The organism is Bradyrhizobium sp. CCBAU 45321, assembly GCF_028128975.1.
Taxonomy (GTDB): Bacteria; Pseudomonadota; Alphaproteobacteria; order Rhizobiales; family Xanthobacteraceae; genus Bradyrhizobium; species Bradyrhizobium yuanmingense.
In genome coordinates this window covers 222,880-620,205 of the sequence record NZ_LFKZ01000131.1, presented here as the reverse complement: position 1 = coordinate 620,205, position 397,326 = coordinate 222,880, and the positions used below count along the sequence as shown (strand labels likewise).

Here is a 397,326-nt window from a genome sequence, read left to right as displayed (position 1 = left end):
CGGTGATTCCATCATCTCTCTGCAGATGGTGAGCCGCGCGCGGCGCGAAGGCGTGCTCATCGAGCCGCGCGATGTGTTCCGGTATCAAACCATCGAGGCGCTGATTGCGGCGTCCCGAGATGTCGAGCCAGATAAGGAAGACCCCGCATCGGAGGGTGGCTCGCTGGCGGGACTCTCCAGGGAGCAGCTCCAACGGCTCGATCTGGACTGGAGCCGCGTCGAGGACGTCTATCCGCTGTCGCCGATGCAGCAGGGCATGCTGTTTCACAGCCTGCGCGATGTCGGCAGCGGCGTTTATGTCAATCAGGTCAGTGTCGAGATCCGAGGCCTCGACCCGGAACGGCTCGGCACAGCGTGGCGCGAGGTGAGCGCGCGTCATCAGATACTGCGGACCGGTTTCCTCTGGCGTGAGCTCTCCGGCTCTCCGCTGCAAGCCGTCTATCGCGACGCCATCGTGCCGTTCGCACAGGAGGACTGGCGCGGGCAGGCGATCAGGGATGAAAGAATTGCGGCGGCCCTTGCCCATGAGCGCGCCGCCGAATTCGACCTCCAGAGGCCACCGCTCCAGCGGGTGCGGTTGTTGCGGCTCCAGGACGACCTGTATCGGCTGATCTGGACCTATCATCACATCCTGATGGACGGCTGGAGCTCGGCAAGGTTCGTCGGAGAAGTCCTGGAGTGCTATTACGGCGGCGCTGCTGCCGCGAACGCCACGCGCTACCGCGACTATATCGCCTGGCTGCAGGCGCAGGACGCCAAGGCTGCCGAAGCTTTCTGGCGGGAACAGCTCAGGAGCTTCGATCAACCGACGCAGCTCTCCGATGCCTTCGGCGCGCGCCGCCATCAGGCATCCGGTCACGAGCGCTGTTACACGCGTCTCGGAGAGGCCGCGACTGCCGAGCTGAAGGCGTTCGCGCGGCGCGAACGGATCACGCTGAACACGATCGTCCAAGGCGTGTGGGCGCTGCTGCTGCAACGCTATACGGGCCAGAACACAGTGACGTTCGGCGTAACCGTGGCCGGTCGTCCGGCCGGTCTCGACGGATCGCAGCAGATGCTTGGCCTCTTCATCAACACGCTGCCCGTGATCGAAACGCTTCCGCCCGAAAGCCCGATCGGAGAATGGCTTCGCGCGCTGCAGGACCGCAATTCGGCGATCCGGGACTACGAGCACACGCCGCTCTATGACGTCCAGGGCTGGGCCGGCCGTGCCGGTCAGACCATGTTCGACAGCATTATCGTGTTCGAAAACTATCCGATCGAACGCAGCATGCACCGCGGCGCAGGCGCGTTGCAGTTCAGCGGCCTGAAGAATGTCGACGTGACGAACTATCCAATGGACCTGTCGGTGCTGGTCGAAGACACGCTCCAGGTCGAATACACCTATATGCCGAGCCATTTCACCGCGGTGCAGGCGACCCAGATCAAGGTGCAGTTCGAGCACTTGCTGGCGGAGCTGACGCGGGATGCCGCGGCCTTGCTTGGTAGCATCGATCCCGTCACGGAGCTCGATGCCGCTCTTGCAGATCGTTGCAATCGGCACGCGACGTCAAGCGCTCCCCTGGCGCTGGTGCATGAGGCGATCAGCAGCCATGCGCGGCGTTATCCGGAGCGGACGGCGCTGACCATTGGCGGCTCGGTGCTCTCGTTCGGAGACCTCGAGCGCAGGGCCAACCGCCTGGCTCATCACCTGATCGCCCGGGGGCTTAAGCCCGAGCAGCGCGTGGGCGTTGTGGTGGAGCGAACTGCTGCCACGATGATTGCGCTGCTGGCCGTGCTCAAGGCGGGTGGGGCCTACGTTCCACTCGATCCCGAGCTACCCTCGGAGCGGCGCGCGTTCGTCATGCGCGATGCCGCAATCGCGTTCCTGTTAACGGGTCCGCTCGAAATCGAGGGCAGCCCGGACGGCATGGAGCGAATTTCCTTGTCTTCGTTTGAGTTCGACGCGGGACCGGACCATCCGCCGCAGCCCGAACTGCATCCGGAAAACCTAGCCTATTTGATCTACACCTCGGGCTCGACGGGGACGCCAAAGGGCGTGGCCGTCGCCCACGGTCCGCTGGCGATGCACTGTCGCGTCACGGGCAGCCTCTACGAGATCGACGAAAGCTCCTGCGAGCTGCATTTCCTATCGCTGGCCTTCGACGGCGCCCATGAGCGCTGGCTCACGGTTCTGTCGCATGGCGCACGGCTGTTGATGCGTGACGCCGAATTGTGGACGCCGGAACAGACAGTCGAGAACCTGCACGCCCATCGCGTCAGCCATATCGGATTGCCGCCGGCCTACCTCCAGCAGGTCGCCGATTGCGTCGAGCAGAGCGGCAATCCACCGCCGGTCAAGCTCTACTCGTTCGGCGGCGAGGCGATGCCGAAGGCGGGCTTCGACAAGGTCAGGCGCGTTCTCAAGCCACGCATTCTGATCAACGGTTATGGCCCGACGGAAACCGTCGTCACGCCGCTGGTCTGGAAAGTCGATGGCGCGTCCGAGTGCGACACGCCCTACGCGCCGATCGGCCTGCCGGTCGGAGACCGCCGCGCCTACATTCTGGATGCCGCACTCGACATCATTCCCGCCGGGGTCGCCGGCGAGCTTTATCTCGGCGGCTTCGGCCTGGCGCGCTGCTATCACGGCAAGGCCGGCATGACCGCAGAGCGCTTCGTCCCTGACCCATTCTCGTCGACCCCGGGAGCGCGGCTGTACCGCACCGGCGATCTGGCGCGGTGGCGCGAGGATGGCACCGTCGAATATCTCGGCCGCAGCGATGACCAGGTCAAGGTCAACGGCTTCCGGATCGAGCTCGGGGAGATCCAGACCTCGCTGCTCCGTCATGAGGCGATTGCGCAGGCGGCGGTGGTGGCAGTGCCGAGCGCAGCCGGAAATCAGCTCATTGCCTATGTCGCACCGAAGGCGGCAGATGACGCCGCGCCCGAGGCGGCCGAGAGGCTGGTCGAGCGCTTGACCGGTTTCCTGAAGCTGATCCTGCCGGCCTATATGGTGCCGGCGCGGATCATGGTGCTGGAGCGGTTGCCGACTTTGTCGAGCGGCAAGATCGACCGGCGTGCATTGCCGGCTCCCGATGCGTCGATGCGGAGCTTCGTCCCTCCGCAAGGCCTGGCGGAGACCGCGATGGCGCGCCTGTGGTCCGAGATCCTGGACGTGCCGCAGGTCGGGGTCACCGACAATTTCTTCGAGCTCGGCGGTAATTCGATCCTGTGTCTCAAGGTCGTGGCGCGGGTTCGTCAGGACAAGACGTATGGGATCGAGATCAAGCTGCGCGATCTGCTCCAGAAGCCCACGATCCGCGCCTTGCTCGCCGGCAGCGCGACCGCGGCGTCCGCCGTCGCACCCGCCCCATCGGCGCTGCTGCCGCTGAATGCCGCGGTTCGCGGCGTGAACCCGGTATTCGCCGTGCATGGCGGCTTTGGCACCGTCTTCGACTATGGGCCGCTGGCACGCCGCCTCGAAGGGCACCGGCAGGTGATCGGGCTGCAATCGAGAATGCTGGTCGATTCCTCGTGGACCGACGCCTCCCTCGAAGCCATGGCCGTGGACTACGCGGCCGAGATCCGGCGGATGCAGCCGCGCGGTCCCTACAGCCTGGTCGGCTGGTCCTTGGGAGGACTGCTGGTCGGTCTCGTCGCGGCCGAACTCGAACGCGGCGGTGAGCGCGTCGATCGTCTCGCGCTGGTCGACAGCTTCGTGCCGCGGCGGCCGGACGGACCGAGCCCGCAGGAGGCGATTGCCCACTGGGCCGACGATCTCGCCGGATTGCTCTCGGCGGTCCTCCCGAACGCTGCGGCCTCTCGCATCAAGGCGCAGGTCGAGGCATGGAAACGTGCTGATCTGCCGGAGACGCCGGGGCACATTCGCGACCTCGTTGCTTCTGTTGTGGAGCAGGGCAGGAGCGTGAGAGCGGACGATGCATCGCTCGGCGCGGATGATTTGTCCGCTGCATTCGCAGTCGGACGGCACCTCAACAGGCTGGCGCAGAACGCCGCGCTGCCGCGGGGCCTCGAAGCCACGCCGCTCTGCTGGTGGACCTCGACCCGTCTGGCGCAGCGTGATCGGCTGGAATTGCAGTTGCCGAAGGCGGTCGATCGCGGCTTCGTCGGCGACAACCATTTCACGATCCTGAGGGATGCCGGCCTGCTCGATGAGATCTGCGGTCTGCTCGTGCCGGCGGCGGCGTCGACGATCGCGCAGGATACGGTCCCGGAGCCGGCGGAGTAAGCCTTTGAGTCTTGATCCAGATATCGCGGCATTGCTCGAGATGGTGCAGGCCGGCACCGAAAGCGGCGCGCGCGTTCCGTTTCCGCAATTGACTGCTGCGCAGGCGCGGGCCGATTTCGATGCGTCCTCGCCGCTGCTCGATGTCGATCCGCCGGCGCTTGCCTACGAGCGGCGTTTGTCGCTGCCGGTGCGGGATGGCGCGACGATCGAGGCGCGGCTCTATGCGAGCGCGCAGCCGAGCGAACGCACTCCCATTCCGGTCCTTCTCTACATGCATGGCGGCGGCTTCGTCGTCGGCAGCCTCGATTCGCATCAGCCATTGTGCCGCGGCCTCGCCAAGGACAGCGGTGCGGCCGTGCTCTCGGTCGGCTACAGGCTCGCACCGGAGCACAAGTTTCCGACCGCCTTTGAGGATGCCGTCGATGCGCTAGCCTGGATCGGCCTCGAGGGCCGCGCGATCGGGCTCGATCCGCGCCGGGTCGCCGTCGGCGGCGACAGCGCCGGCGGAACGCTTGCCGCCGCGCTCGCGATCGAAGCGAGGACAAACACGGACCTTCCGCAGCCGGTGCTTCAGATTCTCGCTTATCCCGGCCTCAGCTCCCGACAAACCTCCGCATCCTACGAGCACTACGGTACCGGCCATCTCCTGGAGCGCAGCACTGTCGATTGGTTCTTCCGGCTATATCTCCGCGACGAGTCGGATCGCGACGATTGGCGTTTCGCACCGCTCGCAGCGGATGATCTGTCGGGCCTCGCTCCTGCGTTCATCGTCCTCGCCGAGTTCGATCCCCTGGTGGACGAGGGGCGCGATTATGCAGCACGCTTGGCGGCGGCCGGCGTTCCCGTCGATCTGCACGTTTATCCCGGCATGATCCATGAATTCCTGCGCATGGGGAATGTCGTTGCCGATGCCTTGCGGGCGAGGGCGACGATCGGGCGGGCGCTGGCCAAGGCCTTTCTCGCCGCTGGCGAAAAGGCGGCCTGATATGGCAATGCAGTGTGAACGAGAGTATGTCATGATCATCATCTCTCGCGCTTCTGTGCGAGAGGCGCCTGAACGGATCCCATGAGCACGTCTATTCCAGACCATAGGCTGTCCCGCCGTGCGCTCCTCGGCGCGGGCGCAGCGATCGGAGGCACGGCCCTTGCGGGTACATGGCCCATGGCGTTTGCCCAAACTGCTGGATCGCAATCCGGGCTCCGGGTCGCTGCGCTCGGCTGGGCCTGTGCCCAGACGATCCTGGCGCTCGGCGTCGTGCCGCTTGTGATTCCGGAGATCGAGCGCTATGGCCGGCTCGTCGTCGAGCCGCCTGCTCCGCCCAGCGTTCAGGAGGTCGGTCTGCGTTCGGAGCCAAACCTCGAACTGCTGCAGAGTTTCGCCCCCGACATCATCGTTATCGATCCCAGCATTGCGGCCGCCATACCGCGGCTCAAGCTGATCGCACCGGTCGAAACGTTCACGATCTTCAGACCCGGCGGGCATCCCCTCGACACGGCGCGCCGTTCGACGCTGGAGCTTGCCAAGCGCCTCGGGGTGCAGTCCGCGTGCGAAGCCTATTTCGCCCGTTTCGACGTCGCCATGGCCGGCTATCGTGAGCGGCTCCAGAGTCGCGGCGGCAAGCCGCTCTATCTCGTCAGCGAGATCGCGCGCAACCGCGCGCTCGTGTTCGGTCCGAACAGCCTCTATCAGGAGGTGCTCGATCAGTGCGGATTGAGGAATGCCTGGACCGGACAGAGCGGCCCATGGGGCCATACCAGTGTTGGGCTCGAAGTGCTCGCCGCGGTTCCGGACGCGCGGCTGGTGTTGATGACCTCGCGGGTCGCCGATGTCGAAGCGCTACTGAAGGCAAGCCCTGTGCTTCAAACCCTGCCGTCTCTTCGGTCGCATCGGCTGACGGTCCTGGGTAATCAGTTTTTCTATGGGGGCGTGCCGGCGGCCGAACGTTTCGCCCGCCTTCTCGCCGAACGTCTGCCGCGGGAAAGCCATGAGCAAGGCTGAGGCACTGCCGGCCCGGTCCGGCTTGGAGATGCATCCGGCGGTGCTGATCGGCTTGCTGCTGGCAGCCGCGGCCGCGCTGACCTGGCGCAACCTGTCCGGATATCTGCCCGCCGGCGCCTGGCTGCCGGTGTTGTGGCGGCCGGAGGTCACCGATCCCCAGCAGATGCTCGTGCACTACACCGTTTTTCCGCGCATCGCAGTGGCGCTGCTGGCCGGCGCAGCCCTCGGTCTTGCCGGCACGGTCTCTCAGCAGGTGTTGCGCAATCCGCTTGCAGAGCCGAGCACCATCGGCGTCCTGAACGGCGCCTATCTTGCGCTGGCCGTGACGACGCTGTGGGCGCCGTCGCTGCTGGCCTTCGGCCGGGAGTGGATTGCGCTGTGCGGCGGGTTCGCTGCGTTCCTGTGCGTGTTCGGGCTGACCTGGAAGCGTGCGCTGTCGCCCGTCGTCCTGGTGCTCGCCGGATTGATCGTCAGCTATTACTGCGCGGTGACCACCCAGGCGCTGGTGCTGCTCAACCACGAATATCTGATCGGTCTGGTCATCTGGGGCGTCGGCTTCCTCAATCAGCAGGATTGGAGCAACGTCACGTTCCTGGCGCCGCGGCTGCTGATTTCGATCGTGCTGATCGCGGCGATGGTTCGTCCGCTGACCCTGCTCGGCTTCGACGACGAGACCGCGCGCAATCTGGGCCTCGGATTGACGAGGGCCCGGGTCTTCGCGCTCGTCATCGCGATCGCGCTCAGTGCGTCAGTCGTCAGCGTGGTCGGCGTCATGGGATTTGTCGGTTTGTCCGCGCCGGCAATCGTCATGCTGTCGGGCGCGCGCCGCTTTCGCGACCGGCTGATCTGGGCGCCACTTTGCGGCGCCCTGCTGCTGTGGCTGACGGATCAACTCGTGCTTCTGATCCCGCCCGGCTATCGCGAAATGCCGGCCGGTGCAGTGACTGCCCTGATCGGCGCGCCAATGCTGCTCGTGCTGCTGCCGCGGCTGCGGGCCGCCATGCCGATGGGAAACCTCACGCCATCCGCTCCGGCGCGGCTCGATCATCCCTGGCGCGTGATCCTTTCGGCCTTAGTCGTGCTGCTGCTTGCCGTCTGGATCGCACTCGCCCTCGGGATCGGCTCCGACGGCTGGCGCTGGAGCGGCCTGTCGGGCTTGCAGGAGTTCTGGCCGTGGCGCTGGCCGCGCGTGGTGTCGGCGCTGGCAGCAGGCGCGACGCTGGCGGTCGCCGGTACGCTGCTGCAGCGGATGACCGGAAACCCAATGGCCGCGCCGGAGGTCATGGGCATCAGCTATGGCGCCGCGATGGGCGTAATCGTTCTGCTCTATCTCTTTCCCGCCCACACCCGGCTGGAGCAGATTGCGGCGGCCGGGATCGGCGCCTTCATCGTGCTGGCGCTGGTGCTGCTGTTCAGCCGGCGGTCCGAGTTCAGTCCGGAGCGCGTGCTGCTGGCAGGCGTCGCCATGAGCGCGGCATTCGGCGCGATCATTGCCATGGCACTGGCGACGGGTGATCCCCGCATTGGCACGCTGCTGTCGCTGCTGACAGGCTCGCTCTACCAGATCGGCCCGGCCGAGGCCGCAATCCTTGCCGCCGCGGCGCTTGTTCTGCTGATCATGGTGCCAATGCTGTCCCGTTGGCTCGATATCCTGCCGCTCGGACCTGCGACCTCGCGTTCGATCGGCATCTCGCTGACGCGGAGCCGTGTCATCATCATGCTGCTGACGGCGTTGCTGACGGCAACGGCCACGCTGATGGTTGGTCTTCTGAGCCTGGTCGGCTTCATCGCACCGCATATGGCGCGGATGATGGGGGCGCAGCGTGCGCTGCATCAGGCGGCGCTGGCCGCGTTGATCGGGGCGATCCTGATGGTCACGGCGGATTGGGCCGGACGCATGGTGATCTTTCCGTTCCAGATGCCCGCCGGCATCTTCGCCATGATGCTTGCCGGACCTTATCTCATCTGGCTGCTGCGGCCGCAGCGAGGTTGACTGCGCTCACCGCGCGAAGCTGATGAGATGGCCATGGTCCGGCGACGGCATCACGCCCATGGGGATGCCGTAGATGGTTTCGAGCTCGGCCGGCGTCATGATCTTGTCCGGCGTGCCGCGCGCGATCAGCTTCCCGGAATGCAGCGCGATGATCTCGTCGCAGAACCGGGCGGCCATGTTGACGTCGTGGAGCACCACGACCACGCCGAGATTGCGCTCGCGGGCGAGCTGCCTGACCAGCGACAGCACTTCGATCTGATGAGCGATGTCGAGCGCCGAGGTCGGCTCGTCGAGCAGCAGGCACTCGGCGTCCTGCGCAACCAGCATGGCGATCCACACCCGCTGGCGCTCGCCGCCGGACAACGTATCGAGCAGGCGATCCGCAAAGGGTTCGATATGGGTTAACGCCATGGCGTTTGCGACCTTCTCGCGGTCGATGTCACCGAACCGTCCGAGCGCGCCGTGCCAGGGATAGCGGCCGAGTGCGACCAGCTCTTTGACCAGCATGCCGGCGGCGGGCGGCGTCTGCTGCGGCAGGTAGGCGACCTTGCGGGCATAGTCCCGATCGCTCCAGGCGCGCAGTGCGCGGCCTTCGAAACGAATCGTTCCTGACGAGCTCGGCTGCTGGCGCGCCAACAATTTCAGCAGGGTCGACTTGCCGGAGCCATTATGGCCGATCAGCCCGACGACGCTGCGTGCGGGAAGGGATAGCGTCAGCGGTTCGAGCAGCGCGCGCCCGGCCACTGCGAAGCCGACCTGGTCGAGCTGGAACAAGGGCGCAGGCGCTTCCAGCGAGGCCTGCGTGACGTCGGTCGGCGAGGCGAGCGTCCGTTCGCTCGTCTGCGCATGTTGGATCGTCATGGTTGGCGCAGGCTCCAATAGGCGACGGCCAGCAGTTGGTCGCGGGAAAGCTTTCGCTCATCGCGCAGATGGTTGCGCAGGGCCTTCAACGCCTGCGCCTCACACGCGACCCAGGCGAAGACGTCCTGATGGTCCGGCCATCGCACCGCCTTGACGGCGTCGACCAGGAGCTGCGTCGTCCCGGCCGGGCGGCCCTCGCGATGCAACCAGCGGATCGCTACCCCGGCCGGGGCGACCAGCGGAACTTCCTCGCGCCGATCCGCGACCTCGATAAAGGCCTCACCCGTCGCCGTCGCCGGCAGCGTCTCCAAGATTCGCGCGATGGCGGGCAGGGCGGTTTCGTCGCCCGCCAGCAGCATCCAGCGCGCCGGACAAATGCCCCGGCCGAGCGGGCCGGCCATGCCGCAGATGGCGCCGGCCGTCGCGTTCACGGCGAACGCCGAGCCCGGCCCGGCATGATCATGGACTACGAAGTCGATGTCGATCTCGCGGCTCTGCAAGTCGATGCGGCGGATCGTGTAATAGCGGGTGACGGGCCTGCGGTCGGGCTCCGGCCACAGGATACGTCCGTCGGGCGCGGGCCACGGCCATTCGGGCTTGGCGAGGCCCTCCGGCGGGAAGTACAGCCGCACGTGCAGGTCGTCGTCATTCACGAAACGGGCGATATCGTCGCCCGTGAAGGTCAGCCGCCGCATGTGCGGCGTCAGGGTGATCGCGGACTTCAGCCGCACTTCACGGAAATTGGCCAGCGTGCCGCCGCTGGATTCGTGACCGGACCAAATGATGGTCGGAGCAATGTCGCCCGCGAACTCGATCACATGCGAGGCGACGACCGAGCGCAGCATTTCCAGATTGCCCTTGTCGTTGGCCTCGACGCGGATCTTGAGCGCTTCGGCCTCGACGGCGAGGGAACTGGTGCCGAACGGCAGTTTCGCCACCATGAGACCGTCCCGGTCCTCGAAGGCGATGTCATGCTCGGCCAGATGATCGATCATCCGCGCGGCGAGGCCGGCGGCGTCGGGAAGCGCGATGCGGGTTTCGGAGATCAGCAAGTCCAAACTCATTCTCCACCGGCCCTGTCCGATGCCAGCCTGCAAGCACTTCGATGTCCGGATGTCGCGGCCTGGCACGGCTCTGGATCATAAATCCTGCTCGCTCGCCGGCTGCGATGCAAAAGCGATACTACCCGCATCATATTAAAGGCATTGCCGATCCCAAATTAGAATCCATCGAAAGAGCAGCGAAAATAAGCGCTGGAGTTGCGGGGCCGCCATCATGTATTCGCATCACTTCGGCACGACTTGTCCGGCCATATAGGTTCGCTTCAGGTCTCCTTCAGCGCGGCTCTCATCATGAACTCACGAAGCGGCCTGACGACGCAGATCCTGCAGCTCCTGCGGCCTTATTGGCCACTCGTGCTCGGCGGCAGCGTTCTGGGAGTGGTCGGCGGTGCCTCCGTCGCGGCATTGCTCGCGGTCGTGAATCACGGGCTTTATGCCACGCAGGCCGACGTGGTAACGCTGTTTTTCGCCTTCGCTGGCCTGTGCCTTCTGATCCTGGTCGGTTCCATCGGCGCCGACATCAGCGCCAATTATGTCGGACAGCGGATCATCGCCGAGCTTCGCAAGTCGCTCGCCGCCAAAATTCTGGCTGCGCCCATCGATCAGCTCGAAATCTACCGGACTCATCGCCTGATCCCGGTTCTCACGCAGGACGTCGACACGATCAGCGATTTCGCGTTCTTCTTTTCGTCCTTTTTCGTGTCGCTCGTGATCGCGCTCGGCTGCATGGTTTACCTGGCGGTGCTGTCTTGGCAGCTTTTCCTGATCACGGGAGCAGTCATCGTGCTGGGATCGCTGGCGCATGGATATGCGAGGACGCGCGGCGTTCGCGGCTTCAGCACCGCGCGAGAGGCCGAAGATCAGCTGCACAAGCAGTATCGTGCGATCGCCGAAGGTGCCAAGGAGCTGCGCCTTAATCGCGTGCGCCGTCGGCGCGTCTATGTCGAGCAGCTCCAGCAGACCGTCGACCGGATTAGCTCGGTGCAGATCAGGTCGATCAATCTGTTCGTGACGGCGCGGGCGTTCGGGACGATGCTGTTCTTTGTCGTGATCGGCGTGGCGCTGACCTTGCGACCGTTCCTGTGGCCCGACAGTCCCGCTGCGGTGTCCAGCGGCTTCGTGCTGGTGCTGCTCTTTATGCGCGGGCCCATCGACCAGGTCATCGGCATCCTGCCGGCGCTCGGCCGCGCCCAGGTCGCGATGCGCCGCATTGCGGGGCTCTCGGAGCAGTTCTCGACCCCCGAGCACGATCTGCTGGCCAGTGCTCCCGCTGCACCCGGCAAGTCCGCCATCGAATCCATCGAGCTTCGCGGCGTCACCTATGCCTTTCGCGCCGTGCCGGGCAGCGATCCCTTTGTTCTCGGGCCGGTTGATCTGCTCGTTCGGCAAGGCGACATCGTCTTCATCGTGGGGCAGAACGGCAGCGGAAAGACGACCCTGATCAAGTTGTTGCTAGGCCTTTATGCTCCGCATGGCGGCGCCGTGCTGCGGGACGGTTCGCCGGTCCTGACGGAGACACGCGACGATTACCGCCAGCTCTTCACGACCATCTTCTCCGACTATTATCTGTTTGAGGATCTCATTCGTGGAGAGGGCGTGGTTCCTGATGTCGCGGAACGCTATCTCCAGCGGCTGGAGGTCGCGCACAAGGTCTCGATCGAGAACGGCGTGTTCACGACGACGGACCTGTCGACCGGACAGCGCAAGCGATTGGCGCTGATGAATGCATGGCTCGAGGAAAGACCCGTGCTCGTGTTCGACGAATGGGCCGCAGATCAGGATCCGGCGTTCCGGCACATCTTCTATACGGAGCTGCTGCCCGATCTGAAGCGTCTCGGAAAGACCATCATCGTGATTTCACACGATGATCGCTATTTCGGGATTGCGGATCATCTAGTGCGGCTGCGCGACGGCAAGATCGTCGGAAGCGAGACGAAAGCAGATAACGTCGCAGGCGTTTCCGCGGTTCCAATTGACGCGCCGCTTTAGAGCTATTGTGACGGAGCGAGTGCTCTTTGTCACATGCAACAACAGCATGCGATCCCGTTCTGCGACAGGCCGTCAGGTTTGTAGAGAATCTAATCTGCGTGTGCGCGCATTTGTTGTCAGCCTGTAGGCGAGTGATCTACACCACGCATCAGCGATGATTGAAATGCGAGGGCCGGATGAACAAGGCTTCGGATTCCGGGACCGGACCTCGTGCGTTCCCGGTCGGCCCATATTCTGGCCAGACCGTTTTCCAGGAGGGCGATCGCCTTCGCGTCGTGGCCGCCGATGTGACCGCGTTGGAACTGCGTCTGCGCGAGCGCGTCGATCACATCGAGATCCTGAATGCCTCGGACGACCGCGAGGTTGCGGCACGGGCGGTGTCGGCGTCCGCCGAGGCGCTGTTTGCCTGGCGACCTGGCGCCGATCGGCTCGTTCTGGACTTCGCTGGAAGAGCGCCGCTTGCACGAGAGCTGACCGAGAGTGGTCTTGCCATCATGTCCGAGGGGCGACTGGTGCTGCTGCCCGAACTGGTCATGCAGCGGCGGGACAACTGGCTGGTCAACCCCGGGCGACCGCCATTGCCGCAACTCCACGTCATGACGGACGGCAAGCGCCATCCGCGCCGCGCCGCAAAGCCGACGGGAAAGGTGTACGGCCGTTTCATTCCCTGGCTGTCGGAGGTCATCTCGTTTCGTGTGGCCGATCTCGAGAATGATCTCGATTTGTTGCACCGCTGGATGAACGACCCTCGCGTCGATGCATTCTGGAACGAGGCTGGCGATCTCGACAAGCATCGGCGATATCTGGCCGGCATCCTGGCCGATCCCCATATGCTGCCGTTGATCGGCTGCTTCGGCGAGCAGCCGTTCGGCTATTTCGAGCTCTATTGGGCCAAGGAAAATCGCATCGCGCCGTTCTATGATGCCGACGACTACGACCGGGGATGGCACGTGGTCGTAGGGGAGAACGCTTTTCGCGGCGGTCGTTACATCAGCGCGTGGCTGCCGTCACTGATGCACTACATGTTCCTCGACGATTGCCGTACGCAGCGGATCGTCGGGGAGCCGGCCGCGGCGCATACGCAGCAGCTTCGCAATCTCGATCGCTCGGGGTTCGCGAAGATCAAGAATTTCGACTTTCCCCATAAGCGCGCGACCCTGGTCATGCTGTTGCGCGAACGCTTCTTCGGCGATCGGCTTTGGCTTCCGGCAGCCGCCGGCCCAACGGTCTCGTCTTAAAGCGCAAGCGGAGCGCGGATTCATGTCCCATCAACTTGCGATCGAGCACGATGTCGTTGGCGTCGGATTCGGGCCTTCCAACCTCGCACTCGCCATCGCATTGGACGAATGCGCGAAGCGATCACGGCTGAAATGCACGCCGCTGTTCGTGGAGAAGCAGCCGCACTTCACCTGGCATGGCGGCATGCTGCTTCCGGGCAGCGACATGCAGATATCGTTTCTCAAAGATCTGGTCTCCTTGCGCGATCCGACCAGTTCCTTCACCTTCGTGAACTACCTGCATAAGCGCGGCCGCCTGCTGGATTTCATCAACTGCCGGACGTTCTATCCGAGCAGGGTCGAGTTCAACGATTACCTGCAGTGGGTGGCGAGCCATTTCAAGTCGCAGGCCGCTTACGGCGAGACCATCGTCGCCGTCGAGCCGGTGACGGCCGGGCAGACGGTGACGTCGTTGCGGGTGCATTCGCGCTCGCTCGCCGGCGGGGAGACTGTGCGGCTGGCGCGAAATCTCGTGGTCGCGGTGGGAGGCCAGCCCTATGTTCCGCAGGTGTTTGCCAAGGCTGCCGACGATCGCAGGCTGCTGCATTCCAGCCGCTATCTCGACCTGATCGAGCGCGTTGTCCCGCGCGGTCGGACCGTGCGCGTGGCCGTCGTCGGTGGCGGACAGAGCGCGACCGAGGTAACGGTTGATCTTCAGGGCCGATGTCCCGAAGCGCATATCGATCTGATCTTCCGCGGCCATGCTCTCAAGCCGTCCGACAGCAGTCCCTTCGTCAACGAGATCTTCAACCCCGACTATACGGACTTCGTCTACGCGCAGCCTGCCGACCGGCGGGATGCGATCGTCCGCAACTTCCGGAACACCAACTATGCGGTCGTCGATTCCGACCTGCTGGACCAGCTGTATCGGCTGCTCTACCAGCAGCGCGTCGGCGGCGACGCAAGGGTCGTGTTGCGTCCCCGCAGCGAGATTACCAATGTGGATACGGGACCGGACGGCATCGAGATCGGCGTGATCGACAAGTTTCGCGGCGAAAACCGTCGTTCGACCTATGACGTGGTCGTTCTGGCGACGGGATACGACAGGGATACGCCGCACGGGTTTCTCGAACCGATCCGCCGCTACATTCGCGATGCGGCGCTGGATCGCAACTACCGGCTCGTGACCAATCCGGCGTTCCGGCCGCAGATCCACCTCCAGGGCTATTCGGAATCCTCCCACGGCCTGAGCGACACGCTGCTTTCGGTGATTGCCATGCGGTCGCAGGAGATTGCGGAGTCTCTGCTCGCGACAATCTCGCGCCGGGAACTCATTGCCTAGAACACGATCCGGGAGAGATCGCAGCTCCAAAAGCCTTGCGCGGATGGAGATCGAAGCGCAGCACGAATCGTCCCGTTCTCATTACACAATAGCTGGCGTTCTCGCGGTCACCCTGCAGGCGTGTTCCGCTGTCGCTTTGGGGTTCCCAATCTAGAACCTGTCTAATCGAGATCAACCGCAGCGTGTATGTGTGAGACAACGCCGATTGGCTTTGCTAGAGGAGTTCTTAGAACGATCTTGGAACGTCTGAAAGTTAGCTGGAATTGACCGTGAGGAAAGCTCTCGTTCCCAAGCAGGGGCAAAGCCTTCTCCCTGAGCGAATTGCAGGCATTCTGGTTCACAGTCCGCTTGCAGCGTTGGTTGGCAAAGAGCCCGTGACGCGCATGCACTACCTCCTCGAGATTGCGTCGCTTCACACCAAGACCGAGCTCCTGGCGCAGCCGGGCTTGGGACGTTCAGGCGTGCGTCGCATCGAGAACTGGATGGCCTCTCACGGACACCGCATGCGCGACGTGAATGAGAGTCTCGATAGCGTCATCTGCCGCTTTGCGTTCCGACGTTCTTCCGTTCGGAAAGGAAACGTTCGTTCTCTCCCCTTATCGGCGTCGCCCTCGCGTTTCACGCGGGCAGCTGGTGGCTAAGGCGGTACATGCGTGGGCACAAAGCAGGTCGATTGTTTTCAGACGCTGTCTCACGAGCTTGAGCATTGGACCGGCGCTCCCTGTCGAAGCCAGCGAGCTCGCCCGAGTGCTCGCGCGCGAGCTGCTGCTTGAGCTTGGTGTAGCGCCGCAGCGTGTCCACGACATGTGCACCGGGAGATCAAGGCAAATCTTCCGGCGGGCCACGTGAGCATGCACTTCGCGCGCTACTCGCTGGCAGCGGACTAGTCGCGCTCGACGTTTCGCGTTCGAGCGCGGCGCCGCGCCGTGCTGCCGCGAACCGCCTGCCGTCTGGTCTGGCGCCGGCCTTCCCCGCGCCGATTGGCTCGCAGAGCGTGCCGTCGGGCCCGGCTCAGTCATGAAATCCGCTATTCCCGTCGGGGCCTCGAAAGTCTATATGATCCATATGTTGTCTCATCGCTTTTCCGTGGCCCCCATGATGGATTGGACCGACCGGCATTGCCGGGTGTTCCACCGTCACCTGACGCGGTGGGGATTGCTCTATACCGAGATGCTAACGACCGGCGCGATCATTCATGGCGACCGGGTGCGGCTGCTTGGGTTCGACGCGGTCGAGCACCCCGTGGCGCTTCAGCTCGGCGGATCGGATCCGCGCGAACTCGCGGCGGCGGCACGGATCGGCGAGGACTTTGGTTATGACGAGATCAATCTCAATGTCGGCTGCCCGTCCGATCGTGTGAAGGATGGCCGTTTCGGCGCCTGTCTAATGGCCGAGCCGGAGCTGGTGGCGAGGTGCGTCGACGCGATGAAGCGCGTGGTCGCCGTTCCCGTCACGGTGAAGTGCCGCATCGGCATCGATGATCAGGATCCGGAGGTCGCGCTCGATGCGCTCGCGCGTGCGGTGGTCGCCGCAGGCTGCGATGCGTTGATCGTGCACGCCCGCAAGGCCTGGCTCAACGGCCTGTCGCCGAAGGAGAACCGCGATATCCCGCCGCTCCACTATGATCGCGTCTACCGGCTGAAGCGCGCGATGCCCGATGTGCCCGTCATCATCAATGGCGGCGTTCGGAGCATCGACGAGGCAAAGGCGCATCTTGCCCATGTCGACGGCGTGATGCTCGGCCGCGCCGCCTATCAGGAGCCGTGGCGGCTGCTCGCGGTCGACCACGAAATCTTCGGCGGGCCGGCGCCGCACGCCACCATGCAGGACGCGCTCGAGGCGATGATGCCCTACATCGAAGAGCAGCTCGCGCACGGCACGCGGCTGCACGCGATCACGCGGCATTTCGTCGGCGCATTTCATGCTGTGCCCGGCGCGCGTGCGTTCCGCCGGCATCTGGCCGAGCAGGGTGTGAAGCCCGGCGCCGGTCTCGACGTGCTACGCGAGGCGATCACGTGTGTCGGGGCCCGCGCGCCGGCTGAGGCGGCCTAAATGAGCGGGAGCATGATCCGGAAAAGTGCGCAGCGGTATTCCGAAAAGATCATGTTCAAACAACTACCTAAAGCGCGATGACGATTCATCCTGATCGCATCGCGCTTTAGTCGACCGCCGTACGCGCGCGGCGGGGACTGCGCTGCTGCTCCGGATACCCTGTCAGCATCAGCGTGTCGGCGCGCACGCCCCAGCTTTCCAGCCGGTCGAGGAAGCTCATGCCGAGCAGATTGGTCTTCATCTGGCCGCGCTGCACGACAAGGGCCGGCACCGACTTCTCGACCAGCTTGCCGACGGCGAGACGGTCGAGCGTGAGCCGCGCCGCCTTGGTGTGGCCGCCCGCGGTCTCGAGATCGACGTCGTATTCAAGCATCTCGAGCGGCAGCCCGATCGCCCTTGCGGTTTCCCAGGTCAGTACCACCGACGTCGCGCCGGTATCGATCACCATCGGCGCAGTGACGCCGTTGATCTTCGCGCGCAGCGTGAATTCGCCGCCCTGGCCGCGCGGGATCTGCACGGCCGGCGCCGGGGAGGCGGCTTGTGCGCGAAAAATATGCGAGACCTTGTGGCTGGCGCGCGCGATCTGGTCGGGATCGCCATAGGCGACGACGGCACCTGCCGTGCCGGCGAGCATGATCAGGACGAGCAGGAAGCGGATCATCGCGCGCCTCCAAGGGCACGCAGGCGGATCAGACGTGCTTTGGGGATCCAGCGATCGGCACCAGTCCGGCTTTCGTCATGCGCTCCGGCAACAGGGCCATGATCGCGCGCCGGTCCGCGCTCTCCATGGCGTGCCAGCGTGCGATCTCCGGCAAGGTGCGGCCGCAGCCGAAGCACAGCTTGGTCTTGGGATCGATCATGCACACGGCGACGCACGGCGTTTCTTTGCTCATACGGACATAGTGAGGGATGATCGGGCATGTCTGCAAGCATCTCGTTAAGAGCCTGTGCCGGCACTCATGATCGGCTTGTGCCGCGGCCGGCGTTTCTCGTCCGGCACGACGGAGCTCTCCGGCTGGAGCGGTGGAGAATCGTCCGAGAGTGGGGCAAGCGCGCTCATCACGCGCTCCGGCGGGAACGTGACGATCACCTCGGTGCCGATGCGCAGCTTCGATTTCAACGTGAACGTGCCGCCGTGCAGGTCAATCAGGTTCTTGGCGATCGGCAGGCCGAGGCCGGCGCCCTGTTCAGCCGACTTGATCGAGTTGGAGCCCTGGCCGAACGAGGCGAGCACGACCGGGATCTCGTCCTCGGGTATGCCGGAGCCGGAATCCCTCACTGAGAGATATTGTCCGCCGGAGGCGGTCCAGCCGGCCTTGAGCCAGATCTCGCCGCCCTGCGGGGTGAACTTGATCGAATTGGAAAGCAGGTTGAGCACGACCTGGCGGATCGCGCGCTCGTCGGCCCAGAGCCGCGGCATCGCCTGCTCGAACACTTCGTGGATGGTGATGCCGCGGCTCGAGGCACGCAGCTTCATCAGATGATGGCAATCGGCGACGATACCGACCAGGGACACCGCTTCCTCATTGAGCTCGTAACGGCCGGCTTCGATCCGCGACAGATCGAGGATCTCGTTTATGAGGTTGAGCAGGTGCACGCCGGAATTATGAATGTCGGCGGAATATTCCTTGTAGACCGGTACCGCATGCGCGCCGAAAATCTCGCTCTTCATCACCTCTGAGAAGCCGAGGATGGCGTTCAGCGGCGTCCGCAGCTCGTGGCTCATCTGCGCGAGGAAGCGCGACTTGGCGACGTTGGCGGCTTCGGCGCGGTGGCGCGCTTCGTCCGAGATTGCCTTGGCCTGCTCCAGCTCGCCGATCAGCGCGTCCTTTTCCGCTCGCGCTTCCAGCGTGGCGAAGGTGGAGGAGTGCAGGCGGTGCGCCAGAAGCACGAAATAGCCTTCGGCGGCGAGCGACAGCGCTGCCAGGATGTAATTGTCCAGCGATCCGGTCGTCACGAAGCTCAGCGCCATCGCAACCGCGACCGGCGCCGTGGCGGCAAGGGCTGCGATCGGCAGATTGGCCGCGAGCATGCTCGATACTGCGATCACCAGCAGCATCAAGAACATCATCAGCGTTTCCGTGACCATGTCGAGCACGGGATGGATCAGGATCGCCATCCAGCACAGGCCATAGAGCAGGTCGAGCACGACGAAGCGCGTCCGCCATGCGCGTGTCGCGGCCGGAGAGGCGGGCTCGGTCAGGAAGCGCCGGCAACTGCGGATCATGGCGCTGTGGATGCAGAGCATGCCGGCGGTCCAGGCCGCGGCCGGGATCGGCTGCATCCATAGCCCGAACAGCACGCCGGTCGCCACCACCAGGAGCATCACGACATAGGAGGCCGACAGCCGGGTCTGGGCGTATTGCCGCAGCATCTCGGCGTCGAAAGCCGGCCGGGTTCCACTGGTCGACGTTAACTTGTCGCGCGCCTCGCGCACCCGCTGCGCCGCAGCCCTTCGGCTGCTCGCCGATGGCGCGCTCACCGGCTCGGCCGGAAGCTGCACGACCTCAGGCATTTCAGCGGGGTTACTCATCAAGCAACACGGATTCCTGCCCACGCCGGACGCGGGCTTTCTGCATTGTCTATCTCTGGCAAGAAATCCTTAAGAGCTGACTTAAGGAGCTAAAGAATTACGTTAACCGAGCGTTAATTCATACGCAGTCCGGGCGGCCGCCTTCATCAACCCGCGCTTCGATCATCTGAAGAAAACGAGCGTGACCAACCCGAAGACCGGCAGCAGCAGGACGGAGGTCCAGGCCATGTATCCGAAGAAGCCGGGCATTGCGACACCACCCGCTCGGGCAATTGCGTACACCATGAAATTGGGCGCGTTGCCGATGTAGGAGTTTGCGCCCATGAATACCGCCCCTGCGGAAATCGCGGCAAGGGTGAGGGCGCCGTTCGTCATCAGATGCTTGGCATCGCCTCCGGCGAGCTCAAAGAAGACCAGATAGGTCGGCGCATTGTCGAGAAAGGATGAGAGCAGGCCGGTCAACCAGAAATATGCGGCATTGTTCGGCGTGCCGTCGGCGTTGGTGACCATGTTTACGACGGGGGCAAACGCGCCGGATTTGCCGGCGTTGAGAATCGCGAGCACGGGAATGATGGTGATGAAGATCGCGGCAAACAGCTTTGCCACTTCGATCATGGGGCCCCAAGAGAAGCCGTTCGCGTCGTGGTCCTCCTTCGAGGTGACGGCGAGAGATGCGAACACGACTCCGATCATCACGGCATCGCGCAGGACATTCTGCAGCTGGAGGTGCGTGCCGAGAACTTCAAATCCGCCGAGGTCCAGCTTGGCACTCAAGAGGATCGCAGCGACGATGACTCCCATCAAAGCGAAGTTGAGGCCGCCGCTGATCCGCAAGGGATTGTCCGGAGTTGGGTCCGGTTTGACGCGGCCTTCCTTGCGATAGAAATAAGTGTCGATGCAAAAGAACAGGGCGAGCAGAATCCAGGCTGCGAACGTGGTCTGGGGGAACAGGTGAGTCGTCGTCCAGAAGAAGTCCACGCCGCGCAGAAAACCCAAAAAAAGCGGCGGATCTCCCAGCGGCGTGAGCGAGCCGCCGATGTTGGATACCAGAAAGATGAAGAAGATCACGACGTGCGCGTTGTGCCGCCGATCGTCATTGGCGCGGATCACCGGTCGGATCATGACCATTGAGGCGCCGGTCGTGCCGATGACGCTCGCGATCAGAGTGCCGAGAGCGAGCAGCAGCGTATTCAGGACGGGGGAGCCGTGAAGATTGCCGCGCACCACGATTCCGCCGGCGACGGTAAACAGAGCGAGGAGCAGCAGAATGAACGGGACGTATTCGAGCAGCGCCGTATGAACGAGCGCTTGGACGGTTGGAAGCGGGCCGTACCAGATTGCAAGCGGCAGCGCGATCAGGGCGGCCCACATCGCGGCAATCTTGCCTTGGTGATGCTCCCAGAAGTGAGGCGCTGCGAGCGGAAATATGGCGATCGAGAGCAGCATCCCCGCGAATGGAAGCGCCCATTGCGGGCCAATGCTGGCACCATCGAGCGATGCGGCAAGCGCCTGCGCGGGAGATCCAACCAGAATCAGGAGCGCGACCGGAAGCAGGCGCGCAACAACAAGGATGGCGGCAATCACGCTAGGCAAGGCTTCCCCCCGGAAGTTTATGATTTCGGTCGGCGCGCTTGACGGAAGTTCGTCGCGGCCGAAGCCGCGGCGAAGTTCGAAGCCGGCTTCTCCGAACCAGGTCGCAACAGAGCGTCAGCGTTGCAGGCGTGCGAGCAGGCTCGACGTATCCCACCGCTTGCCGCCCATCTTCTCGACCTCGGAATAGAACTGATCGACCAGCGCAGTCGCCGGCAGATTGGCGCCGTTGCGGCGGGCTTCGGCCAGGGCGATCGAGAGGTCCTTGCGCATCCATTCGACGGCGAAGCCGAAATCGTACTTGCCCTCGTTCATCGTCTTGTAGCGGTTCTCCATCTGCCAGGACTGGGCGGCCCCTTTCGAGATGGTCTCGATCACTGCGGCGACGTCCAGGCCGCTCTTCTTGGCGAAATGGATGCCCTCGGAGAGGCCCTGCACCAGACCGGCGATGCAGATCTGGTTGACCATCTTGGTCAGCTGGCCGCTTCCGGCGGGCCCGAGCAGCTTGCACATCCGCGCATAGGCGCCCGTGATGATCGGCTCGGCGCCGGAATAGGCGTCCTGCGCGCCGCCGCACATCACCGTCAGCACGCCGTTCTCGGCGCCGGCCTGGCCGCCGGAGACGGGGGCGTCGACGAATTTGAAGCCGGCTTTGACGGCGGCTGCGTCGAGCTCACGAGCGACCTCGGCGGAGGCAGTGGTGTGGTCGACGAAGGTCGCACCCTTCTTCATGCCGGCGAAGGCGCCGTCGGGGCCGATCGTGACCGCGCGCAGATCGCTGTCGTTGCCGACGCAGCACATCACGAAATCCTGCCCCTCGGCGGCGGCCTTCGGCGTCGGCGCGGTCTTGCCGCCGAACTTGTCCGCCCATTCCTTCGCCTTGGCCGCGGTGCGGTTGTAGACGGTGACCTCATGGCCCCCTTTTTTCACGAGGTGTCCGGCCATGGGGAAGCCCATCACGCCAAGACCGAGGAAAGCGACTTTAGCCATAGTGGTACCTTGTCCGTAGTTCGGGTTTACGGTTCTTGCCAAGCGAGGGATGCCTGGGTTCCGCGGTGAGGGCGGACCGGAGGCGCACCATAAACCCTTGAGGCCAGAGGGCAACGGCTTCGTTTGGCAGCCTACCGTGCTAGGGTGGCGACCCAAGGACTTCAAAACAAGGGAGCGAGAGCATGGGCGGCGTGAGCGTGGGCGTCCTCGATCATTTCAACATCCGGACCCGGAATCTGGCCGAGACCGTCCGCTTCTATGAAGACGTGCTGGGCCTGGAAAAAGGCGCGCGGCCGAACTTCGCCTTCCCGGGCGCCTGGATGTACAGCGAGGGCAGGCCGGTGGTTCACCTCGTCGACATTTCCCCGACCGACGAGCCACAAAAGCCGGATTCCGGCGTTGTCCACCATGTCGCCTTCGCCAGTCGCGGCTTTGACGGTATGAAACAGCGGCTGGCGTCAAAGAAGATCAAGTTCGAGGCCCGCCAGGTGCCCGGTGGCGATCTCTGGCAGATCTTCGTCCACGACCCCAACGGGGTCATGATCGAGCTGAACTACGAGGCTGCCCTGGAGCAGGGGGAGGCGCCGGCCGAAAAGACGGACGATATCGGCAGACAGTAGCCTTTTGGGCGTTTCCGCTCTAATGGGGCATCCTCAACTGCAGGAGATGCGCTTTGAGCGTGACGCAGCAACAGGTTCTCGATAGCCTCGCCAGGGTCCAGTCGCCCCGCGGGGTCGCGCTCCCCCATGCCAATGTGCTGAGCGCGATCAGCGCCTCCGACGGCAAGGTGTTCTTCTCGATCAATGTCGACGCCGCCGAGGCAAGGGCCTGGGAATCCGTCCGGGCCGAAGCGGAAGCCGCCGTGCGCAGCATTCCCGGCGTCACCACCGTCATGGTGGCGCTGACCGCCGAGCGCAAGCCGGGCTCCGCGCCGCCGCCACCCCCGCAGCCGAGCCGCGGCGCGCCCGGCGTGCAGCCGGCCCATGCCCACAAGCCGCCGCAGGGCGGTGGGTCGCCGATGGCGCGGCAATCGGAAATTCCCGGCGTTGCCGCCGTAATCGCGGTCGCCTCCGGCAAGGGCGGCGTCGGAAAGTCGACCACGGCGCTCAATCTGGCGCTCGGCCTGCGCGACCTCGGCCTCAAGGTCGGGCTGCTCGATGCCGATATCTACGGCCCCTCGGTGCCGCGCCTGACGGGCCTGCGCGACAAGCCGGAGCTGAACGACGAGCGCAAGATGATTCCGCTTCGGCGCTTCGGGCTCGCGATCATGTCGATCGGCTTCCTGGTCGAGGAGGAGACCGCGATGATCTGGCGCGGCCCGATGGTGATGTCGGCGGTGACGCAGATGCTGCGCGACGTCGAATGGGGCAAGCTCGACGTGCTGGTCGTCGACATGCCGCCGGGCACCGGCGATGCCCAGCTCACGCTGGCGCAGAACGTGCCGCTCAAGGGCGCCGTGATCGTCTCGACCCCGCAGGACCTGTCCCTGATCGACGCGCGGCGGGGACTTGCCATGTTCAAGAAGGTCAACGTGCCCGTGCTCGGCATCGTCGAGAATATGAGCTACTTCCAATGCCCGCATTGCGGCACCAAGTCGGATATTTTCGGCCATGGCGGGGCGCGGCACGAGGCCGAGAAGCTCGGCGTCCCATTCCTGGGCGAGATCCCCCTGCACATGGCGATTCGCGCCACCTCGGACGCCGGCAATCCCGTGGTCGACAGCGAGCCGGACGGCCCTCATGCGGCGATCTACCGCGCCATTGCCGGCCAGGTCCGGGACCAGCTCAAGGGTGTCATCGCCGCCGCCTGAATGGGGTCGCCGCGGCAGGCTCCGGGACATGCGACTTTCGTAGAGCCCCGTCATGCCATTGTCGCGTTCCGAAACCGGGCTGGCCGTGTTAAAGGCCCCCCGCAGTCAAGCCCCTTCGGTTCGACGCGCCCTCAACGCGTCGCCGGAACGAGCGGCGGCAAGAAGAGAAGTCAAGGGGAAACGCCCCAGCAAGGAGAGACCTGAAGATGAAGCGTCGTGATTTTCTCAAAGTGTCGGCAGCAGGCGCGGCGGCGACCGCGGTGGCCTCGCCGGCGATCGCGCAATCCTCGCCCGAGGTGAAGTGGCGCCTGACTTCGAGCTTCCCGAAGTCGCTCGACACCATCTATGGCGGCGCCGAGCAGGTGGCGAAGTACGTCGCCGAGATGACTGACAACAAGTTCCAGATTCAGGTGTTCGCCGCCGGCGAAATCGTCCCCGGCCTCCAGGCGCTCGATGCGACCTCGAACGGCACGGTCGATATGTGCCACACCGTGTCGTACTACTACGTCGGCAAGGACCCCACCTTCGCGATCTTCGCCTCGGTGCCGTTCGGCCTCAATGCGCGCCAGCAGAATTCGTGGCTCTATCAGGGCGGCGGCAACGAGCTCGCCAACGAGTTCTTCAAAAAGTCGAACGTGATCGGCTTCCCGTGCGGCAACACCGGCACCCAGATGGGCGGCTGGTTCCGCAAGGAGATCAAGACTGTTGCCGACCTCTCCGGCCTCAAGATGCGCATCGGCGGCATCGCCGGCCAGGTGCTGCAGAAGGTCGGCGTGGTGCCGCAGCAGCTCGCTGGCGGCGACATTTATCCCGCGCTGGAAAAGGGCACGATCGACGCCGCCGAGTGGGTCGGCCCCTATGATGACGAGAAGCTCGGCTTCGCCAAGGTCGCCAAGTACTACTATTATCCGGGTTTCTGGGAGGGCGGTCCGACCGTCCACGCCTTCGCCAACCTGGAAAAGTTCAATGCGCTGCCGAAGAACTACCAGGCGATCCTCACCAACGCGACGGCGACCGCCAACAGCTGGATGGCTGCGCGGTACGACATGCAGAACCCGGCGGCGCTGAAGCGCCTGGTCGCTGGCGGCACCCAGCTGCGTCCGTTCACCAACGAGGTGCTGGAAGCCTGCCTCAAGGCGACCAACGAGCTGTGGGCCGAGGTCTCCGGCAAGAACGCCGACTTCAAGAAGTCGATCGAAGCCATGCAGGCCTACCGCTCCGACGAATATCTGTGGTGGCAGGTTGCCGAATATACCTACGACAGCTTCATGATCCGCTCGCGCACCCGCGGCTGATCTACGGCTTAGGTCGTAAGACCGGAAAGGCCCGGCCTCGCTCGCGAGGCCGGGCTTTTTCTTTGCCGCAGTGAAATCGGGATGGCATTCGGTCCCGTGATGTTCCATGCTGTCGGCAAGCCTCGCAAAGAAGGCTCCACAATTAGATCCATCAGGGTAGGAAATCATGAAGAGAAGAGACTTCATCAAGGTCACAGGACTTGGTGCGGCCGGCGCCGCCACGCTCGCGGCTCCCGCGATCGCGCAGTCGTTGCCGGAAATCAAATGGCGCATGCCGACGAGCTGGCCGAAATCGCTCGACACGCTGTTTGGCGGCGCCGAGATGATGTGCAAGATGGTCGCCGAGGCGACCGACAACAAATTCCAGATCCAGATCTTCGCGGCCGGCGAAATCGTGCCGGGCCTGCAGGTGCTCGACGCCGTGCAGAACGGCACCTGCGAGATCGGCCACACCGCGTCCTATTATTATTTCGGCAAGGACCCGACCTTCACCTTCGGCTCGGCCGTGCCGTTCGGTCCCAACATGCGCATCAACCAGGCCTGGTACATGCTGGGCGGCGGCCGCGACGTGCTCAACGAGTTCTACAAGGGCTACAACGTCATCTCGCTGCTCGCGGGCAACACCGGCTGCCAGATGGGCGGCTGGTTCAGGAAAGAGGTCAACACGCCCGACGATCTCAAGGGCATGAAGTTCCGCATCGGCGGCTTCACCGGCCGCGTGCTCCAGAAGCTCGGCGTGGTGCCGCAGCAGCTCGCCGGCGGCGATATCTATCCGGCGCTGGAGAAGGGCACGATCGACGCCGCCGAATGGGTCGGGCCTTATGACGACGAGAAGCTCGGCTTCTACAAGATCGCGCCGCACTACTACTATCCCGGCTGGTGGGAAGGCGGTCCGATGCTGATGGCTTTCGTCAACCTCGATAAGTGGAACGCGCTGCCGAAATATTACCAGAGCGTGCTGGAGCAGGCCGGCCACTACGCCAACAATTACATGATGGCGCGCTACGACAACGCCAATCCGCTGGCGCTGAGGAAGCTGCTGGCGGGCGGCACCAAGCTGCACGCCTTCTCGCCCGCGATCATGGATGCCTGCTACAAGGCCGCCAAGGAGCTGCACGCCGAAGTCGCTGCGACCAACCCGAACTTCAAGAAAGTGAACGACTCGCTCGCCAAGTTCACGAGCGACGGCTATTCCTGGTTCCAGGTCGCCGAGGTCGGCTACGACATCTTCATGGCGCGGCGCTCGCAAAGTTGATCGCCCTTTGCATGCAGCGTCCCGGAGCCATGGCTCCGGGACGCTGTCGTTTCGGCGTTCGAAGGGCGTCCAAACAAAAGCTGCAAAACAACCCCATGCACAGTAGACGGGGACAGGTTTATCAATGACTTGGCGGCGCAGCGCAAGCTTTCTGCTGAATTACCGAACTCCCGCTTGATGCGTCGGGCAAAACAGTGGTAGAAGCCGATGATCGCAGAATCCGCATTGCGGCTCGGCTGCCAGGCCCAGGGGATCCGATGAGCTTCGATCCCGATCAAGTTCAAAGCGCATTGCGCCGGGCGTGGTCGCTGTCGACGGCCAGCCAATGGACGGCGAGCAATCCGGCGGCAGGACAATGCAACGTCACCTCGCTGCTCGTTCACGAGCTCTTCGGCGGCGACTTGCTGAAGACGCCTCTTCCCGCCGGCGATCATTTCTACAACCGGATCGGAAGCGAGCGGTACGACTTCACGGCGTGCCAGTTTGATCAGCCAATCGCCTATGTGGATTTGACGGCCAGTCGGGCCGAGGCAGAGCTGGGAGCAACGGACGACCAGCTGGCTGCGCTCAGAGCGGCCTTCGAGGGGCAGCGTACCCCTTGACTGGTCAGCCGTACGCTTTTTCGCTGGCCGATGCGCTCGGAATGGTGGAAGAGAGCACCGATGCGGCGCGAGCCGTACGATGACACCGGGCTATCAGCGGATATGCGATGCGGCTTCTGATCGTCGAGGACAATGCGGAGCTGTCGCGGCTCGTGGCTGGTGGGCTGGCCGCAGCCGGCTATGAGAGCGACATCGTGGGCAGCGCGGCCGAGGCGCGCGAGGCGGTGAACAGCGTCAGCTATGCCGCGATGATCCTCGACCTCGGCCTGCCCGACGGCGACGGCCTGTCGGTGCTGCGCGAGTTGCGTCACCAGATGGAGCCGCTGCCGGTTCTGGTGCTGACTGCGCGCGGCGGCTTGCAGGACCGTGTCACCGGCCTACGCAGCGGCGCCGATGATTATCTGGCAAAACCGTTTGCGATGGAGGAGCTGGTGGCGCGGCTGGAGGCCATCTTGCGCCGCCCCGGCCAGTTGCTCGGCCGCTCGCTCACTCTCGCCAACCTCGTCTATGACACCGAGAGCCGGCAGATCTTCGTCGACGACCAGCCGCGGATTATCTCCGCGCGCGAGACCTCGGTGCTCGAGATCCTGCTGCGCCGACAGGGGCGGGTGGTACCGAAGAAGAACGTCGAGGACCACATCTTCGGGCTCGACGGCGAGGTCGCCTCCAACGCGGTCGAGGTCTACGTGTCACGGTTGCGCAAGCAGCTGACCGAGCACGGCGCCAAGGTTGTGATCCATACTATCCGTGGCGTCGGCTATCTCATGACCGAGGAGAAATAACGTGCCCGCCGCGGGCCGTGCCGGATCGCTGACCTTCAAATCGCTGATCTCGCGCATCGTGTTCCTGCACATCGTCGCGGTCGCGGTGGTCGCGATCTTCCTGCCGCTGGTGTTGTTCTGGCTACTCAACTCCGAGATCGACCAGCTGCATCGCGATGCCATGCGCGCGCAGGCCGAGGTGCTGGCGGAGCGCATCGTCGCGCAGCCGGACGGCACGTTGACCTTCAACCTGCCCGACAGCCTCAAGGGTCTTTATTCGGACGCTTACGGCCGCTACCAGTTCGACATTCGCGATTCCGACGGAAGATCGCTGTTCTCCTCGCACCGGCGTTCCGCCGCTGCGGCGCCATCACGCTTCTCCGAGACCATCTCCGGCGCCGGCGTCACCCGGGACATCGCCGGCAGGACGGTGCGCATTCAAGTCGCCGAGGACCTCGCGCACCGCGACGTCATCATCGACGACATCATCTCGAACTTCTTCCGGCGGGTCGGCTGGATCACCATCCCCATCCTCCTGGTCCTGCTTGCCACCGACATCATCATCTTCCGCCGCGCGATCGCGCCGCTGTGGAAGGCATCGCAGGATGCCAGCAATATCGGCCCCGCGCGCACCGATATCCGGCTGCCGACGGCGCGGATTCCGCGCGAGATCGTGCCGCTGGTCACCGCCGTGAACCAGGCGCTCGACCGCCTCGAGGCCGGCTTTCGCGTGCAGCGGCAGTTCACGGCGGATGCCGCGCATCAATTGCGCACGCCGCTCGCAATCCTGCGCACGCGGATCGAGACGCTCGGCGACGGCGCCGAACGGCAGGCGCTGCATGCCGACATCGAGGCCATGAGCCGGATCGTCGCCCAGCTGCTGGAGATCGCCGAGCTCGACACCCTGGTGCTCGATCCCGGCGAGACCGCGGATTTGCGCGCCGTCTGTGCCGAGGTGGTCGGCTCGATCGCCCCGTTCGCGATTGCCCAACGCAAGGACATCGCGCTGAAGGGCACCGACGCGCCGGTCCTGATCCACGGCAATTCGGAGATGCTGCAGCGCGCGGTGTTCAATCTTGCCGAAAACGCCATCAAGTTCACGGCGGAGGGCACCACCGTCGAGGTCGAGGTGGGGGAGGACGGTTCGGTGCGCGTGCGCGATTCCGGCCCGGGGATTGCGGAGGCTGAGCGCGAGCTGATCTTCCAGCGCTTCTGGCGCGCCGACCGCCGGCGCAGTGACGGCGCGGGGCTAGGACTCTCGATCGTGCGCGCCGTGGCGGACGATCACGCCGCCACGGTCGCGGTGCAGAACCTCCCCGGCGGCGGTGCGGAGTTCACGCTGCGGTTTCGGCTGGCGAACAAAACTACCTCTTTACCCTCTCCCCTTGTTGTGCAGGGCAATCGCATATGACTTGTGGCGGCGATCTGCGCGCACGCCTCGTCCTTCGAGACGGCGCTGACGCGCCTCCTCAGGATGAGGCTAATCAGGGTCGGTGCCCGTTGAACGGCTGCCGCGCACTCCGTCCTCATCCTGAGGAGCCCGCCTAAAGCGGGCGTCTCGAAGGATGGCCGCAGCGAAGAACTTCAAATGCCTTAGTGCTGCCTAGTGGGAGAGGGTGGCGCGCCGCGTAGCGGCGAGACGGGTGAGGGGTTCTCTCCGCGAGTCTCACTCTCAATTGAATTCGCCGAGAGAGAGCCCTCATCCGGCGCTTCGCGCCACCTTCTCCCACAAGGGAGAAGGAAAGACGCGGAGCCGCTATTTCAGCTTGCCGGTGGACAGGTCCATGATCATGCGCGTCGTCAGATAAAGCCGCGGCACGATGCTGTCGATCTGCACATATTCGGCGTCGTTGGAGTGCGCGCCGAAGCTCGACAATCCCATGCCTTCCACCACCGCTCCTTTGGATTGCAGCGCGGCGAAAGCCGCGTCGGTGCCGCCGCCGATGGCCTTCTCGTCGACCTTGAGGGTCAGTCCGATCTCCCCATAGATCGTCTTGCCATAGGCCGCCACCCGGCGCGAGGCCTCGCTGGGTTCGAGCGGCGGGCGCCGCACCTCGAACTTCAGCTCGACCCTGGAATCGGGCAGCAGGCGATTCTTGATCTTGTCCTGCAGCGCCTTCTGCAACTCGTCGAAGTCGGACACCTTGAGCGCACGTGCGTCGGCCTGGGCCGTGGCCTCGGCAGGGATCACATTGCGGTTGGTCCCGGACTTGGACACAGTCCAGTTCAGCTTCAGGCCCTGCTCGGGCTTGGACAAGTCCTTCATCTGCAGCACCTGGTGCGAGAGCTCGTACAGCGCATTCACGCCGCCTTCGGGCCGTGCGCCGGCATGTGACGACTTGCCATGCACGGTAAGATAGGCCGAGCCGATGCCGCTGGTGGCGAGGCGCAGCGTGCCGTCGGTGCCGCCGCCCTCGAACGAGAACACCACGTCCTGATCCGAGGCAAGCTTGGTGATGGTGCTGCGCCAGCCGGGCGAGGAGATCTCCTCGTCGCCGTTCGTGAGCACTGTGAGCGTGCCGTAATCCCTGAAGTTCAGCTTCTGCAGCAATGCCACGGTATGGAGAATGAGCGCGATGCCCTGCTTGTCGTCGGCAATGCCGAGCCCGTAGGCCTTGTCGCCGTCGATGCGGAACGGCTGGTCCTTCAGCATGCCCTTCAAGTACACCGTGTCCATGTGGGCAATCAGCATGATCTTCTTGGACCCCGTGCCCTTGAACACGGCGTGCACGGCCGGCCCGATCTTTTCGGGGGTGTCGTCGAGGCGATAGATGTCAGTCGGCTGCAGGATCTCCACCGTGCCGCCGAGTTGCTTGAGCTGACCGGCAATGCGCTCGGCGATCTGGTTCAGGCCTTCGATGTCCTTGCTGCCGGATTCGATGTTGACGAGATCGCGCAGCGTGTCGAGCAGCGGCTGCTGTTCCTTCTGCGCCAGCGCATGGACGTCGGCGACCAGCTCGGCCTGCACCAGCGTTGCGGCAGACAGCCAGAGTGAGGCGATCAACGTTCCAAAGAACGTGGAAGAGGGGTGCGATCGGGGCATGAGCGGCCATCCATGCGGGGTGGGGGGACGGCCGGTATGCCTCCGATTTCGCTGCTTGTCACGCGCCGAGGCGCGTCATGCGCCGCGATAGCGGAGCATGACGGCGAGCCTTGTTCCCGCTACTTCTGCGGTGGGCCGAGATCCAGCGGCGGCAGCTCGATCTGCGGCACCTCGATCTTGATCGTAGAGGGATCGATGTTCGTCTGCACGCCCTTGTAGTGCATCACCATCGATGGGAACGCGATCACGAGGCCGACCATGATGATCTGGATGACGACGAAGGGCACCGCACCCCAATAGATCTGGCCGGTGGTGACGGGGTCCATCCGCTTGCCGGTGACCCGATCGGTGTATCGCTCCTTCGGCGCGACGGACCGGAGATAGAACAGCGCGAATCCGAACGGCGGGTGCATGAACGAGGTCTGCATATTGACGCCGAGAATGACGCCGAACCAGATCAGGTCGATGCCGAGCTTCTCGGCCGCCGGTCCCAGCAGCGGGATCACGATGAAGGCCAGCTCGAAGAAGTCGAGGAAGAAGGCCAGTACGAATACGAGCGCGTTGACGAAGATCAGGAAGCCGATCTGGCCGCCCGGCAGCGAGGTGAGCAGATGCTCGACCCAGACGTGACCGTTGACCCCGTAGAAGGTGAGCGAAAAGATGCGGGCGCCGACCAGGATGAACACGACGAAGGCCGACAGCTTGGCGGTCGATTCCGTGGCCTGCCGGATCAGGTCCCAGCTCAGCCGCCGCTTCACGGCACCTAGAATGAGGGCGCCGGCGGCACCCATCGCACCGCCTTCGGTCGGCGTGGCGATGCCGATGAAGATGGTGCCCAGCACCAGGAAGATCAGGAACAGCGGCGGCACCATCACGAACGTGGTTTGCTGCGCCATCTTGGAGAGGAAACGGAATCCGGTCAGCTTATCCACCACCCAGTTCAGCACGGCGACGGCGAATGCGAAGATGATGCCGTAGAACATGCTGAGCACGACGTAATCGGCGCCGCGAGTGGTTGAACTGCGCATCATGAACCATCCGAATGCGCAGCTCGCGAGGAACAGCACACCGAGCGAAACGAGGCCGCGATCGCCGTTGTCTTCGCGGAAGCCGATGGCGTCCTTCGGCAGGCCGGGCGTCGCCTTCGGCCAGATCATGCTGACGAGGAAGGCGTAGAGCGCGTAGAGGCCGGCGAGCACGAGGCCCGGGATGAAGGCGCCTTCGTACATGTCGCCGACGGACTTGCCGAGCTGGTCGGCCATCACGATCAGGACGAGGGAGGGCGGAATGATTTGCGCGAGCGTGCCGGAGGCGGCGATGACGCCGGCGGCCACGCGGCGATCATAGCCGTAGCGCAGCATGATCGGCAGCGAGATCAGGCCCATCGAGATCACGGATGCCGCGACCACGCCGGTGGTCGCAGCGAGCAGCGCGCCGACGAAGATCACGGCATAGGCGAGGCCGCCGCGGATCGTGCCGAACAGCTGGCCGATGGTGTCGAGCAGGTCCTCGGCCATGCCCGACCGCTCCAGCACCAATCCCATGAAGGTGAAGAAGGGGATCGCGAGCAGCGTGTCGTTGTTCATCACGCCATAGACGCGCTCCGGCAAGGCCTGGAGGAAGTCGGGGTGAAACTGGCCGAGCTCGACGCCGATGATGGCGAAGAACAGGCCGACGGCGCCGAGCGAGAATGCCGCCGGATAGCCGAGCAGCAGCATGACGACCAGCGACACGAACATGATGGGCGCCATATTGGCGATGATGAATGCGGTCATGGATTCCCCCCTACACCGTCGCCAACGGCTACTTCTTCTCGATCGCTTCGACGAGATGCTCGACTTCCGCTTCGAGCGCCGACACCTGTGATTCGTGCGGGTCCGGCATCAAGCCGCGCATCACTGCAATCCGCTTGATCAGCTCGGAGATGGCTTGCACCAGCAGGAACGCGAACCCGATCATGATCAGGGCTTTGGCGGGCCATTGCGGCAGGCCGCCGGCATTGCCGGATTGTTCGTTGATCTGGAAGGAGCGAAGGAAGAACGGCACTCCGGTAATGATCATGACGATACAGATCGGAGTGAGGAAGAACACGTGACCGACGACGTCGATGACGTTGCGCGCCTTCTTCGGCAGCGTGTTGTTCACGATGTCGATGCGAATGTGCTCATTGTCGAGCAGCGTCCAGGGCGAACAGAGCAGGAAGACGATGCTGAACAGCACCCATTGCAGCTCGAGCCACGAATTGGACGACGTGTCGAACGTCTTGCGGATGATCGCGTTGACTGCCGAGATGATAACGGCGAGCACGATCAGCCACGCAATACGCTTGCCGGTCCAGCGCGTGAACGCGTCGATTCTGCTGCTCAACTTAAGGAGCGCTTGCAACGATAGGTCCTCCCCCGATTGTGCCCCGGCCGTCTTGACTGCGCCGAGATGGCGCGTGGCTTGTCTCGCCGCGCAGGCATGAGGCCGCCGCACCAAACCAGCGGGCGTGCCGTCAGTCAATCGGAAGTTTGTTGATAGTTAAGGGGAATAAGGCCGGAACTGTACGGAGTTAGCCGCCCGTGACGCTCATGTGCCGGGAAACGCTCGGACGGTCGTGGCGGCGGTCGATGATGAAGTCGTGGCCCTTGGGTTTCAGGCCGATGGCGCGGTCGATCGCATCCGCAAGCAATAGATCGTCGCCGGATGCACGCAGAGGTTTGCGCAAATCGGAGGCATCCTCGTGGCCGAGGCAGGTGTGCAGCGTTCCGGTGCAGGTGATGCGCACACGGTTGCAGGATTCGCAGAAATTATGGGTCATCGGCGTGATGAAGCCGAGCTTGCCGCCGGTCTCGGCGACGCTGACATAGCGTGCCGGCCCGCCGGTGGTCTCGGCCAGATCCGTCAGCGTGAATTGCTGTGCGAGGCGGGCGCGCACCAGCGACAGCGGCAGATATTGGTCGATGCGGCCCGATCCGATCTCGCCCATCGGCATCACCTCGATCAGCGTCAGGCCCATCCCCTTGCCGTGGGCCCAGCGCATCAGCGAAGGCAGCTCGTCCTCGTTGAGGTTCTTCAGGGCGACGGCGTTGATCTTCACAGCAAGCCCTGCGGCGCGCGCGGCCTCGATGCCCTCCAGCACCTTGTCGATCTCGCCCCAGCGGGTGATCTCGCGAAACTTCTTGGGATCGAGGGTGTCGAGCGAGACGTTGATGCGGCGGACGCCGCAATCGGCGAGCTCCCGCGCGTGCTTCGCAAGCTGGGTGCCGTTGGTGGTCAGCGTCAGCTCGCTCAACGCGCCGCTCGACAGATGCCGCGACAACGAGCGCACCAGCGACATCACGTTGCGGCGGACCAAGGGCTCGCCGCCGGTGAGGCGCAGCTTCTTCACGCCCTTGGCGATGAAGGCGGTACAGAGCCGATCGAGCTCCTCCAGCGTCAGCAGGTCCGCCTTGGGCAGGAACGTCATGTCTTCCGACATACAGTAGAAGCAGCGCAGGTCGCAGCGGTCGGTAACGGAGACGCGCAAGTAGGTGATGGTCCGCCCGAACGGATCGGTCATCGCGCTCGACAGCGCGGCGCGGGGGCTCGCAGGAAGTCCGTTCATAGCAAATGCCTTGTCACTTTACGGCGACGGGGCGCACCTCTGCTTCAGCGGTGCGCTCGAAGCAATCTAAGCATCGGACGCGGTTAGGACAATCGGGTGGTATACGTGGGTGCGGCCCTGGCGTGGCCGCGCGTGGAATGCTGCGTCGGCTCGTCGGGTGTGGTTTGCAACCGGTTCCGCGCAAAGCCGGCGTCGGCCTCGGCCCGTTGGCAAGCCGAGATATGCTCGCGCCCATGGCGGCGCGGGGAAGGCCCTGTGGATAATCCTCGGGATGCCGGACTTTTCTGCTAAAAACTTTAGTTCTATCAATGTGTTGTCGTAATCTTTGCCGTCATTAGGCTGCTAACGGCCGCCGGCAGGTCGCGCATGTGGTGGATCAGGCGGTCCGGCTTGAGCTCGGCGATCGGCACGTCGGTGTAGCCGAAGCTGACCCCGATCACGGGCACGCCGGCCCGCCGGGCGACACCGACATCGGTTCCGGCATCGCCGACCATGATGCTGGCCTTCACGTCGCCGCCGGCCCGGGCCACGGTCTCGCGAAAAATGGTCGGATCGGGCTTCTGGACGCCAAAAGTGTCCGCCCCGCAGATCGCCGCGAAGCGGCGGCTGAGGTCGAGCTGGTCCAGCAGGCGCTTCGACAGCCATTCCAGCTTGTTGGTGCAGACCGCGAGGCGGTGACCTTGCGCCGAAAACTGGTCGAGCGCGGCCTCGAGACCCTCGAAGGGGCGGGATTCCACCGCGATATGGTCGGCGTAATAAGCGATGAAATTCGCGGTCATCCGGTCCATGTCCGCGGGCGTGACGGTGCGGCCCTCCGCTTCCAGCCCCCGCTCGATCAGCTTGCGGGCACCGGCGCCGATCATGTTGCGGGCCGAGGCCATCGGCACCGGCGGCAGGCCTTCGCGGTCGAGCACGTAATTGAGGGCCGTGATCAGGTCGGGCGCCGTATCCACCAGCGTGCCGTCGAGATCGAAGACGATGGTGTGAGGGGACGTCGTCTTGAAGGAGGTCATGATTCCCCAGCGCTACCGGCCCGGTCCTATCCGCGCAAGGGGCGGGCCCATAAGATCACCTTATAGGCCTGTTCCCAGACCCTGTTCTCCGGGGAAAAACGAGGCTACATAGGCGCCCGAAACCGGCCGGAATCGGCCGCATGTTCGAGACTACACAAGGCGGGCGCGCACGTGACCATGGACCAGTTGAAGCGGCAGGCTGCGGCGCGTGCGCTGGAGGAGGTGCGCGACGGCATGCAGCTCGGGCTCGGCACCGGCTCGACCGCCAAGCACTTCGTCGAGCTGCTCGGCGAGCGCGTTGCCGCCGGGCTCAAGGTGATCGGCGTGCCGACCTCCGAGGCGACGCGGGCCGATGCGGAACGCTGCGGCGTCAAGCTGACGACGCTGGACGAGATCGACCATCTCGACCTCACGATCGACGGCGCCGACGAGATCGATCCCGAGCTCAATCTGATCAAGGGCGGCGGCGGCGCGCTGTTGCGCGAGAAGATTGTGGCGGCCGCCTCGGACCGCATGATCGTGATTGCCGACGACAGCAAATGGGTGCCGACGCTCGGCAAATTTCCGCTGCCGGTCGAGGTCATCCCGTTCGGGCTCGGTGCGACGCGCCGCGCCATCGAAAAGGCATTTGCCGAATGCGGCGTTTCCGGGCAAATGGCGGTCCGCAAGGCCAAGGACGGCCACGTTTTCGTCACCGATGGCGGCCACTGGATCGTCGATGCCCAGCTCGGACGTATTACGGATCCTCCCGGTCTCGCCAAGGCGTTGAGCGCCATTCCCGGTGTGGTCGAGCACGGGCTGTTCATCGGCTTGGCCAGCTCGGCCGTTCTGGCGAGCGGCGGCGGAATCCGCGTGATTGAACGGCGCAAGCCGAAAGGAGACCAGGAATGAAGAACGTCTTGAAATTCTTGCCAGCTGCGGCTCTCGCTGCGGGACTGGCCGTTTCGGCCGCCCCGGCCGTGGCGCAGCAGGCGGGCCAGAAGGCCCCCGCGGCGCCGGCCCAGCCGAAGGCTTCGCCCGCGGCGATCGCGGCGGCCAAGGAAATTCTGCAGATCAAGAACGCCGCCGCGATGTATGCGGGCGCGGTGCCGGGCATGGTCGAGAAGACCAAGGGCGCGCTGATCCAGCAGAACCTGAACTACCAGAAGGACCTCAACGAGGTCGCCCCGATCGTGGCCCAGCAGCTCAACGGCCGCCAGAACGAGATCGGCGAAGGCATGGCGCAGATTTATGCCAGCGAGTTCACCGAGCAGGAGCTGAAGGACCTCGTCGTTTTCTACAAGTCGCCCCTGGGTAAAAAGCTGATCGAGGCCGAGCCGCGCGCGATCGGGCAGAGCATGGCGTTCATGAACACCTGGGCCCAGGGCTTCTCGGAAACCGTGATGGGCGCCTTCCGTGCCGAGATGCGCAAGCGTGGCAAGGAGATCTGAGCGCACCTATCTGGAAGGTCGTTCCTGAAAAGGGGTCGGAGTGGACAATGGCTGATTTCGACGTCGACCTCTTCGTCATCGGTGGCGGCTCGGGCGGCGTACGTGCCGCCCGCATCGCGGCCGGCTACGGCGCCCGCGTCATGATCGCGGAAGAGTACCGCATGGGCGGCACCTGCGTGATCCGCGGCTGCGTGCCGAAGAAGCTGTTCGTGATCGGCTCGCATGTCCGTCAGGAGCTCGAGGACGCCGCCGGCTTCGGCTGGACCGTTCCGCCCGCGAGCTTCGACTGGCCGACGCTGATCGCCAACAAGGACAAGGAGATCGCGCGGCTGGAGGCGGCCTACACCGCCAATGTCGAGAAATCAGGCGCGCAGATCGTCAAGTGCCGCGCGGTGATCGAGAACAAGCACACCGTCCGCCTGCTCGAGAACGACAAGAAGGTCACGGCGAAGTACATCCTGATCGCCACCGGCGGCGCGCCCAATCATGGCGCGGCGATCCCCGGCATCGAGCACGTGATCTCCTCCAACGAGGCGTTTCATCTTGCGAGGCTGCCGAAGCGGATCGTGATCCAGGGCGGCGGCTATATCGCGCTGGAGTTCGCCGGCATCTTCGCCGGCTTCGGCTCCGATGTGACGGTGATCTATCGCGGCGACAACATTCTTCGCGGCTTCGACGAGGATGTCCGGACCCATGTCCGCGCCGAGATGGAGAAGCATGGCATCACCATCCTCACCGGCTGCACCGTGACCAAGGTCGACCGCCACGGCGAGGACTTCACCACGCATTTGTCGAACGGCTCGAGCCTCGCCTCCGACCAGGTGATGTTCGCGATCGGCCGCCATCCGAACGTCGCCAATCTCGGCCTGGAGAATGCCGGCGTCGCCATCAATCCCGCGAACGGCGGCATCGCCGTCGACCATTTCTCCAAGAGCTCGGTCGACAGCATCTATGCCATCGGCGACGTCACCCACCGCTTCAACCTGACGCCGGTCGCGATCCGCGAGGGCCATGCCTTCGCCGACACGGTGTTCGGCAAGCGCGAGGTGCAGGTCGATCACGCCAATATCCCGACGGCGGTGTTCTCGCAGCCGGAGGTCGGCACGGTCGGCCTGACGGAAACCGAGGCGCGCGCGCAATTCAGCCACGTCGACATCTACAAGACGACGTTCCGGCCCATCAAGGCGACGATGTCCGGGCGCGACACCCGCGTGCTGATGAAGCTCGTAGTCGACGGCGCGACCGATCGCGTGCTCGGCTGCCACATCGTCGGCGATGCCGCCGCCGAGATCACGCAGGCGGTCGCGATCGCGGTGAAGATGAAGGCGACCAAGGCCGATTTCGACGCGACCATCGCGCTGCATCCGACCGCGGCCGAAGAACTCGTCACCATGCGCACCCCGACCGCACGGCACGTGCGGCAGGCGGCGGAGTAGAGGCGAGCGGCTCTGCTTAGTCTCCCGTCGCTCCGCGAGGAGGCGGGCAAGCATGCCCGTGATCCGCATGATGCGGTTCCGCACCTCCGTCCATTTTCCTGAGCAATGCGAGCTTGGAAGTTCCTGTCGGGAACACGCCATCGATCGGGTGCGGCCTTGCTCAATTGACTTAAATCAAGTGCGCAAGGTGCTGGAAGAGAATTGATTGCCTCCGGTGCCGCTGGCGCGAGCATTCAATTCTGAAGACAGCAGTCGCCGGCACCTCACTACCCGGGAGGATGCTATGGTTCGATACAGTCTGATCGGCTTTGCGGCCGCGATCCTCGTTGCGGCCAGCCTTGTTCCTGATGATGCATTTGCACGCCGCGGTGGAGGTGGCGGCTTTCGCGGTGGGGGAGGTTTTCACGGCGGCGGCATGAGCGCGCGGGGCTTTCATGGTGGCGGCATGAGGGCAGCCCACGTTCGAGGCGGCGCCGTTCATGCAGGACGCATCCACGGTGGTCGGGGCTATCGAGTGGCCGGAGGTCCACGGCCTTCGCACCCAATAGCAGGACGTCCAGGCTATCCAGGTCGTCCAATCGCCGGCCGGCCGGGACGACCGATCGCGGGTTACCCGGGATACGGTGGCGGCTATTATCGGCCGGGTTGGGGTTACGGTGCTGCCGCTGTAGGCGCCGCCGCGGCCGCGGGAGCCTACGGGTACTACAACAATTACAACAGCGGTTGCTACTACGATGCCTACGGCAGCTACGTCTGCCCTGGTCAATATCCGTATCAGTATTGAGAGAAGCGAGGGAGCGGGGCGGCCGTGCCCCTCGCTCTCTCAGCGACCGCTGCGAATAGGGGCAATCTTCTTCGCGGTGCCTTCGCATTTGCCCGTCAGTCTTGCCCTGAGCCAAGCGTCCAAGAAGCTTCTCTCGCTTGCTGGCTCAGACGGGGCACGAGCGATACATGGCCTGCAGCGGGCCTCCACTAAGAAATATCGTTCGCCGCGTTAACCCGCCGCGTTGGGCTATCCAGCGACGCACCGGCCCCGGATACATCGAATAAATCATGCGCGTCGCGCCGGGGTTTGTCACGGGCTGCCCGCGATGCCCAATGTCCCAAGCGGCGTGAAACGCGAGTTCTGCACGTGAAGTGACGCAAATCCTGTTCGAGGGCAAGGTCGCCAAGACAATCGTGCAGGCAGATGCGCAGAAACCGTCGATCATTACGTCCCGACCTGAAGCGCGCAGCCGCTCATAACGATCGATATATTTTCCGATCCTTCCGCCGGGATCGTATGCGATCCGTACGGCGGCCGCTTCGCTTGAGCATGATCCAGCTAATACGAGCATTGTAATGAGAAGCCCCATCCAGCGTTTCATGCCTATCGCCCCAAAGGTCGACTGTTCCCTGAGCTCCATTTTGACAATCAGAACCGCAGGGAATTGATCTACATCAATTGGCGACAGCACTTGAGCGGCTCAGTCGAGGGGCCAACTAGCAGCGCGCATCACGTAAGGAGGAAGGGGATGTGGGTCCTGATGTACGTCTTCTCCTACTCAGTCAGCCCCGCCGCCACCAGTGACAAGGCGGAATGGAGGCTCCTCCCAACCGTCGTGTTCCAGGAGTTCACGAGTGAGGAGCGATGCCGGAGGGCCAAGACTACACTTGAAGGCAGCTTGAGCGAGGCCGGAGCCAAGCTTAGAAGCGGTTTGGAAGATTTGAAGAGCCTAGGGAAAGCCGATCCAACGCAGATCATCATCGCATACAACGTCGAATGCCTTCCGAAGTAAACTTCGGCCATGGACCCGCCAGCGCAACAGCGGGAGGCGCGAAAGCATTCGGAAAAGAACCTGCCAATGTTCGTTGATGCAGCGGAGCGCGGCCAGGCCACGATCGATGATGACTGCCTGGTAGGGATGGCAGAGGCAACCTTGCGCATGCAGCACCCGCATCGGCAGATGGCATCCCGAACCTGTTCGCGAATGCGAGCGGATCGAGGCCCAGCGAGCGCAAGCCAACTCTGCGCGGTGAGGCCGAACGTTCACTTTTGGACCTTTGCCCGCAGGAGTTCGATGTAAGTTTGTCGGGCAGGTGGAAATGTAATCCATGCGATACCGTGTTTATCTTGTGCTCGCCGTGTCAGCCAGCATATTCACAATCGCAGCCGTTTCTGTCCTCGCCCTAACCTTTTGATTGCCAACTAGCGTGCCCGACGCTCGCGACTATCGAAGAAGGGCCGTTCGAACTTCTGACCGCCGTCGCAGCGGAGGAGTCACGAGACACGACAAGAGGCAAATGACCGACATTTTGCTCAGCCCTCACGAGAAGCGCTTTCTTAGGCGCCTGGCCGCCGGGAAAACAGACGCGGAGATCGCTGTCCGGCTTGGAGGCAGCTGCAAGCAAATCGCAGAACAGCGAGCGCGATTGTTGGCGAAGCTCGGAATCACGGCTCCAGAGGAGATCGTCGACACAGCAAAGCGACTTGCGAGCTGGAGCACTTACAGAGGCGTTACGTAACTCGGGGCATCAGGCATCCTTGTCGCGCGGCCTGCTGCTCCAAGTACCAGTTCTGCGTCAGAAGGCCTCGGGCGCCTAACTGCGAGCCGCCTAGCCGTACAAATACCCGACCGGCTTGCCTTCCGTGCGCAGGGGACGCACGTCCTTTTGCGTAATGATCTGACCGGCAAGGCCGTCGATCTCGTCGCGCTGCGTCGCCGTCCAGCTGCGCAGCTCGTTCATGCCCTTGAGCAGGCCGAGGCGGAGGACCTGGGTGTTTTCGCCGACGCCGATCAGGCTGATGGAATCCTTGCCCGCCGTCACCACGTCGCCGGCAGAGAGTTCAAAGCTCTCGCCGGACTTTTTCTTGAACTCGGCCGTGCCGCGAATGACGCGATAGATCACGACCTCGCCCTTCGCAAAGCAGGTCGCGTCCGCCGCGGCAGACGTGCTCTTCGGCAAGAGCGCGTGGCCACGCGGGTCGGTCGCGATGATGTGGCCGGTGACGAGACGCCCGCTCGGAATCTCGATGCCGATATCGCGCACGTAAACCGGCATCGCCGATCTGACAGGACCATCGGTGAGCGGCTTGAACAGCGCGTCGAGCGCCAGGGGATCCTGAAGCCAGAAGCCGGCATCGGCCGGGCGGTCATGCAGCGGATGGCTCCAGGCCACGCGCGGCGTTTCGTCCTCATTGATCTGATCCGGACCGACAATGGTCGGGTTCGGAAAGGTGGTGGGATCGGTGATGAAGGCTTCGAGGAATTTGCCGGAATAGCCCATCGAGATCGGATCGGGCACCACCGTCTGCGGCGTCTTCAAATTCTCTTCGGTCGACAGGCCCGACCAGGTGTAGAACAGCTGGCGATGCACGATCGCGCTTTGCAGCATCACCGCGCCCGGGCCGACATTGTACCAGCGGCCGTCATAGTCGAAGGTGAACGCGCCCGAGGTGACCAGCACGAGCTGAAAGCCGCCCGGCGGCAGATGCAAATGGAAGTCGGTGGGGCCGGTGTCGGGCCGGTAGATCGGCAGATTGGTGGCGACCTCGTGCAGCAGGAAGGTTTCGTTGTTGGCGTGGAAGCCTTCGTTGGCGCGGTTGTAGAGCGCCTGCGGCCGGTAGGTCGCCTCGAAATTCGCATTCTTGTCGCGATCGATCGCCACGAAGTCCTGATCGTTGAGACGCAGCCGGGCGCCGTTCGGATGGGTGAGCCCGGTGAATTTGATGTCTCCGGCAGCATGCACGTTCATGGCATTCTCCGATCTGAGGCCATTCATCCCGGAAGCCGAGCGCACGTGACTGGCCGCTCCTCATCGTGGCCGGGCAGGGACTTGGCCTGATGCTGTCTTGCGAATTTCAGGCCAGCCGGAGCGCAATGCGGCGCGCTGGTCCGCCGGCTGCACGCGACGCGCAAATAATCGAGATTGCACCTGAGGTTAGACAATAGGTGGCGCCGAACTCGCCCGACCTGTCCGGGCAAGCCGTCAGTGGGCGCAGCGGCTTGTCTTGTCTAATTTGTCGGCATGCCCTGCAAAAGCGCATGCAGCCGGCCCCCGCGACGGGCGCCCGGCACGGTTCAGTCGAATGATCGCGGAAGCGCCGGCTCGGGCTTGCCGGACGGGCTGCCTGCCCATTTCGCCATGTCCATGGCGCGCGCGTCGAAGCCTTCGCACCAGAGGCAGCTCGGCTCCGTGTGACCGTGGGCCGTCAGCATCGGGACAAGCGCATGGCCGCAGCCGTTGCAGGGTGTGGTGCGATTCATGCGCTTCTCCAACGATCGCCGTAATTTCAGGAATGGCATTTTCGTCGCGCAAGCTTGCGCGGGCGCTATGACGGCGCAGGAGCGCTGCGACGCACAGGCGCGCTCGTTCCCGACAGCGTAGAGGTAGCGATCCATTGTGACACGGCTGCGATGTCGTCGCCGCTGTCGCGATAGGCGCGAAGCTGGAATTCCGCCGAGCTGCCGCGCGCAACGATGGTGCGGCAGTGTTCGATCTCGGCGGAGCAGTTCAGTGCGGCTGCGTCCTCCGCAATGTCGTCGATCACCCCGGTGAGCAGCTCCGAGATCGTCACCGGCCCGTCCTTGGAGGCGAAGATGCAGTCGGTGCCGTAGCGCTGGGCGCGCCATTTGTTCTCGACCGCGATCGCGCGCTCGACCGCAGTGACCTCCCGGGACAGCTGAGGGCGCAGATAGAGATGCCGCGTCAGGCAGCGGTAGAGCGAGGCGATGGCAACCGCGTCGTCGACGAAGGTGCAGGTGTCGGGCGCGCGAAGCTCCAGCGTCGGATGCTTCATGGAGGGGCGCATTGCCCACCAGATGTGGCTTTCGTCCGGGATCACGCCGGAGCGCTGCAACGCGCCGACATAAGCGTCGAAATCCTGCTTGCCTTCGAACAATTCGGGCAGGCCGGTGCGCGGCAGCTCGGAATACGCCGCGAGGCGGTAGCCCTTCAATCCGGTCTTGTGCGAATTCCAGAACGGCGAGGACGTCGACAGCGCGATGAACAACGGCAGGTGCGGCAGCATCGCCCGCATCACCGCCATGCGCTTCTCGGGATCCGGCAACTGCACGTGCACATGCATGCCGCACATCATGTTGCGGTGACCGATGCTGCGCAGATCCTCGATCATCTCCTCGTAGCGCGGTTTCGGGCTCGGCTGCGACATGCGCCAGACCGCGCTCGGGTGCGTGCCGCAGGCCATGATCACGAAGCCGTACTGCGCAGCGACGTTCGCGACCTCGCGTCGCAGGAAGCGCAGCTCCTCGCGCGCGTCGTTCACGTCGACATGAACGTTGGTTGCGACCTCGAGCTGCGATTGCAGCATCTCGCGCATGGCCTGGCCGCCGGTCGACCAGTTTGCCGATTCGAACAGCTCGTTGGGCGTGCGGATCGCGACCTCGAAGCTGCGGCGGTCAGCGAGGAAGTATTCCTCCTCGATGCCGAAGGAATATTCCGCCGGATTGCCGCCGCCGCCGGCAGAACGGATGACGACATGCTGCTTGTCCTCGGAGGGGGCAAGACGCAGCAGCTTTGAAACGTCTGAAGCAAATGTCATTAGCCACCGGCGCGGTCACTACCTGCGGGCGATAATCCGTCTGATTGCGGCCGGTTCCGCACCCGATGTACTAGAAATTGCAGGGTCGAACGGAACAATTTTGACGGCTTCGGACGCTCGCGCGATCAGGGCGTGGTTCGGCGGGACTTCCGCCCAGTCCGATTCCTTATCGAACGGCTCGGAGACGACGATGACTTGCCCGCCGTCCTCGCGGAAGTAGAGCGTGTTCGCGGCATCGTTCACCGAGACCCGAAATGCGTAGAGGTCGCGGCCGTTGGCAATCGCGCTGGTAAAGCGCAGCCGTTCGCGAAGCCCGCCTTCATTGACGAATCCGAGGAGCGATTGCAGCACGGACTGTGTCGCGCCGAGCGGATCGTGCTCGAGACCGGCCCCCATCATGGCCAGGAACACGGCTTCCGAATCCGTTGTGCCCAGCCGCGACGGATAGTAGGCATCGGGAATCAGCGCCTCGACTTTGCGCCGCAGCCGATTCCAGCTGCCGACGAACCCGTTGTGCATGAACATCCAGTGCCCGCAGGCAAAGGGGTGACAATTCTGCCGCGTCACGGCCGTGCCGGTTGCGGCACGCACATGAGCGAAGAACAGATGCGAGTGCAGATGCCGGCAGAGGTAGCGCAGGTTTTCGTCCGACCACGCCGGGCGCGTCTCGCGATAAAGGCCCGGCTCGGGGTGCTCGCCATACCAGCCGAGACCAAAGCCGTCTCCGTTCGAGCCCGCCGTGGACTGAAGCGAGCGGATGCTCTGCGCAATCAGCGAATGCTCGGGTTCGGTGACATAAGGCTCGAACGAGGTGGTTTCGCCCCGGTATGCGATCCAGCGGCACATGCGGGTTCCTGCCAGGCGGTTGATGCGTCGCGAGGTGCATCAACACTTGTCGCGGACGCATGGTTCCAGCTGCGAAAGGGTCGCATGACCGATCCCGCGACGCCGAATGGATGCGGCGGCTGGTCGCAGCCAGTCCGCCTTGATTCCGACAAGCGTACCTATATTTCTGAAACGAACAAGAATCCGGGCCCCTCTGGCGAGGACGTCGACGTTTGTCGGCAAACCTCGCGATGTCGGATGACCAGTCCCGCGCGAATGCGATGGATCGGCCGATTGTCGGGCCCCTGTTTCGTTTTCTCCGACCATTCGTCCCCATCGCAGCTCCGTGCGGCTATTTCGCAAGTTAAGGGAGCTACGATGTCCGGAACCAAGTCCTCAAATTCGATCGAGATCACGGAACCGTCCAGCCTGAATGAGCAGGCCGCGGCCGCTGTGGTGATCGTGGGCGCGCTGGTCGCGGTTGCCGACCGGCGGGTCTCAGCCGTCGAACGCGACGAGGTGATCCGTTTCATCAGAGACCGCAAGCTGGCGCCGCACATCGGCGACGAACGGCTCCGTGCGATGTTCGACGAACTCGCCGAACGGCTCGAAGAGCCGGATTTTGCCAACGTCGTGATCGATACGCTGCGACCGGTTTCGAACCTGCCGCTGTCGTCGCATCTGGTGGAGCTGTCGGAGCGCGTTGCTGCCGCAGACGAGGACGTACATCCCCACGAAGTCCAGGCGATTAAATTGTTGCGCTTGCTGACGCTGGTGCTGCCACGTGCGAAGCCGGTCGGGGCGAGTGCGCCGGGCCCCAAGCTGCAGGCCGCCTCGAAGGGGTAAGCATGAGCACGATTTCGAACGAGCGCGCCAGGCAAACCGAGGGGAACACCGACCAGATCGCCGGTGGCGACCCGCGCCTGGCCAAGCTCGTCGACCGCCTGCCGCCGCGCATGAGCGACACCCTGACCTATCTGCTCAAGCCGTCCAGCCGCTGGGTCAGGATCCCCTCGGGCACGCTGCTGGTCGTCGGCGGTGTGCTCTCCATCCTCCCGGTGCTCGGCGTCTGGATGCTGCCGCTCGGCCTTGCTCTGCTCGCCGAGGACGTGCCTGCGCTGCGCTCCTCCCGTTCAAAAGTCTTCGACTGGATCGAGCGGCGCAAGCCGCATTGGCTCGATCCGTCTGCCTCTAGGAATGATCAATCATGACTGAACTCATCACCGCCGAAGCGCTGTCCGCGCTGTTTCAAGTCATCCTGATCGATCTCGTGCTCGCCGGCGACAATGCCGTTGTCATCGGCCTTGCGGCTGCCGGCCTGCCGGCCGAGCAGCGCCGCCGCGCCATCATCGTCGGTATCGCCGCTGCCACCGCACTGCGTATCGCCTTCGCCGGCGTTGCGACCCAGCTTCTGCAAGTGATCGGCCTTCTGCTCGCCGGCGGCGTTTTGCTGCTCTGGGTCTGCTGGAAGATGTGGCGCGAGCTGCGCGAGCAGGCCGCGCATGCGAAAGAACTCGCATTCGATAGCGGCAGCGCAGGTGCTGCGCCGGTACAGCAGCCGGTACAGCGGAAGACTTTCGGCCAAGCGGCGGTGCAGATCGTCGCCGCCGACGTGTCGATGTCGCTCGACAACGTGCTCGCGGTCGCGGGCGCCGCGCGGGAGCATCCCTACATTCTGGCCTTCGGCCTGCTCTTGTCGGTTGGGATGATGGGCGTTGCCGCGGATCTGCTTGGCCGCTTGCTCCAGAAGCAGCGCTGGGTGGCCTATGTCGGCCTCGCCATCATCCTTTACGTCGCGTTTGAGATGATCTATCGCGGGACGCTGGAACTTGCACCGGTGATTGCGAGTCTCTGAGGCGACAATCTACCGCAATCCGGAGTGATCAATGACGTCCGAATCCAAAGCACCTTCGGCGCGGGCCGCGCCGTTGCCGCCGGTCGGCCTGCTTCCGAAGCTGATCTTCGGCTCGCGCTGGCTGCAGCTGCCGCTCTATGTCGGCCTCATCGTCGCCCAGGCCGTCTATGTGCTGTTGTTCCTGAAGGAGCTCTGGCACCTCGTCTTGCATTCGTTCGACGCCAGCGAGCAGCAGATCATGCTGGTCGTGCTCGGGCTGATCGACGTCGTCATGATCTCGAACCTTCTGATCATGGTAATCGTGGGTGGATACGAGACCTTCGTTTCCCGGCTGAACCTCAGCGGCCATCCGGACGAGCCGGAATGGCTCGGTCACGTCAATGCCAGCGTGCTCAAGATCAAGCTCGCAATGGCGATCATCGGCATCTCCTCGATCTCGCTGCTCAGGACCTTCATCGAGGCCGGCAATCTCGGCACGACCCGCAGCAATTTCACCGAGAGCGGGGTAATGTGGCAGGTGCTGATTCATATGACCTTCATCGTCTCGGCGGTCGGCATCGCCTGGGTCGACCGCCTCAGCGAGAGCGGCCATCGCAAGGTGGCCGAGCACGGCTGATAAGCTGGCCGCCCAATACCTCCCGAGCGGCCAATCCTGGAGCCCGCCCGATCGTCCGGTCGGGCGGGCTCTTCTTTCGAGATCGATAAAATTGTCTGCAATCGGTTCAGCGCCGGCAAACGCTGCCGACAAGAAGCAGGGCGCCTTAAACCAGGCCTTCGGAACCGATCTGCATCCTGCCCGCAAAAGGGCAGGGCATCGGCATGACAATTCTCAGGGAGATCGTCGCATCGGTCGCGGGAGTCTACGCGCTCCTGCTGGTCTGTGATGCATTGTTCGGCGTCGGCGAGGCGCGCTTCGACGACGCTTATTACCGCGCCAGCTTCTACGCACCGCGGCCGAAGGAGTTTCGGTTCGCGAGCAACACGCCGCCGGCGGTGCGCGTCAGCGACGCCTTCGCGCAGTTCGCACCTAGCGACGCCAAGCCGAACCGGCGCTACTCGTCGCTGACGACGATCATCCGCTGAAGCAGCCTCATTCCCCCTGAATCCATTCCGCGACGCCGCGCCACAGCGTGTCGCGGTGCTCGGGGCGGAAGAAGCCGAAATGGCCTATTTTCTTGGCGCCGACGTCGGACGGTTTGACCGTCAGCACCTCCGGCTTGATCGCGGTGAAGCCGCTCGCGAGCAGCTCGACCGCGGGCCTCGTCGCCCAGGGATCGTCGGAGAAGCATAGTGAGCGCAGCTCGCCCTTGAACCTGGCGAAGTTCTCGAGCGCCGGCAGCTTTGAATCGAAGAGATAGCGGGGGCTCGAGACCCATTCGGCCCATTGCAGGAAGACGCCCTTGGGCAAATCCTCGCCGACACCGGCCCAGCCCGGTGCGTAACCGAGTGCATGGACCAACGGCACACCGACAAAATTCATGAAGGCGTAGACCCGGTATTTTTCCGGTGAGGTCATCAACCGCCACGTCGCGGCCTGCGAGGCCACCAAGGCGGCGCGCGAGATCTCGCTGTTGTTCGCGATCAGCCCGAGCGCCTGGCCGCCGAAGGAATGGCCGATATAGGCGAGCGGCAGGGCATGATAGCGCTCGCGCATCCAGCTGACCGCGGCGGTGACGTCGAGCGCAGCCCAGTCCGACATCGAGGCCTTGAAGCCGACCAGCGATTTCGGCTGGTTGTAGCCGACCATCGCCGGCAGGCGGGAATCGCCGATGCCGCGATAATCGTAGGTCAGCACCGCGCAGCCGCGATGGGCGAGGTAGGAGGCAAAGCCCCGATAGATCTTTCGCGGCACGGCGGTCGCCGAATTGATCAGGACGGCATGGCGCTTGGCGCCGCGCGGCAGGAACAGGGTGCCGGTCAGGGCATAGCCGTCGGCTGCCGGGAAGCTGATCTCGTCGATGTAAACGTCATCCAGTGCCGCGCCCATGGCGGTCGGTGTCCTGTCGGATTCCTCAAGCCTGCCCAAGCAAATGCGAATTCGGCTTTGGCCGCAAGGGTTTGCGCTGCGAAATGGATTTACAACTGGCGGGGCGTGGCCGGCCTGTGTATAAGGCGGCCCTCGCAACCCCTAGATCAGGTTGTGGTTTTTGCTTCACGGAGAGATTGCGATGTCCGAGCGGTGGACGCCCGAGTCCTGGCGCAGCAAGCCGGTGCTACAGGTGCCCGAATATCCCGACGCCAAGGCTCTAGCCGATGTCGAGGCGCAGCTTGCGACCTTTCCGCCGCTGGTGTTCGCAGGCGAGGCGCGCAATCTGAAGAAGGCCTTGGGCCGCGTTGCGGCGGGCGAAGCCTTCCTGCTACAGGGCGGCGACTGCGCCGAGAGCTTCGCCGAGCACGGCGCCAACAACATCCGCGACTTCTTCCGCGTGCTGCTGCAGATGGCGGTGGTGCTGACCTATGCCGGCGCGGTGCCGGTGGTGAAGGTCGGCCGCATCGCCGGCCAGTTCGCAAAACCGCGTTCGTCGGCGACCGAGAAGCTGAATGGCGTCGAGCTGCCGAGCTATCGCGGCGACATCGTCAACGACATCGCCTTCACCAGCGAAGCGCGCATTCCCGATCCGCAGCGCCAGCTGATGGCCTATCGCCAGTCCGCCGCGACGCTGAACCTGCTCCGCGCGTTCGCCACCGGCGGCTTCGCCAATCTCGGCAGCGTGCATCAATGGATGCTGGGCTTCCTCAAGGATAGCCCGCAGTCACGCCGCTACAAGGAGCTGGCCGACCGCATCTCGGACGCGCTCAACTTCATGCGCGCCTGCGGCCTCGACCTCGAGAGCCATCCGGAGCTGCGTGCCACCGATTTCTACACCAGCCATGAGGCGCTGCTGCTTGGCTACGAGCAGGCCATGACCCGCGTCGATTCCACCACCGGCGACTGGTACGCGACCTCGGGCCACATGATCTGGATCGGCGACCGCACCCGCCAGCTCGATCACGGCCATGTCGAATATTTCCGCGGCATCAAGAATCCGATCGGGCTGAAGTGCGGCCCCTCGCTCAAGGTAGACGAGCTGCTGAAGCTGATCGACGTGCTCAATCCCGACAACGAGCCGGGCCGGCTGACGCTGATCGGCCGCTTCGGCTCCGACAAGATCGGCGAGCATCTGCCGAACATGGTCCGCGCCGTGAAGCGCGAGGGCCGGGTGGTGGTCTGGTCGTGCGATCCCATGCACGGCAACACCATCAGCTCGACGTCCGGCTACAAGACTCGCCCGTTCGACCGCATCCTGTCCGAGGTGAAGTCGTTCTTCGCGGTCCACGCCGCCGAGGGCACCCATGCCGGCGGCGTGCATCTGGAGATGACCGGCCAGGACGTCACCGAATGTCTCGGCGGCGCCCGCGCGATCACGGACGAGGATCTCAACGACCGCTACCACACGGTCTGCGATCCCCGCCTCAACGCCGAGCAATCCATCGATATGGCGTTCCTGGTCGCGGAGCTGCTCAAGCAGGAGCGCGCCGGCAAGGCTCAGCCGATTCCGGCCGCAGCGGGGCTGTAAGACCTTGCTGCGGATCTGGAAGGCCACGATCAATTCCCGCAACGGGCTGGCCTTTGCGTTCCGGTCGGAGCAGGCCGTCCGCGAGGAGATCTTCGCGCTGCTGCTGTCGGTGCCGCTCGCCTGGTTCATCGGCGCCACGGCGATGCGCGCGGTCGAATTGGTGTGCTCTGTCGCTTTCGTGCTGACGGTCGAGCTGCTCAATACCGCGATCGAGAAGCTCGCCGACCGGCTGACCTTGGATCACGACAAGCAGATCGGCCGCGTCAAGGACATGGGCTCGGCCGCTGTTGGCGTTGCGCTCTTGATGACCGGCGCGTTCTGGATCATTGCCATCATCGAGCGACTGGGGCTCCTCTAGAGCGCGGAGACAATCCATTGCGCGTGGGTGTCCGAGGTCCCTTCACCTCTCCCCAACGGGGAGAGGTCGATTTGTGTCTCGCGATGCGGAGCATCGTCGAGCTCAAATCGGGTGAGGGGGCTCAGCTCCCACGAGACACCGTAACCCCTCACCCGAATTGCATCTCTGATGCAATTCGACCTCTCCCTTCGGGAGAGGTGAAAGCGAGCGCGCGATGACCGAACGTCTCGACACATTCGCGGTCACGCTCGCCCAGCTCAATCCGACCATGGGCGACGTGGAGGGCAATGCGGCCGAGGCGCGCGCGGCGCGGGCGCAGGCCAAGTCCGACGGCGCCGATCTCGTGTTGTTTCCGGAACTGTTCATCGCCGGCTATCCGCCGGAAGACCTGGTGCAGAAGCCCGCCTTCCAGGCCGCCTGCCGCGCCGCGATCGAAAGCCTCGCGCGCGAGACCGCCGATGGCGGGCCTGCGATGCTGGTCGGCACGCCCTGGGTCGAGGAGGGCATGCTCTACAATGCCTGTGCGCTGCTCGACGGCGGGCGTATCGCGAGCCTGCGTTTCAAGTGCAACCTGCCGAATTACGGCGTGTTCGACGAGAAGCGGCTGTTTTCGCGCGGCCCTGCCGCCGGTCCCGTCACCGTGCGCGGCGTGCGCATCGGCGTGCCGATCTGCGAGGACATCTGGCTGGAAGAGTCCGAGGATTACGAGAACGTGGTCGAGACGCTGGCCGAGACCGGCGCCGAGATCATCCTGGTGCCGAACGGCTCGCCTTACGCCCGCGACAAGAACGACGTGCGCCTGTCGGTCGCGGTAGCGCGCGTCACGGAGAGCGGGCTGCCGCTGGTCTATCTCAACCAGGTCGGCGGCCAGGACGAGCTCGTGTTCGACGGCGCATCCTTCGCGCTCAATGGCGATCTCTCGCTCGCGGCGCAGCTGCCGGCCTTCAATGAGGGCATCGTCACGCTGCGTTTCAGCAGAAACGGCGACGACTGGCGCTGCAGCGGGCCGATCGCCGAGCTGCCCGAGGGCGACAAGGCCGACTACGCCGCCTGCGTGCTGGGCTTACGCGATTACGTCGCCAAGAACGGCTTTCCCGGCGTGCTGCTCGGCATCTCCGGCGGCATCGATTCGGCGCTCTGCGCGGCGATCGCTGTCGACGCGCTCGGCGTCGACCAGGTGCATGGCGTGATGCTGCCTTACCGCTACACCGCGCCGCATTCGATCGCGGATGCCGGCGAGCTCGCCGGCCATCTCGGCATCCGCTATGAGGTGCTGCCGATCGCCGAAGCCGTGACCGGGTTCGAGACGATCCTGTCCGGCATCTTCAAGAACCTGCCGCCCGATATCACCGAGGAGAACCTCCAGGCCCGGACCCGCGGCACGCTGCTGATGGCGATCTCCAACAAGACCGGGCTGATGGTGGTGACGACCGGCAACAAGTCGGAGATGTCGGTCGGCTACGCCACGCTTTATGGCGACATGAACGGCGGCTTCAACCCGATCAAGGACATCTACAAGACGCAGGTGTTCCGCCTGGCAAGCTTGCGCAATTCCTGGAAGCCGGAGGGCGCGCTCGGCCCTGCCGGCGAGGTGATCCCGCCGGACATCATCACGCGCCCGCCGACCGCGGAGCTGCGCGAGAACCAGACCGACCAGGACTCGTTGCCGCCTTACGACGTGCTCGATGCCATCCTGGAGCGCCTGGTCGAGCGCGAGGAGCCGCTCGACCAGATCATCGCCGCCGGCTTCGACCGCGAGACGGTGACCCGGATCGACCATCTGCTCAACGTCGCCGAATACAAGCGCCGCCAGGCCGCGCCTGGGGTGAAGGTGACACCGAAGAATTTCGGCCGCGACCGCCGTTATCCCATCACCAACCGTTTTCGCGACAAGGGCCAGCCGTTGCCGGCGACGGATGAGGCGCTGGTGTCACGTGGAAGCACGGCGTCAATCGACGCATTCGAGGGGTGAAGCCTACCCTGAGCGACGGCAGGCGCTATGACGGGGTTGCGAAAAACAGCACCCTTAGGAAGCGCGTGTATTCGGATTCGAGCACCATGATCGCCACAAATACCAATACCGCGACCGGCGGCAGCAGGATGGCATAGGTCAAGGCCAGCCGCTCCCAGGCCATGTGCATGAAGACGGCGACGATCAGGCCGGCCTTCAACATCATGAACAGCAGGATCAGCGACCACCTCAGATAGCCATGCAGGCCAAAGTAGTCGACGAGGTAGGAGAACGTGCTGAGGACGAACAACCAACCCCAGACCACGAGGTAGAGCTTGATCGGGTGCTGTTGCCCCTCGGCGTGAACGGCTTCCGTTGCAACTGCGCCGTGCGCCGGAGCGTGGGGCCGTTCTTCCATGTGTACCGCCGCGTTTGTCATGCGCCGACCTCACCAAAGATAGAAGAATGCGAAGATGAACACCCACACGAGATCGACGAAGTGCCAGTACAGGCCCGTGATCTCGACGATCTCGTAATTCCCCCTTCGGCTCGTGAAGAAGCCGCGCCTCTCGACGTCGAAGTCGCCACGAAGGACCTTTCGCGCGATGGCGATCAGGAAGATCACACCGAAAGTCACATGGGTGCCGTGGAAGCCGGTGATCATGAAGAAGCTCGCACCAAACTGCGGGGCACCCCATGGATTGCCCCAGGGCCGGACGCCCTCCATGATCAGCTTTGTCCATTCGAAGGCCTGCATTCCGACGAAGGTCGCGCCGAAGGCTGCAGTGACCAGCATCAGGATTGCGGTTCTCACGCGATCGCGGCGGTAGCCAAAATTGACGGCCATCGCCATCGTACCGCTGCTGCTGATCAGCACGAAGGTCATGATGGCGATCAGGATCAGGGGCATGTGGTTGCCCCCGATATTGAGGGCGAAGACTTCGCTGGGATTGGGCCACGGCACGGTCGTCGACATGCGCGCCGTCATGTAGGAGAGCAGGAAGCAACTGAAGATGAAGGTGTCGCTGAGGAGGAAGACCCACATCATGGCCTTGCCCCAGGACACGTTCTTGAAGGCGCGCTGATCGGACGCCCAGTCGGCGGCGATGCCGCGCCAGCCTTCAAGCCGCGCAGGCGATTGGCCCGGATTTGTCAGCACGGTCTCAGCCATCTGGTCTCGCCTCCCTAGCTCAGCAATTGGCGGCAGATGTCGATGAAATCGTCGGTCCAGCCGGTGAGAAGACCGAGCAGGACAAGCCAGACCAACAGCAGGAAGTGCCAGTAGATGGCGCACAGCTCCACGCTCAAGCGCATGTCGGCGATCTCGGCGCCGCGCCACATCTTGGCCGAGGTTCGGCCCAAGGCCACAAGACCGCCCGTCAGGTGCAGCCCGTGCACTGCGGTCAACAGGTAGAAGAAGGAATTCGATGGATTGGACGCCACGAAATATCCCGCAGCCCCGAGCTGTTGCCAAGCCAGGAGCTGCCCGGCGAGGAAGATCACGGCAGATGCTCCGCCCGCGAGCAGACCGATCATGACGCCTTCGGTATCGTGTCGGCGCGCGGCCACGTTCGACCATTGCAGCGCGACACTGCTCAGGACCAGGACGCCCGTGTTGACCCACAGCAGCCGCGGCACCGGCAGCGGCCGCCAGTCCACCACGCTCATGCGCATCGAGTAGGCGCTGATGAAGAGGACGAACAAGGCGCTCGCGACCGCGAGAAACACGCCAAGTCCGATCTTCGCTGCCGGCCAGGTTATGGCGTCACCGCCGGGGAAGTCACCGGCCGGGCCTTCCTCCAGCCAGGGCTTGGCCGTCAGGCGCTGCTGCGACAACCACCATCCGGCGATTACCGCAAGCACAGCCAGGAACAGGATGATGGCGCTCACGAAGCAGCTCCCTGAACGTGCTGAGTCGCACGCGGCGGCTGGTTCTGCGGAATGAAGTCCTCCGCGGCACCGGGCACACTGTAATCATAGGCCCAGCGGTACACGACAGGGAGCTCCTTGCCCCAGTTGCCGTGCGCCGGGGGCGTCTCCGGCGTCTGCCACTCCAGCGTCGTCGCCCGCCACGGATTGCCGCCTGAGGCCTCACCTTTGAACAGGCTCCAGACAAGGTTGAACAGGAACACCATCTGGCTAAAGCCGACGATCAAGGCCACCACGGAGATGAAGGCGTTGAGTGAATGGGCCGAGGACGGGATGAACGTCGTATCTAGGAGTTCGAAATATCGGCGCGGGACCCCGAGCAGTCCAAGATAGTGCATGGGGAAGAAGATCAGGTAGGCGCCGAGGAAGGTGACCCAGAAGTGAAACTTGCCCATGGCCTCGTTCAGCATCCGCCCCGTGACCTTTGGGTACCAATGATAGATCGCGCCGAGCACGACCATGATCGGCGCCACGCCCATCACCATGTGGAAATGGGCGACCACGAACATGGTATCCGAGAGGGGCACGTCCACGACGACGTTGCCGAGGAAGAGGCCGGTGAGCCCGCCGTTCACGAAGGTGACGATGAAGCCGAGGGCGAACAGCATCGGCACCGTGAGATGAATGTCGCCGCGCCATAGGGTCAGCACCCAGTTGTAGACCTTGATCGCGGTGGGGATGGCGATGATGAGCGTCGTGGTGGCGAAGAAGTACCCGAATTGCGGGAACATGCCGCTCACATACATGTGGTGCGCCCATACGATGAAGCTGAGCGCGCCGATGGCTACGATAGCCCAGACCATCATGCGATAACCAAAGATGTTCTTGCGCGCATGCGTGCTGATCAGATCGGAGACGATGCCGAAGGCGGGCAGGGCAACGATGTAGACTTCGGGATGACCGAAGAACCAGAACAGGTGCTGGAAGAGCAACGGGCTGCCGCCGCCATGTTTCGAAAGCGTGCCCATCTCGAGGAGGGCGGGCATGAAGAAGCTGGTTCCCAAGAGACGGTCGAACAGCAGCATGACCGAGGCAACGAACAATGCAGGGAACGCGAGGAGCGCCATGACGGTCGCCGTGAAAATGCCCCACACCGTCAGGGGCAGGCGCATCAAGGTCATGCCGCGCGTGCGTGCCTGCAACACTGTGACCACATAATTCAGCCCGCCCATGGTGAAGCCGATGATGAACAGGATCAGGGACGCGAGCATGAGAAGGATGCCCCAATCCTGCCCGGGCGTTCCTGAAAGGATTGCTTGCGGCGGGTATAGCGTCCAACCGGCGCCGGTGGGGCCGCCGGGCACGAAGAATGTCGAGGCAAGCACCAGGACTGCGAGCAGGTAGATCCAGTAGCTCAGCATGTTCACATAGGGGAAGACCATGTCCCTGGCGCCGACCATCAGCGGGATCAGGTAGTTGCCGAAGCCGCCCAGGAACAATGCGGTGAGCAGGTAAATCACCATGATCATGCCGTGCATGGTGATGAACTGGAGGTACTGGTTGGCATCGATGAAAGAGAAGGTGCCGGGGAATCCCAGTTGCAGCCGCATCAGCCACGATAGCACCAGGGCCACCAGCCCGATGGCCGTGGCCGTCAGCGAATACTGAATGGCGATCACCTTGGCGTCCTGCGAGAACACATATCGTGTCCACCAGCTCCGCGGATGATAGAGCTCGACGTCAGGTACTTCGGCAGGCGGGATGCCGGGGATCCCTTCATATGGAACATCGACCATAGAACCTCCTCGGTCGTTCCATCGGGGGGAGGCGCTGGCCTCTTGCGCCCGATCTGTCTTCGGCGGCAGCTTGCTACTTGCTGCCGGATTGGTACGTCGTCTTCACGACGGCTTTTGCCGGCGATAATTCTGCGAACGTTTTTTGTTGCTCCAGCCAAGCGTGATATTCACGCTCTTCGTCGACGATGACCTTGGCCCGCATTTGATAGTGAGCAGTGCCACAAAGCTCCGCACAGAGGACATCGAAGGTTCCGGTTCGGATCGGCGTGATCCAGAAATAGGTCACCATGCCTGGAACCATGTCCATCTTGGCCCGGAATTCGGGCACGTAGAAATCGTGCAGGACATCAACCGAGCGGAGGAGAACCTTGACCGGCTTTCCGACTTGAAGGTGCAGGTCGCCGCTCTCGATCACGACATCGTCCTGCGCGTGCCGGTCGTCACGATTGAGCCCCATCGGATTGTCGGAAGCGATGTTGCGGACATCGGATGTACCCAACTGCCCATCCTTGCCCGGAAGGCGGAAGCTCCACTGCCATTGCTGGCCCATGACCTCGATCTCGGTGGCATCCGCAGGCACCGTCACGAACTGGTGCCAGACCACGAGGCCAGGCGCCAGCATGGCCGCGACGCCGACGCCGGTCCCGACGCTCAGCCACCATTCGAGCCTTTTGTTTTCCGGATTGTAGTCAGCCCTTCTTCCCTCTCTGTGGCGAAAGCGGAAGACGCAGTAAGCCATGAAGGCGATCACGGCGACGAAAACGAAGCCCGTGATCCAGAACGTGATGTTGATCGTGTGGTCGATATAGGCCCAGTTCGTCGCGATCGGCGTCCACCACCACGGGCTGTAGATGTGAAACAGCACCGAGCCGATCGCGACCAGAAGCAGTATCAGTGCGACAGCCATCCTGATCCATCCTTGCCATCGAAGGCTACGGATACGAATCCAGGGCGGAGCTCATGTCGGTCGCGATGGCTGGCCTTTCTTGGCATATGCCATCGCCGGCCTCTTGCTTCGCCCAGTCCACCGATCGCGAAATCAAGAGAACGCTCGCGACCTTCAACTCTAAGGGCGTCTGCGTCTAAAATGATCCCAGCCTAATCCGGCGTCAATAGAGCAATAGAGGTGCCCGAATTGGTGTGATTGCCGGTGCTGGCAAACCGACAAGCATCCGGTGCCCATGTTCGGTTTGGGTGATGCAACGCACAAATCCGTGCTGGTGCGCAATTCACCCAACCGTGAATGCAGCCGTGCTCCGCGCGCGCTAAGCTTGCCGGGCAGGTCGCGACGGGTTCCGTCCGGCCAGGCTCGGTTGCTGAACCTGGGTTGCCGTACCCGACCCCTCGCGTTTCCTGCTCGTCAGGCGGACACGCGTGGCTGAAGAGCGCGTGTAGTCGAAAACCGCGATTTTCAGCACGGGAGCGTCCGTACATGGCCACTCTGTACTCCCACGACGTCAGGCGGCGCGCATTCGGCGAAGCGACCTCCTATCCCATTCGCAAGATCAGCTTGTCCGACCTGACCGAGGTCCTGCGCCTGGGTTGGGGTGATTTCCAGGCGATGCCGAGTCACGCGATCGTCGTGTGCCTGATTTATCCCGTTCTCGGTCTCGTCCTGTTCAGGATGGTGCTCGGCTATTCGGTGCTGCCGCTACTGTTTCCGCTGGCCGCCGGCTTTGCCTTGATCGGTCCTTTTGCCGCGATCGGTCTCTACGAACTCAGCCGTCGCCGCGAGCGCGGCGAGGAAGTCGAAGCATGGGATGCGATCAAGGTGCTGCGCGCACCGTCGTTCGGCGCCATGGTCGAACTCGGCGTGCTCCTGCTGGTCCTGTTCGGGGCCTGGATCGGTGCCGCGAACGCAATCTATGTCGCGATCTTCGGTCACGCTGCGGCCGCAAGCATACCCGACTTCGCAACGCGCGTGCTGACGACACCCGAAGGCTGGTCGCTCATCATCATCGGTTGCGGTGTCGGCTTCCTGTTTGCGGTTGTGGCATTGTGCGTCAGCGTCGTGTCATTTCCGTTGATGCTGGACCGTCATGCGACGGCGATCGACGCGATCCGCACGTCGCTCCGAGCGGTGGCGGCCAATCCGGTTGCGATGGCCGGATGGGGCCTCATCGTGGCGGCGCTGCTCGTGATCGGCTCGCTGCCGCTCTTCGTCGGTCTCGCCGTCGTTCTGCCGGTGCTCGGTCATGCCACCTGGCACCTCTATCGGCGGGTGGTCGAGCCCAATCCGAACCCACCGGATGCACCGCTTCCGCCCCGGAAGGGCAGGCGCTACGCAGCAGACTTTCCGGCCAATCTCTTCCCCTGGAGCCGCGAGGGCGAGCCGTAACAGCGGAACGGCCGCGCTGGGACGCCTGCGCGGAGCATGACAGAGCGACGGCCTACTTCTGCTGCTGCGGCAGGAAGGTCGGGCCGACCGAGCGGATCGGCTTGTTCTCTGACGCGGGGCTCGCGTCCGAGGGTGGCGTGGCGACCGGTGCGGCAGCAGTTGCTGGTGCAGGAGCCGCGCCTTTCTTGGCATTGGCAGGCTGCGGCGCGCCCTTGTTGAGCCGTTGCTGCTGCATCTTCCTGGCGCTTTCCTCGGTGACGATGATGTCGCCCTGCTGCTCGGCCGCGGCCTTGTCATCGGCCGATTTCAGCGCATCCGCCCAGGTCTGTCCCGCCGCCTTGCAGGAGCAGGACGGATTGAACTCGCTGCGGAATTTGAATGCGGTCGGCAGCGCCGTGTAGGGCTGGCCGCCGATCGAGACCGCCGCGTTCATGTCCTCGCCGGGATTGCGATGGCTGTAGAGCACGGCTTCCGCGGCCGGGCACAGCGCCTTGCAGGTCTTCTCATCGTCAGGGAAGCGCGCCGGCACGGTGGCAAAGGAGATCGGGAAATAAGCGCCGTCGCAGGTGCGCACGCAGACGGTGCGGAAGGTGCCGGATTGCGGGCCGAGATCGGAGGGCGGCATGGCTTGCGGATTGTTCGGGTTGTTGCCGCCGAACAGATTGCTGAGGAAGTTGCCGCCGCCCTGCTGCTGCACGGCATTGGCATATTGCGGGCCGCAATTATTCTGCGCCAACGCCATCAGCACCGAGCGGCGCTGGTTGTCGCGCTCCGGGTTGGCGCCGGGGCCGCCGCGCAGCCGCTCGAGACTGCCGGTGATCTGGTCCAGATTGGCGCGCATCTGCTGGATCTGGGTGTTGACCGGGCCGCACTGCGCCGACTGGCCGTTGAACAGCGAGAAGAAGCCGGAGGAATCGCAGCCCATGCGCTTGGCCTGCATGGTGACACGGTCGAGCTCGGCCTGCTGCTTGGCCTGGGAATCCTGGTAGCGGCGGATCTGCTCTTCGCGCGCGGCATCACCTCCGCCGCGATCGAGCGCGGCGAGTTGAGCTTCCAGCCGCACGCACATCGGGTTCGGTCCGAGCCCGTTCTGGCCGGGCTGGGGCGGCGGGCCGGCCTGCGCCAAAGCGCCATCGGCGAGCACGAGTGTGCCGAGGAGCACGGTGCAGGCAAGGAGGGAGCGGGCACGGAGGAGAGAGAAGAATTCAGGCATATCCGCCATTCTAGCGAGGTCACGGCCCAGCGTGATCATCCAAGTGAGGTGGGGGGGCCGAAGCGCGCCCTCCCAATAGCCGCTTCCTGCGGCATCGTCACGTCGTTTCAGGGGCCCAAGACTGGTCCTAAGGTCCACCAGCTCCGAGGGAATTCAGCGCTGGCAGGTGATTGCGACATACTCGTCGCAATGGCCATGGGAGCAGTTTGTGCCGGTTTTGGGGACGGAGCCGGTAATTTCGTCGGGATCGACCCGGCGATAACTCGATGCCTTTGCAAAATCTCGTGACTGGCAATAGGTGCGCGCGGCGGAGGCGCCGCACGTGTCGCCCTTGGCGAGGCACTGGTCGGCGATGATGAATACGCGGGTCTCGGCGCACGCCTGAGGTGCTGCAAGGAGCGAGGCGCCGAAAATGAGCGCGAGCAGGGATCGCATGAAATTACCGGGGGCAAAAAATTGGGAACCGCAGGTTCCAGAATGGCCTCAAATGGTTAGGGGATCATGAACCCTCCGGGCAGGCCGCGCCCCGTGCGGGGGCAAAAACGGCATTTTCGCGGCCCTTGACGCCGGGGCCTGTGGTGGCCCATATGTGCCCGCATGAACGGTCTCCTCGCCATTTGCGCCATTTGCCGCGAGATTACGAGCTAGCGATTCGCTGGCTGGAGCCGTCTTTTCTCAAAACACATTGAGAGCCTTGGACGCCCGGCCGAGAGGGATGGGTTGTCATGGAATTGCGTCTTTACGATACGCTGAGCCGGGAAAAGCGCACCTTCGTGCCGCTCGATCCGAACAACGTCCGCATGTATGTCTGCGGACCGACGGTCTATGACTTCGCCCATATCGGCAATGCGCGGCCGGTGATCGTGTTCGACGTGCTGTTTCGGCTGCTGCGCCACATCTACGGCGAGGCACACGTCAAATATGTCCGCAACATCACCGACGTCGACGACAAGATCAACGATCGCGCCGCGCGCGATTTTCCCGGCCTGCCGCTGAACGAGGCCATTCGCAAGGTCACCGAGCAGACCGGCAAGCAGTTTCATGCCGACGTCGATGCGCTCGGCGCGCTTCGGCCGAGCGTCGAGCCGCGCGCCACCGAGCATATCGGCGAGATGCGCGAGATCATCGAGAAGCTGGTCGCCGGCGGCTTTGCCTATGTCGCCGAGGACCACGTGCTGTTCTCGCCGCAGGCGATGAACGCGGCCAATTCCGCGCTGCCGCGCTATGGCGCGCTGTCGAAGCGCTCGCTCGACGAGATGATCGCGGGCGCGCGGGTCGATGTTGCGCCCTACAAGCGCGATGCGACCGACTTCGTGCTGTGGAAGCCGTCGAAGCCGGGAGAGCCGTCCTGGCCGTCGCCATCAGGCATCAAGGCGGAGGGACGTCCGGGCTGGCACATCGAGTGCTCGGCGATGGCCTGGAAGCATCTCGGCGAGCATTTCGACATCCATGGCGGCGGCATCGATCTCGTGTTTCCGCATCACGAGAACGAGGTCGCGCAGACCTGCTGCGCGTTCCACCGCGAGCGCATGGCGAACTATTGGATGCACAACGGCTTCTTGCAGGTCGAGAGCGAGAAGATGTCGAAGAGCCTCGGCAACTTCATCACGATCCACGAGCTGCTCAGGGATTGGCCGGGTGAGGTGCTGCGCCTCAACATGCTCAAGACGCATTACCGCTCGCCGATCGACTGGACCATGAAGTCGCTGGAGGAGAGCGCCAAGACGCTCGACGACTGGTACCGCGTTGCGGCCGATGTCGCGCCCGGCGAGCCGGCTCCGTCGGTGGTCGAACCGCTGCTCGACGACCTCAACACGCCGCAGGCGATCGCGGCGCTGCACGGCCTGCGCGGCAACGATATCGCAGGTCTTGCGGGCTCGTTGCGGCTGCTCGGATTCCTCTCCGAGAGCGCGGCGCAGTGGGAAGGGCGCAAGCAGCAGGCGAGCGGGGTCGACGCCAAGGAGGTCGAGCGCCTGCTCGCGGAGCGGACAGCGGCCCGTAGCCGGAAGGACTTTGGGGAGTCCGACCGCATCCGCGATCTGCTCGCTGCGATGGGCGTTGCGATCAAGGACTCCAAGGAAGGCACAACCTGGGAGATCGCCCGATGAAACGGCCCGACACGCCTTTCCCGCGGCACTGGCTCTATTACATTGCGCTGAAGCTCGCGCTGCTCGCCGGCGCGGTGGCGATCGTGCTCAAGCTTTATGGGATTTGGTGAGGACGATGGGACAGACTTTGCCAAAGCCCGCACTGAGGCCCTTCCTGCCGGCGGATGTGCCGATGCTCGCCGCGATCTTCGCCGCCAGCATCGAGGAGTTGACCGGCGACGATTATAGCGAGGCGCAGCAGGAAGCCTGGATGGCGGCGGCCGAGGACGAGGAGTTCGGCAAGCGGCTCGCGTCCGACCTGACGCTGATCGCGACGCTGGAAGGCTCGCCTGTCGGCTTCGCCTCGCTGCGCGGTAATGATCACATCCGCATGCTCTATGTGCATCCGGCCGTGGCCGGGCAGGGCATCGCGACCATGCTGGTCGACGCGCTGGAGAAGCTCGCAGGCGTCCGCGGCGCCACGAGCCTCTCGGTCGATGCCAGCGATACCGCGGAGGGTTTCTTCGCCAAGCGCGGCTACACCGCCCAGCAGCGCAACAGCATCACCATCAACGACGAGTGGCTCGCCAACACCACCATGAAGAAGACGCTCGGAGCGGGGCAATGAGCAAGCAGCGTCTCTATCTGTTCGACACCACGCTGCGCGATGGGGCGCAGACCAACGGCGTCGACTTCACGCTGGCGGACAAGCAGGTCATCGCGGCGATGCTCGACGATCTCGGCATCGACTATGTCGAGGGCGGCTATCCCGGCGCCAATCCGCTCGACACGGAGTTCTTTGGCTCCAAGCCCAAGCTCAAACATGCGCGCTTCACCGCCTTCGGCATGACGCGCCGGGCGGGCCGCTCGGTGTCCAACGATCCGGGCGTCGCGGGCCTCTTGGAAGCGAAGGCGGATGCGATCTGCTTCGTGGCGAAGGCGTCGGCCTATCAGGTCCGCGTCGCGCTGGAGACCACGAAGGAAGAGAACCTCGCCTCGATCCGCGACAGCGTCGCGGCGGCGAAGGCGGCCGGCCGCGAGGTGATGCTCGATTGCGAGCATTTCTTCGACGGCTACAAGGAAGACGCCGCCTTTGCGCTCGCCTGCGCCAAGGCCGCCTTCGATGCCGGTGCGCGCTGGGTGGTGCTGTGCGACACCAATGGCGGCACCATGCCGGATGAGGTCGAGGCCATCGTCAGAGACGTGACCAGGCACATCCCCGGCGATCACGTCGGCATCCACGCCCATAACGACACCGAGCAGGCGGTGGCCAATTCGCTCGCAGCGGTGCGTGCCGGCGCGCGGCAGATCCAGGGTACGCTGAACGGGCTCGGCGAGCGCTGCGGCAATGCCAATCTCTGCTCGCTGATCCCGACGCTGAAGCTGAAGACGGGTTTTGCCGACGCTTTCGAGATCGGCGTCACCACGGAGAAGCTGGCGACGCTGGTCAAGGTGTCGCGCACGCTCGACGACATGCTCAACCGCGTGCCGAACCGGCATGCGGCTTATGTCGGCGAGAGCGCCTTCGTCACCAAGACCGGCATCCATGCCTCCGCCGTGCTGAAGGATCCGCAGACCTACGAGCATGTGCTGCCGGAGCTGGTCGGCAATCACCGTAAGGTGTTGGTGTCCGACCAGGCCGGGCGCTCCAACGTCATCGCCGAGCTCGACCGCGCCGGCATCCCTTACGAGAAGAGCGATCCGAAGCTGACGCGTCTCGTCGAGGAATTGAAGGAGCGCGAGGCGGCCGGCTATGCCTATGAATCCGCCAACGCCTCGTTCGAGCTCCTGGCGCGCCGCACGCTGGGCAAGGTGCCGCATTATTTCGAGGTCGAGCAGTTCGACGTCAACGTCGAGCAGCGCTACAACGCGCTCGGCGAACGCGTCACGGTGGCGCTCGCGGTGGTCAAGGTCGACGTCGCCGGCGAGCATCTGATCTCGGCGGCCGAAGGCAACGGTCCCGTCAACGCGCTCGACGTCGCCCTGCGCAAGGACCTCGGCAAGTACCAGAAGTTCATCGAAGGCTTGACGCTGATCGACTATCGCGTCCGTATCCTCAATGGCGGCACCGGCGCGGTCACGCGCGTGCTGATCGAGAGCGAGGACGAGAACGGCGACCGCTGGACCACGGTCGGGGTGTCACCGAACATCATCGACGCCTCGTTCCAGGCGCTGATGGATTCGGTGATCTACAAGCTCGTGAAGTCGGGGGCGCCGGCGTAACCCCCACGACGACTGTCATTCCCCGCGAAGGCGGGGAATCCAGTACGCTGCGGCCCATCGATTTATCTACGGCTGTCACGGAGTACTGGATCGCCCGGTCAAGCCGGGCGATGACACCGAGGATGGGGAAAGGGCACGGCCATGATCGACCACATCTCCGTCGGCGTCAGCGATCTCGATCGCGCCGCAAAGTTCTACGAAGCCGCGCTCACCGCCCTCGGCCTTGCGCGCCTCGTCACCCGACCGCGGACGGTCGGGTTCGGCAAGGCCTATCCGGAGTTCTGGATCAATCTGCGCGAAAACATGCCGCGCGTGGCGCCGGAGAGCGGCGTGCACATCTGCCTGCGGGCGAAGACGACCGATCAGGTCGATGCGTTTCATGCGGCAGCGCTGTCCGCTGGCGGGGCATCAGACGGCGCGCCTGGCATCCGGCCGCACGATCGCGTGCGCTACTACGCGGCCTTCGTCACCGATCCCGACGGCAATCGCATCGAGGCCGTGACGTTCCCGGCAGCGTAGGGCGTTACAGCTTTCGCGCCACTTCCGGCGCGAGATCGCGCTCGCTGTCAGGAATCTGCGCAGCCGCGGCGCGCAGCCGCGGGATGATCTCCTCGACCTTGTCCGCCTTCAGGATATCGACGGTGAGGCCGGCGCGGATGAACTCGGTCTGGCGCATGTGGTACACCAGCGAGAGCAGCGGCTCCCAGAAATTGTCGATATTGGCGAGCAGCACCGGCTTGGCGTGACGACCGAGTTGCTGCCAGGTCAGCTGCTCCACCAGCTCCTCGAGCGTGCCGAGCCCGCCGGGCAGGGCCACGAAGGCGTCGGAGCGCTCGAACATCAGTCGCTTGCGCTCGTGCATGTCGGGCGTGACGACCATCTCCTGCACGCGCGTCAGCGCATTCTCGCGCATCCGCAGGAAGTCAGGGATGATGCCGGTGACCATGCCGCCGTGATCGAGCACGGAGGTTGCGACCGCGCCCATCAGGCCGAGCGAGCCGCCGCCATAGACGAGGCGGATCTTGCTTTCCGCCAGCGCTCTGCCGAGCGCCTTCGCCGCTTCAATGAAGTTGGGATTTGTTCCAGGGCCGGAGCCGCAATAGACACAGACAGTTTTGATCGTGCTCATTGGTGCCATGATGCATTGCAGCGAAGTGGCGTCAAGCCCAAACGGTGATTCGATACTTCCGGGAATTTACCGGTAAATCGCGACAAACAATCGAAGATTCGCCATCTGGCGGGGTGCGCGGGCATCGGGAAGGCTCTATATGACGGGCGAAAATCGTTAATCGCAGTTGCGCCCGCATCCGGCGGGCTTTCGGGTTTGTTGATGGACCAACCTCAATCGTTCGACGGCGCCGACGTTCCTGATCCTTCCGTGGCAGGATCGCAGGCCGGGGCCACGCTGATGGGCACGCTGGCACATCTGTGGCCCTACATCTGGCCGGGCGACCGTTTCGACCTGAAGATGAGGGTGGTCTGGTCGCTGGTGCTGTTGCTCGCCGCCAAGCTGATCACGCTCACCGTGCCGTTCAGCTTCAAATGGGCGACGGATGCGCTGACCGGCGCCAACACCGCGCCGGTAGCGGCCGACAATTGGCATCTCTGGGTGATCGCCTCGCCCTTGCTGCTGACCGCGAGCTACGGCGTGATGCGCATCCTGATGGCGGTGCTGACGCAATGGCGCGACGGCATCTTCGCCCGCGTCGCCATGCATGCGGTGCGAAAGCTCGCGACCCTCACCTTCATCCACATGCACGAGCTGTCGCTGCGCTTTCACCTGGAGCGCAAGACCGGCGGCCTCACGCGCGTGCTCGAGCGCGGCCGCGAGGGCATCGAGGTCATCGTGCGCATGGTGATCCTGCAGCTGATCCCGACCATCGTCGAGGTCTCGCTGCTGCTGGCGGTGCTGCTCTGGCAATTCGACTGGCGCTACGTAGTCGCGACCCTGATCACGGTCACGCTCTACATGTACTACACCTACGTCGCGACCGAGTGGCGGATCGGCATCCGCCGCAAGATGAACGATTCCGACACCGAGGCGAACACCAAGGCGATCGACTCGCTGCTCAACTACGAGACGGTGAAGTATTTCAGTGCCGAGGCACGCGAGGCGCAGCGCTACGACAGGTCGGTCGAGCGCTACGAGGAGGCGAGCGTCCGCACCTACACCTCGCTCGCGGTGCTCAATACAGGCCAGGCGGTGATCTTCACGCTGGGCCTGACCGCGACCATGCTGATGTGCGCGATCGGCGTGCGCAACGGCACCAACACCGTCGGCGATTTCGTGCTGGTCAACGCCATGATGATCCAGCTCTACCAGCCGCTGAACTTCATGGGCATGGTCTATCGCGAGATCAAGCAGGCGATCATCGACATCGAGAAGATGTTCGGCGTGCTCAGCCGCGAGGCCGAGATCAAGGACGCGCCTGGCGCGAAGCCGCTGGTCATCTCCGCCGGCACGGTGCGCTTCGAGGACGTGCGCTTTGCCTATGAGCCGGCGCGCCCCATCCTCAAGGGCATCAGCTTCGAAGTGCCGGCCGGCAAGACGGTTGCCATCGTCGGCCCCTCCGGCGCCGGCAAATCGACCATCTCGCGGCTCCTGTTTCGCCTCTATGATGTCTCCGGCGGCAGGATCCTGATCGACGGCCAGGACATCCGCGAGGTCACGCAGGCCAGCCTGCGCGCATCGATCGGCATGGTGCCGCAGGATACCGTGCTGTTCAACGACACCATCCGCTACAACATCCGCTACGGCCGCTGGGACGCGACCGATGCCGAGGTGGAGGAGGCCGCGCGGCTGGCGCAGATCGACCACTTCATCCGCATGGCGCCGAAGGGCTATGAGACCCAGGTCGGCGAGCGCGGCCTGAAGCTGTCGGGCGGCGAGAAGCAACGTGTGGCGATCGCGCGCACGGTGCTCAAGGCGCCGCCGATCCTGGTGCTCGACGAGGCGACCTCGGCGCTCGACACCCATACGGAGCACGAGATCCAGGGGGCGCTCGACCGCGTGGCGAAGAACCGCACCTCCCTGGTGATCGCGCATCGGCTGTCCACCATCGTCGGTGCCGACGAAATCATCGTGCTGGACCAGGGCCGCATCGCCGAGCGCGGCACTCACGCGAGCCTGCTCGCGCAGGGCGGGCTCTATGCCAGCATGTGGAACAGGCAGCGCGAGGCCGAGGAGGCCCGCGAGAAGCTGGCCAAGATGGCCGACACCAATGCCGCGCCCAACCGGGAGCCGCCGCCGGTCGATGATAGCCTGACGACGCCCGCGGCGGCGGAGTGACCTTGTCTCCGGTCCCAAGTCTGGCCTAAACAAAGTCTGGCCTAAACAAGCGCGCGCGACGACCCCGTGGCATCAACCCCGACCGGCAAAAAGCAATGTCCATTCTCGATTCGATCCAGCGTCAGATCCCGCCGATCCACAAGGAGGGCTATCCCTTCATCGGCGCCTTTGCGCTGGCGAGCCTGCTCCTGTTCTGGCTGTGGTCGCCGCTGGGGTGGATCGGCACGATCCTGACCGTGTGGTGTGCGCTGTTCTTCCGCGATCCCGTCCGTGTGACGCCGGTGGGCGAGGGTCTCGTGGTGTCGCCGGCCGACGGGCGCGTCTCCATGATCACCATGGCGCTGCCGCCGGCCGAGCTTGGGCTGGGCGACCGGCCGCTGCCGCGCGTCTCGATCTTCATGAGCGTGTTCAATTGCCACGTGAACCGCGCGCCCGTGGCGGGCAGGGTGGATCGTATCGCCTACCGGCCCGGCCTCTTCATCAACGCCGAGCTCGACAAGGCGAGCGAGGACAACGAGCGCAACTCGCTGGTGATCACCACCCCGACGGCGCGGATCGGCGTGGTCCAGATCGCCGGTCTCGTCGCCAAGCGCATCGTCTGCTTCGTCAAGGAGGGGCAGGCGATCGGCGTCGGCGAGCGTTTCGGCCTAATCCGCTTCGGCTCGCGCCTCGACGTCTACCTGCCCGTGGGTACCAAGGCGCTGGTCTCGGAAGGGCAGACCGCGATCGCCGGAGAGACGATCCTGGCCGACCTTGCCGGCGACGACCCGGGCCGCGCGTTCCGCGCCAATTAACCAATAGTCGGTGCTCGCAGGCGTTCCGCCGCAATGGCGGAGGGCGGCGCGGCTTGCTATATCTCGCCTCGAGATAAGGACGAGCCATGACGCCTTACGATTTCAAGGATCCCGACGTCCGCCGCCGGCGGTTCCGACCGATCCCGGTGCGGATGCTGGTGCCCAACGTCATCACGCTGCTGGCGATCTGCGCCGGCCTGACCTCGATCCGCCTGTCGATCGAAGGACGGATGACGCTCGCGGTCTATGCCATCGTGTTCGCCGCCGCGCTCGACGGCATCGATGGCCGCATCGCGCGCATGATCAAGGGGCAGTCAAAGTTCGGCGCCGAGCTCGACAGTCTCGCCGACTTCGTCAATTTCGGCGTGGCGCCCGGCCTGATGCTGTATTTCTGGCAGCTGCACGAGCTCGGCAATGCCGGCTGGATCGCCGCCATGGTGTTCGCGATCTCCGGCGGCCTGCGGCTTGCGCGCTTCAATGCCACCATGGACGATCCGAATAAGCCGGCCTTCGCCGCCAATTTCTTCACCGGCGTGCCGGCGCCCGCCGGCGCGATCACCGTGCTGCTGCCGATCTATGTGGCGTTCCTCGACGTCGGGCGCACACCTGCGGCGGTGACCGCGGCCTACACGCTTCTGATCGCGTTTCTGATGGTGTCGCGCCTGCCGGTGTTCTCCGGCAAGACCAAGCGGATGCGCGTGCCGCCCGAACTGGTGCTGCCGGCCTTCGTCGCCGTGATCGTCTTCATCGCGCTCCTGATCGCCTATCCCTGGCACGTGCTGTCGATCGGCACGGTGCTGTACCTTCTCGCGCTGCCGCTCGGCTACAAATCCTATCGCGACCAGGCTCGCGCGATGGAAGCCACCGCGCCGGCGGGAGGCGAGGTCCCGTCACCGCCCTCGGCGCCGACGCTGGCGAATTTGTCGGAGCCGCCGCAAGACGACGATCGGCCCGGACGACTGCACTAAAACGCTCCTCGCGGATATCTGCCATGAAGCCTGCCTGAGTTGGGTCGAGGTCCGATCTCGGCTATATCGCCCTTGTGCCGGCGGCATCGCGCAATCAATCGCCGCCAACCTGGGAGAGAACGCCGTGACCAATTCCGCGACCGGGCCGCTGCCCGCTTCCGTCCTCGAAGCGCTGGGCCGTTACGATACGCCGACGATCTGCAACGCCATGGAGATCGTGGCGCCCGAGCGGCGGCTGATCGGCTACACCACCAAGCAGCTGGTCTGTCCGTTTCCCGACCTGCCGCCGATCGTCGGCTATGCCCGCACCGTGACGATCCGCTCGGTTCTGAAGTCATCGCTTCCGGCCGAGGAGCAGTCCAAGCGCCGAATCGCATATTACGAATATGTCGGCACCGGCCATGGCCCGCGCATCTCGGTGATCCAGGACATCGACGGACCCGACGTCGGCTATGGCGCGTTCTGGGGCGAGGTACAGAGCAACGTGCACAAGGCGCTCGGCTGCCTGGGCGTCATCACCGACGGCTCGATCCGCGACATCCCGCAATGGGCGCCCGGGTTCCAGGCGCTAGCCGGCTCGATCGGCCCGTCGCACGCCTGGGTGCACGCGGAAAGCTTTGGCGGCGAGGTGCGCGTCGCCGGCATGACCGTAAAGTCGGACGACCTCATCCACGCCGACCGGCATGGCGCCATCGTGATCCCGCTTGACCTTGCCGCAAAGCTGCCGGAGGCCGCCGAACTCTGCGGCCGCCGCGAGACGCCGATCCTGGAGATCGCCCGCAGTCCCGACTTCTCGCTCGAGAAGCTCAAGGCCGCGTTGAAGCGCTCTGCGGAAATCCATTGACGGCTGCTGGAGCATAATCCGGAAAAGCGTGTAGCGGTTTTCCGAAAAGATCATGCTCAAACAATAACCTAAAGCGCGATGACGATTCATCCTAATCGCATCGCGTTTTAGGGCAATCTACGGCCCGGACGACGGCCGAATGCCGCCTTGCTCTGTCAGAAGCAGGGCGACTTGATCCGGTTCTCCGAGCACGGCGGCGGCGCATCCGATCAGGGTGAAGCCGCCGGCAAGGTCCCAGAGGGTGATATCGTCTGCGCTGTTGGCGCTGCGCATCAACCGCGCTGCGAGCACGGCGAAGGCGGCCTCGATAAAGAGCAGCACGCTGAACGCCGGAAGCACGAGTTCCGGCTCGAGCAGGTGGAACGCCAGCGCCGCGGGCAGCGCCGTGAGTAGACCGAATAGCATCAACATCGCGCTGGCTCCGCGATTGGCCCTGTCGCAACGCTAGCAGACACTAACCGATGCCGGTCCACGATGTGGCGGAGGGCCGCAGCCGACCTGACGTCGTGGGCGCCTGATTATGGTTAGCGAAGGGTTGAAATTCCTATCGCTGGACGGCAACCGGGACAAATTGCGGCGGCAGGCGGCACATCGTCGAGACTTAACCTTTACGCGCCTTTAAGGGCGGCGCTCTAGGGTCTGCGATGCGGTTCGGGGTTGAGCCGCGCCAGCGGCCAGGACGGCCGTTGTTGCGTAGGCGTTGGAGTCGATCATGGATATCGCAACACTTGTCGGCCTCGTTGCAGGCGCCATTGTTGTGTCGTCGCTGATCCTGATGGGCGGTACGTTCGGGATGTTCTACGACATCCATGCCGTCATCGTCATCTTCGGCGGCTCGTTCGCAGCGACGATGATCCGCTTTCCTTTGTCCGCGATGATCCACGGCGTGCCGCTGGGCGCGAAGTTTGCCTTCACCCTGAGCCGCCTTTCGGCTCACGACCTTGTCGACGAGCTCGCCCGCATCGCGGAAATCGCCCGCAAGCAGGGCCCGGTCGGACTGGAAAAGGTCGAGACCGACGAGCCGTTCCTCGCCAAGGGCATCCGCTACGTCGCCGACGGTTACGATCTCGATTTCATTCGTGACAACCTGGAGCGCGACCGCGACAACTTCCTGATGCACCTCGACGAGGGCAGCAAGATCTACCGCGCCGTCGGCGACTGCGCCCCGGCGTTCGGCATGATCGGCACGCTGCTTGGCATGGTGCAGATGTTCTCCAACATGTCCGATCCCTCCAAGCTCGGTCCGTTCATGGCCACCGCGCTGCTGGCGACCCTGTACGGCGCCGTTGTCGCCAACCTGATCTGCTTGCCGATTGCCGACAAGCTGCACGGCAAGCTGCTGGACGAAGAGACCAACCGTACCCTGATCATCGACGGCATCCTGATGATTCGCGACTCCAAGAGCCCGACCCTGGTGCGCGAGATGCTGCTAGCCTATCTGCCGGAGAAGCATCGTCACACCGAAGGCGAGCCGGTGCCGGCTTGAGGCCGCCTGGATTTTGAGAGATGGCCAAGAAGAAGCGCGGCAATGCTCACGGCGGCGGCCACGGCTGGTTCGTGACCTTCGCCGACCTGATGGCGCTGCTGCTGGCGTTCTTCGTGATGCTGGTCGCGTTCTCGACGCAAGATGCCAACAAGCTGAAGATCGTCGCGGGCTCGATGCGCGAGGCGTTCGGCGTGCAGACCGAAGCGCGTTATTCCGGCATCGTCGAATCCGACGGCCTGCCGACGCGCCCGCGACTCAAGAACGTCGACCACATCCAGCCGGAAGATGCCTCCAACACCCCGACGCCCGATCAGGAAGACCGCGAAAAAACCTCCGGCGCGAAGATCAAGGTCGACCGTAATTTCGCGCTGGCCGCGGCCTCGCTGCGCCAGGCGTTGCAGGACATGCCCGAGCTGACCGAGATGTCCAAGCACATCATGTTCGAGGAGACTAAGCAGGGTCTCAACCTCGAGATCGTCGACCAGGACGGCCGCTCGATGTTCGCCGACGGCTCCAAGGTGCCCTACGACCGCACTCGACGCCTGGTCGAGAAGCTCGCGATCCCGCTCAAGGCGACGCCGCTCCGCGTCTCCATCGCCGGCCACACCGCGGCGGGGTTCGTGCCGACCCGCAGCGACTATGGCGCCTTCGATCTGTCGGCCGATCGCGCCAACGCCGTGCGCCAGATCCTCGAGCGCCAGGGCCTGCCGCCGTCGCACATCTTCGCCGTCTCCGGCAAAGCCGATACCCAGCCGCTATTTCCGGACGATCCCTCGCTCGCCGCCAACCGGCGGGTGACCATCACCTTGATGCGCGAAGACCCACCGTTGCCGCCGAATCTCAAGCCGTAACCCCTTGCGCTACCATCTTACCTGAGGCATGTCGTCGCGCAGGCGATGAGCGTGGCTCTAGCGTCACAGCATCAGGCTCCGCGCCTGCTATGGTGGTGAGCCGATTGACAGGTGCACCGGAAGCGTCAAAAGGCGCCGGATCAATTTCTGGGACGAAGCGTTCTTCACCGTCATGACCGCGAGCATCACACAGGCCGAGACTCAGGACGGGCGGCCCACCCAAGGTTTTTGGGCCCTTACGCTAGGGAGCATCGGCGTCGTCTTCGGCGATATCGGCACTTCGCCGCTCTACGCATTCCACGAGGCGGTCAAGGCCGCGGCCCATGGCGAGCCGGTCTCGCGCGCCATCGTGCTCGGCGTGCTCTCGCTGATCCTGTGGGCGCTGCTGATCGTCGTCACCGCCAAATATGTCCTCTTGCTGCTGCGCGCCGACAACAACGGGGAGGGCGGCACGCTCTCGCTGATGGCGCTCGGCCAGCGCGCGCTCGGGCGGCGAAGCTGGGTTCTGCTCGCGCTCGGCGTGATCGGCGCTTCCATGTTCATCGGCGATTCCATGATCACGCCGGCGATCTCGGTGCTCTCGGCGGTCGAAGGTCTGAAGCTCGCAACCCCCGCGCTCAAGCCCTATGTCGTGCCGGTCACCGTCCTCATCCTGGTGCTGCTGTTTGCGGTCCAGAGCAAGGGGACCGCGCTGGTCGCCTCGGCCTTTGGGCCGGTGATGGTCACCTGGTTCACCGTCATTGCCATCATGGGGGCTGTCCACATCGCCGACGACCCGACCGTGCTGGCGGCGATCAATCCGTATTATGCGGTGCAGTTCGTGTTGTCGCACGGCGTGATCGGCCTCGTGACGCTCGGCGCGGTGTTCCTCGCGGTGACGGGCGGAGAGGCGCTTTACGCCGATCTCGGCCATTTCGGCCGCAAGCCGATCCAGTCAGCCTGGATGTTCTTCGTGCTGCCCGCGCTCTTGATCAACTATTTCGGGCAGGGTGCGCTCGTGCTGTCCGATCCCAGCGCGATCGAGCATTCGTTCTATCGCATGGTCCCCGAGACACTGGTGCTGCCGCTGGTCGGGCTTGCGACGGCTGCAACCGTGATCGCGAGCCAGGCGGTGATCACGGGCGCCTATTCGCTGGTCCATCAGGCCGTGCAGCTCGGCCTGCTGCCCCGTTTCGAGGTGAGGTACACCTCCGAATCGCATGCCGGCCAGATCTACCTGCCGCGGGTGAACCGGCTGCTGCTGATCGGCGTGATGCTGCTGGTGCTTCTATTCCACACCCCCAGCAATCTGGCCTCGGCCTACGGCATTGCGGTCTCAACCACCATGGTCGCCGATGGCATCATGGGATTCGTCGTGATCTGGAAGCTGTGGAATTGGCGCGCGGCTACCGCCGCAGCCCTGATCGTGCCTTTGGTCATCGTCGATTTGAGCTTCTTCAGCGCCAACCTGCTCAAGCTGCTCGACGGCGCCTGGGTGCCGCTCCTGTTCGGCGTCGTCATGGCCGGGACGATCTGGACCTGGCGCAAGGGCTCGGCGATCCTGATCCAGAAGACGCGCCGGATCGAGGTGCCGCTGGACGACCTGATCCGCAGCCTGGAGAAGCGGCCGCCGCACATCGTCAAGGGCACCGCGGTATTCCTGACCAGCGATCCCGCCTTCGTGCCAACCGCGCTCCTGCACAATCTCAAGCACAACAAGGTGCTGCACGAGCACAACGTGATACTGACCATCGAGACCGCGCAGACGCCCCGGGTCGATCTGTCGGAGCGGTTCAGGATGGAGAAGATCAGCGACAAGTTCTCCAAGGTCCGCTTGCGCTTCGGCTTCATGGAGCAGCCGAACGTGCCCAAGGCCCTCGCCATCGCACGCAAGCAGGGTTGGCAGTTCGACATCATGTCGACCTCGTTTTTCGTCTCGCGCAGGTCACTGAAGGCCTCGGCACAGTCGGGCATGCCGCTCTGGCAGGATCATGTGTTCATCGCGCTGAGCCGGTCGGCCAATGATGCCACCGACTACTTCCAGATCCCCACCGGCCGCGTGGTCGAAGTCGGAACCCAGGTCACTATCTAGAATGCAACTGGCGTAGCCATGCATATTTGCATGGCTACGACCCAGAATCGGGCTAGGCCATGCCGGTGGCGCAGGACTATAAGCCGCGCGCTCTTCCGCCATTGTGCAGTGAAGCATTTTAGAGGCCATCGGGCTCTCCCATGACAAGCGACGTAGCAGTTCCCGCCCCGGAAACGGTGGCGGCCAATGGGCATGGCGAGGCCCATACCACCGCCGGCTTCGGCGCGCTGACGCTCGGCAGCATCGGCGTCGTTTACGGCGACATCGGCACCAGCCCGCTCTACGCGTTCCGCGAGGCGGTGATGGCCGCCTCGGGCGCGGAGGGATTGCCGACGCCGGCCGCCGTTCTCGGCGTGCTCTCGCTGATTCTATGGGCGCTCATCGTGGTGGTGACGCTCAAATACGTCGTGATCCTGCTCCGCGCCGACAACAACGGCGAGGGCGGCACGCTGGCACTGATGGCGCTGGCCCAGCGGGCGGTTGGCACCGGCCGCGGCGGCGCGACCATTGTGCTGCTCGGCATCATTTCCGGAGCTTTGTTCTACGGCGATGCCGTGCTCACGCCGGCGCTCTCCGTGCTGTCGGCGATCGAGGGCATGAAGGACGTCACGCTCAGGTTCGAGCCCTACATCGTTCCGCTGACGGTGGTGATCCTGGTCGGCCTCTTCGCCGTGCAGTCCCGCGGCACGGCGCGCGTTGCCGCCTTCTTCGGCCCGATCATGTGCGTCTGGTTCACGGTCCTGGCGGTGGCGGCGATCCCTCAGATCGCCCAGCACCCGCAGGTGCTGCTCGCGCTCAACCCGCTCTATGCCGTGAACTTCATGCTGCACCATGGCGTCATCGGCTTCGTGACGCTGGGCGCTGTGTTCCTGGCGGTGACCGGCGCCGAAGCGCTCTATGCCGACCTCGGCCATTTCGGCAAGCGGCCGATCCAGACCGCCTGGCTCATCGTAGTGCTGCCCTCGCTGGCGCTGAACTATCTGGGGCAGGGCGCGCTGGTGCTCGGCGATCCCGGTGCCATCGTGAGCCCGTTCTTTCAGCTATTCCCGCAAGGCTTCCTCCGAGGCTGCATGGTCGTGCTCGCCACCATGGCGACCGTCATCGCGAGCCAGGCCGTCATCACCGGCGCCTATTCGCTGACGCGCCAGGCGATCCAGCTCGGGCTGCTGCCGCGCTTTGAAATTCGCCATACGTCGGAAGCCCATTCCGGCCAGATCTTCATTCCGCGCATCAACCAGCTGCTGCTGGTCGCGGTGGTGCTGCTAGTGCTGCTGTTCCGCTCGTCGAGCGCGCTCGCATCCGCCTACGGCATCTCCGTCACCGGTACCATGGTGGTCACGGCGATGATGGGCTTCGTCGTGGTCTGGAAGGGCTGGCGCTGGTCAGCGCTTGCCGCCGGCGCGCTGATTGCGCCGTTCCTGTTCCTCGATCTGACCTTCCTGAGCGCGAACCTGTTGAAGGTGTTTGAGGGCGGCTGGGTGCCACTGGCGCTCGGCGCGCTCATGATCATCCTCATGTACACGTGGCGGCGCGGCAGCCGGCTGCTATTTGAAAAGTCGCGCAAGCTCGAGTTCCCGCTCGCCGATCTCGTGGCAATGCTGGAGAAGCGGCCGCCGCAGCGAGTGCCTGGCACTGCGGTGTTCCTGACCTCGGACCCGCTCAGCGCGCCGACCGCGCTGATGCATAGTCTGAAACACTACAAGGTGCTGCACGAGAAGAACGTCATTCTCACCATCGAGACCGCGCAAACCCCGCGGATCGATCCGGCCGAACGGGTGAAGCTGGAGCAGATTTCACCGACCTTCTCCAAGGTGACGCTGAAGTTCGGCTTCATGGAATCGCCCAACGTGCCGAAGGCGCTCGCGATCGCCCGCAAGCTGGGCTGGCAGTTCGACATCATGTCGACCTCGTTCTTCCTGTCGAGGAGGGCGCTCAAGCCCGCCGCGCATTCCGGCATGCCGCGCTGGCAGGACCGGCTGTTCATCTCGCTCAGCCGCTCCGCGAACGACGCCACCGACTATTTCCAGATCCCGTCCGGCCGTGTGGTCGAGGTCGGCACGCAGGTGACGATCTAGGATTACGTTCGAGCAAGTGGCTCAGTGTCCATCTCTCCCCATCGGGGAGAGGTCGGATTGCGCAGCAATCCGGGTGAGGGGGCCGCAGCGTTCAATGAGACCGCAACCCCTCACCCGGATCGCATCTGTCAATGCGATCCGACCTCTCCCTACGGGAGAGGTGAAGTGCCCCGTAAGCCGCACTTCAAGTCGCTGCGATTTAGCTTTAACTTGCGCCGCGCGGCTCAAGCCTTTGTAGCGCTTGATTTTCGTCTCCCGAGAGGCGAGGTTGCCGCCGGCCGGGATCGCCCCGGTACGCGGCCCGCGACGTTGGAGGATGATGTGGCAAATCAAGTGCAGGATCTGACCCCGGACGAGGTCGCCAAGGGTGTCGCGGAAGGGCGCTATCTGCTCGTCGACGTCCGTGAGCCGAACGAGGTCGAGGCCGAGGCGTACCCTTACGGCGTCGTGGTTCCGCTCTCGACCTTCGATCCCAAGGCGATCCCCGATCCGGCCGGCAAGGAGGTCGTGTTCGCCTGCCGTTCGGGCAAGCGCTCGGTGACGGCCTCGCTGGCGGCGCAGGCGGCGGGCCTGCCTTACGACAAGCATCTGGCCGGCGGCATGCTGGGTTGGAAGGCGGCCGGGCTTCCCAGCAAGGTCGGTGGCTAACCGCGCAATGACGACCAAGAGCTCTTCGCTGAACAAGGTCTTCGCCGACCTTCCCGTCACCATCTTCGAGGCGATGTCGCAGGCCGCGCGCGACAACAATGCGATCAATCTCGGCCAGGGTTTTCCGGATGATCCCGGCCCCGAGGACATCCGCCGCGCCGCGGCCGAGGCCTCGCTGAACGGCTACAACCAGTACCCCTCGATGATGGGCCTGCCGGAGCTGCGCCAGGCGATCGCGACCCATTACAGCCACTGGCACGGCCTCAAGCTCGATCCGATGAGCGAGGTGATGGTGACCTCCGGCGGGACCGAGGCGCTGACCTCGGCGATCCTCGCGGTGGTCCAGCCCGGCGACGAAGTGGTCTGCTTCCAGCCGGTCTATGATTCCTATCTGCCGATCATCCGCCAGGCCGGCGGCATTCCGCGCCTGGTTCGCCTGGAGCCGCCGCACTGGCGGCTGAATGAGGACATGCTGAAAAGCGTGTTCAATTCAAAAACCAAGGCGGTGCTGTTCAACAACCCCCTGAATCCCAGCGCGGTGGTCTATCCGCGCGAGGACCTCGAGCTCTTGGCGCGCTACTGCCAGGAGTTCGACGTCATCGCGATCTGCGACGAGGTCTGGGAGCACGTCACCTTCGACGAGCACAAGCATGTCCCGCTGATCACCATCCCCGGCATGCGCGAACGCACCATCAAGGTCGGCTCGGCGGGCAAGATCTTCTCGCTGACGGGCTGGAAGATCGGCTTCGTCTGCGCGGCGCCACAGCTGTTGCGCGTCGCCGCCAAGGTGCACCAGTTCCTGACCTTCACCACCGCGCCGAACCTGCAGGCCGCCGTCGCCTATGGCCTCGGCAAGTCCGACGACTACTTCCTGTCGATGCGCAAGGATCTGACGCGAAGCAGGGACCGCCTGACCAAGGGCCTGGAGAGCCTCGGCTTTCCCGTGCTGAAGTCGCAAGGCACCTACTTCCTCACCGTCGACCTGTCGCCGCTCGGGCTCAACGAGAGTGACACCGAGTTCTGCTGGCGGATTGTGAAAGACTACAAGGTCGCCGCGATCCCGGTCTCGGCGTTCTACGAGCAGGACCCCGTGACCTCGGTGGTGCGCTTCTGTTTTGCCAAGAAGGACCAGACGCTCGACACCGCGCTGGAGCGGCTGTCGGACGCGGTGCGTGGACGCAAGAGGTAGATCGAGATGACGAACGTCGGCCGCCCCAGGCTTGGTTTCGCGATCGCTGCGGCACTGACGTTGCTCTCCGCCCCTGTTAGGGCCGAGGAGCGGGTCGTCAACTTCTACAACTGGTCCAACTACATGGCGCCTGAGGTCCTTGAAGCCTTCACCAAGGAGACCGGCATCAAGGTCGTGTACGACACCTTCGACGCCAACGAGACGCTGGAGACGCGCCTGATGGCCGGCAAGTCCGGCTATGACGTCGTGGTGCCCACGGCGTACTTCCTGCAGCGCCAAATCAAGGCCAACATCTTCCAGAAGCTCGACAAGTCGAAGCTCCCGAACCTCGCCAATGCCTGGCCAGTGGTGACGCAGCGCCTCGCCACCTACGACCCCGGCAATGTCTACGCCGCCAACTACATGTGGGGCACGACAGGCATTGGTTACAACATCGCCAAGGTGAAGCAGATCCTCGGCCCCGATGCCAAGATCGACAGCTGGGACATCGTCTTCAAGCCGGAGAATCTGGCGAAGCTCAAAGATTGCGGCGTGCACATGCTCGATTCCGCCGACGACATCTTCCCGGCGGCGCTGAACTGGCTCGGGCTCGATCCGAACTCGACCAAGCAGGCCGACCTCGAGAAGGCCGCCGATGCCGTCGCCAAGGTCCGCCCGTCCGTGCGCAAGTTTCACTCCTCCGAATATCTGAGCGCGCTGGCGACCGGCGAGATCTGCTTCGTGGTCGGCTGGTCCGGCGACATCATGCAGGCCCGCGCCCGCGCCGCCGAAGCCAAAAGCGGCGTCGAGATCGGCTACACCATCCCGAAGGAGGGCGCGCAGATGTTCTTCGACAATCTCGCGATCCCCGCGGATGCCAAGAACGTTAGGGAAGCCTACGAGCTGATCAACTATCTCTATCGGCCTGATGTGGCCGCCAAGAACTCGGACTTCCTGTCCTATGCCAACGGCAACCTCGCCAGCCAGAAGCTGGTCGACCCGAAGATCCTGAACGACAAGAACATCTATCCGGACGAGGCGACGCTCGCAAAACTGTTCGTCATCACGGCGCGCGAGCCGGCCACGCAGCGGATCATCAACCGGCTGTGGACGAAGGTGAAGACGGGGCGGTAGTAGCGCCTGTCATTGCGAGGAGCGAAGCGACGAAGCAATCCAGACTGCTTCCGTGGAACGATTCTGGATTGCTTCGCTGCGCTCGCAATGACGGAGTATTTACCGCCACCTTCTGTGCAGCCACAGCCACTGCTCGGGATGCTCGCGAACCCAACTTTCAACGACGCTCGTGATCGCCTGCGTCGTGCCCTGGATGTCGATCCTGCCGTCGGCATCGCGCACCGGCTGGATCTCTTCAGTCAGCTCGCCGCGGAAGCGGCCGCCGGGCAGGCGGATGATGCGCACGCCGTGGATCGGGCATTCGACCTGGCGCAAGAGGCGCGCCAGCATCGGATTGGCGCGGGTCTTGCGGCCGAAAAACGTGACCTCGACGCCGGCTGTCAGATATTGGTCGATCAGCATGGCGACGTGCTTGCCGTCCTTCAGCGCCTGCGCGAGCCGCAGCGGCGCGTCGCGGCCGGCCGGGATCAGTGTGCCCATGTTGACCTGGCGCATCTCCTGGATGATGCGATCGGCTGAGGCAATGTTCGGACGGCGATAGAGAATCGCGGTGTCCAGCCCATGCGCGACCGCGGCGAGCGCCGGCAATTCCCAGTTCGCAAGGTGCGCCGCGAAGATCAGCGCCGGCTTGCCGTCGTCGCGGATCTGGTCGAACAGCTCGATGCTGCGCGGGGAAATCTCCATGCGACTCTTCTCCGGGACATCGCGGGCGTAGTCCCAGACCTGGTCGATATGGGCGAACTCGGCGCCGACGCGGCCGAGATTGTCCCAGACGCCCATCAGGATCCGTTCGATCTCCTCCGGTGACTTCTCGGGGAAGGCGGCGGTGAGGTTGGCGCGGCCGATGCGGTGCTCGCGCAGGCGCGGCCCGATCAGCTTGACGGCACGCGCGAAGAAGTCCGAGGTCTTGGCCGGATCGAAATAGCGCGTGGTGCGCAGCATCGCGACGGTCGCGCCGCCGATCAGGCTGCCGCCGAGCGATTTGGCAGCCTCCCGCGCGCGGGCCTTCGTGCTCGCAGGAAGCAGCGCCATGCGTCCGGTCAGGCCGGTTCGCGGGTCAGGATCAGCGAAGCGTTCTGGCCGCCGAAGCCGAACGAGTTCGACATCACCGCGGTCACGCGCGCATCGCGCGCCTTGTTGCCGACGACGTCGAACAGGATCGTGGGATCCGGATTGTCGTAGTTGATCGTCGGCGGAATGCGCTGATGCTCGAGCGTGAGCAGCGAGAAGATCGCCTCCACCGCGCCGGCGGCCGAGATGGTGTGGCCGACCATCGACTTGTTGGAGGTGACCGGAATCTTCTGCGCGAGCTCGCCGAACACGGCCGACGTCGTGTTGAACTCCATCTTATCGTTCTCGGGCGTCGCGGTGCCGTGCGCGTTGATGTGATCGATCTGGTCCGGCGTCATGCCGGCATCGGCCAGCGTCTTGTTCATGCAGCCGATGATCGGCTTGCCGTCTGGCGAGGAGCGGGTGCGATGGAAGGAATCGGTGAGCTCGCCGCAGCCGGCGATCACGCCGAGAATTTTTGCGCCGCGCGCGCTGGCGGCTTCATAGCTCTCCAGCACCAGCGCGCCGGCGCCCTCGGCCATCACGAAGCCGTCGCGGTTCTTGGAGAAGGGACGGGAGGCCGCCTGCGGCGGGTCGTTCTGGGTCGAAAGCGCCGACAGCAGCGAGAAGCGCACCAGCGCTTCCGGGTTCACGGTGCCGTCGGTCGCGACGCACAGCGCTGCGTCCGTCTCGCCGCGGCGGATCGCCTCGACGCCGAGCTGGATCGAGGTGGCTCCGGACGCGCAGGCCGTCGACAGCGAGATCGGCGAGCCCTTGGTGCCGAAGGTCTCGGCAAGATGGGCAGCAACCGAGCCGAACATGAAGCGATGATGATAGGCGCTGAATTTGCCGCCGCCGGAAATGCGGAGCAGATCATCATAGGTGATGTCTTGCTGGCCGACGGCGCGACCGAGCTCGCGGCGCTGCGGCCATTCGACCTCGACCGGCGCCACCGCGAGGAAAAGCGGACCCGGGAAATCTGCCTTGGCGCCGATGCCGGCCTGCTCCAGCGCTTCCTGCGTGACCAGCTCGGCCATCCGCTCGGACAGGGCGGTGGAGGAGAACGGATCGGCGCTGACGAAATCGACCGTGCCGGCCATCGTGGTCTTGAGGCCGTCGATCGGAAAACGCGTGATGGTGCGGATGCCGGATTCGCCGGCGACGAGCTTTGCCCAATTGTCGGATTTGCCGGCGCCGAGCGAGGTCATGATGCCCATGCCGGTGACGACGACGACGGGACGCCCGAGTTTGTCGCGTGGTGCAGTCATGTCGATCCCCGCTTGAGCTGATTAAACCGCCTCGACCAGCGCCATGCCTTCGCCGCGCCAATGTCCGGCTCCCACCACCACGATCTGGGTGGGCGCACCCTGCATTTCAATCTCGGTCCCCGTGGAATCATTCGGCGGGAACAGCGCGCCGCGCGAGATCGACAATGCGGCGAGGGCAATGCCGAGCGGAAATTGCGTTTCCATGGCGTGGCCGAACACCGTGCCGGTCGAGCGCACCGGAAAGTCGGCATGGTTCTTCAGGAAGTCGCGCTCGTCCGAGGTCGCGGGCTCCGCCCCGGTCGCTCCGGTGATGATCGCGCCCTTGCCCTCGCGCCTGGGCAGCTTGGCCCACAGCTTCTCGAGCGTCGCGGCCATGTCGCCGGGCTGCTTGCGTTTGGCGAGGTCGGCGACGACGCTCGACAGCTTTGCGAACGGCTTGGCGCCGCGCGCTTCCGCATGCGCCTTCGATTCCAGCACCAGGAAAGCGCCGGCCGAGCCGAGCGCGAAGCCGGGATTATCCTTGCGGGCCCAGACGGGCGTGAACTTGTCCTTCAGGTTGAAATCGCCGAACTCGTAGAGGACGAGCAGGTCCTTGCGCTCGCCGTTGTACGAGCCGCCTACCAGCGCGATGTCGCTCTCGCCCGAGGCGATGCGCGCGAGCGCGATGCGGGCGGCATCGGCGCCGGCGACCTCTTCGCCCATGAAGGTGCGCGAGGTGCCACCCAGACCGTGCACGATGGCGATGTTGCCGGCGAGCAGGTTAGAGAGCTGGGCCAGGAACAGTGTCGGCCTCAGATCGCTCATCAGCCGTTCGTTGAGGAAACCCGGCGCGTTGGCGCCCTTGGCCTCGGCGGTGAGAATGCCGCTGTCGACGTTGATGTCGCGCTCTCCGCCGCCGGCGGCGACGACCATGTCGATTTTCGACAGGATGTCCTTGTTGCCTTTGATGCCGGCGGAATCGAGCGCAAGACCGGCGGCATAGGTGCCGATGCGCTGCCAGGCTTCCATCTGGCGCTGGTCGCCCTTCTTCGGGATCTGGCTGTCGAAGGATACCGGCATCAAGGGATGCACGATGTAGGGCGCAAAGCCCTTCTCGTCGACATTGATGCGCTTCTCGGAAAGCGCGGCCCAGTTGGCGTCGAGGCCTTCGCCGAGCGAGGTGGCGAGCCCAATGCCGGTGATCCAGACCTCGGTCTGGCCCGGCTTCAAAGCGGGAGTGTCAGTCATGACGATACGGCCTGTTGCGGAAATCCGACGCGCTTGGCGATGGCGTCCATGTGGGAGCGCATATCCGCATTGGGGAAGGGAATCAGCGTGAAGGTCAGCGCCGAATTGGCGCGCAGCTTGCCGCCGACCCTGATCTTGGCCTCGGTCATGGCATAGCCGGAGCCTTCATGGGTGAGGCTCGCCTCGATGCTCATGAGGTCGCCGGGGAAGACCGAGCCGCGGACCTTGGCCTCCTTCACGGCGGCCAGGATCGGCATGCGTTCGAACCTGAACACGCCGAGTTGAAGCCAGCCCGAGGCCTGCGCCATCGATTCGATCAGGAGCACGCCGGGCATCAAGGGATAACCAGGGAAGTGCCCCTCGAAGATGGTGCTTTCCTGCGGGACCTGCGCTTCGACGACGATCGTCTTCTCGTCGACCTTGAGGTCGACGATGCGATCGATCATGTGGAAGTATTCGAGTTGCATGACTGCGCCCTTAGGCGCTCGCGCCCTTGGCCGCAACCAGTTCGTCGATGCGGGCGCACAGGTTCTTCAGCACGAAATATTGCTCGGTGGTCGCCTTGCCGTCGTTGACCTCCTGAGTCCACTTCTCCAGCGGCAGCTTGATGCCGAACTGCTTGTCGATCGCGAAGGCGATATCGAGGAAATCGAGGCTGTCGATCCCGAGGTCATCGATGGCATGGCTATCCGGCGTGATCGTGTCGCGCGGGATGTCGCAGGTTTCAGCGATGATCGTGGCGACCTGATCGAATGTGGAGGACATCACTAAGCCTTTGATATATTGTAGGTATTTGTCAGATTGTCCAGAGTGGCACGGTGGCTGGGCATCGCGCCCTGATGACGCCCTCAAACCCCCCTCTGGCCGGGTCGAAAGCCCGTATATCGGAGCGCCGCCCTGAGTTCAATGGAGCCGGGCAGGCCCCCGGGGATGGCAAAGCGCGCGGCTGGGGATGTCGGCTGGGCCCGTCCGTCGAGAGGCCGGTGCCGGGCCGGTCCTAAATATGCGGTGTCGTGATCTTGACGCAGTCGCGGCGGCCCATCAGCACGCAATCCTGGGTCCGGCGCAGGTCGGCGATGCTGACCGCGAGCCAGATCCCGATCGCCGTCAGCGCGATGGTGAAGGCGAGCGCTGCGATGTTGGCAAGCATGCGCTGCCGGTAATTGTCGGGCTCGGCACGCGGCTGCTCGTAGCGCGACAGGTCCAGCCGTTCGGGCGTGAGGCGAAGCGGTTGCACGGAGCCATTGCCGCGCTGGACCCTTGGGGAAGGCGGGGTGCGCGGCCTGAACTGGAGCACCCGGTGCTCCTCATCAGAGCTTATGGGCCGCTGGTTGTTCATGGGGCGGGGATCACTCCGAAGCAGTGATCTAGATAGCATAGGTGAGGCACGCGTTGCAGTAAATCTTCGCAATGCTAGGCTGCATTTGTGCGTTCGTACTATTTGCAACGCGGGCATAGCGACAGCCATTGAGGACGTCTTTTTTACCGGCCGGTATCGACTTGTGATCTGCGCGTATTCCGAACGGATTTTGCCACCGCGGGACCCGTGGCATAGTCGCGGGAACCCGAACCGTTAGTTGCATGCCAGGGGCCTTCGATCATGACCACGACCAACGCGCGCGAGCCGAGAGTGCATCCGGTTCCGATCCTGTCGCTCCGGCCGACGCAGATGACGGTCGGCATGCGCGAGGTCAAGGAGAAGCGGAAGCGCTGGCGCGAGCATGGCAAGAAGAAGCAGGCGGATCTGCTCGGCAAGCACATGATCCCAGTCGTTTACGGTCCCGACGCGCGCTACTACGTGATCGATCATCATCACCTCGGCCGCGCGCTGCACGATGAAGGCGTCAAGGAGGTGCTGGTGACCGTCGTCGGCGATCTCAGGATGGTGGAGCGCGAGGCGTTCTGGGGCGTCATGGACAACAAGCGCTGGGTCTATCCTTACGACGCCAAGGGCGAGCGGCGCTCGTTCCGCGACCTGCCGAAATCGGTTGCCGACCTCAAGGACGATCCATTCCGCAGTCTTGCCGGCGAATTGCGCCGCATGGGCGGCTTCGCCAAGGACACCACACCGTTTTCTGAATTCCTGTGGGCCGACTTCCTGCGCCGGCAGGTCTCGCGCAAGGCGGTGGAGGCCGATTTCGACAATGCGCTCGAGAAGGCGATGGTCGCGGCCAGAAGCAAGAATGCGATCTATCTGCCCGGCTGGTGCGGCCCGGCGGACGACGACTAAGAGTAATCACATCAGTCGCGCTGGAAGATCCTGGCGCCGGGATAGGCGCGGCGGGCGTAAGTGACCACCAGCGCGCGGTCCTGGGTGTCCAGGAACGGCGTTCGGATCCGGCTCGATCCGACGATGAGGTGCCACAGGCCATTGAGCTTCTGGATCACGATCTTCATTTGCGTAGTCCTCGATGACTCCCATTGCAGCGAATGTTGTTCGTCGTCGCAGGGCCGGCGCTGCAAAACACGTCTACTCTTGTTAGTTGGGTATGGATTGCGCCCAGATAAGTCGGATCTCATCACAGCCGCTTGAGCGAAATCAATTTCCCCGCCCACGAAACCGTCCTGAAACAGAGCAGTCCCATCTCTATGGAGTAGTCGAGCTCACACAGGAGGCGAACATGCGCCGTCTGGCTTTCGTAGTTGCCTTGCTCGCGGTCGTTTCGGCGGGAATCTCTGCATCCTTTGCCGCAGTCCACCACGCCAAGACGTTGACGTTCGCGGAGCGCTTTGCTCCGGCGCTCGAGTTGATGGCGAAGCGCTAGCCGCATACGCCTCGCAGCCGTGAGCGATGCGGCGGCTGCGCGCTCCGAGGCGGACATCACGTCGCATCTGGCGAGCGATGATGGATGGGTCGGCTTGACCTGTCGCAAACCTGCCTCGCCCCGACCGGCTAAGCTCTGCCTGCATGGTTGCAGCGACAGCGTTGTGCCCCGATGCGGAGGGCCCGGGCTCCAAGTCAATGCAGATCTTGTCATGCAGACCTTGGAGGCACGGCCATGAGCGTCATCTTTCGCATTCTTTTCGTCCTCGCCGGCGCTATCACGGCGCTGTTCGTCGCGCGTGACGCGCTGAACTTCACCATCATCCAGACCTTCGTTGCCGTCCTGCTCGCCACCGCGATCGTCGGAGCCGGCAGCTTCTGGAGCCTGCGGCGGAAATCGTGAGCGAGGTGCAACGCGAAGGTGCGGTCGGCCTGAGCGAGACCGACGCCCGGGCGAGGCTCGCGGCAGACGGCCCCAACGAACTGCCTCGGCCGGAACGACGCAGTCCGCTGCGCATCGTGGTGGAAGTGCTGCGCGAGCCGATGCTCCTGCTGCTGCTCTGCGGCGGGCTGATCTACCTCGTGCTCGGCGATCTCAAGGAGGCGGTGATCCTGCTGGCTTTCGGGGCGATGTCCATCGTGATCACGGCGGTGCAGGAAACCCGGACCGAGCGCGTGCTGGAAGCCTTGCGCGACCTGACCAGCCCGCGGGCGCTGGTGGTGCGTGACGGTGCGCGCCGGCGAATTGCCGGCCGCGAGGTCGTGCAGGGCGATCTTCTCGTCCTCGGTGAAGGCGATCGCGTCCCCGCCGACGCTGCGCTCGTCGAAGCGCGGGACTTGCAGATCGACGAGTCCCTGCTGACCGGCGAGTCGGTGCCCGTCCGCAAGAAGACCGCCGACAAGATCAAAGTAGCCGCTCACCGGCCCGGCGGCGAGGATCAGCCATTCGTGTATTCCGGTTCGCTCGTCGTGCGCGGCGAGGGGCTGGCGCTGGTCGAGGCCACCGGGCCGCGCAGCGAGATCGGGAAGATCGGGCTGTCGCTTCGCGGCCTGCAGGCCGAGCCGCCGCGGCTTCAGCAACAGACCGCAAGGCTGGTGCGGCTTTGCTTTCTCGGCGGCGCCATCATCAGCCTGGCCGCGATTGTGCTCTACGGCGTCTCGCGCGGCGACTGGCTGCAGGCGCTGCTGGCAGGCGTCGCCATCGGCATGTCGATGCTTCCAGAAGAATTCAGCGTCGTGCTCACGGTGTTCATGGCAATGGGTGCGTGGCGGATTTCCCAGGCCCGCGTCCTGACGCGGCGAGCCGCGGCCATCGAGGTTCTCGGCTCAGCAACAGTCCTGTGTACCGACAAGACCGGAACGCTGACGCAGAACCAGATGTCGGTCGCCGAACTGCGCCTGCTGGACGGCGCGCGCCTGCGTGCGGAGGCGTCCGGATCGGATCAGGTCGGGCCCGAGTTCGCAGAGCTGGCGCGCTGCGGGGCGCTGGCAAGCTCTCCGGAGCCGTTCGATCCGATGGAGAAGGCGCTGCATGCGTTCGCGCGTGGTGTGCTGCGGGACGGCGACGCGACGGATAGCGGGCGGACGCTGGTGCGCACCTATGGTCTGCGCCCCGAGCTGCTCGCCATGACCCAGGCTTGGCGGACATCCGCGGCAGCGGAGCTCATTGCATGCGCCAAGGGCGCGCCGGAGGCGATTGCGCGCCTGTGCAGGCTGAACGAAGCCGATCGCGAGGCCGTGCAAGCTGCCGTCGGGGCCATGGCGAAGGACGGGCTTCGGGTGCTGGGGATGGCGGTTGCCGTTTGCGATGAGGCTTCCCTGCCGGCATCCCAGGAGGCTTTCGTATTTCGCTTCGTTGGGCTGGTCGGGCTTGCCGATCCGTTGCGGCCTCATGTCCCGGAGGCGGTTCGCGAGTGCCGTTCGGCCGGCATCCGCGTCGTCATGATCACGGGCGACTATCCGGCAACCGCCATGGCGATCGCCGCGCAAGCCGGGCTCGACGTCGATGAGGTCGCGACCGGGGAGCAGGTCAAGCTCGCTGACGACCGCGAGCTCGAGGCACTCGTCAGGAAGGTGAACGTTTTCGCGCGGGTTCTGCCGGAGCAGAAGCTGCGGATCGTCCAGGCGCTGAAGCGCAGCGGCGAGATCGTTGCGATGACGGGCGACGGCGTCAACGACGCGCCGTCGCTGAAGGCCGCCCATATCGGAATCGCGATGGGTGGTCGCGGCACCGACGTCGCTCGCGAGGCATCCTCGATCGTCCTGCTCGACGACGACTTCAGCTCCATCGTCGCATCCATCCGCCTCGGTCGCCGGATCTACGACAATCTGCGCAAGGCCATGGCCTTCATCTTTGCCGTCCACGTGCCGATCGCGGGTCTTGCGCTGCTTCCCCTCGTGTTCGGGCTGCCGCTGGTGCTCGGTCCGGTGCACATTGCCTTTCTCGAGCTGATCATCGATCCCGTCTGCTCGCTGGTGTTCGAGGCCGAGCGGGAGGAGCGCGACGTCATGAAGCGTCCGCCGCGGCATGCCGATGCGGAGCTGTTCTCGTGGCCCCTGATCGCCTGGAGCGTTCTGCAGGGCGCGATGGCCTTCGCCTTGATCGCCGTGATCTTCGTCGCAGCGCTTCGTTCCGGCCTTCCGCCCGAGGAGGCTCGCACCCTCGCATTCATTGCGCTCGTCGCCTGCGTCCTCGCGCTGGTGCTGGTCAATCGATCCTTCAGCGCATCGTTCCTGTCTGCCTTCTTCCGTCCGAACGCGGCCTTGCTCTGGATATTCCTCTTGATTGCGCTAGTTCTCGCCACAGCCTTGTTCTGGCCGCCGGCGTCCGGCCTGTTTCGCTTCGGTCCGCTGCATGTTGACGATTTGATGATCACGCTCGGCGCCGGACTATTGGTGCTCACGGAGCTCGAACTGCTGAAGCCGATTTGGGCGCGGCGGTTGCGATTTTAATCGCTCTCCCGCTGACCCGAGCTCGGCGAGGTCTCCGTCCGCTGCGGATCTTCCTTGCCGCCAAGCATGCGATGCAGCCGGCGCTCGAGGCGACGGCCAATCGTGAGCAGGACGAAGGCCAGCGCCAGGGCGACGACGACGACTCTCCACTGTCCGGCGCCGCAGACGATGCCGAGGCAGGCGGCAAGGAAAGTGCAGGCGGCGCTGGTGAGGCCTCGAACGCGAAACCCGGTGCTTTGGTGCACGATGACGCCGGCGCCGAGAAAGCCGATGCCGGTGAGGATGCCCTGGATGACACGGCTGGCGGCGTCGACGACCCTGGCCGGTTCGGCGAGCTGCAATGCGAGCAGAACCACGCTCGCGGTGGAGAGCCCGACGATGCCGAGCGTCTTCAGCCCGATCGGCTTGCCGTGCAGGTCGCGGTTGAGGCCGATCGCGCCGCCGGCAAGCGTGGCCGTGCCGAGGCGCAGCAGGATTTCGGGCCAATCGAGCTCGGTCATGGCGCCTCGATTACGTCTTCGGCAGGCGGCCCATCAGATAGAACTCCTCGTTCGGCCGCATGCCCGTGAAATTCGCCAGCCGGTTCGACAGAGCGAAGAAGGCGGAGATCGCGGCGATGTCCCAGATGTCGTCGTCGCTGAAGCCGTGGGGGCTAAGCGCGGCGAAATCGTCCTCGGAAACCCGCTGCGCGTCGGCTGAAACCTTCATGGCGAAATCGAGCATCGCCTTCTGCCGCGGCGTGATATCGGCCTTGCGGTAGTTGATCGCGACCTGGTCGGCAATCAGCGGGTTCTTGGCGCGGATGCGCAGGATCGCGCCATGGGCGATCACGCAGTACTGGCATTGGTTGGCCGCCGACGTCGCCACCACGATCATCTCGCGCTCGGCCTTGGTGAGGCCGCCGTCCTTCTCCATCAGCGCGTCGTGATAGGCGAAGAAGGCGCGGAACTCGTCAGGGCGGTAGGCCAGCGTCAGGAACACGTTCGGCACGAAGCCGCTCTTCTCCTGCACGGCAAGGAGGCGCGTGCGGATGTCGTCGGGCAGGGTTTCGAGGGCGGGGGCGGGAAAGCGTTGCGCGGCGGTCTTTGTCATGGGCATGGATTCCGGCTTTTAGGCGGGAACCATAGTCGATGCGGAAGGCGGGCTCAATCTGCCGGTCCGAAGTGGCCGCGACGAAGGTGTCAGGTGGGAACGACGTTCCATCCTCCGTCATTGCGAGCGCAGCGAAGCAATCCAGAATCCCCCGGCGGAAAGACTCCGGATTGCTTCGCTGCGCCCGCAATGACGATGTGGTTGGAGCGAGGCCTTACCGCAGCGGCTTCTTCAGCAGCGAGAAGCGGTCCGGGTCGAGGCCCATCGAGGGCTGCAGCATCGGGGCTTCGACGCTGGACATCGTCTTCGCGGGCGGTGCCGAGAACACGGGGTCGTTCGGCACGTCGCGCTGCGAGGTGGCGCCGCGCCAGCGTTCGAGCACGGCGCTGACGAAATGCATGTCGTGGCCGGAGGTGACGGAGGGCACGCTCGAGATGGTGGCCTCGCCGCGCGGCAATTGGTGCGGCGGCACCTCCTTGAAGCGCAAGCGGGTCGGCAGCGCCACGCCTTCGCCGAACGCCAGCACCTCGCGGGTGCCGAGCGACGGCACGAAGGAGAGCAGGTTCGCGGCGGCATCCGACACGGCGGCGCGCAGCAGTGCCTGGTCCCGGTCGTTGGCGAGGCGCATCGTGAACAGCGTGTTGCACTGGGAGATGATGGTGGCGTCGAGCTCGGCGGGGCGCTGGGTGATGAGGCCGAGATAGACGCCGTATTTGCGGCCTTCCTTGGCGATGCGCGATACCGCCTTGCGGGTCGGGCCGAAGCCGATGTTGCGGTCGGCGGAGGCGTAGCGGTGCGCCTCTTCGCAGACGAACAGCAGCGGCGAGACGCCGTCGCTCCACAGGCCGAAGTCGAAGGCCATGCGGCAGAGCACGGACACGACGGAATCGATCACCTCGGCCGGGAAGCCGGCGAGCTGCATCACCGTCATCGGCTTGCCGTTGGCGGGCAGGCGGAACAGATGGCTGATGACTTCGGCCATGGTGTCGCCGCCGACATTGGCGTTGTCGAACATGAAGGCGTAGCGAGGGTCGTTGCGCACCGCCTCGATGCGCGAGATCAGCTTGTGATAGATGATGCGCGAGGAGCGGTTCTCGAGCTTGCCCATGCGCTCATCGATCAGCGACAGCAGGTCGACCAGGCGATAGGGCACCGGCGTATCGACGGTGTAGCCGATCTGCTTGGGATCGATGCGCTTGAGGCCGATGCGGTCGGCGTTCTGGTACTGGGTGTAGACGCCTTTGGCGAGCGGGATCACTTCGGCGAGGATGTCGAGCTCTTCCGGCACGCCGGCGCGGCCGCCGAACAGCACGTCGACGATTTCCTCGAAGTTGAACAGCCAGAACGGCAGCTTCAGGTTCCGCGGGTTGAGCACCAGCGCGCGGTCGCCGAAGCAGCGGCCATACTCGTTGTGCACGTCGAGCAGGAAGATGCGCAGGTTTGGCCGCGCCTTCAGGATCTCGTTGAGCAGCAGCGAGACGCCGGTCGATTTACCGACGCCGGTCGATCCCAGCACGGCAAAATGCTTGGACAGCATTTCCTCGACGTCGACATAGGCGACGACCGAGCGGTCCTGCTGCAGGAAGCCGACATTGATCTGGTCCGAGCCGGTCGGCGCGTAGATCGTGCGCAGCTCCTGGCTCGTGATCAGGTCGACGGCATCGCCGATGGTCGGATAGTTGGTGACACCGCGCTGAAATTTGGCCTTGTCCGCGGCATTGAGAATCTCGCCGAGCAGGTCGACCGAGGCGATGGCGATGTAATTGTCCGAGCTCGACAGATTTTCGCAGGAGACCTCCGTGATCATCGCAACGATGACCGAGCTGGCGCAGCGAATGCTGACGAAACGGCCGACGGTGGCCCGCACCTCCGAGATCGGCATCCGGCTTTCCGCCAGAAGCCCAACCCGGGCGAGCGATCCGCGAACCGAAATCACGCGTCCAAAGGATGTCACGATGAATGAACCTGGCAAGAGCAAGGGGAGTTGCCCGGACTATGCGCGGCCGTCGCTGCACAAACGGTTAAACGCCGGACGCGCCGGCTCCGTTAAATCCGCGGTAATTCGGTCCGGAGCCTTGTCGCCAACGCCGGCTTAAGGACAGAATCACCCGGAAAATGCTGCATTCCGGGCCCTTCAGGTGAGATGGTCCTTAAGGAAGAGTTTACCATTCGGGCAGGCTGCCCGCTTCGTCCGGAGGACGGCGGTCAGGCGCCGATCGCCGCAAGGGACGTCGGTTGCTTTGTTGACTGGACCTAATGATTTGTACATTAGTACAAATGAGGCGCTGCGCAGAAAGCCCGGCGCTGCTCCAGGAGGATAACATGCAGCCCGAACCGATCCTCGATCTTGCCCATCTCGGCCACATGGAGCTGCTGACGCCGAAGCCCGACGAGAGCCTGAGGTTCTTCGTCGATGTGATGGGCATGACCGTCAGCGGCCAGAAGGGCGAGTCGGTCTACTTGCGCGGCTGGGACGATTACGAGCGCTATTCGCTCAAGCTCACGGCGTCGAAGACCTCGGGCATGGGCCACATGGCACTCCGTGCGCGCAGCCAGCAGGCGCTGGAGCGCCGTGTTGCGGCGCTAAAAGGATCCGGCTTCGATATCGGCTGGATCGACGGCGACATGGGGCAGGGGCCGACCTTCCGTTGCAGTGACCCCGATGGCCACATCGTCGAGCTCTATTACGAGACCGAATGGTATCAGGCGCCGCCCGAACTCAAGCCTGCGCTGAAGAACCAGGCGCAGCGCTTTCCCGCCCGCGGCGTCAATGTGCGCCGCCTCGACCATCTCAATTGTCTTGCCGTCGACATCAAGGCCAACCGCGAGTTCTTCGAGACCTATCTGGGCTGCCGCCTCACCGAGCAGATCGTGCTCAACGACGGCCGTGAAGCTGCGATGTGGCTGACGATGTCGAACAAGAGCTACGACTTTGCCTATTCGCTCGATCATTCGGGCGTGCCGGGCCGCTTCCACCACGTCACCTACGCGCTCGACAGCCGCGAGGAGATCCTGCGTGCCGCGGACATTTTTCTAGAGAACGGCGTGCACATCGAGACCGGCCCGCACAAGCACGCGATCCAGCAGACCTTCTTCCTCTATGTCTACGAGCCCGGCGGCAACCGCGTCGAAGTCGCCAATGCCGGCGCACGCCTCATCCTCGCGCCCGACTGGAAGCCGATCGTGTGGACCGAGGAGGAGCGCAAGAAAGGCCAGGCCTGGGGATTGAAGACGATCGAGTCGTTCCACACCCACGGCACGCCGCCGGTGGAGATGAAGCACGGATAGAGTATTCACGCAGTGTCATTCCGGGGCGACGCGAAGCGGCGAGCTATGATGCGCAATTGCGCATCTGAGAATCCATAACCCCGGCTGGTGGTTATGGATTCCAGGCTCCCTCGCCATGCTCGGGCCCCGGAATGACGTTAGTGAGTCGAACGTCGCACACGCGAGATCGTCTCGCGCACGCCGGTCCAGGCCGGCTGGTCCGGCGCGAACTGCTTGCGCAAAAACGTCACGAGCTCCTCGACCTGTGCATCGCTCATGCTGTTTCTGAACGCGGGCATGTAGCCGAGATCGCTGGAGACCGGGTCGGTAATGCCGTGCAGGATCACCTGCACGAGATTATCCGCCTTCGTGCTGTGAATGTTGCTGTTGAGCGCGAGCGACGGCCGGCTGCCGAACAGCGGCAGGCCGCCGACCTCGTGGCAGACGGCGCAGGCGCCCTGATAGAGGCGGGCGCCCGCGGAGGAGGCGACGGTCACTTGCGTTGCGCTCTCGAGCTTGGCGGCGAGCGCATCCGGCGCTGGTGTATCGGCCGTGTCGTTGAAGGAGTTCAGATAGACCGCCATCGCACGGATGTCCTGGTCGGGCAGAGCCTTGAGGTCGCGGATAACAGGCGCCATAGGTCCGGCGGCGACGCCGTGGTAACGCGACTGGCCGGTGCGCAAATAGGCGTAGAGCTCATCCTCGCTCCACGGGATCGGCGCGTGCGAGAGCGAGGTCAGCGCCGGCGCTTCCCAGCCTTCGGCGAAGCCGCCGGCAAGATAGGCGTTGCGTTGCTCGGCGCCGAGCGCGTTGCGGGGCGAATGACAGCCGCTGCAATGGCCGAGGCTCTCGACCAGATAGGCGCCGCGATTCCAGGCCTCGGACCTTGAGGGGTCCGACTTGAATTCGTGGGTCCGGTGGAACAGCGCGTTCCAGCCCGCCAGCAGCGGGCGCAGATTGAACGGGAAGGCGAGCGCATTCGCTGGCGTCGTCGCGCGCACCGCAGGCTGCGCCATCAGATAAGCGTAGAGCGCCTGCAGATCGGCGTCGCTGGTCTTTGCAAAATGCGTGTAGGGGAAGGCGGGATAGAGCTGGCGTCCGTCGCGATGCAAGCCGTCGCGCATCGCGCGCTCGAAGGCAGGGTAGGACCAGGCGCCGATCCCGGTCTCGACATCGGGCGTGATGTTGGTCGAATAGATCGTGCCGAATGGCGTCTCCAATGCGCGGCCGCCGGCGTTGAGCGCGCCGCCAATGCTGGTATGGCACTCCGCGCAATTGCCAAGCGCTGCAAGCTGCTCGCCGCGGGCGATGGTCGCTGCGGAATAGACCGATGCATCCGGACGGGTGATCGGCGCGATGGCCCGGCCGGGAAGGAGCGCCGCGCCGATGCCGATCGCGGCGGTACAGACGGCTGCGATCGTTGCGAAGATGCCAGCGCGCCTGGCGAACGGATTTTCCCAGATACGCGATTGAGGCGCGGCTGCCGGCGCAGGCAGGCACTGCGGTGTCGCCGATGTCTCGCCGCGCAGCCCCTTGAGGATGCGCTCAGGCGTGAACGGCGGCTCGCGAAAGCGCACGCCAGTGGCATCGAAGATGGCATTCGCAATCGCCGCCGCACTCGGCACCGAAGCAGACTCGCCGACGCCGAGCGGCGGCTGGTCCTGCCGCGGCAGCATCAAGACGTCGATCTTTGGCACGTCGGGGAACGGGATGATGGGGTAGGCGCCCCATTCGCGCGCGGCCACAGTGCCGCGCTCGAACGACACCTCTTCCATCAGCGCGCGGCTGGTGGATTGGATGACGTTGCCCTGGATCTGGTGGCGCACGCCGTCCGGGTTGATCATCAACCCGGAATCCTGCCCCGCGACGACGCGCGTCACACTGACATCGCCGGTCGTCTTGTTCACCGCGACGTCGGCAACCCAGGCCGACCACGCCGCGCCATAGCCGGGAAACTTGCTGTGGACATAGAGCGCATAGGCAAAGCCGCGGCCGTGCACGACCTCGCCGTCCTTCTCCTCGCGAACGGGGCGGGGCGTCCAGCCCGCGCGCTCGGCCACCGCATTGACCAGATCGACCGCGCGCTGGTCTTTCAGATAGCGAAGACGATACTCGATCGGATCGACGCCGGCTTCGCTCGCGGCCTCGTCGATATAGGATTCATGCGCAAAAGTGTTCGGCAATGCCGAGACGCCGCGGAACCAGGAGGCCCGCACGATCGGCGGCGTGTCGTGGGCGACGACGCGCATGTGCTCGTAATCGTAGGGCGGGATCGCGGTGCGGTCGCCCATCTGGAGCACGGTGGGCTCGGGGGAGATGCGACCGGTCAGCAGCAGCGCCAGCGTCGGAGCGGCGTTCGAGGGGTAGCGCGTGGCGAGATCGTAAGCGGCGATGCTGCCGTCAGCGTCGAGGCCGCCATTGACGTCGATGAGCTGCGCGGTGCCTTTGGGCTCCCAGGCGTGCTCCTGCTCGCGCGTTAATTGCACGCGGACGGGACGGCCGACGGCGCGCGACAGCAGGAGCGCATCGGCGGAGACGTCGTCGGCGCAGTTGCGACCGTAGCAGCCGGCGGCCTCAAGCCGGATAACCTCGATCTCGCTCTCGGGGCGCTCGATCAGCAGCGCGAGGTCGCTGCGCAGCACGTGCGGGTTCTGCGTGCCCGACCAGACGCGGATGTTGCCGTCCTGGACGTCGGCGACGGCGCAGGAGGGGCCGATCGAGGCGTGCATCTGATACGGCCAGACGTAAGTGCGCTGCATCGGCTTGGCCGCGCTCGATATCGCCTTGTCGACCTCGCCCTTGTCGATCAGCGTGCGCGGCGTCGAGGGATTGGCGCGCAGGGCGGTCTCGACATCGCCAAGATCGGCAAGCGTCGGCGTCGGCTTCCAGCTCACCTTGAGCTGCTCTGCCGCACGGATCGCATTCTCCTCGCGCTCGGCGACGACGCCGACGAAATCGCCGATCCGCACGACGGCGATAAGGCCGGGAATGTCGCGCAGGGAGGATTCGTCGACCGCAATGAGGCTGGTGCCGACGAACGGTCCGGCATCGACGCCGGCATAGGGAGGCCGCACCATGCGGCCATGCACCATCCCTGATACTCGGATGTCGTGCACGAAAGTCAGCTCGCCCGTGGCTTTAGCAGGTAGATCGACGCGCGGCACCGACTGGCCGACGATGGCGTAATCGCCGACCGGCTTGACCTGCACGTCATCGGCCAGCTCGAGGCGGATCGCCTCGTCGCCAATGAGCTCGCCATAGCTGATGCTGCGGTTGTCGTGGCCGCGAACGAGTCCGTCCTCGATCTTGAGCTCGGCTTCGGGCAAATCCAGGCGTTCCGCGGCGCGCGCGATCAGAAAGTGCCGCGCTTGCGCCGCGGCCTTCCGCAGCGGCACGGCGGTGATCTGGATGGTTTCGCTCGCGATCGTCGCGCCCTGGTTCGGCACCAATGCCGTGTCGCCGAGCACGACGACGACGCGCGCAAAGGAGACGTCGAGCTCTTCGGCGACGATCTGGCCCAGCGCAGTGCGGATGCCGGTGCCGAGATCGACATGGCCGTTATAGGCCGTGACCGAACCGTCCGCGGTGATGCGGACGAAGGTCTCCGACGTGACCTCGTCCACGCTGCGGGCGACGATGAGCGACCCCCCGCGCTCAGCTCCGTTCGAAACAAAGGAGGCCATCAGTCTGCGGCCTCGGTGAGTTGGCCCGATGCGCGCATCACCGCGCGGAGGATCTCGACATGCGTCCCGCAGCGGCAGAGATTGTAGCGCAGCGCCGCCAGAGCCTCCTGCTCGGTCGGCCGCGGGTTGATCGCGAGCAACGCCTTGGTGGTCATGATCATGCCGTTGAGACAATAGCCGCATTGTGCGGCCTGCTCGTCGATGAAGGCCTGTTGCACGACGTCGGGCTTGTCGCTTGTGCCGAGGCCTTCGAGCGTCACGATGTCGCGCCCGGCGCAGCCGCTCACCGGAATCACGCAGGAGCGTGCCGCCAGTCCGTCGATCAGGACAGTACAGGTGCCGCATTCCCCCAAGCCGCAGCCGTATTTCGGGCCGTTCAGCGCGAGATCATTGCGCAGCACGTAGAGCAGCGGCGTGTCGCGCGCTGCCGTGACCTCGTGGATCCTGCCGTTCACGGTGAGGCGGATCGGTGTCTGCGTCATCCTCGTTCCCAAGCCCAAGACGATATCCAAGATCATGCAATCGCGAAAATCGGACGCCGCGACGATACCGTTTGTACACAAACGTGCAAGCCGTGCATGCCGCACTGCAGCGCGACTGCCTTCTTTGTGGACAGAGCGGATAGGCAAATGAGGTTTTATGCGGCAGTGGCATCTTTTGCGCTGCACCGCCGCTTGACAGCCCCGGGGCAGCGCGCGCAACATCGTTCGTATACGAATGATAACTGCGATGTCCGCCGGCTCCGACATGGTGACAGAAACGACGAGCGCCGTCATCGACAAGATCCGCTGCGATGCTTGTCCGGTGATGTGCTACATCAAGCCGGGCGCGGCGGGGGCCTGCGATCGCTATGCCAATCACGACGGCAAGCTGGTCCGCGTCGATCCGCACGTCATCCTGGAGCGCACCGTCTCTCATGGCGGCAAGCTCGTCCCGTTCAGCCGCACCGAGGACTGGGACGGCAAGATCGTCCATGAGCCCTCGACTTTCGTGACGGCGATCGGCGCAGGCACGACCTATCCCGACTACAAGCCGGCGCCGTTCATCGTCTCTGCGGAGGTCGACGGCGTCGACATGGTCACTGTCGTCACCGAGGGCATCTTCTCCTATTGCGGCATCAAGGTGAAGATCGATACCGACCGCTATCTCGGCCCGGAGACCGCGACCGTGCGCGCGCAGGGCGAGGCGGTCGGCCACGTCACGACCAGCGAATACGGCTCGCAGATGCTCTCGCTCGGCGGCGTGCATCATCTCACCGGCGGCTCCAAGAAGGAGGGCCGCGTCACCTGCGACACGCTCATGGACCTCGCCAATTGCAAGGCGGTCGAGTTCACCATCGACGGCGGCGCCACCGTGGTGGTGCAGGCCGGGCAGCCGCCGATCGTCAACGGCGTGAAGGAAGAGCGCATGCGCGTCGGCTGCGGCTCGGCGACGATCGGCATGTTCGCCAAGCAATGGCACGGCAAGGTGGACGAAGTCGTCGTGGTCGACGACCACATCACCGGCGTGCTCTCGGAGCATCAGGCCGGCAAGCTGCTCGACATCGCCGACACCGGCATCAAGATGAAGGGGCGGCGCTCGACGCCGGGCCGCTATTTCCAGGTCGCCGATCCCGGCACCGGCTGGGGCGGCACCAACATCTCCGATCCGCTGGCGATCCTCGGCCCGTTCGATCCCAAGGAAGCCAAGCCCGGCCTGACCATGCTGATGGTCTCCACCACCGGCGAGCATTCGTCCTATTACGTGCTCGATGAGGCCTTGAAGCCGGTCGAGACCGAGATGCCGGACGATTTGAAGTTTTCGGTCGAGCGCATCCAGGAAAATTGCGAGCCCGCCTTGTGCACGGTGTTGTTCATGGCGGGCGCGGGCGGTTCACTGCGGGCTGGCGTCACCGACAATCCCGTGCGTTTGACTCGCTCGGTGAAGGACGCGCTGACGCGCGTCACCAGCGGCGGCGCGCCGGTCTATGTCTGGCCCGGCGGCGGCATCACTTATATGGTCGATGTGACGCAGATGCCGTCAGGCGCGTTCGGCTATGTGCCGACACCGGCCCTGGTCGCGCCGATCGAGTTCACGATGAAGCTGTCCGATTATGCCGCGCTTGGCGGACACATGGATTATGTGAAGCCGCTCTCCGAGGTGCAGAGCGGCGACGATGTCCGCCAATTGCCCTGGCAGAACCCGATTCCGGGGCCTCGCACATGATCAGGCGCCCGCAAATCGCATTGCTGTCTGATGGCCGGCGGCTGCATTTGCAGGATGGACCGATCGATCTGATCGTGGAGGCGAGGGGACGTACGGATGCGGTGCGGGTCGCCTATGAGGCTGCGGCGCTGCGGTTCACCGGATTGCTCGACGAGCTTTGCGCGGAATTGCCAGGGCTGCGTACGGCGGTCGGGGAGAAGACCTCGCTGAAGGGCGTTGTCGCCCGCCGCATGCACGCTGCTGTCGCGCCTTATGCCGCCGATTGCTTCATCACACCGATGGCGGCCGTTGCCGGCGGCGTCGCGGAGGAGATTCTGGCCGCGATGCTGCGCGCTGCACCGCTCGATCGGATTTACGTCAACAATGGCGGCGATATCGCGCTGCATCTCGGTGTGGGCGAGCATTTTTCGGTCGGCCTGATGGATCGTCCCGACCACGACGGCGTGATGCGGAGGATGCGGATCGATGCGAACGATCCGGTGCGGGGCGTCGCGACCAGCGGTCGGCACGGCCGCAGCTTTTCGCTCGGGATCGCCGATGCCGTGACCGTGCTGGCCGCAACCGCTTCGCAGGCCGATGCGGCCGCGACCGTGATCGCCAATGCCGTCGATCTGCCCGGGCATCCCGCAATCATCCGACAGCCTGCGAATGAGGTTCAGCCCGACAGCGATCTGGGCGCGCGCCTCGTGACGCGCGGTGTCGGCGAGCTGTCTCACGATGAGATCGCCGCCGCGCTTGAATCTGGCGCGGAATGTGCACGGCAATTGTTCGGTCGCGGACTGATCGAAGGTGCCGTGCTGCGGCTTTGTGGTGATATGCTTGTCATCGGAACAAAGGATATAGAAGAGCAACGATCGCGCCCGCGTGTGCTGGAGAACGCGGTCCATGCCTGAACAGGGAAGCGAAACATGAGCGCGATCATCCGCAAGATCGTCACCGTCGTCGAAGAGACGCAGATGGAGATGGGACGCCAGGTGTCGCCGCCGACCCGGCGTGCCGCCGCGATCGCCGTGATCGAGAATCCTTTCGCCGGAAAATATGTCGAGGATCTTTCGCCGCTGATCGCGATCGGCGAGGAGCTGGGCGAGCTCCTGTCGAAGCGCGCGGTGGCGGCGCTCGGCATCGATGGTGCCAAGGCACACAGCTACGGCAAGGCCGCGGCCGTCGGCGAGAACGGCGAGCTGGAGCATGCCGCCGCAATCCTCCACCCCAAGATGGGCGCGCCGGTGCGTAAAGTTCTGGGCAAAGGCGCGGCGCTGATTCCCTCCTCGAAGAAGCGCAGCGGTCCGGGCACGACGCTGGACATTCCGCTCGGGCACAAGGACGCGGCCTTCGTGCGCAGTCATTTCGACGGCATGGAAGTGCAGATCAACGACGCGCCGCGTGCCAACGAGATCATGGTCGCGGTCGCCGTCACCGACAGCGGCCGTCCGCTGCCGCGCGTCGGCGGGCTGACGGTTGCGGAGATCAAGGGCGAAGACGGTCTGAGATAGAAGTCGTAGGCGAGTTCAAACTGGAGGTTGGGATGCGAGCAAGAAATACTATCGTCGGCGCGGCCTTCGCGCTTCTGGCAGGCGGCATGGCTCATTCGGCCCTGGCGCAGGACATCAAGATCGGCGAGATCAACAGCTATTCGCTGCTGCCGGCATTCACCGAGCCCTATCGCAAGGGCTGGCAGCTTGCGGTCGAGGAAGTCAACGCGGCCGGCGGCATCAACGGCAAGAAGCTCGTCGTCATCTCCAAAGACGACGGCGGCAAGCCCGCGGACGCGCAGACCGCGGCCAACGAGCTCGTCTCGAGCGAGGGCGTCGCGATGCTCGCCGGCACCTTCCTGTCGAACATCGGTCTCGCGGTCTCTGACTTCGCCAACCAGAAGAAGGTGTTCTTCCTCGCGGCCGAGCCGCTCACGGACGCCATCACCTGGTCCAAGGGCAACAAGTACACGTTCCGCCTGCGTCCCTCCAACTACATGCAGGCGGCGATGCTGGTGGAAGCTGCCAGCAAGCTGCCGGCGAAACGCTGGGCGACGATTGCGCCGAACTACGAATATGGCCAGTCGGCGGTCGCGGTGTTCAAGAAGCTGATGTCGGAGAAGCGCCCCGACATCCAATGGGTCGACGAGCAATGGCCGCCGCAGGGCAAGATCGACGCCGGCCCGGTGGTGCAGGCGGTTGCCGCGGCAAATCCGGAAGCGATCCTCAACGTCACGTTCGGGGCCGACCTTGTCAAGCTCGTGCGCGAAGGCAATACCCGCGGCCTGTTCAAAGGACGCGAGGTTGTTTCCTTCCTGACCGGCGAGCCGGAATATCTCGACCCGCTCAAGGACGAGACGCCCGAGGGCTGGATCGTCACCGGCTATCCCTGGTACTCGATCAAGACGCCCGAGCATGATGCGTTCCTGAAGGCTTACCAGGCCAAGTACAACGATTATCCGCGTCTCGGCTCGATCGTCGGCTATCAGACGATCAAGGCGGCAGCGGCGATCCTTGCCAAGGCAGGCTCGACCGATCCGGAGAAGATGATCGCGGCGGCGGAGGGGCTGTCGATGCCCTCGCCGTTCGGCGAGATCACCTTCCGCAAGATCGACCACCAGTCGACGCTCGGTGCCTTCGTCGGCAAGACCGCCCTGAAGGACGGCAAGGGCGTGATGGTGGATTCGTCCTACAAGAAGGGCGCGGACTATCTGCCGAGCGATGCCGAAGTCGCGAAGCTGCGGCCGAAGGATTGAGTTCTTTCTCCCTCGCCCCGCTCTTCGCGGGGAGAGGGCTGGGGTGAGGGGCTCTCTCCACGCCCCGCGCTGGTGGAGAGAGCCCCTCACCCGAATTGCTCCGCAATTCGACCTCTCCCCGCAAGAGCGGGGAGAGGTGACTTCAAACCTAACCCGGACCGAAGATGGCCTTTTACGTCGTACAGTTTCTGACCGGTCTCGCCAGCGCAGCGTCGCTGTTCCTGGTGGCCTCGGGCCTGTCGATCATCTTCGGCGTGACCCGGATCGTGAATTTCGCGCATGGCGCCTTCTACATGATCGGCGCCTACATCGCCTTCACGTTGACCGAGCGCCTGTCCGGCGCGTTCGGCTTCTGGGGCGGCATCGTGCTGGCAGCGTTCGCGGTGGCGCTGATCGGCGTCATCGTCGAGATGGTGCTGCTCCGCCGCATCTATCATGCGCCCGAGCTGTTTCAGCTGCTCGCGACGTTCGGCCTGACCTTGATGGTCGAGGATCTCGTCGTGCTGATCTGGGGGCCCGACGATCTCGTCGGCCGCCGCGCGCCGGGCTTCAGGGGCGCGATCGACTTTTTCGGCCAGAACATTCCGAGCTACGATCTGTTCCTGATCGTCCTCGGTCCCGTCGTGCTCGGCATTCTCTGGCTGCTGTTCCAGCGCACGCGCTGGGGCGTCTTGGTGCGCGCGGCGACGCAGGACCGCGACATGGTGGCTGCGCTCGGCGTCAACCAAAAGTGGCTGTTCACGAGCGTGTTCGCCGTCGGCGTCTTCCTCGCAGCGCTCGGCGGCGCGCTCCAGATCCCGCGCGATGCCGTGCACCACGCGATGGATCTGCGGATCATCGTCGAGGTCTTCGTCGTGGTCGTGATCGGCGGCCTCGGCAGCATCGTCGGCGCTTTCGTCGCGGCGGTGCTGGTCTCCGAGCTGAATGCCTTCGGCATCCTGATCTTTCCGAAGATCTCCATCATCCTGGTCTTCCTGGTGATGGCGGTGGTGCTGATCGTGCGTCCCTGGGGCCTGTTCGGCAAGCCGGAGGCGGCCGCGCGCAAGACGCCGGGCCTCACCGTCAATCCCTGGCGTCCGCTGACGTCGAACGAGCGGCTGATGGCGCTTGCGGCGCTGATCGTCGCAGCGATGCTGCCGCTGTTCGCCGGCAATTATCTGCTGACCGTGGGCTCGGAGATCGCGATCTTCGTGATCTTCGCCGTCAGCCTGCACTTCCTGATGTCGGTCGGCGGCCTCGCATCGTTCGGGCACGCCGCCTATTTCGGGCTCGGCGCCTATGGCATCGCCTTCCTCGCCAAGATGGCGGGACTGCCGATGATCGTCTGCCTGCTGCTCGGGCCGCTGCTCGGCTGCATGGGCGCGGCCGTGTTCGGCTTCTTCGCGGTGCAGCTCTCCGGCGTCTATTTCGCGATGCTGACGCTCGCCTTCGCGCAGATCGTCTGGTCGATCGCGTTCCAGTGGGTGGACGTGACCGGCGGCGACAACGGCATTCTCGGCCTCTGGCCATCGAGCTGGGCGGCAAGTCCGTCGCGCTTCTATTGGCTTTCGCTCGGCGTCGCGGCGCTGGTGACCGTCGCGCTGCGGGCCATGGTGTTCTCGCCGTTCGGCTACGCGCTTCGTGCGACGCGCGACTCGGTTCTGCGCAGTGAAGCCATCGGCATCGATGCCAAGCGCATCCAGTGGACCGCGTTCGTGATCGCCGGCACGACCGCCGGCATCGGCGGCGCCTTGTTCGCCTACCTGAAGGGAAGCGTCTTCCCCGACAATCTCGGCATTTCGCTCTCGGTCGACGCGCTGGTCATGGTGCTGCTCGGCGGCGTCGAGACGGTCTCGGGCGCGGTGATCGGCGCCATCGTCTACAAGGCTTTGAACATCTGGCTGGTGAGCCAGACCGATCTGTCGAAGCTCGTGCTCGGCGGCTTTATCATGCTGATCGTCGTCGTCTTCCCCAAGGGCATCGTCGGCACGCTGGAGATGCTGGCGCAGCGCCGCAAGAAAGCATCGCCGCCGGGATCACCTTTGCTCGCCAAGCCGATCGAGTCTGCCGAATGAGCGTCGCACCTCCACTTCTCGCGGTCGAAGGCCTGACCAAATCCTATGGCGGCATCCATGCCGTGCGCGGCGTCTCGTTCTCGTTGCGGGCCGGCGAGATCCTGGCGCTGATCGGGCCGAACGGCGCGGGAAAGAGCACCTGCTTCGACATGCTGAACGGCCAGAACATACCTGACAGCGGGCACGTTCGCCTCCTCGGCGAGGAAATTACGGGCCGGAAGCCGCGTGAGGTCTGGCGGCTCGGGGTCGGACGCACATTCCAGATCACCGCGACCTTCGCCACCATGACCGTGCGCGAGAACGTGCAGGTTGCGCTGATCTCGCACGGCAAGCAGCTGTTCAACCTATTCGGCTCGGCGCCGAAGTTCGACCGCGCCGAGGCCGGCCGCCTGCTCGAGCTGGTCGGCATGGGCGGCTATGCGGACCGGCCCTGCGGCGAGCTTGCCTATGGCGATCTCAAGCGGCTCGAGCTTGCGGTTGCGCTCGCCAACCAGCCCAAGCTGCTGCTGATGGACGAGCCGACGGCCGGAATGGCACCGCGGGAGCGCGTCGAATTGATGCGGCTGACCGCGCGCATTGCCCGGGAAAAATCCATCGGCGTGCTCTTCACCGAGCACGACATGGACGTGGTGTTCGAGCATGCCGACCGCATCCTCGTGCTCAACCGCGGGACGTTGATCGCGGAGGGCTCGCCGGCGGACGTGCGCGGCAATCCCCAGGTTCAGGCGGTCTATCTCGGCGAGGGCCTGGTCTACGATTCCCGCCACCGCGAGGGAGCCTCCACATGAAGCTCACGGTGCAGGACCTCAACAGCCATTATGGTCCGGCGCATATCCTGTTCGACATCGGCTTCGAGGTCGGCGAGGGCGAGGTCGTGGCACTGCTGGGACGCAACGGCGCCGGCAAGTCGACGACGTTCCGCTCGATCGTCGGGCTCGTCGCGCAGCGCTCCGGCCGCATCACGTTCGAGGGCAAGGACGTCTCGTCGAAGCCGACGCACGAGATCGTGCGCGGTGGCCTCGGCTACGTGCCGGAGGAGCGGCGCATCTTCACGGACCTGACCGTCGAGGAAAACCTCGAAGTCGGCCGCCAGCCGAAGCGTCCGAACGCGCCGCACTGGACGCGCGAAAAGCTGTTCGCGCTGTTTCCAAACCTCGGCGAGATGAAGAACCGCCCGGGCGGACGCATGAGCGGCGGCGAGCAACAGATGCTCACCATCGCGCGCACGCTGATGGGCAATCCCTCGCTGGTGCTGCTGGACGAGCCGTCGGAGGGCCTGTCGCCGAAGATCGTGGAGCAGATGGTTGATGCCATCCTGACCATGAAGAAGGAAGGCGTCAGCATCGTCGTCTCCGAGCAGAATCTGCATTTCGCGCGGCTGATTTCGGATCGCGCCTACATCATCGAGCGCGGCCGCATCTGCTTCGGCGGCACCATGGCCGAGCTCGACGCGCGCCCGGATATCCGCGACGCGCATCTGTCGTTGTGAGGCAAGGGGAAGGGCGGGAGACGGATGGCGAGAAGCGTCGCGGCAAAGAAGAGCGTCAAACCGGCCAAAGCGCTTAACAAGCCGCCTTACGTGCTCGACGAACAGGTCGGCTTCATCCTGCGCCAGGTCTGGCAGCGCCACAGCTCGATCTTCGCCCGCGACATCGGCACCAACCTAACGCCGACGCAATGGGCGGCGCTGTCGAAACTGGCCGAGACCGGCCCGTGCTCGCAGAACCAGCTCGGGCGCCTGACGGCGATGGACGTCGCGACCATCAAGGGCGTGATCGATCGTCTCACCGCGCGCGGCCTCACCGAGACGAGCCAGGATCCCGAGGACGGCCGCCGGCTGCTGGTGAGCCTGACCCGCGCCGGACAGCAGCTTGCCGAAAAACTCGCGCCGAACGCGCTGGCGATCACCCGCGAGACGCTGGCGCCGCTCGAGGCGAAAGAGCGCGAGACGCTGATGATGCTGCTGAACAAGCTCAGGTAAAGGTTTCGTAGGGCGGGCAAAGCGAAGCGTGCCCGCCATCCTTTCTCGAGTCGCAAAAATCGTGGGCACGGCACTTCGCGCCTTTTGCACACCCTACGGCAGTTGAACAAGGTGCAGGAACTGGCGACTAACCTTGATGAAGGGTTTATCGAGGTTTTGGTCATGAGAGTTGCGACGCGCTTTGCGGTTGTCTTGAGTCTTGGTGTCGTGCTCGCCGGCCAATGCGTTCCCGCCTTGGCGGCGCAGCCTTACGAAGGCTTCTGGGCCTCGACCAAAAAGGACTGTCGCGACGAGGATAGTCCCAACCGCATGAGCATCGAGGGCGGCAATCGCCTGTACTGGTACGAGACGCGGTGCCGCGCCAGCGAGATCACGGCCGACGGAAGGCTCGGCTGGAAAATGAAGCTGGCCTGTGAAGGCGAGGGCGAAAAATTTCGCTCCAATCCTCGCGTCTCTGTCGCGGCGGATGGCAGGCTGGTGATGGACAACGGGCCGGTTGGGCGGGCCAAGCGCCAGACCTATGTGCGCTGTGAGATCGCGAAGAAGCGCTGATCTCTTACGTCCTTCCCGGCCATTTGGCGCGATAGCGGATCTCGCTGCCGTCACCAAGCCGCCGCCACGTTCCGAATTCCGGCGTATGCGGCGCCCGGGCCGTCAAATCGATCGGATAGATCCGGCTCGGCTGGCCCTGGATGTTGATGGCGAGCTGCCGGTGCGAGGTTCGAAACGCCAGCTCGACTTCGCCGGCGATAACGGCTTGGTCGCCGTCGCGATAGAATGCGGCCGGACTGACTTCGCCCGGCATGGTGTTGATGTCGGTTTGCAATTCGATGGTGATGCCCTGCGCCGATGTCGGCACTGTAACCCCTGCCGGAAAGCGCACCTCGAACACGAGCAGGGGATTGGCGCCGTTGCGGTTGAGCCAGGGCGTTGCGGTCGCGTATGCGTACGCAATGTAGGCGCCGAGGCCGGCGGTGCAGAGCAGGGCGACGATGCCGAGCGACTTCAAGCTGTTCCGCGCGACGCCGCCGATGCCTGCGTCCTGCCCTGAATCTTTGCCTGGACGCGTCACGAGCCAATTGGCGAGGACCGCGCCGGCGATTGCGCCCGTGGGTGAGTAGACGAACAGTCCCAGCAGACCCGATGTGATCGGGTCCGCACGGTTGCCGAAATCGAGCAGAGAAAACAGCACAAAGATCGCGATATAGCCCGCCACCGCGCCAGCGACGCCCACGGCTATCCGTGATGGGTCCTTCATGTCTGCCTCGATGGTCGAACAATGAACTGCCGCCGCCGAGGGCTGCCTGCGTTAGACGCAACAGGCTTGCGACTTGTTCAATGCCTTCGAGGGACAATGCGGAGCGGCGGGCCGCTCGGGCTGCATCACTTCGCCACCACCTCCGGCACCTTGCCGGCCGGCGGCGTGTTGCGGCTGCGCTGGGTGCGGACGATGCCATCGATGATGGTCATGCCGATGCCGGGGAGGTCACCGAGTCGGACGCTCTCTAGGATGTTCTTGCCAGGCGAGTGCTGGGCCTTGTCCATGATGACGAAGTCGGCGGAGCGGCCGACCTCGATCAGGCCGCAGTCGAGCTGGCGCATCCGGGCGGTGTTGCCGGTGGCAAGGCAGAACGCGATCTCGGCCGGCAACTCGCCGAGCGAAGACAGCATCGAGACCATGCGCAGAATGCCGAGCGGCTGCACGCCGGAGCCGGCGGGCGCGTCGGTGCCGAGGATGACGCGGTGCAGGTCGCCCATCTCGCGCGCGGTGCGCAGCGTGAACAGCGCCGAGCGCTCATTGCCGTTGTGCACGAGCTCGAGGCCGCGCTTGCAGCCCTCACAGATGCAGCGGATCTGGTCGTCGGGCAGGGCGGTGTGGCCGCCGTTGATGTGGCCGACCACGTCGGTGTCGGCCTCCAGCACCACGTCCTTGTCGATCAGGCCGGAGCCGGGGATCGACGGGCCGCCGGTGTGGATGGTGCTCTGGATGCCGTATTTGCGCGCCCAGCCGACCATTTTCCGCGCGGTCGGGCCGTCCTTGACGCCGCCGAGGCCGACCTCGCCGAGCAGCTTGACGCCGTTGGCGGCCATCTCCTTGAAATCTTCTTCCACCATCTCGCATTCGATCACCGGCGCGCCGGCGTGAACCTTCACCCCGCCAGGACGCAAGGTCCAGAATGCGCGCTGGGCGAACACGGCCATGGCCTTGAGGCCGACGACGTCGCGGGGGCGGCCAGGCATGTGCACCTCGCCGGCGGAGATCATGGTGGTGACGCCGCCGTGGAGGTAGCTGTCGATCCAGTTGATCTGGTTCTGCCGCGGCGTCCAGTCGCCGGCGACAGGGTGGACGTGGCTGTCGATCAGGCCCGGCGCCACTGTGGTGCCGTTGGCGTCGACGATGGTGGTGGCGCCTTCGGTGTTGACGTCCTTGAAGCGGCCGATCGCGCTGATCTTGCCGTTCTCGGCGACGATGGTGTCGCCGTCCAGAATCGGCTTTTCCAAAGCGCCGGACAGGATCAGGCCGATATTGCGGATCACCAGCTTCGAGGGTCCGGTGGCCTGGGGTGCGTCATGCGCCATGGAAGGGGCTCCTTATTCCTAACTGCAACGCTTCCGATCTTGGGCAGCCTTGACCGCGGGATCAAGCCGGATTATTCATTAGTATACGAATGATCGTGTACAAACGACGCATAGCTGCCGGCCTCGGAACCGCAATCGACGCGACAGGGAAGGTGAGATGAGCAATTTCAATCAGGAAAGCGTTTTGAGCGTCCACCACTGGACGGACACGCTGTTCTCCTTCAAGACCACCCGCAGCCCGACCTTCCGCTTCCGTAACGGCGAATTCACCATGATCGGGCTCAAGGTGGGCGAGAAGCCGCTGCTGCGGGCCTACAGCGTCGCCAGCGCCAATTACGAGGACACGCTGGAGTTCTTCTCGATCAAGGTGCCGGACGGTCCCTTGACCTCGCGCCTCCAGCATTTGAAGGAAGGCGACGAGATCATCGTCAGCCGCAAGGCCACTGGCACGCTGGTGATCGACAATCTCGAAGAGGGGCGCAACCTCTACCTCATCGGCACGGGCACGGGCCTTGCGCCGTTCCTGAGCGTGATCAAGGATCCCGAGACCTATGAGCGGTTCGAGAAGGTGGTGCTGCTGCACGGCTGCCGGCACGTCAAGGAACTCGCCTATGGCGAGATGATCACCGAGCATCTGCCGAAGGACGAATTGCTCGGCGAGTGCATCCAGAATCAGCTGATCTACTACCCGACCGTGACCCGCGATCCCTTCCGCAACCGTGGCCGCATCACGGACCTCATCACCTCCGGCAAGCTGTTCGCCGACATCGGCCTTCCGGTGCTGGACGCCGCCCACGACCGCGTCATGATTTGCGGCAGCCCGGCCCTGGTGGCGGACACCCGGGTCCTCTTGGGCGAGCGCGGCTTCGTCGAGGGCAATCACGGCGAGCCTGCCCAGTTCGTGGTCGAGAAGGCGTTCGCCGAGCGCTGAGGCGTTTCTGAGCGAAGTGGATACCGGTTCGCGTCAAGAAAACGCGCCCAAATAAGAATCTAGAACCCCGTTGCGGGCCTCCAGATCCGGAATTTCTGCGCGAGAAGATCGCATTTTCGCCACCGCCGGGGCGTTGCGGCGCCGATTCGGCGCACGATACTATGTGGGACCGAATCAGCGGAGTTCCCACATGGTTGCGGACAGCGACAGCAACATCGCCTGGCACCGGGTTCAATTGAAGAAAAACCGCGCCGAGCTGAAGGCGCTGGAGACCGCGCGCTTCACGATGGGCGAGATCGCCACCTCGAAGCGTAACGGCCAGACGCAGAAGACGATCGCGGAACTCAAACGCAAGATCGCGCAGTCGGAGCGCGCGATCGCCGATCACGACAAACGTACGCGCCGTCCACTTGCAACGGACCTGCATAGCCTCAGCAATGGCAGCTGGAGCCATTGGGACGCCTACACCCAACAGCAGCGCAAGACCGGCCAGCGCTCCTCCGGGCGCGGATAGCCGCGGCTCGCCACGCCTGCGGCCGACGAGCAGACGCACTCTTGCGCCGGCTGCGTCGCGCACCATCTCGGTGATACGCCACCCATCGTTCCGGTGATCCCATGACAGTGCGCCTCGATTTCACCAGCGAGGCCTTCTTTCGCGATCCGCCCAAGGCGATCGCGAAATTGCGCATGTCCGCACCCGTGGTTGCGACGCGGTTTCCCATCATCGGCAATGTCTGGATCACCACGACCCATGACGCCACCGCGCAGGTCCTGAAGGACGGCGCGACCTTCACGTTGCGCAAGGAGGATGGCGATATCGCGGGCTTGCGCTGGTGGATGCCGAGGTTCGTCAGGACCATCGCCAACAACATGCTGACGATGGACGAGCCGGATCACACGCGGCTGCGCAGCATCGTGGACGAAGCGTTTCGCCGCCGCGCGATCGTCGCAATGGAGCCGCGCATCCGGGCCATCGCTGACGGTCTCGCCGTCGAGCTGTTTGCGGAGGAATGTCCAGCGGATCTGGTCGAGCGCTACGCACGCATCCTGCCGCTCGCGGTGATCTCGGAGCTGCTCGGCCTGCCGCTGGCAGATCGTCCAAAGTTCATCGCCTGGGCGAACGCGATGACCTCGCTGACGAATGTCGTCAGCTTCTTGTCCCTGCTGTTCGCGGTGCGCAAGATGCGCGCCTACCTCGAGCAGCAGTTGCAGATCGCGCGTGTCCAGGGCGGCGAGGGCCTGATTGCCGAACTGGTTCAGGTCGAGCGTGAAGGCGGCCAGATCACGCCGGATGAAATGGTTTCCATGGTGTTTCTGTTGCTCGGGGCGGGATCGGAAACCACCACCCATCTCATCAGCGGTTCCGTCTACGAGCTGCTCAGGAATCCCGAGCTGCGCGATTGGCTGGAACAGGATTGGAGCCGTGTCGGGCTCGCAGTCGAGGAGTTCCTTCGCTTCGTTTCGCCCGTCCAATTCTCCAAGCCGCGCTACGTGCGGCGCGATGTCGAGGTCGAGGGCGTGCGCCTGAAGAAGGGCGATCGCGTCATGGTGATGCTCGCCGCTGCGAACATGGATCCCGCGGTACATGATCTTCCCGAGACCCTCGATCTCGAACGCAAGCCGAACCGCCATATTTCGTTCGGCACAGGAATCCACTTCTGTCTCGGCCATCAGCTCGCGCGCATCGAGGCGGCCTGTGCGCTGGAGGCGCTGTTCGTGCGTTGGCCGAAATTGAGTCTTGCCGTTGATGCCGCTGAAATCCGCTGGCGCAGGCGGCCGGGCTTGCGCGCGATCGCGAAGCTTCCCGTCACGGCAGAGGGCCGCGGAACAGAGACGACTGCACGCAGCGGAACGAGGGGCCATCGTTCCCTCATCGCGACGAACTGACGCCGGCGGCGCCCTTTCGGAAAATCTTCGCCTGTTGTGAACGGCCAGGAACGGTGTGCCGTTCGTGCTGTTGTCATCCCGACATGACGCGGAGGGGAGTTCCTTGGGGCGCATGTCGCAGATCGACGTCTTAACGGGAGACCAGATCATGGCCAGCAAGATGCCACCTGTTCCACCGGACAATCAGAGCCGCAAGGGAACCGGCGATCGCAAGCAAATGTCCGCCGATCAGATGCCACACGGTCAGGAGCGCGTACAGAATCCGGATCAGCAGGGACAGCAGGGCAACATCAAGCAGAACACGACCAACCAAGGCTATCAGCAAGATCGCTGAGGAGGACGACATTCATGTCGACATCCACGAAGACACCGAACAGCATTCGACAGGGCGGACCCGGCGCCTCGCATGAGAACGCGAAGGCACCGCTTCAGGTGAAGAAGCCGCCGGCGGACGATCCGCAGCGCAGCCACAGCCGGGTTTCCGGCGGCGGTGGCGAGCGCGATTCCCATCACACGCACGACGAGGCCGGAAAGGGCGGAGGCAGGTGACATGACCAACAAGCAACCCAAGTTGTACGCGCCGACCGAAAAGGATCTGCATGACAACCCCCTGATCGGCGGGTCCAAGGGCGCGAACAGGGCAGGCGTTTCGCCTGACGACCTCGAAGACGTCCTGGGCGAGAACACGATCGAGGGCGACGTCGAGAACGACGTGAACGTCGGTGGCGGTATCGACAAGGATGTCGCGCGGAGCGGTTCGCCCCGAAGAGGCCGGTAAGATTTGGAGGCCCACAATGCAGGGCAAGAAGACTCACGAACAGCAAGTGCGCATCCTCGAGCGGAAGCCCGATGTTCCGGATGCGCGAGAACTTGAACAGGCCGCTGGTCATAACCCGCAAGACACGCGCGTCCATCGTGCCAACCCCGAAGCTCGTCACAGCGAGTTTCCAGTGAGCCGCGGCGGTCTCAACCAGGAGAGTGATCACAACAAGCACAACGATCCCGGTCAGAGCGGCCACAAGCCGCCCAAACCGACGGCGGCACAACAGAAGCACTAAATCATCGGAAGAGAGGAGAGACTGATGCCTGGTGGGCATGGCAGCAAGACGCACTTCAGATCGGGCATGCATGGCAAGGGCGACGGCACCGGCGCATTGACCGACGTGCCGAAGGAGATGATCGGCGACAACATGGTCCTGTCCAACCGAGATAAGAAACAGCATTCGGACATTCGCGGCATGGACGGCAAGTCCATCCAGACCGAACAATATCAGGACCACGCAGCAAACCGGCTCGATGAGAAGCCGGAGGCCGACGAGACCTGAGAGGGCGTTCGTTCCGCCAACTTGCGGACCGGTGTTCAGCCGGTCCGCTTTTTTGTGGGCGCAAGGTCACGCTCCCAGCCGAACACCGAACGGCCGTCGAGCTCCGGCGAGGCTGCACGTTCGCCGGCGATGAAAGCATCGACTGAGGGGCCGCGCGCGGTCCGCTCCAACCGCCGTGCCTGGTCGTCGAGGCGCTTGATCGCCTGCATCTCCTCGTCGCGTCCGAGCTTCGCGCTTCGGATCGCGCCCTTCAGCACCCGGATGGTCTCGTCATAGACCTTGATCGGAACGGGGTAGGGATGCCGGTCCTTGCCGCCATGGGCGAGCGAGAAACGGGCGGGGTCGGTGAAGCGATAGGGCGCGCCGTGCACGACCTCGGCGACCATCGCCAGCGAGCGCACCGTGCGCGCGCCGACGCCCGGCGTCAGCAGCAGCTCCGGAAAATCCACCGGGCCGCGTTCGGCTGCAGCGGCGAGCGTACCGTGCAAGCGGCGCGCGAACACGTCCTTGGGCCGCACATCATGATGCGCAGGCATGATCAGATGCGGCAGCATGCCTTGCGCCGGCGTGGACGAGGTCCCCGTGAGCCGCTCGAATTCGGAGACGATGCGATCCGGGCCGAGGTCGGAGAGCAGCTCGAGCTGTGCCGTCCGAGACAGATCGGCGCGATGATCGGTGAGATTGACGATCTCCCCCTGCTGCGGCCCGTCGATTGCGCTGTGCGGCGTATCGACAAAGCTTTTCAGCGCCTCGGAGTGCCAGTGATAGCGCCGCGCCTGCCGCTTGTCGCCGTTCATGCCCTGCTGCACCACCGTCCATTTGCCGTCAGTGGTGACGAAGAAGCCGTGCAGGTAAAGGTCAAAGCCGTCCTGGACCGCGGCGCTGTCGACCTTGGCGACCAGACGGCTGGCCCTGGTCAGCTTGACGCCGTCGAATCCGACGCGGTCGCCGAGCTGCAACAGCTCGTCCGGCGTCTTGCGCGAATGCTGACCGCGACCGCCACAGACGTAGATCCCGAGCTCGTCCTGGAGCGGTCCGAGCCCGCGCTTCAGCGCGCCGATCACCGAGGTGGTGATGCCGGAGGAGTGCCAGTCCATTCCCATCACGGCGCCAAACGACTGGAACCAGAATGGATGCGACAAGCGCTGCAGAAACGCGTCGCGGCCGTAATGATGCACGATCGCCTGGGTGACGATCGCCCCGAGCGAGGACATGCGACTTGCCAGCCAGGGCGGAACCCGCCCGGTATGAAGAGGAAGATCGGCGCTGCCGGTTCGTCGAGTCATGGCGACAAGCCTAGCGCAGCTCAGCGACGGTTGCACCTGCGGGATGCTGCATTGCACGGGGCGGGGGAGCGAAGCCGGCCGGGATGCGTTGTGCGGGTTGCGTGAATGCAATGATGGGGATGATCCATGGATTGGCAGGCTCTGACGGCCGATATCGACAGGATGTTCGGCTGGATACCGTCATGGTTCATCGGCCTCACCCTGGTTGCCGGCGCGATCCTTCTTGCCCTGCTCGCCTACCGGGTCGCCACATGGCTGCTCAACCGCGCTTTCGGAACGCGGCTTCCGCTCTTGAGCGTGTTCATCGAGCGCACCTCGGGCCCCGCGCAAATGGCGCTTTGCCTTGCCGCCGTCGCAATGGTGCTGCCGCTGGCGCCGCTCGACGATACGATCCGCACCCCCCTGACGCGGCTGTTCGTCGTGGCCTTTATCGCGCTGATCGGCTGGATCTCGATCCGGATCGTCGACATGAGCGCGGCGCGCTACTTGCAGAATTTTCGCGATGTCACCGAAAATTTCGTCGCGCGCAAGCACGTCACGCAGGTGCGCGTGTTCAAGCGCGTCACCGACACCATCATCGTCATCATCACGGTCTCCGCCGCGCTGATGACGTTCGACTCCGTGAAGCAATACGGAGTCAGCCTATTCGCCTCCGCAGGTGCTGCCGGCATCATCGTCGGCCTTGCCGCGCGCCCGCTGCTGAGCAATCTGATCGCCGGCCTGCAGATCGCGATCACCCAGCCGATCCGCATCGAGGATGCGGTGATCATCGAAAACGAATGGGGCTGGATCGAGGACATCGCCTCGACCTATGTCGTGATCCGGCTGTGGGATTGGCGCCGCATGGTGGTGCCGCTGTCCTACTTCATCGAAAAGCCGTTCCAGAACTGGACGCGCGACACCGCATCCCTCATCGGCGTCGTCGCGCTGCATGTCGACTACCGCGCCGACGTCCCGCGCATCCGACGCTGGCTGGAGGAGGCGGTGAAGCAGTCGAAGCTGTGGGACGGGGAGGTGGTGAATCTCCAGGTGATCGATGCCGATTCGCGCACCATCGAGCTTCGGGCGCTGGTCAGTGCCAGGAACGCACCGCAGTCGTGGGACCTGCGCTGCGAGATCAGGGAGAAGCTCATCGCCTTCATCCGCGACGAGATGCCGGAGGCGCTGCCGCGCGACCGCGCCATCCTGATCCCGTCGGGAGACGGAGAGGGCGATCTCGGACTGCGTCCCGCACCGCCGGAGAAGATGCGGGCGAGCGCCAGTCACTGAACGGCGCTTACGCGCCTGCGCCGTCCCGCTATGACCACGTTCTTGTTGACGAGACCTGATCTTTTGTACGATAGTACAAATCTCATGGTACGCAAGCCCACCAGCAAGGAAGCGGCCCGCAAGCCGAACATGCGCGAGGCGATCCTCGCCGCCGCGGAGGAGCTGTTCTCCACCAACGGCTTCAATGCCGTATCGGTGCGCGACATTGCGCAAGCTGCCGGGGCAAATCCGGGCAGCGTGACCTATCATTTCAAGACCAAGGACGGTTTGCTGCTGGAGATCTACCGGCGTCATTGCGGGCCGATGAATCTGCGCCGTTCCGAGCTGCTCGCGGCCGCAAAGCGCGTGCGCGATCTCCAGGACCGGCTGGAGGCGATCGTTCGCGCCTATGTGGTGCCGGCCTTCACCTCGGGCAGCGATCTCGCCGGTGGCGGGGCGCGTTTCACGCGGCTGCGCGCGGTGATGTCAGCGGAAGGCAACGAGGTCGCGCGAAAGATCATCGCGCAGACCTTCGACGACACCAGCCATGCCTTCATCGACGCGGTGCATGAGAGCCTGCCGCACATTCCGCGCACGGACATCGTCTGGCGCAGCCATTTCCTGCTCGGCGCGCTCTATTATTCGCTGGTGACGCCGGAGCGCGTGTCGCGCCTGTCGCGCGGCGAGGCCGACGGCAGCGATGCCGCTTGCGCCATCGAGCAGTTGGTGCAGGCCACCGTCGCGGCCTTCCAGGCGCCGGCGCTGGATGAGGCCGCGCCGGCGCGGCGGCGGCCGGTCGTCGCCGGCAAGGCGTGAAGCAAGAAATCTCGCTTCGGCGGTTCACCTCATGACGATGATGTACACGCCGACCATCCCACCGCCCGACCCGAACACGCGCACGCCGAAGTTCAGGCTGCCGCAGCTGTCGTGTGACGCGCATTGCCACATCTTCGGGCCCGGCGCGAAATACCCTTACGCGCCGGATCGCTCCTACACGCCGCCGGATGCACCGCTGGAGGATTTTCGCTTCCTGCATGCCAAGCTCGGCGTGGAGCGCGCCGTCATTGTCAATGCCAGCGTGCACGGCACCGACAACAGGGTGGCGCTCGATGCGATCGCTGAGAGCAATGGCGCCTACCGGGCCGTCGCCAATATCGATGGCGCCATCACCGAGCGCGACCTGCGCGTCCTGCACGAGGGCGGCTTTCGCGGCTGCCGCTTCAATTTCGTCCGCCATCTCGGCGGCGTACCCGACAAGCGCGTGTTCGACCGCATCGTCGCGATGGTCGCACCGCTCGGCTGGCACGTCGACCTGCATTTCGATGCGATCGATCTGCCCGAATATGCCGACATGCTCACAAGGCTGCCGCTGACTTACACCATCGACCATATGGGTCGGGTGAAGGCGGCCGATGGGCTAGACCAGCTGCCGTTCAAGATACTGATCGAGCTGATGCAGCGCGACGAGAAGTGCTGGGTGAAAATCTGCGGCCCGGAGCGGGTGTCCTCTATCGGTCCGCCGTTCACCGATGCGGTGCCGTTCGCGCGAAAGATCGTCGAGACCGCGCCGGATCGTGTCATCTGGGGCACAGACTGGCCGCATCCCAACGTCAAGGTGATGCCGAACGACGGCGATCTCGTCGATCTGATTCCGCTGTTCGCGCCGGAGCCGGAGGTGCAGACGAAGATTTTGGTCGACAATCCCGCGCGCCTGTTGGGGTTCGAGGCGTGACGACGTCATCGCGCCCGGCACGCTGCGCGGACATGCGCTGTGGACGCATGCATACGAACGAAAAGGAGTAGCCCATGAAAACAGGTCTCGTCGTCACCGCCCATCCCGGCGATTTCGTCTGGCGCGCCGGCGGCGCCATCGCACTGCATGCGAAGAAGGGCTATCGGATGAAGATCGTGTGCCTGTCCTTCGGCGAGCGCGGCGAGAGCCAGTTCGCCTGGAAGGAGCAGGGCGCGACGCTGGAATCGGTCAAGGCCGGCCGCAAGGACGAGGCGGAACGGGCGGCCAAGCTGCTCGGTGCCGAGATCGAGTTCTTCGATTGCGGTGACTATCCGCTGAAGCTCACCGACGCGCATTTCGACCGCATGGTCGACATCTACCGCGAGCTAAATCCGAGCTTCGTGCTGACGCATGCGCTGGAAGACCCCTATAATTTCGACCATCCGAACGCGGCGCATTTCGCGCAGGAGACGCGTGTGGTCGCGCAGGCCATGGGCCACAAGCCCGGCGCGCAGTACAAATATTCGGCGCCGCCGGTGTTCCTGTTCGAGCCGCACCAGCCCGAGCAGTGCAATTACAAGCCGGACACGATCCTCAAGATCGACGAGGTCTGGAAGGAGAAATACGAGGCGTTCCAGATCCTCGCTGCGCAAAAGCATCTCTGGGGCTATTACGAGCGCGTCGCGCTCAACCGCGGCATCCAGGGCAGCCGCAACACCGGCGTTGCCATGACCTATGGCGAGGCCTATCAGCGCCTGTTTCCGACGGTTGCGGACGAGCTGGCATGAAGCCGGTCCGCAACATCAAGCTGAAGGTCGTACTCGGCAGTCACCACCATGTGCAGGCGGTGAAGAGCGGGGCGCTCCGTTCCGACCTGTTCGATCTCGATTTCATCGAATACACGCCGACCAACACGGCGTTCAAGCCGATGGTGCGCGAGCAGGCCTTTGACGTCTGCGAGATGGCGATCGTCACCTATTTGATGGCGAAAGCGCACGGCAAGCCGCTGGTGCTGATGCCGGCGACCATGCTCGGCCGCTTCCAGCATTCCTACGCTCTCTATAATCCCGCGCATGGGACGCTCGGGCCCACCGATCTCGAAGGCAAGCGGGTCGGTATCCGCTCCTTCACGACCACGACGGGCGCTTGGATCAGGGGTATCCTCGCCAACGATTACGGCGTCGATCTCGACAGGATTCGCTGGATCACCTTCGAGAATCCGCATGTGGCCGAATATGTCGACACCACCGAGCGCGCGCCGAAGGACAAGAAGATCCTGCAGATGCTGCTCGACGGCGAGCTCGATGCTGTCCTCGGCGAAACCTCCGATGATCCCAAGCTGAAGCCGCTGTTTCCCGATCCGGCCGCGGAGGCCGCCCGATGGTATTCGCGGCGCGGCGTCGTGCCGGTCAACCATCTCGTGGTCGTGACCGAGAGCCTGGCGAAATCGCGCCCCGACGTGGTCGCCGGCGTCTATGATCTGCTCAAGCGGAACAAGGCGCAGACGGGACCGACGGCAACGCCGGACCTCGTTCCGTACGGGATCGAGGCCAACAGAAAACCGCTCGAGCTGATCATCGACTACGCATTCCAGCAGGCGCTGATCCCTCGCCGCTATTCGGTCGATGAGCTCTTTGACGAGACGACACGAGGACTGAACTGATGGCAGGTGATCCCAGGCGCTGGCAGATCGGGTTGGTCGGCTATGGCGAGGTCGGCAGGATTTTGGCCGAGGATTTGCGCCAGCAGGACATCAAGGTCTCAGCCTACGACATCAAGCTCGGAGGCGAGCAGGGCGCGTTGCTGCAAGGGCATGCGGCGAAATTCGGTGTCGCTCTTGCAACTTCTCACGCCGAGCTGGCCGCGAAGTCCGACTTCATCATCTCCGCCGTCACGGCGAGCCAGGCCGTGCCGGTCGCAAAGGCCTGTGCGGCAGCGCTCAATCAGGGCACCTGGTTTCTCGATTTCAACTCGGCCTCTCCTGGTGCCAAGCAGCGCGCGGCGGCGCTGATCGATGGTGCCGCCGGGCGCTATGTCGAGGGCGCGGTGATGACCTCGGTGCCGCCTTATCGCATCAAGGTGCCTTTGCTGCTCGGCGGACCCGGCGCGAGGGAGCTCGAGCCGCTTCTGAATACGATCGGTTTCGCGGCCAAGGTTGCCAGTGACAAGCTTGGCGTGTCCTCGGCCGTCAAAATGTGCCGCAGCATCATGATCAAGGGCCTTGAGGCCATGGTCATCGAGAGCTTCACGACGGCGCGTGCCTATGGCGTCGAGGATGCGGTGCTGGCGTCGCTTGCGGAAACGTTCCCCGGCATCGATTGGGAGGAGCTGGGCGCCTATTGCTTCCAGCGCGTGATCGAGCACGGCCGCCGCCGGGCGGAAGAGGTGCGGGAGGTCGCCGAGACCGTGCGCGAGGCGGGCCTGACGCCGTGGTCGGCGCAAGGCACGGCCGAGCGGCAGGCCTGGATGGCCGATCTCGCCGATGAGGGGCAGTTCGGGTTGAGAGGCAGCGGGGAGTTCGCCCGCAGTGCGGACTGGCGCACCGAGGCGGACCGGATCCTGGCGAAGATCAATCGGACGAAATAGTCAGCTCAGGACCGGGTCGCGGGATTCGAAGCTCCCGACCTGGTCACGCGCGCGTTCGATGAGGTCGATCAGATTGCGGGCTTTACGGACGAGCTGCTCGGTGGCCGGCTGGGTGCGGAACTCCGCCAGCACGGCGCGAACGCACTTGCTAGCGGCATCGAGCGTCCAGAGCGTACGGTTCACGTCGGCCTGCGTCTGGATGGCCGAGATGTCGAGGCCCGAGAGAACGTGGCCGATGCCGTCCAGCCGATTCACCGCCGTATCGGTCGGCGTTCGGGCGTGGACGGAATCATCGATGCTGCTGAATGCGCTGAACAGACTCATACTTCCCCACTGAACGCAGATTGTCAGTGCACGTTCTAGTTACGACGGCGCGGCCTGCCTCGCAATGCGTTGAGCTACGGTCCGGGATTCTACCGAACTCGGGTCGGCGCGGACCGGCGGTAAAATCGAACTGCCGTGGCCCCGCGGCCCGATCAGGTCGTGCGCGCGATGCCCGAAATATCGGCCGCGAAACGCGCTCAGCTCTTGAACAGGGTCGGCCGCGGCCGTGCAAATGTCTGCTGGCCGCGCTTGAAGCCCATCAGGACGTCAGGCAGCTCGGCGATGGCGAATCGGCTGTCCTTGGTATCGACCACGATCAGATCGGCGGGATTGCCGACCTCGATGCCGTAGTCGGCGAGGTTCATCAGCCGGGCCGGCAGCCCGGTCACGAGGTCCAGGCAGGTGTCGAAGTCGCTGACCGAGGCGTGCGCGACGTTCGCATAGAAGTTCGCCATCCGCAGCAGCGAGGCATCGCCGAACGGCGTGAAGGGATTGAGCACGTTGTTGGTCGCGACCGAGCAGAGCACGCCGTCGCCGGCAAGCTTGTGGGCGAGGGTCAGCCCGCGCGGCGCGTTGTGCGTGGCCTCGCGCCCCATCAGATAGAGATCGGTCGCGGGCAGGACGGTGACCGCAACGCCTGACCTTGCCAGTTGCGCAGTGGCCGCCTTCATCCGTTCGGGGGGCAAGGCCGACAGTTTCGTGGCATGGCCGATCGCGACGCGTCCGCTGTAGCTGCGCTGCTCGGTCTGGCGACAGACCTCGTCGATATGCCACCAGGAGGGATCGAGGTCGAAATCGAGATGGAGATCGACGTCGATGTCGAATTCCTCAGCGAGATCGAAGATGCGCGCGAGATGGGCGTTCGGGTCGGTGTCCATGTAGGGACAACCGCCAATGACCTCGCCGCCTTCGCGCAGCGCCTGGGCCAGCAGCTCCTCGGCTCCGGGATCATTGGTGAGGCCTTCCTGCGGGAAGACGCAGAGCTCGAGATCGATCGCCCAGGCGTAATCGCGCTTCAGCGCCTTGACCGCCTCGAAGCCGCGAAGGCCGATGCGAGGGTCGATCTCGACATGCGTGCGCATGCGCGTCGTGCCGTTGACGATGGCGCGTTCGAGCACTCTGGCGCCGCGCGCGTAGACGTCCTCGATCGTGAAATCCTTCTTCATCGCGGCGACGGCGCGGATCGCCTCCGAGACGCTGCCGTGATCGTGGCCGCAGCGGCCGAGCAGGCAGGCCTTGTCGAGATGGATGTGGGTGTCGACGAAGCCGGGGAGGGCGAGGAGGCCGCCGACCTCGATCTCGGCGGCCTCGCACGCCAACTTCGGCGCGATCGCGGCTATGCGGCCGTCCTTCACGCCGATATCGACGGGTGCGGCGGAAGAGCGCAACAGCGCGTTGCGGAAGACCAGGTCGAAGGCGGCTTGGGTGGTCATGGCGTTGGATTCAGCTGCAGCAGCCTAGCCGAAGCCGCGGGAGGGGGCAGCTCCAGATTGTGTGCAGTGCTGAGGCCGTATTGTCTAAAAAATGTGCATGCACTTTGAGGCCCAGATTGTAAAATAGCGGCGTCCCAAGAGAATCCCGCGATGTCTATTCCCGCAAAAGCCGAAAGCCCGATGACCGACGCCGAGATTGTCGAAGCCTATCTCACCGCTTCGATGATACCGGATCCCGATGCCGCTGCGGCCTATATGAAGCCTGGCACGGTGATCACGTTCACCGGTGGGCGCGCGTTCGACCATCCGCGCGGGCCGACCGGCTTCAACGCGAAGCGCTATCGCTGGGTCAAGAAGAAGATGGACCGGTTCGACGTCTGCCCGGGCGCGGACGAGACCGTCGTCTACAGCGTCGGCACGCTCTATGGCGAGTGGATGGACGGCACGCCGTTCGAGGGCAACCGCTATGTCGATCGCTTTGTCGTGAGGGACGGGCAGATCGTGAAGATGGACGTCTGGAACGATAGCGCCGAGCGCATTCTCGTTCAGCGCGGCATCGAGGCCTAACTCCGTCGAGCCAGCTTCGGCAGCTTGATCACCCGATTGCTCGTCACCTCGTCCGCATAGGGTGCGAGGATGTCGAGCAGATCGCGGCCGCGCTGCGGAGTGGGAGCGACCAGCGCACGATTGGCCACCGAATCCAGGTGATGATGCATCAATTCCATCACCTTGGCCGCATCGCCCTTGGCCAGCGCTGCGATGATGGCGCGGTGCTCGTTGATGGCGCATTCGGTGGAATGCGGCCGGCTGTAAAGCGACAGCGTCAGGCAGCAGCGATAGGCGACCTCGCTGACATAGCGCACCAGGATTGGGCTGTTCGTCATGTGCGCGAGCAGGATGTGGAATTCGGTCGCGAGGCGGATCGACACCGCATCCGTGCCGTCGCGGGCGCGATCTTCGGCATCGACATGGGCGTTCAGCTCGGCGATCTGCGCCTTGGTCAGCTTGCCCGCGAGCTGGCGCACGACGAGGCGTTCGAGCTCGATGCGAATGTCGAAGGCATCGCGCGCCTCCTGCCAGCTCGGCGTCGCCACTACGGCGATCCGGTTGCGGCGGAGCTCGACTAGGCCTTCGGCGGCGAGTTGGCCCAGTGCATGGCGGGCGATGGTGCGGCTGACGCCGAAACGTTCGCCGAGCGCATCCTCCGGCAGCTTGGCGCCTGGCTCCAGCGCCTGTTCGATGATGGCGCGCCGGAGCGCGCGGCAGATCACGCTGACCTTGTCCGACGATTCAGAAGTCTTGCTACTGGCGCGCGCCGCCATCGGCAAATCCCATGGGAGTGACATCTCTCTTTAGCACAGGCTCGCGTCGATTCAGCGCTCCAATTGCATGCCGTTTGGCCTCCGGACTGCCTAAATCGAATCCGGCGATTTGGCGCGGATTTCGGCTAGGCCATTGATTTCGCGGGGCTCGATCGCTGGCATCCAGCTTGCATGCACTTTTCCTGTGATGCGCATGCAACCCAACGCCCAATTCGACGGCCAGCCCGTTCCCGAAGGCTCGGCCACGCCCGCCATCGAGCTGTCCGAGGCCTCGGTCACCTTCGGGCGCGGCGACCGCGCCGTGCCTGCTTTGTCGAAGACCACGCTCAAGATCGCCGACGGCGAGTTTGTCGCATTGGTCGGCCCATCCGGATGCGGCAAATCGACCATTTTGCGGCTGGTCAGCGGCCTGGTGCAGCCGACCAGCGGCGTCGTCATCGTCGGCGGCCGCGAAGTGGCGGCGCGGGCGATGCGGGTCGGCATGGCCTTTCAGAACCCGACCATGCTGCCGTGGATGACGATCGAGCGGAACATCATGCTGCCGCTGAAGATCGTCGAGCCGTTCCGCTCGAAGTTCCGCAAGCTGCGCAAGACCGAATTCCGCGACAAGGCTAATGCCCTGCTGGAGCAGGTCGGCCTCAAGGGCTTCGGCAATCGCTATCCCTGGCAGCTCTCCGGCGGCATGCTCCAGCGCGCCAATCTCTGCCGCGCGCTGATCCACGAGCCGCGCATGCTGCTGCTCGACGAGCCCTTTGGCGCCCTCGACCAGTTCACCCGCGAGGAGCTATGGGCGATCCTCCAGAATCTCTGGATGACGCACAAGCCGACCGTGCTGCTGGTGACGCACGATCTGCGCGAGGCGGGCTTCCTTGCCAGCCGCATCTGCGTGATGAGCGCGCGCCCCGGCCGCATCCTCGACGACAGCCGCGTCGAATTCGCGCGGCCGCGCACGGTCGCGATGACGTTCGAGCCGGATTTCGTCGCGCTGAACCAGAAGCTGCGCGCCTTCATCGAGGATGCGCGCAGCGCCGCTGATCAGGGGGCAGGCTGATGTTCGGGATCGATGTCAGGCAGAAAGCGTGGTCGGCGGGGCTGATCGTGCTGTTCTTCGTCGCCTGGGAGCTGTTCTGCCTAATGTCCGGCATGTCCGACCTGGTGCTGCCGCGACCCTCGCAGGTGTTCGTGACGCTGGTCCAGCGCTTCCCGGTACTGTGGCCGCATATCGTGCAGACGCTGGCCACCACCATGCTCGGCTTCGTGCTTGGCGTCGCGCTCGGCGTCGCCCTCGGCGCGATCATCGGCGTGTCGAAGACGGCCTACGACACCTGCTATCCGCTGCTGATCGGCTTCTCCTCGATCCCCAAGGTCGCGGTGGTGCCGATCTTCGTGCTGTGGTTCGGCTCCGGCACGGTGCCGGCGGTGCTGACTGCGCTGTCGATCTGCTTCTTCCCGATCGTGGTCAACATCGCGACCGGCCTTGCTACCACCGAGCCCGAGCTTGAGGACGTCTTGAAGGCGCTCGGCGCCAGCAAGCTCGACATCCTCTGGAATGTTGGTCTGCCGCGCACCATGCCGTTCTTCTTTGCTTCGCTGAAGGTTGCGATCTCCTACGCCTTCGTCGGCGCGGTGCTGTCTGAGACGGTCGCCTCCAACCGCGGCATCGGCAACGTCATGATGACCGCGTCCTCCAATTTTAACGTGCCGCTGGTGTTCGCCGGCTTGTTCGTGCTCGCCGGGCTCGGTGTCGCGCTCTACGTCGTGTTCTCGCTGATCGAAGGGCAGGTCACCGGCTGGGCCACGCGCAAGAACGACGTGATCGCCACCTGATTTTTCCAACCGTCACGCAACGAAGCTTGAGGAGGTCTCGATGTTGAGAAACGTAACTGCCGCGCTGTTGGCATTGGCCCTGTCCACGGGGGCCGCAATCGCCCAGGAGACCACGATCAAGTTCACACTGGGCTGGAAAACCCAGGGCAGCGACGCTGCCTTCTTCTATGCCAAGGACAACGGCTTCTTCAAGGAGGAAGGCCTCAACGTCGTCATCGATCAGGGCGAGGGCTCCGGCGCCACCGTCACGCGTGTGATGTCCGGCGCCTATGACGCCGGCTTCGGCGACGTCAACGCCATCATCCAGAACGCCTCGACCAAGCCGCAGGAGGCGCCCGTCATGGTCTACATGATGTGGAACCAGCCGCCGTTCGCCATCGTCGCCAAGAAGAGCAGCGGCATCAACACCATCAAGGATTTCGAGGGCCGCACGCTCGGCGGTGCGCAGGGCACGCCGACGACGCGCTTGTTGCCGGTGTTCACCCGCAAGAACGGGCTCGACGGCGAGAAGATCAAGATCTCCAACATGGCGCCGAACCTGCAGGAGCCGATGCTGATCAAGGGCGACATCGATGCGGCCCTCGTCTTCAACATCACCAGCTATTTCAATCTGGTGCTCAACCGCCAGGATCCGGACAAGGACTTCAAATGGTTTTCGTTCGGTGAATATGGCCTCGATCTCTACTCCAACGGCGTGATGGTCTCCCGCAAGCTGATCGCCTCGAATCCGAAGGCCGTCGCGGGCCTGGTGCGCGCCATCAACAAGGGTGCGATCGCGATCGCCAAGGACCAGAATGCCGGCATGAAGGCGGCACTGAACTACGACAACCTCATTAACGCCGAGGTGGAGAAGCGCCGGCTGCAATATTCCTTCGAGAAGCTGATCGTCTCGCCGGAGATGAAGGAGATCGGCATCGGCGACATCAAGGACGAACGGATGACGCGCGCGATCGGCATCGTGGTCGAGGGCTATCAGCTCGCCCGTGCGCCGACGCCGGCCGAGGTGTTCTCGCGCGAATTCCTGCCGCCGCGCGCGGAGCGGGAGCTGGTGTACACTGCCAACTGAACTTGGAGGAACAGCCATGGCCACGGAGATCTCGGCAACCAGCCTGTTCCGTGGCCCTGACCGTGGCGTCAGCGAGAACGTCGTGCTGCGGCACGACGACGGCGTCATCACCGAAATCTCGGAAGGAGCGGGGCCGGCGCCTCGCTCCTTCGTCATCCCCGCCTTCGTCAACGCCCATGATCATGCCCGTGCCACGGCGTCGTCCTTCGGTGCGGTCGGCATGCCCCTGGAAAGCTGGATTTTGCGAACCGCGCTGGGCTCGCCGATCGATCCCTATCTGACAGCCGTCTCGGCATTGGCCCGTTCCGCCAAGGCAGGCTGCGCGGCGATGATGGTCCATTACACGCGTCCGAGCGGGACGATGCCGCTGCTGGACGAGGCCAAGGCCATCGCGAAAGCCGCATCCGAGGTCGGCATCCGCATCGCCTTTGCATTGGCGGTGCGCGATCAGAATCCCATCGTCTACGGTGATGCCGAGCCGTTGCTTTCTGGGCTTCCCGGGAACGAACGCAAGACCATCGAGGATCTCTTCGTTCGCGCGCCGCTGTCGCCGAAGGCCTATGTCGAGCTCACCGACGCAATTGCCGCAGCCACCGCCGGGCCGATGGTGGACGTGCAGCTCGGGCCGGCCGGTGTGCAATGGTGCTCGAAGCCGCTGCTGGAGGCCGTCGCGGAGAACTCCGCGCGGACCGGTCGCCGCATTCACATGCATCTGCTGGAAACAGTGTACCAGCGCGCCTGGGCCGACCAGCACTTTCCGGACATGGTGCGCTGGCTTCGCGATGTCGGCTTTCTCTCCGAGCGGCTGACGCTGGCGCATTGCATTCACGCCCGTCCGGATGAGCTGGAGATGATCGCCGCCTCCGGCGCACGCATCGTCACCAATTTCAGCTCGAACATGCATTTGCGCTCGGGCCTCGCCCCGATCGCCGCCGCGCACAGATGCGGCTGCGCCATCACTGTGGGCGTCGACGGCCTGGCGCTGGACGAGGATGACGACATTTTGCGCGAGATGCGGCTGGTGCAGATGGTCCATGGCGGCCTCGGCTTCAAGGCGACATGGACGCCGCCCGAGATGTTTTCGCTCGCCATCCGCAACGGACGCCATGCGACCGGGGCGCCCGGGAATGGTGAGCTCGCGGCGGGCAATCCGGCCGACTACGTCGTGATCGATCTTGATCGGCTCGATCGTGACCAGATCATGCCGGTCGATCCCATGGCGCTGCTGTTTGCGCGTGGCAATGCGTCGCTGGTGAAGGAGGTGGTCGTCGCCGGCAGGACGATCGCGCGGGACGGGGTCTGCACGGGCGTCGACCTGCCGGCCATCGAGCGCGAATTGCGGGCGATGTATCGCGCCAATGTCGGCAAGCTCGACAGCTTCCGGCGGATGTGGCCGTCCCTGTCGGATCGGCTGAGCGGCTGGTTCGAGCAGCAGCTGACCTGCGAGTGACGCGCCGATGGGCGCCGCGACGGAATGTATATCAAACAGCGATGGCTGGTAGACGCAGCCTCGTCTGGCGCATGACCGACCTCTAGGCTATCAGCTCCTCGATCGCTCGACACCAATCCCTTGAGGAGCCTCTGATGCGCCTACCGACCATTCTCCTGGCCCTGACATGTCTTGCCGGCGCAGCTTCGGCCGAAGATCTCACGGGCACGCTCCAGAAGGTCAAGGAGACCAAGAAGATCACGCTGGGCTATCAGGAGGCCTCCGTCCCATTCAGCTATCTCGACGGCAACCAGAAGCCGGTCGGCTTTGCCATGGACATCTGCCTCCGTATCGTCGAAGCCGTGAAGAAGCAACTCGGCATATCAGACATTTCGGTCGAGACTGTCGCGGTGACGTCCTCGAACCGGATTCCCTTGATGGTCAACGGCACGCTCGACCTGCATTGCTCGGCGACCACCAACAATGCCGACCGCCAGAAGCAGGTCGCCTTCACCAACACGCACTTCCTCAGCGCGACGCGGTTCGCGGCCAGGAAGGCGGCGGGCATCAAGACCATCGACGATCTCAAGGGCAAGGCGGTCACGGCGGTCGCGGGATCTGTGAACCTCACGCAGCTCGCCAAGGTCAATACCGAGCGCAATCTCGGCATCAACATCATGCCGGCCAAGGACCAGGCCGAGGCGTTCCTGCTGCTGGAGACCGACCGCGCCCAGGCCTATGCGCTCGACGACGTCCAGCTCGCGGTCGCGATCGCGCGGTCGAAGGAGCCGCAAGCTTACATGATCAGCGAGGAGGCGTTCTCCAAGCCCGAGCCCTACGGCATCATGCTGCGGCGGGAGGATGCGCCGTTCAAGGCGCTCGCCGATCGCGCCACCGCGGAGCTTTATGCCAGCCCCGAGATCGAGGTGCTCTACAAGAAGTGGCTGCAATCGCCGACGCCGCCGAACGGCCTCAACTACAACGTCCCGATGTCATCCGCCTTGCGCAACGCCTTCAAGAAACCGAGCTCGAGCGCCGATCCTGACGTGTACGCGGTAAACTGAGGCGAGGCGGCCGGGCGCTGACGGGCGTTATGCGACCCTGTACTCCCTGAATCGTTCGCGCAGCGCCGATTTCAGCACCTTGCCGGTGCCGGTCATCGGGAATTCGTCGAGGAATTCGACGGCGTCCGGCAGCCACCAGCTCGCGATCTTCGGACGCATGTGCTCGAGCAGCGTCTTGCCGTCGACGGTCGCTCCCTTCTTGCGGACGACGAGGAGCAGGGGGCGCTCCTGCCATTTCTCGTGGCTGATCGCGACGACGGCCGCTTGCAGCACGTCGGGGTGGGACAGGGCGATGTCCTCGAGCTGGATCGAGGAGATCCACTCGCCCCCGGACTTGATCACGTCCTTGGAACGATCGGTCAACGTGACGTGGCCTTGTGGGTCGATCACGGCCATGTCGCCGGTGATCAGCCAGCCGTCGCGGTCGAGGCCTTCGTCCAGCTTCATGTAGCCGGAGGCAACCCAGGGCCCGCGGGCGCGCAAATGGCCGACCGTCTTGCCGTCGCGCGGCAGCTCAATGCCGGCGTCGTCGACGATGCGCAAATGCGTGCCGAAGCAGGCACGGCCGGAGACCTGACGGCGGTCGAATTTCTCCTTCTCGCTGAGATGCTCCGAGCCCGGCCGCAGGCCCGGCATCGAGCAGCCCAGCGCCTCGGTCATGCCCCAGGCCTGGATGTAATCGACATTGTACTCGCGTTTGAGCTTCTCGACCATCGCGCGCGGCGGGGCCGAGCCCGACGACAACGTCGCGCGCAGGGTCGAGAATCTGTTGCCGGTCCGCCCAAGCCAATCGAGCAGGATCAGCCAGAAGCTCGGCACGCCCGCCGACAGTGTCACCTTCTCGCCTTCCAGCAATTCATAAAGCTTGTCCGGCTCGTAGTTGCGGCCGGGCAGCACGAGCTTCGATCCCGTATAGGGCGCTGTGAACGGCATATTCCAGCCATTGCCGTGGAAGAGCGGCGCCATCGGCATCATCACCTCGCGCACGCCTTCGACGTGTCCCGGCAGGAAGTCGAAATTGCAGCAGGTCATGGTCTGCAGGATCGCGGCGCGGTGCGAGTAGATCACGCCCTTGGGATTGCCCGTCGTGCCCGAGGTGTAGCAGATCGTCGAGGCGGCCTTCTCGTCGAACTCCGGCCAGGCGAAGCCGGCGTCGTTCTCGCGTTCCAGAAGCTCTTCGTAACAATGCACATTCGCAAGCTTCGTCTCCGGCATCCGCTCGCGCGAGGACATCACGACATAGGCCTCGACCGTCTTCAGCTGCGGCGCGATCGCTTCCACGATGGGCAGCGTGGCGCGGTCGATGAAGAGCAGGCGGTCCTCGGCATGATTGATGATGTAGACGAGCTGCTCGGGAAACAGCCTGGGATTGACCGTGTGCAGCACGTAGCCCATGCCCGGCGCGGCGTAGAACATCTCGAAATGCCGGTGTGTATTCCAGGCCAGCGTTCCGACGCGATCGCCTTGCTTCATGCCGAGCCGCTTCAGCGCCAGCGCCATGCGCTTGATGCGCGGATGCGCGTCTGAGTAGGTGTAGCGATGGATGTCGCCCTCGATCTCGCGTGCGACGATCTCGGCTTCGCCATGATAATCGGCCGCATACTGGATCAGGCCGCTGATCAGCAGCGGCATGTCCATCATCAATCCCTGCATGGTCTCCCTCCGGATAGCCATGTCGTTGCATGGCGTAGGCTCGTGATTTGCGCTCGAGGTTAGCGGAACGTCACGCAGCGTTCACGCAAAAAACAATCAGCGTGATTGCATGCCGCGCTTTTTCGGCGCTAACGTGCGGTGAGCTGCCGCCGAAGCAGCATGCGCGGGAGGAATCGAATGTCAGCGGAAAGACACAAGACCGATGCAAGCGGCGCTTCTACGGTCGATATTTCCGCCCTCCGTGCCCGTTATCGCGACGAGCGCGACCGCCGTCTGCGCGCCGAGGGCAAGGCGCAGTATGTCGAGGTTGCGGGCGAGTTCGGCCGTTATCTCGACGACCCCTGGGCCGATCCCGGATTTGCGCGCGCGGCCATCAGCGAAACGACCGAAGTGCTCATCGTCGGCGGTGGCTTCGGCGGCCTGCTGTGTGGCGCGCGATTGCGCGAGGCCGGCATCGCGGATTTTCGTATCGTGGAAAAGGCCGCCGACTTCGGCGGCACCTGGTACTGGAATCGTTATCCCGGCGCCGCCTGCGATACCGAGAGCTATATCTACCTGCCGCTGCTGGAAGAGACCGGTTACATGCCGATCCGCAAATATGCCCGGGCGCCGGAGATCTACGAGCACTCGCGCCGCATCGGCCGTCATTTCGGGTTGTACGAGCGCGCGCTGTTTCAGACCGTTATCTCGCGGATGACGTGGCAGGAGCATGAGGCGCGTTGGCTGGTCGAGACCAACAGGGGCGACCAGATCCGCGCGCGCTTCGTCATCCTCGCCGGCGGACCGCTGAGCCGTCCGAAGCTGCCGGGCATTCCCGGCATCGAGACGTTCAGAGGTCACAGCTTTCACACCAGCCGCTGGGATTACGGCTACACCGGCGGCAACGCGGATGGTGGCCTGACCGGTCTTGCCGGCAAGCGCGTCGGCATCATCGGCACCGGCGCCACTGCCGTGCAATGCGTGCCGCATCTCGGCCGCTCGGCCAAGGAGCTCTATGTGTTCCAGCGCACGCCGTCCGCAATCGGGGTTCGCGACGATCGTCCGACGGACCCGGCCTGGGCGCAGAGCCTCAAGCCGGGCTGGCAGCGCGAACGCATGGACAATTTTACCGCCGTGATTTCAGGCGAGCCGTTCGAGCAGGACCTGGTGCAGGACGGCTGGACCGGCCTGCTCGGCGAGATCCTGCTGGCACCGCGCCGGCAAAAGCAGCCGGTGACCTCGATTGAGGAAGCACTGAAGGTCATCGAGCAGGCCGACTACCGCAAGATGGAGGAGATCCGCGCGCGCGTCGACACCGTGGTCAAGGACGAGGCGACCGCGGCTGCGCTCAAGCCCTGGTACAAGGCGTTCTGCAAGCGGCCGTGCTTCCACGACGAATATCTGGACACCTTCAACCGTCCCAACGTGCATCTCGTCGATACCGGGGGAAAGGGCGTCGAACGCATCACCGAGAATGCCGTCGTTGCCGGCGGCAAAGCCTACGAGCTCGACTGCCTGATCTATGCCAGCGGCTTCGAGGTCGGCACCGATTACGCGCGCCGCATGGGCTTCGAGGTCTATGGCCGCGACGGCATGAGCCTGTCCGAGCGCTGGCAGGACGGCGTCAAGACGCTGCACGGCTTCTACAGCCGCGGCTTTCCGAACTGCTTCCTGATCGTCACCGTGCAGGCCGGCCAGAGCGCCAATTTTCCGCACATCATCGACGAGCAGTCGCAGCACATCGCCTATGTCATCAAGCAGGCGCGCGAGCGCAACGCACGCACCCTGGAGCCGACGCTTGCCGCCGAGAATGCCTGGGTCGAAGAGGTCGTCAAGGCCGCGCTCGGCCGGCAGACCTATCTCGCCGAATGCACGCCGGGCTACTACAACAACGAAGGCGTGTTCGATCCGATCGCGGCAAGAAACAGTCAATATTGGCGCGGGCCGGTGGCATTCCTGCGGTTGCTCGACAAATGGCGCAAAGAGGGCAACCTGGAAGGCCTCGAATTGTCCTATGATCAGGCCATGGAGTCGGCGCATTCCAGCGGGTAAGATTGCGCCGCCGAGCGGTACAGGACAGGAGAGGTCGGGCATGATCAGGGGCAGGGCTGTTGCGGGAGCGGTTCTTGGCGCAATGACGCTGCTCGGTTGCCTGGCATCCTCCGCCGAGGCCGCGCAATGCGGCAGCTCGCCGGCCGGCTTCGAGGCCTGGAAGCGCGAGTTCAGCGCGGAGGCGCAGGGCAAGGGCATCGGCCCCACCGCGCTGTCGGCGCTGATGCAGACGAACTATGCCAGCGCCACAATCGCGGCCGACCGCGGCCAGCGCAGCTTCTCGCTGACGCTGGACCAGTTCCTGGCCAAGCGCGGCGCCACCACCATCGTCGCCAAGGGCCGGCAGCTCAAGCAGTCGCAGGCCGCCTTGTTCGCCTCGATCGAGCAGCGCTATGGCGTCCCGCCTGGGCCGCTGATCGCGATCTGGGGCATGGAGACCGGCTTCGGCAGCCAGCGCGGCAACCAGAACATGCTGTCGTCGATTGCGACCCTCGCCTATGACTGCCGCCGTCCCGAATTCTTCACCGACCAGCTCTATGCCGCCCTGAAGCTGATCGACCGCGGTACGCTGTCGGGATCGACCCGCGGGTCCATGCATGGCGAGGTCGGCCAGACCCAGTTCATGCCCAAGAGCATTCTGGCCTACGGCACCGGCAATCTCGAAGTTGCGGCCAATGCGCTGAACTCGACCGCGAATTTCCTCAAAGCCCATGGTTGGCGTGCGGGAGCCGGATACCAGCCGGGCGAGCCCAATTTCGCTGCCATCGAGGCTTGGAATGCCGCTGGTGTCTATCAAAAGGCGATCGCGCTGATGGGCCGGCAGATCGACGAGGGCGGGAGTGCCGCGGCCTCACGCTGAGCTCTTGCTCAGCGACGTGTGATGCGACGGCGCGAGAAAGTTGTTGCCTTCTGGAACCGACGGCACGAGGTTTGCTTTGATCAAGTTCAGGGCTGGGCATGAGGAGACTCAACATGGCTACCCAGATCGTGATGGACCAAACTGGCGATACGCGCCACGAGTTTGATCCTGGCAACGCCGAGGCGCTGGCGCGAGCCGAACGGCGCTTTCGTGAGCTGACCGGAGCGGGCTTCACCGCCGCGCTTCGAACCGGACCCGGCGAAGTGACCCGGATCCGATCGTTCGATCCGACCGCGCAGGAAACGCTGTTCTATCCCCGCCTGGTCGGCGGTTGATCTGAGCTGCTCATGATCGCGGCAGTTTGGCTCCGCGCGCCGGCGCGTGCGCGCCTGCATGCGCTGCGTGAACTCTATCGCCGCTTCTTCGGCGAGAACACGCCGGATGCGCGCGGCCGCCGGCTTCTGGCCGAATGGCTGTCACCGGTGCAGCGCGCGCAATTCGAGCAATTTCGATATTTCGACGTCGTCGGTTGCGACACCGGCCGGACCTATCGCATCCACTACGGCACAGCCGCCAACGTCCACGAGGTCGATAGTGAGGGACGCGCCACGATGGGGTGGTGTTTCGTCCCGTCAGGCTTTCTGGTACCGGGCGATGTGATGTTGGCGCAGAAGATCGCGCTCGAAACGGACGAGAGGGGGGCGCTTGCGCTCGCCAACCGGTTTCCGCCGGCAACGCATTCCGAGCACTTCTACCGGAGGCCATTCTAAGAGCATGAAAAGTGCGGACGTCTTAGATCATGCTCAACGATTACCCAAAGCGCGATGACGATTCATACTAATCGCATCGCGCTTTAGCCTCGGGATGGAGGAACGCTCAGGAATGCGTGGTGCGATAGGCGTCGACCGCATGCGCCGCGAAGACGCCGACGCTGCACAGAGCGAGCAGGGCTGAGATCAGCTCGATCATAGCTCGTCCTCCCGCAGCGGCTGGGCAACGAGGTTCTGGCAGCACGAATATTCGTAGATCAGGTCGAGGATGAACTGCATATTGGCCGTCCCTGTATTTATTTTGACAACCACTTAATCGGCAATCTGTTTCAGGCGTGTTTCGTCGCATCGCGAAAGGGGTTTCGTCAGGAACCTTGCGCTGGTTTGTGCGCTGCGGGCCCGCTATATCCCTCATGGCTCAGGCGATTGAGCCGTCTCTTCGGGAGCGGCACGTCATTTTGCGAGGCAAAATCATGGCGCAGGTCGAGTGGTTCGACGATCTCACCATCGGAATGCAGTTCAAATCCCCCGATGTCGTGGTCACCGAGGCCGACATCAAGCGCTTTGCCGCCGAGTTCGATCCGCAGCCAATGCATCTCGACCACGAGGCGGCAAAGCAGACCCTGTTCAAGGGGCTTGCTGCCTCGGGATGGCACACCGCCGCGATCGCCATGAACCTTGCGATCCAGACCCGTCCGTTCGGCCCGCATCCGCTGATCGGCGCCGGTGTGGACGGCCTGCGCTGGACCATGCCGGTGCGGCCCAACGACCGCCTGCATCTGGTCGGCGAGGTCATGAGCCTGACGCCGTCGAAATCGAAGCCGCAAGGCATCGCGCTGGTGAAATGGACCATGTTCAACCAGAACGGCGAGGAGGTTTACACCTTCACTCCGATCGCGATCGTGCCGCGGCGGGGATAGGACGGCCGCCGGCCGTTCGCCTCGCCCTCTTGCGAGCCGCCGGGAGAGGTGGTCATCTCGGCGCGGGGAACGCGCTGGAGGCCGACATGAAACGATCTCTTCTTGCCGCCGAAATTCTCGCTTGCGTCTTGAGCGCAACCGCCTCGAGCTCGAGGCCCGCGCTTGCGCAACAATCCAAGGTCGGCGACTGGACCATCGAGAAGCGCGCGCAGGACACCCATTGCAATGCCAGCCGCGGCTACAAGGACAAGGATGACGAGAACCGCGACTACGTCATCGTGATCACCTATTCCGAGCAGGCGATCGTGATCGTGATGATCTACGACGGTTGGGAATGGGACAAGGCCGGCGAGATCCTCCGGGCCGATGTCGGCACCGACGACGCCGATATCATGAAGAAGGCCAAGTGGGAGGTCATGGACAAGACCACGGTGCGCGGCATCTTCGCATACGACCAGTCGATCATGGATCGCCTCGCGAAGGCCAAGCGCCTCACGCTCGATTTCGAGGACGAGGACGATGACAGCATCGAGATGCAGATCCCGCGGGCCGGCGAGGCGCTGGCGGCGCTGAAATTCTGCGAGGAGAACCGGAAATGATGGCCCCGCCGGGGGCGTGCCGCGGCGGGACGCTGTTCACTCGGCAGGCCCCTGGACCGGCGCCGCGCTGATGTCGCTGCCGTGATGGATCAGCGGCTTCATGCCGGTGACGGTTCTGAGCAGCACATAGAACACCGGCGTCAGGAACAGGCCGAACACGGTGACGCCGATCATGCCCGAGAACACGGCAACGCCCATCGCGCGCCGCATCTCCGAGCCCGCGCCGGTCGAGAGCACCAGCGGCAGCACGCCCATGATGAACGCCATCGACGTCATCAGGATCGGGCGTAGCCGCAAGCGGCTGGCTTCGATCGCAGCCCGGATCGGCGTGCGCCCGGCGAATTCGAGCTCGCGCGCGAATTCGACGATAAGGATCGCGTTCTTGGCGGAGAGGCCGACCAGCACGATGAGGCCGATCTGGGTGAAGACGTTGTTGTCGCCCTTGGAGATCCAGACGCCGAACATCGCGGCGAGCAAGCCCATCGGCACGATCATGATGATCGACAGCGGCAGGGTCAGACTCTCATAGAGCGCGGCCAGCACCAGGAACACCAGCAGGATCGCCAGCGGGAACACCCAGATGCCGGAATTGCCGGCTATGAACTCCTGATAGGTCAGGTCGGTCCATTCGAAGGCAAAGCCCGGCGGCAGCACCTCCGCCGCGATCCGCGTGGCTGCTTCCTGCGCCTGGCCCGATGAAAAGCCCGGCGCAGCCGCCGCGTTGATATCGGACGACAGGAAGCCGTTGTAGCGGATCGCGCGCTCCGGCCCCGCGCTCTGGCGGATGTTGAGCAGCGCCGACAATGGCACCATGTCGCCGGACGACGAGCGCACCTTCAACTGCCTGATGTCGTCGGCGCGGGCGCGGAACGGTGCGTCGGCCTGGACGCGGACCGAATAGGTGCGGCCGAACTTGTTGAAGTCGTTGACGTAGTAGGAGCCGAGGTAGATTTGCAGCGTGTTGAACACCTCGGTCACGGGCACGCCCAGCTGCAGCGCCTTGGTGCGGTCGATGTCGGCGAACAGCTGCGGCACGTTGACCTGGAAGCTGGAGAACACGCCGGCGATCTCCGGCGCCTTCTGCATCGCCGCAATGAAGGCGTTGGTGGCCTCATTCAGGGCGTCATAGCCGAGACCGGCGCGGTCCTCGATCTGCAGCTTGAAGCCGCCGATGGTGCCGAGGCCGTTGACCGGCGGCGGCGGGAACATGGCGATGAAGGCTTCCTGGATGCCGGCATATTTCTTGTTCAGCTCGGCCGCGATCGCAGGGCCGCTGAGCGAGGGATCCTTGCGCTCGTCGAACGGCTTCAGCGTCGAGAACACGATGCCGGCATTGGATGAGTTGGTGAAGCCGGAGATCGACAGGCCCGGGAAGGCTACCGAGCTCTCGACACCGGGCTGGGTCAGCGCGATGTCGCTCATCCTGCGGATCACCTCTTCGCTGCGGTCGAGCGTGGCGCCATCGGGCAGGCGGGCGAAGCCGACCAGATATTGCTTGTCCTGGCCCGGCACGAATCCGCTCGGCACCTGCTGGAACAGAAATGCCGTGAGTCCGACGAGGACCACATAAAGGCCCATCACCGCGGACTTACGCGAGATCACCTTGCCGACGCTGCCGCTGTAGTTCTCCGAAGACCGCGTGAACGCCTTGTTGAACCCGCGGAAGAACCAGCCGAGGCTCTTCTCCATGATCAGCGTCAGCCAGTCCTTCGGCTCGTTGTGGCCCTTGAGCAGCAGCGCCGACAACGCCGGAGACAGCGTCAGCGAATTGATGGCGGAGATCACCGTCGAAATCGCGATCGTCAGCGCGAACTGCTTGTAGAACTGCCCGGTGAGGCCGGAGATGAAGGCGAGTGGCACGAACACCGCGATCAGCACCAGCGCGATCGCGATGATCGGACCCGAGACCTCGCGCATCGCCTGATAGGTGGCATCGCGCGGCGACAGCCCGGACTCGATGTTGCGCTCGACGTTCTCGACCACGACGATGGCGTCGTCGACGACGATGCCGATGGCGAGCACCAGGCCGAACAGGGTGAGCGCGTTGATCGAGAAGCCGAACACGTGCATCACGGCGAAGGTGCCGACGATCGACACCGGCACGGCCAGCAGGGGGATGATCGAGGCCCGCCAGGTCTGGAGGAACAGGATCACGACCAGCACGACCAGCGCGATCGCCTCCAAGAGCGTGTGGATCACAGCCTCGATCGAGGAGCGGACGAACTGGGTGGGGTCATAGACGATCTGATAGGACACGCCTTCCGGCATGTTCTTCTTGATCTCCGCCATGGTGGCGCGGACGTTGTCGGAGATCTGCAGCGCGTTGGAGCCCGGCGCCTGGGAGATCGGGATTGCCACCGCATGCTTGTTGTCGAGCAGCGAGCGCAGGCCGTATTCGGACGCCCCTAACTCGATGCGCGCGACATCGCGCAAGCGCACCACTTCGCCGCGCGTGCCGGTCTTGACCACGATGTCGCCGAACTGCTCTTCATTTGCGAGCCGGCCCTCCGCGTTGACGGAGAGCTGAAGATCGATGCCCTTGATGTTCGGGGAGGAGCCGACCACGCCGGCGGCGGCCTCGACGTTCTGCGCCTGGATCGCGCGCACGATGTCGCTGGCGGTCAGACCGTGCTCGGCCGCCTTCTGCGGATCGACCCAGACCCGCATCGAATAGTCGCCGGCGCCATAGAGCTGGACGTCGCCGACGCCGTCGATCCGCGCCAGCCGGTCCTTGACGTTGAGCACGGCGTAGTTGCGCAAATACGTCATGTCGTAGCGGCCGTTCGGCGACAACAGATGCACCACCATGGTGAGGTCGGGCGAGGACTTCTTGGTGATGATGCCGAGCTGGCGCACCACGGCCGGCAGGCGCGGCTCGGCCTGCTGCACGCGGTTCTGCACCAGCTGCGTCGCCTTGTCGGGATCGGTGCCGAGCCGGAACGTCACCGTCAGCGTCATCGCGCCGTCGGTGGTCGCCTGGCTCGACATGTAGAGCATGTTCTCGACGCCGTTGATCTGCTCCTCGATCGGCGTTGCCACCGTCTCCGCGATCACCTTGGGGTTGGCGCCGGGATAGGTCGCGCGCACCACGACGGAGGGCGGCACGACGTCCGGATATTCCGAGATCGGCATCGCGAACAGCGAGATCAGCCCGGCAAGGAAGATCAGGACCGACAGCACGCCGGCGAAAATCGGACGATCGATGAAGAACTTTGACAGATTCATGGCCTTGCCCCTGGGCAATATCCTGATGTTCTCCGAGACCTCCACTCGTCATTCCCCGGCGCGCGAAGCGCGAACCCGGAATCCAGAGGTGATGTGATCGGAGTTTCGTACGCTCGAGATCCCGGGTTCGCGCGATGCGCGCCCCGGGATGACGGGGTGCATTAACGCTGCACCACGTCCTGGTTGCTGTGGTTCGACGCCTGCTGCGGCCCCCGTGCGCCCATCGCCGCCACCTCCGTCTTGAGAAGGGCGCCCGGACGCACGCGTTGCAGACCGTTGACGACGATGCGGTCGCCGGACTTCAGGCCCGAGGTGACGATGCGAAGCCCATCGACGGCGCCGCCGAGCGTGACCGGCCGGTAGACGGCGCGGCTATCGTCGCCGACTGCCATCACGAACTTCTTGTCCTGGTCGGTGCCGATCGCGCGCTCGTCGATCATCACAAGCGCCTGTTGCTTCGGCTGGCCCATGCGCACGCGCGCGAACTGGCCGGGGATGAGACGCCCGTCGTCGTTGCGGAACACTGCGCGGACACGGATGGTGCCGCTCTGGCCGTTGACCTGGTTGTCGATCAGCTGGATGTTGCCCTTCGCGGACAAGCCGCCCGAGGTCGTCATCTCGACCGGGATCTGGTCGAGCTTGCCGCGTTGGCCGGAAGCATCGGCGATCGAGTTCAGCGCGCGCAGCACCACCTCTTCGTCCGCATCGAACGAGGCGTAGATCGGATTGACCGAGACCAGCGAGGTCAGCACCGGCGAGGCGGTGCCGGCGGCGACGAGATTGCCGACGGTGACCTCGATCTTGCCGACGCGGCCATCCACGGGGGCGCGCACTTCGGTGTAGTCGAGATTGAGCTTTGCGGTCTGGAGCGTTGCCTCGGCCGCCTTGACGTTGGCGATCGCTTCGCGATTGGCGTTGTCGCGCTGGTCGTAGTCGCGGCGGGTGACGACGGCGTTGCCGACGAGCTGCGCGCCGCGCTCGAGCTCGCTCTGGGTGAAGACGACGCGGGCTTTTGCGGCCTCGAGCTGGGCGGCAGCCTTGTCGACCTCGGCCGCATAGGGGGCGGGATCAATCTTGAACAGCACGTCGCCGGCTTTCACCAGCGCGCCCTCGGTGAAGTTCGCCGACATGATCGCACCCGCAACGCGGGGGCGGAGCTCGACACGGTTGATCGCCTCGAGCCTGCCGGAGAAATCGTCCCACAGCACGGTCTGCCGCGGCTCGATCATCGCGACGGTGACGGAAACGGCTTGTTCAGCTGCGGCCGCTGGTGCGGTCGCTTGTGCCGCATGAAAATAGCGGCCGGTCACGATCGAGCCGGCCGCGGCGAGGGCGCCCACGATGGCGACGCCGCCCAGAAGGCGGCGGAAACGGCCGGTGCGGGAGGTATTTTGGGAGGGATGCATTTGCGCGCTCCAGATATGTAGTGTTCACTACAGATGTGGAGCTGGATACCGCAGTGCAAGATACTTATGTACCAATCACTAAGAAAATTGTACGCCGATACCGCGACGATTGGAAGACACAAGAAAAAGAAAGCTAGAACAAATAGATAGGATCCAGCGTTAGGCTGAGACAGCACGCCGAATCCGAGGAGACAGGCACATGGGCATGGGACGCCCCCGCGAATTCGACGCCGAAACGGCGTTGGACCAGGCGATGGAAGTGTTTTGGCGTCATGGCTATGAGGGCGCGACAATTGCCCAGCTCACGGAGGCCATGGGCATTAATCCGCCCAGTCTCTACGCCTGCTTCGGCAATAAGGAAGGCCTGCTGAAGGCGGCGCTCGACCGCTACACCAAGCTGCGCAACACCTGGATGGACGAGGTGGTCGCAGCGCCCACCGCTCGCGAGGTGGCGGAGCGGATGCTGATGGGCATCGCCGACAAGCAGACCGATCCCGCCAATCCGCCCGGCTGCCTGCTCGTGCAGGGTGGCATCGCCTGCGGCACCGGCTCAGAAAACGTCCCCTTCGAACTCGCCGCCCGCCGCGCCCAGAACGAGGACCAGCTCCGCGACCGTTTCGTCCGGGCCAAGGCGGAGGGCGACCTCAAGGAGAGCGCCGATCCGGCCGCGCTGGCGCGCTATGTCTCGGCGGTGTCGGTCGGCATGGGCGTGATGGCGTCGTCAGGCGCCGATCGCGAAGCGCTGCGGCAGGTCGCTGAAGTCGCTGTGCAGGCGGTGGAGGCGCAGTCGGCGAGGGGGTAGAGAGTGGCAGCGCGCCGCGCTGAACGATGATCTGCCCGCTCGGGAGCGCGAGAGATCGCAAGCCGCTTAGCTCAAGTCGTGCAGGTCCTTCCCAAGCGGCGGTGTCAGACGAAAGTTCGAGAACACGACTTGCAGCCCCGCCCGCTCGGGTGTGCAGGCCATCGGCCCCACAAGATAGGAGCTTGCTGCCGGAAACGGCGCTAGCCGCATGAGAGGCCAGGTCTTGCCGTCGGCAGAGACTTGTAGACGAAGGACGCCGTCGGCGACGGTTGCGCGGACCCAGAAGTCTCCGGCATCATGCTCATAGGGTGCCGTTGCCCAGTCCGATCGCTCGTCGGTTAACACGCTTGCAAGCATGGCGCGGCCGTCCGACAGTTCGATGCCGGCCTTGACCCAATGTCGCGCATCGATGCGCACCATGATGCCCGCCTGATCGTAGAGCGCCTGGAAGTCGCCCTGTACACGCAAGCTGGCGGTGAATGCCTCGCCGGTTGGAAAGCCCAGGAAATGCCCGCTGTCACGATTAAAGCCGTAGTGAGTTTCGCGCCAGAAATCGGTGCCTTTGTCAGTCACGACCTGGAGGCGATCGTCCTCTGCCGTCCATCGTTTCGGTTCGTTCAACCACACGCCGTCACTTCTGAGGAGAGTCATTTCCAACCTCGATTGCCGATGCCTGCCGGGTCTCGATCCATCTGCCGGACAAGCATGGCCTCGTGCAAACTGCGATCGCGCGCGTGCATAGAGTTCGGCCTCGGGCCATCGACAGTGGTGCCGATGTCGAGGCCGGCTCACGTTTCATAGCAGCCATGGCTTCCGACCGGTTAACGGCGTCGGCGCGAGTTGCGGATTCACGATCGGCGATCATGCAACTTTGCGCCTGTTCTGCCCGACGTGTCAAACGGCCCTCGCCGGCAGGACCCGCACCATGCGGCACGAAATTCTTCAATGATTCGTACTGTGCATGGGGTTGTTTTCGCATTTTTGTTTGAGCGTGCCCGGAGCCTGATCATCCAGCGCCGCGAACCGTGTCGATACGGAACCCCTAAGAGTTTTTACATACAGTTCTGGCACGTTCCGCGCGTCAATATGCGCAGCCTGCAGCGTGTCTCATTGCGCGCACGAAAAGATGGGGCCTGCGGGCATCGAGGGGGCGTAAGCCATGACTGCACTTGCTTCGGACGCCGGTCGCGCCAGGAGTGGGATCGTGCCGATCCTGTTGTGCGTCGTGCCGTTCAGCCAGATTCCGCTCGATGCCTATACGCCGGGCCTGCCGCAGATGGTGGTGGATCTCACAGCTGACGCGGCCTCGATGCAGAACACCGTCACCGCCTACATGCTCGGCATGTCTCTGGCGCTGGTGCCGGTCGGTATCGCCTCGGACACCCTCGGCCGCCGAAACGTGCTGCTCGCAGGCCTGTCGGTGCTGATCGCGATGAGCATCGCCTGTGCGCTCGCCACCAGCGCGACGCTGCTGCTTGGCTTGCGCTTCCTGCAAGGCATCGGCGGCTGCACTTGTCTCGTCGTCGCCTATGCAGTCGCAGCTGATTGTTTCCGCGGCCGCGAGCTCACCGCGATCTCCGGCCTGTTAGGTGCCGCCTGGGGCCTTGCGCCGGTGCTGGCGCCGGCGGCCGGCGGCTTCATCGTCGAGCTGACCTCGTGGCGCGGCGTTTTCGTCGTCATTGCCATCGCTGCGGCGATCGTCACCACGATCGTCGCATTTCTTCTGCCCGAAACATTGCCGGCAGAGCGGCGTGCGCCATTCGATCCGCGCCGCACTGCCGGTATCTTGCGCGATGCGCTGGTCCGCCCGGGCTTCCTCGCCTTCGTGCTGGTGTTTGCCGCGGCGGCCAGCGCGCAGCTGGCGTTCGGCGTCGTCGCGCCGTTCTTCTACCAGACCGGCCTCGGCTATTCGGCGGCCATCTACGGCCTCGTCGCACTCGGGCTTGGCGGGGTCAATCTCGCCGGCGAGCTCGGCTGCGCGCATTTCGCGCGCGTCATGCCGGCGCGCTTGCTGGGCTTCGGCGCCTTCGCGCTGTTCCTCGCCGGCTCTGCGGTCCTGAGCGTAACGGGCATGACCCTAGGTCTGGATTTTACGTCGATCACCATCGGCGGCGCGCTGGTGCTCGGCGGCTGCGGCGTGCTGTGCCCGATGATGTACGGGATGGCGCTCGGCCTGTTCGAGCGCGACCACGGCCTGATCGGCGGCCTCATCAGCGCGCTCTGCTATCTCGCCGTGAGCGGTGCCATGGCGATCACGGCGGTGTTGCCCGAAGCGACGCAGGCGCCGATCGGATGGCTCTATCTCGGCCTCTGCGCCATTGCGGGGACGCTGCTCGCGATCTCGCTGCCGTCGGCGCGGCAAGCGACACACAGTTAAATAAGGAACCAAATCATGACCACGGTCGGAATTCGCGGCACGTTCTTCGATTTCGTCGACGATCCCTGGAAGCACGTCGGCAACGAGCCGGCCGCCGCGCGCTTTCACCAGGACGGCCTCATGGTCGTCACTGACGGCGTGATCAAGGCGTTCGGTCCTTATGACAAGATTGCCGCCGCCCATCCGGGCGTCGAGGTCACCCACATCAAGGACCGCATCATCGTTCCCGGCTTCATCGACGGCCACATCCATCTGCCGCAGACGCGCGTGTTAGGGGCCTATGGTGAGCAGCTCCTGCCGTGGCTCCAGAAATGGGTCTACCCGGAAGAGCTCAAATACCGGGATCGCGATTACGCGCGCGAGGGCGTGAAGCGCTTCCTCGATGCGCTGCTCGCCTCAGGCACCACCACCTGCCAGGCCTTCACGAGCTCCTCGCCTGTTTCGACCGAGGAGTTGTTCGAGGAAGCGAGCAGGCGCAACATGCGCGTCATCGCGGGCCTCACCGGGATCGATCGCAACGCGCCGGCCGATTTCATCGATACACCGGAGAATTTCTATCGCGACAGCAAGCGGCTGATCGCGCAGTACCACAACAAGGGCCGCAATCTCTACGCCATCACGCCGCGCTTCGCCTTTGGTGCCTCGCCGGAATTGCTGAGAGCATGTCAGCGCCTCAAGCACGAGCATCCGGACTGCTGGGTCAACACCCACATCTCCGAGAATCCGGCCGAATGCAGCGGCGTGCTGGTCGAGCATCCGGACTGCCAGGATTATCTCGGTGTCTACGAGAAGTTCGACCTGGTCGGTCCGAAATTCTCCGGCGGCCACGGCGTCTACCTCTCCAACAACGAATTCCGCCGCATGTCGAAAAAGGGCGCGGCGGTGGTGTTCTGCCCGTGCTCGAATCTGTTCCTCGGCAGTGGCCTGTTCCGCCTCGGCCGCGCCACCGATCCCGAGCATCGCGTCAAGATGTCGTTCGGCACCGATGTCGGCGGCGGCAACCGCTTCTCGATGATTTCCGTGCTCGACGACGCCTACAAGGTCGGCATGTGCAACAACACGCTGCTCGACGGCAGCATTGATCCGGCGCGCAAGGACCTCGCGGAAGCCGAGCGCAACAAGCTCTCGCCCTATCGCGGCTTCTGGTCGATCACGCTCGGCGGTGCCGAAGGCCTCTACATCGACGACAAGCTCGGCAATTTCGAGCCCGGCAAGGAGGCCGATTTTGTCGCGCTCGATCCGAACGGCGGGCAGGTCGCGCAAGCGTGGCATCAATCGCTGATCGCCGACGGCGCCGGCCCGCGCACGATGGACGAGGCCGCGAGCATGCTGTTCGCCATCATGATGGTCGGCGACGATCGCTGCGTCGACGAGACCTGGGTGATGGGCAAGCGTCTCTACAAGAAGGGCTGAAGTCGCCGCGATGAGCGCATCTCCTGACACAGCCGGACAGCCGGTCGCTCTCGTCATCCAGCGCCGCATCGCCGACGACGGCTTTGCTGCGTTCGCGCGGTGGAACGGTGAGGTCGGCGAAGTGCTCAAGACCTGGCCAGGCTTTCTCAACCTTGAGGTGGTGCCGCCGCAACCGCCGGCGCATGTGGACTGGGTGACGATCCTGCGTTTCGCGAGCCCCGCTGCGGCACGTGCCTGGCTGCAGAGCGAGGTGCGGGCGAAGCTGATCGCGGACGTGCAGCGCTTCTTCGTCGGTTCGGAGGACGTCCATATCCTGCCCGACACCGGCGTCCCGCGCGACAGCGCGGTCTCGGCCGTCATCTCATTCAAAGTCCCTGATGGGCTCGAGGACGCGTTCCTGAAATGGCAGCAGCGCATCCAGGCGGCGGAGGCCGAGTTCAAGGGATTTCTGCGGCACAAGATCGAGCGGCCGATTCCGGGCCTGCACGACGAATGGATCATCATCCTATCTTTCGACAGCGATGCCAATCTCAATGCCTGGCTCGACTCGCCGTTGCGGCAGACGCTGCTGAAGGAGGGTGCGCGCTTCAACGCCGGCATGAACGTGAAGCGGGCGAGCTATGGCTTCAATTTCTGGTTCCCGGCCGGCAAGACGTCGGCCCCCGAGCAAGGGCCCGGTTTCATCTGGAAGAGCAACCTGATCGTTCTCCTGGTGCTTTATCCCGTGGTCTACCTCTGGGGATATTTCATCAGCGCGCCCCTGATCGACAGAAACGGCGTGCCGGTCTGGCTGTCGCTGTTCCTCGGCAATCTCGTCAGCACCCAGCTGCTCGGCTGGTGGCTGGTGCCCGCCGCCTTCAAGGCGCTCGACTGGTGGGTGACGCCGAAGGCTGCGATCAGTCGCCAGATCGCGGGGTACGTACTGCTCGCCGTGCTCTATGCCGCGTCGATGGGCCTATACGCGCTGCTGCTCGCGTGGCATTGGGGGCGGTGAGACCGCCAACCGTATCGACGCGGAGAAGGACGGTCGCGGGATATCGACGATCATGTTCGCCCTGACGTTTCTCGGGACATCGGCGAGCGTTCCCTCAGCGGAGCGCAACCATCCGGCGCTCCTCGTGGAAGCCGCAGGCAAGCGCGTCCTGGTCGATTGCGGCGAGGGCACGCAGCGCCAGCTGCTGCGCAGTGGCGCCGGCTTCCGGCGGCTCGACCGCATCCTGCTCACCCACGCCCATCTCGACCACGTGCTCGGCATCCCCGGATTGTTCTCGACGCTCGGCTTGCGGCAGACGTCCGAGATAATGACCGTTCACGGCGGCGCGGGCACGCTCGACCTCGTCACCCGCATGCTCGCCGGCCTGTGGGGCGCGGGCAGGGCGCCGATTGCCGTCCAGTTCGAAGCGCTGACCGAGGGACGAGCTATCGATACCGGTGAATTCGCCGTTGACTGTTTTCCGGTCCGCCACCGCGACACCGACAGCTTCGGCTTCATCTTCCAAAGCCCCGCGCGTCGTCATCTTCGGCCTGATCGCCTCATCGCGCTCGGTGTCCCCGACGGTCCGTTGCGCGGCGAGTTGGCCGCGGGCCGACCGATCGTGCTTGCCGACCGAACCATCGATCCGGAAGACGTCCTGGGTCCTGCGAGCGGCGGCAGCAAGCTCGTCGTGATCGGCGACACCGAGACCACCGAGGGGCTGTCGCAATACGTCGCCGGCGCCGACATGCTGGTGATCGAGGCGACATTCCTCGATCGCGACGCGCCGACCGCGCGGAATTACGGCCATCTCACCGCGGCAGAAGCGGCCTCCTTTGCCGCCGCGAACAAGGTCGGACAGCTCGTGCTGACGCATATGTCGGGGCGCTACGAAGACGCAGAAATTCTCGCCGAGGCGGCAAAAATCTTCCCGAACACCCGGATCGCCGCAGACTTCGACCACATCGTCGTCTGATCAACGGCAGATGTGCGACGTGTCCCCCACAAGGGGCCGCGCGGACGACCTGTTGATCATCGAGCCGCTAGCAAGGCATCGATCGTCCGCTTTTTGTCGAGATCGCGGTCGGCCGGATTTCCTCTGTCATTGCAACACGACGGTCTTCAACTTGTAAGCCGCCGCGACACAGTCGTTCGGGAGACGATCTGGGCTCGTCGACAGATCCTGACCGACAAGTAACGTTGGGCGGACAGTGAAGCTAGGAACAGCAAGATCAGGCTCTGTCGCTGTTAGCATTAGCTTCTCGCGGTGCAGAGTCTCTGTCCGGAAAGCATTAAAGAGAGGCCATTCGGCCTGCATCAGCTTGAAACCAGTTCCGCTTAAGATCGGCACGGTGAGAAACATACATGCCACGGCGATGCTGATCGTATTGAGTTTGCCAAACGAAAGAAGAGACCCAATCCCGGCGAAGCCGCAGGCAAAACCAACGATTAGTAAAATCAGCACTTGATTGTTTGCTCTAGGAGCTAGATGGGTGCCCGTCGCGAAATACCCAACGAAGTGCGCGACGTATGAGCTGCCGAAGAGAAAAACTGCCAGACCAGCGAACAAAAACGCTTGCGCCGCGACATTACGCGGCTTGCGATGGAAAGAAGCCGCGCAAAGGTGGGCCGCCAGCGCCCACGGCATTGCGATGACGAGCGCTCTCGTCCAATCCAAGGGCGCCCGTTTGGCGGCCTCAAGTAGAGCTCCTAACACATTCCCGGCGGCTGGGAACTGCCCCATTCTCACGGAGTTTGCTGGCGCACCAAGAAGGATAGCGAATCCCGCCAACGTGGCTGCCAGCAATACGAGATGTGCTGCAGATTGGGGGCGCGGATGGCCTGATAGTCGCCTGAAGAGAAAAGAGCCGAGGACAATTCCGATCAACCAGATTGGCGTAAATTCGTTGCACAGTGCTGAAACAAACGAAAATGCAGCAAGCGTGCTGGTCTTCAGGGGGGAGAGTTCGTCGCCCTCCGCGGCGCTGACATAGAGCTCTGCCAAAACGATAGCGACCAGCGCCGCCGGGACCGCATAGCAAGCGACACCAGGCAGCCAGTACAGCAATTCGCGAGGATCCTCGCAGCTTGCAAAAACCGTCGCGACGAGGCTGAGAGACAGATAACCGAGCCGATCGGCTGGGACATGCCGATACAAACGTACCGCAACCCATACCATTGACCCTGCAAAAAGCAGGGCAAAAGCAATGAGTACTGAAGGGTAGACTTCGACGAGGTGCTGAACTGAACCGCGGGTTATTATTCCTGGTATTGTGATCAAGATCAACGGTACGACCCGACCGACGAGCGTTCGATAGAAGTCGCCGATTGATCCGACTAGGCCGTTGTCCCGGTAATTGTAGAAAAGGCAGTAATCATCAGATTCAGGATAAGCATAAGTGGCTGCAATCAAGAAGCTCGAAACAACGTATATTGGGACCGCCGCCGCGACAGCAAACAGGATTCCTGATTGAATGGCCTGGTTGCTGGGTCTGGATTTTACGATAGCGGAAGACATTCTCAAAGGGCTTCAAACGGATGATAAGGCTGGGCAAAGCATATTGCCTCGCAATTCCTCGTTGCAACCTGTTTTGGAGTGGCCTTCCATCCGTGGTTGCGCCTGTGCTATTGAGGTAACAAGGCAGAGCGAGGCATGGGGATGCAAGTGACGGACGTTGAGGGCGCTGTGGGGAGAGTGACATCCAGCCAGTTTTCACCACTGGGAATTTTCTTGATAAAGGTTTGCGCGGTCACTGTTGCAGCGATCGTTTTCGTCTATTTCTCCTTGGCAATTCTCGTTTCGACGGCTGAGGACAAATTCGCCGCGATGGGCGGTTCGGCTTTTTGGGTGTCCGTGGAATCTAAACTGGAGAAGCTCGCGTCTCAGCCAGATTTGCCGCCGGAGAAAAAGCAGAAGATCGTCGATACTCTTCGTAGGCTCTCTCAGAAATATCGACCCTACATAGATGCGTTGAAGGACTAGCGATCGAATCGCTCGTATCGCGCAAAAGGGCAAGCTTCCCGTATTCGGCCTAGCACCATGGGGAACGATTGATCAGCGATTGTCTTGACCTTGCGTCCCACATCACCTCTCAAGCTGACCAATCGTTGAACCAGGGACCGCCTCCAATTCTGTGACGATTCACGCTCGTGGATGACGGCGATTACCGCCCGAGGGGACGCCAGTCTTGGCCTTCTTAGCAGCCTGATACCGCTTCTTGGTGGCTACGAGCGATTGAGCGACCTATTGCTCAGGCTTTTCCGGTCAGCTTGGGCGTCCTCTGTTGCCTTGTTAACGGTTGCGGTGATAACTTGCGCCCGCTATCCGAGTATGTGTCTATGGACAAGGTCGAGGACGACGGTTGGCGTCTTTTTCTTAGGTATTTTGGGCTTTTGTCATTGGTCGCCGCGCTCTTGAAAGTTGGCAGTCTATACATCGATACGCGCGAAAACCTGAAAGAGTCAGAATGCCGAGTTGCCTATTGGGAGGACCGCGCCCGTGGCCAGCCCGAACCGACATATCCCTCTGGATGCCCCAGCTATCTGTATTTCTACGTCAGCGGGCGATAGATTAGATGATCCGCAACAGCTTTTCGCGACGATGGTAGGCTGAAGAAGGCCGAAGGCGGCACTGATGCCGCCCTGCGCAGTACCGGTAAAAGTTGATCCGGATGGGGCGCTGTGATGGTGCCGGTGGAGGTGCCGATCGAAACCAACCGCCGCAGTTGTCGAATTCGTTGGTCCTTGGCAGCGCTATGAGTGATCGCGCCCTTGGAGATCGCATCGACATCCTGAAATCGCTCCCACCGGGTGATGTCGTACCCCAGCACGCAGTCGAAATCGGCTCGGCCGAGCTGAACATCGCGGATCAGATCCTGCAGCCCGTCCAGTCCCCGAATGCGAAGCCCGCTCCGGCCGGCGTCAGCATAGGTGCGCACGATGGTGATGTGCCGCCGGGCTGCGTGTGCGGCGATCGCCGCCATCTGGTTCTCGATCGAATATCTCTGGGCGTCTGACGACATGCGGACATGTTGCGCGGCTTTCAGTCCCCGCAACGTGTCGTCGTCGGGAGGTACGGTTATCCGCATGAACCGGGCCCTGCTTGACTGCCGCAGCGGAGATTGGGCCAGAGGTGCAAGGGAGGTTTCCCGCACTGGCTGGACCTGAGGCGCGATGGGTATTTCGAAGGGACTGCGGGGCAATCCTGAGCGCGCGCATGGGAGCGAACGGCATGAACGATCCCGGACGAGCCGCACGAAAAGGGAAGCCACTCAAGCCAGAAAAAGGCGTCTGGCGCGGCTAACGATCTGTAGCCGAAAACAGGCCGTCAGCCGGAGCCGGCATTCGGTCTGTTTTGGTAGCTTTCGGACTAGACCCAGAACGCCGAGGCGGCTATATGACCGGCCTGCAAGCTGCTGATTTGCAAACCTTTCAGCCGGCCTTGCAAAACCTCCGAAGAAAGCTGAGCAATTTCAAGCGCTTCGGTGGGGAATGGTGTAACGGTAGCACAACAGACTCTGACTCTGTTTGTCTTGGTTCGAATCCAGGTTCCCCAGCCAATTCCGGGCGGTTTTCCCCACGGTGCGGTTCCAAACCGTTCGGGCGTAGACGCCAGGTTCATCGCCACATCACCACACGCGGCGGTTTGCCTCACCTGACATTCGCGTTTCCAAGTCGGATCGCGGCCCGCTCTATCGTCCTTGGGCTGCACAACCCAAGGAGATCCGCAAATGCCCTATGTCGATGGTTTCGTTCTCGCCGTGCCGAAGGACAACATCGAGGCCTACAAGGCGATGGCGACGACCGCCTGCGCCATCTGGATGGAACACGGCGCGCTCGATTATGTCGAATGCATCGGCGATGACGTTCCCTATGGAGAGCTCACCTCGTTTCCGCGCGCGGTGATCGCGAAGGAGGACGAGATCGTGGTGTTCGCCTGGATCGTCTATCGGGACCGCGAGAGCCGCGATGCCATCAACAAGAAGGTGATGGCGGATCCGCGGCTGAAAATGGAAGGCATGCCGTTCGACGGCAAGCGCATGATCTATGGAGGCTTCACCACGCTGCTTCGGGCGAGCGACATCGTGACGTGAGGGGGCCCGCTACTTGATCTTGTCGTAGGCGGAAGCGAAATCGCCGAGCGGCATCGGGATCGCGATCGTCTCCTTGGCCATGTTCTGGAACGAGACCTTCAGCTGCTTGCCCGACCGCAAGGCGGTGAGCAGGTCCGGCGCAACCGGGGTCGAGGCGTAGCAGCCGCGGTTCTCGCAGGTCTGGATCTGGAGATCGAACGCCTTGCCTTCGTCGACCTGGAGCTTGGCCCCGACGGGAAGGTTGAGGCCGAGCGGCAATTGCAGAAGCGCGATCGGCGTGCGGGTGTCGGGCGCGATGCGGATGTTGATCAGGACGACGGTCTGGCCGGTCTTGGTCAGCACCGCGTTCTGCTCCATGGCGCATTCGAGCGCCGCGTCGCGGCTTGCGCTGGTGCAGCGGACGATCCAGCCGGGCTGTCCGGAAGCCCCGTCAGCCTGCGCCTGCGTCGGGGCAGGCGCGGGCTGCGCGGCCGGGGCGGGCGCGGCGTTCTTCTTGGCGCCCTGCTGGGCGTGTGCTGCGCCCGCTGACAACAGGACAGCAGCGACAAGGGCGACAAGTCTGGATTGCACAGGCATGGGAAACCGCATTTGCGAACCGGGGTCTCGCTGTAGCGTCGCGGCAGGCGCGGCGCAAGCTTACTCGGCGGCTTCCTTGACGCTGCGGTGCTCGGGCGTCTCCTCGCCTTCGTCGTCCGAACGGCCCCAGGTCGAGAACCAGTTGTTGAGCTGGTCGAGATAGAGATAGACGACCGGCGTGGTGAACAGCGTCAGCGCCTGGCTGACGATCAGGCCGCCGACCATGGCGTAGCCGAGCGGCTGGCGGATTTCGGCGCCGGTGCCGTGGCCGAGCATGAGGGGCACGCCGCCGAGCAGGGCCGCCATCGTCGTCATCATGATCGGACGGAAGCGCAGCAGTGCGGCCTGGCGGATCGATTCCTCCGGCGTCTTGTGCTCGTCGCGCTCGGCGGCAATCGCGAAGTCCACCATCATGATGCCGTTCTTCTTCACGATGCCGATCAGGAGGATGATGCCGATCAGCGCGATCAGGCTGAAGTCGAATCCGGCCGCCATCAGGATCGCGAGCGCGCCGACGCCGGCCGAGGGTAGCGTCGACAGAATCGTGATCGGATGGATGTAGCTCTCGTAGAGAATGCCGAGGATCAGATAGACCACGACCAGCGCGGCGAGGATCAGGAGCGGCACGGTGCCGAGCGATTGCTGGAATGCCTGCGCGGTGCCCTGGAAGCTCGAATTCAGCGTGGGCGGCGTCCCGAGCTCCGCCATCGCCTTCTGCACGGCCTCGGTGGCCTGGCCGAGCGCGACGCCTTGCGCGAGATTGAAGCTGATCGTGATCGACGGGAACTGGCCCTGATGGCTGATCGAGAGCGGGCGGACCGGATCGGTGGTCCAGCTCGCGAAGGTCGACAGCGGCACCTGGTCGCCGGTCAGCGGCGATTTCACGTAGAGCTTGTTCAGCGTCTCGAGATCGCCCTGCATCTCCGGCAGGACTTCCAGGATCACCTTGTAGGTGTTGAGCTGCGTGAAATATTGCGTGACCTGCCGCTGTCCGAAGGAATCATACAGCGTGTCGTCGATCAGCTGGGGCTGGATGCCGTAGCGGGCGGCGGTGTCGCGGTTGATCTTGAGCTGGACCGTCGTGCCCTGCGTCTGCTGGTCGGTCGCGACGTCGCGCAGCTCCGGCAGTGTCTGCATCTTGGCGAGGATCTTCGGCGCCCATTCGTTCAGCTCGTCCAGATTGGCGTCTTGCAGCGTGAATTCGAACTGAGTGCGCGTGGGTCGGCCGCCGAGCCGCACGTCCTGGGCCGCCTGCATGTAGAGGCGGGCGCCTTGGACCTTGTCGAACTGCGGACGCAGACGCGCGATGATCTGCTGGGCCGATGCGTCACGCTCATTGCGCGGCTTCAGCGTGATGAACAGGTTGCCGTTGTTGCCGGCACGGCCGCTGCCGCCGATCGACATGGCAACGCTGGCAACGTCGGGATCGGCCAGGATGATCTTGCCGAGTTGCTCCTGGCGTCTCACCATCTCCTTGAACGAGATGTCCTGCGAGGCTTCAGACGTGGCCGTGATCAGGCCGACGTCCTGCTGCGGGAAGAAGCCCTTGGGGATCAGCACGAACAGGTAGATCGACAGGCCGAGCGTGACGAAGAAGATCGCGAGCGTGGTGCGCCGCCAGGCGAGGGCGTGATCGAGCACATATTCGTAGCCGCGCAGCATCGCGTCGAAGGCGCGCTCGCTCCATTGATAGAAGCGGCCGTGCTGCACCTCGCCATGGGCGCGCAGGAAGCGTGAGGCCATCATCGGCGTCAGCGTCAGCGATACGAACATCGAAACGAAGATCGTCATCGCCAGCACCACGGCGAATTCGCGGAACAGGCGCCCGATAATGCCGCCCATCAGGAGCAGCGGGATCAGCACCGCGACCAGCGAGATGCTGATGGAGACGATCGTGAAGCCGATTTCCTTGGAGCCCTTGAAGGCGGCCTCCATCGGCGAGTCGCCTTCCTCGATGTAGCGCGTGATGTTCTCGAGCATCACGATGGCGTCGTCGACCACGAAACCGACCGCGATGGTGAGCGCCATCAGCGACAGATTGTCGAGCGAATAACCCACCGGCCACATCAGGGCGCACGCGCCCAGCAGCGCCAGCGGAACCGTGACGGTAGGAATGACCGTCGCCCAGAAGCTGCGCAGGAAGATGAAGATGACCATGACCACGAGCACAATGGTCAAGAGCAGCGTGAACTGGACGTCCTCGACCGCGGCACGGATGGTCGCGGTGCGGTCGCTGATGAGCTCGATCTTGATCGCGGGCGGGATCGCCGCCACGAGACGAGGGAGTGTCGCCTTGATCCTGTCGACGGTTTCGATGACGTTGGCGCCGGGCTGCTTGAAGATCACCAGGAACACGCCGCGCTTGCCGTTGGCCCACGCCGCCTGCTTGGCGTCTTCGGCAGCGGTGACCGCTTGGCCGATATCGCGGATTCGCAACGGAGCGCCGTTGCGATAGGCGATGATGACGTCGTTCCAGTCCTTCGCGTGGGTGAGCTGGTCGTTGGCGTAGATCGTATAGGCCCGCTTCTCGCCGTCGATATTGCCCTTGGGGCTGTCGACCGTGGTGATCGCGATCTGGCTGCGGATGTCCTCCATCGACAAGCCCTTGGCGACCAGCTTTGCGGGATCGACCTGAATGCGGATCGAGGGTTTCTGCTGGCCGCCGATGAAGACCTGGGCGACGCCCGAGAGCTGGCTGATCTGCTGGGCGAGCTGGGTGTCGACGGCATCGCTGACGCTGGTCAGCGGCAGCGTCTCCGATGTCGCCGACAGTAGCAGGATCGGCGCGTCGGCGGGGTTGACCTTGCGGTAGGTCGGGGGCGACGGCAGGTTCCTCGGCAACTGGCCGCTGGCCGCGTTGATGGCACCCTGTACGTCGTTGGCGGCGCCGTCGATGTTGCGGTTGAGGTCGAATTGGATGGTGATCGACGCCGTGCCCAGATAGCTCGTCGAGGTCATCTGCGCGATGCCAGGAATCTGGGCGAATTGCCGCTCGAGCGGCTGCGCCACCGACGAAGCCATGGTCTCGGGGCTGCCGCCGGGCAAATTGGCGGTGACCTGAATGGTCGGAAAGTCCACCTGCGGCAGGGGCGCGACCGGGAGCAGGGGATAGGCGACCAGGCCGACGAAGAGAATGCCGGCCATCAGCAGCGAGGTGCCGATGGGATATCGGATGAAAGGCGCCGAAATCCCGCCCCCGATCATTGCTGTCGAACCTTGTTCTGGGTCGGATCCGAGCTTGCTACCGCCGTCGACACCAGGCTTCCGGGCTGCACCTTGAACTGTCCACCGACGATCACCTGCTGACCGGGGCTCAATCCTTCCTCGATGACCGAATGACCGTCGATGCCATAGCTGACCTTGATCTTGTGCAGTTCGGCCTTGTTGTCCTGGTTGACCGTATAGGCATAGAGCCCGTTGGTGGAGCGCTGGACCGCGTCATCCGGAACGACCGTCGCATCATTCAGCGTTCGCACCAGGAGCCGCGTCGAGACCGATTGGCCCGGCCACAGCGTTCTTTCCTTGTTGTCGAACACCGCCTTGAGCCGGATCGTGCCGCTGCTCGCGTCGACCTGGTTGTTGATCACAGCGAGCTTGCCCTCGGCCAGCGTCCTCTTGCCGTCGGTGGTGAAGGCGATCACCTTGAGCGCGCCGGCCTTCTGGCCCTCGCTGATATAGGGGAGCTGGTCTTCCGGCGCGGTGAAGATCACGGCGATCGGCTCGACCTGCGAGATCGTGACGATGGCGGTCTGCGACGAAGCGTTGACGATGTTGCCGATGTCGACCTGACGCAGGCCTGCCACGCCGGTGATCGGCGCCTTGATCTGGGTGTAATCGAGCTGGGTCTGGGCGTTGGAGATCGCGGCATCGTCGGCGGCGATCTGGGCGGTGAGCTGAGCGACGGTGGAGCGCTGTGTGTCGACGCGCTGGGCGGTGGCGAATTCGCCGAGCTTCGTGGCGCGCTGGAGTTCGAGATTGGCATTGGCGAGACTGGCCTCGTCCTGCGCCTTCTTGGCCTTGGCTTGGTCAAGCGCGGCCTGATAGGGACGGGGATCGATCGAAACCAGGAGATCGCCCTGCTTGACGATCTGGCCTTCCCTGAATTCGAGCTTGTCGATCTGGCCATCCACACGGCTTCGGACCTGGACCGTGTTAAAGCCCTGAACCGTGCCGAGACCAGTGAGATAGACCGGAAAGTCGGTCTTCTGAACCGGCGCAACGCTGACCGGGACGGCGGAGGGGCGAGGCGGGCCTTTTTGTGCGGTCTGGGTTTTTCCAGCCTCGGACGTGCCGAATTTCTGCCAACCATAATAGCCCGCAGAAGCCACGGCCGCGATGATCAGAAGCCAAAGGATCGGCCGGGACTTGTTCATGTCGTCTCGTGTCGGCTCGTATGCCCTCGGCTACGACTATCGGGGCAATCGTACGGTTCCAGCATGATGTATAATACACGCCAACTTCCAGAGTAAACAGCACTATCGGGTGAGAATCCTAAACAATTGGAAAGCTTTGCACCGTGTAGGCAGCTCGCTGGCGCGGCGACGTGCAATGCCGCGTTTTCCCGCCGCGACCGGCCGGCGTGCAAGTCTTCCGCAGCGCGCGGAGCAGTGTGCTCGGGACGACCGGCCCCGCGCCGCGCCGCCTTTCGGATCTGCCGCAAGAACGGTGCTAAGTCGCGTCGTGGGCCGTTTCGGTTACCCTGGATTTCGGCATCGTCCATTTCGGCGCCGCATCGACGGAGCAAAGCCTGGACGAGCTGAACGGCAAGCTGATCGCGTGCCAGATTCTGAAAGGGATTGATCGCGCGTGTCGCCAACGAGCAGCGCGATCCCTTGTGCTTTCTCACCGACTTTCGCGACGAGATCAAAGCCGTCGTCAACGGCGCCAACATCGCCGGCATGGACAGCACCGATCGCGTGCGCGCCGTTGCGCAGAAGACCGTCGACGAGTTGCTGTGGCTGATGAAACCCAGAGCGGCGATCGAGTGGCCAGCAATCGATTTGCGTCTAGGACGCACCCTTCGCTCAGAGAGCGGGGCAGTTTAGAATCGTTTTGATCTTGATCTATTCAAGGGTTCTCGCGAACGGCACGCATTGACCTGCAATTGTGTGGCCGATACCAACAGCCGACATTCGTTCGACGCGTGTGAACGACAGGAATTGGAGGGCCTTGTGCTCTATCCTCCAGCACCTCTCATCGCTCCCGTGACCAGGGCGACGCGGGTTGCGTCTTTCTTCTGGCTTCAGAGCATGATACGGGACAATCAAGCCCGGAGCATGATCTTTGACCTCGACACCGCGATTCAGGCGCTGGTGGAACGGCTCGGGCGTGACGATCCCGAAACGGTCAAATTGACGGGTATCTAGCACAATCTCATTCGCTACTGGGCCGAAGTATGAAGACCATGTCCTTCCAAGCAAGCCTTGCCGCAGCCTTGATGCTGGCGTCTGCCTGGCTCGCATCCCCCGTTTCCGCCCAGACGCAGAGCCCGCCGGCACCGGCCCCATCGACGGCTCAGCCGTCCGCTGCCGGAACCGTCCCCCCGGCAGCTGCGCCTGCGGCCTCGACGGCTCCCGCCGTCGTGGGCGCCGCCCCGGTGGCCGCCAATCCCGCGAGTGCGAAGCCCGAGGCGGCGGCCATGAAGGAATTGTCGCCCTGGGTGATGTTCATGTCGGCGGACGTCATCGTGAAGGCGGTGATGATCGGGCTCGCCTTCGCTTCGCTGATGACCTGGACCGTCTTCATCGCCAAGTCGATCGAGCTGTCGGTCGCCTCCGGCAAGCTGCGTTCGGCGTTGAAGAAGATTGCGGAGGCGCGCTCGCTTGCCGAAGCGCAGATGGCGCTCGGCACCAAGGAGGGCATCCTGCCGTCGTTCCTTGCGGCGGCGTTGCGCGAAGCGCGGATGTCGGCCGGCCTGTCCAGCGATGCCGGCATCAAGGAGCGCGCGGCCTCGAGCTTCTCAGAGATCGTGCGTGCGGAGCAGCGGCGCATCCGGATCGGCATGGGCGTGCTCGCGACCATCGGCTCGACCTCGCCCTTCGTCGGCCTGTTCGGCACGGTCTGGGGCATCATGAACAGCTTCATCGGCATCTCGAAGTCGCAGACCACGAACCTCGCAGTGGTCGCACCCGGCATCGCCGAGGCGCTGCTCGCCACCGCGATCGGCCTCGTCGCCGCCATTCCCGCCGTCATCATCTACAACCACTTCTCGCGCGTGACGAAAGGCTATCTCGAGCTCGTCAGCCGCGCCTCGGGCGCGGCGGGGCGGCTGCTGTCGCGCGATCTCGACCGCAGCCACGGCAGCGTGCATTCGCGCGCGGCGGAGTAGACCATGGCCGTTTCCCTCGCAGACAATGATGACGACGATGATTTCTCGGAAACGCATGACATCAACGTCACGCCGTTCATCGACGTCATCCTGGTGCTGCTGATCATCTTCATGGTCGCCGCGCCGCTGTCCACGGTCGACCTGCCGATCGATCTGCCGACGTCGAGTGCGACGCCGCAGAAGAAGCCGGACAAGCCGACCTATCTCAGCATCAAGCCCGATCTGACGCTCGCGATCGGGGAGAACGCCGTTCACCGGGCCGAGTTGATCGGAACCCTCGACGGCCTTTCCGAGATGAGCAAGGACAAGTACGTTTTCCTGCGCGCCGATCGCTCGGTGCCCTATGGCGAGTTAATGGGCGTGATGGAGCTCTTGCGCTCGGGCGGCTATACGCGGGTGAAGCTGGTCGCGCTGGAAGGCGCACCGGGGGCGCCTGTGGCAGGCGCCGCCCAGCCTTAAGAAGACGGAACGATGGCGGACGAACCGAGACCATCCCGGAAGCTCTGGATCCTGGCGGCGGCCGCCGCGCTCGCCCTGCATCTCGGCGGTGCTGCGCTCGCGCTGGCGCATTTGCACGGCGACGACGACGGCGATGGTCTCGGCGCGGCCGGAGCCGAGTTCGCGGTCGAGATGGCTTCGCCGGAGGCTCAGGAATCCGATTTGCCGACCGGACCAAACGACTCCGCGGCACAAGAGGAGCGCCCGGAGCTTCCGGAGCAGAAGGCCGAACTGAAGGAGACAGAACTTCCTCAAGATCTACCGCAAGAGGCCGAGGATCCCGATCGCATTGTCAGCGAAAAGGTTGCGAAGAAGGAGCAGGACGACGATCCAAAGGCGGCTGCCGTTGAAACGCCCGCCATGGAGGCTGCCCCGAAGCAGGTTGATATGGCCCGGCAAACGTTCGAGGACGCAACGCGCGAGGCCGAAAAGGCCCTGGCGCCGGTGGTTGGGCTCGGCAAGGACATCCTGAAGATCACGGTGGACTGGAACAAGAAAATCAGTGCGCGTATCAAGCAGCACCAGATCAATCCGGAAGGCAGAGAGAACGCCAATCAGAAGGTCACGGTGAGTTTCGCGCTCAACCGAAAGGGAAATGTGGTCTCGGTCGACGTGATCGCCTCGTCCGGCGACGCCGCCTACGATGCAGCTGCGATCTCGATGGTTCGCAAGGCGGATCCTTTCGAGCCGCCTCCGGTTCAACTGACCGAGGAGCGTTTCGAGCGCACCCTCGAGATCAACTTCGCGCCTGAGAAATCGAAGAAGACCGCCAACAAGAAGTCGGCTCAGCGCCAGTAGAGCCGGATCCCGACATAGACCACCACCAGGCAGGCGAAGATCAGCGCGACCGGGAGGGGGCGTTTCTGGGCTCCGCTGGCCGCGCCTGTCGCGAAGAAGCCAGCGTTCTTCGGCTTCGGCGCCGGGCGCCGGAAAGCGGTAACATTATCCGCTGCCGGCTTGGCCTGGCGGGGACGGACATCGGGCGGTGTTCCAGCGCCCCCCATCTCGACGTAATAGGCCTTGTAGATCGCACCGATGGTAGCCTCCGTCGCCTCGCCCTCGCTCATCTGCGCCAACAGGTTTCTGTAGCTGCTCAGGAACTCTTGGGCCTCCGGAGGCAGCGCGGACGCCCCGTTGAGCTTAGCCATCATCTTCCAGGTGGCGAAATCGGCGCGGGCGCGGGTGTCGGCGCGTCGCGCGATCAGCATATCGGCAGCTTTGACCAAGTCGGCCTCTGGCCTTTCGGCTCGTGTTCGGGTGTTCCGGTTCAACTACGCATTGCCGGTTAGGAAGAGAACAGCCTGAATCACATAACCGGTCAACGTCCGCAGTATTGCTGAAATAACATCAAGATTTAGACCTAACTGCGAGCCCGCCAGCGGCAGCAGGATCAAGAGCCCGATCAGGATCAACATACCGAACGGCTCGAGCCGGGCCAGCGGAAAGGCGAGGGCCCGCGGCAGCAGCCCGACCGCGACGCGGCCGCCGTCCAGCGGCGGGATCGGCATCATGTTGAAGACGGCCAGGATGGCGTTGATGATGAGGGCATTCTTGAGGTTGTCGGCAACCCATTTCGCCGCGCTCGCGGGCACCAGCGGCAGGGCATGGAAGGCGAGGGCGGTGGCGAGCGCCAGCAGGATGTTGGTGGCGGGTCCGGCCAGCGCTACCCAGACCATGTCGAGCCTGGGATTGTTCAGCTTGCGGAAGTTTACCGGCACCGGCTTGGCGTAGCCGAACAGGAACGGCGAATGCGCGAACAGCAGCATCGCCGGCAGGATCAGAGTGCCGAACGGGTCGATATGCCTCAGCGGATTGAAGCTGACGCGGCCGAGCTGCGCGGCCGTGTTGTCCCCGAGCCGGTCCGCGACGAAGGCATGCGCGGCCTCATGGAAGGTGATGGCGAGCACGAGGGGAAGCACCCACACCGAAAGGTCATAGAAGGAAATGTTCACCAGCTCATCCGTTTCGTTTCGGCCCGCGCGATTTGCAAAGCTGGCCGTATAGGGCCACACACCTCTGCGATCCATCGTTATATGGCGTTCGATTCCGAAATTGCCCGTTGCAGATGATTTGCCAGCAATGCGGCCGGCCGCGACAGATTGCTCGCGCGGTGGAGGCGGATGTCCGCGGCCGGCAGCCGCGGCAGGCCGTCGCGTTCCGAGAGGACTCGGAGGCGAGGCGGCAGGGTGCCGGCCTTCACGACCGTGATGGCCAGGCCCTGTGCCGCAATCGCTTCGACCGCCGCAAGGGTCCGGCTGACGAAGGCGAGCCGCCAGGGGCGGGCGGCAGCATCAAGCGCCTCAGTGGCCCATTGCCGGAACAGGCAGCCCGGCGGATAGAGCGCAACGGACAGCGTGTCATGCGGCGCCCCAGCCGAGTATGACGCGGCTGCGGCCCAAACCGCCTGCTCGCGCCGCAGCAGCTCGCCCTCGCCGTGTCCTTCCGGATGCATGGCGATGACGAGATCATAGGCCTCGCCGAGCCGGGCCGGCATCGTGGCGGTCAGCCCGGTCTCGATCTCGACCCGGATCTCCGGATGGATCTTGGCGAATTGCGCCAGCAACGATGGAACGACGATGGTGCCGTAATCGTCCATCACCCCGAGGCGGATTATGGCCTCGCGCTTGCGGAGCGCATCGACCGCTTCTGCATTGAGCTCGAGAAGCCGCTTGGCATAGGCAAGCAGCTCCCGGCCGGCCGCGCTCAGTGCCACGCCCGACCTCGTGCGGTGAAACAGCCTGAGATCCAGCCGTTCTTCGAGACGCCTGATCTGGACGCTCACCGCCGATTGGGTGCGGTTCAACATCGCGGCCGCGCGCGTGAACGACCGATGCTCGGCAACGGCGAGGAAGGCCTTCAGAAGGTCGAGGTCGAGATCAGGCGAGGTCATGACGAAAGCTTATCCTGCTATGACGCAAATTCCATTCCCCGTTTTGGCGCGCCTCCTATGCTGCCCGCAAAGTCGATGGGAGGATTCGTGGGCGAGATCATTGGCGTTCTTGCTGCCGTTTTGTCGAGCGGGCTCGGCGGGACCTCGGTCGGCGCGACGCGCTATCTCGTCGACAGCCTCGATCCGCTCGCGATCGGCTCGTTCCGGTTCGGCATCGGTTTTGTCCTGCTGCTGCCTCTGGCGCTGCTGCGCGGCGATCGCTGGCCGGAGCGGGGGGATTGGGCCGCCGCCGTCGGACTTGGCATTCTCTTCTTCGCGCTGTTCCCGATCCTGTTCAACGCCTCGCTGATCTTCACGACGGCGGCGCGCGGCGCGCTCGCGCTATCGACGCTGCCGCTGCTGTCGCTCGTGATCGGGGCCGCGCTCGGCGCCGAAGCCTTGACCTGGCGCAAATCCATCGGCGTCGTGACTGCGACGTTTGGCGTTGCGGTCGCGCTGCTCTCCGACCTCGCCTCGGCGCCGTCAGGCGCCTGGCGTGGCGATCTGCTGATGATGGCGGCTGCGCTGTGCATGGCGCTCTACGGCATCTGGTCGAAGCCGCTGATCCGTCGCTCCAGCCCGATCGCCTTTACGACCATGAGCATGGCGGCGGGTGCATCCTGCCTCATCCTGCTTTCGTATGTCCGCGACAGCTTTGCTCCCGTCGCCGGCTTCGGCATGCCGCAATGGCTAGGAGCCTTCTATCTGGGTGCCTTCGGCGCGGCGCTGACCTTCTATCTCTGGGCCTTCGCGCTGGAGCGGACGACGCCGACGCGCGTCGCAATCTCGGTGACGGTCAACCCGATCACGGCATCGCTGGTCGGCGCCTGGCTGCTGAACGAGCCGCTGCGCTGGAATCTGGCGGCCGGCATCGTTGCGGTGTTTGCCGGGATCTGGATCGCAACGACGGAACGGCGCATCGAAGCGGCTGGCGCCTCAGGCTGATCGCGACCTCACGCTGGGATGGTCGTCTGATATTGCACCAGACCGTCGTTGAGCTTCACCCAGGCGAGCTTCTCGCTCACCCAGATGTGCTCGGTCGGGGCGAAGGCATTGCGATCGTCGAACGTGGCGAGCGCCACGCCTGCCAGCGTGCCGTTGCGCCGCCAGGCGAACAGGCGCGTGCCGCACTGCTTGCAGAACACGCGGTCGATGTTCTCGGACGATGCGTAGCGGGCGGTCTCGCCCTCGACGCTGAGCGCGCGCTGGTCGAACTGCGCGCGTGCGAAGTAGGGCGATCCCATCGCCTTCTGGCAGATGCGGCAATGGCAGATGCGGACGTTGAGCGGCTCGCCCTCCGCCTTGAACCGCACCGCGCCGCACAGGCAACCACCTTCGCGGATCATGATGTCCTCAATAGGTCGCGCGTCCGCCCGAGATGTCGAACACCGCACCGGTCGAGAAGGCGCAATCCTCGGATGCAAGCCAGGCCACCATCGCGGCGAGCTCTTCCACCAGCACGAAGCGTGCCTTCGGGATTTTCGAGAGCATGAAGTCGATATGCTGCTGCGTCATCTGGTCGAAGATCGCGGTCTTGGCGGCGGCCGGCGTCACCGCGTTGACGAGGATGTCATGGGCGGCGAGCTCCTTGCCGAGCGACTTCGTCAGCGCGATCAGGCCGGCCTTGGAGGCCGAATAGTGCGCGGCGTTCGGGTTGCCTTCCTTGCCGGCGATCGAGGCGATGTTCACGATGCGCCCGTATTTCTGCTTGAGCATTTCGGGCACGATCGCCTTTGAGACGATGAAGGGGCCGTCGAGGTTGATGCGCAGCACCTTGCGCCATTCCTCGAACTCGGTCTCCCAGACCGGCTTGTTGACGCCGGCGATGCCGGCATTGTTGACGAGGATATCGATCTTGCCGAAGGCGGCCAGCGTCGCATCGCGGGCCTGCTCCACCTCCGCAGTGTCGGTGACGTCGACCTTGAAGACTTTCGTTTCGCCGCCGATCTCCTTGGCCGTCTTCTCGGCCAAGCCTGAGTCAAAGTCCCAGATCGCGACCTTGGCGCCGGAGGCGACGAAGCGCTCGGTGATGGCGCGGCCAAAGCCCTGCGCGCCGCCGGTGACGATCGCGACGCGGCCATTGAGATCGATCTTGTTCATGCCGGAGGCCTTCTTGCGTCAGAGCATGTAGCCGCCGTCGACGACGAGATCGACGCCGGTGGTGAAGGCGCTCTCGTCGCTGCCCAGATAGACCGCCATCGCCGCGATCTCCTCGGCGGTGCCGAGCCGGCCCATCTTCTGGCGGGAGATGAACATCTCCTTGCCCTGCGGGCCTTGCGCGGCGGCGCGGTCAAGCATCGAGGGCGTCTCGACCGTGCCGGGGCAGATCGAGTTGCAGCGGATGCCCTTGGTGATGAAGTCGAGTGCGACGGCTCGCGACAGCAGCGACACCGCCGCCTTCGACGAGCTGTAGACGTAGCGGTTCGCCGGCGGCCTCAAGGCCGCGCAGGACGAGATGTTGACGATGCTGCCGCCGCCGCCGGCGATCATGTCGGGCAGGAACGCCTTAATGGTCCGGTGCATCGACTTGACGTTGAGGTCGAACGAGAAATCGAAATCCTCTTCCGAGCACTCCAGGATGGTGCCGTGGTGCACGAAGCCGGCGGCGTTGAGCAGGATGTCGATCCTGCCGACGCGCTTGGCGAAGGCGTTGACTTCGGCCGTGTTGCGGACGTCGAGCTTTGCGACCTCGGCGATGCCTTCCTTCGTCAGGCTCGCGATGCCGGCTTCGTTGATGTCGGTGGCGATGACGGTTGCGCCTTCACGCGCGAATGCGATCGCGCAAGCGCGCCCAATGCCTGCCGCCGCAGCCGTGACGACGGCGCGCTTTCCCTTGAGGCGGTCTGCCATGTTGTTTCTCCTTGCAAATTTTTCTTCGTCATTCCGGGGCGCGCCTCTTGGCGCGAACTACGGTGCGCAATTGCGCACCTGAGAAGCCATCGGGCCACAGCGTCGGTGGATGAATGGATTCCGGGCTCGCGACTGCGTCGCGCCCCGGAATGACCGTGTCAGTGATTGTCCCGCGCCACACCGAACGTGCCGGCGACGTTCTGGTACCTTGTGGCGAGCTCCATGCAGGCGCCGGTCGATTGCTGGCCGACGGTGTTGCGATAGATCTCCTGCCACGGCGTCTGGTTCGGCGGATGCTTGAAGCCGCCGCTGGCCTTGAGCTCGGCGTGGCGCTTCTTCAGCTCCTCGTCCGAGATCAGGATGTTGGCGCTGCCCTTGTTGAGGTCGATGCGGACCTTGTCGCCGGTCTTGAGGACGGCAAGCCCGCCATTGGCAGCCGCTTCAGGCGAAGCGTTGAGGATGGAGGGCGAGCCAGAAGTGCCGGACTGGCGGCCGTCGCCGATGCAGGGCAGGGACAGGATGCCGCGTTTGATCAGCGCCGCCGGCGGCTGCATGTTCACGACCTCGGCGCCACCTGGGTAGCCGATCGGGCCGGTGCCGCGGATGAACAGCACGCAGCGCTCGTCGATGTCGAGCGAGGGGTCGTCGATCCGTTCGTGATAATCCTCCGGCCCTTCGAACACGATGGCGCGGCCCTCGAAGGCATTGAGGTCCTTCGGATTGCTGAGATAGCGGTCGCGGAATTCCTTGGAGATCACGCTTGTCTTCATAATCGCGGAATCGAACAGATTGCCCTTCAGCACCAGGAAGCCGGCGTCCTTCACCAGCGGCTTGTCGTAAGCCCAGATCACGTCGTTGTCGGGTGCGGGCGCGTTCTTGCAGTTCTCGCCGATGCCGCGGCCGTTGACCGTGACGGCGTCCTCATGGATGCGCTTGTGCTTCATCAATTCGCGCACCACGGCGGGTACGCCGCCGGCGCGGTGAAATTCCTCGCCGAGATAGAAGCCGGCCGGCTGCATGTTGACCAGGAGCGGCACGTCGTGGCCGAACTTCTGCCAGTCCTCGATCGACAGCTCGACGCCGATATGGCGGGCGAGCGCGTTGATGTGGATCGGCGCGTTGGTCGAGCCGCCGATCGCCGAATTGATCACGATGCAGTTCTCGAACGCCTTGCGGGTCAGGATGTCGGAAGGCTTCAGATCCTCCCAGACCATCTCGACGATACGTTTTCCGGTCTCGTAGGCGATCTGGCCGCGCTCACGATAGGGCGCCGGGATCGCCGCGCAGCCCGGCAGCGAGAAGCCGAGCGCTTCGGCGAGGCCGTTCATGGTCGAGGCGGTGCCCATGGTGTTGCAATGGCCGACCGAGGGCGCCGAGGAGGCCACGATCTCCATGAACTCTTCATAGTCGATCTCGCCGGCCGCGAGCCGCTCGCGCGATTTCCAGACGATGGTGCCGGAGCCGGTGCGCTCGCCATTGTGCCAGCCGTTCAGCATCGGGCCGCCCGACAGCACGATCGCGGGCAGGTTCACCGTCGCCGCCGCCATCATGCAGGCCGGCGTGGTCTTGTCGCAGCCGGTGGTCAGCACTACGCCGTCGAGCGGATAGCCGTAGAGAATCTCGACGAGGCCGAGATAAGCGAGGTTACGATCGAGCGCCGCGGTCGGGCGCTTGCCGGTCTCCTGGATGGGATGGGTCGGGAATTCCATCGCGATGCCGCCGGCCTCGCGAATGCCTTCGCGGACGCGATGCGCGAGCTCGAGATGATGGCGGTTGCAGGGGGACAGATCGTTGCCGGTCTGGGCGATGCCGATGATCGGCTTGCCGGATTGCAGCTCGGCGCGGGTGAGGCCGTAATTCAGGTAACGCTCCATATAGAGCGCGGTCATGCCCGGATTGTGCGGGTTGTTGAACCATTCCTGCGAGCGAAGATGGCGGCGGGTACCGTTGCTGCCGGCGGCATGCCCATTGGTTGGTTTCTTTGTCATTGGTTTCTCCTGCAATGCAAACGCACTGACGCATGGTGTCGGCATATGCGGTGCCCAAACGGCGCGCGCGATGATCTGCCTTCCCGCTGGCGGGTCGTTTCCTCACGATTCCGATACTAGTCGTGGCTGCTTGGTAACGCTATCATTTTGTTCGCCGCGCCCGCGCCTGATACGGCTGGCCTGCTGTCCGAACGTCGCGCCGACGAGCTTTGCCGCTCGATCACCTTGAAGCCGAGATCGAGCACCGGCTGCTCCGGGCGGCGGCCCTCGATCGCGTCGATCAGCATGGTGGCGGCCGTCTTGCCCATCTCGTAGCGGTTGGTGCGGACGCTGGTGAGGGTGGGGACGGCGGAGGCCATGAATTCGAGATCGTTGAAGCCGACGATCGCGATCTGCCCGGGCACTGCGATCTCCCGGCGCCGGCATTCGAACAACACGCCGAGCGCGAGATCGTCATTGGCGCAGAACACCGCGTCGATGCCGGGCTCGCTCGCCAGCAGATCGGTGAACAGGGCGCCGCCGAGCGTCACCGAGGTCGGCGTCGCCGTCGTGACCACCAGGCGCTGGTCGAACGATCCGGCGTCCTTCATGGCCGAGACATATCCGTCCAGCCGCCGCTGCACCCTGGGATCCATCCGCGCGCCGACGAAGCCGACCTTGCGGTGACCTTGCTCGAACAAGTGCGCGATCGCCGCGCGGGCCGCATCATAGTGCGAAAAGCCGATCATCATGTCGACCGGGTCCGGGCCAATCTCCATGATCTGCACGATCGGACAGTCCGCGGCCTGAAGCATCGCGCGCGACTCCGCGGTCTGGTCGATCCCCGTGACGATCAGGCCGGCCGGCTTCTGCGCCAGAAACAGACGCAGCAACTTCTCTTCCTGGAGAATGCTGTAGCGCGTGTTTGACAACTGGATCGAGTAGCGGCTGCCTTCGGAGGCGTCATAGATGCCGCGCAGCACGTCCGAGAACACGTTGTTGGTGAGCGAGGGGATCAAGACACCGATGACCTCGGTGCGTTGCGAGGCGAGGGCGCGCGCGGCAAGGTTGGGCACATAGCCGAGCTCCTTGGCCGCGCTCTCGACCCGCGTCCGCTTGGCGACCGACAGGGCCTCCGGATTGCGGAAAAAGCGCGACGCGGTAATCGGGCTGACGCCGGCGAGCTCGGCCACTTCGGCCAGCCGGATTTTGCCTGACTTGGTGCGTTTTCGACCCATTTGCTGCTCTTAACACAGTCAGTCCCGCAAACAAAGGAACGTTGACAGCGCTACCAGCAACGACTAACCAAAGACAAATTGCCAAAACCGCACAAACTACCGACAATGTTGCCCGCTAATATCGGGCCTGGTTCGGTAAAGTCCGAAAAACAAGACGGTCGCGGCGCGAGAGGCGTCGTGGACTATCGAGGAGGGAGCTAGATGTCGTCTGTGCAAATCCGCGACGTGCGGAAATCGTTCGGCAATTTTGAAGTCCTGCACGGCGTGACGATTCCGATCGAAGACGGCCAGTTCGTCGTCCTGGTCGGCCCCTCCGGCTGCGGCAAGTCGACGCTTCTGCGCATGCTCGCCGGCCTCGAGAACATCACTTCCGGGACGATCTCGATCGGCGACCGCGTCGTCAACAATGTCCAGCCCAAGGAGCGGGACATTGCGATGGTCTTCCAGAACTACGCGCTCTATCCGCACATGACGGTTGCCGACAACATGGGCTTCTCGCTCAAGCTGCGGAATGCGAGCTCGGACGAGATCAGCAAGCGCGTCAAGCGCGCCGCCGAGATCCTCGCGCTGTCGCCGCTGCTCGACCGCTATCCGCGACAGCTCTCCGGCGGCCAGCGCCAGCGCGTCGCCATGGGCCGCGCCATCGTGCGCGATCCGCAGGTGTTCCTGTTCGACGAGCCGTTGTCCAACCTGGACGCCAAGCTGCGTGTCGCCATGCGCACTGAGATCAAGGAGCTGCACCAGCGGCTGAAGACGACGACCGTCTACGTCACCCACGACCAGATCGAGGCCATGACCATGGCCGACAAGATCGTCGTCATGCACGACGGCATCGTCGAGCAGATGGGCACGCCGCTCGAGCTCTACGACAAGCCCGACAACCAGTTCGTCGCCGGCTTCATCGGCTCGCCCGCGATGAACTTCCTCAAAGGCCATGTGCGCGTCAATGGCGTCGCCACCTTCGAGGGGCCGAACGGTGTCAAGCTGCCGCTCAAGACCGCGCCGGCCAATTCCGATGGCCGTCCTGCGGTCTATGGCGTGCGACCGGAGCACTTCACCATCGCCGATGACGGCGCCGAGGCCGAGATCATCGTCGTCGAGCCGACCGGCTCGGAGACGCAGGTGTTTGCCAAGCTCGGCGGCGAGCAGGTCGTCGCGGTCTTCCGCGAGCGTCACCAGTTCAATCCGGGCGACAAGGTGCGGCTGAAGCCCGAGCCATCGCTGGTCCATCTGTTCGACGATGCGACGGGCAAACGCATGAACGCCTAACGCATTAGACGACAAGGCATAGACAACAAAAAGCATCACAGGGAGGACATCATGCAAGACTTTACCCGCCGGTCTCTGCTTCAAGGCGGCACCGCTTTGGCTGCGACCGGCATGCTGACGGGGCCGGCACTGTTCGACTTCGCCAAGGCCTGGGCGCAGAGCGCGCCCTGGAAGGCCGAGCCGGTCGCCAAGCTGACGGTGATGCGCTGGAAGCGCTTCGTGCCGGCCGAGGACGATGCGTTCAACGCGATGGTGACGGCGTTCAAGGCCGCGACCGGCACCGAGATGAACACCTTCAGCGAGTCCTTCGAGGACGTGCAGCCGAAGGCCTCGGTTGCGGCCAATACCGGCTCCGGCCTCGATCTCGCCTGGGGTCTGCACACCCTGCCGCAGCTTTTCCCGACCAAAGTGCTGAAGATGAACGATGTCGCCGATTATCTCGGCAACAAATACGGCGGCTGGACCGATGCGGCGGCCAAAACCTGCAAGCTCGGCAACGACTGGCTCGGCATTCCCGTCGCGACCAACGGCGGTTACATGACCTACCGCAAGTCGGCGCTCGACAAGGCTGGCTTCAAGGAATTCCCGAAGGACTTCCCCGGCTTCCTCGAGATGTGCAAGGCGCTCAAGGCCAACAACACGCCGGCCGGCTTCGCGCTCGGTCACGCCTCGGGCGACGGCAATTCCTGGCTGCACTGGGTGCTGTGGGGCCACGGTGCCTACACGGTCGACCAGAACGACAAGATCGTCATCAATTCGCCGGAGACGGCGAAGGCGCTGGAATATTGCAAGGCGTTGTACGACAACTTCATTCCGGGCACGGCGTCCTGGAATGATTCCTCCAACAATAAGGCGTATCTCGCCGGCGAGCTCTATTGCACGGCGAACGGCATCTCGATCTACGTCGCCGCCAAGACCGATCCCAGCAAGAAGGAGCTCACCGAGGACACCTATCACGCGCTCTGGCCGGTCGGTCCGGTCGGCAAGCCGACCGAGCTGCAGCTGGCGCTGCCGATCCTCGCCTTCAACTTCACCAAATATCCGAATGCGGCGAAGGCCTTCGTCGCCTTCATGCTGGAGAAGGAGAACTACGAGAAGTGGCTGGCCGGCGCGCAGGGTTATCTGACGCAGACCCTGAACGCCTATGAATCGGCGCCGATCTGGACGGCCGATCCCAAGAACGCCGTGTTCTCGCAGGCTTCCAAGCGCACGCTGCCGGCGTCGGGCATCGGCACCGTCGGCGAGAAGGCGGCAACCGCGATCGCCGACTTCATCGTCGTCGACATGTTCGCCAATTACTGCACCGGCGCCAAGGATGTGAAGGGCGCGATGGCGGAAGCCGAGCGCCAGCTGAAGCGCATCTATCGCTGAACAGTCACGGGGCGGGCGGCTCTTCGGCCGCCCGCCCGTCAACATTTCGATCAGGGATATCGGGCATGGCTGATGTCGCAATTCCCCGGGCCAAGCCTCAGATGACCGAGGCTGGCGCCTGGACCCAGCTCAAATACAATCGCAACTGGCTCGGCTTCTGGTTCATGGTGCCGGCCATGGTGTTCCTGATCTTCTTCCTGGCCTATCCGCTTGGGCTGGGCATCTGGCTGTCCTTCACGGACACGCGCATCGGCAGGGTCGGACAGTTCATCGCCTTCGAGAACTACGAATGGTTGTGGGACGATTCCATCTTCTGGCTGTCGGTGTTCAACACGCTACTCTACACCTTCGTCGCCAGCGCCTTCAAATTCGGCATCGGCCTTTACCTCGCGCTGCTGCTCAACGAGCACATGCCGTTCAAGGCCATGCTGCGCGCGATGGTGCTCATCCCCTTCATCGTTCCGACGGTGCTCTCCGCGCTCGCCTTCTGGTGGATATTCGACTCGCAATTCTCGATCATCTCCTGGTCGCTGAAGCAGCTCGGCCTGATCAACCAGAACATCAACTTCCTCGGCGACACGACCTGGGCACGCATTTGCGTGATCTTCGCCAATATCTGGCGCGGCGTGCCCTTCGTGGCGATCACGCTGCTCGCAGGCCTGCAGACCGTCTCGCCCTCGCTCTATGAAGCGGCGACGCTCGACGGCGCTACGCGCTGGCAGAATTTCCGCTACATCACCTATCCGCTGCTGACGCCGATCATCGCCGTCGTGATGACCTTCTCGGTGCTCTTCACCTTCACCGACTTCCAGTTGATCTGGGCGATGACGCGTGGCGGCCCGGTCAACGCCACTCATCTGATGGCGACCCTGTCCTATCAGCGTGCGATCATCGCCGGCCAGCTCGGCGAGGGCGCCGCGATCTCCAGTGCGATGATCCCGTTCCTGCTTGCCGCCATCATGGTGTCCTGGTTCGGCCTGCAGCGTCGCAAGTGGCAGCAGGGAGAAAACAATGACTGATCTCCCCACCTCGCGGATCGATCTCAAGGCCGTCCTGCATAGCTCGGCTCCGACAGTCGCGAAGGATGATCACAGCGAGGGCATGAGCTATCTGCAGTCGGTGCCGCGCAGGCTGGTGACGCTTTACCTGCCGCTCGCCATCATCGTCGTCGTCCTGCTGTTCCCGTTCTACTGGATGGCGCTGACCTCGGTGAAGCCCGACGAGCAGCTGCTCGACCTCGACAAGTACAATCCGTTCTGGACTTGGAATCCGACCTTCAAGCACTTCCACAAGCTGTTGTTCGAGAGCTACTATCCGTACTGGCTCTGGAACACGATGTATGTGGCGATCTGCGCGACGGTGCTCTCGATCATCGCCTCGGTGTTCGCCGCCTACGCCATCGTGCGCTTGCGTTACAAGGGCGCCAATCTCGTCGGCGGCCTGATCTTCCTCGCCTATCTGGTGCCGCCGTCGATCCTGTTCATTCCGCTCGCCACCGTCGTGTATCAGTACGGCCTGTTCGATTCGCCGCTGGCGCTGATCCTGACCTATCCGACCATCCTGATCCCGTTCTCGACCTGGCTGTTGATGGGCTATTTCAAGACCATCCCCTTCGAGCTCGAGGAATGCGCGCTGATCGACGGCGCGAGCCGCTGGCAGATCCTGGTCAAGATCGTCGTGCCGCTGGCCATTCCCGGCCTGATCTCGGCCTTCATCTTCTGCTTCACGCTGTGCTGGAACGAGTTCATCTACGCCCTGACGTTCCTGCAATCGACCAGCAACAAGACGGTGCCAGTCGCGATCGTCAACGAGTTCGTGGACGGCGATATCTACCGCTGGGGCTCGCTGATGGCGGGCGCGCTGGCCGGCTCGCTGCCGCTCGTGATCCTTTACGCCTTCTTCGTGGAGCATTATGTGTCGGCGATGACCGGCGCCGTGAAGGAATGATCGCGGGGCTTGCCGAGGGCGCGCCAATGCGTTTCAAGAGCGGCGCGCTTCGGCCAATAAGAAGGAGTTGAGCTCTTGCACATTCTGGTTCTCGGCGCCGCCGGCATGGTCGGCCGCAAACTCTGTGAACGGCTGCTGCGCGACGGCCGGCTCGGCAAGAGCGACATCACGAAATTGACCATGCACGACGTGGTCGAGCCCAAGAAGCCGGAGAAGGCCGGCTTCCCGGTCGACACCGTGTCGGGCGATTTCGCCGTCCCGGGCGCGGCCGAGAAGCTGATCGCAGGCCGCCCTGACGTGATCTTCCATCTCGCCGCGATCGTGTCCGGCGAAGCCGAGCTCGATTTCGACAAGGGCTATCGCATCAATCTTGATGGCACGCGGATGCTGCTCGATGCGATCCGCCTTGCGGGCGGCGGCTACAAGCCGCGCGTGGTGTTCACGTCCTCGATCGCAGTGTTCGGCGCGCCGTTTCCCGATGCGATCGGCGACGAGTTCTTCCATACCCCGCTGCTCAGCTACGGCACGCAGAAGGCGATCGGCGAACTCCTGCTCGCCGACTATTCCCGTCGCGGCTTCCTCGACGGCATCGGAATCCGCCTGCCGACCATCTGCATCCGGCCCGGCCTGCCCAACAAGGCGGCCTCGGGCTTCTTCTCCAACATCCTGCGCGAGCCGCTCGCCGGCAAGGAAGCGATCCTCCCGGTCTCCGAGGACGTCCGCCACTGGCACGCAACGCCGCGCTCCGCCGTCGGTTTCCTGCTTCACGCCGGCACCATGGATCTCGCCACCGTCGGTCCGCGCCGCAACCTGACCATGCCTGGCCTGTCGGCCACGGTCGGCGAGCAGATCGCCGCCTTGAAGCGGGTTGCGGGCGAGAAGGTCGCCGCGCGCATCAAGCGCGAGCCCGATCCCTTCATCGTCGGCATCGTCGGCGGTTGGCCGCGCAATTTCGACGCCAGACGGTCGCGCGAGCTCGGCTTCACCACCGCCGAGAAGACGTTCGACGATATCATCCGCATTCACATCGAAGACGAGCTCGGCGGCAATTTCGTCGCCTGACCTCGGACTGAGCGGGCCCTGATGATGGCAAGCGTTGCTTGCATCGGCGAATGCATGGTCGAGCTGCGGCAGGCCCAGGGCGGCGCGTCCGCCGGGCAGGGGCAGGGCGGTGGCCTGTACTCACGCGGCTTCGGCGGCGACACCCTCAACACGGCCGTGTATCTGGCGCGGCTGGACGTCAAGGTCGATTATCTCACCGCGCTCGGCGACGATGCCCTGAGCGATGAGATGGTCGCGGCCTGGAATGCCGAAGGCGTCGGCACGCGCCGTGTCGTGCGGCTCGCAGGCAAGCTGCCCGGCCTCTACATGATCCAGACGGACGGCGAGGGCGAGCGCCAGTTCTTCCACTGGCGCGACAGCGCGGCGGCGCGCCAGCTGATGAGCCTGCCCGAGACCGACGAGCTGCTCAACTCGCTGATGAGCTACGACGTCGTCTATCTCTCTGCGATCACGCTCTCGATCTACGACGCGGCCGGGCGCGAGCGCCTGTTCGGCGCGATCAAGCGCGCGCGCCTGCTCGGCACCCGCTTCGTGTTCGACACCAATTTTCGCGCGCGCGGCTGGCCGGACCGCGACGTCGCACGCGAGGTATTTGCTGCGGCGTTCGCGGCCGCCGACATCGTGCTGACCTCGACCGAGGATCTGCTCGCGCTCTGGCCCGGCGAAAGTCACGACCAGCTGATGGCGCGCATCCCAACCCCGGAACTGGTGTTCCGTCTGCACGAGCCGGTGAGCCTGTTGCGCTACCCCGGCGGCGCCAGCGAGGTCCGCGCCGAGCCCATGACCAAGCCCGTGGTCGATACCACCGCCGCCGGCGATAGCTTCGCCGCCGCCTATATCGCGGCCCGGCTCGCCGGCGCCGAGCCGGTCGAGGCGGCCCTATCAGGACATCGGCTCGCCAGCCTCGTGATCTGCTATCCCGGCGCCATCATTCCAGGCTATGCCATGCCGCCGAAGAAGCGGCACCGGCCGGCGGCCTCCCGCCAGGCCACCAAGTGAACAGCGACCAAATGAATCGAGACCTATGACCACGGCTGCCCAACAGAACCACCTCGTCGCGCTGTTCAAGGCTGCGACCGTCATTCCCGTCCTCACCATCGAGCGCATCCAGGATGCGGTGCCGCTGGCGCGCGCGCTGGTTGCCGGCGGTGTCCGCACGCTGGAGGTGACCTTGCGCACCCCCGTTGCGATCGAGGCGGCGCGCGCGGTGATGACCGAGGTCCCCGAGGCGGTCGTCGGCATCGGCACCATTCTCAATCCGGCCGACTTCAGCCGGGTCGAGAAGCTCGGCGTCGCGTTCGGCATCAGCCCGGGCCTGACCCCCGATCTGCTCAAGGCCGCGACCGACAGCTCCCTGCCGTTCGCGCCGGGCATTGCTACGGCCTCGGAGCTGATGATGGCGCTGTCTTACGGTTTCGACGTCGCAAAGTTCTTCCCGGCGGAGCAGGCCGGCGGCATCAAGGGCCTCCGGGCCCTCGGCGGGCCGTTCCCGAACGTGCGGTTCTGCCCGACCGGCGGGGTGGGCGAGGCCAATGCCGCGACCTGGCTGGCCGAACCCAACGTCGTTGCGGTTGGCGGGTCCTGGCTGTGCCCAACGGCGGAGATCCGGGCCGGGAACTGGGCCGGCATAACTGCCATCTGCGAGCGGACCCTCAAGGCGCTGAAAGCCGCGTGAAGTCTTGCCATCCCTGGGCTAAGACTTAGCTCAGGACAAGACCTGCAGGGAGAGACGACCATGACCGCCAGCATCGTCGGATGGGCGCATACGCCGTTCGGCAAGTTCGACACCGAAACCGTCGAAAGCCTCGTCACCCGCGTCGCCAATGAGGCGCTGGCGGACGCCGGCATTTCGGCCGGTGATGTCGACGAGATCGTGCTCGGCCATTTCAACGCCGGCTTCTCGCCGCAGGATTTCACGGCGTCGCTGGTACTGCAGGCCGATCCCAAGCTGCGCTTCAAGCCGGCGACCCGTGTCGAGAACGCCTGCGCCACGGGATCTGCTGCCGTGCATCAGGGCCTGCGCGCGATTGCCGCAGGGGCGGCCAAGATTGTCCTGGTCGTCGGCGTCGAGCAGATGACGCGCACCCCCGGTCCGGAGATCGGCAAGAACCTGCTCAAGGCCTCCTACCTCCCCGAGGACGGCGACACGGTCGGCGGTTTCGCCGGCGTGTTCGGCAAGATCGCCAGCTCCTATTTCCAGAAATACGGCGACCAGTCCGATGCGCTGGCGCTGATCGCGGCCAAGAACCACAAGAACGGCGTCGCCAATCCCTTCGCCCAGATGCGCAAGGACTTCGGCTTCGACTTCTGCCGCGCCGAGAGCGAGAAGAACCCCTATGTCGCCGGTCCCCTGAAGCGCACCGACTGCTCGCTGGTCTCGGACGGTGCCGCCGCCCTGGTGCTGGCCGATGCCGAGACGGCCAAGGGCATGACCAAGTCGATCGGCTTCCGCGCCACTGCGCACGCCCAGGACTTCCTGCCGATGAGTAAGCGCGACATCCTGCAGTTCGAGGGCTGCACGGTCGCCTGGCAGCGGGCGCTGGAGAAGGCCGGTGTCACGCTGTCCGATCTCTCCTTTGTCGAGACCCATGACTGCTTCACCGTCGCCGAGCTGATCGAGTACGAAGCGATGGGTCTGACGCCGAAGGGGCAGGGCGCCCGCGCCATCAAAGAAGGCTGGACGCTGAAGGACGGCAAGCTGCCGGTCAATCCGTCCGGCGGCCTGAAGGCCAAAGGCCATCCGATCGGCGCCACCGGCGTCTCTATGCACGTGATGACCGCGATGCAGCTCGCGGGCCAGGCGCCCGAGGGCATGCAGCTCAAGAACGCCAAGCTCGGCGGCATCTTCAACATGGGTGGCGCGGCCGTCGCCAACTACGTTTCGGTGCTCGAGCCGCTCAAGTAAGCTCTCGTAGGGTGGGCAAAGGCGCGAAAGCGCCGTGCCCACCATCTTTCCTTGCGCCAGATCATGGTGGGCACGCTTCGCTTTGCCCACCCTACGGCTCCTGATTGATTTACGGAAAAGCATCATGAGCACTAACTACGAAGATTCACTCTCGATGGACGCACTCAACGATCGCATCGCGATCCTCGAGGACAATATCCGCCAGCTCATCGAGCAGGCCGCTGCCGCCTCCGGCGAGCAGAACGAGTCGCGCATCGCCGACCGGATCAACCAGCAGAATGACGAACTCGACCGGCTCCTGAAGATCCGGGAATCCCGTCAGAAGAAATAGCGGCCGACGTCGCCCCGCGGCGCATGCCGCCATACGCCGCCCGCCCTTGCGCGAGCGGTGGCACTGCCGTTAGCTGGACCGAAATCGCGAGGCAATTGCGCCGCGCGCGATCGGGAGCGAACGATGGGGCCGCTGAAGGGCATCAAGGTCATCGACATGACCACCGTGCTGATGGGGCCTTATGCGACCCAGATGCTCGGCGATTACGGTGCCGACGTTATCAAGGTAGAATCGCTGGACGGCGACGTCACCCGCCTGATCGGCCCGATGCGTCACGCCGGCATGGGGCCGGTTTTCCTCAACACCAACCGCAGCAAGCGATCGATCTGCCTCGACCTGAAGAAACCGGCGGGCCGCGAAGCCGTGCTGCGGCTTTTGAAGGACGCCGACGTCCTGGTCTACAACGTCCGCCCGCAGGCGATGGCGCGGCTGCAGCTCGGCTACGACGTCGTCTCCGCCATCAACCCGCGCTTGGTCTATGCCGGCGTGTTCGGTTTCGGCCAGGACGGGCCCTATGCCGCAAAACCCGCTTACGACGATCTGATCCAGGGCGCCACCGCGTTGCCGGCGCTGATGGCGCAGACCGGCGATGGCGTGCCGCGTTACGTGCCGAACGCGCTCGTGGACCGCATTGTCGGCCTTACCGCGGTCGGCGCGATCTGTGCCACCCTGGTGCACCGAGACCGCACCGGCCGCGGCCAGCGTCTGGACATCCCGATGTTCGAGACCATGGCCGGCTTCGTCATGGGTGATCACATGGGCGGGCTCACGTTCGAGCCGCCGCTCGACAAGGGCGGCTATGCCCGCCATCTCTCGCGCGACCGCAGGCCCTACAAGACCTCGGACGGCTACCTCAGCGTCATCGTCTACAACGACAAGCAGTGGGAGAACTTCTTCAAGGCGACGGGGCGCGAAGACCTGCGCGCCGATCCCAAATTTGCAACTTTCGCCGGCCGCGCGGCCAATATCGACGTCGTCTATGCCGAGCTCGCCCGCATCTTCGAGACGCGGACCACGGCCGAATGGATCGACCTGCTGACTGAAGCCGACGTGCCTGTCATGCCAATGCACGACCTCGCCTCGATCCTGCACGATCCGCATCTGGAGGCGACCGGTTTTTTCCCGGTGGTGACACATCCGACCGAAGGTCCGATCCGCAGCATGAAAGTGACGGCGACCTGGTCCGAGACAGAAGCCGAGCCGGTACGCCTGGCGCCGCGGCTCAATGAGCACGGCGCCGAGATTTTGCGCGAGATCGGCTATTCCGCCGACGAAATCGCGGCCATGGTGCGCGACGGCGTCACGCGCGTGGCGGCGGAGTAGGGAGAGTGGAGATGACCACGCTTCTCTCATCCGTCATTCCGGGGCGCGACGAAGTCGCGAGCCCGGAATCCATAACCACCATCGGGAGTATGGATTCCGGGCTCGCGCCTAACGGCGCGCCCCGGAATGACGGTGGAGAAATGGCACCATGAGCTTCATCACCGGCGTCGGCCTCACGTCGTTCGGCAAGCACGAGGGCTCCTCCTCGCTCGACCTGATGAGCGAGGCCGCGCAAGCCGCGCTCGACGATGCCGACCTCGAGCGCACCGACATCGACGGCATTCTCTGCGGCTATTCCACCGTCTCCCCGCACATCATGCTCGCCACCGTCTTCGCCGAGCACTTTGGCATTCGCCCGTCTTACGCGCATGCCGTGCAGGTCGGCGGCGCCACGGGTCTTGCGATGACGATGCTCGCGCATCACCTCGTCGAAGCAGGCGTCTGCCGCAAAGTGCTCGTCGTCGCCGGTGAGAACCGGCTCACCGGGCAGAGCCGCGATGCCTCGATCCAGGCGCTGGCGCAGGTCGGCCATCCCGACTACGAGGTGCCGTTAGGACCGACCATTCCCGCTTATTACGGCCTCGTTGCGAACCGATACATGCACGAATACGGCGTGACCGAAGAGGACCTCGCCGAGTTCGCGGTGCTGATGCGTGCCCACGCCTGCATCCATCCCGGCGCGCAATTCCACGATCCCATCAATGTCGCCGACGTCATGGCCTCCAAGCCAGTGGCGATGCCGCTCAAGCTGCTCGATTGCTGCCCGGTCTCCGACGGCGGCGCGGCGTTCGTCGTCAGCCCCGAGCGAACCGGGGAAGCGGGCGTGCGTATCCGCGGCTGCGCCCAGGCCCACACGCATCAGCATGTCACGGCAGCGCCCGCCCTCAGCGAGCTTGGCGCCGAGATCTCCATCGCACGTGCAAAGGCGGCCACGGGTCTCGCGATTTCCGACGTGCGCTATGCCGCGATCTACGACAGCTTTACGATCACGCTTGCGATGCTGCTGGAAGACCTCGGTCTCGCCGGCCGCGGCGAGGCGGCCGCGCGGGTGCGCGCCGGCCATTTCAGCCGTGACGGCGCGATGCCGCTGAATACCCATGGCGGCCTGCTCAGCTACGGCCATTGCGGCGTCGGCGGCGCCATGGCGCATCTCGTCGAGGCGCATTTGCAGATGACGGGGCGGGCGGCCACCCGCCAGGTCCGCGACGCCTCGATTGTACTGCTGCACGGCGACGGCGGCGTGCTGTCGTCTCACGTCAGCATGTTCCTGGAGCGGGTCAGATGAGCGAACGTCTGGCGGACTGGACCAAGGGTGAAGAGGCCATCGCCTACCAGACCTGCACCGCATGCGGGCATGTACAGTATTTTCATCGGGCCTTCTGCGCAGCTTGTGGCGAATCGAACCCGCGCGAGCAGCGCGCCAGTGGCAAGGGCAGGGTGTATGCGACCTCGTTGGTCTGCCGCGCGGCAACGCCCGAGACGCGCGCGCACGTGCCCTACAACATCCTGCTGGTCGATTGCGCCGAGGGTTTTCGCATGATGGCCCACGGCGAGAATGACCTCGCCATCGGCGATTCGGTCATCGCGAGCTTCAAGCCGTTCGCCGGAAAGCTCGTGCCGTTCTTTGCCAAACCAAATAGGGAAACGCGAATGTAGCCCGGATGGAGCGCAGCGAAATCCGGGATTCGCACCTCGCGGACAGACTTCCCGGATTGCGCTGCGCTTCATCCGGGCTACACGCCAACCGAGGGATCCGTCATTCGGGGGCGGTCATGTGACCGAGCCTGGAACGGGAATTCTGGGCTTGGCTTGTGCGAGAGCCACCCCGGAATGACGAAAACGCTTAAGCTCGAACTCAACGCCCGTAGAACAAGATGCTGGCGATGACGAGCATCGCCGTCACCGCCAGCATATGCGCGAGCGCTCCCGAGGCTGCCCCCTTGGTGGCTTCCTTCATGCCGTTTTCTCCCTAGACTTGGGCATGACTCATCGTTGCGCGGTGAGCGCATACGACGGCCAATTGTTTTTACTCGGAACACCCCTTGCGAGTATCCGCCGCGATTTGTCCCCCCGCGGCGAATATCGACTGTGTCAGGGTCGATCAGCAATGCGGCGGCAATTTGACTCGATGATGTTGCTCCTGCGTCCCCGCGCGAATAGAGTCTTCGGGAACCTTCGCCGATGGCGACAAAAAGCATCAAAAGATCAGGGAAAACTTCAGGAAAATCATGGCCCGCATTCAGTACAACGACCCGTCCAAGGCAACCGACCGCACCCGCGAAATCCTCGACAAGAACCGTCATGCCAACATCTTCCGGATGATGGCGCATTCGCCGAGTTACTTTGAGCAATATTGCCGCCTCGGGGGCGCAATCAGGCACAAGGGCGAGCTCGACCCCATCGTGCGCGAGCTTGCGATCACCCGTACCGGCATCCTGTGCGAGGCACCCTATGAGATCGTCGCGCACAAGCGCATCGGCAAGAATGTCGGCGTCACCGACGAGCAGAACGAGGCGCTCGAGAATTGGCAGGCCGCATCCTGCTTCAACGAGTTGCAGCGCGCCGCGCTCGCCTTCACCGATGAGATCGTGAAGCTGACGAAGCCGACGGATGCGACCTTCAAGGCGATCGCATCGAAGCTGACACCGGCCGCGCTGGTCGAGCTCCAGCTCTCGGTTGGCTTCTACATCATGACGTCGAAGTTCCTGGAGACATTCGAGATCGACCTCCAGCCCGTCACCGAGGTGGTGGGCTGATCCACAGCTCGGCTTGCGAGGGATGCTCATGACAATCGATGAATATGCGGCCTGGGCCGCAACTATTGCCAAAGTCGACGAGCATCCGTCCAACGAGCGGTTGTCTTATCTCGGGCTGGGCCTTGCCGCTGAGGCGGGCGAGGTCGCCGAGCACATCAAGAAGCTCCTGCGCGACGACTGGCTCGACAAGGCCGGTCTCGTCGAAGAGCTTGGCGATGTCGTCTACTACTGGGCCTGCCTGTGCGCCGCCACCGGCCAGCAGCCGTCCGCATTGCTCAACGCCAGTGCCGCCAAGATCAGGCGACGTATCAGCGAAGCGGCGAGCCGGTAGGTCAGGTGCGGACAGGGAAGCCGCTACACCTCTCCCCGTCGGGGAGAGGTGAAAACCTCTGCGCTCACGTCGAGGTCAGAATATCCACCTTGGCGTTGGCGACGATCAGGCGGTCGGCCAGGAGCTGGGCCAGGTTACGCATGATGCATTCGCTGGCGCGGGGGTGCTGCTTGCGGAAGCGCTCAAAATCCTTCAGCGGCACCTCGCATGCCGTCGCTGCCATGTCGGCAAACACGTCGGCGGAGCGGGTTTGCTCCAGCAGCGCCATCTCGCCGAACGCCATGCCGGCGGTGAGCGTCGCCAGCCTGACGCCGTCGGGCAAGGTAACGTGCACGGCGCCGCTGCGCAGGAAGTACAGGGCATCGGCGGGGTCGCCGGCCGTAAGGATCTTCGCGCCGGATTGATAGGTCCTGATGGTGCAGAGCGAGGCGAGATCCGTCAGCTCTTCCTCGCTCAGCCCGGTCAGCAGTGGCTGTTCGGCTAGCTCGGTGGTCTCGTGAAAATCGATCGAGCCGCCGTAGCGATAGACGATCTGGTCTTCGGCCCATTCGATCGCAGTGTCGAGCAGATAGAAGTCGCGCACGTTCTTCAGCTCGGCGGTCCATTCGCGCAACGTATTCCATTCCTTGGAGGCGCGCCGGACACCCGACAAGACCACCGTGACATTCAGCGCAGCCAATTCCTCGAACGCTTCGGCCACCAGCCGCGCGCCGGCCCGCGTAGTCGAGGTCACGCGGTGCAGATCGAAGATCACGAATTGCGGCCGCGGTCGTCCCGCGAGCCGGCGCGAGACGTAATCGACCGCCGACAGCGACAGCGTGCCGACCAGCTCGATGATGCGCACCTCCTGCTCGTGCGCGGCGAGGATCTCGCGCTCCTGCGGACGGCGCACGCGGCGCGACGGGCTCTTGCCGATGTCGTAGTCGGCGATGACGGCGTTGCGCGCATCGTCGCTGCGGTTGAGCATGTGCAGGTCGTAGTGCGAGGACAGGGCCTCGCAGACCTTGATGCCGCGCACGCTGTTGCCGTGCTTGTCGAGCTTTGGCGAATAGCTGCCGAGCCCGAGGCGGGCCGGGAGCGCGGCCAGGATGCCGCCGCCGACGCCGCTCTTGGCGGGGATGCCGATGCGGTAGATCCACTCGCCGGCATAGTCGTACATGCCCGACGAGGTCATCACCGAAAGAGTGCGCGAGATCGCGTAGGCGCTCAGCACCTGCTCGCCGGTGACCGGATTGATGCCGCGATTGGCGAGCGTTGCCGCCATGACCGCGATGTCGCGCGCGGTCACCAGCACGGCGCATTGCCGGAAATAGACGTCGAGCACGCCGGCGACGTTGTCCGAGATCACCGCGTTGGTCTTGAGCAGATAGCCGATGGCGCGGTTGCGGTCGCCGGTCTGGCTTTCGGAAGCATAGACCGCCTCGTCGACGGAAAGGTCGCGCCCCGCAAAACGGCTGAGCGCAAGGCGGATCTGCTCGAAAGCCTCTGCGCCCTTGCTGTCGTAGATCAACCCGGTACAGGCGATCGCGCCGGCATTGACCATCGGGTTGAACGGATGGTTCTCGGAATTGAGCCGGATCGAGTTGAAGGGATCGCCGGAGGGCTCGACGCCGATCGCGCCTTCGACCTTGCCGGCGCCGAGCAGGTCCAGTGCCAGCGCGAACACGAAGGGTTTCGACATCGACTGGATGGTGAAGGGCACCCTGGAGTCGCCGACTTCATAGACATGGCCGTCCAGCGTCGCGAGGCTGATGCCGAAATAGGCAGGGTCGGCCTTGCCGAGCTCGGGAATGTAATTGGCGACATGGCCCGATGTCTCGGCGGAGAACTCGCTGAGGCAATTGTCCAGGAACCGCAGCAGGGGCGGCTTCGAACGGGTCCAAGCGCTGGCGAGAGGCGAGAGCGGTTTCATCGCCACCCTTGTGCAACGCAATCAGGGTACGCGCAACCCGTCCGGCATCACAGGCTGGCGCCGGACCAGGAGAAGCGCGATCAGGATCGTCGGCAGCAGGATGCCAAGGCCGAGCAGCGTCACCTGCATCTGCGACAGCGGCATGATGCCGCCGCCGGGGGTCGCTACCACGAAGCCGCCGATCACCAGCAGCACACGGATGGGCCATTCCAGACTGCCTGTACCGCGCAAGTCGCCGATGAACGGCTGGTAGCCCTGGATGCCGCCGCAGATGAACAGCGTGCCGAGGGCAGCGAGGCCCATCAGGCCGAGGCCGGCGAGATAGGGGCTCGAGCCCTGCAGCACCAGCGCCGGATTGAGCACGAAGAAGAACGGCAGGAAATAGATGATGCTGCCGACCCACATCGATTCCCAGCCCGTCTTCATGGCCGGCGAGCCGGCGATGCCGGCGGCCGCGAAGGAGGCGATCGCGACCGGCGGAGTGATCGATGACAGCATACCCCAGTAGAAGATGAACATGTGCACGGCCATGCGGTTGAGGCCGAGCTTCTCCAGCGCCGGCGCGACCAGGATGGCGAGGAAAATGTAGCAGGCCGTCGTCGTCAGGCCGAGGCCGAGAATGAGGCTGGTGAGCGCGCACATGCCGAGCAGCAGGAAGGCATTGTCGCCGGCGATGTGCAGGAGGTCGTTGGCGAGGCTCGACACCACGCCCGTCATCGAGAACGCGCCGATCAAGAGGCCGCAGCCGGCGAGGATGCCGACCAGCTCGACGAAGGTGCGGCCGTTGACCTCCAGGAACTTGCCGATCGTCGCAAATGTCCAGCGCGTCTCCTTGGAGAAGAACTGGTTGAGGACCAGCAGCAGCGCGGTGGCGTAGAACGGCGCGTGGCTCTCGCGCTTGAAATAGAGCAGCATCACGATCAGAAGCGCGATGACGAAGACGTAGTACCAGCCGTCCTTGATCGTGTCCATGATCCGCGGCAGCTCGGCGCGCGGAATGCCCTTCAGCTTGTGGCGCGCGGCATAGGCATCGACCTGCATGAACAGGCCGACATAGTAGAGCACTGCGGGAATGATCGCGGCGACCGCGACGTCGGCGTAGCTGACGTTGAGGAATTGCGCAATGACGAAAGCGGTCGCGCCCATCACCGGTGGAGCCAGCACCGCGCCGGTCGAGGCGCAGGCCTCGATCGCGGCGGCATAGGACGCGCGGAAGCCGCTCTTTTTCATCACGGGGATGGTCATGGTTCCCGCGGTGAGCACGTTGGAGATGATCGAGCCCGACATCATGCCGAGCAGGCCGCTGGCAAAGATGCAGACTTTTGCCGCGCCGCCGCGAAAGGTGCCGCACATGGCGAAGGAAAGATTGATGAAGAATTTTCCGGCCCCCGTCATCATCAGCGCGGTGCCGAACACGAGAAAGCCGATCACGGTGTCGGCGAAGGCCTGGATGGGAATGCCGAGCAGGCTCTCGCCCGAGAGCACGTGATAGGCGGTCGCCTGCTCGAGCGTCGATTGCGTGCCACGGAACGGCCCGAGCCAGCCAGCCTCCGCGAACAGCGGATAGACGGTGAAGGGCAGCACGCTGAGGAGCAGGCTCCAGCCGCCGGTGCGGCGCAACGCCTCCATCAGCATCACCCACATCACGAGGCCTGCGGCGATCACCGTGTTGGGCGCGCCGCCGAATTCCCAGCCGGCCTCCGCCGCCTTGCGCACGTTCGACATCAGCATGAGTGCCGCCGCGAAGGTCGCGACGAACAAGACGAGGTCATACCAGGGAACGCGGTCGAGCGGCGCGCGTCCGGTGCCCGGAAAGATCAGGAACGTGAATGGCAGCATCAACGCGATCAGGAGATAGAAATATTCCGTGTTGAGCTGGGTGTATCCGACGAAGAAGCGCAGCGAGAATTGCTGGTTGATGCAGAGCAGGATCGTCGCGGCGGTCGCAACAATCAGCGTCCAGCGCCACGCGCCGCGCAACGTGCGGACGCGCGTGACTTCCGCTTCCTGCATGTTGCCGGCGGCGCCATGGGGATCATCGAATACGACGCGCTTGGGCGCGTCTTGCGGGACGGTGGAAGTGGAAGAGGACATCATCGATCCCGCGCGTGGGCTGGTGAACGCAATTAGGCAAACGGCAGTTGTTTGAACCGCTCTGGTCCCGCGCTCAACCTCTCCCGCGTGCGGGAGAGGTCGGCGCGAAGCGCCGGGTGAGGGCTTTCTCCTCTGGGGGAATCCCACCGCGGAGGCACCCTCTCCCCAACCCTCTCCCGCAAGCGGGAGAGGGGGCGCACTTCTCGCGAGGCAACGATCACGCCTAACAACACCTCACTCTATTCCTCGAACCCGTTCGGCATGCCGGCTTTCGCTAGCGCCGCGGCACGCGCCTTCGTCCAGCCGTCGAGGAACGCCTTGTCGTCCGACGGCGGATTGGACTTGCCGTAATCGGCCCAGGCGGCCGCCAGCACCTCCTGCCGCTTGATCAGCTGGTTGTTGTGTGCCTCCTGAGCGTCGCTCCATTGGCCGGCCTCTTTCAACGCCTTCACCGCGCCGGGATGCACCGGCACCACCCAGTTCTTGGTCTGGCGGTTGGCCGCGAGTCCGCCGGCGCCAGGCGCGGAGTCCTTATAAGCGTCGTAGTTGACGATCATCGCCTTGGTGATCGCATAGACCTGGTCGGCCGGTTGCGAGGCGTAGGCGACGAAGATCGGATAGGGATAATTGCCGAGCTCGATCGGCTTCTCCGGCGAGATGCCGGCACCGCAAGTCGCAAGCTGCGGGAAGAAGAATGAGCCGACCTTCTGCATCCGCGTCCAACCCTCCTTGTCCTTGGCGGGCAGCGGCGGCCAGATCAACCCGCGCGGCGAAGCCTCGGCCTCCTTGGCGGGACCGGTGATGGTGGTGCCGAAGGCGGCATCGACGTCGTTGTTGATCAGCCCTTTCCACATCGCGCCGTAGCTGGCGAATTCGACAGCCTTGACGTCCTTTTGCGTCAGCCCGGCGAAGGCGAGCACCGCGAGCGAGTTCTGGTTTAGCGCGGGCGAGCCGACCACGAAGCCGACGCGCTTGCCCTTGAGGTCCTTCAGCTCCTTCACGCCGGTGTCGGCGGCCACCGCAAGCGAGGCGCAATTGCAGTCGACGGTCGAGAGCAGGGTCTGCAGCGGTTGCGGCCCCCATTCCTTCGAGCCGAACTCGAACACGCCTTCCTGCGCGAAGTAGGTGCCCGATCCCATCGCCGCGGACACCGCGCGCTTGGCGCGCAGCGGCGCGAGGCGCGCGACGTCGTTGCCTGCGGGGAGCACGCGCACGTCGGTGCCGTACTTGTCCTTCATCATCTTGCCGACGCCGACGGCGATGTTGAAGCCGGCGGTGCCGGTGTCATAGGCGGTGAAGGTCAATGTCGCCGGCAGCTTGATGTCTTCGGCGAACGAATAGCGTGTAGACGCAAAAGAAACGCCCGCCACCAGAGCAGGCGCGAGCACGAGCAGCCCACGAAGCATGTTTCCCTCCAATGATCCTCGCTTTGCCGCGAAGATTTTCATTCTTTGTTTGAAACAACGTTTTGTTTGAAACCGATCATGTCACCGCCATCAAGCGATGGCAACGTCGTACAGCGCGCGCGGGAATGCGACTGACACATTGTCGCGGAAAAGACCGGATAAGACGCTCAACTCGCGACGATCGCGATCGCCTGTCCCTCCGCAACGACGTCATCGACCTTTACCAGAAGCGATGTGATGGTGCCGTTTGCGGGCGAGGGCACTGGGATCTCCATCTTCATCGCTTCGACCACCACAACGTCATCGCCATCCGCGACGGTTCCTCCAACTTGCACGAGAGTCGCGCAGATGCGTCCCGCGACCTCCGTGACGATCTTAATTTCTGGCATGCCATCGCCTTTTTGTTGTCGTCGCAAAATGCCTGAGGTAGCGTCGTCTGCAAGTGGAATTTAATTCCGCACAGCGGAACACAACGGTAGGGATCATGGGACGACGTTCGGAGCGGTTGAGTAGGCAAGGTGCGCTCGCTGGCGAAGCCGGTGAGGGTGATGTGATCCAGGTGGTGTCGCGCGCGTTCGACGTATTGCGATGCTTCGAGGGCCACGAGGCGCGACTCGGCAATCTCGAGATTTCAAATCGCTGCGGTCTGCCGCGTTCGACGGTGTCGCGGCTCACGCATACGCTGACCCGCATGGGCCAGCTCGTGTATCTCCCACGCGACCAGAAGTATCGCATCGGCCCCAGCGCGGTGGCGATGAGTGCTTCGATGATGAAGGGCGCGCAGCTGCGCAGCATGATTCGCCAGCGGCTGCAGGAAGTCGCCGAGCAGCTGCCGGGCACGGTCGGGTTCGTCGTCCCCGACCGCTTCCATCTCGTCTATCTCCAGTTCGCGCGCTCGCCGAATGCGCTCGGTTTGCACGAGGGCACCGGCAGCCGCATCTCGATGGCCTCGACCGCCGCAGGCGCAGCCTATACCGCGGCCTTGGCGCCGGAAGTTGGAGATGCCTTCGTCGCAGACATGGAGCGCGAAGCCCCCGAAGCTGCGAAGATTCTCAAGCCCCGCATCGAGGCCAACCGGCAGATGCTGCGCGAGCGCGGCTATGTTGTCGCCTGCGGCCTCTGGAGTCCGCACATCAACGGCCTCGCGGTGCCGATCTGGTCGCCGCAGTACCAGACCTTCGTGGTCATCACGATCGGTCTTCTGTCGGCGATGTATGACGAGCAGCGTCTGCACGACGAAGTCGCACCGCTGATGCTCCAGCTTGGCCGCTCGCTCGGCAGCCTGATGGAAGGCGCGGAAGGCGACGCCTTCAACAACCGTATCTCGCGTAAGCCGGTCGCCATGGCCGTGCACAATAATAACAAGCCGATCCATTCGGAGGGAGTGAATGAACTGGAAGCCGGAACTCGACGAGCTCGCCCGGCGCGAAGCCTTCGCGCGGGAGATGGGCGGCGTTGACAAGGTCAAGCGACAGCATGACCAGGGCCGGCTGACTGTTCGGGAGCGTATCGACAAGCTGATCGACAAAGGCAGCTTTCACGAGATCGGTGCCGTCTCCGGCATCGGTGAGTACGATTCCAGCGGCGATCTGAAGAAGCTCACGCCGGCCAATTGCGTGTTCGGCCGCGCGCGCGTCGACGGCCGCACATTGGTCGTGGTCGGTGATGATTTCACCGTGCGCGGCGGCTCGGCGGATGCGTCGATCTCGGCCAAGCCGCTGATGGCGGAGGAGATGGCGCACGATTTCCGGCTGCCCATCGTCCGCATCATCGAAGGCTCCGGCGGCGGCGGCTCGGTCAAGACCATCGAGACCAAGGGCGCGGCCAATCTGCCCGGCGGCATCGGTGGCACGCGCTGGTATCGCTTCACGACGGAGAATCTGTCGCGCGTGCCGGTGGTCGCACTCGGCCTCGGCTCGGTGGCGGGCCTGGGCGCCGCGCGTCTTGCCGCCAGCCACTATTCCATCATGACACGGAAGTCCGCGATGTTCGTCGCCGGTCCGCCGGTGGTGAAGGCGCTGGGGCAGGACCTTACCAAGGAGGAGCTCGGCGGCGCTGACATCCAGACCCGCGCCGGCGCGGTCGATCACGCCGTCGACACTGAGGAAGAGGCGTTCGCCTGCGCGCGGCGCTTTCTCTCCTACCTGCCGTCGTCGGTCTACGAGCTGCCGCCGACCTTGCCCTGCACCGACAACCCCGAGCGCGGCGACGAAGCGCTGATGAACGCGGTGCCGCGCAACCGCAAGCAGGTCTACAAGATGCGGCCCATCATCGAGTCCGTCGTCGACAAGGGCTCGTTCTTCGAGGTCGGGAAGAACTTCGGCAAGCCGATCATTGTCGGTCTCGCGCGGCTCGAGGGCAGGGCGGTGCTGCTGCTCGCCAGCGACAGCTTCCACTATGGCGGATCCTGGACCGCGGATGCCTGCCAGAAGGTGGTGCGCTGGGTCGACTTCGCCGAGACCTTCCACCTGCCGGTCGTCTATCTCATGGATTGCCCCGGCTTCATGATCGGCCTCGATGCGGAGAAGGCCGCCACCATCCGCCACGGCGTGCGCGCCATGGCGGCGGTGAACCAGACCACCGTGCCCTGGTGCACCGTGATCCTGCGCAACGCGTTCGGCGTCGCCGGTGTCGTGCACCAGCCGGCCGACCGCTTCTCGATCCGCTATGCCTGGCCCTCGGCCTATTGGGGCTCGCTGCCGCTCGAAGGCGGCATCGAAGCCGCCTACCGCGCCGACATCGACGCGGCGGAAGACAAGGCGGCGAAGCTGAAGGAGATCGAGGAGCGGCTCAACAAGCTCCGCTCGCCGTTCCGCTCGGCCGAAAAATTCTGGGTCGAGGAGATCATCGATCCCAGGAAGACGCGATCGCTCCTGTGCGAGTTCGCGAGGCTGGCGGAGCCGCTGCGAAAGCCAGGGCCGCCGGAGAACTTTTCGATCAGGCCGTAGGCATCCCCGTGCCAAGCCGTGACGCTCGTGCCCCGGACGCAGCGCAGCGCTTCTTCAGCGGTGCGCTGCAGAGCCGGGGCCATGCAACAGCGTGCTCGCAGCCTCCTGGGTCCCGGCTCAGCGCAGCAACGCCTAAGGCGTTGCTGCGCGTCCGGGACACCCAAAGCCCTTCCAGTAGAAAACAATAACGCGCTAAGCTCCGCCAACAAGAACAAGAGGAAGCGCCAATCGTGTACGACTTCATCATCGTGGGCGGCGGCTCGGCGGGGTCCGTGCTGGCCCACCGGCTCTCCGCCAGGAGCGCCAACAAGGTCCTGCTCTGCGAAGCCGGTCAGGACACGCCACCCGGCAACGAGCCGGCCGAGATCAGGGACAGCTATCCCGGCACCGCCTATTTCGATCCGCGCTTTCACTGGACCGAGCTCAAGGTGACGACGCAAGTCGTCAGCCACAACAATGCCGAGGAGTCGCGGCCTCCCTTGCGCAAATACGAGCAGGCGCGCGTGCTGGGCGGGGGCTCGTCGATCAACGGGCAGATGGCCAACCGCGGCGCGCCGACCGACTACGATGAATGGGAGGCGCGCGGCGCCGAGGGCTGGTCGTGGGCCGACGTGCTGCCGTTCTTCAAGAAGGTGGAGCGCGACCTCGATTTCGACGGACCGTATCACGGCAAGGACGGCAGGATCCCGGTCCGCCGCATCCCGCGCGAGCACTGGACGCGGCATTCGGAGGCGTTCGCGCAAGCCTTCCAGCAGGCCGGCCATCAATTCGTGGCCGACCAGAACGGCGAATTCGTCGACGGCTTTTTCCCGGTGACGCATTCCAATCAGGCCGAGCAGCGCGTCTCGGCCGCGATGGGGTATCTCGATCGCGGCACCCGCGCGCGCGTGAACCTTGCGATCTCCACCAACACGCAGGTACGAGAGCTGCTGTTCGAAGGCACGCGCTGCGTCGGCGTGAAGGCGATGGTCGACGGACGCGAGCAGGAATTCCGCGGGCGCGAGATCATCCTCTCGAGCGGCGCCATTCATTCGCCGGCGCATCTGCTCCGCGCCGGCATCGGCCCCATCGGTCACCTCAAGGACCTGGGCATTCCCGTGCTGGCGGCCTTGCCGGGGGTCGGCCAACGGCTGATGGATCATCCCTCGATCTCGCTGTCGTCCTTTGTCCGCCGCGGCGCGCGCATGAACGAGCACACCAGGCGTCACATGCAGCTCGGCCTGCGCTACTCCTCCGGGCTGCCTGATGTGCCCAAGGGCGACATGTTCGTCGTCGTCATCAGCAAATCGGCCTGGCACGCCGTCGGCGCGCAGATCGGCTCGCTCCTGACCTTCGTCAACAAGACCTATTCCGAGACCGGACAGGTCAAGCTCGCCTCGCGCGATCCCTCCGCAGAGCCGATCGTCGAGTTCAATCTGCTGTCCGACCGCCGCGATCTCGATCGCCTGATGAGCGGTTTCCGTAAGATGGCGGCGATCCAGATGAGCGAGGTGGTCAGGAAGGTGACGGACAAGCCGTTTCCGGCCGCCTATACCGATCGCGTCCGCAAGATCGGCGTGGTCAACACCAGGAACAAGATTCTCACCACGATCGCCGCGGCCCTGATGGACGGGCCGGCGGCGCTGCGTCACTACATGATCGACAATTTCGTCGTCGAAGGCTTCACCTTCGATCAGGTGATGAACGATGACGAGGCCCTGGAAGCCTTCGTGCGCAAGGCGACGATCGGCGTCTGGCACGCCTCGTGCTCGTGCCGCATGGGCCGCACTGAGGATCCAATGGCGGTGGTCGACAATCAGGGCCGCGTCAAGGGCGTGCAGGGCCTGCGCGTCGTTGATGCCTCGATATTCCCGGTGGTGCCGTGCGCCAACACCAACTTTCCGGTGTTGATGTCGGCGGAGAAGATCGCGGCCGCAATGATGCAATGAGCGGCAGCGAGTTCTGGCGATCCGGGCAGTGCAGGGAGGAGGAGCGCTGATGGATACTTGCCTTGCGCGGACCGACTTGGTTGCATGCCGCGAGCTTGACGCGCTGATCGAGCATTCGAGCGCTGCGAGTTAATCATCTCAGGCGCTACGTGTAGGCTATGAGATCGTGCAGTCGTGGCGCACGATCGCAGCCATTTTCAGCCGCGCTTTAGGCCCATTTCAGCCAAACTGTTATTGGTTTCTCGTTGCCCGGGGCAGGGTCTCTCATTGGAGTCCTGCAATGTTCAAGCGAGTATTTTCTGCGTGCGTCCTCGTTATCCTGGGTTCTATCGCTTCGGAAGCGCGCCCTTATCGCATTCATCAAGCTCCTGAATGCAACGTCACCATGCCCTGCGACTTCTCCTATTCGCAGGCGCGACGCGAGCGGGCTTCCAGGCCCTCACTGGCTTCCAGATCTTCGCTGATTTCCAGGCCCACACTGCAAGCGTACCGCTCGACACAACTGACGGTGACTGATGCTGGGAGCACGACCACGCCGGCGACTGTCCACGGCGCTCGCGTCGTCGGTGGCCGTCCGGCCGGTTGTCCCTCCTCGTTCTGCGGCTGCGGCGCGGCTCTGCGCGTGTTCGGCCGTATCGTGCCGGAATTAAATCTTGCGTCCAATTGGCTCCGCTTTCCGCGGACATCACCCGCACCGGGAATGGTTGCTGCGCGACGAGGACACGTGTTCGTCCTTGAGCAGCACCTCGGAGGCGACGTCTGGATGGCCTATGACGCCAACTCGGGTGGGCGCGCGACGCGAATCCACGCGCGCTCGCTGCGAGGGTATACGGTTGTCAACCCGCGCGGCGGCTCGGTGGCTTGAGGACAGAGGATAGCACTCCAAAAACGGCGGACGGGTCGCAACAACTTTGCGACCCGCCAACGCCGGGCGCCGAGCCGATCACAGCCGGAGCACCTTGCCGGGATTCATGATGTTGTGCGGATCGAGCGCGCGTTTGATGGTGCGCATGATGTCGAGCTCGGTCTTCGAGCGGTAGTGGCTGAGCTCGTCGAGCTTGTCGATGCCGATGCCGTGCTCCGCCGAGATCGAGCCGCCCAGGGAAGTGACGAGATCGTTCACGGCGCGCGTGATGGCAGCCGTGTATTGGTTCAGCGTCTGCTGGTCCATGCCCTTCGGACCCATGAACGAAAAGTGCAGATTGCCGTCGCCGATATGCCCGAGCGGATAGGGCCGAATGGTCGGGAGAATGTCGAGCACGGCCTTGAGGCCCTTGTCGATGAACTCCGGGATTCTGGAGATCGCCACCGACACGTCGAAACTGATCCCCGGTCCCTCGGCGCGGGAGGCCTCCGCCATGGCTTCGCGGATGCGCCACATGTTGCGCGATTGACCGAATGTGTGCGCGATCGTCGCATCCAGCACGCGGCCGGCTTCGAGCTGATCGGCGAGAAACTGCTCCATCTTGCCGGACATGCCCTCGGTTCCGTCCTGCCGCGGGCGCGCCGACGACCATTCCAGCAGCAGGTACCAGGGCGTGTCCGCCTTCAGCGGATCCTGCGTGCCGGGAATGTGGCGCAGGGAAAGGTCAATGGCCGCCCGGCTGAGCAGCTCGCAGGAGCCGACATTGTCCTCGGATGCCGCGTGCGCCTCCGACAGGATTTCCAGCGCCGCGCGGGGATCGCGGACCGCCAGCCACGCCGTGCAGACGTCCTTCGGCGCCGGCCACAGCTTGAGCACGGCCTTGGTGATGACGCCCAGCGTCCCCTCGGCGCCCATGAACAGGTGCTTGAGGTCGTAGCCGGTGTTGTCCTTCTTGAGCGCGCGCAATCCGTCCCAGATCTCGCCGTTCGGCAAGACGACCTCGAGCCCCAGCACGAGATTGCGGGCATTGCCGTAGCGCAGCACCTGCACGCCGCCGGCGTTGGTGGAGAGATTGCCGCCGATCATGCAGGAGCCCTGGGCACCGAGACTGAGCGGCAGGAAGCGGTCGTGCTCGCTTGCTGTCTCCTGAAGCGTCTGCAACACGCAGCCGGCCTCGACCGTCATCGAATAGCCGACGGGATCGACATCCAGCACGCGGTTCATGCGGCCGAGCGACAGCACGATGCCGGTGTGCACAGGCCAGGGCGTCGCCCCACCCATCAGGCCGGTGTTGCCGCCCTGCGGCACGATCGCGACGCCATGCGCATGGCAGAGCCGGACCACTTTCGAGACCTCCTCGGTGCTGCCAGGGCGAACAACGGCCCCGGCGCCGCCAACCAGCAATCCCCGCCAATCCGTCACAAACGGCTGCTTGCCATGCTCGTCCTCGATCAGGCCTTTCTCGCCGACGATCGCGCGCAACGCATCGCGCATCTCGGCGGTCAAGGGGGCGGTTGGGATGACGGGTGGGGACGATGGGAAGGCAGCCGGCATTGTTTCCTCTGGCGCATCTTGGTGTGCACTGCGCACGGTGACGTGCGAAGGGCATTGTCCACGTTTGGCGCGAGGAGTCTAATGGGAATGTGGCCGAGCGCGTCTTGTGGATGGTGACGCCGCCGGGTCAGGCGTCACCATCACGATCGGGTCGTAGGCCGGCTTCAGGCCGTCGCGGGTTGCAGTTTCGGCTGCCGCGACAGCGCCAGCACGATCAGGGCCGCGAACACGCAGAGCGCGCCGGCGATGAAGAAGGCGGGCAGATAGCTCTGATAGACGGTCCGCGAGAAGCCTGCGCCAAACGCCGCGGCACCGGCGCCGAGCTGATGGCCGGCGAAGATCCAGCCGAATACCAGATTGGCGCGCTCGGGCCCGAACTTCTGCGCGGTGAGCCGCACCGTCGGCGGTACCGTCGCGATCCAGTCGAGACCATAGAACATCGCGAACACCGAGAGGCCGTAGAAGGAGAAGTCGCTGAAGGGGAGGAAGATCAGCGAGAGCCCGCGCAAACCGTAGTACCAGAACAGGAGCCAGCGGTTGTCGTAACGGTCGGACAACCAGCCCGACATGATCGTGCCGAAGAAGTCGAAGATGCCCATTGCCGCCAGCAGGCTCGCTGCCTGCACCTGCGGGATACCGAAATCGAGGCACATCGGGATCAGGTGCACCTGCACGAGGCCGTTGGTGGAGGCGCCGCAGACGAAGAAGGTCGCGAACAGAATCCAGAACGCCATCGATGTCGAGGCGTCGCGCAGCGTGCCGAGCGCAACGCCCGTGATCGAGCCGTGGCTGACCGGCGGCGCCGGCAAAGGTTCGGTGCCTTCGTCGCCGAACGGCCGCAGGCCGACGTCGCTCGGCCGGTCACGCATCGCGAGCAGCACCGCCAGCGACGAAATAACGAGCATGATGCAGACGAGGCCGAGCGCGAGACGCCAGCCATAGCGTTCGGTGAGGCTCGCCAGCAGCGGCAGGAACACGAGCTGCCCGGTGGCAACGCTTGCGGTCATGATGCCGATGACGAGGCCGCGTCTTGCCGCGAACCAGCGCGTGGCGATGGTCGCGCCGAGCACCAAGGCAGTCATGCCGGTTCCGATCCCGATCACCACGCCCCAGAGGGCGATGAGCTGCCAGACCTCCGTCATGCCGAGCGAGAGCACGAGCGCCGAGACCACGATCAGCTGGGCGGCCAGCGTGACGTTGCGCAGGCCATAGCGGTTGAGCAGGGCGGCCGCGAACGGCGCCATCAGCCCGAACAGGATGAAGCGGATCGACAGCGCGGACGAGATCTCCGCCGTGCTCCAGCCGAACTCCTTCTGCAGGGGAACGATGAACACGCCGGGCGCGCCGACCGTGCCGGCGCTGATCAGCGCGGTGAGGAAGGTCACGCCGACCATCACCCAGCCGTAGTGGACGTTGCGGCGGGACAGTGCTGCCGCGAGCCAGTTCGAGATCATCGGGCCTCAACGTGGATGGGCAGGCCGCAACAGACCTGCGTCAGTGTAGAGAATGACACGGGATGTGTCTGTCGCAAATGACAGAGTTCCCTCGTTTTCGGACGTCTGCGTCAGCGGGCGCGGCGCTCCACCGCAATCGCAGTGGCTTCGCCGCCGCCGATGCAGAGTGCGGCGATGCCGCGCTTGAGGTTATTGGCCTCCAGCGCATGCAGCAGCGTCACGATCAGCCGCGCGCCGGTGGCGCCGATCGGGTGGCCCAGCGCGCAGGCACCGCCGTTGATATTGAGCTTCTCGCGGGGAATGCCGAGGTCGCGCTGTGCCGCCATTGCCACCACGGCAAAGGCCTCGTTGATCTCGAACAGGTCGACGTCGCCCGCACTCCAGCCGACCTTGTCCAGCAGCTTGCGGATCGCCGGGATCGGCGCCGTGGTGAACCATTGCGGCTCCTGGCTGTGGGTGGCGTGGCCCTTGATCTCGGCGAGAACAGGCAGGCCGCCCCGGTCGGCAAGCGCGCGCTTCGTCAGCACCAGCGCGGCGGCGCCGTCGGCATTGGCGGAGGAGGCGGCCGGCGTGATGGTGCCGTTGGCGCGGAATGCCGGCTTCAATCCGGGGATCTTGGCGGGGTCGACCTTGAGCGGATGCTCGTCATTGGCGATCACGCGCGGGCCGGCCTTTTCGGTCAGCGTGATCGGCGCGATCTCGGCCTTGAACACGCCGCCCTCGACGGCCTTGCGGGCGCGGCTCAGCGTCTCCATCGCATAAGCGTCCTGGTCCTTGCGAGTGAATTGATAGGCTTCTGCCGTGGCCTCGCCGAAATCACCCATCGAACGGCCGGTCTCGTAGGCATCCTCCAGGCCGTCCATCATCATGTGGTCGATGATGCGGTCATGGCCGACGCGATAGCCGCCGCGCGCCTTGGCGAGCAGGTAGGGCGCGTTGCTCATGCTCTCCATGCCGCCGGAGACGACGATGTCGGCCGAGCCGGCGCGGATGATGTCGTGCGCCAGCATGGTCGCTTTCATGCCGGAACCGCAGACCTTGTTGACCGTGGTCGCGCCAGTGGCGTCGGGCAGACCGGCGCTTCGCGCCGCCTGCCGCGCCGGCGCCTGGCCTTGGCCTGCCGGCAGCACGCAGCCCATGAAGACCTCGTCGACCTTCTCCGGAGCGAGCTTGGCACGCTCCAGCGCCGCCCCGATCACGTGTGATCCGAGCTTGTGCGCGGGGAGCGGCGACAATTCGCCCATGAAGCGGCCGAGCGGGGTGCGTGCAGCAGAGACGATGACGACGGGTTCGGCCATGACGAGACTCCCTGGCGATGACGTGTAAGATTATGATCATCATATGATGCGACGCAAAAAATGCAACCGCGGCAGGGATGAGAAAATGTCGTGGGCCGGATGAGATTTGGTCGTGCGATTGGGGGGAGGTTGTGCGGGATGGGGATCAAGCGCTGGTCGTTCCACACACACCGTTGTCATCGCCCGGCTTGACCGGGCGATCCAGTATTCCAGAGGCGGCTATGATTGAGCCGAGAGGCTGCGGCGTACTGGATGCCCCGGTCAAGCCGGGGCATGACACCTTTGAAATGGAAAGAGTCTAACCCATCACAGCGCGCCTATCGCTTCCGGTTCACAAACGCGCCCATCAGCCGCGTCGGCTCGTCCGTCAGGAACGACTCGCCGAACACTTTCACGCTGAGGTTCACCGACTCCGTCAGCGGAAGTTCCTCCCATTGCCGCAGCAGTGCCTTCTGCGATCGCAGCGCCTCAGGGCCGCAATCGAGCAGCGCCTTCACTAGATGCTCGACCTCGGCATCCAGTTCGCCGGGCGCGGCGATCTTGTCGACCAGGCCCCATGCCAGCGCCGTCGGCGCATCGATATTCTCCGCCGTCATCACCAGCCAGCGCGCGCGGGCCCAACCGATCAGGCGCGGCAACAGCGCGGCATGGATCACCGAGGGGATGCCGACACGCACCTCCGGCATGCCGAAATGAGCGTCGTGCGCGGCGATGCGGAAGTCGCAGGCCGCGGCCACTTCGAGCCCGCCGCCGAGGCACCAGCCGGGCATGCGTGCGATCACCGGAGCAGGAAACTGGCGAACTGCCTCGCAAAGATCGCGCAGGCGGCTGATGAAGGCCTCGGCGGATGTCTGGTCGAGCCCGGCCATCTCCTTGATGTCGGCTCCGCCGATCAGGCTCTTCTCGCTCTGTCCGCGCAGCACCACGACGCGGATGCTGTGGTCGGATGCGAGCTGCTGCAGGCCTTCGCGCACGGCGTCGGTGACCGGCGAGCCGAGAATGTTGAGCGGGCCGGCGTTGCAGATCGCGACATGAACGACGCCGCGCGCATCGCGCGTCACGCCGCAATGATTGTTGAGCATTTCCATCGTCAAGTCTCGAAGCTTTCGTGGACATGCGCGGGGCGCGCCGGTCGGGATCACTTCCGGGCCGAAACACGCTTCTTGTCAAGCGGCAGGGAAGGCGGGTTGCCAGCGTGAAGTCCGTGGCATAGTATGATATCTATCATGTAAAGAGGCTGCCATGACCGGTGACGATCAACCCGACCTGTTTTCGCCTGCGCAGCGGCGCGAGCGCGTGGTGGACTGGCAGGTGCCTGCGCCGGTGGCGCGGGCGGCCATGGGCCTGTCGGGCATGGACACCATGCTGGGCATCCGCGACGGCCGGCTGCCGCCGCCGCCCTTTGCCAAGCTGATCGGGTTCACCATGGCCGTGGTCGAGCCGGGCCGGATTGTCATGGAACTGGAGCCGCGCGAGGATCTCGAAAATACCATCGGTCTGCTCCACGGAGCGACCGCGGCCGCGTTGCTCGATACCGCCATGGGCTGTGCCATTTCGACCCGGCTCGAAGCCGGCCTGGGCTCGGTGACCCTCGAGCTGAAGCTGGCGTTCCTGCGTCCGCTCTCAGTGCGTTCCGGGCTGATCTCGGCCGAAGGCAAGGTGATCAAGCTTGGACGCCAGACCAGCTATACCGAGGGCTTCGTCCGTGACGGCAAGGGCGCACTTGCGGTGCACGCAACCGCGACGTTTTCCATGATCGGCGGCAACTTGACATGAATTAATGCACCCATTTCGTCATTTGCGTGTTATGAGATGATCTCCGACATCCAATGAGCTCCGCATGCGCTATTCCCGGGAACACAAGCAGGAAACCCACGACCGCATCGTGAAGAAGGCCTCGGTGCGGCTGCGGGAGAAGGGTGCCCACGGTATCGGCGTCGCCGACCTCATGAAGGAGGCGGGCCTGACCCACGGCGGCTTTTACGCGCATTTCGATTCCCGCGAGGCGCTGGTGATCGAGGCTTTTGCCTACGCGATGGACCGTTCGATGGAACACTGGCGCAAGCTCACCGGCGAGGTCGCTCCGGAAAAGCGGCTGGCGCTGATCGCGGAAAGCTATTTGTCCACGCTGCATCGCGACAATCCCGGTCACGGCTGCTCGATTCCCGCGCTGGGAGCCGAGATCGCCCGCGAGAGCCCGAAGACACGCAAGGCCTTTGCCGGCAAGCTGGACGAGATGATCGAGGCCCTGACCGACACCATCCCGAACATGCCGCGCAAGGCGGCACGCAAGCAGGCGATCGCGACGCTGGCGACGATGGCGGGCACCATGCTGCTCGCGCGCATCGCCGGCTCGAGCGAATTGTCCGACGAGATGCTGAAGGCGGGCCGAGACCACGCGCTCGAGGGAGCGAAGCGTGAGCCTGCGAAAGCGACGATGCTGAAGAAGACGAAGAACTAGGCGAGGTGCCGTAGGGTGGGCGCGTTAGCGCCGTGCCCACGATCTTCCCTCCACGATTGAACCAGTTGTGGTGGGCACGCCACGAACCGCGCATCCGCGCGTCTCGCTGCTTTGCCCACCCTGCGGGAGTGGCAGTCTACCGCCCCGCAAACAACGCCCGCTCGCGCTCCACGATCTCGCTGATGTAATCGGCCACGGCCCTGATCCGCGCCAGGTCCTTGCTGTCGGCGTGCATCAGCATCCAGAACGTTCGCGTGATCGAGATCTCGTCCGGCAGCACAGCCACGAGCTGCGGATAGTCGCTCGCCATGAAATGCGGCAGCACCGCGATGCCGAAGCCTGAAAGCGTGGCGTTGAGCTGGGCGATCAGATTGGCGCTGCGGAAGCGCGCCGAGATTCGCGGCGACACCTGCGGCAGATAGTCGAGCTCCGGCGTGAACAAGAGTTCCTCGATGTAGCCGACGAAGCGGTGCTGCGTCAGATCCTGCCGCGAGGCGATTTTGGGGAAGCGGTCGAGATAGGTGGGGGCCGCGTAGAGCCCGAGGCGGTAGTCGAGCAGCTTGCGGCCGACGATGCGGCCTTCCTTGGGCATGGTCAGGCTGATGGCGATATCGGCCTCGCGCTTGGAGAGGCTGAACAGCCGCGCGGTTGCCACAAGTTGCAAATCGAGATCGGGATAGCGGTCCGCGAACGGCGTCAGCCGCGGCGCCAGGAAGGCGGTGCCGAACCCATCAGGCGCGCCGATCCGCACCGTCCCGGTCAGCCGCGCCACAGAGCCGCCGACCTGCTCCTGATTGGCAACAATGGTCGATTCCATGGCTTCGGCGCTGTCGGCGACGCGCTGGCCGGCCTCGGTGAGGAGGTAGCCGGTCTTGCGCCGGTCGAACAGCTTGGCCGAGAGGTGCTTCTCCAGCCGGTCGACGCGGCGGATCACGGTGGCATGGTCGACCCCCAGCTGTTTTGCCGCAGCCGACACCGAGCCGCCCCGCACGATGGCCAGCACGAAGCGAAAGTCGTCCCAATCGATAGCGCCTTGATCCAGCATTTTCGCACATCTATGGTGCATTATCTCAGACTTGAATCCTATAAAATGCAGGTCAATAGGATTTGTCAAAGCGACCACGCTCGGCCTGAAGGAGATCATTCCATGCGTTCAATCGGACATTTCATCGGTGGCAAGGAGGTCAAGGGCACCTCTGGCCGCACCGCCGACGTTTTCGAGCCGATGACCGGTGACGTTCAGGCCAAGGTGGCGCTGGCGTCCAAGGCCGAAGTCCGCGCCGCCGTCGAGAACGCGCGTGCCGCACAGCCCGAATGGGCCGCGACCAACCCGCAGCGCCGCGCCCGCGTCATGATGAAATTTGTCGAGCTGGTCCAGCGCGATTACGACAAGCTCGCCGAGCTGCTCGCGCGCGAGCACGGCAAGACCGTCCCCGACGCCAAAGGTGACATCCAGCGCGGCCTAGAAGTCGCGGAATTCGCTTGCGGCATTCCGCATCTGATGAAGGGCGAGTACACCGAAGGCGCCGGCCCCGGCATCGACATCTATTCGATGCGCCAGCCGCTCGGCGTCGTCGCAGGCATCACGCCGTTCAATTTCCCGGCGATGATCCCGATGTGGAAGTTTGCGCCGGCGATCGCCTGCGGCAACGCCTTCATCCTCAAGCCCTCGGAGCGCGACCCCGGCGTGCCGATGCTGCTCGCTGAACTCATGATGGAAGCGGGCCTGCCGGCCGGCATCCTCAACGTCGTCAACGGCGACAAGGAGGCGGTCGACGCCATCCTCGACGATCCCGACATCAAGGCCATCGGCTTCGTCGGCTCGACGCCGATCGCGCAGTACATCTACGAGCGCGCCGCGCAGACCGGCAAGCGCTGCCAGTGCTTCGGCGGCGCCAAGAACCACGCCATCGTCATGCCCGACGCCGACATGGACCAGGCCGTGGACGCGCTGATCGGCGCCGGCTACGGCTCGGCCGGCGAGCGCTGCATGGCCGTTTCCGTCGCGGTCCCCGTCGGCAAGTCCACCGCCGACCGCCTGATGGAAAAGCTGATCCCGCGCGTCGAGTCGCTCAAGATCGGCACCTCGATCGATCCGTCGGCCGACTACGGTCCGCTCGTGACCCGCGAGGCGGTCGAGAAGGTCAAGAGCTACATCGACATCGGCGTCAAGGAAGGCGCGACGCTCGCCGTCGACGGGCGCGGCTTCAAGATGCAGGGCTACGAGAACGGCTTCTATCTCGGCGGCTCGCTGTTCGACAACGTCACCAAGGACATGCGGATCTACAAGGAAGAGATCTTTGGCCCGGTGCTCTCGGTGGTGCGCGCGCACGACTATAAGGAAGCGCTGGCGCTGCCGTCGGACCACGACTACGGCAATGGCGTTGCCATCTTCACCCGCGACGGCGACGCCGCGCGCGACTTCGCGGCCAGGGTCAACGTCGGCATGGTCGGCATCAACGTGCCGATCCCGGTGCCGATCGCCTATTACACTTTCGGCGGCTGGAAGAAGTCCGGCTTCGGCGATCTCAACCAGCACGGCCCGGACTCGATCCGCTTCTACACCAAGACCAAGACGGTGACCTCGCGCTGGCCGTCGGGCGTCAAGGAAGGCGCGGAGTTCTCGATTCCGCTGATGAAGTAATCCTCTTAAGGAGCGAGGCCGGATGCAGTTCGCTCTGAATGAGGATCAGATCGCGGTTCGCGACATGGCATTGGCGTTTGCGGCCGAGAAGATCGCGCCGCACGCGCTGCGCTGGGACGAGGAGAAGCATTTCCCCGTCGAGGTCATGCGCGAGGCTGCCACGCTCGGCATGGGCGGCATCTACATCCGCGACGATGTCGGCGGCTCCGCCATGGCGCGGTTCGACGCGGCGCTGATCTTCGAGGCGCTGGCGACGGGTTGCCCGACCACCTCGGCCTTCATCTCCATCCACAATATGGCGAGCTGGATGATCGATGCCTTCGGCAGCGATACCCAGCGCCACCAATGGCTGCCGAAGCTCTGCACCATGGAGCTGATCGCCAGCTACTGCCTGACCGAGCCGGGTGCCGGCTCCGATGCGGCAGCGCTCCGCACCCGCGCGGTGCGCGACGGCGACCATTATGTGCTCAACGGCCAGAAGCAGTTCATCTCTGGCGCCGGCGGCACCGACCTGCTGGTCGCGATGGTCAGGACCGGCGGTGATGGCCCCGGCGGCATCTCGACCGTTGTCATCGACGGCAAGACACCCGGCGTCTCCTTTGGCGCCAACGAGCGCAAGATGGGCTGGAACGCACAGCCGACCCGCGCGGTGATATTCGAGAACGCCCGCGTGCCTGTGGCCAATCGCCTGAGCGAGGAGGGCACAGGCTTCAAGATCGCGATGGCCGGCCTCGACGGCGGCCGTCTCAACATTACGGCGTGCTCGCTCGGCGGCGCGCAAGCTGCGCTCGACAAGGCGCGCGCCTACATGAAGGAGCGCAAGGCGTTCGGCAAACGGCTCGACGAATTCCAGGCGCTGCAATTCCGTCTCGCCGACATGGCGATCGAGTTGGAGGCCGCGCGCACCTTCCTGTGGCGCGCCGCCGCGGCGCTCGATCGCAAAGACTCCGACGCCACCATGCTCTGCGCCATGGCGAAACGCTTCGGCACCGATGTCGGGTTCGAGGTTGCCAACCATGCGCTGCAACTCCACGGCGGCTACGGCTACCTCAGCGAATACGGCATCGAGAAGATCGTGCGCGACTTACGCGTGCACCAGATCCTCGAAGGCACCAATGAAATCATGCGGCTCATCGTGGCGCGCAAACTGATCGAGGGCGCGCGATGAGTTCAGTGGAAGAGGGCGATCTAGTCGCCCGCGTCGAGGGCGCGGCCGGCATCATCAGGCTCAATCGTCCCAAGGCGATCAACGCCGTCACGCTTGAGATGTTTCGCGACATCGACAAGGCGCTCGATCGCTTCGAAGCTGATCCTGCAGTTGCCGTGATCCTGCTGGAAGGCGCCGGCGAGCGCGGGCTCTGCGCCGGCGGCGACATCCGCGCGCTCTGGGAAAGCTCGAAAGTCAATGGCGATCTCGGCAAGATCCTGTGGCGCGAGGAGTACATCCTCAATGCCCGGATCAAGAAATTTCCAAAACCCTATGTCGCCTTCATGGACGGCATCGTGATGGGCGGCGGCGTTGGCTTGTCCGCCCATGCCAGCCACCGGATCGTCACCGATCGGACGAAGCTCGCGATGCCCGAAGTCGGCCTCGGCTTCTTCCCCGACGTTGGTGGTACCTATCTGCTGTCGCATTCGCCGGGCGAGATCGGCACCTATTTCGGGCTGACCGGCCAGACCATGAACGGGCCGGACGCGATCCATGCGAAGTTTGCCGATTGGGTGGTGCCGGCGGCAAGATTGCCGGAGCTGCGCGAGGCGCTGACCGAGCTGCGGTCCGGTGCGACCGCAGCCGATTTCAGCAAGCTCATCGACGGCTTCGCCACCGGCGAGACTGCGGGGCCGGTCGCCGCCAGGGAGCCGGTCATCGATGCATTGTTCGGCTTCGACCGCATGGAGGACATTTTCGCTGCGTTAAAGCGCGATGGTTCCGAGTTCGCGCTGGCCACGCTGAAAACGCTGAACGAAAAGTCACCGCGCGGCATGGTGGTGACGCTCAAGCTGCTGCGGCTGGCGCGCACATCGTCGAGCCTGGAAGAGTGCCTGGTGCGCGAATACCGCGCCGCGCTGGAAGTGTTTCGGAGCGACGATTTCCGCGAGGGCGTGCGCGCCGCCGTGATCGACAAGGACCGCAACCCGACCTGGTCGCCGCCGCGGATCGAGGATGTGACGCCGGAGATGCTTGCACCCTATCTCGCCGACATCGGCCCGGACGAGCTGAAGTTCAATTAACAACGCGACAGCGGAGGAAACGACAATGGCCACGATCGCATTCATCGGTCTCGGCAACATGGGCGGCCCGATGGCGGCCAACCTCGTCAAGGCCAGCCACAAGGTGGTGGCGTTCGATCTCGTCGAGGCCTCGCGCAATCAGGCCAAGGCCGATGGCGCCAGCATCGCCGACAGCGCCCCCGCCGCGGTGAAGGGCGCCGATGTCGTCGTCACCATGCTGCCCGCAGGCAAGCACGTGCTCGGCGTCTGGAACGACGTCGTGCCCGCCATGACCAAGGGTGCGCTGATCATCGACAGCTCCACCATCGACGTTGAAAGCGCGCGGTCCGCGCATGCGCTCGCCGCCAAGCACGGCGTGCTCTCGGTCGATGCGCCCGTGTCCGGCGGCACCGGCGGTGCCAAGGGAGCAACGCTTACCTTCATGTGCGGCGGTGAGGACAAGGCATTTGCCGCGGCAAAGCCCGTGCTCGAGAACATGGGCAAGAAGATCGTGCATTGCGGCGGCGCCGGAGCGGGCCAGGCCGCAAAGATCTGCAACAACATGATCCTCGGCATTTCCATGATCGCGGTGAGCGAAGCCTTTGCGCTCGGTGAGAAGCTTGGGCTCTCGCATCAAGCGCTGTTCGACGTCGCTTCGACCTCGTCCGGCCAATGCTGGTCGCTGACCACCTATTGCCCGGTACCGGGCCCGGTGCCGACCTCGCCGGCCAACAACGATTACAAGCCGGGCTTTGCCTCGACTCTGATGGTGAAAGACCTCACCCTGGCGCAGGAGGCGGCCAAGGCTGCGGGCGCAGCGACGCCTCTCGGCAAGCATGCGCAGGAGATCTATCAGTCTTTCGACGCAGCCGGCCAGGGCGGGGTGGATTTTTCCGGAATTATCAAGCACGTTAGGAGTTTAGCCGGGAAAGCTTGATGACCACATTCCAGGAAGCACGCGCGTTCCTTCTGCAACACCGCACGGATTACGAGGCAGCGGTCAAAGGCTTCCGCTGGCCCGATCCGGTTCCTTTCAACTGGGCGCTCGACTGGTTCGACGTCGAGCTCGCGGCCAATGAGGACAGCAAGGATCGGCCCGCGCTCTGGATCGTCGATGCCGCTCAGGACAAGCAGACGAAGCTGTCCTTTGCGGCGCTTTCGAAGCGCTCGAACCAAGTCGCGAATTTCCTCCGCGCACAGGGGTTGAAGCGCGGCGATCATCTGCTGCTCCTGCTCGGCAATGTGGTTCCGCTGTGGGAGACCATGCTGGCGGCGATGAAGCTTGGCGTCGTCGTCATTCCGGCGACCACGCTGCTGACTGCCGACGAGCTGCGCGACCGGCTCGATCGCGGCAAGGCCAGGGCGGTGGTCGCCGCGCAGGATCAGGTGACGAAATTCGCCAGCTTGGGCGCCGAGAACGTCGTGCGCATCGTCGTCGGCGCGGCCTCCGACGGCTGGATTGCATATGACGAGGCGACAAAGGCCTCCGAGAGTTTTGCGCCTGATGGTCCGACCAACGCCGACGATCCGATGCTGCTGTATTTCACCTCGGGCACGACGGCGAAACCGAAACTAGTGCGCCACAGCCAGCGCAGCTATCCCGTCGGCCATCTCTCCACGATGTACTGGATCGGCCTGAAGCCCGGTGACGTCCATCTCAACATATCTTCGCCCGGCTGGGCCAAGCACGCCTGGAGCTGCTTCTTCGCGCCGTGGAATGCGGGCGCGACCGTGTTCGTGGTCAACCAGCCACGCTTCGACGCGAAGGCGCTGCTTGCCACCATCGGCCGCTGCGGCGTCACCACGCTGTGCGCGCCGCCGACGGTGTGGCGGCTGTTCATCCAGGAGAACCTTGCCTCGTTCAAGGTGGCGCTTCGCGAGGTCTGCGGCGCCGGCGAGCCGCTCAATCCCGAAGTGATCGACCAGGTGCAGGCCGCCTGGGGCCTCACCATCCGCGACGGCTACGGCCAGACCGAGACCACGGCGCTCGCCGGCAATTCGCCGGGCCAGCCCATCAAGATCGGCTCGATGGGCCGGCCGCTGCCAGGCTATCGCGTGCAGATCAGCGATGCCGATGGTAACCCGGCCAAGGAAGGCGAGGTGACGCTGGTGCTAGGCGCCGACCGCCCCGCGGGCCTGATGCAGGGCTATCAGAGTGACGACGGCAAATTGTCCGGCGCCGAAGGCGCGCTCTATCGCAGTGGCGACGTCGTGTTCGCAGATGAGGACGGCTACTTGACCTTCGTCGGCCGCTCCGACGACGTGTTCAAGTCGTCCGACTATCGCATCAGCCCGTTTGAGCTGGAGAGCGTGCTGCTCGAGCACGAGCTCGTCGCCGAAGCTGCGGTGGTGCCGAGCCCGGATCCGATCCGGCTTGCGATTCCCAAGGCCTTCGTGCTGCTGACTGCGGGCGCAGAACGCTCGCCGGAAACCGCGCTATCGATCTTCAGGCACCTGCACGCGCGTCTGGCGCCGTTCAAGCGCATCCGCCGCCTCGAAATCGTCACCGAGCTGCCGAAGACCATCTCTGGAAAGATCCGCCGCGTCCAGCTACGACGGCTCGAACGCGACGACGATCGGGGCGATCCCTTGCGCGGCCGGGAATTCCGCGAGGAGGATTTTCCGGAGCTGGCGAAGACACGGGGCGAAACGTAGTGGAGCTTGTCATTCCGGGGCGATGCGCAGCATCGAACCCGGAATCCATTTTGCGGCAGAGCTTGCTGTCAAATGGATTCCGGGCTCGCGCTTCGCGCGCCCCGGAATGACGGCAATCGGAGTTACCATGAACGAAGTCTGGAAGAAGCCGCCTGTTACGCTCGAGGCCTATCAGGCCATGGTCGGCAAGGAGATCGGCGTATCGTCGTGGCACCTGATCGACCAGCCCCGCATCGACGCCTATGCCGATGTGATCGAGGATCACCAGTTCATCCACGTCGATCCGGACCGCGCGAAGAAGGAGACCGCCTTCGGCACCACCATCGCGCACGGTTTTCTCACGATGTCGCTGCTGTCGATCATGTCCTACGAGGTGATGCCCGTGATCGCGGGCACCACGATGGGCGTGAATTACGGCTTCGACAGGTTGCGCTTCATCTCGCCGGTGCGCTCGGGCAAGCGCGTGCGCGGCCGCTTTGTGCTGGCGGAAGCCAAGCTCCGCAAGCCGAACGAATTGCAGTCCCGCACCAACGTCACGGTGGAGATCGAGGGCGAGGACAAGCCGGCGCTCGTCGCCGACTGGCTTGGGTTGATCTATTTCGCGTAAGTCCCTGGCCCGTCGTTGCCGGGCTTGACCCGGCAACCCATCGCTGCTCAAAAGCCTGTCGATTTTGATGGATGGCCGGGTCAAGCCCGGCCATGACGGCTAACATCTGGGAAACGCACTCATGGCAATCAGGTTCGACGGACGCGTCGCCATCGTCACTGGCGCGGGCAATGGTCTCGGACGCGCGCATGCGCTGGGGCTGGCGAGCCGCGGCGCGAAGGTCGTGGTGAACGATTTCGGCGGCGCGCGTGACGGCACCGGCGGCTCGCTGTCGCCGGCCGAAGCGGTGGTCGAGGAGATCCGCAAAGCCGGCGGCACCGCGATGGCCGACGGCGCCGACGTCTCCAATTTCGAGCAGGTCACCGCGATGGTCGAGCGCGCCACCAAGGAATGGGGCAGCGTCGATCTCTTGTGCGCCAATGCCGGCATCCTGCGCGACAAGTCGTTCGGCAAGATGGAGGTGGCCGAATTCCAGAAGGTGCTGGACGTGCATCTGGTCGGCACCTTCTATTGCTGCAAGGCGGCGTGGGCCGGCATGCGCGAGCGCAATTACGGCCGCATCGTGCTGACGACCTCGTCCTCCGGCCTCTACGGCAATTTCGGCCAGGCCAATTACGGCGCCGCGAAAACCGGCATGGTCGGCCTGATGAACGTGCTCGCCGAGGAGGGCCGCAAGAACGACATCCGCGTCAACATCATCTCGCCGACGGCGGCGACGCGCATGACCGAGGAGCTGCTGCCGCCGCAGGCGCTGCAACTGATGAAGCCGAACGCGATCACGCCCGCGGTCGAGTACCTGCTGAGCGAGGATGCACCGACCCGCACCATCATGGGCGCGGGCGCCGGCTCGTTTGCGGTGATCAAGATTTTGGAGAGCGAAGGCATCAACCTGCCGGAGAGCGAGTGGACGCCGGATGCGATCGCCGCGCATTTCGCCGAAATCAGCGACATGTCGAAGGCCAGGGCCCTGCAGGGCGCGTTCGAGCAGACGCAGAAATACGTCGCGCAGGCCGCAGCGCGAGCGGGGATCAAGCTTTAAGCGCGGCATAATCTCAGTCTCAGTCGTCATGGCAGGGCTTGACCCGGCCATCCACGTCTTCGTACCCGCGAACATCGCTCTTGTGGATGCCCGGGACAGGCCCGGGCATGACGACCTTTGGTTTGGCACGCGGCTCGGCCTAAACTCACGCCATGACCATCACCGCCCCCCATATCGCCGTGATCGGCGCAGGTCCCGCCGGACTGATGGCGGCGGAAGTGCTGGCGCAAGGCGGCGCCTTGGTCACCGTCTACGATGCGATGCCGTCCGCCGGGCGCAAATTCCTGATGGCCGGCCGCGGCGGGCTCAATCTCACCCACAGCGAACCGCTGCCGCAGTTCATGGCGCGCTATCGCGAGGCCGCACCGAAACTGCAGGCGGCGGTCGGGGCATTTTCGCCGGATGCACTGCGCGCCTGGAGCGAGGCGCTGGGCGAGCCGACCTTCGTCGGTAGCAGCGGACGCGTGTTTCCCAAGGCGTTCAAGGCCTCGCCCTTGCTGCGCGCCTGGCTGCGGCGGCTCGATGCCGCCGGCGTCAGTTTTGCGTTTCGCCATCGCTGGATCGGCTGGGATGGCGAGGGCCGGCTGATCTTTCAGACGCCGGAAGGCGGCTCCGCCATCGACGCTAACGCCACGCTGCTCGCCCTGGGCGGCGCAAGCTGGCCGCGGCTTGGCTCGGACGGACGCTGGGTCGACATCCTCGCCGCCAAGGGCATTGCCGTCTCAAGACTGCGGCCGGCCAATTCCGGCTTCACGGTCGCTTGGTCCAACGTGTTCCGCGACCGTTTCGAAGGGCAGCCGCTCAAGGGCGTGGCGCTGACGCTTCGTGCGCACACTGTGCGCGGAGAAGCCATGATCACCCGCAGCGGCATCGAAGGCGGTGCGATCTACGCGCTGTCGGCGGAACTGCGCGAGGCCGTGTTGAATCTCGGCCAGGTGGCGCTGATGATTGCATTGCGGCCCGATCTCGACACCGCTGCGCTGACCACGCGCCTGTCAGGCGTGCGCGGCAAGCAATCGCTGGCGAACTTTTTGCGCAAGGCGGCTCAGCTGTCGCCGGTCGGTATCGGCCTCATGCAGGAGGCCGCCATCGCATCAGGCCGGCCGCTGGCCGCGTTCTCGCCGGCGGAGCTCGCAGATCTGGTCAACGCTGTTCCGGTTCAGCTCACCGGAGTAGCGGCGATCGACCGCGCGATCTCGACGGCAGGCGGAATTCTGTTCGACGAGCTCGACGAGCACTTCATGCTGCGCAAGCTGCCGGGCACGTTTGCGGCCGGCGAGATGCTGGATTGGGAGGCGCCGACGGGCGGGTATCTCCTGCAGGCCTCGTTCGCGACGGGAGCCGCTGCGGGCAGAGGCGTGCTGGCGTGGCTGAAACGCTAACCACCGTCATTGCGAGCGCAGCGAAGCAATCCAGTGTCTCTCCATGGAAAGATTCTGGATTGCTTCGTCGCAAGAGCTCCTCGCAATGACGGCCGTGGGGACGCGCGCCTACCGCAGCTTCCCGCGCGCCGCGACCGGCAGCGTGCCGATGATGTCCTCGCCGCGCACCATCACCACCTCGTCCATCATGTTGACGACGACGCAGACGTGGTTCGGCACGATGCGGACGACGTCGCCGACATTAGGCCGCGTGTTGCTGCGGGAGAGATCGAGAAAGCCGTGCTCCTCGGCGAATTTGGCGATCTTCGCCTCGGGATGCTCCAGGATCAGCCCGTGGCCGTCGAGTCCGCCGGTGTCCGTGGTCAGCGTCTTCGAGCCGGCGTCGAGAATGCCGCGCTCGGGCGCGGCGCGGCTCACCACCGTCGAATAGATGTGCAGTGCGCAATCATCCCAGGTCGCCGAACCTGCGGCGACCTGCATGCGATCGTTGTAGATGTAGGTGCCGAAGCGGTGCTCGGTGCCGCCCTTGAGCTTGCCGATGTTGACGAGGTTCGGCGTGCCACCCGTGGAGACGATCTTGGCGTCAAGCCCGTGAGCGCGGACGCCGGCCAGCGCCTCGTCGTAGAATTTCTGCGCATCGCCCCAGCCTGTTTCGGTCGGGTAGAGCATGAAGCCGGCAAACTCCAGTCCCTTGGATGCCGCGATCTCGCGTGCCAGGGCAATCGCCTCTGCCGGCGTTTCGACGCCGGCACGCTTGCGCCCGGTGTCGCATTCGACCACGACCGAGAGCGGGCGGCCTGACGCCGCAGCCGCCTTGGGCAGGCCGGCGACGACCGTCGAATTGTCGGCAGCCACCGTCATGTTGGCCTTCGCCTGCAATGCGCCGAGGCGGGCCATCTTCTCCTCGCCCAGCAGATTGTAGCTGATCAGGATGTCGTCGATGCCGGCATTGGCCATGATCTCGGCTTCACCCAGCTTCTGGCAGGTGATGCCCTTGGCGCCGGCGGCGACCTGCATCTTGGCGATGGTCGGGTTCTTGTGGGTCTTGATGTGCGGACGGTTGGCGATGCCGGCGTCATCGCAGGCCTTCTGGATCCGCGCGATGTTGCGCTCGACCCTGTCCATGTCGATGACGGCACAGGGCGTGCCGTATTCGCGGGCGATCTTGGCGGCAAGAGTTGTTGTCATGAGTTATGCCTGTTCAATCTCTTCACGGAGCATTTCGAGTTCGAGCCAGCGCTCTTCGGCGGCCGACAGCTCTTCGTGGGCCTTCGCGATGGCAGCCGAGGTGTCGTCGAATTTTTTGCGATCTTTCGCATAGAGACTTGGATCGTCGAGCACGCGCTGCAATCTTGCAATATCGGCGTGCAGCGCTTCCATCTTCTTCGGCAGCGTCTCCAGCGCGTGCTTCTCGTTGAAGCTGAGCTTCCGCTTGGGCGCCGACGAGGGAGCGGCAGTGCGCTCCTCTTTCTTCTCCACGGGAGCTTGCGCCTTCGGCGCCTCGCGCTTCAAGTCGGCGCCACGTTGGCTCAGCATGTCGCTGTAGCCACCGGCATATTCGATCCACTTGCCGTTACCCTCCGGCGCAATCACCGAGGTGACGACGCGGTCGAGGAAGTCGCGGTCGTGGCTGATGAGGATCACGGTGCCTTCGTAGTCGCCAAGCATCTCCTCGAGCACGTCGAGCGTTTCGAGATCGAGATCGTTGGTCGGCTCGTCCAGCACCAGGAGATTCGACGGCTTTGCCAGCGCGCGCGCCAGCATCAGCCGGCCGCGCTCCCCGCCCGAGAGTACCTCCAGCGGTGTGCCGCGCTGCTCCTGCGCGAACAGGAAGTCCTTCATGTAGCCGACGACGTGCTTCGGCTTGCCGCCGACCATGATTTGATCGCCGCGGCCGCCGGTGAGCGCTTCGGCGAGCGTCGATTTGGGATCGAGGCTTTCGCGGTGCTGGTCGAGCGTGGCCATCTCCAGGTTGGCGCCAAGTCGCACCATGCCTGAATCAGCCTGCATGCCGCCGGTGAGCAGATTGACCAGTGTGGTCTTGCCGGCGCCGTTCGGCCCGATGATACCGAGCCGGTCGCCGCGCTGGATGCGGGTCGAGAAATTCTCGACGATCTTGCGCGCGCCATAGGATTTCGTGATGCCCTTGGCCTCGATCACCAGCTTGCCGGACTGTTCGGCCTCGCTGGCGGCGAGGTTGGCGCTGCCGGCGGTGCCGCGATAATTGCGGCGCTGGGCGCGCAGCGCGTGCAGATTGGCGAGGCGCTTGACGTTGCGCTTGCGCCGGCCGGAGACGCCGTGGCGCAGCCAGTGCTCCTCGTCGACGATCTTGCGATCGAGCTTGTGCTGGTCGCGCTCCTCTTCCGCCAGCACCTCGTCGCGCCAGCTCTCGAACGAAGCAAAGCCGCGGTCGATCTGCTTGATCCTGCCGCGGTCGAGCCAGGCGGTGGACCGCGAGAGATTGGTCAGGAAGCGGCGGTCGTGGCTGATGATGACGAGCGCGCTGCGCCTGGAGTCGAGCTCCTGCTCCAGCCATTCGATGGTGGCGAGATCGAGATGGTTGGTCGGCTCGTCCAGCAGCAGAATGTCGGGCGAGGGCGCCAGCACGAAGGCCAGCGCGGCGCGGCGCGCCTCGCCGCCGGAGAGGTTGTGCGGGTCCTCCTCGCCGGTGAGACCTAGCTGCTCCAGGAGATAACGCGCCTGGTGCTGGTCGTCCCCCGGCGCGAGCCCGGACTCGACATAGGCGAGCGTGGTCTTGTGCGCGCCGAAATCCGGCTCCTGCGGCAGGTAGCGCACCGTTGCGCCGGGCTGCACGAAGCGCGTGCCGGCGTCAGGCTCGACCAGGCCGGCTGCGATCTTCAGCAGGGTCGACTTGCCGGAGCCGTTGCGGCCGATCAGGCAGACCCGTTCGGATGGCGCGACATTGAGCTCGACGCCTGACAGCAGCGGCGTGCCGCCGAAGGTCAGCCTGATGTCTTTGAGTTGGATCAGCGGCGGCGCCATGGCTAACCTTGGCTCGTTGCGGCCTGATCTGCGCGGCGGCGCTGGATCCGGCGCAGCGTCTGGTCGAGCGCCGAGAGGAACGCGGAGCGGTCTCGCGGCGAGAACGAGCGCGGGCCGCCGGTGACTTCGCCGGCCGATCGCAGATCCGTCATTAGGTTGCGCACCGCCAGCGTCATGCCGATCGACTCTTCGGTGAACGGCTTGCCGTTCGGGGCGATCACGTCGGCGCCCGCCTTGACGCAGCGGCTGGCCAGCGGAATGTCCGAGGTCACCACGACGTCGCCAGGCCTCGCGCGCTCGGCGATCCAGTCGTCGGCGGCGTCCATGGCGCTGCCTGCGGCGATGCGTTCGATCAGCGGGTCTTGCGGCACGCGGATGAAATTGCCGGCGACCACGCTGACGGGCACGCCGAGCCGGATCGCGACGCGATAGATTTCGTCCTTCACCGGACAGGCGTCGGCGTCGACATAGATGCGGGTGGGGGTTTCGGTCATTCCGCCGCGTGGTACCGCATTCGGGCCGCAAAGGCGAGGGGATTGACCCCAGTTCCTCAGGCCCTACGATCGCTCCTGAAACAACAATAACAGGGAAAGGCCAGTCATGCCGAACCGGCTCGAAACCTATCGCGTCGAGGCCTACAACACCGCCAAGCAGTCCGAAAACAAGATGCACGAGGACAATGTGGCGCGCCGCTTCGGCTTTTCCGGCGGGCTGGTCCCCGGCGTCGACGTGTTCGCCTACATGATGCACGTGCCGATCGCCCGATGGGGCCGCGATTTCCTGTCTCGCGGGCTGGTCGAGGCCCGCTTCATCAAGCCGGTCTATGACGGCGAGACCGCCGATGTCGATGCCACCGAGCACAACGGCCTGCTGACCATCGAGGTGTTCAGCCGCACCGAGCTGTGTGCCACGGGAACGGCGTCGCTGCCGGCGGCGGTGCCGGCGGTATCGTTGAGCGACTATGTCGAAGTCCCCGCCGTCGCCGAGCGCAAGCCTGTCAGTCCTGCGACATTCGAGATGGGCAAATGGCTGGGCACGACACCGCGCCGCTGGGCCGGGCAGGATGCGGTCGACTATCTCGCCGATGTCAGAGAGAAAGATCCGATCTTCGCGCGCGAGGGGCTAAGCCATCCCGGACTGATCCAGCGCGTCATGAACCGCGTGCTGGTGGACAACACCATCCTGGGTCCCTGGATCCACGTCGGAAGCCGCATGCAGCTGCTGTCCGCCGCCCGGGCCGGCGACGAGATCACCGCGCGCGCAAAAGTCACTGCGAATTACGAGAAGAAGGGCCACCGCTTCGTCGAGTTCGACGCGCTGGTCGTCGCTAACGGCACGACGCCGATTGCGCATTGCCAGCACACCGCGATCTACCAGCCGCGCGAGCAGGCGGCGGCGTAGGCTGGAAGGCAAAGCCGCCGCTCCAAAGACGGTGTCATTCCCCGCGGAGGCGGGGAATCCAGTACGCCGCGGCGGATGTGGTGAAAGCGAGGTCTCCAACGCGCGCCTCTGGAATACTGGATCGCCCGCCTTCGCGGGCGATGACAGCATTGTTGTAGAGTTGGAAGGGCAGCCTTAAGCCGCTTTCGCCTTCGCCTCCTGGATCGCGCGCCACACCCGCTCTGGGGTCAGCGGCATGTCGATGTGCTTGATGCCGTACTCCGACAGTGCATCGAGCACCGCGTTCACCACCGTCGACAGGCTGCCGGCGCAGCCCGCTTCGCCGCAGCCCTTGCTGCCGAGCGGATTGGTGGTGGCGGGCACCGGGTGATCGCCGACCGTCATGTTGGGGACGTCCTCCGCGCGGGGCAGGGCGTAGTCCATCAGCGAGCCCGTGATCGGCTGGCCGCTCTCGTCGTAGCGGATGTGCTCCATCAGCGCCTGGCCGATGCCCTGGACCACGCCGCCATGGAGCTGGCCCGCGACCAGCATCGGGTTGATCACCGTGCCGAAATCGTTGACCGCGCTGTAGCGCACGATCTGCACTACGCCGGTGTCCGGGTCGATCTCGACCTCGGCGACGTGGCAGCCGTTCGGGAACGCCGAGGCGACTGGATCGCTGGTGTGGTCGACATCGAGGCTGTCAGGCACGCCCTCCGGCACCTTGCCGTCATGCAGGCGCTTGGCGAGCTCCATGATGTCGATGCTGCGATCGGTGCCGGCGATCGTAAAGCTGCCGTCGGCAAACTCGATATCGGCTTCGGATGCTTCCAGCATATGCGCAGCGGCGCGCTTGCCCTTCTCGATGACGAGCTTCGCAGCCCCCACGATGGCCTGGCCGGTCGCAGTGATCGAGCGCGATCCGCCGGTGCCGTTGCCGGTGTGGACGATGTCGCTGTCGCCCTGCACGAGCTTCACGCTCTCGAAGGGAACACCGAGCTGCTCGCACAGCACCTGCGCGAACGGCGTGGCATGGCCCTGGCCGTAATCGAGCGTGCCGGTGATGAGCTGCACGGTGCCATCGGGGTCGAACACGATCTTGCCGAGCTCGGGGCTCGGCGGCGCGGTGACTTCGAGATAGGAGCCGACCGCAATGCCGCGCAGCTTACCGGCCTTCTTGCTCTCCTTCTTGCGCTTGGCGAAGTTCTCGTGGTCGGAGATTTCGAGCGCCTTGTTGAACACGGCCTGGAAGTCGCCGCTGTCGTAGGTGACGCCGGAGGACGCCGCGAACGGGATCTGGTTCGGCTTGATGAAGTTGCGCTTACGCAAGGTCAGCCGATTGATGCCCATCTCGTCGGCGGCGCGGTCGATCAGCCGCTCCATGTAATAGTTCGCCTCGGGCCGGCCGGCGCCGCGATAGGCCCCCATCAGCGTGGTGTTGGTCAGTACCACCTTGATGTCGACCGCCATCAGCGGCGTGCGATAGACGCTGGAGAAGTTCTTGCCGGTGTTGAGCGAAAGCGGCCCCGGCGCGACGCCGGTGATGTAGGCGCCGAGATTGCCGTAGCCGGAAAGCTTCGCCGCGAGGAAGTGCCCCTCGGCATCGAGCGCGAGCTCGGCATGGATCTTCTGCGCGCGGCCGTGGCTGTCGGAGAGGAAGCTGGTCGAGCGCTCGTCCAGCCACTTCACCGGGCGTCCCAGTGCCTTCGCCGCATAGAGAATGCACATGTACTCGGGATAGTTGATGTTCTTCATGCCGAAGGAGCCGCCGACATTGGCGGTGAGAATGCGCACCTTCTCGTTCGGCACCTTCAGGTTCTTCGCGAGATTGGCGCGGTTGCCGGCAACGCCCTGCGTCGGCACCTGAAGCGTGTAGCGCTCGGTCTTCTTGTCGTAGGAGGCAAGCCCCACGCGCGGCTCCATCGAGACGACGGCAACGCGGGTGTTCTCGATGTCGAGCTTGGTCACATGAGCGGCGCTGGCGAAGGCGGCGTTCACCTTGTCCATGTCGCCATAGTGGTAGTCGAGCGCGACGTTGTTGGGGATGTGGTCATAGAGCTGCGGCGCGCCGGGCTGGGCGGCTTCCTCGGGGTCGGTCACCGCCGGCAGCGGCTCAATGTCGAGCTCGACCGCCTCGGCCGCGTCGCGCGCCTGGGCCAGCGTCTCCGCCACCACGAAGGCGACTGGATCGCCGACGAAGCGGACCTTGTCGGTCGCCAGCGGCTGGCGGTTGGTCTGGAGCAAAGGCGAGCCGTCGCGGCTCTTCAGCGGCAGGCCGCAGGTGAAGGGGCCGTAACCGGCGGCATCGAGGTCTTTGCCGGTCCACGCCCCCAGCACGCCCGGCATGGCCTTGGCGGCATCGAGGCCGATGCTGCGGATGATGCCATGGGCATGGGTGGAACGGACGACCACGGCATAGGCTTGGTTCGGCAGGCTGAAATCGTCGGTGTAGCGGCCCTTGCCGCGCACCAGCGTGTCGTCCTCCTTGCGGCGGACCGGTTGCCCGACGCCATACTTTTGCAGTGCAATAGCGTTCTCGAGCGTCGACGATTTGGTGTGTTCTTGCATGGGATTTGACCTGAAAACCCGGTATTTGCGCATTTTCGCGGCAGCGGAGCACCGGACTCCCTCAGATAACCCACCAGCCCCGTTCACGACAACGCACGATTGGACATGGTCCCATGTGATGCGTTGTTGCGCAGGCCTGCCGCGCTGCTAATGTTTCAGGCGAATAATCAATTCCAGACCGGCCCGACCGGCCGCGGAAAGACAGTTTGTATGAATGACCACACGCGGCTCCGCGACGGCCATGCGCCGCATAGCGAGCTGGAGGGGTCGATGGCGGCGGTGGCGTTGGCCACCAATCCGGCCGTCGGCGCGCAGGCGCCGGGAACCGGCGTCTATGCGGCGCTGGACCTCGGCACCAACAATTGCAGGCTGCTGATCGCCTGTCCGACTCAGGACGGCTTTCGCGTGGTCGATTCCTTCTCGCGCATCATCCGGCTCGGGGAGGGCGTCTCGGCGACGGGGTGCATCAGCGACGCCGCGATCGAGCGCGCCATCGCCGCGCTCAGCATCTGCCGCGACAAGATCAATCTGCGGAAGGCGCGTCGGCTGCGGCTGATCGCGACCGAAGCCTGCCGCGCGGCTTCGAACGCGGAAGGTTTCCGCAGCCGCGTTGCGGCCGAGACCGGCATCGAGCTCGAGGTGATCGACCGCGAGACCGAGGCCGCGCTCGCCGTGCTGGGCTGCTCGCCGCTGGTCGATCCCAGGGGGCGGGGCGCGATCCTGTTCGACATCGGCGGCGGCTCCACCGAGCTGGTGCGGATCGAGCGCGACCCGCAAAAGCCGGAACCGCGCATCAAAGCCTGGATGTCGATTCCCTATGGCGTGGTCACGCTCGCCGAGCAGTTCGGCGGACGCGACGTCACGCCGGAGATCTATGCGGCGATGGAGCAGGAGGTCGCAAGCCACGTCGCGCCATTCGCCGAGGAGCACGGCCGCGATCTCGCCGACATGCACCTGCTCGGCACGTCGGGCACAGTGACGACGCTCGCCGGCATCCATCTTAACCTGGCGCGCTACGACCGCCGCCGCATCGACAGCATCTGGATGAACGATGCGGACATCACCACGACCATCAACAAGCTGCTCGGCATGAGCTATGAGGAGCGTGCCGCCAACAGCTGCATCAGCGTCGAGCGTGCCGATCTCGTGCTGGCGGGCTGCGCCATCCTCGACGCTATCCGCCGCGCCTTTCCGCTGCCGCGCCTGCGTGTCGCCGACCGCGGCTTGCGCGAGGGCATGCTGGTCGAGATGATGCGCGAGGACGGTGCGCTCAGGAGCTGGTGAGTATGGCCAAGGACACCACCGGCCGCTTGCACGTTCAGGTCAAGACCGGCGGCAAGCGCAAATTGTCGTCGAAGCTGTGGCTGGAGCGGCAGCTCAACGATCCCTACGTCGCCAAGGCCAAGGCGGCGGGCTATCGCTCGCGCGCCGCGTTCAAGCTGCTGGAGATCGACGACAAGTTCCGGCTTCTGAAGCCCGGCATGGCCGTGGTCGATCTCGGCGCGGCGCCCGGCGGCTGGAGCCAGATCGCCGCCAAGCGCGTCGGCTCCACGGAAGGCAAGGGCAAGGTCGTCGCCATCGATCTGTTGGAGATGCCGGAGATTCCGGGCGTCGATTTCGCGCAGCTCGACTTCATGGACAACGACGCGCCTGAGAAGCTCACCGCGATGCTGGGCGGCAAGGCCGACGTCGTGATGTCCGATATGGCCGCCAACACCACCGGCCACCGCAAGACCGACCAGCTCCGCATCGTCGGCCTGGTCGAGACGGCGGCGGCCTTTGCCTGCGACGTGCTCAAGCCCGGCGGCACGTTCCTGGCGAAAACGTTCCAGAGCGGCGCCGATGCCGAGCTGCTCGCCCAGCTCAAGCGCGACTTTGCCACCGTGCGTCACGTCAAGCCGGCCGCCAGCCGGCAGGATTCCTCGGAGCGCTACGTGCTGGCGACGGGATTTCGGGGTGGGGGAGCGGCGTAGCCTGTGGTACTCCGTCATTGCGAGGAGCTCTTGCGACGAAGCAATCCAGACTTGCTTCGCGGATGCAGTCTGGATTGCTTCGCTTCGCTCGCAATGACGAAAGACTACCCCAATCTCTGATCCCGCACGTCCTGCGTATCCTCGGATGCCGCCTTGACCGCGGCCTTCTCCGCACCCTTGCCGGCGCCCTTGCGGCTCGCGATCTCCACCGCCTTGCGTCCAGAAATCTCGTGGCCGGCGTCCGCGGGCATCTGCCAGAAGAACCAGCTCGAGGCCGCCGAGGTCAGCGCGACCACGACGAAGGCCGGCGCGAACACCGTGGCGTTGAGCTCGCTGACATGGCTGAACCACATCGTGGTCTCGACACAGGCCGCGCCGACGGCGACGCCGGCCGAAATCGCGAGCTGCTGGTTGACGCTGACGAGGGTCGTGGCGCGGCTCATTTGCGCGGTCTCGACGTCGGCATAGGCGACGGTGTTGATCGCGGTGAACTCAAGCGAGCGAAAGAAGCCGCCGACCACCAGGATCACCATGATGATGAGCAGCGGCGTCGTCACCGTGAACAGCGCGCAGACGCCGAGGAAGAACGCGCTGATGATCGCGTTCACCGTCATCAAATTGCGGAAGCCGAACGTGCGGATGATCCGCGCAGCCAGCGTCTTCATGCCCATGGCCCCGAGCGAGGAGGCGAAGGTGACGAGGCCGGAATGGAACGGCGACAAGCCGAAGCCGATCTGCATCAGGAGCGGCAGCAGGAACGGCAGTGCGCCGATGCCGAGCCGGAACAGGAAGCCGCCGAACACGGCGGCGCGCAGCGTCGGCAGCTTCAGGAGCGAGAAGTCCAGCACCGGCGATCCGGTCCGCCGCGCATGGATGACGTAGAGCGTCATCGAGATCGCACCGCCCACGATCAATGCGGCGACGGTGCTCCATGGCAGAAGGTTGAGGCCGGCAACGGAAAGGCCGAAGGCGATGCCTGCGAGCCCCAGCCCAGAGAGCACCATGCCGTAGAGATCGAACGGCTCCTGCGTCTCGCTCTTGATGGGATCGATGAAGCGCAGCGCCATGAAGATGCCGAGCAGCCCGATCGGGATGTTGATCAGGAAGATCCAGTGCCAGGATGCGTAAGTCGTGATGAACCCGCCGAGCGGCGGGCCGATCACCGGGCCGATCAAGGCGGGGACCGTCACCCAGGCCATGGCGTTGACCAGCGCGCTCTTGTCGACCGAGCGCAGCAGCACGAGGCGTCCGACCGGCGTCATCATGGCGCCGCCCATGCCTTGCAGGATGCGCGCGAACACGAAATCCGTGACCGACGTCGAGAGCGCGCAGCCGACCGAGCCGACCATGAACACGCCGACCGCGATCGCGAACACCATCCGCGCGCCGAACCGGTCGGCGGTCCAGCCGCTCGCCGGAATGAACACCGCGAGAGACAGCAGATAGGAGGTGATCGCGAGCTTCAGCGTCAGCGGGCTGGTGCCGATGTCGGCCGCGATCGCCGGCAGCGAGGTGGCGATCACGGTCGAATCCATGTTCTCCATGAACAGAGCGGTGGCCACGATCAGCGGAATGACGCGTTGCTTGTCGACCATGAGGGTAATGAAATTGGAAGGAGGGGTGGAGTTGCGGCTTATCACCGCCGTCCGCCGCCGACCATTGCGGATCCACGCATGGCACCTAAATCCCGCGTAACAACGGTGTGACCCACAGCCTCCGTCATGCCGGGGCGTCGCTTCTCGCTCCGCCATCATTCCGGGGGCGCGCCCCTTGGCGCGAGCCCGGAATCTATTGGGCCGCAGCGTTGCTGCCAGATGGATTTCCGGGTCGCGACTTCGTCGCGCCCCGGAATGACGGCCGAGGGGACGGCGTCCCGAGCCCACCCGCCAAACCGGCCCAAAAAACCCCTGTGCATGGCTGGCCAGCGGCCCGAATTGCTTTGATTCGTCACGCGGCCGTGCTATCGACCCGCGTCAACCCCACCGATGGGCTCCGATTCTCAAGGCGTTGCCGCAAGGGACGCCGAGGGCGGCGCTCATCCATTAGCATTTGCGGCAGGGCCGCAGGAAGGAGTTGGCAGATGGCCACGGTGCAACTTCAGGGCATCCGCGAAGCCTTTACGTTCGACGACGTGCTGTTGAAGCCTGGCCTGTCCGACGTCATGCCGGGCGAGGTCGACATCCGCTCCCGCGTCACCCGCGCCATCCCGCTCAACATCCCGATCATGGCCTCGGCCATGGACACCGTCACCGAGGCCCGCATGGCGATCGCCATGGCGCAGGCCGGCGGCCTCGGCGTCATCCACCGCAATTTCGATCCCGAAGGGCAGGCCGCCCAGGTGCGGCAGGTCAAGCGCTACGAATCAGGCATGGTGGTGAACCCGCTCACCATCAGCCCCGACGCCACGCTCGACGACGCGCTCAAGCTGATGAGCGACCACGGCATCTCCGGCATTCCGGTCGTCACCGGCGCCGGCAAGAACACGCCCGGCAAGCTGGTCGGCATCCTCACCAACCGCGACGTGCGCTTTGCCACCGACCGCCGGCAAAAAGTCTCCGAGCTGATGACGCATGAGGGGCTCGTCACGGTCCGTGAGAATGTTAATCAGAACGAGGCGCGGCGGATGCTGCACCAGCACCGCATCGAGAAGCTGCTGGTCGTCGACGATCAATATCGCTGCGTCGGGCTCATCACCGTGAAGGACATGGAGAAGGCGGTTGCCCATCCGCTCGCCTGCAAGGACGGGCAGGGGCGTCTTCGCGTCGCTGCCGCCACCACGGTCGGCGATACCGGCTTCGAGCGCACCGAGCGGCTGATCGATGCCGGCGTCGACCTCGTCGTCGTCGACACCGCGCACGGCCATTCCCGTCACGTGCTGCAGGCGGTGAACCGCATCAAGCGCCTGTCCAATTCGGTGCAGGTCGTCGCCGGCAACGTCGCCACCACGGAAGGCGCGCAGGCGCTGATCGATGCGGGCGCGGATTGCATCAAGGTCGGCATCGGCCCGGGCTCGATCTGCACCACGCGCATCGTCGCCGGCGTCGGTGTGCCCCAGCTCACCGCGATCATGGATGCGGTCGAAGCGGCGAAGAAGGCCGATGTCCCCGTCATCGCCGACGGCGGCATCAAATATTCCGGCGACCTTGCGAAAGCGCTCGCGGCCGGCGCCGACATCGCCATGGTCGGCTCGCTGCTCGCCGGCACCGATGAGACGCCCGGCGAAGTGTTCCTGTGGCAGGGCCGCTCGTACAAGGCCTATCGCGGCATGGGCTCGGTCGGCGCGATGGCGCGTGGATCGGCCGACCGCTACTTCCAGCAGGACATCAAGGACACGCTCAAGCTCGTGCCCGAAGGCATCGAGGGCCAGGTGCCCTACAAGGGCCCGGTCGGCAACGTCATGCACCAGCTCGCCGGCGGCTTGCGCGCCGCAATGGGCTACGTCGGCGCGCGCGACATGAAGGAGCTGCACGACAAGGCCCAGTTCGTCCGCATCACCGGCGCAGGCCTGCGCGAAAGCCACGTCCACGACGTCACCATCACGCGCGAGAGCCCGAACTATCCGGGCGGGGGTTAGGCGCTTCTCGGTGTCATCGCCCGCGAAGGCGGGCGATCCAGTACGCCGCGGCTTCTCGGTTCAACAACGATTGTCTAGGAGTACTGGATGCCCCGCCTTCGCGGGGCATGACGGCGCCTATGTGGCGTGCGCGCATCGAGCCTGCGCGAAGCAATCCAGTCCTTTTGTGTTGACGCGGCTGGATTGCTTCGCTTCGCTCGCAATGACAGAAAAGTGGAGGAAGCCATGGCCCAAGGTCAACATAGCGCCAAACGCATCGTTCTCGCCGCGCGTCCCGTCGGCGAACCCAAGCCGTCTGATTTTCGCCTGGAGGAATTCGCAGTTCCGACGCCAGGGCAGGGCGAAGTCCTGCTGCGCACGATCTGGCTGTCGCTCGATCCCTATATGCGCGGGCGCATGAGCGAAGGGCCGTCCTACGCAGCTCCGGTGCCGGTCGGCGGCGTGATGGAAGGCGAGGCGGTCAGCGAGGTCGCGGCCTCCAACAATACCGATTTCGCGGTCGGCGACATCGTGCGCATCCGCTCCGGCTGGCAGACCCATGCGATCTCGAACGGCAAGGGCCTGATCAAGGTCGATCCCAAGCTCGGGCCGATCTCGACCTCGATAGGTGTGCTCGGCATGCCCGGCATGACCGCCTATACGGGCCTGCTCGACATCGGCAAGCCGCAACCGGGCGAGACCGTCGTCGTTGCCGGTGCGTCCGGCGCGGTCGGCTCGGCGGTGGGGCAGATCGCCAAGATCAAGGGCGCCCGTGCGGTCGGCATCGCCGGCGGCAAGGACAAATGCGACTACGTGGTGAAGGAGCTCGGCTTCGATGCCTGCATCGATCACCGCGATCCCGATCTCGCCGCCAAGCTGAAGGACGCCTGCCCTGGGGGTATCGACGTCTATTTCGAAAATGTGGGCGGTGCCGTGTTCGAAGCGGTGTTTCCGCTGCTCAACCCGTTTGCGCGCGTGCCGGTGTGCGGCCTGATCGCCCACTACAACGACACCGAGGCCAAGCCGCCGAAATGGGCGGCCAGCCTGATGCGCGCGACGCTGACCAAGCGGCTGACCTTCCGCGGCTTCATCGTCTCCGACTTCGCCGCCCGTCATGGCGACTTCCTGCGCGACATGTCCGGCTGGGTTCGCGACGGCAAAGTCAAGTACAAGGAGTTCGTCACCGAGGGCCTGGAAAGCGCCCCCGGCGCCTTCATAGGCCTGCTGAAGGGGGCCAATTTCGGCAAGCAGCTGGTCCGGGTCGGGCCGGACAAGGCCTAGGCATGATCCGGAAAAGTGCGAAGCGGTTTTCCGGAAGGATCATGTCCAAACAACAACCTAAAGCGCGAGCGCATTCATCACGCTTTAGGCGACAGGGAATGAGACTCACGTGGCGCCGCGGCGACACGCCGCGTGGGGATAGTTAAGAAAGAGTCACCAAATGGTCACACCTGCCCGCAAAAGCCGCAGGTGTGACCGCCTGTTCATTGACGGCCGGACGAAGGCATTGAATCATCGCGCATATTTTAGGTGCTGCGATGTTAGAGATTGGTATTTTCTGCGTCATCCTCCTGGCCGCCGGCTATTGGGCGACCATGTTCATCATGGGCCGTCGCGACGACGTCATCCATGGCAAGTTCGTTCACGCCGAGGACGAGGGCGAATTCGCCCCGGCCGCAATGCCTGCGCCTCCGCCATTCCCGAAGCGTCCCGTGAAAGCTGCGCAGCGCCCCGCTGCTCAGCCAGCCGGCACCGAGGCCAAGCCGGTGAACAGCGCCGCGCTGCAATCGCTGCTCGCCGCGATCCAGCAGGATCTCAAAAGCGTGGCTTGAGTCTTCCGCGAGGCCGCAACACAAAAGCGGCTGAGGTTCAGCCGCACATGTGCGCCATGGCTGTGTCAGCGCGCTACAGCATGATTCGGAAAAGTGGGTGGCGGTTTTCCGAAAAGATCATGCTCAAACAGTAACCTAAAGCGCGATGACGATTCATCTTATTCGCATCGCGCTTTAGGCGGCGTGCCGCATGCGTTCGATACTCTGGGTAATATGGTTTCCTGCGTCGTCAGCCACCTTCAAAGACATGTCCGCCATCCGGCGGCTGGTATCGAGGGCGCTTCTGATCGAATCGCGCATCAGATCGGTCTGCACAGCCGCCAAATCCTGCGGAGTTCGGCAGCGCCAGAGTTCATTCATACGGTCCATGGTCCTCTCGATCTGCTGTCGAACGAAATCGAAGTACTCGCGTGAGACGCCGTTCATTCCTTTGACGATCGCGGTTGTAGAGTACATGATTGCTTCAGCGTTGCGGACCGATCGTTCTGTTGCCTGCTCCGTTTCATTGCCCGTCACACCGAACGTGCGACCAAGCTGATCAGCAGACCGGCCCAACATCACAGTGGCCATGTCGACGCCGAAGCGCCAACTGTTTTGCAACATCTCGGCATTCTGTTGCAGCAGGTGACTGCTGGCTTGGGCTACCTCCTCGCTGGCCTCAGCGGTGGCTAAGCCGATCCGTCTGGTTTGCTCAGCGGTCCTTTCGGCGGCGCGGCGCATTGTGTCCTCAGGGCTTTGCGTAGACTTTTCCTCCTGGCGTGGATTAGCCATCTGTTGCTCCTTGGTTATTGTTGGTGACGTCGGATCCTCTCCGTCACAGGTGCGATCCTAAGCGGCCAACGTGGGCATTTCTCGACCGTTCCGGGGCACGTGATTTTTAATCAATCCTCCGCGATCGCGCGCAGGAACGAGCGCTTCAACTTCCAATTACTCCATGGATTGGTTCACTTGCTTGGCACCGCGGGTCTCATGTTCTTACCCTCGATCATCAAGGGTCACTAATGACCACCGCTGAAACCGTGTTGCTCATCGCTGCCTTGTTATTGGCGCTTCTCGTCGTCGGTAACATCGGCTTCTCCAAACTGGCCGAGTGGAGGAATCCACCAATCGGCAAGTTCCTCGAATGCGACGGCGTAGTGCTCCACTATGTCGATCGCGGTGATCCGGCCGCTCCTTGCGTCGTGCTGCTCCATGGCAACGGATCCATGATCCAGGACTTCACGATCAGCGGTCTGGTCGATCTTCTTGCCCGCACCAATCGCGTGGTGTGCTTCGATCGGCCAGGCTTTGGCTATAGTCAGCGGCCGCGGCTCCGATTATGGACCGCGGCAGCTCAAGCCGCTCTGTTGGCGAAGGCGCTCAATCAACTTGGAATCCGCAATCCCGTTGTGCTCGGCCATTCTTGGGGCGCCTTGGTCGCTATCGCTCTCGCCGTGCGAAAGGATTATCCGACCCAAGGTCTTGTGCTTGCGTCAGGGTACTATTTCCCGACCGGCCGATTGGACGTGTGGCTGATGTCAGGTCCAGCCATACCGGTCCTGGGCGACTTGGTCAGTTACACTGTCGCGCCGATCGTTTCGTGGGCCGTCCTGCCAGGAGCTCTCCGCAAGATCTTTGCGCCCCGTTCTGTCCCGCAGACGTTCAGGAATGAATTTCCAGCGTCTTTGGTGCTCAGGCCCACACAGTTGAGGGCCTCTGCGGAGGAAAGTGCACTCCTCATTCCAACTGCGACACAATTCCAAGCTTATTATCCAGCCATCGGCGAGCGAGTGCAGATATTCCACGGAACAGAGGACCAAGTGATCGAATTCAGACAAGCGCAGGATTTACATCAAGCACTGCCTCGGTCCGATCTTCACCTTGTTCCAAATGCCGGGCATATGGTCACGTACGCAGACCCCGCCGCCATCGTGGAGGTCGTCAACTCAATGACGAACTCCTGAGATCGGCAGCGACGGCCGTCACTGGGCCTTGCCGCGTGCAGGCGCAGCAACCGGCCGCAATTCCATTCTTGATATGCCTGCTGCGACGTTCACACCTGTCTGCGCCTGGACGGACACCGGCTGCAAGGCGATCGTACGATCCGAGCCGCCCACCAGGAGGTTGGCACCAACTCCGGCGCCGACAGTGCCGCCGGCGGTCGCGCCCGCATAAGTTCCGGCCAAGGCTGCCCGGCGAACTGTCGTTGGCGCAAACACGGTCCAAACCAGCTGACCGCCGGACGTGGCTCCTATGTCGAGACCAAGCGTGCTGACGGTGCCTTCGTAAGCCTCGCGCGCCCTGCCTCGTGCCGATGCATAGATGCAGCTCAGCTGCCGTTGTCCCGCAACAATCATGCCGACTCCGGGCGATATGTTGCACGTGAGTGTGCCGACTCTCGAGCGCCCAGCCTCCTGCGCCGTTGCCGGAACCATCGTGAGGGCGAGTGCCAAGGCCGCGCAAGCCGTTGCCAAATTGGTCAGTCTCGCTTCATTCAGCGTTGTCCTGGTCATGGGGCCTCCATCGACGTAGTCTGATCGTCCTTCAATGCGCGCGGAGCCAGCGATGTTCCTGTTGGTCGCAAGCCGAAGCTCCAGAACCACGAGACAGGCCTCGCTTACGGGTTCGGGATGTGGAGCACGCGTGTCCGGCTCTGCGCTAGGTGTTGAGTGGCAGGCGGACATCAAGCGCGCCTACTGCACGCAGCCGATTTTATCAGTGCCCGTCGCCCATCTGGATCAGCAGCTCCTCGATGTCGACATCGACTTGGCCGGCGGCCCTGACGTGGCGGACCTCGAGACTGTCGGGTTGGAAGCGGTATTCGACCAGGCCGACCTCCTTGATCGCGATCCGGTCCTGGCGCTGATCGTTGATGACGAAGCCCGCCGACGGCGCCCAGACGTGGCGGATGTTGCGGAAGGTGAAGTCGCGGCGCTGGTGCACGTGGCCGCTGGCAATGAGACGCAGGTCGACCTTGCCGAACATCTCGATTAGCCGCGCCCGCGCCGGCTGCGGCACGTAGCGGATCGACGTCTCCGGAGTCTCGGCGTCGTCGGGCAGGTTGAGAAACAGCGGCTTGTGCAGGAACAGCGCGACCGGCCTGCCGTTCGTCCGCGCGATCTCGCGAGACAGCCAGTCGAACTGCTCGGCCTCGAAGGCGAGGCCCGAATTCATCACCAGCGAATTGAGGCCGATGAAGCGCCAGCCCGCGGCCTCAAACGACCAATGATCTTCGCCGATGATGTCGCAGAACTGCTGGCGGTGCGTCTCGCTGACCGGCGGCTTCGGCGCCGGCCCGATCGCGGTCGGATTGTCCCCGATATCGTGATTGCCGGGGAGATAGCGGCAGGTGACGGGCAGCGCATCGTGCAGACCTTTGGCAAACTCGACGTCGTCGCGGTTGGTCGGCCCGTCGAACGAGACGTCGCCGGTATTGACGACGAGATCGGGCCTACCGGCGTCGATATGCTCGCTGATCGCCGCGAAGTTGGCGATCAGGCCGGGAAAGCGCCGGCCGAGATGGGTGTCGGAAATCTGCGTGAGACGAAATTCGGACATGCGATCATCCTACCCGTCGCCGCGCGTCGGAACGATGACGGCGCGGGCATGGATCGCAGCGAACAAAGTTTAAATCACGCGGTAGCGGATGGTGTAGCCGTCCTGCGGGGCGACGGCACCGGCGAGCGGGGCGGCAATGCGGTCGGCGAGGTGCCAGGGGCCGAACTGGCCGGAGCGATGCGGCTCGGCGGGCAGGCGGAGGCGGAACTCGAAGACGCCCTTGCCTGAGAGGTTTACGACCAGAACGCGATCGGCCGTGCGGTGGTTGAGCACCACTGCGCCGCGCAGCACGGCCCGGCCGTCCGAGAGGTCGCGCACGCCGTCCACCAGCGCCAATGTCTGGTTGCGGTCGGTGTGCAGCTCGATCTGGCTGTCACTCACCGCCGTCAGCATCTCCCGGGGCATGCGGATCTCGAACTCGACGGCGGGCTTGGAGGGGTTGAGACCGAGATAGGCGAGCGCCGCGTGACGCATGTCGTAGGCGGCAAAGGCGAACAGCGCGAGCGCGGCCAAGGTCGCCAGGCCATGCCGGGCGACGTCCCGCCAGGTCCGATAGCTCAGGCGGAAGTAGACCGTCATGGCCAACGCGACCGCGAGCGCTGCCGCAATCCCCGACAGCGCCGACATCAGGAGGCCGAGCTGGCCCGCGGCGGCTTCGCTGAACAAGCTGGACAAGGAATTCATGGCTGGCTCGCCTCGGGGCCCAAAGGGCCGAATCGCTTTAACAATCTGGGGTTGGTCGCGGAAGCGGGAACGCCGGTTCAAGTCATTCATTGTCAGCGCCAAAAGTCGCGGCTAATGACGGCGGCGGCATTTCGCCTTTACGGGAAAGTTCCAATGTCCGTTCAAATGGTCCTGCTGCCGGTCTTCGTGCAGGTCGCTCTCACCTTCGCGCTGCTGATCGGCATGGTCCTGGCGCGCCGCAAGACCCTGGTCTCCGGCGAGACCAAGATCCGCGACATTGCGCTCGGCGAGCCGAACTGGCCGAAGGGCGCCACACAAATCGCCAATTGCTACCGCAACCAGTTCGAGCTGCCGGTGCTGTTTTACGTACTGATCGCGCTGGCATTGCCCTTGCGCCGCGCCGATCTCTTCATCGTGCTGATGTCCTGGGTGTTCGTGGTGACGCGCTTTGCTCATGCCGGCGTGTTCGTTTCCTCCAACGATCTCGGCCGCCGCTCCATGGTCTGGCTCGCCGGCGTGCTGGTGCTGCTCGCGATGTGGTTCTACTTCGCGCTGAAGCTTTTGCTGCTGATCTAGGCGCTGCGCACCACTTGAAAGAACCCGAATGACCCCCGCTGCCCGGCTGTCCGCAGCCATCGAACTGATCGACACCATCGAGGGGGACCGCGTGCCCGCGGCGAAGGCGCTGAAGGAGTGGGGCACCGCGCACCGCTTCGCCGGTTCCGGCGACCGCGCGGCCATCGCTGGCCTCGTCTGGGATGTGCTGCGCCGCTACGCCTCGAGCGCCTGGCTGATGGATTCCGGTACCGCGCGGGCCCGGCTGATCGGCATGCTCCGCCTCGAGCGCAAGATGGACACGGCGACCATGGGCGCCTTGTTCGACGGCAGCCGCTTTGCGCCGGCGCCGCTGACCGAGGCCGAGCAGGCTGCGCTCGCCTCGCGCTCCCTCCAGGACGCCCCGGCCGCCGTCGCCGGCGACTACCCGGAGTGGCTCGACCCGCACCTTGCAAAAGTGTTCGGCGAGGACCGTGCGGCGGAGGCCGCCGCGATGGCGAGCCGGGCGCCGCTGGACCTGCGTGTCAATACGCTAAAATCCAACCGCGACAAGGCGCTGAAGGCGCTTTCTCATCTTCATGCAAAACCGACGCCCTGGTCCGCAACTGGCCTGCGCATCGAGCTTTCGGCCGATGCGCGCAACCCCGGCATCCAGGCGGAAGAGGATTTCATCAAGGGCGCAATTGAAGTGCAGGATGAGGGATCGCAGCTTGCAGCCCAGTTCACCGCGGCAAAACCCGGCGAGCAGGTGATCGATCTCTGCGCTGGCGCCGGCGGCAAGACGCTGGCGCTGGCCGCCCTGATGCAGGGCAAGGGCCGGCTGATCGCGACCGACCGCGACAAGCGCCAGCTCGCGCCGATCCACGAGCGGCTATCGCGCGCCGGCGTCCACAACGCCGAAATCCGCACGCCCAAGGGCGAGGCCGAATCGCTTGCCGACATCCGCAGCACGGCCGACCTCGTCGTGATCGACGCGCCCTGCACCGGAACCGGCACCTGGCGCCGCAACCCCGATGCCAAATGGCGGATGCGCCCCGGTGCGCTGGAGATCCGCCTGCGCGACCAGGCCGAGGTGCTGGAGCGCGCGGTTCCGCTGGTCAAGCCGGGCGGCCGCATCGCCTACATCACCTGCTCGGTGCTGGCGGAGGAGAACGGCGAGCAGGTGAGGGCGTTCGTCGGCCGACATGGCGAGTTCTCGGTCGTCCCGCCTGAGCAGACCGCAAGCGTGCTCTGGGACAAGGCGGAAGCCTTTGGCGAGGCCGCGCTGCAGTCCGCCGAGGGCTGGCTGATGACACCGCGCCGGACCGGGACGGATGGGTTTTTCGTGTCGGTGCTGAAGAAGAAGGGCTGATCGACGTTGTCATTTCGGGGCGCGCGTAGCGCGAGCCCGGAATCCATCGTGCGGCGGTCTCCGCGGGTCAATGGATTCCGGGTTCGCCCTGCGGGCGCCCCGGAAGGACATCAAAAACAAAAGCCCCGCAGACCGATCCCGGTCGCGGGGCTTTCGAGTTCCAACGTTCTGCCGGTACGTCCGCGGTCAGAACGGTGCGAGGGCGTTAGCCGACGCGGAGATTGTCAGCCGACGACTTGCCGCTGCGGCGGTCGGCGACGATGTCGAACGAGACCTTCTGACCCTCGTTGAGGGAGGAGAGGCCAGCGCGCTCGACGGCGCTGATGTGAACGAACACGTCCTTCTGGCCGTCATCCGGCTGGATGAAACCATAACCCTTTTGGGTGTTGAACCACTTCACGGTGCCCATAGCCATGGGAATTTCCTTTAGTTAGTTAGGTTGAGTACGCACGCAGACCGGTACGCAGCGTTGCGCCCATAGTCCCTGATGAGTCGATGTTTGGAGAATTCATCTGAAGCGTGCGCGCCCGTCAGCAACGAAGCGAAGCGGCCCAGTCGTTCGGCCAAGTATCGATGATCACAATATAGCGAGAATTTGGGGCCACTTCAAGGCACCACCCGCGGCCCGAAACGTAGCGCCACTTTGCTATTTTGCGGTGCAAATCAACCGCCGGGTGCGCCTCAGTCGACGATGAAGAGTGTGGCGCCCGTCGTCGTCGAAGACCGGTGCGCGGCGTCGCCGAAGTCCGATACCTGGTAGCTCATCCCCGCCTTGAGCTTGAATTTGCGGCCGTCGCGCAGCTCGGAATCGAGCTCGCCCTTCAGCACGTAGAGCACATGGCCGCGATCGCACCAATGATCGGCGAGATAGCCCGGCGAGTACTCCACCATCCGCACGCGGAGTTCGCCGATGTTGAGCGTGCGCCATGTGGCCTCGCCGCTCTCGCCGGGATGCGCGGTCGGCTCAACCTTGCTCCAGTCGGTGACGGTAAAGGGGGAGGTGGGGAGCTTCATGGGGGAATCCTGATTTGAATGCACCGTCGGGTGGTCGTGCACGTTACGTGGGCGGCGAGGGCGTCAGCGTGCAGCCGGCCGCCTCTTGCATCCTGCTCGCATTGATGACCCAGACCAGCAGGGCCGCGGCGCTGATGCCGGAACCCAGCATGCAAACGCCGCTCCAACCTGCCACAGCGTAGACCATGGTCGCCGCGATTCCGCCGGCTGCGCTGCCGATAGAATAGAACACCATATAGGTCCCGACCAGCCTGCTTGCTGCGTCGGGACGCGCGGCGACGATCAGGCTCTGGCTGGTCACATGTACGGCCTGCAGCCCGAGATCCAGCATGATCACGCCCAGGACGACGAACCAGAGCGAGACTTGCAGGCAGGCGATCGCGGCCCAGGCGCCGAGCATCAGCACCAACGATAGTCCGGTCGTGCGTTGGGCCCATCCAAGGTCGGCGAGACGACCGGCGTTGCGCGCGCCGAGTGCTCCGGCGAAGCCGGCGACCCCGAGCAGCCCAATCGTTGTGTGCGACAGCGCGAAAGGCGGCGCCGACAGCGGAAGCACGATCGACGTCCAGAACACGTTAAGATCGGCGAAGATCAGGAACGCGAACAAGGCGCGCTCGCGCAGGATCGGCTCCTCCGCGAACAGCGCCGCCGTCGAGCGCAACAGCGATAGATACGAGGAGCCTGCCATTGCCGTGGGCGCGCCGCGCGGCAGGACTTGCAACAGCAAGACGGCCATCGCGAGCATGAGGCCGGCCGAAACCAGGTAGACCATGCGCCAGCCGCCGACATCGGCCAGAGCGCCCGAGGCGAAGCGCGCGAGCAGGATTCCGCCGACGACGCCGCTGGTGACGGTCCCGATGGCGCGGCCCCGCCCGTCCGGCGTTGCGAGCGTTGCGGCAAAGGCGACCAGGATCTGCACGACCACGGCAAGCACGCCGACCAGCGTCAGTCCCGCGAGCAGCACAGCGGCGTGGGATGCGGTGCCGACGACCAGGAGTCCGGTCGCCGACAGTGCAATCTGGCCGGCGATCAGACGACGGCGATCCCAGAGGTCGCCGAGCGGCACGATCAAGATCAAGCCGCACGCATAACCGATCTGCGTGAAGGTCACGACCATGCCGATCGCTGCGGGAGCGATTCCGAGGTCCGCGGCCATCGAGTCGAGCAGGGGCTGGGCGAAGTAGATGTTGGCGACGCTGAGGCCGCAAGCCAGCGCAAGCAGCAGCGCCAGCGCGGAGGAAAGCCCGTACCCGGCCGTCCCGGCACTATCCTTGGGGTTGCCTGGGGCGAGATCATTGCTCGTCATCCGTCATCTCCGGCACGCTTTCTGGTCTCATTATAAGACCAGTTGCGGGCGGCGCCGTCTAGTCTTATTTTAGAACCAGATCGGAGTGGGAGCATGAAGCGGACAGGTTTTTCCGGGGCCGACTGCCCGGTGGCGCGTGCGCTCGATGCAATCGGTGACTGGTGGTCGCTCCTCATCGTGCGCGATGCCTTCGACGGGCTGCGCCGGTTCGGCGATTTCCAGAAGAATCTCGGCATTGCCAAGGGCATGCTCAGCGCGCGCCTGCGCAAGCTGGTAGAGCTCGACGTGCTCGAGATGGTTCCGGCGTCCGATGGCAGCGCGTATCAGGAATACGCACTGACGAGGCGTGGACGCGACTTGTTTCCCGTCATTGTCGGTCTGCGCCAATGGGGCGAGGCACATCTCTACGGGCGCGGCGAGGCACATTCCGAGCTGGTGGACCAGGCCGGCCAACGGGTGGGGCAGCTGGTGCTGCCGTCGCGAACCGGCCGGCCGCTGACATGGTCCGATACGAAGGTGAGGAAGGTGAGCACGCGCAAGCGCTGATGTCTCTGCGCGGATCAATGCGCTAGATGGTTCGCCGAGCCCTGCACGATCAGCCCGGCCTCGTTCACCCGCAGATATTCGCAGATCTTCTTGCCCCGTTCGTTCTGGTAGAACACCACGAGGCTGTCCGGGCTGACGAACAGGTCGATCAGCGAGAAATGCAGGTTCGGCACCAGGGGAAGCGCCTTGCCCCAATAGGCGCGAAGCGCATCCTTGCCGCGCACGGTGCCGCTGGGGTCGAATCCCAGCATCGGAATGCGGTCAGACGTCATCACGGCCGACTCGTCGTAGAGCGTGAGCACGCGCTCGAGGTCGCGCGCATTCCAGGCCTCGACCCAAGCCCGGCCGAGCGCGGCAAGCGTTGACGGCTGATGGTGCTGTGAAATGGCATTTCTCCCTGATCGGCCCCTTTGTATGATAGGTCAATAATGCTTACCTATATATGTCGTCTTGTCCATGCCCAAAGAAGCATGTGGGCCCGCCGCGACCGCGGTTGCGGCCCGGACCGCACCAGCGTATTGGCTGGCCATGACAGCAGCACAGAACGACCGCTCCGCGTCGACGCCCTCGGTGGCCTCGGCGCACGACAAGATTCTCATCGTCGACTTCGGCAGCCAGGTGACGCAGCTGATCGCGCGTCGCGTGCGCGAGGACGGCGTCTATTGCGAGATCGTCCCGTTCAACAAGGCGGAAGCCGCCTTCGAGGAGATGAAGCCGAAAGCGGTGATCCTGTCCGGCGGCCCGGAATCGGTCCACGAGGCCGGCTCGCCCCGCGCTCCGCAATTGATCTTCGACTCCGGCGTGCCGGTGATGGGCATCTGCTACGGCCAGATGACCATGGCGGCCCAGCTCGGGGGCGAGGTCGAGGGCGGCCATCACCGCGAATTCGGCCGCGCCGATGTCGAGGTGAAGGCCGAGAGCCAGCTGTTCGCGGACGTCTGGTCGTCAGGCAGCAAGAACCAGGTCTGGATGAGCCATGGCGACCGCATCACAAAAATGCCGCCGGGCTTCTCGGTCGCCGGCACCTCGCCGAACGCGCCGTTCGCGATCATCCAGGATGAGAAGCGCAAATATTACGGCCTGATGTTCCATCCCGAAGTGGTGCACACGCCCGACGGCGCAAAGCTGATCCGCAACTTCGTGCGCAAGATCGCCGGCCTCACTGGCGACTGGACCATGCGCGCCTTCCGCGAGGAGGAGATCGCAAAGATCCGCGCGCAGGTCGGCAAGGGCAGGGTGATCTGCGGCCTCTCCGGCGGCGTCGATTCGTCCGTGGCGGCCGTGCTGATCCACGAGGCCATCGGCGACCAGCTCACCTGCGTCTTCGTCGACCACGGCCTGATGCGCCTCAACGAGGCCGAGCAGGTCGTCGACCTCTTCCGCCACCACTACAACATCCCGCTCGTGCACGTGGATGCCTCCAGGCAATTCCTCGGCGAACTCGAGGGCGTCACCGACCCTGAAGCCAAGCGCAAGACCATCGGCCGCCTCTTCATCGAGGTGTTCGAGGCTGAGGCCAAGAAGATCGGCGGCGCCGATTTCCTGGCGCAAGGCACGCTCTACCCCGACGTGATCGAGAGCGTCTCCTTCACCGGCGGCCCCTCCGTCACCATCAAGTCGCACCACAATGTCGGCGGCCTGCCTGAGCGCATGAACATGAAGCTCGTCGAGCCCCTGCGCGAATTGTTCAAGGACGAGGTGCGCAAGCTTGGCCGTGAGCTCGGCCTTCCCGAAATCTTCGTCGGCCGCCACCCGTTCCCGGGCCCGGGCCTCGCCATCCGCTGCCCCGGCGAGATCACCAGGGACAAGCTCGACATCCTGCGCAAGGCGGATGCGGTCTACATCGACCAGATCCGCAAGCACGGCCTCTACGACGAGATCTGGCAGGCTTTTGCCGTGCTGCTTCCGGTGAAGACGGTCGGCGTCATGGGCGACGGTCGTACCTATGACTATGTGGTCGGCCTCCGCGCCGTGACGTCAACGGACGGCATGACCGCCGATTTCTACCAGTTCGACATGAAGTTTCTGGGCGAGACGGCGACGCGCATCATCAACGAGGTGAAGGGCGTGAACCGGGTGGTGTATGACGTGACGAGCAAGCCGCCGGGGACGATTGAGTGGGAGTAGGGGAAAAGTCCTCCTTCAGCGGCTGTTCGGCCATTGCAATGATTTGCTGCCAAGGTCGGGACTGTAGCAAGATGAATTGACGGTGCGGGTACGTGTCCCCGCCCGTGTTGACTCGCGTGCGTCAGCAATTGTTTGCCAAGGTCGCATATTCGGCGAATACCTTCCTCGAAGTAGATCGTTTGCACTCGCCTTGAAAAAATGATCCAGTAAAAATTCAATCTTAGATTTTATAGTACTGTAGGGACATGAAATCTCCTCGTTTCGACATCCGTGCTGCGAAACTTCGCGCAATTTTTTCGTCAGGAAACATCGAGCGAATTTGGAAGGAGAAAGTTCGAATTTCGATGAGAGACCAGTTCATCAACGATGGGATCGAGAACTTCGATTTTCACATTGCGATCAAACTGGAGAGTAAGAAGCTATCTCATCTAATTCTCTCTGGGGACTATGTGCCTCAGAAAGCGCAGCGCATCTTGGTGGAGAAAAGCAAAGGGCTTTGTCGGCAACTTGTCATTCCGACTATCAGAGATGCAATTGTTCTTCAGTGCCTTTCCGACGCTCTCTACAGTGAGATTAAAGGAAAGGCTCCGACAACAAAATCCTTCTTCGAGCCGAAGGATCATACGTTCTCGTCGATACCTCACGGCTATGGCACGTTCGCAGCATGGCTCAACTTCCAAAAGGAGCTCTTCAAATTCTCTAAGGCTCGCAACTTTGTAGTCGTGACCGATATCGCGAACTACTATGACAGTATCTCGTACGTCCACCTTCGAAACGCCATAGCTCCCATAAGTGGTGTCGAGGAGTGCGTAATTGATATGTTGATATACGTCCTCAGTGACCTCCTCTGGCAGCCAGACTATACGCCTCGGATTGAAGTTGGTCTCCCGCAGGTCAATCTGGATGCGCCTCGTTTGCTCGCGCACTGCTTCCTCTACGAGCTTGATGCCTTTCTAGCTAGTAACCCCAACCGAGATTTCGTGCGCTATATGGACGATATCGATATTGGGGTGGACACAATCGTTGACGCGAAGGAGGTGCTGAAGTCGGTTGATCTTGTGCTGCAGACTAAGCAGGTGCGCTTGAACAGCGGCAAGACCTCTATACTTACGCGCAGCGAGGCGATCAGGCATTTTCGTATTTTTGAGAATGCGCGGTTGGATTCGGTTAAAGCCAGTGTGGAGTATCGGAAAAAGCATGGGCTACCGCTCGATCGTCAGCGCCGAGTGATCGAGCTTCGGCTAAGCCGGGGGATCAAGAGCAAGGCATTCGACAAGGGTAATGGCGAAAAAGTTCTCAAGCGATGGCTGGGACTGGCGAGTCAGACAAACGCAAGGGTGAAATCGGAGACGATTGAGCAATTGGTCAAACTGAGGCCTTCCGTTCGCGAGAATGTCTACAGTTTGATTAGAAGTCGACCGTTAACTCCATCGGTCGCCGGCGCGTTGGCAAATTCCGTCTCTTCGGGACTTTTAATTGATGATGCGGCTCTTGTAGAGATGGCAAATCACTTAGTGGAAACGCTCAACAAGACAAGAAGTTGTCACAAGTTCATTCAGCAAATAATTGGTGATTGCAATGATAGCAACTATTTCGGACTCTACGGAAAGCTTTGGCTGCAGTCGAAGTATGGAAGTACGAAAGATATCTTGCAAACACTCTTAGATACGGAGCGTGCCTGGGTTCCGCATGAGCGGCTTGGACGCTTGGTGGCGTCATTCTTTCCGGTATTTTACAATTCTGTGGAGGAAGTGGCGTTCAAGTCGCTGCTCGATCGAACTTTGAACAGCGGAGTGCGGGCGGCGTACAAGTTCCACATCAATCTTTCGCAAGACCCCGGAGTGTTTAAGCAGATGTTCAGTGCGTTGGCGGTGCCAAATCCATCGCGCGGCACGGGAATTACCCACGCCAAGTTTCTTTGCTTGCTTTCGGCTCTTCGCAATTCAGCTGTTCCGCCAGCTCAGATTGCCAAGCTGAAGACCGCCCATGCCGTTGCATTGGGTGATGCATACTACAAATCTATCGCGAGGAGATTGAAGTTGATTCCCTAGTACGACTGCTTCGGCACGCTCTGCTATGCTAAGACCTCAACATCGCTTCCCCAGGAGCCCGTGTTGATGTCCGTCTCGTCCAACCCGCCCGCCACCTCCACCGACCCCGAAACCCTCGGCTGGATGCGCGGCTTCCCGCCGTCCGCCGACCGCCTCATCACCTTCCACGACGGCTCCTTCCGCAGTTTCCCCGAGCTGCGCTGGGCCTGGAGCAACATCCGCCAGCTGGTGCCCACGGTGAACGTCTGGCGCGGGGCAGGGCCGGCATCACCTCTGCCGCGTGCGGAGCAGGAGATCGGCGCGGTCGCCTCGACCACGATGGACGGCCGGCCCATGACTTTCGACAAGATGCTGGAGGAGACCTACACCGACGGCATCGCGGTGCTGCATCGGGGCAGGCTGATCTATGAGCGCTATTTCGGCGCCTTGAAGCCGCACAAGCCGCATATCGGCATGTCCGTGACCAAGTCGTTCACCGGCGTGCTCGCAGGGATTCTGGTCGCCGAGGGCAGGATCGATCCGCAGGCGCCCGTCACGGACTACGTGCCGGAGCTGAAGCCAAGCGCGTTCGGCGATGCGCGCGTGCACGAGGTCATGGATATGACCACGGGGCTGCTCTACACGGAAGTCTATACCGACAAGAACTCGGACGTGTGGGGCCTCAGGCGCGCCAACGGCATGGCGCCGATCCCGACGGATTATGATGGCCCGACCAATATCTTCGATTTCCTCATCGCGCAGAAGAAGCAGGGCGAGCACGGCAAGGCCTTTGCCTACAAGACCGTCAACACCGACGTGCTCGCGTGGATCTGCCGGCGTGCCAGCGGCCTGACGCTGTCCGACCTCCTGTCCGAGCGGATCTGGCAGCCGATGGGCGCGGAGGAGGATGCGCATTATCACGTCGACCGCATCGGCACCGAGAGCGGCGGCGGCGGTCTCTCCACGACCTTGCGCGATCTCGCCCGTTTCGGCGAGACCATGCGCAATCACGGCCGCTTCAACGGCCGCCAGATCGTGCCGTCGCAGGTGGTCGAGGACATCGCGCGCGGCGGCGACCCCGAAAAGTTCAAGCCGGCCGGCTACACCACGCTGCCGGGCGCCTCCTACCGCAATCAATGGTGGGTCACGCACAACGACCACGGCGCCTACATGGCGCGCGGCGTCTACGGCCAGGGCATCTACATCGATCCCAAGGCCGAGATGGTGATCGCCCGCTACGCCTCGCATCCCATGGCGGGCAACGCCGCCAACGATCCCGTGACGCTGCCGGCGTATATGGCGCTGGCGAAGGCGCTGATGGCGGGCGGGTAGGGTGGATTAGCCTGCGGTTGCGCGAAGCGCAGCCCGCCGGCGTAATCCACCATCTCTCGTCGCGCCGTGTTAGCAGATGGCGGATTACGCCTTCGGCTAATCCGCCCTACGAGCTGCCGCTGAAGTAGCGACCTCGGCCTTCATCGTTCGAGACGCCCGCTTGTGCGGGCTCCTCACCATGCTGGCCGCAAGACGAGACCTCATCCTGAGGGCCCGCCAGAGGCGGGCGTCTCGAGGGATGGGCCGCGGGTGAGCTCGTGCCTCAGTCGCGCGCCTCCTGCCAATGCGGATAGGTGACATAGGCGGTTACGGCGCCTTGCTCGTGCGAGCGGATCGTGACCGTCTCGCCCTTCGGCATATGGACGATCTCGCCGGGCCCCGCGGTCACGGTGCTGCCGTCGCTCGTGACCGACAGCTTCCCTTCGAGGACGATCATGACATCGTCGACCTTCATCGTCTCCTTGAGATTTTGGTTCGGCGCGTAGCGGCCGAAGCCGATCGTGATAGGTCCGCCGTGGCGCTGGTCGACCATGTTGGCAACGAAGATGTCGGCGTCCTGTCCCGGTGAACGCTCGAGCGAGGCGTCAGCGATGGCGAATTTGCGAACTTTCATGCGGTCTTTCCGTCTTGTGGGGCTGGAAGGGCACCAATAGACGCCGTGGTCGTTGTTTGGTTCCGCTCGCGGGGAGGTTGACGCAGCGGGAACGCACGAAATATAAGTATTGACTTATATTAGTAGCGGTCGATATTTGTCGGCAGATGGACCACAGGGAGAACCGAAATGCAGATCGACGTCGCCAGGGTCTTGGGGCTTGTGACGCGCTCGGTGAGGAGCTTCGAGAGAGACGGCAAGCCGGCCAGCGCGGTCACGCTGACGCGGCTCTACGACACCAGCGTGGACGATCTCTGGGACGCCGTGACCAGCAGGGAGCGGATCCCGCGATGGTTTGCGCCGGTCGAGGGCGACCTCCGGCTCGGCGGACGCTACCAGGTCAAGGGCAATGCCGGCGGCACCATCACGTCCTGTACGCCGCCGACCCATTTCGCCGCGACCTGGGAATTCGGCGGTGCGACGAGCTGGATCGACGTCAGCCTGACAGCCGAGCGAAGCCAGGCGCGCCTGACGCTTGAGCACACCGCGATCATCGAGGATCATTGGAATCAGTTCGGTCCGGGTGCGGTCGGTATCGGCTGGGACCTCGCGCTTGCGGGACTGGAGCGATATCTTGCGACCGGGGCATCGGTCGATCATGAAACGGCGGAGGCCTGGATGGTCTCGCCCGAGGGCAAGGAATTCATGACGACGAGCGGCGAATATTGGCGTGCGGCGCATGTCGCAAGCGGGGTCGATCCTGACGAGGCGAGGCAGCGCTCGGACCGCACCATCGCGTTCTACCGCGGCGAGATGCCGCCCGACATCGTTCATCCCGGCACCGGAAGCTGATGCACGCCTTCGAAGTCCTCGCCGATCCCGTGCGCCGCCGCATCCTCGAGCTGCTGGCGCCCGGTGAGTTGGCATCCGGCGAGGTCGTCGAAGTCATCGGTGCCGAGTTCGGCATCACCCAGGCGGCGGTCTCGCAGCACCTCAAGGTGCTGCGCGAGAGCGGCTTTGCGAGCGTCCGGGCCGAGGCGCAAAGGCGTCTCTATTCGGTCGACGCGGCCGGGCTGCAAGCGGTCGATGCCTGGGTCGGCCAGTTCAGGACGTTCTGGGAGCCGAAGCTGGACGCGCTGGCAACGGAGATCGCCCGCGGCAAACGCGAGCGTCGCAAAGCGCCGATCACCAGGCGGAGCGGCAAGAGGGCTTGAGGGAGTTGCGAATCTGGTGGTGAAGGAGCGAGTTCACGCAGGATGCGGGCCCGGCTCGCAATACTCGATCAGCAATTCGGTGAGAACCCGTATCTTCCGTGCGGGATGCTGGCCCGGAGTGCGGATCACATAGGCACCCGCCGGAGGCGGGGGATAGCGCGTCATCACCGGCACAAGCGCTCCGGACGCGACATGTTCATGGGTGAGGCGGTCGGGAAGGTAGGCGATCCCGAGTCCTGCCGTTGCGGCGGCGAGGAGAGCTGTGCCGTTGTCGGCCTTGAAGCGTCCCTGCGGACGAACCGTGATGATCTTGTCGCCATCCATGAGGTGCCACGCTTCGGTGCCTTGCATCAGCGCCTCATGGGCGACGAGCTCCTCCGGCGACTCCGGCGATCCGTTGGCCTTGATGTAGTCAGGGCTCGCGAGAAGCTTCCCGTGGATTGGTCCGATGCGTCTCGCAATCAAATTGGAGTCCTGAAGATAGCCAATCCGGATCGCACAATCATAGCCCTCCGCGATGAGATCGGCGAAGCGATCGCTGTAGCAGGTGTGGATCTGGAGATGCGGATGGCGGCGGGCCATTTCTGCAAGGATGGGAGCGAAGTGGGTCGGGCCGAAAGAAAGCGGCACTGCAACGCGCAAGCGGCCGCGCAGCTCTCCGGCGGGTAGGATCGCTTCCCTCGCTGCATCGATCTCGGCGCGGACCCTGGCTGCATAGTCTCGGAAAGTGAGGCCGGCTTCCGTGAGAGCGGCCCCGCGGGTCGTTCTTGCAAGAAGTTGGACGCCAAGTTCCGCTTCGAGCCGGAGAAGCCGACGACTGACGATCGATTTCGCGACCCCCAGCCGGGCCGCAGCGGATGAAATTCCTCCGGCGTCGGCAACTTCGACGAATGTCCGTATTTCTTCGAGATCCAACAGCGTTCCCCATTCGGCGACACAGCGTTCCGCGGCGGCACACTATCGTATCGCATTCGGGAACGCCAATGTCAGTGTCGGGCTACGTCGCTGCTGACGTGCGCCTCCGAACCAATGCCGCTCACGACGGCAGTAAAGGATGCAAAGATGACTTTTCGTAACGGCCTTGCTTCGCTTCTCCGCCCCGAAGATTCAGTGCTCGTCTTGATTGACCACCAGCCTTACCAGCTTGCGAACGTGAACAGCCATGAACCACAGATGGTGATCAACAATACGGCAGGTCTGGCCAAGGCCGCAAAAGCCTTCCGCGTCCCCACGATCCTGACCACGTTGATCGCTGAACGGGGTGGTCTGCTTTTCCCTCAGATCACGGAGGTTTTCCCCGGCCAGGAGGTGATCGACCGGACCTTCATCAACACCTGGGAAGATCGAAAGGTGGTGGACGCGGTCAAGGCCACGGGCCGCAAGCAGCTCATCATCGCTGGCCTGTGGACCGAGATCTGCGTCGCCATGCCGGCGATCCAGGCGCGCGGCGAAGGCTGGGATGTAACGGTGGTCACCGACGCGTCTGGCGCCGTTTCGGTGGAGGCCCATCAGGTGGCAATCCAGCGCATGATCGCGGCGGGCGTGAATATGATGACTTGGCTGGCGGTCGCTGCCGAATGGCAGCGCGACTGGGCTCGGATCGATCAAGCTGTCGCGCTCACGAAGGTGATCACGGAACATGCCGGCGGGAGCGGCATCGCGTATCTATGGGAGCAGCAATTGCTCAACACGCCTGTGCCCCGGTGAGCGGGATGATCTGAGCGGGTGAGGAGCCAGCGGCTGCGCGAAGCGTGGACCGCTGGCGCAGTTCGCCCGCCCGGCCTCCGCGCTGGCGCATAGCGAATTCACTTAGCCGGTCGTCAGGGTCTCTGCATCTTCTCGAACTTCTTGACCAGCCGTTCCCGTTTCAGCCGCGACAGCCGCTGGATCCAGAATAGGCCGTCGAGCTGGTCGATCTCATGCTGGTGACAGACGGCGCGCAAGCCTTCCGACTCCTCGGTGTGCACGTTGCCATCGAGGTCCTGATAGCTGATGTGCACGCGCGCGTGTCGCTGCACCTCGTCATTGACACCCGGCATCGAGACGCTGCCTTCGCGATGCATGATCATCTCGGGAGAAGCCCATGTGATGTCCGGATTGACGTAGGTCTGCGGGCCGTCCTTGGCGTCGAGCTCGAGCACCACGACGCGCAAGGGCACACCGATATGCGGCGCCGTGATGCCGATGCCGGGCGCGGCGCGCATCGTGTCGAGCAGATCCTGCGCGAGCTGGCGTAAGCCATCGTCGAACGCGGTGACGGGGCGGGCAGGGCTCGCGAGCCGGCGGTCGGGGTAGCGGACGATCGGCCGAATGGTCATGCAGGCTCCTACCACTCACTCACGGATCATTGAAGCATTCCCGCTTGACCACCTACCTACTGGAAGGTAGCTTAGCGTCATGAGCAACGCTTCCTCGACCGCCGACGACATTCTTGCCTGTGCGCGCTCGCTGATCATCGCCGGCGGCTACAACGGCTTCAGTTACGCCGACATCGCCGATGTCGTCGGCATCCGCAAGCCGAGCATCCACCATCACTTTGCCAGCAAGGTCGACCTGGTCCGCACCCTCGTGGCGCGCTATCGCGAGGAGGCCCAGGCGGGACTGGCGGTGCTCGAGCGCAATGTCGCCGATCCCGCCGAGCAGCTGAAAAGCTATGTCGCGTATTGGGAGACGTGCATCAAGGATGCGACGGCTCCGTTCTGCGTCTGCGCGCTCCTTGCCAGCGAGCTTCCCATCCTGCCCGAGGAAGTCGCGCTCGAAGTCCGCGCCCACTTCCGCTCCGTGTCGTCGTGGCTGGCTTCGGTGATGGAGCGCGGCAAGCGGCAAGGCCGGCTCCATCTCTCCGGCACGGCGCGGGCCGAGGCGGAGGGATTCATGGCGACCGTTCACGGCGCGATGCTGTCGGCGCGCGCTTATGGCGATCCAAAAATCTTCGGCACCATCACCCGGCCGCTGCTGGAGCGGCTTTCCACCAGGCACTGACGAGGCCTGTCCAAGCCCGGCAGGGCGGCGCTTCGGCGTAGCACGTAAACTACCAACTAGTAGGTAAGGAGCAGACAATGAGAAGCAACGAGATGGTTTTGAACTCGGCCGACCAGGCGCAATGGCTCAAACAGTACTACTTCGTGCGTGCCGCATTGTCCACCGCGTGGGTCATTGCGGCCTTCGCGATTGCGCCGTCGTCGGCGGCGATCGCAGCGACGTTGCTCGTCGCCTATCCGGCCTGGGACGCCGCCGCCAACTATCTCGACGCGCTCAGGAGTGGCGGCTTGAACCAGAACCCCACGCAAGGCCTGAACGTGCTTGTCAGCCTCGCGACCACCATCGCGGTCATCGTGGCCTTGCAGGTCAGCATGAACTGGGTGCTCGGAATCTTCGGAGCCTGGGCGATCCTGTCCGGATTGCTTCAGCTCGGCACGGCCGTGCGGCGCTGGAAGCGTTTCGGCGCGCAATGGGCCATGGTGCTCAGCGGTGGCCAGTCGGCCCTGGCGGGCGGCTTCTTCGTCTTCCAAGCCACAATGCCCGCGGTGCCGTCGATTGCGAATGTCGCGGGCTATGCCGCGGTCGGCGCGATCTACTTCCTGGTCTCGGCGGTCTGGCTCACGGTTGGCAGCTGGCGCCGTAGTGCGGCGCTCTGAGACGCTATGTCACTTACGGATAAGGTGTGCCGTCCTTGTGCAGGAAGCGGCCGTCCGCTGCCGGGCTCATCATGTCGATGTCGGAGCAGGTGATGAGGTCGGCTGGCGAGCGTGAGCCGATCTCGAGATAGACCGCCGTTGCGCTCGACCTGTTGATCATGTGATGGCCGTTGCCGCTGGCCTTGGGGAAGGCGGCGCAATCGCCGGCGCGCAGCACGGTTTCGCCGCCATCCTCGATCAGCGTCACCTCGCCTTCGAGAATGTAGACGAACTCGTCCTCGTGCGAATGCCAGTGCCGCTGGCTCGACCAGCCGCCCGGCGGCAGGCGCATCAGGTTGACGCCGAAATCCGACAGGCCTCCGGCGTCGCCAAGCCGCTTGCGAACGCGCTCGGCGCAAGGCGCGCTGAAGGGCGCCGGATAGCCGGAGCCCTTACGGGCCGGCACGGTGGCGACGTCGATCTTTGGCATGTGGGACTCCCTGCAATCAACCAACAGACCGTGAAGCACAGCCGCGCGGCCTGATCGCGGCGGCGCGAGGCATCGTCACGATGAACATCGGACCAGATCAATATCTGTGGGATGCTGTCATTCTGCGGCTGTTTTGCCCGACGTGTCAAACCGATCTGTGATGATGTCGCACGAGGACAGGGGAGCCGCTGAGCTGGTCGTTCCTGGTAGGTAAGTCATTGATCCCGCTAGCGCCGGCTACTGTGCATGGGGTTGTTTTTCGAGTTCTGCTGGCAGGTCACGAAAGCGTGCGGCAAAAACGACGTCGGTCTGTCGGCCGGCGCAGTTCCCATTCGTCTTCCACGCGAGACAGACCTGACGGGAGACTGAAATGACTTCGTCCAACTATCGCTGGGTGATCGTCGCCGCCGGCGGCCTGCTCGGCTGCGTCGCGATCGGCGGCATGTTTTCGCTGCCGGTGTTCCTGCAGCCGATCACCAAGGACACCGGCTGGTCGGTGACCGGCATCTCCAGCGCGATGACGATCGGCTTTCTGGCGATGGCCTTCACCAGCATGGCCTGGGGCACGCTGACGGACCGGTTCGGGCCGCTGCCGGTGGTGCTGACGGGATCGGTCGTGCTGACGCTCAGCCTGTTTGCGGCGAGCCACGCCACGTCGCTTCTCGTGTTCCAGATCGTGTTCGGCCTCCTGGTCGGCGCCGCCTGCGCTGCGATCTTTGCGCCGATGATGGCGACCGTCACCGGCTGGTTCGACACCAATCGCGGCCTCGCCGTGTCGCTGGTCTCGGCCGGCATGGGCATGGCGCCGATGACGATGTCGCCGCTGGCGGCCTGGCTCGTCTCCGGCCACGACTGGCGCACCTCGATGCAGATCATCGCGCTCGTGGTCGGCGCCATCATGATCCCGGTCTCGTTCCTGGTGCGCCGTCCGCCGGCGCTCGCGCAAGGCCCGGCCGCACCGGCAGGCGCTGCCGAGAGCGAGATGTCGATGGGCGAGGCACTGCGCTCGCCGCAATTCCTGATCCTGCTCGCCACCAACTTCTTTTGCTGCGCGACGCATTCCGGCCCGATCATCCACACCGTCAGCTATGCCGTGAGCTGCGGCATCCCGCTTGTCGCGGCGGTGACGATCTACAGCATCGAGGGATTTGCCGGCCTCGGCGGGCGCATCGCCTTCGGCCTGATGGGCGACCGCTTCGGCGCCAAGCGCGTGCTGGTCTCGGGCCTGCTGCTGCAGGCCTTCGGCGCGCTCGCCTATGTCTTCGCGCAACAGCTCACGACGTTCTATGCGGTCGGCGCCATCTTCGGCTTCATCTATGCCGGCACCATGCCGCTCTACGCCGTTCTGATCCGCGAGAACTTCCCGCTCAAGATGATGGGCACGGTGATCGGCGGCACGGCGATGGCCGGCAGCTTCGGCATGGCGACCGGCCCGCTCGCCGGCGGCCTGATCTACGACGCCTTCTCCAGCTATGCCTGGCTCTACATTGCCTCCTGGGCGATGGGCTTAGGGGCCTTCCTGATGGCGATGACGTTCCGCCCCTTCCCAAAGCCGCAAGGCGAGGTGGCGCCGGCGGCGGCGTGAATTCGAGATCGAGGCGCGGCGTCACAGCTGCGCCTCGATCGCGGCCTTGTCGATCACCGACCAGACCTGCCGGATCTTGCCGTCGTGAAATTCGTAGAAGGCGTTTTCGCAGAAGGACACGCGCCGCCCGTTGACGGCAAGACCGAGGAATGCCCCGACCGGCGTGCAGTCAAACTTCAATCGGGCGGCGATGCGGGGAGGATCGCAGATCAGCATCTCGATCTGGAACTGCAGATCGGGGATCTCCCGAACATCCCGTTCCAGCATCGCGCGATAGCCGTCGAGCCCGAGCGGCCGCGCGTTGTGGGCGGCATCATCATGCACGAATTGTCCGAGCGCCGGCCAATCCCGCCGATTCAGGCAAGCGATGTAGGCGCGGTAGATGTCGGCGAGGTCGTCTCTCATCATATCGAAGCTCCCACGGCCTCGACCAACGCGCGAGGACCGCGAACCGGTCCAGCGTCAGAGGCGCTTTTCGAAGAAGAGGTCCGGATAGGGATCGTCGTTGAAGCGCGGGATCTCGCGCCAGCCCGTGCTGCGATAGAGCCGGCCGGCTTCGGGCAGTGCGCTGTTGGTGTCGAGCCGCAGCAGCGCGATTCCGAACTCGCGCGCGGCGCTCTCGGCCGCATCCATCAGGCGGCGGCCGAGCCGCAACCCGCGCGCGGCGGGCGCGACCCACAGCCGCTTGATCTCGGCGTAGCCGTGATCGGTGCCCTTCAAGCCGACGCAGCCGATCGGCAGCGTATCCGACATCGCAACGAGGAATGTGCCGCGCGGCCGGCGCATGTCATTGGCGTCGGGGTCGCGTGACAGCGAGACGTCAAAGCCCTGGCTGAAGCGGCGGCCGAGCTCGGCATAGTACTCGCCGAGGCAGTAGCGCGCTTGCTCGCAGCGCGGATCCATCTCGTCCAGCGCGACGCGCTCGCGCGTCAGCGCGGAGGCGATCAGGTCCATCGCCGCCAGCAACGCATCGCGTTGCGAATGTTGCGCGAGGAGGCCTTCGGCCTGCGCGTTGGACAGTGCCTCGTAGGCTGTGAACTCGCGCCGGCCCGCCCGCGTCAGCTTTGCCATACGCCGCCGCGCATCGTCCTCGTGCGCGATGGTCTCGATCAGCCCTTCGTCCTCGAGGCTGCGGAGCAGCCGGCTCATCAGCCCGGAATCGAGACCGAGATAGTCGCGGATCTCCGCCACGTCCGATCGCCCGTGCCCGATCGCATTGAGCACGCGCGCGGCACTCAGCGGCCGGCCGCGCCCGAGAAACGACGTATCGAGTGCTCCGACGGCAGAGGTGACGGCGCGGTTGAAGCGGCGGACGCGGGCGGCGGGATCGAGCATGATATCTGACTTTAGTCAGGTATCGCGGCTTGTCAATCGAGCGAGAGCTGATCGAGTTGCAGTTGCGCGCCTCTTTGTGAGTTGTTCTCGTGTCGCGAGCCGTTACCATGCGGCCGCTCGGGGAGTCTGAATTCACAACGAGCGGAGGCGACATTGGGCGGGATGGAACGCAAAGCGAAGGGATCGGACCTTTTCGTCGCGGCGTTGGAGAATGAGGGTGTCGACCGCATCTTCGGCATTCCCGGCGAAGAGAATCTCGATCTTGTCGAATCGCTGCGTGCTTCGAGAATCGAGCTGATCCTGACCCGCCACGAGCAGGCCGCGGCCTTCATGGCCGCAACCCACGGGCGGCTGACCGGCAAGCCCGGCGTTTGTCTGTCGACGCTCGGCCCGGGTGCTCTCAACCTGTCGACGGGCGCCGCCTATGCGCATCTCGGTGCCATGCCGATGATCCTGATCACCGGCCAGAAGCCGATCATGAGCAGCCGGCAGGCCCGCTTCCAGATCGTGGACGTGGTCGCGACCATGAAGCCGCTGACCAAGCTGTCGCGGCAGATCGTCAGCGCCTCCAGCATTCCAACCGTGGTGCGCGACGCCTTTCGCGTCGCGATGGAGGAGCGGCCCGGGCCGGTGCATCTCGAACTGCCCGAAGACGTTGCCGGCGACGAAGTGCCTGATGTCCCGGTGATCCCCGTTCACCCGATCGAAATCCCGATTGCTCATCGCGCCGCGCTCGACCGCGCCGCCGAGATGATCATGGCCGCAAGGCGCCCGCTGGTGATGATGGGCGCTGCGACCAGCCGGCCGCGGTCGACACACGGCATCGCAAGCTTCGTGCGGCGGACCGGCATTCCGTTCTTCACGACGCAGATGGGCAAGGGCACCGTGCCTGGCGGCACCAATCTCTACATGGGCACTGCCGCCTTGTCCGAGCGCGACTATGTGCACGATGCCATTGACGCGGCCGACCTGATCGTCGCAATCGGCCACGACCCGATCGAGAAACCGCCATTCATCATGGGCCCTTCGGGGCCGAAGGTGATTCACGTCAGCTACACGCCGGCGAGCGTCGAGCAGGTCTACTTTCCGGACGCCGAGGTCGTCGGCGACGTCGGCCCGAGTCTGGAGCTGCTGGCGGATCGGCTCGAAGGCAAGCTGCCGCAAGCGGCGGCGCTGCTGCCGTTGCGGGAGGAAATCCTTGCTCACATCGCCGATCGCGCCACCGAGGCGCGCTGGCCGCCGACGCCGCAGCGTATCGTGCACGACATCCGCCAGGTGATGCCGGAGAACGGCATCGTCGCGCTCGACAACGGCATGTACAAGATCTGGTTCGCGCGCAACTATCGCACCCGCGTCGCCAACACGCTGCTGCTCGACAATGCGCTGGCGACCATGGGCGCCGGCCTGCCGTCGGCGATGATGGCCGCGATGCTCTATTCTGACCGCCGTGTGCTTGCGGTTGCCGGCGACGGCGGCTTCATGATGAACAGCCAGGAGATGGAGACGGCGGTCCGCCTCAAGCTCAACCTGGTCGTGCTGGTGCTGGAGGACAACGCCTACGGCATGATCCGCTGGAAGCAGGCAGTCGACCGCTTTGCCGATTACGGCATGACTTTTGGCAATCCGGATTTTGCGCTGTACGCCAGGGCTTATGGCGCCAAAGGTCACCGCATCGAAAGCATCGACAGCTTCGGCCCGACGCTCGATGCCGCCTTCAGGGAGGGCGGCGTGCATCTGGTCTCGATCCCGATCGATTATTCGGAGAATGTGCGCGTGCTCGTCGACGAGTTGCGGTCGCATAAGGCGAAGGCGTGATTTGACGATGCAAACTGTTTCCACATTCGTCATTGCGAGCGGCAGCGAAGCAATCCAGAATCTTTCCGCGGTGGCAGTCTGGATTGCTTCGCTGCGCTCGCAATGACGGAGACTGTGGCGGAGACCCTCCGTTGATCTGACAACTCCACTTGTCTCGCGCAGCCCGATCGCCGACACTCGCAACCACCCGATCCAACCACCACAGGACCTTGAAAATGACCCGCATTCGTTGCGTCACCGAGATGGGCATGGGCGTCGACGTCCACGGCAGGGACGCCACCAAGGCGGCCAAACGCGCGGTCTCCGATGCCATCAGGCATTCCAGCCTCGGCTTCTTCCGGATGATCGGCAAGACCGCGAACGACATGTTCGTGGATGTCACGATCGGCGTGCCGAATCCAGAAGCCGTCGACAAGGAAGCCGTCGCCAAGGAACTGCCTTACGGCACCGTGACCGTCACTGCGGTCAAGGGCGGGCTGGAGATCCCCTCGGCCACGGAAGTGGCCAACGATCCCATCCTGATCGCCAATGCGGCCGTGATCGTCAGCTTCGACAAGGATTAGGCCGATGTCCGCGAGTGATGAAGCGCTGCTGGATCGCCCGATCTGGAGCGCGTTGACGACGAGCCAGAAGCATCTCGCCGAGGGCGGCCCGCGGGCTCTGCGCTATCCCGTGGACATGGCGCCATTTGCCGATCTGGCGGACATGTCCGCAACGAGTTTTGCGGCGCTCGGCGATCTCATGTCGGGCTCGCAAGTTGCGGTGCTGTTCACGCCCGAGCCGGTCGAAATTCCCGCCGGCTTCAAGGTGCTGCTCGCCGAGCCCGGCGAGCAGATGATCGGCTCGCCCGCCGACGCCTCGCTGCACGATGCCGAGATTGCCCGCCTCGGCGCGACTGACGTTCCCGCCATGATGGCGCTGACCGAGCTGACCAAGCCTGGGCCCTTCGCGGCGCGGACGCACGAGCTCGGCACCTTCCTCGGCATCCGTGCCCGCGGCGAGCTGGTCGCCATGGCCGGCGAGCGGATGAAGCCCGGCAATTTCACCGAGATGACGGCGGTCTGCGTGCATCCCGATCATCGCGGTCGCGGATACGCACAGGCGCTGCTTGCCGCCATCGCGCGGCAGATCGAGGCGCGCGGCGAAATTCCCTTCCTGCACGTGTTCGCGAGCAATACGTCTGCCATCGCGCTGTACCAGCGGCAGGGCATGCGGATACGGCGCCGCCTGCAGGTCACTGTGCTGATGAAGCAGGGATGAGCTGCACCGTGGGCTTCATATCCTGAGAAATCGCGCTATATCGATCTCAACCACAATTGGGGGGAGCACATGGACGCCAGGACGCCTGATTTTTCCGCCGTACGGACGGCGATGCAGCGCTACGTCGATCAGGAGATCATTCCCGGCGTATCCTGGGCGGTGCTGCGCGGCCGCGAGGTGGTCGATCAGCAATGCGTCGGCTTTGCCGACCGCGAGGCCAACACTGCGTTGCGGCCAAACCACATCTTCCGCGCGTTCTCCAACACCAAGATCTTCGTCACCTGCGCGATCATGCTGCTGGTCGAGCAAGGCCGCATCGGCCTCGATGACGCAGTCGAAAAATTCCTGCCGCAGCTCGGCAATCGCAAGGTGCTGAAGCAGGGCGCTTCGAGCCTTGCCGATGTCGAGCCGGCGAAGAGTCCGATCACGATCCGTCAGCTCCTGACCCACACCTCCGGCCTCAGCTACGGCATCTTCGATCCCGGCACGGTGCTGTTCAAGGGTTACAACGAGGCGCGCGTGCTCAATCCGCTGACGCCGCTCAGCGATATGATCGACAAGCTCGCCGACCTGCCGCTGTCCTATCACCCCGGCACGGCCTGGGAATATTCCGTGGCGACCGACGTGCTCGGCCGTGTGGTCGAGGTCGTCTCGGGCCAGCCGCTCGACGCCTTCCTGAAGGCGCGCATCTTCGATTCCCTCGGGATGACCGATACCGGCTTTTATGTCCCCGAGACACAGCAGGGCAGGCTGGTCGCGCTCTACAACGGCGCCGACGTGCTCGACCCCATGAAGCCCGGCCTCACGCGGGCCGACCATCTGCCTTACCCGCAAGCCTATCGGCGGCCGCTGCCGCGGCTCTCGGGCGGCGGCGGTCTGGTCTCGACCTTGCCGGACATGCTCGCACTGTTGCGTGCGCTGCTGCCCGGGTCGGATGCGCTGCTGAAGCCGGAGACGCTGCGGCAGATGATGACGAACCAGCTGCCCGCAGGCCAGACCATCCGATTCGCCAATCTCGGGCCGATTCCCGGCAAGGGCTTTGGTCTCGGCGGCGCCGTCACCTTCGCGCCGACACCGCTCGATCCGCCGAACTCGACCGGCGAATTCCAATGGGGCGGCCTGGCCGGCACCCATTGGTGGATTTGCCCCGAGGCCAATACGGCGGGCGTGCTGATGGCCCAGCGCTATATGGGCTTCTGGAATCCGTTCTTCTTCGAGTTCAAGCGCCTGGCCTATCAGGCGGTCGGAGCCTGATCGCAAAAAAATCTTCCGTCAGCGCGAATCCTTCTTGGCCGTCGCGTCCTCTTGTTGGTCGAGGCAATCGGTCTCGGCCCATATCGGAGGATGTGATGGGATTCTATCGAAAGAACATCGGCGGACTGCATCAGGCGGTGCGGGTCGTCCTGGGGATTGCGGTGGCGGCTGCGGCGTTCGTTTATCTTGCCGGCGCGACGGCATGGCTGGTCGCGCTCGGTGGCGCCGGTTTCGCACTGACCGGTCTTGTCGGTTATTGCCCGATGTGCGCGATGGCAGGCATCGGCAAGGGAGGGATGTCGTGAGCGCGGCGGCGATCTCGCCAAATCTTTTCGAGGCCGCGCGGCTCGGCGATGCCGAGGCGATTGCGCGTCTGCTCGAGACGACGCAGCCGGACATCCGTCGCTATGCGCGCGCGACCTGCCGCAGCTCGGCGGACGCCGAGGATGCGACGCAGGAGGCGCTGTGGATCCTGTTCCGCCACGTCGGCACCATTCGTTCGCTGCTGGCATTGTCGGCCTGGCTGTTCAGCGTGGTCCGGCGCGAATGCCTGCGGCTCGCGCGCCGGACCGGCCTTGTGCCGGTGGTCGATGGCGCCGAGGCGGAGGCCGCACTGCTGTTGCGCCCCGAGGCCGATCTGCGGCTCGACGTCGCCGCGGCCTTCGAGGCTCTGCCGCCGCACTATCGCGATGTCGCGCTGATGCGCGACGTCAAGGAAATGACGATCGACGAGATTGCCGCCACGCTCGGCGCGAGCAGGCAGACCGTGAAGGCGCGGCTGCATCGCGCCCGCGCCTTGATGCGCGAATATCTGACGAGATGAGAGACGACCGGATTCAAAGGAAAAAAATGGAGTGACGTGGGCGGGAGACGTCGCCTCCCGCCCACGGCTTCGCTTTAGTCCTTCCAAGGATCGAACTCGCCTTCGCCGGCCATGGCGACGGCGAACGGCCGTAGCGTGTGCAGCACGCGCACGGTGCCGGCATGCTGCGCCAGCACGTCCGGCAGGCGGCGATAGGCCATCGGGCTCTCGTCGAGGTCAGCACCGATCAAGGTGACGCCGCGCTCGTTCAGCCAGCGGTCCATCTCCTCGCGCGAGAAGCGCCGCTTCGCCTCGCGTCGTCCGAACAGGCGGCCGGCGCCGTGTACGGTCGAGTAGAGCGAGGCCTTGGCTTCCGGGCTGTCGACGCCTTCGAGGATGACGGCGTCGTCGCCCATAGAGCCGCCGACGAACCCCTTCTGGCCGGGAAACGCCGGCGTCGCGCCCTTGCGCACCACCCACAAATCCTTGCCGTCGTGGGTCTCACGCCAGGCATAATTGTGGTGGTTGTGCACGCTCTCGGTGACGCTGCCGCCGATGATCTGGCGGACGCGCTCGACGACCCACTCGCGGCTGCATAGGCATAACGCCCGGCGAGCTGCATCGCCGCGATGTAGCGGCGGCCGAGCTCGCTGTCCTCGTCGACCACGGCGGGCGGGACGTTCATGCCGTCCTTGCCGCCGGCGGCCTTGAGGTAGCGCGTCGCGGAGGTGTGTCCGAGGCCGCGGCTTCCGAAGTGGACGCCGATCCAGACGAAGCCTTCCTCGTCGCGCATGAGGTCGACATAGTGGTTGCCCGATCCGACCGTGCCGAGCTGCTTCACCGCCTTCTGGCGGTAGTCCTCCATGTCGCTCTCGCGCCAGGCGTCGCCGTCGTCGAACAGGTCGTGCTCGGCCCGTTCCGCGTTGGCACGGCCGACGCCGAACGAGATCACCTTGGCGACGTCGCGGATGATCGTGGGAGCGATCCCCGCGATGTCGTCGAAGCGCGTGTCGAGCCGAGCCGCCATGTTGCCGCAGCCGATGTCGAAGCCGACGCCGGAGATGCTGATCTGCTTCTCATAGGCGATGACCCCGCCGACCGGCTGGGCGTAGCCGAGATGGCCGTCGGCGCAGATCACGCCGGAGACGACGTTGCCGATCGCCATGCAATTGCGCATCTGCGCAATCGTCGCCTCCTCATGCGGGCCGAACACCTTCAGCGGCGCATTCTGGAAGCGGGCGTCCTGCGTTCGGAACGCGGCAATCGAGCTCGCGGTGGCATTAGCTTCGCGGGCAAGATGCTCCTTGCGCGCTGCGTCCTTGTACAAGCACCAGGCCGGCTGGCCGCGTCCTTCGCCGACGCGCGAGTCGGGATCGACACCGGCGGCGAGGCAGAGCTCGCGGGCGCGTTCCATGTAGGGATCGGGTCGTCGCATGGTCCGAGATCCTTGTCATTCCGCGCGCACCATAACGGGGCGGGCGGATCATTTCAGAAATTTCGCTGACCCCGGGCGCATCTCGCGTCCGGGGCCGTTGTCGTTGCGCATCAGTTCAACGCCGTCTCCGACGCCGCGATCCACGCGACCACGGCCTCGGAGAAGCCGTTGACGCGGGTCCAGGCGCCATGACCGACACCGTGCTGATACGAGGCCACGTTGACGATCGTGCCGCGCGCCTTGGGCTCGGGCACCTGGTCGTGGCTCTGCTCGTCGGTGAAGACGATGAGGCGATCGCCCTTGCGGTCGATCTCCGTCACCGCCTTGCCGAGATAGGTTCCGCCATGCGGCTGCGAGTTGATGATCGCATCCCGCAGCGCGAAACCGCGGCGGGGAGGGACCTTCACGACCTCGTTGGAGAAGGTGAAGATCTCGACCTCGTCGCAGATCTCGCGCGCCAGGATGGCAAGGCCACAAGCCGCCTCAGCGCGCGTCATTTCCGACTGCGCGGAGAGCGTTGCGAACATCGAGCCCGACACGTCGATCAGGAGCCGGGTCCGGTCCGGGAGCCGCACATGGTCCTTGACCGACTTGAGCATCGCAGCCTCGAGCTCAGGCTCGAAGTCCGGCGCATAGCGCGCCGCCGTGATGAAGCGATAGGGAAGGATACGATCCGTCCGCATCGCCTCGATCGCGCCTGCGATGGTCTCGCGCGGGACCTGCGCGTTCTGCATCAGGCGCAGATTGCGCAGTAGCGCCAGGCCGCCGAGCTTTCGCTCGGCGATCAGCCGCTCGAAGGTCTCGCGCTTGTTCTTGCCGGCCGAGAGCGAAACCTCCCAGGTGTCGGGGGAGGCGAGCTCGCCATCGACGAGCTGCTTCCACACCTTCGCCTGATCGGCGTCTTTCGGCTTGGCGTGCACCAGGAACAGAACGTCCCTGATCCGCACCGCGCCGTCGCGGTCCCACTTGGCGAGCTGATAGGCGTCGAACTTGGTCAGCGCGCGGGCAAGACCCTTCTTCACCTGCGCCGAGACCGGCTGGCGCTTGCGCTGCTGCATCGGCCCCAGCGCATCCGCCCAGTAGATCGCGAGCAGCTCCGTCATCTCGTCGGGACGCTGGATCACCTGGGCGAGCGTGTCGGCAACGAGGGTGCGGTGCTTCTCGCTGCGCGCCATCTCGCGGATGACGAGCAGCGGTGCGTGCCGCAGCTTCATCACCTCGCGGGCCTCGATTGCGAGCTGCGCGACGCGCTCCGGCGCGACCTCGGGCACGAGGGCCTTGATGCGGTCGGCAATCGCAACGCCGTCCTCGTAGAACTGGTCCTCCCACAGGAGGCAGTTCATCAGCGCGCGCTTCAGCTCCATCTCCGGGGTGAAGCGCACAGCGCGCGCACCCTCCCGCGTGAGGGCGCGAACGATCTTGTTGAGCCTGACCATGATGGCCTCCTCTTGGGTTGATGGGCGAATGAAAAGGGGTGCCGGGGAACAGGCGAGGCTGTTCGTGCTCTACCCACTGAGCTACGGACTTTCGTCCGGGAGGATTTGAACCTCCGACACCGAAGTAACAGCGCTCTTCACCACCGGCGGTGGCTAAGGGACACGATCCGGGAACGGGCGATTGCTGTACCCGACGAGCCGAAGCTCGCCGGAAAGCGCTCTATCCTCTGAGCTACCGGTGCATGGGACACCGGGCGGGATTCGAACCCGCGACCTCTCGCGTTGCAGGCGAAGTAACAGAAATCTTCACCACGGATCGTGATGGGGTTGGCGGGGAACGGGCGATGCTGTTGCTGCCCTTGCGGGCGGTCGTTTTACTGACGAAGTAACAGACATGTTCACCACCGCCTGACCGATGCTCTCGCATCGGCCTTTGATGGGTACGCTGGGGAACGGGCGATATCGGCTTTCAGTGACGACAACACAGTCTCCCGCCCTCCACGGACGGATCCTGCGCCGGGCCGCGTGCGTACCTTTTCCGAGGCCGCATCCCGGTGCGTGTGTCAAAGGCGGGAGGCATACCCGCTGTGCCGTGTGGAGAAGTATCCGACATCTTCACCACCAGCGTCGGTTGAGCCGCGATCCCTCACGGCAAACCGAGTTACAAAAATTCGATCGCGGCGCTGTCGACGCGCCGCATCTTGCGAACCTCTGGGTTCGCTCTGCCATCGGTGTCCGGCTCATCGCCTCGTTCCCTCCGGCAGGCCCCGCGCACTTGGGCACGCGCCTTCTCAGCGCGAGCCCCGAGATCCGGGTCTCTCGTTCCGGCCATTGCCGGGATGTTCGGTGGGGCCGCGCGGCGGGCAACAAAAAACCCTCCGGAGCGGCAGGCTCGGGAGGGTCCGTGAGAAGCGGACTGTCGATCTCGCGGTCAGGCAAGATCGCTCCCATGAGCCGGGTATGCGCAATCGAACAGCTTTGGGCTATTCGGCATGCGGACAATTCTTTCGTAGCGGTGCGACATCGCTCGGTTCATGGTGTCTGTCGCAAACGGAAGTGCTTGCGAGGGCGCGGGACATACGCCCGCAACTTGCGGATGTCAAGCGAGACGCGCGCGGAAACTGAAATTGACGGACGCATGACTTGCAAAAACTATCTGGGGCTCGACGGATTTCGCTTTGGCTGGGTCGCAGCGTGGATCGATGAGCGCGGCGATCAAGGCTTCGATTATTCGCCAAGCCTGATGCGTCTGCTCGCAATCCCGCACGCCCGCGCGATGGTCGACATGCCGATCGGACTGAACACGAGCGGCTACCGCGCCTGCGATTTGCGCGCACGCGAACTGATCGGCCCAGCCGTGTTTCTCGGCGCGCGCCGCGACCTCTGGACGTTCCAGGACATGGCGGCGGCCAATCGCCATTACTGGACGCACGAAGGCGAGGGCAGGGGCGTGTCGGCGCAGCTGTGGAATATCAGGGACAAGATGAGGGAGGTCGACGAGGCCATGACGCCGGCGCGGCAGGCGACGATCGGCGAGGCGCATCCGGAATTGATCTTCTGGAATCTGGCAGGGCGCGTGCGGCTCGAACCGAAGACCTCGCCGCGCGGGCGAGAACAGCGTATCGCGCTTTTGAGAGGCCGCGGCTTCACTGAGGTCGAGAGATGGCTCACGCTTCGCCACGGCACCGGGATCGGTCGCGACGATCTCATCGACGCCTGTGCCTGCGCCGTCGCAGCGCGCGACAGCACGCAATCCGTTGGTGACGGCACGGCCGATACGCGCGGACTACGGATGGAGATCAACTTCTGAAGGCGATCAGCCCTGCCGCTCGCCTTTACCTTCCAGCTGGCAGCGACTATTGCGGCTTGGCGTCGAGCGGACGTCTTCGTCCAGTCTTGTTGCTCGCGCTTCGTACTCGTCGGCCATCGCCCGCAACCGCTGCGCGGCTTTGCTGTGCGTGAGATCGTTCGCGACGCGGCGACAGCGTTCGGCGTGGTCGAGCAGGGCGCGTTTCTCGATGTTCATCGAGCGACAACGCGCGAGGCGGCCATTGGTCCCTTTGGGAGCCGCCGGAACAGAGCGATGCCGTCGCAGCGAGATCGGGAAAAAATAGCAATATTTTGTTGCCGTCTGGAACGTGGCGCCTGAGCCGACGTTCTATGCCCGAGGCTGTCGAGGGATATAAAATACCATGTACGACGTGTGCCAATTGGCGACCGCGATGCTCGCGATCGCCTTTACGGCCCTGCTGCTGATCACGGGTCAACGGTTCATCGAGTCTCGGCTGCAGTATGAAGCAATGCCCCCGTTCGTGGCGGTGGCGACACTGCCGCCTTAGCACAGCCGGAAGTGACTTGCGCGGTGCGGTATCTTGCCTAGATTGAGCACGCCTCAGTCCATGCACCCAAGGTCCCGATGTCCGATATGTCCTCCATTCCTGTCCCCAACTGGGACCGTCTGTCAGTCTTTCCGATCACCAGGCGCTGGCCACCCAAGCATCCGGAATTACTTCAGCTCTATTCGCTGCCGACGCCGAACGGCGTCAAGGTTTCGATCATGCTGGAGGAGATCGAGCTTCCTTACGAAGCGCATCTTGTCGACTTCGGCAAGGACGACCAAAAGACGCCCGAATTCCTCTCGCTCAATCCCAACGGCAAGATTCCGGCGATCCTCGATCCCAACGGTCCCCGCGACAGGAAACCATTGGCGCTGTTCGAGTCCGGCGCGATCCTGCAATATCTCGCGGAGAAGATGGGCAAGCTGTTGCCGCAGCATGCCGCGCGGCGCTACCAGACACTGCAATGGCTGCACTTCCAGATGGGCGGCGTCGGGCCGATGTTCGGCCAGGTCGGCTTCTTCCACAAATTCGCCGGCAAGGATTACGAGGACAAGCGGCCGCTGGAACGCTACGTGGGCGAGTCCAAGCGCCTGCTCGGCGTGATGGAGGCGCATCTCGCCGGCCGGCAATGGTTCATGGATGACGACTTCACCGTCGCCGACATCTCCATGCTCGGCTGGGTGCGCAATCTCATCGGCTTCTACGGCGCCGGCGATCTCGTCGAGTTCAGTCAGTTCAGCGCGGTCGGCGCCTGGCTCGAGCGCGGGCTTGCGCGCCCGGCGGTGCAGCGCGGGCTGAACATTCCGGCAAGGCTCTGACAAGACCCTGAGGCTAGAACAGCCGTCCGCCGTTCGGCACCGGCTTGCTCGGCTGCACCAGCACGACCTTGCCGTCGGCATCGGGGAAGCCGAGCGTCAGCACCTCGGAGACGACCGGGCCGATCTGGCGCGGCGGGAAATTGACGACGGCCGCGACCTGTTGGCCCACGAGACTTTCGAGCGGGTGGTTTTCGGTGATCTGGGCCGAGCTCTTGCGCACGCCGATGGCGGGGCCGAAATCGATCCACAGCCGCCAGGCCGGCTTGCGCGCTTCCGGAAACGGTTTGGCGTCGACGATGGTGCCGACACGGACGTCGACCGCGAGGAAAGTGTCGAAGTCGATGGTCGGTGCGGCCGCCGCTGCGGGATCGTGGGTGACGTGCATGGGATGTCCGTTCGGTGGGGTGACGCGTCTCGCGACATTGTCGCGCGACGCGGAGTTTCGTACAACGCCACGCACATCACCGCTACGCCATGCGCGAGGACCGTCTTGCCCACCATCATCTACGGCATCAAGAACTGCGACACCATGAAGAAGGCCCGCGCCTGGCTCGATGGCCATGGCGTGGCTTACGCGTTTCACGACTACAAGGCGGCGGGTGTCGAGAAGGACAGGCTGAAGCAGTGGAGCGACAAGGTCGGTTGGGAGACCCTGCTCAATCGCGCCGGGACGACCTTCAAGAAGCTGCCCGACTCCGACAAGGAAGGCCTCACCGAGAAGAAGGCGCTGGCCTTGATGCTAGCGCAACCATCGATGATCAAGCGGCCGGTGCTCGAAATCGGCGGCAAGCTGTTGGTCGGCTTCAAGCCGGATATCTATGCCAAGGAGGTCGGCGGCAAGGCGCGCTGACGGCTAGTTCAGCTCAATGATCTCGTTGGAGATGGCGGGGCCCGGCTGGTCCGAGAACTCGACCGGATCGGCGGGTGCGATGCGGCCGGGGGCGCGATGAAACAGCTCGCGATCGATCACGGCCCGCAGCTTCGGGCGCGGCAGCGCGTCATTTCCGCGCATCAGATTCTTGATCTCGAAGCCGCCGTCCTCGCAGAAGGTCTTTACTGACGCGATGACGTGGCTGACCCTGCCGTCGGTCAGGAACGGCAGCAGCAGCCGCTCATACGCGACGATGCGGCCATAGGTGTCGTCGACGTCGGCAACGCTGTAGACCGGAAGGCCGCGCGCGACGCATTCATGATAGATCGGCACCACGTGCGGCGCGAGCCGCGGTCCGACGTAATCATCGAGCGAAACGCCTTTTCCGGTATGCCCATAGGCGCGCGAGATGCGGGTGCCCTCGCTCTGGATGACGAGGCGCGGCGTCGGCGTCGAAAGCTCCACCGTATAGTAGATGAGCTCCAACAGCTCCTCCTCGAGCCGCGCGGGCTGATACTCCCAGATCGACGGAGCGATCTTCTGGAGCGCATAAAGTCGCAGCCACGTGTTGAGGAGATCACGCTGGCGGATCGACTTGACGACGGAGGGAGCCGCGCTTGCAAAATCCAAGACAATATTCTCCGCGCGTGAAAACCCCGGGATGATCAGGCCTGCGGGAAAATTTTCGATGAAGGCTGGCGCGGGAGACGAAAGACCGTTAACGACAGCTTGATGGCCGGTGCCTTGCGAACCGGAAAGGCCGGGCAGGCACGACATCGACCTCTGCGACTAAGGGAGCATTTGGCCCCCGGCCGGAGGCCTGACCTGCTCAGCTTTCCGCCTTGCCTAACCCCCGTCACCTCCGGCATATTCCGCGCCCGGAGGCGGCGCCCCGGTGGGCTGCAAGTCCTCCGGACAGCCGAAGCAACAAGGACAGCGCCGCGCGCGGGCAGGGGGAAAACTGTTTGGCCGATGAGTTCATTCTCGAAACGGAAGGCTTGACCAAGGAGTTCGCGGGCTTCTTCGCCGTCCGCGACGTTGCGCTCAAGGTTCGCCGTGGGAGCATTCATGCGTTGATCGGCCCGAACGGGGCCGGCAAGACGACCTGCTTCAATCTCCTGACCAAGTTCCTCAAGCCGTCGGCCGGGAAAATCCTGTACAAGGGGCAGGACATCACCGCGATGGCGCCGGCGGATGTGGCCCGCATGGGGCTGGTCCGTTCGTTCCAGATTTCGGCGGTGTTTCCCCATCTCACCGCGCTCGAGAACGTCCGTGTCGCGCTGCAGCGCCAGCATGGCTCCTCGTTCGATTTCTGGCGCTCCAAGACCGTGCTCAACCGCTTCAACGATCGCGCCCGCGAGCTGCTCAACGATGTCGGCCTCAGCGAGTTTGCAAACACGCCGGCGGTCGAGATGCCCTATGGACGCAAGCGCGCGCTCGAGATCGCAACCACGCTGGCGCTCGACCCCGAGATGATGCTGCTCGACGAGCCGATGGCCGGCATGGGCCACGAAGACATCGACAAGATCGCGGCGCTGATCAAGCGTATCTCCGCGAAATACACCATCCTGATGGTCGAGCATAACTTGAGCGTCGTGGCCAACCTCTCTGACATCATCACCGTGCTGACGCGCGGGCAGGTGCTCGCGCAGGGCCATTACTCCGAGCTCACCAAGGACGAGCGCGTCAAGGAAGCTTACCTGGGAGCCGGTCATGCCTGACACTGCGATCGCCGAGGCTCCGGCCAGGGCTGCGACGGGCGGGAACATCCTGCAAGTCCGCAACCTGGAAGCCTGGTACGGCGAGTCTCACATCCTGCACGGGATCAACTTCGACGTGAACGCGGGCGAGGTCGTCACCCTGCTCGGGCGCAACGGCGCCGGCAAGACGACGACGCTGAAGTCGATCATGGGCATCATCGGCAAGCGCACCGGCTCGGTGAAGTTCAACAACCAGGAGATCATCCGCGCGACCTCCGACAAGATCGCGCGCATGGGCGTCGCCTTCTGTCCGGAAGAGCGGGGCATATTCTCCAGCCTCGACGTGCGCGAGAATTTGATGCTGCCGCCGGTGGTCCGCGAAGGCGGTTTGCCGCTCGACCAAATCTTCGAGCTGTTCCCGAACCTGAAGGAGCGGCTGAACAGCCAGGGCACCAAGCTGTCGGGCGGCGAGCAGCAGATGCTGGCGATCGCGCGCATCCTGCGCACTGGCGCGAGCTTCCTGATGCTGGACGAGCCGACCGAGGGTCTTGCACCCGTCATCATCCAGCAGATCGGCCATACCATTGCGCGGCTCAAGAAGGAGGGCTTCACCATCCTCCTGGTCGAGCAGAACTTCCGCTTCGCCTCCACCGTCGCCGACCGCTACTACGTGGTCGAGCACGGCAAGATCATTGACGGGTTTTCCAATTCGGAGCTTGCCGCCAACATGGACAAGCTCCACACCTATCTCGGCGTGTAGCCGAGCAGGCCGAACGATCGAGAGTAACTATCAAAGGAATATTGGGAGGTCGGATTATGAAGCACAGCATTTCGGCAATGTTGCTCGGGACGGCCCTGGCGCTCGGCGCGGCAGGCGGCGCGGTCGCGCAGGACAAGAACATCAAGATCGGCGTGCTGACCGACAATTCAGGACTTTATGCCGATCTCGGTGGCGCCGGCTCGACCGTCGCCGCACAGATGGCGATCGAGGATTCCGGGCTCGCTGCCAAGGGCTGGAAGCTCGACCTGATCTCCGCCGACCATCAGAACAAGCCCGACATCGGCTCCACGATTGCTCGGCAATGGATCGACGTCGAGAAGGTCGACATCTTCATGGATGTCCTGAACTCCGGCGTTGCGCTGGCGGTGAACAATATCGTCAAAGAGAAGAATTCCATCCTGATCAACACAGGTGCGGCGACGTCGGATCTCACCAACGCGCAATGCTCGCCGAATACGGTCCACTGGGTCTATGATACCTATATGCTGGCCAACAGTACCGGGCAGGCGCTGGTGAAGGCGGGCGGCGACACTTGGTATTTTCTCACCGCAGACTACGCCTTTGGCCATGCCCTCGAGCGCGACACCGCCGCGGTCGTGGTGAAGTCGGGCGGCAAGGTGATCGGCAACGTCAAGCATCCCCTGAATACCGCTGACTTCTCGTCGTTCCTGCTTCAGGCGCAGGCCTCCAAAGCCAAGATCATCGGCATGGCGAATGCCGGCGGCGACACCACCAACACCATCAAGCAGGCGTCCGAGTTCGGCATCGTCTCGGGCGGCCAGAAGCTTGCGGGCCTGCTGCTCTTCATCACCGACGTGCACTCGCTTGGTCTGAAGGTGGCGCAGGGCTTGAACTTCACCGAGACCTTCTATTGGGACATGAACGACGGCACGCGCGCCTTCTCCAAACGCTTTTCCGAGCGCATGAAGAACAAGGCGATGCCTTCGATGGTGCAGGCCGGCGTCTATTCGGGCCTGCTGCACTATTTCAAGGCGCTGGAGGCGATGGGCGGCAATCCGCATGACGGGGCCAAGGTGGTCGCCAAGATGAAGGAGATGCCGACCGACGATGCGTTGTTCGGCAAGGGAACGATCCGTGCGGACGGTCGCAAGCTGCATCCGGCCTATCTGTTCGAGGTCAAGAAGCCCGAGGAATCCAAGGGCCCCTGGGACTATTACAAGCTGATCGGCACGACCCCCGGCGACCTGGCCTTCCGGCCGCTGTCGGAAAGCGCCTGTCCGCTGGTGAAGAAGTAACGTGAACGCTACAGGCCGGCGCGCAGCGGTGCCGGCCTGTTGTTGAGGAATAGAAGGGACCGGGTGCGGGATCGATGCAGGCTCTCTACGCTCAGCTACTGGTGGGACTGATCAACGGCTCGTTCTACGCGCTGCTCAGTCTCGGGCTTGCCGTCATCTTCGGCATGCTCAACATCATCAATTTCGCCCATGGCGCGCTCTACATGATGGGCGCTTTCGTCGCCTATTTCCTGCTGAACCTCGGCGGCATCAACTATTGGTGGGCGCTGCTGCTGGCGCCGATCATCGTCGGCATCTTCGGCATGATCCTGGAGCGGACCATGCTGCAATGGCTGACCGGGCTCGATCATCTCTACGGCCTGCTCCTGACCTTCGGCATCGCGCTGATCGTGCAGGGCGTGTTCCAGAACTATTTCGGCTCCTCGGGCCTGCCTTACGCCATTCCCGACCAGCTCAGGGGCGGCATGAATCTCGGCTTCATGTTCCTGCCGATCTACCGCGGCTGGGTCGTCGTGTTCTCGCTGGCGGTGTGCCTTGCGACCTGGTTTTTGATCGAGAAGACGCAGCTCGGCGCCTACCTGCGCGCCGCCACCGAAAATCCGACGCTGGTGCGTGCCTTCGGCATCAACGTGCCGCGCATGATCACGCTCACTTACGGTCTCGGCGTCGGCCTTGCCGCGCTCGCCGGCGTGCTCTCGGCGCCGATCAACCAGGTGCGGCCGCTGATGGGCGCCGACCTCATCATCGTCGTGTTCGCGGTGGTGGTGATCGGCGGCATGGGCTCGATCATGGGCTCCATCATCACCGGCTTCGCGCTCGGCGTGATCGAGGGCCTGACCAAGTATTTCTACCCCGAGGCGTCCAACACCGTCGTGTTCGTGCTGATGGTGCTGGTGCTGCTGGTGAAGCCGACGGGATTGACGGGAAGGGCGGCCTGAGATGACAACCCTGACGGACGACACGCTTCCTGTGACCCCGCGTGCGATGCGCGACGAGATGATTGTATTCGCTGTGATGGCGCTGCTGCTCGCAGCGGTGCCGTTCACGGGCGTCTACCCCTTCTTCGTAATGCAGGCGCTGTGCTTTGCGCTGCTCGCCTGCGCCTTCAATCTGCTGGTCGGCTATGGCGGCTTGCTGTCGTTTGGCCACGCGATGTTCTTGGGCACGGCCGGCTATTGCAGCGCGCATGCGCTGAAGGTCTGGGCACTGCCGCCCGAGCTCGGCATTCTCGTCGGCGTCGCCGCGGCGTTCGTGCTGTCGATCGTCACCGGCTACATCTCGATCCGTCGCCAGGGCATCTATTTCTCGATGATCACGCTGGCCCTGTCGCAGCTCCTGTACTTCATCTATCTCCAGGCCCCGTTCACCCATGGTGAGGACGGCATCCAGGGCATCCCGCAGGGACGCATGTTCGGCCTGCTCGATCTGTCCAAGCCGACGGTGCTGTATTATGTCGTGCTGGTCGGCTTCCTCGCCGGCTTCCTCCTGATCTTCCGCATCATCAACTCGCCGTTCGGCGAGGTGCTGAAGTCGATCCGCGAGAACGAGCAGCGCGCGATCTCGCTCGGCTACCGTACCGACCAATACAAGTTCCTAGCCTTCGTGCTGTCGGGGACGCTCGCCGGCTTTGCCGGTGCGCTGAAGGTGTTCGTGGCCCAGAACGCTTCGCTCACCGACGTGCACTGGACGATGTCGGGCGAGGTCGTGCTGATGACGCTGGTCGGGGGGCTCGGCACCGTTTTCGGTCCCGTGGTCGGCGCCTTCGTCATCATCGCCATGCAGCAATATCTGGCGGGCTTCGGCCAGTGGGTGACGGTGATCCAGGGCGTGATCTTCGTGGTCTGCGTGCTCACCTTCCGCCGCGGCGTCGTCGGCGAAATCGCGCATTACTTCCGGCGTTCGCTCTAAGTAACTGATATTGCATCAATTTCATTGATGCACGAAAGCGGTGGATGATCCGGCTCCGCGGGCGTGAGACGACACGCGCGCGGATCGAAAATGGTCTATGACAGTTTTATGACAGCCCTCGCGGGCCTGACCATTTTCCAACCGGTAGCCTATTCCCATGATGCGATGGTTTCGTGCGTTCCTGCCCAGGGAAGAGCGGTTCTTCGACCTGTTCGATCGGCATGCCCAGACCGTGATTCAGGGCGCAGTCGCGTTGCAGGGCATGCTTAAGGGGGGCGAGGAGACGCCGGTCTATTGCCAGCGCGTCAACCAGTTCGAGAACGACGCCGACAACATCACCCGCGAGGTGCTGACGGCGGTACGCCGCACCTTCATCACCCCGTTCGACCGCGGCGACATCAAGAACCTGATCACGTCGCTGGACGATGCCATCGACCAGATGCAGCAGACGGCCAAGGCCGTGATGCTGTTCGAGGTGCGCAGCTTCGAGCCGCCGATGCGCGAGATCGGCGGACTCTTGATCGAATGCGCCAATCTGGTCGGCCGTGCGCTGCCGCTGATGCAGGAGATCGGCAAGAACGTCGCCATGCTGACCGCGATCACCGAGGAGCTCGGCAATCTCGAGGGCCGGGTCGACGATCTCCACGACATCGGCCTGAAGGAGCTGTTCCTCAAGCACCGCGACGGCAATGCGATGGATTTCATCGTCGGGGCCGAGATCTACGACCATCTCGAGAAGGTGGCCGACCGTTTCGATGACGTTGCGAACGAGATCAACAGCATCGTCATCGAGCAGGTGTAGGGCCTCGCCGTGGATGCCGCGTTGGGTCTTCCCGTCCTGGTCGGCTTGATCGCCGTCGCGCTGCTGTTCGATTTCCTGAACGGCCTGCACGACGCCGCCAATTCGATCGCGACCATCGTCTCGACCCGCGTGCTGCGGCCGCAATTCGCGGTGTTCTGGGCCGCGTTCTTCAATTTCATCGCCTTCCTGGTGTTCGGGCTGCACGTCGCCCAGACCATCGGCACCGGCATCATCGATCCCGCGGTCGTCGACGCCCAGGTGATCTTCGCAGCCCTCGTCGGCGCCATCGTCTGGAACCTCGTGACCTGGGCGCTCGGCATTCCATCGTCGTCGTCGCACGCGCTGATCGGCGGGCTCGTGGGCGGCGGCTTGGCCAAGGCCGGTATTTCGGCCGCGGTATGGAGCGGCCTGTCCAAGACCGCGCTGGCGATCGTGCTGTCGCCGCTGGTTGGCTTCCTGCTCGCAATGGCGCTGGTTGCGATCGTGTCCTGGGCCTCGGTACGCTCGACGCCGTTCGCGGTCGACCGCGCCTTCCGCATCCTGCAATTCGTCTCCGCGTCGCTCTATTCGCTCGGCCATGGCGGCAACGACGCGCAGAAGACCATGGGCATCATCGCCGTGCTGCTCTATTCGCAGGGCTATCTCGGCAGCGACTTCTCGGTGCCGTTCTGGGTGGTGCTGTCCTGCCAGGCGGCGATGGCGTTGGGCACGCTGATGGGCGGCTGGCGCATCGTCCGCACCATGGGCCTGCGCATCACGAAATTGACCCCCATGCAAGGCTTTTGCGCCGAGACGGGAGGCGCGGTGACCCTGTTCATGGCGACCTATCTCGGGGTTCCCGTCTCGACCACCCACACCATCACCGGCGCTATCGTCGGCGTCGGTGCCGCCCGCCGCGTCTCGGCCGTGCGCTGGAACGTCGCAAGCTCCATCGTCTATGCCTGGGTGATCACGATCCCGGCCTCGGCCATTGTGGCCGCCCTGACCTGGTGGGTGGTCCAGCTCGTCAGGTGACGAGCTTCAGTCCGATGATGCCGGCGACGATCAGGCCGATGCTGGCGAGGCGGAAGGCCGTCGCCGGCTCGCCGAACAGAACCATGCCGAGCGTCGCCGTACCGACCGCGCCGATGCCGGTCCAGACCGCATAGGCGGTTCCGACCGGCAGTGATTTGAGCGCGAGCCCGAGCAGGATGACACTGCCGGCCATGGCGACCAGCGTGACCACGGACGGGACAAGCTTGCTAAAGCCCTCGGTGTATTTCAGGCCAATGGCCCAGGTGATCTCGAGGAGACCGGCGACGAACAGGATGCTCCAGGCCATGGCGACCCTCCATTCAAGGCAGGGTCGTCCCCGCGGCTGGTGTGCTGATGGGCAGGGAGGTCGTCCTCCCAAAAGGGGGATATGGGGCTGGCCGGAAACCTTCGCAATCACCAAATGAGGCTTGATCAGGCCCGTTTTCCCTGCCACACGCTCCCGCCATGTCCGACATCGCCGCCACCACAGCCGAATCGCCGGCCCGTTCCCCGCTTGCCGCCGAGGTGGCGAGGCGGCGGACCTTTGCGATCATCTCTCACCCCGACGCCGGCAAGACCACGCTGACCGAAAAGCTGCTGCTGTTCGGCGGCGCCATCAACCTCGCCGGCCAGGTCAAGGCCAAGGGCGAGCGGCGCAACACCCGTTCTGACTGGATGAAGATCGAGCGTGAGCGCGGCATCTCGGTGGTGACCTCGGTGATGACCTTCGAGTTCGAGGGCCTCGTCTTCAACCTCTTGGACACGCCGGGCCACGAGGACTTTTCGGAAGATACCTATCGTACGCTGACGGCGGTCGATTCCGCCGTGATGGTGATCGACGCGGCCAAGGGCATCGAGGCGCGCACCCGAAAGCTGTTCGAGGTGTGCCGTCTGCGCGACATTCCGATCATCACCTTCATCAACAAGATGGACCGCGAGAGCCGCGACGTGTTCGAGCTGCTCGACGAAATCGAGAAGACGCTTGCGCTCGACACCACGCCGATGACCTGGCCGGTCGGCCGCGGCCGCGACTTCCTCGGCACCTATGACGTCGTCAATGGCGGCGTGCGCCTGCTCGAAGGCGGCGGCGCCAAGACCGGCGCGGCGCTCGAGATCGAGATCGAAGAGCTCGCCAAGCTCAACGCCAATCTCGACGTCTCCGCCGTGAAGGACGAGCTCGAGCTCGTCACCGAGGCGTCGAAGCCGTTCGAGCTCGACGCATTCCGCGAAGGCCACCTGACGCCGGTCTATTTCGGCAGCGCGCTGCGTAATTTCGGCGTCGGAGACCTCCTGGAGGGCCTCGGCAAGTTCGCGCCCGAGCCGCGCGCGCAGGACAGCGACCAGCGCAAGGTCGAGGCCACCGATCCCAGGATGAGCGCCTTCGTGTTCAAGATCCAGGCCAACATGGATCCCAACCACCGCGACCGCATCGCGTTTGCGCGCCTGTGCTCGGGCAAGCTCAGCCGCGGCATGAAGGCGAAGCTCGTGCGCACCGGCAAGAGCATGCCGCTGTCGAGCCCGCAATTCTTCTTCGCGCAGGACCGCTCGGTCGCGGACGAAGCCTTCGCCGGCGACGTCGTCGGCATTCCCAACCACGGCACGCTGCGCATCGGCGATACGCTGACGGAGGGCGAGGATTTCAACTTCGTCGGCGTGCCGAGCTTCGCGCCGGAAATCGTCCGCCGTGTCCGTCTCACCGACGCGATGAAGGCGAAGAAGCTGAAGGAAGCCCTGCAGCAGATGTCGGAAGAGGGCGTGGTGCAGGTGTTCCGCCCCCGCGACGGCGCCCCGGCGCTGGTCGGCGTGGTCGGCGCGCTGCAGCTCGACGTGCTCAAGGCGCGGCTCGAGGCGGAATATTCGCTGCCGGTCGAGTTCGAGGTCAGCGAGTTCCAGCTGGCGCGCTGGGTCTCCTCGGAGGACCGCAAAAAACTCGACAGCTTCATCGCCGCCAATAATTCGAGCATTGCCGACGATGTCGATGGCGATCCCGTCTATCTCGCCCGGAACGAGTTCTACCTCGGCTACACCAGGGAGCGCGCCGAGGGCATCGAGTTCAGCAACGTCAAGGATGTCAAGAAGAAGGGGTAATCTTTCCCAGACCTTTTCCGTGAAGCAGGACAGCGAGGTCGACGGTCATGAGGCGGCGCGAATTCATCATGCTCGCTGCAGGCGCGGCGGCCTATCCGCTGAGCACATCCGCGCAGGGGAATGTGCGGCGGATCGGTGTGTTGGCGGGAGGCAGAGCGAGCGATCCGGAGAGCCAGGCCGGCTACCAGAAACTGAGACAGCGTCTGGGCGAGCTCGGTTGGGAACAGGAGCGCAACATCCATATCGAGTATCGCTGGTGGGCCGGCGATCCGAATGTCGCCGATGCCCAGGCGGCGGAGCTCGTGAAGTGGGGGCCGGATGTGCTTCTGGCAATCGGCACTCCGTCCGTGGAAGCCCTGAGGCGACGCGCGCCGATCTTGCCGATCATCTTCACCGTCGTTGCCGATCCGGTGGGTGCCGGTTTCGTTCAAAGCCTGGGCAAGCCGGGCGGAAATATTACGGGCTTCACGACTTTCGAGCCTGAAATGGCCGGCAAGTGGCTGCAATTGCTCAAGCAGGCGGCCCCGGCGATACGACGGGTTGCCGCAGTCTTCAATCCGCGCACGGCGCCCATGATCTTGATGCCGTCCGTGGAAGCGGCCATTCCGGCAGTCCAGCTCCAGCTCGTTCCGGCGCCGGCGCACAACGCCGCCGAGCTCGAACAGGCGATCTCCCGCTTTGCAGAGCAGCCAGACGGCGGGCTGCTGATCTTTCCCGACGCATTTCCACTCGTTCATCGGCAATTGATTCTGAACTTGGCGGCCGCGCATCGTCTGCCGGCGATGTATCCGTTCCCGTCCTTCGTCACGGACGGCGGGCTGATGTCTTACGGAGTCTCGATTACGCAGCTCGTCGGTCGCTCGGCGGATTATGTCGACCGCGTCTTGAGAGGAACCCGTCCCGCAGACTTGCCAGTCCAACAACCGAATGAATTCCAGTTCCTGCTCAATCTCAAGACAGCCAATGCGTTGGGACTGAATTTACCGCCCACGCTGGTGGCGCAAGCGGATCAGATTGTCGAGTGAAGCGAACCATCGCGGCCAGCCTTGAAGCTTTTATAGCCGTCGCCACCTGTTGCAAATGCCATTGCGGTCCCGGTACATGTGGCGCTGCATTCTTGTTCTTGCCTTGCTGGCAATGACCTCGATCGCCGTCGACGCGCAGCGACGCCAGATCAATCCGATTCCGTTCGCGCACGAACCTTGCAGCGTGCTCGACGGCGAGCCCTGCACGCCGTCCTATTGCAGCCCGCTCGAGCCCGGCCCCTGCATTCCCGAGATCGACTACCCTTACGGCCAAAACCTCCAGCTCACGATCGAGAGCGTGCCTGCCGAGGCCGACCGCGCCAAATACCAGAAGCCCGATCACGATCTCGACACGATCGGCGACCTCTTCGCCGCGCTGCGCAGCTGCTGGTCGCCGCCATCGGACCAAGCGCGCGCGGGCATGCAGATGTCGGTGCGTTTCAGCTTCAACAAGAACGGCAGTCTGATCGGTCCGCCGCGCCTCACATACGCGACTGCGGGTGTGCCGGCGGACACCCGGACGACCTATCTGAACGCCATCAATGCATCGCTGAAGGCCTGTCTGCCGTTGAAGTTTACCAGCGGTCTCGGCGGGGCGTTGGCCGGTCGACCCATCGCAATCCGTTATGTCGACAATCGGGAGCCCGGCAAATAGCGCGCGAGTTGCGACCATCGGCCAATCGATGATACCTCAGTGATGGGGGCTGCTTTGTGGGGAGGATGTCGTGGGTCTGCTGGTCATGATCCTGGGGCTGGTGCTGTTTTTTGCATCCCATATTTTCACAACCAAACGAAAGGCGCGCGCGCAGGCGATCGCGAGGCTGGGCGAGGGGACCTACAAGCTCCTCTATTCGGCGGTTTCGCTCGCGGGGCTGGCGCTGATCATCTGGGGCTATGCCCACTACCGCAGCTCCGGCTGGATCGACGTCTGGTATCCGCCGAAGGCGATGAAGCACATCACGCTCGCCCTGATGCTGCCTGCAGTCATCCTCGTGGTGGCGTCCTACATGCGTGGCCGCATCTATGCGACGTTGAAGCATCCGATGTTGGCCGGCATCAAGCTGTGGGCGGCGGCGCATCTGCTTGCCAATGGCGATCTCGGCTCCATCATCCTGTTCGGCTCGTTCCTTGCCTGGGCGGTCTATGACCGCATCTCGCTGAAAGCTCGCACCGACGCCGGTGCCCCGCCGATTCCGGTCGGCGGCCCGACCAACGATCTGATCGCCGTCGCGGTCGGCGTGGTCGCCTATCTGGCCCTGGCCTTCGCGTTCCATCCGGTGGTGATCGGCGTGCCCGTGATCGGGGTCTAGCCGGTCAGCACAAGACGAAACCCGCATGTCCATGCGGGGAAGATAACAAGAGCAACAAGCCGAGGGCATCCCCATGGACTGGTCGCGAGCTCAGATCCCGCCGATGCGGCTCGAGGCGCGGTTTGGCGATCGGGTTGTGCCGGCATTTCTTGATCGGCCTTCGAGCCTCTGGGCGATGATCGCGGAGGCATGCGGCCGCAATGCCGATGGCGAAGCGTTGATTTGCGGCAATGTCCGCCTGAGCTGGCGGCAAACAATGGAGCAAGCCGCGCGGATCGCTGCCGGATTTCGCAAGCTGGGATTGCAGCGCGGCGATCGCGTTGCCATCCTGCTCGGCAATCGCATCGAATTTCCGCTGCTGCTGTTTGCCGCCGCGCATGAAGGGCTCGTCACCGTGCTGCTCAGCACGCGCCAGCAGAAGCCGGAGATCGCCTATGTGCTCGCGGATTGCGGTGCCAAGATCCTGATCCACGAAGCCGCGCTCGCCGAGCGGCTGCCCGATGCGCATGATGTGCCCGACGTGATCCACCGCATCGCAGTCGCCGATGATCCGGCTCTGTCGCGTTTCGCAGTGCTCGCCGACAACCCGCCGGCATCGGCGCCGATCGAGGTGAGCGAAGAGGACACCGCGATGATCCTCTACACCTCCGGCACCACGGGCAAGCCGAAGGGCGCGATGCTGGCCCATTGCAACATCGTCCATTCCTCGATGGTGTTCGTGTCCTGCCTGCAATTGACGCAAACCGATCGCTCGATCGCAGCGGTGCCGCTCGGCCATGTCACGGGCGTCGTCGCCAACATCACCACCATGATCCGCTGCGGCGGCGCGCTGATCATCATGCCGGAGTTCAAGGCCGCCGATTACCTTAAGCTCGCCGCGCGCGAGCGCGTCACCTACACGGTGATGGTGCCGGCGATGTACAATCTCTGCCTGCTCCAGCCCGATTTCGACGGCTATGATCTCTCGAGCTGGCGCATCGGCGGCTTCGGCGGCGCGCCGATGCCGGTCGCCACCATCGAGAAGCTCAAGGCGAAGATTCCCGGCCTGAAGCTGATGAACTGCTACGGCGCGACCGAAACGACCTCGCCCTCGACCATCATGCCGGGCGAGCTGACGGAGCGCCATATCGACAGCGTCGGCCTGCCGTGCCCCGGCGCGCGCATCGCCGTGATGGGCCCGGACGGGCGCGAGCTGCCTCCCTGGGAGATCGGCGAGCTCTGGATCCAGAGCGCCTCCGTCATCAAGGGCTACTGGAATAATCCGAAGGCCACCGCCGAAAGCTTCACGGGTGGGTTCTGGCACTCCGGCGACCTCGGCTCGATTGATGCGGAAGGATTCGTTCGCGTGTTCGACCGGCAGAAGGACATGATCAATCGCGGCGGCCTGAAGATCTATTCGGCCGAGGTCGAATCCGTGCTGGCCGGCCATCCCGCCGTGGTCGAGAGCGCGATCATCGCCAGGGCCTGCCCGGTGCTGGGCGAGCGCGTCCACGCCGTGGTGGTGACGCGACAGCCGGTGACCGATACGGACCTGCGCGCCTGGTGCGCCGAGCGCCTGTCCGACTACAAGGTTCCCGAAACCATGGCGATCACGGCAGACCCGTTGCCGCGCAACGCCAACGGCAAGGTGCTGAAGCGCCAGCTGCGGGAGCTGCTGGGAGCTTGAGCCGGGCAGGGGCATCCGGGATGTCCCGGGTGGTTAACGCCTTGATCGGGCTCGCTTTGCCTTGCCACCGCCATATCGTTAGGCTACCTCGCCGCCACACGGGGACGGGATTCCTGACGCGAACGCTTTGGCGCGCGCACCCGGACGGGCATGGGATTGGCATAAGTGTCTGAATTATTTGACGAAGTAAACGAGGAAGTACGTCGCGAACAGTTCAAGAAGCTGTGGGACAAGTATTCGATCTACTTCATCGCGTTGATGGTGCTGATCGTCGCCGGCGCAGGTGGCTGGCAGGGTTATAGGTACCTGGAGGCCCAGAAGGCCGCCGAGGCGGGCGCCGCTTTCGAGAAGGCCGCCGAGCTGTCCGAGCAGGGCAAGCATGAGGACGCCGAGAAGGCCTTCACCGAGCTCGCCGCCAAGGCGCCGTCCGGCTATCGCACCCTGGCGCGGCTGCGTGCTGCGGCCGAGGCCGCGAGCCGCGATCCCAAGGCGGCCGCGAAGATGTATGACGACATCGCCGCCGACCGCAGCATTGGCGGCGAGTGGCAGGATCTGGCCAAGATCCGCGCCGCGGGGCTCCTGCTCGACAGCGCCGGCTATGCCGACATCCAGCAGCGGCTGGAAGCTTCCGCCGCGCCGAAATCGACCTTCCGCCACACCGCCCGCGAGATGCTGGCGCTGTCGGCCTGGCGTAACAACGACATGACTGGAGCCCGCAAATGGCTCGAGGCGATTGACGGAGACGGCGAAACACCGCCCGGCCTGCGTTCTCGCGCCGAGGCGCTTCAGGCTTTGTTGCCACCCGTCGCCAAAAGCTGACGACGGTTCTCTGACGTAACGAGACACCAAGATGCGCCGCACGCCACGCTTGATCGCAGCCGCCGTCCTGATCGCCTTCACCGGCGTCCTGGGCGGCTGCTCCAGCTTCGATCCGAGCGATCTGCTCGACTTCCTCGACACCAAGAAGAAGCTGCCGGGCGACCGCAAGCCGGTCTTCCCCGAGGGCGTGCCGGGGCTCGAGCAGGGCGTGCCGAGGGACCTGTACAAAGGCGCACAGCAGCAGCAGCCCGATCCCAACGCACCTGCCGTCGCGGCATTGCCTGCCGAGCCCGAGCCGGCCAAGCCGGCGAAGGGGGCCAAGGCAAAGCAGACCAGGCAGCCCGCCACGGCCGCCGCGCCGGCCGAAGCACCCGCCGGTGAGGTCGATGGCGAGGCGCAGCCGGAGGCAGCGCCCGCGACGTCCGCTCCGCCGCCCAAGCACAAGATCGTCCGCAGGCGCACCACCGCGCCGCCGCCGGATCAGCCGGCCCAGCAGGCGCAGCCAACCCAGCAGGCGCAGCCGACCAAGCCCCCCCAGCAGCAATCGCAGAGCGCCTTCCCGGCACCGCTGCCGAGCGGCAGCTTCTCCCGCTAGAGCATGATCCGGAAGCGTGTGAAGCGGTTTCCGAAAAGATCATGCTCAAACAATATTTCCCGTTGCATTGACAGGCGCAGCCCCGGCAGCGCACGAATGACCGATGTCCTTCACGATCGCCATCATCGGCCGGCCCAATGTCGGCAAGTCGACGCTGTTCAACCGCCTGGTTGGGCAGAAGCTCGCGCTGGTCGATGATCTGCCGGGCGTCACCCGCGACCGCCGCGAAGGCGAGGCCAGGCTCGGCGATCTCCACTTCACCATCATCGATACCGCCGGCCTCGACGAGGGCGCCAAGGGCTCGCTGACCGCGCGCATGCAGGAGCAGACCGAGACCGCGATCGCGCAGGCCGATGCGCTGTTCTTCGTCATCGACGCCCGCATCGGCCTCACGCCGACCGACCGCGCCTTCGCCGATTTCGCCCGCAAGGCCGACAAGCCGGTACTGCTCATCGCCAACAAGAGCGAGGGCAAGCACGGCGATGCCGGCGCGATGGAGGCGTTTGCGCTCGGCCTCGGCGATCCCATCCAGATCTCGGCCGAGCATGGCGAGGGCATGGGCGAGCTTTACGACTCGCTCGCGAGGCTAATGCCCGAACCCGTCGAGGAAGACGACGATGAGGACGACGCGCCGATCTCGGAGGAAGAGGCCGCGACGCGCCCGATCCGGGTCGCGATCGTCGGCCGGCCCAATGCCGGCAAGTCGACGCTGATCAACCATCTGCTCGGCGAGGAGCGCCTGCTGACGAGCCCGGAGGCCGGCACCACGCGCGATGCCATCGCGGTCGAGATCAACTGGAAGGGCCGCGATTTCCGTGTGTTCGACACCGCGGGCCTCCGCCGGCGCTCGCGCATCGAGGAGAAGCTGGAAAAGCTCTCGGTTGCGGACGCACTGCGCGCGGTGCGCTTTGCCGAAGTGGTCGTGCTGATGATGGATTCGCAGAACCGCTTCGAGGAGCAGGACCTGCGCATTGCCGACCTGATCGAGCGCGAGGGACGGGCGGTCGTGCTCGCCGTCAACAAATGGGATCTGATGGAGACCAAGGGCGGCGGCGCGATCTCGGGCCTGCGCCGCGATGCCGATCATTGGCTGCCGCAGCTCAAGGGTGTGCCCATCGTCGCTGTCTCGGGCCTGATGGGCGAGGGCATCGATCGCCTGATGCAGGCGATCCAGGACGCCTATGCGATCTGGAACAGGCGCGTGCCGACGGCAGCGCTCAATCGCTGGTTCGAGCAGGCGATTCAGGCCAACCCGCCGCCGGCGGTCTCCGGCCGCAGGCTGAAGCTGAACTACATCACCCAGACCAAGGCGCGCCCGCCGAGCTTCGTGCTGTTCTGCTCGCGCGCGGACGCCGTGCCGCAATCCTACTTGCGCTATCTCACCAATTCCATGCGCGAGACCTTCGAGCTGCCGGGCACGCCCGTGCGCATCACGCTGCGCGAGAAGGCCAATCCGTTCGCGCACAAGCGCAAGCGGCCGTCGTGAGCGACGGCGCCGGCGGGGCGGTGGTGCAGCACGCAGCGCCGGCCCCGCGCGGCGCGGTCGCCTTCATCTTCGTCACCATCCTGCTCGACATGGTCGCGCTCGGCGTGATCATGCCGGTCCTGCCGAAGCTGATCGAGAGCTTCGTCGACAACGACACCGCTCATGCCGCGCGCATCTTCGGCCTGTTCGGCACCGCCTGGGCCTTGATGCAGTTCGTGTTCTCGCCGGTGCTTGGCGCGCTGTCCGACCGTTTCGGACGGCGGCCAGTGGTGCTGCTGTCGAATTTCGGGCTCGCGGCCGATTACGTCTTGATGGCGCTGGCGCCGTCGCTTGCGTGGCTGTTCATCGGCCGCGTGATCTCCGGCATCACCTCGGCGAGCATCTCGACCGCCTTCGCCTATATCGCCGACATCACGCCGCCGGAACGGCGTGCGGCGGTCTTCGGCCGGATCGGTGCGGCCTTCGGCGCCGGCTTCATCTTGGGGCCGGCGCTCGGCGGCCTGCTCGGCGATATCGATCCGCGCCTGCCGTTCTGGGCCGCGGCGGCCCTGAGCTTCGCCAACGCGCTCTATGGCCTGTTCGTGCTGCCGGAGTCGCTTGCGCCCGACAAGCGCGCGGCGCTGCGCTGGCGCAGCGCCAATCCGCTCGGCGCGCTGCATCTGCTGCGCTCCAACGCGGTGCTGGCCGCGTTGTCGATCGTCAATTTCATCGCGCAGGTCGCGCACGTCGTGCTCCCCTCGACCTTTGTGCTCTACGCGACCTATCGCTACGGCTGGGATGCCAAGACGGTGGGCCTGACGCTCGCCATGGTCGGCATCTGCGCCATGGTGGTGCAGGGCTTTGCGATCGGCCCCATCGTGCGCGCGCTTGGCGAGCGCAACGCGCTCCTGCTCGGCCTCTGCTGTGGCGCGGTCGGCTTCGTGGTCCTCGGCGCCGCGCCGACCGGACCGCTATCCTGGCTCGGGATTCCCATTCTGGCTCTGTGGGGCATCTCCGGTGCCGCCTCGCAGGCGCTGATGACGCGGCTCGTCGCGCCGGATCAGCAGGGCCAGCTGCAGGGCGCGACCGCGAGCGTGCAGAGCGTGTCGCAGCTCGTCGGCCCGTTCCTGTTCACGCTGACATTTTCCTATTTCATCGGCGCCAGCGCGCCGCTGCATCTGCCCGGCGCACCGTTCCTGCTCGCCGCGGTGCTGATGGTGGTGTGCGTGGCGATCGCGGTGCGGTCGCTGGGTGCGACCAGGACAGTCTCGTAGGGTGGGTTAGCCTCGCGGTTCGCGCGAAGCGCAAACCGCGAGGCGTAACCCACCTCTTTCATTTCCGCGGAGGCGGAAGAGGTGGGTTACGCCAGCGGACTGCGCTTTGCGCAGCCGCATGCTAACCCACCCTACGATCCTACTTCTTCACCAGCGGGCAGTCGCTGTCCTTGAGCGGCTTGGCCGCATCTTCCGGCGCGATGGTGGCGACCAGCTTGTAATAATCCCACGGTCCCTTCGACTCCTCGGGCTTCTTCACCTCGAACAGATAGGCGGGGATGAGGCGGCGTCCGTCCTGGCGCAGCGGGCCCTTGCCGAACAGCGGATCGTCGGTCGGCAGCTCCTTCATCTTGGCGACGACCTTGGCGCCGTCACGCGGATTGCTGCCGAGCGCTTCCATCGCCTTCAGGTAATGCAGGATCTCGGCATAGAGGCCCGCAACCGTCATCGAGGGCATCGAGCCCTTGGGCGAGACCTTCTGGAAACGCTTCGACCATTCGCGGGTCTGGTCGTTGAGGTCCCAGTAGAACGACTCGGTGAAGGTCAGGCCCTGCGCGGTCTTCAGGCCGAGCGAGTGCACGTCGTTGATGAACAGCAGCAGCGCGGCGAGCTTCTGGCCGCCCTGGACGATGCCGAACTCGGCGGCCTGCTTGATCGCGTTGGTGGTGTCGCCGCCCGCATTGGCAAGGCCGATGATCTTGGCCTTGGAGGACTGCGCCTGCAGCAGGAACGAGGAGAAGTCCGCCGTGTTGAGCGGGTGCTTGACGCCGCCGAGCACCTTGCCGCCGGTCGCGGTGACGACCGCGCCGGTGTCACGCTCCAGCGCATGGCCGAAGGCATAATCCGCGGTGAGGAAGAACCAGCTGTCGCCGCCCGCCTTGGTCAGCGCCTTGCCGGTGCCGTTGGCGAGCATGTAGGTGTCGTAGGTGAAGGACACGGTGTTGGGCGTGCAGGCCTTGCCGGTGAGGTCGGCGGTCGCGGCGCCCGAATTGAGCAGCACCGCGTTCTTTTCCTTGACGAGGTTGCTGACCGCGAGCGCGACGCCGGAGCTCGGCGTGTCGGCGATGGCGTCGACCTTGTCGGAATCGATCCATTGCCGGGCGATGTTGACGCCGATATCGGGCTTGTTCTGGTGATCGCCGGAGAGCACCTCGATGGTCCAGCCCTTGGCCTTCAGGCCGGAATCCTCGACCGCCATCTTCACGGCCGCCACCGAGTTCGGGCCGCCGATGTCGGCATAGAGGCTCGACATGTCGTTGAGCACGCCGATCTTGATGGTCTTGTCTTGCGCGAATGCGGATGTGGCAAAGCCGAAAGCGGCACAGGCCAGAAGAGCCGCGGCGCGGCGTGCGGGCATCGTCATAAAGGCTTCCTCCATTGTCAAATATGCGGACGGCTCTCTTCGGGAGCCTTGTTCCAATTGACGCTCTACCGTGTCCCATGGCCGACGGCAATGCACCTAAAGCCGGATGACGCTGCGTCGTAGCGTCATCCATCGGTTAACTTTTGGGCAAAATGCGTTGAGACGCTATTTTCAGTGTGTTCGATGTCGGCTTGAATTTCTAAATGCGCTTTCCGGTATCGAGCTCGGCGGTACGGTCATTACCGCCGGCATGACGTCCAAGGCGTCGGAGGGCAATCAGGCCGGCGCGCGGAAGCTCATCAGGGCGCGGGTCTTGTAATCGTAGAATTTGCCGGTCTCGGTCCAGTCGGGCGTGCACAGCGGCACGATGAATTCTGCGACCTGCTCGGGCGTGTCGAGCGTCGCCGGATCCTCGCCGGGCATCAGGGTGGCGCGCATGCGGGTGCGCACCGGGCCCGGATTGAACAGATTGACGCGCAGCTTGGTGTTCGCGGTTTCCTGCGCCCAGGCACGCGCCAGCGTCTCCAGTGCGGCCTTGGACGCGGCGTAGGGGCTGACGTAAGCGGTGGCCTTGTTGGCGGCACCCGAGGTGATGAACACGGCGCGGCCGGCATCGGATTGCCTGAGCAGCGGTTCCATGCAGCGGATCAGCTGGAAGTTCGCGGAGACGTTCACCGCCATCACCTCGTTGAAGGTCTTCAGCTCAATATGGCCGATCGGCGAGGAGGGGCCGAGCACGCCGGCATTGCCGACCAGGATGTCGAGCTTGCCGTAGCGCTCGTACAGGCCGGCGCCGAGACGCGCGATGCCGTCGGAATCGGTGAGGTTGAGCGGCACCAGGGTGGCGCTGCCGCCGTCTTTGCGGATCTCGTCGTCGAGCTCTTCCAGCCCTCCTTGCGTACGCGCCGTCGCCACGATATGCGCGCCGGCCTTGGCCAGCGCGATTGCGGTGGCATAGCCGATGCCGCGCGAGGCGCCGGTGACGAGAGCGATACGGTTGGCGAGAGGTTTGGTCATCGTCGAATACTTCCGTCATGCCCGGGCTCGTCCCAAGCATCCACGTTCTTTGCGGCGGGTATTACAGACGAAGATGGCCGGGACAAGCCCGGCCATGACGAAAAGAAGTCTCGGATGAGCCCCCGGGGACGATCCTTGGTCAGCTCGCCTCGGCCAGCAGCGACAATTGCCGCGGCTGCGGCTCGGTCTGGGTCTGGTCGGTGAGGTGGGTCGGATAGACGCCGGTGAAGCAGTGATCCGCAAACTTCGGATTGGCGGGGTCTCGGCCTGGCTCGCCCATGGCGCGGTACATGCCGTCGATCGACAGGAAGGCGAGCGAGTCGGCGCCGATGAGCTCGCGCATCTCCTCCAGCGAATGCGTCGCCGCCAGCAGGCCGCCACGGTCGGGCAGGTCGATGCCGTAATAATCGGGATAGAGGATCGGGGGCGAAGCGAGGCGGAAGTGCACTTCCTTGGCACCGGCATCGCGCATCATGCGCACGATCTTCTTGGAGGTGGTGCCTCGCACCAGGGAGTCGTCGATCAGGATGATGCGCTTGCCTTCGATCGCGGCGCGGTTGGCCGAGTGCTTCATGCGCACGCCGGATTCGCGGATCGCCTGCGTCGGCTGGATGAAGGTGCGGCCGACATAATGGTTACGGATGATGCCGAGCTCGAACGGCACTCCGGAATACTGGCTGTAGCCGACCGCGGCGGGCACGCCGGAATCCGGCACCGGCACCACGACGTCGACCGGCACGTGGCTCTCGCGCGCTAGCTGCGCGCCGAAATTCTTGCGCACCTCGTAGACCGAGCGGCCGTGCACGATGGAATCCGGCCGCGAGAAGTAGATGTATTCGAAGATGCAGGGGCGCGGCGCCATCGGCGGGAACGGCTTGTGGATGTCCTGGCCGTTCTCGTCGAACACGATGACTTCGCCGGGCTCGATGTCGCGCACGAAGCGGGCGCCGATGATGTCAAGCGCGCAGGTCTCGGAAGTCAGGATCGGACAGCCGTCGAGCTCGCCGAGCACCAGCGGGCGGATGCCGCGCGGATCGCGCGCGCCGACCAGCTTCTTGTTGGTCAGCGAAACCAGCGCATAGGCGCCCTCGATCTCGCGCAGCGCGTCGATGTAGCGCTCGATGAAGCGGACGCGCTTGGAGCGGGCCACCAGGTGCAGGATCACCTCGGTGTCGGAGGTCGATTGCATCATGGCGCCGTTCTTGACGAGCTCGCGGCGCAACGTCAGGCCGTTGGAGAGGTTGCCGTTGTGAGCGACCGCGAGACCGCCGGCATTGAGCTCGGCGAACAGCGGCTGCACGTTGCGCAGGATGGTGGCGCCGGTCGTGGCGTAGCGGACATGGCCAACCGCCATACTGCCGGGCAGGCGGTCGATCACCTCGCGGCGGGAGAAGGTGTCGCCGACGAGGCCGAGGCGGCGTTCGGAGTGGAAGCGGCTGCCGTCATAGGAGACGATGCCGGCGGCCTCCTGGCCGCGGTGCTGGAGCGCGTGAAGGCCGAGCGCGGTGATGGCGGCTGCATCAGGGTGGCCGTAGATGCCGAAGACGCCGCATTCCTCGCGAAGCGTATCGCCTTCCAGATCGTCCTGAAGCTCAAGCGCCGCCGGGCCTGGACCGGCGTTTGGATCGAGATCAAGCAGGGCGTCCTGGTCAGGGTGTCGCATCTCGTTCTCGCCTCTCTTTTGGGGCTCTATCAACGCGCCGCAGGTTTCTCGATCAGCTTTTTCATGCCGTCACGAGCCGACTTACTGTACCCGTCGCCACTGCCCGAAGGCTGCTGCTCGGATTCAGCTTGATCATCATCTGGTTTGTTTTTCTTGAATCTCTTCAAGATGGTGTTCTCGGGGTCGTCAGGCAAGAGGGCCATCAGCCAATCGCCGGTTCCCTGCAGCACGACGCGGGACTTGGCCCCGGTGACCCAGTCGGGGCGCTGCTTGTCCGGCACCAGCCAGGTGAAGAACAGGAACGCGACCACGACGATCAAAAGCCCGCGAGCCAGCCCAAACAGGAAGCCGAGGGTCCGATCCAGCGCGCCGATCCGCGAATCCAGGATCATGTCGGAAATCCGGACCGTGATGACGGAGACCACGACCAGGGTGCCGATGAACACGCCGGCCACCACGACGACGCTCGCGACCGTGTCGTTGTTGAAATAGGTCTTGGCGGTCGGCAGCAGCTTCGAGAACGAATACAGCGTCACGATCGCCGCGGCGCCCCAGGCCGCGATCGACAGGATTTCGCGCATGAAGCCGCGAACCATCGCGAGCAGGCCCGAGATCAGCATCACACCGAGCAGGATCAGGTCGAGGATGGTTACTGGCATCGGCTGGTCTGGTCCGCTCGTACTTCAAAGGTGCTCTAGCGAATCGGTGCTTGGCCGCTGCCCTAAAAGAAGGGCAGACGGCGTTCCCGGCAAGGCCGCAACCACGCAATCCCATGCTGCTTTTGTGACGGCTGTATAGCGGCGGAGGCCTCCGGCGTCACCTCCACCTAACCCTCTCCACGGCGGAATCTGGCCGGTGTGGCATTTTTCTCTGGCTGTGCACTGGATTCGCCCCGACGGGAGCCCCGCGCTGCGATCTCGGCCACCAATGTCGTCAGGCTGTTCACCGCGTTCAGGGAGAGCCCGGCGTCGCCGCCGGCATCGCCGCGCGCCGATTCGGGCAGCACGGCGCGCTGGAAGCCGAGTTTTGCCGCCTCCTTGAGCCGGGCCGGGGTCTGCGCCACCGGCCGCACCACGCCCGACAACGAGATTTCGCCGAAATAGACGGCATCGGTGGGTAACTGCGCATTAACCAGCGATGACACCAAGGCTGCGGCGGCGGCGAGGTCCGCCGCCGGCTCGTGGATGCGCAGGCCGCCGGCAACGTTCAGATAGACGTCGTGGCCGGACAGCTTGACCCCGCAATGGGCCTCCAGCACCGCCAGCACCATTGAGAGCCGGCTCGGATCCCAGCCGACCACGGCCCGGCGCGGGGTGCCGAGCGAGGTCGGGGCTACCAGTGCCTGCAATTCGACCAGCACGGGCCTCGTGCCCTCGATGCCGGCAAAGACCGCAGTGCCGGGCGTGCCGAGATCGCGCTCCGACAGGAACAGCTCGGAGGGGTTGGTGACCTCGCGCAGGCCGAGGCCCGTCATCTCGAACACGCCGATCTCGTCGGTCGGCCCGAAGCGGTTCTTCACGGCGCGCAGGATGCGGAATTGCTGCGAGCCTTCGCCCTCGAACGACATCACCGCGTCGACCATATGCTCGACCACGCGGGGGCCGGCGATCTGGCCGTCCTTGGTGACGTGGCCGACCAGGATGATGGCGGCCCCGGTCTTCTTGGCGAAGCGGATCAGCGCCTGCGCCGAGGCGCGCACCTGCGTTACCGTGCCGGGCGCCGATTCCACCGTGTCGGTCCACATGGTCTGGATCGAGTCGATCACGATCAGCCGAGGCACCGCGCCCTCCGACAGCGTCGAGACGATGTCCTCGACCGAGGTTTCGGCCGCGAGCTGGACCGGCGCGTCCGACAGCCCGAGCCGCTCGGCGCGCAGGCGCACCTGGGCGACCGCCTCTTCGCCGGAGATGTAGACGACGCGGTGGCCGGCGCGCGCGAGCAGGCTGGTCGCCTGCGTCAGCAGCGTCGACTTGCCGATGCCGGGATCGCCGCCGACCAGCAGCACCGAGCCGCGCACGAAGCCGCCGCCGGTAACGCGGTCGAGCTCGGTCATCCCCGAGGACAGGCGCGGCGCGTCCGGGCTCTTGCCGGCGAGACTCTCCAGCGCGAAGGTTCTTCCCTTGCGCTTGGAGCGGATCGACACCGGCACGCTGCCGCTGGTGTCTTCTTCCGCCAGCGTATTCCACTCGCCGCAGGACTCGCACTTGCCCTGCCAGCGGTTATAGGCCGCGCCGCAGTTCTGGCAGACGAAGGAAAGTGTGGATTTGGCCATGGGGGAGCGCGAGTCGCGGGTTTCAGATGTGCTGATAGCACGGATTGGCCGGCGATCGCCGGCGCTTCGAATATCTCAATTCGGCACGGGAGATATACCTTTCGTTAGCCCTGCGCCGCTGTGCCCGGTGCGATTTTGCCAATTCTTAGCGGACGTGGGTCCAATCTCGGAACCAATGGGGGCGGCAAAATTGACGAGATTCCTGCGAATATTGCTCGCGGCGGGCATGGCCTGCGGCGTTTTTGGGTCGGTTGGCGGTAGCATCGCCAAGCCCCTCAACATCGTCTTCGTCAATCCCGGCAAGTCCGGCGAGGTCTATTGGGACATGGTCGCGCAGACCATGCAGGCCGCCGGCCGCAAGCTCGATGCGCATGTCGAGGTGCTGACCAGCGAGCGGAACTACCGCACCATGCAGGAGCTCGGCTTCGGCGTGGTGGCCCGTCCCGACAAGCCCGACTTCCTCATCCTGTCGAACGAGGAATCCGCCGCCGTTCCCATCCTGGAGGCGGCCGAAGCCGCGGGCGTCAATACGCTGCTGCTTTCGAACACGCTGATCGGCGAGGACGCCGTGCGCCTTGGACCGCCGAGGCAAAAGCTCAAGACCTGGCTCGGCGACATCACGACCGATCTTCAGACCGCGGGCGCGCGGATGGCCAATGCGCTGATCACCGCGGCGCGTGCCGAGAAATGGCAGAGCGCGGACGGCAAGATCCACATTCTCGGCATCGGTGGCGACGAGACCACGCCCGCCTCGATCGCCCGCAACGCCGGCCTCACGCTCGCGGTGGATGCTGCGTCCGACGTCGTGGTGGACCGCATGCTGTTCGCCAACTGGACGAAGTCCGAGGCCGAGCGGGTCACGGCAAACTACCTGAGCTGGGCCGCGCGCAAGCAGATCCGGCCCGCCGGGATCTGGGCCGGAAACGATCCGATGGCGCTCGGCGCGCTGCGCGCGACGATCGCCGCCGGCCTTGTGCCCGGCGAGAACATCCAGGTGGTCGGCCTCAACTGGTCGGAGGATGCTCTGCGCGAGATCAAGGCGGGCCGCATGCTCCTGACCGATGGCGGGCATTTCCTGCTCGGCGGCTGGTCCGTCGTTCTCCTGCGCGATTATGCCGATGGCTGCGATTTTGCAGCCGTCTCGCCCCGCGTCGAGGTGAAGACGTCGGCGATCACGCGCGACAATCTCGCTTCGGTCGGCGATCTCATCAAGACCCGTGCGTTCGACCGGATCGACTTCGCGCGGTTCCGGGCGAAGGCCGGGCGCTGCGGCCAGTATGACTTTTCCCTCGATGCGCTCATCTCGTCGCTGCCGGTCGCCGAAGGCGTTGCCGACTGATGCGCAAGGATGAGGCGATGACCGAGCCGGATCGCAACGAGCAGGCAGCGCCGCCGCGCTTGCGCTCGGTCGTCCACGCGATGATCTGGGCCACCGTGCCCGTTCTGCTGCTGGTGCAATTGCTCGCGTCCGCCGGCGTCGAGGCATCGAGCTTCTGGTCGCAGCTCAGGCAACTCGACGCCCGCATGGCCCGCGTCGCCGAGAGCCGGGCCGAGCTGATCGCCGAGCCGCTCTGGAAGATGCGCTACGACCAGGTCACGGGCGTGCTCAACGAGATCATGCACGACGAGAACATTGCGGCGGCGGCCGTCTATGACGATACCGGCGCTGCGATCGCCCGCGTGGTCGCGCGCCCCCAGGGCCAGTCGGTCGCCGAGGTCTCGCACCCGATCCACTACAGCAACGGTAACATGGCCGTTCAGGCCGGCCGCATCGCCATCGCCTATTCGCGTGCGACGCTGTACGCGGATGCGGGCAGCCGCCTGCTGCTGCTGCTCGTCGTCGGGCTCCTCGCAACGTTTGCGACCTTGATCGCCATGCGCATCTCCGCCAACATTTTCATCGGCAGGCCACTCGCGGCCATGATGTCGGCGATCCAGCGCAGCAAGCAGGACGGCCGGGCCTATCCGGCCGATGTCACGTCCTCGAACGAATTCGGCCAGCTCGCGCGCGCTTTCAACGCCATGCAGCACACGACGTCGGGCGCGCTGGACCGGCTCGGGCACATGGCGACGCACGATCCGCTCACCGGGCTGCCGAACCGGCGCTCCCTGACCGAGCGTCTCGCCGTGACGAGCCAGAATGGAGGCGCGCCGGATACGCTGGTCGCGTTCTGCTTCATCGATCTCGACGACTTCAAGGGCATCAACGACACCTTCGGTCACGAGGCCGGCGATGCGTTCCTGGTCCAGATTTCGCAGCGCCTTCGTCGCGCGGTCGAAGCCGAGGACTGGGTCGCCCGGCTCGGCGGCGACGAGTTCGTCGTCATCCGCCCCGAGGTGAGCGACGAGCAGGCCGCGCACGCATTCGCTCAACGCGTGCTTGATGCCATTTCCGAGCCGATCCGCCTCCACGACAAGCAGGTGGTGCCGCGCGCCAGCATCGGCCTTGCCGTGCGCCACGCCGACGATCCGGAGCTGTCGCATCTGCCGACGCTCGCCGACATCGCGCTCTATCACGCCAAGAGCAAGGCGCCCGGCACGGTCGCCGTGCTGGACGAAGCGCTCCAGCGCGATTATCGCCGCCGCAGGGATCTCGAGCTCGCCATTCCCACCGGCTTTGCCGAGGGCCAGTTCGAGGTCTGGTACCAGAGCCAGGTCGATCTCGACAGCCATGAGGTCGTCGGGCTGGAAGCGCTGATCCGCTGGCGCCATCCCGAGCACGGCGTGATCGGCCCCGGCGAATTCCTGCCGCTGATCGAGCGCAGCGGCAACAATGCGCGGCTGACCCGCTACGTGCTGACCGATGCCTGCCGGGCCTTGCAGCAATTGGCCGCTGCGGGCAGGCCTCAGCTGCGGATCGCGATCAATCTGCCGCCGTCCGAGCTTGCCGACCACTCGCTCGCCGCCGAGCTGCATGCGACCTGCGCGCGCTTCGGTGTCGCGGCATCGATGCTCGAGCTCGAGATCACGGAGGGATCGCTGATCAACAACATCGCCAGCGCCTCCGAAACGCTGCATCGCCTGCGGCGCCTGGGAGCCACGATCGCGCTCGACGATTTCGGCACCGGCTATTCTTCGCTCGCGCATCTGCGCCGGTTTCCGCTCGACAAGGTGAAGATCGACAAGGCGTTCATCAGCGAGATCCCCGACAGCGCCGAGGACAAGGCCATTGTCGGCGTCATCGCCTCGCTCGGCGCCACGCTGGGACTGACGTTGGTCGCCGAAGGCATCGAGCGCGCCGAGCAGGCGGAGGCCATGCGCGAGATGGGCGTGCGGCTCGGGCAGGGGTTCCTCTATCAGCGGCCGCAGCCCCTCGAGGCCGTGCTGCGGGGGCTCGACGGGCAGCCGGCCGTGGCGAGCCGGGTCGTCTCTGATAGCCCATCGATCACCCCCGAATTCGCCGTCTGAGTTGCGGCTGGGTCACGGCTGCGCCGCGGTCCAGAGCATCGAGAGCCCCGCCGCGATCATGATCGCGTCCATCAGCAGGCGGAAGGTTTCCGGCCTCAGATGCAGCACGAAGCGTTTGGCGATGAAGGCGCCCGACATCAGTGAGGCGCCCGCGATCAGACCCTTGATGAAGACCTCCCCGGTCAGGGCGCCGAAACGCTCGAAAGTCACCGACTTCGCGAAATAGAGCCCGAGCGAGGAGGCCGCTTCGGTGGCGAGGAACGCGCCCTTGGACAGGCCATAGAACAGGAACAACGGCACGCTGAGTGGCCCGGTCGAGACCACGATGCCGGTGAGATAGCCGATCAGCGCGCCGCCGATGGCGAGATGCCAGAGATTGGCCTTGAGCTCGTGCCGCGCCAGAAAGTGCCGCACCGGCACCATCGCGATCAGGAAGAGGCCGATGGTGAGATCGACGGCATGCGAGGGCAGTGCCAGCAGCGTCCGCGCGCCGAGCGCCGCCGCCGGGATGCCCGTCGCCGAATAGGCCGCGCAGGCCCGCCAATCGACCTCGCGCCACCACGCCAGGATCCGCGAAAAATTCGCCATGACGGAAGCGACCGCCATGATCGGCACCGCTTCCTTCGGGCCATAGGCATAGACCAGCACCGGCATCAGCATGATCGAGGAGCCGGTGCCGACGATGCCGGAGATGGTGCCGGCGACGAGGCCGACGGCGAGGACGAAGAGAAAGGCCAAAACAGCCTCCAGGAATCGGGAGAGTTTAGCCGCGGGCAGCGATGCGGGCGATCAGTCCTACGCGAGGGAGCCCATCGCTCTGCGCATGGGCATGCCGGTCTGGGCGCCGGCCTTGAGGCATTTCAAAGCCGCCGCTTCGCAACTCACTTCGAGCGCGCGTTGCAGCGACACGCCTTCGCTGATCATCGCCGCAAAGGCGCCGACGAAAGTGTCGCCGGTGCCGGTCGGGTCCACCGGCGTGATGCGCTGGGCGGGCGCCCGCAGGCGGGTGCCTTCCGCCGTCACGGCGAGCGCGCCTTGTGCGCCGGCGGTGACAATGCAGGTGAGGTTGCCGGACTTCGCGAGTCCGGTGCTTGCGGCTTCGTAGTCGGCGGACGCCAGGCCGATGGCGGTGGCGGCGTCGCGCGCCTCGTGCTCGTTGACGAGGAGATAGTCGGTGACGGCGAGAAGCTCCGTGACCATCTCACGCGTCATCTGCTCCGGAACGGGTGCAAGGTTCCAGATGACGGTGCCGGAGGCGGCGGCGGTTCTTCGGGCAGCTTCCAGCGCGTGCGCAAAGGGCACCTCCATCTGAAGCACTAGCACGGTGTCCAAATTGAACAGCTCGCTCGCAAGATCGCCGGCACGCGCCGTCATGTTGGCGCCGCTCGCCACCGTGATTGCGTTCTCGCCGGCCTGATCGACAGTGATGAAAGCGCAGCCGGTCGGCTCGTCGGCTCTGATGACGCGGTCGGCGTCGACGCCGTTGGCTCTGAGGTTCTCGATCGCGCTGTCGCCAAATCCGTCCCGGCCGACGCGGCCAGCCATGCTCACGCGTCCAGGCCCGGCGATCCGCGCGGCGGCAACGGCCTGATTGGCACCCTTGCCGCCGAAATGCGTCCGGTAGGACGGCGCCAGCACCGTTCGGCCGGGACCTGGAATCACCGGGGCCTGCGCGACCAGATCGATGTTGAGCGATCCGAACACCAGGATCATGGCGGAGAGCCCTCAGCCTTCCTCGTCCATGACGCGCAGCTTCTCGACGCGGCGGCGGAAATCCTCGTCGGTGGAGAATTCGGCGGACAGGTACGACGACACGAGATCGACAGCGAGCCACGCGCCGACGATCTGCGCGCCGATGCACATTACGTTGACGTCGTCATGCTCGACGCTCTGATGCGCGGAGTGGACGTCGTGGCAGACCGCGGCGCGGATGCCCTTCATCTTGTTGGCGGCGATCGAGGCGCCAACGCCGGTGCCGCACACCATGATGCCGCGCGCGGCTTCGCCCGACGTCACCTTCGCCGCCACGGCGCGGGCGATGTCGGGGAAATCCACCGGCTTGTCGTCATAGGAGCCGACATCGATGACGTCGTGGCCGAGCTTGCGGATGTGGTCGATGACGGTCTGCTTGAGCGGCCAGCCGGCGTGGTCGGATCCGATGACGAGACGCATTCTTTGTCCTTCTTGATCTTTGCATGACCGTGACAGCCGGGCGCGGCTGTCACGATGTCTTTCCCCGTGGTTCAGCTGCGCATGTCCGCCGGCAGATCGACGCCGTGGAATTTCTTGTAGATGGCGTTGAGCTTGCCGTTCTTGACGTTCTCGGTGATCCAGGCGTTGAGCTTGTCCATCAGCGGCTGCTCGCCCTTCTTCAGGCCGATCGCGAGGTCGAAGGTCGCCAGCGGAATCCGGGACTCGAACACGCGCGAGGGATTCTTCACGCCGATCTGGTTGATGATTGTCGCGGACGAGCCGACGCAGTCGACCTGGCCCGAGACCGCCGCCGTCACCATGGTGGCATCGTCGTCATAGCGCGCGATCTTGAGGTCCTTGTCCTTCATGTTGGACAAGGTTGTGTCCTGCGTGGTGCCGCGCGAGACGCCGATCGACTTGTCCTTCAGGTCCGGCCAGTCCTTCACGGTCGACGATTTCAGGCAGCCGACGTCGGATTGCAGCGTCGCATAGCGCTTGGTGAAGTCGATCACCTTGGCACGCTCGGCCGTCACCGACAGGGTCGAGATGATGATGTCGGCCTTGCCGGTCAGGACGTTCGGGATGCGGGTCGCACCGGTGGTCTGGATGAATTCCAGCTCGAGGCCCCAATCCTTGGCGAGGAGCTGCGCCACTTCGACATCGGAGCCGGTCGGCTTCATCGTGGAATCCATCATGCCCGAGGGCGGGATGGCGAGGTCGGTCGATATGCGGATCTTCTTTGCCTTCATGATGTCGTCGAGCAGATCGGCCGATGCGGGCGTTGCCGCGATCATGATGAGGCCGCACAACGCGGCGGCCGTTCCCAGCACTATCTTCTTGGTCATCCCTGGTTCTCCTCTCCCTGTTATGATTTTAGGTTTCCCGTTCCCACGAATTGCGTGAGTTCGGGCGTGGTCGGCGACGTCAGGATCGAGGCAGGTCCGGTCTCGTGGACCTTGCCTCGATGCATGAACACGATCCGGTCGGCGATGCCCTTGGCGAAGCCCATTTCGTGGGTGACCATCACCATGGTCATGCCGTCAGCCGCGAGCTGTTCGATCACCTTCAGCACTTCGCCGGTGAGTTCGGGATCGAGCGCGGAGGTGACCTCGTCGAACAGCATCACCTTCGGCTGCATGGCGAGCGAGCGGGCGATTGCGGCGCGCTGCTGCTGGCCGCCCGAGAGCTGCTCGGGATAGGCGTGCAGCTTCTCATCCAGCCCGACCTGCGCCAGAACTTTTCGTGCGAGATCCTTGGCCTGCGACGTCGCCATGCCCTTCACCGCGCAGGGCGCGAGCGTGATGTTCTGCTCGATGGTGAGGTGCGGAAACAGATTGTAGCTCTGGAACACGATGCCGACGTCCTGGCGTAGCGCACGCAAGTTCACGTCGGGACGGTCGACGCGATGCCCGCAGACCACGATCTGGCCGCCGTCGACCTTCTCGAAGCGGTCGATGCAGCGCAGCGCGGTGCTCTTGCCGGAGCCGGAGCGGCCGATCAGGGCGAGCACCTCGCCACGTGCAACGGCAAAGGAGACGCCGTCGAGCACGCGGAGCGCGCCAAAGCTCTTCTGCACGTTGTGGAGCGACACGATCGGTTCGGAGGAGGGGGCGTTTTGCTGCATGTCAGGCTGGCGCGAGGTTGGACCTGCCACGCCCCATCCGCCGTTCCAGCCTCTGGCTGAACAGCGACAGGGGATAGCACATGGCGAAGTAGGTGACGGCGATGATGGCGTAGATGGCGAACGGCTCGAACAGCGAGTTGTTGACGATCTGCCCCGAGCGCATCAGCTCGACGAAGCCAACCACGGAGGCGAGCGAGGTGTTCTTGATAATCTGCACCATGAAGCCGACGGTCGGCGGCGTCGCAATGCGGATCGCCTGCGGCAGGATCACCTTGACCATGCGCTGGGTCCGGCTCAGCGCCAGACCTTCGGCGGCCTCCCATTGCGGCTTCGGCACAGACTCGATGCAGCCGCGCCAGATCTCGCCGAGATAGGCCGCGACGTAGAGCGTCAACGAGGCACCGGCCGCGACCAGCGGCGAGACCTTCAGGCCGATCGCGGCAAGACCGAAATAGCCGAGGAACAGGATGACGAGCAGCGGCGTGCCCTGGATCAACTGGACATAGATCGCACTGGCGAGCCGCACCGATTTCAGCGGCGAGATGCGCGCCAGTGCGATCACGAAGCCGACGATGCCGCCGCCGATCAGCGCGATCAGCGACAGACCAATGGTCCACAGCGCGCCCTGGCCGAGGAACATCAGGTGATTGATGTTGAGATGTCCGCCCATAGTCATCTCACAACGGCGTGCCGAGCCGGCGCCGGCGCGGAAACAGGAGGAGGCCGAGGCCCCAGAAGCCGGCACGCATCACCAGCGACAGGATGACGTAGAGCACGGCGACGATGATGTAAGTCTCGAACGCGCGATAGGTGTCCGACTGGATGTAGTTGGCGACCGCGGTGAGCTCCTCGGCCGAGATCTGCGAGCAGACCGAGGAGGCCAGCATCAGGAGCACGAACTGGCTGGTGAGCGCAGGATAGACCTTCTCGACCGCCGGCAGCAGGATGATGTGCCAGTAGATCTGCAAGCGCGACAGCGCCAGCCCCTCGGCGGCCTCGATCTGCCCGCGCGGGATCGCCTCGAAGCCGGCCCGCATGATCTCGGCGGTATAGGCGCCGACATTGATGGTCAGCGCCGCCACCGCCACCGTGAACGCGGAGTATTTCAGGCCGAGGCTGGCGAGGCCGAAATAGACCAGGAAGATCTGCACCAGCAGCGGGGTGTTGCGGATGGTCTCGACATAGACTTTGCAGGCACCGGCAATCAGCGAATTGTGCGTGCCGCGTCCGACCGCCGCGAGCGTGCCGAGCAGAGCGCCTAGCACGGTCGCGAAGAATGCCAACTCAAGCGTGAGGACGGCGCCGGCCAGAAAGCTCGGCCAACGCTCCAGCACTGCGGGAAAGTCGAGTTGGAGGCTCATCGTTCCAGGGTCAGCCGGTGGTCTGGTTGGTCATGCGGTCATAGACGCGGAACAGCGCCTGGTTGCCGTTGCTGCCTTCGCCATGGGCGCGCGCATCGACATATTGGCTGGTGACGAGCGCGGTGCCGGGCAAGGGCACGTTCAGGGCCTGTGCGTGCTCCTGCACCAGGCGAAGGTCTTTGAGCTGCAGATCGATCCGGAAGCCCGCGGAGACGTCGCCGGCGATCATCGCGGGGCCGAGCTTGTCCAGCATCCAGGAAGCGGCGGAGCCGCCGAGCAGCACCCGGCGCAGCAGGTTGAGATCGAGGCCCGAAGCGCGGCCGAGCGCGAGCGCCTCGCAGATCGCCTGGATGTTGATGCCGCAGATCAGCTGATTGCAGAGCTTGACGGTCTGGCCGGCGCCGGATGCGCCGACATGGGTGATGGTCGTGCCCATAGCGCGGAAGAACGGCTCGGCCTTGGCGAACGTGTCCGCATCGCCGCCGGCCATGATCGAGAGCGCGGCGTTCCTGGCGCCCACCGGCCCGCCGGAGACCGGCGCGTCGATGAAGCCGACGCCTGTCTTCTGCAGGTCCGAATGGATGCGGCGGACGGCAACCGGCGAGATCGTGCTCATGTCGACGATCAGCTTGCCCGGCGGCGGGGAATTCAGCAGGCCCTGCTCGCCGTAGATCGTCGCCTCGACGTGGGGCGTGTCGGGCAGCATGGTGATGACGATATCGGTGCCTTGCGCGGCATCGGCAGGGCTTTTGGCACGCGTCGCGCCTTCCTTGACGCTGTCGGCCAGCGCGGCTTCGTTCAGATCGAAGACGCGGACCGCGTGGCCCGCCGCCTGCAGGTTGCGCACCATCTCCCGGCCCATCGTGCCGATGCCGATGAAGCCGACCTTGCCCTTGTCGTTCCGTCCCATGTCGTCAGTCCGTTTCTTGTTTAATCGGCGTCTTGATTGAGGGCTGTGCGCGATCAGCCCGAGGCACTGGTCTTGTCGATGTCGCCGACGACGGCGCGTCTGCGGTATTCGTCGCCGATGGCGAAATGCTTGCGCAGCGTCGCATCCGCGCGCTCGGGATCGCGCGCAATGAGGGCTTCGAAGATGCGGCGGTGATCGTCGACAAGGTAGGTCTTCATCGACGGGAAGGCCTGCACCAGCTCGCGGCGGCTGCGATGCGAATGTGTCAACAGGCCAGCCATCGACGCGTGCAGCACGCTTAGCGTCTCCGAATGCGAGGCGACGACGATGGCGCGGTGGAAGTCGAAATCGGCCATACCGCCGGCATCGGCTTCGTCGATCGTCTCGCCGATCTTCGCCAGGGCCCGCTGCAGCCGTTCGAAATCGGCGATGTTGGCACGTTCGCAGGCGAGGCGGATCGCCTGGCATTCGATCGCGACGCGCGCCTGCATGACGTCCTCGAGCATGTCGGCCTGCTGGGCGAGGGCGAAGGTGAAGAAGTCGTTCAGCACCGAGACATCTGGCCGCGTCACGACGGTGCCGATGCGGTCGCGGATCTCGACGATCCCGAGGACGGTGAGGGCGCGCAGCGCCTCGCGGACGATTGGCCGGCTGACGCCGAGAAGGGTGGCGAGCTCGCGCTCCGAAATCAGGCGGTCGCCCGGCCGGAGCGAGCCGGTAAGCAGGCGCTCGCGCAGGAAGGCAAACACCTTCTCGAACCCCTTTTCGCCGTCGGCGGCTCGCTTGAACTCCATCCCCGTCTCTTTGGTCTGATCGTGGTCAGACCAGTATGCTTACCAGGGCGCGGAGGTCAAGAGGCTTCCCTCCGAGGGATCAGCGGGGCGAGCTCTATCGCGGCACCGCAATGATGAGGCGTCATGGCGCCGCCGCCGGCTCGGTTGCCATCTTTCATCTGACGGCTCAGCCTTGAACGTTCCGACCGGCTCTCCTCGCGTGCTCCTGATGTTCGACGGACGCAAGGAGCTCCAGTTGGCTCGCCAGAGCGAGATAGGCGTTGGAAACGCTCAGAAGCACATTGGCGAGGCGCTTCGCCGATGTGGCATCATTCGCGCGCGCTCGGTATTGCTCCGCAAGCTTGCGACAATCCTCGGGTTTGAGCATTCAGCCCCCAAAAAGAGCTGAACACCCGCGCTGCACTCCTGGTTCCTAATCGCGAGTCCACGCAGCTGTACAAGCATCGTCGGTTGCGGCTCGCGCTCCGAGTTGCCATCATCCTCGCAAACCGAGATTCTTCCAGTGACCCTCACGTCTCTCCGAAGCAGTGTCCGCCTCCTCTACGAGGGCGCAACGCCGGACGGCGTGCGCTTCCGTTATGCGCTGCTCATCTTCGATATCGTGACGGTGCTGTTCATCATTGCAACCTCTTTCCTGCCGCCCAGTGACATCGTCGAGACGCTCGACGTGCTGTTCGGCGTCATTCTGCTTGCCGACTTCTCCGCCCGACTCCTGGTCGATCGGCATCCGTTTCAAAAATTCACCCAGCTCGCGACGTGGGCTGACATGGTCGCGATCGTATCCTTCCTGGCGCCGCTTGCCGGCGAGGCGGGCGGCTTTCTCCGGATTCTGCGGACGTTGGGCCTGCTTCGCGACTACCAGATGCTGGTGAGGCTGCGCATCGATTCCCCGTTCTTTCGTCGCAACGAAGAGGTCATCTTCGCCGTCACGAACCTCGCCGTTTTCATCTTCGTCATGACCGGGATCGTCTACGAGACCCAGAAGTTTCGCAACGACGAGATCCGAAACTATGCCGATGCCCTGTATTTCACCGTCACGGCGCTGACGACGACCGGCTTTGGCGACATCACCTTGTCAGGCACGTTCGGTCGCCTGATCACCGTCGTGATCATGATTTTTGGCGTTACTCTGTTCTTCAATCTCGCCCGCGCACTCCTCAGTCCCCACAAGGTGCGGTTTCCATGCCCGACGTGCGGGCTCCAGAGGCACGATGCCGACGCCGTGCATTGCAAGGCCTGCGGTACCGTTCTCAATATTCCCGATGAAGGGGCGATCTGAAGAGCCCTCGGCGCGACGTGGACGCCTTCGATGGTGACATCATGCCAGTGTTTTGCCCGACGGATCAACTTTGATTTCGGTTTACCCGTAAGTCATTGAGCGGACAGAGGTCGGCTACTGTGCATGGGGTTGTTTTTCATACTTTTATCGGGCGGCCCGCTGCTGACTGCATTTGGGTCACCGCAACACCACCCACGCCGGCGCGTGATCGCTGGCGCCGTCCTCGCCGCGGATCTTCTTGTCGACGCCGGCTTTGGCGAGGCGCGGGGCGAGGGCAGGGCTGAGCAGGAGATGGTCGAGCCGCAGGCCCGCATCGCGCGGCCAGCGGTTCCGCTTGTAGTCCCAGAACGTGTAGATGCGCTCGTCCGGATGCAGCTCGCGGATCGCGTCGCACCAGCCTCGCTCGACCAGCGCGGCAAAGGCCGCGCGGCTCTTCGGCTGGATCAGCGCATCCTTGTCCCATGAGCGCGTCGGATAGATGTCGATCTCGGTGGGCGCGACGTTGTAGTCGCCGGCGAGCACCACCGGCAGGTCCTGCTTGATGAATGCGTTGGCGTGCCGCCGCAGCCGCGCGAACCAGTCGAGCTTGTAGTCGAATTTCGGTCCCGGCTGCGGATTGCCGTTGGGCAGATAGATGCTGGTGACGATGACGCCGCGCACCGCGGCCTCGATGTAGCGCGCTTCGAGATCGGCAGGCTTTCCCGGCAAGCGGTCGCGCGTCAGCACGGGCTCGGCATTGCGGGCGAGGATGGCGACGCCGTTCCATGTCTTTTGTCCACGCCACACCGCGCCATAGCCGGCCCTTTCGATGGCGGTCGCCGGAAATTCGCCATCACTTGCCTTCAACTCCTGAAGCGCGACGACATCGGGCTTCGCAGCGCGCAGCCATGCCAACAGATTGGGCAGGCGGCGGTTGATGTTGTTGATGTTGAATGTCGCAATCTTCATCTAGAGCTACCGGCTCTGCCTTTCGTCCCTGGAGATACAATGTCCAAGTTGAGCTTTGCCGCTACCGCCTTCGTCGTCGCGTTCTCCGGGGCCACGGCACAGTCAGCCGAAACGCGCGGCGCGTGCAAGGCGGACTACGACAAATTCTGCGCCGGCATCGCGCCGGGTGGCGGCATCGTCGCCTGTCTCAACGCCAAGCGCGACCAGCTCAGCGCCACCTGCAAGACGGCGCTGGACAGCAGAAAGAAGAAATAATCCTTGTGTCCCGGACGCGCGGAGCGCGAGCCGGGATCCAGAAGGCGACACGGTGAACTGCTGAGATATGGGCTGCGGCTCTGCAGCGCACTACGCCGCGAAGTGCGGCGCACTGCGCTGCGTCCGGGGCACGCGCGCGTGTTAACTCGGCAGCGGCGGCAACGCCGACGGCTGTTCGATCGGCGGTGGGGAAGGCGGCTGCCCGGCGTTCGAGGCGGGCTCCGGCTTCGTCAGCGGCTCCTCGACATTGCCGCCCTTGTAGACGCGGGCATAGCGGCGGCCGAGGCTGGTCAGCACCTCATAGCCGATCGTGCCGAAATGGTGCGCGAGTTCGTCGACGGTGATGCCTTCGCCGAGCAGCGTCACCATGTGGCCGCGCCGCACCGCGTTCGGCGGCAGATCGGTGATGTCGATCGCGATCAGGTCCATGGAGATGCGGCCCGCGACAGGGCAGCGCTTGCCCGCCACGATGACATCGGCGCCGCGGGTGCCGTCATTGGAGCTGGCAGCGCGGAAATAGCCGTCGGCATAGCCGACCGCGATGATCGCCAGTTTCGTCGGCCGCCGCGCGGTCCAGGTGCCGCCATAGCCGACGGTATCGCCGCGCTCGATGCTGCGGATCTGCACGATGCGCGCCTTGAGGTCGACCACCTGCTGCATGGGATTGTCGGCCTCCGGCGTCGGGTTGACGCCGTAGAGCGCAGCTCCCGGCCGCACCAGGTCGAACTGGAAGGGCGCGCCGAGGAAGATGCCGGAGGAGTTGGCGAGCGCCGCCGGCACGCCTGTGAACTCACTGGCGATGCTGCGGAAGGCCGCGAGCTGTCTGGCATTGATCGGGCTGTTGAGCTGCTCGGCCGAGACCAGATGGCTCATCACCAGCGTGATGCCGTGATCGCCGGCGTTGATGCGGGGGATGATGGCCTGCGCTTCCGACAGCGTCAGCCCGAGCCGGTTCATGCCGGTGTCGATGTGAACAGCGGCGCCCCCGTTCCAGCCGGTGCGGCGGCAGAACACGTCCCATTCGGCGAGCTCGTTGAGATCGCCGATCACCGGACGGCAATTGATCTTGGCGTAGTGCTCGCCGGTGTTCTGGAAATAGCCGCCGAGCACGTAGATCGTGGGCTCCGGAACGGCGGCGCGCACCTTGCGCGCTTCCTCGATGGTGGCGACGAAGAAGGTCTTGCAACCGGCTTTGCTCAGGGCGCGCGACACCTGCTCGGCGCCGCAGCCATAGGCGTCGGCCTTGACCACCGCCGAACATTCGGCCGGCACCGCGATCTTCTCGAGCTTGCGCCAATTGGCGATGATCGCATCGATATCGACGGTCAGCACGCCGCCGAAGGCGGCGAGCGCGGCAGCCTGGTTGGCCTCCGGGGAGAGGGGGCCGGATTGCGGGATTGATTTCGGGGCGGACGCCATTGTCATGGCGTCGTTTTACGCAAGAGACCGGCCCCGTTCAACCCGGGGAACAATCTAGTAGTCGCTGCGGTCCGGCAGTTGGCCGTCATGCGCGAGGTCGCCGAAGCGCGTGACCGAGGCATCGAAGTGCAGCTCGACGGTGCCGGTCGGACCGTGGCGCTGCTTGCCGATGATGACTTCGGCGCGGCCGACCGTGCGTTCCATGTCGGCCTGCCATTTGGCATGCTCTTCGGTGCCGGGGCGCGGCTCCTTCATGGCGAGGTAATATTCCTCGCGGAACACGAACAGCACGACGTCGGCGTCCTGCTCGATCGAGCCGGATTCGCGCAGGTCCGAGAGCTGCGGCCGCTTGTCGTCGCGCGATTCGACCTGACGTGACAGCTGCGACAGCGCGATCACGGGGACGTTGAGCTCCTTGGCCAGCGCCTTCAGGCTGGTCGTGATCTCCGTGATTTCCTGCACGCGATTGTCGCTTCGCTTGCCTGAACCCGAGAGCAGCTGGATGTAGTCGATCACCAGGAGATCGAGGCCCTTCTGGCGCTTGAGCCGGCGCGCGCGCGCCATCAGCTGCGCGATCGACAGGCCGCCGGTGGCGTCGACGTAGAACGGCAGCGACTGCAGCTCGATCGAGACCTGCCGGATCTTCTCGAAATCGGCTTCCGTGATGCCGCCGCGGCGGATGTGGGAGGAGGGAATGCCGGTGCGCTCGGCCACGATACGCGTGGCGAGCTGGTCGGCCGACATTTCGCAGGAGAAGAAGCCGATCACGCCGCCATTGGCGGCCTTCATGGTGCCGTCGGCCTGAAGCTCCGGCACGTAGGCCTGCGCGACGTTGTAGGCGATGTTGGTCGCCAGCGACGTCTTGCCCATGCCGGGGCGTCCCGCGACGATGATGAGGTCGGAATGCTGCAGACCGCCCATCTTGGTGTCGAGGTCACGCAGGCCCGTCGAAATACCCGACAGCTTGCCGTCGCGCTGGAATGCCTTGGCCGCGAGATCGACCGCGACGGTGAGCGCCTGCGAGAATTTCTGGAAGCCACCATCATAACGGCCGGACTCGGCGAGCTCGTACAGCTTGCGCTCGGCATCCTCGATCTGCGCCCGCGGTTGGAAGTCGACCGGCGCGTCATAGGCGACGTTGACCATGTCCTCGCCGATGCCGATCAGGTCGCGGCGCAACGACAGATCGTAGATGGTGCGGCCATAGTCCTGGGCGTTGATGATGGTGGTGGCTTCGGCCGCAAGCCGCGCCAGGTATTGTCCGATGGTCATGCCGCCGACATCGGTATCGGCCGGCAGGAACGTCTTCAGCGTGACCGGGGTGGCGATCTTGCCCATCCGGATCAGGCTGCCGGCGGTCTCGAAGATGGTCTGGTGCAGCGGCTCGAAGAAGTGCTTGGCCTCCAGGAAGTCGGAGACGCGGTAGAAGGCGTCGTTGTTGACCAGGATCGCGCCCAGAAGGCTCTGTTCCGCCTCGATATTGTGCGGTGCGCTCCGATAGGCGGGAGTTCCGGCATCGGGCGCGAGTTTGAGAACGTTCGAATCAGTCAGTGCCATGGTCGGGCGTGCTTAGCAATTTTCTTGGGCGGATGCGGGGCCGGGATAAAGCGCCGCCGCAGGTCAAAGCGGAAGCAAAAGCTGACCGCTATCAACCGCTCAGTTAAAATGGTGGATGATTAGCAGCCGCAGCACGCGCCGCGCTTGACTGGATTTTGGCGGAACTCGCTCGGCGCAGAGGGCTGTGTCGCGCCGCGGAAAAATCCTGAAACCCGTGAACCCTGGGGGCTGACGCGCAGACCTATCGAGAGGCGCGCGAAATGACGCACGCTGACCGATTCGGCTCGGCCTCAGACCAGCAGGAGGTAGACCAGCGCAACCAGAGCCGCCCCAACGCCGGTGACGATCAGGGCGTAATCGGTGCGGAGGTCGTCCTGCACGTCAAATGAGGTTTGGGTCTCTTTGCTCATGGCGACGGTCTAGGCCAGGCCCGACCAGACTTCTGTGAAGCAGATCACATCTCCCCGGATTCTTTCGGGTGTCATGCCGGAACAGGCGGATGGGCAGGGGATTATCTCATTCCCCCGCCAACAGGGATACGAGGCGAGCGATGCAGCCAGAACGGCAGCACCAGAACTGGCAAAGCGAGGCAGGCAGCCGGCTTTGGCTGTCGGGGCTGATCGCGGCTATGAAGCACGCGGAGCGCCCCGAGGTGCGTCGCCAGCCGGTCGCACCCGAAATCCTGCTCGAATTGCGGGCGCAATTGGCGTTAACGGCATCATTCCGGACGTCCGGGATTTCGACGCTTCGTCACTAGGATCCGGACCTATTCACCAGCCAGCTTGAGCTTCGGCATGGCCGCGCCCTCCCGGGCCCGCAGCCGTGCTTCTTCCTGCGGAATATAGTCGCGGGTCATCGGCACCACGCCCTGGCGACGGGTGATCTGGATCTGGAAGTTCATCATGGCTTGCTTGCGGAACGTCATCTCGCAGGCCGCGAGGTAAAATTCCCACATCAAGGCGAAGCGCTCGTCGTAGAGCTGCACGGCTTCCTCGCGCCGCGCCATGAACCGCTCGCGCCAGGCCTTCAGCGTCTCTGCGTAGTGCAGGCGCAGAATCTCGATGTCGCAGACCAGCAGGCCCGCTCGCTCGATCGCCGGCAGCACCTCCGAGAGGGCGGGGATGTAGCCGCCGGGGAAGATGTATTTGGCGATCCACGGATTGGTCGAATCCGGTCCCTGCGAACGGCCGATCGAATGCAGCAGCATGATGCCGTCTTCCTTCAGCAGCTCGGCGCAGCGCTGGAAGTAGGCGTCGTAGAACCTCGCCCCGACATGTTCGAACATGCCGACGGAGACGATGCGGTCGAACGTACCTTCGACGTCGCGATAATCCTGGAGCTGGAATCTGGCCGAGCCCGTCAGGCCCTTTTCGGCGGCGCGCGCATTGGCGACCTGCAGCTGCTCGGTCGAGAGCGTGATGCCGGTGACGTCGGCGCCCGCGATCTCGGCGAGATAGAGCCCGAGGCCACCCCAGCCGGAGCCGATGTCGAGCACGCGCTGGCCATTGCCGACGAGAAGCTTCGCCGCGATGTGCCGCTTCTTGGCAAGCTGCGCGTCGTCCAGCGACATCTGGGGCGTCTCGAAATAGGCGCAGCTATATTGCTTGTCGGCATCGAGAAATAGCGAATAGAGCCGGCCGTCGAGATCGTAATGATGAGCCACGTTTTGACGGGAGCGCGGGCGGGGATTGAACTGCTTGAGGTGCCGCGTCAGGTAGCGCAGGTGCCACCACGGCTTTGCCCACTGCGGCAATGGGTCGGGTTGATCGAGCAGGATCGCGAGGGCATCAGCTATGGTGCCGCGCTCGACCACGAACTCGCCGTTCATGTAGGCCTCGCCCAGCCCCAGCTCGGGATTGACGAGGACCCTCCGCTCGGAGTCCGCAGTGACGAAGCGGACTGCGACCGGCTCGCCGGAGCCGTCGCCGACGGTGAACTTCGACCCGCTCGCGCTGGTCACCGTCAACGACCCGCGGCGGATGAATTGGGACAGAAATCGACGCAACAAACGGTCCATCGGCAATCCTCTCGAGCGAACCCGAAAGATGCGACTACCCGGCCTTTATAACTGACGCCCAGGCGCCGCAGCGGTTCCTATGCGTTTGCATTCAAATCTAGCGAGCCGGTTCCGGCTGCGCTATTGCACTGTGTTCAAAGTAGATATTCGAAAACCGCTTAATCACATCCTTGCGCGCGGACCTGCTTCCATTCGCGGCTCAATCGGTTAAAAGGTGACCGCCGCCGCGCCGGATGCCGGCTGCATTTGCGGAAATTCAACGGAGATGATGGGAATGTCGAGCCGAGCGCTCAGCCTCGCGACGGTGTTGCTTCTGATTGGCTTCGGTGCGGCTAATTCCGTTCTTGCGCAGGCGACGAATCTCGAGGCTGGCAAGACCCCGTCGCAGCTGTTCTCGCAGACCTGCAATGTCTGCCACAAGAGCCCGCGCGGGCTGCTGAAGTCCGTGTCGCCCGGCTCGCTGCCGGGATTCCTGCGCCAGCACTACACGACGAGTTCGGACATGGCGGGCGTCCTCTCCGCCTATCTGATCTCGAACGGTGCCACCGACACCCGCTATCAGGCCAAGGACGCCAAGAAGGACGGCGCCGCGCCTGAACAACAGGGTCGGCGCCAGCGCGCGCAGGATGCCGCGAGGCCGGACGGCGAGGGCGCTGCTTCTGCCGCCGAGGGTACGCGCCAGAAGCGTGCGGCGCGGCCGGCCGAGGAGGGTGCCAAGCCGGAGGGAGAGGCTGCGCCCGAGGCACGCAAAGGCAAGCGGCGCGCCAAGCCCGACACGGAGGAAGCCCCGAAGGTCGATGCCGCGGCGCCGGCGAGCGACGACAAGAAGAGCGAGCCGAAGCCGGAGCCCGTCAAGCCTGACAGCGCCAAGGTCGAGCCGCGCAGCGAGACGCCGGCGCTGCGGCCAGATCCGGTCCCGCAGGTGACGCCGGCCGCTCCAGCCGCCGCCAAGCCCGCTGAGCCGGCCGCGCCCAAGCCGGTGGAAGAGGCTGCTCCGAAACCTGCCGAGCCGGCCCCCGCGGCCAAGCCGCAGGAACAGGCGCCGCCCGCGACCGCTGCAGCCCCGCCGCCGCCGGCGCCGCCTGCGTCCTCCGGTCCGCCGGCGCCGCCGATCTCGCGCTAAGTCACCCGGATCTTTCGATCGACGATGCGAAGGCCGCGCCCATCCGCGGCCTTCGCATCGTCTTGACCGTCATTAGAGTAGTGCTCTAGAGTATTGCTCTAGGAGGCGCCCATGACGGCGAGCGTACGAGACGATCTGTTGGCGGCCGGCCTTGCCGTGTTCGACCGCGTCGGCTTCGAAGCCGCGACGGTGGCTGCGATCCGCACCCGCGCGCGGGCTTCCAACGGCAGCTTCTTCCACGTCTTCGGTTCGAAGAAAGAACTTGCCGGTGCGTTGTTTCTGGAGGTCCTGCGGCACTATCACGCCGCGATACTGGCTGCGCTCGATTCCGGCCCCGACGCCGAGCAGGGCATCGATCGCCTGATCCGGGCGCATCTCGACTGGATCGTCACCAGCCGGCGCGAGGCGCGCTACCTCTTCGAGATCTCGCGCAGCGAGTGGGGCGAAGACGTGCGCGACGCCCAGCGGGCGCAGAATGCGCGGCTTGCCGAAGGCATTGAGCGCTGGCGCGCGCCGCTTGTCGCAAGCGGCGAACTTCTCCCGATGACGCCGGTGATGTTCGTTAGCCAGCTGATCGGTCCGGCGCAGATTTTCTGCCGCGCCTATCTGTCGGGTCGCGAGCGCACCGATCCGCGCATCGAGGCGGACACGCTGATCGCCTGCGCCAATCGTGCGCTGAGGCCGTTCGATCGCATCAACAAGCAATAAGGGGAGATCGCATGCGGGCCGAAGCTGATCCGGAATTTGCGCCGATTGCCGAGCGCATCCACGCCAATATCGGCCGGCAGGGTTTCATGAACCTGGTCGGCGCCGAGCTCTCCGAATTGGCGCGCGGCACCTGCACCATCGCCGTGGAGCGCCGGCCGGAGCTGTTACAGCAGCACGGCTTCTTCCATGGCGGCGTCACCGCCTTCCTGGTCGACAACGCCACCACGATCGCAGCCGCCACGTCGCGCGGCCAGCCGGCGTTGACAGCGGAATACAAGCTCAATCTGCTGTCGCCTGCGGTCGGCGAAAAGCTGATCTGCCGCGCCCGGGTGATCAAGCCGGGCCGCCAGGTCGCGGTGGTCGCCGCCGACGTGTTCTGCGTCAGCGACGGCGTCGAGAAGCATACGGCCACCTCGATCGCGATGCTGAGCGAGGACGTCGTTGCGAAAACGAAAAGCCCGGCCGCGTGAGGCAGCCGGGCTTTGATCGGGATCGTCATCCGGGTCTGGTCTTGCAGACCGTCCCCGAATGACGAGTTCAGCTGCTTACTTCTCTTCCGCAGCCGGCGCCGGCGCGACCTCGTCGTGCTGGGCTTCCGGATCGAAGAACTCGCCGGCGGCGGCGATCGCCTCGGCGGCCGCGTCGCGATCCTCGTTGCGGGTCGATATGTCCTCGCCGCGGTTGATGCGCTCGGCCTCGTCCTGGCTGCGGGCAACCGTGACGGTGATCTCGACCTCGACTTCGGGATGAACGGCAACGGTGATCGAGTGCTTGCCGATGGTCTTGATCGGCGCGTCGAGCTGGATCTGCGGACGGGCGAGCGAAACGCCGTCGGCTTCGAACGCGAGCACGATGTCACGCACGTTGACCGAGCCGAACAGCTGGCCGGCTTCCGAGGCCTGGCGGATCACGATGATGTTCTTGCCCTCGATCTTCTCTGCGACCTTGGACGCCTCGGCCTTCGAGGCGAGGTTGCGCGCTTCGAGCTCGGCTTTCATGCCGTCATACTTGGCCCGGTTGTCGGCGGTGGCGCGCAGCGCCTTGCCGCGCTTGAGCAGGAAATTGCGAGCGTAGCCGTCGCGAACCTTCACGACTTCGCCCATCTGGCCGAGCTTGTTGACGCGTTCCAGCAAAATGACTTCCATATTCGTTCTCCTTTTGAAGTGCTCTCGAGGTTTCAGTTTCGGGTTGAACTCAGGGTGTAGGCAGTGGCGGCGGCTGCCGGCTGCGCAGGAAGCGTTCGCGCAAGCCGAACAAGGCATCCGCAAGCCCAAGAATCACCATCGCGACCACGGGCCATCCGAACACGACGACGGCGGCGTAGGTCGAGCCGAGCCAGAACGTGCGGCCGTTCAGCGCGAGCGTCAGCGTATGCAATACGGCGAAACCGGCCAGCGCATAACTCATCATCAGCGCGGCGGTGGCGATCTGCGCCACGATGCCAAGCAGCCCCCCGGTGAAGCAGAAGGCGAGGGAGATGCACAGCACCACCAGCGTCATCTGCGGCAGCTCGGTGGTCTTGAGGTCCGGCCAGGGACGGCGCAGCCGGCCCGACGTCGCGGTCACCTTGGCGCTGAGCCAGAGGTTGAGGGTGAGCGTCATCGTCGCGGCAATCGTGGCGGCGGCGGGTGCGATGCGCACCAGCGCGTCGACGAACTGGCTGGCTTCGCCCGAAGTTTGCGGGTCGGTGGCGCGCAGGAGGCGCGTCAGGCCACGGCGCAACGTGCCGATGATGGTCTCGGCGTCGGTCCCGAGCGTGAGCAAAGCGGCCATCGTGGTCAGCGTCGCGAAACCTCCAATCCAGAGCAGGATGCGGCCGACCGGGTACCACTCGACGTCCGGCTCCGCGGAGGGCGCGGTGCCGGTCGCAGACGCGGCGCTTCCCACCTGACGTCCGAGCAGGACGAGATGGCCGAGCCACCACGCCGGCAACGCGACGGTGACGGCGAAGGCGATGCAGTAGGGCAGGCCGAACAGGGCGCCAAGGCCGATCGCGGCAGCGATGCCGCCGAGGCTCGCGCAAAGCGGGCCCCAGCCGATCGCGGCGACCATCAGGGGGAGCGGAGCGAGATAGAACAGGACAAGCGCGATCAGCGCGCCCGAGATGATCGAGGCGAACATCAGGGCCGACGCAGCGCCGGCGATCAGGGCTATCAGTCCAAAGGCCATCATCAGCTGTCCCGCTCCCTTCGAGCGGTTAGAGGCGTCGCTTGCCCCAACCATCGGCGACCGGACGACCCGGAAGCCTTATGAGTTCGAAAAAGTCGCGACCGGCGGCGCAGCGTCCGCCGGTCGAATTGGTCGTATCAGCGAATGACGTAGGGCAGGAGGCCCAGGAAGCGCGCGCGCTTGATGGCGCGAGCGAGCTCACGCTGCTTCTTCGCGGACACCGCGGTGATGCGGCTCGGCACGATCTTGCCGCGCTCGGAGACGTAACGCATCAAGAGCTTGGAGTCCTTGTAGTCGATCTTCGGAGCATTGGCGCCCGTGAACGGGCAGCTCTTGCGACGACGGAAAAACGGGCGGCGTGCACCAGCTTCAGCCATGATTCTTACTCCCCATCCGTGGTTTCAGCTTCGTCGCGCGGACGGCGCGGACCGCGATCGCCGCGGAAACCGCCCTCGCGGTCGCCACGGAAGCCGCCTTCGCGCTCGCCGCGGAAGCCACCGCCGCGGTCGTCACGCTCGCGGTCGCGGTCGGCCTTGCGCATCATCGCGGACGGGCCTTCCTCGAGCTCCTCAACGCGGACGCTGAGATAGCGGATCACGTCTTCGCTGATGCGCTCCTGGCGCTCGATCTCGGCGATCGCCGCGGACGGCGCGTCGATGTTGAGCAGCACGAAGTGCGCCTTGCGGTTCTTGTTCATCCGGTAGGTGAGGGAGCGCACGCCCCAATTCTCGGTCTTGGTGATCTTGCCGCCGAGACCTTCGACGATACCGGTCATCTGCGCAGTCAGCTCTTCGACCTGCTGCGGGCTCGCGTCCTGACGCGCGAGAAAAACATGCTCGTAAAGAGGCATGGTCGTCCTTTCCTCATGTTGGCGCATCGCCCGGCGTCAAACCCTTAAGAGGCCTTCGGAAAGGACTCTGGGATCAAGCTCAGAAGGCGGAAACACGGGACGACGGGCCGACTGGCCCTGCCACATCAAAATCACGAATGATTTGCTGAGACCGTCCGTTCAGCTCCCGGCCGGGGTCTGCGGATGGGCGCCTTATACGGATTTTGGCCGGCTTTGCAAGGTGGCGGGGCATTTTCAAGCCGAGCCGGTCCGCCCCTCCAACGGGAACAAGAACCCCATCCTCCAATACCAAGATTCGGCTTGATCTATTTGTTTGTATATCATACAAATAAATCAGCGGAGAAGATCCTATGGCAGAAGCGTCGGCCGATGCGCCGCTCGAAGCGGCAGGCGACCCCAAGCACGCCGCGCGCGCGACGCGCTCGGCCGGCCGCAAGATGCGGTCACTGCTCCTGGATGCTGCGAGCCCGCTGTTTCGGGAGCGGGGGCTGTCAGGCACGTCGATTACCGACATCGCGGCCGCCGCGGACGCGTTCCCGAGCCAGATCACCTATTACTTCCGCACCAAGGAGGCGCTGTTTGTCGAATGCGCCTGCCGCGATCTGTTGTACCTGGCACGTGCCACCGAGCAGGCGGCGCTCAAGGCGCGGACGCCGGGGGAATACACCCATGCGCTGGCCGAGACCGTGACGGCGAACGATTCGGTCGCCTTCTTCGCTGAGGCGCTGACGCTGACGCGGCGTCGCCAGGATCTCGCGCCATTGGTGGAGCGCACCATCGAGCGCCTGCACAGCGAGGGTACGCGCGCTTATGCGGGGCAGGTCAAGCGGCACGGCTGGCGCTCGCTGCGCGCGCCCGACGAAAGCTCGCGGCGGTTCTGGGCCGTCGCCATCGGCGTCATTCTCGAGGGCTACGCGATGGGCCGCTCGCCCAAGGCGCTCTGCGCCGAGATGCTGCGCGTGCTGGGCGAGCAGGCGAAATCCACTGAAGACACCGGGCGCCTGCGTCTCGTCGAGGTGCGCGAGGCATCCGACAATTCGAATGGAAAGGGTTAGGCCATGACCGCGCTTCGCATGCGTGCCCGCGATTTCCTGACCGACGATCAATTGGCCGAGGTGCGCCAGCGCGCGACGTGGAAAGGCGCTGCGCTGATCGCGCACGCCTGGGCGCTGATCATTGCAGCCATCGCGCTGGTCGCATGGTGGCCCAATCCGCTCACCTATATCTTCGCCGTCGCCATCATCGGCTCGCGCCAGCTCGGCCTTGCGATCCTGATGCATGACGGCGCACATGGCTGCCTGTCCGCCGACGAGAAAACCAATCTGACGCTGAGCCAGTGGTTCTGCGCCTATCCGCTGTTTGCGGAGACGCGCAGCTACCGGCGCTATCACCTTCAGCACCATGCGCGCACCCAGCAGGAGGACGACCCCGACCTCGTGCTGTCGGCGCCGTTTCCGATCACGAAGCTGAGCTATCGTCGCAAGTTCATCCGCGATATCACCGGGCAGACCGGCTATCAGCAGCGCAAGGCGCAGTTGCTCAACGCGCTCGGGCCAAGGGACTGGTCATGGCGGCGACGCGCGGCGCATTTCTGGGAGATGCTTGGCCCGCAATGTGTGGTCAACGGGATCATGTTTGCCGCGCTCGCCGCGGCCGGCGTGTGGTGGGCCTATCCGCTGCTCTGGCTGGTGCCGCTCTTGACGTGGATGATGGTCATCACCCGCATCCGCAATATCGCCGAGCACGCCGTCGTCCCCGATAGCAGCGACCCCTTGCGCAACACGCGCACGACGCATGCCAATTTTCTCGAGCGCCTGTTCATCGCGCCGTATTACGTGAACTATCACCTCGAGCATCACCTTTTGTTCTACGTGCCCTGCTACAATCTGCCGAAGGTGCACCGGCTGCTGAGTGCGAGCCGGTACGCCGATCGCATGGAAGTGCAGCCGAACTACGCTTCGGTGCTGCGGCTGGCCACGGCAAAGCCGAACCGCGAGGATCGGCCGGGGCAATTGGTGAGCAGCGCGCGCCGCGCGCGGGCAGGAGCGGACGTCGATGCCAACCAGACCGCCGGCGGGTTTTGAGGGGCTTATTCCCCGTTGAATGCTGCTCCAGGTTCCCGTCTCGGCTTGACAGTGCGGCCCCGGACGGTGTCTACGGCCCCCTTTGGAGCATGATCCGGAACCATGGCCCAAGGAACCACGGCGTAAGGCCGGGCGTAAATCGGCTGCCGGTTCAGAACAGGGATCATGCCTGACAGCAGGGAGCGCCGATGACGGCTGCATTCACATTTCCTGGGCAGGGTTCCCAGGCTGTCGGCATGGGCAAGGCCCTGGCCGACGCCTTTCCGGTGGCGCGCGCCGTATTCGACGAGGTCGATGCCGCGCTCGGGGAGAAGCTGACGGCCATCATCTGGGAAGGTCCGGCCGAAACTCTCCAGCTCACCGAGAACGCCCAGCCGGCGCTGATGGCCGTGTCTATCGCGACCTTGCGCGTGCTCGAGGCGGAGGCTGGTTTTTCCGTGGGACGAGATGCTGCCTTCGTCGCCGGCCACTCGCTCGGTGAATATTCGGCGCTGGCGGCGGCCGGCAGCCTGACGGTTTCGGATACCGCGCGTCTGCTTCGCACCCGCGGTCTTGCAATGCAAAAGGCCGTCCCGGTCGGCGCCGGGGCGATGGCCGCGCTGCTCGGTCTCGACTACGAGGCCGCCATGGAAGTTGCGGGCGAGGCGGCGCAGGGGCAGGTCTGCCAGGCCGCCAACGACAATGGCGGCGGCCAGGTCGTCGTCTCCGGCGACAAGGCTGCGGTCGATCGCGCCGTCGAGATCGCCAAGGCCAAGGGCGCCAAGCGCGCGATGCTGCTGCCGGTGTCCGCCCCGTTCCATTGCAAGCTGATGCAGCCGGCTGCGGATGCCATGGCGGAGGCGCTGTCGAAGGTCACGATCAAGGCACCGGCCGCCCCGCTGGTGTCGAACGTGCTGGCGAGCGCCATCACCGATCCCGACGAGATCCGCCGCCGCCTGGTCGAGCAGGTCACCGGCACGGTGCGCTGGCGCGAGTCGGTGGCTTACATGGCGGGGCAGGACGTCACCCGCTTCTTCGAAATCGGCGCCGGCAAGGTGCTGACCGGTCTCGTCAAGCGTATCGCGGACGGCGCCGTCGGCATTGCGGTCGGCGGCCCGAACGATATTGCCGCCGCCAAGGATGCATTGGCCGCTGCGAAGCAGGCTTAAAGGAGCCCATCAATGTTCGATCTGACTGGCCGAAAGGCGCTCGTCACCGGCGCGACCGGCGGCATTGGCGGCGCGATCGCGCAGGCGCTGCACGCGCAGGGCGCCACCGTCGCCATTTCAGGGACGCGCAAGGAGGTGCTGGACGAGCTCGCCGGCAAGCTCGGCGAGCGCGCCCACGTGCTGCCCTGCAATCTCTCCAAGGCCGATGAGGTCGAGGCGCTGGTGCCCGCTGCGGAAGCGGCGATGGGCCAGGTCGACATTCTCATCGCCAATGCCGGCATCACGCGCGACAATCTCTTCGTGCAGCTTCGCGACGAGGACTGGGACGAGGTCATCAACGTCAATCTGACCGCGACCTTCCGCCTGGCGCGCGCCGCGACCAAGCTGATGATGCGCAAGCGCTTCGGCCGCATCGTCGCCATCACCTCGGTGGTCGGCGTCACCGGCAATCCCGGGCAGGGCAATTATACTGCGTCGAAGGCCGGCCTGATCGGCATGATCAAGACGTTAGGGGCCGAATACGCCAAGCGTGGCGTGACCGCGAACTGCATCGCGCCGGGCTTCATCAAGACGCCGATGACCGATGCGCTCAACGACAAGCAGCGCGAAACGATTCTCACCAAGGTTCCGGCCGCCCGCCTCGGGACGCCAGAGGACATCGCAGCGGCCGCCGTCTATCTGAGCTCGAACGAAGCAGCCTACGTCACCGGGCAGACCATCCACGTCAACGGCGGCATGGCCATGATCTGACGTCTCGTGCCGCGTCGCCTGTCACGGCGGTGCGGCATGCGGCAAACGGCCGTTTCCGGAGCGAAATGAGGCTTGTAGTCAAGGCAATTGAAGTATGATAACCGGACCTCCAACGGATGGGCAAAGAACGCCATTGCAGGTTTTTGAAACCCTGTATATTGGCGATGCGGAGCCTTTGGCCGTCGTTCGCCGGGGCCTCCATCGGTTAGGATGGGCCAAATCAAAGTTCGTAAGCGAAGGCAGTCAAACGACCACGACGGCTCGTATCGTCCCGGGGGGTCGGGTCTACAGGGAACAACACGAGGTTAAGCAATGAGTGACATTGGCGAGCGGGTTAAGAAGATCGTGGTCGAACACCTTGGTGTTGAACCCGAGAAGGTTGTCGACAACGCGAGCTTCATCGACGACCTCGGCGCCGACAGTCTGGATACCGTCGAGCTGGTGATGGCGTTCGAAGAGGAATTCGGTTGCGAGATTCCGGACGACGCTGCGGAAACGATTCTCACCGTCGGCGACGCTACGAAGTTTCTCGAGAAGAACGCGAAGAGCTAAGGCTCTTCAATTTCGCGGGGACAACATTGAAACCGGACGGGCCGCTTCGCAGCGGTCAGCCGGTTTCTTGTTATTGGCCGTGATTCTTTCGATGCGGAGTTTTCGGATATGAGGCGGGTTGTCGTCACGGGTCTCGGCATGGTCTCGCCACTCGGCTGTGGCGTCGAGCCGACCTGGAAACGCATCCTCAACGGCGAAAGCGGTGCGCGCAGGATCGAGAGCTTCGATGTCTCCGATCTGCAGACCAAGATCGCCTGCACGGTCGTGCGCGGCGACGGCTCGAACGACAGCTTCAATCCGGACAAGTGGATGGAGCCGAAGGACCAGCGTAAGGTCGACGACTTCATCATCTTCGGCATGGCCGCGGCCGGCCAGGCGCTCGACGACGCCAACTGGCATCCCGAGACCGAAGAGGACAAGTGCGCGACCGGCACCATGATCGGCTCCGGCATCGGCGGCCTCAACGGCATCGCCGACACCGCGATCCTGCTGAAGGAGCGCGGGCCGCGCCGGGTGTCGCCGTTCTTCATTCCCGGCCGCCTGATCAATCTCGCCTCCGGCTACGTCTCGATCGCCCACGGGCTGAAGGGACCGAACCATTCGGTGGTCACGGCCTGTTCGACCGGCGCGCATGCGGTCGGCGATGCCGCCCGCCTGATCGCGCTGGGCGATGCCGACGTGATGGTCGCGGGCGGCGCCGAGTCGCCGATCAGCCGCATCGGCATTGCCGGCTTCAACGCCGCGCGCGCGCTGTCGACCGGTTTCAACGAGACTCCCGAAAAGGCCTCGCGTCCCTACGATAAGGACCGCGACGGCTTCGTGATGGGCGAGGGCGCCGGCGTCCTCGTCCTGGAGGAGCTGGAGCACGCCAGGCGCCGCGGCGCGAGGATCTATGCCGAGGTGATCGGGTACGGCCTGTCGGGCGATGCCTATCACATCACCTCGCCGTCGCCCGACGGCGATGGTGGCTTCCGCAGCATGTCGGCCGCGCTCAAGCGCGCCGGGCTGACGCCGTCCGATCTCGATTACATCAACGCGCACGGTACCTCGACGCCGCTCGGCGACGAGATCGAGCTCGGCGCGGTCGAGCGTCTGCTCGGCAACGCCGCCTCCAAGGTCGCGATGTCCTCGACCAAGTCGTCGACCGGCCATCTGCTCGGCGCGGCCGGTGCGATCGAAGCGATTTTCGCGATTCTGGCGATTCGCGATAATGTCGTGCCGCCGACGATCAATCTCGACAATCCGTCGGTCGAGACCGCGATCGATCTCGTGCCGCACAAGGCGAAGCAGCGTGAGGTCAACGTCGCGTTGTCGAACTCTTTTGGTTTTGGCGGTACCAATGCGTCGGTGATCGTCCGGCGCCTAGTCAGTTAGTTTGTGTTTGAGACGAATCCACCGTTTTGCCGTATTCGGCGATAGTCATGGACGTGGGCGCGTGCGTTTTTGGCAGGGCAAGCGATTGTCGGGCCGCTATTGAACCGGCAGGATTCAGGTTGTTTCGATGAGTGAAAGGCCGCCCATTTCACCCCGGAGTCCGCGGGCCGCGCTCGAGCCCGAGCAACTTCCGCCGCCGCCCAAGCGGTCGGACCGCGCGCGCAATCCGTTCGTCGTCGTCGGCAACGCCATCATCACCCTTCTGCTGATCGCCATGCTCGGCGCCGGCGGCGTCTATTATTACGGCCGCCAAGTGCTCGAGGCGCCCGGACCGCTGAAGGAGGACAAGATCGTCAACATCCCGCAGCGTGCGGGCAAGCGCGACATCGCCGAGACGCTGAACCGGGAAGGCGTGACCGACGTCAATCCCTGGGTGTTCATCGCCAGCGTCGCCGCGTTGAAGGCGAGCTCGGACCTCAAGCCGGGTGAGTATTCCTTCCAGAAGAACGCCTCGCTGCGCGACGTCATCGGCACCATCGTCGAGGGCAAGGTGGTGCAGCACGCCGTGACGATTCCCGAAGGCCTGACCTCCGAGCAGATCGTGGCGCGGCTGTCCGACAACGACATCTTCACCGGCAGCGTGCGCGAGCTGCCGCGCGAAGGCACGCTGCTCCCGGAGACCTACAAATTCCCGCGCGGCACCCCGCGCGAGCAGGTGGTCCAGCGCATGCAGCAGGCGCACAAGCGTGTGCTGTCGGAGATCTGGGAGCGCCGCAATCAGGACATTCCGGTCAAGACGCCGGAGCAGCTGGTCACGCTGGCGTCCATCATCGAGAAGGAAACCGGCAAGGCGGACGAGCGCAGCCGCGTCGCCGCGGTGTTCGTCAACCGGCTGAAGCAGCGGATCAAGCTGCAGTCCGATCCGACCATCATCTACGGCATCGTCGGCGGCAAGGGAACGCTGGGCCGGCCGATCAAGCGCAGCGAGATCACGCAGCCCTCGCCCTACAACACCTACGTGATCGACGGCCTGCCGCCGGGCCCGATCTCCAATCCGGGCCGCGCCTCGCTCGAAGCTGCCGCCAACCCGGCCCGCACCCGCGACCTCTATTTCGTCGCCGACGGCACCGGCGGGCACGCCTTCACCGAGACCTACGACGCGCACCAGAAGAACGTCGCCAAGCTCCGCGCGATGGAGAAGCAGATCCAGAACGACACGGTCGAGCCGCCCGAGGACGCGCAGCCGCCGGCGGCTGCCGGGCCCGGCGCCGCTGACGCGCCGACTGCGACCACGCCGGCACGGCCCAATCAGCAGAAGAAGCCGCCGGCGGCGCGCCCGGCTGGTCCCGCCAATTCTGCACCGGCGCGGCAGGGCGCGGTGCAGGGCTCGCCGCCAGTGGTCCAGCGCTAAAAGCCCGCGCGCAGACCAGCTGGCGGGCATTACGCATTCCACTTTCCGGCAAAATAGTCTTAAGATTCGCGTGGCTTGATAGCCTCGCGAATCCCGTGTTCCTGGAGAATTTGAACTGATGGCGCTGTCGTCCATGACCGGCTTTGCGAGATGCCACGGCGCGAGCGGGCCGTATACGTTCGAATGGGAGTTGAAGTCGGTCAATGCCAAGGGCTTCGACTTGCGCGTTCGGCTGCCGCAGGGGTTTGACGAGCTCGAGGCCCATGCCAAGAAGCGCGCGGGCGAGCTGCTCTCGCGCGGCACCGTCTATGCCAATCTCACCGTCAAGCGCACCAATGCCGCCGCCACCGTCCGCATCAACGAGGACGTGCTCAACGCGGTGCTGAAGGCCGCCGCGCTGATCTCGGGGAAGGTCGACGCGGTGGCGCCGAGCATCGACGGCCTGCTCGCCATCAAGGGCGTCGTCGAGGTCGCCGAGCCCGAGGGCGACGAGGAGGAGGACAAGGCGGCGCGCGCCGCGGCCGCCGAGGCCTTCGACAAGGCGCTCGACGAGCTCGTCGCGATGCGCAAGCGCGAGGGCACTTCGCTTGGGCAGATCCTGACCCAGCGCGTCGACGAGATCGAGCAGCTGGCGAAGAGAGCGGAGGCCGCGCCCGGCCGCAAGCCGGAGGCGATCAAGGCGAAGCTCGCTGAGCAGATCGCAGCGCTGCTCGATACCTCCGACCGTTTCGATTCCGATCGCCTGATGCAGGAGGCGATCCTGATCGCCACCAAGGCCGACATCCGCGAGGAGCTCGACCGCATCGCCTCCCACATCGCGCAGGCGCGCGAGCTGATCGGCAAGGGCGGCCCGATCGGGCGCAAGCTGGATTTCCTGGCGCAGGAGTTTCACCGCGAGGTCAACACCTGCTGCTCGAAGTCGAACGACATCGAGTTGACCAACACGGGCCTCGCCATGAAGAACGTGGTCGAGCAGTTCCGCGAGCAGGTGCAGAATCTGGAGTGATCCATGACGACGGGCGGTCACGGAACTGACGGTGTCGAGCGGCGCGGATTGATGTTCGTGCTGTCCTCGCCATCAGGCGCGGGCAAGACGACGCTGTCGCGCATGCTGATCGACCGGATGCCGGGCTTGAAAATGTCGGTATCTGCGACCACGCGCGCGATGCGGCCGGGCGAGGTCAACGGCAAGGACTATACGTTTGTCGACAAGGCGACGTTCGATGCCATGGTGAAGGCCGACGAACTGCTGGAATGGGCGACGGTGTTCGACAACAACTATGGTACGCCGCGCGGTCCCGTGGATGCGGCGTTGTCGGCCGGCCAGGATGTGCTGTTCGACATCGACTGGCAGGGCACCCAGCAATTGAAACAGAAGGCGCGCGCCGACGTCGTCAGCGTCTTCATCCTGCCGCCCTCGGCGGCCGACCTCGAGAAGCGCCTGCACTCGCGCGCGCAGGATTCCGACGAGGTGATCCGCAAGCGCATGAGCCGCGCCAGCGACGAGATGAGCCACTGGGCCGAGTACGACTACATCGTGATCAATCACGCGGTCGACGAAGCCTTCGCCGAGGTGCAGTCGATCCTGAAGGCGGAACGGCTCAAGCGCGAGCGGCGGATTGGCCTCGTAGGCTTCGTGCGAAGTTTGCAAGGTCAGCTTCAAGGTTAGGCCGCGACAGGCGCGGCCCTTGCTTGGCCAGCTGTTCCAGCATCGTCGTGATGACGTCGACGTCGACCGCATCGGCGTCCCGACCCGCCGGCGCGTCATCGTGAGCCTTGCCGCTCTCGACAGCGGCGAGCTTGGGCGCTGCGGCGACGGGCTGGAATATCTTCTCGACCGTCTCGTTCTCGACCTTGTTGCTTCTGGTCTCGACGGGTTCTGCGGCCGGATTGGCGGCAAGTTGCTTGCGCGCGTCGATCAGCTCGATCTCGCGGCCGATCGCAGCGAGTTTCGTCACTTGTTTTGTCGGTTGCGGACGTGCTGCATCGAAATCGATCGGGCGCGGCGGCTGGGCGGCGGCCGGTGGTGAATCCCGCCAGGGCGCGTGGCTTCCGTCATGGTCCTGCGGCGCCCAATCGTCCCAATGCCCGCGGCGGTCGGCGGCCTGGGCGCGGACCCGTCCGCCGGCGAAGCGGTAGATGACGCTGGCGAGGATGCCAGCAAGCGCCAGCGCACCGCCGATCACGAGCATCAGCATTTGCAGCGAACCGCCGGACTTGTCAGTCGTGCCATCGGCCGCGGGCGGGAGCGGAGCAGGGGATTTTGACGGCTTCGCGTTTGGCTGCGCGGCTGCTGCAAGCGTGGTTGGCGCCGGCTGAGGCGCTGGGGCGGTGGACGCTGTGGAGGCCTCGGGCCAGCGCGCGGTCACGGCCGGCTGCTGCGCGTTGGTTTCGGCGACGCTGCTCGGCTGCGGCGCGACCGCGGGTGCATTCGCCGCGGCCGGCGCGGGCGCGGCCATGTTCGGCGTGCCCGCTGCGGCACTCGTCTGCGGCGCGATATATTCTGCGCGCGCGTTCTGCACGGCCTGCGGCGATGCTGCGTCCGGCTCGGACGTATCGGTCGTCGCCTGCGCGGTCTGTGCGGCTTTGCCGCCTGCGGCGCGCAGATACCAGCACTTGCGCTTCGTTGTGCGATCGAGGCGGTAGTACCAGTGCTGGCCCTGCGGCGCGGCATCCTTCGGCGAAGCCAGGCAGTCGGGCGCCGCATTGGCCGTGCTCGATGGTGTCGGCGCGTTCTGTGATACCGCGGCCAACGGCGCGCCCGCAAGAATGCTGGCGACGAGGGTCGAAACGAACTTTGCGGTGCGGTTGCCCATCCTGGTCTCCCGGTTACGCATGACGCAACTCTTAACGACCCCTTTGTCATCAAAGACTTGGGTGGCAATGAGCCGCAAATCCGGAGAGGATGTGGCTTGAATCGGGCCCGCGCGGCGTTCGTTCCGCCGCCGGATAAGACTTTCCAACGCCACGATCAGAGTTCCATGCCACGACCTGAGCCGATTGACACGATAATAAGTTCATACTAATCATTAGTCATAACTTATTATAGGTCGAGCAAGCGGGGCATCGGGCGGTGAGTGGCTATGGCTAAAGACAGCGCACAACTGGCCGCACTCGGCGATCCCACCCGCAGGCGGATCTTCGAGCTTGTCGGCGCACGGCCACGCACCGTCGCTGAGATCACGCGACAGCTGCCGGTGTCCCAGTCGGCCGTCTCGCAGCATCTCAAGGTGCTGCGCGAATCCCGCTTGGTTCGTGCAGAGCCGAAGGGCGCCAGCAACGTCTATTACGTCGACCCGGCGGGGCTCGGACAGATGCGCGCCTGGCTCGACCGGTTCTGGAGCGACACGTTGGCCGCTTACAAACTAGCCGTCGAAAAACCACCGGAGGGATCCAGATGAACACACGTGTATCGATTGCGCCCGTAAAGCATGCCATCGTCGTCGAGGCGCCGATCGAGCGCGCGTTCAAGGTCTTCACCGAGGACTTCGGCAGCTTCAAGCCGCGCGAGCACAATCTGCTCGCCGTTCCCATCGCAGAGACCGTATTCGAACCTCGTGTAGGCGGAAGCATCTATGATCGGGGGATCGACGGCAGCGAATGCCGCTGGGCGCGCGTATTGGCGTTCGAACCACCCAATCGAGTCCTCTTGAGCTGGGACATCAGCCCGCGCTGGCAAATCGAAACCGATCCCGCCAAGACCAGTGAATGGGAGGTCCGGTTCATTGCGGAGACACCGAGCCGGACCCGCTTGGAGCTGGAGCACCGTCACCTCGATCGGCATGGCGAGGGCTGGGAAGGCGTCCGCAGCGGCGTTGACAGCGATCAGGGTTGGCCGCTCTATCTTCGGCAGTTTGCCGAGCGGATTGCCGGCGAGCGTTGACGCGCTTCCTTCCAATGCCGCGCTCATGATGAGGAGAGGCCCTGTCGGGCGCTCCGATCGGGCCCGGAAACTTCTCGCCTCCGCAGCCGTTATTTCGCGGCTGAGGAGGCGACATGCCGGTCAAGGATCAGATCAAGAACTTCGCCAAGAAGCTGGTGGAGGAGCAGCCCGATGCGGCGACGCTGCGGGGGCTGGTGCGGGCCCGCAAGCCGACCGTTATGCACTTTCGCGACGACGGCATCGTGCCGAACCATCCGCGCTTCCCGGCGCTGCTCTATCGCGGCGCGGTGAAGCTGAACGGTCGGCGCTTTCCGCCCGAGGTCGTCATCGACACGCTGTTCGACACCAACGGCTGGGGCCGGTCGTGGCGCGACACCGTGTACGACTTCGTCCACTATCATTCCCAGATCCATGAAGTGATGGGCGTGGCGCGCGGCACGGCGAGGATCGAGTGCGGCGGGATCAAGGGCCGCATCCTGAAACTGAAGGCCGGGGACGTGCTGGTCCTGCCCGCGGGCACCGGCCACCGGCTGATCGAATCCAGCCGGGACTTTATGGTCGTCGGCGCCTACCCGCAGGACGGCACCTATGACGAGTGCACCGACACGCGCCAGCGTCCCGACGCGGTCAAGCGCATCGCGAAGGTCCGCAAGCCGAAGACGGATCCCGTGCTGGGGAGCGGTGGACCGCTGCTCGCCGCGTGGCGGTCCGCTCAGCTCAGATAATCAGGCGTGAAATCCGCAAGTCTGCGCAGCTCGTCGGGCTGCAGCAGCTCGATCTCGCTGCCGTCCCAGGCGATCAACCCGCGATGCCTCAGCTCCTGAATGGTGCGGTTGACGTGGACGATGGACAGGCCACAGGCGTCCGCGACGTGGCGTTGCGTCATCGGCATCTGGAAGCAGTTGCGCTTGACGAGGCCGACGATCTCCAGCCTTGCCGCGAGCTCGCAGATGAGGTGCGCTACCTTGGGCAGCGCCGCCTGTGCGCCGAGGCGGGCGATCCATTGCCGCGAGATGGCCGCGTCGATCAGCGTCTCGCGCCAGAAGGCGTGGGTCAGGTGGATCGAGCTGTCGAGCAGCTGGCGGAGCTGGCTGTGGGCGACGGTGCCGACGATGGTCGGGCCGAGCGCCACGAGGTCCGCGTCCATCGGCGTGACCAGCAGCGTGTGCAGGCAGGGCATGTCGCCGGGAACATGGAAGGAGAGGGTCTGGTTGCGGTCGCCGACGATGCGCGACTGGTAAAGGAAGCCGCTGACGACGAACACGCAGCGGGTCGCGGCCTCACCCTGGCGTAGCACGATCTCGCCATCCGCGACCTGGCGCAGCGTGGACGGCAAGTCCGCGATCTGCCGGCGCTCGTCCTCGGACAGGCCTTCGATCACCTGGAGACGGGCGATGAATTTCGAATGTGGCATGAGCCTCGCGTGCCGCTTCAGCCGTCCCGCGGCACGGACGCCTCGGCCAGGCGACGCGACAGTTTCGCAAGCGTCCAGTCGGAAACCGGCACGGAGCGGAACTCGCGGATGGCGCGAGCGAGCTCCTGATCCGACATCGGCCGAACCGGCTCCCTCAGTGTTCCCTTCAGCAAGGCATCTCTAATGCTGTCCAGATGCTCGCAGGCATCGGATGCGAACAGGCGCCGGATGCGTTCCAGGAGAGTGGTGCTTTTCATATGAAGGCCGGCCGTCCGAAATCGGGGGAATGGCGTGGCTGCGATCGATGCGTCGCAAGCCGGTTAGCAACCTGTGCTTCCGATCTGCGTTCTAGTCCGCTGAACGCAAGCCGGACGTATCATTTGATAGAACCGGCGAGATTTTTGGCCGCCCCATGGAAAGAGCTCACGACGTGCTGATACGGAACCTCGGCGAGCACACGGTGCTCGTAGAGGAGGATATTGCCGAGATTCGCGCGTTGACCTTCATGCTGCGCGATTACGCACCCAATGAGGATTTCATCCGTCAAGGCGACGAGCCCGAGCATTCCGCTTTGGTCGTCTCCGGCATGGTTGCCCGCTATCACCTGCTCGGCAGCGGGCGGCGGCAATATCTGGCGTTCCACCTCACCGGCGATCTTCCGGATGCGCAGGGGCTGTTCATCGATCAGATGGATCACGGGCTCAGTGCGCTCGGGCCGGCGTCGGTTGCGTTCATCCCGCACCGCGAATTGTTCATCGCGTTCCGACGGAGGCCGACCTTCGGGCTCGCAGTCTGGCGCGAGACGCTGCGCGACGCCGCGATCTTTCGCGAGGCCATCACCAACAACAGCGCCCGGCCGATGCAGACGCGCATGGCGCATTTGTTTTGCGAGCTGTTCTACCGTGCCCGCGCGGCGCAGCTGGTGCGCGGCAATCGCTGCCGCATGCCGATTAGCCTCGCACAGCTCGGCGAGACGCTCGGCATGGCAATCGCGACGGTGAATCGGACGCTCGCAGATATCAGGCGCAGCGGCGCGATGGATCTTCGCGACGGCGAGCTGGTCGTGCTGAAATGGCGCGAGCTGCAGCGGCTCGGCGATTTCAGTCCGGCCTATCTTCATCTGAAGCGGCAGTCGCCGCGTCAGGCGTGATAGAAGAGGCATCAGCCCTCCGCGGTTGCCGCTCCACCACGTACCTCGTCGAAATGCTTCTTCACCCAATCGTTGCAGCAGCAGGCTCTCGCCTCGAGCGCTGCTGCGTCGAGGATCAGGATGGCGCCGCGGCGGGTCGCGAGGATGCGCCGCGCCTTGAACATCTGGATGACGCGGCTGGCATAGCTGCGGGAGACGCCCAGCATGCCGGCGAGCTGCTCGTGGGTGAGCGGAATCTCGGCTCCGCCGATATGTTCCTGCGCGGACATGATCCACTTGGCGGCACGCTGCTCGATCGAATGCGCTGCGTTGCAAGCCGCAGTCTGCAAGAGCTGCGCGAACTGACAGTCGGCGTAGCGCGCGAAGGCGTCCTGGAGCGTCGCCGACCTCGGCTGCGCCTGCTCGAGCGCGCGCAGCGGCAGCCGCATCAGGGTGCCGCCGAGCTTCACGATCATGCGCGAATAGGCGAGCGAAGGGCTTCGGCCGGCGGCGATGCCCACCGCACCCTCGCGCCCCACCAGCAGGCTTTCGACCTCGCGGTCGTCCTCGACCGGCACGGCGAACGACACCAGCGCGGGACCGCATGGAAAATGGACCGCGGCGACGTCGTCGCCGGCGTGATGCAGGACGTGGCTCGCCTCGACTTCAATCGGCTGGAGGTGAGGCGCGAGCAGTTCGAAATCCTGATGATTGAGCTGCCGGAGCAGATCGTTCTGGGGCCGACCGGTCACATTGTGTTCTCTTGGGCGGGCCGGGAATCGGCGCCAGCGGCAAACCTACGTTTCCGCGGCGGAACCGACGGTTCCAAAGTGCACACAACGGACGTTCGAACGTTGAAAACTAGAGTACGGCGTCGCGGCTTCAGCGGGCTGGACGGCAGCGAGGATCGTCAGCCGCAGCGGATTTCGCGATCCTCCCTCAGTCGGCCCTGTGACGCGGCGGCGCGGTAAGCGTCGATCGCCCGGTTGGCGAGCATCAATTGCCGGCGCTCACCGGTTCGAAGCTGGGCCTCGATGGCGTCGAGCAGGAAGTTCGCGCTCGCGTCCGGCGGCCCGAGCTCGCCGCTCTTCTCCAGGCAGCTCCAGGCGATGAAGAATGCGCTTTCGACGGTGCAACGGATCGACATGCGCAGCCAACGCGGCGCGGCCGCAGGCGTTCCGTGCGGCCGGGCGAGACTTGCGTCGGACCCGCCGCGCCGCGGTCAGTTCTTCAGGACGATGCGGCCGACGACCTTGCCGGCACGCAATTCGTCGATCCACTTCTGCACGTCGCCCATCGGCTCCTCGCGCATCGGCGTCGGCTTGATCTTACCGGCGCGGGCGAGCGCCATCAACTCGTGAGCCTCCGCGAGCGTGCCGACCATGAAACCTTCGATGGTCATGCGCTTGTAGACCCATTGCACCATCGGCAGCGTGAACTGGCCGCCCATCAGGCCGGAGACCACGATCTTGCCGCCGCGCGCGGCAACCGCGACGGCAAAGGCCATCGACTTCTCGTTGCCGGCGAAATCGACGATCTCGTCGAAGCCGCCTTCGGTCTCTTTCAGGATGCGCTTGATCACGTCGGGCTCGGCCGGATCGTAGGCGACAGCGGCACCGTTCTTGAGTGCGGTCTCGCGCGCGGCCGGCGAGAGGTCGGCGACCGTGATCGGCTGCTTGAACATCGCCTGCGCGAACGACAGGCCCATCATGCCGACGCCGCCGAGGCCGATCAGCAGCAAATTGCGCTGGCGCGGACGGTCGACCAGGCGCTTGAGCGCGCCATAGGCGGTGACGCCGGAGCACATCAAGGTCGCGGCCTGGTTGACGGGCAGGGGATCGTAGTCGAGCAGATATTTGGCGTCGGGGACCAGAACGTGGGTGGCGAAGCCGCCGTCGATGGAGACGCCGAGGAAGCGTTGCTTCACACAAAGGTTCTCGTCGCCATTGGCGCAGTCGCGGCACTGGCCGCAGCCGATCCACGGAAACACCGCCTTCTGGGCGCCGACGAGGCTCGCCGGAACGTCGGGGCCGACCTCGTCGACGACGCCGGCGATCTCGTGGCCGAGCGTGAAGGGCAGCGTCATGCCGCGCGTGGTGTCGAGCTTCTTGCCGCCGCCGAGATCGGCATAGCCGTCCTGGATGTGGAGATCGGAATGGCAGAGACCGCAGCGCTCGATGCGGACCAGGACCTCACGGCCTTGCGGCTTGGGCGTCTCGACGATGGTCTCACACAGCGGCGCATCGAACTTGACCAGGGACTGCCGACGCATCAACGCCATTTTCTTTCCTCCGGAATTCTTGGTTACTCGGTTTCGCTGCGTATATCCGCCAATTCACGCGCCATGGCAACAAAGCCGGAGATGGGAATGGTCTCGGCGCGCCGCGTCGCGTCGACGCCGGCCGCTTGTGCAAGCCGCGCGGGATCGACGCCGAGCGATTTCAGGCTTTGCCGCAGCATTTTCCGGCGCTGGCCGAAGGCGGCGGCGGCGACCTGCTCGAGCAGCCTGCGATCGCAGGCAAGCGGCTCTGCGCGCGGCTTGAGGCGCACGACGGAGGAGGTCACCTTCGGCGGCGGCACGAAGGCGGACGGCGCAATGTCGAACAGGATCTTGGTCTCGCAGCGCCAATTGGCGAGTACACCGAGCCGGCCATATGCCTCCTCGTCCTCGCGCGCGACGATGCGCTCGCCGACCTCGCGCTGGAACATCAGCACCATCATCTCGTACCAGGGCGGCCATGGCTCGGTAATGAGCCAGTTGATGAGAAGCTGGGTCGCAATGTTGTAGGGCAGATTGGCGACGATCTTGGCGCGCTCGCCCGCGAGCAGCGGGCGGGGATCGAAGGTCATGGCATCGCCATGCACGATCTCGAGTCTACCAGGGTAGCGCGCGGAAATATCCTGCAAGGCCGGGATCGCGCGCTCGTCGTGCTCGATGGCGATGACGCGCCTTGCGCCGAGCGCGAGCAGCGCCCGCGTCAGCCCGCCCGGGCCGGGGCCGATCTCGACGATGGTGGAATCCTCGAGCGGTGCCGCCGCACGCGCGATGCGCGCGGTGAGATTGAGGTCCAGCAGGAAGTTCTGGCCTAGCGATTTCCTGGCCGACAGCGCGTGCTGGCGAATGACCTCGCGCAGCGGCGGGAGGTCGTCGATCGCGCTCATCAGCTTGTCGCAGCCGCCATGCGGCTGGCGAGCCGCAGCGCGGCGATCAGGCTCGCCGGGTTGGCCTTGCCCGTGCCGGCGATGTCGAAGGCGGTGCCGTGATCGGGCGAGGTGCGGATGAAGGGCAGTCCGAGCGTGACGTTGACGGCGTCGTCGAAGGCGACGGTCTTGATCGGGATCAGCGCCTGGTCGTGATACATGCAGACCGCGCAATCAAAGGTCCGTCGGGCCGCCTCGTGGAACATGGTGTCGGCGGGTAGCGGCCCTTTGGCCTCGATGCCGTCGTTGCGCAGCACTTTCAGCGCCGGGGCAATGACCGTCTGCTCCTCGTGGCCGAGCGAGCCGTCCTCGCCGGCATGGGGATTGAGACCGGAGACCGCGATGCGCGGCGTTGCGATGCCGAAGCGGGACTTCAGCTCGGCGGCGACGATGCGGACGGTCGAGACGATCAGCTCGCTGGTGAGCTCGCCCAGCGCATCGCGCAGCGAGACGTGGATGGTCACGGGCACGACGGCGAGCTGGGGCGACCACAGCATCATCACCGGCTGCGGCACGCGGCCGTTCTCCGCGGCGAGCTCGGCGAGGAATTCGGTATGGCCGGGATGACGGAAGCCGGCGCGGTAGAGCACGCTCTTGGCGATCGGGTTGGTGACGACGGCGCCGGCACGGCCCGCGCGCACGTCGAGGACCGCCTGCCGGATCGAGGCGAGCGCGGCCGGCGCGCTGGATGAATCGGGCTTGCCGGGCTCGGCGGTGGCGCGCTCGCCGGTCGCGACCACGGGCAAGGCGTCCGTGAACGCGGAACCCGCTTCACTGGGGCTCACCGCGGCGATCCTGATATCGGCGCCGAGCGCCTTGGCGCGGCGCGCGATCAGGGCCTCGTCGCCGAGCAGATAGAAGGCGGGCAGGTTCAGCTCGCCCCGCCTGAGCCAGGCCGCGATCGTGATGTCGGGGCCGATGCCGGCGGGCTCTCCCAGGGTGAGGGCAAGGGGCTTGGCTGCAAGAGGCTTGGCTGCGGACTCGGTTGAGGGCTCTGAGAAGGGATTGGCCATCAGCGGTTGCGATATTCGATCATCGCCGCCTTGCGCAGCTCGTCGAGATAGGCCTTCTGCGTCTTCTCGTACTTCTCCTGATACATCTTCTCGCGGACCTCACGCTTCTTCGGCGTGTCGATCATGGTCGGCTTGCGCGAGCACAGCACCACCATCTCGATGCCGTTCTTGGTCATCTCGGGCGCGGTTAGGCGGCCGATCGGGGTGTCGTCGAGCACCTTGCGCAGTGGCTCCGGCAGCTCCGCGGTGGTCTTGGTGACGGTGTCGCGGATGGTCGCGTTCGGGGTCGAGCGGAACAGCGAATTGGCCTCCTCGCAGCTCCCGACGCGGGCGCGATAAGACTCGGCTTCTTTCTTCCGGGTTTCCAGGAACGCCGCCGTCGAGCCGCGCGGCACAATCAGCACGATGGGCTGCATCTTGTACTCGGTGCCCTCGACCTGGAGCTTTTCGCCGGTCTGCGCCTGCACGGCCTGCGCGACGTCGCGCTCGCCGACCAGCAGCTTCTCCTTGAAGCGGCCGCGCACGAGGCTGCCCCAGACCATCTCGGCCCTCATGCGGCTCTTCAGCGTCTCCGGGCGGACTCCCTTGGATTCGAGCGACTTGGTGAGCTGATCCGGCGTGATGCGCATGCGCTGCGCCATGCCGTCATAGGACTGGTTGATGTCGGAGACGCTGGGATCGACGCCGTATTTCTTGCCTTCCTTGATCTTGACCTTGTCGTCGATCAGCACGTTGATGACCTCCTGCCGGCTGGGGGTCTTCTGCGTCGACAGCTGGTCGAGCTTGGTGCGCTGCTCGATGTCGAAATCGGTGATGGGATCGCCGTTGACCATCACGGCGATGTTTTGCGCGCGCGACGGCGAGGGCAGGGCGGCGAACATCAGCCCGGCACCGATGGCGAGAAGGAGGCGGAAGACAGGCAATGGCGTCGTCATGATGTCGCTCGCATGTCGGCCGCGTCGAGATAGGGCAAACGCGGCCGGCACTTTCAAACCATTCACTGGAGGCCGGCGGAACCGCTGGAAGTCGACGAGTTCGCCAGCGTGCGCAGGCCGATTTGGAACATGAACGCGTGGCTCAGCGTGGGCGGTGCGGTGCCCGCGGAATAGCTATACGAAGTTACGTAATTCGCCGCCAGCACGAAGCAATCGTCGACATAGCCGGCACCGAGCACATATTGGTTGATCTTGTTGGCCTCGAGGTCCCAGCGCGCCGAGCCCGACACCACCCAGTTGGTCGCGACCTTCAGCGAGCCCGTCGTCAGGATGCCCTCGCGGCGGGTCAGATAGCCCAGCTCCGGCTGCTCTGCGTAATTGCCGTACAATACGCTGACCGACCAGCGATTGAAGTTGGCGCGGCCTTCCGCCTCGAAGCGCTGCACGTTCCAGGTCTGCTCGTCCATGCGGGAGCGGACGCTGAACGTGTAGGTGCTGTTCGGCGAGTAATTGGCGCTCGCAACGTAATCCGACCGCGGCTTGTCGAGGCCGGAATCGCGGCCGGTATTGATGGCATCCTGCACCGTGAAGGAGTTCAGGCCGAACAGGTGGTAGGACTGGCCGAACAGCACCTTGACGGCGCCGCCCCTGTCGAACTGCGTGGTTGACTGCACGCCGACATTGGCGCGGCCGCCGCCCTCGACGCGGTCGTAGCCGGAGAACTTGTCGACGCTGAACAGGTTCGAGGCGTCGAACACCAGGCTCTGGGCGTCCTCGTTCGGCAGCCTGCCGGCGTAAGTCTCGTTCGGCCGGATGATGATCTGCGCGATCGGCTCCAGGGTGGTCGAGCCCCAGGGCTGAACGTTGATGAAGGGATAGCGGTACTCCAGGCCCACCGTCGGCATCAGGCGGAACGCCTCGGTGTCGCCGACGGGCAGGTAGTTCGACACGCCGGGCTGGTTGGAGACCGAGGACTTGATCGCGTCGGCGCGCAGGCTCGCGAACGGCGTCCAGATCTGGCCGAACGGATCGGTGAAGGACTTGCGCCACTGCGCTTCCGCGGTGAGGCGGGTGTAGGTGCCGGGGAAGCCGCGCAGCAGGCACTGCGAGGGCATCCGCGCCAGCGGATCGGCCGATGCCGTGGTGCACAGGCTGTTAGTGTTGGCGAGCGTCGTGATCGGGTCGAACACCGCATCGTCGCGCGACAGGTTCACGAAATTGGTCTTGTAGCTGACCTCGCCGCCGAAGACGGGATAGTTGAGCACGTTGGAATAGTCGATCACCGGGTAGACGATCGGCACCTGGCTCTGGTTGCCCGAATAGCTCAGCCAGTACATTGTGCGCGCATCGAAAAAGCTGCGGTTGCCGACGCCGGTCAGATAGAGCTGCGACAGCGCTTCCGTCGGCAGCAACAGGAACGAGCCGAGCGGGTCGCGGTACTGATAGAGCCGGTAGTCCGAGAAGAAGTAGTAGTCGGACATCAGCACGCCGTCCCAGCCCCAGACCCATTTGTCGTTGAGGGCGAACTGACCCTTGGTGTCGATGGCGCCGCGGAACTCGCGGTCGCCGGGCTGGCCGGCGAATGCTCCGGGATCGAGCTGGTAGATGCCGTAGGCACGGATCTGGTAGGCGCCGTCGATCAGGCGCTGGCGGAATTCGCCCTGCAGCAGCGCGCCTTGCCGCGACAAGAAGCGCGGGGTGATGGTTGCGTCCATGTCGGGCGCGATCGCCCAGTAATAGGGAACCTCGACGCCATAGCCCGTTCTGTCCGTGCCGGAAATATAGCCCGGCATCAGGAATCCGGATTTACGCTTCACGGTCGGGTCGGGCGTCGAGAAATAGGGCATGTAGGCGAGCGGCACGCCGAAGAACTCGATCTGTGCCGTCTCGAAATACAGCATCTTCTCCTGCTGGTCGTGGATGATGCGGGCACCCTTGACCTGCCACAGCGGCGGTTTCTTCGGATCGTCCTTACACGGCGCGCAGGCCGTGTAGACGCCATTCTCGAACACCGTGTAATTGCCGCTGGAGCGGTCGGCGCGGCTCGCGGCCATGCGGGTCTGGTCCGCCGTGTCCACGCGCAGCGAATCGACGAAACCGTCGCGGTAATCGTCGGAGAGATCCAGGATCTCGGCATAGGTGATCTTGCCGTCGGCATCCGTCATGCGGATGTTGCCTTCGGCATGCAGCCGCTTGGTCTTCTGGTCGTAGATGACCCGGTCGGCCTCGACGCTGGTGCCGTTGTAGAACAGCTGCACGTTACCGACCGCGGAGACGCGCGAATTGTTGTAGTCGTAGTCCACCTCGGTGGCCTGAACCAGCATCTGGTTGTCGTTGGGGGCCCTTGGCGGCTTCGGACGCGGCGGCAGAGGATTGTAGGTGAAGCTCTGGGCCTTCGCCGGCGCCACCGCGCCAGCGTCGATCAAGCCGCCGAGCGAGGCAGCCGCGACGACGGCAATCAGGAGCCTGCGGACGGACAAGCCGCGCCCGTTCGCGCGCACCCATGTGCGCCGCGTCAGACGAGACACGAGCCCTCGGCGGACGGCAGTCACTATCCGTCCTCCTGATAGAGCAAGGCCAAAAAGCCGGTGAGGCCGCCCACCACAACGGGCAACCACGCCGCAGCGATCGGATGCATCAACTCAGCCTTGCTCAAGTCCTCAGTTACTTTCGACAGAACGTAGAGCAGAAAGCCTGCCCCCACGCCACTCAAAACCATCTTCTGCACGCCGCCCATCCGGAAGAAGCGCAACGACACGGAGGCCGCGAGCATCACCATGGCTGCGAGCAAAAACGGCTGTGCCAGAAGCTTCTGATACTGGAGTCGGTATCCCGCTGTCGCGAAGCCCGAGCTTTCGGAGGAGCGGATGTAGCTCGGTAGTTGCCAAAAGGACACAGTCTCGGGGGTGGAAAAGCTGTTGCGGACCTGCGCCTCGGTCAGCGTGGTCGGAATCTCCAGGGTGGCCTGGTCGATCGGCGGTCCGTCCAGCGAGAAGCGGCGGACGCCCTTGAACAGCCAGCGGCCGGCATCCAGCGTCGCCTCGCGTGCCTCGACCCGCTCCTTGAAGTGCAGGTCCTGGTCGAACCGGAACAGCGTCAGCCCGGTGAGCCGGATGCCCTGCTGCTCGCTGCGCGCCGCATTGATGATGGTCTGCCCGTCGCTGGTCATCTGGTTGAGCCAGAAGCCCGAAGCGTCCTGGATGCCGCCGCCGGGTGCCGAGCCGAACAGCTCGGCTTCCATGCGCTTGGACAGCTCGCGCAAATTGGCCGACATCGGGTTGTAGGCGACGGTGGCGATCACCCCGATCAGAAGCGCGCTGCCGAGCGCGGGCGAGATGAACTGCCAGGCGGAGATGCCCGCGGCGCGCGCCACCACGAGCTCGAGCCGGCGGGAGAGGGCGAGATAGCAGGTCATGGCGCCGATCAGCATGCAGAACGGCGTCAGCTTCTCCAGGAGCTGAGGCACGCGGAACAGCGAGGTCTCGGCCACCATGATCGCGGAGGCTGATGCAAGGCCCGAGGTCTTGCGCACCATCTCGATGTAGTCGACCAGCACCAGCAGCAGGAAAATGCCGCCGAAGACGCCGAGCGCCGCGACCACGAAGCGGCCGGCGAAATAGCGCCCGAGTGTGTTGGTGAGCATGCTCATGCGGTGGCCGGACGTCCGAACAGCCGCGCGATCCGTGCGTTCGACCGGTTGATGGCCTCCATCAGGCCGGGAGGCGGCTCGACCACGACACCGCGGATGATCATCCACAGCCCGGCGCCGATCGCGCCGAAAACCATCGCATATTGCGCCAGCACCGGGCCCGGCGACTTCACCGCCATCACCGAGCAGGCGAAACCGGCCATGCGCAGGCCGAACACCGCCACGATCGAGGAGGCGATGGAAAAGTTGCGGCTCTGGCGAGTGGTGCGCGGCGCTCCGAGGAAGGCAAAGGTCAGCACCGCAAAGGCGAACGGATAGATCGGCGCGAGCAGGCTGTCATGCAAGGCCGCGCGGAACTGCCCTGGAATCTGCTTGTAGACGGGATCGTTGTCGGATGGCGAGAACAGCTCCCAGAGATATCGCTCGCGGATGCCGAGGGTGACGTCGCGGCCCTTGGCGAATTTCGACATGTCGAAGCCGTAGCGGCCGAAGGCCACGAGCGCCGGATCGCGCTTGCCCGCCTCGAAGCGCTGGAGATTGCCGGTTTCCAGCACCAGGAACGAGCCGGTCTCGTTCTTCACGACCTCGCCGTGCTCGGCGACGATCGAGACGCGCTCGTTCGGATCGCGGCGGTCGTCGATGAAGATGCCGGCGAGGATGCCGCCCGGCTGGCGTTCGCGAATCCGGATCGTGAGGTTCTCGTCGAGCCGGGCGAAGCGGCCGGGCTGCAGGATGTTGGTGAGCACGTCCGCGGTGATCTCGGCATCCCACTGCTTGATGCGCCGCATCCCGTCCGGGGCGAGATAGGCCGCGATGAAGGCGACCAGCAGCGCCACCACGCAGGTGGCATAGAAGAACGGAACGAACAGCCGGATCGGCGAGAAGCCGGCGGCATTCATCACGATGATCTCGGAATCGGTCGCGAGCTTGTTCAGCGTGTGCGAGATCGCGATCATCAGCGCGATCGGCGAGATGATCAGGACCAGGGCCGGGATCACGAGGCTGGTGATGCCGAGGAAGGTGAGGATGGTCTGACCCTGGCTCGTCATCAGGTCGATGCCGCGCAACGCCTGCGTAATCCAGATCACGCCGGTGAGGCTGACCAGGACCAGCGCAAACGACGCCAGCGTCGTGCGGAAGATATACCTATCGATCGACCCCATGCGCTACCGCACGAATTCCCACCAAGCCCCAATTCCGATCGGAATTCCGGCTGCCCAACCAATCCCCGATCAGGGGATCCCCAAGGTCGGCCAACAGCTCTTCCGCCAGTTCATTCTCTCACTACCATCCCTTTGATCCGTCAACAAAATGGCTGCCCCATGGCACCCTCATCATATGGTTAATATTTCGCTGTTGTGGCGTGGGGGCCACGGCGGAGCTTGGCATCTGCCGGGCGGCTGGCCATAGTGGGGACGCCTCAGTGAATCGCCGTTCAACTCCGGTTGTGGCTGGAACGCCCGAACGACGAAAAGCCCCATCTTTTGGAGGAGTTATCCATGTCCGATGCCATCAAGGTCGGCTTTGTCCCGCTGTCTGCCGCCCCTCGTGGCATCCTGGTCGTGTTCTGCGACGACGGCCTGAAGCTCGGTCCGGCGACGGTCAAGGCCCTCGGCGGCGCTGCCGAGATCGTGAAGCGCGCGGCGGCTGCGGCCGCCTTCAAGGGCAAGAGTGGTGCTGCGCTGGACATTCTGGCGCCGGAGGGGGTGAAGGCGAACCGGCTGATCGTGATCGGCGCCGGCAAGGCGACCGGCCTCAAGGCCAACGATTTCCTCAAGTTCGGCGGGGTGGCGGCCAGCAAGCTGCCCGCCGGCACCAGCGCCATGACCATCCTGGCGGAGCTGCCGGGTGGCGCCATGACGAGCGAGCAGGCGGTTGCGATCGCCTCGGGCCTGCGCTTACGCGCTTACAAGTTCGATCGCTACAAGACCAGGAAGAAGGACGGCGAGGAGGGCGGCGTGCGCGCCGACGTCTCGCTTGCGGTCGGCGATGCCGGTGCGGCGAAGAAAGCGTTCGCCGCCGCCGGCCATGTCGTCGACGGTGTGATCATCGCACGCGACTTCGTCAACGAGCCGCCGAACGTGCTTTTCCCGGAGGAGTTCGCCCGCAGAGCGGGTCAGCTCCGCAAGCTTGGCGTCAAGGTCGAGGTGCTCGACGTCAAGGCGATGCAGAAGCTCGGCATGGGCGCGCTGCTCGGTGTCGGCCAGGGTTCGGCGCGGCCGAGCCGCACGGTGATCATGCGCTGGGACGGGGGCAAGAAGGGCGAGGCCCCCGTCGCCTTCGTCGGCAAGGGCGTCTGCTTCGACACCGGCGGCATCTCGATCAAGCCGGCGGGCAGCATGGAGGACATGAAGGGCGACATGGGCGGTGCGGCCTGCGTCGTCGGCCTGATGCATGCGCTCGCGGCGCGTAAAGCGCGGGTCAACGCGGTCGGCGCCATCGGCCTCGTCGAAAACATGCCCGACGGCAACGCGCAGCGGCCGGGCGACATCGTCACCTCGATGTCCGGCCAGACCATCGAGATCATCAACACCGACGCCGAGGGCCGCCTCGTGCTCGCCGACGTGCTCTGGTACGTCGCCAAGAAGGTGAAGCCGAAATTCATGGTGGACCTTGCGACGCTGACCGGCGCCATCATGGTGGCGCTCGGCACCGAGCATGCCGGCATGTTCTCCAACAACGACGAACTGGCCGACCGGCTGCTCACGGCCGGCATCGAGAGCGGAGAGAAGGTCTGGCGCATGCCGCTCGGCCCGGAATACGACAAGCTCATCGATTCCCAGTTCGCCGACATGAAGAACACCGGCGGCCGCCATGGCGGCTCGATCACCGCCGCGCAGTTCCTGCAGCGCTTCGTCGACGGCGTGCCCTGGGCCCATCTCGACATCGCCGGCACCGCCATGGGCGCGCCGAAGACCGACATCAACCAGAGCTGGGGCAGCGGCTACGGCGTCCGCCTGCTGGACCGTCTGGTCGCCGACCATTACGAGCGCAAATGACCCGACATGACTGAAGTGCTGTTTTACCATCTGCAAAACATGACGGTGGAGAATGTGTTGCCGCCGCTTCTCGAGAAATCGCTCGAGCGCGGCTGGCGCGTCGTGGTGCAGTCGACCTCGGAGGAGCGCGCCGATGCGCTCGACTCGCATTTGTGGACCTATCGCGACGATTCATTCCTGCCGCACGCGACATGGCGGGTGAACGATGTGGCCGACCAGCCGATCGTGCTGGCGATCGAGGGCGGCAACCCGAATGGGGCCAATGTCCGCTTCCTGGTCGACAACGCCGCGCTGCCCGAGGACGCGCAGGGCTATGAGCGCATGGTGCTGCTGTTCAACGGCGACGATCCCGACGCGCTTGCGCTCGCCCGCGCGGCCTGGACGGATTGCAAGGCGCGGGGATTTGATGTCACCTATTGGCAGGCCGACGACCGCGGCCGGTGGCAGAAGCGCAATTAGCCGCAATTAATGATAATTTGCAGTTTTCGGGCGATGCTGGCTTCGGCCACCTTCATGCCGCAAAGGGATGTTGGGACAATCGCTTAGGGCTGGTCCTTCACGTGGGGAATTCGTTTATCGTGCGACATCAAAAGCTTCCCGGCTCGCTCTTGATTGCGTTGGCTGCCGTAGCACCGCTGGTCGCGGGCTGCGCGGGCGGGGCCGATTTGCTGTCGAAGGATGCCGAATGGTTCCAGAAACCCGGCCGCCTCTTCATCAAGAACATCTCGATCGAATCGCCGCCGCTGACCCCCGACAAGCCGGTGCGGGCTGAGGATCTCGTCAGCGCCGACGGCGCCTGTCCCGGCATGGCGCCGCCGCCCGGGCCGGCCGACGCCAACGCCTCGACGACGGCACCGATGGGCGGCACGGTCGCGCTCGGCCACACGGAGTGCGACGTGGTGCGCGGCATCGGCGCGCCCTCGACCGTCAACCTGTCCAACGACGCTGGCGGCCGCCGCGTCGCCGTCGTCACCTGGACCACTGGTCCGCGCGCCGGCATCTACACGTTCACCGCTGGACGTCTGTCCTCGATCGAAGGCAATCCGGACCCGCAGTCGGTGCCGAGGGCAGCCAAGCCGAAGAAGAAGCAGGCGTAGGCGGGGATCGCCTCCGCCGCGGTGAAACGGAAGAATCTTCGACCCGGGACATCAGCGGGGCGGACCCGATGCAAAGCCCCGTTGGCGGCGCCCTCAGAGAATCGGCTTGGTGCTGAAGCGGTCAGGCTGGCGAACGGGCAAACGGCCCTTCATCTTAAAGCCGTCGCGCATATTGAGACCGAGCAGAACGATGTTCGTTGCTCCGGCGGCCAGTTCGAGAGCCTGCACGGCGTAGAACGTGGTGTCGAACTCCGCGGCCTTCGCCTTGGAGGCAAGAAACAACGCGGCGGGAATCAGAATCAGGATGCCGTTGCCGGCAATGAACGGCATGCGTTCGATCTTCGCACCGATCAGCCCGGCGCGCCGCTGCTTTGCCAGGACGAATCCCGAGCCTCCCGTCGCCGCAAGCATCGGAATGAGCAGCAGGAAGCCCCACGGTATGGCGGTCTTCACCATGGCTATGGTCTCGTGCGATGCAAACAGCTCGGTGAGAGCCGTGGAAAACCAGAAGGTCGCAATGGTGATCAGTGCGACCGCTCCCGCGACTGGGTGGATGATTTTGGTCATGGGTCTGCCGTTTTCGAAGCGAGCTACGCGACGCAGATGCCTGATACCGCGACTTTCTGGAACAGGTGCGGGGAGGCGACCGCGGATGCAGGGTAAGCCGAGATCTTCGACCTGAACTCGGGGTGCGTGAACGCAGCCCGGAAGTCGGCAGTCGTCTGCCAAACTGCGTAGTTCAGATACGTGGGGCTTTCGCCGATCGCGCGGTGAAGCTGGGTGGAGATGAAGCCGGGCTGCCGTTTCATGAAGGCGGCATCGTCCTGCCAGACCTGGAGAAAGCTTTGTTCGTCGGCCTTGTCGAGCGTGAAGAGATTCACCAGCACCAAAGGGCCGGTGTCGATGCCGAACTGACGCTCGATGGGAAAGTCAGGGTCCAGTGGGCGTAAGCTTGCCATGACGAACTCCGTCGAGATGGTTTTATGGTGTCAATATGGTATTATGGGAAATCTATTAGTTTGACATTATGATGTCAATAACTGTCTATGGTGACGGATGCGGAAATCCCTGCGAACGCCGGCCGGCGATGCTCTGACGAACCTCATGCTTGACTTGTTCCGGTTGAACAGCCTGCTCCTGACCGCAGGGGACCGCTTGGTGGCCCGGCTGGGGCTCACCAGCGCCCGCTGGCAAATTCTCGGCGCCATCGTGCAGGCGGAGCGACCGCAGCCGGTAGCCTGGCTCGCCCGCGATCTCGGCGGCAATCGCCAGAACGTGCAGCGGATTGTCAACGACCTCCACGCGGAAGGCCTCGTTGCCTTCGAGGCCAATCCGCATCACCGCCGCGCACAGCTCGTCGTCCTCACCGACAAGGGACGGCGCGCTTTCGACGCCGCCATGGCTTTGCAGATGCCGTGGGTCAACAGCCTTTCCGAAGGGCTTGCGGTCAAGGATCTGCAAACGGTTCATCGCATCGTCGCGGCACTCCGCAACAAGCTCGAGAGCGAAGCCGAGCCGCAGACGTAGCGCTTGGGCGAACGGCAAGGTCGCGCGGTCACACCGGATGCAGTGTGGTCGGCATCGGTGCACCTTCGACAGCTGCAATGTTCCTGACGACGTTGCTTTCGTGATGGTCGCGCGCCCCGGAATGCGCTTTGATGGCGCAAACAACAATCCGGAGGAAACCAATGCGATTCATTGCCCTCGTATCGGCTCTGCTCTTGTCGTCTGGCGCGGCGTTCGCCCAGGACTATCCGACGAGGCCCATCACCATCCTGGTTCCATTCGCCGCGGGCGGGCCGACGGACACCATCGCCCGCCTGACGGCCGCAGGCATGGCGAAATCCCTGGGCCAGCAGGTCATCGTCGAGAACGCGACCGGCGCCGGCGGCACCATCGGCACGACCCGCGCTGCGCGCGCCCAACCGGACGGCTACACGCTGCTGATCCATCACGTCGGCATCTCCACAGCGGCGACGCTCTACCGCAACCTCAGCTACGACACCAAGACGGCCTTTGCGCCGATCGGGCTCGTGACCAACGCGCCGATGACCATCATTGCGCGGCCCGATTTCCCGGCCAACACGCTCAAGGAGCTCGTCGCCTACGCCCAGCAGCAGGGCGACAAGCTGACCTACGCCAACGCCGGCCTGGGTGCGGCCTCGCATCTGTGCGGCATGCTGTTCATGACCGCGATCCAGAAGCAGCTCACCACGGTGCCCTACAAGGGCAACGGCCCGATCATGAACGACCTGCTCGGCAAGCAGATCGATCTCACCTGCGACCAGGCGACGAACACGACCGGGCCGATCACGGCCAAGCAGGTCAAGGCCTACGCGATCACCACCAAGGAGCGGCTGAAGAGCCTGCCCGATCTGCCGACGGCCGACGAGGCCGGCCTCAAGGGTTTCGAGCTCGGTGTCTGGCACGGCATCTATGCGCCCAAGGGCACGCCGCCGGCAATCGTTCAGAAGCTGACCGCGGCGCTGCAGACCGCGCTCAAGGATCCCGCGCTGATCGCCCGGTTCAACGACATCAACACCGAGCCGGTCCCGCAGGACAAGGCGACGCCGGAGGCGTTGGGCGCGATGCTGACCAGCGAGATCGACCGCTGGGCGCCGATCATCAAGGCCGCCGGGCAATACGCGGATTGAGTTTTTGCGGTCCGCCTGGCTTGCCGGTCGAGCGGGTAAAATGCAGCTTGTTCAAAGGCTCGCTCGCCGGTGCCATCATGCCGGTACTGTGCATGGGGTTGTTTTGCACGTTGGTTGGAGTGCAGCGAAGGCGCTAGCCCGCCGCCTCGTCGAACTGCGTGCTGGCCTCGAGCCATTGCTCCTCGGCGCGCGCCAGGGCGTCGGCGGCATTGGCACGCGCCTTCGACAACTGCGCCGCCTGCTTGGGATCGCGCGTGAAAATGTCGGGCAAAGCGAGCGCCGTGTCGATCTTGGCGATGATCTCGCTGACGCGGGCGATCTCGGCCTCGGCTTCGGCGATGCGCTTCTTCAAGCCTCCGCGATTGTCCGCTCTTGGGCGCTGCGGCTTCTCAGGCGGCGCGCTGCGCTCGCGCGGAGCTTCCGCGTTGCGCGTGGACAGCACCAGGCGGCGATACTCGTCGAGATCGCCGTCGTAATTGGTCACCGTGCGGTCGGCGACGATCCAGAGCCGATCGGCGCAGGCCTCGATCAGGTAACGGTCGTGCGAGACCATGATCACCGCGCCGGGAAACTCGTTGATCGCTTCCGCGAGCGCACCGCGGCTGTCGATGTCGAGATGGTTGGTCGGCTCGTCCAGGATGATCATGTTGGGGCCGAAGAAGGTCGCAAGCCCCAGGAGCAGCCGCGCCTTCTCGCCGCCTGACAATTTGCCCGCCTTGGTGTCGGCCGCCTTGCCGGAGAAGCCGATCGCGCCGGCGCGGGCGCGCACCTTGGCTTCGGGCGCATCGCCCATCAGCTTGCGGACGTGGTCGTAGGCGGAGGCGTCCTCGTTGAGCTCGTCGAGCTGGTGCTGCGCGAAATAGGCGATCGACAGCTTGTCCGCGCGCGTCACCCTGCCGGAGAACGGCGCGAGACGTCCGGCGAGCAGCTTCACCAGCGTCGACTTGCCGTTGCCGTTGGCGCCGAGCAGCGCGATGCGGTCGTCATTGTCGATGCGCAAGGTGACGCGGCCCAGCACCGGGCTCGCCGGGTCGTAGCCGACCGAGGCATTGTCGACGGCGATGATCGGCGGCGACAAGATCTTCTCCGGCGCCGGAAAGCTGATCTCGCGCACGTCCTCGGTGACCAGCGCCGTGATCGGCTTCAGCCGCTCCAGCATCTTGACGCGCGACTGTGCCTGCCGGGCTTTCGATGCCTTGGCCTTGAAGCGATCGACGAAGGACTGCAGGCGGGCGCGTTCGGCCTCCTGGCGCTTGACCGCCTTGGCGTCGAGCAGCTCGCGCGCGGCGCGCTGCTCCTCGAAGGAGGAGTAGCTGCCCTTGTAGAGCGTGAGCTTGCCGCGCTCCAGGTGCAGGATCTGGTCGACCGAGCTTTCCAGGAGGTCGCGGTCGTGGCTGATCACGATCACCGTGCGCGGATAATGCGCAAGGTGATCCTCCAGCCACAGCGTGCCTTCGAGGTCGAGATAGTTGGTGGGCTCGTCGAGCAGCAGAAGGTCGGGCGCCGCGAACAGCGTTGCGGCGAGCGCGACGCGCATGCGCCAGCCGCCGGAGAACTCGGCGCAGGGGCGGAGCTGATCGGCGGCGGAGAAGCCGAGGCCGGAGAGGATCGCGGCCGCGCGGCTTGGCGCCGAGTGGGCGTCGATGTCGACGAGGCGGGTCTGTATCTCGGCGATGCGGTGCGGATCGGTCGCGTGCTCGGCCTCGGTCAGCAGCGCGTCGCGTTCGAGGTCGGCCTTGAGCACGACCGCGATCAGGCTTTCGGGACCGTTCGGCGCTTCCTGCGCCAGGCTGCCGATGCGCCAGCGCGGCGGCAGGGTCACCGAGCCGTGCTCGGCCGCAAGCTCGCCGCGGATCACCTTGAACAGCGTCGACTTGCCGGTGCCGTTGCGTCCGACCAAGCCGACGCGCGATCCGGGCGTGATCTGCACGGAACTCTGGTCGATCAAAAGGCGTCCGGCGAGGCGGATGGAGAGGTCGGTGATGGCGAGCATGCGGCCTTGTCACCGCAAGGCGCGGCGAACGCAACTCGTTTTTCCGTTAGTGCGTCTCGCGCTCGCGCCGCTGCAGCTCGTTCAGGAGCTGCTCGAGATGGGTCGGCAGGCGCGGCTCGGGCCGGAGGCTCTGCTGCAGCCGTTCGCCCACGGCATCGCAAATCGAGCGGCTGGTGCGCCGGTCGATCTGTTCGCTGTCATTGGCAAAAAGGCCAGCCATCGCAAGGTTCCGTGTTTCTCGAAGTAAGGACACGGTACCAAGTCATTGCCGGCGAAATGGTTTCGCTGGCTGTGGGGAAAGCCGGGGCATTCTCGTAAAAATTGTATGAGCGGTGCCTTGTACGCCAAGGCAAAGCCCCGGCGAGGGGGGCGCCGGGGCTTCTCTTGGAAGGTACCTGGGGGCTTAGGTAGCCTTCGGAAGGTGCTGACGGGCTCAGTAGCAGCGGTTGATCAGCCGCCAGCGGGGTCCCCAGGGGGTCGGGACCAGCCGGCGCACATAGCAGCCGCCATAACCGTAGGAGACGGGACCGCCAGCGTAGAAGTGCGGTCCGCCCCAGCCATGGCCGTGGTGATGGCCGTGGTGATGGTGCGCGTGCCCGTGGTGCCGGCCACCGCCATGCCCGCCGCCTTGCCAATGAGCGGAGGCCGAGGTCGGCGCCAGCGCAGCTCCCAGCGCGACCGCGGCGACAGCGGCAAGCGAAAGTTTCCTCAACATGGTTATCTCCTGAAGACTGCCAGCGCGGGGCTATCGCGCCGATGGAAAGGCCGCCGAAACGGTCTGCCTGAGGTCAGGCTTCGGTTTCGATGGGCCCAACCTTACGCCGGGGAAGCTGAACCGGATCCTGACGGCGGTTTCAGATTGGGTTCATCTGGGTGAAATTGTCGTCATCCAGCGGATCGGGAGCCATCCCCTCGCGGAAACCGCCTATGAGGCTGTTCCGCGGTCGCTTGCCGTCCGACAAAGGCGCCGATATAAGCCCCGCAACCCCGAACCCCCGCTTTCTCCCCAAGGACAAGATCATGGCCATCGAACGCACTTTCTCGATCATCAAGCCCGACGCGACCGAGCGCAATCTGACCGGCGCAGTCAACGCCGTGATCGAGAAGGCGGGTCTGCGCATCGTGGCGCAGAAGCGCATCCGCATGACCAAGGAGCAGGCCGAGACCTTCTATGCCGTTCACAAGGCGCGCCCCTTCTTCGGCGAGCTCGTCGAATTCATGACCTCCGGCCCGGTCGTGGTTCAGGTTCTGGAAGGCGAGGGCGCGATCGCCAAGTACCGCGAGGTGATGGGCGCGACCGATCCGTCCAAGGCCGCCGAGGGCACCGTGCGCAAGCTCTACGCCAAGTCGATCGGCGAGAACTCGGTGCACGGTTCGGATGCGCCGGAGACCGCCGCGATCGAGATCGCGCAATTCTTCTCGGGTAACGAGATCGTCGGCTGATCCAGTCGGCAGACTAGAAGGCGACGGGCGAAGGGACCCATTGTGGACTGGCTCTGGCAGATCTTCGATCCCGCTACGATCGGGACCTTCTTTACCCAGTTCCGCAACGAGATGGCCGCACCGACTTTCTGGATCGCGGTCGGCAAGATCATCTGGATCAACGTCCTGCTCTCCGGCGACAACGCGCTGGTGATTGCACTCGCGTGCCGCGGTCTGTCGCCGCGGCATCGGCTCTGGGGCATGATCTTCGGCGCCGGCGCAGCGGTGATGCTCCGGATCATCTTCACTGGCGTCGTCGCCACCCTGATGGAGCTGCCGTACCTCAAGCTGGTCGGCGGCGTTGCGCTGATCGTGATCGCGGCAAAGCTCCTGGTGCCGGAGAACGAGGACGAGAACGACGTCGACGCTGCCGCGCATCTGTGGCACGCCATCCAGATCGTCGTGGTGGCCGACATCGTCATGAGTCTCGATAACGTCATTGCGGTCGCTGCCGCGGCCAATGGCAGCGTGCCGCTGCTGATCCTCGGCCTTACCATCAGCGTGCCGCTGATCGTCGCCGGCGCCGCGCTGATCATGGCACTGCTCACAAAGCTCCCGGTGCTGGTCTGGGCCGGTGCGGCGCTGCTCGGCTGGATCGCGGGCGCGGTGATGGCGACCGATCCCGGGGTCACGCCGCGGCTGCACGCGCTGTTCGAGGGGCCGTTCGGCGCCTCGCTGGACGGCGTGCTCGGCGCCCTTCGCATTCCCCCGCAATTCGGCCATGGCGGGGCCGGCGGCGAGTATTTCTGTGCTGTGATCGGAGTCGTCGTCGTGCTGGTGGTCGGCACCATCTGGCGCCGGCGCAGTGTCACCGCGGCCGCCCTCGAATCCTCCGAACGGCACGCCAAGGCCTCCGCGGAGTGACGTTGAAGCGCTGATCGGTGCAGCCGCCCCTCCAGCGATGAGAGGCGTCCACGTCACTGGGGCGCTTCCCGCGTCGGCAGGACGCGAGCGATCACCGGCCACGGGTTCGACCGAATCCTCCCATCATTGCATTCGTATGACCGGCGCGCATCTCGCTTCGCGAGAGCTCGCGTCGTGCGCGCGGGCGTTGCGTTGAGAGTCGTCGTTCGCAACCCTCACGCGATTTAGACCTTGTCTTATTATAAACTACTGAGATTCAAGGGTGCTTTCGTTGACTCGACGAGGGTTCCCACGGCACCTCGCCCCGACGTTCATGCTCATGAAATCGGAAGGTGCGATGTCGTCGAAAGTGTTTTGTCGTCCTGTTGCCGTTCTTGCCGCTCGCATCAAGACGCTTCTGACGTGCGCCAGCCCGAGAGCCTTCGCGGTTTCCGTGGTCTCCATTGCCTTGTGTAGCGACGGCGTCCTGCACGGCAGCAGCGCGCAGAGCGCCGCGCCCCAGGCCGCGGGGGGAAGCACGTTGCCGGCGGTGACCGTCACCGCAGACGCGCCGAAGCCGCGCGCGCGTCCACGAGCCAATCCGGTCAGGAGGGCGGGCCGCGGCGCGCCCGCGAACGAGCGGGCTAAATTGCAGGCGGAAGCGACCCCGACGGCTGCGAGGCCCGGTTCACTGCCGCGGACCTACGCAGGCGGGCAGGTGGCACGTGGAGGCCAGGTCGGCTTGCTCGGCAACAAGGATTTCATGGATACGCCGTTCAACATCACGAGCTTCACGGCGAAGAGGATCGAAGATCAACAGGCGGTCACCGTCGCCGATGTCGTCAGCAACGATCCCTCGGTCCGTTTCACCGGCCAGACCGGCGGCATTCTCGATTCCTTCTTCATCCGCGGCTTTCCGATCGGGGAAGGCAATGTCGGGGAAATCGCCTTCCACGGCGTCTATGGCGTTGCACCGAACTACCGCGTGTTCACCGATTACGTCGAGCGCATCGAGATCATCAAAGGCCCGACCGCGCTGCTCTACGGGATGGCGCCGAACAGCAGTGTCGGCGGCACCATCAACATCGTTCCGAAGCGTGCCGGGGATATCGATCTCACGCGGGTCACGACCGACTACGCGTCAAACACCCAGCTCGGCACACATCTCGACGTGAGCCGGCGGTTCGGTGAAAATCGCGAATTCGGTATTCGCGTCAATGGCAGCTATCACAACGGCGATACGCCGTTGGACAACCAGACGCGGGAGGCGCATGTCGGCTCTGCAGCCTTCGACTATCGCGGCGAGAAGTTCAGGGCCTCGCTCGATTTCATCGAGCAGGAGGAAAAGTTCGACGCGCCGACGAGACCGTTCCTGGTCGCAACCGGCGTGGCCGTTCCGACCGCGCCGGTCGGACGGCGCAATGTCACCCAGGCCTGGGAATTCGCCAAGGTTCACGACAATTCGCTTCTGGCGCGCGCCGAATACGATGTGACTGACGCCGTGACGGTGTTTGCAGATGTCGGAGGCGGCAGGACCCAGGTCGACCGTCTGTTCGGGACGCCAACGATCCTGAATGCGGCTGGCAACACCACGTCGACACCGGGACGATTCAAGTTCGACATCGACAGGAACGTGGCCGACGTCGGCGTGCGGGCCCGAATCGAGACTGGCGCGATCAGTCATGCCGTGAGCTTGCAGGGGAGCTACTATGGGGATGAGATCTCGCGGGGCTCGGTGAACGGCACGGCGGTGTCGTCCAACATCTATGCGCCGATCGCGCGTCCCCAGCAGTTCGTTGCGGCTCCCGCGACCGTGCCGCGGCTGTCGGACACCGAGCTGACCGGCATTGCGCTGGCCGACACCATGTCGGTTCTCCAGGAGCGGCTTCAGCTGACGGTCGGCGTCAGGCAACAGGGCGTCAGGTCGAACAACTACAACACCACCACGGGCGCCGTGAGTTCGGCCTATGACCAGACGGCGTTCACACCGATGGTCGGCCTGGTCGTCAAGCCCTGGAGCAACGTTTCGCTCTACGCCAACTATATCGAAGGGCTCAGCAAGGGCGACACCGCGCCGACGACGGCGGCAAATCAGGGCGAGGTCCTTGCGCCGTATTTGAGCAAGCAGAAGGAAGCAGGCGTCAAGGTCGATTTCGGCGCGCTCGCGACCACGATCAGCCTGTTCGAGATCACCAAGCCGTCGGGGCAGACGGGTGCCGGCAACGTCTTCCGGGCTGATCAGGAGCAGCGCAATCGCGGCGTGGAATTCACCGTGTTTGGAGAAGTGCAGCCCGGCATTCGCGTTCTTGGCGGCGTGACATTGATCGACGCGGAGCTGACGAAGACGAGCACGCTGGCCAATTTCGGCAAGACGCCGATTGGAGTGCCCGAGGTGCAGGCCAATCTGTCTGCCGAATGGGATACCCCGTTCGCACCAGGGCTGACATTGGTCGCCAACACCATCTATACCGGGCACCAATATCTGAATGGGGCCAACACGCAGGTCGTCCCGGCCTGGACGCGGCTCGATCTTGGCGCGCGCTACAACACGCGCATCAACAACCGGCCCGTCACGGTTCGCGCTCTGGTCCAGAACGTGTTCGATACCAATTACTGGGCGGGCGTGGCGAGCTTCTCTGCGCTAGCGCAAGGCTCGCCCCGAACCCTGCTCTTGTCGATGTCGACCGACTTCTGAGCTTTGGCCTCCTCGGGCCGGCTGCGGAGCTGGATCAGGCGCGGACGACGGGTGCTCTGAATGGACCAAACAATCAGGGCGCCACGTCGAGGCGGCTCGGCGCCCGCCCGATCCAGTATGTTGCCCGGACGCGTGCAGCACGCGCTGCTGTGGGCGCACCGTTGGTTCGGATTGATCGGCGGCATCGTCGTGGTGCTGATCGGCCTGACTGGAAGCTTCATCGTCTTCTACCGGGAGATCGATGTCGCCCTGAATCCGGCGCTCTATGCGCCCGCCGGTCCGGAGCAGAGCGTCACGTTAGCGGAGGTGATGCACGCCGCCGCTGCAGCGGATCCGGCGCCGATCGCGACGATCCTGGCACCGGATCGGATCTGGCCGGTCTGGATCGTGATCCATTCGCATGAGACCGCGCCAGGCAGCTACCCGAACCGGTGGACCACCATGGTCGATCCTTCGAACGGCAAGGTGCTCGGACGGCGTGACTACGCCAACGCATTCGCACTCAAGGTTTACCGTCTCCATTTTACGCTGCTGCTCTATGAGTTCTGGGGCAAGGAACTGGTCGGCGTGGCCGGGTTCGTGCTGCTCGGCTTGGCGGTCTCGGGTCTCTTCCTTTGGTGGCCGAAGCCGGGGCGGTTTTGGCGATCGATCTCGGTGCGCAAGAACGTCTCACTGTTCCGATTTGTTCTGGACCTTCACGGTGCGGCAGGCTTTTGGGCGCTGTCCGTGCTCTTGTTGATCTCGATCACCGGCGTCGGCATCGTTTTTCCCGACCTGGTGCGGCCCATCGTCGGCCTCGTGTCGCAGCCGACGCCTGATCGCTCGCCGCGAGTCGAAATCCCGCCTCCGGCAGGGACGCCGGTGCTCTCACCTGACGCGATCATGCGACGCGCACAAGAGGTCCAGCCCGGTGCGACGGTCGCCATGCTCCATCCGCCGACCGCAACGCGCAACACCTGGCGGGTGCAATTCCGTCCTGATGGAGCTGATCCCGCCGTGCGGTCGCGTGGAGCGATCTGGCTCGATCCGTGGAGCGGCGCTGTGGTGCACGACCGCACGCCGGGCACCATGTCGATGGCGGACCGCTATCTGGCCGAGCAGCTCTGGCTCCACAATGGCGCGACGTTCGGATTCGCAGGACGCCTGCTGGTGTTCGCGGCCGGCTTCGCACCGCTCGTCCTCTTCGTCAGCGGCGCGATGATGTGGCTCAACAGACGGCCCGGGAAGATGAGGCCCGGCTGAGAGGTCAGCGCCTGACGATTGAACCGGCGCGGCCAACCAGGCGGGCGAGCTGACGGAAGCGGCTGCCGACGCGGTCGGCGACGAGGTCGCCGAGCCGGTGCTCGAACACCAGCATCAATTTGCGGCCCTGGCTGCGGAAATGCGTGGCTGGCAGGACGCCGGGACGTGCGGCCGAGATCAGATGCGCGACGCGGAACGCGGCGCCCAGGAGGCGCGCGCGTTCGAGCTGGGCCGGCGTCAGCAGCTCCTGCATGGTGACCGGCGGCTGGTTTTCCTCGCTGAGGCCGGCATAGCGATAGAACACCGACAGGCCGACGAAGGCGCGTTCGGTGTGGGTGATCGCGCCGAAATTGCCGTTGACGACGAGGCTGAGCGTCTGCTCGCCGCGATGATCGGGATGCACGCGCCAGCCGATGTCGGAGAGCAGGCACGCGGTGTGGCGCAGGCGGCGGTCCACTTCCGTCTCGCGCAGCTTGACGACGCGCACCAGGCGGTCGGTCCAGGCGATCAGCTCACGCGCGTGCCTGGCCGAACGCGACAGCAGCTGGTTCAGCTCCTCCGCCGCGCAGATCAGCCCGTCCTTGTTGCGTTCGGTCTCGGGCAGCTTCTCGTGCAGCAGGCCCTCGCGCACGCCGAAGGTGGAGAACACGATGTTCTTTGGCTTCGCGACGCGGATGATGTGCTCGAGCACCAGCGCCGCATAGGTGAGGAGAGGGCGCCGCGCATCGGCGACGATCTCGATGTCGGCAAGCATGTCGGCGGCGGCGAGGCGCCGCAGGCGGCGCGAGAAGTCGAGCGCCTCGGCAGCCGGAATGGAATAGCCGTGCATCACCTGGAGCGGATAGCCGCTCTGGATGATGTGGATGCGCGCGAGCGCGCGCCAGGTGCCGCCGACGGCATAGAAGGTGCGACCGCGGCCGGCAGTGAGTAACTGGACTCCGTCGATCTCCTCGCGCACGATGCGGTCGGCGCGCTTGAGCGATTTGTGGGCGAGGTCCTGCAGTGCGAGGCCGCCGAGCGGCAGCGTCACGCCGCTGCGTACGGCGTTCCTGCGCACGTCGATCAGCTCGAGCGAGCCGCCGCCGAGGTCGCCGACGATGCCGTCTGGATGGTGGATGCCGGAGATCACGCCGAGCGCGGACAGTCGTGCTTCGCGCGAGCCCGACAGGATCTCGATCTTCACCGCGCAGATCCGCTCGGCCCTGGCGATGAAATCGGAGCCGTTGGAGGCGTCGCGGCATGCGGCGGTCGCGATCGCGAACACGCGTCCGACCTTCATCACCCGGCACAGCGCACGAAACCGTTTCAGCGAGGTCAGCGCCTTGTCGATGGCGTCGGGCGCGAGCAGGCCTGTGCTCTGCACCTCGCGCCCGAGGCCGCACAACGTCTTCTCGTTGAAGATCGGGATCAGGCTGCGCGCCAGCGCCTCGTAGACGACGAGGCGGACCGAGTTGGAGCCTATGTCGATAACCGCGACGCTCGAGCCGCGCTTGCGCGGCCGCTTCACGTCGCAAATCCCCGATCAGGATTGATGACGTTCGTTCCGGCGCGTGAGACGACGCGGCGAGGATTCCTTGAGCGACTTTCCACGGCCAGACAGACTCGGATTCGTCATGAAGTAGTTGTGGACGTTGAAAGGCTCCTCGCCCTTCGCGGTCTTCATACGCGTTGAAGACCCATCCGGCAACAACTGCCAGCTCTGCTCATTGTCCTTCAGGTTCGCGACCATGATCTGTTCGAGAACCTGCTGATGCACCGTCGGATTTTGCAGCGGACACAGCACCTCGACGCGGCGGTCGAGGTTGCGCGGCATCATGTCGGCGGACGAGATATACACAGCCGCTTTCGCGCTCGGCAGTCCCTGGCCCATGCCGAAGCAGTAGATTCGGCCATGTTCCAGGAAGCGGCCGATGATCGACTTGACGCGGATGTTCTCCGACAGACCGGGAATGCCGGGCCTGAGGCAGCAGATGCCGCGCACCACCAGCTCGACCTGGACACCGGCCTGCGAGGCCTCGTAGAGCGCGTCGATGATGTCGGGATCGACCAGCGCGTTCATCTTCATCCAGACTGCGCCGGGACGGCCATGCCGCGCATGTGCGGTCTCGCCCTGGATGTGCTCGATGATGCGCTTGCGCAAGGTCAGCGGCGACACCGCCATCTTTTCCAAATCGCTCGGTGCTGCATAGCCGGTGATGAAATTGAACACGCGGGCGGCATCGCGGCCGATCGTCGGGTCCGAGGTGAAGTAGGAGAGGTCGGTGTAGATGCGCGCGGTGACCGGGTGATAATTGCCGGTGCCGGTATGGACGTAAGTCGTCAGGCTGCCGCCCTCGCGGCGCACCACCATCGAGAGCTTCGCGTGCGTCTTCAATTCGAGGAAGCCGTAGACGACCTGCACGCCGGCGCGTTCGAGATCGCGGGCCCAGCGGATGTTGGCTTCTTCGTCGAACCGCGCTTTCAGCTCGATCAGCGCGGTGACTGATTTGCCGGCTTCGGCCGCTTCGGCCAGCGCGCGCACGATCGGTGAATTGTTGGAGGTGCGGTAGAGCGTCTGCTTGATCGCAACGACGTCGGGGTCGCGCGTGGCCTGCTGCAGGAATTGCACGACGACGTCGAACGACTCGTAGGGATGGTGGACGATGAGGTCCTTTTGCCGGATCGCGGCGAAGATGTCGCCGCCATGCTCGCGCACGCGTTCGGGGTGGCGCGGCACGTAAGGGGTGAATTCGAGGTCGGGCCGGTCGAGGCGGGTGAGCTGCGAGAGCTCGTTCATCGCCTGCACGCCGTCGACCAGGAAGATCTCGTCGTCGGCGGCGGAGAGCGCGTGCTGCACGAAGCTGCGCAGCTGCTCCGGCATCTTGGCGTCGATCTCGAGCCGGATCACCGATCCGCGGCGGCGGCGCTTCAGCGCGGTCTCGAACAGGCGGACGAGATCTTCGGCCTCCTCCTCGATTTCGAGCTCGGAGTCGCGGATGATCCGGAAGGCGCCTTGGCCGTGCAGATTGTAGCCGGGGAACAGGCGGTTGATGAACAGGGCGGTGGCCTGCTCCAGCGAGATCAGGCGCACCGTGCCATCCGCTGGCAGGCGGATGAAGCGGTCGATCTTGCCGGGCATGCGGATCAGCGCGTTCATCTGCTTGCCGTCGGCGGCGCGCGTGAGCTGCAGCGCGATGGTGAAGCCGAGGCTCGGAATGAACGGGAAGGGGTGGGCCGGATCGATCGCGAGCGGGGTCAGGAGAGGGAACACGTTGTGGAGGAAGTAGTCCTCGATCCAGGTCCGTTCCGCCTTGCTGACGTCCTTGCCGTCCACCAGCACGATGCCGACCTCGGCCAACGTGGCGCGCAGGTCGCGCCAGATCGCCTGCTGGTCGGAGGCGAGCTGGGAGACGGTGCGGTTGATTAGCGCGAGCTGCTCGGACGGCGTCAGGCCGTCGGGGCTGCGCTCGGCGATGCCCTCGCGGACCTGGGCCTTGATGCCGGCGACGCGAACCATGAAGAACTCGTCGAGGTTATTCGCTGAAATCGACAGGAATCGCACCCGCTCCAGCACGGGGTGGCTCGGGTTGACCGATTCCTCCAGGACGCGGCGATTGAAATGCAGCCAGGACAGCTCGCGGTTGATGAACCGCTCGGGACTGGACGCGATGGCCGGAAGGCTCTCGGATTCCGGGGCTTTCTCTTTCGTTTCAACAGCTTGCGCAGAGTCCATCAGAAGTCGGTCCATCCAGTTCACCCCAATTGCGACTCAAGCGCAAAAATCGGCGGGAGCATGTGTTAGAGCGATGACGTTTCGATGACATTGATGTTCCGCCCCCGCGCCGCGTCAAGCGGACTTCGGGGAGGCCTGCGAGCCGGTCAGGCGTCCCGGAGCAGCTCGGCGGCCAGCGCCCGGGTGACGGGACGGCCGAGCCGCAGGGCTTCACTGTCGAGCAGCTCGACGGCCCGCCGGGCGGCGGCCGAGGACCGTTCCAGGCGCGTCGCGAGATAGCCGACCACGCTCTCGTCCACATTGAGCTGGCGGTCGGCGCAGAACTTGACGATGAGGCCGCGGAACAGCTGGTCGTCGGGCGGCATCAGCGCAACCGCCGGAACGGCCCGCAGGCGCGAGCGTAGGTCGCGAAGCTCGATGGGAAGCGCGGCCGGCGCCTCGCGGCCGGTGAACAGGACGTAGGCGCCGTCCTCGCGGGCGAGGTTCATCAGATGAAACAGGGCACGCTCGTCGAAGTCCCCAGCCTTGAGATCCTCGACCACCAGCGCGCCGGTGGCGAGCGCGCCGGGCACGTCCGTCGCGGTCAGCGCATTGCCGGTGGTCGAGCGGGCGCCAGCTTCCTCGGCCCAGATCGCGGCGAGATGGCTCTTGCCGCTTCCCTCCGGGCCCGCCAGCGACATGATCCGGTTCGGCCATTCCGGCCAACCGTCGATGAGGCCGAGACCGGCCGCATTGGCGGGGCCCTCGAGGAAGTTGTCCCGGCTGAGGCTCTCCGCATGCGGAAGCGCAAACGCCAATTGTCGGGGATGAACGCGGCCTGCCACGCTTGCTCTGCTCCATGCCGGCGCGCCGGCCCGCTTGTAGAGATTCGACTTGATGGTGCGGGACTTGGCCTTTTGCTGGGCCGCTTCCCCGCTCATTTGGCCTCGATCGTGCTCATGTGCCGCAGCCACTCGACGAGATAGAGCGACACGGAGGAGAGCGTGAAGACCGTGACGAGACCCATCAGGATGATATCATAAGGCGCGGGCTTGAAGCCGAAGGCAAGCGCCGCCAGCACCAAAGCTGCGAACGCTACTTGTGCCACCGTGTTGAGCTTGGAGACTTTCGACGGCTTCATCTCGACCGGCCGGTCGAACAGCCAGGACACGATCACGGCGGCGACAATCATGATGTCGCGCGAGACCACCAGGATCACGATCCAGCGCGGGATCGCGCCCCAGATGCCGAGCGCCATGTAGATCGAGACCAGCAGCGCTTTGTCGGCGAGCGGATCGAGCAGCGCGCCGAGCTCGCTCGTCATGTTGAAGCGCTTGGCCAAAAAGCCGTCCACGGCATCGCTGATGCCGGCGATCAGGAAGACGGCGAACGCCACCTCCATTTGGCTCGACACGATGGCCCAGACGATGATCGGGACCAGCATGATGCGGCCCAGGGTAATGATATTCGGAATACTCACGCAGCGCTTCCCGGCACCGGTTCTGACCTCAAATCCGGCCCGTGGCAGGCTGAACCGGTTGATATGTCTACATAGTATAGCGGGGAACGCCATGCGAGCCATTGCGCGTCCCCGGAATTCGACGTAACCAGCCGCAAACCCACTGGAAATCGGGCATGACCGACCGCAAAAACGGCCTCACTTACGCCGATTCAGGCGTCGATATCGACGCGGGCAACCGCCTGGTCGACCTGATCAAGCCGATGGTGCGCGCCACGGCGCGGCCGGGCGCCGATGCCGAGATCGGCGGCTTCGGCGGCCTGTTCGACCTCAAGGCGGCCGGCTTCAAGGACCCGGTCCTGGTGGCCGCGACCGACGGCGTCGGCACCAAGGTCAAGATCGCGATCGAGACCGGCCTGCATGGCGGCATCGGCATCGACCTCGTCGCCATGAGCGTCAACGACCTCGTGGTGCAGGGCGCCGAGCCGCTGTTTTTCCTGGACTATTTCGCCTGCGGCAAGCTCGACCCCGAGGCCACGGCCGCCATCGTCGCGGGCGTTGCGGAGGGATGCCGCGAATCCGGCTGCGCTTTGATCGGCGGGGAGACCGCCGAGATGCCCGGCCTCTACAAGGACGGCGATTACGATCTCGGCGGCTTTGCGGTCGGCGCCGCCGAGCGCGGTACCTTGTTGCCGCGCAAGGACATCGCCGCGGGCGACGCCGTGATCGGTCTCGCTTCGTCCGGCGTGCATTCCAACGGCTTCTCGCTGGTCCGCAAGATCGTCGAGCAGTCCGGCCTCGGCTTCTCGGCGCAGGCGCCGTTCGCGCCGGTGATGACGCTCGGCGGCGCGCTGCTGACGCCGACCAGGCTCTACGTCAAATCCTGCCTGCGCGCGATCCGCGAGACCGGCGCGGTGAAGGGGCTTGCCCACATCACCGGCGGCGGCTTCACCGACAACATCCCGCGCGTGCTGCCGAAGCATCTCGGTGTCGGCATCGACCTGGCACGCCTGCCGGTGCTGCCGGTGTTCAAATGGCTGGCGGCGCAAGCCGGCATCGCCGAGCTTGAAATGCTGCGCACCTTCAATTGCGGCATCGGCATGATCGCGATCGTCGAGCCCGACAAGGTCGACAAGGTCGTGGAAGTCTTCACCGACGCCGGCGAGACCGTGGCGCAGCTCGGCACCGTCATTCCCGCCGAGGGCGAGCACCGCGTCGTCTATAACGGCCACCTCGACATGGCACTGTGATGACTGGCGCTGTGATGAAGCGCCGCGTCGCCATTCTGATCTCCGGGCGCGGCTCCAACATGGCCGCGCTGATCAGGGCAGCCGCTGCCGCGGATTTCCCGGCGGAGATCTCGCTCGTCATTTCGAACAAGGCCGATGCGCCCGGACTCGAACGCGCGAGGGCGAGCGGGGTCACGACCGAGGTGATCGAGAGCAAGCCGTTCGGCAAGGACCGCGCCGGCTTCGAGACGGTGCTGCAGGCCGCGCTCGACAAGCACGGCATCGAGCTGATTTGTCTGGGCGGCTTCATGCGCCTGTTCACGGCCGAGTTCACAAAAGCCTGGTACGGGCGGATGCTCAACATCCATCCCTCGCTGTTGCCGTCATTCCCCGGGCTCGACCCGCACGGCCAGGCCCTGCGCGCCGGCGTCAAGCTCTCCGGCGCGACGGTGCACTTCGTCATCCCCGAGACCGACGCCGGCCCGATCGTGATGCAGGGCGCGGTTCCCGTCAGCGACCACGACACGGGAGATACGCTCTCGGAACGAATCCTAGAGGTTGAGCACCGGATCTATCCCGAAGCGCTGCGGCTGCTCGCAACCGGCAAGGTCCGGATCGAGGGCGATGTGTGCAGGACGGACGGCAGCGGGCCCTCGGAGAATTTTCTGATCGCGCCGGTGGTGCACGGCTGATGTCGCCGGAAGACGCCTTGGCGCTTGCTAACACCGAGGTTGTTCGGGTCGGTCAGGCATGCGCGGAAGACCTGATGCTGTCGGGGCAGGCCATCGAGATCGATGAAGGGTGGGTCTTTTTCTACAACACCCGAGAATTCGTCGAGACCGGTAAACCAAGTGCCCGGCTCGCAGGAAACGGCCCCATTTTTGTCGATCGAGACGGCCGCATTCACCAACTTCCAACCTCGATGCCTTGGGAAGAAAGCCTCGAGCGACTTCGGAAGTCGTCGACGTAGATCATCCGCGCGCCCCAAACAAAACCCCCCGGCAGAGCCGGGGGCAACGTCATGATCTCTCGCCTGCGGCGAGAAAGATCAGGAGACCTTGAGATTCTCCGCGGACGACTTGCCGCGGTTCTCCACGAGGTCGAATTCAACCACCTGGTTCTCGTTGAGGGTGGAAAGTCCGGCACGCTCGACGGCGGAGATGTGGACGAACACGTCCTTGTCGCTGCCATTCGGCTTGATGAACCCATAGCCCTTTGTCGGGTTGAACCATTTGACGGTGCCCTTTTGCGGCATCGCTCGTCTCCTCCACTAGATATAAAAACGACGCGGCCGCTTTTTCGCGTGCCACGCCACAAACGGCTCCCGGAAGTCTGTTCGAGTCTTGAGGCGCAATGTCGCGAAACGCACAGCAAACGGTCAATTCCGATTGTGACCGATATTGCAACATGAAATTCGCCGGCTAGCAAGCCGCGCGCGGATTTCAAGACCAAGCCGGGTGCCGTCAAGCGCAAGTTTGCCACCTGTGGCAGCAGAACCACAATCGGTGCAATAGCCTCGGCCGTTATGCGCCAACCGGTTGACCCCTCGTGGCAGTTCGGCACAAATCGTCGCAAGCGCCGCAGACATTGTTGCATTTTTGCGCGCCGCCACTTCGCTTTCGGGATTCATCGTCATGCGCTGCGCCGCGCAGCTCTCCGGGACACGGCAGACGATCGGGCTCACCCGCATCCGTCGGATCGTGGCTGCGCTCGCGATGGCGTTTGCACTGGTCGTGACGATGGCGGCCGTGACGCCCGGCTTCGCGCAAAGCACGCCCACACCGACCCCGACGCCCACGCCGACACCCACGCCGTCACCGACCCCAATTCCGTCGCCGACCTCGACCAATCAAAATCAGTCAGCCGGCAACAGCATGCTCAGTTTCGGCTCGGGCTTCCTGGAGCGGCTCGGCAATCAGGCATCCGGCGGCGTCAACCGTGTGTTCCGCACCAATCCCGGCGGCGGCGGCGCCTCGGCGGCTGCGGAAGATCCGCGCTACCGCACCTGGTTCGAGGGCTATGGCCTTTCGGTCCGCACCGATGCGCAAGGCGACTTCGTCGGCGACAAGCGCAAGACCTTCGGCGGCGTTGCCGGCTTTGGCGCGCGGCTCGCACCCGGCGTCAACATCGGATTCTCCGTCGACCACAGCCACACCGACATCGACGTGCCGCTGGCGCTGCAATCGGCAACCCTCGATCTGACCCAGCTCGGCTTCAGCGGCTCCGTCGACAAGGGCCCGTGGACCTGGGCCTTTGCGGTGGTGCACGGCTTCGGCAAGGTCCATTCCAGCCGCGATACCGGCCTTGGCCTTGCGACCGCGGGCTATCGCGCCGCCGTGGACGGCGCGCTGACCGAGATCAGCTATTACTGGACCAAGGACGAGATGCGCATCGTGCCCAAGGGCGCGCTGGAATATGTGCGCGCCACCAGCGCTGCGTTCCAGGAGACCGGCGGGCTCGATCCGCTCAACGTCGGCTCGTCGGCCCTCTCGCGCGCGCGCGTCATGATCGGGGCCGAGGTCGGCCGCTACTTCATCATCGACCAGAAAATCCTCGACCTCTCGGCCTACGGCAAGTTCGTCGACAATTTCCACCAAGACCTCGGAACCATCCAGGTCAGCCTGGGCGCCCAGAACATCATCGTCCCCGGCATCGGCGAGAGCCGTTACGGCGCGGATGCCGGCGCCTCGGCTTCGCTCAGCCTGACCAACGTGGCGAGGCTCTACGTCAATTACGACGGCAAATTCCGCAAAGAGCTCACCTCGCACCAGGGCACGCTCGGCTTCGAATACAAATGGTGAGTTGACGCTCGCCTGCGTTAAGTCGGCGCCGTCGCCACGTATCCCGCCAGGCCAAAGCCCTCGCGCGCCGCCGTCATCATCGGCACCAGCGCGTTCGGATGGATGAACTCGTCGCGGAAGCAGGGATAGGTCCTGGCGTCGAAGATCTTCTTCAGCCAGTCGACCACGATCTTGTGCCGCTCGGAGCTGCGGAACTCCTTGTGATAGGTGAGCCAGAGATCGGCGTGATGGCTGACGCCGAGATCGACCGCAACGAGCGGCGCACCGAGCGCGATCGACACCGTCGGCAGGAAGCCGATGCCGGCGCCGCGCTCCACCGCGTAGAGCACGCCCACCGACGAATTGGTCTTGATCCCGACGATGCCTTCGAGCGACTTCAGCCCGAGCACGCGGGCATAGGCGCCGTCGTCGACCTGCGGCGCGCTCTGCTTGATGATGCGGTGATTGTTCAATTCGGCGAGCGTTGCCGGCACGCCGTAGAGGCTTTCATACTCCTTGGAGACGAAGGGATAGATGTGGAGGCGGCCGAGCTTGGCGACGATCAGATCGGGATTGGTCGGCGGCTCGAGCTGGATGGCGATATCGGATTCGAGCCGCGCGACGTCGGCCTGCTCCATCGCGCAGCGCAGATCGACCGTGATCTTGCGGTAGGTCTTCTGGAAGTCGATCAGCCGCGGCAGGATCCAGAAATTGCCGGGGCCCTCGGTCACCGCGACGCGAACGGTGCCCGAGGTGTCGTTCGAGGACCGCGCGGCGCGGCGGAAGACGTTGAAGGCATGACGCTCCATATGCGTGACGTCGGCGATCATCGCGGCGCCTTCATCGCTGAGCGTCAGCCCGCTCTGGTCGCGCAGGAACAGCTTGCACCCAATGCTCTCCTCGAGCCGGTCGATGCGGCGCATCAGCGTGGTGGAGGTGAGGCCGAGCTCTTCGGCGGCATTCCGAAAACTTTTAAATTTTGCGCACGCTAAAAACAGCTTCAAATCATCCCAGGACGCGCCCAGGGCTTCTTCACGGTGCTGCATCATCGCAGCACCCCGGTGCAATAACTGCTGCATACTCCTGATCCCCAACCGCTAAGCTCGTCGTAGCGGGGCATGAAAGCCTCGAACGATAGAGGCGCGACATGAGTATGGAAAGGGGCACGTTTGCCGCAAGGCATGATTTCGATGCCTTGCCGTTGAGCCCGGACGTCGACGTCCGCTGTGCGCAATTTTCCGAAATTGGAGCGCTTTCGGAGATGGCGCACCGGCTGGTGCCGGGTGTGCAGATCGGGACGGCGGAGCTTGCCAAATATTACGTCTTCGATCCCCAGAGCATCCTGACATTCAGCCGCAAAGGCAAGCTCGTCGGCGGCATGGCCTTCCTGTTTCTCAATGACCGTGGACATGACGCGCTGCTGCTCGACGAGATTTGCCTCACCGCGCCCGAGACGCGTTATCTCGCATCGGCAGACGAAGACGTCGCTGCCATCTACATCTGGGCGATCGCGGCGACGGGCCGCGGCATCGCCGGTCTCGGCAAGGCCGCGGCTCATCTGCGGCAGATAAGGTTTCGCGGTGCGGATTGCTATGCGCAGCCGTCAACGGTGGCCGGACGCGACATCATGAAGGCGACAGGCTTTGCGCCCGTCCCGAGCTTCCAGCCCGACCTTTGGTGCTACGAGCGGCCCTGGCATCGACAGCCGATGCGCATGCCGGGAGCGGTCATCCAATCAAGGAGCTTTGCAGATGCACGGTACTAGGATTCCAGTCGCCAAGCCCTGTTCCCGCGCCATCACCATCCGCCTCGCGCGCGACCCAAGCGATCTCATGCTGGTGACCGCCATCCGCTCGGCGGTCTACCTCGCCGAGCAGGATTGTCCGTTCGAGGAGGAGTTCGACGGCAACGACATGGTCGCGGCGCATTTCATCGGCTTCGTCGGCAACGAGCCTGCGGGCTGCCTGCGGGTGCGCTTCTTCGGCGATTTCGCCAAGGTGGAGCGGCTTGCGGTGCGTCACCAATATCGGCGCTCGCGCGTCTCGTTCAAGCTGGTTCAGGCCAGTGTCGATTATGTGAAGCGCAAGGGCTTTCGCAAGATCTACGGCCAGGCGCAGGACCGGCTGGTCGATTTCTGGGCCCATTTCGGCGCTAAGCCGCTCGGTCACAACCGCAAGATCACGTTCTCGGATTTCTCCTACACGGAGATGCTGCTGGAGATCGAGCCGGGCCCGGACGCCATCACGCTGGACAGCGATCCCTATGTGATCATTCGTCCCGAGGGCGATTGGGACCGTCCTGGCGTGCTCGATGCCTCGGCCGGGCGGGCGGTGACCTCGCCGCTGCGGGACCTCGCGCTCGCCGACCGCTGAAACCGGTGCAGCTGCGCGCAACTCGATGCTGGTTTCAATGCACGATGATCCGCCGATCCTGGTCTGTGCGGATCTTCAGGTCGAGTACCTGACCCCCGGCCGCCGCCACGTCATCCGCGACGGCGATGTGACGACGGCGCGCTGCCTGGAACTCCTGACGCTGTGGCGCAGCAATCTATGGCCGGTGATGCATCTGAAGCGCATCGCGCAGGCGGCCTGGTTCAATCCGTCATCCAGGCTGACCGATTGGATCGCGGAGACCAGGCCACAACCGGGCGAGATGACGTTCGAGCACCCGCTGCCGTCCGCCTACAGCTCGTCGCGGTTTGGCGGCCACATGTCCGCTATCCGCACCACACGCTGCATCCTGATCGGCTTTTCCCTGGACGAGACCATCCTGGCCACTGCCGTCGAGGGGTTTCACCGCAGTCATCGCTACCATGTGATCACCGACGCGGTGGCTTGCCGGCAGCCGGGCACGGACGATGCCGCGGCCTACCGGGATGCGGTAGTGGATGTCATTGCGAATTTTGCTACAGTCCAGTCCAGCGCCGAACTGATCAGAACCAGCGGCGCCGTTGCGGTGTAGGCGGCCGCGGTCGGTCGATGGGGTTGAGAATTGTCGCGGGGAGACGAGCTCAAGGAGCTGGCGAGCGATCTGTCGCATGCCGCCGAGAAGGCGCGCAGGCTTGGGCTGCCTACCACGGTCTACTTGCTCTCGATGGCGCTGGTGGAGGTGAGGGAAGCCGTTTCCGCCACCGACGAAGCGGACGACGACGGCGCGGCGTGAGAGCTGCCCAGCCGGGTTCTGCGATCCACGGTCCTGTCATATGCGGCTTTGTGCATCGCTGCTGAGCGCTTGCCGCCGACGAATTGGCATTGCAAGTTTTGCGTTGGGGCAATAGCCAAGTACTTGAGACAAGTACTCGCCATCGAGTGATGACGCCGGCCCGCCGGCGGCGTGACGTTTTTAGGGATCATCAAATGTCCATGCTGCCCAATTCGCAAGAGGCCCGGGATGTAGCCTATCAGCTCCATCCCTACACCAATGCGCGCACGCATCAGCAGGCCGGTCCGCTGGTGATCGAGCGCGGCGAGGGGCCTTACGTCTTCGACGCGTCGGGCAAGCGCTATTTCGAAGCGATGGCGGGCCTGTGGAGCGTCGGGCTCGGCTTCAACGAGAAGCGACTGGTCGAGGCGGCGCACAAGCAGATGCAGGCGCTGCCGTTCTACCATACGTTCTCCGCCAAATCGCACGGTCCCTCGATCGACCTCGCCGAGAAGCTGGTCGCGCTCGCGCCGGTGCCCATGAGCAAGGTGTTCTTCACCAATTCCGGCTCGGAAGCGAACGACACCGTGTTGAAGCTGATCGCCTATCGCTCCAATGCGCTCGGCCAACCGCAGCGCAAGAAGGTGATCAGCCGCCTGCGTGCCTATCACGGCGTCACCATCGCATCCGCCAGCCTCACGGGCCTGCCGAACAACCACCGCTCGTTCGACCTGCCGCTGCCGAACATCCTGCATACGGGCTCGCCGCACTTCTACAAGGACGGCGCCCCGGGCGAGAGCGAGGAAGCCTTCGCCACGCGCCGGGCCGAGGAGCTCGACGCCCTGATCCAGAAGGAAGGGCCGGATACGATCGCGGCGTTCTTCGGCGAGCCGGTGATGGGGGCGGGCGGTGTCGTGGTGCCGCCGGCGACCTATTGGGACAAGATCCAGAAGGTCCTGAAGAAGTACGACATCCTCCTGGTCGCCGACGAGGTGATCTGCGGTTTCGGCCGCACTGGCAAGATGTTCGGCTGCGAGACCTACGGCATCAAGCCCGATGCGATCGTCGTCTCCAAGCAGATCACATCGAGCTATTTCCCGCTCTCGGCGATCATCCTGAACGACCGCATGTTCGAGCCGATCGCGGACGAGAGCAACAAGATCGGCGTGCTCGGCCACGGCTTCACCGCGGGCGGCCATCCGGTCGGCTCGGCGATTGCGCTGGAGAACCTCAAGATCATCGAGGAGCGCGGCCTCGTCGCACACGCGGCCGAGCTCGGTGGCTACATGCAGGGCCGCTTGCGTGAACTCGCCAGCCACCCGCTGGTCGGCGAGGTTCGCGGCGTCGGCATGATTGCCGCGCTCGAGCTCGTGCTCGACAAGGCGCGCAAGACCGCCGCCACGACGCCGGGCGCCGTCGGCGGCATCGCCAGCCGCATGCTCCAGGAGCGTGGCGTGATCTCGCGCAACATGCTCGATGCCATCGCCATCTGCCCGCCGCTGATCACGACCAAGACCCAGATCGACGAACTGGTGGACGCGATCTCCGGCGTGCTGAACGACATGAAGAGCGAAGTGGCGAAGCTGACGCCGGCGTAGGGCTCCGTCGCTCTCTCCATCGTCATTGCGAGGAGCTCTTGCGACGAAGCAATCCAGACTGTTTCCGACGAGGGATTCTGGATTGCTTCCCTGAACCTGTCATCGGGCCGCGCTTCGTGCGGACCCGTTGGCTCGCAATGACGGGAAATCGGCGCGACAGCGTGCCCCTACGCCCGCTGCACCCCGATCACGCGGCCTTTCTCGATCGCGAGCGCGAGCTCGCCGCGCTTGAGCTTCAGCGCGGCGTCGCCGAACAGCTCGCGGCGCCAACCGCGCAAGGCGGGCACGTCGGCCTCATCGTCCGCCGCGATCTCTTCGAGATCGTCGACGGTCGCGATCACCTTGCTTGCGACTGCGTGGCGCTCGGCGGTCATCCGCAACAGCACCTTCAACAGCTCGACGATGGCGGCGCCGTTGGAATTGTTGCGCGGTTTCTCCAGCTTGGGCAGCTTCGAGAAGTCCCGCGCCAGCCCGCGCTCGACCGCTGCGATGATGTCCGCGCCCCATTTGGATTTCTCGAACCCCTTCGGCACCGAGCGCAGATGGGCGAGCTTCTCCAGCGTGGTCGGCGCGTGGGTCGCGATGTCGGTGACGGCTTCGTCGCGCAGCACGCGGCCGCGCGGCACGTCGCGGCTCTGCGCCTCCTGTTCGCGCCAGGCCGCGACCTCCATCAGCACCGCGAGGTCCTTGGGCTTGCGGACCCGCGTCTTCAGCCGCTCCCAGGCGCGCTCGGGATGGAAGTCATAGGTGCGGGGCGAGGTCAGGACCTCCATCTCGATGGAGACCCATTCGCTGCGGCGGCGCTTCTTCAGGTCGGCGTCGAGCGCGGCGAACACGTCGCGCAGATGGGTGACGTCGGAGACCGCGTAATGCATCTGCTCCTTGGTTAGCGGCCGGCGCGACCAGTCGGTGAAGCGGTGGGTCTTGTCCGGGCGGTGGCCGGTGACCTTCTCGACCAGCGCGTCATAGGCGATGCTGTCGCCGTAACCGAGCACCATCGCAGCCACCTGGGTGTCGAACACCGGGTGCGGGATGATGCCCGCCTGGTGCCAGATGATCTCAATGTCCTGGCGGGCGGCGTGAAACACCTTGAGCACGCCCTCGTTGCCCATCAGCTCGAAGAACGGCTTGAGATCGATCCCCTCGGCCAGGGTGTCGATGACCACGGCTTCCTCGGCGCTGGCCATCTGCACCACGCACAGCAGCGGGTAGTAAGTGGTCTCGCGCAGGAATTCGGTATCGACTGTTATGACGGGGTGCTTGGCCAGCCGGCTGCAGGCAGCCGCGAGGTCAGCGGTGGTGGTAATTAAATCCATGAACGGCCCATGACACTTGGTATCAGCCGTTCCGCCGAAAGTGCTGTGATGTCAAGGGGCTCTAAGCGAATTCGAGCCTTGCATCGGGCCGGAATCGTCTCTTTCCGACGAAATTCCTATTCGTAACGGATCCGGTCCGAGGATTTGCGGGCGCAGGGCAGCGCCACCACGATCACGCACATGGCGACCAAGGCCAATCCCAGGAACTCGAAAACCAACAGATCCACGGCGAAATCTCCAGAAACATTGATAGATTTGTCGGGGGTGCGTTGAGGGTCTGTTAATTGCGATGGTTACCGGCGGCGGGCCGGGGCGGATGGTGGACGAGGAGTTAATTGGGCGCAGCCATGGTCACGTCATCAGCTTCGGCAAGCCGGTCGCGAGGATGTCCACGGCAGCGCGCACCTTCGGCGGCAGCCGGGGTGAGCGCGGCCAGAGAGCGTGGCACTCGTAGAGGAATTGGGGCTGATTGCTGAAGAGATTGACCAGCGCACCCGTGTCGAGGCGTTCGCGGACCAGCCAATAGGGTAGCCAGGCGAGACCCATGCCTTGTGCCGCGGCATCGGCAATCGCCTCCAGGTCGTCGAGTCGGAGCCGGCCCGATGGCATGATCTCGCGCTGAGGCCCGCCGTCCTGCGGAAAGAGCCAGGGCCGGACACGCCCTGAGCCGCGATAGATGATCGCTTGATGGGCGGCGAGGTCGTCGAGCGATTTCGGCCTGCCGCTCGTGCGCAAATACGACCGCGCGCCACATACCACCATGCGCTGGCTTGCGATGCGCCGTGCGATCAGGCCGGACTGGTCGTCGAGATCGCCGGTTCGGATTGCCAGATCGTAGCCGGCCTCGACGATGTCGGCAATCGGATCGCCGAACGAGAGGTCGAGTTCGAGATGCGGATATTTCCGCGCGAGCTTGATCAGCAACGGCGCAATGCAGTGCCGTCCCAGCAGGGCCGGCATGGTGACGCGCAGCCTGCCGCGCGGCTCCGACAACTGGTCGGCAACGACGCTATCTGCGGCTTCGGCCTCGCTCAGCACCGCGCGGCAGCGTTCGTAGTAGGCTTGGCCGGCGTCGGTCAGGCTCTGGCGCCGCGTGGTGCGGTTGAGGAGCCGTGCCCCGAGGCGCTCTTCGAGGGAACGGACGTGCTTGCCGACCATCGGCCCCGACATCTCCAGGGCATCGGCCGCAGCCGCGAACGAGCCGAGATCGACGGCCCTGACGAAGACGGCCATGCTGGTCAGGCGATCCATGATTGAAAACTCCTGGTTTCGACTGTTGGCTTGCTTGGGCGATTTATCCTCTTCGCACGGATCGGCATAGCTCTATTCAGTTCAACTGTTTTGGAGTGCATCCATGGCCCGCGCCGTTCGCTTTCATCACCATGGCGGTCCCGACGTGCTGCGCATCGAAGCCATCGATGTTCCGCCACCGGCGACGGGCGAGGTGCAGATCCGGGTCAAGTCACTCGGCCTCAATCGCGCCGAGGCCTTGTTGCGAGGGGGGACCTATATCGAGCGCGCGACATTTCCATCTGGGCTGGGTCTCGAGGCGGCCGGCATCGTCGAAGCGGTCGGGGACGATGTGACGAGCTTTGTGCCGGGCGATATCGTGAGCATCGTGCCGCCGCTGTCGATGGTAAGATGGCCGGCCTATGCCGAGCTCGCGAACTTTCCGGCCGAACTCGTCGTGAAACATCCGCCGGAGCTCGGCTTCAAGAAGGCGGCGGCCGTTTGGATGCAGTATCTGACGGCCTACGGCGCTTTGGTCGACATCGCCCGGCTTGGTCGAGGGGACATCGTCGCCATCACCGCTGCATCCAGCAGCGTCGGGATTGCGGCGATTCAGATTGCGAACCGGGTCGGCGCGACGGCGGTCGCGGTGACGCGGACCTCGGCCAAGCTTGGGGCCTTGCGCGATGCCGGCGCGGCCCATGTCGTCGCCTCGGACGAAGACGACATTCGGGCGCGGCTGGAGGCGATCGCCGGATCTAACGGGGTCCGCGTCGTCTTCGACGCCGTCGGTGGTCCCGCGTTCGAGCCGCTGACCGCGACCATGTCGCCGGGCGGAATCCTGATCGAATATGGTGGATTGAGTCCTGAGCCGACGCCGTTTCCGCTCTTCAACGTGTTGACGAAGAGCCTGGTGTTGCGCGGCTACCTCGTGCACGAGATCATCCGCGATCCGGCGCGCCTTGCGCAGGCCAAGGCGTTCATTCTCGACGGGCTGTCGGATCGCACGTTGCAGCCGGTCATCGCTAGGACGTTCCGCTTCGAGGACATCGTCGAAGCGCATCGCTTCCTGGAATCGAACGATCAGTTCGGTAAGATCGTGGTGACGATCTGATGAAGTGTCTTTCGTGAGCGGTGCTTCGTAGGGTGGGGCAAAGCGAAGCGTGCCCACCATCGATCAACAGAGTTGAGAGGTAGACGGTGGGCACGGCGCTATGCGCCTTTGCCCACCCTACGAGATGCGTATTCGGTTCGAAATCGTACAGCTCCTTACGGCAGCTTGAGCGACGTCTCCGCATTGTACGGCTTCAGCGTCTCGTCGGCGGCCTTCTGGGCGGCGGCGAGGGCTTCCTTCGGCTGCTTCTTGCCGTTGAGGACCAGCATCACCTCGTCCTCGAGGTTCTTGCGCACCGGCACGGTCTTGTAGGTCGCAAACCACGGCTTTGCGACGTCGAGCTGCTCGACGGCGGTCTTGGCGTCCGGGTTCTTGCCCAGGAATTCGACCATCTCCGGCGTCTTGTACGCGGCCATGTTCGGCGCGAAATAGCCGGTGGCGCGGCTCCACCAGCCGCTCTTCTCCGGCGAAGTCATCCACTTGATCAGCGTCCAGGCGGCCTTCTGCTTGTCGGCCTCTAACCCGGCCGGCATGATCAGCGAAGCGCCGCCGATCGGCACCGCGTTGCGGACGTTGCGCGGGATGAAGGCGACCTTGTAGGCGAACTTGGCGTTGTCGCGCACGTAGGTGAGCGAGCCCGTCGACAGCATCATCATCGCGGCATTGCCCGAGATGAAGGAGGTGCTCACGGCAGGGCCGGGCGTAGCGCCGGGCGTGTGGACCTTGTGCTTGTAGATGAGGTCGTTCCACCAGGTCAGTGCACCCAGCATCGAGGGCGTGTCGTAATAGACCTCGCCGCCGAACTCCTCGTTGTAGTAGCGGCCGCCATTGCTCATGGTGAGCGTTTCCATCATCCAGCCGCAATAGTCGTAGGCGCAGGGGATCGCGATGCCCCATTGGGTCACCTTGTCGCCCTCGCGCTTGGTCAGCTTCTTGGCCCAGTCGGTGACCTCGGCCCAGGTCTGCGGCGGCTTGCTCGGATCAAGGCCCGCTTCCTTGGCCTTGTCGGCGTTGATGTAGAGCAGCGGCGTCGAGTTGTGGAACGGCACGCCGTAGACCGAGCGGTTGATCACGGCATTGCCGTGCAGCGCCGGGAAGAACTGGCCGAGGAACTGCTCCTTGGTGGTGCCGTCGGCCTTGATCAGCGCATCGAGATTGGTGAGCTCGTTCTCGATCTGCATGTCGAGCAGGAAGTTCGCCGACATGATCACGGCGGCCGGCGGCTTGCCGGCCTTGATCGCTGCGCGCGTCTTGATCAGCGTGTCGTCATAGGAGCCGGTGTAGACGGCAGTCGCCTTGACGTTGGGATGAGTCTCGTTGAACTCCTTGATCAGGGTGCCCATGTCGCGGGCGAGCTTGCCGTCGACGGGGACGGGGAAGAACAGGTCGACCTCGGTCGGACCTTCGGCCTTGGCCGGGACGGCGAGGGCGCCTGCCATGGTGCCTACCATGGCAAGGCCGAGCATGAGCCTGCGGGAGAACAGCATCGGAAAATCTCCTATTTGATGCCTGAGGTGACGAAAGAGCTGATGAAGCGTTTCTGGAAGATCAGGAAAGCGACGAGCAGAGGCGCGATCACCATGAGCGTACCCGCGGCGATCGTGCCCCAGGCCTGCGTGCCTTCGGCGGTCTTGGTGAAAACGGAGAGGCCGATCGTGAGCGGGCGCTTGTCCGGCGAATTGATCACCATCAGCGGCCACAGGAAGTCGTTCCAGTGGCTGGTCACAGAGATGATGGCGAAGGCCGAGAAGCTCGGCATAGACAGCGGCACGTAGATGTGGCGGATGCGCTGGAACAGACCGGCGCCGTCGATCAGGGCGGCGTCCTCCAGCTCGGTCGGAATGGCTTCGAACGCCTGACGCATCAGGAAGGTGCCGAAGGCGGAGGCGAAGAACGGCATCATCACGCCGGTGAGCGTGTCATAGAGACCGAGCTGCGCCACCAGCGACAGGTTCGGCACGATCAGCAGCACCGGCACCAGCATCAGCTGCATCAGGAACAGGTAGAAGATCGGCGTCTTGCCGGCGAAATCCAGACGCGCGAAGGCAAAGCCGGCCAGCGTGATCGTGACGAACTGCACCAAGAGGATGCCGGTGCAGATGATGGTGGTATTGAGCGTGTAGCGCGGGAAGTCACCGATCTCCCAGGCATCCCTGACGTTGTCGAGCGTCGGCTTGAGGCTCGGCATCAGCTCGGCCATGGCGTTGATGCCGTCGGACGCGGGGCGCAGCGTCGCGACGACCATCCACAGGAAGGGGATCAGCCAGACGACCGCGAGCAGCACGGTCAGCGCAAAACCAAGCTTGGGCGTGATCTCGCCGCGGGTGGCGAGCGGGGCGTCCTTCCACAGCGTATCAAACAGCTTCATGGCCCGCCCTCGCGGTTCGCCATAGTGCGGAAGGACAGTGCGGTGAGGGCCATCAGTGCGGCCAGCGTCAGCAGCGTCGCGGCCGAGGCCTTGCCGATGTCGTAATGCTCGACCGCCTGCTGGTAGATGTAGAACAGCACGAGGTTGGTCGCATTCGACGGCCCGCCCTGGGTCATGACGAAGACGTGGTCGACCTGCGTCACCGCATTCAGCGTGGCGATGACGGTGACGAACAGGAAGGTCGGCTTCAGCTCCGGCAGGATGATGTGGCGCAGCCGCCGATACGGGCCGGCGCCGTCGAGATGCGCGGCCTCCATCACGTCCTCGGGCACGGCCTGGAGGCCGGCGAGGAAGAACAGCATGTAATAGCCGGCATTCTTCCAGATCGTGATGACCATGATCGCATAGAGCGCGATGTCGGGATCGCCGAGCCAGTTCGGCAGCACCGGCAGCAGCCGGCCGATGTAATAGTCGAGCAGGCCGACATTCGGCAGGAAGATGAACAGGAACAGCGCGGATGCCGCGACCATCGGAATCAGCACCGGCAGGAACAGCGCGGCACGCAGCGCGCTGTTCACCGCATGGGTGCGCGACAGCGCCAGCGCGAACAACAGCGCAAGCGCAATGCTCGGCACCGCCGTGCCGAAGGCATAGATCAGATTGTTGAAGACGGCGCCTGCGAAGGCGGGGTCGGCGAGCACCGCGCTGATGTTCTCAAAGCCGACGAAACGCACCGGCGCCTTCGGCGTCGCACGCTGATAGAGCGCATCGATCAGCACGCGCCCCATCGCGCCATAGGTGAACAGCGCGAGGAAGACCAGCGAGGGCAGGAGCAGCAGATAGGCCGGCAGCGAGGCCTTGAAGCGGCTCGTGAACCGTTTCAGGACGTGTAGACGCGGTGCCGCCGACGTCGCGACCGGGAGAGCCGCGGGTTCAGCGAGGCTCATCTCATCGCGCCCGGAAATTGAGCGCGTAGTCGCGGCCGTCCACTCCTGCCGGCGGCTCGAAGGGGAAGCGCAGACTTTGGTCGAGGAAATCGTGGCTGTGCACGACGACGTTCTGGTCGTCGATCAGCACGACGCCATAGGCCGGCGGCTCGTGGCTGGCGAGATGCTCGCTGGCCGCGACGTCGAGTTCGAACCAGACCTGGTGGTTGGTCCCGCGCAGCGTCGAGAACGGGATCTTGCCGTAGCTGCCGAAGATCGGCCGGTGCACATGACCGAAGAAGAGGTGGCGGATGCGTGCGCGATAGGGCGCGATGACTTCCGCGAATTCGGCGCTCTGCTTGAGCGCGATCTCGTCCATGGCGTGGACGCCGACCGGAAAGGGCGGATGGTGCATGAACACGACGAATTCCTGGTCGTCGGGAGCGGCCGCGAGCGTGCTCGCCAGCCAGCCGAGGCGCCTTGCGCACATCTCGCCGGCATGGCTGGTCTCGTCCAGCGTGTCGAGGAAGACGAACACGCCGTGCTCGGTGGTGCGCGTGCCCTGCACGAAGCCGTTGGCATCGCGCGGCGCCGCCTTCAGCGCGTCGAGGCAGGTGACGCGCTTGTCGTGATTGCCGACCATCGCGATGTACGGAATTTTCAGCGCCGCCATCGCCTCGGCGAAGTTGGCGTAGGATTCAGCCTCGCCCCAATGGGTGAGGTCGCCGGTCACGACCGCGAACGCAGCGTCGAACTGATGCTTGTTGATGTCGGCGATCGCCGCGTCCAGCCGGGCGCGCGGATCGAGGCCGTAGAGCATCGCGCCGGGGTTCGCGAGATGCGTGTCGGTGATGTGGATGAATTTGAAGGGCATGGCGCGCTTTGTCGGGACCGTTGGAGGATGGACGTCTCCGGCAAGACGACCCTGACAGGCGGTTAGAGCGCGTGTGTTTCAGTTTGATGACAGCGGTTCCCGCGGGCGGGACGTGTCCACAGGGCGTGCGGGACGGGAATGGACCGCGCAAAGCGCAATCCATGCAGTTGATCAATTAGAGATGGTGGTGCGCGGTGGAGCCCGCCTCACGTCCCACAGAACGTCTGCAGCACGCGCTGATCCGGCAGCGGCGGGTCGGCGTACGCGGCGTATTCCGGTTGGTCCTCGAACGGCCTCGCCAGCACCTTCACCATTTCCTCGAACCGCGCGTAATTGTCGTCGTTCACCGCGGCCTGGATCACGGCCTCGACGCGGTGGTTGCGCGGGATGAAGAGCGGGTTGACCGCGTGCATGGCGGCCTGTCGCTCGGCGGGGCCTTGCGGCTCCAGCGCGAGGCGTGCGCGCCAGCGGCCGGCCCATTCGTCGAACGCTGCGGCCTCCATGAATTGCGCGCGCACGTCGCCGCCGTCATCGGCCGCGGCGTCGCCCAGCTTGCGGAAGGTGAGGGTGAAGTCGGCCTGGTTCTTGGCCATGGCATCGAGCAGGTCCTGGATCAGCGCATCGTCGCCGTCTCGCTCCGTGAACAGGCCGACCTTCCGCCGCAGGCCGGTCTGATAGGCGGCGCTGAACTGGTCCGAGAAGGCGCCGAGAATATCCTGCGCCTCGGCCACCGCCTTCTCCTGCTCGTCCGAGAACAGCGGCAGCAGGCATTCGGCAAGGCGCGTCAGATTCCACAACCCGATGCGCGGCTGGTTGGCATAGGCGTAGCGGCCCATCTCGTCGATCGAGGAGAACACCTGGGCAGGATTGTAGGAATCCATGAAGGCGCACGGGCCGTAGTCGATGGTCTCGCCCGAGATCGAGCTGTTGTCGGTGTTCATCACGCCGTGAATGAAGCCGACCAGCAGCCAGCGCGCGATCAGCTCGGCCTGGCGCGCGACCACGGCGGCGAGCAGGTCGTGATACGGCCGCTCGGCGTGGAGCAGGTCCGGATAATGGCGCGTGATGACGTGATCGGCGAGCCGGCGGATCGCCTCGGTGTCGCGGCGGACGGCGAAGAACTGGAAGGTGCCGACGCGGATGTGGCTGGAGGCGACGCGGGTCAGCACCGCGCCGGGCAGCGCGGTCTCGCGGATGACGTGCTCGCCGGTAACGACCGCGGCGAGCGAGCGTGTGGTGGGAATGCCCAGCGCATGCATGGCCTCGCTGACAATGTATTCGCGCAGGATTGGCCCAAGCGCGGCGCGGCCGTCGCCGCGGCGGGAGAACGGGGTGGGGCCCGAGCCCTTGAGCTGGATGTCGCGGCGGACGCCGTCTTTGTCGATGACCTCGCCGAGCAGGATGGCGCGGCCATCGCCGAGCTGCGGCACGAAATGCCCGAACTGGTGCCCGGCATAGGCCATGGCGATCGGATCCGCTCCGTCGGGAACCGTCTTGCCGGCCAGGATCTCGGCGCCTTCGGGGGTCTCCAGCAGATCAGGATCGAGCCCGAGCTGGACCGCCAGCGGCCGGTTCAGCTTGATCAGCCGAGGGGCGGCCACCGGGGTCGGCGCGACGCGGGCGAAGAAGTTGTCCGGCAGCGCCGAATAGGAGTTCTGGAAGGGGAAATGGACCGTCATGGGCTCAAGATAGGACTGGAACGCCTGATGGCAAAGGCTCGGTCTGTGATAAGCCAAAAATGGGCCCTTCGGGTCCAAAACAGGGCGTTCCCTTGGTTGCCGCCTTGGTCCTCGTCGGGTAAACCCTGCCGCAACTTCGGACCGGCCATCACGGGCCGTTCGATTCGCTTCCTTCAGACATTGATTTTGGGACGACCATGCATCGCTACCGGTCACACACATGCGGCGCGCTCCGCGAGAGCAACATCGGCGAGACCATCCGCCTCTCCGGCTGGGTCCATCGCGTCCGCGACCATGGCGGCGTGCTGTTCATCGACCTGCGCGACCATTACGGCCTGACCCAGTGCGTGGTCGATCCGGACTCGGCGGCGTTCTCGCTGGCCGAAAAGCTGCGCTCGGAATTCGTGGTCAAGATGGACGGCAAGGTCCGCCGCCGCCCCGATGGCACCGACAATGACGACCTGCCGACCGGCAAGGTCGAGGTCTACATCAGCGAGATCGAGGTGCTGGGCCCTGCCGGCGACCTGCCGCTGCCGGTGTTCGGCGACCAGGAATATCCCGAGGACATTAGGCTCAAATATCGCTTCTTGGACCTGCGTCGCGAAAAACTGCACCAGAACATCATGACGCGCGTCGAGATCATCAAGTCGATGCGCCGGCGCATGGAGGGGCAGGGCTTCTTCGAGTTCAACACGCCGATCCTGACCGCGTCCTCGCCGGAAGGCGCGCGCGACTTCCTCGTCCCGTCGCGCATCCATCCGGGAAAATTCTACGCGCTGCCGCAGGCGCCGCAGCAGTATAAGCAGCTGCTGATGATGAGCGGCTTCGACCGCTACTTCCAGATCGCGCCCTGCTTCCGCGACGAGGACCCGCGCGCCGACCGTCTGCCCGGCGAGTTCTACCAGCTCGACGTCGAGATGAGCTTTGTGACTCAGGAAGACGTCTTCGCGGCGATGGAGCCCGTCATCACCGGCGTGTTCGAGGAATTTGCCAAGGGCAAGCCCGTGACGAAAGGCTGGCGCCGGATTCCGTTCGCCGAGGCGTTGCGCAAGTACGGCAGCGACAAGCCGGACCTGCGCAACCCCATCGAGATGCAGGACGTCTCCGAGCATTTCCGCGGGAGCGGCTTCAAGGTGTTCGCGCGCATGCTCGAAGATCCCAAGAACCAGGTCTGGGCGATCCCGGCGCCTGGCGGCGGCAGCCGCGCTTTCTGCGACCGCATGAACTCGTGGGCGCAAGGCGAGGGCCAGCCCGGCCTCGGCTACATCATGTGGCGCGAGGGCGGCGAGGGCGCAGGTCCCCTCGCGAACAACATCGGGCCTGAGCGCACTGCCGCGATCCGCGCGCAGCTGGGCGTCAAGGAAGGCGATGCCGCCTTCTTCGTCGCCGGTGATCCCGACAAGTTCTGGAAGTTCTCAGGTCTTGCCCGCAACAAGGTCGGCGAGGAATTGAATCTCACCGACAAGGAACGGTTCGAGCTCGCCTGGATCGTCGACTTCCCGATGTACGAGTACAACGAGGACGACAAGAAGGTCGACTTCTCGCACAACCCGTTCTCGATGCCGCAAGGCGGGCTCGAGGCGCTGAAGTCGCAGGATCCGCTGACCATCAAGGCGTTCCAGTACGACATCACCTGTAACGGCTACGAGATCGCCTCGGGCGGCATCCGCAACCACGTGCCGGAAGCCATGGTGAAGGCGTTCGAGATCGCAGGTTACGGCGAGCAGGAAGTGGTCGACCGCTTCGGCGGCATGTACCGCGCCTTCCAGTACGGCGCGCCGCCGCATGGCGGTATGGCCGCCGGCGTCGACCGCATCGTGATGCTGCTCTGTGGCACCACGAATCTGCGCGAGATCTCGCTGTTCCCGATGAACCAGCAGGCCATGGATCTCCTGATGGGCGCTCCGTCGGAAGCCACGACGAAGCAGCTCCGCGAGTTGCATGTGCGGGTCAACCTGCCGCAGAAGTGAGTGGCTCTTCGCCTCTCCCCGCTTGGGGGAGAGCATAGGCCGCCTTCAGCGGCCGTTCTAAAGAGACGCCGAAGCGTAGCTTCGGCTATGTCGCATCGAAGATGCGATCCGGGTGAGGGGACTCTCCGCGAGGCGATCTGGCTGATATTGGACCGGCTCTCTCAAAGCCGTCATTGCGAGCGAAGCGAAGCAATCCAGATTCTTTCCGCGGAGGGACTCTGGATTGCTTCGCTTCGCTCGCAATGACGGGGAGGGATTTTGGCCAGGCAGCTGCCGTCCCTTTTCGCAGCATAATAGTCCTACAGCCCCGTCGAGGCCTCGATCCTGAACTGCGCCAGCGCGATGATCGGTTCCTGGTCGAGGACATCCATCAGCTGAAGTACCGGCAGATTGCCGAGCGGTGTCAGCCTGATGCTCAGCGTTTGCCCCGAGGTCTCGACGAAGCCGGCGAGTGCATCGACCGCGACCTTGGCATCGAGATTGGAGGCCGCGACCTTCTCGCCCTGGGCCCGGATCATCGCGACGATGGCGCTCCGCGCCGCATCGCGGCTGACATTCTGCATGCGCGCGAACTGGGCTACGACCAGATCGACCACGCCGCGGTCGCGCAAGGAGAGCTCGATTGCGCCGGTCTCGACCTGCGCCAGTTGACCCATGGCCTCGGACGGGTCCATCGTGGTGAAGAGGTCGCGCGGCACCTTGGCGAGGGCCACGCTCAGCTGCGCCCTGGCGAGGTTGCCGAGATCGAGCGTGGCGGGGGCGAGCGCGAATGCGCCCGACGATTCCGTCCAGGCCGCACCGAGATCGAGGTCGATCGCGAGCTTGTCCACGCCTGCCACGATCAGCGGCTGCAGCGCCGGATTGGCGGGATCGGTCGGCGTGACCATCTTCACGAACAGATTTGCCTTGCTGGGGATCGATCCCACCAGCTGGCCCCAGTTCAGGCGGATCGTGTCGACGGTGATGGGCTGCCGCGCGGTGTTGTGGGGCGCCGCCACGCCCTTGATCTCGGCGCCTTCGAGCACGCGGAACAGGCCCAGCATCTCTTCGGGCGGGGGCGGCTGGCCGTGCCTGCTCATGCCGGCGGCCCATCGCATCAGGTTTGCCGCGCTGAACGATTTCAGCGCGAAGCGCTCCATCTTGAACGGCCCTTTCGGAGACGGCGCGTCGACGCCTTCGATCGCAAATTCGCCGTCCTGGTATCTGACCGCCTTGATGCTGACCGTTCCTTGCGGAAGGCCCATCGACGCCTTGCCGATCTCGATCCGACCAATGCGAAGACCCTCATAGTATTCGGCGAGCTTCTCCATCATCTCGCGCGATTGCGCGGCGGTCGCGACCACCGACCGGTCGGTCGGCAAGAGCGCCACGATCTCGGCCGGCCGGAATTTGGAGGGCTGCACCGCGATGTCCTCGAAACTGATCCCGTCGATCTCCATCCGCATGCCCTGACTGGATTTGAGCACATAGCGGCCCGCCGAGATCTGCCGGTAGATGCGGTGATAGCTGTCGTCGCCGGCCTTCAGCGGGGCGAGCGCCGCGGCAATTGCGGTCGTGTCGAAATCGTTGACGATGATGTTGGAGAGGTCGCCGGTCAGCTTGTCCGGTTTGCCCGTCTGCGGCACGGCGATGGTGAAGACGGCGCGATCGGCCTTCATCGCCTCCAGCTTGCCGCGCTTGAGATTCTGGATCGCCAGCCCGGAATAAGTGATTTCGCCGCTTCCAGCGGCGCTGCCGCTCGCGTCGAAGGTCATCGTCAGCGTCGGAGCCGCGACTGATGATGCCGTGATGCTCGCGTATTGTTCGAGCACATAACGATAAATGTCGAACAAGGTACCGCCCGCAGGTGGATTGCCGCCGCGGAGGGGGCCGGCATAGTCCCGCAGAGTGAGCTGCGGGATCTTGTAGGATGCCTTCAGCTTCGCGGCGCCGACTTGGTCCAGGGCGACTTCGAAGCCGCCGATGTCGATACTGTCGGCCGAGAAGCTGGCATCGTCGATCAGGCGAACGCCGGTGCCCTTGATGCCGGCGATCTTGACCTGCGCTTGCGGCTGGCCGGCTGGTATGATTGCAATGTCCTCGATCGTCAGCGTCCGGGTCGCGAGCTCGAACGTGATCTTGCCATGGCTCGCCTTGCCGCCGCCTGCGCGGAGACGCTCGAACGCCGCCTCGACCTCGCTGGTCGCCCGATGCTGGACATAGAGGTTGAAGCCGAACCACCCTCCCGCAGCGAGCGCGGCAGCCACGATCAGGCCGATCAGGATTCGCTTCATTCCCAGCTCCAGTTGCTCGTTTCGCACCGCGCAACCTGCCATATTCGCGAAACGCCGCGCGGTCCAGAGAAAGCTATGGTTTCAAATATTTGACGGCGCGCCCTGTTGACGGGGATGCAATCGGATGTTGCCACCGGGCCTTCGGCCGTGCTTCATCCCGTTTCCATGACCCGGAAATACGGTCCGCTTGGGCCGTCGAATCGTGCATTTTTGAGGCCGGTAACGCGAGGCGAGACACCGCATGTCGTCCTATTCTGATGATCTCCACCAGGCGGCGCTTGCCTACCACCGTCTGCCGCGCCCTGGAAAGCTCGAGATCCAGGCAAGCAAGCCGCTTGCCAACCAGCGCGACCTCGCGCTGGCCTATTCGCCGGGCGTCGCCGCGGCCTGCACCGAGATCGCCAAGAACCCGGCCGAGGCGGCCACGCTCACCACGCGCGCCAACCTGGTTGCCGTGGTCTCCAACGGCACCGCGGTGCTCGGCCTAGGCAATATCGGTCCGCTGGCTTCCAAGCCGGTGATGGAAGGCAAGGCGGTCCTGTTCAAGAAATTCGCCGGCATCGACGTGTTCGACATCGAGATCGCCGCCGACACCATCGACCGTGTGGTCGAGACCGTGGCCGCGCTGGAGCCGACCTTCGGCGGCATCAATCTGGAGGACATCCGCGGACCGGAATGCTTCGAGATCGAAGCGCGCTTGAAGGAGCGCATGAAGATTCCGGTCTTCCACGACGACCAGCACGGCACTGCGATCATCGTCGCCGCCGCCATCACCAATGGTCTGAGGCTGAACGGCAAGAAGCTGTCCGAGGTCAAGATCGTCGCGTCGGGGGCAGGGGCCGCGGCGATTGCGACACTCAATCTCCTGGTCTCGATGGGCGCGCAGCGCAAGAACATCTGGGTCTGCGACATCGACGGCCTCGTGCACGAGGGCCGCAACACCTCGATGGACCGCTGGAAGGCGGTCTATGCGCAGAAGACCGACAAGCGCACGCTCGCCGACGTGATCGGCGGCGCCGACATCTTCATCGGACTCTCGGCACCCGGCGTGCTCAAGCCGGAGATGGCCAAGGCGATGGGCGACAAGCCCCTGATCATGGCGCTCGCCAATCCGGTGCCGGAAATCATGCCGGAAGAGGCGCGCAAGGCGCGCCCCGACGCCATGATCTGCACCGGCCGTTCCGACTACCCGAACCAAGTCAACAACGTCCTCTGTTTTCCCTTCATCTTCCGTGGGGCGCTCGACGTCGGCGCCACCGCGATCAACGAGGAGATGAAGCAGGCCGCCGTCGAGGCCATCGCGCAGCTCGCGCGCGAGGCGCCGTCGGATGCCGTCGCGCAGGGTTTCGACACCGGCGAGACGCAGGGCTTCGGTCCGGGCTCGCTGATCCCGAGCCCCTTTGATCCCAGGTTGATCTTGCGCATCGCGCCGGCCGTGGCGAAGGCGGCGATGGAATCGGGCGTCGCAACGCGCCCCATCACCAATTTCGACGAATACACCGCGCTGCTCGAGCGCTTCGCCTTCCGCTCCGGCCTCGTCATGAAGCCGATGTTCGCCAAGGCCAAGACCCAGCCGGTGCGCGTGATCTATGCCGAAGGCGAGGACGAGCGCGTGCTGCGCGCCACGCAAGTCGTGCTGGAGGAAAAGCTGGCTCGGCCGATCCTGGTCGGCCGTCCGTCGGTCGTGGAGGCGCGCATCAAGCGCTTCGGCCTCTCGATCCGGGCCGGCAAGGATTTCGACCTCGTCAATCCCGAGGACGATCCGCGCTACCGTTCCTACGTGCAGTCCTATGTCGAGGTCGCCGGTCGCCGCGGCGTGACGCCGGATGCGGCTCGCACCGTGGTGCGCACCAACAATACGGTGATCGCCGCGCTCGCGGTCACGCGCGGGGAGGCGGACGCCATGCTCTGCGGCGTCGAGGGCCGCTACATGAGCCATCTGCGCCATGTCCGCGAGATCATCGGATTCTCGCCGGGGATCAGCGACTATGCGGCGCTGGCGCTATTGATCACCAGCAAGGGCGCCTTCTTCATCGCCGACACGCAGGTTCGCCCCAATCCGAGCGCGGAGGAGCTCGCCGAGATCGCATCGCTCGCCGCGGTCCACGTCCAGCGCTTCAACATCAAGCCGAAGATCGCCTTCATCTCGCACTCGGATTTCGGCAGTTACGACACCGATTCCTCACGCAAGATGCGGCTGGCGACCCAGCTTCTGAAGGATAGGCATCCGGAGATCGAGGCCGACGGCGAAATGCAGGGCGACACCGCACTCTCCGCAGCTGCGCGAAGGATGGTGCTGCCGCATTCCAAGCTGGAGGGCGAGGCCAACATCCTGATCATGCCGACCCTGGATACCGCCAACGTCGCCTATCAGATGATCAAGTCGCTGGCGGACGCGCTGCCCGTCGGCCCGATCCTGGTCGGCCCGGCGCGGCCCGCGCATATCCTCACCCCCTCGGTGACGGCACGCGGCATCCTCAACATGACCGCAGTCGCCGTGGTGGAAGCGCAGGAACGCGCCTCGCGGCAGCAGCCGACGTTGTTTACGTAAGGCCTCAACGTCCCTCGAAGTCGTCATGCCCGGGCTTGTCCCGGGCATCCACGTTCTTTGTGCGGTGGGACAGCTCGTGGATGGCCGGGTCAAGCCCGGCCATGACGCCGAGAGAGTAGTACTCAGCTCATCCCAGCTGGTTCGATTCCGCTAGGGAGCGCCAACTTTGAATTCCTATCAGTTCGCCATTTCCCCGTTTGTAAACTGGCGCACGACTCTCCATAATCTCTTCAAGCGTTCTGCGCTCCGAGCTTGCCAAGAGGCCGATCATGCCAGCGTTCGTGACTTTCGGGCGAATCCTGTTCGCCGTGCTGTTCATCTACACGGGCGCGACCAAGCTGTTTGCCATCCAGGCCACCGCCGACGTCATCGCAACCAAGCTCGTGGTGCCCGATGTCGTCGCGCCTTATGCCCAGCAGGTCGAGACGGCGACCGCCATGACCACGCCGCAGCTCTTGGCGATCGCGATCGGGGGGCTCGAGATCATCGCAGGGCTGATGATCGCGCTGAATTTCGGCGCGCGTTTCTTCGCGATGCTGCTGATCGTTTACGTCGCCGTCGCGACCGTCCTGTTCTACGATTTCTGGAACATGGCGGCGCCCGACAACGCCAAGATGCTGGTCGACGCGCTCAAGAACCTCTCGATCATCGGCGCGCTCTGCATGATCATCGGCTATGGCCGCACCACGCGCCCGGCCGAGGCGGCCTACGGCGACGTCTAGCGGTCACTCCGCTCTCGGCGGCGCGATCTCGCGCATCCAGCGGGAAATCGTCGCGCTGCTCGCTCCATCGCTGCCGCGCTGTCGGCCGAGCAGGGCGGCCTCCCGTGCGGCGCGGGGCGTGATGCCGTAGGAGGCCTTGAACGAGCGCGTGAAGTGCGCGTCGGTGCCGAGCTGCCAGCGCCGTGCCACCTCGCTGATCCGGGGGCCCCGCGCGCCCGAATTGGCGAGGTCGAAGAAGGCGCGGTGCAGCCGGCGGCTGCGGATGTAGTCGGCGATGCCGCCGACCGGCGCGAACAGCCGGTACAGCGAGGCCCGGGACAGGCCGAAATGGGCGGCGATCGAATTGGCCGACAGATCCTCGCTGGCAAGGCCAGCCTCGATGTATTGGCGGATCCGCATCAAGGACGGGCTTGCCGCGACGCTATGGTCGGCATCGGCCTCGCCACGTTCGATTTCGTTGCGAAGGCACGCGGCCAGCAGCGACACCGTGCCCTCGACCACGGATTGGCATTCGTCGAGGCCCATGCGCGGGGCAAATTCGAACAGGGCGGTGAGATGCCCCGCCAGCAATCGTGCGATCACGCTGCTGCCCGGCAGGACCAGGCCGTGCAGATCGTCGACCCGCAAGAGATGGGCGGCGAACATCGGGCGCGGCACCACCAGCGTGACATTCTCGAATGCCGTCGCCTTGGTCTCCAGCGTCTGGGCGAGATCGAACAGGCAGATGTCGCCGGCGCGCACGCGCATCGGCCGTGTGCCGGCAACGCCGTCATAGCCGCCCTTCAGATAGAGCTGCAGGATGATGTGGTCGACGCCGCTGCGCGCGATCGTTTCGGCCGTCCGGCGGAAGCGCTGGCCGCTGGCACGGCTCAGCCCGATCAGCACCGGTCCCATGGCGTAGGAGCTGAGGTCGGCGCGAAACGGGCCCGGTTCGCCGGCGGCGAGCTCGTCCACCTCGAACAGCGTGGCGACGGCTTCCCGCCACGCTGCGATGTTTGCCTCCGTCTCCATCTGATCGGCGCTGAAGCCGAATGCCGGCAGCAGGGACGATATAGGGGCGACATCGTCATTCAATCCGGAAGCGTCCGTCGGACTAGTCGTCGTGCAGTCGTCGCTCATTCTGGCCGTGGGTTAGTTTTTGCTCTTTTGTCTCAGTCTATTGATGCGGTGTGTCGCAGCCGCCCGCTCGTATTGACGCCGCGCCTCGGACGTTGGCTATAGCGCCACGACCGCCGTCGGGGCCGATTTTCGGGTCTCGGCAAATATGCTAGCCGGCTTTGCGCTGGCCGGCGGCGGGACCAATTTTAGCACGGCACACCAGAAATATGCGGAACGGTATGATGTTGCCGGTACTGTGCATGGGGTTGTTTTTCCAGTTTGAGTCGGAGCGCCGCCGGCACTGCCGGCAGGCTACCCCCGCCGCCACGGGGTCACGGTCACTTCATGCGCCGCGTCGAGGAGGTAGGGCGCACCCGGCCTCATCCCGTGGGCAGCCAGCACCTCGTGAGGCGTCCGCTGGGGTACGCCGACGAAGCAGCCTTCACCGCCGGGCAGCCGCACATGCGGAGCCTCAGACAGCCAGAACGTGTCGTAGCGGTCCATGAACAGGTCGAACACGACCGGTCCGCCGATGACGGCGACCATGCCGGATGCGACGTCGGCGAAGGCGCAGGCTTCCTCGAAGCTCGCATGCTCAGGATTCCACAGCGTCGCGTTCGGCATCTCCGGATCGACGGTGAGGTCCCTGATTTTGCGGGTTAGGATCAGCCGCTTCCGCCTGGCCGAATTCGGCTGCTGCTCGTGCGAGTTGCGGCCGTGCACGATCAGCGCGGCGCGATCGAGCGCCTGCTCGAAGAACCGCTTGTCGCCTTCGAATTTCAACGTCTCAGGCATGATGTGCGACGGATCGGCGAGCATGCCGTCCGCGGAGACGATGACGTAGCCTTCGATACGGAAAGACAATTGCGACGGCTATTCGGAAACGGTGGTCACCACCGAATTGACCGGGCGCTGGCTCACCGTCGGCAGCTTGAGATCCTTGAGCAGCTCCTGGTCGTACTCCGGCAGCGTCGAGGCCGGGAACTTGGCGCGCATCGCTACCACCTTGTAGCCGCCGGCCTTCAGCCGCTTAAGCAGCTCGGGCAGGGCCTCCGCGGTGTGCTTCTGGAAGTCGTGCATCAGGATGATGCCCTTGCCCTTGGAGTCGAGCTTCTTCATCACGGTCTCGACGATCTTCTCGGGCTTGGAAGCCTTGAAGTCGAACGAGTCGATGTCGCAGGAGAAGCTCGCGACATTGCGGTTGCCGAGATAGGTGACCATCTCCGGCGGATGCTGCAGCGCCGGGAAGCGGAAGAACGGCGCGGGCGAGATGCCGCCGAGCGCCCACTTCACCGCCGCAAAGCCTTTCTCGATCTCGTCCTTGCGCTGCGCTTCGTTGAGCTTCTTGTTGTTGAGGTTCGCGTGCGACCAGGTGTGGGCGCCGATGGTGTGGCCGGCTGCGTAGACCTGCTTGAGGATCTCCGGCTCGTACGTCGCGTGCTTGCCGATGATGAAGAAGATTCCGGTGGTGCATTCGTCCGCGAGCGCCTTCAGCACCGCGGGCGTGTTGCGCGGCCAGGGGCCGTCGTCGAAGGTCAGCACGACCTCCTTGTCACGCAGGAAGTCGAGCTCCTTGAAGTGCTCGAAGCCGAAGCCGGGACCGCCCGTGGTGTCGATCTCGACGGTGCGGGCGACGCCGAGCGCGCCCGGTGTGTTGCAGGCCGCGCGGGCCGGCTGCGGCGGCTGTTTCGGCGGGGGCGGATTGACGAAGCCCGCCGGCGCCGCGGCCGCTGCTGCAGGCGCTGGAGCTGCAGGGGACGTTGCAGCCGCTGGTGTTGCCGCCGGCGCGGCTTGCGGTGCGGCCGCGGGCTTCGCGGCCGGCGTCTGCGACCATGCGGCGCCGGTCAGCGCCACCGACATCGCACCTGCTAAAATCAGTCCTGCCGCCACGCGCATGGTGATGTCCCTCGAGATTGATCCCGTTGTTCCGCCGTGGCTTTTCGCCTGCGGCAAAAACCGTCCTGCCCAAAACAATCCTAGCCTAGATGGTGGGCCGTCGCCATTGCAACGGCTGTTTGATGCCGCGCCGCAATTGTGCCCAGCCGGATGGCGTGCACCTGGATCAAGTGTCGGACAAGGCCCTTGCAATGGCGGTCTTGATCCGCGTGTCGGCCGGCTCGACGGCGGATGGAAATACCTCGGCGATATAGCCGTCGCGGCCGATCAGGTATTTGTGGAAGTTCCAGCGCGGAACTTCCTTCGGTCGGGCCTCCGCGGCCCATTTGTAGAAGGGATGCGCCCTCGCACCGACCACCGCAGCCTTGGCTGTGATCGGGAAGGTAACGCCATATTGGTGGTGTGCGGTCTGCGTGATCTCGCTGCCGCCACCGGGCTCCTGGCCACCGAAATCGTTGGACGGCACGCCGATCACGGTGAGCCCGCGCCCGCGAAACTCGTTCCAGATCTCCTGCAGGCCGGCATATTGCGGCGTGTAGCCACAGAGCGAGGCCGTGTTCACCACCAGCAGCGGTTTGCCGGTGAACGTGGCGAGGCGGATGTCGTCGCCTGACAATGCGGGGAAGGAGAAGGCGTAGGCCGAGATCCGGCTCATGGCGCCATCAGCGAGGGCGCGCGTGACAGGCGCGAACGCGCCCACAAGCGCGACGCTCAGCACGGTTCTGCGATTCATCATGACGGCGTCCCCCGAGATGATCCGAGGGCAGATTACTCCGCCACTGCGGCCTCGCGCGTCAACACCGCGTTATCGGTCCTGCGAGAGAGCTAGTACAGGCGGACGATGAAGTCGGTGCCTTCGCCGGTCTCGCCCTGGTTGATGCCCTGGTCGGAGACGATGATCGAGCCGCCTGACGTCAGCATCTCGTTGATCTTCGCCATGGTCTCAGTGGGGACCGAGATGCGGTTGAGGGCTTCGGCCGGGCTGTCCGGCGTCACCACCGGTTTTGCGGCGACGGGGATCACGGCGGCACCGCGCTGGCGGCGCGCCACGCGGCTGTCGTCCTCGCGCGCCGCGGAACGGGCGGACACGGGCAGCGACACCACCGACCAGCGCAGCGTGTTGGCATCGGCTTTGTCGAGCTCGGCGGTGAAGACATGCGTGCCGAGCGGCCGGTCGCTCGCGGCGATCGTGACAGGCACCTCGAACAGCGGCGCAAAATTCTGCCGCACATAGAGCTTGGAATCCTTGCGGCTGATGAAGACGGCAATCTGGCCGGCCCGCTTGGGTGTGTCCGGCTTTGCCGCCGGCGCAGGATCGGTGAGGCGGCCCTCGTCCTTCTTTGCATCGGGTGCGGTGGCGAGCGCCGGCGCATCGGGTGCCTTCGCGGCTTCGGTTTTGACCGGCTCGACTTTGTCGGCGGGCTTGTTCTCGTTCGCCGGCTTGGCGGCGTCTTCGGACGCAGGCTTGGCCGCTTCGGCCGTCTTGACCTCGCCGGCCGTCGCGGCGGCTTCCTCGCGCGCAGCCGCTTGGCCGGTGGTAACGTCCGACAACACGGCGTGGCCTACCGAGGTGCGCAGCTCGACCACGCTGTCGGCGCTGGCCGTCTTGGTCTCGACCGGGCTGGCTTCGGTCGTGCCTTTATCGGCCTTGTCAGCGACATTGGTCTGCGGCGCGAGGCTGGCGACGGGCTGCGGCGGCACGCGCATCGAGGCAAGCGCGGGATGGGAGAAGCTTTGCGGCGACACCTGGCCCGGCGCCACGATCACGCGCGCGCCCATCCTGGTCCAGTTCCACATCTTCATCGCGAACGCCATGGGCATGCGGATGCAGCCATGCGAGGCCGGATAGCCCGGCAGCGCGCCAGCATGCATCGCGACGCCGGACCAGGTGATCCGCTGCATGTACGGCATCGGCGCGCCGCTATAGAGGTTGGAACGGTGGAATTTGTGCTTCTGGATGATGCTGAACACGCCCATCGGCGTCGAGTGGCCCTTCATGCCCGTCGACACCGGTGATTCCGCGAACACACCGGCTTTGTCGTAGACCGTCACCTTCTGCCGCTCGATCGAGACGACAATGACGAGCGGCCCTTGCGGCTTGGTGCCGGCTTCCTTCTCGACGACGACGTCCTTCTTGCTTGCGGCGCCGCGCTTTTGCGGCTTCTGGCGCGGTATTTCGGGAAGCCGGTTCGGCCGGGCGTAGTAGGGCCGGTCGGAATAGTCCGTCCAGTAATAAAATGCTGCGTTCGCCTCGCTGGTCGCGCCGATCGCACCCGCCGCCGTCAAAATGGCGACCTGCCACAGCCGTGCAGGCTTGGCAGAAGAACCCCACCCGTTCACGCTGTTCATGTTCGAATCCATAATCCAAATCAGACGTTAGTCTCGCAAAGGGGATACGCGTTCACCAGCAGCGCGGTTCTGTCATCAGCTACTTTTGTCCAAGGCGTAGCAAAAAAGCCTCACGGAGCGGTAAACGGCGGCCGCGTCCGCTCCCTCCGCCGCCTTCCTGAGCGCCGCTTGCGTTCCTACATTGCGGGGACTTGTTAGCGGAGAACTTCATGTCATCTCGTTTCCCCGGTCTTTCGAGCATCCGTCTGAAGGGCCTCGCTTTATTCCTCCTGGCTCTGACTGCGCCAATGGCGTCGGCATCTGCGGCCGACGAACCTGATCTGATCTTCCGCCGCTCTACCGTGTTCAAATGGATGAGCCCGAACGACAAGCTCGCGACCTATGGTCTCGACGATCCCGAAGTCGAAGGCGTCGCCTGTCATTTCACGGTGCCGGAGAAGGGCGGCTTCAAAGGCTGGCTCGGCCTTGCCGAGGAGGTCTCGGATATCTCGCTGGCCTGCCGCCAGGTCGGTCCGGTTAAGTTCAAGCACAAGATGGAGCAGGGCGACGACATGTTCCGCCAGCGCCGGTCCCTGTTCTTCAAAAAGATGCAGATCGTGCGCGGCTGCGACGCCAAGCGCAACGTGCTGGTCTACATGGTTTATTCAGACAAGCTGATTGAAGGCTCGCCCAAGAACTCGACGTCGACCGTGCCGATCATGCCGTGGGGACCGGCGGACGCAAACGTCCAGAAGTGCGGCGAGTTCTTCACGCAATGAGGCGCTCCGCGTTCACTCCTGCGACGCGCTCGCGGTCACCCGGTGGCGATCGCGCGGCCTCGCAAGGCGCGATCCGGTCAGCCGCACGAATGTCTGCGGCGCGGCCTCGAAGCCGCGGCTCGATTGCAGCGCCATTGCGCCGGTGCTGCCGCGAATGATCGGTTGATCTGCGCGCTCCGTCGGTGGATTTTCATCGCGCGGCGTTGCGCGATTTCCCGCCATCATGGCCATCCCTCACGTGAATGCGCCCGATGATCCGGGCGTCTCGGTTTCGATGGCTTGGGTCGTTGTTGAACCAATTCCGGTTCGACAGGATCCAGCCTTCTTTTGCCGCCCTTTCAGCAGAAAAACGTAAAATGCATGTGAAGCGCGCGCGGCGGCCGCGTGACGACGCTTGGGCGGGTGCATGTCCGGGCCGGCGCCGGAACTTGGCAGGCGACTATGGCCTGCCGCGAGACCTGTCTGAAATAATTGGCATTTTCCGAGAATTGTTTCGTCGCCGCGGCCAGAACGAAACAATTCTCACGAAGACGAAACCATTTTCAGCGTTTCGCGCATCACGCGCGAAACCGCCCATGGTTATCAGGCTCATAACGACGACGGCGCACCGCCGGCCACCGAATTGGGACACAGATCATGCGCGCGCTCAGCTTCATCCTGGCTTTCGGTTTCGTGCTCGCCGGCTCCTCGTTGGCGGGTGTGCCCGACGGCAATCTCCCTGGAGTCGGAACTTTCCAGTACAGCGGCTCGCCCGTTGCGGTTCCGGCCGCTCAGCCGATCATGGTTGCCGCGCGCTTCTGACCGCCCACAACAAAACAGCCGGCAAAGCCTATCATGTTGCTTCGTCTCTGCGCCGCAGCGTTCGTGTCCCTTCTGACCATCAGCTCCGTTCAGGCGCAGGTCCGCTCACCGTCCAGGCTACCCGATCCGCGTGGCGAGTTCGTGCGCCAGTGTGCGCCGCGCATGCTCGGGCGATGGGAGCATCCGGAAGCGGTCTGCGGCTGCCTGCACGATCACGCCGCCGCGGCCGTCGAGGATCGCGATCTGCGCGAAGCGCTGCTGCGCGGCATCAGCGAGACCGGCGTGCCCACCATCGAGACCGATTGGCTACCGGCCTCCAAGCACAGCGAGATCGGCCCGACCTTCACGAAGATCGCCAAACCGACCCTCCAGTGCATGTTCGATCCGGCGAAGTAGCTTCCCGGATCCTTACTTCGTTTTCGGTCCGTGCCGCGGCACGCAGGAGCTCGTGCGCGAGACTCCTTTGTCGGTCATCTTCGCGCCGCGCACTTCCCTGAGCTGACCGGCGGGGCAGGTTCCGTCATCCACGAGCACGCGCTGGCCGAGCTTCAGATCGCCGATGTCCTGCTCGCGTCCGACTGTGGCAGCGCGTGCCGTCGAGACAAGTGCGATGGAGATCAGCAGCGAGAGGCAGGTCGTGTGGCGCAGCAGCATGATGTGAGGTCCCGGAATCGATGCCGCAATCTAGGGAGCGGCGGGCGATTCTGATAGTGAAGCTTCGTCAGGCCCGGCGGGCCGGTTTTCCTTTTGCGGCCAAGGCTGCGCGCGATTCCCTCGCGAGACGTTCGGCGGAGGCCACGAGCTGCGGCACGGGATGTCCAGAAAATCCCAGCACGAAGCCGGGCAGGGGACGCCCGCGCGAATAGGTGTCGGCCAATAGCCAGCCTTCGGCGTCGGCCGCTTGCTTGGCATGCGCCGCCACCGCCGGATCGACGGCAGGATCGAATCGGGCGACAAGATGCAGGCCTTGTGAGGGCACCGGCACCGAAAGCGCGCCACCGGATGCGATTTCCAGCCTCTCGGCGAGCACGTCGCGCGCCTCGCGATAGAGTTTCCGCACGCGCTTCAGATTCGCCGCGAAGGCGCCGGAATTGAGCATGTCCGCCACCGCGCCCTCCATCAGCGTGCCGGGAAAGCGGTCGAGCGCCGCCCGCGCCGTCGTCACGTCCGCGATCAGGCGTTCGGGCAGCGCGCAATAGCCGATGCGCAAGCCCGGAAACAGCGTCTTGGCAAAGGTGCCGAGATAGATCACGCGCTGGAGGCGATCGATGCCGGCGAGTGACATCAGCGGCGCGCCGTCATAGCGGAACTCGCTGTCGTAATCGTCCTCGAGCACGAATGCGCCGGCCTGTTTGGCCCAGTCCAGAAGCTCGAGTCGTCGCGGCATCGACATCTGCACGCCAAGCGGAAACTGGTGCGACGGCGTAACGTAGGCCGCGCGCGCGGACGGCGCCGCGATGCGGCCTTTGGCGACGCGCATCCCGTGCTCGTCCACCGGGACGGGCACGGCGCGATAACCGCAATGGGCGATGGTTTTTCGCGCGGCGGGATAGCCCGGGTCCTCGCACCAGACCTGGTCGCTGGATTTCAGGATCGCGCTCAGCACGATGCGCAGCGCGTGCAGCGTGCCCGAGGTCAGCATGATCTGGTCGGGATCGCAACGCAGCCCCCGCGCCGACAACAGATGGTCGGCGATCGCCACGCGCAGCTCGCGGCTGCCGCGAGGGTCGCCGTAATGCAGGTGCTCGGTTCCGAATGCGCGCATGCGGCGGCCGACGAAAGCGCGAAAGCGCTGCACGGCGCGTTCGTCGATATGGGTGCAGCCAAGCGCAAACGCGCCTTGCTTTGGAGCTTCGAGAACGACCTTCGGCTTGTTCGGCTCGGCCGCGCGCTGGGGGATACGCGCCGCGACGAACGTTCCGGAGCCGACCGTTGCGTCGGCAAAGCCGTCGGCGATCAGGCGCTCATAGGCGGTGACGACGGCGTTGCGGCGGAAGCCGGTCTGCCTCGCCAGCGTCCGCGACGGCGGCAGCGGCTCGCCCGGCCTGACCAGGCCGGAGACGATCATCTCGCAGAGCGCCTGATAGAGCCGGTGCGCGGCGGAAGCGCCGGCCGTGACGTGAGGGCCGGTGAGATCGAGCGGAAGCTCGGGCTTGGTTCGGGAGGAATTGGTCGGAATTTTTTGCATGGAATTGGAACTATCGCAGACCAAATGCGCCGCTACAACTGCTCCGGATTTCTTCCATCCGAGCAGGAGCGGCCGTGAGCCAGACCGAGACCTCGAATTCCTATCCGACATCGGCACGCAACCAGGTGAAGCGCCGGCACGACCGCGGCTTCTATGATCACGACACGGTTCACCGCATCCTGGATTCCTCGATGCTGTGCCACGTCTCCTACGCAATCGACGGCCAGCCCTATTGCACGCCGACCTTCTTCTGGCGCGAGGGCACCAGGCTGTATTGGCACGGATCGAGCGCCAGCCGCATGCTACGCAACCAGAGCAAGGGCGAGCGCGTCTGCCTGACGGTCGCCCATCTCGACAGCCTCGTGCTGGCACGCTGCGGCTTCAACCATTCCGCCGACTACCGCGCCGTGATGGCGTTCGGCACGGCCTATCTCGTCACCAACCCTGATGAGAAGGAGCGGGCGGTGATCGCGATGGTCAATCGCTTCTTCCCGGATCGCACCGCCGGCCTGCGACAGAGCACCACGCAGGAAATCAAGGCGACGTCCTTCATCGCAATGGAAATCGAGGAAGCCTCGGCCAAGATCCGCGCCAAGGGCGTCGCCGACGACGACGAGGACTATGCGCTGCCGATCTATGCGGAGCGCATTCCGGTCCGCACCGTGCTCGGCGCCCCCGAACCGTGCCCACGCCTGCTCGATGGTGTGAGTCGGCCTGCGACTCTGAACGGCTATTCCGAAGGCCGGCTGCTCGAAGATGCATTGCGGGATGCATATTTTCTGGAGTACCCGAACGGCTGAAATCGGCTAGTTTGCGCGCTCCCTGGGACCATTGGAATGTCTGGAGTCGCCCGAATGAATGCCGAAACGCAGCAGCGGATTCTTGACGCCGTCGACAGCGGCTTCGAGGCTCAGCTTGCAACCACCCGCGATTTCGTCGCGATCCCTTCGACCCGCGGGGCGGAGGGACCATGCCAGGACATGATCGGCGATCTCCTGCGCGAACGCGGCTACGAGGTCGACGACTGGCATATCGACGTCGAGGATTTGAAGGATCTGCGCGGCTTCGGTCCGATCGAGCACGACTTCTCGAAGGCGCGATCCGTGGTGGGAACTTACCGTCCGAGAACCAATGGCGGCAAGTCGCTGATCCTGCAAGGGCACTGCGATGTGGTGCCGGCCGGTCCGCTAGAATTGTGGGAAACGCCGCCATTCGCGCCGGTCATCAAGGACGGCAAGATGTTCGGCCGCGGTGCCTGCGACATGAAGTCCGGGACGATCGGTGCGCTCTATGCGCTGGACGCGATCAAGGCCGCGGGCTTCAGGCCGACGGCGCGGATCCATTTCCAATCGGTGATCGAGGAGGAGAGCACCGGTGTCGGCGCACTCTCGACGCTGCAACGCGGCTATCGCGCGGACGCCTGCTTCATTCCGGAGCCGACCGGCGGCAAGATGGTGCGCTCCCAGGTCGGCGTGATCTGGTTCCGCCTCCGCGTGAAGGGGCATCCGACCCACGTTGCCTTCGCAGGCTCCGGCGCGAACGCGATCATGGCGGCATATCACCTGATCCAGGCGCTGCAAAAGCTCGAGATCGAATGGAACGAGCGGGCCAAGGCCGACCGTCACTTCAAGACGCTCGACCATCCCGTCAACTTCAACGCCGGCATCATCAAGGGCGGTGACTGGGCCTCGAGCGTGCCGGCCTGGTGCGATGTCGACTGCCGGATTGCGGTGTTGCCGGGCTGGTCGATCGCCGATCACCAGAAGGAGATCATGGCTTGCGTCGCCGCCGCTTCGCGAAACCACCGCTTCCTCGCCAACAATCCGCCGCAGGTCGAATGGTCCGGCTTCCTGTCGGAAGGCTATGAGCTGACCAACGCCGCGGAGCCTGAGGCTGCGTTCGGAAAGGCCTTCAACAGCGTCTATGGCGGCACGCCAGAGGACCTCGTCTTCACGGCACTGACCGACACGCGCTTCTACGGCCTCAACCACGGCATCCCGAGTCTGTGTTTTGGTGCCAGCGGAGGCGAGATGCACGGCTTCAACGAGTTCGTCGACCTGGAGTCATTGAAGAAGGCGACCAAGGCGATGGCGCTGTTCATCGCGGAATGGTGCGGCGTGGAGAAGGCGTAGGCCTCTTCGCCGTCATTGCGAGGAGCCCTTGCGACGAAGCAATCCAGGCTGTTGCCGCGGAGACAGACTGGATTGCTTCGCTGCGCTCGCAATGACGGATGATAGTCCTGTAGAATCGGCAAAGGCGCACTTGCGCCGTGCCCACCACCTTTCTCTCAGATGAACCAGGATGGTGGGGCACGCTCCGCTTTGCCCACCCTACGACACCTCGGCTCGTAGCGGTCGGTGCCCAATCCACCGGCTCCCTCAAATCCTTTAAGCTTAAAAGAAAGACTAGGATGCCGCCCTGACCGGTGGCAGACTGGCGTTCGTTCGTCGGACGAGTCCTCGGGAGCAACGATGCGCGATTGGGATGACGCTTATGCCAATTCGGCCCACATCCCGGGCTCGGACAAGCTGCCGGCGCTGTGGGCGGAGCGGGCGGCGGCCTACCGCGCCGGGATGAGGGAATTTCGCCCCGACATCGCCTACGGCGCCGGCGAGCGCCAGAAGCTCGATCTGATCCTGCCTGACGGCGACAGCAAGGGTCTCGTCGTCTTCGTCCATGGCGGCTACTGGATGCGCTTCGACAAATCGACCTGGACCGATCTCGCCGAAGGTGCGCGGCATCATGGCTGGACGGTGGCGCTGCCGAGCTACACGCTGGCACCGGCTGCCCGCATCTCCGATATCACTGCGGAAATCACTGCCGCGATCGCCAAAGCGGCATCGCTCGTCTCGGGGCCGATCCGGCTCGCCGGCCATTCCGCCGGCGGCCATCTCGTCACGCGCATGCTGTGCGACGACAGCCGGCTCGAGTCCGCCGTCTACAACCGCATCGCCGGTACGCTCTCGATCAGCGGCCTGCACGACTTGCGTCCGCTCCTGAAGACGGGGATGAACGAGACGCTGCGAATGACGATGGAGGAGGCGACGCTGGAAAGCGCGGCGCTGCATCTGCCACGAGGGCATTCGCCCGTGACGGCCTGGGTCGGCGGGAGCGAGCGGCCCGAATTCATCCGCCAGTCCGATCTGATGGCCAATATCTGGACCGGCTTCGACGTGCCGACGCACCTCGTCGTCGAGCCCGGCCTCAACCATTTCACGGTGATCGATGGGCTCAAGGATCCGTCGTCACAGATCACCGCGCGCCTGATCGGCCTCGACGGATGAGGCCAGGGACGATCGATCGAGAGGGCCAGCCATGACGTCCAGCGATTACGATCCCACAAGCGAAGGCGCCGAGACCGATTTCACCCGGCGCATGTCCTACGGTGATTATCTCGCGCTGGACGCGATCCTCGGTGCGCAGCATCCGCTGTCGGAGGCGCATGACGAGATGCTGTTCATCATCCAGCATCAGACCACGGAACTGTGGATGCGGCTCGCCATCCACGAGCTCGCGGCTGCGCGCCGTGCGATCTCACGGGATGAGGTGCAACCCGCGATGAAGATGCTCGCGCGGATGTCGCGCATCTTCGAGCAGCTGAACGGGGCCTGGGACGTGCTGCGCACAATGACGCCGAGCGAGTATACCCGCTTCCGCTCGCAGCTTGGACAATCCTCGGGCTTCCAGTCGCGGCAATACCGGCTGATCGAATTTCTGCTCGGCAACCGCAACCACGCCATGCTGAAGCCGCACGCGCACGATGCGGAGACGATCAAGCTGCTCGAAGCCGAGCTCGCGACGCCGAGCCTCTATGACGAGGTGCTGCGGCTTGCCGACCGCAACGGGCTCAAGATGCCTGCTGCGGTGCTGGCGCGCGACGTTCGCGAAACCCACAGCTTCAACGAAGGCGTGCTGCAGGCCTGGCGGATCGTCTACGAGGCGCCAGAAACCCACTGGATGCTCTACGAACTGGCCGAGAAGCTGGTCGATTTCGAGGACTATTTCCGGCGCTGGCGCTTCAACCACGTCACCACGGTCGAGCGCGTCATCGGCTTCAAGCGTGGTACCGGCGGCACTGGCGGCGTCAGTTATCTCAAGCGCATGCTCGAGGTCGAACTATTTCCCGAGCTCTGGCGCGTGCGTACGATTTTGTAGGGATGTCCATGACCCGGCTTCGCGTTTACGACGATACCAGAGCCTTGTTCCATTTACCTGACGGCGTGATCTATCTCGACGGCAACTCGCTTGGCGCGTTGCCGCTGGGCGTTGCCGAGCGTGTCAACCGCGTGATCACCCAGGAATGGGGCAACGAGCTGATCCGCGCCTGGAATAGTGCAGGCTGGTATGTGCAGCCGCGCCATGTCGGCGACCGCATCGCGCGGTTGATCGGCGCGGATGCAGGCTCCGTGATGGTCGGAGACACGCTGTCGCTCAAGGTCTATCAGGCGCTCGCTGCCGCGCTCGACATGAACGTCTCGCGCAAGGTGATCCTGTCGGATACCGGCAACTTCCCGACTGACCTCTACATGGCCGAGGGCCTGATCGAAACGCTCGGACGCGGCCATCAATTGCGCCTGGTAGCACCGGAGGAGATCGAGACCGCATTGTCGGAGGAGGTCGCGGTGCTCTACATCACCGAGGTCGACTACCGCACCGGCCGCCGCCACGACATGGCGAAGTTGACCGCGAAAGCGCATGCGCTCGGCATCGTCACGGTTTGGGATCTCGCCCATTCCGCCGGCGCGCTGCCGGTCGATCTCGCCGGGAGCGGCGCCGATTTCGCCGCGGGGTGCACCTACAAATATCTCAACGCCGGCCCCGGCGCGCCGGCCTTCCTCTATGTCGCACCGCGCCATGCCGACGGCGCGCGCGCCGCGCTGTCGGGGTGGATGGGCCACGCAAAACCGTTTGCGTTCGAGCTTGCCTATGCGTCCGCGGGCGGCGTCGAGCGCATGCGCGTCGGCACCCCGCCGGTGCTCGCCATGGCGGCGTTGGAGGCCTCGCTCGATATCTGGGACAAGGTCGATATCGCAGAGGTTCGTGCGCGTTCGCTGGCGCTGGGCGATCTCCTGATCGGTGAAGTCGAGCGCCGCTGTCCGCAACTCAAGCTCGTGACGCCGCGCGACCATGAGCGGCGTGGCTCGCAAGTCTCCTTCGCCTTCGCCGGCGGCTACGCCGCGATGCAGGCCCTGATCGCGCGCGGCGTCATCGGTGATTTCCGCGCGCCCGACATCATGCGCTTCGGCCTCACGCCGCTTTATGTTGGAGCGGACGAGATCATGCGCGCGGCGGAGATCATCGAAGAGGTGATTGCCAACGAGATTTGGCGCCGGCCGGAGTACCAGGTCGTGAATGCGGTGACGTGAAGGACGCTTCTCAGATGTCCGGGATGATTACCTCGGACGTCATTGCTTTGCCGAGCGGGGCAATTCACGTTGAGACAACAATGAATTGGGAGGACTTTTGATGACGCCGCTCGAGAAGCTTAAAGCGATGAAGATGCCGTTCGCCGAACTCAAGGGCGTCGAGTTTGTCGAGGCGGAGAAGGACCGCGTGGTGGCGCGGATGACGGTCCGGCCCGAACTCTGCACGCTTCACCACACCATCCACGGCGGGGCCGTGATGGCGCTGGCCGATTCCGTCGGCGCGGCGGCGACCGTGATCAATTTGCCCGAGGATGCCAAGGGGACCACCACGCTGGAGAGCAAGACCAATTTCATCGGCGGGGCCAAGGAGGGGGCCACGGTCATCGCCACCGCCACCCCGGTGCACAGGGGTCGGCGGACCCAGGTCTGGACCACCAGATTGGAAACCGAGGACGGCAAATTGGTTGCGGTTGTGACCCAGACCCAGCTGGTCCTGTGAAACTGCGGGACTTTGATTTTATTAACGAATTGGTCGCTTCGGTGCCCGAAACTTGGGCAGGTCTCCGTCTTGAAAATCATGGTGCGATGCACAATATAGGAGGCCTAGGGATTCGAACGCCTCCTCGAGGGAACACCAAGAGGAGTTCTGACGTGGTACTTGAAGACGCCGTCCGTACCGTTCCCGGCTATGTACGGACCCTGATCCAGCAGGAAGAATTGCCGCTCCTGCGCGATCACCTGCTGAGGCTTGATGCCGGCAGCCGGCATGACCGTTTCAACGGCTTTCTCGACGACAGCTTCATCGAGCGCTATGCCGCCCGCTGTGCCGAGGACGGCACCGTGATCGTTGCCTATATCGTCGATGGCGTGGTGCGCGGCGCGGCCGAGCTGCACCCGCCGGAGGACGGTTCCTTGCCGGAGGTCGCCTTTAGCGTGGAAGCCTCAGCGCGCCGCCAGGGCGTCGGCACCGTGCTGTTCCGCCGCCTGATCGCAGAGGCCCGCTGGAAGGACTACAAACAGCTGCGCATCACCACGGGCGCGGACAATCATGCGATGCGGGCGCTCGCCAGGAAGTTCGGGGCCCATCTGGCTTTCCGCCACGGTGAATCGACCGGCACGATCGACCTCGCCAAGACGCCCGAGGCCGAGCTTGCCGATCTCGCGGCCTCGCCGTTCACGGCTGGGCGCGCGCTCCTCAGCTTCAACAGCACGTGCTGGAAGCTGATCTCGAGCATGTACGGCAATCGCGCCGCATAACCGGGAATTGCGGACAGGAATCACAAAGCGGACCGGCCAGGCCGGTCCGCTTTCGTGTTCGGTGCGATGAAAGGAATGCTCAGCTGCGCGTGCCGGCGCCGAAGCGGCGGACGACGCGGCGTTCGACCACGACGGAGCGCTGCGCGCCCTGTTCGCCGGCGATCACGCGCGTGGCGGTGATGCGGCTGTTGGTGCGGGCCTGCTTCTTCACCTCGGCCTGGACGACGTCGAGCGGCATTCCCATCAAGGCTGCGGCGATCTCGGCCTGCTGCGCCTGGTCGTCGGTGATGCCGACAGCGGCGAAGATCGCCTCGTCCAGGGTCGGGGGATCGTGGCGGACGCGCCGCGTGCCATATTTGGTATTCCAGTCTGCGCTCATAACGGCCTCATCTTGATGCCGGGATACCTAGTGCCGCCAATGTTGCATTGCAATATGAAATCGGTGCGGCATCTCAGCTATGCACCGGTCTGGTGTCACAGCGGTGACGCAGCACCTGCGCCGCCCTCCACCCGTTGCTGAGGCCAACGTTTCAGCGCGGCGTGCCCAGCTTCGGTGAGCCGGTAGATTCCCCGCTCCGTGCGTTCGAACCAGCCATACACATTGTTAAGCAAGATCTTGCCGGCATCGGGGCAGCGTTCGCGCAGCTCGCGCACCGGCTTCGATCCTTCGGCAAGGGCCGACGCGCAGGCCAGCGCCTGCTGGCGATAGGCCGTCATGATCGGTGCGCGGGTGCTGCCGCCGAGCACGGGGTCGCCCTGGCGGCGCTGATGCTCGGCGACGAGGCGCGAGCGGACCTTCGGCTCGCGGCGTGGCGCCGCGGTCGGCGGCTTCACCAGCACTTCGACCTGGCCGCGATCGGTCACGCCGAGCATGCCGAAGCCGAGGCGGCGGCAGAGATTGCGATAGCGCGCGTCGCTCTCGCGTCCCTTGCCGCGCGCGGACATCTTCGCCGCGATCCAGACCTCGTCACCGGCCGGCGCGCGATCGACCGCCTGCAGGATCAGCTCGAGATTGAAGGCAAGCTTGAGCTCGCCGATCACCACGACCGGCGGATCGCCGGCGCTGAGGCCGACGAGATCGCAGCCGCCGATCTCGCCCTTGACCGTGAAGCCGAGCTCTTCGAGGAAGCGTTTGACGGGCAGGTAAAGCGCGGTTTCCAAGGGGGACGTCTCGATCGGAGAATCAGTTGTGGACAGTCTAGAGCGTTCTCGGCCCTGATTGAATCCGGGCCGATGTCTCTAACGTTCCAATCGGAACGCGATTACATCCGTCCACCAACGGGGATCAGGGCGCCCGTGACGCCGCTCGCGGCATCGCTGGCGAGGAACAGGATGACTTCGGCGAGCTCCTGGGGCGTCACCCATTTGGAAAGGTCGGCTTTCGGCATGTCGGCGCGGTTGGCCGCGGTGTCGATGATCGAGGGCAGCACCGCGTTGACGGTAACCTTGCCCTTCCACTCGTTTGCGAGGGCCTCGGTCAGGCGATGCACGCCGGCTTTCGACGCGGCATAGGAGCCCATGCCGCTGCCGGCCTGTAGCGCGCCCATGGCGCCGATGTTGACGATGCGGCCGGCCGTGGACTTGGCAAGGTGCGGCAACGCCGCACGCGAGGCGTTGAGCGCGGTCAGCACGTTCAGCGCATGCATGCGCTGCCACGTCGCGATATCGCCGTCGCCGACGGTCTCGAAGGCAAAGCCGCCGGCGATGTTGATCAATGCGTCGAGCCCGCCGAAATGCTTTGCCGCCGCATCGACGGCCGTTTTCGCCTGCGCTGGGTCGGACAGGTCAACGCCCGCGATGTCGATGTGGTCAGCGCTTGCGGCGGTTTGCGAAGACGCGTGATCGATGCCAGCCACGCGCGCGCCGCGTACCAGCGCCGTTTCCGCGACTACTTGACCGAGCGCGCCGCGTGCGCCCGTCACGATCAAGATTTTGCCTTGCATGATCGTTCTCCCGGCACAGCCGCCCTATGCTTGCAGATAGCGCGCCTTCAGTGCGTCTCGTTCTGCCGTGCCGAGCTTGAGCCCGTCGCGCAAATAGGTTTCGAGATCGCCATATTCGCTGCCGACCGCTTCGAAAGCGGCCGCAAGGTACGAGGCCTCGACGCTGCCGATCGCGTCGAGAACATCGGCGGGCAGATCGGAGACGTTCGACGGGTCGCGCTTGTAGTGCCGGTTGGTCAAGAGATAATCCTCGGCGATGACCTCGTCCGCCACGCCAAGCGCATGCAGGATCAGCGCGCTGGCGAAGCCGGTGCGGTCCTTGCCGGCGGTGCAGTGGATCACGAGCGGTGCGCGATCTTCCAGCAAATGACCGAACAGCGCGCGGAAGCTGTGCGTGTTGTGGCGCACATAATTGCGGTAGGACTCGCGCATGAGCTCGAGCGCGACGGCCGCGGTCAGCGTGCCCTTCGCGAGCTCGGCGCGCAGCCCGGCCACGACGGTCGGCTCGATCGGCAGCGAATGCACCGTGATCTCGTCCACGACGCAGATGCCGGTCGCGCGCTCCTCCAGGCCACGGAAATCGAAGGCGCTGCGCACGCCAAGCGCGCGGACGACCTCGATGTCGGCAGCCGTGAGCTGGCCGAGATGGTTGGAGCGGAAAATATGCCGCCAGCGTGTGGTGCGGCCATCAATGGTCGGGTAGCCGCCGAGGTCGCGGAAATTGCTCGCACCCTGCAGCGCGAGATGGCGGGCAGGGGAGTCCTTCGGGGAGGAGTCTTGCATGGTATCAGCTTGGGCTATGGTTCCACCGGATGCACGTTTGGCGTCCTTGCGGTCTATTACAGGGGGCGATCATGAGCCGGCACAAGGCCATTGTTTTGACGGTCAGTATGCTGGCGGGCGCAATGCTCGGTGCGCGGCAGGCCGATGCGCAGACCTTCCAGACCTACCGCTGCGCCGATGGTACGCAGTTCATCCTGGGCTTTTATGACTACGACAAACGGGCCTTCGTCCAGATCGATGGCCAGCCGGTGACACTCGCCAAGCGGCTGGCGGTTTCGGGGACGCGCTATTCGGGGGCGGGAGTCACGCTGAGGATTCCCAAGACCGGGCCCGCTACGGTCAAGCACCTGAAGCGGCCGGTTACGGCCTGCGCGGTGGTCGAAAAGCCCGGGATCTAGGCACGGGCGCGCCTGGAATTAAAAAGAGCCGAAACGCCGTTGTTTCGACCCTTTTTCAAACTGCCGCCGGCCGCTTGGGAAAGCCCGGCACTGTCAGACCAGCAGCTGGCATCAGCGTTCCCATTTGGGCTTGGCTTCGTCGACCGCATCCTGGTGATACCAGCTGTCGCTGCAGATCGAGACGTTCGCGGGCAGCGACGCCTGATCGGCGGGAAGACGGTTCTCGCCATAGCGGCGTCCGGCGAGGGCCGCACGGCCGCCGACGGGGAATTGGTAGATCTTTGCAGATCCGTGACTCAGACCATTGTTCATCATTGCGATTCTCCTTGGTCGAAGCGCCTTGGCCTCCATGGTGCGCCCGACTCGTTCGATTGTGGTTACTGGACTCCCCATATCGGCCGCTCATCCCCGATTGGAAAGTGCTGAAAAGGAAATCAGTTTCCGCTCAATTTGTAGGCAGGCAGCCTTCTGCATCCTCCAAGGCACACTGCCGCTGACCAACGCGTGGGCCATTCCGAACGTTGCTGGGGAGGGGTGGGGGAGTTCGCGAAAGTTACCGGACGTTGATGCGCGTTTCATCGGCAACGCGCAGGGCGGCGTCCGCTGCTTCTAAATCGGGCGTTTTCCGCCGGATTTTTGCAGCGCAGCTTCGCGCAAAGGTGCGCGGCTATGACGCACGGTGCCGTGGAGGGCTCGTCCGCGGTGAGGAGGAGCCGGAAGCGGTGGAGAACCGCCCGTACTGCGGCCTTTTGGCACGCGAAATGCTTGGGAAGCGCTGGCCGATGATGGCCGGGTACAAACGTGCGGGGGCCCTCCCGGGCCCCCAACCTTTCGCATCATCTACAGAGAGGCTCAATGACCAAGTACAAGCTCGAGTACATCTGGCTCGACGGATATACGCCGACTCCGAATTTGCGCGGCAAAACTCAGATCAAGGAATTCGCGTCGTTCCCGACGCTCGAGCAGCTTCCGCTCTGGGGCTTCGACGGCTCCTCCACCCAGCAGGCCGAAGGCCACAGCTCCGATTGCGTGCTGAAGCCGGTCGCGGTGTTCCCGGACGGTGCGCGCACCAACGGCGTGCTGGTGATGTGCGAAGTCATGATGCCCGATGGCAAGACCCCGCATCCGTCCAACAAGCGCGCCACCATCCTGGACGATTCCGGTGCGTGGTTCGGCTTCGAGCAGGAATACTTCTTTTACAAGAACGGCCGTCCGCTCGGCTTCCCCGAGTCCGGCTATCCGGCGCCGCAGGGCCCGTACTACACCGGCGTCGGCTACTCGAACGTCGGAGACGTCGCCCGCAAAATCGTCGAAGAGCATCTCGACCTGTGCTTGGCTGCCGGCATCAATCATGAAGGCATCAACGCGGAAGTCGCCAAGGGCCAGTGGGAATTCCAGATCTTCGGCAAGGGCTCCAAGACCGCTGCCGACCAGATGTGGATGGCCCGCTACCTGATGCTGCGCCTGACCGAGAAGTACGGCATCGACATCGAATTCCACTGCAAGCCGCTCGGCGACACCGACTGGAACGGCTCGGGCATGCACGCCAACTTTTCGACGGCCTATATGCGTGAAGTCGGCGGCAAGGAGTATTTCGAGGCGCTGATGGCCGCCTTCGAGAAGAACCTGATGGACCACATCGCCGTCTACGGCCCGGACAACGACAAGCGTCTGACCGGCAAGCACGAGACCGCGCCGTGGAACAAGTTCAGCTACGGCGTTGCCGACCGCGGCGCTTCGATCCGCGTTCCGCACTCCTTCGTCAACAACGGCTACAAGGGCTATCTGGAAGACCGCCGTCCGAACTCGCAAGGCGACCCCTACCAGATCGCTTCGCAGATCCTGAAGACGATCTCGTCCGTGCCGACCGACAAGAAGGCCGCGGCCTAAGATCCTCCCGGCCCGGGCTGGGGGGCTGGCCCGGGTTGGTGTTCAATCCGCCGGAGCGAAGGCTCCGGCGGATTTTTGCATTTTGATGACAACCGTTCCTGTGCCTGCCGACCGGGGCGCCGCGAAACTTGTCCATCGCCGCCGAAAGCGGGATAGAGTGCATCCGGATGCGCGCAGGGCCGGGGGACACGGCTGGTGATTGAAGGCTTCTACAAGGTGAGATTTCAGCTCGGCGATACCGTCGGCCGCAGCGTGATGCATGCCGGCGACGGCAAGATGCTCGGCGGCAATTCGGCCTTTGCCCATATCGGCACCTATGAGAAGACCGACAGCGGCGTCGACATCGTCATCAAGACCGTCCGCCATAATCCCGATCCGAGCTACCGCGCCATGGCGGGCACCGACGATGCAACCCTGATCGCGAAGGGCTGGGCCGACGGCGATCTCTATCGCTTCAAAGGCGAGCTCAAGGAGCTGCCGGGCGTGCCGTTTCAGTCGCTGATGACGCCGATCACGGACGAGGAGGTGCCGATCGCCGGCGGGGTCGGCGAAGCCGGCATCAGCGACGGTCTCTACTCCATCCATTTGCGCATGCTCGACGGCCTCGACGGCGGACTGACCGGAGTGATGCTGCTCAACCAGGGCCGCATCCTCGGCGGCGATGCGGCCTTCTACTACCTTGGCAGCTACACCGCCGCGAAGGGCCGCTGGAAGGGCCAGATCCTCAACCAGGAGCACACGCCGGCCAAGGACGATCCGATCTTCGGCGGCCACGAGGTCGGCATCGGCTTCTCCGGCAGCTACGACGCGGAGCAGGCGGTGCTGGAGGCAACCGCGCTGGCCGGCAAGCGGAGCTTGCGCCTGACCGCAGCGCTCAAGCTGATGCATCGCGCCTGAGCCACCCACCGCAGACGCGAACCGACTTGAGCCTTGAATTTGCCGAGCCACAGACGCAACGTGACGATGATGCGGACTTTCCTCCTTGCCATGCTCTTTGCGCTCGCCGCGCCCCTGACGGCGCAGACGCAATCGGCCGATCTCGTGTTGTGCGACCGTCTCGCCGCCGATCCCAGCGATCCCGACAAGCCGGCTGACGTGAAGGGCGTCGCGGAGATCGCGTCCGCCGACATCGCAACTGCAGTCAAGTTCTGCAAGCAGGCGGCAAACGCCTCGCGCCGCGCGATGTTCGCGCTCGGGCGCGCTTACGCGGCGAACCGGCAGACCGCGGAGGCAATCGCGGCATGGCGCAAGGCGGCCGACAAGGGATCGAGTGCGGCGATGGTCGAGCTCGGTGTTACCTACGCCACCGGCTCGGGCGTCGCCAAGGACGAGGCGCAGGCGCGTAAGCTGTTCGAGAAGGCGGCGCAGGCCGGCAACCCCCGTGGCGTCAGCAATCTCGCAGCGCTCGGTGGCGCAGGTGGCGCCGCGCCGGCCGATCCCGCCCAGGCTCGTGCGCTGCTCGGCAAGGCCGCCGAGACCAATGCGGAAGCGCAGTACCAGCTCGGCCTGATGTTGTCTGAAGGCGATGGCGGCGCAAAGGACGATGTCGCGGCGCGCGCGCTGTTCGAGAAGGCGGCGGCGCAAAACCATCCCGGCGCGCTGGAGCGGATGGGCGCATTTGCGCAGGAAGGCCGCGGCGGTGCGAAGGACAAGGACGCGGCGAAAGCCTATTACGAGCGCGCCGCCGCGCTCGGCGACGAGGATGCCAAGAAGGCGCTGGAGCGCATTCGCTGTCCCTATGCGATCAAGGACAAGCAGGGCAGGCTGGTCACCACGCTGTGCTTCTAGTTCACTTCATGTAGTAGGCGAGATCGTTGCGGGCATCGCGATAGGTGGTCTCGAGATAATGCGGATATTTCCGCGCGGCCTGTTTCACCGCGCGCGCCACGCAATCCTCGAAATCGGCGTTCCAGTCGAAGTGCTTGTTGTAGGCGTCTTCGAATTTGACCGCCGTGATGATGGCTTGCCGGATCGCCTCATCGTCGGCGCGCGGATGAGCGCGCTTCACATAGCCGAACATCGGCCCTTCATGGGCATGGGCGCGTTCATGGCGGTACTGGATGATGAATTGCTCCGGCGAGAAGGTGCGATTGACCCGCACCTCTTCGGCGGTCGGACGTCCCGCAGTCGTCTCCAGCCGGTAGCGTTGGCGCCAGAGCGCGTAGGCGGCATCGAGCAGCGGCTGCTTCGCGGCGCCGGCGATGATCGCGCTGAGCTCGTCCTCGGCTGATTGTGTGTCCATGCGCGATTGGTCGTGCGTCCGTGGGAGCAGGTTCGAGCCTGGCACCGATCGGCCGAGGAGCTTTTTTGGAGGCCGGCAAACAAACCCCCAAAATAACCCCATGCACAGTAGCCAAGTCTCTGAAATCATTGACTGCGGGTTTTACGAAGTGAAGTTTTGACCCGTCGGGCAAAACAGGGGCATAATGGCATCATGGCGGGCGGAGGTCCCCGGGGTGGCGATGCGCGCAAAAGCCGGTGGCTTCGCTGTGGCGTCGATGCTAGGTAGCCCGCAATTCATTTTCGATTTGCAGGTTCAGGACGTTGCTGGACGGGCTCTACAAGGTTGAATACGGCGTCAACGATGGCTTCGGCTGCAGCATCATGTGCCTGCATGACGGCAGGATGCTGGGCGGCAATTCGGGCTTTGCGCATCTCGGCACCTATGTCGAGCGCGACGGCGAGATCATCGCCCAGGTCATCACCGAGCGGCACAACCTCGACCCCAGCTATAAGCCGCTGGTGGGCGCCGACGTCGCCTCGATCGGAGCGCGTGGCCGGCTCTACGGCAACCAGATCCGCCTCGAAGGCGGCGCGGACACCATGCCGGGCGCCAGGTTCTGGGCCAATCTCACGCGCCTTGACGACGACGGCTTGCCGCCGAGCGGGACGGTCGGACCGGGCGGCATCGCCAACGGGCTCTATGGGATGCAGCTGAGGGCGCTCGACGGCGTCGATGCCGGGCTCTCCGGCGTGATGCTGCTGATCGACGGGCGCATCCTCGGGGGCGATGCGTTCTTCTACTATCTCGGCGCCTATTCCTCGGCGGATGGGCGCTGGAAGGGCGAGATGCTGAACCAGGAGCACACGCCGGCAAAAGGCGAGAACCCGGTGTTCGGCGGCCTCGAGGTCGGCATCGGATTCTCCGGGACGTGCACCGAAGACAGCGGCGAGCTCGAAGGCATCGCGCTTGCGGGGAAGCGAAGCCTGCGGCTCGCGGCCTCGCTGAGGCTGATGCGAAGAGCGTAGGTTGCCGATAATTCCGTCGCGTCTGCTCCGAAGGCGACATTCAAGTCGCGCATCTGGATGTCAGCGGCCGGTGCCCCAGGTTTTTTCCAGAAACGCGAAGATTCGTCGCTGCGCCTCGTGGGTTGCGCTGAGGTCGTATTGGTAGATCACTTTAGTGCCACGAAAATCGACTTTTGAGAACCCGTTCAGGTGCTGACAGTCCCAACAATGCGTAGCATTCGGGAAGGTGTACCACTCAACGGGTGCACCTGCATTCTTTGCCGCTTGAAGTTTGGGAATACATTCTTCAGGCGGCGTTTCGGTATCCTTATCGCCCATCAAGACCAGAGTAGGACGGTCAATCTTGGTCTGAACGATTTCATATGGAGGGCCTGCTTTGGGTTGGATTGAGAAGCAACCCGGATACACCGCCACAGCTGCTGTAAATGCTTCACTCCCTGGCGCAGCTGCTCGCCAATTGCTGCTGCTGCCCAGCAGCGCGACCATTGCACCCCAGGAAAACCCTACATGGGCGACTCGTTGCTTGTCGACGAATGGAAAGGCTCGTAGGTGATCAGCAGCCTGAAGAGCATCGCGGACGCCGCGCGGAAAATTAACGCCCTTCTTCACTTCCAAACACACCATATCGACATCGCGAGGTCCCAGGGAATCTATCAAAAGCACCACGAAGCCCTGCTGAACCGCAGCTTGCGCCCAGGCGCCCATCGACCTGTTCGGGCCGCCTTTGGTGCGCAGACCGGCGCATTGGTGGTGCAGGACAATAGCAGGAAACGGTCCCGCTCCCTTCGGTTTGAGCAAGATCATACGTGAACCGTCCGCTGGGCTAGCGGACGGCGAGTCCGGGAACGTCAGATCCTTTGCGCCCGTAGCGGCAGCCAACAACCCCTGAGCGCTGACATTATGTTGATTCAGCCAAACAACGGCAGCAATCACGCCGAGCCACTTGGCGAGCGCACGTGCTCTCTTGCGGTGAGATTGAATGAAATAAT

The 397,326-nt window shown here is 64.5% G+C and carries 394 protein-coding genes, 2 tRNA genes and 3 pseudogenes (1 of these 399 only partly in view); 231 read left to right on the top strand and 168 right to left on the bottom strand.

Features of this window, described 5'->3' with window-relative positions; genetic code table 11:
• From ACM43_RS38535 to fhuB, 4 genes are all read left to right on the top strand, one after another.
• The coding region (locus ACM43_RS38535) for an amino acid adenylation domain-containing protein (protein WP_271547260.1) at nt 1-4,231 on the top strand (4,231 nt) is incomplete at its 5' end.
• 4 nt (nt 4,232-4,235) lie between these two features.
• Nucleotides 4,236-5,216: an alpha/beta hydrolase gene (locus ACM43_RS38530; RefSeq protein ID WP_271547259.1), complete on the top strand. Its 981-nt coding sequence runs from the start codon at nt 4,236-4,238 to the stop codon at nt 5,214-5,216.
• Between the two features lie 81 nt (nt 5,217-5,297).
• Entirely contained in the window at nt 5,298-6,230 is a 933-nt protein-coding gene (locus tag ACM43_RS38525; RefSeq protein WP_333920062.1) for an ABC transporter substrate-binding protein, read from the top strand.
• Nucleotides 6,217-8,223, top strand: a complete 2,007-nt coding sequence (gene fhuB / locus ACM43_RS38520; RefSeq protein WP_271547257.1) for a Fe(3+)-hydroxamate ABC transporter permease FhuB — start codon at nt 6,217-6,219, stop codon at nt 8,221-8,223. The genes ACM43_RS38525 and fhuB overlap by 14 nt, the downstream gene beginning before the upstream one ends.
• 6 nt (nt 8,224-8,229) lie before the next feature.
• Here the strand turns inward: fhuB and ACM43_RS38515 are convergent, their stop codons facing one another.
• Both ACM43_RS38515 and ACM43_RS38510 read right to left on the bottom strand, forming a co-directional pair.
• Nucleotides 8,230-9,084: an ATP-binding cassette domain-containing protein gene (locus tag ACM43_RS38515; protein ID WP_271547256.1), complete on the bottom strand. Its 855-nt coding sequence runs from the start codon at nt 9,082-9,084 to the stop codon at nt 8,230-8,232.
• Nucleotides 9,081-10,142: a siderophore-interacting protein gene (locus ACM43_RS38510; RefSeq protein WP_271547255.1), complete on the bottom strand. Its 1,062-nt coding sequence runs from the start codon at nt 10,140-10,142 to the stop codon at nt 9,081-9,083. The genes ACM43_RS38515 and ACM43_RS38510 overlap by 4 nt, the downstream gene beginning before the upstream one ends.
• Before the next feature lie 294 nt (nt 10,143-10,436).
• Between ACM43_RS38510 and ACM43_RS38505 the strand changes: the two genes are divergently transcribed.
• From ACM43_RS38505 to dusA, 4 genes are all read left to right on the top strand, one after another.
• The gene (locus ACM43_RS38505) at nt 10,437-12,134 is read left to right on the top strand and encodes a cyclic peptide export ABC transporter (RefSeq protein WP_271547254.1); all 1,698 of its coding nucleotides are present in this window, start codon (nt 10,437-10,439) and stop codon (nt 12,132-12,134) included.
• Between the two features lie 176 nt (nt 12,135-12,310).
• Nucleotides 12,311-13,372 (top strand): GNAT family N-acetyltransferase, encoded by a 1,062-nt coding sequence (locus ACM43_RS38500; protein WP_271547253.1) that lies wholly within the window; start codon nt 12,311-12,313, stop codon nt 13,370-13,372.
• A gap of 22 nt (nt 13,373-13,394) precedes the next feature.
• Complete coding sequence (locus ACM43_RS38495) at nt 13,395-14,693, top strand: lysine N(6)-hydroxylase/L-ornithine N(5)-oxygenase family protein (protein ID WP_271547252.1); 1,299 nt, start codon at nt 13,395-13,397, stop codon at nt 14,691-14,693.
• A gap of 1,065 nt (nt 14,694-15,758) precedes the next feature.
• Nucleotides 15,759-16,745, top strand: a complete 987-nt coding sequence (dusA, locus tag ACM43_RS38490) for a tRNA dihydrouridine(20/20a) synthase DusA (protein ID WP_271547284.1) — start codon at nt 15,759-15,761, stop codon at nt 16,743-16,745.
• 106 nt (nt 16,746-16,851) lie between these two features.
• Here dusA and ACM43_RS38485 read toward each other — a convergent pair whose 3' ends face one another.
• The 5 genes from ACM43_RS38485 to ACM43_RS38465 all read right to left on the bottom strand — a co-directional run bounded on the left by ACM43_RS38485 (nt 16,852) and on the right by ACM43_RS38465 (nt 21,858).
• Nucleotides 16,852-17,406 carry a TIGR02281 family clan AA aspartic protease gene (locus tag ACM43_RS38485; RefSeq protein WP_036001607.1) on the bottom strand — a complete coding sequence of 185 codons (555 nt, stop codon included), beginning with the start codon at nt 17,404-17,406 and terminating at the stop codon, nt 16,852-16,854.
• 28 nt (nt 17,407-17,434) lie between these two features.
• Nucleotides 17,435-17,638 carry a DUF1289 domain-containing protein gene (locus tag ACM43_RS38480; RefSeq protein ID WP_271547251.1) on the bottom strand — a complete coding sequence of 68 codons (204 nt, stop codon included), beginning with the start codon at nt 17,636-17,638 and terminating at the stop codon, nt 17,435-17,437.
• Between the two features lie 44 nt (nt 17,639-17,682).
• Nucleotides 17,683-19,278, bottom strand: coding sequence for a sensor histidine kinase (locus tag ACM43_RS38475; protein ID WP_271547250.1), 1,596 nt, complete (start codon nt 19,276-19,278; stop codon nt 17,683-17,685).
• A 162-nt stretch (nt 19,279-19,440) separates the two neighbouring features.
• Nucleotides 19,441-20,832 carry a sodium:proton antiporter gene (locus ACM43_RS38470; protein WP_271547283.1) on the bottom strand — a complete coding sequence of 464 codons (1,392 nt, stop codon included), beginning with the start codon at nt 20,830-20,832 and terminating at the stop codon, nt 19,441-19,443.
• Between the two features lie 153 nt (nt 20,833-20,985).
• Nucleotides 20,986-21,858 carry an NAD(P)-dependent oxidoreductase gene (locus ACM43_RS38465; RefSeq protein WP_271547249.1) on the bottom strand — a complete coding sequence of 291 codons (873 nt, stop codon included), beginning with the start codon at nt 21,856-21,858 and terminating at the stop codon, nt 20,986-20,988.
• A 182-nt stretch (nt 21,859-22,040) separates the two neighbouring features.
• On the opposite strand from ACM43_RS38465, the gene ACM43_RS38460 reads away from it, so the two are divergent.
• The 7 genes from ACM43_RS38460 (at nt 22,041) to ACM43_RS38430 (ending at nt 28,992) form a co-directional block, all read left to right on the top strand.
• The gene (locus tag ACM43_RS38460) at nt 22,041-22,478 is read left to right on the top strand and encodes a VOC family protein (RefSeq protein WP_271547248.1); all 438 of its coding nucleotides are present in this window, start codon (nt 22,041-22,043) and stop codon (nt 22,476-22,478) included.
• A 53-nt stretch (nt 22,479-22,531) separates the two neighbouring features.
• Nucleotides 22,532-23,668: an Mrp/NBP35 family ATP-binding protein gene (locus ACM43_RS38455; protein WP_157282350.1), complete on the top strand. Its 1,137-nt coding sequence runs from the start codon at nt 22,532-22,534 to the stop codon at nt 23,666-23,668.
• Between the two features lie 206 nt (nt 23,669-23,874).
• Nucleotides 23,875-24,963, top strand: a complete 1,089-nt coding sequence (locus tag ACM43_RS38450) for a TRAP transporter substrate-binding protein (protein WP_157282349.1) — start codon at nt 23,875-23,877, stop codon at nt 24,961-24,963.
• A gap of 166 nt (nt 24,964-25,129) precedes the next feature.
• Nucleotides 25,130-26,218, top strand: a complete 1,089-nt coding sequence (locus tag ACM43_RS38445) for a TRAP transporter substrate-binding protein (RefSeq protein ID WP_271547247.1) — start codon at nt 25,130-25,132, stop codon at nt 26,216-26,218.
• A 257-nt stretch (nt 26,219-26,475) separates the two neighbouring features.
• Nucleotides 26,476-26,820 carry a YunG family protein gene (locus ACM43_RS38440; RefSeq protein ID WP_271547246.1) on the top strand — a complete coding sequence of 115 codons (345 nt, stop codon included), beginning with the start codon at nt 26,476-26,478 and terminating at the stop codon, nt 26,818-26,820.
• Between the two features lie 107 nt (nt 26,821-26,927).
• Nucleotides 26,928-27,602 carry a response regulator transcription factor gene (locus tag ACM43_RS38435; protein WP_157282346.1) on the top strand — a complete coding sequence of 225 codons (675 nt, stop codon included), beginning with the start codon at nt 26,928-26,930 and terminating at the stop codon, nt 27,600-27,602.
• A 1-nt stretch (nt 27,603) separates the two neighbouring features.
• The gene (locus ACM43_RS38430; RefSeq protein WP_271547245.1) at nt 27,604-28,992 is read left to right on the top strand and encodes a sensor histidine kinase; all 1,389 of its coding nucleotides are present in this window, start codon (nt 27,604-27,606) and stop codon (nt 28,990-28,992) included.
• A 345-nt stretch (nt 28,993-29,337) separates the two neighbouring features.
• On the opposite strand, the gene ACM43_RS38425 is transcribed toward ACM43_RS38430, so the two are convergent.
• The 5 genes from ACM43_RS38425 to ACM43_RS38405 all read right to left on the bottom strand — a co-directional run bounded on the left by ACM43_RS38425 (nt 29,338) and on the right by ACM43_RS38405 (nt 35,226).
• A complete protein-coding gene (locus tag ACM43_RS38425) occupies nt 29,338-30,624 on the bottom strand; it encodes a M20/M25/M40 family metallo-hydrolase (RefSeq protein ID WP_271547244.1) in 1,287 nt (428 codons plus the stop codon).
• A gap of 119 nt (nt 30,625-30,743) precedes the next feature.
• Complete coding sequence (locus tag ACM43_RS38420) at nt 30,744-32,399, bottom strand: TRAP transporter large permease (RefSeq protein ID WP_271547243.1); 1,656 nt, start codon at nt 32,397-32,399, stop codon at nt 30,744-30,746.
• A 28-nt stretch (nt 32,400-32,427) separates the two neighbouring features.
• Complete coding sequence (locus ACM43_RS38415) at nt 32,428-33,009, bottom strand: TRAP transporter small permease subunit (protein WP_271547242.1); 582 nt, start codon at nt 33,007-33,009, stop codon at nt 32,428-32,430.
• A 169-nt stretch (nt 33,010-33,178) separates the two neighbouring features.
• Nucleotides 33,179-34,213 carry a GTP 3',8-cyclase MoaA gene (gene moaA, locus ACM43_RS38410; RefSeq protein WP_271547241.1) on the bottom strand — a complete coding sequence of 345 codons (1,035 nt, stop codon included), beginning with the start codon at nt 34,211-34,213 and terminating at the stop codon, nt 33,179-33,181.
• Between the two features lie 305 nt (nt 34,214-34,518).
• Entirely contained in the window at nt 34,519-35,226 is a 708-nt protein-coding gene (locus ACM43_RS38405) for an HAD family hydrolase (RefSeq protein WP_271547240.1), read from the bottom strand.
• Nucleotides 35,227-35,397: 171 nt separating this feature from the next.
• Here ACM43_RS38405 and rpiA point away from each other — a divergent pair, with 171 nt between their 5' ends.
• From rpiA to ACM43_RS38385, 4 genes are read left to right on the top strand one after another with little or no spacing between them, the layout of a single operon-like run.
• Nucleotides 35,398-36,117: a ribose-5-phosphate isomerase RpiA gene (rpiA, locus tag ACM43_RS38400; RefSeq protein WP_271547239.1), complete on the top strand. Its 720-nt coding sequence runs from the start codon at nt 35,398-35,400 to the stop codon at nt 36,115-36,117.
• Complete coding sequence (locus ACM43_RS38395; protein ID WP_271547238.1) at nt 36,114-36,656, top strand: DUF2059 domain-containing protein; 543 nt, start codon at nt 36,114-36,116, stop codon at nt 36,654-36,656. The genes rpiA and ACM43_RS38395 overlap by 4 nt, the downstream gene beginning before the upstream one ends.
• Nucleotides 36,657-36,703: 47 nt before the next feature.
• On the top strand, nt 36,704-38,092 hold the full coding sequence (gene gor / locus ACM43_RS38390; RefSeq protein ID WP_157282339.1) for a glutathione-disulfide reductase: 1,389 nt from the start codon (nt 36,704-36,706) through the stop codon (nt 38,090-38,092).
• 52 nt (nt 38,093-38,144) lie between these two features.
• Nucleotides 38,145-38,297, top strand: coding sequence for a hypothetical protein (locus tag ACM43_RS38385; protein ID WP_246732165.1), 153 nt, complete (start codon nt 38,145-38,147; stop codon nt 38,295-38,297).
• Here the strand turns inward: ACM43_RS38385 and ACM43_RS39030 are convergent.
• Complete coding sequence (locus tag ACM43_RS39030; protein WP_198399658.1) at nt 38,262-38,573, bottom strand: hypothetical protein; 312 nt, start codon at nt 38,571-38,573, stop codon at nt 38,262-38,264. The genes ACM43_RS38385 and ACM43_RS39030 overlap by 36 nt on opposite strands.
• Here ACM43_RS39030 and ACM43_RS38380 point away from each other — a divergent pair.
• Complete coding sequence (locus ACM43_RS38380; protein ID WP_442869369.1) at nt 38,508-38,876, top strand: hypothetical protein; 369 nt, start codon at nt 38,508-38,510, stop codon at nt 38,874-38,876. The genes ACM43_RS39030 and ACM43_RS38380 overlap by 66 nt on opposite strands.
• Before the next feature lie 145 nt (nt 38,877-39,021).
• On the opposite strand, the gene ACM43_RS38375 is transcribed toward ACM43_RS38380, so the two are convergent.
• Nucleotides 39,022-39,459: a hypothetical protein gene (locus tag ACM43_RS38375; protein ID WP_271547282.1), complete on the bottom strand. Its 438-nt coding sequence runs from the start codon at nt 39,457-39,459 to the stop codon at nt 39,022-39,024.
• 147 nt (nt 39,460-39,606) lie between these two features.
• Between ACM43_RS38375 and ACM43_RS38370 the strand changes: the two genes are divergently transcribed.
• Nucleotides 39,607-39,870, top strand: a complete 264-nt coding sequence (locus ACM43_RS38370; RefSeq protein ID WP_271547236.1) for a hypothetical protein — start codon at nt 39,607-39,609, stop codon at nt 39,868-39,870.
• A gap of 505 nt (nt 39,871-40,375) precedes the next feature.
• Nucleotides 40,376-40,597: a LuxR C-terminal-related transcriptional regulator gene (locus tag ACM43_RS39025; protein WP_157282336.1), complete on the top strand. Its 222-nt coding sequence runs from the start codon at nt 40,376-40,378 to the stop codon at nt 40,595-40,597.
• A 90-nt stretch (nt 40,598-40,687) separates the two neighbouring features.
• On the opposite strand, the gene ACM43_RS38365 is transcribed toward ACM43_RS39025, so the two are convergent.
• From ACM43_RS38365 to ACM43_RS38350, 4 genes are all read right to left on the bottom strand, one after another.
• Nucleotides 40,688-41,827, bottom strand: coding sequence for a hypothetical protein (locus ACM43_RS38365; RefSeq protein WP_157282335.1), 1,140 nt, complete (start codon nt 41,825-41,827; stop codon nt 40,688-40,690).
• Nucleotides 41,828-42,153: 326 nt separating this feature from the next.
• A complete protein-coding gene (locus ACM43_RS38360; RefSeq protein WP_128262302.1) occupies nt 42,154-42,339 on the bottom strand; it encodes a hypothetical protein in 186 nt (61 codons plus the stop codon).
• A 65-nt stretch (nt 42,340-42,404) separates the two neighbouring features.
• Entirely contained in the window at nt 42,405-43,634 is a 1,230-nt protein-coding gene (locus ACM43_RS38355; RefSeq protein WP_271547235.1) for a carboxylate-amine ligase, read from the bottom strand.
• A gap of 18 nt (nt 43,635-43,652) precedes the next feature.
• Nucleotides 43,653-44,480, bottom strand: coding sequence for a class II glutamine amidotransferase (locus ACM43_RS38350; protein WP_271547234.1), 828 nt, complete (start codon nt 44,478-44,480; stop codon nt 43,653-43,655).
• Nucleotides 44,481-44,837: 357 nt separating this feature from the next.
• Between ACM43_RS38350 and ACM43_RS38685 the strand changes: the two genes are divergently transcribed.
• The 5 genes from ACM43_RS38685 (at nt 44,838) to ACM43_RS38325 (ending at nt 47,397) form a co-directional block, all read left to right on the top strand.
• On the top strand, nt 44,838-45,305 hold the full coding sequence (locus tag ACM43_RS38685) for a tellurite resistance TerB family protein (protein WP_128262299.1): 468 nt from the start codon (nt 44,838-44,840) through the stop codon (nt 45,303-45,305).
• Nucleotides 45,306-45,307: 2 nt separating this feature from the next.
• Nucleotides 45,308-45,670, top strand: a complete 363-nt coding sequence (locus ACM43_RS38340) for a hypothetical protein (RefSeq protein WP_036034483.1) — start codon at nt 45,308-45,310, stop codon at nt 45,668-45,670.
• Nucleotides 45,667-46,314 carry a TerC family protein gene (locus ACM43_RS38335; protein WP_128262298.1) on the top strand — a complete coding sequence of 216 codons (648 nt, stop codon included), beginning with the start codon at nt 45,667-45,669 and terminating at the stop codon, nt 46,312-46,314. The genes ACM43_RS38340 and ACM43_RS38335 overlap by 4 nt, the downstream gene beginning before the upstream one ends.
• Nucleotides 46,315-46,345: 31 nt before the next feature.
• Nucleotides 46,346-46,930, top strand: coding sequence for a TIGR00645 family protein (locus tag ACM43_RS38330; protein WP_128262297.1), 585 nt, complete (start codon nt 46,346-46,348; stop codon nt 46,928-46,930).
• A 203-nt stretch (nt 46,931-47,133) separates the two neighbouring features.
• Entirely contained in the window at nt 47,134-47,397 is a 264-nt protein-coding gene (locus tag ACM43_RS38325; protein WP_271547232.1) for a hypothetical protein, read from the top strand.
• Nucleotides 47,398-47,404: 7 nt separating this feature from the next.
• Here ACM43_RS38325 and ACM43_RS38320 read toward each other — a convergent pair whose 3' ends face one another.
• Entirely contained in the window at nt 47,405-48,301 is an 897-nt protein-coding gene (locus ACM43_RS38320; RefSeq protein ID WP_271547231.1) for an alpha/beta hydrolase family protein, read from the bottom strand.
• Nucleotides 48,302-48,482: 181 nt separating this feature from the next.
• Here ACM43_RS38320 and ACM43_RS38315 point away from each other — a divergent pair, with 181 nt between their 5' ends.
• The 3 genes from ACM43_RS38315 to ACM43_RS38305 all read left to right on the top strand — a co-directional run bounded on the left by ACM43_RS38315 (nt 48,483) and on the right by ACM43_RS38305 (nt 52,201).
• On the top strand, nt 48,483-49,871 hold the full coding sequence (locus ACM43_RS38315) for a class II 3-deoxy-7-phosphoheptulonate synthase (RefSeq protein ID WP_271547230.1): 1,389 nt from the start codon (nt 48,483-48,485) through the stop codon (nt 49,869-49,871).
• 4 nt (nt 49,872-49,875) lie between these two features.
• Entirely contained in the window at nt 49,876-50,229 is a 354-nt protein-coding gene (locus tag ACM43_RS38310) for a diacylglycerol kinase (RefSeq protein WP_271547229.1), read from the top strand.
• Nucleotides 50,230-50,443: 214 nt separating this feature from the next.
• Entirely contained in the window at nt 50,444-52,201 is a 1,758-nt protein-coding gene (locus tag ACM43_RS38305) for an NAD+ synthase (protein ID WP_271547228.1), read from the top strand.
• A 25-nt stretch (nt 52,202-52,226) separates the two neighbouring features.
• Here the strand turns inward: ACM43_RS38305 and ACM43_RS38300 are convergent, their stop codons facing one another.
• From ACM43_RS38300 to ACM43_RS38280, 5 genes are all read right to left on the bottom strand, one after another.
• Nucleotides 52,227-52,619 carry a cytochrome C oxidase subunit IV family protein gene (locus ACM43_RS38300; protein ID WP_271547227.1) on the bottom strand — a complete coding sequence of 131 codons (393 nt, stop codon included), beginning with the start codon at nt 52,617-52,619 and terminating at the stop codon, nt 52,227-52,229.
• A 9-nt stretch (nt 52,620-52,628) separates the two neighbouring features.
• Nucleotides 52,629-53,351: a heme-copper oxidase subunit III family protein gene (locus ACM43_RS38295; RefSeq protein WP_271547226.1), complete on the bottom strand. Its 723-nt coding sequence runs from the start codon at nt 53,349-53,351 to the stop codon at nt 52,629-52,631.
• Nucleotides 53,352-53,365: 14 nt separating this feature from the next.
• Nucleotides 53,366-54,070, bottom strand: a complete 705-nt coding sequence (locus ACM43_RS38290; RefSeq protein ID WP_271547225.1) for a cytochrome c oxidase subunit 3 — start codon at nt 54,068-54,070, stop codon at nt 53,366-53,368.
• Nucleotides 54,067-55,845, bottom strand: a complete 1,779-nt coding sequence (locus tag ACM43_RS38285; RefSeq protein WP_271547224.1) for a cbb3-type cytochrome c oxidase subunit I — start codon at nt 55,843-55,845, stop codon at nt 54,067-54,069. The genes ACM43_RS38290 and ACM43_RS38285 overlap by 4 nt, the downstream gene beginning before the upstream one ends.
• A 73-nt stretch (nt 55,846-55,918) precedes the next feature.
• On the bottom strand, nt 55,919-56,752 hold the full coding sequence (locus ACM43_RS38280) for a cytochrome c oxidase subunit II (protein ID WP_036001495.1): 834 nt from the start codon (nt 56,750-56,752) through the stop codon (nt 55,919-55,921).
• Between the two features lie 525 nt (nt 56,753-57,277).
• Here ACM43_RS38280 and ACM43_RS38275 point away from each other — a divergent pair.
• Nucleotides 57,278-58,183, top strand: a complete 906-nt coding sequence (locus tag ACM43_RS38275; RefSeq protein WP_157282323.1) for a DUF2189 domain-containing protein — start codon at nt 57,278-57,280, stop codon at nt 58,181-58,183.
• A gap of 52 nt (nt 58,184-58,235) precedes the next feature.
• On the opposite strand, the gene ACM43_RS38270 is transcribed toward ACM43_RS38275, so the two are convergent.
• Both ACM43_RS38270 and ACM43_RS38265 read right to left on the bottom strand, forming a co-directional pair.
• Entirely contained in the window at nt 58,236-59,405 is a 1,170-nt protein-coding gene (locus tag ACM43_RS38270) for a DUF2865 domain-containing protein (protein WP_271547223.1), read from the bottom strand.
• A 144-nt stretch (nt 59,406-59,549) separates the two neighbouring features.
• The gene (locus tag ACM43_RS38265) at nt 59,550-59,831 is read right to left on the bottom strand and encodes a hypothetical protein (RefSeq protein ID WP_271547222.1); all 282 of its coding nucleotides are present in this window, start codon (nt 59,829-59,831) and stop codon (nt 59,550-59,552) included.
• 290 nt (nt 59,832-60,121) lie between these two features.
• On the opposite strand from ACM43_RS38265, the gene cysS reads away from it, so the two are divergent.
• The 4 genes from cysS (at nt 60,122) to ACM43_RS38245 (ending at nt 64,225) form a co-directional block, all read left to right on the top strand.
• Complete coding sequence (gene cysS / locus ACM43_RS38260) at nt 60,122-61,504, top strand: cysteine--tRNA ligase (RefSeq protein WP_271547221.1); 1,383 nt, start codon at nt 60,122-60,124, stop codon at nt 61,502-61,504.
• A 115-nt stretch (nt 61,505-61,619) separates the two neighbouring features.
• The gene (locus tag ACM43_RS38255) at nt 61,620-62,111 is read left to right on the top strand and encodes a GNAT family N-acetyltransferase (protein ID WP_271547220.1); all 492 of its coding nucleotides are present in this window, start codon (nt 61,620-61,622) and stop codon (nt 62,109-62,111) included.
• Nucleotides 62,108-63,706 carry a citramalate synthase gene (cimA, locus tag ACM43_RS38250; protein ID WP_271547219.1) on the top strand — a complete coding sequence of 533 codons (1,599 nt, stop codon included), beginning with the start codon at nt 62,108-62,110 and terminating at the stop codon, nt 63,704-63,706. Before ACM43_RS38255 ends, cimA begins: the two co-directional genes overlap by 4 nt.
• Before the next feature lie 141 nt (nt 63,707-63,847).
• The gene (locus ACM43_RS38245) at nt 63,848-64,225 is read left to right on the top strand and encodes a VOC family protein (protein ID WP_271547218.1); all 378 of its coding nucleotides are present in this window, start codon (nt 63,848-63,850) and stop codon (nt 64,223-64,225) included.
• Nucleotides 64,226-64,229: 4 nt separating this feature from the next.
• Here the strand turns inward: ACM43_RS38245 and ACM43_RS38240 are convergent, their stop codons facing one another.
• Complete coding sequence (locus ACM43_RS38240) at nt 64,230-64,835, bottom strand: TIGR00730 family Rossman fold protein (RefSeq protein WP_271547217.1); 606 nt, start codon at nt 64,833-64,835, stop codon at nt 64,230-64,232.
• Between the two features lie 201 nt (nt 64,836-65,036).
• Between ACM43_RS38240 and ACM43_RS38235 the strand changes: the two genes are divergently transcribed.
• From ACM43_RS38235 to ACM43_RS38220, 4 genes are all read left to right on the top strand, one after another.
• Nucleotides 65,037-66,995, top strand: a complete 1,959-nt coding sequence (locus ACM43_RS38235) for an ABCB family ABC transporter ATP-binding protein/permease (RefSeq protein ID WP_271547216.1) — start codon at nt 65,037-65,039, stop codon at nt 66,993-66,995.
• A 71-nt stretch (nt 66,996-67,066) separates the two neighbouring features.
• Nucleotides 67,067-67,789 carry a phosphatidylserine decarboxylase gene (locus ACM43_RS38230; protein ID WP_271547281.1) on the top strand — a complete coding sequence of 241 codons (723 nt, stop codon included), beginning with the start codon at nt 67,067-67,069 and terminating at the stop codon, nt 67,787-67,789.
• Between the two features lie 86 nt (nt 67,790-67,875).
• Nucleotides 67,876-68,757, top strand: coding sequence for a CDP-alcohol phosphatidyltransferase family protein (locus ACM43_RS38225; protein ID WP_036001453.1), 882 nt, complete (start codon nt 67,876-67,878; stop codon nt 68,755-68,757).
• A gap of 124 nt (nt 68,758-68,881) precedes the next feature.
• A complete protein-coding gene (locus tag ACM43_RS38220; RefSeq protein ID WP_036001451.1) occupies nt 68,882-69,601 on the top strand; it encodes an RraA family protein in 720 nt (239 codons plus the stop codon).
• A gap of 117 nt (nt 69,602-69,718) precedes the next feature.
• Here ACM43_RS38220 and ACM43_RS38215 read toward each other — a convergent pair whose 3' ends face one another.
• A complete protein-coding gene (locus tag ACM43_RS38215; RefSeq protein WP_036001448.1) occupies nt 69,719-70,012 on the bottom strand; it encodes a hypothetical protein in 294 nt (97 codons plus the stop codon).
• 301 nt (nt 70,013-70,313) lie between these two features.
• Here ACM43_RS38215 and ACM43_RS38210 point away from each other — a divergent pair, with 301 nt between their 5' ends.
• The 7 genes from ACM43_RS38210 to ACM43_RS38180 all read left to right on the top strand — a co-directional run bounded on the left by ACM43_RS38210 (nt 70,314) and on the right by ACM43_RS38180 (nt 79,034).
• Nucleotides 70,314-71,087, top strand: coding sequence for a motility protein A (locus tag ACM43_RS38210; protein ID WP_036001447.1), 774 nt, complete (start codon nt 70,314-70,316; stop codon nt 71,085-71,087).
• 20 nt (nt 71,088-71,107) lie between these two features.
• Nucleotides 71,108-71,938 (top strand): OmpA/MotB family protein, encoded by an 831-nt coding sequence (locus ACM43_RS38205; RefSeq protein ID WP_271547215.1) that lies wholly within the window; start codon nt 71,108-71,110, stop codon nt 71,936-71,938.
• Nucleotides 71,939-72,110: 172 nt separating this feature from the next.
• The gene (locus ACM43_RS38200) at nt 72,111-74,009 is read left to right on the top strand and encodes a potassium transporter Kup (protein ID WP_271547214.1); all 1,899 of its coding nucleotides are present in this window, start codon (nt 72,111-72,113) and stop codon (nt 74,007-74,009) included.
• Nucleotides 74,010-74,149: 140 nt separating this feature from the next.
• A complete protein-coding gene (locus tag ACM43_RS38195) occupies nt 74,150-76,084 on the top strand; it encodes a potassium transporter Kup (protein ID WP_271547213.1) in 1,935 nt (644 codons plus the stop codon).
• A gap of 321 nt (nt 76,085-76,405) precedes the next feature.
• Nucleotides 76,406-76,732: a rhodanese-like domain-containing protein gene (locus tag ACM43_RS38190; protein WP_025035596.1), complete on the top strand. Its 327-nt coding sequence runs from the start codon at nt 76,406-76,408 to the stop codon at nt 76,730-76,732.
• Nucleotides 76,733-76,739: 7 nt separating this feature from the next.
• On the top strand, nt 76,740-77,921 hold the full coding sequence (locus ACM43_RS38185) for an aminotransferase (protein WP_271547212.1): 1,182 nt from the start codon (nt 76,740-76,742) through the stop codon (nt 77,919-77,921).
• Between the two features lie 6 nt (nt 77,922-77,927).
• Nucleotides 77,928-79,034: a polyamine ABC transporter substrate-binding protein gene (locus ACM43_RS38180; RefSeq protein WP_271547211.1), complete on the top strand. Its 1,107-nt coding sequence runs from the start codon at nt 77,928-77,930 to the stop codon at nt 79,032-79,034.
• Between the two features lie 99 nt (nt 79,035-79,133).
• Here the strand turns inward: ACM43_RS38180 and ACM43_RS38175 are convergent, their stop codons facing one another.
• The 6 genes from ACM43_RS38175 to ACM43_RS38150 all read right to left on the bottom strand — a co-directional run bounded on the left by ACM43_RS38175 (nt 79,134) and on the right by ACM43_RS38150 (nt 83,918).
• Nucleotides 79,134-80,066, bottom strand: coding sequence for a lipid A biosynthesis lauroyl acyltransferase (locus ACM43_RS38175; protein WP_157282308.1), 933 nt, complete (start codon nt 80,064-80,066; stop codon nt 79,134-79,136).
• An 8-nt stretch (nt 80,067-80,074) separates the two neighbouring features.
• The gene (locus ACM43_RS38170) at nt 80,075-81,352 is read right to left on the bottom strand and encodes a beta-ketoacyl-ACP synthase (RefSeq protein ID WP_271547210.1); all 1,278 of its coding nucleotides are present in this window, start codon (nt 81,350-81,352) and stop codon (nt 80,075-80,077) included.
• 21 nt (nt 81,353-81,373) lie between these two features.
• The gene (locus tag ACM43_RS38165) at nt 81,374-82,579 is read right to left on the bottom strand and encodes a beta-ketoacyl-ACP synthase (protein WP_271547209.1); all 1,206 of its coding nucleotides are present in this window, start codon (nt 82,577-82,579) and stop codon (nt 81,374-81,376) included.
• Nucleotides 82,576-83,046 (bottom strand): 3-hydroxyacyl-ACP dehydratase FabZ family protein, encoded by a 471-nt coding sequence (locus tag ACM43_RS38160; protein ID WP_157282305.1) that lies wholly within the window; start codon nt 83,044-83,046, stop codon nt 82,576-82,578. The genes ACM43_RS38165 and ACM43_RS38160 overlap by 4 nt, the downstream gene beginning before the upstream one ends.
• A 10-nt stretch (nt 83,047-83,056) precedes the next feature.
• Entirely contained in the window at nt 83,057-83,344 is a 288-nt protein-coding gene (locus ACM43_RS38155; RefSeq protein WP_007592476.1) for an acyl carrier protein, read from the bottom strand.
• A gap of 232 nt (nt 83,345-83,576) precedes the next feature.
• Nucleotides 83,577-83,918, bottom strand: a complete 342-nt coding sequence (locus ACM43_RS38150) for a hypothetical protein (RefSeq protein WP_271547208.1) — start codon at nt 83,916-83,918, stop codon at nt 83,577-83,579.
• Between the two features lie 261 nt (nt 83,919-84,179).
• Here ACM43_RS38150 and ACM43_RS38145 point away from each other — a divergent pair, with 261 nt between their 5' ends.
• Nucleotides 84,180-84,809: a ParB-like protein gene (locus tag ACM43_RS38145; protein ID WP_157282303.1), complete on the top strand. Its 630-nt coding sequence runs from the start codon at nt 84,180-84,182 to the stop codon at nt 84,807-84,809.
• A gap of 11 nt (nt 84,810-84,820) precedes the next feature.
• Here ACM43_RS38145 and ACM43_RS38140 read toward each other — a convergent pair whose 3' ends face one another.
• A complete protein-coding gene (locus tag ACM43_RS38140) occupies nt 84,821-84,976 on the bottom strand; it encodes a hypothetical protein (protein WP_198399655.1) in 156 nt (51 codons plus the stop codon).
• A gap of 224 nt (nt 84,977-85,200) precedes the next feature.
• On the opposite strand from ACM43_RS38140, the gene ACM43_RS38135 reads away from it, so the two are divergent.
• The 3 genes from ACM43_RS38135 (at nt 85,201) to ACM43_RS38125 (ending at nt 88,295) form a co-directional block, all read left to right on the top strand.
• A complete protein-coding gene (locus tag ACM43_RS38135; protein WP_271547207.1) occupies nt 85,201-85,344 on the top strand; it encodes a hypothetical protein in 144 nt (47 codons plus the stop codon).
• Nucleotides 85,345-85,578: 234 nt separating this feature from the next.
• Nucleotides 85,579-85,746, top strand: a complete 168-nt coding sequence (locus tag ACM43_RS38130; protein WP_271503424.1) for a hypothetical protein — start codon at nt 85,579-85,581, stop codon at nt 85,744-85,746.
• A complete protein-coding gene (locus ACM43_RS38125; RefSeq protein WP_271547206.1) occupies nt 85,743-88,295 on the top strand; it encodes a cation-translocating P-type ATPase in 2,553 nt (850 codons plus the stop codon). The genes ACM43_RS38130 and ACM43_RS38125 overlap by 4 nt, the downstream gene beginning before the upstream one ends.
• Here ACM43_RS38125 and ACM43_RS38120 read toward each other — a convergent pair.
• From ACM43_RS38120 to ACM43_RS38110, 3 genes are all read right to left on the bottom strand, one after another.
• Nucleotides 88,292-88,795 (bottom strand): MgtC/SapB family protein, encoded by a 504-nt coding sequence (locus ACM43_RS38120; RefSeq protein WP_271547205.1) that lies wholly within the window; start codon nt 88,793-88,795, stop codon nt 88,292-88,294. The genes ACM43_RS38125 and ACM43_RS38120 overlap by 4 nt on opposite strands.
• A 10-nt stretch (nt 88,796-88,805) precedes the next feature.
• A complete protein-coding gene (locus ACM43_RS38115) occupies nt 88,806-89,387 on the bottom strand; it encodes a peroxidase-related enzyme (protein WP_271547204.1) in 582 nt (193 codons plus the stop codon).
• 214 nt (nt 89,388-89,601) lie between these two features.
• Nucleotides 89,602-91,341 carry an ATP-binding protein gene (locus tag ACM43_RS38110; protein WP_271547203.1) on the bottom strand — a complete coding sequence of 580 codons (1,740 nt, stop codon included), beginning with the start codon at nt 91,339-91,341 and terminating at the stop codon, nt 89,602-89,604.
• Between the two features lie 368 nt (nt 91,342-91,709).
• Here ACM43_RS38110 and ACM43_RS38105 point away from each other — a divergent pair, with 368 nt between their 5' ends.
• Complete coding sequence (locus tag ACM43_RS38105; RefSeq protein ID WP_271547202.1) at nt 91,710-92,675, top strand: catechol 2,3-dioxygenase; 966 nt, start codon at nt 91,710-91,712, stop codon at nt 92,673-92,675.
• A 137-nt stretch (nt 92,676-92,812) separates the two neighbouring features.
• Here ACM43_RS38105 and ACM43_RS38100 read toward each other — a convergent pair whose 3' ends face one another.
• Complete coding sequence (locus ACM43_RS38100) at nt 92,813-96,337, bottom strand: molybdopterin cofactor-binding domain-containing protein (protein ID WP_271547201.1); 3,525 nt, start codon at nt 96,335-96,337, stop codon at nt 92,813-92,815.
• Complete coding sequence (locus ACM43_RS38095; RefSeq protein WP_157282298.1) at nt 96,337-96,819, bottom strand: (2Fe-2S)-binding protein; 483 nt, start codon at nt 96,817-96,819, stop codon at nt 96,337-96,339. Before ACM43_RS38095 ends, ACM43_RS38100 begins: the two co-directional genes overlap by 1 nt.
• Nucleotides 96,820-97,084: 265 nt before the next feature.
• Here ACM43_RS38095 and ACM43_RS38090 point away from each other — a divergent pair, with 265 nt between their 5' ends.
• The 9 genes from ACM43_RS38090 (at nt 97,085) to ACM43_RS38050 (ending at nt 105,857) form a co-directional block, all read left to right on the top strand.
• Nucleotides 97,085-98,542 carry a 6-hydroxynicotinate reductase gene (locus ACM43_RS38090; protein WP_271547280.1) on the top strand — a complete coding sequence of 486 codons (1,458 nt, stop codon included), beginning with the start codon at nt 97,085-97,087 and terminating at the stop codon, nt 98,540-98,542.
• A complete protein-coding gene (locus tag ACM43_RS38085; RefSeq protein ID WP_271547200.1) occupies nt 98,539-99,435 on the top strand; it encodes a UPF0280 family protein in 897 nt (298 codons plus the stop codon). Before ACM43_RS38090 ends, ACM43_RS38085 begins: the two co-directional genes overlap by 4 nt.
• Nucleotides 99,436-99,450: 15 nt before the next feature.
• Entirely contained in the window at nt 99,451-100,035 is a 585-nt protein-coding gene (locus tag ACM43_RS38080; RefSeq protein ID WP_025035619.1) for an amino acid synthesis family protein, read from the top strand.
• 32 nt (nt 100,036-100,067) lie between these two features.
• Nucleotides 100,068-101,270 (top strand): ABC transporter substrate-binding protein, encoded by a 1,203-nt coding sequence (locus tag ACM43_RS38075; protein ID WP_157282295.1) that lies wholly within the window; start codon nt 100,068-100,070, stop codon nt 101,268-101,270.
• Nucleotides 101,271-101,434: 164 nt separating this feature from the next.
• Nucleotides 101,435-103,324, top strand: a complete 1,890-nt coding sequence (locus tag ACM43_RS38070) for an ABC transporter permease (RefSeq protein ID WP_057028848.1) — start codon at nt 101,435-101,437, stop codon at nt 103,322-103,324.
• Nucleotides 103,321-104,112, top strand: coding sequence for an ABC transporter ATP-binding protein (locus tag ACM43_RS38065; protein WP_271547199.1), 792 nt, complete (start codon nt 103,321-103,323; stop codon nt 104,110-104,112). The genes ACM43_RS38070 and ACM43_RS38065 overlap by 4 nt, the downstream gene beginning before the upstream one ends.
• Nucleotides 104,109-104,813, top strand: coding sequence for an ABC transporter ATP-binding protein (locus tag ACM43_RS38060; RefSeq protein WP_036034395.1), 705 nt, complete (start codon nt 104,109-104,111; stop codon nt 104,811-104,813). The genes ACM43_RS38065 and ACM43_RS38060 overlap by 4 nt, the downstream gene beginning before the upstream one ends.
• A 24-nt stretch (nt 104,814-104,837) precedes the next feature.
• Nucleotides 104,838-105,305: a MarR family winged helix-turn-helix transcriptional regulator gene (locus ACM43_RS38055; RefSeq protein ID WP_157282292.1), complete on the top strand. Its 468-nt coding sequence runs from the start codon at nt 104,838-104,840 to the stop codon at nt 105,303-105,305.
• Between the two features lie 162 nt (nt 105,306-105,467).
• A complete protein-coding gene (locus ACM43_RS38050; RefSeq protein ID WP_271547279.1) occupies nt 105,468-105,857 on the top strand; it encodes a hypothetical protein in 390 nt (129 codons plus the stop codon).
• A 4-nt stretch (nt 105,858-105,861) separates the two neighbouring features.
• On the opposite strand, the gene ACM43_RS38045 is transcribed toward ACM43_RS38050, so the two are convergent.
• Together ACM43_RS38045 and ACM43_RS38040 are read right to left on the bottom strand one after the other, a co-directional pair.
• Nucleotides 105,862-106,563, bottom strand: a complete 702-nt coding sequence (locus ACM43_RS38045; RefSeq protein ID WP_271547198.1) for a hypothetical protein — start codon at nt 106,561-106,563, stop codon at nt 105,862-105,864.
• A gap of 125 nt (nt 106,564-106,688) precedes the next feature.
• Nucleotides 106,689-107,885, bottom strand: a complete 1,197-nt coding sequence (locus tag ACM43_RS38040) for an amidohydrolase family protein (protein ID WP_271547197.1) — start codon at nt 107,883-107,885, stop codon at nt 106,689-106,691.
• A 157-nt stretch (nt 107,886-108,042) separates the two neighbouring features.
• Between ACM43_RS38040 and ACM43_RS38035 the strand changes: the two genes are divergently transcribed.
• The 8 genes from ACM43_RS38035 (at nt 108,043) to ACM43_RS38000 (ending at nt 112,028) form a co-directional block, all read left to right on the top strand.
• Entirely contained in the window at nt 108,043-108,816 is a 774-nt protein-coding gene (locus tag ACM43_RS38035; protein ID WP_271547196.1) for a ferredoxin--NADP reductase, read from the top strand.
• Between the two features lie 190 nt (nt 108,817-109,006).
• Nucleotides 109,007-109,330, top strand: a complete 324-nt coding sequence (locus ACM43_RS38030; RefSeq protein WP_128262257.1) for a hypothetical protein — start codon at nt 109,007-109,009, stop codon at nt 109,328-109,330.
• Nucleotides 109,331-109,431: 101 nt separating this feature from the next.
• Nucleotides 109,432-110,703, top strand: a complete 1,272-nt coding sequence (locus ACM43_RS38025; protein WP_271547195.1) for a cytochrome P450 — start codon at nt 109,432-109,434, stop codon at nt 110,701-110,703.
• A 148-nt stretch (nt 110,704-110,851) separates the two neighbouring features.
• The gene (locus ACM43_RS38020; protein WP_036001413.1) at nt 110,852-111,037 is read left to right on the top strand and encodes a hypothetical protein; all 186 of its coding nucleotides are present in this window, start codon (nt 110,852-110,854) and stop codon (nt 111,035-111,037) included.
• Nucleotides 111,038-111,051: 14 nt separating this feature from the next.
• A complete protein-coding gene (locus tag ACM43_RS38015; RefSeq protein WP_036001325.1) occupies nt 111,052-111,252 on the top strand; it encodes a hypothetical protein in 201 nt (66 codons plus the stop codon).
• 1 nt (nt 111,253) lies between these two features.
• On the top strand, nt 111,254-111,481 hold the full coding sequence (locus tag ACM43_RS38010; protein ID WP_271547194.1) for a hypothetical protein: 228 nt from the start codon (nt 111,254-111,256) through the stop codon (nt 111,479-111,481).
• Between the two features lie 16 nt (nt 111,482-111,497).
• A complete protein-coding gene (locus ACM43_RS38005) occupies nt 111,498-111,761 on the top strand; it encodes a hypothetical protein (protein ID WP_036022354.1) in 264 nt (87 codons plus the stop codon).
• Nucleotides 111,762-111,785: 24 nt separating this feature from the next.
• Complete coding sequence (locus ACM43_RS38000; protein ID WP_036001316.1) at nt 111,786-112,028, top strand: hypothetical protein; 243 nt, start codon at nt 111,786-111,788, stop codon at nt 112,026-112,028.
• Between the two features lie 35 nt (nt 112,029-112,063).
• Here ACM43_RS38000 and ACM43_RS37995 read toward each other — a convergent pair whose 3' ends face one another.
• Nucleotides 112,064-113,314 (bottom strand): DUF763 domain-containing protein, encoded by a 1,251-nt coding sequence (locus ACM43_RS37995; protein ID WP_271547193.1) that lies wholly within the window; start codon nt 113,312-113,314, stop codon nt 112,064-112,066.
• A 126-nt stretch (nt 113,315-113,440) separates the two neighbouring features.
• On the opposite strand from ACM43_RS37995, the gene ACM43_RS37990 reads away from it, so the two are divergent.
• The 6 genes from ACM43_RS37990 (at nt 113,441) to ACM43_RS37965 (ending at nt 118,880) form a co-directional block, all read left to right on the top strand.
• On the top strand, nt 113,441-114,583 hold the full coding sequence (locus tag ACM43_RS37990) for a mechanosensitive ion channel family protein (protein WP_128262252.1): 1,143 nt from the start codon (nt 113,441-113,443) through the stop codon (nt 114,581-114,583).
• 84 nt (nt 114,584-114,667) lie between these two features.
• A complete protein-coding gene (locus ACM43_RS37985) occupies nt 114,668-115,378 on the top strand; it encodes a TetR/AcrR family transcriptional regulator (protein ID WP_271547192.1) in 711 nt (236 codons plus the stop codon).
• Between the two features lie 31 nt (nt 115,379-115,409).
• A complete protein-coding gene (locus ACM43_RS37980; protein ID WP_271547191.1) occupies nt 115,410-116,294 on the top strand; it encodes an amidohydrolase family protein in 885 nt (294 codons plus the stop codon).
• A gap of 74 nt (nt 116,295-116,368) precedes the next feature.
• The gene (locus ACM43_RS37975) at nt 116,369-117,082 is read left to right on the top strand and encodes a PIG-L deacetylase family protein (protein ID WP_271547190.1); all 714 of its coding nucleotides are present in this window, start codon (nt 116,369-116,371) and stop codon (nt 117,080-117,082) included.
• The gene (locus ACM43_RS37970) at nt 117,079-117,957 is read left to right on the top strand and encodes a hypothetical protein (protein WP_271547189.1); all 879 of its coding nucleotides are present in this window, start codon (nt 117,079-117,081) and stop codon (nt 117,955-117,957) included. The genes ACM43_RS37975 and ACM43_RS37970 overlap by 4 nt, the downstream gene beginning before the upstream one ends.
• Nucleotides 117,957-118,880, top strand: a complete 924-nt coding sequence (locus tag ACM43_RS37965) for a DUF1932 domain-containing protein (RefSeq protein WP_271547188.1) — start codon at nt 117,957-117,959, stop codon at nt 118,878-118,880. The genes ACM43_RS37970 and ACM43_RS37965 overlap by 1 nt, the downstream gene beginning before the upstream one ends.
• Here ACM43_RS37965 and ACM43_RS37960 read toward each other — a convergent pair whose 3' ends face one another.
• Together ACM43_RS37960 and ACM43_RS37955 are read right to left on the bottom strand one after the other, a co-directional pair.
• Complete coding sequence (locus ACM43_RS37960) at nt 118,881-119,204, bottom strand: hypothetical protein (RefSeq protein ID WP_271547187.1); 324 nt, start codon at nt 119,202-119,204, stop codon at nt 118,881-118,883.
• A 197-nt stretch (nt 119,205-119,401) separates the two neighbouring features.
• Nucleotides 119,402-120,637, bottom strand: coding sequence for an amidohydrolase family protein (locus ACM43_RS37955; protein WP_271547186.1), 1,236 nt, complete (start codon nt 120,635-120,637; stop codon nt 119,402-119,404).
• Between the two features lie 150 nt (nt 120,638-120,787).
• On the opposite strand from ACM43_RS37955, the gene ACM43_RS37950 reads away from it, so the two are divergent.
• Nucleotides 120,788-121,204: a nuclear transport factor 2 family protein gene (locus ACM43_RS37950; RefSeq protein WP_157282281.1), complete on the top strand. Its 417-nt coding sequence runs from the start codon at nt 120,788-120,790 to the stop codon at nt 121,202-121,204.
• Here the strand turns inward: ACM43_RS37950 and ACM43_RS37945 are convergent.
• The gene (locus tag ACM43_RS37945) at nt 121,201-121,959 is read right to left on the bottom strand and encodes a GntR family transcriptional regulator (protein ID WP_157282280.1); all 759 of its coding nucleotides are present in this window, start codon (nt 121,957-121,959) and stop codon (nt 121,201-121,203) included. The two genes, ACM43_RS37950 and ACM43_RS37945, sit on opposite strands and share 4 nt — an antisense overlap.
• A gap of 193 nt (nt 121,960-122,152) precedes the next feature.
• Here ACM43_RS37945 and ACM43_RS37940 point away from each other — a divergent pair, with 193 nt between their 5' ends.
• From ACM43_RS37940 to ACM43_RS37920, 5 genes are all read left to right on the top strand, one after another.
• Complete coding sequence (locus tag ACM43_RS37940; RefSeq protein ID WP_271547185.1) at nt 122,153-123,010, top strand: ABC transporter ATP-binding protein; 858 nt, start codon at nt 122,153-122,155, stop codon at nt 123,008-123,010.
• On the top strand, nt 123,010-123,786 hold the full coding sequence (locus ACM43_RS37935; protein ID WP_157282278.1) for an ABC transporter permease: 777 nt from the start codon (nt 123,010-123,012) through the stop codon (nt 123,784-123,786). Before ACM43_RS37940 ends, ACM43_RS37935 begins: the two co-directional genes overlap by 1 nt.
• Nucleotides 123,787-123,826: 40 nt before the next feature.
• A complete protein-coding gene (locus ACM43_RS37930) occupies nt 123,827-124,852 on the top strand; it encodes an ABC transporter substrate-binding protein (RefSeq protein WP_157282277.1) in 1,026 nt (341 codons plus the stop codon).
• 16 nt (nt 124,853-124,868) lie between these two features.
• Nucleotides 124,869-126,302 (top strand): amidohydrolase family protein, encoded by a 1,434-nt coding sequence (locus ACM43_RS37925; RefSeq protein WP_271547184.1) that lies wholly within the window; start codon nt 124,869-124,871, stop codon nt 126,300-126,302.
• Between the two features lie 134 nt (nt 126,303-126,436).
• Nucleotides 126,437-127,345 (top strand): amino acid ABC transporter substrate-binding protein, encoded by a 909-nt coding sequence (locus ACM43_RS37920; RefSeq protein WP_271547183.1) that lies wholly within the window; start codon nt 126,437-126,439, stop codon nt 127,343-127,345.
• 27 nt (nt 127,346-127,372) lie between these two features.
• Here ACM43_RS37920 and ACM43_RS37915 read toward each other — a convergent pair whose 3' ends face one another.
• Nucleotides 127,373-128,998 (bottom strand): long-chain fatty acid--CoA ligase, encoded by a 1,626-nt coding sequence (locus ACM43_RS37915; protein ID WP_271547182.1) that lies wholly within the window; start codon nt 128,996-128,998, stop codon nt 127,373-127,375.
• A gap of 177 nt (nt 128,999-129,175) precedes the next feature.
• On the opposite strand from ACM43_RS37915, the gene ACM43_RS37910 reads away from it, so the two are divergent.
• The 6 genes from ACM43_RS37910 (at nt 129,176) to ACM43_RS37885 (ending at nt 134,177) form a co-directional block, all read left to right on the top strand.
• Nucleotides 129,176-131,029, top strand: coding sequence for a flavin-containing monooxygenase (locus ACM43_RS37910; RefSeq protein ID WP_271547181.1), 1,854 nt, complete (start codon nt 129,176-129,178; stop codon nt 131,027-131,029).
• A gap of 40 nt (nt 131,030-131,069) precedes the next feature.
• A complete protein-coding gene (locus ACM43_RS37905) occupies nt 131,070-131,888 on the top strand; it encodes a lytic murein transglycosylase (RefSeq protein ID WP_036001257.1) in 819 nt (272 codons plus the stop codon).
• A gap of 113 nt (nt 131,889-132,001) precedes the next feature.
• Complete coding sequence (locus tag ACM43_RS37900) at nt 132,002-132,223, top strand: hypothetical protein (protein ID WP_007592399.1); 222 nt, start codon at nt 132,002-132,004, stop codon at nt 132,221-132,223.
• Between the two features lie 12 nt (nt 132,224-132,235).
• Nucleotides 132,236-132,658, top strand: coding sequence for a hypothetical protein (locus tag ACM43_RS37895; protein WP_271547180.1), 423 nt, complete (start codon nt 132,236-132,238; stop codon nt 132,656-132,658).
• 473 nt (nt 132,659-133,131) lie between these two features.
• Entirely contained in the window at nt 133,132-133,578 is a 447-nt protein-coding gene (locus ACM43_RS37890; protein WP_271547179.1) for a MaoC family dehydratase, read from the top strand.
• Nucleotides 133,579-133,664: 86 nt separating this feature from the next.
• Nucleotides 133,665-134,177: a hypothetical protein gene (locus tag ACM43_RS37885; protein ID WP_271547178.1), complete on the top strand. Its 513-nt coding sequence runs from the start codon at nt 133,665-133,667 to the stop codon at nt 134,175-134,177.
• A gap of 36 nt (nt 134,178-134,213) precedes the next feature.
• On the opposite strand, the gene ACM43_RS37880 is transcribed toward ACM43_RS37885, so the two are convergent.
• Together ACM43_RS37880 and ACM43_RS37875 are read right to left on the bottom strand one after the other, a co-directional pair.
• Nucleotides 134,214-137,402 carry an efflux RND transporter permease subunit gene (locus ACM43_RS37880; RefSeq protein WP_271547177.1) on the bottom strand — a complete coding sequence of 1,063 codons (3,189 nt, stop codon included), beginning with the start codon at nt 137,400-137,402 and terminating at the stop codon, nt 134,214-134,216.
• A gap of 161 nt (nt 137,403-137,563) precedes the next feature.
• Nucleotides 137,564-138,808: an efflux RND transporter periplasmic adaptor subunit gene (locus ACM43_RS37875; RefSeq protein WP_271547176.1), complete on the bottom strand. Its 1,245-nt coding sequence runs from the start codon at nt 138,806-138,808 to the stop codon at nt 137,564-137,566.
• A gap of 199 nt (nt 138,809-139,007) precedes the next feature.
• Between ACM43_RS37875 and ACM43_RS37870 the strand changes: the two genes are divergently transcribed.
• A complete protein-coding gene (locus ACM43_RS37870) occupies nt 139,008-139,610 on the top strand; it encodes a TetR/AcrR family transcriptional regulator (protein WP_271547175.1) in 603 nt (200 codons plus the stop codon).
• 66 nt (nt 139,611-139,676) lie between these two features.
• On the opposite strand, the gene ACM43_RS37865 is transcribed toward ACM43_RS37870, so the two are convergent.
• Nucleotides 139,677-140,261: a DUF1349 domain-containing protein gene (locus ACM43_RS37865; protein WP_271547174.1), complete on the bottom strand. Its 585-nt coding sequence runs from the start codon at nt 140,259-140,261 to the stop codon at nt 139,677-139,679.
• Nucleotides 140,262-140,769: 508 nt separating this feature from the next.
• Between ACM43_RS37865 and ACM43_RS37860 the strand changes: the two genes are divergently transcribed.
• The 4 genes from ACM43_RS37860 to rnz are packed head-to-tail and all read left to right on the top strand — an operon-like array spanning nt 140,770 to nt 145,349.
• Nucleotides 140,770-141,987, top strand: a complete 1,218-nt coding sequence (locus ACM43_RS37860; RefSeq protein WP_271547173.1) for a multidrug effflux MFS transporter — start codon at nt 140,770-140,772, stop codon at nt 141,985-141,987.
• 15 nt (nt 141,988-142,002) lie between these two features.
• Complete coding sequence (gene guaD / locus ACM43_RS37855) at nt 142,003-143,400, top strand: guanine deaminase (protein WP_036022398.1); 1,398 nt, start codon at nt 142,003-142,005, stop codon at nt 143,398-143,400.
• Between the two features lie 10 nt (nt 143,401-143,410).
• Nucleotides 143,411-144,394, top strand: coding sequence for an antibiotic biosynthesis monooxygenase (locus ACM43_RS37850; protein ID WP_271547172.1), 984 nt, complete (start codon nt 143,411-143,413; stop codon nt 144,392-144,394).
• A 52-nt stretch (nt 144,395-144,446) separates the two neighbouring features.
• Nucleotides 144,447-145,349 carry a ribonuclease Z gene (gene rnz, locus ACM43_RS37845; protein ID WP_271547171.1) on the top strand — a complete coding sequence of 301 codons (903 nt, stop codon included), beginning with the start codon at nt 144,447-144,449 and terminating at the stop codon, nt 145,347-145,349.
• A gap of 126 nt (nt 145,350-145,475) precedes the next feature.
• Here the strand turns inward: rnz and ACM43_RS37840 are convergent, their stop codons facing one another.
• A complete protein-coding gene (locus tag ACM43_RS37840) occupies nt 145,476-146,891 on the bottom strand; it encodes a DUF6056 family protein (protein WP_271547170.1) in 1,416 nt (471 codons plus the stop codon).
• A gap of 135 nt (nt 146,892-147,026) precedes the next feature.
• Here ACM43_RS37840 and ACM43_RS37835 point away from each other — a divergent pair, with 135 nt between their 5' ends.
• Nucleotides 147,027-147,356, top strand: a complete 330-nt coding sequence (locus ACM43_RS37835) for a hypothetical protein (RefSeq protein ID WP_271547169.1) — start codon at nt 147,027-147,029, stop codon at nt 147,354-147,356.
• Nucleotides 147,357-147,924: 568 nt separating this feature from the next.
• Here ACM43_RS37835 and ACM43_RS37830 read toward each other — a convergent pair.
• A complete protein-coding gene (locus ACM43_RS37830; protein WP_271547168.1) occupies nt 147,925-148,461 on the bottom strand; it encodes a recombinase family protein in 537 nt (178 codons plus the stop codon).
• A gap of 397 nt (nt 148,462-148,858) precedes the next feature.
• Here ACM43_RS37830 and ACM43_RS37825 point away from each other — a divergent pair.
• Together ACM43_RS37825 and ACM43_RS37820 are read left to right on the top strand one after the other, a co-directional pair.
• A tRNA-Gln gene (locus ACM43_RS37825) sits at nt 148,859-148,932 on the top strand.
• Nucleotides 148,933-149,103: 171 nt separating this feature from the next.
• Nucleotides 149,104-149,466, top strand: a complete 363-nt coding sequence (locus ACM43_RS37820) for a DUF1428 domain-containing protein (protein ID WP_271547167.1) — start codon at nt 149,104-149,106, stop codon at nt 149,464-149,466.
• A 9-nt stretch (nt 149,467-149,475) separates the two neighbouring features.
• Here ACM43_RS37820 and ACM43_RS37815 read toward each other — a convergent pair whose 3' ends face one another.
• From ACM43_RS37815 to ACM43_RS37805, 3 genes are read right to left on the bottom strand one after another with little or no spacing between them, the layout of a single operon-like run.
• Nucleotides 149,476-150,042, bottom strand: a complete 567-nt coding sequence (locus ACM43_RS37815) for an invasion associated locus B family protein (protein WP_157282261.1) — start codon at nt 150,040-150,042, stop codon at nt 149,476-149,478.
• Nucleotides 150,043-150,102: 60 nt separating this feature from the next.
• Complete coding sequence (locus ACM43_RS37810) at nt 150,103-153,246, bottom strand: multidrug efflux RND transporter permease subunit (RefSeq protein WP_157282260.1); 3,144 nt, start codon at nt 153,244-153,246, stop codon at nt 150,103-150,105.
• Nucleotides 153,243-154,415, bottom strand: coding sequence for an efflux RND transporter periplasmic adaptor subunit (locus ACM43_RS37805; RefSeq protein ID WP_271547166.1), 1,173 nt, complete (start codon nt 154,413-154,415; stop codon nt 153,243-153,245). The genes ACM43_RS37810 and ACM43_RS37805 overlap by 4 nt, the downstream gene beginning before the upstream one ends.
• 374 nt (nt 154,416-154,789) lie before the next feature.
• Between ACM43_RS37805 and ACM43_RS37800 the strand changes: the two are divergent.
• From ACM43_RS37800 to ACM43_RS37780, 5 genes and pseudogenes are all read left to right on the top strand, one after another.
• Nucleotides 154,790-155,087 (top strand): annotated as a pseudogene (locus ACM43_RS37800) (hypothetical protein).
• A gap of 126 nt (nt 155,088-155,213) precedes the next feature.
• Nucleotides 155,214-155,408: pseudogene (locus ACM43_RS37795) on the top strand (PKHD-type hydroxylase); the annotation flags it as partial.
• Nucleotides 155,409-155,437: 29 nt separating this feature from the next.
• A complete protein-coding gene (gene exbB, locus ACM43_RS37790) occupies nt 155,438-156,370 on the top strand; it encodes a tonB-system energizer ExbB (protein ID WP_157282259.1) in 933 nt (310 codons plus the stop codon).
• Between the two features lie 3 nt (nt 156,371-156,373).
• Complete coding sequence (exbD, locus tag ACM43_RS37785) at nt 156,374-156,829, top strand: TonB system transport protein ExbD (protein WP_036001202.1); 456 nt, start codon at nt 156,374-156,376, stop codon at nt 156,827-156,829.
• Nucleotides 156,830-156,841: 12 nt separating this feature from the next.
• Complete coding sequence (locus ACM43_RS37780; RefSeq protein WP_271547165.1) at nt 156,842-157,666, top strand: energy transducer TonB; 825 nt, start codon at nt 156,842-156,844, stop codon at nt 157,664-157,666.
• On the opposite strand, the gene ACM43_RS37775 is transcribed toward ACM43_RS37780, so the two are convergent.
• The 3 genes from ACM43_RS37775 to ACM43_RS37765 all read right to left on the bottom strand — a co-directional run bounded on the left by ACM43_RS37775 (nt 157,654) and on the right by ACM43_RS37765 (nt 159,758).
• A complete protein-coding gene (locus ACM43_RS37775; protein ID WP_271547278.1) occupies nt 157,654-158,076 on the bottom strand; it encodes a hypothetical protein in 423 nt (140 codons plus the stop codon). The genes ACM43_RS37780 and ACM43_RS37775 overlap by 13 nt on opposite strands.
• A 63-nt stretch (nt 158,077-158,139) precedes the next feature.
• The gene (locus ACM43_RS37770; protein ID WP_271547164.1) at nt 158,140-158,820 is read right to left on the bottom strand and encodes a site-2 protease family protein; all 681 of its coding nucleotides are present in this window, start codon (nt 158,818-158,820) and stop codon (nt 158,140-158,142) included.
• Between the two features lie 77 nt (nt 158,821-158,897).
• Nucleotides 158,898-159,758, bottom strand: a complete 861-nt coding sequence (locus tag ACM43_RS37765) for a LysR family transcriptional regulator (protein ID WP_271547163.1) — start codon at nt 159,756-159,758, stop codon at nt 158,898-158,900.
• Between the two features lie 87 nt (nt 159,759-159,845).
• On the opposite strand from ACM43_RS37765, the gene ACM43_RS37760 reads away from it, so the two are divergent.
• Nucleotides 159,846-160,742 carry a DMT family transporter gene (locus ACM43_RS37760; protein WP_271547162.1) on the top strand — a complete coding sequence of 299 codons (897 nt, stop codon included), beginning with the start codon at nt 159,846-159,848 and terminating at the stop codon, nt 160,740-160,742.
• Between the two features lie 8 nt (nt 160,743-160,750).
• Here the strand turns inward: ACM43_RS37760 and ACM43_RS37755 are convergent, their stop codons facing one another.
• The 5 genes from ACM43_RS37755 to ACM43_RS37735 form a co-directional block, all read right to left on the bottom strand.
• Nucleotides 160,751-161,143 carry a GFA family protein gene (locus tag ACM43_RS37755; RefSeq protein WP_271547161.1) on the bottom strand — a complete coding sequence of 131 codons (393 nt, stop codon included), beginning with the start codon at nt 161,141-161,143 and terminating at the stop codon, nt 160,751-160,753.
• 7 nt (nt 161,144-161,150) lie between these two features.
• Nucleotides 161,151-161,897, bottom strand: a complete 747-nt coding sequence (locus ACM43_RS37750) for an SDR family NAD(P)-dependent oxidoreductase (RefSeq protein ID WP_271547160.1) — start codon at nt 161,895-161,897, stop codon at nt 161,151-161,153.
• An 18-nt stretch (nt 161,898-161,915) separates the two neighbouring features.
• Nucleotides 161,916-162,647 carry an SDR family oxidoreductase gene (locus ACM43_RS37745; RefSeq protein ID WP_271547159.1) on the bottom strand — a complete coding sequence of 244 codons (732 nt, stop codon included), beginning with the start codon at nt 162,645-162,647 and terminating at the stop codon, nt 161,916-161,918.
• Nucleotides 162,648-162,805: 158 nt separating this feature from the next.
• Entirely contained in the window at nt 162,806-164,635 is a 1,830-nt protein-coding gene (locus tag ACM43_RS37740) for an IlvD/Edd family dehydratase (protein ID WP_036001184.1), read from the bottom strand.
• Between the two features lie 116 nt (nt 164,636-164,751).
• The gene (locus ACM43_RS37735) at nt 164,752-165,852 is read right to left on the bottom strand and encodes a LacI family DNA-binding transcriptional regulator (RefSeq protein ID WP_157282252.1); all 1,101 of its coding nucleotides are present in this window, start codon (nt 165,850-165,852) and stop codon (nt 164,752-164,754) included.
• 201 nt (nt 165,853-166,053) lie between these two features.
• On the opposite strand from ACM43_RS37735, the gene ACM43_RS37730 reads away from it, so the two are divergent.
• From ACM43_RS37730 to ACM43_RS37665, 14 genes are all read left to right on the top strand, one after another.
• Entirely contained in the window at nt 166,054-167,121 is a 1,068-nt protein-coding gene (locus tag ACM43_RS37730) for an ABC transporter ATP-binding protein (RefSeq protein WP_271547158.1), read from the top strand.
• A gap of 51 nt (nt 167,122-167,172) precedes the next feature.
• On the top strand, nt 167,173-168,492 hold the full coding sequence (locus ACM43_RS37725; RefSeq protein ID WP_271547157.1) for an ABC transporter substrate-binding protein: 1,320 nt from the start codon (nt 167,173-167,175) through the stop codon (nt 168,490-168,492).
• 101 nt (nt 168,493-168,593) lie between these two features.
• Entirely contained in the window at nt 168,594-169,511 is a 918-nt protein-coding gene (locus ACM43_RS37720) for a carbohydrate ABC transporter permease (protein WP_192893440.1), read from the top strand.
• The gene (locus ACM43_RS37715) at nt 169,504-170,439 is read left to right on the top strand and encodes a carbohydrate ABC transporter permease (RefSeq protein WP_036034295.1); all 936 of its coding nucleotides are present in this window, start codon (nt 169,504-169,506) and stop codon (nt 170,437-170,439) included. Before ACM43_RS37720 ends, ACM43_RS37715 begins: the two co-directional genes overlap by 8 nt.
• 75 nt (nt 170,440-170,514) lie before the next feature.
• Nucleotides 170,515-171,501 (top strand): D-erythronate dehydrogenase, encoded by a 987-nt coding sequence (gene denD / locus ACM43_RS37710; protein ID WP_157282249.1) that lies wholly within the window; start codon nt 170,515-170,517, stop codon nt 171,499-171,501.
• A gap of 24 nt (nt 171,502-171,525) precedes the next feature.
• Entirely contained in the window at nt 171,526-172,500 is a 975-nt protein-coding gene (locus ACM43_RS37705) for a sugar kinase (protein WP_271547277.1), read from the top strand.
• Nucleotides 172,501-172,525: 25 nt separating this feature from the next.
• Complete coding sequence (gene eda / locus ACM43_RS37700; RefSeq protein WP_192893238.1) at nt 172,526-173,176, top strand: bifunctional 4-hydroxy-2-oxoglutarate aldolase/2-dehydro-3-deoxy-phosphogluconate aldolase; 651 nt, start codon at nt 172,526-172,528, stop codon at nt 173,174-173,176.
• Nucleotides 173,177-173,236: 60 nt separating this feature from the next.
• Complete coding sequence (locus ACM43_RS37695; RefSeq protein WP_157282247.1) at nt 173,237-174,406, top strand: acetyl-CoA acetyltransferase; 1,170 nt, start codon at nt 173,237-173,239, stop codon at nt 174,404-174,406.
• Between the two features lie 124 nt (nt 174,407-174,530).
• Complete coding sequence (locus ACM43_RS37690) at nt 174,531-174,737, top strand: hypothetical protein (RefSeq protein WP_036001140.1); 207 nt, start codon at nt 174,531-174,533, stop codon at nt 174,735-174,737.
• 123 nt (nt 174,738-174,860) lie between these two features.
• Nucleotides 174,861-176,060 (top strand): CaiB/BaiF CoA transferase family protein, encoded by a 1,200-nt coding sequence (locus ACM43_RS37685; RefSeq protein ID WP_271547156.1) that lies wholly within the window; start codon nt 174,861-174,863, stop codon nt 176,058-176,060.
• A 148-nt stretch (nt 176,061-176,208) separates the two neighbouring features.
• Nucleotides 176,209-177,345: a thiolase family protein gene (locus ACM43_RS37680; RefSeq protein WP_271547155.1), complete on the top strand. Its 1,137-nt coding sequence runs from the start codon at nt 176,209-176,211 to the stop codon at nt 177,343-177,345.
• Nucleotides 177,342-177,716 carry a Zn-ribbon domain-containing OB-fold protein gene (locus tag ACM43_RS37675; RefSeq protein ID WP_271547154.1) on the top strand — a complete coding sequence of 125 codons (375 nt, stop codon included), beginning with the start codon at nt 177,342-177,344 and terminating at the stop codon, nt 177,714-177,716. The genes ACM43_RS37680 and ACM43_RS37675 overlap by 4 nt, the downstream gene beginning before the upstream one ends.
• Nucleotides 177,717-178,288: 572 nt before the next feature.
• Nucleotides 178,289-178,816 (top strand): carboxymuconolactone decarboxylase family protein, encoded by a 528-nt coding sequence (locus ACM43_RS37670; protein WP_271547153.1) that lies wholly within the window; start codon nt 178,289-178,291, stop codon nt 178,814-178,816.
• Nucleotides 178,817-178,844: 28 nt separating this feature from the next.
• Nucleotides 178,845-179,147: a nucleoside triphosphate pyrophosphohydrolase family protein gene (locus tag ACM43_RS37665; RefSeq protein WP_036022497.1), complete on the top strand. Its 303-nt coding sequence runs from the start codon at nt 178,845-178,847 to the stop codon at nt 179,145-179,147.
• A 64-nt stretch (nt 179,148-179,211) separates the two neighbouring features.
• Here the strand turns inward: ACM43_RS37665 and glsA are convergent, their stop codons facing one another.
• The 4 genes from glsA to ACM43_RS37645 all read right to left on the bottom strand — a co-directional run bounded on the left by glsA (nt 179,212) and on the right by ACM43_RS37645 (nt 184,948).
• A complete protein-coding gene (glsA, locus tag ACM43_RS37660; protein ID WP_271547152.1) occupies nt 179,212-181,059 on the bottom strand; it encodes a glutaminase A in 1,848 nt (615 codons plus the stop codon).
• A gap of 21 nt (nt 181,060-181,080) precedes the next feature.
• Nucleotides 181,081-183,156, bottom strand: coding sequence for a TRAP transporter permease (locus ACM43_RS37655; RefSeq protein WP_271547151.1), 2,076 nt, complete (start codon nt 183,154-183,156; stop codon nt 181,081-181,083).
• Nucleotides 183,157-183,392: 236 nt separating this feature from the next.
• Nucleotides 183,393-184,559 carry a TAXI family TRAP transporter solute-binding subunit gene (locus ACM43_RS37650; RefSeq protein ID WP_271547150.1) on the bottom strand — a complete coding sequence of 389 codons (1,167 nt, stop codon included), beginning with the start codon at nt 184,557-184,559 and terminating at the stop codon, nt 183,393-183,395.
• A 167-nt stretch (nt 184,560-184,726) separates the two neighbouring features.
• Nucleotides 184,727-184,948 (bottom strand): acetyl-CoA carboxylase biotin carboxyl carrier protein subunit, encoded by a 222-nt coding sequence (locus ACM43_RS37645; protein WP_225155874.1) that lies wholly within the window; start codon nt 184,946-184,948, stop codon nt 184,727-184,729.
• A 95-nt stretch (nt 184,949-185,043) separates the two neighbouring features.
• Between ACM43_RS37645 and ACM43_RS37640 the strand changes: the two genes are divergently transcribed.
• From ACM43_RS37640 to ACM43_RS37625, 4 genes are all read left to right on the top strand, one after another.
• Complete coding sequence (locus tag ACM43_RS37640) at nt 185,044-186,018, top strand: IclR family transcriptional regulator (RefSeq protein WP_157282238.1); 975 nt, start codon at nt 185,044-185,046, stop codon at nt 186,016-186,018.
• A complete protein-coding gene (locus ACM43_RS37635; RefSeq protein WP_271547149.1) occupies nt 185,948-187,507 on the top strand; it encodes an acyl-CoA carboxylase subunit beta in 1,560 nt (519 codons plus the stop codon). Before ACM43_RS37640 ends, ACM43_RS37635 begins: the two co-directional genes overlap by 71 nt.
• 230 nt (nt 187,508-187,737) lie before the next feature.
• Nucleotides 187,738-189,435, top strand: a complete 1,698-nt coding sequence (locus tag ACM43_RS37630) for a GMC family oxidoreductase (RefSeq protein ID WP_271547148.1) — start codon at nt 187,738-187,740, stop codon at nt 189,433-189,435.
• Between the two features lie 280 nt (nt 189,436-189,715).
• Nucleotides 189,716-190,300, top strand: coding sequence for a hypothetical protein (locus ACM43_RS37625; protein WP_271547147.1), 585 nt, complete (start codon nt 189,716-189,718; stop codon nt 190,298-190,300).
• A gap of 78 nt (nt 190,301-190,378) precedes the next feature.
• Here the strand turns inward: ACM43_RS37625 and ACM43_RS37620 are convergent, their stop codons facing one another.
• The 4 genes from ACM43_RS37620 to ACM43_RS37605 form a co-directional block, all read right to left on the bottom strand.
• A complete protein-coding gene (locus ACM43_RS37620) occupies nt 190,379-191,854 on the bottom strand; it encodes an FAD-binding oxidoreductase (protein ID WP_271547146.1) in 1,476 nt (491 codons plus the stop codon).
• A gap of 164 nt (nt 191,855-192,018) precedes the next feature.
• A complete protein-coding gene (locus ACM43_RS37615) occupies nt 192,019-193,308 on the bottom strand; it encodes an MFS transporter (RefSeq protein ID WP_271547145.1) in 1,290 nt (429 codons plus the stop codon).
• 110 nt (nt 193,309-193,418) lie between these two features.
• Nucleotides 193,419-194,606, bottom strand: coding sequence for an acetyl-CoA C-acyltransferase (locus ACM43_RS37610; RefSeq protein WP_271547144.1), 1,188 nt, complete (start codon nt 194,604-194,606; stop codon nt 193,419-193,421).
• A gap of 317 nt (nt 194,607-194,923) precedes the next feature.
• Nucleotides 194,924-195,694 carry an enoyl-CoA hydratase gene (locus tag ACM43_RS37605; RefSeq protein WP_271547143.1) on the bottom strand — a complete coding sequence of 257 codons (771 nt, stop codon included), beginning with the start codon at nt 195,692-195,694 and terminating at the stop codon, nt 194,924-194,926.
• 154 nt (nt 195,695-195,848) lie between these two features.
• Between ACM43_RS37605 and ACM43_RS37600 the strand changes: the two genes are divergently transcribed.
• Nucleotides 195,849-196,382 carry a PaaI family thioesterase gene (locus tag ACM43_RS37600; RefSeq protein ID WP_157282220.1) on the top strand — a complete coding sequence of 178 codons (534 nt, stop codon included), beginning with the start codon at nt 195,849-195,851 and terminating at the stop codon, nt 196,380-196,382.
• Nucleotides 196,383-196,446: 64 nt separating this feature from the next.
• Nucleotides 196,447-197,067 carry a TetR/AcrR family transcriptional regulator gene (locus tag ACM43_RS37595; RefSeq protein ID WP_157282218.1) on the top strand — a complete coding sequence of 207 codons (621 nt, stop codon included), beginning with the start codon at nt 196,447-196,449 and terminating at the stop codon, nt 197,065-197,067.
• Between the two features lie 136 nt (nt 197,068-197,203).
• Here ACM43_RS37595 and ACM43_RS37590 read toward each other — a convergent pair whose 3' ends face one another.
• Nucleotides 197,204-198,112 carry a LysR family transcriptional regulator gene (locus ACM43_RS37590; protein ID WP_271547142.1) on the bottom strand — a complete coding sequence of 303 codons (909 nt, stop codon included), beginning with the start codon at nt 198,110-198,112 and terminating at the stop codon, nt 197,204-197,206.
• A gap of 102 nt (nt 198,113-198,214) precedes the next feature.
• Here ACM43_RS37590 and ACM43_RS37585 point away from each other — a divergent pair, with 102 nt between their 5' ends.
• The 8 genes from ACM43_RS37585 (at nt 198,215) to ACM43_RS37550 (ending at nt 207,605) form a co-directional block, all read left to right on the top strand.
• On the top strand, nt 198,215-199,711 hold the full coding sequence (locus ACM43_RS37585; protein WP_036001072.1) for a CoA-acylating methylmalonate-semialdehyde dehydrogenase: 1,497 nt from the start codon (nt 198,215-198,217) through the stop codon (nt 199,709-199,711).
• Nucleotides 199,712-199,733: 22 nt separating this feature from the next.
• On the top strand, nt 199,734-200,879 hold the full coding sequence (locus ACM43_RS37580) for an isobutyryl-CoA dehydrogenase (RefSeq protein WP_271547141.1): 1,146 nt from the start codon (nt 199,734-199,736) through the stop codon (nt 200,877-200,879).
• On the top strand, nt 200,876-201,943 hold the full coding sequence (locus tag ACM43_RS37575; RefSeq protein ID WP_271547140.1) for an enoyl-CoA hydratase/isomerase family protein: 1,068 nt from the start codon (nt 200,876-200,878) through the stop codon (nt 201,941-201,943). Before ACM43_RS37580 ends, ACM43_RS37575 begins: the two co-directional genes overlap by 4 nt.
• The gene (gene mmsB, locus ACM43_RS37570) at nt 201,939-202,859 is read left to right on the top strand and encodes a 3-hydroxyisobutyrate dehydrogenase (protein ID WP_271547276.1); all 921 of its coding nucleotides are present in this window, start codon (nt 201,939-201,941) and stop codon (nt 202,857-202,859) included. Before ACM43_RS37575 ends, mmsB begins: the two co-directional genes overlap by 5 nt.
• Nucleotides 202,859-204,577, top strand: coding sequence for an AMP-binding protein (locus tag ACM43_RS37565; protein ID WP_271547139.1), 1,719 nt, complete (start codon nt 202,859-202,861; stop codon nt 204,575-204,577). The genes mmsB and ACM43_RS37565 overlap by 1 nt, the downstream gene beginning before the upstream one ends.
• Nucleotides 204,578-204,704: 127 nt before the next feature.
• Nucleotides 204,705-205,184 carry a MaoC family dehydratase gene (locus ACM43_RS37560; protein ID WP_271547138.1) on the top strand — a complete coding sequence of 160 codons (480 nt, stop codon included), beginning with the start codon at nt 204,705-204,707 and terminating at the stop codon, nt 205,182-205,184.
• A 121-nt stretch (nt 205,185-205,305) separates the two neighbouring features.
• The gene (locus tag ACM43_RS37555) at nt 205,306-206,223 is read left to right on the top strand and encodes an SDR family NAD(P)-dependent oxidoreductase (RefSeq protein WP_271547137.1); all 918 of its coding nucleotides are present in this window, start codon (nt 205,306-205,308) and stop codon (nt 206,221-206,223) included.
• Nucleotides 206,224-206,375: 152 nt separating this feature from the next.
• Nucleotides 206,376-207,605 carry an NAD(P)/FAD-dependent oxidoreductase gene (locus ACM43_RS37550; protein WP_271547136.1) on the top strand — a complete coding sequence of 410 codons (1,230 nt, stop codon included), beginning with the start codon at nt 206,376-206,378 and terminating at the stop codon, nt 207,603-207,605.
• A gap of 108 nt (nt 207,606-207,713) precedes the next feature.
• Here the strand turns inward: ACM43_RS37550 and ACM43_RS37545 are convergent, their stop codons facing one another.
• Genes ACM43_RS37545 through ACM43_RS37535 form a run of 3 tightly spaced genes read right to left on the bottom strand, consistent with a single transcriptional unit; the run spans nt 207,714 to nt 211,102 of the window.
• Entirely contained in the window at nt 207,714-208,793 is a 1,080-nt protein-coding gene (locus ACM43_RS37545; RefSeq protein WP_271547135.1) for a D-TA family PLP-dependent enzyme, read from the bottom strand.
• Nucleotides 208,794-208,796: 3 nt separating this feature from the next.
• Nucleotides 208,797-210,608, bottom strand: coding sequence for an ABC-F family ATP-binding cassette domain-containing protein (locus tag ACM43_RS37540; protein ID WP_271547134.1), 1,812 nt, complete (start codon nt 210,606-210,608; stop codon nt 208,797-208,799).
• A 2-nt stretch (nt 210,609-210,610) separates the two neighbouring features.
• Complete coding sequence (locus tag ACM43_RS37535; protein ID WP_271547133.1) at nt 210,611-211,102, bottom strand: YaiI/YqxD family protein; 492 nt, start codon at nt 211,100-211,102, stop codon at nt 210,611-210,613.
• Between the two features lie 106 nt (nt 211,103-211,208).
• Here ACM43_RS37535 and ACM43_RS37530 point away from each other — a divergent pair, with 106 nt between their 5' ends.
• Nucleotides 211,209-212,009: a hypothetical protein gene (locus tag ACM43_RS37530; RefSeq protein WP_271547132.1), complete on the top strand. Its 801-nt coding sequence runs from the start codon at nt 211,209-211,211 to the stop codon at nt 212,007-212,009.
• A gap of 174 nt (nt 212,010-212,183) precedes the next feature.
• Here the strand turns inward: ACM43_RS37530 and ACM43_RS37525 are convergent, their stop codons facing one another.
• Nucleotides 212,184-214,556, bottom strand: coding sequence for a xanthine dehydrogenase family protein molybdopterin-binding subunit (locus ACM43_RS37525; protein ID WP_271547131.1), 2,373 nt, complete (start codon nt 214,554-214,556; stop codon nt 212,184-212,186).
• Between the two features lie 210 nt (nt 214,557-214,766).
• Here ACM43_RS37525 and ACM43_RS37520 point away from each other — a divergent pair, with 210 nt between their 5' ends.
• Both ACM43_RS37520 and ACM43_RS37515 read left to right on the top strand, forming a co-directional pair.
• Entirely contained in the window at nt 214,767-215,840 is a 1,074-nt protein-coding gene (locus ACM43_RS37520) for a Ppx/GppA phosphatase family protein (RefSeq protein WP_271547130.1), read from the top strand.
• Nucleotides 215,841-215,842: 2 nt separating this feature from the next.
• Nucleotides 215,843-216,529, top strand: coding sequence for an RlmE family RNA methyltransferase (locus ACM43_RS37515; RefSeq protein WP_157287760.1), 687 nt, complete (start codon nt 215,843-215,845; stop codon nt 216,527-216,529).
• Between the two features lie 104 nt (nt 216,530-216,633).
• Here ACM43_RS37515 and ACM43_RS37510 read toward each other — a convergent pair whose 3' ends face one another.
• On the bottom strand, nt 216,634-218,124 hold the full coding sequence (locus tag ACM43_RS37510) for an MFS transporter (RefSeq protein ID WP_109144054.1): 1,491 nt from the start codon (nt 218,122-218,124) through the stop codon (nt 216,634-216,636).
• A gap of 485 nt (nt 218,125-218,609) precedes the next feature.
• Here ACM43_RS37510 and guaB point away from each other — a divergent pair, with 485 nt between their 5' ends.
• The 3 genes from guaB (at nt 218,610) to ACM43_RS37495 (ending at nt 221,914) form a co-directional block, all read left to right on the top strand.
• Nucleotides 218,610-220,103 carry an IMP dehydrogenase gene (gene guaB / locus ACM43_RS37505; protein ID WP_271547129.1) on the top strand — a complete coding sequence of 498 codons (1,494 nt, stop codon included), beginning with the start codon at nt 218,610-218,612 and terminating at the stop codon, nt 220,101-220,103.
• A gap of 225 nt (nt 220,104-220,328) precedes the next feature.
• Nucleotides 220,329-221,363 (top strand): NADP-dependent oxidoreductase, encoded by a 1,035-nt coding sequence (locus ACM43_RS37500; protein WP_157287766.1) that lies wholly within the window; start codon nt 220,329-220,331, stop codon nt 221,361-221,363.
• Between the two features lie 257 nt (nt 221,364-221,620).
• Nucleotides 221,621-221,914 carry a hypothetical protein gene (locus ACM43_RS37495; RefSeq protein ID WP_128262189.1) on the top strand — a complete coding sequence of 98 codons (294 nt, stop codon included), beginning with the start codon at nt 221,621-221,623 and terminating at the stop codon, nt 221,912-221,914.
• Between the two features lie 174 nt (nt 221,915-222,088).
• Here ACM43_RS37495 and ACM43_RS37490 read toward each other — a convergent pair whose 3' ends face one another.
• Nucleotides 222,089-222,685: a phasin family protein gene (locus tag ACM43_RS37490; protein WP_271547128.1), complete on the bottom strand. Its 597-nt coding sequence runs from the start codon at nt 222,683-222,685 to the stop codon at nt 222,089-222,091.
• Between the two features lie 230 nt (nt 222,686-222,915).
• Between ACM43_RS37490 and ACM43_RS37485 the strand changes: the two genes are divergently transcribed.
• A complete protein-coding gene (locus tag ACM43_RS37485; RefSeq protein ID WP_271547127.1) occupies nt 222,916-223,857 on the top strand; it encodes an alpha/beta fold hydrolase in 942 nt (313 codons plus the stop codon).
• Nucleotides 223,858-223,875: 18 nt separating this feature from the next.
• On the opposite strand, the gene ACM43_RS37480 is transcribed toward ACM43_RS37485, so the two are convergent.
• From ACM43_RS37480 to ACM43_RS37470, 3 genes are all read right to left on the bottom strand, one after another.
• Complete coding sequence (locus ACM43_RS37480; RefSeq protein WP_271547126.1) at nt 223,876-224,406, bottom strand: DUF992 domain-containing protein; 531 nt, start codon at nt 224,404-224,406, stop codon at nt 223,876-223,878.
• A 202-nt stretch (nt 224,407-224,608) separates the two neighbouring features.
• Nucleotides 224,609-225,451, bottom strand: coding sequence for a metallophosphoesterase family protein (locus ACM43_RS37475; RefSeq protein WP_271547125.1), 843 nt, complete (start codon nt 225,449-225,451; stop codon nt 224,609-224,611).
• 69 nt (nt 225,452-225,520) lie between these two features.
• Nucleotides 225,521-226,135, bottom strand: coding sequence for an acriflavin resistance protein (locus ACM43_RS37470; RefSeq protein WP_271547124.1), 615 nt, complete (start codon nt 226,133-226,135; stop codon nt 225,521-225,523).
• Nucleotides 226,136-226,288: 153 nt separating this feature from the next.
• On the opposite strand from ACM43_RS37470, the gene ACM43_RS37465 reads away from it, so the two are divergent.
• Together ACM43_RS37465 and ACM43_RS37460 are read left to right on the top strand one after the other, a co-directional pair.
• Nucleotides 226,289-226,711 carry an MAPEG family protein gene (locus ACM43_RS37465; RefSeq protein ID WP_271547123.1) on the top strand — a complete coding sequence of 141 codons (423 nt, stop codon included), beginning with the start codon at nt 226,289-226,291 and terminating at the stop codon, nt 226,709-226,711.
• Nucleotides 226,712-226,739: 28 nt separating this feature from the next.
• On the top strand, nt 226,740-228,041 hold the full coding sequence (locus ACM43_RS37460; protein ID WP_271547122.1) for an RsmB/NOP family class I SAM-dependent RNA methyltransferase: 1,302 nt from the start codon (nt 226,740-226,742) through the stop codon (nt 228,039-228,041).
• Between the two features lie 205 nt (nt 228,042-228,246).
• Here ACM43_RS37460 and ACM43_RS37455 read toward each other — a convergent pair whose 3' ends face one another.
• From ACM43_RS37455 to ACM43_RS37445, 3 genes are all read right to left on the bottom strand, one after another.
• Nucleotides 228,247-228,456, bottom strand: a complete 210-nt coding sequence (locus ACM43_RS37455; protein ID WP_008141931.1) for a cold-shock protein — start codon at nt 228,454-228,456, stop codon at nt 228,247-228,249.
• Nucleotides 228,457-228,722: 266 nt separating this feature from the next.
• Entirely contained in the window at nt 228,723-229,055 is a 333-nt protein-coding gene (locus ACM43_RS37450; RefSeq protein WP_157287776.1) for a DHCW motif cupin fold protein, read from the bottom strand.
• A gap of 43 nt (nt 229,056-229,098) precedes the next feature.
• Entirely contained in the window at nt 229,099-230,361 is a 1,263-nt protein-coding gene (locus ACM43_RS37445; RefSeq protein WP_271547121.1) for an MFS transporter, read from the bottom strand.
• A 93-nt stretch (nt 230,362-230,454) separates the two neighbouring features.
• On the opposite strand from ACM43_RS37445, the gene ACM43_RS37440 reads away from it, so the two are divergent.
• Nucleotides 230,455-230,907: a winged helix-turn-helix transcriptional regulator gene (locus tag ACM43_RS37440; protein ID WP_271547120.1), complete on the top strand. Its 453-nt coding sequence runs from the start codon at nt 230,455-230,457 to the stop codon at nt 230,905-230,907.
• A 14-nt stretch (nt 230,908-230,921) separates the two neighbouring features.
• On the opposite strand, the gene ACM43_RS37435 is transcribed toward ACM43_RS37440, so the two are convergent.
• Entirely contained in the window at nt 230,922-231,293 is a 372-nt protein-coding gene (locus tag ACM43_RS37435) for a nuclear transport factor 2 family protein (protein ID WP_271547275.1), read from the bottom strand.
• A 142-nt stretch (nt 231,294-231,435) separates the two neighbouring features.
• On the opposite strand from ACM43_RS37435, the gene guaA reads away from it, so the two are divergent.
• The 3 genes from guaA to ACM43_RS37420 all read left to right on the top strand — a co-directional run bounded on the left by guaA (nt 231,436) and on the right by ACM43_RS37420 (nt 236,396).
• Complete coding sequence (gene guaA / locus ACM43_RS37430; RefSeq protein WP_271547119.1) at nt 231,436-233,034, top strand: glutamine-hydrolyzing GMP synthase; 1,599 nt, start codon at nt 231,436-231,438, stop codon at nt 233,032-233,034.
• A gap of 245 nt (nt 233,035-233,279) precedes the next feature.
• Complete coding sequence (locus tag ACM43_RS37425) at nt 233,280-235,085, top strand: RNA-directed DNA polymerase (RefSeq protein ID WP_271547118.1); 1,806 nt, start codon at nt 233,280-233,282, stop codon at nt 235,083-235,085.
• 66 nt (nt 235,086-235,151) lie between these two features.
• Nucleotides 235,152-236,396, top strand: a complete 1,245-nt coding sequence (locus ACM43_RS37420; protein WP_271547117.1) for a serine hydrolase domain-containing protein — start codon at nt 235,152-235,154, stop codon at nt 236,394-236,396.
• A 262-nt stretch (nt 236,397-236,658) separates the two neighbouring features.
• Here ACM43_RS37420 and ACM43_RS37415 read toward each other — a convergent pair whose 3' ends face one another.
• Complete coding sequence (locus ACM43_RS37415; RefSeq protein WP_271547116.1) at nt 236,659-237,009, bottom strand: cupin domain-containing protein; 351 nt, start codon at nt 237,007-237,009, stop codon at nt 236,659-236,661.
• Between the two features lie 168 nt (nt 237,010-237,177).
• Between ACM43_RS37415 and ACM43_RS37410 the strand changes: the two genes are divergently transcribed.
• A complete protein-coding gene (locus tag ACM43_RS37410; protein WP_271547115.1) occupies nt 237,178-237,840 on the top strand; it encodes an SRPBCC family protein in 663 nt (220 codons plus the stop codon).
• Nucleotides 237,840-238,202 carry an ArsR/SmtB family transcription factor gene (locus ACM43_RS37405; RefSeq protein ID WP_271547114.1) on the top strand — a complete coding sequence of 121 codons (363 nt, stop codon included), beginning with the start codon at nt 237,840-237,842 and terminating at the stop codon, nt 238,200-238,202. Before ACM43_RS37410 ends, ACM43_RS37405 begins: the two co-directional genes overlap by 1 nt.
• A gap of 33 nt (nt 238,203-238,235) precedes the next feature.
• On the opposite strand, the gene ACM43_RS37400 is transcribed toward ACM43_RS37405, so the two are convergent.
• Nucleotides 238,236-239,117, bottom strand: coding sequence for a LysR family transcriptional regulator (locus ACM43_RS37400; protein ID WP_271547113.1), 882 nt, complete (start codon nt 239,115-239,117; stop codon nt 238,236-238,238).
• A 147-nt stretch (nt 239,118-239,264) separates the two neighbouring features.
• Between ACM43_RS37400 and ACM43_RS37395 the strand changes: the two genes are divergently transcribed.
• Nucleotides 239,265-239,909: a hydrolase gene (locus ACM43_RS37395; protein ID WP_271547112.1), complete on the top strand. Its 645-nt coding sequence runs from the start codon at nt 239,265-239,267 to the stop codon at nt 239,907-239,909.
• A 113-nt stretch (nt 239,910-240,022) separates the two neighbouring features.
• On the opposite strand, the gene ACM43_RS37390 is transcribed toward ACM43_RS37395, so the two are convergent.
• Complete coding sequence (locus ACM43_RS37390; protein ID WP_128262050.1) at nt 240,023-240,520, bottom strand: peptide deformylase; 498 nt, start codon at nt 240,518-240,520, stop codon at nt 240,023-240,025.
• Between the two features lie 79 nt (nt 240,521-240,599).
• Between ACM43_RS37390 and ACM43_RS37385 the strand changes: the two genes are divergently transcribed.
• Nucleotides 240,600-241,184 (top strand): TetR/AcrR family transcriptional regulator, encoded by a 585-nt coding sequence (locus tag ACM43_RS37385; protein WP_271547111.1) that lies wholly within the window; start codon nt 240,600-240,602, stop codon nt 241,182-241,184.
• Nucleotides 241,185-241,261: 77 nt separating this feature from the next.
• On the top strand, nt 241,262-241,840 hold the full coding sequence (locus ACM43_RS37380) for a DUF308 domain-containing protein (protein WP_271547110.1): 579 nt from the start codon (nt 241,262-241,264) through the stop codon (nt 241,838-241,840).
• Nucleotides 241,841-241,853: 13 nt separating this feature from the next.
• Here ACM43_RS37380 and ACM43_RS37375 read toward each other — a convergent pair whose 3' ends face one another.
• Nucleotides 241,854-242,309: a cupin domain-containing protein gene (locus tag ACM43_RS37375; protein ID WP_271547109.1), complete on the bottom strand. Its 456-nt coding sequence runs from the start codon at nt 242,307-242,309 to the stop codon at nt 241,854-241,856.
• A 370-nt stretch (nt 242,310-242,679) separates the two neighbouring features.
• On the opposite strand from ACM43_RS37375, the gene ACM43_RS37370 reads away from it, so the two are divergent.
• Nucleotides 242,680-243,894 (top strand): MFS transporter, encoded by a 1,215-nt coding sequence (locus ACM43_RS37370; RefSeq protein ID WP_271547108.1) that lies wholly within the window; start codon nt 242,680-242,682, stop codon nt 243,892-243,894.
• A 21-nt stretch (nt 243,895-243,915) separates the two neighbouring features.
• On the opposite strand, the gene ACM43_RS37365 is transcribed toward ACM43_RS37370, so the two are convergent.
• Nucleotides 243,916-244,302: an ester cyclase gene (locus ACM43_RS37365; protein WP_271547107.1), complete on the bottom strand. Its 387-nt coding sequence runs from the start codon at nt 244,300-244,302 to the stop codon at nt 243,916-243,918.
• 54 nt (nt 244,303-244,356) lie between these two features.
• Nucleotides 244,357-245,229, bottom strand: coding sequence for a bifunctional helix-turn-helix transcriptional regulator/GNAT family N-acetyltransferase (locus ACM43_RS37360; protein ID WP_271547106.1), 873 nt, complete (start codon nt 245,227-245,229; stop codon nt 244,357-244,359).
• Between the two features lie 162 nt (nt 245,230-245,391).
• On the opposite strand from ACM43_RS37360, the gene ACM43_RS37355 reads away from it, so the two are divergent.
• The 6 genes from ACM43_RS37355 to ACM43_RS37330 all read left to right on the top strand — a co-directional run bounded on the left by ACM43_RS37355 (nt 245,392) and on the right by ACM43_RS37330 (nt 250,381).
• Nucleotides 245,392-247,044 carry an acetolactate synthase large subunit gene (locus ACM43_RS37355; protein WP_271547105.1) on the top strand — a complete coding sequence of 551 codons (1,653 nt, stop codon included), beginning with the start codon at nt 245,392-245,394 and terminating at the stop codon, nt 247,042-247,044.
• Nucleotides 247,045-247,259: 215 nt separating this feature from the next.
• Nucleotides 247,260-247,607, top strand: coding sequence for a Lin0512 family protein (locus ACM43_RS37350; RefSeq protein WP_128262042.1), 348 nt, complete (start codon nt 247,260-247,262; stop codon nt 247,605-247,607).
• A gap of 4 nt (nt 247,608-247,611) precedes the next feature.
• Nucleotides 247,612-248,304 (top strand): GNAT family N-acetyltransferase, encoded by a 693-nt coding sequence (locus ACM43_RS37345; RefSeq protein WP_271547104.1) that lies wholly within the window; start codon nt 247,612-247,614, stop codon nt 248,302-248,304.
• A gap of 69 nt (nt 248,305-248,373) precedes the next feature.
• A complete protein-coding gene (locus ACM43_RS37340) occupies nt 248,374-249,558 on the top strand; it encodes a serine hydrolase domain-containing protein (protein ID WP_271547103.1) in 1,185 nt (394 codons plus the stop codon).
• Nucleotides 249,559-249,653: 95 nt separating this feature from the next.
• Entirely contained in the window at nt 249,654-249,863 is a 210-nt protein-coding gene (locus tag ACM43_RS37335) for a YgaP family membrane protein (protein WP_197958279.1), read from the top strand.
• On the top strand, nt 249,860-250,381 hold the full coding sequence (locus ACM43_RS37330; RefSeq protein WP_271547102.1) for an RNA polymerase sigma factor: 522 nt from the start codon (nt 249,860-249,862) through the stop codon (nt 250,379-250,381). Before ACM43_RS37335 ends, ACM43_RS37330 begins: the two co-directional genes overlap by 4 nt.
• A 74-nt stretch (nt 250,382-250,455) precedes the next feature.
• Here ACM43_RS37330 and ACM43_RS37325 read toward each other — a convergent pair whose 3' ends face one another.
• The 4 genes and pseudogenes from ACM43_RS37325 to ACM43_RS37310 all read right to left on the bottom strand — a co-directional run bounded on the left by ACM43_RS37325 (nt 250,456) and on the right by ACM43_RS37310 (nt 253,470).
• Nucleotides 250,456-250,893: an RtcB family protein gene (locus tag ACM43_RS37325; RefSeq protein ID WP_271547101.1), complete on the bottom strand. Its 438-nt coding sequence runs from the start codon at nt 250,891-250,893 to the stop codon at nt 250,456-250,458.
• Nucleotides 250,894-251,012: 119 nt separating this feature from the next.
• A pseudogene (locus tag ACM43_RS37320) lies at nt 251,013-251,525 on the bottom strand (RtcB family protein); the annotation flags it as partial.
• Nucleotides 251,526-251,905: 380 nt separating this feature from the next.
• Nucleotides 251,906-253,231, bottom strand: a complete 1,326-nt coding sequence (locus ACM43_RS37315; RefSeq protein WP_271547100.1) for a TROVE domain-containing protein — start codon at nt 253,229-253,231, stop codon at nt 251,906-251,908.
• Between the two features lie 90 nt (nt 253,232-253,321).
• A tRNA-OTHER gene (locus tag ACM43_RS37310) sits at nt 253,322-253,470 on the bottom strand.
• An 899-nt stretch (nt 253,471-254,369) separates the two neighbouring features.
• Here ACM43_RS37310 and ACM43_RS37305 point away from each other — a divergent pair.
• The gene (locus ACM43_RS37305) at nt 254,370-255,041 is read left to right on the top strand and encodes a DUF429 domain-containing protein (protein WP_271547099.1); all 672 of its coding nucleotides are present in this window, start codon (nt 254,370-254,372) and stop codon (nt 255,039-255,041) included.
• A gap of 6 nt (nt 255,042-255,047) precedes the next feature.
• On the opposite strand, the gene ACM43_RS37300 is transcribed toward ACM43_RS37305, so the two are convergent.
• Nucleotides 255,048-255,257: a hypothetical protein gene (locus ACM43_RS37300; RefSeq protein ID WP_271547098.1), complete on the bottom strand. Its 210-nt coding sequence runs from the start codon at nt 255,255-255,257 to the stop codon at nt 255,048-255,050.
• Between the two features lie 166 nt (nt 255,258-255,423).
• On the opposite strand from ACM43_RS37300, the gene ACM43_RS37295 reads away from it, so the two are divergent.
• Nucleotides 255,424-255,570, top strand: a complete 147-nt coding sequence (locus tag ACM43_RS37295; protein ID WP_271547097.1) for a hypothetical protein — start codon at nt 255,424-255,426, stop codon at nt 255,568-255,570.
• A gap of 86 nt (nt 255,571-255,656) precedes the next feature.
• Nucleotides 255,657-256,388, top strand: coding sequence for a glutathione S-transferase family protein (locus ACM43_RS37290; protein ID WP_271547096.1), 732 nt, complete (start codon nt 255,657-255,659; stop codon nt 256,386-256,388).
• Nucleotides 256,389-256,401: 13 nt separating this feature from the next.
• Here ACM43_RS37290 and ACM43_RS37285 read toward each other — a convergent pair whose 3' ends face one another.
• Nucleotides 256,402-256,773, bottom strand: coding sequence for a tRNA-binding protein (locus ACM43_RS37285; RefSeq protein WP_057028941.1), 372 nt, complete (start codon nt 256,771-256,773; stop codon nt 256,402-256,404).
• A gap of 105 nt (nt 256,774-256,878) precedes the next feature.
• Between ACM43_RS37285 and ACM43_RS37280 the strand changes: the two genes are divergently transcribed.
• Nucleotides 256,879-257,238 (top strand): ArsC family reductase, encoded by a 360-nt coding sequence (locus ACM43_RS37280; RefSeq protein WP_036000881.1) that lies wholly within the window; start codon nt 256,879-256,881, stop codon nt 257,236-257,238.
• Nucleotides 257,239-257,241: 3 nt separating this feature from the next.
• On the opposite strand, the gene ACM43_RS37275 is transcribed toward ACM43_RS37280, so the two are convergent.
• On the bottom strand, nt 257,242-257,889 hold the full coding sequence (locus tag ACM43_RS37275; protein ID WP_271547095.1) for a hypothetical protein: 648 nt from the start codon (nt 257,887-257,889) through the stop codon (nt 257,242-257,244).
• Between the two features lie 335 nt (nt 257,890-258,224).
• Here ACM43_RS37275 and ACM43_RS37270 point away from each other — a divergent pair, with 335 nt between their 5' ends.
• The 7 genes from ACM43_RS37270 to ACM43_RS37240 all read left to right on the top strand — a co-directional run bounded on the left by ACM43_RS37270 (nt 258,225) and on the right by ACM43_RS37240 (nt 264,720).
• Complete coding sequence (locus ACM43_RS37270) at nt 258,225-258,980, top strand: ABC transporter ATP-binding protein (protein WP_197958268.1); 756 nt, start codon at nt 258,225-258,227, stop codon at nt 258,978-258,980.
• The gene (locus ACM43_RS37265) at nt 258,973-259,719 is read left to right on the top strand and encodes an ABC transporter ATP-binding protein (RefSeq protein WP_036022650.1); all 747 of its coding nucleotides are present in this window, start codon (nt 258,973-258,975) and stop codon (nt 259,717-259,719) included. The genes ACM43_RS37270 and ACM43_RS37265 overlap by 8 nt, the downstream gene beginning before the upstream one ends.
• Before the next feature lie 56 nt (nt 259,720-259,775).
• Nucleotides 259,776-260,996, top strand: a complete 1,221-nt coding sequence (locus ACM43_RS37260) for an ABC transporter substrate-binding protein (RefSeq protein ID WP_036000846.1) — start codon at nt 259,776-259,778, stop codon at nt 260,994-260,996.
• A gap of 74 nt (nt 260,997-261,070) precedes the next feature.
• Complete coding sequence (locus ACM43_RS37255; protein ID WP_036000843.1) at nt 261,071-261,934, top strand: branched-chain amino acid ABC transporter permease; 864 nt, start codon at nt 261,071-261,073, stop codon at nt 261,932-261,934.
• Between the two features lies 1 nt (nt 261,935).
• The gene (locus ACM43_RS37250) at nt 261,936-262,904 is read left to right on the top strand and encodes a branched-chain amino acid ABC transporter permease (RefSeq protein ID WP_271547093.1); all 969 of its coding nucleotides are present in this window, start codon (nt 261,936-261,938) and stop codon (nt 262,902-262,904) included.
• A gap of 157 nt (nt 262,905-263,061) precedes the next feature.
• Nucleotides 263,062-263,706 carry a DUF47 domain-containing protein gene (locus ACM43_RS37245; protein ID WP_157284549.1) on the top strand — a complete coding sequence of 215 codons (645 nt, stop codon included), beginning with the start codon at nt 263,062-263,064 and terminating at the stop codon, nt 263,704-263,706.
• Between the two features lie 9 nt (nt 263,707-263,715).
• Entirely contained in the window at nt 263,716-264,720 is a 1,005-nt protein-coding gene (locus ACM43_RS37240; RefSeq protein ID WP_271547091.1) for an inorganic phosphate transporter, read from the top strand.
• On the opposite strand, the gene sugE is transcribed toward ACM43_RS37240, so the two are convergent.
• On the bottom strand, nt 264,713-265,027 hold the full coding sequence (sugE, locus tag ACM43_RS37235; protein WP_157284551.1) for a quaternary ammonium compound efflux SMR transporter SugE: 315 nt from the start codon (nt 265,025-265,027) through the stop codon (nt 264,713-264,715). The two genes, ACM43_RS37240 and sugE, sit on opposite strands and share 8 nt — an antisense overlap.
• Before the next feature lie 158 nt (nt 265,028-265,185).
• On the opposite strand from sugE, the gene ACM43_RS37230 reads away from it, so the two are divergent.
• The 9 genes from ACM43_RS37230 (at nt 265,186) to ACM43_RS37190 (ending at nt 274,962) form a co-directional block, all read left to right on the top strand.
• Nucleotides 265,186-266,808, top strand: coding sequence for a peptide chain release factor 3 (locus ACM43_RS37230; protein WP_036022662.1), 1,623 nt, complete (start codon nt 265,186-265,188; stop codon nt 266,806-266,808).
• Nucleotides 266,809-266,855: 47 nt separating this feature from the next.
• Entirely contained in the window at nt 266,856-267,833 is a 978-nt protein-coding gene (locus tag ACM43_RS37225) for an ABC transporter substrate-binding protein (RefSeq protein WP_271547087.1), read from the top strand.
• Between the two features lie 76 nt (nt 267,834-267,909).
• Nucleotides 267,910-268,488: a hypothetical protein gene (locus tag ACM43_RS37220; RefSeq protein WP_271547085.1), complete on the top strand. Its 579-nt coding sequence runs from the start codon at nt 267,910-267,912 to the stop codon at nt 268,486-268,488.
• 70 nt (nt 268,489-268,558) lie between these two features.
• Nucleotides 268,559-269,143 (top strand): NnrU family protein, encoded by a 585-nt coding sequence (locus tag ACM43_RS37215; protein ID WP_271547083.1) that lies wholly within the window; start codon nt 268,559-268,561, stop codon nt 269,141-269,143.
• Nucleotides 269,144-269,216: 73 nt separating this feature from the next.
• Entirely contained in the window at nt 269,217-270,809 is a 1,593-nt protein-coding gene (locus tag ACM43_RS37210; RefSeq protein ID WP_271547081.1) for a class I adenylate-forming enzyme family protein, read from the top strand.
• Nucleotides 270,810-270,974: 165 nt separating this feature from the next.
• Nucleotides 270,975-271,628 (top strand): tetratricopeptide repeat protein, encoded by a 654-nt coding sequence (locus ACM43_RS37205; protein ID WP_271547079.1) that lies wholly within the window; start codon nt 270,975-270,977, stop codon nt 271,626-271,628.
• Between the two features lie 31 nt (nt 271,629-271,659).
• Nucleotides 271,660-272,223: a hypothetical protein gene (locus ACM43_RS37200; RefSeq protein WP_271547077.1), complete on the top strand. Its 564-nt coding sequence runs from the start codon at nt 271,660-271,662 to the stop codon at nt 272,221-272,223.
• 103 nt (nt 272,224-272,326) lie between these two features.
• A complete protein-coding gene (der, locus tag ACM43_RS37195; protein WP_271547075.1) occupies nt 272,327-273,709 on the top strand; it encodes a ribosome biogenesis GTPase Der in 1,383 nt (460 codons plus the stop codon).
• Nucleotides 273,706-274,962: a TCR/Tet family MFS transporter gene (locus ACM43_RS37190; protein WP_271547073.1), complete on the top strand. Its 1,257-nt coding sequence runs from the start codon at nt 273,706-273,708 to the stop codon at nt 274,960-274,962. Before der ends, ACM43_RS37190 begins: the two co-directional genes overlap by 4 nt.
• 139 nt (nt 274,963-275,101) lie before the next feature.
• Here ACM43_RS37190 and ACM43_RS37185 read toward each other — a convergent pair whose 3' ends face one another.
• The 5 genes from ACM43_RS37185 to radA all read right to left on the bottom strand — a co-directional run bounded on the left by ACM43_RS37185 (nt 275,102) and on the right by radA (nt 281,277).
• Nucleotides 275,102-276,325 carry an ABC transporter substrate-binding protein gene (locus ACM43_RS37185; protein ID WP_157284558.1) on the bottom strand — a complete coding sequence of 408 codons (1,224 nt, stop codon included), beginning with the start codon at nt 276,323-276,325 and terminating at the stop codon, nt 275,102-275,104.
• Between the two features lie 276 nt (nt 276,326-276,601).
• On the bottom strand, nt 276,602-277,342 hold the full coding sequence (locus ACM43_RS37180) for an SDR family NAD(P)-dependent oxidoreductase (RefSeq protein WP_271547071.1): 741 nt from the start codon (nt 277,340-277,342) through the stop codon (nt 276,602-276,604).
• A gap of 139 nt (nt 277,343-277,481) precedes the next feature.
• Nucleotides 277,482-279,005, bottom strand: coding sequence for an amidophosphoribosyltransferase (gene purF, locus ACM43_RS37175; protein ID WP_271547069.1), 1,524 nt, complete (start codon nt 279,003-279,005; stop codon nt 277,482-277,484).
• Between the two features lie 29 nt (nt 279,006-279,034).
• Nucleotides 279,035-279,664 carry a CvpA family protein gene (locus ACM43_RS37170; protein WP_271547067.1) on the bottom strand — a complete coding sequence of 210 codons (630 nt, stop codon included), beginning with the start codon at nt 279,662-279,664 and terminating at the stop codon, nt 279,035-279,037.
• A 167-nt stretch (nt 279,665-279,831) separates the two neighbouring features.
• Nucleotides 279,832-281,277, bottom strand: coding sequence for a DNA repair protein RadA (gene radA, locus ACM43_RS37165; RefSeq protein WP_271547065.1), 1,446 nt, complete (start codon nt 281,275-281,277; stop codon nt 279,832-279,834).
• 226 nt (nt 281,278-281,503) lie between these two features.
• Here radA and ACM43_RS37160 point away from each other — a divergent pair, with 226 nt between their 5' ends.
• Both ACM43_RS37160 and ACM43_RS37155 read left to right on the top strand, forming a co-directional pair.
• Nucleotides 281,504-282,616: an ABC transporter substrate-binding protein gene (locus ACM43_RS37160; RefSeq protein ID WP_271547274.1), complete on the top strand. Its 1,113-nt coding sequence runs from the start codon at nt 281,504-281,506 to the stop codon at nt 282,614-282,616.
• 17 nt (nt 282,617-282,633) lie between these two features.
• Nucleotides 282,634-284,685, top strand: coding sequence for a putative bifunctional diguanylate cyclase/phosphodiesterase (locus ACM43_RS37155; protein WP_442869367.1), 2,052 nt, complete (start codon nt 282,634-282,636; stop codon nt 284,683-284,685).
• Nucleotides 284,686-284,697: 12 nt separating this feature from the next.
• Here ACM43_RS37155 and ACM43_RS37150 read toward each other — a convergent pair whose 3' ends face one another.
• From ACM43_RS37150 to ACM43_RS37110, 9 genes are all read right to left on the bottom strand, one after another.
• Nucleotides 284,698-285,423 carry a sulfite exporter TauE/SafE family protein gene (locus ACM43_RS37150; protein ID WP_271547062.1) on the bottom strand — a complete coding sequence of 242 codons (726 nt, stop codon included), beginning with the start codon at nt 285,421-285,423 and terminating at the stop codon, nt 284,698-284,700.
• Nucleotides 285,424-285,480: 57 nt separating this feature from the next.
• Nucleotides 285,481-286,398 (bottom strand): ribokinase, encoded by a 918-nt coding sequence (locus ACM43_RS37145; protein ID WP_271547060.1) that lies wholly within the window; start codon nt 286,396-286,398, stop codon nt 285,481-285,483.
• 12 nt (nt 286,399-286,410) lie between these two features.
• On the bottom strand, nt 286,411-286,857 hold the full coding sequence (rpiB, locus tag ACM43_RS37140) for a ribose 5-phosphate isomerase B (RefSeq protein WP_157284566.1): 447 nt from the start codon (nt 286,855-286,857) through the stop codon (nt 286,411-286,413).
• A 71-nt stretch (nt 286,858-286,928) separates the two neighbouring features.
• On the bottom strand, nt 286,929-287,723 hold the full coding sequence (locus ACM43_RS37135; RefSeq protein WP_271547058.1) for a transporter substrate-binding domain-containing protein: 795 nt from the start codon (nt 287,721-287,723) through the stop codon (nt 286,929-286,931).
• 20 nt (nt 287,724-287,743) lie between these two features.
• On the bottom strand, nt 287,744-288,502 hold the full coding sequence (locus tag ACM43_RS37130; RefSeq protein ID WP_036000768.1) for an amino acid ABC transporter ATP-binding protein: 759 nt from the start codon (nt 288,500-288,502) through the stop codon (nt 287,744-287,746).
• A 1-nt stretch (nt 288,503) separates the two neighbouring features.
• The gene (locus ACM43_RS37125) at nt 288,504-289,172 is read right to left on the bottom strand and encodes an amino acid ABC transporter permease (protein WP_271547055.1); all 669 of its coding nucleotides are present in this window, start codon (nt 289,170-289,172) and stop codon (nt 288,504-288,506) included.
• Between the two features lie 7 nt (nt 289,173-289,179).
• Nucleotides 289,180-289,863, bottom strand: coding sequence for an amino acid ABC transporter permease (locus tag ACM43_RS37120; RefSeq protein ID WP_157284570.1), 684 nt, complete (start codon nt 289,861-289,863; stop codon nt 289,180-289,182).
• 10 nt (nt 289,864-289,873) lie between these two features.
• Nucleotides 289,874-290,827, bottom strand: a complete 954-nt coding sequence (locus ACM43_RS37115) for an NAD(P)-dependent oxidoreductase (protein WP_271547273.1) — start codon at nt 290,825-290,827, stop codon at nt 289,874-289,876.
• The gene (locus ACM43_RS37110) at nt 290,827-291,567 is read right to left on the bottom strand and encodes a FadR/GntR family transcriptional regulator (RefSeq protein ID WP_271547054.1); all 741 of its coding nucleotides are present in this window, start codon (nt 291,565-291,567) and stop codon (nt 290,827-290,829) included. Before ACM43_RS37110 ends, ACM43_RS37115 begins: the two co-directional genes overlap by 1 nt.
• Before the next feature lie 502 nt (nt 291,568-292,069).
• Between ACM43_RS37110 and ACM43_RS37105 the strand changes: the two genes are divergently transcribed.
• Nucleotides 292,070-292,846, top strand: coding sequence for a potassium channel family protein (locus ACM43_RS37105; protein WP_271547053.1), 777 nt, complete (start codon nt 292,070-292,072; stop codon nt 292,844-292,846).
• Between the two features lie 177 nt (nt 292,847-293,023).
• On the opposite strand, the gene ACM43_RS37100 is transcribed toward ACM43_RS37105, so the two are convergent.
• Nucleotides 293,024-293,794: an exodeoxyribonuclease III gene (locus tag ACM43_RS37100; protein ID WP_271547052.1), complete on the bottom strand. Its 771-nt coding sequence runs from the start codon at nt 293,792-293,794 to the stop codon at nt 293,024-293,026.
• Nucleotides 293,795-293,833: 39 nt separating this feature from the next.
• Here ACM43_RS37100 and ACM43_RS37095 point away from each other — a divergent pair, with 39 nt between their 5' ends.
• Nucleotides 293,834-294,049, top strand: a complete 216-nt coding sequence (locus tag ACM43_RS37095; RefSeq protein WP_036022695.1) for a hypothetical protein — start codon at nt 293,834-293,836, stop codon at nt 294,047-294,049.
• Nucleotides 294,050-294,190: 141 nt separating this feature from the next.
• Here the strand turns inward: ACM43_RS37095 and alr are convergent, their stop codons facing one another.
• Nucleotides 294,191-295,468, bottom strand: coding sequence for an alanine racemase (gene alr / locus ACM43_RS37090; RefSeq protein ID WP_271547272.1), 1,278 nt, complete (start codon nt 295,466-295,468; stop codon nt 294,191-294,193).
• A gap of 54 nt (nt 295,469-295,522) precedes the next feature.
• Nucleotides 295,523-297,025, bottom strand: a complete 1,503-nt coding sequence (locus tag ACM43_RS37085; protein WP_271547049.1) for a replicative DNA helicase — start codon at nt 297,023-297,025, stop codon at nt 295,523-295,525.
• Nucleotides 297,026-297,575: 550 nt separating this feature from the next.
• Here ACM43_RS37085 and ACM43_RS37080 point away from each other — a divergent pair.
• Nucleotides 297,576-297,782: a transcriptional regulator gene (locus ACM43_RS37080; protein WP_271547047.1), complete on the top strand. Its 207-nt coding sequence runs from the start codon at nt 297,576-297,578 to the stop codon at nt 297,780-297,782.
• A gap of 9 nt (nt 297,783-297,791) precedes the next feature.
• On the opposite strand, the gene ACM43_RS37075 is transcribed toward ACM43_RS37080, so the two are convergent.
• Nucleotides 297,792-299,042, bottom strand: coding sequence for an SAM-dependent methyltransferase (locus tag ACM43_RS37075; RefSeq protein ID WP_271547045.1), 1,251 nt, complete (start codon nt 299,040-299,042; stop codon nt 297,792-297,794).
• 274 nt (nt 299,043-299,316) lie between these two features.
• Here ACM43_RS37075 and ACM43_RS37070 point away from each other — a divergent pair, with 274 nt between their 5' ends.
• The 3 genes from ACM43_RS37070 to ACM43_RS37060 all read left to right on the top strand — a co-directional run bounded on the left by ACM43_RS37070 (nt 299,317) and on the right by ACM43_RS37060 (nt 301,343).
• Nucleotides 299,317-300,165: a hypothetical protein gene (locus ACM43_RS37070; RefSeq protein WP_271547043.1), complete on the top strand. Its 849-nt coding sequence runs from the start codon at nt 299,317-299,319 to the stop codon at nt 300,163-300,165.
• Between the two features lie 111 nt (nt 300,166-300,276).
• Nucleotides 300,277-300,873, top strand: coding sequence for a TetR/AcrR family transcriptional regulator (locus ACM43_RS37065; protein ID WP_271547041.1), 597 nt, complete (start codon nt 300,277-300,279; stop codon nt 300,871-300,873).
• An 11-nt stretch (nt 300,874-300,884) separates the two neighbouring features.
• Complete coding sequence (locus ACM43_RS37060; RefSeq protein ID WP_271547039.1) at nt 300,885-301,343, top strand: PaaI family thioesterase; 459 nt, start codon at nt 300,885-300,887, stop codon at nt 301,341-301,343.
• 75 nt (nt 301,344-301,418) lie between these two features.
• Here the strand turns inward: ACM43_RS37060 and rplI are convergent, their stop codons facing one another.
• The 4 genes from rplI to rpsF all read right to left on the bottom strand — a co-directional run bounded on the left by rplI (nt 301,419) and on the right by rpsF (nt 303,892).
• A complete protein-coding gene (gene rplI / locus ACM43_RS37055) occupies nt 301,419-302,018 on the bottom strand; it encodes a 50S ribosomal protein L9 (protein WP_036000730.1) in 600 nt (199 codons plus the stop codon).
• Nucleotides 302,019-302,067: 49 nt separating this feature from the next.
• Entirely contained in the window at nt 302,068-303,045 is a 978-nt protein-coding gene (locus tag ACM43_RS37050; protein ID WP_271547036.1) for a DUF2232 domain-containing protein, read from the bottom strand.
• Nucleotides 303,046-303,179: 134 nt separating this feature from the next.
• Nucleotides 303,180-303,419, bottom strand: coding sequence for a 30S ribosomal protein S18 (gene rpsR, locus ACM43_RS37045; protein WP_007592020.1), 240 nt, complete (start codon nt 303,417-303,419; stop codon nt 303,180-303,182).
• 5 nt (nt 303,420-303,424) lie between these two features.
• Nucleotides 303,425-303,892, bottom strand: coding sequence for a 30S ribosomal protein S6 (rpsF, locus tag ACM43_RS37040; RefSeq protein ID WP_025035823.1), 468 nt, complete (start codon nt 303,890-303,892; stop codon nt 303,425-303,427).
• Between the two features lie 350 nt (nt 303,893-304,242).
• Here rpsF and ACM43_RS37035 point away from each other — a divergent pair, with 350 nt between their 5' ends.
• The 9 genes from ACM43_RS37035 to gmk all read left to right on the top strand — a co-directional run bounded on the left by ACM43_RS37035 (nt 304,243) and on the right by gmk (nt 312,880).
• Nucleotides 304,243-304,947, top strand: coding sequence for a TetR/AcrR family transcriptional regulator C-terminal domain-containing protein (locus ACM43_RS37035; protein ID WP_271547033.1), 705 nt, complete (start codon nt 304,243-304,245; stop codon nt 304,945-304,947).
• 3 nt (nt 304,948-304,950) lie between these two features.
• Nucleotides 304,951-305,976: a fatty acid desaturase family protein gene (locus tag ACM43_RS37030; RefSeq protein WP_271547031.1), complete on the top strand. Its 1,026-nt coding sequence runs from the start codon at nt 304,951-304,953 to the stop codon at nt 305,974-305,976.
• A 188-nt stretch (nt 305,977-306,164) separates the two neighbouring features.
• Complete coding sequence (gene fabD, locus ACM43_RS37025; protein ID WP_271547030.1) at nt 306,165-307,124, top strand: ACP S-malonyltransferase; 960 nt, start codon at nt 306,165-306,167, stop codon at nt 307,122-307,124.
• A gap of 12 nt (nt 307,125-307,136) precedes the next feature.
• A complete protein-coding gene (fabG, locus tag ACM43_RS37020; RefSeq protein WP_025035827.1) occupies nt 307,137-307,874 on the top strand; it encodes a 3-oxoacyl-[acyl-carrier-protein] reductase in 738 nt (245 codons plus the stop codon).
• A 312-nt stretch (nt 307,875-308,186) separates the two neighbouring features.
• Nucleotides 308,187-308,426 carry an acyl carrier protein gene (locus tag ACM43_RS37015; protein WP_008551805.1) on the top strand — a complete coding sequence of 80 codons (240 nt, stop codon included), beginning with the start codon at nt 308,187-308,189 and terminating at the stop codon, nt 308,424-308,426.
• Between the two features lie 108 nt (nt 308,427-308,534).
• Nucleotides 308,535-309,800, top strand: a complete 1,266-nt coding sequence (gene fabF, locus ACM43_RS37010) for a beta-ketoacyl-ACP synthase II (RefSeq protein WP_128261997.1) — start codon at nt 308,535-308,537, stop codon at nt 309,798-309,800.
• A gap of 127 nt (nt 309,801-309,927) precedes the next feature.
• Nucleotides 309,928-311,211, top strand: a complete 1,284-nt coding sequence (mltG, locus tag ACM43_RS37005) for an endolytic transglycosylase MltG (RefSeq protein WP_157284585.1) — start codon at nt 309,928-309,930, stop codon at nt 311,209-311,211.
• Nucleotides 311,212-311,329: 118 nt separating this feature from the next.
• A complete protein-coding gene (locus tag ACM43_RS37000) occupies nt 311,330-312,217 on the top strand; it encodes a YicC/YloC family endoribonuclease (protein ID WP_157284586.1) in 888 nt (295 codons plus the stop codon).
• A gap of 3 nt (nt 312,218-312,220) precedes the next feature.
• Nucleotides 312,221-312,880 (top strand): guanylate kinase, encoded by a 660-nt coding sequence (gene gmk / locus ACM43_RS36995; protein ID WP_057028965.1) that lies wholly within the window; start codon nt 312,221-312,223, stop codon nt 312,878-312,880.
• Here the strand turns inward: gmk and ACM43_RS36990 are convergent.
• On the bottom strand, nt 312,813-314,027 hold the full coding sequence (locus ACM43_RS36990) for a hypothetical protein (RefSeq protein WP_271547024.1): 1,215 nt from the start codon (nt 314,025-314,027) through the stop codon (nt 312,813-312,815). The genes gmk and ACM43_RS36990 overlap by 68 nt on opposite strands.
• Before the next feature lie 267 nt (nt 314,028-314,294).
• Between ACM43_RS36990 and ACM43_RS36985 the strand changes: the two genes are divergently transcribed.
• The 3 genes from ACM43_RS36985 to ACM43_RS36975 all read left to right on the top strand — a co-directional run bounded on the left by ACM43_RS36985 (nt 314,295) and on the right by ACM43_RS36975 (nt 315,819).
• Nucleotides 314,295-314,612: an ArsR/SmtB family transcription factor gene (locus ACM43_RS36985; protein ID WP_157284588.1), complete on the top strand. Its 318-nt coding sequence runs from the start codon at nt 314,295-314,297 to the stop codon at nt 314,610-314,612.
• The gene (locus ACM43_RS36980; RefSeq protein WP_157284589.1) at nt 314,609-315,094 is read left to right on the top strand and encodes an SRPBCC family protein; all 486 of its coding nucleotides are present in this window, start codon (nt 314,609-314,611) and stop codon (nt 315,092-315,094) included. Before ACM43_RS36985 ends, ACM43_RS36980 begins: the two co-directional genes overlap by 4 nt.
• A gap of 113 nt (nt 315,095-315,207) precedes the next feature.
• Complete coding sequence (locus ACM43_RS36975) at nt 315,208-315,819, top strand: cupin (protein ID WP_271547022.1); 612 nt, start codon at nt 315,208-315,210, stop codon at nt 315,817-315,819.
• Here ACM43_RS36975 and ACM43_RS36970 read toward each other — a convergent pair.
• Both ACM43_RS36970 and ACM43_RS36965 read right to left on the bottom strand, forming a co-directional pair.
• Nucleotides 315,807-316,508: a Crp/Fnr family transcriptional regulator gene (locus tag ACM43_RS36970; protein ID WP_271547020.1), complete on the bottom strand. Its 702-nt coding sequence runs from the start codon at nt 316,506-316,508 to the stop codon at nt 315,807-315,809. The two genes, ACM43_RS36975 and ACM43_RS36970, sit on opposite strands and share 13 nt — an antisense overlap.
• Before the next feature lie 17 nt (nt 316,509-316,525).
• Nucleotides 316,526-316,765 (bottom strand): hypothetical protein, encoded by a 240-nt coding sequence (locus ACM43_RS36965; RefSeq protein ID WP_271547018.1) that lies wholly within the window; start codon nt 316,763-316,765, stop codon nt 316,526-316,528.
• A 155-nt stretch (nt 316,766-316,920) separates the two neighbouring features.
• On the opposite strand from ACM43_RS36965, the gene ACM43_RS36960 reads away from it, so the two are divergent.
• The gene (locus ACM43_RS36960; protein WP_271547016.1) at nt 316,921-317,658 is read left to right on the top strand and encodes a Crp/Fnr family transcriptional regulator; all 738 of its coding nucleotides are present in this window, start codon (nt 316,921-316,923) and stop codon (nt 317,656-317,658) included.
• Nucleotides 317,659-317,669: 11 nt separating this feature from the next.
• Here ACM43_RS36960 and ACM43_RS36955 read toward each other — a convergent pair whose 3' ends face one another.
• The 9 genes from ACM43_RS36955 to lptF form a co-directional block, all read right to left on the bottom strand.
• On the bottom strand, nt 317,670-318,389 hold the full coding sequence (locus tag ACM43_RS36955; protein WP_271547014.1) for a Crp/Fnr family transcriptional regulator: 720 nt from the start codon (nt 318,387-318,389) through the stop codon (nt 317,670-317,672).
• A 158-nt stretch (nt 318,390-318,547) separates the two neighbouring features.
• Nucleotides 318,548-318,784 carry a hypothetical protein gene (locus tag ACM43_RS36950; RefSeq protein WP_157284592.1) on the bottom strand — a complete coding sequence of 79 codons (237 nt, stop codon included), beginning with the start codon at nt 318,782-318,784 and terminating at the stop codon, nt 318,548-318,550.
• A 75-nt stretch (nt 318,785-318,859) separates the two neighbouring features.
• Nucleotides 318,860-319,918 (bottom strand): alcohol dehydrogenase, encoded by a 1,059-nt coding sequence (locus ACM43_RS36945; RefSeq protein ID WP_271547012.1) that lies wholly within the window; start codon nt 319,916-319,918, stop codon nt 318,860-318,862.
• Between the two features lie 23 nt (nt 319,919-319,941).
• Nucleotides 319,942-320,799 (bottom strand): 16S rRNA (adenine(1518)-N(6)/adenine(1519)-N(6))-dimethyltransferase RsmA, encoded by an 858-nt coding sequence (gene rsmA, locus ACM43_RS36940; RefSeq protein WP_271547010.1) that lies wholly within the window; start codon nt 320,797-320,799, stop codon nt 319,942-319,944.
• Nucleotides 320,799-321,851 (bottom strand): 4-hydroxythreonine-4-phosphate dehydrogenase PdxA, encoded by a 1,053-nt coding sequence (gene pdxA / locus ACM43_RS36935; RefSeq protein WP_271547008.1) that lies wholly within the window; start codon nt 321,849-321,851, stop codon nt 320,799-320,801. The genes rsmA and pdxA overlap by 1 nt, the downstream gene beginning before the upstream one ends.
• Nucleotides 321,851-322,786, bottom strand: a complete 936-nt coding sequence (locus tag ACM43_RS36930; RefSeq protein WP_157284596.1) for a SurA N-terminal domain-containing protein — start codon at nt 322,784-322,786, stop codon at nt 321,851-321,853. The genes pdxA and ACM43_RS36930 overlap by 1 nt, the downstream gene beginning before the upstream one ends.
• Before the next feature lie 62 nt (nt 322,787-322,848).
• On the bottom strand, nt 322,849-325,338 hold the full coding sequence (locus ACM43_RS36925) for an LPS-assembly protein LptD (protein WP_271547006.1): 2,490 nt from the start codon (nt 325,336-325,338) through the stop codon (nt 322,849-322,851).
• Nucleotides 325,338-326,435 (bottom strand): LPS export ABC transporter permease LptG, encoded by a 1,098-nt coding sequence (gene lptG / locus ACM43_RS36920; RefSeq protein WP_036033998.1) that lies wholly within the window; start codon nt 326,433-326,435, stop codon nt 325,338-325,340. The genes ACM43_RS36925 and lptG overlap by 1 nt, the downstream gene beginning before the upstream one ends.
• Nucleotides 326,432-327,598, bottom strand: a complete 1,167-nt coding sequence (gene lptF, locus ACM43_RS36915) for an LPS export ABC transporter permease LptF (RefSeq protein ID WP_157284597.1) — start codon at nt 327,596-327,598, stop codon at nt 326,432-326,434. Before lptF ends, lptG begins: the two co-directional genes overlap by 4 nt.
• Nucleotides 327,599-327,934: 336 nt before the next feature.
• Between lptF and ACM43_RS36910 the strand changes: the two genes are divergently transcribed.
• The 3 genes from ACM43_RS36910 to ACM43_RS36900 all read left to right on the top strand — a co-directional run bounded on the left by ACM43_RS36910 (nt 327,935) and on the right by ACM43_RS36900 (nt 330,531).
• Nucleotides 327,935-329,434 carry a leucyl aminopeptidase gene (locus ACM43_RS36910; RefSeq protein ID WP_271547003.1) on the top strand — a complete coding sequence of 500 codons (1,500 nt, stop codon included), beginning with the start codon at nt 327,935-327,937 and terminating at the stop codon, nt 329,432-329,434.
• Nucleotides 329,435-329,440: 6 nt separating this feature from the next.
• On the top strand, nt 329,441-329,893 hold the full coding sequence (locus ACM43_RS36905) for a DNA polymerase III subunit chi (RefSeq protein WP_157284599.1): 453 nt from the start codon (nt 329,441-329,443) through the stop codon (nt 329,891-329,893).
• Between the two features lie 158 nt (nt 329,894-330,051).
• Nucleotides 330,052-330,531 carry a hypothetical protein gene (locus ACM43_RS36900; RefSeq protein WP_271547271.1) on the top strand — a complete coding sequence of 160 codons (480 nt, stop codon included), beginning with the start codon at nt 330,052-330,054 and terminating at the stop codon, nt 330,529-330,531.
• Between the two features lie 93 nt (nt 330,532-330,624).
• Here the strand turns inward: ACM43_RS36900 and ACM43_RS36895 are convergent, their stop codons facing one another.
• Nucleotides 330,625-331,098 (bottom strand): hypothetical protein, encoded by a 474-nt coding sequence (locus tag ACM43_RS36895; protein WP_271546999.1) that lies wholly within the window; start codon nt 331,096-331,098, stop codon nt 330,625-330,627.
• 23 nt (nt 331,099-331,121) lie between these two features.
• Entirely contained in the window at nt 331,122-331,490 is a 369-nt protein-coding gene (locus ACM43_RS36890) for an antibiotic biosynthesis monooxygenase family protein (RefSeq protein WP_271546996.1), read from the bottom strand.
• A 97-nt stretch (nt 331,491-331,587) separates the two neighbouring features.
• Between ACM43_RS36890 and ACM43_RS36885 the strand changes: the two genes are divergently transcribed.
• Together ACM43_RS36885 and ACM43_RS36880 are read left to right on the top strand one after the other, a co-directional pair.
• The gene (locus tag ACM43_RS36885) at nt 331,588-332,058 is read left to right on the top strand and encodes a MarR family winged helix-turn-helix transcriptional regulator (protein WP_271546994.1); all 471 of its coding nucleotides are present in this window, start codon (nt 331,588-331,590) and stop codon (nt 332,056-332,058) included.
• Nucleotides 332,059-332,219: 161 nt separating this feature from the next.
• A complete protein-coding gene (locus tag ACM43_RS36880; RefSeq protein ID WP_271546992.1) occupies nt 332,220-333,185 on the top strand; it encodes a tripartite tricarboxylate transporter substrate-binding protein in 966 nt (321 codons plus the stop codon).
• A gap of 133 nt (nt 333,186-333,318) precedes the next feature.
• Here ACM43_RS36880 and ACM43_RS36875 read toward each other — a convergent pair whose 3' ends face one another.
• The 3 genes from ACM43_RS36875 to ACM43_RS36865 all read right to left on the bottom strand — a co-directional run bounded on the left by ACM43_RS36875 (nt 333,319) and on the right by ACM43_RS36865 (nt 335,893).
• Complete coding sequence (locus ACM43_RS36875) at nt 333,319-335,178, bottom strand: ABC-F family ATP-binding cassette domain-containing protein (protein WP_271546990.1); 1,860 nt, start codon at nt 335,176-335,178, stop codon at nt 333,319-333,321.
• A gap of 46 nt (nt 335,179-335,224) precedes the next feature.
• Nucleotides 335,225-335,398, bottom strand: a complete 174-nt coding sequence (locus ACM43_RS36870; RefSeq protein ID WP_167361656.1) for a hypothetical protein — start codon at nt 335,396-335,398, stop codon at nt 335,225-335,227.
• A 213-nt stretch (nt 335,399-335,611) separates the two neighbouring features.
• Entirely contained in the window at nt 335,612-335,893 is a 282-nt protein-coding gene (locus ACM43_RS36865) for a sulfur globule protein precursor (RefSeq protein WP_271546988.1), read from the bottom strand.
• Between the two features lie 305 nt (nt 335,894-336,198).
• On the opposite strand from ACM43_RS36865, the gene ndk reads away from it, so the two are divergent.
• The 4 genes from ndk to ACM43_RS36845 all read left to right on the top strand — a co-directional run bounded on the left by ndk (nt 336,199) and on the right by ACM43_RS36845 (nt 341,440).
• Nucleotides 336,199-336,621, top strand: coding sequence for a nucleoside-diphosphate kinase (ndk, locus tag ACM43_RS36860; protein ID WP_036000620.1), 423 nt, complete (start codon nt 336,199-336,201; stop codon nt 336,619-336,621).
• A 42-nt stretch (nt 336,622-336,663) separates the two neighbouring features.
• Nucleotides 336,664-337,524, top strand: coding sequence for a TerC family protein (locus ACM43_RS36855; RefSeq protein WP_271546984.1), 861 nt, complete (start codon nt 336,664-336,666; stop codon nt 337,522-337,524).
• A gap of 337 nt (nt 337,525-337,861) precedes the next feature.
• Entirely contained in the window at nt 337,862-340,198 is a 2,337-nt protein-coding gene (locus tag ACM43_RS36850) for a TonB-dependent receptor (RefSeq protein ID WP_271546982.1), read from the top strand.
• 117 nt (nt 340,199-340,315) lie between these two features.
• A complete protein-coding gene (locus ACM43_RS36845) occupies nt 340,316-341,440 on the top strand; it encodes a PepSY-associated TM helix domain-containing protein (protein WP_271546980.1) in 1,125 nt (374 codons plus the stop codon).
• Nucleotides 341,441-341,444: 4 nt separating this feature from the next.
• Here the strand turns inward: ACM43_RS36845 and ppx are convergent, their stop codons facing one another.
• The 4 genes from ppx to ACM43_RS36825 form a co-directional block, all read right to left on the bottom strand.
• Complete coding sequence (ppx, locus tag ACM43_RS36840; RefSeq protein WP_271546978.1) at nt 341,445-342,947, bottom strand: exopolyphosphatase; 1,503 nt, start codon at nt 342,945-342,947, stop codon at nt 341,445-341,447.
• A 15-nt stretch (nt 342,948-342,962) separates the two neighbouring features.
• Nucleotides 342,963-345,152, bottom strand: a complete 2,190-nt coding sequence (locus ACM43_RS36835; RefSeq protein ID WP_198399804.1) for an RNA degradosome polyphosphate kinase — start codon at nt 345,150-345,152, stop codon at nt 342,963-342,965.
• Nucleotides 345,153-345,298: 146 nt separating this feature from the next.
• On the bottom strand, nt 345,299-345,976 hold the full coding sequence (locus ACM43_RS36830) for a DnaA ATPase domain-containing protein (protein ID WP_271547270.1): 678 nt from the start codon (nt 345,974-345,976) through the stop codon (nt 345,299-345,301).
• A 92-nt stretch (nt 345,977-346,068) separates the two neighbouring features.
• The gene (locus ACM43_RS36825; protein WP_025035876.1) at nt 346,069-346,611 is read right to left on the bottom strand and encodes a CDP-alcohol phosphatidyltransferase family protein; all 543 of its coding nucleotides are present in this window, start codon (nt 346,609-346,611) and stop codon (nt 346,069-346,071) included.
• A 155-nt stretch (nt 346,612-346,766) separates the two neighbouring features.
• On the opposite strand from ACM43_RS36825, the gene purM reads away from it, so the two are divergent.
• The 3 genes from purM to ACM43_RS36810 are packed head-to-tail and all read left to right on the top strand — an operon-like array spanning nt 346,767 to nt 348,789.
• Nucleotides 346,767-347,840 (top strand): phosphoribosylformylglycinamidine cyclo-ligase, encoded by a 1,074-nt coding sequence (gene purM, locus ACM43_RS36820; RefSeq protein ID WP_271546974.1) that lies wholly within the window; start codon nt 346,767-346,769, stop codon nt 347,838-347,840.
• A gap of 14 nt (nt 347,841-347,854) precedes the next feature.
• The gene (gene purN, locus ACM43_RS36815; protein ID WP_271546972.1) at nt 347,855-348,511 is read left to right on the top strand and encodes a phosphoribosylglycinamide formyltransferase; all 657 of its coding nucleotides are present in this window, start codon (nt 347,855-347,857) and stop codon (nt 348,509-348,511) included.
• The gene (locus ACM43_RS36810; RefSeq protein ID WP_271546970.1) at nt 348,511-348,789 is read left to right on the top strand and encodes a YrhB domain-containing protein; all 279 of its coding nucleotides are present in this window, start codon (nt 348,511-348,513) and stop codon (nt 348,787-348,789) included. The genes purN and ACM43_RS36810 overlap by 1 nt, the downstream gene beginning before the upstream one ends.
• A gap of 78 nt (nt 348,790-348,867) precedes the next feature.
• Here ACM43_RS36810 and ACM43_RS36805 read toward each other — a convergent pair whose 3' ends face one another.
• Together ACM43_RS36805 and ACM43_RS36800 are read right to left on the bottom strand one after the other, a co-directional pair.
• Nucleotides 348,868-349,074 carry a cold-shock protein gene (locus ACM43_RS36805; protein WP_027576280.1) on the bottom strand — a complete coding sequence of 69 codons (207 nt, stop codon included), beginning with the start codon at nt 349,072-349,074 and terminating at the stop codon, nt 348,868-348,870.
• Nucleotides 349,075-349,197: 123 nt separating this feature from the next.
• Entirely contained in the window at nt 349,198-349,455 is a 258-nt protein-coding gene (locus ACM43_RS36800; RefSeq protein ID WP_271546968.1) for a hypothetical protein, read from the bottom strand.
• Here ACM43_RS36800 and ACM43_RS36795 point away from each other — a divergent pair.
• On the top strand, nt 349,454-350,620 hold the full coding sequence (locus tag ACM43_RS36795; RefSeq protein ID WP_271546966.1) for an autotransporter outer membrane beta-barrel domain-containing protein: 1,167 nt from the start codon (nt 349,454-349,456) through the stop codon (nt 350,618-350,620). The two genes, ACM43_RS36800 and ACM43_RS36795, sit on opposite strands and share 2 nt — an antisense overlap.
• 17 nt (nt 350,621-350,637) lie before the next feature.
• On the opposite strand, the gene ACM43_RS36790 is transcribed toward ACM43_RS36795, so the two are convergent.
• Entirely contained in the window at nt 350,638-351,678 is a 1,041-nt protein-coding gene (locus ACM43_RS36790; protein ID WP_036000552.1) for a LysR family transcriptional regulator, read from the bottom strand.
• Nucleotides 351,679-351,746: 68 nt separating this feature from the next.
• On the opposite strand from ACM43_RS36790, the gene ACM43_RS36785 reads away from it, so the two are divergent.
• From ACM43_RS36785 to ACM43_RS36765, 5 genes are all read left to right on the top strand, one after another.
• A complete protein-coding gene (locus ACM43_RS36785) occupies nt 351,747-352,364 on the top strand; it encodes a hypothetical protein (protein WP_198399794.1) in 618 nt (205 codons plus the stop codon).
• Nucleotides 352,351-352,971: a GNAT family N-acetyltransferase gene (locus ACM43_RS36780; protein ID WP_036000546.1), complete on the top strand. Its 621-nt coding sequence runs from the start codon at nt 352,351-352,353 to the stop codon at nt 352,969-352,971. The genes ACM43_RS36785 and ACM43_RS36780 overlap by 14 nt, the downstream gene beginning before the upstream one ends.
• Before the next feature lie 25 nt (nt 352,972-352,996).
• The gene (locus tag ACM43_RS36775; RefSeq protein WP_271546963.1) at nt 352,997-353,560 is read left to right on the top strand and encodes an isochorismatase family protein; all 564 of its coding nucleotides are present in this window, start codon (nt 352,997-352,999) and stop codon (nt 353,558-353,560) included.
• 30 nt (nt 353,561-353,590) lie between these two features.
• Nucleotides 353,591-353,761 carry a hypothetical protein gene (locus tag ACM43_RS36770; protein WP_271546961.1) on the top strand — a complete coding sequence of 57 codons (171 nt, stop codon included), beginning with the start codon at nt 353,591-353,593 and terminating at the stop codon, nt 353,759-353,761.
• Nucleotides 353,762-353,955: 194 nt separating this feature from the next.
• Nucleotides 353,956-355,338, top strand: a complete 1,383-nt coding sequence (locus ACM43_RS36765) for an aspartate aminotransferase family protein (RefSeq protein ID WP_225171261.1) — start codon at nt 353,956-353,958, stop codon at nt 355,336-355,338.
• A 167-nt stretch (nt 355,339-355,505) separates the two neighbouring features.
• On the opposite strand, the gene rnd is transcribed toward ACM43_RS36765, so the two are convergent.
• Both rnd and ACM43_RS36755 read right to left on the bottom strand, forming a co-directional pair.
• Complete coding sequence (gene rnd, locus ACM43_RS36760) at nt 355,506-356,654, bottom strand: ribonuclease D (protein ID WP_036000537.1); 1,149 nt, start codon at nt 356,652-356,654, stop codon at nt 355,506-355,508.
• Between the two features lie 351 nt (nt 356,655-357,005).
• Complete coding sequence (locus ACM43_RS36755; protein ID WP_271546958.1) at nt 357,006-357,905, bottom strand: LysR family transcriptional regulator; 900 nt, start codon at nt 357,903-357,905, stop codon at nt 357,006-357,008.
• 103 nt (nt 357,906-358,008) lie between these two features.
• Between ACM43_RS36755 and ACM43_RS36750 the strand changes: the two genes are divergently transcribed.
• The gene (locus ACM43_RS36750; RefSeq protein WP_271546956.1) at nt 358,009-358,998 is read left to right on the top strand and encodes a zinc-dependent alcohol dehydrogenase family protein; all 990 of its coding nucleotides are present in this window, start codon (nt 358,009-358,011) and stop codon (nt 358,996-358,998) included.
• Nucleotides 358,999-359,153: 155 nt separating this feature from the next.
• Here the strand turns inward: ACM43_RS36750 and ACM43_RS36745 are convergent, their stop codons facing one another.
• The 5 genes from ACM43_RS36745 to ACM43_RS36725 form a co-directional block, all read right to left on the bottom strand.
• Nucleotides 359,154-360,485, bottom strand: coding sequence for an ABC transporter substrate-binding protein (locus tag ACM43_RS36745; RefSeq protein WP_271546954.1), 1,332 nt, complete (start codon nt 360,483-360,485; stop codon nt 359,154-359,156).
• Between the two features lie 11 nt (nt 360,486-360,496).
• A complete protein-coding gene (locus tag ACM43_RS36740) occupies nt 360,497-361,366 on the bottom strand; it encodes a carbohydrate ABC transporter permease (protein ID WP_271546952.1) in 870 nt (289 codons plus the stop codon).
• On the bottom strand, nt 361,363-362,313 hold the full coding sequence (locus tag ACM43_RS36735) for a carbohydrate ABC transporter permease (protein ID WP_271546950.1): 951 nt from the start codon (nt 362,311-362,313) through the stop codon (nt 361,363-361,365). Before ACM43_RS36735 ends, ACM43_RS36740 begins: the two co-directional genes overlap by 4 nt.
• Nucleotide 362,314: 1 nt before the next feature.
• The gene (locus tag ACM43_RS36730; protein WP_271546948.1) at nt 362,315-363,166 is read right to left on the bottom strand and encodes a phosphodiesterase; all 852 of its coding nucleotides are present in this window, start codon (nt 363,164-363,166) and stop codon (nt 362,315-362,317) included.
• Between the two features lie 206 nt (nt 363,167-363,372).
• Nucleotides 363,373-364,845: a protein adenylyltransferase SelO gene (locus ACM43_RS36725; RefSeq protein ID WP_271546946.1), complete on the bottom strand. Its 1,473-nt coding sequence runs from the start codon at nt 364,843-364,845 to the stop codon at nt 363,373-363,375.
• A gap of 197 nt (nt 364,846-365,042) precedes the next feature.
• Between ACM43_RS36725 and aspS the strand changes: the two genes are divergently transcribed.
• Nucleotides 365,043-366,815, top strand: coding sequence for an aspartate--tRNA ligase (gene aspS, locus ACM43_RS36720; RefSeq protein ID WP_271546943.1), 1,773 nt, complete (start codon nt 365,043-365,045; stop codon nt 366,813-366,815).
• Between the two features lie 299 nt (nt 366,816-367,114).
• Here the strand turns inward: aspS and ACM43_RS36715 are convergent, their stop codons facing one another.
• Entirely contained in the window at nt 367,115-369,088 is a 1,974-nt protein-coding gene (locus tag ACM43_RS36715) for a hypothetical protein (RefSeq protein WP_271546941.1), read from the bottom strand.
• 241 nt (nt 369,089-369,329) lie between these two features.
• Between ACM43_RS36715 and ACM43_RS36710 the strand changes: the two genes are divergently transcribed.
• Nucleotides 369,330-371,639 carry an NADP-dependent malic enzyme gene (locus ACM43_RS36710; protein ID WP_271546939.1) on the top strand — a complete coding sequence of 770 codons (2,310 nt, stop codon included), beginning with the start codon at nt 369,330-369,332 and terminating at the stop codon, nt 371,637-371,639.
• 269 nt (nt 371,640-371,908) lie between these two features.
• Nucleotides 371,909-372,361: a DoxX family membrane protein gene (locus ACM43_RS36705; protein ID WP_036000486.1), complete on the top strand. Its 453-nt coding sequence runs from the start codon at nt 371,909-371,911 to the stop codon at nt 372,359-372,361.
• Nucleotides 372,362-372,364: 3 nt separating this feature from the next.
• Here the strand turns inward: ACM43_RS36705 and ACM43_RS36700 are convergent, their stop codons facing one another.
• From ACM43_RS36700 to ACM43_RS36680, 5 genes are all read right to left on the bottom strand, one after another.
• Entirely contained in the window at nt 372,365-373,480 is a 1,116-nt protein-coding gene (locus tag ACM43_RS36700; RefSeq protein ID WP_271546936.1) for a helix-turn-helix domain-containing protein, read from the bottom strand.
• Nucleotides 373,481-373,771: 291 nt separating this feature from the next.
• A complete protein-coding gene (locus ACM43_RS36695) occupies nt 373,772-374,323 on the bottom strand; it encodes a dihydrofolate reductase (RefSeq protein ID WP_193760255.1) in 552 nt (183 codons plus the stop codon).
• A 9-nt stretch (nt 374,324-374,332) separates the two neighbouring features.
• Nucleotides 374,333-375,355, bottom strand: coding sequence for a polysaccharide deacetylase family protein (locus ACM43_RS36690; RefSeq protein WP_271546933.1), 1,023 nt, complete (start codon nt 375,353-375,355; stop codon nt 374,333-374,335).
• Between the two features lie 166 nt (nt 375,356-375,521).
• On the bottom strand, nt 375,522-376,091 hold the full coding sequence (locus ACM43_RS36685; RefSeq protein ID WP_157284626.1) for a glutathione peroxidase: 570 nt from the start codon (nt 376,089-376,091) through the stop codon (nt 375,522-375,524).
• Nucleotides 376,092-376,180: 89 nt separating this feature from the next.
• Nucleotides 376,181-377,704, bottom strand: coding sequence for a L,D-transpeptidase family protein (locus tag ACM43_RS36680; RefSeq protein WP_271546931.1), 1,524 nt, complete (start codon nt 377,702-377,704; stop codon nt 376,181-376,183).
• 209 nt (nt 377,705-377,913) lie between these two features.
• Here ACM43_RS36680 and ACM43_RS36675 point away from each other — a divergent pair, with 209 nt between their 5' ends.
• The gene (locus ACM43_RS36675; RefSeq protein WP_036000425.1) at nt 377,914-378,462 is read left to right on the top strand and encodes a CreA family protein; all 549 of its coding nucleotides are present in this window, start codon (nt 377,914-377,916) and stop codon (nt 378,460-378,462) included.
• Nucleotides 378,463-378,474: 12 nt separating this feature from the next.
• Here ACM43_RS36675 and ACM43_RS36670 read toward each other — a convergent pair whose 3' ends face one another.
• The gene (locus ACM43_RS36670; protein WP_333919955.1) at nt 378,475-378,684 is read right to left on the bottom strand and encodes a hypothetical protein; all 210 of its coding nucleotides are present in this window, start codon (nt 378,682-378,684) and stop codon (nt 378,475-378,477) included.
• Between the two features lie 414 nt (nt 378,685-379,098).
• On the opposite strand from ACM43_RS36670, the gene ACM43_RS36665 reads away from it, so the two are divergent.
• Together ACM43_RS36665 and ACM43_RS36660 are read left to right on the top strand one after the other, a co-directional pair.
• A complete protein-coding gene (locus ACM43_RS36665) occupies nt 379,099-379,263 on the top strand; it encodes a hypothetical protein (RefSeq protein WP_271546926.1) in 165 nt (54 codons plus the stop codon).
• 33 nt (nt 379,264-379,296) lie between these two features.
• Nucleotides 379,297-379,659: a hypothetical protein gene (locus ACM43_RS36660; protein ID WP_271546924.1), complete on the top strand. Its 363-nt coding sequence runs from the start codon at nt 379,297-379,299 to the stop codon at nt 379,657-379,659.
• Nucleotides 379,660-379,671: 12 nt separating this feature from the next.
• Here ACM43_RS36660 and ACM43_RS36655 read toward each other — a convergent pair whose 3' ends face one another.
• A complete protein-coding gene (locus ACM43_RS36655) occupies nt 379,672-379,917 on the bottom strand; it encodes a DUF6719 family protein (RefSeq protein ID WP_157284631.1) in 246 nt (81 codons plus the stop codon).
• 67 nt (nt 379,918-379,984) lie between these two features.
• Nucleotides 379,985-381,451: a MocR-like pyridoxine biosynthesis transcription factor PdxR gene (gene pdxR, locus ACM43_RS36650; protein WP_271546921.1), complete on the bottom strand. Its 1,467-nt coding sequence runs from the start codon at nt 381,449-381,451 to the stop codon at nt 379,985-379,987.
• A 74-nt stretch (nt 381,452-381,525) separates the two neighbouring features.
• Between pdxR and ACM43_RS36645 the strand changes: the two genes are divergently transcribed.
• The 7 genes from ACM43_RS36645 to ACM43_RS36615 all read left to right on the top strand — a co-directional run bounded on the left by ACM43_RS36645 (nt 381,526) and on the right by ACM43_RS36615 (nt 388,074).
• Nucleotides 381,526-382,251 (top strand): pyridoxamine 5'-phosphate oxidase family protein, encoded by a 726-nt coding sequence (locus ACM43_RS36645; RefSeq protein WP_271546919.1) that lies wholly within the window; start codon nt 381,526-381,528, stop codon nt 382,249-382,251.
• Between the two features lie 54 nt (nt 382,252-382,305).
• Nucleotides 382,306-383,583, top strand: coding sequence for an ArgE/DapE family deacylase (locus ACM43_RS36640; RefSeq protein ID WP_271546917.1), 1,278 nt, complete (start codon nt 382,306-382,308; stop codon nt 383,581-383,583).
• Between the two features lie 339 nt (nt 383,584-383,922).
• A complete protein-coding gene (locus tag ACM43_RS36635; RefSeq protein WP_271546915.1) occupies nt 383,923-384,735 on the top strand; it encodes an alpha/beta hydrolase in 813 nt (270 codons plus the stop codon).
• 31 nt (nt 384,736-384,766) lie between these two features.
• Entirely contained in the window at nt 384,767-385,606 is an 840-nt protein-coding gene (gene kynA / locus ACM43_RS36630; RefSeq protein ID WP_036033884.1) for a tryptophan 2,3-dioxygenase, read from the top strand.
• Between the two features lie 8 nt (nt 385,607-385,614).
• The gene (gene kynU, locus ACM43_RS36625; RefSeq protein ID WP_271546911.1) at nt 385,615-386,817 is read left to right on the top strand and encodes a kynureninase; all 1,203 of its coding nucleotides are present in this window, start codon (nt 385,615-385,617) and stop codon (nt 386,815-386,817) included.
• A gap of 100 nt (nt 386,818-386,917) precedes the next feature.
• Nucleotides 386,918-387,316, top strand: a complete 399-nt coding sequence (locus ACM43_RS36620) for a PaaI family thioesterase (RefSeq protein WP_036000401.1) — start codon at nt 386,918-386,920, stop codon at nt 387,314-387,316.
• A 152-nt stretch (nt 387,317-387,468) separates the two neighbouring features.
• On the top strand, nt 387,469-388,074 hold the full coding sequence (locus ACM43_RS36615) for a GNAT family N-acetyltransferase (RefSeq protein WP_271546908.1): 606 nt from the start codon (nt 387,469-387,471) through the stop codon (nt 388,072-388,074).
• 79 nt (nt 388,075-388,153) lie between these two features.
• On the opposite strand, the gene ACM43_RS36610 is transcribed toward ACM43_RS36615, so the two are convergent.
• From ACM43_RS36610 to ACM43_RS36595, 4 genes are all read right to left on the bottom strand, one after another.
• Nucleotides 388,154-388,453: a hypothetical protein gene (locus ACM43_RS36610; RefSeq protein ID WP_128261949.1), complete on the bottom strand. Its 300-nt coding sequence runs from the start codon at nt 388,451-388,453 to the stop codon at nt 388,154-388,156.
• 95 nt (nt 388,454-388,548) lie between these two features.
• On the bottom strand, nt 388,549-389,235 hold the full coding sequence (locus ACM43_RS36605) for a DUF2161 domain-containing phosphodiesterase (RefSeq protein WP_271546905.1): 687 nt from the start codon (nt 389,233-389,235) through the stop codon (nt 388,549-388,551).
• Between the two features lie 101 nt (nt 389,236-389,336).
• A complete protein-coding gene (locus tag ACM43_RS36600) occupies nt 389,337-390,017 on the bottom strand; it encodes an SDR family oxidoreductase (protein WP_271546904.1) in 681 nt (226 codons plus the stop codon).
• A gap of 24 nt (nt 390,018-390,041) precedes the next feature.
• Nucleotides 390,042-390,800, bottom strand: coding sequence for a tyrosine-protein phosphatase (locus tag ACM43_RS36595; RefSeq protein ID WP_271546902.1), 759 nt, complete (start codon nt 390,798-390,800; stop codon nt 390,042-390,044).
• A 71-nt stretch (nt 390,801-390,871) separates the two neighbouring features.
• Here ACM43_RS36595 and ACM43_RS36590 point away from each other — a divergent pair, with 71 nt between their 5' ends.
• Nucleotides 390,872-391,198 carry an MliC family protein gene (locus ACM43_RS36590; protein ID WP_157284639.1) on the top strand — a complete coding sequence of 109 codons (327 nt, stop codon included), beginning with the start codon at nt 390,872-390,874 and terminating at the stop codon, nt 391,196-391,198.
• Nucleotides 391,199-391,309: 111 nt separating this feature from the next.
• Here the strand turns inward: ACM43_RS36590 and ACM43_RS36585 are convergent, their stop codons facing one another.
• Nucleotides 391,310-391,513: a DUF2735 domain-containing protein gene (locus ACM43_RS36585; protein WP_271546899.1), complete on the bottom strand. Its 204-nt coding sequence runs from the start codon at nt 391,511-391,513 to the stop codon at nt 391,310-391,312.
• Nucleotides 391,514-392,053: 540 nt separating this feature from the next.
• On the opposite strand from ACM43_RS36585, the gene ACM43_RS36580 reads away from it, so the two are divergent.
• The 3 genes from ACM43_RS36580 to ACM43_RS36570 all read left to right on the top strand — a co-directional run bounded on the left by ACM43_RS36580 (nt 392,054) and on the right by ACM43_RS36570 (nt 394,876).
• Nucleotides 392,054-393,088: a glutamine synthetase beta-grasp domain-containing protein gene (locus ACM43_RS36580; RefSeq protein WP_157284640.1), complete on the top strand. Its 1,035-nt coding sequence runs from the start codon at nt 392,054-392,056 to the stop codon at nt 393,086-393,088.
• A gap of 195 nt (nt 393,089-393,283) precedes the next feature.
• Complete coding sequence (locus ACM43_RS36575) at nt 393,284-393,985, top strand: GrlR family regulatory protein (RefSeq protein ID WP_271546897.1); 702 nt, start codon at nt 393,284-393,286, stop codon at nt 393,983-393,985.
• Nucleotides 393,986-394,054: 69 nt separating this feature from the next.
• Nucleotides 394,055-394,876, top strand: coding sequence for a tetratricopeptide repeat protein (locus ACM43_RS36570; protein WP_271546895.1), 822 nt, complete (start codon nt 394,055-394,057; stop codon nt 394,874-394,876).
• A 1-nt stretch (nt 394,877) separates the two neighbouring features.
• On the opposite strand, the gene ACM43_RS36565 is transcribed toward ACM43_RS36570, so the two are convergent.
• Nucleotides 394,878-395,330 carry a hypothetical protein gene (locus ACM43_RS36565; RefSeq protein WP_271546893.1) on the bottom strand — a complete coding sequence of 151 codons (453 nt, stop codon included), beginning with the start codon at nt 395,328-395,330 and terminating at the stop codon, nt 394,878-394,880.
• A gap of 302 nt (nt 395,331-395,632) precedes the next feature.
• On the opposite strand from ACM43_RS36565, the gene ACM43_RS36560 reads away from it, so the two are divergent.
• Nucleotides 395,633-396,337 (top strand): hypothetical protein, encoded by a 705-nt coding sequence (locus ACM43_RS36560; protein ID WP_271546892.1) that lies wholly within the window; start codon nt 395,633-395,635, stop codon nt 396,335-396,337.
• Between the two features lie 60 nt (nt 396,338-396,397).
• Here the strand turns inward: ACM43_RS36560 and ACM43_RS36555 are convergent, their stop codons facing one another.
• Nucleotides 396,398-397,326 carry the 3' portion of a dienelactone hydrolase family protein gene (locus tag ACM43_RS36555; protein ID WP_271546890.1) on the bottom strand. Its footprint extends 37 nt past the window's final position, so only the last 929 of its 966 coding nucleotides appear in the window; its start codon lies beyond the right edge, outside the window — the gene reads right to left on this strand; its stop codon occupies nt 396,398-396,400.

Bases quoted from the DNA above. Each gene is read 5' to 3' on its own strand.
- ACM43_RS38525 (WP_333920062.1), top strand. From the start codon at position 5,298: ATGAGCACGTCTATTCCAGACCATAGGCTGTCCCGCCGTGCGCTCCTC.
- fhuB (WP_271547257.1), top strand. From the start codon at position 6,217: ATGAGCAAGGCTGAGGCACTGCCGGCCCGGTCCGGCTTGGAGATGCAT.
- ACM43_RS38515 (WP_271547256.1), bottom strand. From the start codon at position 9,084: ATGACGATCCAACATGCGCAGACGAGCGAACGGACGCTCGCCTCGCCG.
- ACM43_RS38505 (WP_271547254.1), top strand. From the start codon at position 10,437: ATGAACTCACGAAGCGGCCTGACGACGCAGATCCTGCAGCTCCTGCGG.
- ACM43_RS38500 (WP_271547253.1), top strand. From the start codon at position 12,311: ATGAACAAGGCTTCGGATTCCGGGACCGGACCTCGTGCGTTCCCGGTC.
- ACM43_RS38495 (WP_271547252.1), top strand. From the start codon at position 13,395: ATGTCCCATCAACTTGCGATCGAGCACGATGTCGTTGGCGTCGGATTC.
- dusA (WP_271547284.1), top strand. From the start codon at position 15,759: ATGTTGTCTCATCGCTTTTCCGTGGCCCCCATGATGGATTGGACCGAC.
- ACM43_RS38485 (WP_036001607.1), bottom strand. From the start codon at position 17,406: ATGATCCGCTTCCTGCTCGTCCTGATCATGCTCGCCGGCACGGCAGGT.
- ACM43_RS38480 (WP_271547251.1), bottom strand. From the start codon at position 17,638: ATGAGCAAAGAAACGCCGTGCGTCGCCGTGTGCATGATCGATCCCAAG.
- ACM43_RS38475 (WP_271547250.1), bottom strand. From the start codon at position 19,278: ATGAGTAACCCCGCTGAAATGCCTGAGGTCGTGCAGCTTCCGGCCGAG.
- ACM43_RS38465 (WP_271547249.1), bottom strand. From the start codon at position 21,858: ATGGCTAAAGTCGCTTTCCTCGGTCTTGGCGTGATGGGCTTCCCCATG.
- ACM43_RS38460 (WP_271547248.1), top strand. From the start codon at position 22,041: ATGGGCGGCGTGAGCGTGGGCGTCCTCGATCATTTCAACATCCGGACC.
- ACM43_RS38450 (WP_157282349.1), top strand. From the start codon at position 23,875: ATGAAGCGTCGTGATTTTCTCAAAGTGTCGGCAGCAGGCGCGGCGGCG.
- ACM43_RS38445 (WP_271547247.1), top strand. From the start codon at position 25,130: ATGAAGAGAAGAGACTTCATCAAGGTCACAGGACTTGGTGCGGCCGGC.
- ACM43_RS38440 (WP_271547246.1), top strand. From the start codon at position 26,476: ATGAGCTTCGATCCCGATCAAGTTCAAAGCGCATTGCGCCGGGCGTGG.
- ACM43_RS38435 (WP_157282346.1), top strand. From the start codon at position 26,928: ATGCGGCTTCTGATCGTCGAGGACAATGCGGAGCTGTCGCGGCTCGTG.
- ACM43_RS38425 (WP_271547244.1), bottom strand. From the start codon at position 30,624: ATGCCCCGATCGCACCCCTCTTCCACGTTCTTTGGAACGTTGATCGCC.
- ACM43_RS38420 (WP_271547243.1), bottom strand. From the start codon at position 32,399: ATGACCGCATTCATCATCGCCAATATGGCGCCCATCATGTTCGTGTCG.
- moaA (WP_271547241.1), bottom strand. From the start codon at position 34,213: ATGAACGGACTTCCTGCGAGCCCCCGCGCCGCGCTGTCGAGCGCGATG.
- ACM43_RS38405 (WP_271547240.1), bottom strand. From the start codon at position 35,226: ATGACCTCCTTCAAGACGACGTCCCCTCACACCATCGTCTTCGATCTC.
- ACM43_RS38395 (WP_271547238.1), top strand. From the start codon at position 36,114: ATGAAGAACGTCTTGAAATTCTTGCCAGCTGCGGCTCTCGCTGCGGGA.
- gor (WP_157282339.1), top strand. From the start codon at position 36,704: ATGGCTGATTTCGACGTCGACCTCTTCGTCATCGGTGGCGGCTCGGGC.
- ACM43_RS38385 (WP_246732165.1), top strand. From the start codon at position 38,145: ATGCCCGTGATCCGCATGATGCGGTTCCGCACCTCCGTCCATTTTCCT.
- ACM43_RS38380 (WP_442869369.1), top strand. From the start codon at position 38,508: ATGAGCGCGCGGGGCTTTCATGGTGGCGGCATGAGGGCAGCCCACGTT.
- ACM43_RS39030 (WP_198399658.1), bottom strand. From the start codon at position 38,573: ATGAACGGCGCCGCCTCGAACGTGGGCTGCCCTCATGCCGCCACCATG.
- ACM43_RS38375 (WP_271547282.1), bottom strand. From the start codon at position 39,459: ATGAAACGCTGGATGGGGCTTCTCATTACAATGCTCGTATTAGCTGGA.
- ACM43_RS38370 (WP_271547236.1), top strand. From the start codon at position 39,607: ATGTGGGTCCTGATGTACGTCTTCTCCTACTCAGTCAGCCCCGCCGCC.
- ACM43_RS39025 (WP_157282336.1), top strand. From the start codon at position 40,376: ATGACCGACATTTTGCTCAGCCCTCACGAGAAGCGCTTTCTTAGGCGC.
- ACM43_RS38365 (WP_157282335.1), bottom strand. From the start codon at position 41,827: ATGAACGTGCATGCTGCCGGAGACATCAAATTCACCGGGCTCACCCAT.
- ACM43_RS38360 (WP_128262302.1), bottom strand. From the start codon at position 42,339: ATGAATCGCACCACACCCTGCAACGGCTGCGGCCATGCGCTTGTCCCG.
- ACM43_RS38355 (WP_271547235.1), bottom strand. From the start codon at position 43,634: ATGACATTTGCTTCAGACGTTTCAAAGCTGCTGCGTCTTGCCCCCTCC.
- ACM43_RS38350 (WP_271547234.1), bottom strand. From the start codon at position 44,480: ATGTGCCGCTGGATCGCATACCGGGGCGAAACCACCTCGTTCGAGCCT.
- ACM43_RS38685 (WP_128262299.1), top strand. From the start codon at position 44,838: ATGTCCGGAACCAAGTCCTCAAATTCGATCGAGATCACGGAACCGTCC.
- ACM43_RS38340 (WP_036034483.1), top strand. From the start codon at position 45,308: ATGAGCACGATTTCGAACGAGCGCGCCAGGCAAACCGAGGGGAACACC.
- ACM43_RS38335 (WP_128262298.1), top strand. From the start codon at position 45,667: ATGACTGAACTCATCACCGCCGAAGCGCTGTCCGCGCTGTTTCAAGTC.
- ACM43_RS38330 (WP_128262297.1), top strand. From the start codon at position 46,346: ATGACGTCCGAATCCAAAGCACCTTCGGCGCGGGCCGCGCCGTTGCCG.
- ACM43_RS38325 (WP_271547232.1), top strand. From the start codon at position 47,134: ATGACAATTCTCAGGGAGATCGTCGCATCGGTCGCGGGAGTCTACGCG.
- ACM43_RS38320 (WP_271547231.1), bottom strand. From the start codon at position 48,301: ATGGGCGCGGCACTGGATGACGTTTACATCGACGAGATCAGCTTCCCG.
- ACM43_RS38315 (WP_271547230.1), top strand. From the start codon at position 48,483: ATGTCCGAGCGGTGGACGCCCGAGTCCTGGCGCAGCAAGCCGGTGCTA.
- ACM43_RS38305 (WP_271547228.1), top strand. From the start codon at position 50,444: ATGACCGAACGTCTCGACACATTCGCGGTCACGCTCGCCCAGCTCAAT.
- ACM43_RS38300 (WP_271547227.1), bottom strand. From the start codon at position 52,619: ATGACAAACGCGGCGGTACACATGGAAGAACGGCCCCACGCTCCGGCG.
- ACM43_RS38295 (WP_271547226.1), bottom strand. From the start codon at position 53,351: ATGGCTGAGACCGTGCTGACAAATCCGGGCCAATCGCCTGCGCGGCTT.
- ACM43_RS38285 (WP_271547224.1), bottom strand. From the start codon at position 55,845: ATGGTCGATGTTCCATATGAAGGGATCCCCGGCATCCCGCCTGCCGAA.
- ACM43_RS38280 (WP_036001495.1), bottom strand. From the start codon at position 56,752: ATGGCTGTCGCACTGATACTGCTTCTGGTCGCGATCGGCTCGGTGCTG.
- ACM43_RS38275 (WP_157282323.1), top strand. From the start codon at position 57,278: ATGGCCACTCTGTACTCCCACGACGTCAGGCGGCGCGCATTCGGCGAA.
- ACM43_RS38270 (WP_271547223.1), bottom strand. From the start codon at position 59,405: ATGGCGGATATGCCTGAATTCTTCTCTCTCCTCCGTGCCCGCTCCCTC.
- ACM43_RS38265 (WP_271547222.1), bottom strand. From the start codon at position 59,831: ATGCGATCCCTGCTCGCGCTCATTTTCGGCGCCTCGCTCCTTGCAGCA.
- cysS (WP_271547221.1), top strand. From the start codon at position 60,122: ATGGAATTGCGTCTTTACGATACGCTGAGCCGGGAAAAGCGCACCTTC.
- ACM43_RS38255 (WP_271547220.1), top strand. From the start codon at position 61,620: ATGGGACAGACTTTGCCAAAGCCCGCACTGAGGCCCTTCCTGCCGGCG.
- cimA (WP_271547219.1), top strand. From the start codon at position 62,108: ATGAGCAAGCAGCGTCTCTATCTGTTCGACACCACGCTGCGCGATGGG.
- ACM43_RS38245 (WP_271547218.1), top strand. From the start codon at position 63,848: ATGATCGACCACATCTCCGTCGGCGTCAGCGATCTCGATCGCGCCGCA.
- ACM43_RS38240 (WP_271547217.1), bottom strand. From the start codon at position 64,835: ATGAGCACGATCAAAACTGTCTGTGTCTATTGCGGCTCCGGCCCTGGA.
- ACM43_RS38235 (WP_271547216.1), top strand. From the start codon at position 65,037: ATGGACCAACCTCAATCGTTCGACGGCGCCGACGTTCCTGATCCTTCC.
- ACM43_RS38225 (WP_036001453.1), top strand. From the start codon at position 67,876: ATGACGCCTTACGATTTCAAGGATCCCGACGTCCGCCGCCGGCGGTTC.
- ACM43_RS38215 (WP_036001448.1), bottom strand. From the start codon at position 70,012: ATGTTGATGCTATTCGGTCTACTCACGGCGCTGCCCGCGGCGCTGGCG.
- ACM43_RS38210 (WP_036001447.1), top strand. From the start codon at position 70,314: ATGGATATCGCAACACTTGTCGGCCTCGTTGCAGGCGCCATTGTTGTG.
- ACM43_RS38205 (WP_271547215.1), top strand. From the start codon at position 71,108: ATGGCCAAGAAGAAGCGCGGCAATGCTCACGGCGGCGGCCACGGCTGG.
- ACM43_RS38200 (WP_271547214.1), top strand. From the start codon at position 72,111: ATGACCGCGAGCATCACACAGGCCGAGACTCAGGACGGGCGGCCCACC.
- ACM43_RS38195 (WP_271547213.1), top strand. From the start codon at position 74,150: ATGACAAGCGACGTAGCAGTTCCCGCCCCGGAAACGGTGGCGGCCAAT.
- ACM43_RS38185 (WP_271547212.1), top strand. From the start codon at position 76,740: ATGACGACCAAGAGCTCTTCGCTGAACAAGGTCTTCGCCGACCTTCCC.
- ACM43_RS38180 (WP_271547211.1), top strand. From the start codon at position 77,928: ATGACGAACGTCGGCCGCCCCAGGCTTGGTTTCGCGATCGCTGCGGCA.
- ACM43_RS38175 (WP_157282308.1), bottom strand. From the start codon at position 80,066: ATGGCGCTGCTTCCTGCGAGCACGAAGGCCCGCGCGCGGGAGGCTGCC.
- ACM43_RS38170 (WP_271547210.1), bottom strand. From the start codon at position 81,352: ATGACTGCACCACGCGACAAACTCGGGCGTCCCGTCGTCGTCGTCACC.
- ACM43_RS38165 (WP_271547209.1), bottom strand. From the start codon at position 82,579: ATGACTGACACTCCCGCTTTGAAGCCGGGCCAGACCGAGGTCTGGATC.
- ACM43_RS38160 (WP_157282305.1), bottom strand. From the start codon at position 83,046: ATGCAACTCGAATACTTCCACATGATCGATCGCATCGTCGACCTCAAG.
- ACM43_RS38155 (WP_007592476.1), bottom strand. From the start codon at position 83,344: ATGTCCTCCACATTCGATCAGGTCGCCACGATCATCGCTGAAACCTGC.
- ACM43_RS38150 (WP_271547208.1), bottom strand. From the start codon at position 83,918: ATGAACAACCAGCGGCCCATAAGCTCTGATGAGGAGCACCGGGTGCTC.
- ACM43_RS38145 (WP_157282303.1), top strand. From the start codon at position 84,180: ATGACCACGACCAACGCGCGCGAGCCGAGAGTGCATCCGGTTCCGATC.
- ACM43_RS38140 (WP_198399655.1), bottom strand. From the start codon at position 84,976: ATGAAGATCGTGATCCAGAAGCTCAATGGCCTGTGGCACCTCATCGTC.
- ACM43_RS38135 (WP_271547207.1), top strand. From the start codon at position 85,201: ATGCGCCGTCTGGCTTTCGTAGTTGCCTTGCTCGCGGTCGTTTCGGCG.
- ACM43_RS38130 (WP_271503424.1), top strand. From the start codon at position 85,579: ATGAGCGTCATCTTTCGCATTCTTTTCGTCCTCGCCGGCGCTATCACG.
- ACM43_RS38120 (WP_271547205.1), bottom strand. From the start codon at position 88,795: ATGACCGAGCTCGATTGGCCCGAAATCCTGCTGCGCCTCGGCACGGCC.
- ACM43_RS38115 (WP_271547204.1), bottom strand. From the start codon at position 89,387: ATGACAAAGACCGCCGCGCAACGCTTTCCCGCCCCCGCCCTCGAAACC.
- ACM43_RS38105 (WP_271547202.1), top strand. From the start codon at position 91,710: ATGCAGCCCGAACCGATCCTCGATCTTGCCCATCTCGGCCACATGGAG.
- ACM43_RS38100 (WP_271547201.1), bottom strand. From the start codon at position 96,337: ATGGCCTCCTTTGTTTCGAACGGAGCTGAGCGCGGGGGGTCGCTCATC.
- ACM43_RS38095 (WP_157282298.1), bottom strand. From the start codon at position 96,819: ATGACGCAGACACCGATCCGCCTCACCGTGAACGGCAGGATCCACGAG.
- ACM43_RS38090 (WP_271547280.1), top strand. From the start codon at position 97,085: ATGGTGACAGAAACGACGAGCGCCGTCATCGACAAGATCCGCTGCGAT.
- ACM43_RS38085 (WP_271547200.1), top strand. From the start codon at position 98,539: ATGATCAGGCGCCCGCAAATCGCATTGCTGTCTGATGGCCGGCGGCTG.
- ACM43_RS38080 (WP_025035619.1), top strand. From the start codon at position 99,451: ATGAGCGCGATCATCCGCAAGATCGTCACCGTCGTCGAAGAGACGCAG.
- ACM43_RS38075 (WP_157282295.1), top strand. From the start codon at position 100,068: ATGCGAGCAAGAAATACTATCGTCGGCGCGGCCTTCGCGCTTCTGGCA.
- ACM43_RS38070 (WP_057028848.1), top strand. From the start codon at position 101,435: ATGGCCTTTTACGTCGTACAGTTTCTGACCGGTCTCGCCAGCGCAGCG.
- ACM43_RS38065 (WP_271547199.1), top strand. From the start codon at position 103,321: ATGAGCGTCGCACCTCCACTTCTCGCGGTCGAAGGCCTGACCAAATCC.
- ACM43_RS38060 (WP_036034395.1), top strand. From the start codon at position 104,109: ATGAAGCTCACGGTGCAGGACCTCAACAGCCATTATGGTCCGGCGCAT.
- ACM43_RS38055 (WP_157282292.1), top strand. From the start codon at position 104,838: ATGGCGAGAAGCGTCGCGGCAAAGAAGAGCGTCAAACCGGCCAAAGCG.
- ACM43_RS38050 (WP_271547279.1), top strand. From the start codon at position 105,468: ATGAGAGTTGCGACGCGCTTTGCGGTTGTCTTGAGTCTTGGTGTCGTG.
- ACM43_RS38045 (WP_271547198.1), bottom strand. From the start codon at position 106,563: ATGAAGGACCCATCACGGATAGCCGTGGGCGTCGCTGGCGCGGTGGCG.
- ACM43_RS38040 (WP_271547197.1), bottom strand. From the start codon at position 107,885: ATGGCGCATGACGCACCCCAGGCCACCGGACCCTCGAAGCTGGTGATC.
- ACM43_RS38035 (WP_271547196.1), top strand. From the start codon at position 108,043: ATGAGCAATTTCAATCAGGAAAGCGTTTTGAGCGTCCACCACTGGACG.
- ACM43_RS38030 (WP_128262257.1), top strand. From the start codon at position 109,007: ATGGTTGCGGACAGCGACAGCAACATCGCCTGGCACCGGGTTCAATTG.
- ACM43_RS38025 (WP_271547195.1), top strand. From the start codon at position 109,432: ATGACAGTGCGCCTCGATTTCACCAGCGAGGCCTTCTTTCGCGATCCG.
- ACM43_RS38020 (WP_036001413.1), top strand. From the start codon at position 110,852: ATGGCCAGCAAGATGCCACCTGTTCCACCGGACAATCAGAGCCGCAAG.
- ACM43_RS38015 (WP_036001325.1), top strand. From the start codon at position 111,052: ATGTCGACATCCACGAAGACACCGAACAGCATTCGACAGGGCGGACCC.
- ACM43_RS38010 (WP_271547194.1), top strand. From the start codon at position 111,254: ATGACCAACAAGCAACCCAAGTTGTACGCGCCGACCGAAAAGGATCTG.
- ACM43_RS38005 (WP_036022354.1), top strand. From the start codon at position 111,498: ATGCAGGGCAAGAAGACTCACGAACAGCAAGTGCGCATCCTCGAGCGG.
- ACM43_RS38000 (WP_036001316.1), top strand. From the start codon at position 111,786: ATGCCTGGTGGGCATGGCAGCAAGACGCACTTCAGATCGGGCATGCAT.
- ACM43_RS37995 (WP_271547193.1), bottom strand. From the start codon at position 113,314: ATGACTCGACGAACCGGCAGCGCCGATCTTCCTCTTCATACCGGGCGG.
- ACM43_RS37990 (WP_128262252.1), top strand. From the start codon at position 113,441: ATGGATTGGCAGGCTCTGACGGCCGATATCGACAGGATGTTCGGCTGG.
- ACM43_RS37985 (WP_271547192.1), top strand. From the start codon at position 114,668: ATGGTACGCAAGCCCACCAGCAAGGAAGCGGCCCGCAAGCCGAACATG.
- ACM43_RS37980 (WP_271547191.1), top strand. From the start codon at position 115,410: ATGACGATGATGTACACGCCGACCATCCCACCGCCCGACCCGAACACG.
- ACM43_RS37975 (WP_271547190.1), top strand. From the start codon at position 116,369: ATGAAAACAGGTCTCGTCGTCACCGCCCATCCCGGCGATTTCGTCTGG.
- ACM43_RS37970 (WP_271547189.1), top strand. From the start codon at position 117,079: ATGAAGCCGGTCCGCAACATCAAGCTGAAGGTCGTACTCGGCAGTCAC.
- ACM43_RS37965 (WP_271547188.1), top strand. From the start codon at position 117,957: ATGGCAGGTGATCCCAGGCGCTGGCAGATCGGGTTGGTCGGCTATGGC.
- ACM43_RS37960 (WP_271547187.1), bottom strand. From the start codon at position 119,204: ATGAGTCTGTTCAGCGCATTCAGCAGCATCGATGATTCCGTCCACGCC.
- ACM43_RS37955 (WP_271547186.1), bottom strand. From the start codon at position 120,637: ATGACCACCCAAGCCGCCTTCGACCTGGTCTTCCGCAACGCGCTGTTG.
- ACM43_RS37950 (WP_157282281.1), top strand. From the start codon at position 120,788: ATGTCTATTCCCGCAAAAGCCGAAAGCCCGATGACCGACGCCGAGATT.
- ACM43_RS37945 (WP_157282280.1), bottom strand. From the start codon at position 121,959: ATGGCGGCGCGCGCCAGTAGCAAGACTTCTGAATCGTCGGACAAGGTC.
- ACM43_RS37940 (WP_271547185.1), top strand. From the start codon at position 122,153: ATGCAACCCAACGCCCAATTCGACGGCCAGCCCGTTCCCGAAGGCTCG.
- ACM43_RS37935 (WP_157282278.1), top strand. From the start codon at position 123,010: ATGTTCGGGATCGATGTCAGGCAGAAAGCGTGGTCGGCGGGGCTGATC.
- ACM43_RS37930 (WP_157282277.1), top strand. From the start codon at position 123,827: ATGTTGAGAAACGTAACTGCCGCGCTGTTGGCATTGGCCCTGTCCACG.
- ACM43_RS37925 (WP_271547184.1), top strand. From the start codon at position 124,869: ATGGCCACGGAGATCTCGGCAACCAGCCTGTTCCGTGGCCCTGACCGT.
- ACM43_RS37920 (WP_271547183.1), top strand. From the start codon at position 126,437: ATGCGCCTACCGACCATTCTCCTGGCCCTGACATGTCTTGCCGGCGCA.
- ACM43_RS37915 (WP_271547182.1), bottom strand. From the start codon at position 128,998: ATGCAGGGATTGATGATGGACATGCCGCTGCTGATCAGCGGCCTGATC.
- ACM43_RS37910 (WP_271547181.1), top strand. From the start codon at position 129,176: ATGTCAGCGGAAAGACACAAGACCGATGCAAGCGGCGCTTCTACGGTC.
- ACM43_RS37905 (WP_036001257.1), top strand. From the start codon at position 131,070: ATGATCAGGGGCAGGGCTGTTGCGGGAGCGGTTCTTGGCGCAATGACG.
- ACM43_RS37900 (WP_007592399.1), top strand. From the start codon at position 132,002: ATGGCTACCCAGATCGTGATGGACCAAACTGGCGATACGCGCCACGAG.
- ACM43_RS37895 (WP_271547180.1), top strand. From the start codon at position 132,236: ATGATCGCGGCAGTTTGGCTCCGCGCGCCGGCGCGTGCGCGCCTGCAT.
- ACM43_RS37890 (WP_271547179.1), top strand. From the start codon at position 133,132: ATGGCGCAGGTCGAGTGGTTCGACGATCTCACCATCGGAATGCAGTTC.
- ACM43_RS37885 (WP_271547178.1), top strand. From the start codon at position 133,665: ATGAAACGATCTCTTCTTGCCGCCGAAATTCTCGCTTGCGTCTTGAGC.
- ACM43_RS37880 (WP_271547177.1), bottom strand. From the start codon at position 137,402: ATGAATCTGTCAAAGTTCTTCATCGATCGTCCGATTTTCGCCGGCGTG.
- ACM43_RS37875 (WP_271547176.1), bottom strand. From the start codon at position 138,808: ATGCATCCCTCCCAAAATACCTCCCGCACCGGCCGTTTCCGCCGCCTT.
- ACM43_RS37870 (WP_271547175.1), top strand. From the start codon at position 139,008: ATGGGCATGGGACGCCCCCGCGAATTCGACGCCGAAACGGCGTTGGAC.
- ACM43_RS37865 (WP_271547174.1), bottom strand. From the start codon at position 140,261: ATGACTCTCCTCAGAAGTGACGGCGTGTGGTTGAACGAACCGAAACGA.
- ACM43_RS37860 (WP_271547173.1), top strand. From the start codon at position 140,770: ATGACTGCACTTGCTTCGGACGCCGGTCGCGCCAGGAGTGGGATCGTG.
- guaD (WP_036022398.1), top strand. From the start codon at position 142,003: ATGACCACGGTCGGAATTCGCGGCACGTTCTTCGATTTCGTCGACGAT.
- ACM43_RS37850 (WP_271547172.1), top strand. From the start codon at position 143,411: ATGAGCGCATCTCCTGACACAGCCGGACAGCCGGTCGCTCTCGTCATC.
- rnz (WP_271547171.1), top strand. From the start codon at position 144,447: ATGTTCGCCCTGACGTTTCTCGGGACATCGGCGAGCGTTCCCTCAGCG.
- ACM43_RS37840 (WP_271547170.1), bottom strand. From the start codon at position 146,891: ATGTCTTCCGCTATCGTAAAATCCAGACCCAGCAACCAGGCCATTCAA.
- ACM43_RS37835 (WP_271547169.1), top strand. From the start codon at position 147,027: ATGGGGATGCAAGTGACGGACGTTGAGGGCGCTGTGGGGAGAGTGACA.
- ACM43_RS37830 (WP_271547168.1), bottom strand. From the start codon at position 148,461: ATGCGGATAACCGTACCTCCCGACGACGACACGTTGCGGGGACTGAAA.
- ACM43_RS37820 (WP_271547167.1), top strand. From the start codon at position 149,104: ATGCCCTATGTCGATGGTTTCGTTCTCGCCGTGCCGAAGGACAACATC.
- ACM43_RS37815 (WP_157282261.1), bottom strand. From the start codon at position 150,042: ATGCCTGTGCAATCCAGACTTGTCGCCCTTGTCGCTGCTGTCCTGTTG.
- ACM43_RS37810 (WP_157282260.1), bottom strand. From the start codon at position 153,246: ATGATCGGGGGCGGGATTTCGGCGCCTTTCATCCGATATCCCATCGGC.
- ACM43_RS37805 (WP_271547166.1), bottom strand. From the start codon at position 154,415: ATGAACAAGTCCCGGCCGATCCTTTGGCTTCTGATCATCGCGGCCGTG.
- exbB (WP_157282259.1), top strand. From the start codon at position 155,438: ATGAAGACCATGTCCTTCCAAGCAAGCCTTGCCGCAGCCTTGATGCTG.
- exbD (WP_036001202.1), top strand. From the start codon at position 156,374: ATGGCCGTTTCCCTCGCAGACAATGATGACGACGATGATTTCTCGGAA.
- ACM43_RS37780 (WP_271547165.1), top strand. From the start codon at position 156,842: ATGGCGGACGAACCGAGACCATCCCGGAAGCTCTGGATCCTGGCGGCG.
- ACM43_RS37775 (WP_271547278.1), bottom strand. From the start codon at position 158,076: ATGCTGATCGCGCGACGCGCCGACACCCGCGCCCGCGCCGATTTCGCC.
- ACM43_RS37765 (WP_271547163.1), bottom strand. From the start codon at position 159,758: ATGACCTCGCCTGATCTCGACCTCGACCTTCTGAAGGCCTTCCTCGCC.
- ACM43_RS37755 (WP_271547161.1), bottom strand. From the start codon at position 161,143: ATGATCCGCGAAGGTGGTTGCCTGTGCGGCGCGGTGCGGTTCAAGGCG.
- ACM43_RS37750 (WP_271547160.1), bottom strand. From the start codon at position 161,897: ATGAACAAGATCGATCTCAATGGCCGCGTCGCGATCGTCACCGGCGGC.
- ACM43_RS37745 (WP_271547159.1), bottom strand. From the start codon at position 162,647: ATGGCAGACCGCCTCAAGGGAAAGCGCGCCGTCGTCACGGCTGCGGCG.
- ACM43_RS37740 (WP_036001184.1), bottom strand. From the start codon at position 164,635: ATGACAAAGAAACCAACCAATGGGCATGCCGCCGGCAGCAACGGTACC.
- ACM43_RS37735 (WP_157282252.1), bottom strand. From the start codon at position 165,852: ATGGGTCGAAAACGCACCAAGTCAGGCAAAATCCGGCTGGCCGAAGTG.
- ACM43_RS37730 (WP_271547158.1), top strand. From the start codon at position 166,054: ATGTCGTCTGTGCAAATCCGCGACGTGCGGAAATCGTTCGGCAATTTT.
- ACM43_RS37725 (WP_271547157.1), top strand. From the start codon at position 167,173: ATGCAAGACTTTACCCGCCGGTCTCTGCTTCAAGGCGGCACCGCTTTG.
- ACM43_RS37720 (WP_192893440.1), top strand. From the start codon at position 168,594: ATGACCGAGGCTGGCGCCTGGACCCAGCTCAAATACAATCGCAACTGG.
- ACM43_RS37715 (WP_036034295.1), top strand. From the start codon at position 169,504: ATGACTGATCTCCCCACCTCGCGGATCGATCTCAAGGCCGTCCTGCAT.
- ACM43_RS37705 (WP_271547277.1), top strand. From the start codon at position 171,526: ATGGCAAGCGTTGCTTGCATCGGCGAATGCATGGTCGAGCTGCGGCAG.
- eda (WP_192893238.1), top strand. From the start codon at position 172,526: ATGACCACGGCTGCCCAACAGAACCACCTCGTCGCGCTGTTCAAGGCT.
- ACM43_RS37695 (WP_157282247.1), top strand. From the start codon at position 173,237: ATGACCGCCAGCATCGTCGGATGGGCGCATACGCCGTTCGGCAAGTTC.
- ACM43_RS37690 (WP_036001140.1), top strand. From the start codon at position 174,531: ATGAGCACTAACTACGAAGATTCACTCTCGATGGACGCACTCAACGAT.
- ACM43_RS37685 (WP_271547156.1), top strand. From the start codon at position 174,861: ATGGGGCCGCTGAAGGGCATCAAGGTCATCGACATGACCACCGTGCTG.
- ACM43_RS37680 (WP_271547155.1), top strand. From the start codon at position 176,209: ATGAGCTTCATCACCGGCGTCGGCCTCACGTCGTTCGGCAAGCACGAG.
- ACM43_RS37675 (WP_271547154.1), top strand. From the start codon at position 177,342: ATGAGCGAACGTCTGGCGGACTGGACCAAGGGTGAAGAGGCCATCGCC.
- ACM43_RS37670 (WP_271547153.1), top strand. From the start codon at position 178,289: ATGGCCCGCATTCAGTACAACGACCCGTCCAAGGCAACCGACCGCACC.
- ACM43_RS37665 (WP_036022497.1), top strand. From the start codon at position 178,845: ATGACAATCGATGAATATGCGGCCTGGGCCGCAACTATTGCCAAAGTC.
- glsA (WP_271547152.1), bottom strand. From the start codon at position 181,059: ATGAAACCGCTCTCGCCTCTCGCCAGCGCTTGGACCCGTTCGAAGCCG.
- ACM43_RS37655 (WP_271547151.1), bottom strand. From the start codon at position 183,156: ATGATGTCCTCTTCCACTTCCACCGTCCCGCAAGACGCGCCCAAGCGC.
- ACM43_RS37650 (WP_271547150.1), bottom strand. From the start codon at position 184,559: ATGCTTCGTGGGCTGCTCGTGCTCGCGCCTGCTCTGGTGGCGGGCGTT.
- ACM43_RS37645 (WP_225155874.1), bottom strand. From the start codon at position 184,948: ATGCCAGAAATTAAGATCGTCACGGAGGTCGCGGGACGCATCTGCGCG.
- ACM43_RS37640 (WP_157282238.1), top strand. From the start codon at position 185,044: ATGGGACGACGTTCGGAGCGGTTGAGTAGGCAAGGTGCGCTCGCTGGC.
- ACM43_RS37635 (WP_271547149.1), top strand. From the start codon at position 185,948: ATGAACTGGAAGCCGGAACTCGACGAGCTCGCCCGGCGCGAAGCCTTC.
- ACM43_RS37625 (WP_271547147.1), top strand. From the start codon at position 189,716: ATGTTCAAGCGAGTATTTTCTGCGTGCGTCCTCGTTATCCTGGGTTCT.
- ACM43_RS37620 (WP_271547146.1), bottom strand. From the start codon at position 191,854: ATGCCGGCTGCCTTCCCATCGTCCCCACCCGTCATCCCAACCGCCCCC.
- ACM43_RS37615 (WP_271547145.1), bottom strand. From the start codon at position 193,308: ATGATCTCGAACTGGCTCGCGGCAGCACTGTCCCGCCGCAACGTCCAC.
- ACM43_RS37610 (WP_271547144.1), bottom strand. From the start codon at position 194,606: ATGGCCGAACCCGTCGTCATCGTCTCTGCTGCACGCACCCCGCTCGGC.
- ACM43_RS37605 (WP_271547143.1), bottom strand. From the start codon at position 195,694: ATGGAAATGCTCAACAATCATTGCGGCGTGACGCGCGATGCGCGCGGC.
- ACM43_RS37600 (WP_157282220.1), top strand. From the start codon at position 195,849: ATGACCGGTGACGATCAACCCGACCTGTTTTCGCCTGCGCAGCGGCGC.
- ACM43_RS37595 (WP_157282218.1), top strand. From the start codon at position 196,447: ATGCGCTATTCCCGGGAACACAAGCAGGAAACCCACGACCGCATCGTG.
- ACM43_RS37590 (WP_271547142.1), bottom strand. From the start codon at position 198,112: ATGCTGGATCAAGGCGCTATCGATTGGGACGACTTTCGCTTCGTGCTG.
- ACM43_RS37585 (WP_036001072.1), top strand. From the start codon at position 198,215: ATGCGTTCAATCGGACATTTCATCGGTGGCAAGGAGGTCAAGGGCACC.
- ACM43_RS37580 (WP_271547141.1), top strand. From the start codon at position 199,734: ATGCAGTTCGCTCTGAATGAGGATCAGATCGCGGTTCGCGACATGGCA.
- ACM43_RS37575 (WP_271547140.1), top strand. From the start codon at position 200,876: ATGAGTTCAGTGGAAGAGGGCGATCTAGTCGCCCGCGTCGAGGGCGCG.
- ACM43_RS37565 (WP_271547139.1), top strand. From the start codon at position 202,859: ATGACCACATTCCAGGAAGCACGCGCGTTCCTTCTGCAACACCGCACG.
- ACM43_RS37560 (WP_271547138.1), top strand. From the start codon at position 204,705: ATGAACGAAGTCTGGAAGAAGCCGCCTGTTACGCTCGAGGCCTATCAG.
- ACM43_RS37555 (WP_271547137.1), top strand. From the start codon at position 205,306: ATGGCAATCAGGTTCGACGGACGCGTCGCCATCGTCACTGGCGCGGGC.
- ACM43_RS37550 (WP_271547136.1), top strand. From the start codon at position 206,376: ATGACCATCACCGCCCCCCATATCGCCGTGATCGGCGCAGGTCCCGCC.
- ACM43_RS37545 (WP_271547135.1), bottom strand. From the start codon at position 208,793: ATGACAACAACTCTTGCCGCCAAGATCGCCCGCGAATACGGCACGCCC.
- ACM43_RS37540 (WP_271547134.1), bottom strand. From the start codon at position 210,608: ATGGCGCCGCCGCTGATCCAACTCAAAGACATCAGGCTGACCTTCGGC.
- ACM43_RS37535 (WP_271547133.1), bottom strand. From the start codon at position 211,102: ATGACCGAAACCCCCACCCGCATCTATGTCGACGCCGACGCCTGTCCG.
- ACM43_RS37530 (WP_271547132.1), top strand. From the start codon at position 211,209: ATGCCGAACCGGCTCGAAACCTATCGCGTCGAGGCCTACAACACCGCC.
- ACM43_RS37525 (WP_271547131.1), bottom strand. From the start codon at position 214,556: ATGCAAGAACACACCAAATCGTCGACGCTCGAGAACGCTATTGCACTG.
- ACM43_RS37520 (WP_271547130.1), top strand. From the start codon at position 214,767: ATGAATGACCACACGCGGCTCCGCGACGGCCATGCGCCGCATAGCGAG.
- ACM43_RS37515 (WP_157287760.1), top strand. From the start codon at position 215,843: ATGGCCAAGGACACCACCGGCCGCTTGCACGTTCAGGTCAAGACCGGC.
- ACM43_RS37510 (WP_109144054.1), bottom strand. From the start codon at position 218,124: ATGGTCGACAAGCAACGCGTCATTCCGCTGATCGTGGCCACCGCTCTG.
- guaB (WP_271547129.1), top strand. From the start codon at position 218,610: ATGGCCACGGTGCAACTTCAGGGCATCCGCGAAGCCTTTACGTTCGAC.
- ACM43_RS37500 (WP_157287766.1), top strand. From the start codon at position 220,329: ATGGCCCAAGGTCAACATAGCGCCAAACGCATCGTTCTCGCCGCGCGT.
- ACM43_RS37495 (WP_128262189.1), top strand. From the start codon at position 221,621: ATGTTAGAGATTGGTATTTTCTGCGTCATCCTCCTGGCCGCCGGCTAT.
- ACM43_RS37490 (WP_271547128.1), bottom strand. From the start codon at position 222,685: ATGGCTAATCCACGCCAGGAGGAAAAGTCTACGCAAAGCCCTGAGGAC.
- ACM43_RS37485 (WP_271547127.1), top strand. From the start codon at position 222,916: ATGACCACCGCTGAAACCGTGTTGCTCATCGCTGCCTTGTTATTGGCG.
- ACM43_RS37480 (WP_271547126.1), bottom strand. From the start codon at position 224,406: ATGACCAGGACAACGCTGAATGAAGCGAGACTGACCAATTTGGCAACG.
- ACM43_RS37475 (WP_271547125.1), bottom strand. From the start codon at position 225,451: ATGTCCGAATTTCGTCTCACGCAGATTTCCGACACCCATCTCGGCCGG.
- ACM43_RS37470 (WP_271547124.1), bottom strand. From the start codon at position 226,135: ATGAATTCCTTGTCCAGCTTGTTCAGCGAAGCCGCCGCGGGCCAGCTC.
- ACM43_RS37465 (WP_271547123.1), top strand. From the start codon at position 226,289: ATGTCCGTTCAAATGGTCCTGCTGCCGGTCTTCGTGCAGGTCGCTCTC.
- ACM43_RS37460 (WP_271547122.1), top strand. From the start codon at position 226,740: ATGACCCCCGCTGCCCGGCTGTCCGCAGCCATCGAACTGATCGACACC.
- ACM43_RS37455 (WP_008141931.1), bottom strand. From the start codon at position 228,456: ATGGCTATGGGCACCGTGAAGTGGTTCAACACCCAAAAGGGTTATGGT.
- ACM43_RS37450 (WP_157287776.1), bottom strand. From the start codon at position 229,055: ATGAAGCTCCCCACCTCCCCCTTTACCGTCACCGACTGGAGCAAGGTT.
- ACM43_RS37445 (WP_271547121.1), bottom strand. From the start codon at position 230,361: ATGACGAGCAATGATCTCGCCCCAGGCAACCCCAAGGATAGTGCCGGG.
- ACM43_RS37440 (WP_271547120.1), top strand. From the start codon at position 230,455: ATGAAGCGGACAGGTTTTTCCGGGGCCGACTGCCCGGTGGCGCGTGCG.
- guaA (WP_271547119.1), top strand. From the start codon at position 231,436: ATGACAGCAGCACAGAACGACCGCTCCGCGTCGACGCCCTCGGTGGCC.
- ACM43_RS37425 (WP_271547118.1), top strand. From the start codon at position 233,280: ATGAAATCTCCTCGTTTCGACATCCGTGCTGCGAAACTTCGCGCAATT.
- ACM43_RS37420 (WP_271547117.1), top strand. From the start codon at position 235,152: ATGTCCGTCTCGTCCAACCCGCCCGCCACCTCCACCGACCCCGAAACC.
- ACM43_RS37415 (WP_271547116.1), bottom strand. From the start codon at position 237,009: ATGAAAGTTCGCAAATTCGCCATCGCTGACGCCTCGCTCGAGCGTTCA.
- ACM43_RS37410 (WP_271547115.1), top strand. From the start codon at position 237,178: ATGCAGATCGACGTCGCCAGGGTCTTGGGGCTTGTGACGCGCTCGGTG.
- ACM43_RS37405 (WP_271547114.1), top strand. From the start codon at position 237,840: ATGCACGCCTTCGAAGTCCTCGCCGATCCCGTGCGCCGCCGCATCCTC.
- ACM43_RS37395 (WP_271547112.1), top strand. From the start codon at position 239,265: ATGACTTTTCGTAACGGCCTTGCTTCGCTTCTCCGCCCCGAAGATTCA.
- ACM43_RS37390 (WP_128262050.1), bottom strand. From the start codon at position 240,520: ATGACCATTCGGCCGATCGTCCGCTACCCCGACCGCCGGCTCGCGAGC.
- ACM43_RS37385 (WP_271547111.1), top strand. From the start codon at position 240,600: ATGAGCAACGCTTCCTCGACCGCCGACGACATTCTTGCCTGTGCGCGC.
- ACM43_RS37380 (WP_271547110.1), top strand. From the start codon at position 241,262: ATGAGAAGCAACGAGATGGTTTTGAACTCGGCCGACCAGGCGCAATGG.
- ACM43_RS37375 (WP_271547109.1), bottom strand. From the start codon at position 242,309: ATGCCAAAGATCGACGTCGCCACCGTGCCGGCCCGTAAGGGCTCCGGC.
- ACM43_RS37370 (WP_271547108.1), top strand. From the start codon at position 242,680: ATGACTTCGTCCAACTATCGCTGGGTGATCGTCGCCGCCGGCGGCCTG.
- ACM43_RS37365 (WP_271547107.1), bottom strand. From the start codon at position 244,302: ATGATGAGAGACGACCTCGCCGACATCTACCGCGCCTACATCGCTTGC.
- ACM43_RS37360 (WP_271547106.1), bottom strand. From the start codon at position 245,229: ATGCTCGATCCCGCCGCCCGCGTCCGCCGCTTCAACCGCGCCGTCACC.
- ACM43_RS37355 (WP_271547105.1), top strand. From the start codon at position 245,392: ATGGAACGCAAAGCGAAGGGATCGGACCTTTTCGTCGCGGCGTTGGAG.
- ACM43_RS37350 (WP_128262042.1), top strand. From the start codon at position 247,260: ATGACCCGCATTCGTTGCGTCACCGAGATGGGCATGGGCGTCGACGTC.
- ACM43_RS37345 (WP_271547104.1), top strand. From the start codon at position 247,612: ATGTCCGCGAGTGATGAAGCGCTGCTGGATCGCCCGATCTGGAGCGCG.
- ACM43_RS37340 (WP_271547103.1), top strand. From the start codon at position 248,374: ATGGACGCCAGGACGCCTGATTTTTCCGCCGTACGGACGGCGATGCAG.
- ACM43_RS37335 (WP_197958279.1), top strand. From the start codon at position 249,654: ATGGGATTCTATCGAAAGAACATCGGCGGACTGCATCAGGCGGTGCGG.
- ACM43_RS37315 (WP_271547100.1), bottom strand. From the start codon at position 253,231: ATGGTCAGGCTCAACAAGATCGTTCGCGCCCTCACGCGGGAGGGTGCG.
- ACM43_RS37305 (WP_271547099.1), top strand. From the start codon at position 254,370: ATGACTTGCAAAAACTATCTGGGGCTCGACGGATTTCGCTTTGGCTGG.
- ACM43_RS37300 (WP_271547098.1), bottom strand. From the start codon at position 255,257: ATGAACATCGAGAAACGCGCCCTGCTCGACCACGCCGAACGCTGTCGC.
- ACM43_RS37295 (WP_271547097.1), top strand. From the start codon at position 255,424: ATGTACGACGTGTGCCAATTGGCGACCGCGATGCTCGCGATCGCCTTT.
- ACM43_RS37290 (WP_271547096.1), top strand. From the start codon at position 255,657: ATGTCCTCCATTCCTGTCCCCAACTGGGACCGTCTGTCAGTCTTTCCG.
- ACM43_RS37285 (WP_057028941.1), bottom strand. From the start codon at position 256,773: ATGCACGTCACCCACGATCCCGCAGCGGCGGCCGCACCGACCATCGAC.
- ACM43_RS37265 (WP_036022650.1), top strand. From the start codon at position 258,973: ATGCCTGACACTGCGATCGCCGAGGCTCCGGCCAGGGCTGCGACGGGC.
- ACM43_RS37260 (WP_036000846.1), top strand. From the start codon at position 259,776: ATGAAGCACAGCATTTCGGCAATGTTGCTCGGGACGGCCCTGGCGCTC.
- ACM43_RS37255 (WP_036000843.1), top strand. From the start codon at position 261,071: ATGCAGGCTCTCTACGCTCAGCTACTGGTGGGACTGATCAACGGCTCG.
- ACM43_RS37250 (WP_271547093.1), top strand. From the start codon at position 261,936: ATGACAACCCTGACGGACGACACGCTTCCTGTGACCCCGCGTGCGATG.
- ACM43_RS37245 (WP_157284549.1), top strand. From the start codon at position 263,062: ATGATGCGATGGTTTCGTGCGTTCCTGCCCAGGGAAGAGCGGTTCTTC.
- sugE (WP_157284551.1), bottom strand. From the start codon at position 265,027: ATGGCCTGGAGCATCCTGTTCGTCGCCGGTCTCCTCGAGATCACCTGG.
- ACM43_RS37230 (WP_036022662.1), top strand. From the start codon at position 265,186: ATGTCCGACATCGCCGCCACCACAGCCGAATCGCCGGCCCGTTCCCCG.
- ACM43_RS37225 (WP_271547087.1), top strand. From the start codon at position 266,856: ATGAGGCGGCGCGAATTCATCATGCTCGCTGCAGGCGCGGCGGCCTAT.
- ACM43_RS37220 (WP_271547085.1), top strand. From the start codon at position 267,910: ATGTGGCGCTGCATTCTTGTTCTTGCCTTGCTGGCAATGACCTCGATC.
- ACM43_RS37210 (WP_271547081.1), top strand. From the start codon at position 269,217: ATGGACTGGTCGCGAGCTCAGATCCCGCCGATGCGGCTCGAGGCGCGG.
- ACM43_RS37200 (WP_271547077.1), top strand. From the start codon at position 271,660: ATGCGCCGCACGCCACGCTTGATCGCAGCCGCCGTCCTGATCGCCTTC.
- der (WP_271547075.1), top strand. From the start codon at position 272,327: ATGTCCTTCACGATCGCCATCATCGGCCGGCCCAATGTCGGCAAGTCG.
- ACM43_RS37185 (WP_157284558.1), bottom strand. From the start codon at position 276,325: ATGACGATGCCCGCACGCCGCGCCGCGGCTCTTCTGGCCTGTGCCGCT.
- ACM43_RS37180 (WP_271547071.1), bottom strand. From the start codon at position 277,342: ATGACCAAACCTCTCGCCAACCGTATCGCTCTCGTCACCGGCGCCTCG.
- purF (WP_271547069.1), bottom strand. From the start codon at position 279,005: ATGCGACACCCTGACCAGGACGCCCTGCTTGATCTCGATCCAAACGCC.
- ACM43_RS37170 (WP_271547067.1), bottom strand. From the start codon at position 279,664: ATGCCAGTAACCATCCTCGACCTGATCCTGCTCGGTGTGATGCTGATC.
- radA (WP_271547065.1), bottom strand. From the start codon at position 281,277: ATGGCCAAATCCACACTTTCCTTCGTCTGCCAGAACTGCGGCGCGGCC.
- ACM43_RS37160 (WP_271547274.1), top strand. From the start codon at position 281,504: ATGGCCTGCGGCGTTTTTGGGTCGGTTGGCGGTAGCATCGCCAAGCCC.
- ACM43_RS37155 (WP_442869367.1), top strand. From the start codon at position 282,634: ATGACCGAGCCGGATCGCAACGAGCAGGCAGCGCCGCCGCGCTTGCGC.
- ACM43_RS37145 (WP_271547060.1), bottom strand. From the start codon at position 286,398: ATGATCCTGGTGTTCGGATCGCTCAACATCGATCTGGTCGCGCAGGCC.
- rpiB (WP_157284566.1), bottom strand. From the start codon at position 286,857: ATGCGTCTCGTCATCGGATCCGACCACGCCGGCTGGCCGCTCAAGCAG.
- ACM43_RS37135 (WP_271547058.1), bottom strand. From the start codon at position 287,723: ATGACCAAGAAGATAGTGCTGGGAACGGCCGCCGCGTTGTGCGGCCTC.
- ACM43_RS37130 (WP_036000768.1), bottom strand. From the start codon at position 288,502: ATGCAGCAAAACGCCCCCTCCTCCGAACCGATCGTGTCGCTCCACAAC.
- ACM43_RS37125 (WP_271547055.1), bottom strand. From the start codon at position 289,172: ATGGGCGGACATCTCAACATCAATCACCTGATGTTCCTCGGCCAGGGC.
- ACM43_RS37120 (WP_157284570.1), bottom strand. From the start codon at position 289,863: ATGAGCCTCCAACTCGACTTTCCCGCAGTGCTGGAGCGTTGGCCGAGC.
- ACM43_RS37110 (WP_271547054.1), bottom strand. From the start codon at position 291,567: ATGGAGTTCAAGCGAGCCGCCGACGGCGAAAAGGGGTTCGAGAAGGTG.
- ACM43_RS37100 (WP_271547052.1), bottom strand. From the start codon at position 293,794: ATGAAGATTGCGACATTCAACATCAACAACATCAACCGCCGCCTGCCC.
- ACM43_RS37095 (WP_036022695.1), top strand. From the start codon at position 293,834: ATGTCCAAGTTGAGCTTTGCCGCTACCGCCTTCGTCGTCGCGTTCTCC.
- alr (WP_271547272.1), bottom strand. From the start codon at position 295,468: ATGGCGTCCGCCCCGAAATCAATCCCGCAATCCGGCCCCCTCTCCCCG.
- ACM43_RS37085 (WP_271547049.1), bottom strand. From the start codon at position 297,025: ATGGCACTGACTGATTCGAACGTTCTCAAACTCGCGCCCGATGCCGGA.
- ACM43_RS37080 (WP_271547047.1), top strand. From the start codon at position 297,576: ATGCAGCCAGAACGGCAGCACCAGAACTGGCAAAGCGAGGCAGGCAGC.
- ACM43_RS37075 (WP_271547045.1), bottom strand. From the start codon at position 299,042: ATGGACCGTTTGTTGCGTCGATTTCTGTCCCAATTCATCCGCCGCGGG.
- ACM43_RS37070 (WP_271547043.1), top strand. From the start codon at position 299,317: ATGTCGAGCCGAGCGCTCAGCCTCGCGACGGTGTTGCTTCTGATTGGC.
- ACM43_RS37065 (WP_271547041.1), top strand. From the start codon at position 300,277: ATGACGGCGAGCGTACGAGACGATCTGTTGGCGGCCGGCCTTGCCGTG.
- ACM43_RS37060 (WP_271547039.1), top strand. From the start codon at position 300,885: ATGCGGGCCGAAGCTGATCCGGAATTTGCGCCGATTGCCGAGCGCATC.
- rplI (WP_036000730.1), bottom strand. From the start codon at position 302,018: ATGGAAGTCATTTTGCTGGAACGCGTCAACAAGCTCGGCCAGATGGGC.
- ACM43_RS37050 (WP_271547036.1), bottom strand. From the start codon at position 303,045: ATGATGGCCTTTGGACTGATAGCCCTGATCGCCGGCGCTGCGTCGGCC.
- rpsR (WP_007592020.1), bottom strand. From the start codon at position 303,419: ATGGCTGAAGCTGGTGCACGCCGCCCGTTTTTCCGTCGTCGCAAGAGC.
- rpsF (WP_025035823.1), bottom strand. From the start codon at position 303,892: ATGCCTCTTTACGAGCATGTTTTTCTCGCGCGTCAGGACGCGAGCCCG.
- ACM43_RS37035 (WP_271547033.1), top strand. From the start codon at position 304,243: ATGGCAGAAGCGTCGGCCGATGCGCCGCTCGAAGCGGCAGGCGACCCC.
- ACM43_RS37030 (WP_271547031.1), top strand. From the start codon at position 304,951: ATGACCGCGCTTCGCATGCGTGCCCGCGATTTCCTGACCGACGATCAA.
- fabD (WP_271547030.1), top strand. From the start codon at position 306,165: ATGACGGCTGCATTCACATTTCCTGGGCAGGGTTCCCAGGCTGTCGGC.
- fabG (WP_025035827.1), top strand. From the start codon at position 307,137: ATGTTCGATCTGACTGGCCGAAAGGCGCTCGTCACCGGCGCGACCGGC.
- ACM43_RS37015 (WP_008551805.1), top strand. From the start codon at position 308,187: ATGAGTGACATTGGCGAGCGGGTTAAGAAGATCGTGGTCGAACACCTT.
- fabF (WP_128261997.1), top strand. From the start codon at position 308,535: ATGAGGCGGGTTGTCGTCACGGGTCTCGGCATGGTCTCGCCACTCGGC.
- mltG (WP_157284585.1), top strand. From the start codon at position 309,928: ATGAGTGAAAGGCCGCCCATTTCACCCCGGAGTCCGCGGGCCGCGCTC.
- ACM43_RS37000 (WP_157284586.1), top strand. From the start codon at position 311,330: ATGGCGCTGTCGTCCATGACCGGCTTTGCGAGATGCCACGGCGCGAGC.
- gmk (WP_057028965.1), top strand. From the start codon at position 312,221: ATGACGACGGGCGGTCACGGAACTGACGGTGTCGAGCGGCGCGGATTG.
- ACM43_RS36990 (WP_271547024.1), bottom strand. From the start codon at position 314,027: ATGGGCAACCGCACCGCAAAGTTCGTTTCGACCCTCGTCGCCAGCATT.
- ACM43_RS36985 (WP_157284588.1), top strand. From the start codon at position 314,295: ATGGCTAAAGACAGCGCACAACTGGCCGCACTCGGCGATCCCACCCGC.
- ACM43_RS36980 (WP_157284589.1), top strand. From the start codon at position 314,609: ATGAACACACGTGTATCGATTGCGCCCGTAAAGCATGCCATCGTCGTC.
- ACM43_RS36975 (WP_271547022.1), top strand. From the start codon at position 315,208: ATGCCGGTCAAGGATCAGATCAAGAACTTCGCCAAGAAGCTGGTGGAG.
- ACM43_RS36970 (WP_271547020.1), bottom strand. From the start codon at position 316,508: ATGCCACATTCGAAATTCATCGCCCGTCTCCAGGTGATCGAAGGCCTG.
- ACM43_RS36965 (WP_271547018.1), bottom strand. From the start codon at position 316,765: ATGAAAAGCACCACTCTCCTGGAACGCATCCGGCGCCTGTTCGCATCC.
- ACM43_RS36960 (WP_271547016.1), top strand. From the start codon at position 316,921: ATGGAAAGAGCTCACGACGTGCTGATACGGAACCTCGGCGAGCACACG.
- ACM43_RS36950 (WP_157284592.1), bottom strand. From the start codon at position 318,784: ATGTCGATCCGTTGCACCGTCGAAAGCGCATTCTTCATCGCCTGGAGC.
- ACM43_RS36945 (WP_271547012.1), bottom strand. From the start codon at position 319,918: ATGGCGTTGATGCGTCGGCAGTCCCTGGTCAAGTTCGATGCGCCGCTG.
- rsmA (WP_271547010.1), bottom strand. From the start codon at position 320,799: ATGAGCGCGATCGACGACCTCCCGCCGCTGCGCGAGGTCATTCGCCAG.
- pdxA (WP_271547008.1), bottom strand. From the start codon at position 321,851: ATGGCCAATCCCTTCTCAGAGCCCTCAACCGAGTCCGCAGCCAAGCCT.
- ACM43_RS36930 (WP_157284596.1), bottom strand. From the start codon at position 322,786: ATGACGACGCCATTGCCTGTCTTCCGCCTCCTTCTCGCCATCGGTGCC.
- lptG (WP_036033998.1), bottom strand. From the start codon at position 326,435: ATGAGCATGCTCACCAACACACTCGGGCGCTATTTCGCCGGCCGCTTC.
- lptF (WP_157284597.1), bottom strand. From the start codon at position 327,598: ATGGGGTCGATCGATAGGTATATCTTCCGCACGACGCTGGCGTCGTTT.
- ACM43_RS36910 (WP_271547003.1), top strand. From the start codon at position 327,935: ATGTCCGATGCCATCAAGGTCGGCTTTGTCCCGCTGTCTGCCGCCCCT.
- ACM43_RS36905 (WP_157284599.1), top strand. From the start codon at position 329,441: ATGACTGAAGTGCTGTTTTACCATCTGCAAAACATGACGGTGGAGAAT.
- ACM43_RS36895 (WP_271546999.1), bottom strand. From the start codon at position 331,098: ATGACCAAAATCATCCACCCAGTCGCGGGAGCGGTCGCACTGATCACC.
- ACM43_RS36890 (WP_271546996.1), bottom strand. From the start codon at position 331,490: ATGGCAAGCTTACGCCCACTGGACCCTGACTTTCCCATCGAGCGTCAG.
- ACM43_RS36885 (WP_271546994.1), top strand. From the start codon at position 331,588: ATGCGGAAATCCCTGCGAACGCCGGCCGGCGATGCTCTGACGAACCTC.
- ACM43_RS36880 (WP_271546992.1), top strand. From the start codon at position 332,220: ATGCGATTCATTGCCCTCGTATCGGCTCTGCTCTTGTCGTCTGGCGCG.
- ACM43_RS36875 (WP_271546990.1), bottom strand. From the start codon at position 335,178: ATGCTCGCCATCACCGACCTCTCCATCCGCCTCGCCGGACGCCTTTTG.
- ACM43_RS36870 (WP_167361656.1), bottom strand. From the start codon at position 335,398: ATGGCTGGCCTTTTTGCCAATGACAGCGAACAGATCGACCGGCGCACC.
- ACM43_RS36865 (WP_271546988.1), bottom strand. From the start codon at position 335,893: ATGTTGAGGAAACTTTCGCTTGCCGCTGTCGCCGCGGTCGCGCTGGGA.
- ndk (WP_036000620.1), top strand. From the start codon at position 336,199: ATGGCCATCGAACGCACTTTCTCGATCATCAAGCCCGACGCGACCGAG.
- ACM43_RS36850 (WP_271546982.1), top strand. From the start codon at position 337,862: ATGTCGTCGAAAGTGTTTTGTCGTCCTGTTGCCGTTCTTGCCGCTCGC.
- ACM43_RS36845 (WP_271546980.1), top strand. From the start codon at position 340,316: ATGTTGCCCGGACGCGTGCAGCACGCGCTGCTGTGGGCGCACCGTTGG.
- ACM43_RS36835 (WP_198399804.1), bottom strand. From the start codon at position 345,152: ATGGACTCTGCGCAAGCTGTTGAAACGAAAGAGAAAGCCCCGGAATCC.
- purM (WP_271546974.1), top strand. From the start codon at position 346,767: ATGACCGACCGCAAAAACGGCCTCACTTACGCCGATTCAGGCGTCGAT.
- purN (WP_271546972.1), top strand. From the start codon at position 347,855: ATGAAGCGCCGCGTCGCCATTCTGATCTCCGGGCGCGGCTCCAACATG.
- ACM43_RS36810 (WP_271546970.1), top strand. From the start codon at position 348,511: ATGTCGCCGGAAGACGCCTTGGCGCTTGCTAACACCGAGGTTGTTCGG.
- ACM43_RS36805 (WP_027576280.1), bottom strand. From the start codon at position 349,074: ATGCCGCAAAAGGGCACCGTCAAATGGTTCAACCCGACAAAGGGCTAT.
- ACM43_RS36795 (WP_271546966.1), top strand. From the start codon at position 349,454: ATGCGCTGCGCCGCGCAGCTCTCCGGGACACGGCAGACGATCGGGCTC.
- ACM43_RS36800 (WP_271546968.1), bottom strand. From the start codon at position 349,455: ATGACGATGAATCCCGAAAGCGAAGTGGCGGCGCGCAAAAATGCAACA.
- ACM43_RS36790 (WP_036000552.1), bottom strand. From the start codon at position 351,678: ATGCAGCAGTTATTGCACCGGGGTGCTGCGATGATGCAGCACCGTGAA.
- ACM43_RS36785 (WP_198399794.1), top strand. From the start codon at position 351,747: ATGAGTATGGAAAGGGGCACGTTTGCCGCAAGGCATGATTTCGATGCC.
- ACM43_RS36780 (WP_036000546.1), top strand. From the start codon at position 352,351: ATGCACGGTACTAGGATTCCAGTCGCCAAGCCCTGTTCCCGCGCCATC.
- ACM43_RS36775 (WP_271546963.1), top strand. From the start codon at position 352,997: ATGCTGGTTTCAATGCACGATGATCCGCCGATCCTGGTCTGTGCGGAT.
- ACM43_RS36765 (WP_225171261.1), top strand. From the start codon at position 353,956: ATGTCCATGCTGCCCAATTCGCAAGAGGCCCGGGATGTAGCCTATCAG.
- rnd (WP_036000537.1), bottom strand. From the start codon at position 356,654: ATGGATTTAATTACCACCACCGCTGACCTCGCGGCTGCCTGCAGCCGG.
- ACM43_RS36755 (WP_271546958.1), bottom strand. From the start codon at position 357,905: ATGGATCGCCTGACCAGCATGGCCGTCTTCGTCAGGGCCGTCGATCTC.
- ACM43_RS36750 (WP_271546956.1), top strand. From the start codon at position 358,009: ATGGCCCGCGCCGTTCGCTTTCATCACCATGGCGGTCCCGACGTGCTG.
- ACM43_RS36745 (WP_271546954.1), bottom strand. From the start codon at position 360,485: ATGCTGTTCTCCCGCAGGCTCATGCTCGGCCTTGCCATGGTAGGCACC.
- ACM43_RS36740 (WP_271546952.1), bottom strand. From the start codon at position 361,366: ATGAAGCTGTTTGATACGCTGTGGAAGGACGCCCCGCTCGCCACCCGC.
- ACM43_RS36735 (WP_271546950.1), bottom strand. From the start codon at position 362,313: ATGAGCCTCGCTGAACCCGCGGCTCTCCCGGTCGCGACGTCGGCGGCA.
- ACM43_RS36730 (WP_271546948.1), bottom strand. From the start codon at position 363,166: ATGCCCTTCAAATTCATCCACATCACCGACACGCATCTCGCGAACCCC.
- ACM43_RS36725 (WP_271546946.1), bottom strand. From the start codon at position 364,845: ATGACGGTCCATTTCCCCTTCCAGAACTCCTATTCGGCGCTGCCGGAC.
- aspS (WP_271546943.1), top strand. From the start codon at position 365,043: ATGCATCGCTACCGGTCACACACATGCGGCGCGCTCCGCGAGAGCAAC.
- ACM43_RS36715 (WP_271546941.1), bottom strand. From the start codon at position 369,088: ATGAAGCGAATCCTGATCGGCCTGATCGTGGCTGCCGCGCTCGCTGCG.
- ACM43_RS36710 (WP_271546939.1), top strand. From the start codon at position 369,330: ATGTCGTCCTATTCTGATGATCTCCACCAGGCGGCGCTTGCCTACCAC.
- ACM43_RS36705 (WP_036000486.1), top strand. From the start codon at position 371,909: ATGCCAGCGTTCGTGACTTTCGGGCGAATCCTGTTCGCCGTGCTGTTC.
- ACM43_RS36700 (WP_271546936.1), bottom strand. From the start codon at position 373,480: ATGAGCGACGACTGCACGACGACTAGTCCGACGGACGCTTCCGGATTG.
- ACM43_RS36690 (WP_271546933.1), bottom strand. From the start codon at position 375,355: ATGCGCGTGGCGGCAGGACTGATTTTAGCAGGTGCGATGTCGGTGGCG.
- ACM43_RS36685 (WP_157284626.1), bottom strand. From the start codon at position 376,091: ATGATGAATCGCAGAACCGTGCTGAGCGTCGCGCTTGTGGGCGCGTTC.
- ACM43_RS36680 (WP_271546931.1), bottom strand. From the start codon at position 377,704: ATGAACAGCGTGAACGGGTGGGGTTCTTCTGCCAAGCCTGCACGGCTG.
- ACM43_RS36675 (WP_036000425.1), top strand. From the start codon at position 377,914: ATGTCATCTCGTTTCCCCGGTCTTTCGAGCATCCGTCTGAAGGGCCTC.
- ACM43_RS36670 (WP_333919955.1), bottom strand. From the start codon at position 378,684: ATGGCGGGAAATCGCGCAACGCCGCGCGATGAAAATCCACCGACGGAG.
- ACM43_RS36665 (WP_271546926.1), top strand. From the start codon at position 379,099: ATGCGCGCGCTCAGCTTCATCCTGGCTTTCGGTTTCGTGCTCGCCGGC.
- ACM43_RS36660 (WP_271546924.1), top strand. From the start codon at position 379,297: ATGTTGCTTCGTCTCTGCGCCGCAGCGTTCGTGTCCCTTCTGACCATC.
- ACM43_RS36655 (WP_157284631.1), bottom strand. From the start codon at position 379,917: ATGCTGCTGCGCCACACGACCTGCCTCTCGCTGCTGATCTCCATCGCA.
- pdxR (WP_271546921.1), bottom strand. From the start codon at position 381,451: ATGCAAAAAATTCCGACCAATTCCTCCCGAACCAAGCCCGAGCTTCCG.
- ACM43_RS36640 (WP_271546917.1), top strand. From the start codon at position 382,306: ATGAATGCCGAAACGCAGCAGCGGATTCTTGACGCCGTCGACAGCGGC.
- ACM43_RS36635 (WP_271546915.1), top strand. From the start codon at position 383,923: ATGCGCGATTGGGATGACGCTTATGCCAATTCGGCCCACATCCCGGGC.
- kynA (WP_036033884.1), top strand. From the start codon at position 384,767: ATGACGTCCAGCGATTACGATCCCACAAGCGAAGGCGCCGAGACCGAT.
- kynU (WP_271546911.1), top strand. From the start codon at position 385,615: ATGACCCGGCTTCGCGTTTACGACGATACCAGAGCCTTGTTCCATTTA.
- ACM43_RS36620 (WP_036000401.1), top strand. From the start codon at position 386,918: ATGACGCCGCTCGAGAAGCTTAAAGCGATGAAGATGCCGTTCGCCGAA.
- ACM43_RS36610 (WP_128261949.1), bottom strand. From the start codon at position 388,453: ATGAGCGCAGACTGGAATACCAAATATGGCACGCGGCGCGTCCGCCAC.
- ACM43_RS36600 (WP_271546904.1), bottom strand. From the start codon at position 390,017: ATGCAAGGCAAAATCTTGATCGTGACGGGCGCACGCGGCGCGCTCGGT.
- ACM43_RS36595 (WP_271546902.1), bottom strand. From the start codon at position 390,800: ATGCAAGACTCCTCCCCGAAGGACTCCCCTGCCCGCCATCTCGCGCTG.
- ACM43_RS36590 (WP_157284639.1), top strand. From the start codon at position 390,872: ATGAGCCGGCACAAGGCCATTGTTTTGACGGTCAGTATGCTGGCGGGC.
- ACM43_RS36585 (WP_271546899.1), bottom strand. From the start codon at position 391,513: ATGATGAACAATGGTCTGAGTCACGGATCTGCAAAGATCTACCAATTC.
- ACM43_RS36580 (WP_157284640.1), top strand. From the start codon at position 392,054: ATGACCAAGTACAAGCTCGAGTACATCTGGCTCGACGGATATACGCCG.
- ACM43_RS36570 (WP_271546895.1), top strand. From the start codon at position 394,055: ATGCGGACTTTCCTCCTTGCCATGCTCTTTGCGCTCGCCGCGCCCCTG.
- ACM43_RS36565 (WP_271546893.1), bottom strand. From the start codon at position 395,330: ATGGACACACAATCAGCCGAGGACGAGCTCAGCGCGATCATCGCCGGC.